Annotated in this window: 425 protein-coding genes, 1 tRNA gene and 1 pseudogene (1 of these 427 cut by a window edge); 284 read left to right on the top strand and 143 right to left on the bottom strand. The window is 67.7% G+C overall.

Annotation, left to right across the window (positions count from 1 at the left end):
- From folP to lysS, 9 genes are all read left to right on the top strand, one after another.
- Window positions 1-172 carry the 3' end of a dihydropteroate synthase gene (gene folP, locus ASD65_RS11435; RefSeq protein ID WP_056222636.1) on the top strand. Its footprint begins 671 nt before the window's first position, so only the last 172 of its 843 coding nucleotides appear in the window; its start codon lies off the left edge, out of view; it ends in the stop codon at window positions 170-172.
- Window positions 145-519 carry a dihydroneopterin aldolase gene (gene folB / locus ASD65_RS19225; protein WP_056222634.1) on the top strand — a complete coding sequence of 125 codons (375 nt, stop codon included), beginning with the start codon at window positions 145-147 and terminating at the stop codon, window positions 517-519. The genes folP and folB overlap by 28 nt, the downstream gene beginning before the upstream one ends.
- On the top strand, window positions 516-1,049 hold the full coding sequence (gene folK / locus ASD65_RS19220; protein ID WP_056222632.1) for a 2-amino-4-hydroxy-6-hydroxymethyldihydropteridine diphosphokinase: 534 nt from the start codon (window positions 516-518) through the stop codon (window positions 1,047-1,049). Before folB ends, folK begins: the two co-directional genes overlap by 4 nt.
- Entirely contained in the window at window positions 1,046-1,516 is a 471-nt protein-coding gene (locus tag ASD65_RS11420; RefSeq protein ID WP_056222630.1) for a DUF3180 domain-containing protein, read from the top strand. Before folK ends, ASD65_RS11420 begins: the two co-directional genes overlap by 4 nt.
- A gap of 211 nt (window positions 1,517-1,727) precedes the next feature.
- Entirely contained in the window at window positions 1,728-2,252 is a 525-nt protein-coding gene (locus ASD65_RS11415) for a PH domain-containing protein (RefSeq protein ID WP_056224773.1), read from the top strand.
- A 29-nt stretch (window positions 2,253-2,281) separates the two neighbouring features.
- Window positions 2,282-3,922, top strand: coding sequence for a PH domain-containing protein (locus tag ASD65_RS11410; protein WP_235566673.1), 1,641 nt, complete (start codon window positions 2,282-2,284; stop codon window positions 3,920-3,922).
- Window positions 3,919-4,632, top strand: coding sequence for a DUF2520 domain-containing protein (locus tag ASD65_RS11405; protein WP_056224768.1), 714 nt, complete (start codon window positions 3,919-3,921; stop codon window positions 4,630-4,632). The genes ASD65_RS11410 and ASD65_RS11405 overlap by 4 nt, the downstream gene beginning before the upstream one ends.
- Complete coding sequence (gene panC, locus ASD65_RS11400; RefSeq protein WP_056222627.1) at window positions 4,629-5,477, top strand: pantoate--beta-alanine ligase; 849 nt, start codon at window positions 4,629-4,631, stop codon at window positions 5,475-5,477. The genes ASD65_RS11405 and panC overlap by 4 nt, the downstream gene beginning before the upstream one ends.
- A gap of 73 nt (window positions 5,478-5,550) precedes the next feature.
- A complete protein-coding gene (gene lysS, locus ASD65_RS11395) occupies window positions 5,551-7,080 on the top strand; it encodes a lysine--tRNA ligase (protein ID WP_056222624.1) in 1,530 nt (509 codons plus the stop codon).
- A 5-nt stretch (window positions 7,081-7,085) separates the two neighbouring features.
- On the opposite strand, the gene ASD65_RS11390 is transcribed toward lysS, so the two are convergent.
- Window positions 7,086-8,339: a DUF4192 family protein gene (locus tag ASD65_RS11390; protein WP_056222622.1), complete on the bottom strand. Its 1,254-nt coding sequence runs from the start codon at window positions 8,337-8,339 to the stop codon at window positions 7,086-7,088.
- A 112-nt stretch (window positions 8,340-8,451) separates the two neighbouring features.
- On the opposite strand from ASD65_RS11390, the gene ASD65_RS11385 reads away from it, so the two are divergent.
- The 3 genes from ASD65_RS11385 (at window position 8,452) to ASD65_RS11375 (ending at window position 10,966) form a co-directional block, all read left to right on the top strand.
- Window positions 8,452-8,646, top strand: coding sequence for a hypothetical protein (locus tag ASD65_RS11385; protein ID WP_056222619.1), 195 nt, complete (start codon window positions 8,452-8,454; stop codon window positions 8,644-8,646).
- 48 nt (window positions 8,647-8,694) lie between these two features.
- Entirely contained in the window at window positions 8,695-10,158 is a 1,464-nt protein-coding gene (cls, locus tag ASD65_RS11380; RefSeq protein WP_056222616.1) for a cardiolipin synthase, read from the top strand.
- Window positions 10,159-10,237: 79 nt separating this feature from the next.
- Window positions 10,238-10,966 carry a hypothetical protein gene (locus tag ASD65_RS11375; protein ID WP_156378852.1) on the top strand — a complete coding sequence of 243 codons (729 nt, stop codon included), beginning with the start codon at window positions 10,238-10,240 and terminating at the stop codon, window positions 10,964-10,966.
- A 75-nt stretch (window positions 10,967-11,041) separates the two neighbouring features.
- Here the strand turns inward: ASD65_RS11375 and ASD65_RS11370 are convergent, their stop codons facing one another.
- Both ASD65_RS11370 and ASD65_RS11365 read right to left on the bottom strand, forming a co-directional pair.
- A complete protein-coding gene (locus ASD65_RS11370; RefSeq protein WP_056222613.1) occupies window positions 11,042-11,272 on the bottom strand; it encodes a helix-turn-helix domain-containing protein in 231 nt (76 codons plus the stop codon).
- A complete protein-coding gene (locus tag ASD65_RS11365; RefSeq protein WP_056222610.1) occupies window positions 11,269-11,892 on the bottom strand; it encodes a hypothetical protein in 624 nt (207 codons plus the stop codon). The genes ASD65_RS11370 and ASD65_RS11365 overlap by 4 nt, the downstream gene beginning before the upstream one ends.
- Window positions 11,893-12,087: 195 nt before the next feature.
- Here ASD65_RS11365 and ASD65_RS11360 point away from each other — a divergent pair, with 195 nt between their 5' ends.
- On the top strand, window positions 12,088-14,616 hold the full coding sequence (locus ASD65_RS11360) for an ATP-dependent Clp protease ATP-binding subunit (protein ID WP_056224763.1): 2,529 nt from the start codon (window positions 12,088-12,090) through the stop codon (window positions 14,614-14,616).
- A gap of 59 nt (window positions 14,617-14,675) precedes the next feature.
- Here ASD65_RS11360 and ASD65_RS11355 read toward each other — a convergent pair whose 3' ends face one another.
- On the bottom strand, window positions 14,676-16,028 hold the full coding sequence (locus ASD65_RS11355) for an FAD-binding oxidoreductase (protein ID WP_056222606.1): 1,353 nt from the start codon (window positions 16,026-16,028) through the stop codon (window positions 14,676-14,678).
- An 86-nt stretch (window positions 16,029-16,114) separates the two neighbouring features.
- Between ASD65_RS11355 and ASD65_RS11350 the strand changes: the two genes are divergently transcribed.
- Window positions 16,115-16,627, top strand: coding sequence for an amino-acid N-acetyltransferase (locus ASD65_RS11350; RefSeq protein ID WP_056222603.1), 513 nt, complete (start codon window positions 16,115-16,117; stop codon window positions 16,625-16,627).
- A gap of 60 nt (window positions 16,628-16,687) precedes the next feature.
- Window positions 16,688-17,386: a hypothetical protein gene (locus ASD65_RS11345; protein WP_200948661.1), complete on the top strand. Its 699-nt coding sequence runs from the start codon at window positions 16,688-16,690 to the stop codon at window positions 17,384-17,386.
- A 293-nt stretch (window positions 17,387-17,679) separates the two neighbouring features.
- Here the strand turns inward: ASD65_RS11345 and ASD65_RS11340 are convergent, their stop codons facing one another.
- Entirely contained in the window at window positions 17,680-19,227 is a 1,548-nt protein-coding gene (locus ASD65_RS11340) for an amino acid permease (RefSeq protein ID WP_056222598.1), read from the bottom strand.
- Between the two features lie 165 nt (window positions 19,228-19,392).
- Between ASD65_RS11340 and ASD65_RS11335 the strand changes: the two genes are divergently transcribed.
- The 6 genes from ASD65_RS11335 to ASD65_RS11310 all read left to right on the top strand — a co-directional run bounded on the left by ASD65_RS11335 (window position 19,393) and on the right by ASD65_RS11310 (window position 24,994).
- Complete coding sequence (locus tag ASD65_RS11335) at window positions 19,393-20,748, top strand: glutamine synthetase family protein (protein ID WP_056222595.1); 1,356 nt, start codon at window positions 19,393-19,395, stop codon at window positions 20,746-20,748.
- Complete coding sequence (locus ASD65_RS11330; RefSeq protein WP_056222592.1) at window positions 20,729-21,499, top strand: gamma-glutamyl-gamma-aminobutyrate hydrolase family protein; 771 nt, start codon at window positions 20,729-20,731, stop codon at window positions 21,497-21,499. Before ASD65_RS11335 ends, ASD65_RS11330 begins: the two co-directional genes overlap by 20 nt.
- Window positions 21,496-22,866: an aldehyde dehydrogenase family protein gene (locus tag ASD65_RS11325; protein WP_056222589.1), complete on the top strand. Its 1,371-nt coding sequence runs from the start codon at window positions 21,496-21,498 to the stop codon at window positions 22,864-22,866. The genes ASD65_RS11330 and ASD65_RS11325 overlap by 4 nt, the downstream gene beginning before the upstream one ends.
- 46 nt (window positions 22,867-22,912) lie before the next feature.
- Window positions 22,913-23,692, top strand: a complete 780-nt coding sequence (locus tag ASD65_RS11320) for a 3-oxoacyl-ACP reductase (protein ID WP_056222586.1) — start codon at window positions 22,913-22,915, stop codon at window positions 23,690-23,692.
- 118 nt (window positions 23,693-23,810) lie between these two features.
- Entirely contained in the window at window positions 23,811-24,527 is a 717-nt protein-coding gene (locus ASD65_RS11315; RefSeq protein WP_056222583.1) for a FadR/GntR family transcriptional regulator, read from the top strand.
- Window positions 24,528-24,571: 44 nt separating this feature from the next.
- Entirely contained in the window at window positions 24,572-24,994 is a 423-nt protein-coding gene (locus tag ASD65_RS11310) for a hypothetical protein (protein ID WP_056222581.1), read from the top strand.
- Window positions 24,995-25,004: 10 nt separating this feature from the next.
- Here ASD65_RS11310 and radA read toward each other — a convergent pair whose 3' ends face one another.
- Complete coding sequence (radA, locus tag ASD65_RS11305; RefSeq protein ID WP_056222577.1) at window positions 25,005-26,372, bottom strand: DNA repair protein RadA; 1,368 nt, start codon at window positions 26,370-26,372, stop codon at window positions 25,005-25,007.
- A gap of 84 nt (window positions 26,373-26,456) precedes the next feature.
- Between radA and ASD65_RS11300 the strand changes: the two genes are divergently transcribed.
- A complete protein-coding gene (locus ASD65_RS11300; RefSeq protein ID WP_056222576.1) occupies window positions 26,457-26,912 on the top strand; it encodes an SRPBCC family protein in 456 nt (151 codons plus the stop codon).
- Window positions 26,913-26,914: 2 nt separating this feature from the next.
- Here ASD65_RS11300 and ASD65_RS11295 read toward each other — a convergent pair whose 3' ends face one another.
- The 4 genes from ASD65_RS11295 to ASD65_RS11280 all read right to left on the bottom strand — a co-directional run bounded on the left by ASD65_RS11295 (window position 26,915) and on the right by ASD65_RS11280 (window position 30,454).
- Window positions 26,915-27,100, bottom strand: coding sequence for a hypothetical protein (locus ASD65_RS11295; RefSeq protein WP_056222573.1), 186 nt, complete (start codon window positions 27,098-27,100; stop codon window positions 26,915-26,917).
- A gap of 57 nt (window positions 27,101-27,157) precedes the next feature.
- Window positions 27,158-27,925: a hypothetical protein gene (locus ASD65_RS11290; RefSeq protein WP_056222570.1), complete on the bottom strand. Its 768-nt coding sequence runs from the start codon at window positions 27,923-27,925 to the stop codon at window positions 27,158-27,160.
- A 130-nt stretch (window positions 27,926-28,055) separates the two neighbouring features.
- A complete protein-coding gene (locus ASD65_RS11285) occupies window positions 28,056-29,006 on the bottom strand; it encodes an L-lactate dehydrogenase (RefSeq protein WP_056222569.1) in 951 nt (316 codons plus the stop codon).
- 50 nt (window positions 29,007-29,056) lie between these two features.
- A complete protein-coding gene (locus ASD65_RS11280) occupies window positions 29,057-30,454 on the bottom strand; it encodes an MFS transporter (RefSeq protein WP_056222566.1) in 1,398 nt (465 codons plus the stop codon).
- Window positions 30,455-30,679: 225 nt separating this feature from the next.
- Here ASD65_RS11280 and ASD65_RS11275 point away from each other — a divergent pair, with 225 nt between their 5' ends.
- On the top strand, window positions 30,680-31,735 hold the full coding sequence (locus ASD65_RS11275; RefSeq protein WP_056222563.1) for a hypothetical protein: 1,056 nt from the start codon (window positions 30,680-30,682) through the stop codon (window positions 31,733-31,735).
- Window positions 31,736-31,801: 66 nt separating this feature from the next.
- Here the strand turns inward: ASD65_RS11275 and ASD65_RS11270 are convergent, their stop codons facing one another.
- Both ASD65_RS11270 and ASD65_RS11265 read right to left on the bottom strand, forming a co-directional pair.
- A complete protein-coding gene (locus tag ASD65_RS11270) occupies window positions 31,802-32,599 on the bottom strand; it encodes an SDR family oxidoreductase (protein ID WP_056222561.1) in 798 nt (265 codons plus the stop codon).
- A 14-nt stretch (window positions 32,600-32,613) separates the two neighbouring features.
- A complete protein-coding gene (locus ASD65_RS11265; protein WP_056222558.1) occupies window positions 32,614-33,147 on the bottom strand; it encodes a MarR family winged helix-turn-helix transcriptional regulator in 534 nt (177 codons plus the stop codon).
- 204 nt (window positions 33,148-33,351) lie between these two features.
- On the opposite strand from ASD65_RS11265, the gene ASD65_RS11260 reads away from it, so the two are divergent.
- Entirely contained in the window at window positions 33,352-34,209 is an 858-nt protein-coding gene (locus tag ASD65_RS11260) for an LLM class F420-dependent oxidoreductase (RefSeq protein WP_056222556.1), read from the top strand.
- 69 nt (window positions 34,210-34,278) lie between these two features.
- A tRNA-Ser gene (locus ASD65_RS11255) sits at window positions 34,279-34,369 on the top strand.
- Between the two features lie 355 nt (window positions 34,370-34,724).
- Here ASD65_RS11255 and ASD65_RS11250 read toward each other — a convergent pair.
- Complete coding sequence (locus ASD65_RS11250; RefSeq protein WP_327042227.1) at window positions 34,725-35,864, bottom strand: N-acetylglucosamine-6-phosphate deacetylase; 1,140 nt, start codon at window positions 35,862-35,864, stop codon at window positions 34,725-34,727.
- A gap of 110 nt (window positions 35,865-35,974) precedes the next feature.
- Here ASD65_RS11250 and ASD65_RS11245 point away from each other — a divergent pair, with 110 nt between their 5' ends.
- The 4 genes from ASD65_RS11245 to ASD65_RS11230 are packed head-to-tail and all read left to right on the top strand — an operon-like array spanning window position 35,975 to window position 39,685.
- On the top strand, window positions 35,975-36,856 hold the full coding sequence (locus ASD65_RS11245) for an SIS domain-containing protein (protein ID WP_056222550.1): 882 nt from the start codon (window positions 35,975-35,977) through the stop codon (window positions 36,854-36,856).
- A gap of 35 nt (window positions 36,857-36,891) precedes the next feature.
- The gene (locus ASD65_RS11240) at window positions 36,892-37,863 is read left to right on the top strand and encodes an ROK family protein (RefSeq protein ID WP_056222548.1); all 972 of its coding nucleotides are present in this window, start codon (window positions 36,892-36,894) and stop codon (window positions 37,861-37,863) included.
- Between the two features lie 5 nt (window positions 37,864-37,868).
- A complete protein-coding gene (locus ASD65_RS11235) occupies window positions 37,869-38,798 on the top strand; it encodes a 1-phosphofructokinase family hexose kinase (RefSeq protein ID WP_056222545.1) in 930 nt (309 codons plus the stop codon).
- Complete coding sequence (locus ASD65_RS11230) at window positions 38,795-39,685, top strand: class II fructose-bisphosphate aldolase (protein ID WP_056222543.1); 891 nt, start codon at window positions 38,795-38,797, stop codon at window positions 39,683-39,685. The genes ASD65_RS11235 and ASD65_RS11230 overlap by 4 nt, the downstream gene beginning before the upstream one ends.
- On the opposite strand, the gene ASD65_RS11225 is transcribed toward ASD65_RS11230, so the two are convergent.
- Entirely contained in the window at window positions 39,657-40,451 is a 795-nt protein-coding gene (locus ASD65_RS11225; RefSeq protein WP_056222540.1) for a DeoR/GlpR family DNA-binding transcription regulator, read from the bottom strand. The two genes, ASD65_RS11230 and ASD65_RS11225, sit on opposite strands and share 29 nt — an antisense overlap.
- 153 nt (window positions 40,452-40,604) lie before the next feature.
- On the opposite strand from ASD65_RS11225, the gene ASD65_RS11220 reads away from it, so the two are divergent.
- The 8 genes from ASD65_RS11220 to ASD65_RS11185 are packed head-to-tail and all read left to right on the top strand — an operon-like array spanning window position 40,605 to window position 49,561.
- The gene (locus ASD65_RS11220) at window positions 40,605-41,867 is read left to right on the top strand and encodes an ABC transporter substrate-binding protein (RefSeq protein ID WP_156378851.1); all 1,263 of its coding nucleotides are present in this window, start codon (window positions 40,605-40,607) and stop codon (window positions 41,865-41,867) included.
- Window positions 41,868-41,870: 3 nt separating this feature from the next.
- Window positions 41,871-42,839, top strand: a complete 969-nt coding sequence (locus ASD65_RS11215; RefSeq protein ID WP_082561714.1) for a carbohydrate ABC transporter permease — start codon at window positions 41,871-41,873, stop codon at window positions 42,837-42,839.
- Entirely contained in the window at window positions 42,832-43,680 is an 849-nt protein-coding gene (locus ASD65_RS11210; protein ID WP_082561713.1) for a carbohydrate ABC transporter permease, read from the top strand. Before ASD65_RS11215 ends, ASD65_RS11210 begins: the two co-directional genes overlap by 8 nt.
- Before the next feature lie 2 nt (window positions 43,681-43,682).
- Entirely contained in the window at window positions 43,683-46,454 is a 2,772-nt protein-coding gene (locus ASD65_RS11205) for a hypothetical protein (RefSeq protein WP_056222536.1), read from the top strand.
- On the top strand, window positions 46,451-47,350 hold the full coding sequence (locus ASD65_RS11200; RefSeq protein ID WP_082561712.1) for a nucleoside hydrolase: 900 nt from the start codon (window positions 46,451-46,453) through the stop codon (window positions 47,348-47,350). The genes ASD65_RS11205 and ASD65_RS11200 overlap by 4 nt, the downstream gene beginning before the upstream one ends.
- Entirely contained in the window at window positions 47,347-48,504 is a 1,158-nt protein-coding gene (locus ASD65_RS11195; RefSeq protein WP_235566671.1) for a Gfo/Idh/MocA family protein, read from the top strand. Before ASD65_RS11200 ends, ASD65_RS11195 begins: the two co-directional genes overlap by 4 nt.
- The gene (locus ASD65_RS11190; protein ID WP_056222529.1) at window positions 48,501-49,364 is read left to right on the top strand and encodes a ribokinase; all 864 of its coding nucleotides are present in this window, start codon (window positions 48,501-48,503) and stop codon (window positions 49,362-49,364) included. The genes ASD65_RS11195 and ASD65_RS11190 overlap by 4 nt, the downstream gene beginning before the upstream one ends.
- On the top strand, window positions 49,361-49,561 hold the full coding sequence (locus tag ASD65_RS11185) for a hypothetical protein (RefSeq protein ID WP_235566669.1): 201 nt from the start codon (window positions 49,361-49,363) through the stop codon (window positions 49,559-49,561). Before ASD65_RS11190 ends, ASD65_RS11185 begins: the two co-directional genes overlap by 4 nt.
- A gap of 642 nt (window positions 49,562-50,203) precedes the next feature.
- Here ASD65_RS11185 and ASD65_RS11180 read toward each other — a convergent pair.
- The 8 genes from ASD65_RS11180 to ASD65_RS11145 form a co-directional block, all read right to left on the bottom strand.
- Window positions 50,204-51,856, bottom strand: coding sequence for an amidohydrolase (locus ASD65_RS11180; protein ID WP_056224754.1), 1,653 nt, complete (start codon window positions 51,854-51,856; stop codon window positions 50,204-50,206).
- A 47-nt stretch (window positions 51,857-51,903) separates the two neighbouring features.
- On the bottom strand, window positions 51,904-52,383 hold the full coding sequence (locus tag ASD65_RS11175; protein ID WP_056222525.1) for a DUF3237 domain-containing protein: 480 nt from the start codon (window positions 52,381-52,383) through the stop codon (window positions 51,904-51,906).
- Between the two features lie 15 nt (window positions 52,384-52,398).
- Window positions 52,399-54,075, bottom strand: a complete 1,677-nt coding sequence (locus ASD65_RS11170; protein ID WP_056222523.1) for an ABC transporter ATP-binding protein — start codon at window positions 54,073-54,075, stop codon at window positions 52,399-52,401.
- Window positions 54,072-54,935: an ABC transporter permease gene (locus ASD65_RS11165; protein ID WP_056222520.1), complete on the bottom strand. Its 864-nt coding sequence runs from the start codon at window positions 54,933-54,935 to the stop codon at window positions 54,072-54,074. Before ASD65_RS11165 ends, ASD65_RS11170 begins: the two co-directional genes overlap by 4 nt.
- Window positions 54,932-55,885 (bottom strand): ABC transporter permease, encoded by a 954-nt coding sequence (locus ASD65_RS11160; RefSeq protein ID WP_056222517.1) that lies wholly within the window; start codon window positions 55,883-55,885, stop codon window positions 54,932-54,934. The genes ASD65_RS11165 and ASD65_RS11160 overlap by 4 nt, the downstream gene beginning before the upstream one ends.
- Before the next feature lie 130 nt (window positions 55,886-56,015).
- The gene (locus ASD65_RS11155; RefSeq protein WP_235566667.1) at window positions 56,016-57,647 is read right to left on the bottom strand and encodes an ABC transporter substrate-binding protein; all 1,632 of its coding nucleotides are present in this window, start codon (window positions 57,645-57,647) and stop codon (window positions 56,016-56,018) included.
- A gap of 86 nt (window positions 57,648-57,733) precedes the next feature.
- Entirely contained in the window at window positions 57,734-58,192 is a 459-nt protein-coding gene (locus ASD65_RS11150) for a DUF3237 domain-containing protein (protein ID WP_056222510.1), read from the bottom strand.
- Window positions 58,192-59,859 carry a CocE/NonD family hydrolase gene (locus ASD65_RS11145; protein WP_056222508.1) on the bottom strand — a complete coding sequence of 556 codons (1,668 nt, stop codon included), beginning with the start codon at window positions 59,857-59,859 and terminating at the stop codon, window positions 58,192-58,194. The genes ASD65_RS11150 and ASD65_RS11145 overlap by 1 nt, the downstream gene beginning before the upstream one ends.
- A gap of 167 nt (window positions 59,860-60,026) precedes the next feature.
- Between ASD65_RS11145 and ASD65_RS11140 the strand changes: the two genes are divergently transcribed.
- Entirely contained in the window at window positions 60,027-60,599 is a 573-nt protein-coding gene (locus ASD65_RS11140) for a TetR/AcrR family transcriptional regulator (protein ID WP_056222505.1), read from the top strand.
- Window positions 60,600-60,854: 255 nt separating this feature from the next.
- Here the strand turns inward: ASD65_RS11140 and ASD65_RS11135 are convergent, their stop codons facing one another.
- Window positions 60,855-61,475 (bottom strand): TetR/AcrR family transcriptional regulator, encoded by a 621-nt coding sequence (locus ASD65_RS11135; protein WP_162248497.1) that lies wholly within the window; start codon window positions 61,473-61,475, stop codon window positions 60,855-60,857.
- Window positions 61,476-61,615: 140 nt separating this feature from the next.
- Between ASD65_RS11135 and ASD65_RS11130 the strand changes: the two genes are divergently transcribed.
- The 19 genes from ASD65_RS11130 (at window position 61,616) to ASD65_RS11040 (ending at window position 78,644) form a co-directional block, all read left to right on the top strand.
- On the top strand, window positions 61,616-62,542 hold the full coding sequence (locus ASD65_RS11130; RefSeq protein WP_056222500.1) for a sugar phosphate isomerase/epimerase family protein: 927 nt from the start codon (window positions 61,616-61,618) through the stop codon (window positions 62,540-62,542).
- Window positions 62,539-63,957: a GMC oxidoreductase gene (locus ASD65_RS11125; protein WP_082561711.1), complete on the top strand. Its 1,419-nt coding sequence runs from the start codon at window positions 62,539-62,541 to the stop codon at window positions 63,955-63,957. Before ASD65_RS11130 ends, ASD65_RS11125 begins: the two co-directional genes overlap by 4 nt.
- Window positions 63,954-65,141 carry a Gfo/Idh/MocA family protein gene (locus ASD65_RS11120; RefSeq protein ID WP_200948660.1) on the top strand — a complete coding sequence of 396 codons (1,188 nt, stop codon included), beginning with the start codon at window positions 63,954-63,956 and terminating at the stop codon, window positions 65,139-65,141. The genes ASD65_RS11125 and ASD65_RS11120 overlap by 4 nt, the downstream gene beginning before the upstream one ends.
- Before the next feature lie 84 nt (window positions 65,142-65,225).
- Window positions 65,226-66,653, top strand: coding sequence for an MFS transporter (locus ASD65_RS11115; RefSeq protein WP_082561710.1), 1,428 nt, complete (start codon window positions 65,226-65,228; stop codon window positions 66,651-66,653).
- A gap of 169 nt (window positions 66,654-66,822) precedes the next feature.
- Window positions 66,823-67,626, top strand: coding sequence for an IclR family transcriptional regulator (locus tag ASD65_RS18800; protein WP_082561709.1), 804 nt, complete (start codon window positions 66,823-66,825; stop codon window positions 67,624-67,626).
- 68 nt (window positions 67,627-67,694) lie between these two features.
- On the top strand, window positions 67,695-68,147 hold the full coding sequence (locus ASD65_RS11105) for a MarR family winged helix-turn-helix transcriptional regulator (RefSeq protein ID WP_200948659.1): 453 nt from the start codon (window positions 67,695-67,697) through the stop codon (window positions 68,145-68,147).
- Between the two features lie 367 nt (window positions 68,148-68,514).
- The gene (locus ASD65_RS11100; RefSeq protein WP_156378850.1) at window positions 68,515-69,261 is read left to right on the top strand and encodes a hypothetical protein; all 747 of its coding nucleotides are present in this window, start codon (window positions 68,515-68,517) and stop codon (window positions 69,259-69,261) included.
- Complete coding sequence (locus ASD65_RS11095) at window positions 69,261-69,803, top strand: cupin domain-containing protein (protein ID WP_056222478.1); 543 nt, start codon at window positions 69,261-69,263, stop codon at window positions 69,801-69,803. The genes ASD65_RS11100 and ASD65_RS11095 overlap by 1 nt, the downstream gene beginning before the upstream one ends.
- A 71-nt stretch (window positions 69,804-69,874) precedes the next feature.
- Complete coding sequence (locus tag ASD65_RS11090; protein ID WP_056222474.1) at window positions 69,875-70,141, top strand: nickel-binding protein; 267 nt, start codon at window positions 69,875-69,877, stop codon at window positions 70,139-70,141.
- Window positions 70,138-71,151, top strand: coding sequence for a TAXI family TRAP transporter solute-binding subunit (locus ASD65_RS11085; RefSeq protein ID WP_056222472.1), 1,014 nt, complete (start codon window positions 70,138-70,140; stop codon window positions 71,149-71,151). The genes ASD65_RS11090 and ASD65_RS11085 overlap by 4 nt, the downstream gene beginning before the upstream one ends.
- 3 nt (window positions 71,152-71,154) lie before the next feature.
- On the top strand, window positions 71,155-72,156 hold the full coding sequence (locus ASD65_RS11080) for an NAD(P)/FAD-dependent oxidoreductase (RefSeq protein ID WP_056222469.1): 1,002 nt from the start codon (window positions 71,155-71,157) through the stop codon (window positions 72,154-72,156).
- 1 nt (window position 72,157) lies between these two features.
- Entirely contained in the window at window positions 72,158-72,490 is a 333-nt protein-coding gene (locus tag ASD65_RS11075) for an indolepyruvate ferredoxin oxidoreductase subunit alpha (protein WP_056222466.1), read from the top strand.
- On the top strand, window positions 72,487-73,197 hold the full coding sequence (locus ASD65_RS11070) for a class II aldolase/adducin family protein (protein WP_056222463.1): 711 nt from the start codon (window positions 72,487-72,489) through the stop codon (window positions 73,195-73,197). Before ASD65_RS11075 ends, ASD65_RS11070 begins: the two co-directional genes overlap by 4 nt.
- Window positions 73,198-73,232: 35 nt before the next feature.
- Window positions 73,233-73,889, top strand: a complete 657-nt coding sequence (locus ASD65_RS11065) for a hypothetical protein (protein ID WP_156378849.1) — start codon at window positions 73,233-73,235, stop codon at window positions 73,887-73,889.
- A 31-nt stretch (window positions 73,890-73,920) separates the two neighbouring features.
- The gene (locus ASD65_RS11060) at window positions 73,921-74,556 is read left to right on the top strand and encodes an MBL fold metallo-hydrolase (protein ID WP_056222457.1); all 636 of its coding nucleotides are present in this window, start codon (window positions 73,921-73,923) and stop codon (window positions 74,554-74,556) included.
- A gap of 71 nt (window positions 74,557-74,627) precedes the next feature.
- Complete coding sequence (locus tag ASD65_RS11055) at window positions 74,628-75,083, top strand: DUF1772 domain-containing protein (RefSeq protein ID WP_156378848.1); 456 nt, start codon at window positions 74,628-74,630, stop codon at window positions 75,081-75,083.
- 94 nt (window positions 75,084-75,177) lie between these two features.
- A complete protein-coding gene (gene mhpA, locus ASD65_RS11050; protein WP_056222451.1) occupies window positions 75,178-76,770 on the top strand; it encodes a bifunctional 3-(3-hydroxy-phenyl)propionate/3-hydroxycinnamic acid hydroxylase MhpA in 1,593 nt (530 codons plus the stop codon).
- Window positions 76,771-76,921: 151 nt separating this feature from the next.
- Entirely contained in the window at window positions 76,922-77,716 is a 795-nt protein-coding gene (locus tag ASD65_RS11045; RefSeq protein ID WP_235566665.1) for a fumarylacetoacetate hydrolase family protein, read from the top strand.
- Between the two features lie 46 nt (window positions 77,717-77,762).
- Window positions 77,763-78,644: a VOC family protein gene (locus ASD65_RS11040; RefSeq protein ID WP_056222446.1), complete on the top strand. Its 882-nt coding sequence runs from the start codon at window positions 77,763-77,765 to the stop codon at window positions 78,642-78,644.
- 591 nt (window positions 78,645-79,235) lie between these two features.
- On the opposite strand, the gene ASD65_RS11035 is transcribed toward ASD65_RS11040, so the two are convergent.
- The 4 genes from ASD65_RS11035 to ASD65_RS11020 are packed head-to-tail and all read right to left on the bottom strand — an operon-like array spanning window position 79,236 to window position 83,279.
- Window positions 79,236-80,312, bottom strand: a complete 1,077-nt coding sequence (locus ASD65_RS11035; protein ID WP_235566663.1) for a glycerate kinase — start codon at window positions 80,310-80,312, stop codon at window positions 79,236-79,238.
- Window positions 80,297-81,076 (bottom strand): glucosamine-6-phosphate deaminase, encoded by a 780-nt coding sequence (locus ASD65_RS11030; protein ID WP_056222441.1) that lies wholly within the window; start codon window positions 81,074-81,076, stop codon window positions 80,297-80,299. The genes ASD65_RS11035 and ASD65_RS11030 overlap by 16 nt, the downstream gene beginning before the upstream one ends.
- Window positions 81,077-81,095: 19 nt before the next feature.
- A complete protein-coding gene (locus ASD65_RS11025) occupies window positions 81,096-82,124 on the bottom strand; it encodes a Gfo/Idh/MocA family protein (protein WP_056222439.1) in 1,029 nt (342 codons plus the stop codon).
- A gap of 27 nt (window positions 82,125-82,151) precedes the next feature.
- Window positions 82,152-83,279: a Gfo/Idh/MocA family protein gene (locus ASD65_RS11020; RefSeq protein ID WP_056222436.1), complete on the bottom strand. Its 1,128-nt coding sequence runs from the start codon at window positions 83,277-83,279 to the stop codon at window positions 82,152-82,154.
- A gap of 249 nt (window positions 83,280-83,528) precedes the next feature.
- Between ASD65_RS11020 and ASD65_RS11015 the strand changes: the two genes are divergently transcribed.
- From ASD65_RS11015 to ASD65_RS11000, 4 genes are all read left to right on the top strand, one after another.
- Window positions 83,529-84,821 (top strand): extracellular solute-binding protein, encoded by a 1,293-nt coding sequence (locus ASD65_RS11015; RefSeq protein ID WP_056222433.1) that lies wholly within the window; start codon window positions 83,529-83,531, stop codon window positions 84,819-84,821.
- A 182-nt stretch (window positions 84,822-85,003) separates the two neighbouring features.
- Complete coding sequence (locus ASD65_RS11010; protein WP_200948658.1) at window positions 85,004-85,858, top strand: carbohydrate ABC transporter permease; 855 nt, start codon at window positions 85,004-85,006, stop codon at window positions 85,856-85,858.
- Window positions 85,855-86,697, top strand: coding sequence for a carbohydrate ABC transporter permease (locus tag ASD65_RS11005; protein ID WP_200948657.1), 843 nt, complete (start codon window positions 85,855-85,857; stop codon window positions 86,695-86,697). The genes ASD65_RS11010 and ASD65_RS11005 overlap by 4 nt, the downstream gene beginning before the upstream one ends.
- A 102-nt stretch (window positions 86,698-86,799) precedes the next feature.
- The gene (locus tag ASD65_RS11000) at window positions 86,800-87,990 is read left to right on the top strand and encodes an ROK family transcriptional regulator (protein WP_056222429.1); all 1,191 of its coding nucleotides are present in this window, start codon (window positions 86,800-86,802) and stop codon (window positions 87,988-87,990) included.
- An 8-nt stretch (window positions 87,991-87,998) separates the two neighbouring features.
- Here ASD65_RS11000 and nagA read toward each other — a convergent pair whose 3' ends face one another.
- On the bottom strand, window positions 87,999-89,162 hold the full coding sequence (gene nagA, locus ASD65_RS10995) for an N-acetylglucosamine-6-phosphate deacetylase (RefSeq protein ID WP_056222426.1): 1,164 nt from the start codon (window positions 89,160-89,162) through the stop codon (window positions 87,999-88,001).
- On the bottom strand, window positions 89,152-90,378 hold the full coding sequence (locus tag ASD65_RS10990) for an ROK family transcriptional regulator (protein WP_082561707.1): 1,227 nt from the start codon (window positions 90,376-90,378) through the stop codon (window positions 89,152-89,154). Before ASD65_RS10990 ends, nagA begins: the two co-directional genes overlap by 11 nt.
- Before the next feature lie 65 nt (window positions 90,379-90,443).
- On the opposite strand from ASD65_RS10990, the gene ASD65_RS10985 reads away from it, so the two are divergent.
- Window positions 90,444-92,282: a hypothetical protein gene (locus ASD65_RS10985; protein ID WP_056222421.1), complete on the top strand. Its 1,839-nt coding sequence runs from the start codon at window positions 90,444-90,446 to the stop codon at window positions 92,280-92,282.
- Between the two features lie 533 nt (window positions 92,283-92,815).
- Here ASD65_RS10985 and ASD65_RS10980 read toward each other — a convergent pair.
- From ASD65_RS10980 to ASD65_RS10970, 3 genes are all read right to left on the bottom strand, one after another.
- A complete protein-coding gene (locus ASD65_RS10980) occupies window positions 92,816-93,085 on the bottom strand; it encodes a hypothetical protein (protein ID WP_056222419.1) in 270 nt (89 codons plus the stop codon).
- A 17-nt stretch (window positions 93,086-93,102) separates the two neighbouring features.
- Window positions 93,103-93,297, bottom strand: coding sequence for a hypothetical protein (locus tag ASD65_RS10975; RefSeq protein WP_056222416.1), 195 nt, complete (start codon window positions 93,295-93,297; stop codon window positions 93,103-93,105).
- A gap of 418 nt (window positions 93,298-93,715) precedes the next feature.
- Entirely contained in the window at window positions 93,716-94,045 is a 330-nt protein-coding gene (locus ASD65_RS10970; protein WP_056222414.1) for a DUF7882 family protein, read from the bottom strand.
- 501 nt (window positions 94,046-94,546) lie between these two features.
- Between ASD65_RS10970 and ASD65_RS10965 the strand changes: the two genes are divergently transcribed.
- Window positions 94,547-95,215, top strand: a complete 669-nt coding sequence (locus ASD65_RS10965) for a response regulator transcription factor (protein ID WP_056222412.1) — start codon at window positions 94,547-94,549, stop codon at window positions 95,213-95,215.
- 253 nt (window positions 95,216-95,468) lie between these two features.
- On the opposite strand, the gene ASD65_RS19035 is transcribed toward ASD65_RS10965, so the two are convergent.
- A complete protein-coding gene (locus ASD65_RS19035) occupies window positions 95,469-96,416 on the bottom strand; it encodes a LysR family transcriptional regulator (protein ID WP_162248496.1) in 948 nt (315 codons plus the stop codon).
- 142 nt (window positions 96,417-96,558) lie between these two features.
- Between ASD65_RS19035 and ASD65_RS10955 the strand changes: the two genes are divergently transcribed.
- From ASD65_RS10955 to ASD65_RS10945, 3 genes are read left to right on the top strand one after another with little or no spacing between them, the layout of a single operon-like run.
- Window positions 96,559-97,788 carry an MFS transporter gene (locus ASD65_RS10955; protein WP_056222405.1) on the top strand — a complete coding sequence of 410 codons (1,230 nt, stop codon included), beginning with the start codon at window positions 96,559-96,561 and terminating at the stop codon, window positions 97,786-97,788.
- 2 nt (window positions 97,789-97,790) lie between these two features.
- Entirely contained in the window at window positions 97,791-98,687 is an 897-nt protein-coding gene (locus tag ASD65_RS10950; protein ID WP_056222404.1) for an MBL fold metallo-hydrolase, read from the top strand.
- 60 nt (window positions 98,688-98,747) lie between these two features.
- A complete protein-coding gene (locus ASD65_RS10945; RefSeq protein WP_056222403.1) occupies window positions 98,748-99,755 on the top strand; it encodes a fumarylacetoacetate hydrolase family protein in 1,008 nt (335 codons plus the stop codon).
- Between the two features lie 92 nt (window positions 99,756-99,847).
- Here ASD65_RS10945 and ASD65_RS10940 read toward each other — a convergent pair whose 3' ends face one another.
- The gene (locus ASD65_RS10940; protein WP_056222400.1) at window positions 99,848-100,795 is read right to left on the bottom strand and encodes an alpha/beta hydrolase family protein; all 948 of its coding nucleotides are present in this window, start codon (window positions 100,793-100,795) and stop codon (window positions 99,848-99,850) included.
- Between the two features lie 930 nt (window positions 100,796-101,725).
- Between ASD65_RS10940 and ASD65_RS10935 the strand changes: the two genes are divergently transcribed.
- From ASD65_RS10935 to araA, 9 genes are all read left to right on the top strand, one after another.
- Window positions 101,726-104,746, top strand: a complete 3,021-nt coding sequence (locus tag ASD65_RS10935) for a family 43 glycosylhydrolase (RefSeq protein ID WP_056222397.1) — start codon at window positions 101,726-101,728, stop codon at window positions 104,744-104,746.
- Between the two features lie 255 nt (window positions 104,747-105,001).
- Window positions 105,002-106,021 carry a LacI family DNA-binding transcriptional regulator gene (locus tag ASD65_RS10930; RefSeq protein WP_056222394.1) on the top strand — a complete coding sequence of 340 codons (1,020 nt, stop codon included), beginning with the start codon at window positions 105,002-105,004 and terminating at the stop codon, window positions 106,019-106,021.
- 203 nt (window positions 106,022-106,224) lie between these two features.
- Window positions 106,225-107,238 carry a substrate-binding domain-containing protein gene (locus ASD65_RS10925; protein WP_056222392.1) on the top strand — a complete coding sequence of 338 codons (1,014 nt, stop codon included), beginning with the start codon at window positions 106,225-106,227 and terminating at the stop codon, window positions 107,236-107,238.
- A gap of 119 nt (window positions 107,239-107,357) precedes the next feature.
- Window positions 107,358-108,929, top strand: coding sequence for a sugar ABC transporter ATP-binding protein (locus ASD65_RS10920; protein WP_056222389.1), 1,572 nt, complete (start codon window positions 107,358-107,360; stop codon window positions 108,927-108,929).
- On the top strand, window positions 108,926-109,966 hold the full coding sequence (locus ASD65_RS10915) for an ABC transporter permease (protein ID WP_056222387.1): 1,041 nt from the start codon (window positions 108,926-108,928) through the stop codon (window positions 109,964-109,966). Before ASD65_RS10920 ends, ASD65_RS10915 begins: the two co-directional genes overlap by 4 nt.
- Window positions 109,963-111,009: an ABC transporter permease gene (locus ASD65_RS10910; protein ID WP_056222384.1), complete on the top strand. Its 1,047-nt coding sequence runs from the start codon at window positions 109,963-109,965 to the stop codon at window positions 111,007-111,009. Before ASD65_RS10915 ends, ASD65_RS10910 begins: the two co-directional genes overlap by 4 nt.
- A 38-nt stretch (window positions 111,010-111,047) precedes the next feature.
- Window positions 111,048-111,782, top strand: coding sequence for an L-ribulose-5-phosphate 4-epimerase (locus ASD65_RS10905; protein WP_056222380.1), 735 nt, complete (start codon window positions 111,048-111,050; stop codon window positions 111,780-111,782).
- Window positions 111,782-113,380, top strand: a complete 1,599-nt coding sequence (locus tag ASD65_RS10900; RefSeq protein ID WP_056222378.1) for a xylulokinase — start codon at window positions 111,782-111,784, stop codon at window positions 113,378-113,380. Before ASD65_RS10905 ends, ASD65_RS10900 begins: the two co-directional genes overlap by 1 nt.
- Window positions 113,381-113,413: 33 nt before the next feature.
- Window positions 113,414-114,925, top strand: a complete 1,512-nt coding sequence (gene araA, locus ASD65_RS10895; protein ID WP_056222375.1) for an L-arabinose isomerase — start codon at window positions 113,414-113,416, stop codon at window positions 114,923-114,925.
- Window positions 114,926-114,990: 65 nt separating this feature from the next.
- On the opposite strand, the gene ASD65_RS19030 is transcribed toward araA, so the two are convergent.
- On the bottom strand, window positions 114,991-115,137 hold the full coding sequence (locus tag ASD65_RS19030; protein WP_156378845.1) for a hypothetical protein: 147 nt from the start codon (window positions 115,135-115,137) through the stop codon (window positions 114,991-114,993).
- A gap of 120 nt (window positions 115,138-115,257) precedes the next feature.
- Window positions 115,258-116,337, bottom strand: a complete 1,080-nt coding sequence (locus ASD65_RS10890) for a linear amide C-N hydrolase (protein WP_056222373.1) — start codon at window positions 116,335-116,337, stop codon at window positions 115,258-115,260.
- A 585-nt stretch (window positions 116,338-116,922) separates the two neighbouring features.
- Here ASD65_RS10890 and ASD65_RS10885 point away from each other — a divergent pair.
- The 6 genes from ASD65_RS10885 (at window position 116,923) to ASD65_RS10860 (ending at window position 124,544) form a co-directional block, all read left to right on the top strand.
- Window positions 116,923-118,470: an ABC transporter substrate-binding protein gene (locus tag ASD65_RS10885; protein ID WP_156378844.1), complete on the top strand. Its 1,548-nt coding sequence runs from the start codon at window positions 116,923-116,925 to the stop codon at window positions 118,468-118,470.
- Between the two features lie 92 nt (window positions 118,471-118,562).
- Window positions 118,563-119,507 (top strand): ABC transporter permease, encoded by a 945-nt coding sequence (locus ASD65_RS10880; protein WP_235566660.1) that lies wholly within the window; start codon window positions 118,563-118,565, stop codon window positions 119,505-119,507.
- A gap of 98 nt (window positions 119,508-119,605) precedes the next feature.
- Window positions 119,606-120,394, top strand: coding sequence for an ABC transporter permease (locus ASD65_RS10875; RefSeq protein ID WP_235566658.1), 789 nt, complete (start codon window positions 119,606-119,608; stop codon window positions 120,392-120,394).
- A complete protein-coding gene (locus tag ASD65_RS10870; RefSeq protein ID WP_056222366.1) occupies window positions 120,391-121,959 on the top strand; it encodes an ATP-binding cassette domain-containing protein in 1,569 nt (522 codons plus the stop codon). Before ASD65_RS10875 ends, ASD65_RS10870 begins: the two co-directional genes overlap by 4 nt.
- Before the next feature lie 273 nt (window positions 121,960-122,232).
- On the top strand, window positions 122,233-123,780 hold the full coding sequence (locus ASD65_RS10865; protein ID WP_056222364.1) for a helix-turn-helix transcriptional regulator: 1,548 nt from the start codon (window positions 122,233-122,235) through the stop codon (window positions 123,778-123,780).
- A gap of 203 nt (window positions 123,781-123,983) precedes the next feature.
- A complete protein-coding gene (locus ASD65_RS10860; protein ID WP_056222362.1) occupies window positions 123,984-124,544 on the top strand; it encodes an HdeD family acid-resistance protein in 561 nt (186 codons plus the stop codon).
- Between the two features lie 115 nt (window positions 124,545-124,659).
- Here the strand turns inward: ASD65_RS10860 and ASD65_RS10855 are convergent, their stop codons facing one another.
- The 5 genes from ASD65_RS10855 to ASD65_RS10835 all read right to left on the bottom strand — a co-directional run bounded on the left by ASD65_RS10855 (window position 124,660) and on the right by ASD65_RS10835 (window position 130,084).
- A complete protein-coding gene (locus ASD65_RS10855) occupies window positions 124,660-125,736 on the bottom strand; it encodes an AI-2E family transporter (RefSeq protein WP_056222359.1) in 1,077 nt (358 codons plus the stop codon).
- Window positions 125,733-127,088, bottom strand: a complete 1,356-nt coding sequence (locus ASD65_RS10850; RefSeq protein WP_056222356.1) for a threonine/serine ThrE exporter family protein — start codon at window positions 127,086-127,088, stop codon at window positions 125,733-125,735. Before ASD65_RS10850 ends, ASD65_RS10855 begins: the two co-directional genes overlap by 4 nt.
- A 9-nt stretch (window positions 127,089-127,097) precedes the next feature.
- On the bottom strand, window positions 127,098-128,642 hold the full coding sequence (locus ASD65_RS10845; protein WP_162248495.1) for a response regulator transcription factor: 1,545 nt from the start codon (window positions 128,640-128,642) through the stop codon (window positions 127,098-127,100).
- A 47-nt stretch (window positions 128,643-128,689) separates the two neighbouring features.
- Complete coding sequence (locus tag ASD65_RS10840) at window positions 128,690-129,736, bottom strand: linear amide C-N hydrolase (protein ID WP_056222350.1); 1,047 nt, start codon at window positions 129,734-129,736, stop codon at window positions 128,690-128,692.
- Between the two features lie 96 nt (window positions 129,737-129,832).
- Window positions 129,833-130,084, bottom strand: a complete 252-nt coding sequence (locus ASD65_RS10835) for a LapA family protein (RefSeq protein WP_056222347.1) — start codon at window positions 130,082-130,084, stop codon at window positions 129,833-129,835.
- A 269-nt stretch (window positions 130,085-130,353) separates the two neighbouring features.
- Between ASD65_RS10835 and ASD65_RS10830 the strand changes: the two genes are divergently transcribed.
- The 12 genes from ASD65_RS10830 (at window position 130,354) to ASD65_RS10775 (ending at window position 145,616) form a co-directional block, all read left to right on the top strand.
- The gene (locus tag ASD65_RS10830; RefSeq protein ID WP_200948656.1) at window positions 130,354-131,586 is read left to right on the top strand and encodes a metal-dependent hydrolase family protein; all 1,233 of its coding nucleotides are present in this window, start codon (window positions 130,354-130,356) and stop codon (window positions 131,584-131,586) included.
- 56 nt (window positions 131,587-131,642) lie between these two features.
- Entirely contained in the window at window positions 131,643-132,380 is a 738-nt protein-coding gene (locus tag ASD65_RS10825; protein ID WP_056224745.1) for an ATP-binding cassette domain-containing protein, read from the top strand.
- On the top strand, window positions 132,377-134,332 hold the full coding sequence (locus ASD65_RS10820) for a YhgE/Pip domain-containing protein (RefSeq protein ID WP_056222341.1): 1,956 nt from the start codon (window positions 132,377-132,379) through the stop codon (window positions 134,330-134,332). Before ASD65_RS10825 ends, ASD65_RS10820 begins: the two co-directional genes overlap by 4 nt.
- Before the next feature lie 121 nt (window positions 134,333-134,453).
- Window positions 134,454-135,815, top strand: a complete 1,362-nt coding sequence (locus tag ASD65_RS10815; protein WP_056224743.1) for a glutamate decarboxylase — start codon at window positions 134,454-134,456, stop codon at window positions 135,813-135,815.
- Between the two features lie 86 nt (window positions 135,816-135,901).
- A complete protein-coding gene (locus tag ASD65_RS10810) occupies window positions 135,902-136,615 on the top strand; it encodes a hypothetical protein (protein ID WP_056222337.1) in 714 nt (237 codons plus the stop codon).
- A gap of 53 nt (window positions 136,616-136,668) precedes the next feature.
- Window positions 136,669-137,724: a hypothetical protein gene (locus tag ASD65_RS10805; RefSeq protein ID WP_156378842.1), complete on the top strand. Its 1,056-nt coding sequence runs from the start codon at window positions 136,669-136,671 to the stop codon at window positions 137,722-137,724.
- 4 nt (window positions 137,725-137,728) lie between these two features.
- Window positions 137,729-139,078, top strand: a complete 1,350-nt coding sequence (locus ASD65_RS10800) for a hypothetical protein (protein WP_056222330.1) — start codon at window positions 137,729-137,731, stop codon at window positions 139,076-139,078.
- The gene (locus ASD65_RS10795) at window positions 139,078-139,749 is read left to right on the top strand and encodes a GAP family protein (RefSeq protein WP_056222327.1); all 672 of its coding nucleotides are present in this window, start codon (window positions 139,078-139,080) and stop codon (window positions 139,747-139,749) included. The genes ASD65_RS10800 and ASD65_RS10795 overlap by 1 nt, the downstream gene beginning before the upstream one ends.
- Window position 139,750: 1 nt before the next feature.
- Window positions 139,751-140,953 (top strand): cation:proton antiporter, encoded by a 1,203-nt coding sequence (locus ASD65_RS10790; RefSeq protein WP_056222324.1) that lies wholly within the window; start codon window positions 139,751-139,753, stop codon window positions 140,951-140,953.
- Window positions 140,954-140,986: 33 nt separating this feature from the next.
- The gene (locus tag ASD65_RS10785; protein WP_056222321.1) at window positions 140,987-142,717 is read left to right on the top strand and encodes a cation:proton antiporter; all 1,731 of its coding nucleotides are present in this window, start codon (window positions 140,987-140,989) and stop codon (window positions 142,715-142,717) included.
- Window positions 142,718-142,719: 2 nt separating this feature from the next.
- Window positions 142,720-143,619 (top strand): multidrug DMT transporter permease, encoded by a 900-nt coding sequence (locus ASD65_RS10780; protein ID WP_156378841.1) that lies wholly within the window; start codon window positions 142,720-142,722, stop codon window positions 143,617-143,619.
- A complete protein-coding gene (locus ASD65_RS10775) occupies window positions 143,616-145,616 on the top strand; it encodes an FUSC family protein (RefSeq protein WP_056222314.1) in 2,001 nt (666 codons plus the stop codon). Before ASD65_RS10780 ends, ASD65_RS10775 begins: the two co-directional genes overlap by 4 nt.
- Before the next feature lie 50 nt (window positions 145,617-145,666).
- Here the strand turns inward: ASD65_RS10775 and ASD65_RS10770 are convergent, their stop codons facing one another.
- On the bottom strand, window positions 145,667-146,470 hold the full coding sequence (locus ASD65_RS10770; RefSeq protein WP_056222312.1) for a tyrosine-protein phosphatase: 804 nt from the start codon (window positions 146,468-146,470) through the stop codon (window positions 145,667-145,669).
- A gap of 314 nt (window positions 146,471-146,784) precedes the next feature.
- Between ASD65_RS10770 and ASD65_RS10765 the strand changes: the two genes are divergently transcribed.
- From ASD65_RS10765 to ASD65_RS19215, 11 genes are all read left to right on the top strand, one after another.
- Window positions 146,785-148,863: an ABC1 kinase family protein gene (locus ASD65_RS10765; RefSeq protein WP_056222309.1), complete on the top strand. Its 2,079-nt coding sequence runs from the start codon at window positions 146,785-146,787 to the stop codon at window positions 148,861-148,863.
- Window positions 148,864-149,358: 495 nt separating this feature from the next.
- Entirely contained in the window at window positions 149,359-150,885 is a 1,527-nt protein-coding gene (locus ASD65_RS10760; protein ID WP_162248494.1) for an ABC transporter substrate-binding protein, read from the top strand.
- Window positions 150,886-150,890: 5 nt separating this feature from the next.
- Window positions 150,891-151,844 (top strand): ABC transporter permease, encoded by a 954-nt coding sequence (locus tag ASD65_RS10755; RefSeq protein ID WP_056222303.1) that lies wholly within the window; start codon window positions 150,891-150,893, stop codon window positions 151,842-151,844.
- Entirely contained in the window at window positions 151,841-152,725 is an 885-nt protein-coding gene (locus tag ASD65_RS10750; RefSeq protein WP_056222301.1) for an ABC transporter permease, read from the top strand. Before ASD65_RS10755 ends, ASD65_RS10750 begins: the two co-directional genes overlap by 4 nt.
- A complete protein-coding gene (locus tag ASD65_RS10745) occupies window positions 152,722-154,407 on the top strand; it encodes a dipeptide ABC transporter ATP-binding protein (RefSeq protein WP_156378840.1) in 1,686 nt (561 codons plus the stop codon). The genes ASD65_RS10750 and ASD65_RS10745 overlap by 4 nt, the downstream gene beginning before the upstream one ends.
- Window positions 154,404-155,420 carry a hypothetical protein gene (locus tag ASD65_RS10740; protein ID WP_056222298.1) on the top strand — a complete coding sequence of 339 codons (1,017 nt, stop codon included), beginning with the start codon at window positions 154,404-154,406 and terminating at the stop codon, window positions 155,418-155,420. The genes ASD65_RS10745 and ASD65_RS10740 overlap by 4 nt, the downstream gene beginning before the upstream one ends.
- On the top strand, window positions 155,417-156,322 hold the full coding sequence (locus tag ASD65_RS10735) for a MurR/RpiR family transcriptional regulator (RefSeq protein ID WP_056222295.1): 906 nt from the start codon (window positions 155,417-155,419) through the stop codon (window positions 156,320-156,322). The genes ASD65_RS10740 and ASD65_RS10735 overlap by 4 nt, the downstream gene beginning before the upstream one ends.
- Window positions 156,319-158,199 carry an N-acetylmuramic acid 6-phosphate etherase gene (murQ, locus tag ASD65_RS18790; protein ID WP_082561701.1) on the top strand — a complete coding sequence of 627 codons (1,881 nt, stop codon included), beginning with the start codon at window positions 156,319-156,321 and terminating at the stop codon, window positions 158,197-158,199. The genes ASD65_RS10735 and murQ overlap by 4 nt, the downstream gene beginning before the upstream one ends.
- 1 nt (window position 158,200) lies before the next feature.
- A complete protein-coding gene (locus ASD65_RS10725; protein ID WP_162248493.1) occupies window positions 158,201-161,173 on the top strand; it encodes a discoidin domain-containing protein in 2,973 nt (990 codons plus the stop codon).
- A 236-nt stretch (window positions 161,174-161,409) separates the two neighbouring features.
- Window positions 161,410-161,934, top strand: coding sequence for a hypothetical protein (locus ASD65_RS10720; RefSeq protein WP_156378838.1), 525 nt, complete (start codon window positions 161,410-161,412; stop codon window positions 161,932-161,934).
- 292 nt (window positions 161,935-162,226) lie between these two features.
- Window positions 162,227-162,385 carry a hypothetical protein gene (locus ASD65_RS19215; protein WP_200948655.1) on the top strand — a complete coding sequence of 53 codons (159 nt, stop codon included), beginning with the start codon at window positions 162,227-162,229 and terminating at the stop codon, window positions 162,383-162,385.
- A 60-nt stretch (window positions 162,386-162,445) separates the two neighbouring features.
- On the opposite strand, the gene ASD65_RS10715 is transcribed toward ASD65_RS19215, so the two are convergent.
- Both ASD65_RS10715 and ASD65_RS10710 read right to left on the bottom strand, forming a co-directional pair.
- Complete coding sequence (locus ASD65_RS10715) at window positions 162,446-163,612, bottom strand: SGNH/GDSL hydrolase family protein (RefSeq protein ID WP_156378945.1); 1,167 nt, start codon at window positions 163,610-163,612, stop codon at window positions 162,446-162,448.
- Entirely contained in the window at window positions 163,612-164,220 is a 609-nt protein-coding gene (locus ASD65_RS10710) for a TetR/AcrR family transcriptional regulator (protein ID WP_056222285.1), read from the bottom strand. The genes ASD65_RS10715 and ASD65_RS10710 overlap by 1 nt, the downstream gene beginning before the upstream one ends.
- 260 nt (window positions 164,221-164,480) lie before the next feature.
- On the opposite strand from ASD65_RS10710, the gene ASD65_RS10705 reads away from it, so the two are divergent.
- Together ASD65_RS10705 and ASD65_RS10700 are read left to right on the top strand one after the other, a co-directional pair.
- Window positions 164,481-165,092, top strand: a complete 612-nt coding sequence (locus tag ASD65_RS10705) for a GNAT family N-acetyltransferase (protein ID WP_056222282.1) — start codon at window positions 164,481-164,483, stop codon at window positions 165,090-165,092.
- Window positions 165,089-165,952: a PaaX family transcriptional regulator C-terminal domain-containing protein gene (locus ASD65_RS10700; protein WP_056222280.1), complete on the top strand. Its 864-nt coding sequence runs from the start codon at window positions 165,089-165,091 to the stop codon at window positions 165,950-165,952. Before ASD65_RS10705 ends, ASD65_RS10700 begins: the two co-directional genes overlap by 4 nt.
- Here the strand turns inward: ASD65_RS10700 and ASD65_RS10695 are convergent.
- Genes ASD65_RS10695 through ASD65_RS10685 form a run of 3 tightly spaced genes read right to left on the bottom strand, consistent with a single transcriptional unit; the run spans window position 165,949 to window position 167,679 of the window.
- On the bottom strand, window positions 165,949-166,512 hold the full coding sequence (locus ASD65_RS10695) for a GNAT family N-acetyltransferase (protein ID WP_056222277.1): 564 nt from the start codon (window positions 166,510-166,512) through the stop codon (window positions 165,949-165,951). The genes ASD65_RS10700 and ASD65_RS10695 overlap by 4 nt on opposite strands.
- Window positions 166,509-166,958, bottom strand: a complete 450-nt coding sequence (locus tag ASD65_RS10690) for a carboxymuconolactone decarboxylase family protein (protein WP_056222274.1) — start codon at window positions 166,956-166,958, stop codon at window positions 166,509-166,511. Before ASD65_RS10690 ends, ASD65_RS10695 begins: the two co-directional genes overlap by 4 nt.
- A gap of 37 nt (window positions 166,959-166,995) precedes the next feature.
- A complete protein-coding gene (locus ASD65_RS10685) occupies window positions 166,996-167,679 on the bottom strand; it encodes a TetR/AcrR family transcriptional regulator (protein WP_056222271.1) in 684 nt (227 codons plus the stop codon).
- An 86-nt stretch (window positions 167,680-167,765) separates the two neighbouring features.
- On the opposite strand from ASD65_RS10685, the gene ASD65_RS10680 reads away from it, so the two are divergent.
- The 5 genes from ASD65_RS10680 (at window position 167,766) to ASD65_RS18785 (ending at window position 173,003) form a co-directional block, all read left to right on the top strand.
- Entirely contained in the window at window positions 167,766-168,527 is a 762-nt protein-coding gene (locus tag ASD65_RS10680) for a GNAT family N-acetyltransferase (protein ID WP_056222269.1), read from the top strand.
- Between the two features lie 588 nt (window positions 168,528-169,115).
- Entirely contained in the window at window positions 169,116-169,775 is a 660-nt protein-coding gene (locus ASD65_RS10675; RefSeq protein WP_056222266.1) for a flavin reductase family protein, read from the top strand.
- A gap of 190 nt (window positions 169,776-169,965) precedes the next feature.
- Entirely contained in the window at window positions 169,966-171,153 is a 1,188-nt protein-coding gene (locus ASD65_RS10670; RefSeq protein ID WP_156378836.1) for a hypothetical protein, read from the top strand.
- A 96-nt stretch (window positions 171,154-171,249) separates the two neighbouring features.
- Entirely contained in the window at window positions 171,250-172,872 is a 1,623-nt protein-coding gene (locus ASD65_RS10665; RefSeq protein ID WP_056222260.1) for a sodium-dependent transporter, read from the top strand.
- A complete protein-coding gene (locus ASD65_RS18785; RefSeq protein WP_082561698.1) occupies window positions 172,869-173,003 on the top strand; it encodes a methionine/alanine import family NSS transporter small subunit in 135 nt (44 codons plus the stop codon). The genes ASD65_RS10665 and ASD65_RS18785 overlap by 4 nt, the downstream gene beginning before the upstream one ends.
- Before the next feature lie 103 nt (window positions 173,004-173,106).
- Here ASD65_RS18785 and ASD65_RS10660 read toward each other — a convergent pair whose 3' ends face one another.
- A complete protein-coding gene (locus tag ASD65_RS10660) occupies window positions 173,107-173,880 on the bottom strand; it encodes an SDR family oxidoreductase (protein WP_056222256.1) in 774 nt (257 codons plus the stop codon).
- Between the two features lie 160 nt (window positions 173,881-174,040).
- Here ASD65_RS10660 and ASD65_RS10655 point away from each other — a divergent pair, with 160 nt between their 5' ends.
- Complete coding sequence (locus tag ASD65_RS10655) at window positions 174,041-174,901, top strand: alpha/beta hydrolase (protein WP_056224740.1); 861 nt, start codon at window positions 174,041-174,043, stop codon at window positions 174,899-174,901.
- An 8-nt stretch (window positions 174,902-174,909) separates the two neighbouring features.
- On the opposite strand, the gene ASD65_RS10650 is transcribed toward ASD65_RS10655, so the two are convergent.
- Window positions 174,910-177,621, bottom strand: coding sequence for an AAA family ATPase (locus ASD65_RS10650; protein WP_056222253.1), 2,712 nt, complete (start codon window positions 177,619-177,621; stop codon window positions 174,910-174,912).
- Window positions 177,622-177,782: 161 nt separating this feature from the next.
- Here ASD65_RS10650 and ASD65_RS10645 point away from each other — a divergent pair, with 161 nt between their 5' ends.
- The 21 genes from ASD65_RS10645 to ASD65_RS10550 all read left to right on the top strand — a co-directional run bounded on the left by ASD65_RS10645 (window position 177,783) and on the right by ASD65_RS10550 (window position 196,173).
- Window positions 177,783-178,241 (top strand): DUF6325 family protein, encoded by a 459-nt coding sequence (locus tag ASD65_RS10645; protein WP_056222250.1) that lies wholly within the window; start codon window positions 177,783-177,785, stop codon window positions 178,239-178,241.
- Between the two features lies 1 nt (window position 178,242).
- Window positions 178,243-178,446, top strand: a complete 204-nt coding sequence (locus tag ASD65_RS10640; protein ID WP_056222247.1) for a hypothetical protein — start codon at window positions 178,243-178,245, stop codon at window positions 178,444-178,446.
- A gap of 135 nt (window positions 178,447-178,581) precedes the next feature.
- Window positions 178,582-179,724: a peptidoglycan-binding domain-containing protein gene (locus ASD65_RS10635; RefSeq protein WP_200948653.1), complete on the top strand. Its 1,143-nt coding sequence runs from the start codon at window positions 178,582-178,584 to the stop codon at window positions 179,722-179,724.
- Window positions 179,725-179,768: 44 nt separating this feature from the next.
- Window positions 179,769-180,287 carry a DUF1269 domain-containing protein gene (locus tag ASD65_RS10630; protein ID WP_056222241.1) on the top strand — a complete coding sequence of 173 codons (519 nt, stop codon included), beginning with the start codon at window positions 179,769-179,771 and terminating at the stop codon, window positions 180,285-180,287.
- Between the two features lie 246 nt (window positions 180,288-180,533).
- On the top strand, window positions 180,534-180,719 hold the full coding sequence (locus tag ASD65_RS19450; protein WP_442922453.1) for an asparaginase domain-containing protein: 186 nt from the start codon (window positions 180,534-180,536) through the stop codon (window positions 180,717-180,719).
- Window positions 180,716-181,171 (top strand): hypothetical protein, encoded by a 456-nt coding sequence (locus tag ASD65_RS19205; RefSeq protein ID WP_056222238.1) that lies wholly within the window; start codon window positions 180,716-180,718, stop codon window positions 181,169-181,171. Before ASD65_RS19450 ends, ASD65_RS19205 begins: the two co-directional genes overlap by 4 nt.
- A 224-nt stretch (window positions 181,172-181,395) precedes the next feature.
- Window positions 181,396-182,994 (top strand): ABC transporter substrate-binding protein, encoded by a 1,599-nt coding sequence (locus tag ASD65_RS10620; RefSeq protein WP_056222235.1) that lies wholly within the window; start codon window positions 181,396-181,398, stop codon window positions 182,992-182,994.
- Window positions 182,995-183,045: 51 nt separating this feature from the next.
- The gene (locus ASD65_RS10615; RefSeq protein ID WP_056222232.1) at window positions 183,046-183,993 is read left to right on the top strand and encodes an ABC transporter permease; all 948 of its coding nucleotides are present in this window, start codon (window positions 183,046-183,048) and stop codon (window positions 183,991-183,993) included.
- Window positions 183,994-184,000: 7 nt separating this feature from the next.
- Window positions 184,001-184,816, top strand: a complete 816-nt coding sequence (locus ASD65_RS10610) for an ABC transporter permease (protein ID WP_056222229.1) — start codon at window positions 184,001-184,003, stop codon at window positions 184,814-184,816.
- A gap of 19 nt (window positions 184,817-184,835) precedes the next feature.
- Window positions 184,836-185,804 carry an ABC transporter ATP-binding protein gene (locus ASD65_RS10605; protein WP_056222226.1) on the top strand — a complete coding sequence of 323 codons (969 nt, stop codon included), beginning with the start codon at window positions 184,836-184,838 and terminating at the stop codon, window positions 185,802-185,804.
- A 13-nt stretch (window positions 185,805-185,817) separates the two neighbouring features.
- Window positions 185,818-186,693 carry an ABC transporter ATP-binding protein gene (locus tag ASD65_RS10600; RefSeq protein WP_162248492.1) on the top strand — a complete coding sequence of 292 codons (876 nt, stop codon included), beginning with the start codon at window positions 185,818-185,820 and terminating at the stop codon, window positions 186,691-186,693.
- Entirely contained in the window at window positions 186,686-187,711 is a 1,026-nt protein-coding gene (locus ASD65_RS10595) for a Gfo/Idh/MocA family protein (RefSeq protein WP_082561693.1), read from the top strand. The genes ASD65_RS10600 and ASD65_RS10595 overlap by 8 nt, the downstream gene beginning before the upstream one ends.
- Window positions 187,708-188,553 carry a hypothetical protein gene (locus ASD65_RS10590; RefSeq protein ID WP_056222221.1) on the top strand — a complete coding sequence of 282 codons (846 nt, stop codon included), beginning with the start codon at window positions 187,708-187,710 and terminating at the stop codon, window positions 188,551-188,553. The genes ASD65_RS10595 and ASD65_RS10590 overlap by 4 nt, the downstream gene beginning before the upstream one ends.
- Entirely contained in the window at window positions 188,540-189,688 is a 1,149-nt protein-coding gene (locus tag ASD65_RS10585; protein ID WP_056222218.1) for an amidohydrolase family protein, read from the top strand. Before ASD65_RS10590 ends, ASD65_RS10585 begins: the two co-directional genes overlap by 14 nt.
- Complete coding sequence (locus ASD65_RS10580) at window positions 189,685-190,587, top strand: 3-hydroxyacyl-CoA dehydrogenase family protein (protein WP_056222215.1); 903 nt, start codon at window positions 189,685-189,687, stop codon at window positions 190,585-190,587. The genes ASD65_RS10585 and ASD65_RS10580 overlap by 4 nt, the downstream gene beginning before the upstream one ends.
- 106 nt (window positions 190,588-190,693) lie before the next feature.
- The gene (locus tag ASD65_RS10575) at window positions 190,694-191,794 is read left to right on the top strand and encodes a zinc-dependent alcohol dehydrogenase (protein ID WP_056222212.1); all 1,101 of its coding nucleotides are present in this window, start codon (window positions 190,694-190,696) and stop codon (window positions 191,792-191,794) included.
- Window positions 191,791-193,011: a hypothetical protein gene (locus ASD65_RS10570; RefSeq protein ID WP_156378835.1), complete on the top strand. Its 1,221-nt coding sequence runs from the start codon at window positions 191,791-191,793 to the stop codon at window positions 193,009-193,011. The genes ASD65_RS10575 and ASD65_RS10570 overlap by 4 nt, the downstream gene beginning before the upstream one ends.
- Window positions 193,008-193,865, top strand: a complete 858-nt coding sequence (locus ASD65_RS10565) for a fumarylacetoacetate hydrolase family protein (protein ID WP_056222208.1) — start codon at window positions 193,008-193,010, stop codon at window positions 193,863-193,865. The genes ASD65_RS10570 and ASD65_RS10565 overlap by 4 nt, the downstream gene beginning before the upstream one ends.
- 10 nt (window positions 193,866-193,875) lie before the next feature.
- Entirely contained in the window at window positions 193,876-194,256 is a 381-nt protein-coding gene (locus tag ASD65_RS10560; protein ID WP_056222205.1) for a RidA family protein, read from the top strand.
- A 114-nt stretch (window positions 194,257-194,370) separates the two neighbouring features.
- Window positions 194,371-195,165, top strand: coding sequence for an IclR family transcriptional regulator (locus tag ASD65_RS10555; RefSeq protein WP_056222202.1), 795 nt, complete (start codon window positions 194,371-194,373; stop codon window positions 195,163-195,165).
- An 81-nt stretch (window positions 195,166-195,246) separates the two neighbouring features.
- A complete protein-coding gene (locus tag ASD65_RS10550) occupies window positions 195,247-196,173 on the top strand; it encodes a phosphotriesterase family protein (protein WP_056222198.1) in 927 nt (308 codons plus the stop codon).
- On the opposite strand, the gene ASD65_RS10545 is transcribed toward ASD65_RS10550, so the two are convergent.
- Complete coding sequence (locus ASD65_RS10545; protein WP_056222196.1) at window positions 196,142-197,869, bottom strand: threonine/serine ThrE exporter family protein; 1,728 nt, start codon at window positions 197,867-197,869, stop codon at window positions 196,142-196,144. The two genes, ASD65_RS10550 and ASD65_RS10545, sit on opposite strands and share 32 nt — an antisense overlap.
- 308 nt (window positions 197,870-198,177) lie before the next feature.
- Between ASD65_RS10545 and ASD65_RS10540 the strand changes: the two genes are divergently transcribed.
- Window positions 198,178-199,005, top strand: coding sequence for an alpha/beta fold hydrolase (locus ASD65_RS10540; protein WP_162248491.1), 828 nt, complete (start codon window positions 198,178-198,180; stop codon window positions 199,003-199,005).
- A complete protein-coding gene (locus tag ASD65_RS10535) occupies window positions 199,002-200,984 on the top strand; it encodes a flavin-containing monooxygenase (RefSeq protein ID WP_200948651.1) in 1,983 nt (660 codons plus the stop codon). The genes ASD65_RS10540 and ASD65_RS10535 overlap by 4 nt, the downstream gene beginning before the upstream one ends.
- A gap of 1 nt (window position 200,985) precedes the next feature.
- On the opposite strand, the gene ASD65_RS10530 is transcribed toward ASD65_RS10535, so the two are convergent.
- Entirely contained in the window at window positions 200,986-201,816 is an 831-nt protein-coding gene (locus ASD65_RS10530) for an IclR family transcriptional regulator (protein ID WP_056222190.1), read from the bottom strand.
- 120 nt (window positions 201,817-201,936) lie between these two features.
- On the opposite strand from ASD65_RS10530, the gene ASD65_RS10525 reads away from it, so the two are divergent.
- From ASD65_RS10525 to ASD65_RS10515, 3 genes are read left to right on the top strand one after another with little or no spacing between them, the layout of a single operon-like run.
- Window positions 201,937-203,280 carry an MFS transporter gene (locus ASD65_RS10525; RefSeq protein ID WP_056224736.1) on the top strand — a complete coding sequence of 448 codons (1,344 nt, stop codon included), beginning with the start codon at window positions 201,937-201,939 and terminating at the stop codon, window positions 203,278-203,280.
- Window positions 203,277-204,017 carry an SDR family NAD(P)-dependent oxidoreductase gene (locus tag ASD65_RS10520; RefSeq protein WP_056222188.1) on the top strand — a complete coding sequence of 247 codons (741 nt, stop codon included), beginning with the start codon at window positions 203,277-203,279 and terminating at the stop codon, window positions 204,015-204,017. Before ASD65_RS10525 ends, ASD65_RS10520 begins: the two co-directional genes overlap by 4 nt.
- A 4-nt stretch (window positions 204,018-204,021) precedes the next feature.
- The gene (locus ASD65_RS10515; RefSeq protein WP_056222185.1) at window positions 204,022-204,828 is read left to right on the top strand and encodes an SDR family NAD(P)-dependent oxidoreductase; all 807 of its coding nucleotides are present in this window, start codon (window positions 204,022-204,024) and stop codon (window positions 204,826-204,828) included.
- Window positions 204,829-204,858: 30 nt separating this feature from the next.
- On the opposite strand, the gene ASD65_RS10510 is transcribed toward ASD65_RS10515, so the two are convergent.
- The 17 genes and pseudogenes from ASD65_RS10510 to ASD65_RS10435 all read right to left on the bottom strand — a co-directional run bounded on the left by ASD65_RS10510 (window position 204,859) and on the right by ASD65_RS10435 (window position 220,587).
- A complete protein-coding gene (locus tag ASD65_RS10510) occupies window positions 204,859-205,818 on the bottom strand; it encodes an NAD(P)/FAD-dependent oxidoreductase (protein WP_056222182.1) in 960 nt (319 codons plus the stop codon).
- Window positions 205,811-205,941: pseudogene (locus ASD65_RS18775) on the bottom strand (ferredoxin); the annotation flags it as partial. The pseudogene ASD65_RS18775 and the gene ASD65_RS10510, both read right to left, overlap by 8 nt.
- Window positions 205,942-205,984: 43 nt before the next feature.
- Entirely contained in the window at window positions 205,985-206,311 is a 327-nt protein-coding gene (gene fdxA, locus ASD65_RS10505) for a ferredoxin (protein WP_056222179.1), read from the bottom strand.
- Window positions 206,308-207,753 carry an FAD-dependent oxidoreductase gene (locus tag ASD65_RS10500; protein ID WP_056224733.1) on the bottom strand — a complete coding sequence of 482 codons (1,446 nt, stop codon included), beginning with the start codon at window positions 207,751-207,753 and terminating at the stop codon, window positions 206,308-206,310. Before ASD65_RS10500 ends, fdxA begins: the two co-directional genes overlap by 4 nt.
- 98 nt (window positions 207,754-207,851) lie before the next feature.
- Window positions 207,852-208,652, bottom strand: coding sequence for a uroporphyrinogen-III C-methyltransferase (gene cobA, locus ASD65_RS10495; RefSeq protein ID WP_056222175.1), 801 nt, complete (start codon window positions 208,650-208,652; stop codon window positions 207,852-207,854).
- Window positions 208,649-209,563, bottom strand: a complete 915-nt coding sequence (locus ASD65_RS10490) for an ABC transporter permease (protein WP_056222172.1) — start codon at window positions 209,561-209,563, stop codon at window positions 208,649-208,651. The genes cobA and ASD65_RS10490 overlap by 4 nt, the downstream gene beginning before the upstream one ends.
- Window positions 209,553-210,269 (bottom strand): ABC transporter ATP-binding protein, encoded by a 717-nt coding sequence (locus tag ASD65_RS10485; protein ID WP_442922452.1) that lies wholly within the window; start codon window positions 210,267-210,269, stop codon window positions 209,553-209,555. Before ASD65_RS10485 ends, ASD65_RS10490 begins: the two co-directional genes overlap by 11 nt.
- Before the next feature lie 139 nt (window positions 210,270-210,408).
- On the bottom strand, window positions 210,409-211,485 hold the full coding sequence (locus tag ASD65_RS10480) for an ABC transporter substrate-binding protein (RefSeq protein WP_056222170.1): 1,077 nt from the start codon (window positions 211,483-211,485) through the stop codon (window positions 210,409-210,411).
- A gap of 60 nt (window positions 211,486-211,545) precedes the next feature.
- The gene (locus ASD65_RS10475) at window positions 211,546-212,895 is read right to left on the bottom strand and encodes a sulfate adenylyltransferase subunit 1 (protein ID WP_056222166.1); all 1,350 of its coding nucleotides are present in this window, start codon (window positions 212,893-212,895) and stop codon (window positions 211,546-211,548) included.
- A complete protein-coding gene (cysD, locus tag ASD65_RS10470; protein ID WP_056222163.1) occupies window positions 212,895-213,824 on the bottom strand; it encodes a sulfate adenylyltransferase subunit CysD in 930 nt (309 codons plus the stop codon). The genes ASD65_RS10475 and cysD overlap by 1 nt, the downstream gene beginning before the upstream one ends.
- On the bottom strand, window positions 213,821-214,564 hold the full coding sequence (locus ASD65_RS10465) for a phosphoadenylyl-sulfate reductase (RefSeq protein WP_056222160.1): 744 nt from the start codon (window positions 214,562-214,564) through the stop codon (window positions 213,821-213,823). Before ASD65_RS10465 ends, cysD begins: the two co-directional genes overlap by 4 nt.
- Window positions 214,561-216,288, bottom strand: coding sequence for a nitrite/sulfite reductase (locus ASD65_RS10460; RefSeq protein WP_056222157.1), 1,728 nt, complete (start codon window positions 216,286-216,288; stop codon window positions 214,561-214,563). The genes ASD65_RS10465 and ASD65_RS10460 overlap by 4 nt, the downstream gene beginning before the upstream one ends.
- Window positions 216,289-216,484: 196 nt before the next feature.
- Window positions 216,485-217,165 (bottom strand): sirohydrochlorin chelatase, encoded by a 681-nt coding sequence (locus ASD65_RS10455; protein ID WP_056222154.1) that lies wholly within the window; start codon window positions 217,163-217,165, stop codon window positions 216,485-216,487.
- Between the two features lie 283 nt (window positions 217,166-217,448).
- The gene (locus tag ASD65_RS10450) at window positions 217,449-218,675 is read right to left on the bottom strand and encodes a Dyp-type peroxidase (RefSeq protein WP_056222152.1); all 1,227 of its coding nucleotides are present in this window, start codon (window positions 218,673-218,675) and stop codon (window positions 217,449-217,451) included.
- Window positions 218,675-219,214, bottom strand: coding sequence for a copper chaperone PCu(A)C (locus ASD65_RS10445; protein ID WP_056222149.1), 540 nt, complete (start codon window positions 219,212-219,214; stop codon window positions 218,675-218,677). The genes ASD65_RS10450 and ASD65_RS10445 overlap by 1 nt, the downstream gene beginning before the upstream one ends.
- A gap of 34 nt (window positions 219,215-219,248) precedes the next feature.
- On the bottom strand, window positions 219,249-219,836 hold the full coding sequence (locus tag ASD65_RS10440) for a copper resistance CopC family protein (RefSeq protein WP_235566655.1): 588 nt from the start codon (window positions 219,834-219,836) through the stop codon (window positions 219,249-219,251).
- Between the two features lie 124 nt (window positions 219,837-219,960).
- On the bottom strand, window positions 219,961-220,587 hold the full coding sequence (locus ASD65_RS10435; RefSeq protein ID WP_056222146.1) for a hypothetical protein: 627 nt from the start codon (window positions 220,585-220,587) through the stop codon (window positions 219,961-219,963).
- Window positions 220,588-220,795: 208 nt separating this feature from the next.
- On the opposite strand from ASD65_RS10435, the gene ASD65_RS10430 reads away from it, so the two are divergent.
- Genes ASD65_RS10430 through ASD65_RS10420 form a run of 3 tightly spaced genes read left to right on the top strand, consistent with a single transcriptional unit; the run spans window position 220,796 to window position 223,783 of the window.
- The gene (locus ASD65_RS10430) at window positions 220,796-221,755 is read left to right on the top strand and encodes a 3-hydroxyacyl-CoA dehydrogenase family protein (protein ID WP_082561690.1); all 960 of its coding nucleotides are present in this window, start codon (window positions 220,796-220,798) and stop codon (window positions 221,753-221,755) included.
- Window positions 221,752-222,762, top strand: a complete 1,011-nt coding sequence (locus ASD65_RS10425; protein WP_056222140.1) for a Gfo/Idh/MocA family protein — start codon at window positions 221,752-221,754, stop codon at window positions 222,760-222,762. Before ASD65_RS10430 ends, ASD65_RS10425 begins: the two co-directional genes overlap by 4 nt.
- Window positions 222,755-223,783, top strand: a complete 1,029-nt coding sequence (locus ASD65_RS10420; RefSeq protein WP_056222138.1) for a Gfo/Idh/MocA family protein — start codon at window positions 222,755-222,757, stop codon at window positions 223,781-223,783. Before ASD65_RS10425 ends, ASD65_RS10420 begins: the two co-directional genes overlap by 8 nt.
- A 20-nt stretch (window positions 223,784-223,803) precedes the next feature.
- On the opposite strand, the gene ASD65_RS10415 is transcribed toward ASD65_RS10420, so the two are convergent.
- Genes ASD65_RS10415 through ASD65_RS10400 form a run of 4 tightly spaced genes read right to left on the bottom strand, consistent with a single transcriptional unit; the run spans window position 223,804 to window position 227,575 of the window.
- Window positions 223,804-224,541: an SDR family NAD(P)-dependent oxidoreductase gene (locus ASD65_RS10415; protein WP_162248490.1), complete on the bottom strand. Its 738-nt coding sequence runs from the start codon at window positions 224,539-224,541 to the stop codon at window positions 223,804-223,806.
- 34 nt (window positions 224,542-224,575) lie between these two features.
- The gene (locus tag ASD65_RS10410; RefSeq protein ID WP_056222133.1) at window positions 224,576-225,790 is read right to left on the bottom strand and encodes a threonine synthase; all 1,215 of its coding nucleotides are present in this window, start codon (window positions 225,788-225,790) and stop codon (window positions 224,576-224,578) included.
- Between the two features lie 13 nt (window positions 225,791-225,803).
- Window positions 225,804-226,592, bottom strand: a complete 789-nt coding sequence (locus ASD65_RS10405) for an SDR family NAD(P)-dependent oxidoreductase (RefSeq protein WP_056222130.1) — start codon at window positions 226,590-226,592, stop codon at window positions 225,804-225,806.
- Window positions 226,589-227,575, bottom strand: coding sequence for a dihydrodipicolinate synthase family protein (locus tag ASD65_RS10400; RefSeq protein ID WP_082561687.1), 987 nt, complete (start codon window positions 227,573-227,575; stop codon window positions 226,589-226,591). The genes ASD65_RS10405 and ASD65_RS10400 overlap by 4 nt, the downstream gene beginning before the upstream one ends.
- A gap of 260 nt (window positions 227,576-227,835) precedes the next feature.
- On the opposite strand from ASD65_RS10400, the gene ASD65_RS10395 reads away from it, so the two are divergent.
- From ASD65_RS10395 to ASD65_RS10360, 8 genes are all read left to right on the top strand, one after another.
- Complete coding sequence (locus ASD65_RS10395; RefSeq protein ID WP_056222124.1) at window positions 227,836-229,428, top strand: ABC transporter substrate-binding protein; 1,593 nt, start codon at window positions 227,836-227,838, stop codon at window positions 229,426-229,428.
- Window positions 229,429-229,525: 97 nt separating this feature from the next.
- Window positions 229,526-230,488: an ABC transporter permease gene (locus ASD65_RS10390; RefSeq protein ID WP_056222121.1), complete on the top strand. Its 963-nt coding sequence runs from the start codon at window positions 229,526-229,528 to the stop codon at window positions 230,486-230,488.
- 1 nt (window position 230,489) lies between these two features.
- Window positions 230,490-231,371: an ABC transporter permease gene (locus ASD65_RS10385; RefSeq protein ID WP_056222119.1), complete on the top strand. Its 882-nt coding sequence runs from the start codon at window positions 230,490-230,492 to the stop codon at window positions 231,369-231,371.
- Complete coding sequence (locus ASD65_RS19320) at window positions 231,368-232,222, top strand: ATP-binding cassette domain-containing protein (protein WP_056222117.1); 855 nt, start codon at window positions 231,368-231,370, stop codon at window positions 232,220-232,222. The genes ASD65_RS10385 and ASD65_RS19320 overlap by 4 nt, the downstream gene beginning before the upstream one ends.
- Window positions 232,219-233,103: an ABC transporter ATP-binding protein gene (locus ASD65_RS19315; protein ID WP_056222114.1), complete on the top strand. Its 885-nt coding sequence runs from the start codon at window positions 232,219-232,221 to the stop codon at window positions 233,101-233,103. Before ASD65_RS19320 ends, ASD65_RS19315 begins: the two co-directional genes overlap by 4 nt.
- Window positions 233,100-234,023, top strand: a complete 924-nt coding sequence (locus tag ASD65_RS10370; RefSeq protein WP_056222111.1) for a succinylglutamate desuccinylase/aspartoacylase family protein — start codon at window positions 233,100-233,102, stop codon at window positions 234,021-234,023. The genes ASD65_RS19315 and ASD65_RS10370 overlap by 4 nt, the downstream gene beginning before the upstream one ends.
- 50 nt (window positions 234,024-234,073) lie before the next feature.
- Window positions 234,074-234,463, top strand: coding sequence for a RidA family protein (locus ASD65_RS10365; RefSeq protein ID WP_200948649.1), 390 nt, complete (start codon window positions 234,074-234,076; stop codon window positions 234,461-234,463).
- Window positions 234,460-235,596: a serine hydrolase domain-containing protein gene (locus ASD65_RS10360; RefSeq protein WP_056222109.1), complete on the top strand. Its 1,137-nt coding sequence runs from the start codon at window positions 234,460-234,462 to the stop codon at window positions 235,594-235,596. The genes ASD65_RS10365 and ASD65_RS10360 overlap by 4 nt, the downstream gene beginning before the upstream one ends.
- A 15-nt stretch (window positions 235,597-235,611) precedes the next feature.
- Here ASD65_RS10360 and ASD65_RS10355 read toward each other — a convergent pair whose 3' ends face one another.
- From ASD65_RS10355 to ASD65_RS10340, 4 genes are read right to left on the bottom strand one after another with little or no spacing between them, the layout of a single operon-like run.
- Window positions 235,612-236,544, bottom strand: a complete 933-nt coding sequence (locus tag ASD65_RS10355) for a Gfo/Idh/MocA family protein (RefSeq protein WP_056222107.1) — start codon at window positions 236,542-236,544, stop codon at window positions 235,612-235,614.
- A complete protein-coding gene (locus ASD65_RS10350) occupies window positions 236,541-237,329 on the bottom strand; it encodes an MBL fold metallo-hydrolase (protein ID WP_056222103.1) in 789 nt (262 codons plus the stop codon). The genes ASD65_RS10355 and ASD65_RS10350 overlap by 4 nt, the downstream gene beginning before the upstream one ends.
- Window position 237,330: 1 nt before the next feature.
- Window positions 237,331-239,898, bottom strand: a complete 2,568-nt coding sequence (locus tag ASD65_RS10345) for a M81 family metallopeptidase (protein ID WP_056222100.1) — start codon at window positions 239,896-239,898, stop codon at window positions 237,331-237,333.
- Window positions 239,895-241,208, bottom strand: a complete 1,314-nt coding sequence (locus tag ASD65_RS10340) for an aspartate aminotransferase family protein (protein ID WP_056222097.1) — start codon at window positions 241,206-241,208, stop codon at window positions 239,895-239,897. Before ASD65_RS10340 ends, ASD65_RS10345 begins: the two co-directional genes overlap by 4 nt.
- Window positions 241,209-241,437: 229 nt before the next feature.
- Here ASD65_RS10340 and ASD65_RS10335 point away from each other — a divergent pair, with 229 nt between their 5' ends.
- The gene (locus tag ASD65_RS10335; protein ID WP_056222095.1) at window positions 241,438-242,187 is read left to right on the top strand and encodes an IclR family transcriptional regulator; all 750 of its coding nucleotides are present in this window, start codon (window positions 241,438-241,440) and stop codon (window positions 242,185-242,187) included.
- A gap of 115 nt (window positions 242,188-242,302) precedes the next feature.
- On the top strand, window positions 242,303-243,163 hold the full coding sequence (locus ASD65_RS10330; RefSeq protein WP_056222092.1) for a fumarylacetoacetate hydrolase family protein: 861 nt from the start codon (window positions 242,303-242,305) through the stop codon (window positions 243,161-243,163).
- Window positions 243,164-243,289: 126 nt separating this feature from the next.
- Here the strand turns inward: ASD65_RS10330 and ASD65_RS10325 are convergent, their stop codons facing one another.
- A complete protein-coding gene (locus ASD65_RS10325) occupies window positions 243,290-244,657 on the bottom strand; it encodes an MFS transporter (protein ID WP_162248489.1) in 1,368 nt (455 codons plus the stop codon).
- Window positions 244,658-244,746: 89 nt separating this feature from the next.
- Here ASD65_RS10325 and ASD65_RS10320 point away from each other — a divergent pair, with 89 nt between their 5' ends.
- Complete coding sequence (locus tag ASD65_RS10320; protein ID WP_056222083.1) at window positions 244,747-245,592, top strand: LysR substrate-binding domain-containing protein; 846 nt, start codon at window positions 244,747-244,749, stop codon at window positions 245,590-245,592.
- A 58-nt stretch (window positions 245,593-245,650) separates the two neighbouring features.
- Here ASD65_RS10320 and ASD65_RS10315 read toward each other — a convergent pair whose 3' ends face one another.
- Complete coding sequence (locus ASD65_RS10315) at window positions 245,651-246,334, bottom strand: aquaporin (RefSeq protein ID WP_056222079.1); 684 nt, start codon at window positions 246,332-246,334, stop codon at window positions 245,651-245,653.
- The gene (locus tag ASD65_RS10310) at window positions 246,331-246,681 is read right to left on the bottom strand and encodes an ArsR/SmtB family transcription factor (RefSeq protein ID WP_056222074.1); all 351 of its coding nucleotides are present in this window, start codon (window positions 246,679-246,681) and stop codon (window positions 246,331-246,333) included. The genes ASD65_RS10315 and ASD65_RS10310 overlap by 4 nt, the downstream gene beginning before the upstream one ends.
- An 87-nt stretch (window positions 246,682-246,768) precedes the next feature.
- On the opposite strand from ASD65_RS10310, the gene ASD65_RS10305 reads away from it, so the two are divergent.
- The 5 genes from ASD65_RS10305 (at window position 246,769) to ASD65_RS10285 (ending at window position 250,272) form a co-directional block, all read left to right on the top strand.
- The gene (locus tag ASD65_RS10305; RefSeq protein ID WP_056222071.1) at window positions 246,769-248,088 is read left to right on the top strand and encodes an NAD(P)-binding domain-containing protein; all 1,320 of its coding nucleotides are present in this window, start codon (window positions 246,769-246,771) and stop codon (window positions 248,086-248,088) included.
- Complete coding sequence (locus ASD65_RS10300; protein ID WP_056222068.1) at window positions 248,076-248,597, top strand: GNAT family N-acetyltransferase; 522 nt, start codon at window positions 248,076-248,078, stop codon at window positions 248,595-248,597. The genes ASD65_RS10305 and ASD65_RS10300 overlap by 13 nt, the downstream gene beginning before the upstream one ends.
- Before the next feature lie 4 nt (window positions 248,598-248,601).
- Window positions 248,602-248,904, top strand: a complete 303-nt coding sequence (locus ASD65_RS10295) for a hypothetical protein (protein ID WP_056222065.1) — start codon at window positions 248,602-248,604, stop codon at window positions 248,902-248,904.
- Window positions 248,905-248,914: 10 nt separating this feature from the next.
- The gene (locus ASD65_RS10290) at window positions 248,915-249,799 is read left to right on the top strand and encodes a metalloregulator ArsR/SmtB family transcription factor (protein ID WP_082561683.1); all 885 of its coding nucleotides are present in this window, start codon (window positions 248,915-248,917) and stop codon (window positions 249,797-249,799) included.
- Between the two features lie 68 nt (window positions 249,800-249,867).
- Window positions 249,868-250,272: an arsenate reductase ArsC gene (locus ASD65_RS10285; protein ID WP_056222063.1), complete on the top strand. Its 405-nt coding sequence runs from the start codon at window positions 249,868-249,870 to the stop codon at window positions 250,270-250,272.
- A 27-nt stretch (window positions 250,273-250,299) separates the two neighbouring features.
- Here ASD65_RS10285 and ASD65_RS10280 read toward each other — a convergent pair whose 3' ends face one another.
- Window positions 250,300-251,673: an NAD(P)-binding protein gene (locus ASD65_RS10280; RefSeq protein ID WP_056222060.1), complete on the bottom strand. Its 1,374-nt coding sequence runs from the start codon at window positions 251,671-251,673 to the stop codon at window positions 250,300-250,302.
- Between the two features lie 193 nt (window positions 251,674-251,866).
- Between ASD65_RS10280 and ASD65_RS10275 the strand changes: the two genes are divergently transcribed.
- Window positions 251,867-252,514: an isocitrate lyase/PEP mutase family protein gene (locus ASD65_RS10275; RefSeq protein ID WP_056222050.1), complete on the top strand. Its 648-nt coding sequence runs from the start codon at window positions 251,867-251,869 to the stop codon at window positions 252,512-252,514.
- 78 nt (window positions 252,515-252,592) lie between these two features.
- On the top strand, window positions 252,593-252,829 hold the full coding sequence (locus ASD65_RS19025) for a hypothetical protein (RefSeq protein WP_156378833.1): 237 nt from the start codon (window positions 252,593-252,595) through the stop codon (window positions 252,827-252,829).
- Between the two features lie 6 nt (window positions 252,830-252,835).
- On the opposite strand, the gene ASD65_RS10270 is transcribed toward ASD65_RS19025, so the two are convergent.
- Both ASD65_RS10270 and ASD65_RS10265 read right to left on the bottom strand, forming a co-directional pair.
- Window positions 252,836-254,803 carry an ABC1 kinase family protein gene (locus ASD65_RS10270; protein ID WP_056222049.1) on the bottom strand — a complete coding sequence of 656 codons (1,968 nt, stop codon included), beginning with the start codon at window positions 254,801-254,803 and terminating at the stop codon, window positions 252,836-252,838.
- Between the two features lie 89 nt (window positions 254,804-254,892).
- The gene (locus ASD65_RS10265) at window positions 254,893-255,384 is read right to left on the bottom strand and encodes a GbsR/MarR family transcriptional regulator (protein ID WP_056222046.1); all 492 of its coding nucleotides are present in this window, start codon (window positions 255,382-255,384) and stop codon (window positions 254,893-254,895) included.
- Window positions 255,385-255,494: 110 nt separating this feature from the next.
- On the opposite strand from ASD65_RS10265, the gene ASD65_RS10260 reads away from it, so the two are divergent.
- Genes ASD65_RS10260 through ASD65_RS10245 form a run of 4 tightly spaced genes read left to right on the top strand, consistent with a single transcriptional unit; the run spans window position 255,495 to window position 260,844 of the window.
- Window positions 255,495-257,057 (top strand): GMC family oxidoreductase, encoded by a 1,563-nt coding sequence (locus tag ASD65_RS10260; RefSeq protein ID WP_056222043.1) that lies wholly within the window; start codon window positions 255,495-255,497, stop codon window positions 257,055-257,057.
- Window positions 257,054-258,499, top strand: coding sequence for an aldehyde dehydrogenase family protein (locus ASD65_RS10255; RefSeq protein ID WP_056222040.1), 1,446 nt, complete (start codon window positions 257,054-257,056; stop codon window positions 258,497-258,499). The genes ASD65_RS10260 and ASD65_RS10255 overlap by 4 nt, the downstream gene beginning before the upstream one ends.
- 39 nt (window positions 258,500-258,538) lie before the next feature.
- Window positions 258,539-259,906: a serine hydrolase domain-containing protein gene (locus ASD65_RS10250; protein ID WP_056222037.1), complete on the top strand. Its 1,368-nt coding sequence runs from the start codon at window positions 258,539-258,541 to the stop codon at window positions 259,904-259,906.
- Window positions 259,907-259,932: 26 nt separating this feature from the next.
- Window positions 259,933-260,844: a serine hydrolase gene (locus ASD65_RS10245; protein ID WP_200948648.1), complete on the top strand. Its 912-nt coding sequence runs from the start codon at window positions 259,933-259,935 to the stop codon at window positions 260,842-260,844.
- Window positions 260,845-260,847: 3 nt separating this feature from the next.
- Here ASD65_RS10245 and ASD65_RS10240 read toward each other — a convergent pair whose 3' ends face one another.
- Window positions 260,848-261,720: a helix-turn-helix transcriptional regulator gene (locus tag ASD65_RS10240; RefSeq protein ID WP_056222034.1), complete on the bottom strand. Its 873-nt coding sequence runs from the start codon at window positions 261,718-261,720 to the stop codon at window positions 260,848-260,850.
- 101 nt (window positions 261,721-261,821) lie between these two features.
- Here ASD65_RS10240 and ASD65_RS10235 point away from each other — a divergent pair, with 101 nt between their 5' ends.
- Together ASD65_RS10235 and ASD65_RS10230 are read left to right on the top strand one after the other, a co-directional pair.
- Complete coding sequence (locus ASD65_RS10235; RefSeq protein WP_056222031.1) at window positions 261,822-263,087, top strand: multidrug effflux MFS transporter; 1,266 nt, start codon at window positions 261,822-261,824, stop codon at window positions 263,085-263,087.
- 34 nt (window positions 263,088-263,121) lie between these two features.
- Window positions 263,122-264,135, top strand: a complete 1,014-nt coding sequence (locus tag ASD65_RS10230; RefSeq protein WP_056222028.1) for a zinc-dependent alcohol dehydrogenase family protein — start codon at window positions 263,122-263,124, stop codon at window positions 264,133-264,135.
- A 52-nt stretch (window positions 264,136-264,187) separates the two neighbouring features.
- On the opposite strand, the gene ASD65_RS19150 is transcribed toward ASD65_RS10230, so the two are convergent.
- The gene (locus ASD65_RS19150; protein WP_056222025.1) at window positions 264,188-264,880 is read right to left on the bottom strand and encodes a VOC family protein; all 693 of its coding nucleotides are present in this window, start codon (window positions 264,878-264,880) and stop codon (window positions 264,188-264,190) included.
- Window positions 264,881-265,022: 142 nt separating this feature from the next.
- Between ASD65_RS19150 and ASD65_RS19145 the strand changes: the two genes are divergently transcribed.
- From ASD65_RS19145 to ASD65_RS10205, 4 genes are read left to right on the top strand one after another with little or no spacing between them, the layout of a single operon-like run.
- The gene (locus tag ASD65_RS19145) at window positions 265,023-265,202 is read left to right on the top strand and encodes a hypothetical protein (protein ID WP_056222022.1); all 180 of its coding nucleotides are present in this window, start codon (window positions 265,023-265,025) and stop codon (window positions 265,200-265,202) included.
- A 56-nt stretch (window positions 265,203-265,258) separates the two neighbouring features.
- The gene (locus tag ASD65_RS10215; RefSeq protein ID WP_056222018.1) at window positions 265,259-265,774 is read left to right on the top strand and encodes an RNA polymerase sigma factor; all 516 of its coding nucleotides are present in this window, start codon (window positions 265,259-265,261) and stop codon (window positions 265,772-265,774) included.
- Window positions 265,761-266,753 carry a hypothetical protein gene (locus tag ASD65_RS10210; RefSeq protein ID WP_056222015.1) on the top strand — a complete coding sequence of 331 codons (993 nt, stop codon included), beginning with the start codon at window positions 265,761-265,763 and terminating at the stop codon, window positions 266,751-266,753. The genes ASD65_RS10215 and ASD65_RS10210 overlap by 14 nt, the downstream gene beginning before the upstream one ends.
- A gap of 4 nt (window positions 266,754-266,757) precedes the next feature.
- Window positions 266,758-267,201: a hypothetical protein gene (locus ASD65_RS10205; RefSeq protein ID WP_056222011.1), complete on the top strand. Its 444-nt coding sequence runs from the start codon at window positions 266,758-266,760 to the stop codon at window positions 267,199-267,201.
- 4 nt (window positions 267,202-267,205) lie between these two features.
- On the opposite strand, the gene ASD65_RS10200 is transcribed toward ASD65_RS10205, so the two are convergent.
- Window positions 267,206-268,216 carry a LacI family DNA-binding transcriptional regulator gene (locus ASD65_RS10200; protein ID WP_056222009.1) on the bottom strand — a complete coding sequence of 337 codons (1,011 nt, stop codon included), beginning with the start codon at window positions 268,214-268,216 and terminating at the stop codon, window positions 267,206-267,208.
- A gap of 173 nt (window positions 268,217-268,389) precedes the next feature.
- Between ASD65_RS10200 and ASD65_RS10195 the strand changes: the two genes are divergently transcribed.
- The 6 genes from ASD65_RS10195 to ASD65_RS10170 are packed head-to-tail and all read left to right on the top strand — an operon-like array spanning window position 268,390 to window position 277,660.
- A complete protein-coding gene (locus ASD65_RS10195) occupies window positions 268,390-269,940 on the top strand; it encodes an ABC transporter substrate-binding protein (protein ID WP_056222006.1) in 1,551 nt (516 codons plus the stop codon).
- Between the two features lie 31 nt (window positions 269,941-269,971).
- Window positions 269,972-270,913, top strand: a complete 942-nt coding sequence (locus ASD65_RS10190; protein ID WP_156378831.1) for an ABC transporter permease — start codon at window positions 269,972-269,974, stop codon at window positions 270,911-270,913.
- Complete coding sequence (locus ASD65_RS10185; RefSeq protein ID WP_056222003.1) at window positions 270,910-272,655, top strand: dipeptide/oligopeptide/nickel ABC transporter permease/ATP-binding protein; 1,746 nt, start codon at window positions 270,910-270,912, stop codon at window positions 272,653-272,655. Before ASD65_RS10190 ends, ASD65_RS10185 begins: the two co-directional genes overlap by 4 nt.
- 11 nt (window positions 272,656-272,666) lie before the next feature.
- Window positions 272,667-273,503 carry an ATP-binding cassette domain-containing protein gene (locus tag ASD65_RS10180; RefSeq protein ID WP_056222000.1) on the top strand — a complete coding sequence of 279 codons (837 nt, stop codon included), beginning with the start codon at window positions 272,667-272,669 and terminating at the stop codon, window positions 273,501-273,503.
- Window positions 273,490-275,958 (top strand): alpha-L-rhamnosidase-related protein, encoded by a 2,469-nt coding sequence (locus ASD65_RS10175; RefSeq protein WP_056221997.1) that lies wholly within the window; start codon window positions 273,490-273,492, stop codon window positions 275,956-275,958. Before ASD65_RS10180 ends, ASD65_RS10175 begins: the two co-directional genes overlap by 14 nt.
- A 16-nt stretch (window positions 275,959-275,974) precedes the next feature.
- Window positions 275,975-277,660 (top strand): sulfatase family protein, encoded by a 1,686-nt coding sequence (locus ASD65_RS10170; RefSeq protein ID WP_082561681.1) that lies wholly within the window; start codon window positions 275,975-275,977, stop codon window positions 277,658-277,660.
- 22 nt (window positions 277,661-277,682) lie between these two features.
- Here the strand turns inward: ASD65_RS10170 and ASD65_RS10165 are convergent, their stop codons facing one another.
- Both ASD65_RS10165 and ASD65_RS10160 read right to left on the bottom strand, forming a co-directional pair.
- Window positions 277,683-279,182 (bottom strand): carboxylesterase/lipase family protein, encoded by a 1,500-nt coding sequence (locus ASD65_RS10165; RefSeq protein WP_056221991.1) that lies wholly within the window; start codon window positions 279,180-279,182, stop codon window positions 277,683-277,685.
- 35 nt (window positions 279,183-279,217) lie between these two features.
- Complete coding sequence (locus ASD65_RS10160; protein ID WP_162248488.1) at window positions 279,218-280,504, bottom strand: MFS transporter; 1,287 nt, start codon at window positions 280,502-280,504, stop codon at window positions 279,218-279,220.
- Between the two features lie 107 nt (window positions 280,505-280,611).
- Here ASD65_RS10160 and ASD65_RS10155 point away from each other — a divergent pair, with 107 nt between their 5' ends.
- The gene (locus ASD65_RS10155) at window positions 280,612-281,772 is read left to right on the top strand and encodes an ROK family protein (protein WP_056221984.1); all 1,161 of its coding nucleotides are present in this window, start codon (window positions 280,612-280,614) and stop codon (window positions 281,770-281,772) included.
- 58 nt (window positions 281,773-281,830) lie between these two features.
- Here the strand turns inward: ASD65_RS10155 and ASD65_RS10150 are convergent, their stop codons facing one another.
- Window positions 281,831-282,469 (bottom strand): LysE family translocator, encoded by a 639-nt coding sequence (locus ASD65_RS10150; RefSeq protein ID WP_056221983.1) that lies wholly within the window; start codon window positions 282,467-282,469, stop codon window positions 281,831-281,833.
- Window positions 282,470-282,722: 253 nt separating this feature from the next.
- On the opposite strand from ASD65_RS10150, the gene rlmN reads away from it, so the two are divergent.
- From rlmN to ASD65_RS10135, 3 genes are all read left to right on the top strand, one after another.
- The gene (gene rlmN / locus ASD65_RS10145) at window positions 282,723-283,985 is read left to right on the top strand and encodes a 23S rRNA (adenine(2503)-C(2))-methyltransferase RlmN (protein WP_056221980.1); all 1,263 of its coding nucleotides are present in this window, start codon (window positions 282,723-282,725) and stop codon (window positions 283,983-283,985) included.
- A gap of 75 nt (window positions 283,986-284,060) precedes the next feature.
- Complete coding sequence (locus ASD65_RS10140; protein ID WP_056221978.1) at window positions 284,061-285,569, top strand: DUF4407 domain-containing protein; 1,509 nt, start codon at window positions 284,061-284,063, stop codon at window positions 285,567-285,569.
- Between the two features lie 88 nt (window positions 285,570-285,657).
- Window positions 285,658-286,671, top strand: coding sequence for an aldo/keto reductase family protein (locus ASD65_RS10135; RefSeq protein ID WP_056221974.1), 1,014 nt, complete (start codon window positions 285,658-285,660; stop codon window positions 286,669-286,671).
- Here the strand turns inward: ASD65_RS10135 and ASD65_RS10130 are convergent.
- Window positions 286,648-287,883, bottom strand: a complete 1,236-nt coding sequence (locus tag ASD65_RS10130) for an ion channel protein (RefSeq protein WP_056221972.1) — start codon at window positions 287,881-287,883, stop codon at window positions 286,648-286,650. The two genes, ASD65_RS10135 and ASD65_RS10130, sit on opposite strands and share 24 nt — an antisense overlap.
- Window positions 287,884-288,025: 142 nt before the next feature.
- Here ASD65_RS10130 and ASD65_RS10125 point away from each other — a divergent pair, with 142 nt between their 5' ends.
- Window positions 288,026-288,493: an NUDIX domain-containing protein gene (locus tag ASD65_RS10125; RefSeq protein ID WP_056224720.1), complete on the top strand. Its 468-nt coding sequence runs from the start codon at window positions 288,026-288,028 to the stop codon at window positions 288,491-288,493.
- Here ASD65_RS10125 and ASD65_RS10120 read toward each other — a convergent pair.
- From ASD65_RS10120 to ASD65_RS10110, 3 genes are read right to left on the bottom strand one after another with little or no spacing between them, the layout of a single operon-like run.
- Entirely contained in the window at window positions 288,482-288,946 is a 465-nt protein-coding gene (locus ASD65_RS10120; RefSeq protein ID WP_056221970.1) for a GbsR/MarR family transcriptional regulator, read from the bottom strand. The two genes, ASD65_RS10125 and ASD65_RS10120, sit on opposite strands and share 12 nt — an antisense overlap.
- 18 nt (window positions 288,947-288,964) lie before the next feature.
- Window positions 288,965-290,575 carry an ABC transporter permease gene (locus ASD65_RS10115; protein WP_082561900.1) on the bottom strand — a complete coding sequence of 537 codons (1,611 nt, stop codon included), beginning with the start codon at window positions 290,573-290,575 and terminating at the stop codon, window positions 288,965-288,967.
- A complete protein-coding gene (locus ASD65_RS10110; protein ID WP_056221964.1) occupies window positions 290,575-291,510 on the bottom strand; it encodes an ABC transporter ATP-binding protein in 936 nt (311 codons plus the stop codon). Before ASD65_RS10110 ends, ASD65_RS10115 begins: the two co-directional genes overlap by 1 nt.
- A gap of 191 nt (window positions 291,511-291,701) precedes the next feature.
- Between ASD65_RS10110 and ASD65_RS10105 the strand changes: the two genes are divergently transcribed.
- The 5 genes from ASD65_RS10105 to ASD65_RS10085 all read left to right on the top strand — a co-directional run bounded on the left by ASD65_RS10105 (window position 291,702) and on the right by ASD65_RS10085 (window position 297,781).
- A complete protein-coding gene (locus tag ASD65_RS10105) occupies window positions 291,702-292,352 on the top strand; it encodes a GntR family transcriptional regulator (protein WP_056221961.1) in 651 nt (216 codons plus the stop codon).
- A gap of 8 nt (window positions 292,353-292,360) precedes the next feature.
- Complete coding sequence (locus tag ASD65_RS10100) at window positions 292,361-293,887, top strand: MmgE/PrpD family protein (protein WP_056221958.1); 1,527 nt, start codon at window positions 292,361-292,363, stop codon at window positions 293,885-293,887.
- Window positions 293,887-294,786: a methylisocitrate lyase gene (prpB, locus tag ASD65_RS10095; RefSeq protein ID WP_056221955.1), complete on the top strand. Its 900-nt coding sequence runs from the start codon at window positions 293,887-293,889 to the stop codon at window positions 294,784-294,786. The genes ASD65_RS10100 and prpB overlap by 1 nt, the downstream gene beginning before the upstream one ends.
- 35 nt (window positions 294,787-294,821) lie before the next feature.
- Window positions 294,822-295,991: a bifunctional 2-methylcitrate synthase/citrate synthase gene (locus tag ASD65_RS10090; RefSeq protein WP_056221952.1), complete on the top strand. Its 1,170-nt coding sequence runs from the start codon at window positions 294,822-294,824 to the stop codon at window positions 295,989-295,991.
- Between the two features lie 221 nt (window positions 295,992-296,212).
- Window positions 296,213-297,781, top strand: a complete 1,569-nt coding sequence (locus ASD65_RS10085; RefSeq protein WP_056221949.1) for an ABC transporter substrate-binding protein — start codon at window positions 296,213-296,215, stop codon at window positions 297,779-297,781.
- Between the two features lie 69 nt (window positions 297,782-297,850).
- On the opposite strand, the gene ASD65_RS10080 is transcribed toward ASD65_RS10085, so the two are convergent.
- Window positions 297,851-298,975 carry an oxidoreductase gene (locus tag ASD65_RS10080; RefSeq protein ID WP_056221946.1) on the bottom strand — a complete coding sequence of 375 codons (1,125 nt, stop codon included), beginning with the start codon at window positions 298,973-298,975 and terminating at the stop codon, window positions 297,851-297,853.
- 115 nt (window positions 298,976-299,090) lie between these two features.
- Here ASD65_RS10080 and ASD65_RS10075 point away from each other — a divergent pair, with 115 nt between their 5' ends.
- On the top strand, window positions 299,091-299,846 hold the full coding sequence (locus tag ASD65_RS10075) for an enoyl-CoA hydratase/isomerase family protein (protein ID WP_056221941.1): 756 nt from the start codon (window positions 299,091-299,093) through the stop codon (window positions 299,844-299,846).
- An 18-nt stretch (window positions 299,847-299,864) separates the two neighbouring features.
- On the opposite strand, the gene ASD65_RS10070 is transcribed toward ASD65_RS10075, so the two are convergent.
- Window positions 299,865-300,164: a hypothetical protein gene (locus ASD65_RS10070; RefSeq protein ID WP_056221938.1), complete on the bottom strand. Its 300-nt coding sequence runs from the start codon at window positions 300,162-300,164 to the stop codon at window positions 299,865-299,867.
- 98 nt (window positions 300,165-300,262) lie between these two features.
- Here ASD65_RS10070 and ASD65_RS10065 point away from each other — a divergent pair, with 98 nt between their 5' ends.
- The 16 genes from ASD65_RS10065 (at window position 300,263) to ASD65_RS09990 (ending at window position 316,922) form a co-directional block, all read left to right on the top strand.
- Window positions 300,263-301,342 carry a flavin reductase gene (locus tag ASD65_RS10065; protein WP_162248486.1) on the top strand — a complete coding sequence of 360 codons (1,080 nt, stop codon included), beginning with the start codon at window positions 300,263-300,265 and terminating at the stop codon, window positions 301,340-301,342.
- A gap of 75 nt (window positions 301,343-301,417) precedes the next feature.
- Window positions 301,418-302,074, top strand: coding sequence for a GntR family transcriptional regulator (locus ASD65_RS10060; RefSeq protein WP_056221933.1), 657 nt, complete (start codon window positions 301,418-301,420; stop codon window positions 302,072-302,074).
- Between the two features lie 235 nt (window positions 302,075-302,309).
- Complete coding sequence (locus ASD65_RS10055) at window positions 302,310-303,098, top strand: enoyl-CoA hydratase/isomerase family protein (RefSeq protein ID WP_162248485.1); 789 nt, start codon at window positions 302,310-302,312, stop codon at window positions 303,096-303,098.
- 26 nt (window positions 303,099-303,124) lie between these two features.
- Window positions 303,125-304,048: an amidohydrolase family protein gene (locus ASD65_RS10050; protein WP_056221927.1), complete on the top strand. Its 924-nt coding sequence runs from the start codon at window positions 303,125-303,127 to the stop codon at window positions 304,046-304,048.
- Window positions 304,045-304,974: a cyclase family protein gene (locus ASD65_RS10045; RefSeq protein ID WP_056221924.1), complete on the top strand. Its 930-nt coding sequence runs from the start codon at window positions 304,045-304,047 to the stop codon at window positions 304,972-304,974. Before ASD65_RS10050 ends, ASD65_RS10045 begins: the two co-directional genes overlap by 4 nt.
- Window positions 304,975-304,987: 13 nt before the next feature.
- Entirely contained in the window at window positions 304,988-306,142 is a 1,155-nt protein-coding gene (locus ASD65_RS10040; protein ID WP_056221923.1) for an acyl-CoA dehydrogenase family protein, read from the top strand.
- 37 nt (window positions 306,143-306,179) lie between these two features.
- The gene (locus ASD65_RS10035) at window positions 306,180-307,289 is read left to right on the top strand and encodes an LLM class flavin-dependent oxidoreductase (RefSeq protein ID WP_056221920.1); all 1,110 of its coding nucleotides are present in this window, start codon (window positions 306,180-306,182) and stop codon (window positions 307,287-307,289) included.
- A complete protein-coding gene (locus tag ASD65_RS19015) occupies window positions 307,289-308,107 on the top strand; it encodes an acetoacetate decarboxylase family protein (protein ID WP_056221918.1) in 819 nt (272 codons plus the stop codon). The genes ASD65_RS10035 and ASD65_RS19015 overlap by 1 nt, the downstream gene beginning before the upstream one ends.
- A gap of 2 nt (window positions 308,108-308,109) precedes the next feature.
- A complete protein-coding gene (locus ASD65_RS10025; protein WP_056221915.1) occupies window positions 308,110-308,982 on the top strand; it encodes an enoyl-CoA hydratase/isomerase family protein in 873 nt (290 codons plus the stop codon).
- A 1-nt stretch (window position 308,983) separates the two neighbouring features.
- Complete coding sequence (locus tag ASD65_RS10020) at window positions 308,984-311,035, top strand: acetate--CoA ligase family protein (protein ID WP_162248484.1); 2,052 nt, start codon at window positions 308,984-308,986, stop codon at window positions 311,033-311,035.
- On the top strand, window positions 311,032-312,066 hold the full coding sequence (locus tag ASD65_RS10015) for an MBL fold metallo-hydrolase (RefSeq protein ID WP_056221909.1): 1,035 nt from the start codon (window positions 311,032-311,034) through the stop codon (window positions 312,064-312,066). Before ASD65_RS10020 ends, ASD65_RS10015 begins: the two co-directional genes overlap by 4 nt.
- A 125-nt stretch (window positions 312,067-312,191) precedes the next feature.
- Window positions 312,192-313,235, top strand: a complete 1,044-nt coding sequence (locus ASD65_RS10010; protein ID WP_162248483.1) for an ABC transporter permease — start codon at window positions 312,192-312,194, stop codon at window positions 313,233-313,235.
- Window positions 313,228-314,118 (top strand): ABC transporter permease, encoded by an 891-nt coding sequence (locus ASD65_RS10005; protein ID WP_056221904.1) that lies wholly within the window; start codon window positions 313,228-313,230, stop codon window positions 314,116-314,118. The genes ASD65_RS10010 and ASD65_RS10005 overlap by 8 nt, the downstream gene beginning before the upstream one ends.
- Window positions 314,115-315,266, top strand: coding sequence for an ABC transporter ATP-binding protein (locus ASD65_RS10000; RefSeq protein ID WP_200948647.1), 1,152 nt, complete (start codon window positions 314,115-314,117; stop codon window positions 315,264-315,266). The genes ASD65_RS10005 and ASD65_RS10000 overlap by 4 nt, the downstream gene beginning before the upstream one ends.
- A complete protein-coding gene (locus ASD65_RS09995) occupies window positions 315,263-316,270 on the top strand; it encodes an ABC transporter ATP-binding protein (protein ID WP_235566653.1) in 1,008 nt (335 codons plus the stop codon). Before ASD65_RS10000 ends, ASD65_RS09995 begins: the two co-directional genes overlap by 4 nt.
- Window positions 316,263-316,922, top strand: coding sequence for a PaaI family thioesterase (locus tag ASD65_RS09990; RefSeq protein ID WP_056221899.1), 660 nt, complete (start codon window positions 316,263-316,265; stop codon window positions 316,920-316,922). Before ASD65_RS09995 ends, ASD65_RS09990 begins: the two co-directional genes overlap by 8 nt.
- A gap of 96 nt (window positions 316,923-317,018) precedes the next feature.
- Here the strand turns inward: ASD65_RS09990 and ASD65_RS09985 are convergent, their stop codons facing one another.
- Together ASD65_RS09985 and ASD65_RS09980 are read right to left on the bottom strand one after the other, a co-directional pair.
- A complete protein-coding gene (locus tag ASD65_RS09985; RefSeq protein WP_056221896.1) occupies window positions 317,019-318,155 on the bottom strand; it encodes an acyl-CoA dehydrogenase family protein in 1,137 nt (378 codons plus the stop codon).
- Between the two features lies 1 nt (window position 318,156).
- Window positions 318,157-319,188 (bottom strand): acyl-CoA dehydrogenase family protein, encoded by a 1,032-nt coding sequence (locus ASD65_RS09980; RefSeq protein WP_056221893.1) that lies wholly within the window; start codon window positions 319,186-319,188, stop codon window positions 318,157-318,159.
- A gap of 289 nt (window positions 319,189-319,477) precedes the next feature.
- Between ASD65_RS09980 and ASD65_RS09975 the strand changes: the two genes are divergently transcribed.
- The 25 genes from ASD65_RS09975 to ASD65_RS09855 all read left to right on the top strand — a co-directional run bounded on the left by ASD65_RS09975 (window position 319,478) and on the right by ASD65_RS09855 (window position 345,280).
- Window positions 319,478-320,242 (top strand): SDR family NAD(P)-dependent oxidoreductase, encoded by a 765-nt coding sequence (locus ASD65_RS09975; protein WP_056221889.1) that lies wholly within the window; start codon window positions 319,478-319,480, stop codon window positions 320,240-320,242.
- Window positions 320,239-322,335, top strand: a complete 2,097-nt coding sequence (locus ASD65_RS09970; protein WP_056221884.1) for an acetate--CoA ligase family protein — start codon at window positions 320,239-320,241, stop codon at window positions 322,333-322,335. Before ASD65_RS09975 ends, ASD65_RS09970 begins: the two co-directional genes overlap by 4 nt.
- Window positions 322,332-322,796, top strand: coding sequence for an FAS1-like dehydratase domain-containing protein (locus ASD65_RS09965; protein ID WP_056221882.1), 465 nt, complete (start codon window positions 322,332-322,334; stop codon window positions 322,794-322,796). Before ASD65_RS09970 ends, ASD65_RS09965 begins: the two co-directional genes overlap by 4 nt.
- Complete coding sequence (locus ASD65_RS09960) at window positions 322,793-323,185, top strand: MaoC/PaaZ C-terminal domain-containing protein (protein WP_056221880.1); 393 nt, start codon at window positions 322,793-322,795, stop codon at window positions 323,183-323,185. The genes ASD65_RS09965 and ASD65_RS09960 overlap by 4 nt, the downstream gene beginning before the upstream one ends.
- Entirely contained in the window at window positions 323,182-323,574 is a 393-nt protein-coding gene (locus ASD65_RS09955) for a Zn-ribbon domain-containing OB-fold protein (protein WP_056221878.1), read from the top strand. The genes ASD65_RS09960 and ASD65_RS09955 overlap by 4 nt, the downstream gene beginning before the upstream one ends.
- A complete protein-coding gene (locus tag ASD65_RS09950; RefSeq protein WP_056221874.1) occupies window positions 323,574-324,731 on the top strand; it encodes an acetyl-CoA acetyltransferase in 1,158 nt (385 codons plus the stop codon). Before ASD65_RS09955 ends, ASD65_RS09950 begins: the two co-directional genes overlap by 1 nt.
- Window positions 324,728-325,513 carry an enoyl-CoA hydratase/isomerase family protein gene (locus ASD65_RS09945; protein WP_056221871.1) on the top strand — a complete coding sequence of 262 codons (786 nt, stop codon included), beginning with the start codon at window positions 324,728-324,730 and terminating at the stop codon, window positions 325,511-325,513. Before ASD65_RS09950 ends, ASD65_RS09945 begins: the two co-directional genes overlap by 4 nt.
- On the top strand, window positions 325,510-326,310 hold the full coding sequence (locus tag ASD65_RS09940) for an enoyl-CoA hydratase/isomerase family protein (protein WP_056221868.1): 801 nt from the start codon (window positions 325,510-325,512) through the stop codon (window positions 326,308-326,310). Before ASD65_RS09945 ends, ASD65_RS09940 begins: the two co-directional genes overlap by 4 nt.
- A 156-nt stretch (window positions 326,311-326,466) precedes the next feature.
- Entirely contained in the window at window positions 326,467-328,023 is a 1,557-nt protein-coding gene (locus ASD65_RS09935) for an ABC transporter substrate-binding protein (RefSeq protein ID WP_056221866.1), read from the top strand.
- Window positions 328,024-328,143: 120 nt separating this feature from the next.
- Window positions 328,144-329,331, top strand: coding sequence for an acyl-CoA dehydrogenase family protein (locus ASD65_RS09930; protein ID WP_056221863.1), 1,188 nt, complete (start codon window positions 328,144-328,146; stop codon window positions 329,329-329,331).
- 6 nt (window positions 329,332-329,337) lie between these two features.
- Window positions 329,338-330,432 (top strand): acyl-CoA dehydrogenase family protein, encoded by a 1,095-nt coding sequence (locus tag ASD65_RS09925; protein WP_056221860.1) that lies wholly within the window; start codon window positions 329,338-329,340, stop codon window positions 330,430-330,432.
- On the top strand, window positions 330,414-331,184 hold the full coding sequence (locus tag ASD65_RS09920) for an SDR family NAD(P)-dependent oxidoreductase (RefSeq protein ID WP_162248482.1): 771 nt from the start codon (window positions 330,414-330,416) through the stop codon (window positions 331,182-331,184). The genes ASD65_RS09925 and ASD65_RS09920 overlap by 19 nt, the downstream gene beginning before the upstream one ends.
- 30 nt (window positions 331,185-331,214) lie before the next feature.
- On the top strand, window positions 331,215-332,444 hold the full coding sequence (locus ASD65_RS09915) for a cytochrome P450 (RefSeq protein ID WP_056221855.1): 1,230 nt from the start codon (window positions 331,215-331,217) through the stop codon (window positions 332,442-332,444).
- Window positions 332,445-332,489: 45 nt separating this feature from the next.
- Window positions 332,490-332,714 carry a ferredoxin gene (locus tag ASD65_RS09910; RefSeq protein ID WP_156378829.1) on the top strand — a complete coding sequence of 75 codons (225 nt, stop codon included), beginning with the start codon at window positions 332,490-332,492 and terminating at the stop codon, window positions 332,712-332,714.
- Between the two features lie 6 nt (window positions 332,715-332,720).
- Entirely contained in the window at window positions 332,721-333,941 is a 1,221-nt protein-coding gene (locus ASD65_RS09905) for an NAD(P)/FAD-dependent oxidoreductase (protein WP_056221849.1), read from the top strand.
- A gap of 16 nt (window positions 333,942-333,957) precedes the next feature.
- Window positions 333,958-334,767 carry an enoyl-CoA hydratase/isomerase family protein gene (locus tag ASD65_RS09900; protein ID WP_056221847.1) on the top strand — a complete coding sequence of 270 codons (810 nt, stop codon included), beginning with the start codon at window positions 333,958-333,960 and terminating at the stop codon, window positions 334,765-334,767.
- Between the two features lie 76 nt (window positions 334,768-334,843).
- Window positions 334,844-336,070: a cytochrome P450 gene (locus ASD65_RS09895; RefSeq protein ID WP_162248481.1), complete on the top strand. Its 1,227-nt coding sequence runs from the start codon at window positions 334,844-334,846 to the stop codon at window positions 336,068-336,070.
- A gap of 66 nt (window positions 336,071-336,136) precedes the next feature.
- Entirely contained in the window at window positions 336,137-336,772 is a 636-nt protein-coding gene (locus ASD65_RS09890; protein ID WP_056221841.1) for a nitroreductase family protein, read from the top strand.
- A gap of 120 nt (window positions 336,773-336,892) precedes the next feature.
- Window positions 336,893-337,741: a pyruvate, water dikinase regulatory protein gene (locus ASD65_RS09885; protein ID WP_056221838.1), complete on the top strand. Its 849-nt coding sequence runs from the start codon at window positions 336,893-336,895 to the stop codon at window positions 337,739-337,741.
- Window positions 337,742-337,766: 25 nt separating this feature from the next.
- The gene (gene ppsA, locus ASD65_RS09880; protein WP_056221835.1) at window positions 337,767-340,154 is read left to right on the top strand and encodes a phosphoenolpyruvate synthase; all 2,388 of its coding nucleotides are present in this window, start codon (window positions 337,767-337,769) and stop codon (window positions 340,152-340,154) included.
- A 183-nt stretch (window positions 340,155-340,337) separates the two neighbouring features.
- The gene (locus ASD65_RS09875; RefSeq protein WP_056221831.1) at window positions 340,338-341,885 is read left to right on the top strand and encodes a Re/Si-specific NAD(P)(+) transhydrogenase subunit alpha; all 1,548 of its coding nucleotides are present in this window, start codon (window positions 340,338-340,340) and stop codon (window positions 341,883-341,885) included.
- A 22-nt stretch (window positions 341,886-341,907) separates the two neighbouring features.
- Complete coding sequence (gene pntB, locus ASD65_RS09870; RefSeq protein ID WP_235566651.1) at window positions 341,908-343,311, top strand: Re/Si-specific NAD(P)(+) transhydrogenase subunit beta; 1,404 nt, start codon at window positions 341,908-341,910, stop codon at window positions 343,309-343,311.
- 89 nt (window positions 343,312-343,400) lie between these two features.
- Window positions 343,401-343,733 carry a YciI family protein gene (locus ASD65_RS09865; RefSeq protein WP_056221825.1) on the top strand — a complete coding sequence of 111 codons (333 nt, stop codon included), beginning with the start codon at window positions 343,401-343,403 and terminating at the stop codon, window positions 343,731-343,733.
- A gap of 22 nt (window positions 343,734-343,755) precedes the next feature.
- Window positions 343,756-344,646, top strand: coding sequence for a hypothetical protein (locus tag ASD65_RS09860; RefSeq protein WP_056221821.1), 891 nt, complete (start codon window positions 343,756-343,758; stop codon window positions 344,644-344,646).
- A 142-nt stretch (window positions 344,647-344,788) separates the two neighbouring features.
- Window positions 344,789-345,280, top strand: a complete 492-nt coding sequence (locus ASD65_RS09855; RefSeq protein ID WP_056221820.1) for an HtaA domain-containing protein — start codon at window positions 344,789-344,791, stop codon at window positions 345,278-345,280.
- 15 nt (window positions 345,281-345,295) lie between these two features.
- Here ASD65_RS09855 and ASD65_RS09850 read toward each other — a convergent pair whose 3' ends face one another.
- Complete coding sequence (locus ASD65_RS09850) at window positions 345,296-346,465, bottom strand: acetyl-CoA C-acetyltransferase (RefSeq protein ID WP_056221818.1); 1,170 nt, start codon at window positions 346,463-346,465, stop codon at window positions 345,296-345,298.
- Window positions 346,466-346,627: 162 nt separating this feature from the next.
- On the opposite strand from ASD65_RS09850, the gene ASD65_RS09845 reads away from it, so the two are divergent.
- From ASD65_RS09845 to mmsB, 3 genes are read left to right on the top strand one after another with little or no spacing between them, the layout of a single operon-like run.
- On the top strand, window positions 346,628-348,127 hold the full coding sequence (locus ASD65_RS09845; RefSeq protein ID WP_056221816.1) for a CoA-acylating methylmalonate-semialdehyde dehydrogenase: 1,500 nt from the start codon (window positions 346,628-346,630) through the stop codon (window positions 348,125-348,127).
- A gap of 3 nt (window positions 348,128-348,130) precedes the next feature.
- A complete protein-coding gene (locus ASD65_RS09840) occupies window positions 348,131-349,285 on the top strand; it encodes an acyl-CoA dehydrogenase family protein (protein WP_056221814.1) in 1,155 nt (384 codons plus the stop codon).
- Between the two features lie 49 nt (window positions 349,286-349,334).
- Complete coding sequence (gene mmsB, locus ASD65_RS09835; RefSeq protein WP_056221809.1) at window positions 349,335-350,228, top strand: 3-hydroxyisobutyrate dehydrogenase; 894 nt, start codon at window positions 349,335-349,337, stop codon at window positions 350,226-350,228.
- 15 nt (window positions 350,229-350,243) lie between these two features.
- Here the strand turns inward: mmsB and ASD65_RS09830 are convergent, their stop codons facing one another.
- The 3 genes from ASD65_RS09830 to ASD65_RS09820 all read right to left on the bottom strand — a co-directional run bounded on the left by ASD65_RS09830 (window position 350,244) and on the right by ASD65_RS09820 (window position 353,341).
- Window positions 350,244-350,777 carry a MarR family winged helix-turn-helix transcriptional regulator gene (locus ASD65_RS09830; RefSeq protein ID WP_056221807.1) on the bottom strand — a complete coding sequence of 178 codons (534 nt, stop codon included), beginning with the start codon at window positions 350,775-350,777 and terminating at the stop codon, window positions 350,244-350,246.
- A 117-nt stretch (window positions 350,778-350,894) separates the two neighbouring features.
- Window positions 350,895-351,695: an SDR family NAD(P)-dependent oxidoreductase gene (locus ASD65_RS09825; protein ID WP_056221806.1), complete on the bottom strand. Its 801-nt coding sequence runs from the start codon at window positions 351,693-351,695 to the stop codon at window positions 350,895-350,897.
- Entirely contained in the window at window positions 351,692-353,341 is a 1,650-nt protein-coding gene (locus ASD65_RS09820; protein WP_056221798.1) for a class I adenylate-forming enzyme family protein, read from the bottom strand. The genes ASD65_RS09825 and ASD65_RS09820 overlap by 4 nt, the downstream gene beginning before the upstream one ends.
- 126 nt (window positions 353,342-353,467) lie before the next feature.
- On the opposite strand from ASD65_RS09820, the gene ASD65_RS09815 reads away from it, so the two are divergent.
- Genes ASD65_RS09815 through ASD65_RS09800 form a run of 4 tightly spaced genes read left to right on the top strand, consistent with a single transcriptional unit; the run spans window position 353,468 to window position 358,137 of the window.
- Complete coding sequence (locus ASD65_RS09815; RefSeq protein ID WP_056221795.1) at window positions 353,468-354,346, top strand: branched-chain amino acid ABC transporter permease; 879 nt, start codon at window positions 353,468-353,470, stop codon at window positions 354,344-354,346.
- 1 nt (window position 354,347) lies between these two features.
- On the top strand, window positions 354,348-356,192 hold the full coding sequence (locus ASD65_RS09810) for a branched-chain amino acid ABC transporter ATP-binding protein/permease (RefSeq protein ID WP_056221793.1): 1,845 nt from the start codon (window positions 354,348-354,350) through the stop codon (window positions 356,190-356,192).
- Entirely contained in the window at window positions 356,192-356,884 is a 693-nt protein-coding gene (locus ASD65_RS09805) for an ABC transporter ATP-binding protein (protein ID WP_056221789.1), read from the top strand. Before ASD65_RS09810 ends, ASD65_RS09805 begins: the two co-directional genes overlap by 1 nt.
- A 26-nt stretch (window positions 356,885-356,910) precedes the next feature.
- On the top strand, window positions 356,911-358,137 hold the full coding sequence (locus tag ASD65_RS09800) for an ABC transporter substrate-binding protein (RefSeq protein WP_056221786.1): 1,227 nt from the start codon (window positions 356,911-356,913) through the stop codon (window positions 358,135-358,137).
- A gap of 78 nt (window positions 358,138-358,215) precedes the next feature.
- Here ASD65_RS09800 and ASD65_RS09795 read toward each other — a convergent pair whose 3' ends face one another.
- The 3 genes from ASD65_RS09795 to ASD65_RS09785 are packed head-to-tail and all read right to left on the bottom strand — an operon-like array spanning window position 358,216 to window position 360,789.
- Window positions 358,216-358,983, bottom strand: coding sequence for an SDR family NAD(P)-dependent oxidoreductase (locus ASD65_RS09795; RefSeq protein ID WP_162248480.1), 768 nt, complete (start codon window positions 358,981-358,983; stop codon window positions 358,216-358,218).
- A complete protein-coding gene (locus ASD65_RS09790) occupies window positions 358,983-359,786 on the bottom strand; it encodes an enoyl-CoA hydratase/isomerase family protein (RefSeq protein WP_056221780.1) in 804 nt (267 codons plus the stop codon). Before ASD65_RS09790 ends, ASD65_RS09795 begins: the two co-directional genes overlap by 1 nt.
- A 16-nt stretch (window positions 359,787-359,802) precedes the next feature.
- The gene (locus ASD65_RS09785) at window positions 359,803-360,789 is read right to left on the bottom strand and encodes an NAD(P)H-dependent flavin oxidoreductase (protein ID WP_056221778.1); all 987 of its coding nucleotides are present in this window, start codon (window positions 360,787-360,789) and stop codon (window positions 359,803-359,805) included.
- Between the two features lie 59 nt (window positions 360,790-360,848).
- Here ASD65_RS09785 and ASD65_RS09780 point away from each other — a divergent pair, with 59 nt between their 5' ends.
- Entirely contained in the window at window positions 360,849-361,583 is a 735-nt protein-coding gene (locus tag ASD65_RS09780) for an enoyl-CoA hydratase-related protein (protein WP_056221775.1), read from the top strand.
- Here the strand turns inward: ASD65_RS09780 and ASD65_RS09775 are convergent.
- From ASD65_RS09775 to ASD65_RS09765, 3 genes are read right to left on the bottom strand one after another with little or no spacing between them, the layout of a single operon-like run.
- Window positions 361,580-362,401, bottom strand: a complete 822-nt coding sequence (locus ASD65_RS09775) for an SDR family NAD(P)-dependent oxidoreductase (RefSeq protein WP_056221771.1) — start codon at window positions 362,399-362,401, stop codon at window positions 361,580-361,582. The genes ASD65_RS09780 and ASD65_RS09775 overlap by 4 nt on opposite strands.
- Before the next feature lie 3 nt (window positions 362,402-362,404).
- Window positions 362,405-363,505 carry an acyl-CoA dehydrogenase family protein gene (locus ASD65_RS09770; protein ID WP_056221768.1) on the bottom strand — a complete coding sequence of 367 codons (1,101 nt, stop codon included), beginning with the start codon at window positions 363,503-363,505 and terminating at the stop codon, window positions 362,405-362,407.
- Window positions 363,498-364,544, bottom strand: coding sequence for an acyl-CoA dehydrogenase family protein (locus tag ASD65_RS09765; RefSeq protein ID WP_156378828.1), 1,047 nt, complete (start codon window positions 364,542-364,544; stop codon window positions 363,498-363,500). The genes ASD65_RS09770 and ASD65_RS09765 overlap by 8 nt, the downstream gene beginning before the upstream one ends.
- Window positions 364,545-364,683: 139 nt before the next feature.
- Here ASD65_RS09765 and ASD65_RS09760 point away from each other — a divergent pair, with 139 nt between their 5' ends.
- Genes ASD65_RS09760 through ASD65_RS09750 form a run of 3 tightly spaced genes read left to right on the top strand, consistent with a single transcriptional unit; the run spans window position 364,684 to window position 367,664 of the window.
- Window positions 364,684-365,835, top strand: coding sequence for an acyl-CoA dehydrogenase family protein (locus ASD65_RS09760; RefSeq protein ID WP_056221763.1), 1,152 nt, complete (start codon window positions 364,684-364,686; stop codon window positions 365,833-365,835).
- Window positions 365,832-366,800, top strand: coding sequence for an acyl-CoA dehydrogenase family protein (locus ASD65_RS09755; RefSeq protein ID WP_056221761.1), 969 nt, complete (start codon window positions 365,832-365,834; stop codon window positions 366,798-366,800). The genes ASD65_RS09760 and ASD65_RS09755 overlap by 4 nt, the downstream gene beginning before the upstream one ends.
- A 54-nt stretch (window positions 366,801-366,854) precedes the next feature.
- Window positions 366,855-367,664 (top strand): FadR/GntR family transcriptional regulator, encoded by an 810-nt coding sequence (locus tag ASD65_RS09750; RefSeq protein WP_156378827.1) that lies wholly within the window; start codon window positions 366,855-366,857, stop codon window positions 367,662-367,664.
- A gap of 10 nt (window positions 367,665-367,674) precedes the next feature.
- On the opposite strand, the gene ASD65_RS09745 is transcribed toward ASD65_RS09750, so the two are convergent.
- Entirely contained in the window at window positions 367,675-368,808 is a 1,134-nt protein-coding gene (locus ASD65_RS09745) for an acyl-CoA dehydrogenase family protein (RefSeq protein WP_056221758.1), read from the bottom strand.
- 62 nt (window positions 368,809-368,870) lie between these two features.
- On the opposite strand from ASD65_RS09745, the gene ASD65_RS09740 reads away from it, so the two are divergent.
- The 10 genes from ASD65_RS09740 (at window position 368,871) to ASD65_RS09695 (ending at window position 378,226) form a co-directional block, all read left to right on the top strand.
- On the top strand, window positions 368,871-369,497 hold the full coding sequence (locus ASD65_RS09740) for a TetR/AcrR family transcriptional regulator (RefSeq protein WP_056221755.1): 627 nt from the start codon (window positions 368,871-368,873) through the stop codon (window positions 369,495-369,497).
- The gene (locus ASD65_RS19010) at window positions 369,494-370,303 is read left to right on the top strand and encodes an enoyl-CoA hydratase/isomerase family protein (RefSeq protein WP_056221752.1); all 810 of its coding nucleotides are present in this window, start codon (window positions 369,494-369,496) and stop codon (window positions 370,301-370,303) included. Before ASD65_RS09740 ends, ASD65_RS19010 begins: the two co-directional genes overlap by 4 nt.
- Window positions 370,300-371,169, top strand: coding sequence for an SDR family oxidoreductase (locus tag ASD65_RS19005; protein ID WP_268778130.1), 870 nt, complete (start codon window positions 370,300-370,302; stop codon window positions 371,167-371,169). Before ASD65_RS19010 ends, ASD65_RS19005 begins: the two co-directional genes overlap by 4 nt.
- Window positions 371,166-372,359 carry a thiolase family protein gene (locus tag ASD65_RS09725; RefSeq protein WP_056221749.1) on the top strand — a complete coding sequence of 398 codons (1,194 nt, stop codon included), beginning with the start codon at window positions 371,166-371,168 and terminating at the stop codon, window positions 372,357-372,359. The genes ASD65_RS19005 and ASD65_RS09725 overlap by 4 nt, the downstream gene beginning before the upstream one ends.
- Before the next feature lie 22 nt (window positions 372,360-372,381).
- The gene (locus ASD65_RS09720; RefSeq protein WP_056221746.1) at window positions 372,382-373,143 is read left to right on the top strand and encodes an SDR family NAD(P)-dependent oxidoreductase; all 762 of its coding nucleotides are present in this window, start codon (window positions 372,382-372,384) and stop codon (window positions 373,141-373,143) included.
- Between the two features lie 12 nt (window positions 373,144-373,155).
- Window positions 373,156-373,932 (top strand): enoyl-CoA hydratase, encoded by a 777-nt coding sequence (locus tag ASD65_RS09715; protein WP_056221744.1) that lies wholly within the window; start codon window positions 373,156-373,158, stop codon window positions 373,930-373,932.
- Between the two features lie 156 nt (window positions 373,933-374,088).
- Entirely contained in the window at window positions 374,089-374,865 is a 777-nt protein-coding gene (locus tag ASD65_RS09710) for an electron transfer flavoprotein subunit beta/FixA family protein (RefSeq protein WP_056221741.1), read from the top strand.
- Between the two features lie 11 nt (window positions 374,866-374,876).
- Window positions 374,877-375,863, top strand: a complete 987-nt coding sequence (locus ASD65_RS09705; RefSeq protein WP_056221740.1) for an electron transfer flavoprotein subunit alpha/FixB family protein — start codon at window positions 374,877-374,879, stop codon at window positions 375,861-375,863.
- 6 nt (window positions 375,864-375,869) lie between these two features.
- Window positions 375,870-377,546, top strand: coding sequence for a cytochrome b/b6 domain-containing protein (locus ASD65_RS09700; protein ID WP_056221737.1), 1,677 nt, complete (start codon window positions 375,870-375,872; stop codon window positions 377,544-377,546).
- Between the two features lie 101 nt (window positions 377,547-377,647).
- The gene (locus tag ASD65_RS09695; RefSeq protein WP_056221734.1) at window positions 377,648-378,226 is read left to right on the top strand and encodes an OsmC family protein; all 579 of its coding nucleotides are present in this window, start codon (window positions 377,648-377,650) and stop codon (window positions 378,224-378,226) included.
- Between the two features lie 11 nt (window positions 378,227-378,237).
- Here the strand turns inward: ASD65_RS09695 and ASD65_RS09690 are convergent, their stop codons facing one another.
- Entirely contained in the window at window positions 378,238-379,017 is a 780-nt protein-coding gene (locus ASD65_RS09690; protein WP_056221732.1) for a coenzyme F420-0:L-glutamate ligase, read from the bottom strand.
- Window positions 379,018-379,019: 2 nt separating this feature from the next.
- A complete protein-coding gene (locus ASD65_RS09685) occupies window positions 379,020-379,526 on the bottom strand; it encodes a GNAT family N-acetyltransferase (RefSeq protein WP_056221729.1) in 507 nt (168 codons plus the stop codon).
- Between the two features lie 221 nt (window positions 379,527-379,747).
- Here ASD65_RS09685 and ASD65_RS09680 point away from each other — a divergent pair, with 221 nt between their 5' ends.
- Window positions 379,748-380,308: an acyl-CoA thioesterase gene (locus ASD65_RS09680; protein WP_056221726.1), complete on the top strand. Its 561-nt coding sequence runs from the start codon at window positions 379,748-379,750 to the stop codon at window positions 380,306-380,308.
- Window positions 380,309-380,344: 36 nt separating this feature from the next.
- Complete coding sequence (locus ASD65_RS09675; RefSeq protein ID WP_056221723.1) at window positions 380,345-381,700, top strand: hypothetical protein; 1,356 nt, start codon at window positions 380,345-380,347, stop codon at window positions 381,698-381,700.
- Here the strand turns inward: ASD65_RS09675 and ASD65_RS09670 are convergent.
- From ASD65_RS09670 to ASD65_RS09660, 3 genes are read right to left on the bottom strand one after another with little or no spacing between them, the layout of a single operon-like run.
- A complete protein-coding gene (locus ASD65_RS09670) occupies window positions 381,604-382,125 on the bottom strand; it encodes a hypothetical protein (RefSeq protein ID WP_056221721.1) in 522 nt (173 codons plus the stop codon). The two genes, ASD65_RS09675 and ASD65_RS09670, sit on opposite strands and share 97 nt — an antisense overlap.
- A complete protein-coding gene (locus ASD65_RS09665) occupies window positions 382,122-382,667 on the bottom strand; it encodes a hypothetical protein (protein WP_056221718.1) in 546 nt (181 codons plus the stop codon). The genes ASD65_RS09670 and ASD65_RS09665 overlap by 4 nt, the downstream gene beginning before the upstream one ends.
- Window positions 382,664-383,224: a hypothetical protein gene (locus tag ASD65_RS09660; protein WP_235566650.1), complete on the bottom strand. Its 561-nt coding sequence runs from the start codon at window positions 383,222-383,224 to the stop codon at window positions 382,664-382,666. Before ASD65_RS09660 ends, ASD65_RS09665 begins: the two co-directional genes overlap by 4 nt.
- A gap of 154 nt (window positions 383,225-383,378) precedes the next feature.
- On the opposite strand from ASD65_RS09660, the gene ASD65_RS09655 reads away from it, so the two are divergent.
- A complete protein-coding gene (locus tag ASD65_RS09655; RefSeq protein WP_056221714.1) occupies window positions 383,379-387,122 on the top strand; it encodes a bifunctional proline dehydrogenase/L-glutamate gamma-semialdehyde dehydrogenase in 3,744 nt (1,247 codons plus the stop codon).
- 23 nt (window positions 387,123-387,145) lie between these two features.
- On the opposite strand, the gene ASD65_RS09650 is transcribed toward ASD65_RS09655, so the two are convergent.
- Both ASD65_RS09650 and ASD65_RS09645 read right to left on the bottom strand, forming a co-directional pair.
- On the bottom strand, window positions 387,146-387,991 hold the full coding sequence (locus ASD65_RS09650) for a PIG-L deacetylase family protein (RefSeq protein WP_056221712.1): 846 nt from the start codon (window positions 387,989-387,991) through the stop codon (window positions 387,146-387,148).
- 91 nt (window positions 387,992-388,082) lie between these two features.
- Window positions 388,083-390,083: an MDR family MFS transporter gene (locus ASD65_RS09645; protein ID WP_056221709.1), complete on the bottom strand. Its 2,001-nt coding sequence runs from the start codon at window positions 390,081-390,083 to the stop codon at window positions 388,083-388,085.
- A gap of 277 nt (window positions 390,084-390,360) precedes the next feature.
- Between ASD65_RS09645 and ASD65_RS09640 the strand changes: the two genes are divergently transcribed.
- The 5 genes from ASD65_RS09640 to rocD all read left to right on the top strand — a co-directional run bounded on the left by ASD65_RS09640 (window position 390,361) and on the right by rocD (window position 394,378).
- Window positions 390,361-390,795, top strand: coding sequence for a hypothetical protein (locus ASD65_RS09640; RefSeq protein ID WP_056221706.1), 435 nt, complete (start codon window positions 390,361-390,363; stop codon window positions 390,793-390,795).
- The gene (locus ASD65_RS09635; protein WP_056221702.1) at window positions 390,795-391,010 is read left to right on the top strand and encodes a helix-turn-helix transcriptional regulator; all 216 of its coding nucleotides are present in this window, start codon (window positions 390,795-390,797) and stop codon (window positions 391,008-391,010) included. Before ASD65_RS09640 ends, ASD65_RS09635 begins: the two co-directional genes overlap by 1 nt.
- Before the next feature lies 1 nt (window position 391,011).
- Complete coding sequence (locus tag ASD65_RS09630; RefSeq protein ID WP_056221699.1) at window positions 391,012-392,031, top strand: NAD(P)-dependent alcohol dehydrogenase; 1,020 nt, start codon at window positions 391,012-391,014, stop codon at window positions 392,029-392,031.
- Between the two features lie 230 nt (window positions 392,032-392,261).
- Window positions 392,262-393,155 (top strand): dimethylargininase, encoded by an 894-nt coding sequence (gene ddaH, locus ASD65_RS09625; RefSeq protein WP_056221696.1) that lies wholly within the window; start codon window positions 392,262-392,264, stop codon window positions 393,153-393,155.
- Entirely contained in the window at window positions 393,152-394,378 is a 1,227-nt protein-coding gene (gene rocD, locus ASD65_RS09620) for an ornithine--oxo-acid transaminase (protein ID WP_056221693.1), read from the top strand. Before ddaH ends, rocD begins: the two co-directional genes overlap by 4 nt.
- Window positions 394,379-394,386: 8 nt before the next feature.
- On the opposite strand, the gene ASD65_RS09615 is transcribed toward rocD, so the two are convergent.
- Together ASD65_RS09615 and ASD65_RS09610 are read right to left on the bottom strand one after the other, a co-directional pair.
- Entirely contained in the window at window positions 394,387-394,650 is a 264-nt protein-coding gene (locus ASD65_RS09615; protein WP_056221690.1) for a hypothetical protein, read from the bottom strand.
- A gap of 4 nt (window positions 394,651-394,654) precedes the next feature.
- Window positions 394,655-395,731, bottom strand: coding sequence for a C2 family cysteine protease (locus ASD65_RS09610; RefSeq protein WP_056221687.1), 1,077 nt, complete (start codon window positions 395,729-395,731; stop codon window positions 394,655-394,657).
- A gap of 122 nt (window positions 395,732-395,853) precedes the next feature.
- Here ASD65_RS09610 and ASD65_RS19000 point away from each other — a divergent pair, with 122 nt between their 5' ends.
- A complete protein-coding gene (locus ASD65_RS19000) occupies window positions 395,854-396,327 on the top strand; it encodes a hypothetical protein (RefSeq protein ID WP_056221685.1) in 474 nt (157 codons plus the stop codon).
- Between the two features lie 57 nt (window positions 396,328-396,384).
- Window positions 396,385-397,182, top strand: a complete 798-nt coding sequence (locus ASD65_RS09600; RefSeq protein WP_056221682.1) for an IclR family transcriptional regulator — start codon at window positions 396,385-396,387, stop codon at window positions 397,180-397,182.
- A 23-nt stretch (window positions 397,183-397,205) separates the two neighbouring features.
- Here ASD65_RS09600 and ASD65_RS09595 read toward each other — a convergent pair whose 3' ends face one another.
- From ASD65_RS09595 to ASD65_RS09570, 6 genes are read right to left on the bottom strand one after another with little or no spacing between them, the layout of a single operon-like run.
- Complete coding sequence (locus tag ASD65_RS09595) at window positions 397,206-398,381, bottom strand: acyl-CoA dehydrogenase family protein (RefSeq protein ID WP_056221681.1); 1,176 nt, start codon at window positions 398,379-398,381, stop codon at window positions 397,206-397,208.
- Window positions 398,378-399,262, bottom strand: a complete 885-nt coding sequence (locus tag ASD65_RS09590; protein ID WP_056221678.1) for an amidohydrolase family protein — start codon at window positions 399,260-399,262, stop codon at window positions 398,378-398,380. The genes ASD65_RS09595 and ASD65_RS09590 overlap by 4 nt, the downstream gene beginning before the upstream one ends.
- A complete protein-coding gene (locus ASD65_RS09585; RefSeq protein WP_056221675.1) occupies window positions 399,259-400,866 on the bottom strand; it encodes an AMP-binding protein in 1,608 nt (535 codons plus the stop codon). Before ASD65_RS09585 ends, ASD65_RS09590 begins: the two co-directional genes overlap by 4 nt.
- Window positions 400,863-401,780 carry an SDR family NAD(P)-dependent oxidoreductase gene (locus ASD65_RS09580; protein ID WP_056221673.1) on the bottom strand — a complete coding sequence of 306 codons (918 nt, stop codon included), beginning with the start codon at window positions 401,778-401,780 and terminating at the stop codon, window positions 400,863-400,865. Before ASD65_RS09580 ends, ASD65_RS09585 begins: the two co-directional genes overlap by 4 nt.
- On the bottom strand, window positions 401,777-402,241 hold the full coding sequence (locus ASD65_RS09575) for a MaoC family dehydratase (protein WP_056221670.1): 465 nt from the start codon (window positions 402,239-402,241) through the stop codon (window positions 401,777-401,779). The genes ASD65_RS09580 and ASD65_RS09575 overlap by 4 nt, the downstream gene beginning before the upstream one ends.
- Window positions 402,238-403,374 carry a zinc-binding dehydrogenase gene (locus ASD65_RS09570; protein ID WP_235566649.1) on the bottom strand — a complete coding sequence of 379 codons (1,137 nt, stop codon included), beginning with the start codon at window positions 403,372-403,374 and terminating at the stop codon, window positions 402,238-402,240. Before ASD65_RS09570 ends, ASD65_RS09575 begins: the two co-directional genes overlap by 4 nt.
- A gap of 165 nt (window positions 403,375-403,539) precedes the next feature.
- On the opposite strand from ASD65_RS09570, the gene ASD65_RS09565 reads away from it, so the two are divergent.
- The 9 genes from ASD65_RS09565 to ASD65_RS09525 all read left to right on the top strand — a co-directional run bounded on the left by ASD65_RS09565 (window position 403,540) and on the right by ASD65_RS09525 (window position 411,002).
- Window positions 403,540-404,079: a UGSC family (seleno)protein gene (locus tag ASD65_RS09565; protein ID WP_056221666.1), complete on the top strand. Its 540-nt coding sequence runs from the start codon at window positions 403,540-403,542 to the stop codon at window positions 404,077-404,079.
- Window positions 404,080-404,081: 2 nt separating this feature from the next.
- Window positions 404,082-405,200 (top strand): hypothetical protein, encoded by a 1,119-nt coding sequence (locus ASD65_RS09560; protein ID WP_156378825.1) that lies wholly within the window; start codon window positions 404,082-404,084, stop codon window positions 405,198-405,200.
- On the top strand, window positions 405,197-405,451 hold the full coding sequence (locus ASD65_RS09555) for a hypothetical protein (RefSeq protein WP_056221660.1): 255 nt from the start codon (window positions 405,197-405,199) through the stop codon (window positions 405,449-405,451). Before ASD65_RS09560 ends, ASD65_RS09555 begins: the two co-directional genes overlap by 4 nt.
- 48 nt (window positions 405,452-405,499) lie before the next feature.
- Window positions 405,500-406,783: an aconitase X gene (locus ASD65_RS09550; RefSeq protein WP_056221657.1), complete on the top strand. Its 1,284-nt coding sequence runs from the start codon at window positions 405,500-405,502 to the stop codon at window positions 406,781-406,783.
- Window positions 406,780-407,247, top strand: a complete 468-nt coding sequence (locus ASD65_RS09545) for an aconitase X swivel domain-containing protein (protein ID WP_056221655.1) — start codon at window positions 406,780-406,782, stop codon at window positions 407,245-407,247. Before ASD65_RS09550 ends, ASD65_RS09545 begins: the two co-directional genes overlap by 4 nt.
- Before the next feature lie 88 nt (window positions 407,248-407,335).
- On the top strand, window positions 407,336-408,415 hold the full coding sequence (locus ASD65_RS09540; RefSeq protein ID WP_056221652.1) for an ABC transporter substrate-binding protein: 1,080 nt from the start codon (window positions 407,336-407,338) through the stop codon (window positions 408,413-408,415).
- Between the two features lie 96 nt (window positions 408,416-408,511).
- Entirely contained in the window at window positions 408,512-409,324 is an 813-nt protein-coding gene (locus ASD65_RS09535) for an ABC transporter ATP-binding protein (RefSeq protein WP_082561894.1), read from the top strand.
- 1 nt (window position 409,325) lies between these two features.
- Entirely contained in the window at window positions 409,326-410,120 is a 795-nt protein-coding gene (locus ASD65_RS09530; protein ID WP_056221647.1) for an ABC transporter permease, read from the top strand.
- 36 nt (window positions 410,121-410,156) lie between these two features.
- Window positions 410,157-411,002: an IclR family transcriptional regulator domain-containing protein gene (locus tag ASD65_RS09525; RefSeq protein ID WP_056221644.1), complete on the top strand. Its 846-nt coding sequence runs from the start codon at window positions 410,157-410,159 to the stop codon at window positions 411,000-411,002.
- 42 nt (window positions 411,003-411,044) lie between these two features.
- Here the strand turns inward: ASD65_RS09525 and ASD65_RS09520 are convergent, their stop codons facing one another.
- The 3 genes from ASD65_RS09520 to ASD65_RS09510 all read right to left on the bottom strand — a co-directional run bounded on the left by ASD65_RS09520 (window position 411,045) and on the right by ASD65_RS09510 (window position 415,897).
- The gene (locus ASD65_RS09520; RefSeq protein WP_056221641.1) at window positions 411,045-412,403 is read right to left on the bottom strand and encodes an FAD-dependent oxidoreductase; all 1,359 of its coding nucleotides are present in this window, start codon (window positions 412,401-412,403) and stop codon (window positions 411,045-411,047) included.
- A complete protein-coding gene (locus ASD65_RS09515) occupies window positions 412,400-414,163 on the bottom strand; it encodes a dihydroxy-acid dehydratase domain-containing protein (RefSeq protein ID WP_082561893.1) in 1,764 nt (587 codons plus the stop codon). The genes ASD65_RS09520 and ASD65_RS09515 overlap by 4 nt, the downstream gene beginning before the upstream one ends.
- Window positions 414,164-414,301: 138 nt before the next feature.
- Window positions 414,302-415,897, bottom strand: coding sequence for a molybdopterin-dependent oxidoreductase (locus tag ASD65_RS09510; RefSeq protein WP_056224714.1), 1,596 nt, complete (start codon window positions 415,895-415,897; stop codon window positions 414,302-414,304).
- 168 nt (window positions 415,898-416,065) lie between these two features.
- Here ASD65_RS09510 and ASD65_RS09505 point away from each other — a divergent pair, with 168 nt between their 5' ends.
- The 4 genes from ASD65_RS09505 to ASD65_RS09490 are packed head-to-tail and all read left to right on the top strand — an operon-like array spanning window position 416,066 to window position 420,859.
- Window positions 416,066-417,841: a circularly permuted type 2 ATP-grasp protein gene (locus ASD65_RS09505; RefSeq protein WP_235566648.1), complete on the top strand. Its 1,776-nt coding sequence runs from the start codon at window positions 416,066-416,068 to the stop codon at window positions 417,839-417,841.
- Entirely contained in the window at window positions 417,835-418,767 is a 933-nt protein-coding gene (locus ASD65_RS09500; protein WP_056221636.1) for an alpha-E domain-containing protein, read from the top strand. The genes ASD65_RS09505 and ASD65_RS09500 overlap by 7 nt, the downstream gene beginning before the upstream one ends.
- Complete coding sequence (locus ASD65_RS09495; protein ID WP_056221634.1) at window positions 418,764-419,609, top strand: transglutaminase family protein; 846 nt, start codon at window positions 418,764-418,766, stop codon at window positions 419,607-419,609. The genes ASD65_RS09500 and ASD65_RS09495 overlap by 4 nt, the downstream gene beginning before the upstream one ends.
- 8 nt (window positions 419,610-419,617) lie before the next feature.
- Window positions 419,618-420,859, top strand: coding sequence for a D-arabinono-1,4-lactone oxidase (locus ASD65_RS09490; protein WP_056221632.1), 1,242 nt, complete (start codon window positions 419,618-419,620; stop codon window positions 420,857-420,859).
- Window positions 420,860-420,871: 12 nt separating this feature from the next.
- On the opposite strand, the gene ASD65_RS09485 is transcribed toward ASD65_RS09490, so the two are convergent.
- From ASD65_RS09485 to ASD65_RS09470, 4 genes are all read right to left on the bottom strand, one after another.
- On the bottom strand, window positions 420,872-422,296 hold the full coding sequence (locus ASD65_RS09485; RefSeq protein WP_056221629.1) for a rhamnulokinase: 1,425 nt from the start codon (window positions 422,294-422,296) through the stop codon (window positions 420,872-420,874).
- Window positions 422,293-424,329 carry a bifunctional rhamnulose-1-phosphate aldolase/short-chain dehydrogenase gene (locus ASD65_RS09480; protein ID WP_056221627.1) on the bottom strand — a complete coding sequence of 679 codons (2,037 nt, stop codon included), beginning with the start codon at window positions 424,327-424,329 and terminating at the stop codon, window positions 422,293-422,295. The genes ASD65_RS09485 and ASD65_RS09480 overlap by 4 nt, the downstream gene beginning before the upstream one ends.
- A 165-nt stretch (window positions 424,330-424,494) precedes the next feature.
- Window positions 424,495-425,661 (bottom strand): L-rhamnose isomerase, encoded by a 1,167-nt coding sequence (gene rhaI / locus ASD65_RS09475; protein ID WP_056221624.1) that lies wholly within the window; start codon window positions 425,659-425,661, stop codon window positions 424,495-424,497.
- Window positions 425,658-426,035 (bottom strand): L-rhamnose mutarotase, encoded by a 378-nt coding sequence (locus ASD65_RS09470; RefSeq protein WP_056221623.1) that lies wholly within the window; start codon window positions 426,033-426,035, stop codon window positions 425,658-425,660. The genes rhaI and ASD65_RS09470 overlap by 4 nt, the downstream gene beginning before the upstream one ends.
- 106 nt (window positions 426,036-426,141) lie before the next feature.
- Here ASD65_RS09470 and ASD65_RS09465 point away from each other — a divergent pair, with 106 nt between their 5' ends.
- On the top strand, window positions 426,142-427,146 hold the full coding sequence (locus ASD65_RS09465) for a LacI family DNA-binding transcriptional regulator (protein WP_056221620.1): 1,005 nt from the start codon (window positions 426,142-426,144) through the stop codon (window positions 427,144-427,146).
- Window positions 427,147-427,161: 15 nt separating this feature from the next.
- Here the strand turns inward: ASD65_RS09465 and ASD65_RS09460 are convergent, their stop codons facing one another.
- Entirely contained in the window at window positions 427,162-428,169 is a 1,008-nt protein-coding gene (locus tag ASD65_RS09460; RefSeq protein ID WP_056221617.1) for a LacI family DNA-binding transcriptional regulator, read from the bottom strand.
- Window positions 428,170-428,303: 134 nt separating this feature from the next.
- Between ASD65_RS09460 and ASD65_RS09455 the strand changes: the two genes are divergently transcribed.
- The 4 genes from ASD65_RS09455 (at window position 428,304) to rhaS (ending at window position 432,995) form a co-directional block, all read left to right on the top strand.
- On the top strand, window positions 428,304-429,818 hold the full coding sequence (locus ASD65_RS09455; protein WP_056221614.1) for a sugar ABC transporter ATP-binding protein: 1,515 nt from the start codon (window positions 428,304-428,306) through the stop codon (window positions 429,816-429,818).
- On the top strand, window positions 429,815-430,846 hold the full coding sequence (locus ASD65_RS09450) for an ABC transporter permease (RefSeq protein WP_082561666.1): 1,032 nt from the start codon (window positions 429,815-429,817) through the stop codon (window positions 430,844-430,846). The genes ASD65_RS09455 and ASD65_RS09450 overlap by 4 nt, the downstream gene beginning before the upstream one ends.
- The gene (locus ASD65_RS09445; protein WP_056221612.1) at window positions 430,843-431,892 is read left to right on the top strand and encodes an ABC transporter permease; all 1,050 of its coding nucleotides are present in this window, start codon (window positions 430,843-430,845) and stop codon (window positions 431,890-431,892) included. Before ASD65_RS09450 ends, ASD65_RS09445 begins: the two co-directional genes overlap by 4 nt.
- 62 nt (window positions 431,893-431,954) lie before the next feature.
- Complete coding sequence (gene rhaS, locus ASD65_RS09440) at window positions 431,955-432,995, top strand: rhamnose ABC transporter substrate-binding protein (RefSeq protein ID WP_056221608.1); 1,041 nt, start codon at window positions 431,955-431,957, stop codon at window positions 432,993-432,995.
- A gap of 79 nt (window positions 432,996-433,074) precedes the next feature.
- Here the strand turns inward: rhaS and ASD65_RS09435 are convergent, their stop codons facing one another.
- From ASD65_RS09435 to ASD65_RS09395, 9 genes are all read right to left on the bottom strand, one after another.
- Entirely contained in the window at window positions 433,075-433,512 is a 438-nt protein-coding gene (locus ASD65_RS09435; protein WP_056221605.1) for a hypothetical protein, read from the bottom strand.
- A 243-nt stretch (window positions 433,513-433,755) separates the two neighbouring features.
- Window positions 433,756-434,484, bottom strand: a complete 729-nt coding sequence (locus tag ASD65_RS09430) for a creatininase family protein (protein ID WP_056221602.1) — start codon at window positions 434,482-434,484, stop codon at window positions 433,756-433,758.
- Entirely contained in the window at window positions 434,481-435,461 is a 981-nt protein-coding gene (locus tag ASD65_RS09425) for an aldo/keto reductase (RefSeq protein WP_056221599.1), read from the bottom strand. Before ASD65_RS09425 ends, ASD65_RS09430 begins: the two co-directional genes overlap by 4 nt.
- A gap of 141 nt (window positions 435,462-435,602) precedes the next feature.
- Entirely contained in the window at window positions 435,603-436,475 is an 873-nt protein-coding gene (locus ASD65_RS09420; protein ID WP_056221598.1) for a helix-turn-helix transcriptional regulator, read from the bottom strand.
- A gap of 86 nt (window positions 436,476-436,561) precedes the next feature.
- Complete coding sequence (locus tag ASD65_RS09415; protein WP_056221595.1) at window positions 436,562-437,815, bottom strand: cytochrome P450; 1,254 nt, start codon at window positions 437,813-437,815, stop codon at window positions 436,562-436,564.
- A 26-nt stretch (window positions 437,816-437,841) separates the two neighbouring features.
- Window positions 437,842-439,008, bottom strand: coding sequence for an NAD(P)/FAD-dependent oxidoreductase (locus tag ASD65_RS09410; protein ID WP_056221592.1), 1,167 nt, complete (start codon window positions 439,006-439,008; stop codon window positions 437,842-437,844).
- Window positions 439,005-439,199: a ferredoxin gene (locus ASD65_RS09405; protein WP_056221589.1), complete on the bottom strand. Its 195-nt coding sequence runs from the start codon at window positions 439,197-439,199 to the stop codon at window positions 439,005-439,007. The genes ASD65_RS09410 and ASD65_RS09405 overlap by 4 nt, the downstream gene beginning before the upstream one ends.
- 235 nt (window positions 439,200-439,434) lie before the next feature.
- Window positions 439,435-440,802 (bottom strand): MFS transporter, encoded by a 1,368-nt coding sequence (locus tag ASD65_RS09400; RefSeq protein ID WP_200948709.1) that lies wholly within the window; start codon window positions 440,800-440,802, stop codon window positions 439,435-439,437.
- Between the two features lie 5 nt (window positions 440,803-440,807).
- A complete protein-coding gene (locus ASD65_RS09395) occupies window positions 440,808-441,266 on the bottom strand; it encodes a MarR family winged helix-turn-helix transcriptional regulator (protein ID WP_056221583.1) in 459 nt (152 codons plus the stop codon).
- 103 nt (window positions 441,267-441,369) lie between these two features.
- Here ASD65_RS09395 and ASD65_RS09390 point away from each other — a divergent pair, with 103 nt between their 5' ends.
- The 4 genes from ASD65_RS09390 to ASD65_RS09375 are packed head-to-tail and all read left to right on the top strand — an operon-like array spanning window position 441,370 to window position 445,305.
- Entirely contained in the window at window positions 441,370-442,218 is an 849-nt protein-coding gene (locus ASD65_RS09390) for an alpha/beta fold hydrolase (RefSeq protein WP_056221580.1), read from the top strand.
- 30 nt (window positions 442,219-442,248) lie between these two features.
- Complete coding sequence (locus ASD65_RS09385; RefSeq protein WP_056221578.1) at window positions 442,249-443,298, top strand: lipoate--protein ligase family protein; 1,050 nt, start codon at window positions 442,249-442,251, stop codon at window positions 443,296-443,298.
- A gap of 13 nt (window positions 443,299-443,311) precedes the next feature.
- Complete coding sequence (locus tag ASD65_RS09380) at window positions 443,312-444,277, top strand: site-specific DNA-methyltransferase (protein ID WP_082561664.1); 966 nt, start codon at window positions 443,312-443,314, stop codon at window positions 444,275-444,277.
- A gap of 41 nt (window positions 444,278-444,318) precedes the next feature.
- The gene (locus ASD65_RS09375; protein ID WP_056221575.1) at window positions 444,319-445,305 is read left to right on the top strand and encodes an LLM class F420-dependent oxidoreductase; all 987 of its coding nucleotides are present in this window, start codon (window positions 444,319-444,321) and stop codon (window positions 445,303-445,305) included.
- A gap of 110 nt (window positions 445,306-445,415) precedes the next feature.
- Here the strand turns inward: ASD65_RS09375 and ASD65_RS09370 are convergent, their stop codons facing one another.
- Window positions 445,416-446,924 carry a carboxylesterase/lipase family protein gene (locus tag ASD65_RS09370; RefSeq protein ID WP_082561663.1) on the bottom strand — a complete coding sequence of 503 codons (1,509 nt, stop codon included), beginning with the start codon at window positions 446,922-446,924 and terminating at the stop codon, window positions 445,416-445,418.
- Window positions 446,921-447,523 (bottom strand): TetR/AcrR family transcriptional regulator, encoded by a 603-nt coding sequence (locus tag ASD65_RS09365; RefSeq protein ID WP_056221573.1) that lies wholly within the window; start codon window positions 447,521-447,523, stop codon window positions 446,921-446,923. The genes ASD65_RS09370 and ASD65_RS09365 overlap by 4 nt, the downstream gene beginning before the upstream one ends.
- A gap of 101 nt (window positions 447,524-447,624) precedes the next feature.
- Between ASD65_RS09365 and ASD65_RS09360 the strand changes: the two genes are divergently transcribed.
- The 4 genes from ASD65_RS09360 (at window position 447,625) to ASD65_RS18760 (ending at window position 454,506) form a co-directional block, all read left to right on the top strand.
- A complete protein-coding gene (locus ASD65_RS09360) occupies window positions 447,625-448,923 on the top strand; it encodes an MFS transporter (RefSeq protein ID WP_056221569.1) in 1,299 nt (432 codons plus the stop codon).
- A complete protein-coding gene (locus ASD65_RS09355; protein ID WP_056221566.1) occupies window positions 448,923-449,690 on the top strand; it encodes a phosphatase PAP2 family protein in 768 nt (255 codons plus the stop codon). The genes ASD65_RS09360 and ASD65_RS09355 overlap by 1 nt, the downstream gene beginning before the upstream one ends.
- A 28-nt stretch (window positions 449,691-449,718) precedes the next feature.
- On the top strand, window positions 449,719-452,001 hold the full coding sequence (locus ASD65_RS09350) for a glycoside hydrolase family 3 C-terminal domain-containing protein (protein WP_056221563.1): 2,283 nt from the start codon (window positions 449,719-449,721) through the stop codon (window positions 451,999-452,001).
- A 213-nt stretch (window positions 452,002-452,214) separates the two neighbouring features.
- Window positions 452,215-454,506: a lamin tail domain-containing protein gene (locus ASD65_RS18760; protein WP_162248479.1), complete on the top strand. Its 2,292-nt coding sequence runs from the start codon at window positions 452,215-452,217 to the stop codon at window positions 454,504-454,506.
- A 72-nt stretch (window positions 454,507-454,578) separates the two neighbouring features.
- On the opposite strand, the gene ASD65_RS09340 is transcribed toward ASD65_RS18760, so the two are convergent.
- Window positions 454,579-455,415 carry an alpha/beta fold hydrolase gene (locus ASD65_RS09340; protein ID WP_056221561.1) on the bottom strand — a complete coding sequence of 279 codons (837 nt, stop codon included), beginning with the start codon at window positions 455,413-455,415 and terminating at the stop codon, window positions 454,579-454,581.
- Between the two features lie 185 nt (window positions 455,416-455,600).
- Window positions 455,601-456,077 (bottom strand): MarR family winged helix-turn-helix transcriptional regulator, encoded by a 477-nt coding sequence (locus ASD65_RS09335; RefSeq protein WP_056221558.1) that lies wholly within the window; start codon window positions 456,075-456,077, stop codon window positions 455,601-455,603.
- Window positions 456,078-456,085: the final 8 nt, after the last annotated feature.

Here is a 456,085-nt window from a genome sequence, read left to right as displayed (position 1 = left end):
GGATGTCGAGACACGCCGTGACCTCGCGACCGCGGTGACGAGCGTGCTGGCCGCACAGGCGGGCGTGTGGGCCGTCCGCGTGCACGATGTCACGGCCACGCGCGACGCACTGCGCATCGCGGCCAAATGGGAGGACGAGGAGCGATGGACTTCGCCGACGAGATCACACTGACCGGACTGCGCACCTTCGGGCACCACGGGGTGTTCGAGCACGAGCGCCACGACGGACAGTTCTTCGTGGTCGACCTCACGCTGGCCGTGAACACCCGCCGGGCCGCCGAGACAGACGAGGTCACCGACACCGTGCACTACGGCGAGGTGGCCGAGGCCGTCGCCGCGATCGTCTCGGGGGAGCCGGTGAACCTGCTCGAGACCCTCGCCGCGCGCATCGCGGACCGCGTCCTCGACTTCGACGGCGTCAGCCTCGTGCGGGTCACGGTGCACAAGCCGTCCGCCCCGATCACGGTGTCGTTCACCGATGTCGCCGTCACCATCACACGTGGCCGGGCCTTCCAGTGAACCGTCGACTCGCGCAGGGCTTCAGCGGGGATGTCTCGGCCCATCCCGCGGCGTCGGTCACCGCCGTCGTCGCGCTCGGCGCCAACCTCGGCGACCGCGCGGAGGCGATGCGCGCCGCGATCGACGAACTGGGGAGGCTCCCGCTCGTCGATGACGTCCGCTCCTCGGAGGCGGTCGAGTCGGTGGCGGTGAAACTGGATGGCCCGGATGCCTCGGCCCCGACCTACCTGAACGCTGTCGCCCTGGTCACCACGCGTCTGGCCCCGACGGTGCTGCTCGACTACCTGCACGCGATCGAGGCCCGCCACGGGCGCGAACGGCGTGAGCGCTGGGGCGACCGCACCCTCGACCTCGACCTGATCGCGTACGGCGACGTGCGCAGCGATGACCCCGCACTGCTGCTGCCACACCCGCGGGCGGCCGAGCGCGACTTCGTGCTCGCGCCCTGGCTGAGCATCGATCCCGACGCGGTGCTGCCCGGAGCGGGTCGTGTCGACGCGCTGCTGGCGCGGCTGCGGAGCGGACGATGAAACGCACCGGTGCCGGCATCCTGCTCATTGCCGCGCTGATCGGCGGCGGCGCCGGATTCCTGCTGGACTTGGCGCTCACCGCGGGCGGACGCGCGACGTTCACTCCCGCCGTCACCCTCCCGATCCTGTTGGCGCTGCTCGCACTGCTGGTGATCGCGCTCGCGATCCCGATCCGCCGGGCCACGCGCGGTCGCAGCCCGCAACCACCTGTCAACCCGTTCCGTGCGCTCCGGGTCGCGATGCTCGCCAAGGCGTCCAGCATCGTCGGAGCCGTCGTCGGCGGGTTCGCCGTGGGGCTGGCACTCTATCTGCTGACCAGGCCCGTCAGCCCCTCGGTAGGCTCGTTGAGCGCCATCATCGCCACCGCGGTGTGCGGCGCGATCCTCGTGGCGGCCGGTCTGGTCGCCGAGCATCTGTGCACGATTCGGAAGGATGACGATGACGAACAGCCCGGAGGCCACGCCTGATGGGGTTCCACCCCGCACCCCCGGTTCGCTGACGCACGCCACCCCGGACTCGGCGCCCACGGACACTGGTCTGTCGCCGGTGAACGCGCCCGCGGAGGCCCCGGCGGCGTCATCCGTGCCCGCTCCCGCTGCTGTGCCCGCTCCCGCTGCTGCGCCTGAGGCTCCCGAGGCTGCCGCGCCCGTCGCCCCGTCTGCGGGTCGCGACCCGGTCCTGGATGCCGGCACCTACGACCGCATCCGGGAGCCCCGCTCCGGCGCGCGTCTCCCGCTCGGCGACGGGACATGGCATCAGCTGGCCCGGGCGTACGTGTGGGTCCAGTTGATCTCGACCGGGGCGATCCTGCTGATCGTGATCGCCGTGGTGCTCGTGCTGACGCTCGTCCTGCACCAGATGTGGGCGTTGATCCCGGGCGGGATCTTCGCGGTGATCCTCCTGTGGACGCTCATCATCACGCCGCGCCAGGCCCGGTCCATCGGCTATCAGCTGCGCCGGGACGACCTCGTCTTCCGTCGCGGCATCCTGTGGCAGCGCATGGTGGCCGTGCCGTACGGGCGCATGCAGCTCGTCGACATCACGCACGGCCCCCTGGACCGCGGCTTCGGGATCGCCCAGCTCAAGCTCGTCACGGCCGCCGCCTCGACCGGCGTCGTGATCCCAGGGCTGACGCAGGCCGCGGCCGAACAGCTGCGCGACACTCTGATCGAGGTCGCTGAGACCCGCCGGACCGGACTGTGAGCAGCATCCCCCCTCCGAACGGTCCGTCGGTGCCCCTGCCGCCGCCCCCGGGTGCCGCCGTGCCGCTGCCGCCGCCGACCGGTGCAGCCGTGCCGGGTGTGCCCGCACCGGCCGCTCCCGACTCCGGGGCGCCCGATCCCGGGGCCGTCGGATCGCCGCTGAGCGACGGGGAGTGGCACCGGCTGCATCCGCTGACGCCGCTGTTCCGCGGCGGGCTGTTCCTCGTCGTGATCATCGGCATCGTGGTCGCGAACCTGCGCGACCGCCTGATCGACACGTTCCTGCCGTGGATGATGCCGAATGTGCCGGACGGCGAGCTGCCGCCCGACCCGGTCGACTACGTCTTCGAGCACAACCTCGTGCTCGTGGTGCTGCTGACGGTGCTCGGCGTCGCACTCGCCCTGGTCGCGATCTTCTACCTCTCGTGGCGCTTCCACTCCTTCCGCATCACCGGCGACGACGTCGAGGTGCGCAGCGGGGTGCTGTTCCGCACGCACCGGCGCGCGCCCCTCGACCGGGTGCAGGGCGTCAACCTCACGCGGCCGATGCTCGCGCGACTGTGCGGCATGGCGAAGCTCGAAGTGGTCGGCGCGGGCCTGGACGCGAACGTCAAGCTCGAGTACCTCTCGACCACGAATGCCGAAGAGGTGCGCGCCGACATCCTGCAGCTCGCGTCGGGCCGTCGCCTGGCCGCCGCCGGTGCCCGCGGTGCCGCGCCGGGACTCCGGGCTGCGGCCACCTCCGCGGTCAGCTCCGGCATCACCGGCCTCATCGCCGGTGCCGAGGCGCCCGTCGGCGAGCCCGAGTCGGTCGTGCACATCCCGCCGGGGCGTCTCATCGCCTCGCACCTGCTGAGCGGATCGACGATCGCCCTGATCGCGCTGATCATCGGGATCATCGTCGGTTCGATCGTCGGCACGCCGTGGGTGCTGTTCGGCATGATCCCCGCGCTGATCGGTTTCGGTGCGTACTGGATCCGCGGAATCACCCGCTCGCTGCGCTACTCGATCGCGCCGACGCCGAGCGGCGTGCGGATCACCTTCGGCCTTCTCACGACCGTGACCGAGATCCTCCCGCCCGGACGCCTGCACGCGATCGAGGTGACGCAGTCGATCCTGTGGCGGCCCGCCGGCTGGTGGTCGATCACCGTCAACCGTCTGTCCGGCCGTGGCGCCGCCGACGGTACTCAGGATCAGTTCACGACCGTGCTGCCGGTCGGCACGCGCGCCGACGTCGAGCGCGTCCTGCGCCTGCTGATGCCCGACTTCCCCGAGGCGGAGTGGCCGCTGGTGTTCGAGCACGGCATCCTGGGCCCGCGTCCGGAGGACCCGTACACGAACACCCCGCGCCGAGCACGACTCCTGCGTCCCCTCTCCTGGCGGCGCAACGGGTTCCGTCTCGTCCCGAACGCGCTGTTCTTCCGCCGTGGTGCGATCTGGCGCAAGCTCGCCGTATTCCCCCTCGCCCGGATGCAGAGCTTCAGCCTCGAGCAGGGCCCGCTGGCCCGCGCACTCGACGTGGCGTCGCTGCACGTGCATACGGTCCCCGGTCGCGTGCACACGGGTCTGGGTGCCATCGACAGGAATGCCGCGCTGCGGCTGTTCGCGGATGCCGAGGCGGAGGCCGTTGCCTCCGCCGCAAGCGACCGCAGCCACCGGTGGGCCGGATGAACCGCGACGGCCGGCTCGGTGTCGGGATCGTCGGCGCCGGCAAGGTCGGTCCCGTGATCGGCGCGGCGCTCGCCGGTGCCGGACATGCGCTGGTCGCGATCACGCACGGCTCGGACGACGAGCGCACCGAGGCCATGCTGCCGGGCGTGCCGGTGCTCGACGCCCTCGAGGTGGTGCGTCGCAGCGAGCTCGTCGTCATCGCGGTGCCGCACGACCAGCTCCCCGGACTCGTGGCCGGCCTCGCCGAGATCGGCGCGTGGCAGCCGGGACAGCTCGTCCTGCACACCGACCCGGCCTACGGCGTGGACGTGCTGGCCCCCGCCGTCGGACGCGGCGCCATCCCGCTCGCAGTGCACCCCGCCATCACGTTCAGCGGCACCTCCATGGACCTGCGGCAACTCGCCAGCGCCTATGCGGCCGTGACCGCTCCGGGAGCGGTGCTGCCGATCGCGCAGGCGCTCGCGGTCGAGCTCGGGTGCGAGCCCGTGGTCGTCGCCGAGGAGGACCGGGCGGCATACGCGGAGGCGATCGCGACCGCGACCGAGTTCTCCCGGTCGATCGTGCGGCAGTCCTCGGCCATCCTCGGTGCGGTCGGTGTCGAGAACCCCGGCGCGTACCTGTCGGTGCTCATGCATTCCGCGATCGATCTCGCCCTGGCGGACGGGTCCCGCGGCTCCGACGACGTCGACGCCACTACGCTCGACGAATGATCCGCACCATCGACGGGCTGCGCGCCCGACTGGCCCAGGCCCGCAGCGCAGCACCCCGGTCGCCGCGGATCGCGCTGATCTCCACGATCGGCGCGCTGCACGACGGCCACATCGAATTGGTCCAGCGGGCCAAGGAGATCGCGGATGTCGTGGTGGTGTCGATCTTCGTGAACCCGCTCCGTTTCACGGAACAGGCCGAGCTCGATGCCTACCCGCGCACCCCGGCGGCCGACGAGCTGCTGCTCGCCTCGCTCGGCGTCGACATCGTGTTCATGCCCGAGGCATCCGAACTCCTCCCCGACGGCGTGCACACGACCAAGGTGCCGGCGGGAGACCTCGGACTGCGGTACGAAGGCCGCACGCGTCCCTCCTACTTCGACGGGCTGCTCACCGTCGAGGCGAAGCTCTTCGAGCTCGTCGAGCCGGACGTCGCGCTCTACGGACTGCGAGACCGGCAGCGGATCTTCCTCGTGCGGCGCATGATCGGCGACCTGGGCCTCGACATCGACGTGGCCGTCGTCGAGACCGTGCGCAGCGACGACAACCTGCCCGTCTCCACGCGCATCGGCATGCTCGAGTCGCGCGACCGCGATGCCGCGACGAAACTGCCCGCCGCGCTGGACGCGGCCGCCGCCAACGCCGACCGCGGGGTGGACGCCTGCATCGCCGCCGCGCAGTCGTCGCTGATGGGTGAGCCGCGCATCCGCCTGGAGTATCTGAGCGTCGTGGATCCGGCCAGCTTCCTCCCCGTGGACGAGGACCACCGCGGTCCCGCACTCGCGCTGATCGCGGCCAGCGTCGCCGGCCACCGCTTCATCGACAACACCGAGATCTACATCGGCTGACCGCGCGTCGACGCACAGAGGGCCCACGGTCGCCCTCGGTAGACTGGGGGCCGACTTTCAAGGAGCCCCACCGATGACCGACACGCCCGTGACCGCGCCCGCCGACGCCGCAGAGCCCTCCGAAGAGGACATCTTCGAGCAGAAGGCCGTGCGCCTGGCCAAGCGTGAGCGTCTCATGGCGGAACGGAAGGATGCCGCGGGCGGCGCCTACCCCGTCTCGCTCCCGATCACCGACACGATCCCCGCGCTGCGCGCGACATACGCCGACCTCGAGGCCGGTGCCGAGACCGGCGTGACCGCCGCGGTCGCCGGCCGGGTGGTGTTCAGCCGCAACACGGGCAAGCTCTGCTTCGCGACGCTGCAGGCCGGCGACGGCAGCCGCATCCAGGGCATGGTCTCGCTCGCGGCCGTCGGAGAGGAATCGCTGCAGGCGTGGAAGGAGCTCGTCGACCTCGGCGACCACGTCTTCATCAAGGGCGAAGTGATCTCCAGTCGCCGCGGCGAGCTGTCGATCATGGTGTCGGAGTGGGCGATCGCGGCCAAGGCGGTCATGCCGCTGCCGAACATGTACACCGAACTCTCCGAGGAGAGCCGCGTGCGCAGCCGCTACCTCGATCTGATCGTGCGCGAGCGTGCGCGCGACACCGTGCGGGCGCGGGCCAAGGTGAATGCGAGCCTCCGGGCGACCTTCACCGCCCACGACTTCATCGAGGTCGAGACGCCGATGCTGCAGGTGCAGCACGGCGGGGCATCCGCTCGTCCGTTCGTGACGCACTCCAATGCGTTCGATACCGACCTGTTCCTGCGCATCGCGCCGGAGCTCTTCCTCAAGCGCGCCGTCGTGGGCGGCCTCGACCGCGTCTTCGAGATCAACCGCAACTTCCGTAACGAGGGCGCCGACTCGACGCACAGCCCCGAGTTCGCGATGCTCGAGGCCTACCAGGCCTACAGCGACTACAACGGCATCGCCGACCTGACCCAGGAGCTGATCCAGAACGCCGCGATCGCGGTCGCCGGATCGACGACGGTGCTCTGGGCCGACGGCACCGAGTACGACCTCGGTGGGCAATGGGACCGCATCTCGATGTACGACTCGTTGTCGGAGGCGGCCGGAGTGCAGGTCACGCCGGAGACCTCGCTCGCGGACCTCCTCGCGCTCGCCGCCCAGGCCGGGGTCGAGACTCCGCCGCACGCGACCCACGGCAAGCTCGTCGAAGAGCTCTGGGAGCATTACATCAAGGGCGGGCTGACCCGCCCCACGTTCGTCATGGACTTCCCGCTGGACACCAGCCCGCTCGTGCGGGAGCACCGCTCGATTCCCGGCGTCGTGGAGAAGTGGGACCTGTACATCCGCGGATTCGAACTCGCGACCGGCTACTCGGAGCTCGTGGACCCCGTCATCCAGCGGGAGCGGTTCACCGAGCAGGCCAAGCTCGCCGCACGCGGCGACGTCGAGGCGATGAACATCGATGAGGAGTTCCTGCGGGCCCTCGAGCACGGCATGCCGCCGTCGGGCGGAATGGGCATGGGCATCGACCGTCTGCTCATGGCGATCACCGGGCTCGGCATCCGCGAGACGATCCTCTTCCCGCTCGTGAAGTAGCGCCCTCACAGGATCCGGTGGCTCTCGGGTCGCCGGACCGTGGAACGTCGGTGGAACGCCCAGTCGGGCAGATGCCCCGCGCCGATGAACGAGAGCACGATCTCGGCCAGGCCGTGCTCGGGTTCGATCCCGCACGCCTGCTGCGCGTAGCGCTCGGCGTGGGTGGAGCGCCCCAGCGCCCAGGACAGCCACGCGCACGTCGCGAGGGCGCCGGCTCGGGCGCGTTCGGGAGCGAGGGAGGCCGCGGCGCGGGCGAGGTCGAGCGCGGCGTCGAGCCGCGCGGGCTCGGGCTGTTCCCCCTCGCCCCACATGTGCATGGCGAGGTGCGCCGGGTACTCCTCGCCCGCCTCCCACCGCAGTTGCGCCGTGAGCGCCTCATCCCCGCCGTCGATGTCGCTGCACCACTGGACGAGCGCGATGTCCCGCAGCGATGGTCGCGCCAGGCACCAGATCAGCGCCGCCGCGTCGTACGGAGCCAGGGCTGCGGCATCCCATTCCAGGGCATCCTCGAACAGCGTCGGCAGATCGTCGAGCGCGCAGACGGCCACGAGGGCGGCGGGGTCGATGCGTCGACTGTCCGGGTCGGTGGACGCCGCGAGCGGAGGCTCCGTCTCGGCGGTCCCGTCCAGCGCCGCGGCTCGCTCGGTCGCGCCGCGTCGTGACGCACCCGGCGTGGTCGCGGCATCCGCCCCGCAGAGCAGCTCCACCGCGTCCCCGAGACTGCGCAGCGCCTCGGCCACCCGCTCCGCCGCGGCCGCGTCGGCGACCGGCAGGTCCGCGCCCGAGGTCTGGTCGCCCGTGGGCAGCGGCGGCAGTGTGCCGCCTGTTCCCGCCGGCACGGTCTCCAGCTCGGCGAGAGGTCGTCCGCGGGCGGGACACTCCGTGTCGAGATACGACCCCCAAGCGCATACGCCGACGAACAGGGCGTCGGTCACGCGGAGGCCGCAGTCGTCCGCACGCGCGAGCAGCGCATCGGCAAGCGCACGGCGAGGTATCGCCGCGGCCTCCCACGCCTCGTCGCCGTAGATGACGATGGCGAGCGCGTCCGCGTGCGGCACACGGCACACGATCCCGAGGTGGGTGGCGGCGAGGCGCGCGGGATCCTCCTGCATCGGCGGCAGGTCGAAGCGCATCGCGCCGAGGCTGCGGGCACCGTCGAACGGGACGAGCACGACGCTGCGCTGCGGAAGGAACCCCAGCATGCGCGGCACGACGGACAGGAACTGCGCCGCATTCGCGGCCTTGACGATCATGGTCATGCCCCGACGATGCGCGTCGTCGAGCGGCCGCGGGAGCCGTCGGAACCGGCCGTGGAAGCCCTCACCGCAGGAGCGGGGTGGGGAGGAGAGGATGCCGCGTATCCTGGAGGGTATGGATAGCTACTGGGTCGCCGTGTTCTGGTCGCTCATCCCGACTGTGGTCGTGAGCGTCCTGTTCTTCTTCGTGCTGCGCAGCATCATCCGGATGGACCGCACCGAGCGTCGCGTGTACGCCCGAATCGAGTCGGAGGAGCGCGCAAAGCGCGGACTCCCGCCGGTGGGGACCTCTTCGCCTTCCGGCCAATGACCCCGGGGGCTACTACGCTGAGGTGACCATCAGCGAGGAGCACCCACAGTGACATTCACCTTCGATCCGTCGTGGTGGCTGTGGCTGGTGTTCCTCTTCGATATCACCGTGCGCATCGCCGCCGTGATCATCGTGCCGCGCAACCGTCGCCCCACCGCGGCGATGGCGTGGCTGCTGGCGATCTACTTCATCCCGCTCGTCGGCGTCTTCCTGTTCCTGCTGATCGGGAACCCGCGCCTGCCGCGCAAGCGCCGGCGCATGCAACGCCGCATCAACGACTACATCCGTGAGACGAGCGCGCACCTCGACTTCGGCACGCTGCGTCCGCACGCTCCCGAATGGTTCACCTCGCTGGTGACGATGAACCGCCGTCTGGGCGCGATGCCGCTCGCCGGCGACAACACCGCGCACCTGATCCCGGGGTACCAGGACAGCCTCGACGAGATGGCCGCCGCGATCCGCGAGGCCAAGGAGTATGTGCACGTCGAGTTCTACATCCTGCAGACCGATGCCGCGACCGACAACTTCTTCCGCGCCATGGAGGAGGTCGCCGCTCGCGGGGTGAGCGTGCGCGTCCTGCTGGACCACTGGGCCAACCGCGGCAAGCCGTATTACAAGAAGACGCTCAAACGCCTGACCGATATGGGCGCGCAATGGCACCTGATGCTGCCGGTGCAGCCGCTGAAGGGCAAGTACCAGCGCCCCGACCTGCGCAACCACCGCAAGCTGCTCGTGGTGGACGGCTCGGTCGCCTTCATGGGCTCGCAGAACGTCACCGATTCGACGTACAACTTGAAGAAGAACATCAAGCGCGGCCTGCATTGGGTCGACCTGATGACGCGACTGGATGGCCCGGTCGTGGCATCCGTCAACGCGGTGTTCCTGTCCGACTGGTACAGCGAGACCGACGAGATCCTCACCGACGAGATCGACCTGTTCGAGGTCAAGGCGGGGCCGGGCGAGCTGGACTGCCAGGTGGTCCCGTCCGGACCCGGGTTCGAGGTCGAGAACAACCTGCGACTCTTCGCCGGCCTGCTGTACTCGGCGCAGCGGCGCATCTCCATCGTCAGCCCGTACTTCATCCCCGATGAGGCGCTGCTGCTGGCGATCACGACGGCCTGCCACCGCGGCCTCGAGGTCGAGCTCTTCGTCTCCGAAGAGGGCGACCAGGCGATGGTCTACCACGCGCAGCGCAGCTACTACGAGATGCTCCTGCGTGCCGGCGTGAAGATCTGGATGTACAAGCGGCCGTACATCCTGCACACCAAGTGCTTCACGATCGACGACGAGGTCGCGGTGATCGGCTCGAGCAACATGGACATGCGCTCGTTCGGTCTGAACATGGAGATCTCGCTGCTCGTGCGCGGCGAGGAGTTCGTCACCGAGATGCGCGAGGTCGAGGACATCTACCGCAGCCTCAGCCGGGAACTGACCCTCGAGGAGTGGCTGAAGCAGCCCCTGCGCTCGACCGTGCTGGACAACCTGGCGCGGCTGACCTCTGCCCTGCAGTAGAGGCGCGGACGCGCCCGTCGTTACGCCGCCGTGACCGGTTTCCCTGGCATCGCTCAGCGCCTTCGGCCAGGATCGAGATATGACCACGATCTCCCGCCGTCTTCTGGCCGTCTCCGCTGCCATCGGCCTGGCTGCGTTCGCGCTCGCCGGGTGCGCCACCCCCGCCGGCGCGCCGAACTCGTCCGGAGCGCCCAGCGCGCCCGTCGTCGGCGACACCGAACTGGATGCCGCGTGGCTCGATGACGGCCGTGCGGTCGGCATCGTGACCCAGGGCAGCTCCACCTGCGTGCCGACGGCCGGTGAGCCGACCTACGACGCGGCGACCGCGACCCTCACCGTCGAGCTGACCGACCCCGAGGGTGCCGCGTGCACCCGCGACCTGGTGCCCCGCGCCTCGCTCGTGTCGTTGCCGGCGGGCGTGGACCCGACCAAGGACCTCGAGATCGTCGTCACCGGAACCTACGCGGGCGACACCGACCTCGACGGCGACCCGGGCCTGACCGGTAAAGCCGGCGACATGACCGAGTACCTCCCGAGCGCGGGCTGGTTCGACGACGGCGGATTCCTCATCCTGTCGTGGGGCAGCTCGTCCTGTGTGCCGGTGCTCGAGGATGTCGTGGCCACCACGCCGCTCGAGGTCACGGCGACCTTCCAGACCCCGGCCGCCGACCAGGTCTGCACGGCCGACATGGCGCCCCGCGTCACCGTCGCCGGAGTGACCGGTGTCGACGACGACTTCGACGTCCAGCTGATCCTCACGGGCGGCGAGTTCGACAACATCAAGGTGCGCATCGCCGGCGAGAGCTGACCCGCACGGTTGTGACGAAGGAGAGCGGATGCTGTGGGATCACGGCATCCGCTCTCCTTCGTGTGACGGCCGCGCTCAGTCGGCGCGGACCAGCAGCTCCCCGATCTCGCAGTCGAGGGCGCGGCAGATCGCGGAGAGCGTCGAATAGCGGATGGCGCGAGCCCGGTCGTTCTTCAGGATGGACAGGTTCACCACGCTCACGCCGACGAGCTCGCTGAGGCGCGTCAGCGTCATCCCGCGCGCCTCGAGCAGCTCGTCGAGGCGGCAGTGGACTCCACTGGGTCCGTCGTCCTCGGCGGGGGTCATACGAGGAGGTCCGTGTCGCGCTGCAGGCGTTCCATCCGGCGGAACAGGTACGCGAGCCCGATGACACCGAGCCCGATGATCGGGATCGTCATTCCCCAGGACGTGATGCCGAAGCCGGGCATCAGGATGCCGCCGACGGCATCGTTCAACTCGAAGGCCGCCTGCATGGAGCCGAACCCGGTGAGTGCCGTTGCGGTGAGCGGGCCGACGACCAGGGCGAACCCGGCGATGAGGCTGAATCGGTAGAGGGCCGGACGGAAGGGGCGCCCGCCCGATGCCGCCACCAGCAGCCATGCCAGGGCGAACCCCACGATCAGGGCTGTCACAGCCAGGAGCACCGCTCCGCCGGCGAAGACGGCCCGAGCGCCGCCGCTGAGTGCATCGGCGGTGACGGTGACCGTCTCGATGCCGGCCGCGACGAGGCCACGGTCGGGTTCGACCGCCAGCGCCTCATCGGCCAGCAGCGAGAGCGTCACCGAGTCGGCCCAGACGAAGGTCGCGGCCGCGGTGATCTGACCGGCAGCGAGTGCGACCGCCATGATCGCCGTGAGCGCGGCGATCACGCGCATGGCGATCCGATCTGCGCGATCCGGAATGGTGTCAAGTGCCTGGTCGGTCATCGTGTCTCCACTGGTACATATCGATAGTCGTTGTTATCGATGAACGTTATGCCAAGCGCCTTCGGCATGTCAAGACCGGGTCGCGAGCCTCTCCGCCCCTGGCGAACATTCGCGTGGGGCATCCGCCCGCTGGTTACCCTCGATGTAAGGCGCCAGGACCTGCGCCCGTTGGCCCCCGTGCCGGAGGAATTGATGATGTTCGAGAGATTCACGGACCGCGCTCGTCGAGTGGTGGTGCTCGCCCAAGAAGAGGCGAAGATGCTCAACCACAACTACATCGGGACGGAGCACATCCTGCTCGGCCTGATCCATGAGGGTGAGGGTGTCGCCGCGAAGGCGCTCGAGTCGCTCGGCATCTCGCTGGACGCCGTGCGCGAGCAGGTGCAGGACATCATCGGTCAGGGCCAGCAGCAGCCCACCGGTCACATCCCCTTCACGCCGCGCGCGAAGAAGGTGCTGGAGCTGTCTCTGCGCGAAGCGCTGCAGCTCGGCCACAACTACATCGGCACCGAGCACATCCTGCTCGGGCTCATCCGCGAGGGTGAAGGTGTCGCCGCACAGGTGCTCGTCAAGCTCGGCGCCGACCTGAACAAGGTCCGCCAGCAGGTCATCCAGCTCCTCAGCGGCTACCAGGGCAAGGAGCCGGCCGCCGTCAGCGGCGCCGCGCACGACAGCACGGCCAACGCGCAGGGCGGCTCCGCCGTCCTCGACCAGTTCGGCCGTAACCTGACGCAGGCCGCGCGCGACAACAAGCTCGACCCCGTGATCGGGCGCGAGAAGGAGATCGAGCGGGTCATGCAGATCCTCTCGCGTCGCTCCAAGAACAACCCCGTGCTGATCGGTGAGCCCGGCGTCGGCAAGACCGCCGTCGTCGAAGGCCTCGCGCAGGCGATCGTGAAGAACGAGGTCCCCGAGACCCTGAAGGACAAGCAGGTCTACTCGCTCGACCTCGGCTCGCTCATCGCCGGTTCCCGCTACCGCGGTGACTTCGAGGAGCGCCTGAAGAAGGTCACCAAGGAGATCCGCACGCGTGGCGACATCATCGTCTTCATCGACGAGATCCACACCCTCGTGGGTGCCGGTGCCGCCGAGGGCGCGATCGACGCCGCGTCGATCCTCAAGCCCCTCCTGGCCCGTGGTGAGCTCCAGACGATCGGCGCCACCACGCTGGACGAGTACCGCAAGCACTTCGAGAAGGATGCCGCGCTCGAGCGTCGCTTCCAGCCGATCCAGGTCGCCGAGCCGAGCCTGCCCCACGCGATCAACATCCTGAAGGGGCTGCGCGACCGCTACGAGGCGCACCACAAGGTGCAGATCACCGACGGCGCGATCGTGGCCGCGGCGAACCTCGCCGACCGGTACATCAGCGACCGCTTCCTGCCCGACAAGGCGATCGACCTGATCGACGAGGCCGGCGCCCGCCTGCGCCTGTCGATCCTGTCCTCCCCGCCGGAGCTGCGCGAGTTCGACGAGAAGATCGCCGACGTCCGCACCCAGAAGGAGCAGGCGTCCGAGGACCAGGACTTCGAGAAGGCCGCCTCCCTGCGCGACGAGGAGAAGTCCCTCCTCGCCGAGCGCCTGCGCCTCGAGAAGCAGTGGCGCTCCGGCGACGTCGCGACCCACGCGGTCGTGGACGAGGGACTGATCGCCGAGGTGCTCGCACAGGCCACCGGCATCCCGGTCTTCAAGCTCACCGAAGAGGAGTCCTCGCGACTGGTCTTCATGGAGAAGGCGCTGCACCAGCGCGTCATCGGCCAGGAGGAGGCGATCTCGGCCCTCGCGAAGACGATCCGTCGTCAGCGCGCCGGCCTGAAGGACCCGAAGCGTCCGAACGGCTCGTTCATCTTCGCCGGCCCCACCGGTGTCGGAAAGACCGAGCTGGCCAAGGCGCTCGCCGAGTTCCTCTTCGACGACGAGACCGCGCTGATCTCGCTCGACATGTCGGAGTTCGGTGAGAAGCACACCGTCTCGCGTCTGTTCGGTGCCCCTCCCGGATTCGTCGGCTTCGAAGAGGGCGGGCAGCTCACCGAGAAGGTGCGCCGCAAGCCGTTCTCCGTCGTGCTCTTCGACGAGATCGAGAAGGCTCACCCCGACATCTTCAACTCGCTCCTGCAGATCCTCGAAGAGGGACGTCTCACCGACGGTCAGGGCCGAGTGGTCGACTTCAAGAACACGGTCATCATCATGACCACCAACCTGGGCGCGCGCGACATCGCGGGCGGCCCGGTCGGGTTCCAGGTCGAGGGTGACACCGCGACGTCCTACGACCGGATGAAGGGCAAGGTGCAGGAAGAGCTCAAGAAGCACTTCAAGCCCGAGTTCCTCAACCGCGTCGATGACATCATCGTCTTCCCGCAGCTGTCCAAGCCCGAGCTCATCCAGATCGTCGACCTGTTCACCAAGCGTCTCTCCGAGCGCCTGCTGGACCGCGACATGACGATCGAGCTGACGCAGGCCGCGAAGGAGAAGCTCATCGAGATCGGCTTCGACCCGGCCCTCGGCGCCCGCCCGCTGCGTCGCGCGATGCAGCACGAGGTCGAGGACCGCCTCTCCGAGCGCATCCTGCACGGCGAGCTGAACAGCGGCGACCACGTCAAGGTGGATGCCCAGAACGGCGAGTTCGTGTTCGAGAACGGCCCGCGCGGCGAGAAGGTCGCGGTCGGCATCGTCAACGGCGGCGAGATCACCGCCACGCCCGACCTGGCGGTCGCCAGCGGCGAGTAGTCGTCAGACAGATCGACAGAGGGGCGGATGCTGCGGCATCCGCCCCTCTGTCGTTTCGGTCAATCCGCGATAGGCGTGATCTCGTGGTTGGCCTGGAAGAGCCGATTCGGGTCGTAGGTCTGCTTGATCCGGCCCAGGCGGTCGATGCTCGCGCCGAACAGCTCGCCGTCCGTCATCTTGCGCTCGGAGAAGCTGAGGAACGTCGTGGGTGCGGTCACGTGCGCGACCGAGCCCAGGACCGCATCGATGGCGGCATCGACGCCGACGATCGCGTCGGGAGTGGGGCCGATGCCGACCGCGAAGAGCAGGAAGTCGGCGTCGAATCCGGAGACGGCACCGCCGGTCATCGCGCCGGGCGCGAGGGCGCCCTGCAGATGGCGGATCTCCACCGACAGCAGGTGCGCACCGGGGCCGGCGAGCACGTCGGCGAGGCCGGTGAGGGTGGCATCGTCGAGGCTGCTCAACAGCCGCCCATGACCGACGCCGGGGACGGGCTCGGTGGGATCCATGTGCAGGCCCGCGAGAGTCGTCACCGGAATCGTGTCGAACGTGTCGATCTCGGGGGAGAGGGCGCGCAGCGGCGCGAGCAGCTCGGCTCCGGCGCGCGCGTCGAGCCGCATGGATGCCTCGACCAGGACGAATCCGCGCCCGCGCAGGTGCTCGGGAACGTCGGGGAACGGCGGGAAGCGCAGCACGCGCCCGATCGAGGTCACCGCGTCGGGCACGGTGGTGGTCCATTCCCGCCACGCCCGCAGCACCCGCTCGGCCTCCTGCTCGGGCCAGAACAGCGCGCCGGCGAACACCTCGGTGATGGGGAACAGGCGGAACTCGAGCGAGACGACGATGCCGAGGCTGCCGCCGCCCCCGCGGATGCCCCAGAACAGGTCGGGGTCGTGCGCGGCGTCGATGGTGCGCAGCACGCCGTCCGCGGTCACGATCTGGGCGCTCAGCACGCTGTTCGCGGCCAGCCCGAGGGAGCGCGCGTGCCAGGAGACGCCGCCGCCGAGCGTGTAGCCGATGATGCCGATGTCGGGGGCCGATCCCGCGAGGGCCGCGAGGCCGTGCTCGGCCGCGAGCGGCACGATGTCCTGCCACTGCACGCCGGCCTGCACGCGTGCGGTGCGCGCCTCGGCGTCGATCACGATGCCCGTCAGGCGATCGGTGCGCAGCAGGATACTGCCGCTCAGGTCACCGACCGGAGCGGCGTTGTGACCGGTGCGCTGCGGGGCGACCCGGTACCCGTTGGCGCGTGCGAAGTCGACGACGGCGACGACATCGTCGACCGACTCGGCGTGCACGACGGCGGCGGGCGTCTGATCGACGGAGAGGGTGAACGAGCTGCGGGCGGCGTCCCAGCCGGCATCGCCGGGCAGGGTCGTGCTCCGGACGAGCGACGAAAGCTCAATAATCACTGCTGTATGAATATTCATAATGACTTGAGAATAGACGGTCACTGTCGAAGAGTCGATGGCCGGTGCCCGGGCAATAGGCTTGCCGCGTGAGCCAGTTCATCACCCGACCGGCGCGGACCTCCGACGTGCACGCGATCCAGGAACTGCTGGAGCCGTACGTCCAGCGACGGATCCTGCTCGGCAAGGATCTCGTGCTGCTGTTCGAGTCGGTGCAGGAGTTCGTGGTCGCCGAGACGGCGGACGGGCGGATCGTAGGATGCGGTGCCCTTCACGTCATCTGGGAGGACCTGGGCGAGATCCGCACCTTGATCGTCGCCGACGGCTGGCTGCACCACGGCATCGGGCGTGCGCTGGTCGAGACGCTCGAGGAGCGCGCGCGTCGACTGGGGCTCACCCGCCTGTTCTGCCTGACCTTCGAGGTCGACTTCTTCACCCGCCGCGGGTTCGCGCCGATCGGCGAACAGGTCGTCGACGCCGACGTGTACTCGCAGCTCGTGCGCAGCCCCGATGAGGGTGTCGCGGAGTTCCTGGACCTCGCGCACGTCAAGCCGAACACGCTGGGCAACACGCGCATGCTCAAGGTGCTCGAACCCGCCTGAGGCCGGTGCTCCTGGGCGCGCCGATCCTGCGCGTCGCCGCGCTCGGCTTAGCCTGGGCGTATGGCGACCGATGAACAGCCCCGCCGCAGACGCCACTCGCCCGCCGTGTACCGGCGCAGGCGACTGGTGCTGCTGATCGGTGTGCTGGCGGTGGCGGCCCTCGTGGCCTGGCTGCTGATCGCCCAACCGTGGCGCGGCGCGGCGGCCGAGGCATCCGGTCCCTCGCCGAAACCCTCGAGTACGTCCGACGGGACGGCCACCGAACTGCCCGTCCCGACGGCGGAGACGTCGGCCGCGACGACTCCGCCCGCCGATCCGGCCACCCCCGACCCGAGCATGACACCGACCGCGAAGGCCTGCGTGTCCAGCGATGTGCTGGTGGAGGGGGTCACGGACCAGGAGTCCTACGCCCAAGGGCAGAACCCCCAGTTCTCGATCCGCCTGACCAACAACGGGGCGACCGACTGCACGCTGAACGTCGGCACGAGCACGCAGTCCTTCACCGTCATGAGCGGCGAAGACACCTGGTGGCGATCGACCGACTGCCAGACCGAACCCAGCGACATGGTGGTGCTGCTCGCCGCCGGACAGAGCGTCACCAGCGCGGCACCGCTGACATGGGATCGCACTCGCTCTTCGGTCGATTCGTGCGCTTCGACCAGCCGCCCCGTCGCGGGTGGCGGGGGTGCGTCTTACCACCTATCGGTGTCGATCGGCGGGGTCGATTCGATGCAGTCGACGCAGTTCTTCCTGTCCTGAATCCCGTCGATTGACGAGTGTCCCCCGAAGGGGGGACATACGCAGTGCTGTGGACGACGTATCCTTAAGTCAGCTCCCGTGCATACGGTTCGGCGCCTCCCCCAGTGGCGTCATGCCGATTTTTCCCCCAAGAGAATCGGATCGAATCGTTCGGTGAGCCTTGGGCCCTCTCGAGTCGGCCGCCGCGCAGCGGGTGTCTCGAGAGGGCCCTGTGCGCGTACCGGGGGGCACGCGCGCGAAACGGGGCCGAAGCGAACCCCCCGGTACGCTTCGGCCCCGTCTTCCCCCCGGGCTCAGGGTTTGTCCCCGAACACCTCCTTCTCCATGGCGTCGTAGCCCTCGGACTGCGGATCGCCGTGCGAGCCGTCTGAGAGGGCGTACTCCTCCTCCGGAGAGAGCACCAGGCGGTGGCGGAAGAACACCGCGAAGCCGATCAGGATGATGACGTACACGATGCCGATCGCGATGATCGCCGGCCCGAACGTCGGGTTCAGCAGGAAGCCGACGAAGATCAGCGCGGCGATCGCGGCGGCGATGACCGCGCCGGGGATGCCCCACGGGCTGACGTACGGGCGTGCGGCGTTCGGCATCTTCTTGCGCAGGATGATGAACGAGATCATCTGCAGCAGGTAGGCCAGCACGGCGCCCCACACCGCGATGTTCAGGACGATGGCGCCGGCGACGGCACCCGCACCCTTCTCGTCGACGGCGGCGAGGACATCGAGCACGACGAGGGCGACGAAGCCGATCACCGCACCGACGACCAGCGCGACCCACGGGGTCTGGCGCTTGCCGGTCAGGGAGAGGAACTGCGGGTAGTACCCGGCCCGGGACAGCGAGTACATGTTGCGCCCGTAGGCGAACATGATCCCCTGCAGCGAAGCGAGCAGGCCGACGAGGGCGAAGAGGGCGAGCACCGCGGCGAGCTCGTCGCCGACGATCGCCCGGAAGCCGTCCAGCAGCGGCTCGCCGGCCACGCCGGTCGCCTCCGCTCCGATGACGCCGGTGTTCAGGAACAGCACCAGCAGGCCGGTGACGATCAGTGTGCCGCGTGCCCAGAATCCGGCGCGGGGGATGTCGCGCACCGGATTGTGCGACTCCTCTGCGGCGAGGGGCAGCTCCTCGATGCCGAGGAAGAACCACATCGCGAACGGCAGGGCGAACAGGATCGGCAGTACGCCGTGCGGCAGGAACGCGGTCTGGCCCGGATCCGGGACGATGTCCCACAGCGCGGCCCAGGAGAACGCCCCGGAGAAGATCGCCATCAGGGAGAACACCAGGATGATGCCGATCGAGATGATCGAGACGACGATCGCGAACGTGAACGAGATCGCGGCACCGGCGGAGTTCAGTGCGATGAACACGACGTAGAGGATGATCCACCACACCCACGCGGGCATGGTGATGCCGAGCAGGTCGCTCGTGATCGCATCGGCATACGACGCGGAGAAGTAGACGATGACGGCCGTGGTGGCGACGTACTCGATGGTCTCGGCGGCGCCGGTGATCAGACCGCCCCACGGCCCCATGGCCGAGCGGGCGAAGGAGTATGCGCCGCCGGTGTGCGGCATCGCGGCCGCCATCTCGCCGATGGAGAAGATCATGCCGTAGTACATGGCGACGAGGATGACGAAGGCGATCAGCATCCCGCCGAAGCCGGCGAAGTCGATGCCGAAGTTCCAGCCGGAGAAGTCGCCCGAGATCACCGCCGCGACGGCGAGACCCCACAGGCCCCACACTCCCGCCGAGCGTTTCAGGGTGCGTTTCTCGAAATAGCCCTGACCTGCCGGTGTATAGGTCGCGCCCGCGACCTTCCGGGCATCGCTCCTGGATTGAGACATCCGTCCTCCGTAGGGGGTCGCGGGGGCGCACGCTCCGGCGCCTTGCGCATGATTGTGTTCCCTATTGGTAGGGCCTGTCTACCTTTGGATGTAAGTTTCTCGTTACAGTCGACAGAGGTGGTCGCGGATCAGTGGCACACCGACGTGCGCAGGGAGGGATGACGGATGCCGGGAAATCTGAGTGTCGCCGAGCTCGAGGAAGAGATCGCCGCGGGCGCGATCGACACGGTGATCGTCGCGTTCGCCGATGCGCAGGGACGGCTGGTCGGCAAGCGCGTCTCGGCCCGGTTCTTCCGCGAAGAGGTGCTCGGCCACGGTGCCGAGGCCTGCAATTACCTGCTCTCGGTCGACGTCGACATGAACACCGTCGACGGCTACCCGATGTCGAGCTGGGAGACCGGCTACGGCGACATGATGCTGCTGCCCGACACGGACACCCTGCGCCGCATCCCGTGGCAGCCGGGCACGGCGCTGGTGATGGCCGACCTCGGCTGGACCGACGGGGCCCGAGTCACGCAGTCGCCCCGTGACATCCTGAAGCGCCAGCGGGAGCGCCTCGCCGACCGCGGACTGGTCGCGTTCTCCGGCACGGAGCTCGAGTTCATCGTCTTCGACGACTCGTTCCGCGAGGCCTGGGCGAAGGGGTATCGCGACCTGACGCCGGCGACGGACTACAACGTCGACTACAACCTGCTCGCCTCCACGCGCATGGAACCACTGCTGCGCGACATCCGCGTGGGCATGGACGGCGCCGGAATGTACTGCGAAGGCGTGAAGGGGGAGTGCAACCTCGGTCAGCAGGAGATCGCGTTCCGCTACGCCGAGGTGCTCGAGACGGCCGATCAGCACTCCATCTACAAGAACGGCGCGAAGGAGATCGCGGATCGGCACGGCAAATCCCTGAGCTTCATGGCGAAGTTCAACGAGCGCGAGGGCAACAGCTGCCACATCCACCTGTCGGTGCGGGATGACGACGGCGGGCCCGTGATGGCCGGCGACGGCGCGCACGGGTTCAGCCCGCTGATGGGGCATTGGATCGCGGGCATCCTCGCCACGCTGCGCGAGTTCACGCTGCTGTATGCCCCGAACATCAACTCGTACAAGCGCTTCGTGAAGGGCAGCTTCGCCCCCACCGGCGTCGCGTGGGGCATCGACAACCGCACGTGTGCGCTGCGCATCGTCGGGCACGGGCAGTCGCTGCGCGTCGAGAACCGCGTGCCGGGCGGCGACGTCAACCCGTACCTGGCGATCTCGGCGATCATCGCGGGCGGGCTGTACGGCGTCGAGAACGAGCTGGCGCTGCCTGAGCCGCTGACCGGCAACGCCTACTCCGCCGGCATCGATCATCTGCCCACCACGCTGCGCGAGGCGGCACGGCTGTTCGAGGAGTCCTCGATCGCCCGCGCGGCCTTCGGCGACGACGTCGTGGAGCACTACCTCAACCAGGCGCGCATCGAGGTCGAGGCCTACGATGCGGCCGTGACCGACTGGGAGCGGGTTCGTGGTTTCGAACGACTCTGACGACACTCGGACGCACCCCGTCATCGGTCTGTCGACGTACCTCGAACAGGCGAAGCAGGGGGTGTGGGACGTCCGCGCCTCCTTCCTCCCCGAGCAGTACTTCGACGCGGTGACGGCATCCGGCGGGGCAGCGGTGCTGCTTCCGCCTCAGCCGGCTCCGGATGCCGCGGCCGCCGCCGTGCTGGACGGCATGGACGGCCTCATCCTCACCGGGGGACTCGATGTGCAACCCGAGCTCTACGGTGCACGCCGGCATCCGCTCACCGACCCGGCGCGCGCCGACCGCGATGCGTGGGAGCTGGCCCTCTACCGCGGAGCACGGACGCGCGGGATGCCGGTGTTCGCGATCTGTCGGGGCCTGCAGCTGGTCAACGTCGCGCACGGCGGCACACTGCACCAGCACCTGCCCGAGGCTCTCGGCACCGAGCGGTTCCGTGTCGGCGGCGGAGTGTTCGCGATCAACTTCGTTTCGGTCTCGCCGGGGTCGACGCTCGCGCAGTTGGTCGGCGAAGGGCTCGACGTGCACAGCTACCACCATCAGGGCATCGACCGCCTCGGCACCGGTCTGGTCGCGACCGCCCAGACCGACGGTCTCGTGCAGGCGTTCGAGGCGACCGATGGCGGGTACCTCGTCGCGGTGCAATGGCACCCCGAGGAGAACCGCGAGGATCGCCGGCTCTTCGCCGGGCTGGTGGATGCGGCATCCGCCTACCGGTCCTCGAAACGCACCGACCTAGGAGTAACCGCATGACCGGAACGTTCACGCTGATCAACCCGGCGACGGCGGAGCCGATCCGCGAGGTCTCGCGGGCGAGCATCGCCGAGATCGACGAGGCGATCGCTCGGGCCGTGTCGGCGCAGCGGGGCTGGGCCGCGCAGGCGCCGGGAGCCCGCGCCGACGCCCTTCGTGCGTTCGCGCGCGCGGTCGAAACCCATGTCGAGGAGCTCGCGCAGCTCGAGGTGCTGAACTCGGGGCATCCGATCTCGTCCGCACGCTGGGAGGCGTCGCACGTCGCCCAGGTGCTGAACTTCTACGCCGGCTCGCCCGAGCGGCTGTCGGGGCAGCAGATCCCCGTCGCCGGCGGGATGGATGTGACTTTCCACGAGCCGTACGGAGTGGTCGGGATCATCGTGCCGTGGAACTTCCCTATGACGATCGCGTCGTGGGGGTTCGCTCCGGCCCTCGCCGCAGGCAACGCCGTCGTGCTCAAGCCCGCCGAGCTCACCTCGCTCACGGCGGTGCGCCTCGGCGCGCTGGCACGCGAGGCGGGCCTGCCCGACGGGCTGTTCCAGGTCGTCACGGGCTCGGGGTCGGTGGTCGGCGAGCGGTTCGTCTCGCACCCCGACGTGCGGAAGGTCGTCTTCACCGGGTCCACCGAGGTCGGCGTCTCCGTCGCGGCCGGCTGCGCGCAGGCGCTCAAACCGGTGACGCTTGAGCTCGGCGGCAAGAGCGCCAACATCGTCTTCGCCGACGGCGACCTCGAGAAGGCTGCGGCCAGCGCACCCGGCGCGGTGTTCGACAACGCCGGACAGGACTGCTGCGCGCGCAGCCGCATCCTGGTGCAGCGCTCGGTGTTCGACCGGTTCCTCGAACTGTTCGAGCCGGCCGTGCAGGCGTGGCGCGTCGGCGATCCGCGGCTCGAGCTGACGGAGATGGGACCGCTCATCTCCGCCGCCCATCGCGACAGCGTGTCGTCGTTCCTCGACGGGGCCGCGCGCGTCGCCTTCCGCGGCGGGGCGCCGGACGGCCCTGGGTTCTGGTTCCCGCCGACCGTCGTGCTGCCCGACTCGCCGCGCGACCGCATCGCCCAGGACGAGGTGTTCGGCCCGGTCGTGGCGGTGCTGCCGTTCGACGATGAGGCCGACGCCATCCGTCTCGCCAACGACACCATCTACGGCCTCGCCGGATCCCTGTGGACCGAGAACCTCGGCCGCGCCGTGCGCGTGGCGCGTGGCGTGAAGAGCGGCGTGCTGTCGGTCAACTCGCACTCCTCGGTGCGGTACTGGACCCCGTTCGGTGGCATGAAGGCCTCGGGCCTCGGCCGCGAACTCGGCCCCGATGCCGCCGAGCACTTCACCGAGACCAAGAACGTCTTCTTCGCGACGGATGCCTCGTGACCGGCGCCGCAGATCCCTCGAACACGCAACAGCTAGGAGCACCACAATGACGATCGACCTCACCCAGCGCCTGAAGGATCGGGTTGCGATCATCACCGGCGGAGCCTCCGGCATCGGCCTGGCGACCGCACGCCGGTTCGCGGCGGAGGGGGCCTTCGTCGTGATCGCCGACATGGATCCCACGACGGGGGAGGCCGCGGCATCCGAGGTCGGGGGAGTGTTCCGCGGGGTGGATGTCGCCGACGAGGCGAAGGTCGACGCGCTCTTCGACGGGGTGTTCGCCGAGTTCGGGCGCCTCGACATCGCGTTCAACAACGCCGGCATCTCGCCCGCCGACGACGACTCGATCGAGACCACCGAGCTGCCCGCGTGGGACCGTGTGCAGGACGTCAACCTGAAGAGCGTGTACCTCTGCTCGCGCGCGGCGCTGCGTCACATGGTGCCCCAGGGGCGCGGATCGATCATCAACACCGCATCGTTCGTCGCGCTGCTCGGGTCGGCGACGTCGCAGATCAGCTACACCGCGTCCAAGGGTGGCGTGCTCGCGATGACCCGTGAGCTCGGCGTGCAGTTCGCCCGGCAGGGGATCCGGGTCAACGCCCTCTGCCCGGGGCCGGTGAACACCCCGCTGCTGCAGGAGCTGTTCGCGAAGGACCCGGAGCGTGCGCAGCGTCGGCTCGTGCACGTGCCGATGGGACGCTTCGCCGAGCCGGAGGAGCTTGCCGCGGCCGTCGCCTTCCTCGCGTCGGACGATGCCTCCTTCATCACCGCGAACGCGTTCGTCGTGGACGGCGGCATCACCAACGCCTATGTCACCCCGCTGTGAAATGAAACTGTGAGGATGGGTACGTGCCGAACTCCGCAGATTCGTCGTCGCCACGCCGGCTCGGGCTTCTCCGAGCCCGCGTCGCGACCGGCCCTGCGGAGTACGGCACGGGTGCGCGATGACTGACACCCCGCTGACCGAGGTGCACCGGGCCGTCTACCGCCCGGTGCGCGAGGGGAACGCGCTCGAGGACACCGTCGCACGGCTGGTGCAGACCATCCGCCTCGGCGTCGTCGCCCCGGGGGAGTCGCTGCCACCGGAGCGCGAGCTGGCCGGGCGGTATGCCGTCAGCCGTGACACCGTGCGCGAGGCGATCCGGGAGCTGGCCGATACCGGCTTCCTGATCCGCCGACGCGGACGGTACGGCGGCACGTTCGTCGCAGATCCTCTTCCCCGTCCGGCCGACCCGGGCTTCGTCTCCGAGGCCGAACTCGACGATGTCCTGGGGCTGCGGCGCGTGCTCGAAGCCGGAGCCGCACGGGCCGCCGCAGGGCGCTCGTTCTCGGCCGAGGAGCGCGAGGCGCTGTGGACCCGGTACGAAGACGCCCGCGCCGCGAAGGAACCCGAGTACCGACGGCTCGACACCCTCCTGCATCTCGCGATCGCGGAGGCCGCGGGCATCCCGTCGCTCGTGGCGCTCGCCGCCGACAACCGGGCCCGCGTCAACTCCTGGCTCGACACCTTCCCACTGCTGCCGCGCAACATCGAGCACTCCAACGCGCAGCACGAGCAGATCATCACCGCGATCCTCACCGGGCGCGCGGATGCCGCGGAGTCCGCGTTGCTGGCGCATCTGGCCGGGTCCGAGGCACTGCTGCGCGGATTCCTCGCGTAGACCGTCGAATCGGGATGCGGCGGCTCACTGGCTACCCTGGAGTCATGGCATCCGGGAAGAAGCGCGGCAAGGGCAAGGGCAAGGGCAAGCAGCCCCTCGAGTTCCGCAACACCGCGCTGAGCGACGCACTGCAGACGCAGGACATGGCGGCGGTCGCGTTCGCCCTCCGGCACGGCCCGACCGTCGTTCCGCTGATGCGTCCCGCGAACCGCGACAGCCCGCTCGACACCGGCGAGGTCTGGACCTACCGCGACCCGGAGAACGGACAGATCGCGCTGCTGCTGTTCAGCGACGCCACGCACAAGCCGGCCACTCTGCCGCCCGCGGTCGGGCTGCAGCCGCCGTCGTGGCTGCGCGCCTTCCTCAGCGCGCACGAGGCCGAGATCACCACGGTCTTCTTCGACATCGCCGGCCCGCATCCGATGCAGGCCACCCCGGCCGACGTCATCGCCGCGCTCGACGCGTGAGCGCCGGCGGCTAGAACTCCGGGACGTCCTCGCCCGGTCGTCCCTTCGCCCGCACGCGCACATCGTCGATGGCGCCGCGCAGGCTCTTGGACCGGTCGTCGATGAGGTCGGTGTAGCCCAGTCGTGCGGCTTCGCTGCGTCGCTGGGCGCTCTGCGTGACCGGCCGGATCTCGCCGGCGAGGCTCAGCTCGCCGATCGCGGCCAGGCCCTTGGGCACTGACCAGTTGCGCACCGATCCCGCCACCGCGATGGCGATCGCGAGGTCGGCGGCCGGTTCGGTGAAGCGCACGCCGCCGACGGTGGACACGTACACGTCGTGGTCGGACGTGACGATCTTCGCCCGCTTCTCCAGCACGGCCAGCACCATCGCGACCCGGGCCGAATCGACGCCGTTCACGATGCGTCGGGGGTTCGGCGCCTTGGTCGCGATGGTCAGCGCCTGCACCTCCACCGGCATGGCGCGCCGCCCCTCGAGGGCGATCGCGACGCAGGTGCCGGGCTCGGGCTGACCGTGACCCAGGAACAGCTGGCTCGGGTCGGGCACCTCGGCGATGCCGGCGCCGGTCATGTCGAAGCATCCGACTTCGTCAGTCGGTCCGAAGCGGTTCTTGAGTGCGCGCACGAAGCGCAGCGACGTCTGCCGGTCACCCTCGAACTGGCACACGACATCGACGAGGTGCTCGAGGATGCGGGGCCCGGCGATGGAGCCGTCTTTGGTGACGTGGCCGACGATGATGACAGGCAGGCTGCGATCTTTCGCGACCCGGATGAGGGTGGATGCCACTTCGCGCACCTGGCTGGGGTGCCCGGCCATGCCCTCGGACAGCGAAGACGAGACGGTCTGCACCGAGTCGACGATCAGCAGCTCGGGCTGCACCTCGTCGATGTGGCCGAGGATGGTCGCGAGGTCGGTTTCGGCGGCGAGGTACAGCTCGTCGTGCAGGGCGCCGGTGCGCTCGGCGCGCAGTCGCACCTGAGCCGTGGACTCTTCGGCGCTGGCGTACAGCACCCGCTTGCCCGCACGGGCGCTGGCGGCGGCGACCTCGAGCAGGAGCGTCGACTTGCCGACGCCCGGCTCGCCCGACAACAGGATCGCGGCACCGGGCACGATACCCCCGCCGAGGACGCGGTCGAACTCGCCGACGCCCGTGGTGCGGCGGGGCGCGTCACGCGTATCGATCGAGGTGATGGGTCGCGCGGCACGCGCTGCACCGGGCGAGACGGCGGTGACGGAGCGCACCAGTCCGGTCTGCTCGGCCCCCTCGATCACCGTGCCCCACTGCTGGCATTCGCCGCAGCGGCCGACCCACTTGAGCGTCGTCCACCCGCACTCGGTGCACCGGTACGGCGCTGCAGTGCTCGCGCGTCGGGTGGCCATGGATTCAGGGTAGCCGCGACGCACGACATCGCCGGGACCGGCCGCACCCGTGACGCGCCGGGCACCGCGGAGTACCGTGGTCGCATGCGAGCCGATGTCGCCTCCCGCGTGATCGCCGCGCCGCCGGACAGGGTCTTCCGCGCGTTCACCGATCCGGTGGTGCTGACGTCCTGGCTGCCCCCGGAGGGGATGACCGGGCAGCTCGAGCGGTTCGACGCGTCACCGGGCGGCGGATTCCGGATGCGGCTGATCTACGACAAGGCGCCCGAGGGTGGGGGCAAGTCCGGCGAGGACTCCGACCTGACCGAGGTCGCGTTCGTGGAGATCGATCCGCCGCATCGGCTCGTGCAGCAGGCCGAGTTCGTCTCCGACGACCCGCGCATGGCCGGGACGATGACGATGACGTGGAGGTTCGAGCCCCGCGGCGGCGGCACGCAGGTCATGGTGCGCGCCACGGGCGTGCCGGAGGGCATCTCCGCGGAAGACCACGTGATGGGCATGGCGTCCTCGCTCGCGAACCTCGCCCGCGCGCTGGAGTAGCCTCAGCTCTCGATGCGCCAGTTCCCGACCTTGGCGTAGGTCGAGTCGTACAGGTCCTGCGTCGCTCCCGGCGCGAGCTCCAGCTGCTTCAGGCTGCCGCCCCAGTACCGGAGGATGCGCCCGAGCTCCTCTGCGGGAGCCGCCGCGATCGACTCTGCATCCATGTCCACTTCGAGTACGAACTTCATGGGTGCCAGGTTAGGGCGGGTGCGACCTCGTGTCACCGGAGGCGAGGGGCTCCGGACTCAGGCCGGGCCTTCGATGATCGTGCCGAGGGACTCCATCGCCTTCCGGCGCTCCTCGATGCGGCGGTGCAGTTCGTGCTGCGCGGCGTGGATGACCTTCGGATCCACCGGGGCGCAGTCGATGTCGGTGTGCCCGTGGTGCTGCGCGATATAGGCGTCGAGTTCCGGGCCCGACTCCCATGAGGTGATGAGGCTGTAGCGCGGCGCCGGGCCGCGGTGCCACACGGCGTGCCAGAAGCGCTCCGTGTCGACGATGACCTGGCTGCCGGCGGCGAGGGGGATGCGCATCTCGGTGGTCGCGTCGAAGCGGTCGTCACGCAGGATCAGCACCGAATCGGCGTCCTCGGTGAGGTTGAAGAAGCCGCGCACGACCCAGCCGGTGCCCTCGTGGTTGAGTCGGTTGTTGTCGTCGTGATGCAGGTTGTAGACCGCGTCGGCGTACTCGTTGGGCTGCAGCTCGATCACCCGGCAGCGGCCGACGTTCGCGCCCGGCTCCTGCGCGCGACGCGTGAGGTGCGGCGCCTTCTCGACCTGCGAGGGGATCCACACGCCGTCCTTGTCGGTGCGCGGCGGCGTGTGGTTCCAGAATCCGTTGCACTCGACCTCCCCGGCGAAGCTCGCGAGCGGCGCGAAGCGCGTCACGCCGGAGGATCGCCACGCTGTGTACTCGAGCTCCAGCCACTCGGCCGGATCGGCGGGCTGATCGTACGGGTCGAGGACGACGAAGCCCCGCTCCTGCAGAGCGTGAGACGTGATGTAGCCGCCCATGCGCGCACCTCCGAATCGCCGACCGCACACGCGGGGTCGACTCCGTCCACGGTAGCCCCGCGACGGCACCGGGATCGACGCCGTCGCCGTGAATAATCGCCGACGCGCCCGGCGCCGGCGCGTCCGCCGTTCAGCGCAGCGAGTCGGCGACCGTCCGCAGGGCGTCGGCGGACCTCCGCAGCAGCCCCAGCTCGTTCGGCGAGTACGGCGTGTTGCGGATCGGCACCGCGCCCGAAGCGCTGACCACCGACGGCACCGACAGTGCGACCCCGTCGAGGCCGTGATAGTCGTGCAGCACCGTGCTCACCGGCATCACCGCGTGCTCGTCGCCGAGGATGGCCTCGACGATGCGCGCGCTGGAGAGCCCGATGGCGTAGTTGGTCGCACCCTTGCCCTGGATCACCTTGTACGCGGCATCCCGCACGTCCACCGCGATGGTGTCCAGCTCGTCCGCGGTCATGCGGGGGTGTCCCTCGGTCTCCCACTCGAGGATCGGGACCGTGCCGATGGTCGCCTTGGACCACAGCGGGAACTCGGTGTCGCCGTGCTCGCCGACGATGTAGGCGTGCACGCTCGAGGTCGACACTCCTGCGCGCTGGGCGAGCTTCCATCGCAGCCGCGACGTGTCCAGCACGGTGCCGGAGGCGAAGATCCGCTCCGGGGGCAGGCCCGTCGACTCCTGAGCGAGCACCGTCAGTACATCGCAGGGGTTCGTGACGATGACGTAGATGGCGTCGGGGGCGGCCTCCAGCAGCTGCGGCATCATCTTCTTCATGATCCCGGCGTTCACGCCGGCCAGCTCGATGCGCGTCTGACCGGGGTTCTGCTTGGCGCCTGCCGTGATCACCACGACGTGCGAGCCCTCGACCACTGACAGGTCGCTGCCGCCGATGATGTCACTCGTGCCGGTGAACTGCGTGCCGTGTGAGAGGTCGAGCACCTCCGCCTCGACCTTCGCCGTCGCGATGTCGTACAACGCGACGTGCCGGGCCGAGCCGCGGATCAGCGCGGCGTATGCGGTGCTGGCCCCCACGCTTCCGGCGCCGACGACAGTGAGTTTCGAGTTCTCGATCACGCTCATGCGCCCAGTCTGACAGGGGCGGGATGCCCCGACCAGCCGTGGCGGAAAGCTCAGGCCGGACGCTGCTCCACGGAGGGCTCGGGGTCGGGCTGCGGCATCCCGTTCCTGATTCCGAGGTACGAGACCAGGCCGCCGATCGCCATCATCCCGGCGGTGACGATCGCGGCCCGGTGGAAGCCGGCGAGGTCGAGCGCGCCGCCGACGATCGCCGCGAGCATGGCGATCACCAGAAGTCCGGCGACGCGCGAGACGGCGTTGTTGACCGCGGACGCGATGCCCGAGCGGCTGGTGTCGACGGCGCCGAGGATGCCGGCGGTGAGCGGCGACACCGTGGTGGCGAGCCCGAAACCGAAGACGAACATGCTGGGAAGCACCTGCCACCAATAGTTGAAGTCCTCCCCGACGCTGAGCAGCAGCAGCGCGCCGACCGCCATGATCAGCGGTCCGACCGTCATGAACAGCCGCGGCCCCCACTTGCCGGCGAGGGCGCCCATGCGCGAGCTGAGCAGGATCATCAGGATCGTCACCGGCAGGCTGGCCAGCCCCGCGAGGGTCGCGGGCAGTCCGGCGCCCTGCTGCAGGTACACGGCCACGACGAAGCCGTTCAAGGCGAGCGCGCCGTAGATGAAGAAGGTCGCGACGTTGCCGGTCCAGAAGTTGCGGATCTTGAACAGTCCCAGCGGCAGGATCGGCGACGGCGTGTGCTGCTGGCGCCAGAGGAAGCCTCCGAACAGCAGGATGCCGACCACCAGCGGGATCCAGATCTCCGGGGCCGTCCAGCCGAGCTTCGGCTGCTCGATGAGTGCGTAGACCATTGCTCCGAGGCCGAACGTGCACATCACGCCGCCCAGCCAGTCGATGCGGGTGCCCGGGCGGCGCACGTCACGGGCCTCGAGCCGCGTGAGCAGCCACAGCGTGATGCCGATCGGCACGACGTTGATGAGGAACACGTAGCGCCACGAAAGGAAGTCGACGAACAGACCGCCGATGAGGGGACCCGCGACCATGGCGCTGGTGGTCAGTGCCGTCCATGCCCCGATCGCCTTGCCCTGCAGTGGCCCGCGGATCGTCGAGGTGATCAGCGCGAGCGAGCTCGGCACGAGGAATGCGCCGGCCGCGCCCTGCACCGCCCGCGCGATGATGAGGAACAGCGGCGACGGAGCCGCGGCGATCGCGATCGAGGCGATGCCGAAGCCGATCAGGCCGATGCGCATGACAAGGATGCGCCCGTACGCGTCGCTCACGGACCCGGCCAGCAGGATGAGCGCGCCGAGGGTGATCAGGTATGCGTCGACGACCCACTGCTGGGTGACGAGGCCGCCGCCGAGTTCGCGACTGATCGCCGGAAGGGCGACGTTGACGACCGTTCCGTCGAGGAACGCGACGAACGAGGCGAGTGCCGCGATCGCGACGACGAGTCGCTGCTGCCCGGTGAAGATGAGGCTCACCCCGCCAACCTAGTCCCGCCCGGTGACGTCGGGGCCGAGGGGCGACTGTTACAGCCGGTGTCCCGTGGGTTGTCGCCGCTGTCGGTGCGGTGGGATCATGGATACATCGCAGGCTGACGCGAAGCCTCGCGCCCGACTCGCCTTTCTCGGCGTCGGGCACGGACTGCGACTTCCTGATGATGTGGGGAAGTCGAGGCTTCCTCCCTGACGCGAAAGCGACACGACATGACTCAGCCCCAGGGCGCACTTCTCGTCGGCAGTGTGAACTACGACGACGCCGAGACCACGTTCCGCACCGCCGCCGACCTGCTCGGCGGGCACCTCAAGCGCATCCCCGACGGTGAGGTCGGCGACCGCTTCCACTGGCTCATCTTCCAGGCCGACATCCTCGGTCAGGCCGACGGGCTGGAGCGCGTCGGCGACGAGCCCGTCTACATCCGTCACCTCGACGCCCGCGGATCGCGCATCGCGGATGGTGTGGACGCCGCATCCATCGTCCTCCCCCCGCTCGGCTACGCCGCTGCGGCCAAGGAGTCGTACGCGCTGTTCACGCGCCTGCGCGCGGAGGGCGCCATTCCGGCCGGTGTGCGCTTCCAGGTGTCGCTGCCGACCCCGGTCGCGGTCGTGTCGGTGTTCTTCCAGGGCGATGACCGCGCCGCGATCGAGCCGGTCTACCGTGCCGCACTGTACGCCGAGCTCGCCGAGATCCTCGACGCGATCCCGCACGAGGACCTCGCGATCCAGTGGGACGTCGCGGTCGAGTTCGGCATCATCGAGGCCGCCGCCTACGAGTCCGAGTTCGGCTCGCAGTTCGGCGCGTGGTGGGAAGACGTCTGGGCCGGGATCATCGAGCGTGCGCTCGACCAGGCCGCCCAGGTTCCCGCCGACGTCGAGGTCGGATTCCACCTCTGCTACGGCGACGCCAACGAGCAGCACTTCATCGAGCCGACCGACACCGCCAACCTGGTCCGGTTCGCGAACGCGCTGTTCGCGGCGGCTCCGCGCCCCATCACGTGGCTGCACCTCCCCGTGCCGATCGAGCGCGACGACGAGGCGTACTACGCACCGCTCGCCGAACTCGCCCTGCCGGAGAAGACCGAGCTGTACCTCGGACTCGTGCACCGCGAAGACGGAGCCGAGGGCGCCGCACGCCGGTCCGCCTCGGCGTCGAAGTTCGTCCCCGCGTTCGGCGTGGGCACCGAGTGCGGTATCGGCCGCGCGCCTGAGGGCACGACCGAAGGCATCCTGCGCACCCACGCCGAGGCCGCCCGCGCCTGGTGACATGACAAGAAGAGCGGATGCCGCGGCCCTGAGCCGCGGCATCCGCTCTTCTCTTCTGTCACGAGGTCAGCGGGCGTCCGCCCACGACCAGATGTCGTCGCCGCGCAGCGTCGCGTCCGCGCCGCCGTCGTCGTAGATGACCTGACCGGCGAGGTGGGTGTTCTCCTCGCTGGTCAGCCAGATCAGCACGTGCGCGATCGACTCCGGCGGCTGGTGGTAGTTCAGGGGCATCGGAACATTGGCGTCGACCATGGCCGCGCCCTCCGCAGTGCCCAGCAGGCCGGCGGTCATCGGCGTGAGCACGGTGCCAGGGGCGACGGCGTTCAGTGGGATACCGGCACCTGCCCATGTGGGCGTGATCGACTCGCGCCGCACCCAGCGTGCCAGCGCGCGCTTGGACGACGGGTAGACCAGGTAGCCGGATGCCGGGCCTTCGGCCGCGAGGTCGGCCGCGATGGCGAGAGCCTTCGGTTCGTCTCCGGCGAGGGCCGCCTCGACCATCTCGGCCGAGTTGGGTTGCAAGGACGCCATCGAGGAGACCACCGCGACGCGTGGCGCGTCGGATCCGGCCAGAGCCGGAAGCAGGGCGGTCAGCAACTCGGTCACACCGAAGTAGTTGACCGAGATGGTCTTGGGGATCGGGGCGGAGATGCCGGCGCATGCGATCACTGCGTCGATTGTTCCGGCGAGCTCGATCGTGCGGGAAGCCGCGTCGGCACGCCCTTCCGGGGTCGACAGGTCGGCCTCGATGTCGGCATTGTTCAGGTCGATGCCGATCACGCGCTCGCCGCGTTTGCGGAGAATCGCTGCGGTGGTGGCGCCGATGCCGGATGCGGATCCGGTGACGACATAAGTACGAGCCATGGCTCTTCCTCCATTCATGGACGATCCCGGGTCTCGGGAATGTCGGGGTTGCTGCCGACGGGGTCGCCGTCGGACGTGGGGTTCTCGGCGTCCTGCGTGACGACGGTGCTCGCGGTCGCGACGAACCGATGCACCAGTCCGGCCAGCTGATGCCGCTCCTCAGGCTTCCAGTCCGCCATCACGCGGTCGACCATCTCGAGGCCGCGGGCCACGAGTGCGTCGAAGGCCCGGGTACCGGAGGCGGAGAGGGCGACGATGGTGGCGCGGCCATCGTGCGGGTCGGCGGACCGCGTGATCAGTCCCGCGGCGGCCAATCGCGTGAGCTGCTTGCTCATCGTGGGCCGACTCACGTGGAGATCGGATGCGAGGTCGCCGGCACGCATGCGGCCCCCGAGTCCGAGTGCGTAGAGCGGCCGCACATCGACGGGATCGATCGCGACGCCGACGTCGTGGACATATCGCGCCTGGAGTGCGAGCGAGGACCACTGCGCCATCAAGCGGGTCAGTCCAGACAGGACGATGGCCTCATCGGTCTCTCGCGTCGTCATGACATCCAGCGTAGGCGGATTAATTGCCTGAGGCAATCAAATACGGCAAGCGCTCAGCAACCGGCGGCCTTGCCAGTGAGCATCGACAGGAGGCTGTGGCGCTGGAGGATGTGTCGCGGTCGCCCCGGCGGGGCCGGGAGGACATAGCCTGAAAAGTGCGGCCGGGTGCGGCATCCGGTGCGGCCACAGAGACGAAGGTGTCGTATGGAATACGGATTGCACATCGCGGACTTCACGTGGAAGACCGGCCCCCACCAGCTCGGCCCCGCCCTCGCCCGGCACGTCCGCAATGCAGAGGCCGCCGGCATCCAGCGGATGACGGTGATGGACCACTTCTGGCAGCTGCCCGGCATCGGACCCGAGGACGAGCCGATGCTCGAGGCCTACTCGACGCTCGGGTTCATCGTCGCGAACACCGAGACCGCCCTGCTGCACACGCTGGTGACCGGGGTGATCTACCGGCACCCGGCGTTGCTGGCCAAGCAGGTGACGACGTTGGACGTGCTCTCCGGCGGACGGTTCGGCCTCGGCATCGGCGCCGCCTGGAACGACCAGGAGACGACCGGGCTCGGCTTCGAGTTCCCTCCCGTCGCAGAGCGGTTCCGGCAGCTCGAGGAGACGATCCAGATCTGCCTGCAGATGTGGTCGGACTCGGAAGAGCCCTACGAAGGCGCGATCTGGCAGCTCGAACGGACCCTGAACTCCCCGCAGAGCATCACGCGGCCGCATCCGTACCTGATGATCGGTGGAGGCGGTGAGAAGAAGACGCTGCGGCTAGTGGCGCAGTACGCGGATGCCTGCAACCTCGGTATCCGCGACGGGATCCCCGCGCACAAGCTCGACGTGCTGCGTGGCCACTGCGACGCCGTCGGCCGCGACTACGCCGACATCGAGAAGACCGCGATGATCAAGGTGACGCCCGAATCGACGCCTTCCTCCGTTGCTTCGACTGTGCGTGAACTCGCCGCCGCGGGGTTCACCGCGACGTACGTGTACTCCGTCGGCATCGACGAACCAGAGCGCGTCGTCGACCTCGTTTCGGGGGCCATGACGCTCGAGTGACGGATGCCGCGACCGCCCCTCGAGATTCTCGATTCGCGGCGGGCCCCGCTGTGACGTAAACTCGTCGGCGGTGACGTGTCCGAGCGGCCGAAGGTGCGACTCTCGAAAAGTCGTGTAGGGTAACCCCCTACCGTGGGTTCAAATCCCACCGTCACCGCCAGAAAAACCCCTGTTGATCAGGGGTTTTTTCTTGCCCAAACGTGCTCGTGGGAAAGAAATGAGAAAGATCGTTTCCCGCGAGACGTGCAGTTGGCGGATTTCGGACACCGTTCGGCGCCGAAGCCTGGCAATGCAGCGGGGAGGAAACCGCGGAATTGCGCGGTTTGTGGTCGGCTGGCGAGGTGTTTGTTGTCGAGGTTCGCAAATACTTACGGTGAGTATGCGCCCCGCTGTAGTTGACTCTCCGGAGAGTCCGATGGACGAATTGGACTCGCCGTAGCTCGTGGAAATCGGCCCTCTACGCGGGGTGGGGTGGCGAGACCCACCCGTGACGCGTCGACTGCGGACTCCGAGTCTCACTTGGCGTCGCCGACTCCCATCTCGGGGAGCATCCGCACTCTCTCGCCATTTGCCCATACCGCCGAGACAATGAGGTCGCGCGTCAATAGCACGGCATCCGCCAGATGGCCGGGAGAGAGTCGGCCTAGATCCTGCCGATCGATCGCGCGAGCGGGAATCGAGGTCATCGACGCGATTGCTGCGGGCAGCGGCACGCCACAGAGATGGACCGTATGCCGCAAGGCAGCGTCCATCGTCAGCGTTGACCCTGCGATCGAACCGCCCGTGGCAAGTCGTGCGATGCCGTCCCGGACTTCGACCAGCAGTGCTCCCAGCTCATACGTGCCATCGCCCGCTCCGGCCGCGGCCATGGCGTCCGTGATGATCGCCACCCGCCCTGGTGCGCTACGAAAAAGGAAGGACACCATCTCGGCATGGACATGGACGCCGTCGCTGATGACCTCGATGACGCAGGTGGGGGAGCCGATGGCCGCGAGGAGGGGGCCGGGGTCCCGGTGGTGCATCACCGGCATGCCGTTGAAAGCGTGGGTCAGTATCGACGCGCCAGCCTCGAACGCCTGCTGCGCCTCGTTGAAGTTCGACGCGGTGTGCCCGACGGCGACCGTGACGCCCGCTGCGCGCATCGCATCCAACGCTGCGCGCGCCCCGGGCCGTTCTGGCGCGAGTGTCACCTGGAGCAGCGTGCCCGCCGCTGCTTCCAGAAGTGCGAGCACATCGCGGTCGGTCGCATCTACGAGGGCAGACGGGTCGTGCGCCCCGCAATAGCCGTTCGCGAGGAATGGCCCTTCGAGATGCGAGCCCAGAACACGCGGATCCGATGCCGCACGCCGGGCGATCGCGGCCAGTTGATCGCACAGCACGGGGATGGGGGCCGACACGAGGGAAGCGATCAAGCGGGTCGTCCCGTGGCGGCTGTGCGTCTCGATGACGGTATCGAGGTCGCCTGTCACGGATGAACCCCCTCCGCCGTGGCAGTGGAGGTCGATGAATCCGGCCGTCAGGTAAGCGCCGCAGGCGTCGACCACGTCAGCCGGGGACGAGACGTGCGCGCGCCACGACGGGCCTGTACCCCGCGCGCGAATCCGGTTCCCGGCCATCACGATCCACGAATCAGGGACGACGCCCTCGGGGTCCACGATGGTGGCGGAATGGATGACGGTAGTGGTGATGACATGTCCTTGTTGATTGAAAGTGATTGGAATGCTTAGATTAGATCACTTCCAATCGATGCAAAGGCAGGGCTGTAGTGACCGTACACCGATTCGTCCAGGCTGAAATCGACTCGCAACCCGAGACGTGGACTCGGGTTTCCGAGAGCGCCCCGTCTTTCAATCCGCTGCTCCCGTCGCGCGGGCAGAAGGTCGCGGTCGTCGGATGTGGGACGAGCTGGTTCATCGGACAGTCCTACGCCGTGCTCCGAGAAGGCGTCGGCCACGGAGTGACCGACGCCTTTGCCGCGTCCGAGTTCCCCGCGGGACGGGACTACGACGTCATCGTCGCGATCACCCGGTCGGGGACCACGAGCGAAGTCATCGAACTGCTCTCGGCCGCTGGCGACGTACCCACTGTTGTGATCACCGGCGACGCCGCATCTCCCGCAGCGCGCATCGCGACATCCGTCATCGAACTCGACTTCGCCGACGAGAAGTCGGTCGTCCAAACACGCTTCGCCACGTCCGCTCTCATCGCCCTGCGGTGCTCGCTCGGTGAAGAGGTCGACCTCGTGATCGAGGACGCCGCCCGCGCCCTTCAGATCCCGATCGACGACCTCCTCGGTGCCGAACAGGTCACATTCCTCGGAACGGGCTGGTCTGTGGGGATCGCCTCGGAAGCCGCGCTCAAGGCCAGAGAAGCAGCGCAGCTATGGACCGAGGCGTATCCCGCGATGGACTACCGCCATGGTCCGATCTCTATTGCACAGTCCGGTCGGCTCGTGTGGGCATTCGGCGCGCTCCCCGTCGGGCTCGAGGCGGACGTGTCGACGACGGGTGCGCGGTTGGTGCGTCACGACCTGGATCCCCTCGCTGGGCTGATCGTCGCGCAGCGGTTCGCCGTCGCCGAGGCGGAGGCGCGTGGGCTGAACCCCGACGAGCCGCGGTCGCTGACCCGATCAGTCATCCTGGCGTGACGAGCTTTCACGACGGAGGGGTCGAGGAGAGGACTGTGGACGAGTTCATTGCGCACGTCGGTCCGGGGCCTGCCGCGCTTGCTGTGGACGTCGGCGGCACCACGATCAAATACTCACTCGTCGCGGCGGATGGTTCAGTCGGGGCGGCAACGCGCGTGCCCACACCCCGTGGCGCGAATCCAGCGGCTCTCGTCGTGGACGCAGTGGCGTTGCTCTTCGACCAGACTCGTCGCGATCATCCTCATCTCGAGGTGTCCGCCCTCGGAGCGGCGGTTCCGGGACTGGTGGACGAGGATGCCGGGATCGGTCTCCACTCCGAGAACCTCGGGTGGCGCGATGCCCCGCTCCGCCGCCTGCTCGAGGATCGCATCGACGCGCGGGTGTCGCTCGTCCACGATGTGCGGGCCGCCGGCGCTGCCGAAGCGCGAATCGGTGCAGGGGCGGGCTTCGCGAACGTCATCACCGTCGTTATCGGCACGGGCGTTTCCGCGGCGATCTGGTCGGACGGCCGTCCCCTGCGGGGTCGCGGCTACGCCGGCGAGATCGGGCACATGCGCGTGTCCACTGAAGACGTCCCGTGTTCGTGCGGCGGCGTCGGGTGTCTCGAAGCGATCGCGTCTGCGGCGGCGATCGAGAGCCGGTACGCGCGCCTGGGCGGGGCGGAACCGATCGCGGGCGCTCGGGACGTCATCCGGCTGGCGCTTCAGGGCGACCCGGTCGCGAACGGGGTGTGGAGTGAGGCTCTGGATGCCCTCGCCTCCGGGCTCGCCGCGGTGACGGCCGTCGCCGCGCCCGAAGTGATCGTGATCGGCGGTGGGCTCTCGCAGGCGGGGGACCGCCTTCTCGAACCACTCACGGCTCGGCTCGCGGAGAGGGTGGGTATCGTGCCCGTTCCGCGTCTCGTGCGGGCCCGCTTTGGGGCGGATGCCGGCGCCGTCGGTGCCGCGCTCAGCACCAGGGACGCCATCGCTCCGGGTTCGCGCGACCTCGTGACGGCCGCGGGCTGAGCGGCATGATCCTCACGGTCACCCCGAACGCCGCCGTCGACGTGACGATCCGCGTGGAGGACGCGGCGTGGGGAGAGTCCAACCGCGTCAGGCCATCGACGCGCCGCGCTGGTGGCAAGGGCCTGAACGTCTCCCGCGTGCTTTCGCAGATGCACGAGGACACCCGCGCGATCACCGCGGTCGGGCAGGACGATCTCGCCTTCTTCTCGCGCGACCTGGTGGGCGTCCCGCACGCGCTGGTGCCGGCTCCCGGAGTTCGTACGCGCCGGAGTCTCGCCATCGTGGAAGACCCCGGTGCGCGTCGGGTCACCTTGTTCAACGAGGTCGGACAAGCCATGTCGGATGCTGTCTGGGAGGGTGTGCTCGCCGAAGCCGATGCATCGATCGGCGCGGCTCGGTGTCTCGTGGTCGCAGGGAGCACACCGCCGGAATTCGTGCCCGACCGTCTGCGAACGCTCTTCCGGCTTGCCGTCGGAGCCGGGGTGCCGGCGATCGCGGACCTGTCCGGTCCGGATCTGCTGGTCGCCGCCGACTGCCGTGCCACCCTGCTCAAGCCGAACAGGCGTGAACTCCAGGAAGCCACGGGTCAAAACGACCCCGTGACCGCCGCGAAGACCTTGATCGATCGCGGTGCGCGGGCCGTCCTGGTCTCACTGGGGGAGGAGGGCATGCTCTTCGTCGGATCTGAGCGCGACTCCGTGGTGCGCGGTCGCGGGCCCCTTGTCAGGGGCAACCCGACAGGTGCCGGAGATGCCGCCGTTGCGTCGCTCGCCGGACACCTGGCCCAGGGGATCACGGATCCGGAGACGCTCGTGGTCCGCGCCATCGCCTGGTCGACATCATCCGTCTCTGCACCCGAGGCGGGTTCGCTGAGTGGCGACCTCGCCCCGATCCTCGCTGATATCACCCTTCACCACGTCCGGAGCATCGCATGACCTTGGTCGCCACCCGCACACTCATCGACGAAGCCGTGCGCAGCCGCAGCGCGGTCGGGGCTTTCAACGTGATCCAGCTCGAGACGGCGGAAGCCCTCGTCCAGGCTGCGGTCGATTCGGGGTTGCCGATGATCCTCCAGATATCGGAGAACTGCGTGCGGTTCCACGGCGGGCTCGACCCGCTCGCGCGTGCGGTGATCGATCTCGCGCAGGGTGCGACCGCCGAACTCGCAGTGCACCTGGATCACGCAGAAGACGAGCGCCTCGCGTCCCGCGCGATCGATCTGGGATTCTCGTCCGTGATGTACGACGGATCGCTGTTGGGCTTCGCCGAGAATATGGCCGCGACCAGACGGATCGTCGCCCATGCCCACGCAGCGGGGGCATCGGTGGAGGCCGAGCTGGGGGAGATCGGCGGCAAGGACGGCGCGCATGCGCCCGGAGTGCGCACCGATCCCGACGAGGCGACGCTGTTCGTCGGTGAGACGGGCGTGGACTTCCTCGCGGTCGCCGTGGGTTCGAGTCACGCGATGACGAGCCGGGATGCGCGTCTGGACATCGACCTGATCGCGCGTCTGGCAGAGGCTGCTCCGATCCCGCTCGTGCTGCACGGCTCTTCGGGGGTCGCCGACGATGAGATCGTCCGAGCGATCCACGCAGGGATCCGAAAGGTCAACGTCTCGACCCACCTCAACGGCATCTACACCGATGCCATCAGGCAGTGGCTCGACGCGCACGAGTCGGATGTCGATCCGCGTCGGTACGTCCGGCCGGCCCGCGACGCTGTGGCGGTGGAGGCGGCACGACTGCAACGGATATTCGCGGCAGACCTCGTCGAGGCGATTCCCGCCGGCGGAGTCACGCCGCTTCTGCCACCAGCACCGTGAGGCCTGCCGCCTCGAGTTCCTCGCGCTGTGCGGAGGTGATGGCGGCGTCCGTGATGAGACCGTCGAACGCGGAGAGCTCGCCGATGCGGACGAATGCCCGCCGCCCGATCTTGCTCGAATCGGCCACGATGAACGATCGCTTCGAACGCTCGACCATCAGCCGGTTCACGCGCGCCTCCTCGTCGTCGTGGACCATGGCCCCGAGCTGATGGTGGACGGCGTTCACCCCGACGAAGGCGACGTCCAGAGACATCAGCGCGAGCGTGTGCTCTGCGAACGGTCCGGTGAGCTCGAACGAGCGCGAGTGGACCACGCCTCCGGGGACGACGACCTTGATGCGTGGTCGCAGAACAAGGAGCGACGCAATGTTGATCGCGTTCGTCACCACGGTGAGCGTGGAGCCATCGGCGGCTCCGTCGAACTCGCCCCGCGACGCGAGTTCCTCGGCCAGCGATGTGAGTGTGGTTCCGCCCGTCAGCCCGATGATCGAGTCCTCCGAGACGAGGGTGCTCGCGAGGGACGCGATCCGACGTTTGGCGTCGGAGTGCTGTCCGTATTTGTAGCGCAGGGGGAGATCGAACGACTCCGAATGGCTGCGTGCGCCACCGTGGGTGCGCTTGATCAGGCGCTGCTCGGCCAGGGTGTCCAGGTCTCGGCGCGCGGTGGCAGGGGAGACGGACAGTTCGTCGACCAGTTCGTCGACGCTCACACTTCCTCGTTCGCTGAGCAGCTCGAGAATCAAACTCAGCCGGTCCGTGCGTGTCACGTTGCCACCTCTTACCGTGCGAGCACTCACAGCGCCGTCCTGGCGTTCACCTCGCAACAGACTTAATCATAAGGAATGATCGAGAATGATTGATATATCTCCTATCAATCAGTTATCGTCAATGTGTTCCCTTCCGAACCCGAGGAGTACACAGTGCTAAACAACCACAGGTGGATGCCGATCGGCGCACTCGCCGCAGCCTCCCTCATCGTTCTGGCGGGCTGCAGCAGCGACAGCCCGGCGGCCGACAGCGATGTCACCCTGGAATACATGATCTGGGATGCGAACGCGGTAAAGCTCCACGAGGAGCTCGCCGCGAAGTTCACCGAACAGAATCCGAACGTCACGGTCGAAGTCACCGCGGTGCCGTGGGACCAGTACTGGACCAAGTTGCAGACGCAGGCTTCCAGCGACACGCTTCCCGACCTGTTCTGGCTCAACGAGCCGAATTTCGCGCAGTACGCGACCAACGGCGTTCTCGCCGAGGTGTCGTCGGACTATGATCCCGCGGAGTTCCCCGAGGCCCTCGTCAACAGCTACACGCTGGAAGAGAAGATCCTCGCCACACCGATGAGCTACAACACCATGGCGGTCTGGTACAACACGGCCATCTTCGACGCGGCGGGTGTGGCCTACCCCGAAGCATCGTGGACGCTGGAGGACTTCGAGGCCACGGCGAACGCCATCACCGCGGCGCTCGGCAGCGACGGAGTGTTCGGTGCCGCCTCCGGCCCGGCGCTGGGTCAGGAGACGTACTACAACACGATCTTCGCGACCGGGGGATACGTGATCTCGGAGGACGGTGAGACTTCCGGCTACGCCGACCCCGCGACCATCGAGGGTCTGCAGCTGTGGGTGGATCTCATCCAGTCGGGAGCCGCTCCCAGCGTCGAGCAGGTCAACGACAATCCGATCGCGCAGTACTTCACGTCGGGCAAGCTCGGCATGATGTGGTCGGGCGGCTGGAACGCCACCACGCTGAGTGAGTCCGAGATCGCGGACACGATCGAGGTCGCGCCCCTCCCACACGGCTCCTCCGACCTCGTCACGACGATCCAGGGCGGTGCGTACGCGGTTTCGGCCGGATCGGATCACCTCGCCGAGGCACAGGCCTTCCAGTCGTTCCTGACATCGCAGGAGGCGTCCGAAGCATTCGGCAAGGCCGGCCTGGGCATCCCGGCCCGGCTGTCCGCAGCGTCGACCTTCACCGAATCGTTCCCGGAGTGGGACCTGCAGATCTTCATCGATCAGTCGGCCGAGGCGGCTCCGTACCCGGTGTCGCTGAACACCGCAGCGTGGAACCAGCTCGAGGTCGAGTACCTGACCCCGGCCTGGACAGGTCAGAAGCCGGTCGCGGATGCCGCGCGCGAACTCGCCAAGGCCATGGATGCGGTCCTTGCCGAGGAGAACCGCTGACGCATGTCGATCCAGACTGCAACCCCCGGTGCGACCGCTCTTGCGGTCGCGCCGGGGGCGCCGCGTCCAGGCCGTCAGCGCCCGCGCCGCAAGCGCAAGGGCGTACGCAACGACGGTATCTGGCCATGGCTGTTCCTCCTCCCGCTGCTGGTGCCGCTGTGCATCTTCTACCTCTGGCCGCTCGCGCGCACCGTCTACTACAGCTTCACCACCTGGGGATTCCTGGGCGACGCGGAGTGGACCGGCCTGGACAACTACGTCCGTCTCTTCACGCGCCCTGACCTGCTCGATGCGCTCGGCAACACGGCGCTCTACACGCTCATCGTGTTCCTCAACGTTCCGATCGCCATCGCGCTCGCGACGCTCATCAACACCCCGGGCCTTGCCTTCCGCCGTCTCTACCAGGCACTGTTCTTCCTCCCCGTGATCACGATGCCCGTCGCCGTGGCCATCGTGTGGAGGATGCTGTACAGCGGCGATTTCGGGCTCATCAACCAAGCGCTCGCGGTGGTCGGCATCGACGGACCGTACTGGCTTTCCACTCCGGGCGTCTCGATCGTCGCCATCGGCATCGTCGGCATCTGGCTCGCGCTCGGGCTCAACCTCATCATCTTCGGCGCGGCCCTCAATGGGATCCCTCGCGACCTGTACGAAGCGGCACAGATCGACGGTGCGGGGCCGATCCGTCAGTTCTTCTCCATCACTCTCCCGCTGCTCACCCCCACCACGTTCTTCATCTCGGTGCTCACGCTCATCGGCGGCATCCAGGTCTTCGATCTGATCTTCGTGATGCTGGGAACCGGGCCGAACGCCATGCAGGCCAAGACGCTCGTGTACTTCTTCTACTCGGAGGGCTTCATCCGCAACGAGAAGGGTTACGCCGCCGCGATCGGGGTCGTCATCATCCTGTTGATCGCGCTGCTGACCGCCGTGCAATTCCGACTGCAGCGGAAGTGGGTGCACTATGCCTGAGCAGTCGAAAGTCGGGCGCCCGGCATTTGCGTGGCGCAGGCCGCTCGTCCACCTCATCCTCGCCGTCGGCGGGCTGGTGATGGTCTTTCCGTTCGTCTACCAGCTGCTCGCCACGTTCATGACGAACACTCAGATCACGTCGGTGCCGCCGACGCTCTGGCCGACATCGTGGTCGTTCGACAACTACCTCGGCGTCTTCGATCGGATACCGTTCGGGCGTCAGCTGCTCAACAGCGTCATCATCACAGTGGCCAACACGATCGCGACCGTGCTGCTCTCGGCGCTCGGGGGCTACGCGTTCGCGCGAATGCGGTTCCGGGGTCGCGGGTTCCTCTTCGGACTGGTTCTGTCGATGCTGATGGTGCCGGGGACCCTTCTGCTCATCCCGCAGTATCAGACCGTCCAGGCCTTCGGCTGGGTCGACACTCTCACCGGTGTCGTGGTGCCGGGCATCGTGAACGCGTTCGGCATCTTCTTGATGCGGCAGGTCTTTCTGGGCCTCCCCGATGAGCTCGAGGAGGCGGCCCGCCTGGACGGCGCCAACCCGTTCCAGATCTTCTGGCGGATTATGCTCCCTCTGGCCAAGCCAGGACTCAGTGCGCTGGCCATCCTCACGGTGATCGCGACGTGGTCCGCCCTGTTGTGGCCGCTCGTCGTGATCAACTCGCAGGGCCAGATGCCCTTGTCAGTGGGCCTTGCATCGTTCACGGGCGAGCACGGGTCCGAATATCCCTCTATGCTCGCGGCCTCGCTCATGGCGATGCTCCCGATCTTCGTGTTCTTCATCCTCATGCAGCGTCGCGTCATCGAAGGCGTCGCATTCTCCGGTCTGAAGGGTTAGAGATGTCCGCTCGACCAGCATCCCTCGTTCGCCGTGCCACGGGTGTGGCCGTGGTCGCGGTCCTCACCGTCGGCCTCGCCGCCTGCGTACCCGAGTTCCCGACCGGGTCGCCGTCCGGTACACCTTCGCAGAGCCCATCCGGAACGCCGACGACCTCGCCGTCGCCTGCGCCGTCGTCGAGCGCGCGTCCCGTCTTCGACATCGCCGAGCACCAGTGCGCCCAGACGATCACGGTCGACGGGGAGCCGGAGTTTCCGATGTTCCTTTTCCAGGAGGAGATCACCGCGGCCGACGGGGCGGCGATGGAAGCCGCGGGAGTGAAGTTCTACTCTTTCATCGACAAGGGAGTCTTCCTCGATCTGGGATGGACCGGGCCGCAGCAGCAGGACTTCAGCGACCTCGATCGCGTCATGGCGACCTTCACATCTCGCGTCGACGAGGGGTATGCGCTGCCGCGGCTGCACCTGTGGGCGCCGGATTGGTGGCTCGATGCGCATCCGGCCGAGGCGACGGGCTACCTCCGCACGCCGCCCCCGGTGTCGTTCGACTTCCGCGAGGACGCGTCCTTCGCCTCCGAGCTGTGGCTCGCGGATGCCGGCGATCGGCTGCGTGCCGCGGTGCGACACCTTCTCGACGGCCCCGACGGGGACAGCTTGATGGGATTCACGCTGGCCGCAGGCATGTACGGCGAGTGGCACACATGGGGTGCGAACGCCATCCCCGACACGAGCGAGCCGATGCGCGCGTACTTCGAGGAGTATGCGCGCGAGAAATACCCGACCGAGACGGCACTGCGCGCCGCCTGGGGAGACTCCGCAGCCACGTTCGCGGGCATCGTCGTTCCCGACGAGGCCGATCGACTGGCCACGGCAGACGGGTACTTCCTCGATCCGACCGCCGGTCAGATGGTCGTGGACTACTACGAGGCTTATCACCAGTCCGTGGTCGAGGCGATCTCCTGGTTCACGTCGATCGTCAAGGACGAATCCGATGACGCCCTGCTTACGAGCGTGTTGTACGGATACCACCCCGATCTCGGCTGGGAGAATCAGGTCGTGCATCACCGAGCGGCATCCCAGATGCACCGGCTCGAGACCGTCGACATGGTCACCTCGCCGCACAGCTACGTGCGCCGTGACCTCGGACAGCACGCCTCGCTGCGCAACTTCCCCGAGGCCGTCGGTGCGCACGGGAAGCTGTTCGTGAGTGAGGCGGACGAGCGCACTCATCTCGCGAACCCCTCCCTGTTCACACTCGCCTCCACGATGGAGGAGTCGACTTCGGTGATGCGTCGCGCGTTCGGGCAGGCTGTGACGCACGGGACGGGCCTCTGGTACATGGACCATTCGTCCGGTCAGTGGTACGACGACCCGGCGTTCGCAGGGGTCTGGTCAGAGCTCAAGCAATGGGGCGACTACTCGATGACGATCCCACGTTGCCGCAACTCCGAGATCGCAGTCATCTCGGATCTCGACGGCGAGTTCCGGCTCGGCACCGAGACCGACACGACCGCCAAGTTCTACGAGGGGCGCATCGAGAACTCATCGCAGGGGATGGCGGAGTTGGCTTCTCTGGGCACCGCTTTCGACCGCTATCTCATCGAGGACCTCGTCGACGGCAAGGTCCCCGACGACTACCGGGTGTACATCTTCCCTGACGCGATCGACCTCGATGCCGACGAGCGGGCTGCGGTTGAGGCCTTGAAGCGCGACGGGAACACACTCGTCTGGAACTGGGCCCCCGGTTATGTGGACGATCAAGAACTGTCACTGTCGTCGATGGAATCGTTGACGGGCTTCGACATCGAGAAGTGGAGTCCGTCTGCGACCCTTCCGGTGAGCACCGATTTCGAGTCTGGTGCGTATGCGGGGTCGGGGTTCGATGCGGGGGCGTTCGGGTTCGGGGCGTTGACCTCTGACCCGGCGCTGGTGGTCGATGGCACGTGGTCGGCGTTGGGGGCTGCTCCCGTCGGSGAGGAGTGGTTCGAGTTCTTGGGCACGAACCCTTCGGAGACCGTGCTGGAGGGCGGTGCACGGTATCGCGTCGAGTTCGATGCGCAGACCAACGCCGACCCTGGAAACTACTTCTACTTCTACGCGCAGTCGCCGAGCAACGGCCATGCCAAGGACGTCGGGAACTTCGAGTGGTCCGGCGGTGACGACGGGCGCAAGAGCGTCGAGTTCACTTTGGCYTGGGAGGACGACTACCGGGTGAACTGGGGGGTCCGGGGCGGTGGTTCGGTCTCCATTGACGGCATCACGATCACGAAGATCAATGACGCGGGGATGGCGCCGGTGAGCTACACGTTGAGCCCGGCGACCTTCCCCGCATCGCCCGAGGAGTATGGCGGGGAGATCAGTCTCGATCCGGTGTTCGTGCCCATGGACTCGGATCACGTCCTCGCCACGGGCACCATCGGCGGCAACGGTCCCAGCCTGACGGTGGCCGGGGCGAAAGATCACGGCACGTGGACCTCGGTCTTCCTTGCGGCGCCGCCCGCGCCCGCGAAGCTCTTGCGCTGGATCGCACAGAACGCCGGAGTCCACCTCTACACGTCCGGGGGCGATCCGTTCGAGGTGAGCGAGAAGTGGATCAGCATCCATGCGGCGACTTCGGGTCTCAAGACGATCACACTGCCGGCAGCGTCCCCGGTCTACGACATTTTCGAGGATGCCTTGGTGAGCACGTCGACGACGAGCTTCTCGGTGCAGATGGACGCGGGCGAGACCCGCATCTTCGTCCTCGAGGACGCGAGTGCGGGGGCTCACGAATGACAGTGCTCATCGTCGATACCGATATCCAGGACGACGTCGATGATGTCGGCGCCTTGGCCGTCGCCTGCGCGTTGGAGAAAGAAGGAGTCACCCTTGTTGGGGTCGCCGTCTCCACGCCTAGCGTGTGGGGCGCGCGCGCTGCGACCGCGGTGCTGCGCCACTACGCGAACTTGGCGCCAGTGGCCCTCGAGCGCGGACCCGACGTGTTCGGACCGGAGGAGTTCGCCCGGGGCATCTCGCGGACGTTCGGCACCGACCGTGTCGATGACTTCGCGCCACCCGTCCCCTTGCTCCGCCGGGTGATCGCCGAGTCTTCAGAACCCGTGACGATCGCTGCGATCGGGTTCCACCCGAACCTCGTCGCGCTGATGGATTCGCGGCCCGACGAGCACAGCTCGCTGGCAGGGATCGATCTGATCCGTGAACGCGATGTCCGGCTCGTCGTCATGGGCGGGTGCTTCGATGAGCGTGGGCCACGAGCGGAGTACAACTTCGCACGCTCCCCAGAACTCACCGCACGACTCTTCACTTCGTGGCCCGGCCGCATCGACGTGGTTCCGTGGGAAGTCGGCGATGGCGTGATCACCGGTGAAAACCTCATCGACCATCACGGCTACGCCAGCCCGGTGACCATCGCCTACCTGCTCCACTCGGGTCACCGCAGCGGCCGGCCCAGCTGGGACCCGATCACGATCCTCGTCGCTTCGGAGCGATCGGCACCGGGCCTCAGCTGGTCGGAGCGAGGCACAGTGAGTATCGGTGCGCTCGGCGAATCCCACTTCGCCCCGGTCGCCTCCGGAACACACAGGGTCGCTTCGCTCGATGATGACGGCGCTGCACTGGCGCGAGAACTCAACCGGTTGCTCTACGCATCCGCAACGGGGGGTCCGCAGTGAGGGTCGCCGTCATCGGAGCGGGTGCGCGGTTCGGGCTGGCCTCGTACATCCGGGACGGCGGCGCCGAGGTTGTCGTTGTCGCGGACACCGACGCGGCTGCCGAGGGGCGTGCGCGATCGATTCTGCCGCACGATTTCCGATTCGTCGGATCCCATCACAGCATCGGCGAGGTGGACGCGGCATTTGTGCTTACACCGGACGGAACGCACGCGGAGATCGCCTCCGATCTTCTCGGACGCGGGATCCCGGTGTATCTGGAGAAGCCGATGGCCATCAGCATCGAGGACTGTGACCGGATCCTGGATGCCGCCATGCGGTCGCGCACGAAGCTGTACATCGGACACAACATGCGTCATATGCCGTTCGTGCAGTTGATGTCGCGCCTGGTCGGCGACGGTGCCATCGGGCAGGTGGCGGCCATCTGGTGCCGGCACTTCGTCGGCAACGGCGGCGACTTCTACTTCAAGGACTGGCACGCGGAACGCTCTCGCGGCGTCGGTCTCCTGCTGCAGAAGGCGTCGCACGACCTCGATGTCATTCAGATGCTCGCCGGGGCGCCCGCCGACCTCGTGAGCGGGATGGGCGCACTCGCGGTCTATGACCGCGTCACCGATCGCAGGGACAACAGCGACCGTCTCATGGGCACGCTCGCCTCCTACGACAACTGGCCCCCATTGAGCCAGACGGAGCTCAATCCGATCATCGACGTCGAGGATCTCTCGCACGTTCAGATGCGGATGGCCAACGGCGTGCTGGCCACGTACAACCAATGCCACTTCACGCCCGACTACTGGCGCAACTATGTGGTGATCGGAACAGAGGGCCGTATCGAGAATTTCGGCGACACCGACGGCGGAGTCGTCCGCCTGTGGAACCGGCGTGGGGAATATCGACCCGAAGGGGACATCGACTACGACATCCCCGTCGGCGATGGCACGCACGGTGGCGCTGACCGCTCAATTGTCGCGGAGTTCCTGCGTTTCGTCAGCGATGGCGGACCCATTGCGGTTTCACCCTCCGCCGCTCGCGATGCTGTCGCCGCCGGCATTCGCGCGACGGAGTCGATCCGCTCTGGGTCTACTCCTCTCGACGTGCCCGCCCTGGATGCTGAGACGCGGACTTACTTCGAATCAGGACAGGTGGGTGCTCGATGAGCGTGATCGTTGTCGGAGGAGCCAACCGCGACCTCTCGATACGCGTGGACCGACGCCCCGGTCCGGGTGAAACGGTTCTGGCCACCGCGTCACAGGAGTCGAACGGCGGAAAGGGTGCGAATCAGGCATGGGCCGCCGCTCGTGCCGGAGCCGCTGTGGAGTTCATCGGCGCCGTCGGCTCAGATGCCGCCGGAACCGATCAGCTCGACGAGCTCGCTCGGGCGGGCGTTGTGTCGCGCATGCGGATCGTCGACGATCTGCCGACGGGAATGGCCGTCATCACCGTGACACCGGACGGGGAGAACTGCATCACGGTGATTCCCGGCGCCAACGACCGGGTGGCCGACCTCGTACCGACGAGTTTTCCCAGCGACGCGATCGTGCTGGTGCAGACGGAGATCGGGCGGCGGGCAAGTGAGCTCGCCATGGCAAGCGCCCGCCGATCCGGCGCGCGACTCGTCGTGAATGCCGCGCCTGTGCTCGACATCGAACCCCGGGCGTGGGAGTGCGACCTGCTCGTGGTCAACGAGCACGAGGCCGCAGACATCCTCGCTCGGATCGGCGCGGACGATATCACCGGTGAGCGTGTCGCGCGCGAGATCCTCGTGCATACCGGCGCCACAGCGGTCTGCGTAACGCTCGGGTCCCGGGGAGCCCTCCTCTGCTCGGGGGTCGGACAGGAGACGGTGCACATTCCCACACGCCGAGCGGATCCGGTGGACACCACCGGATCCGGCGACACGTTCGTCGGCTACCTCGTGGCCCGCGCGTCATTCGGCCACACATGGCCGGATGCAGTCCATGCGGGCTTAGCCGCCGCGACCGACTCGGTCGAGCGGGCGGGGGCGCGAGTATGGTGAGTCGCACGCCGACCATCCTCGTCACCGACCTGTATCACTCGTCGCAGGTTGTCGGCGACAACGTCGAAATCCTGATGCCCATGTCGCTCGAGATCGACCTGCGCGCCGTCATCCTCCCCACTGCAACTCAGCGACCTGTACGGGCGGACGATCCCGCACGCGACCGGCCCGTGGTCGCAGATTCGCGACGAGGATAACCCGATGTAGTGCCTGCGATGGCCCCCGGGGGAGCTGAGGTGTGAAATCACGTGAGAAAAACCGAGACGAATCCCATCCCATCGGGCACATCGGCGAAACTTCGAATCCCGCGGAAAACCAACGCAAACCCGCCCCGGCACATCGACGAAATACCACCGGATATGGGTTCAAATCCCACCGTCACCGCCAGAAGAACCCCTGTTCATCTGGGATTTGTTCTTGCCCGAACGTACTCGTGGGAAAGGATTGGGAAAGATCGTTTCCCGCGAGACGCGCTGTTGGCGGATTTCGGACACCGTTGCGCCGCGGAAGACTCGAAATGGAGTTGGGCGAGATCCGTGGAATTGCGCGGTTCGACACCGGCGGGCGAGGCGTTTGTTGAAGTGCGCACATACCTACCGTGGGTAACTGGCCCACGGTAGGTCAGGCCGTTGATTTCGGCGGTCCTCCCGCCACGAATCGATGTGTCCCCTAGGGCACGAACGAGCCCGCTGACTATGCGGGGGACCGCACCTCGCGATGCGAGGGAAGCAAGAGAGTTCAGAACCGTCAGGGACGTCGGCCAACCACGAGACGTGGACGAACCCCGCCGCGAGGGCGATTGGTTCCCCATCCGCGCGCAGTAGCTGTCAGTGTGTCGCTCATCTCTCGAAGACGACTTCCCCGCCGACGATCGTCACGGCCGTCTGCAGCGACGCGATGGCCTCCCCGGGCATCTCGAAGGGGTCACCTGTGGCGATCGCGATATCGGCACGTTCCCCGAGGCGCACGCGTCCCGGTCGGCCGAGCACCAGCTCGGTCGATCCGTTCGTGTAGGCGGTCAGCGCCTGCACAAGCGTGAGGGCCTGGTGCTCTGCGTCGAGGGTCGGCGGTTGTGCACCGGCGGACAGAGACGGGACCTTGGCACCCGGAGGTGGCGGTGCCCAGCGGTTCACGGTCACGTGGATCGCGAGCCACGGGTCGGCCGGCGACACCGGCCAGTCCGATCCCATGGCCAGGTCGGCGCCCCCGTCGACCATCGTGCGGAAGGGGTATCCCTGCTGCATCCGTTCTTCGCCGATGAGGCTGACGACGAACGGGTCCGGGGCGGCCCACAAGCCTTGGATGTTCGCGGTAATGCCGAGAGGACCGAATCGCTGTGCATCCTCGGTCTGCACCATGGAGAGGTGTGCGATGTGGTGCCGCGGTCCCGCTCCGTTGGCCGCGCGGGCCGCCTCGATCGCATCGAGTGCGACGCGGATGCCGCGATCGCCCATGATGTGCAGATGCAGGGCGAAGCCCGCGGCATCGAGTTGTGCGACGAAGTCGCGGATCGTCTCCTCGTCGAAGTGCATCTCGCCGGAGAAGCCGTCGCCGCTGTGATTGCAATACGGCTCGAGCAGTGCAGCGGTCTCGCCGTGCGGGACTCCGTCGATCATGGCCTTAGCGGTGGAGGTTGAGAACCCAGCTACCGCGTTGCGCTCGCGCAGTTCGACGAAGCGAGCGACGAGTGCGGGCACCTCTTCCCGCTGTAGACCCGGTGCGATCCAGAGCGCGCCGGAGGTGTCGCTCTTCAGCGTCCCCTCGGCGATCGCGCGCAGGTAGCCGGCGGTGCAATCGGCCTTGCCGTTGTACTCGCCGAGGATCGCCTCGTGCCAGCCGGTGACGCCGAGTGACCACAGATACTCCTGCGCGTTGAGCAATCCGGCGTAGATCTCGTCGTCGGTGCTGCGGGGGATCATGCGTCCGACCAGCTCAGCGGCGGTCTCATTCAGATAGCCGATCGGGTCGCCCTGCTCGTCCAGATGTATGTGGCCGTTGTGAGGCTGCGGGGTGGTGCGGTCGACACCGGCGAGTTCGAGTGCTTTGGAGTTCACCCACAGGGTGTGGTGCCCGGCGTCGCTGAGGGCAACGGGTCGATCCGGAACGATCGCGTCGAGGTCGTGCCGAGTGGGCATCGGGAAGAGCTCGTGGCTCCAGCCGCCGCCCGTCACCCACCCGGTTTCGCTGGCTTCGGCTCCGACGCGGACCAGCTCGAGCGTCTCCGAGACGCTGAGCGCCTGCGTGAGGTCGATGCTCAGTCGTTCGACGCCGGCGAAGGCGGCGTGGACGTGCGCGTCGACGAAGCCGGGATGGATGAGACCACCATCGGCATCGATGATGCGAGTCTCCAAACCGGCGAGCTCTTGCACGCGGGCGTCGGTGCCGACTCGGACGATGCGACCGTCGGCGGTGGCGACGGCGGTGCTCTCAGTGCGGATCGTGCCGTCGAAAACGCGGCCGTTCACGATCACGAGGTCTGCGGATTCCATCATGTGGAGGTCACTCTCTGTCTGGAGGGGGATCAGGCCGGTGGGTGCGATCATGTCAGGCGGAACACGCGGATGATCACGAAGCCGGGCTCGGCACGGGCGTAGCCGACGAACTGTGACGCGGTGAGCCAGTGCAGTTCGGGATGCTCGGTGCGGAAGACGAAGGCGGTGCGGTAGTAGAGGTCTTGCTCGGAGACGGACGCGCCCGCCAGCATCCGTTCGAACGTCTTCTCGTCGGTGCGCCAGATACCTCGATTGACCACCTCGACGCCGGCCGTTCCATCGGACACTGCGGCCTCGATGACGTACCGGGCGTCGAGGGTGACGGTCAGGCCGCGGGCGGTCCACCAGTCGCCGCCGCTGTCGAGCACGGTGCCTGTGAGTTTCGGCCCGTCGAAGGTGCCACCCGATACCCGAGCGAAATGTAGGCCTTCGCTTGGCGCGCGCCCGCCCAAGGGGACCGCCTCCTCGACCTGGCAGTGCAGTTCGAAGCAGTACTCGAAGCCGGGTTCCATCAGAGGTGTAGACATCAGGGGGTTCTCGATTCACTCGGGGATCATCGTGCTGCGGGTGACGGTCGGCAGGGATCGGGTGCGGCCCAGCCGGCGCCGTTGGGGCGTCCAGCCCTCGCGCGGGATCGAGTCGAGCAGGAGGCGGGTGTATTCCGCCTTCGGCTCGTCCAGAATCTCCGCAGCGGTGCCACGCTCTTCGATCTGCCCATGCCGCATCACCACGACGTGGTCGCACAGGCGCCGAATGACGGTGAGGTCGTGCGTGATCATCAGCAGGGCGACGCCAGTCTCGCGCCGAATCGTGTCGAGCAGAGTCAGAATCTCCACTCGTGTCGTGACATCGAGCGCGGAGACGGCCTCGTCCAGCACCAACAGCACTGGATCGGCGGCCAGTGCGCGCGCGATGGCGACACGCTGCCGCTGGCCGCCTGACAGCGCGCGCGGACGCGAATCGAGAAAGACCGGTTCGAGGCGCACCTGGGACATCAGCTCGGCGACGCGGGTGCTGATCGCTTCTGCTGAGTCCTTCGGCCGGTGTACGCGGATCGCTTCGATGAGACATTGCCGCACTGTCTGTCGCCGGTCGAGGGACTGATAGGGATCCTGGAAGACCATCTGGACGATCTTGGCTCGTTGGCGTCGCTCCTGTCCGCCGCGAGCCGGGAGGCTCCAATCCTGTGTGCCGACGGTGACCTTTCCGTGGTCGGCCGTTTCGAGCCCGAGCAGCAGTCGCGCGGTGGTCGACTTGCCGGAGCCTGACTCGCCCACGATTCCGAGGGAGCCGCCGCCGGCAAGCTCCATCGATACTCCGTCGACGGCGACCAGGACCTCTTTTCCGCCGTCCGCACTGCGCACTCGGTAGCTCTTGCGCAGGTCTTCGATCTTCAAGATCGTTTCGGCGGCACTCTCCGGCTGGACAGGCGGAGTTTCATCGAGCGCCGCCGACATGAGGATCCTGGTGTACTGCTCCTGCGCATCTTGCCGCATAGTGGCGGCGTTCAGGGTCTCGACGATGCGACCGTGCTGCATCACGTTCACCCGGTCGCAAACGGCGCCTGCCAGTGCCAGGTCGTGCGTGATGAACAGCAGGGAGAGCTCGCGGTGCATACGCAGGTCCGCGATGACGGCCATCACCTCCTCCTGCGTGGTGACGTCCAGTGCCGTTGTGATCTCGTCGGCGAGCAAGAGCTTCGGATCCATCGCCAGTGTTGCGGCGATCATCACCCGCTGCAGCAGGCCGCCGGAGAGTTCGGCCGGGTACTGCCGCATGCGACGCCCGGGATCGGTGATTCCGACTTCGTCGAGCAGTGCGCGTGCACGCCTGTCGGCGGTGTCACGGCTGACTCCCGCGACGTGGACGAGGGCTTCCGTCATGAAATCGCCGATCGTGCGCAGCGGATTCAGGTGCGCTCGGGGGGATTGGAAGACCATGCCGAGACGGCGCGCGCGCAGGTCACGCAACGCCCGTCCGGTCATCTCGCCGAGATCCTGGCCTTCGATCCGAATGGTGCCGACGGTGGTGAATTCGTCGGGCAGTAGCCCAGCGACGGCGCGCACGGTCAGCGTCTTACCGGAGCCGGACTCGCCGACCAGGCCGACCGCTTCTCCTCTGCCGACAGACAGCGTGCTGTCGAACACGAGTTGACGAGGACCATCCGGTCCGGGTGCGAAGATGTCGAGCCCGGTGATCTCGAGGACGGAATCGTTCATCGTTCCTTCTCCTCTGCCCAGATGGTGACCCTGGTACCGATGATGCCGACGGTGAGGACGGTGATCACGACCAGAATCGCTGGGAAGACGGACTGTTCGGGGGCGCCCGCGAGGATGCCGGATTGGCCGCTGGAGATCATCGAGCCCCAGTCGGGCGCGGGAGGTTGCTGCCCGAGTCCCAGGAACGATATCGCAGCGAGGTCGAGCATCGCGTAGCCGAAGCCGATGGCCATCTGCGCGGCCACCAGTGGCGTCAGCGCCGGCACGAGGTGGCGGAAGCAGATGGCGAGGCTCGCCACACCCTGCACACGTAGGGCGGCGATGTACGGCTTGCCGAGTTCGCGGGAGGCGGCGGTCTGTGTGAGCCTCGCGACGACCGGGATGTACGCGATCGACAGAGCGACGATGGGAGCGATCAGTCCTTTGCCGAACATCGCCACCGCGAGGACGGCGATCACGAGCCCGGGGATGGCGAAGATCACGTCGATGAGGCGTGCGATGCCACCCCTCACCCAGCCGCCGAACCAGGCGGCGAGCAGCGCGAGCGTGATGCCCATCAGTGTGGAAAGGACCACGACGACGATCGGTGCGAAGACGCTGGCCTGGGCTCCGACGAGGACCCGCGAGAGGATGTCGCGTCCCAAGTCGTCGGTGCCGAAAGGGTGCGCAAGACTCGATGCGCCGTTCACAGGTCCGACGTACAACTCGTTCGGGTCGTAGGGCGCCAGCCACGGCCCGAGGATCGTCGCCACCACGATGATCCCGAACACGATCAGTGCGACCAGGAACATCCAGTCCTTCTTCGCGGCCCGTCGGGCGACGCCGGGCACTGCGCCCTGTGCGATCTGTGCGACGCTCATGCGCTGGTCCCTCCGGCGACGCTGGACGGGTCGATCAGAGCGCTGACCAGGTCGGCGACGGCGTTCAAAACCACGAAGATCGTCACCAGCAGCAGTGAGACGATCTGCACCACGGGTAGATCCGCTCGGGCCGCAGCCTGGACCAGCAGGGAACCGATCCCGCCCAGCCCGAACGCCACTTCGGCGATGGCCGATGCGGCGAACAGCCCGGCGATCGTCGTGCCGGCGATCGCAAGGATCTGCGGTGAGGCGTTGCGGAACACGTGCGCGCCGAAGATGCGCTGTCGCGGAATGCCGCGCACCCGTGCGGTGTCGACGTGCTCGGAGTGCACCTGCGCGACCAGAGCGCCGCGCGTCACGCGACTGATGTAGGCGATGAACAGGACAGCGAGCGACGCCGCCGGAAGCGTGAGATGCCAGAGCCGGTCCCAGAACCCGGTGCCTTCGCCGTATACCGGGAACCAGCCGAGGGATTTGGCGAAGATCCAGATCAGCAGGATGGCGACGACGAAGGTGGGCAGCGCCATGCCGAGCGAGGTGAGGACTGCGACTGTGCGATCGACGGCCCGACCGCGCGTGGCGGCGAGGATGCCGGAGCCGACGCCGAAGATGAGGATGAACAACACCGTCAACAGCACCAGCTGCACGGTGATGCCGAAGCGGGGGGCGACCAACGTCAACACATCGGTCTTGTAGACGAACGACCTGCCGAAGTCGCCCTGGAACACTCCGGTAAGCCACATCCAATAGCGCGACCATACCGGCTCGTCGAGATGGTAGTCGGCGCGGATCTGGGCGATCAGCTCGGGCGTCGGTTTCGCACCGCCCGCGAGCGCCGCGATCGGATCGCCGGTCAGGAGCACTGCCGAAAAGATGACGATGCTCGCCAGGAAGAGGGTCAGCATCAAGCCGCCCAGCCTTCCCGCCAGCGTTCTGGTCAGTGCGTTCACAGTGGCGAATCCTCGCTCCGGGTCAGGGGATCAGGTGCAGGTCTCTGCGAGTGTCGACGGGGTCGCAGAACGCGGATTCTGCGACCCCGTCTCGACATGCGCTCGGCAGTGGACGATGCGGGTCAGACGACTACTTGCCGCCGAGGTGAAGTGCCCAAGGACTGCTGTACGCGGCGACCGAGGTGGTCACCCCTGTCAGATCCTTGTTCACATAGGTGAGCTGGTAGGTGCCCGCGAGGGTGACCTGGAGCAGATCCGGAGCGAAGATCTCCTGCGCCGCGACGAACTCCTGCGCCGCGGTCGCGGGATCGATCGCGTTGCGGGCTGCCGCCATGTGGGCGGTCACCTCGGGATTGTCGTACTGGCTCCAGTTGAAGACGCCTCCCATTTCTGCGGGCAGCAGGAAGAGGGAGGGATAACCGAGGACCCCCGGGACTTCCAGATAGCCCTGCGTTGCTACGAAGTCGATGCCGGCGCGTTTCGACGGATCATAGAATATTGCGCCGAAATCAGACGCCTGCATGGCGTTGATCTCGATGTTCAAGCCGATCGCCTTGCCGGCGCTCTGCATGATCGTCGCCGTCTGCTGGAACTCTTTCGCGCCTGCGGGGACGGCGACGACGAGCGGCTTGCTCAGGTCCTCGCCGCTCTCCTCCACGAGCTTCTTGGCGGCTTCGATGTCGACCTTCGGCGTCGCGAGCGCGTCGTAGCCGGCCTGGTAGATATCGGCATTCTCCTTCTTCTGGAAAGAGAACTCGGGAACGATGGTCTTCTGCACGTAGCCGAGACCATTGACCACGGTCTCAAGGAACTGCTCGCGGTCGATCGCGAGGCTCAGCGCCTGACGGATCTTCGGGTTGGCCGCGGGGCTGGTAGATGATGCCGGGCCGAAGCTGTAGGAGGCGGTCGAGTGGCCGACGGTCAGCGTACCGGCGCCGTCGCCCTGGAACGCCGCTCGCGACGCCGGCGGCACGTTTATGGCACCGTCGATCTCCCCTTGCGTGAGCGCGGTCGCGAGCGTCGACCCATCAGACACGAAGGTGTACGTGAGGGTCTTCACCAGCGGCGCCCCGCCCCAGTAGTCGTCATTGGCGGTGGTGACGATCTGGCTGCCGGGCGTCCAGCCGCCCGGGTTCAGCTTGTATGGACCCGTGCACATCAGCCCGACGGCGGGCGTGCCGACCGCTGCGCCGGCCGCCTCGCTGAAGGCCTTCTGCATGACGGCCGACCCTTGACCGGCGAGCGCATCGCGGAAGGTCGAGTCGGGGGCGACGAAATGAACAGTGACCTCGTGCGAGCCAGTGGCGACAATACCTGCCGTTGCGTCGGGCACGACCAGTGCGAAAGCGCCGAACCATTGCGATGCGGGGTTCATGTTCTGCTGCAGGCTGTAGACCACGTCGTCCGCCGTCACCGGGGTGCCGTCCCAGAACCTCACATCATCGCGCAGGGTGATGACGAAGGTCACCGGGTCGACGAACTCGGCGCTCTCGGCGATCCCGGGCTCGATCGAGAAGTCGGGCTGCAGTGAAAGCAGGTTGTCGCACAGATTGGGGATGATCAGGTTTGCGGACGCGCCCGGGTTGAGGGTGGCCGGCTCGCCCTCGACGATCGCCCACGTCACCTCGTCCACGGGCGTCGTTGCGGCGGGCTGCGAGTCGACGATCGAGAAGTCCTTTCCGTCGGCCCCGTCACCGCCGTCTCGGGGCGTACACGCGGTGAGCGCGAGCATGGCCACGCAGGCGACGGCGCCTACAGTCATTCCTGTTCTTTTCATGGTGTTTCCCTTTCGGATGATCGGATCGTTGCGTATCGAGTGAGGGGAGGATCTCGCGCGGACGTTCTTGGTCAGGTGAGCAGATACACCCGGATGCAGACGTGTCCGTCTTCGTCGCGTGCGAGGCCGATGAACTGGTTCTCCGCCAGCCAACGGTGCTGCGGGGCATCGGTCTGGAACACGGGGGCGGTGCGGAAGTAGAGACCGGGCTCATCCTCGGGAAGGTCCTCCCCGCGCTCCATGCGCTCGATCAGTTCCGGCGTCGCGCGGAAGTAGCCACGATTGATGATGTCGATCACCGCGCCATCCTCGGTGCGGATCATGTACCGAGCCTCAAGTTGGGCGGTCCCGAAGCGCTCGACCGCCCAGTCTCCACCTCCAGCCAGGACCACGCCGCTCAGGCGGGGGCCGGAGACTGTGCCCCCAGATACGGGCGTGAACGAGAGCTTCTCGTCGGGCCCGCGCCCGATATGCACGTCGGGATCGATACGGGCGCGAATCTCGAAGACGTAGTCCAGCACGGGTTCCATCAGGGCAGGTCTCCTTCGAGGATTGTCAGGGTCAGTGCGAACGCGTCGGATCCGCCGACGATGAGGGATTGGATGTTCGGGCGGGTTGCTCCCCACGTCCAAGGGTCGGCGCCGGTGCCGGTCTGCGGCAGGAACTCGGGGTAGTCGCTGCTGGACACATGCACACGGAGGCGATGCCCTGCCTGCAGCCGGTACCCGATCTGCCCGAGGTCGAGGTCGACCGTCGATGTCTCGGTCGCGTCGGTGACCTGCTGCTGGCCACGCGCGATGCGCAGCGCGGTGCCATCGGGAGCGACGTCGAGCAGACGCACGAAGAAATCCATGATCGGACCGTCGGATCCGATGCGCGCCCGCGCGGTGGCGGGACCGGCAAGATCGACATCGGCCGCCAGTGGCGCGGAGTCGAATCGCAACACGTCTCCTCGTTCGCCGATAGGCGCCTCATCCGGCAAATGAAGGAGGTAGGAGAAGGCATCCGGCACGCTGGACGGAACCAGGTCAGCAGGGTCGTGAGTCCAGTCGAGTGTCGAATCGCTCCGAGGACGCTCAGCTACCAGCGCGCCGTCGGCGGTCGCGTAGCGGGTGATGCTGCGCACGCCGGCGGGCGGCCAGGTCGCGCTTTCGCGCATCCCGGTCGTTCCGGCAAGATTCCAGGAAACCCGGGGCACATCCGCCGCGGACCCGTTGCCGCGCACGAACACGTCGAAGAAGGCGAGCGCCGGATCGAGCGTGCGGGGGAGCAGGTCCTGGATCTGCTGCTCGCTGCGCTCCATCACCCGTGCCCCTTCAGCCTCGAGCAGCTGATAGCTCTCATGGTCGATCGGTTCGATACGCAGATAGTGGTGCACATCCCAGTTCGGATGACGCTTGATCTGCTCGACGTCGGCCCAGGACAGTGGGGCGCAGTTGTCCCACCAGCCGATCGTGTGGAGCGCGGGCACCGAGCGCCCGGCGAACGGGTCGCCGTTCGGGAATCGCGGCAGCAGTACCGGATTCGGGTACCACTGGTCGTACGACAGCCCCCGTTGACCGACTTGTGCCATGAAGTCCTCGGCTTGTTCGGCGAAATCGCGGCGAGTCCAATCAGGCTCCCAAGCGACCATGTCGTTGTCGAAGAACTGCGTCAGGGGGTACATGTACGTGACCCCCCACTCGACACGCCGCGTGCGCTGTGAGTCGTCGCGGCGCACCGGCTCGCCCAGTGCGGTTCCCGTCACCCGGGGCGCGATGGCCTTCAGCGCCGGGTGGCCGCTCGCGGCGGCGGCCCACTGCGTGTAGCCGTAGTAACTGTCGCCCCACATTGCCACGCGGCCGTTGGACCACGGCTGCCGCGTGATCCACTCGATCGTGTCGTAGCCGTCGTTCACCTCGTTCACGAAGAGGAGAGCATCGCCTTCAGAGCGGAACTTGCCTCGTACGTCTTGCGCCACGACGCGGTAGCCGTGCCGGGTGAAGTACTCGGCGATCAGGGGAATGAAGCAGTACACGCCTGATTTGTCGTAGGGAAGGCGGATGAGGATGGTGTCGCCTGGCGAGGTGTCGGCGTCTGCAGGAGCGCCGGGCAGGTAGACGTCGGCGGCGAGGAGCACGCCGTCGCGTGTGCGGACCCGTACCGGGAACGAGAGGGGGCTCTCGGGCGCCGGCGGTATGCGCAGAACGTGGTGCATGTCACTCCTTCGAGACGGTCACGGCACCAGTCGGCGTCGCGGTGTCGGTCACGCTACGTCAGCCGATCGTAAGTAGTCAAGTCTGACTAGACTAAAATTTACCTGCCCGTTACACTCGGCTCAGTGGCCCGTAGCGCACCCGAGCATTTCCGATGAAAGGAGAGCGGATGGCACGTCCCTCCGTCGCCGTGGAGCGCCGGGAGCAGATCATCGATGCGACGATGACGACGATCGCCGAGCACGGCATCAGCGGCACCTCGTTGGATCGGATCGCCGACGCCGTCGGAATGTCGCGCGGGCACGTGCGGCACTTCGTGGGCAACCGTGATCGGTTACTGCTCGACACGGCGATCGCCCTCTTCGCGGACCACACCGGCAAGGTCGGCTCGATCCTTCCGTCCGACGTCGCCGATGTCGAGGGCGCGCTCGACTATCTGTTCGGTCCGGAATTCAACTCTCCCGATCGGGAGAATGCCGTCGTGCTGGGGTTCGTCGAACTCTCGCGCACGACCCCGGAGATCGCAGAAGTACTCACTACGGCGTACACGGCGACCCGCCTCCAACTTGCCGACCTCGTCGCCGCAGACCATACCGATGCTTCGCCGGACACCTGCGTGACGGTTGCGTACGGGATCCTCACCTGCGCCCTCGGCTCCGTCTTCCTCGGTGACTTCGACGCCGATCCGACACGGATGCACCGCTCCCGCGCTGCCGCAGAAGCGCTTCTCGCGGCGCTCTGAGCTCACGCCCCCGGCTTTGCGTGGAGGCGCCTACGAGTTGAACGATTCCTGCGAGATGCCGCGTCAGTGCCGGCACTGTCATCGAACCCCGTTGATAGCGAGCGATTCCCAAGAAGTTGATCCGTTCTTCGTGCGGGCGATCTTGGGCGCTCGTCCCGCTATGGACGCTCGTGCGTGTGGCGCTTCGTCGGCCGATTCGATCGCATGGCTCGCACCAATTGTCCGAGGGTTGGCTCGATGCGGAGGGGCGACCCCTTACGCCATTTGTGGCATGTCCGGCATGTCCACGAGTGCGAGGAAATGGCCGGCGAGCGTCTCTCTGATGTTCACGGCATCGGGGTGCAGCAGCCACTGGAGCTGAAGGCCGTCCATGAGTGCGAGGGTCGCGGCAGCAGCGAGTTCCGGAGCAACGCCCGCTTTCAGGTGTCCCTCGCCAGCTGCTTGGTGAAACGCGTGGAGAAGCTCCCCTCGAGTGCGGTCATAGCGTTCGACGAAGAAATCGTGCGCAGGGTGGCTCGGATCGGTCGACTCGGCGAGAAGCGTGCAATGAAGTCGGGCAATCCCAGGCTCGGTCGGTATGTACTCGGCGACGCGGAGGAGCCCCGCAAACGTTGCAATCCCGCTGTCGCCAGGCTCGGGAAGAAGAGGTGAGATGCGCTCATCGCGCCACTCGAGCACGGCGGCGAGGAGCGCGCTCTTGTTGCCGAAATGGTGCAGAACGCCGGCGTCCGTGATCCCGACACGCTCGGCGATGGTCTTGATGGAACCCGCACGGTAGCCGGACTCGGCGAACACATCGGTCGCGGCAACCAGGATCGCGCGCCGCATGGCGTCGGCCGCCGCATAGGGGCCCCGCGGCTTCTTGGCGGTGGTCATCGCACTCATTCTTCCCCATCTCTGTGCGGTGAAACCGCTTGACTCAAAGCTTAGCGTCCACTAAGTATTGATGCTACCGTCACAGAAACCTAGCGAGTGCTAAGTCTCGCTAGGGCACGGCGAAACGAAGGAGTACGAGGATGAACAACGATCTGCGCATCTCGGCTTGGGGTATTCGACATGCCCTCGGCCCGATATCGCTGCCGGTTCGCAATGACGGTGGTGAGATCGAGTGGATACAGGTGACCGAGGGAAAGCCCGATGTCGCAATCGAGGAAATCCCCCAGCACATCGCCGACGTCTTCCGCGTAAATGAGTGGGAGGTTCCCGACTGGTATCTCAACAACGCGGATGCTGACAGCCTCGGTGAGTTGCGAAGGAATCTTGACGCGATCGGCTCTCGCATCACCACCGTGACGATCGACGGACCCTATGCCGGAGCAGGCGATCCAGTCCACCGCGAAGAAGACCTCCGTGAGATCGAGCGGGAGCTCGAGATGATGTCCGCGCTCGGCGTCGTTTCGGCGCGCGTCAATCTCGCACCGCCGCCGATCGTTCAGGCCGGATCAATTGCCGGATTCGACGTTGTCGTCGCCTCGGTCCGCCGCCTATCGGCTTTCGCCCAGTCGCACGGAATCCGACTCCTGATCGAAAACCACTGCGAGCTGACCTCGACGCCGGAGGATGTGATGCACTTCCTCGATGCCGTCGGGCCGGAGGTGGGATTCATCCTCGACACAGGCAATATAGAGCCGCTCCAGACAGCGGTATTGGCCACATTCGAGGGTGCGCCGTTCGGCTTCGTCGAAGACATCACGCCCGTCCTCTCGTTCATCACTGCGCTAGCCGAGCGGGCCTCGATCGTCCACGTCAAGACATACGGGTTCCAGGAAGACGGCACGCCAGTCTTGTACGACATTCGGACCGTCCTGCAGTCGATAGCCGACGCCGGATACGGCGGGCCGATCACTATCGAGTGTGCCCAGTTCGACGTGCCCGAGCAGTCCTATGCAACCATCCAGCGCACCCACGAGCTCATCAACGCGACTCACCCGATGTCTCGATGAGCGCCATACACCTCATCGAGAGCCCCGAAGAGCTCCGCTATACCGCCGACGTCGTCATCGTCGGGAGTGGCGCGGGTAGCGCCGCCGCGGCGGGTGCCGCACGTCGGCGAGGACTATCGGTCCTGATGATTGAGGCGGGCTCTGCACAGTCCGCCCAGCCCGGCGTGCATTTGCGGAATGTCATGCCTGACCCTGACTTCAACCGGGCGGCAATGACGTTGCTCGTCCCGCACGCGGGTGGGGAGGTTCCGATTCCCGGACTCTCAGGCACGCGAGGCATCCACGCCCTCGGCGGCATGATGATCGCGTGGTCGCACGCGGTTCCACGTCCGCATCTCACGGAGGAGTGGAACGGAACGCTTTCGGGGGACACGCTCTCGAAGTATCTCGACGAGGCAGAGACCCTCCTCTGGTCGACCGATTCGCTATTCGACGATGTGGGCCCACGGCAACAGTGGGTTCGAGATCGAATCGCGGCGAAGATCGGTACCTCACCGCGACGTGTGCCCTTGGCCGCCCGCCGAACCGGAGCCGGCGCTGTCGAGTACGCCGGGGCGGCAGCACTCTTTGACCCCGAGGGTGCTGTCGGCGATCTGACCATCCTGACCGGCGCGATCGTCCGGCGAGTGGTTCAAAGGGCCGGCGTGGCAAGCTCCGTAGTCGCGGTGCACGCCGGCGCTGGCGAGTTCACCGCGAGCGGTGCCATCGTGGTCATCGGTGCGGGCGCCATCGGCACACCCCAGCTTCTCGTCGCCTCCGGTCTGAGGCATCCTGCGCTCGGTCGCTTCGTCACCGACCACCTGAACATCGTGTCGATGGTTCCGCTCAGCGGTGAAGCTCCAATCGCGAATGAGAGCGAGCCTGCTCTGGCCCTCTACTTGCCAGTCGCTGATGACAGACCCTTTCACACTGCGGTGATCGATCTACCGAGCGTCGCCCACACGGGCGTATCGATGGGTGATGACGCTCTCAGCACCACCAACATCGGGACTTTCATCGGAACGGAGCCGGTGTACGAAAACACTGTCGAGTTCGACGAAGTCAACGTGGACGCATTCGGATTGCCTCGACCGCGTGCCCACATCGAGCTCACGAACGACGATCACGCTCGCGTGTCACAGGCCCTCGTGGATCAGTACCAAATCGCACGGGCGATCGGGGACACGAAGGACGGCTCGACGTCTTTCCTGCGTCCCTACGGATCCGCGCTCCATCTCATGGGTACGCATCGCATGGGATCCGACGAACGGACGTCAGTGCTCGACGAGGGCGGCAAAGTTCGCGGAACCGCAAATATCTGGGCTGTCGGAAACGGTGTGATTCCCACCAGGAATTCTGTGAACCCGACGCTCACGAGCATCGCTCTTGCCCTTCACACCGCGGATCGAATGATCGACGACGGGACACTTCGATGACACGAACGCTGCGGGTTGCCATGATCGGCCATGGCTTCATGGGGGCCGCCCACTCCGTGGGCTGGCGGCAGGCGCCGCGCGTGTTCGACCTGCCGGGTGAGCCTGAGATGGCGGTCATCGTTGGACGCAATGCGAGTTCTGTGCGTGAGGCCGCCCACAAGTGGGGATGGGCCGAGGCCGCGACGGACTGGCGCGCAGTAGTCGCGCGGGATGACATCGACATCGTCGACATCGTCACCCCTGGCGACTCACACGCCGCGATCGCTATCGCCGCGCTCGACGCTGGCAAGCACGTTTTGTGCGAAAAGCCACTCGCGAACACGGTTGACGAGGCCGAAGCGATGGCCGACGCCGCCGTCCGTGCCGCAAAGCGCGGAGTGCGCTCGATGGTGGGGTTCACCTATCGACGGGTCCCCGCCGTGATGTTCCTGCGGGAGCTGATCGCCGAAGGCGTTGTCGGAGACGTTCAGCAGGTGCGCGCCGCGTATCGGCAGGACTGGCTCGTGGATCGCTCGGTGCCTCTCGCCTGGCGTCTGCAGAAGGAGCACGCCGGGTCGGGGGCGCTTGGCGACATCGGCGCACACATTGTCGACATGACTCAGTTCGTCACGGGGTCTCGAGTGGAATCTGTCTCGGGCGCGCTCGACACGATCGTGAGGGAGCGGCCACTGAACGTATCGGGCTCCGAGCCCACGGGTACAGCGGGCTCGAATTTCGGCGCAGTGACTGTGGACGACATTGCGATCTTCACCGGTCGCCTGTCGAACAGAGCACTGGTGTCGTTCGAGGCGAGCCGCTTTGCGACGGGCCGAAAGAACGCTCTCACCATCGAGGTCTCGGGCGACAAGGGTGCGCTGGCCTTCGATATGGAGGACCTGAACAGTCTCAACTTCTACGATCGCGCAGCCCCGGAGGATCGTCGAGGCTTCACCAAGATCCTTGTCACCGATGGCACCCACCCGTACATCAAGGCTTGGTGGCCGGCCGGGCATCTGCTCGGGTACGAGCACGGGTTCAGCCACCAGGTCGTCGACTTGGTCACCGCCATCGTCAAAGGTGCCGATCCTCAGCCTTCTTTCGCCGAGGGCCTGTCGGTGCAGCGCGTACTCGCGGCCGTCGAGCGTTCGAACCAGAACGAATCCGCCTGGGTCCATGTAGCCGCGGCCGTCGAGACATCCGCCTGAAGTCGCCGTTCGAAAGTCGATCGCAAACACTCACCGAAATCGAAACGAAGTCGTTTCACGTCTACCGCAAAGGAGCAGTAAACAATGTCATCATCCGCAGAAATAGGGATTGCCGACCAGGACAAGGTCACGATGGGAAGCAAGCCGCGACTTCCGTTGTCTTCTCGCGTCGGCTACGGCTTGGGAGATCTAGCCTGCGTCCTTGTCTTCACGGGCATGTCGAGCTATCTGGCGCTGTTCTACACGGACGCGGTCGGCATTTCGGCAAGCGTCGCGGGTTTGATCATCCTCGGCGCGCGTTTGCTCGACGGCATCTTCGACGCAGCTGTCGGCGCGGTCTCCGAACGAACCCGTAGCCGGTGGGGCCGATTCCGGCCATGGATCATGTTCGGAGCGCTGCCGCTCGGGGTCTTCGCGGCCCTCACTTTCACCGCACCCTTCCCGGGAGACACGGCTGCTGCGGTCATCTGGGCGGTCGTCACCTACGGCGTGTGTGGGCTGGTCTACTCGATTGTCAATGTTCCCTACGCGGCACTTTCGGGGGTCATGGCAGAAACGCCGGCCGACCGTGTATCGATGAACTCGATGCGCTTCGCGCTCGGTTCGATCGGCCTTGTGGCGACCAGTGTGGTCACGCTTCCGCTTGTGGGTGCATTCGGCGGATCATCGGGGACGCCGATCTCCATTCAGGGCTTCACCTTCACCGCGGCGATGTTCGCTGTAATCGCCGTGATCCTGTTCTTCGTCACGTACCGCACTTCGCGCGAAACGGTGAAGCCGGTGCGGACGGACCGAGTGCCGTTCAAGGAGACCTTGAGTGCGATCTTCACCAACGGTCCACTTTTCCTCGTCGCCGTTCTTACGATCCTTGGCGGTGTCGCGTTCTACAGCCGCCTCGGGGTGATCGTCTACTACTACATCTACAGCGCGAACGCCGCTCCACTGGTCCCCCTGCTGATCCCCTTGAGCCCCGTCGCTGCGCTGGTCGGCTCACTTGTGTTCTCGCGATTCGCTCGCCGAATCGGCAAGCGCAACCTCTTCATCATCGGCATGGCTGTGCAAGTGGTCGCGCTGACCGCGTTGTTCTTCGTGGATCCGGCGAACCTCGGAGTGGTCATCGTGCTGACGGTCGTCCACGGTTTGTCCGGCTTCACGATCCCGCTCACCTACTCGATGGTCGCGGACGCCGCCGACTACGGCGAGTACAAGAGCGGAGTGAGGGCTGATGGCATCTCCTTTGCGTTGGTTTCGATTGCTCAGAAGCTCGCGTTCGCCGTCGGAGGTGCGTCGGTCCTCCTGATCGGCATCTTCGGCTATCAGCCCAACGTCCAGCAGACGTCCGAGGCGCTGCAAGGAATCAACTTCGTCGTGAACCTCTTCCCAGCGATCATCGGATTGATCGCCATCCTGACCGCGCTCGCGTACCGCATCACCGACGCCCAGGCCGCGCAGATTCGCACGGACCTGAACACAGGCACGATTGCAGTGGCCAAAGCGACCCGCCGCGGCTAGCAAGATCGATCGGGGCGCGCCGCAAAGTTTGTGCGGTGGCGCCGGCCGCGCCCCGGTCCATCGCGCCAGCCACCGCGCCGCGGAACCCCAAACCCCGCGTCGGGATGGATTGAGTCGTGGTCTGCTTTGAGACCGACGTGCAGAGCGGCCGCACCGCCGCGATGGAGACGTGGAATACTTCATCGCTGTGGGTAGCTCAGATCTTGATTCGCGCGGCGGTCGGCCAGCAGGGGTGATCGGATCTGTGGCGAACGCTCTCGAACTGCTTCAGCTGTTTGCCGGCGGTCAAACCATTCAGGTCAATCGCGCAAGTCGGGAACTCGGGCTATCGCGCTCCACGGTTCACCGGCTCCTGTCGACGCTGGCAATCTATGGGTACGTCGAACAGGAACCCGTGACGCGCTCGTATCGTCCGGGACCGGCACTGACAGGGATCGGCCTTGCGGCTGTCCAGGACAGCGACCTTCGCACAATGGCGCGCGGCGTACTGTCCAAGCTTGCGCGGACGACGAATGAAACTGCCCACCTGATGGTCCTGCGAGGCGACCACGTGTTGTGCCTGGACAGCATCGAGAGCGGTCAGCCGGTGCGCACTGCAAGCCGGATCGGATGGAACCTGCCGGCGCACTCGACCGCGGGCGGCAAGGTGTTGCTCGCTGAACTCAGTGACGCTGAGGTGGAGGCCATCTTCCCCCACGAGGTCATACTCGGCGAGAGCCGCGTCACGGCGAAGCGACGTGTCGATCTCCTCGCAGACCTGGAGCTCGTGCGAGCTCGCGGCTATGCAACCAACTTCGGTGAGACTGAACCGGACGTGAGCGCGGTGGCTGTCGTTCTTCGGGATCGAGAAGGACGTGCCCGCGCCGCGCTTTCGGTCACAGCCCCGCGCTCGAGGAGCGACGAAGCATGGATACGTGCAACGCGCACACAGGCACTGGCGATCGCCGACGAGTTTCGCGGGATCATCGCGTAGACGCAGCATGAGGGGTGCCGCTCGGGGGTGAGGCAGAAGAGCGGCGCTCGGCGTGCCACGATTGGGTGGTGTTCCGCAGAGAGACTCGCCCTATCGATGAGCTCATTTTCGAGATCTTCCGGGTGAATGACCGACTCATCGTCGTCGGCGATGCCACGGTGAAGGACTTTGGGCTTACGAGCGCCCGATGGCTGGTCCTGGGCGCCGTCGCTTTGTCCGAGTCGCCTTTGCCGGTATCGCAGATCGCTCGCAACATGGGCCTGTCGCGTCAGGCCGTGCAACGCCTCGCAAACGAGATGTCCGCTGCCGGGCTCGTCGAACTCCGAGAGAACCCGAAGCATCGCAGAGCCCGTTTGGTCGTCCTGACGGATGCTGGTCGGGTCTCGTATGAGACCGCGCTAGAGCGCTGGCGTGCGGAATGGACTGGCCCGATGGAGGAGATTCTGTCGGATACGGACATCGCTGAAGTCATGCGTCTGTTGCGGCGCCTCCGCGGGCTGTTGCAGTCTCGATCACGCTGAGGACGGGTCGGGCCATGCGAGGCATCCTGACTGCATTCCTCTCCTGACGCCGCCCCCTCGTTGGGAGCACCGACGGCCCCACGCGTGTAGCAACACGCATGCCACCCAACGGTCGAATCATTCGTCAAGTTGACAATGCGTTGTCATGCTTCGTTCTCCTCAAGGTCGGCTGGACGCCGGGTCCGATCTTCGCCGATCGGAGCTTCCGCACGTGCCGACTCTACGATCGAGGGCGCTTTCGGCCCGAGGATCCTGCGGAAAGGGGCTTGCTACGCGGGACCGCCATGGCTATGGTTGCAACATCTGGTCAAAAAGTGTTCCGTATGGTGACACATGCTGACCTACTTGTGAATCGAGGGAGATTCGTATGTCGATCGTTGAGGACGGCGCGGCAGTTGCCGTATTGCCGGACATTGCCAGGACGCGGCACGTCCCCGCGCCGCGTGGGCCGCGGGAACCGTTGAAGGTGAGCGTGTATGAGCGGATGTCGAAGTCGAACGCTCAGCTGATGCCGATCTTCCCGTACGACGGTGCCGGGGTGATGGTTCCCTGCGGCGCCATGCTCTACGGCGGCGAGGACCGATTCCACGGTCACTTCTTCCACTGGAACACTGTGTCCGAACTGCTCGTCGCGTGGGGCTCGAACGAAGCCATGATCCCCACCGGTTCGCTCATGGCCACCCAGCCGTTCCACGGGGTGAACTCCTTCCTTCGCGATGAGAAGAAGGACGGCGCGTTCGCGCTCGTCACCATCACTCAGCGCCAGTCGGCGGAGGCAGGCCAGCGCGAGGCGCTGACGGCCAAGTGCGAGAAATGTCGGCAGGATCTCGTCAAGTTCGAGTACGCGTCCGCGCCCGAAGGCACCCCCGACTACGACCCGAACGCCTTCGGCGATGAAACCGACGTCTTCCCTCAATTCTCGACGCAGTGGGGTAGCCAAGAGTTCGTAAAGGCGCGGAACTCAGATGAGGTGCGCACTTGCAAGAACTGCGGTCACGAGAACTACTGGTTCGACCAGAACGTGTGGGGCTGGGACCGGCTCTACAACCAGACCAAGGTGTCGAACGCGGCTTACCACGCGCTCGCTACCAGCGCCAAGGAGGTGCTCGGCTGATGGCCCGTCGACGGATGCTGCAGACCTTCGAGGCGGCAAAGGAGGTGGGCAACTATGCCGACGTTCCCGTGATGCCTGCCGATGTTGATCCGCAGATCACGATTTCTCGCAACTGGGTGACGCAGCCCTTCTACATCGCGTTCGAAGAGGACACTGTCCTCGCGCTGATGTCGGGAAGCGCCAACGTGCGGCTCCGCGATACCAACGTGAAGTACTGGCCTGTGATCCCCGGGGACCACGTCTACGTGCCTGCGGGTACCCCGCACCGGCTCGAGCCCGACGGTGAGAGTGTGCTCATCCGGTTCATCGGCAATGACCCCGCGTACCGCGCCGCCATCTTCGCCTGCGAACGCTGCGACGCAGAGCTGGACCGGCTCGAGTGGGAGCAGGATCTCGATGTCGAGGCCGTCGCCATCTATGCCGAGATCGTCCGCCGCTTCAACGAAGACCTTCCGAAGAGGACGTGCCCGACCTGCGGGACCGTCGCAGACGAGATCTCGCTCGAGCAGCTCGGGTGGACCGCAGAGCCCTCCGCGATCTGAAGACCTCACCTCCGCTAGTCGCGGTGGGCGACGTTGCCCACCGTTAAAAACCACGAAACAAGGAGAAAGTCATGACACTCTTCATCAGCGTTCACCAGGCTCCCGCACTCGACCCGGCAGAGGTCGCCGCGTACGTGCCGGAAATCAAGCTCAACACCTACGCCGAGTTCCAGCAGGTGTGGATCAACTTGGAAAAGGGTTCCATCGTGACCCTGTACGAAGCCGCCGACGAAGCCGCAGTGCGCAAGGAATTCGATCGCATCGGCTGGCCCGTCGATGTCGTCAACGAGGTTCACTACACCGTTGACAAGGCCGGCCTCGACGCCATTCCGGCATGACGTTGACTGCGGCAGCTACGACGGAGCCGAGGCTCTCGAAACCCGTCCGCCTTCGGTTCAAGGCTGATTGGGGGCAGGCCAACCTGACACGCATCTCCGGGTGGCTGTCGCAGGAGATCGGCGACCGGTCCCCTGCGGGGTCGGAGTTCTCGATTCACGCGGGCAGGGGTGGCGCCGACGCTGTCGACGCGTTGGAGGCCGGCCTGGTCGACATCGCGCTCGCCACGCCGGCCGCCGCCGCACGCCTGCTGCACGACGGCTCGGGACCCGCGGGGAGGCCGGCCGCGCCATGGCTGCGCGCACTCGGCAAGATCGCCCATCGGGACCGTCTCGTCGTCGCCGTCGATGCGGACCTCCCGGTGACGAGTGTCGCCGACTTCACGCACGTGGCCTCGGACCTGATCATCGGGACATCCCAGGATGACGGGGTCAATGCCATCGGTCTCGCCGCCCATTTGGGGTTGACGCTGGCAGGAGCGGACCCGCACGAGCTTCGTCGACGTGGAACAAAGTTCCTTTACGACGAGCGGCCATTCCCTCTGGTGCATGCCTTCGCCACCGGTGCGGTGAACGTCCTGATTCAGGAAGCAATCATGATGCCTGCCTGGCAACGCATCGCGGACCGCCGACCGATCCGGTACCTCGAGTGGGGTGACACGGTGCTGAACGGCTTCGCTGCGCTCGGCTGGCCCAGCGCTGTCGTGGAGAAGGGGTACCTCCCCTCCCTCGACCGCGATCTGCTCACCCTGGACTTCGCCGACTTCGTCCTGCTCTGCCGAGAGGACCTCGACCCCGAAGTCGCGTATCTCGCCACCTGGTGCATGGTCAAAACGCGCAGGGCGATCGAAGGGCAATACGCGCACATGCCGCAGGATCGCACGCCGCTTGGCTACCCGCTCGACCCCGCCGAGATGCGCAACACACCCGTGCCCTTGCACGACAGTGCTCGGCAGGCGTACGACGACCTCGTCGGTGAGGAGCCCCTCACCGACGGACTCCTGTGGACGTGACCCATGCCGACTGCTGACCTCCTCATCATCGGTGCCGGCCCCGCCGGTCTCTTCGCCACGTATTACGCCGGAATGCGTGGACTGAGCGTCGTGCTCGTCGACAGCCTCACCCATCTCGGCGGTCAGGTGTCCGCCCTGTACCCCGAGAAGTTCGTTTACGACGTCGCCGGGTTCCCCGCCGTTCACGGGCGCGATCTCATCGCCGGGTTGGTCGAGCAGGCGTCCAGCGCCGACCCTCACATCATCCTCGGTGAGGAGTGCTCCACCGTCGAAGACCAGGTGGACGGCTCCATCCGCGTGACGACGACCGCGGGAACGCAGATCGAGTGCGGTGCGGTCCTCATCACGGGAGGAATAGGTCGGTTCACACCCCGACCGCTGCCAGCCGTCGACGTCTACCGAGGTGCTGGCATCCATCGGCTCGTCGGTCCGGCCGTGGAATACACGGAACATGACGTCGTCATCGTGGGCGGGGGCGACAGCGCAGTCGACTGGGCGAACATGCTCGCCGAAACGGCACGTTCCGTCACCCTCATCCATCGTCGTGCCGGCTTCACGGCGCACGAGAGCTCTGTCGCGCGGCTTCGCGAGTCCGCCGCGCGCGTCGTTCTGGAGTCCGAGATCTCGGAAGTCCTGGGTGACGAGACCGTTCGCCACATCGTCATCCGGAACGCGAAGACCGGTGATGTGGAGACCGTCCCGGCATCCGTCGTCATTCCCGCCCTCGGACACATCGCCTCACTCGGTCCGCTGTCCGGATGGGGCCTGTCTATCAGAGGCCGTCAGATCGACGTCGCAACGAACATGTCCACCGGTCGTTCCAAGGTGTTCGCCGCGGGAGACATCACCGACTACCCGGGCAAGGTTCGACTCATGGCCGTCGGATTCGGAGAAGCAGCCACGGCCGTCAACAACATCGCCGTCATCCTCCGTCCGGGTGAAGAGGTCTTCCCCGGACACTCCTCCGAACTCAGCCGTCCTGAACCTGCCCGGATAGGAGCCTGAAATGGCCTACGTCATCGACGACGCATGCATCGGTGAGCTCGACGGCTCGTGTGTCGATGTGTGTCCGGTGGACTGCATCTACGAGGGTCTCGAGAAGCGCTACATCAACCCGAACGAATGCATCGACTGCGGAGCATGCGTCACCGCGTGCCCTGTCGCCGCGATCAAGTCCCCGAGTGACGGGCCGGACCCTGTATGGATGGCGGATAACCGCGCGTTCTTCGAATTGCCATTGCCGACGAGGTCTGAGCCGATTGGCGACCCGGGCGGTGCGTCGAGCTTCGGCCCGTTAGGCGTAGACACACAACTAGTTACGGAACGAGGCGGCAAATGAGCGACGCAACGCATATCGACGATGTGATCGCGGGGTGCGCAGCCCTGGCGGCGGCCGGCCTCAGCGACATGGTGTGGGGCCACCCATCCGTTCGCGACAACGCGGGTCGCGGCGTCTGGATGAAAGCGGCGGGGTACGGGTTCGAGGAGATCGACGCCAACCACGTCGTGCTCGTCTCTTGGGGAGGCGAGGTCCTGGTCGGCACCGGGCGCCGCCACATCGAGTACCCGATACACGCACAGCCCTACCTCGCCCGGCCCGATGTGCACGCGGTCGTGCACACTCATGCCCCCGCGCTCGCCGCCTTCGCATCCCTCGATGTCCCCCTCCAACCGCTCTCACACGACGGCGTTCCCTTCACCCACCCTCAGCTGCCGAGGCTGACATCGGTGACCGGGTCGCTGATCGCAACGGCGGAGCTGGGCGAGGATGTCGCCACGGCGCTCGGATCCGCCAACGCGATCCTCCTGCCCAGCCACGGAGCTGTGACCGTCGGGCCCGACATCGCCACAGCGGTGATGTACTCGGTGCTGCTGGAACGGGCGTGTCGAACCCAACTCGACGCACTCGCGGCCGGCGGCGCGAAGATCTGGACCGACGCCGCGGAGACCGCGTTCAAACGCGACCAGGTGTGGAATCCGACGCAGCTCCATGCCGGGTTCGACTATCTGGTGCGCTCGGCCGGCAGGACGAGGGCATTCGCGTGAGTGGGGGAGTCATGACAACCGTTGAGCTGCAGTCCGTGGTGCAGTCGCTGCAACGGGAGAGCGATCGGCTCATGGATCGAGCCTTCACCGTCTTTCTGGAGTACGACTTCCTGGACTATTCAATTCTCAACGGGACGCTGACGGGCGGGCACATCATCACCTACTTGGCCCGCGAGGCCGACCGGATGGCTGACAGCCTGCTGGCAGCGACCGGACGCGTCGTTCCGCCATCTGACCCGGGACGCCAGTGGGAGAACGACGAGGGCGGCAACCTCCGGCCCGGCGCCGTAATCCTCGATGACCTGCACGTGTCGACGGAACGCCTGAATGCAGCCATCTCGGGCGTGGGCGACTGGAACGCACTGTCCGATGAAATGGCGGGGATTCCCGGGCGCCGGCTGCTGCAAGTCGTCGTCCACCACGCGGACCTCGGTCGCTCGCTGGCGGACCTCCCGGACGACGATGCCGAGATCGCGGTGGCCCTGCTCCCCGATGTGCTCGGATCGGAGCTCGAGGAGATTCGGCTGGTGATCGATCCCACGCGTGCCCACGTGCGCGCGGCTGGCGACCACGGTCTCACCGTCGTCACGGGGCCGGCCCAAGAACTACTCGCATGGGCCACCGGTCGTGTGGCCGGTGTCGAAGGCATTCCGCCTGATCTGGCGCGACCACCGCTTCGCGAGTGGATCTGATTCCTGTGCAGAGCAATTTGGGGAGATCGATATGAGACTCACACACTTCGGCCACGCCGCCGTCCTCGTCGAGACCGACGGGGGGAGGGCGCTCTTTGACCCGGGCACATACTCGAGTGGATTCGAATCGATGACAGAGCTGGACGTGATTCTCGTCACCCATGCGCACGCGGATCACCTCGATGCCGCGCGCCTCGTCGCCCTGCGGGAGGCGAACCCAGGCGCAATCCTGGTAGCCAATGCCGAAGCAACGGCCGCGGCGGGCGCGGGTCGACCAGGGGACAGGCAGGTCGCCGACGAGATGCCGTTCGAAGCGGCGGGCATTCGGGTGCAGCCCACGGGTGCCCTCCATGCACCGATCTACCCGACACTGCCGGCCGTGGCCAACAGCGGATTCATCTTGGACGACGCGGTGTGGCACCCCGGCGACGCCTTCGACGCAGTGCCACGCCACGTGGATGTGCTGCTCCTTCCGGTCGGCGGACCGTGGATGAAGGTCGCCGATGCGATCGATTTCGCGAAGGCGGTCGCCCCACGCGTCATCGTGCCCATTCATCAAGCTGGGCTCGCCGACGTGCACCGCCAGCTGCACTACGGACTCCTGAAGAATCTCGTGCCGTCCTCTGAGCTCCTCGTGCTCGATGAAGGCGTCGCTCAGGATGTGTGAACTCCGGGTCGGCTAGGACCTCGTGACATCTGGCCAGCTTCGGCCAACGGCTCTATGAAAGGCAGTCAACGGTGACCCTTGCAACACAAATCAGCGCGGTGGTGATGCTCGTCGCTGGCGGGCTCTGGGCCGGCGTGATCTTCACGTATGCCGTCGAGCGCGTGAACCTGTGGGGACGGATGCCGATCGACCAGTACGTGGTCGACTTCCGCCGCTCGGTATATCGGGCCGACCCCTTGCAGCCGATTCTCGGCATCGTCGCGACCGTCGCCGCCGTGGTCTTCGCGCTCTCATCGGTGGGCCTCGCGTCGACGTTCGCTTGGATCGGCATCGGGCTGGTCCTCCTTGTGATCGTCCTGTCGATCGCCTTTCCGGAACGTATCAACTCGCAGTTCCGTCGCCGCAAGGAGGGGGAGGCGCCACCGAACGTCGAGGATCTCCGTGTTCGATGGCGTCGGCTACACCTGATCCGCACGGTACCAGCGGTCGCGTCGCTCGTGGCGCTTGCCATCTCGGTCGTGCTCTGACGCCGAGGTTGCGTCAACCCACGAACGTGTCCAGATCGTCGCGCTCCACCAGAGAGCCAAAGACCGCGAAGACCACGAACAGAGAAGATTTGCAATGACGCAAGATGCACCCCGACCCACGTCGTTCGCTAGTGAATTCGACGTAGTCGTCATCGGCATGGGCCCGGTCGGCAAAATGATCGGCCTCATGCTCGCGCGTGCCGGCCACTCCGTGCTGCTGACCGAACGGAAGCTTGAGACCTACGGGCTGCCCCGTGCTGTCGCTCATGACGCTGAAATCGCGCGTCTGCTGCAAACGGCGGGAATGAACCCGGACTCCATGCCCGACGCTGTAGAGCCGTACGACGATCTGTATGTCTGGGTCAACGGCGACGACGAAGTTCTCCACGAGGTCGACTGGCGGGGCGTCGATCCGTCCGGGTGGAACAACACCTACTTCTACAACCAGCCATCTCTCGAGGCCCATCTCGAGCAGCGGCTCGCCTCCTTCGAGAACGTGGACCGTCGGCGTGGTGTGTCGGCCAAAGTGGTGGACCAAGATCAAGACGGCGTCACGGTCTCGATCGACGGCGACAACGACCAGGCTCTCGTCCGTGCCAAGTATGTGATCGGCGCAGATGGCGCGAACAGCGCAACGCGCAAACAGCTCGGTATCGAGTGGAACGACTTGGGTTACTTCTACGACTGGCTCGTGGTGGATATTCGACCGCGGGAGGGACTCAAAGTAACGCACCTCGCCAAGCAGGTATGCGATCCGCGTCGCCCGACGACAGTCGTACCCGGTGGCCCCGGCCGCCGCCGGTGGGAATTCATGCGCCTCGAGGGCGAGACTGTTGAGGAGCTCACCAAGCCGGAGCGGATCTGGGAGCTGCTGGGGCCGTTCGGAGTCACCGCAGACAATGCCATCCTCGATCGGGGCGTGGTCTACACCTTCAACTCGGGTTGGTCGAAGGAGTGGAAGCAGGGACGAGTGTTCGTGGTCGGCGACGCGGCGCACCTCATGCCCCCGTTCGCTGGTCAAGGTCTGGCCGCAGGCTTTCGCGACTGCATCAACCTGGCGTGGAAACTCGACCTCGTGCTCCGCGGTATCGCCGACGATGCCTTGCTCGACACCGTCGAGAGTGAGCGTCAGCCCCATCTGGCAGAGTTCATCCAGTTCTCGATGTCGCTGGGGCAGATCATCTGCATCACCGATCCCGAGGCTGCGCGACAGCGCGACGAGAGCATGAAAGCGGTTCGCGCCAGCGGCGTCACCGCCGAGCCGCCGCCGGCTCCGCGGCTCGGTGATGGGGTGCACCGCGGTGAGCACGGTGGCACCTTGTCCTGGCAGGGGCGAATCTCGACCGAGCGCAGTGTCGAAGACGAGCGTTTCGATGATGTCTTCGGCGCCGGTGCATTGATTGTGCGCGGCGAACTCGCCGCGGGCATCGCCGATACAGATATCGCGGCCTTGCGAGAACTCGGTATCGCTGTGGTGGCGTTCGGAGCGGATGCCGCAACCACGGGAGTCGAGTCGTTCTTCGACGTCTACGGCACCTATGCGGAGTGGTTTGACGGGCTCGGCACGCGGGCCGTTCTGGTGCGTCCCGACTTCTACGTCTTCGGCACGGCCGACTCGCCCGCCGAATTGCACGAGGTGGTCGTCGACTTCGTCGCCCGCGTTCGCGCGACGACGGGTGTGCGATAGCGCGCGATACGCCTGAGAAGGTCCCGCCACTGTGCGGAGCCGGTGCGGCTAGTGCGCCGGAATCAATCTGTTCACGACTGAAAGGAAACAAAACGTGAAGCTTGCAAATGTGGGCGGACGTGCCGTCTTGGTCACGGGTGATGGTGAGGGAGTGGATGTCGCAGAGGCGAGCGATCTTGCGTTCGGACCCGATACTCACACGGTGTACGCGGAATGGGATGGCTTTCGTGCGTGGGCAGACAGCGCGGACCTCAGCGAAACGGCGCGGATGACCTTTGCCGCCACGGAGTTGGGGTCGCCGTCGCCAGCACCTCGACAGGTGTTCGCGATCGGCTTGAATTATGGGGCTCATGCGGCGGAGTCGGGCTTTGCGGAGCCGGTGGATCTGCCGCCGACGTTTACGAAGTTCGCGTCGTCGTTGTCGGGTCCGGACACGGTGGTGACGTTGCCGGCGGGCGGCAACACGGATTGGGAGGTCGAGTTGGTCGTCGTGATCGGTCGGACCGCTCACCAGGTCGGTCGCGACGAGGCGTGGGACTACGTGGCCGGGGTCACGGTCGGTCAGGACCTGTCGGAGCGGATTGTGCAGTTGCGGGGGCCGGCGCCGCAGTTCGGGCTCGGAAAGTCTTTCCCCGGGTTCGCGCCCGTGGGTCCGTGGCTGGTCACCCCTGACGAGCTTGCCGATCGGGATGATCTGGCTCTGGGGTGCGCGATCAATGGTGAGACGGTGCAGGACGGGCGCACACGGGATCTGATCTTCCCTGTCGCGAGGTTGGTGAGTGAGCTGACCCAGGTCGTGGAGCTCTATCCGGGCGACCTGATCTTCACCGGCACGCCTGCGGGAGTCGGGATCGGTCGTGACCCGCAACGGTTCTTGCAGCCCGGCGACGAGCTGGTCTCGTGGATCGAGGGCGTGGGCGAGTTGCGTCAGAAGTTCGTCGAGTAGTCGTTTCGTTCCCACCACTTTCATCCCGAACATTTCAGGAGTGTCAATGTCGTCTTCCCCTGTCATCAGTGCCTTGGGCTACGTGTCCTTGCAGACCACCGACCTTGGAGCTTCGGTCGCGAACGCGACCGAAGCTCTCGGGTTGCGCGAGGTCGCCAACCGCGGCACGACCTCGCATTTGGCCGCCCAAGACGTGGCGCGCGAGATCGTTTACACGCAGAGTGAGCGCGACGCGCTCGATCACGTCGGCCTGATCGCGGCCGACGCCGACGCCGTCATGCAGATCCGTGAACGTGTGGACCGGGCCGGATATCGGATCGTGAGTGAGAGCCCGCTGGAGGAGACCGTTGAATCCGGGTTCGCGTTCGTCGGCCCGGAGGGCTTCACCTGGCAGATCTTCGCCGAGCCGGCGCAGTACAGCATCAAGAAGACCGGTGGGTTCGGACCGGACCGGTTCGGGCATGTCAACGTGCAGGTGACCGATCCGCTCGCGCAGCGCGACTTTCTCGTCGACGTGCTGGATTTCCGGGTGTCGGACCAGATCGGAACGGATGCTGCGTTCTTCCTGCGGTGCAACAACGACCACCACGGCATCGCCGTGTTCAAGAGCGAACGCACCGGGCTGCACCACCACGCCTGGCAGACCCAGAACATCACCGATCTGGGACGTCTCGGCGATCGCCTCGCTCGTCGCGGGGCGCGCCTGGCGTGGGGACCGGTCCGGCACGGTGCCGGTGACAATATCGCGGTCTACTACATCGAACCCACTGGTGCCGTCATCGAGCTCTACACCGACATGGAACTGATCCAAGACCCCGCCCGGCCGGCACGCCTCTGGGACGAAGACGACCTCTATTGGATCAACCAATGGGACGGACAAGTTCCTTCCGGCATCCTCGACCACGGCATCCCGCCCATCGAACGGTGACGCCCGGCAGCATCGAGGCCCTGATAGCTCACGACGGCGTGCACGAGAAGGTGTTGGCGTGAGAACGCTGCGAGAAGAACCGAGACTGTTCCTCTCGCAGCGGGCACATCCACGTAATCTCAAAGCCCGCGGAGAACCAACCCAAACAAGGTCGCTCACACCGACGAAATGTCGCCTTGTAGGGTTCAAATTCCACCGTCACACCCAGAAAAACCCTTTTCATCTGGGATTTGTTCTTGCCCGAACGTGCTCGTGGGAAGGGATTGGGAAAAATCGTTTCCCGCGAGACGTGCCGTTGGCGGATTTCGGACTTCGTTTCGGCGCCGAACCCGGCCGCACAGCTCGGCGAGATCCGCGGAATTGCGCGGTACGACGCCGGCGGGCGAGGTGTTTGTTGTCAAGGTCGCAAATGCCTACCGTGGGCAAATGACCCACGGTAGGTCGGATGGGGATCTATCTCGGTGAGCCAACCCGAACGGCGGCCCTCACGCTGATGAAAGCCACGGGGGCTTGGGTCAGACCCGACCGCCGCCGCCAGCTTGAAGCCGGGCAACCCTGTAAGAACGGAAACCCCGGCATCGCGGTGCAATGTCAGGCCAGCGATCGCTGGCGCGCGATCTGTTGAGCTGCCTCAAATGCGTACGGCAGCGGATCCTCGATGGCCCGGCTCGCAGAGCCCGCGAGGTCTGTCAAGGAGGCGACCCAAGTTGCGACCGAGATGGGCAGACCGGGTTCGAAAGCGCCGGCGATGATCCCGACCGTGGCCCCGGCTCGATGGGCGGCCTCCACGGTTCGTCCTGCGGCCTTGCCGTCGGCGGACTGGCGGTCGAATCGCCCCTCACCTGTCACCACGATGTCGGCCCGCTGCAGGAGTTCATCGAGCCCTGTGAGGCGTGAGATGTACGCCGAGCCGGGGGTGATGGTCGCGCCCCAGGCCGCCAGGCCGAACCCGACGCCCCCCGCTGCACCGGCCCCGGGTGCATCGGGATCTCCCTGAAGATCCAGCGCGGCCTGCTCGAGACGCTTCTCGAGCACTGCGATGTCGTGCAGGGACGCCCCCTTCTGCGGACCGAACACCGCTGCGGCGCCACGCGGTCCAAGGAGCGGGTTCGTCACGTCGGTCAGGACAAGCACCCCGTCTTGAGGCGGTCGCCGGTCGCCCAGTGACTCCAGCGCCGGAAGACCGGCATCGGTCGATGCCGACCCGCCCAGCCCGACGACGAGGCGAGAATGGCCCGCATCGATCGCGGCAGCCATCACCTGCCCGAGTCCGCGCGAGGTCGCGTGGAGGGGGTCCAGCTTCGACATGAGCGGTAAGCCCGACATCTGAGCGATCTCGATCACGGCGGTGCCGTCGCTCAGCTCCAGCCACGTGCCTTCGACTTGGCGACCATCGGGGCCGGTGACGAGCCCCGCGGAACGGAGGCGTGCATCGGGCGCGGCTGCTCTGACGGCATCCATCGTTCCTTCGCCGCCGTCCGCCTGAGGGCACTCGATCACGTCGTCTTCAGGGCGGACCGATCGCCAACCGCGCGCGATGGCTGCCCCGATGTCGTGTGCACTGGCGGAGCCCTTGAACGAGTCCGGCGCGACCACCACCGTCATCCCCACTGTCTGTGCGGTGACCCGTGCGGAGTAGGACGAGTCGCCGGCTAGCGGGTCTGCCATGCGGAGCTGTCTGCGAAAGCGTCGCGATAGTAGTCCGCGTTCGCGAGCAGCCGCGATGCTGCTTCGTCGATGACGACGGTCGCTCGCGGATGCAGCTGAATGGCCGATGCAGGAACCGATGAGGTCAGCGGCCCTTCGATGGCGGACGCCACCGCTTGTGCCTTGCTCTCGCCGAAGGCCAGCAGCACGAGATGTCGCGCTCGCAGGATGGTCCCGATGCCTTGCGTGATGCTCCTGCGCGGAACCTCGTCGGCGTGGCCGAAGAACCGCGAGTTGTCGCGCCTGGTCTGCCTGGTCAGCGTCTTCACTCGTGTCGGCGATGCGAAGGATGATCCGGGTTCATTGAAGCCGATGTGGCCATCGGTCCCGATGCCGAGCAGTTGCAGATCGATGCCGCCGGCCGCGGCGATCGCAGTGTCATATTCTTCGCCGGCCGTCCGGATTCCTTCGACCCGACCGCACGGAACGTGCACGTTGGCCGGTGTGAGGCCGAGCGGCACAACGACTTCGCGGGTGATCGTGGCCCGGTAGCTCTGCTCGTGTCCCTCAGGCAGACCGACGTACTCGTCCAGCGCGAAGCCGTGCACCCGCGAAAGATCCACCTCGCCCGCCCGCCGCCCGATGGCGTCGTACACGGGCAGGGGCGAGGACCCGGTTGCCAGGCCCAGTACCGCGCCCGGGCGGGCGCGTACCAGGTCGATGACGGCATCCGCGACGAATTCGCCGCCCTCCCGCGCGTCCCGGACGATGATGACCTCAGCCATGTGAACCGGTCCTGACTTGTTAGGTGCGCCGTGCGGGTACGACGACGGAGCCCGAACGCGCCGCCTCGTAGAACGCGATGCACACCGCGAGATTGTCGAAGGCATCGTCGACGGTGGCGATGGCCGCCTGCGGATCGGAGATCGCGGCGTGCATGGCCTCGACGCCCTCGGAGTAGTCGGAAGGCGAGGCGAACTGGATCCACCCCGGGTCGCGGCCGGCCGGGTCGAAGATCGTGAATCGGCCCGTCGACGTGTCCACGTGCAGGATGCCTTCGGTTCCCGCGATGGTCGTGGAGATACGCCACCCGCCGTCGGGGGCCGACCAGGTGTCCTCGATGGAGAAGACCCCACCGCCGGACATCTCCACGATCGCATGGCCGTAGTCCTCGACGGGCAGGTCGCGATGCATGAGGTTCGCGGTGCGTCCGCTGATCGACACCACGTCCTCATCCAGTAGCCAACGGAGTCGATCGATCTGGTAGATCGCGTGGTCCACCCAACCACCGCCGAGGGTCCGCTGCGGATCCCCCCACCACCCGGGCCCGTCATGATCCGGCCAGTGGCTCGGGAGGATGCCGCTCAGCGTGAAGCTTCCCGATCGGATGTCTCCCAGCCGTCCGGACCGCACGATCTGCGCGATGAGCTGGTTCTGATCAGAGGTGCGCGACCGGGACTCGCCAGGCAGGAAGATGACACCAGCGTCGCGCACGGCTGTGCGGACGGCGTCCGCCTCTTCGAGCGTCAGTGCCAGCGGCTTGATCGAGATGATGTGCTTGCCTGCCCGGGCGGCCTCGATGCAGATGCCGGGGTTCTCATCGACGCTGACGAAGCTTGCGATCACGTCCACGTCGGGGGAGGCGATGAGGGAGGACAGATCGGTGGTGCCGTCTACCCCGAACCGCTCGGTGAGTTCGGCTACACGATCCGCGCTGCGATCGGCGATGCCCACGAGTACCGAGTTCGAGTCGGCAAGGATCGCCTCAGCCAGGGGGATCGCGGAGTACCAGTGATCGAATCCGACGATCGCGAAACGGACGGGGGTGGTCATGCGGGCTCCAATTGTGGGCGTTGACGTCTAGAAGGTGGTGGTGAGCTCGACGACGCGACCCTCGCGGGCGGAGTCGCCGACGGCGATCATGATCTCGAGGGCGTGACGGGCATGCTCGCCGGAAAGGACCGGCTTCTCTCCGGTCCGGACGCAGCGCGCGAGGTGTTCGACGAGCACCGCCCGACCGAGGCGGTCGCGATGCTCTGGATCGGTCACGCGCCAGTCAGTGGGAGTGATCCAGCCATCCAGACCCGGCGCGATGTCCGTGCGGAAGACCTCGACCGTCGGGCCATCCGGGGTGTAGATGTTCAGCACGCCCTTGCGGCCGAAGACTTCGAGCTTCGGGCTACGGGAGGCATGGACATTGAATGTGGCATCCACAACGGCGAAGCAGGAGTTTCCGAAGTCGAGCATGAACAGGTAGTTGTCGGGGGTTTCGACGGGCATGTCCGTGCCCGCGAATGGTCCGAAGCGCACCGTGCGCACCTCATCGGTGACGCCTGCGAACGCCGTGACCCTCTTGGCGGGACCGAGGAGCCCGGTGATCTCGTGGATGCCGTAAACGCCCATGTCGAAGAGCGGTCCGGATCCGTCGCGATAGAACCACGACGGATCGAGGGGCCAGGGTTCGGTGCCGCCGCCGGGGCCGGCGTGCGAGCTTCGGACGCGGGCGAAGGCGACGTCCCCGACCGTTCCGCTCTGGATGAGCCGGCGGGCTTCGGTGTACGGGCCGAAGAGCATGTCGGGCGGCGCGACGGCCAGGACGAGGCCTCGCGCTGCGGCGAGTTCGATGATCTCGTCCGCCTCGGCCATCGTCGTGGCAAGGGGCTTCTCCACCACCAGGTGCTTGCCGGCACGGAGGATCGCCAGCGAGGTGGTTGCGTGCGCGGGAATGGGGGTGAGGTTGGCCACGGCCTCGATGTCGGCGGTGGCGAGCATCGCCGCCAACGAGTCGTAGACCTCCGGGATTCCGTAAAGGTCCGCCGCGCTCTGCGCCCGTTCTCTCTCGACGTCGGCGATGGCGACGATCTCGACGTCCTCGTCGATGTTCTTCATGTTCGCAAGCACGCCGTCGGGAATCGTGGCGATGCCGCCCGCGCCCAGGATTCCGAGCTTCAGGGGGCCGCGGGTCGACGGCTTCGTGGGTGGGTTCATGGATGCTTCTCCGGAAAGTCGGTGGTGGGCGAGGCGCCCAAGAGCGAGTTTCAACCAACGTGCAAAAAAAAGCAAGCGAACATCTTGCATTTTTGGTCAGCGTGAGTGAAACTCACTTCACGCCGTCGCGGATGACGCTTCTGCGGCCGGCACCGATCCACTTGCCGGGCATCAACCGATCCCACCCCCGGACGTGGATCGTCACCGCGAGCGCATGTCGCGCTCATTAGCCATGGAGGCATCACAGCAATGAAGAAGAGAATCATCGCCGTTCCTCTGGTCGTCGCAGCCCTTGCGTTGACCTCTTGCGCACAGCAGCCGGGAGGAAGCGCCAGTGAGGCGTCGACCGATGAGACGCTGACGGTCTGGTACATGCAGGACTCGTTCACCGACGAGAGCATCGACGCCCTCAACAAGCAGTTCGAGGAGGAGACCGGCGCGAAGGTGAAGGTCGAGATTCAGCAGTGGGACGGCATCACGACGAAGCTCGTCACGGCGCTGTCGAGCGACAGCGGACCCGATGTCTTCGAGATGGGCAACACGCAGGTTCCCCTCTACGCGGAGGGCGGCGCGCTCTACGACCTGACATCTCACCGCGATGACTTCGAGAACTCCGATGCCTGGCTCGACGGCCTCGAAGGGCCGGCGACCGTGGACGACAAGCTGTTCGCGCTGCCGCTCTACTCGGGCGCTCGCGCCATCGTCTACAACAAGAAGATCTGGGCAGACGCCGGTATCACCACCGAGCCGACCACGTGGGACGAGCTGACCACCGCGCTGGACGCGATCAAGGCGGCGAACACCGCTCCGGAGTTCTCGGCGTTCTACCTCGCCGGAAGCAACTGGTTCGGCGGTCTGCCGTTCCTCTACGACGCCGATGGCGCGATCGCCGCTCAGGACGACGGCGAGTGGGCTGGTCAGCTGTCGACGCCGGAGTCGCAGAAGGGACTGGAGCAGTTCAAGGAGTTCCAGAACACCTACTCGATCGAAGCATCGCGCGCGGCGGCGATGGGCACGCCCGACCCGAACGTCGTGTTCTCCTCGGGCCAGGCTGCCGCGATGGTCGGCGATGGCAACACAGTCAAGCGGGTTCAGGAGGCGAACCCCGACCTGGTCGGCCAGGTCGGCAGCTTCACGTGGCCGACGCAGAACAAGGCCGACGGCATCAAGCCGTCGTTCCTCGGCGGCTCGACCATGGGCATCGGAGCCAAGAGCAAGAAGCAGGAACTGGGTGTCAAGTACCTGGAGCTGTTGGCGAGCACGGAGGTCCAGTTGGGCTTCGTGTTCGAGGAGAACGCGCACGCGCCGAACTCGAGCGTGCTCGTCGAGCAGGTCTCCAAGACGCTTCCCGAGGAGATGCAGGCCTTCTACGAGGCGTCGCAGGTGACGGTGTCCACCCCACCCACGGCTGGTTGGGTCGCCATCGAAGCGGATGGTTCGCTGACCGACTTCTTCACGCAGGTCGCCACGGGGTCCAAGTCGGTCGAAGAGGCTGCACGAGACTTCGATGATCACCTCAACAAGACGCTCAACACCAAGTAGTCCGATCCCCTCTTGAGAAAGGTCGTCCGCAGATGACGCGTCTAGCCGTAGGTGAGCCCGAGAGCTCACTGTCGCGTCGGTCCGCGGATGCCCCGACGCCGACCTCTTCCTCGACGCCCCCCGGATCGGGGAAGAGGCCGGCGTTCTCATCTCGTCAGTGGCGCCCGGCTTTCCTTCTTCTGTTGCCCGCGGCGATCGCGCTCGGGGTGACGCTCTTCTTCCCGCTCGCGAAGATGGTCGTCAACTCGTTCCAAGACTTCGGCATCAGCTCGCTGTTCTCGGGCGAGACCGTGTGGGTGGGCTTCGACAACTATGTCGCGATGCTCACGGACCCCGACTTCATTCCGGTTCTTCTGCGGACACTCGGCTTCACCGTCTCGCTCGTAGTGGCCATCATGGGCATCGGGCTCGCATTGTCCGAGCTCATGACCCGGATCTCTCCGAAGGTCCGGCTGATCCTCAACATCGTCCTGATCACCACGTGGGCGATTCCGGTGGTCACCTCCGTGCTGGTGTGGCAGTGGCTCTTCCAGCCGCTCTACGGAGTGGTCAACTGGATGATCACACAGCTCGGGGTATTCGGAGACTTCACCTCGCACAACTGGACGGGCACACCGTTCGAGGCGTTCGCGATCGTCTGGCTGCTCATCGTCTGGCAGTCCGTTCCTTTCGCCGCTTTGACCCTCTACGCCGGTCAATCCCAGATTCCCGCCGAGTTCTCCGAAGCCGCTCGACTCGATGGGGCGGGCGGTATCCAGCTATACCGCTACGTCACCTTGCCGTTCCTGCTCCCTCAGCTGTACCTCGTGATGATCCTCGAACTCATCTGGCAGTTCAACGCCTTCACTCAGCTGTGGGTCCTCACACGAGGCGGTCCCGATGGGGGAACCACGACTCTCAGTATCTGGTCGTTCAAGACGGCCTTCGCCTCCAACGATTTCGGGCAGGGGTCGGCCATCGCCGTAGTGACCGCGGTGATGCTGCTGGTCCTGACCGCCTTCTACACCCGCCGCCTCGTCAAGCAGGGAGAACTGTGAGCACTGTCGTGCGCCGGCCGAAGCCTCGCCATACCGTCGCGAACGTCGTCGTCATCGTGTTCTGCGTGATCTGGGCGTTCCCCATCTACTGGATGCTCAGCACCTCGTTCAAGACTTCGGGCAACATCGTCTCGACCACACCGCAGTTCATCCCGCAGCCCTTCACACTGGACAACTACATCGGCGCGATCCAGAAACCTGGCTTCCTGACATCGCTCGGCAACAGCGTGCTCGTCACGATCGTCGTCACGATCGTGACTGTTCTACTCGGCTTCTTCGCCGCCGCAGCACTCACCAGGCTTCGATTCCCGGGACGCAAGGCCATCGTCGTTGTTCTGCTGGCGGTGCAGATGATCCCCGGCGCAGCGATCCTCATTCCGTTGTTCCTGACATTCCGCGACCTCGGGCTCCTCAACAGCTTCCTGGGTCTGTGCCTGGCGTACACCGCCACCGTCCTCCCCTTCGGCATCGTCGTCCTCCGCGGGTTCTTCCAAGCGATCCCCGCAGAGCTCGAAGAGGCCGCCCGCCTTGACGGCGCCGGGGAGACGCGACTCCTGCGTAGCATCTACTTCCCGCTCGTGCTTCCCGGTGTCATCTCCTGCAGCGTGTTCGCGTTCATCGCCGCGTGGAACGACTACATCGTGGCGTACGTCATGTTGCAGGAGCAGGAGAAGTACACGCTGCCCGTCTGGCTCGTCTCCTTCAGCACCAACGTTGGAACCGACTACGGCGGCATCGTCGCGGGCTCCGTTCTCTTCGCGATCCCGGTTGTCGTCTTCTTCATGATCGTCCAGCGCAAGCTCGTCAGCGGCATGTCGGCGGGCAGCGTGAAGGGGTGACCGCCCGCCGGATGGCCGGACCGCACACCATCAACCGATCCGCTCCGGTGCGCTGCGCGCGTCCGGCTGATCTCCGTACTCATTTCCTCCGAGAGTGACCCCATGAAACCGCTTGCGGGATTCGAACCCAACCGCACTGATGTGCTCGCACGACTGCTCGCCGGCGACGAAGTGGATATCCAGCGCCTTGTCTCCGACACGGGTCTCAGCACCTCGACCGTGCTGCGTTCCGTGGATGACCTGATGAACGCCCACGGTCTGATCGAGAGCCGCCCTTCGGCGCAGAGCGGGCCCGGCCGACCGGGCCGTCGCGTGGCGGTCAACCGTCGGTTCTCGCTCGTGGCGGGCGTGGATCTGGGCGGCACGAACTGTCGGATCGTTCTGGCGGACGCTTTGGGCAAGCCTCTGGCGAAGGTCCGTCTCGCCACGCCGCGCGATCGCACAGCCGAGGAGCTCGGGGACTGGCTCGCTGCTCACGTCAGTGCCCTGGTCGGGGAATTCGGCGACGGCGCTCACCTCGGCGCGGTCGGGGTCGGAGTTCCTGGCGCGGTCTCGTCCGAGCGCGACCGCGTCGTCGGCTCCCTGAACCTGCCGGCGATCGTCGGCACCGCCTTCATGGAACGTGTCTCCACCACGCTCGAGGTGCCTGTCAGGTTCGACAACGACTCAAGTCTGGCGCTCCTGGGAGAGCTTTCCTACGGAAGCACACCCCCCTCCGAGACGACCGTGCTGCTCATCCTGGGCACTGGTATCAGCGCGGCGGCAGCGGTGCGCGGCGAGATACTCTCCGGCGCGGAGGGATCGCTCGGCGAGTTCGGCAGGTTGCCGTTGCCGGGCACTGACGCACGGGTCCGAGACCTCTTGAGCGGGGCGGCATTGCCCGAGTACGCGACCAGAAGCGGGCATCCGATGGCCTCGTCACGAGAGCTCCTCTCCGACCCCGACGCGTTCCGCGATCTCTTGAGCGACATCCACGGCGCCTTGCAGCACGTTCTGGGAATCATCGCGCTGGCCTACGAACCCGCCACGATCCTTCTGTCGGGTGGGTTCTCCGACGTGTTCCCGCCGGAGACCCTGACCGCCATTGCCGAGCGCATGCGAGCGGGCACGGAGGTCGATTGTGAGGTCCGTCCGTCGTCGCTTCGGGATGACTCCGGTCTGCTCGGTGCGATGGCGCTCGGACTGCTCGCGCTGTATCGCGACCACGGCGTCGCAGCGGAGCAGCTCGCCGGCCTCCCGGAGGCGACTTCTATCGCCGCAGCGCTCAAGACCGCTCCCGTCCCCGCGACCTGATCACCTGCTCAGATCGGTTCGCCGGCGAGGAAGACCGACCGAACCTTGCCGACGGCGTCCGTGACCACGAAGTCCGCCCGCGCGCCGATCCGGAGGGAGCCACGGTCAGTCCACCCCATCAACTCGGCCGCATTGCCGGACGCCATCTCGCTCACCTCGTGCGGCGTCGAGCCGAGCTCGATCAGTCGCTGCACGGCCCGATCCATCGTGAGCGTGGATCCGGCCAGGGTCGACGTGCCCGAGACGTATGCGGCCCCGTCTTCCACCGTTGCGCGCAGACCCGGCAGTGAATAATCGCCGTCGGTCATGCCTGCCGCGGCCATCGCGTCGGTCACCAGCATGAGCCGCCGCGGCCCGGCGACGGCCAAGGCGACGCGAACGGCGTCGTCGTCCATGTGATGTCCGTCGAGGATGATCTCGCTGCGCACCCGTGGATCCAGCAACGCCCGCGCCACGGGGCCCGGTTCGCGATGATGAAACGGCGGCATCGCATTGAAGAGGTGGGTGACGCCGTGCGCCCCGGCATCGACTGCGACGTCGAACTCGGCCGCAGTGGCGTCGGTGTGCCCGATGAAGAACCGCACGCGATGCGCGAAGCGACGGATGGCCGCGATCGCGCCCGGCAGCTCCGGGGCGATCGTCATGGAGACCGGCAGGCCTGCGCACGCGGCGATCAGCTCCTCGAGCTCCCCTTCCTCTACGTCGCGGAGTCCATCCGGGGGTTGCGCACCGGGTCGCTTGCGCGAGAGGTAGGGCCCTTCGAAGTGAACGCCGACGATGTTCGGTGCACGTCGGGACGCGACCGATCGCGCCACCGCTTCGGCTGCCGCCCGCAGAGCGGACGTGGGCGCCGCTGTGAGAGAGGCCAGCATGCTGGTGGTACCGCGGCGGAGGTGCGTCTCGGCAGTCGTGGCGACGTCATCCTCGTCGCCCGAGTACACGCCCGCACCGCCGCCCCCGTGGCAGTGCAGATCGATATACCCTGCCCGGACGACCCCGCCGCGGAGGTCGAGCATCGGCCCGTCGTGATCCTTCGCCGTGGCCCCGTAGCCGTCGATGGCTCCATTCCTGACGGTGACCGAATGCTCCAGGGCCCGGTCCGGAGCGATGATCGTGCCGTTGAAGAGGAGCAGCTGAGCCGACCTCGCCTCGCGAACCGCCTTAGGGCGCATCGACAGGCATCGGCGGGCGGGCACTCGTCGCCGTGACAGGGGCGCCGGACGGTGCAACCGGGGCCAGCGTCGCGGGCGGGAGCGCCGCCAACTGCTGATCCGTCAGTCCGAACTCCGCGAACCGAGCAGCCGATGCGAGTGAGATCGCGCCGAGAAGAGCTGAGTCGTCGCCCAGATCCGCGCGACGAATGTCTGTGCGGACAAGGACCTGGTCCTCGACCCTGCGCGCGACCGAAGCGAGGCGGTTCTCCGGGAACAGCGCGGAGAATCCACCCGTGACCAGAATGGTGTGGGGCTCGTAGGCGAGGGCGATGATCGCGATCAGGTGGTCGAACGCGTCATCCATCTGCCGTCGGATGCGTGGATCCTCCTCGACAGCTGCAGCCAGACCAACCGAATCGTCGATCGGATGCCCGCGCGCTCGGAGATGCTTGTTGAGCCCCGCTTCGCTCAACAGGTCTTCGACGCGAAGCCCGTCCGCCGTGAGCGTCAGCCGGCCGAACTCTCCCAGCGATCCGGTGCTCCCTACGAGAATCTCGCCTTCGACCGCGATGGCAGCGCTCACGCCGGTGCTCATGGTGACGAGCACCACCACGCCGGAGGCGCTCACTGCCCCGAAGCTGAGTTCGCCGAGGAGTGCTGCGTGCGAGTCGTTCTCGAATCTCACGGGAACGTGCATCGTGCGACGAATCCGATCGATGAAGTCGGGGCCCCCGATGATCGGAAGGTTGTGCGATCCGACAACCTGCTCCTGATCCGGGGTGAGTGCCCCGGGCACTCCGACGGCGAGGGCTCCGAGAGGGGACCCTTCACCCAGTTCTGCGACGAGGTCGCGGGTCTCAGTGACCACCCAGTCCGCGAGTTCAGCAGCCGTGAGTGCGGGTGGCGTCGTCAGCTTCCGCTCGCCCCACGCCCGCCCGAGCACGTCGGTGAGGATGAAGCGGCTGACGGCGCTGTCCAACACGACGCCCACCAGGACCGAGTAGCGCCGGTTCAGCATCACCTTGGTCGTGGGTCGTCCTCGACCGCCCTCGCGAGCGACGCGGCGGTGCAGCAGATTGGGCACTTGGAGGAGCTGATCGACCGAACGGAAGACCGTCGATTGGCTCAGACCGGTCTTCGCGGCGAGCTCGTGCACATCTGTTTCTTCGCCGGAGAGAAGGCACGCGAGCACCTCGCTCCTCGTGGGCTCGAAACTTTGCGCTACAGCTGACATTTTTTTCTCATCATGAAATCAAACGGTGAAGTGGTGCTATCTTAGCGTCCAACCCAGGCTCGACGATGTACTTCGAATCGAAAGAGGTCGCGATGAACAAGGTCCGCGCAATACTCGTCCCGGGGAGTGTGGCCCTCTCGGTCGCGCTCATCATCGCCGGCGTCACACCGGCCTATGCGCTGAGTCCGGAAGATCTCACAGTGACCGATCATGCGCACGTCACAGCGGCAAACGCCTGGCTCGACTCGCAGATGGACACCAGCACGGAGGTCGTGACCGCGAGCACCATCGCACCGAGCACGAGCTACGCCTCGAACCACCTCGCCGCGGTCGATGGAACATTCGCGCTCACCGGCCGCAGCTACGGGACCGAGAACAAGGCGGTCATCGCCGTATCCAGCCCCGCGACGGTCGCCGACAGCTACCGCGGAGTCATCGCCGGCACAGTGACGCTGACACCGACGCCGTGGCGATGGATCATCCAGGCGTACAAGAGGACGGCAACCGCCACCGTCCAGATTCCCGTCCAGGCATTGGCGGATCCGGTGACCGGCGCGTTCTCGATCGACCTGTCGTCAGTGTCCACCAGCATCCCGGGGGAGTGGGAGCTGGGCGTGCTGGATGCCACGGCCTCCTACGCTCCCCATGGTCCCCACTGGCCCACGCCGAACACCTATGCGGGCCTTGAGGTTCAGCAGCTTCTCGTGACCGACGCCATCTACTACTGGGCCTCGACACCGGCTCGAACGGACGGAACGTTCCGCTTCACGAACTCGAACACCGGATCCAAGCTCTTCCGCCTCGTCGAGACCGCCACCGGTGATGTGCTGGCGGAGAGCGACCTGCGCAACGGTCTCATTCGCTCCTACGAGTACACGCCCTCCGATCCTGAATGGGGTACGGGTCTGCAGGACCGCACCGTCGTGTACGACCAGGCTCTTGCGTTGATGGCAGCCGTCTCGAGCGGTCGACCCGCTCAGGCGAAGGAACTCGTCGATGGACTCCTGCTCATGCAGACCACCACGGGCACCCGCGCTGGAGGCTTCGTGTTCGCCGCACCTCAACTCAGCCCGGCGTTCGCCGACCCGTTCTATCGCACCGGCGCGCACGCCATCGCCGTCGATGCTCTTCTCAGCTATATCGACGCGTATCCGACGGACCCGTCGATCGCGACGTACAGGACCGCCGCAGTCGATGGCCTCGACTTCCTTCTGGGCACTCAGTCCGCCTCGGGCGCGACCGCCGGCCTGTTCCTCGGCGGCTACGGCGGCGAGGTCGGGACGCCCCCGGTGTTCGATCCGAGCTTCACCATCCCGTGGGCGTCCACCGAGCACAACATCGACGCGTGGCAGGCGCTGACTCACGCCGCGGCGGTACTCGGGACCAGCCCCATCGACTACGCCGTCATTGCGGATGACCTCGACACGGCGATCCAGTCGAAGCTGTGGAACAGCACCCTTGCCCGCTTCAACCAGGGAGTGAACGGCGGAGTGCCCGACACGGCCGATCCGCTCGACGTGAACAGCTGGGGAGCGATACAGCTCCTCGGCGCCGGACACACCGCGAAGGTCGCATCGGCGATGGCGGCGCTGGCGCCGTTCGAGATCGTCGACGGCGGGATCGCCGGCTACATGCCGTTCTACGACAGCCCCGGATACCCCGGAGCCACCCCCACCCTCTGGTATGAAGGATCCTTCGGGGTTCTCCTCGCCCTCTACCGAACAGGCGACATGGCCGGATATCGCGACCTTCTGGACGGTTTGACTGCCGGACAGGAAGCGGACGGCTCCTTCGTGTACGCCACGCAAGCCGATGCGCTGTACGGCATCAGCACGGCCAAGTCCGTCGCAAGCACGGCATGGCTGGTCCTTGCCACCGTTGGGCGGGACGACATCTGGAACTAGGGGAAGAGCCGTATCGGGAGAGGTCCCGGGGCCACAACGGCCTCGGGACCGGGTAAGGCAGGTCGTCGACGCGATGAAAGCGTGCCGCTGCGTGCCGGCGTCCGATTCGACTTCCACCCACCCGACATCGATCGCGCGAGTACCCAACGGAACGATCGCCATTTCGGCGGCGACTGATCCGTCCGCCAGATACTCGGCGACCGCCCGCACGGTTCCGTCGCCGCGGCCACGATGAGCAGGTTCGCTCCCGCGGCGATCGCCTTCCCTGCGGCCCCCTGGCCGGGGTCGTCTTCGCTGGTGTTCCACCACCGCACACTGGGTGCAGGGCTTTCGCTTACCGCGGAGGCGAGCCCAGATTCCAGCGCATGCTTATCGGTTTTGAGGGATTCCAGATGATGGCGATCTGAGTTGACATGTTGCTTCACCTAACGAGGTGCCGTTCAGACAGCCCCGCGTGTTGTGGAGGGAAGGAACGGGATACCACCGCCGACCCTCCCAGCCGCGGCCTCGACTTCAAGCGGGCAGGATGGCGGTCAGTTGCGGCGGGCGATGGCCATAACGATGCCGATCAGGCTGATGGTGCAGGCGGCAGTGATCGATATTGTGCGGACCGGGTTCTTTGTGTACGCAGCCCGGACGCGGGCGATCGTGTCGGTGGTGAAGTTGCCGGTCTTCTCGGCCACGTCGGTGAACGTGTCGCCGACCTGCGCGGCCACCTTCCTGGTCGACGCGGTGAGATTCTCCGCGGTGGCGTGGGCGGTGTCTGCCGCCTGGGCGATCGTCTTGTCGGTGGGGGTGGTCATGAGCTTCTCCTGTGGGTCTAGATGTTCAGCGCTCGGGTGAGCTTGCGGCGTCCGTGTTTCGCGGTCTTGCGTGCCCAGCGAGTGGACGGTGCGTTCCAGCCCTTCTTGGCGTTCCTCTTGATAGAGCGGTAGCGGCCGCGTCCGGCATGTGCACCGAGGATGTATGCGCCGAAGGCGATTGCCGCGATCAGCAGGATGCGGAGGTAGGGCATGGGGTCTCCTTCTGGGGGGGGCGAGGTGTTCTGCCGCGGGGTGACGCTGCCTTGTAGTACGTGTTGTCTGCGGATGTCGTTGGCCGTGACGGTGGAGAACAAGATCCGATCGCGCTGTCTCAGCGAATGAGTGAGGGTGTCGGAGACGAACGCTTCGTGGAGGGTGACCCGGGATCAGCCGGAGCGTGCACGTCGTGGTAGTGCTCTTCAGGGGTTAGGGGTCGGGTAGTGAGGATGCTCCGCAGTGGGCCTAGCCGATGTTCGACCCAGTCCCCCCGGATCAGCAGACGGGTGACGGCGTCGCGGATCCCGGGGTCGGTGACGCAGGGAACACCGGGGGCGTTGTCGGTGAGTTGAGAGCGTGTGAACCGGTCCGCGTCGGTGATGAACTCGATACTGACCAGGACCCCCCGCCTGCTCACGCCGCGACCAAGCTGTCGTCGGGAACCGCGTCCGCTTCGGCAATCAGACGTAGCCCGGTAGGGGTTCCTGCGGTGGCGATGATGGACCGCAGCCACGGCTCGTTGATTCGGGGCACCCTGCTTCCATTGAACCGGAAACGGATGTCGGTCGACGGGCTGATCCACAGCGTCTCCCGCCCGCTGCCGGCAGCGGCAGAGCGGTCGAAGGTGAAGGCGACGCTTTTACCGGCGCGCAGCAGGCTGAGGATGGCGATCTTCAGGTGAGCGAGGGGACGATCATCGATCTCGACCGCATAGCTGTCGTTGCCGTAATAGAGATAACCCATGGGAACGCGCCTTACAGTGTGGAGTGACCGGGGCGGAGATCCGTCCGGGTGAACGGGTGAACGCCCCGAGACAAGCGAGGGCGGGGGCGGTCCATCATGTTGGGCGTTGCGCGGTTGCCGGTTTCGACGGCCCCGCCGGTGACACCCGACGGGCGAAGTCTCGCGACGTCGCCATCGCCGCGTGTGCGGAGCTCAGCGATGATCGCTCGCTCGCGCTGTGTGGCGCGATGGGTTGCGAGTGCGTCGTGGTGTTGCCGGGCGGCCGAAGGGTGTTCAAGTTTGCTCAGTTCGATCACGAGCTCGCGGATGGTCAGCTGATTCAGCGCTTTTCGTGTCCAGTTGCGACTCGGAACTTCGCTCGCGGGTGCGCCCGACGGCAACAGCCCGTCGCCGGCGGCCGGCGACGGGAATGGAAACAATGTCATACCGACTACCGTATGAGTCGAGGGGCGGGAAATCTTCACCCCAAAGGGTGAAGGTTTAGAACCTATAGTGGGAGTCATGCCACTGCTCAGGATCGCCCTCGTCAACGACTACGAAGTCGTCGTCCGCGGCGTGGCCGCGATGTTGCGGGGCTACCAGAGCGTGATCGAAGTCGTCGAGCTGGATCTGAACCATAGCGTCGGCGAATCGGTGGATATCGCGTTGTATGACACGTTCGCCGCGACACAGGCTGATCGGCAAGAGGTGCGGATACTGGCTTCCAACCCGCTGGTAGGGAAAGTCGCTGTCTACTCGTGGGTTCTGGACCCTGCGCTGATCCAGGCGGCGTTGGCGAACGGGGCAGGGGCGTACATTTCGAAAGGGATCCCGGCCCAGCAGCTGGTGACAGCCCTCACCCAGATCCACCAAGGCGGGCAACTCGTCTACACCGGAGACGACACCACCGCCTCCATCGCCATCGGCGACTGGCCCGGTCGAGAAGAAGGCCTCACCCAGCGCGAAGCCGAAGTTCTGGCGCTGATCACACAGGGGCTATCAAACAACGAGATCGCCGACCGTGCCCACCTCTCGGTCAACTCGATCAAAACCTACATCCGCACCTGTTACCGCCGGATCAACGTGACCAGCCGCACCAACGCCGTGCTGTGGGGCATCGAACACGGATTTCGCCCCGATCGCACCAGGGTCAGCCACCCCGAACTCGAACCAGCCGCCAGCAGCCACTGACCCGAACACGCGGCGACCGACTGGCCGAAAGCAGGCGTGACTCGGTTCGAGATCGGCCACGATCCACCGTGGATAGTTGGCCCACTCAACGAGCCGCGCGCGGCTGCCTTGCTGCATCGGTAGGGCCGTCTCGGCCTCGCGCATCGGTGACATTCAGCCGTTCGGTCCGGTGTTCATCGTGATGGCCAAATCTGGATTGCCATCCGAGTTCACGCCGCTACGTGTCCCGTTCGCCAGGGTGCGATGAGTCACCTTACCGAGCATGGGAGAGGGTTCGCGGCGACGGTCCACTCGGCTCTCGTGAGAGCGAACCGACGGTTCGGGTGAGAGCGTCCCGGAGCCACGCGATCGCAGGATCGTCCTCGTCGCGCGGATGCCAGTACACACATTCGGTCATCGGCAGCTTCATGTCCTCGGGTAGCTCGAACACTGAGAGGTGAAGAGTGCGAGATGCCTTGGCCGCCAGCATCCGCGGAACCATCGCGACCATGTCCGTACCCGAAACGAGCAGCGGTAGCGCGGCAAGGCCGAACAGCCGGGCGCCGATGATGTAGTCGACTCCGGCTCGGCGCAGCACGTCCTGCACGCTGTCGTGGTCGGGGTCGTTGAGGTACGCGAGGGCGTGTGGCACGGAGGAGAGGTCTGAAACGGTCGGATCGGACTGGGACAGTACGGCGTTGTCCGGATCGGCGATGAGTACGAAGTCGTCGGTGAAGAGCTCTCTGCTGCGGCCGGGGAGGTTGAACCCGACCGGCCCGACGATGAGGTCGAGATGGCTGTACGGGGCGAGTGTCCCGTCCCGCACAGGCTGGGGCGCGAAGTCGACCGATGCCCGGGGCGCGTCCTGGGAGAGCGTTCGCAACAGCGGACCCGCGAGGATCGCCGTCATGTAGTCGGTCGCCCCGATGACGAATCGGCGCTCTGTGTGAGCCGGATCGAAGCTCAGTTTGCGGTCTATGACCGGCGTCAGCTCTGCGACCGCGTGGGTCACCGCTGGCAGCAGGTCCCGGGCGAATGGGGTGAGCTGCATGATCCGGCCGGTGCGTACCAGGAGGTCATCGTCGTAGTGGCGACGCAGCCGGGCGAGCGCCGCCGAGGTCGCGGGCTGGCTCAGATGCAGGCGCGCCGCTGCCCGCGTGACGTTGCGCTCCTCCAACAGCACCAACAGCGGTCTCAAGAGATTCAAGTCGAAAGCTGCCACGGGTCTCCTCCGTAGTATCCACGAGATGGATACAAACCATGAAAAGGACGGGATTGCATGAATAGTACCCGGCTGTGACGATGGATCTTCGCGCGACCCGAGCGTCGGAGCGCGACCCTTCAACGTCGAAAGAGGAACGCACATGACGCAGTCACAGACCCTGGAAGAGAAGGTCGTGGTCTCGCCGCAGGGCGAGTTCCGACGCGGATGGCCGACCCTCGTTTTCAGCACGATCGGCGCCGGCGTCGGTCTGAGCGCGCTGGGGTACATTCTCGGCACCCTTGTCGTCCCGCTTCAGGAGGAGTTCGGATGGGGACGTGGCGAGATCAACCTCGCTTCCCTCGTCAGTTCGCTCGGTCTCGCAGCTGCTCTTCCGTTCGTGGGCAAGCTCCTTGACCGCTATGGGGTAAAGCGGGTCGCTCTGATCTCGATACCGCTCTTCGTCGTCGTACTGACCCTGCTGAGCGTTCTGACCTCGAGCCTGATGACGTTCCTGGCGTTCTATGCCATGGCGGGATTTCTGGGCGCCGGCACGTCGGCCGTAACGTACTCGAAGGCGGTCGTCGAGAAGTTCAACAAGAACCGCGGCATCGCGCTGGGAATCGTCGCGGGCGGGCTCGGGACAGCAGGGCTGATCCTGCCGCCGCTCATGGGTATCGTGATCGCCAATGGCGGCTGGCGTGCCGCATACCTGACGATGGCGGTGCTGGCTGCATTGCCATTCGTGCTCGTGTTCTTCGCCCGGCTGAGCTCGCCATCCGCCGTCGTCGCGATCGACCGCACAACTCTTCCCGGACTGACGTTGCGCACCGCGGTTCGCCGGCGCGAATTCTGGAGCCTGTGCGTCGTCTTCTTCCTGCTGGGCTGGGCGCTCCTGACGATGATTCCGCACTTCGTGCCCCTTCTCATCGACTCCGGCGTCGACCCTGTCCGGGCGGCATTCCTGTCATCGCTCGTCGGTGTCGGCACCGTGATCGCTCGCCCGGTGATCGGCTGGCTCTTCGATCGCTTCAACGCGATTCACGTTGCTGTTCCGCTGTTCGCCGCTGCCGCGCTGGGATGCCTGCTGCTCCTGTGGGCCGGCCCCGGTGCAGCGCCGTTGACCGCCCTGCTCATCGGCATCGGGTTCGGCGCTGAGATCGACCTGATGTCCTACCTCAGCTCGCGATACTTCGGCCCGCGCGCATTCGGTGCGCTGTACAGCATCGTCTACAGCGTCTTCATGATCGGCAGCGCTTTCGGGCCCGTGATGGCAGGCTTCGCGTTCGACGCCACCGGCAGCTACAGCATCCCACTCATCGTCGCCGCGTCGATGATGGCGGTCGCCGCAGTCGTGCTCTTGACCCTGCCTCGCTTCAGCAAGGACTCCTGATCGTGACCGCGACCCCGAGCATGCAGGAACTCGCTCCGGGAGTGTGGGCGTACGTCCAGCCCGACGGCGGCTGGATGATCAACAACATGGGGTTGATCGTCGGGCCGAGTGGCGCGACGAGCGTCGATGTGACATCGACGGAACGGCGCACGCGCGACTATCTGCGCGCCGTCGAACGGGTGTCCGAGGTGCCGGTGAAGCGGGTGGTGCTCACCCACTCGCACCCGGATCACTGCAACGGCATCTCCTTGATGCCCGATGCCGAGATCATCGCCCACAGAACTGTCGCCGACGACCTGCAGCGACCGCATACACTTGCCCCGCATATCTTCCAGACCTTCGAGCAGGGGGCGATCGAACCGCGCATCCCGACCGTCGTCTTCGACGACGCTGTGACCATCGACCCGAGCGGGCGCCGTATCGAGGTGCGCCACCCGGGATGGCCCGCACACACTCCCGGTGACGCGTACGTATGGCTCCCCGACGAGCGTGTGCTCTTCGCGGGGGACCTGGTCTTTCACGGAGGAACGCCGTTCGCGCTGTCCGGCTCGCCCGCGGGATGGCTGCGCGCGCTGGAGCAGATGGCGGACCTCGAACCCGAGATCGTCGTTCCCGGGCATGGGTCGGTGGGCGGTCCGGAACTCTTCGGGCCGGTCGCCGACTACCTGCACTTCCTCATCGACGCGGCGACGGAAGCCCGCGACCGTGGTCTGACGCCCTTGGAGGCAGCTCGCGCCCTCGACCTTGCCCGGTTCGGTGATCTCCTGGAACAGGAGCGCATCGTCGGAAACCTGCATCGCGCTCTCGCAGAGCTCGACGGCGTCGAACCGGACTTCGCGAGAGCCTGGCAGGACATGTACGAGTACAACGGAATGCGGCCCCTTGACTGCCATGCCTGAACATTTCGCCGCGGCTCGCGCGGCACAGCACCCATCCACGGACCGAATGGAGACGCCGGCATGAGAATCGCGCGCTGGATGCACGATGGACACGTCGGTGAGGGATTCGTCATCGACGACCGCGTGATCGCATTCGATGACGGGACCTCTGTCACGGAGATTCTCGCGCGTGGCCTCGAAGGAGCGCGAGACGCTCACGAGCTTGTCCTTCACCAGCTGCGAGAATCGGATGCCGCGGCCTTGCCGCTCGCGGACGTCGCGCTTCTCGCCCCGCTCGTGCCCGCCTCCATCCGGGACTTCGTCACGTTCGAGGAGCACGTCGAGGGAGTCTCCGCCGGCGTGGAGGGCAAAAGTCACGTCGCCCCGGAGTGGTACGAGGCTCCGACGTTCTACTTCACCAACCCGCACACAGTCCACGCACCGGGTCAAGAGCTGCGACCACCCGTCACCGAGCGGCTGGATTTCGAACTCGAACTGGCGGCGATCATTGGTGCAGCACCCGCAGTGGGCGAGTCGAACCTCACCGTCGCGGATGCCGCATCCGTCATCTTCGGGTACACGATCATGAACGACTGGTCGGCCCGCGATCTTCAAGCCCGCGAGATGCAGGTCAGGCTCGGCCCGGCCAAGGGCAAAGACTTCGGCACCGTGCTGGGGCCATGGATCGTGACCGCCGACGAATTCGAGCAGTACCTCGACGACGAAGGATTCCTTCAGCTCCGTGCCGAAGTCCGGGTCAACGGCGTGCTGCTCGGCGAGGACCTCATCGCGAACATGGGATGGCCGTTTCCTGAGCTCGTCGCCTACGCGTCGAGAAACTCGCGAGTGGTCCCCGGCGATGTTCTGGGATCGGGAACTGTGGGCAACGGCGGATGCCTCGGTGAACTGTGGGGGCGCAACCAGGGCCTCACCCCGCCTCCGCTGAAGGAGGGTGACGTTGTCGCCATGTCGATCGAAGGCATCGGCGACCTCGTCAATCGCGTCGGCGCGACACAGGCTGCACCTGAGCTCCCGCCGGCGCGAATCCGAACGCGCCAGCGCCACCGCACACACCGTGGGACAGTCTGAGTGCCAGCACCGATTCGGGGGTCGGCGACTCGCCATTGCACCGCGTCATGCACGACGTGAGCCAGGATGCGCATGTGAGGAACGAAGGGCCGTCAGTGCGCGTCTGAGGTGTGTCGGATGACGAAGTCGCGTACCAACTCGACCAACCGGGTGTGAAACGCCGTCGGGTCGATCGATCCGAGGAACTCGTCGCCGGCTTCGCCGAGTTGAGAGTGCAGCCAGAGCAGATCGGTGAACGACAAGTGGCGCGCTCCGTCGATGCGCTCCAGCTCGGCACTGGGGGATGCCGCGAGAAACGCTTCGAGCTGCGGATCATTTGCCGGTTCGGTGTCATCGCTCAGCACGATGAGAGCGGGCTTGGTCACTCCTGCCTCGACGACTGGGCCCCACGGAGTGCCGTCGAGGTCGATGACCCCGGCGATGCGGGGGTCGGATGCGGCAGCCAGCGCCGTTGCACCGCCGAGGGAGTGCCCCATGACGACGACATGCTCCGTGTCGATCCGGCCGGCCAGCCCCGGGGGAAGAGCAGAAGCGCTCACGTCGGGCTCGGTGCTCAACGCGGTCAGTTCGTCGAGCGCCGCAAAGACGTCGTCCGTGCGCGCGACGACGGCGTCCTCCGACAGCAGCGCGGCACGCTGCTGGTCGCCAGCGCCGGCTGCGGCGTCGATCAGAGCGGGAAGATCGCCGTGCACGACCTCACCATCGGGAAATAGGATGGCCGCGGCATCCGCGGGATGGTCCACAGCGAGCACGGCCACTCCGTCCGACGCAAGGCTCTCCGCGAGCCCCGTCACCATGCTGCGCGAGGCGCCCAGGGCCGGCGAGAACACAACGAGCGGGATATCGCTGATCGACGCCGCTGCAGCGCTCCCGTGCGCATGCGCCCGGACCTTCTTCAGATCCGGTGCTGAGGCCTCTGGCGCTCCGAGTGCCGTCACCAGCTGCACTTCGAGCGCGTCAGCGGTCTCCGAGTCAGCCCACGGCTCGCCGGGCGAGGCGGTCCCATCCTCGTCCGCGGCGGGGTACCAGAGCGCTGCCATGGTGCGGTCGTGGCCGCCGCCCGCCCGGCCGGGGACCTCGAGAGTGACGACTCCGACCGACGACGACCCGTTCGGTATGGGCAGCGCGAACGGGACGAGGTCCGGGGTCGATGCCCCACATCCTGAGAGAGCCAAAGCCGCAGCGATAGCAGCCGACACGGCCGCGAGACCGCGCGCGGAAGAGGAGCTACATGTGGAAGAGGACCGATGTGTCGAGGGCATGGCGCCAGCTTCGCGCACAGAGGCGACAGGCGGCATCCTCCTACGGTCCCATTCGCATCGTACTGTCGTACCGTTTGTCCGCATTCGGCCCTTTCCGAGTGACTGTTGGCCCGCAATCGGTGGGATCCCGGATCGGGTCATCGACAGCCGCAGGCCTGACGATCCCCGCGACACAGGTCGCCTGTGAGCTGGAGAGTCGAGAGCTTGCGGTCATGGAAAGTTACCGGTAACATCCAGGAACTGGCGATCATCAGGGGCAGCGATTCCCGGGTCGCCGGCCTCCGTGGTCTGCGGCATCTCAAAGAGGAGAGTGAATGGATCGTTTGGTTACTGCGGGCAGGTCGATGCGGTCGTCGCGACCACCGTCGAGGACTCCGCAACGCCACCCACCTCGACGTGCCGGACGCGGGGATGACAGCGCACACCTGACGTGCGGTGTGCTGCCCCGGCGCATTTACCGCTCCGCCGCTTGACCCCCCAAGACGACCGGATGCTCGCGCCGCGGTAATCCACCGCGTCCGGCACATCCGGTCGTATGTCCACACACTCGCCCGAGGTCGAGGACTCCGCGGCATCCCCCTGCTGGCAAGGATGCCGCTGTCTCCGCGCGCCCTCGTGTGAGTTGAATCAGCAAGGAGAAATGAAGTGAAACCCCACAACAGACGCGCTGCCGCGTTACTAGGCACCGTCGCACTCGTCGCCTCAACGATGACTGCGATCGGTGCGGCGGGGGCGGCCTATGCCGCCCCCGTGAGCATCATCACGAACACAACGTTCGAGACGGGCATCGCCGGATGGACCGCCCCGTTGGGCGGGACATTGTCGGAGAGCGCAGATGCCAAGTCGGGTCAGCAGGCTCTCGCCATCAGCGGCCGCACGACCTTCCAGTCCGGTCCGACCGCAACCGTCACCGGCCTGCTGAACACCGATCAGTCCTACGACCTCAGCCTCTCCCTCAAATTCGATACCGGCCGTGCGTCTCAGCTCTTCAACGTCGTGCTCTGCACATCGACGCGCAGCCAATGTGATGTTGTAGCCTCCACAACGGCCACCGCAGGGCAGTGGTCCACCATCCAGAAGTCATTCACACCGCTCGCCGCGAACTACGACATGATGTTCGTCGAGACTCCGTGGAACACCGACGTGCAGACGTTCGTCATCGACGACGTCTCCCTCACCACGGATGATGGCGCGCCCGCCGTAGTCGAGCCGCCGGCCGTTCCGGGAAACCTGTTCCCCGACGGCCGATTCGTTTCGGGCTTCTCTGGGTGGACCAACACCCGTGGCGGCGACCTTGCTCTCTCCGACGATGCCGCGAGCGGAGCGCACTCCCTGCAAGTCACCGGACGCGAGAACACCCAGTCGGGCCCGTTCGCCAACGTCGCAGACAAGATGGAGCTCGGCGCGTCCTACCGTATGACGGGCAAGCTCAAGTACGACGAGGGCAACAGCACCCAACAGTTCAACTTCACGTTCTGCCCGTCGAACTTCAATGGTTGCATCGACTCCGGTCACACTTTCACCCGCGGTGAGTGGGGGACGTTCTCGCAGGAGTTCACCGCTGAGGCGCGCCACGTCGGAGCGTCCTGGTTCTTTGTGGAAACGCCTTGGGGTGCCAATGCGCTGCAGGACTTCCGTGTCGACGACCTCTCTCTCGTGAAGATCGCGGATGCCCCGGCCGGACCGGAGTTCACGAGCCTCGAAAAGGTGCAGACCAAGCCGGTCGGCGACCACAACCCTCTGGTCGGGCACAAATTCGGCGCTGATCCGCACCACCTCGTCTACAACGGTCGTCTCTACATCTATTCGACGGACGACACGCAGCAGTACGAGCTGAACAGCAAGGATGCGAACGGTCTTCCCACGCAGTCGAACGGCTACGGGGGGATCACACGACTCAACGTGATGTCGACGAGTGACATGGTCAACTGGGTCGATCATGGAACCGTGCCGGTCGCCCGAGAGGGCGGCGCCGCCCCGTGGGCGCGGAACTCCTGGGCGCCGGCGGCAATCGAGAAGGACGGCAAGGTCTACCTGTACTTCTGCGACAGCGGGACCGGAACCGCCGTTGTCGTGGGCGGCTCGCCGCTCGGGCCGTGGAACGATCCGCTGGGCAAGAAGATCATTCCCGACACGGTGTCGCGCGACTACATCGCCGCTGGCGGGTTCCCCGCAGGGATGTGGCTGTTCGACCCGGAGGTGTTCATCGACGACGACGGGCAGGGCTACCTGTACTTCGGCGGCAACTCGGTGATCGGCACCGGTGCGAACCAGCAGGGCCCGCAGAATCCCAAGTCGACGCGCGTAGCCAAGTTGAAGGACGACATGGTGACGCTCGACGGAGACCCCGTCGAGATCGACGCCCCCGGAATGTTCGAGGCTTCGAGCATGTTCAAGCGAGGCGACAAGTACTACTACTCGTACTCGTCGAACTTCCAGGTGAACGAGGTCCCGGGCCAGCATCCGTCACGCGGCGCCATCGCCTACATGATGACCGAGGACCCGATGGACCTGTCTGCTTCGGAGTACGCGGGAGTCGCGTTCCAGAACCAGGGGACGTTCTTCGGCGCCGGCAACGGCGGCAACAACCATTCGGACATGTTCAACTACAAGGGCGGAACCTACTTCACCTATCACGCGCAGACGCGCGGGGCGGCGTGGGCTGCGGCACTCGGCACGCCCGGCGCCACGCAGGGCTACCGTTCGGTGCACATCGACAAGCTCGACTTCAATGCCGACGGCACCATCAAGCCGGTCACGGGAACACGCGCGGGTGTCGAGCAGGTCGAGAGCTTCGATCCGTACCGCGCCTTCGAGGCCGAGACCCTCGCCTGGCAGCTGGGAGTCAGCACCGCGAAGACGGATATCGCGTCAGCGGAGTTCCCGGAACACAACGGCGGCGGCAACATGGTGTTGTCGGGCATCGACGACGGCGACTTCTCCGGGATCGCCGGCGTCGACTTCGGCTCCGGCGCAAAGGCGGTCTCGGCCACGGTCAAGCCGTTGGTCGCCGGCAGCAGCATCCAGGTCCGACTGGACAACGTGGACGGCCAGGTTGTCGCGGAGATCCCCGTCGACGGCACCATCGGCGAATGGACGACCGTTGAAGCGGACGTGACCGGTGCGACCGGTGAGCACGATGTGTTCTTCGTGTTCGCCGGTCCCGAAGGGGCGGACGCGGAGGCAGATCTCGTCGATGTCGACAACTGGGCGTTCACCGCAGTCGACGGCGGCGAAGGTGCGGAGTTCTCCGTGCAGCTGTCGCGTACCGACGTGGTCGCCGGGGGGTCGGTCACGGTCACTGCGACCGGCGTCACGTCGGCTGAGGTCGAGATCGGCATCGCCAGCGAGTACCGTGCTCTCGCCACGGCGACCGTCGCGGGTGGCCGCATCGACAAGACCGTGGCGATCCCGGCGGACATCGAGCCGGGAGCGCATCATATCGTGCTGCGCGACGGCGACACAGAGCTGGCAAGGCTGCCGATCGTGGTCGCTGCGGCACCCGTCGACGGCGGCTCAGGTGGCTCCACAGGCGGTGGATCCGGAAGCGCCCCAGGTTCAGGCTCAGGCGACGCGAACGGAGACGGATCGCTTGCGAGCACTGGTGGCAATGGGGCGTCGAGCCTCAACGCCGTATGGCTGGGGGCGCTGCTGCTCGCGCTAGGTTCCGGCTTCTGGGTACTGCGCAGGAAGCGACGCGCGCTCTCTCAGGAGGTGGAGATCGACTGAGCGTGAGGAAGCGGCCTTCGGGCAGCGACTGAGCGTGGGCCGGCCCGTTCAGCCTCTTGCCGCGGCAAGACGGGTGGACGGGCCGAGCCGCGTGTGGTGGTGCAGGTTTCGCGCCGTCGTGGTGCATGCCGACTCGGCCGCGCCCCTTACTATGTGGTCAGCGGTCCTCGCACGGGTGACGGATTCTTCGTCCTCGAAGAGCTCCCTCACGGAGCGGGTGTCGGTGGCCGCGGCAAACTGACGAGGTGATCGGCAATGTCTGAACAGGCGACGCGCGGCTGGCAGCGGCCGAGCATCTACGACGTGGCGAAACAGGCGGGCGTTTCGCACATGACGGTGTCGCGTGTACTCAACGGCCACCCCAACATCCGCGAGTCGACTCGGGCGCGCGTGCTCCAGGTGATCGACGAGATGAACTACACGCGCAGCTCGATCGCCCGGGCCCTTGCCACGCGTCGTGCGATGCGTATCGGAGTGCTCGTCGACAGCCCCGTGCAATGGGGGCCGAACAGCACTCTTCGGGCCATCGAGGAGGCGGCCCGAGGGGCCGGGTACGCGATCAGCGCATTCTCGATCTCTGACGATAAGGAGTCGCAGATCGATGTGGGGGTGGTGGAGCTGGTCACACAGGGCGTCGATGCACTGTGCGTCATCGCGCCGCGTGCCTCGTCGCTGGACCTGTTGCGCCGGCAAAGCACGGGCCTTCCGATTCTGGTCATCAAGGCTGAGTCGGATGCCGAGATGCACACCGCGGCGGTCGATCAACGCGCCGGCGCGATGGCGGCGGTCATGCACCTGATCGAACTGGGGCACCGCTCGATCGCGCACCTGTCCGGGCCGCTCGACTGGTTCGACGCGCGTGCCCGCGAACAGGGCTGGCGGGATGCCCTCATCGACGCGGGGCTTCCGATCGGTACGCCCGTAGTCGGCGACTGGACCTCGGACTGCGGGTACGCCTTCGGGGCGGCGTACGACTTCGACACGGTCACGGCGGTGTTCGCCGCCAACGACCAGATGGCGCTAGGGCTCGTCCACGGGTTGTCGGAGCGCGGCCTCAGCGTGCCTGATGACATCAGCGTGGTCGGCTTTGACGACCTCCCCGATGCGCGGCACTTCCTGCCCCCGTTGACGACCGTGAGACAGGACTTCTCGGCGCTCGGCGCCCTCGCGCTGGAGATCATCATCGCCGCAATCGAGGGTGATGAGGCCGCCGAGCACGACATCATCGAACCGCGCCTCGTAGTGCGCGGATCGACCGCGCGGCCGCGATCCTGACGGATCTCGACACGGGAATCCGGGAGTCTTCATTCCCAGTGATGTTCGCGGTAACGAGGGCGTAACGAATATGCGACATGAGCTTGCGTTCGTGAATGTTAGCGCGCACAATTGGTCCGCACGCACACTTAAGTGTCCCACTCGGTGACACACGCACTCCACCCCGGACCGTAGAAACCGGGGTGTCTCAAGGAGGAGAAGAGATGGCAAACAAGAAGCGAATGCTGGGCCTGATCGGCTTCGTCGGCGCCGGGGTTCTGGCGCTGGGTCTCACCGGCTGCGCCGGCGGCGGCGATGACACAGGCTCGGACGGCGGCGCGGGCACCGATGGTGACCTCACCACGGTCGGCTTCGTGGCGGTCGGCCCCGAGGGCGGCTGGCGCAATGCCAACGAGCAGGCCATCAAGGACGCATTCACGGAAGAGGCGGGTTTCGAGCTCAAGTACGCTCCGGCCGCCAGCCCGAGCGATCAGAAGTCGCAGCTAGACGCGTTCGCGACCTTCGTCAACGACGAGGTCGATGTGATCCTGCTGACCGCGACCGAGGCGTCGGGTTGGGAGGACTCGCTGAAGCTTGCGCAGGAGGCTGAGATCCCGGTCATCCTTCTGGACCGCGGCGTCGACGCGAGTGAAGACCTCTACGTGACCCGCATCGCGCCCGACAACTTCCAGGTCGCCGCGTCGGTGGGAGCCTGGACCGTCGAGACCTTCCCCGAGGGCGCGAACTACTTCGTGCTCGAGGGCGTTCCCGGGCTCTCGGTGGTGAACGAGCGCAACGAGGGCTTCGATTCCGAGGTCGGCAGCGTTGCCAGCCTGAACAAGGTCGGCGCACAGACGGCCAATTGGAAGACGGACGAGGGCAAGTCCGTCATCGAGACGGTCCTCAAGGCCAACAACAACGACATCCAGTTCATCTTCGCCCAGAACGATGAGATGGGTATCGGCGCGGCCCAGGCCGTCACCGCGGCAGGTCTGGTACCCGGCACCGACGTCAAGATCGCCACCATCGACGGCACCACGGGTGCGCTCGAAGCACTGGCCGCGGGGCAGCTGAGCTTCGTCGCCCAGTACAACCCCTTCTTCGGCGACATCGCCGTCGACGCGGTCAACAAGACGCTCGCGGGCGAGAAGGTCGAGTCCGTGATCATCGTGGACAGCGCCACGTTCGATTCCGCCGAGGCCGGCGAGAAGGCACTCGCCGACGGCCAGGGATTCTGAGCCACCGAGGCTGAGCAAACTCACCCTCTGACAGGAACGGGGATCGCCGAGATCGGCGGTCCCCGTTCCTTCCCCGACCACCCACCGCTATCCGCCCCATTCGAGGAAGTTCGTCAGCGATGACCGAATCCCCCCCGATCGTCGAGGTTCTCGGCGTATCGATCACATTCCCCGGTGTCAAAGCACTCGATGAAGTCGACTTCCGACTCCTGCCCGGCGAAGTCCACACCCTCATGGGTGAGAACGGCGCAGGCAAGTCGACGCTCATCAAGGCCCTGACCGGGGTCTACCAGATCGACTCCGGGTCGATCCTGGTCTTCGGCGAGAAGCGTCGCCTGACGGGCACGGCATCCGCGCAGGCCGCCGGCATCTCGACTGTGTACCAGGAGGTCAATCTCTGCGCGAACCTCACGATCGGCGAGAACGTGATGCTCGGTCACGAGGTGCGCGGAGCGCTCGGCATCAACTGGCGCAAGACCCATGCCCGGGCCAAGGACGCCCTCGCGGGCATGGGCCTGGGTCACCTCGACACCCGTGCCCCACTGTCTTCGATCTCACTTGCGCTGCAGCAGCTCGTGGCGATCAGCCGCGCGATGGTCACGGACTCCAAAGTGCTCATCCTCGATGAGCCGACCTCGAGCCTGGACGCCGCAGAGGTCGAGGTGCTGTTCACCGTCATCCGGCGCCTGCGCGATCAGGGTGTCGCGATCCTCTTCGTCTCGCACTTCCTTGACCAGGTCTACGCGATCAGCGACCGCATCACGGTGTTGCGCAACGGCCGCTTCGTCGGCGAGTACCTCAAGCGCGAGCTCGATCGCACCCAGCTCATCTCGAAGATGATCGGCAAGGACCTGGATGCGCTGCGCGCGCTCGGCTCCAACCGTCAGGTCGATGTGCGCGATCGCACCGCGACCCCCGTCTACGCAGCCGAGGGCATCGGCCGCAAGGGCGCATTGGCACCCACGGACATCGAGATCCACAAGGGCGAGGTCGTCGGATTCGCCGGACTGCTCGGCGCGGGCCGCACCGAACTCGCTCGCCTCATCTTCGGCGCGGACCGCGCCGACTCCGGCACCGTCCGCATCCAGGGCAAGAAGGTGAACATCACCACGCCCGTCGCCGGCCTCGGAAAGCACGTCGCCTACTCGACCGAGAACCGCCGAGAGGACGGCATCATCGGCGACCTGAGCGTACGCGAGAACATCATGCTGGCAGTGCAGGCCAAACGCGGATGGCTACGGCGGGTGCCGGCGCGTGAGGTCGACCAGCTCGTGAAGACCTACATGGAGCGCTTCAGCGTGCGCCCCAACGACCCTGACCGCCCGATCCGCCTGCTCTCCGGAGGCAACCAGCAGAAGGTTCTGCTGGGCCGCTGGCTCGCGACCGAGCCCGACCTGCTGCTGCTCGACGAACCCACCCGCGGCATCGATGTGGGGGCCAAAGCAGACATTCAGGAGGCCGTCGCCGAACTCGCCGAAGCGGGCATGAGCGTCGTGTTCATCTCGTCAGAGCTCGAGGAGGTCGTGCGGCTCTCCGAGCGGATCGTGATCCTCAAGGATCACGAGAAGGTCGGCGAGATCGTGAACGGACCTGACGTGACAGCTGAGCGGATTGTGTCGATCATCGCCGCCGAGTCGGAGGAGCAGGCAGTGATTCAGGCCGAGGCGCTCGCCGGAGGAGAAAACTCATGACGTCCTTCCTGAAAACGCTCGTCCGCACCTCGTGGTTCTGGGGCCTGGTGGGCATCGCACTCTTGCTCACCCTGAACGTGATGAAGGACTCGAGCTACCTGGCGATCGGCGTCAACCCGACCACGGGTCTGCTCTCCGGCAACGTGCTCGACATCCTGCGGGTGTCGGCGCCGATCATCATGATCGCGCTCGGCATGACATTCGTGATCGCCACGAAAGGAATCGATCTCTCCGTCGGCTCGGTCATGGCGGTGGGCGGCGCGGCGGCGATGGAGACGCTGCGTGCGATCAATGACCCGAACTCGGTCGGCGCGATGTTCACCGCGATCGGGATCGCTCTGCTCCTCGGAGCGCTGCTCGGTCTGGTCAACGGTCTGCTCGTCGCCGTCGTGGGACTCCAGCCGTTCATCAGCACGCTCGTGATGATGCTCGCCGCCCGCGGTATCGCCCGCGTCATCACCGGCGGTCAGAACACCAATGCGTCCAATCAGCCGTTCCAGCAGATCTCCAACGGGCAGGTGTTCGGCCTGCCGATCAGCTTCGTCGCGGCGATCGCCATCGTCGTCGTCGTCTCCCTGATCATGCGGCGGACGGCGCTGGGACTGATGATCGAGTCGATCGGCATCAATCCAGCGGCAAGCCGACTCGCCGGCATCCGTCCTCGCCCGATCCTGATCACCGTCTACGTGCTGTCCGCCGTTCTGGCCGCGGTGGGCGGTCTGTTCACAGTGTCGGAGGTGATGACCGTCGATGTGTCCGGTACCGGCTACCAGATGGAGCTCGACGCGATCCTCGCGGTCGTCATCGGCGGGACCTCCCTCGCCGGAGGAAAGTTCTCGATCCTCGGTTCCACTATCGGAGCGCTGCTGATCGCAACGCTCAACAAGACGGTGCTCTTCCTCGGTGTGTCGGCCGCCGCCACGCCCGCCTTCAAAGCGGTCGTCATCATCGTGCTGTGCCTGCTGCAGTCCGAGCGGGTGAGGAACTACATCCTCGGCCTCGGACGTGAACGTTCCCGAAAGGAGGCCGTCGCGTGAGCGCGCCAGTCTCAGCCCCGCTCCTCGGAGTCGAGCGTCCCGACCGGGTCGGGCTCTTCCACCGTCTGTGGGAGCGCAATCAGTCGATGATCCCGACACTGGCCGCCGTCGTGCTGCTGATCGTCATGCTCGTATACGCGGAGATCGCCTACGGCCGGGTCTTCCACGCCGGGACGATGTCGAGCCTGCTCGTCAGCTTCGCGCCGACGATCATCCTCGCCGTCGGCATGACAGTGGTCATCCTCTCCGGCGGAATCGACCTATCAGTCGGGGCCGTCGTGGCCTTCACCTCTGTGGCCGGCGTCATGTTGATGAACATCGGCGTCAACGGGTGGCTGGCGATCCTCCTGATGATCGTCTTCGGTGCGCTGTTCGGACTCGTGTCGGGTGTGATGATCCAGTACTTCAACGTGCAGCCGTTCATTGCGACGCTCGCGATGATGTTCCTTGCGCGAGGTCTGGCATCGATCCTCTCGACGGTTCCCGTCCAAGCCCCGAAGGATGCGCCCATCCTCCTGATCGCAACGGACCTCAAACTCATCGATGGTCCGAAGGTCAACGACCTCGTGCTCACGCCCGGCTTCTTCATCGCGGTCATCGTGGTGATCGCCGCGTTCATGTTCCTGCACCGAACTCGGATGGGCCGCACCGTGTACGGCATCGGCGGCGCCGAGTCCTCGGCGCAGCTGATGGGTCTTCCCGTCGCTCGCACCCGGGTGTGGATCTACGTGATCAGCGGTGCACTCGCCGGCCTCGCGGCCGTGGTCTACACCGCGGAGGTCGGAGGGAAGGCGCAGAACGTCACGGGCATCGGATGGGAACTCGACGCGATCGCCGCCGTCGTCATCGGCGGCACGCTCCTCACCGGCGGAGCGGGCTATGTGCTCGGATCCGTGGTCGGATCGCTCGTGCTCGCGTCGCTGTGGATGATCATCACGAAAGACGGCACCATCCGGCCGGAGTACCTCACGATCATCACGGGCGGCATCCTGCTCGTCTTCGTCCTGCTGCAGCGCGTGCTCACTGCCAGGCGACCCAAATGACCGCAATCCCCGACCAGACCGAACCGAAAGACAGGACGATGGCTGCGGACGCCACTCACTTCACCCCGGAGATCCAGGCAGCGATCGACGCGGTCCGCGTAGATGTCGCGGCCCTGCACAGCGAACTGGTGCGGTACGAGCTCGTCGTCTGGACCGGGGGCAACATCTCGGGTCGGGTACCGGGCGCGGACCTCTTCGTGATCAAGCCGTCGGGAGTGTCGTACGAGGATCTCGCACCGGCGAACATGATCCTCTGCGATCTGGACGGTGACGTCGTGCCCGGCTCACCCGGCAGCGACCGCAGCCCGTCAAGTGACACCGCGGCTCACGCATACGTGTATCGGAATATGCCCGAGGTGGGGGGAGTGGTGCACACGCACTCCACCTTCGCGGTGGCATGGGCGGCGCGCGGCGAAGAGATCCCGTGCGTGCTCACGGCGATGGCCGACGAGTTCGGCGGCCCGGTCCCGATCGGTCCGTTCGCGATCATCGGCGACGATTCGATCGGCCGGGGCATCGTCGAGACGCTCAGCGGTCACCGTTCGCGTGCGGTGCTGATGCAGAACCACGGACCGTTCACGATCGGCGTCTCGGCGAAGGATGCGGTCAAGGCCGCCGTCATGGTCGAGGACGTCGCCCGCACGGTGCACTACGCCCGGGAGGCGGGTCCACTCATCCCTATCCCGCAGGACGCGATCGACAGCCTCTTCATTCGCTACCAGAACGTCTACGGGCAGTCCTCAGACGAGCGCCGGGACGCCGGGGAGAAGTGATGGATCACGATGCCGCGGTCCAGGCGATCGTCGACGGCCGTACCGCGCTGGGGATCGAGCTGGGCTCCACGCGCATCAAGGCGTGCCTGGTCTCGGCCGACGACCCGTCCCGAGTGCTCGGCGTCGGAAGCCACGAGTGGGAGAACCGGTTCGAGGATGGCACCTGGACCTACTCGCTCGAGGCCGTCTGGTCTGGTGTGCAGTCCGCCTACGCCGACCTCGTCGCGCACGTCGTCGAACACTACGATGTAGCCCCGTCGACGTTCGGCGCGATCGGCGTGTCGGCGATGATGCACGGCTACCTCGCCTTCGACGCCGCCGACGAACTCCAGGTGCCGTTCCGCACGTGGCGCAACACCACGACGGGACAAGCCTCCGAGGTCCTGTCCGAACTGTTCGCGGTCAACATCCCGTTGCGCTGGTCTGTCGCGCACCTGTACCAAGCCGTGCTCGACGAGGAACCGCACATCACCGATGTGCACTTCTTGACGACGCTCGCTGGATACGTGCACTGGCGTCTGACGGGGCGAAAGGTGCTGGGTATCGGGGATGCCTCGGGAATGTTCCCCATCGACGCCGGCACCCACGACTTCGACGGACCTCTTCTCGACAAGTTCGACCGGCTCGTCGCCGAGCGCGCACCCGGTCTGTGGATATCGGAGCTGCTGCCCGAAGTCCTCGTCGCCGGTCAGGCGGCTGGAGAGCTCACCGCCGAAGGCGCGGCGCTGCTCGACCCGTCGGGCGCGCTGACGGCAGGCATCCCGTTCTGTCCGCCAGAGGGCGACGCCGGCACCGGCATGGTCGCCACCTGCTCGGTCGCACCGCGCACCGGCAACATCAGCGCAGGCACGAGCATCTTCGCGATGGTCGTGCTCGAGCGGCCGCTGGCACACACCCATCACGAACTCGACCTCGTGACGACGCCCGCGGGGGATCCGGTTGCGATGGTGCACTGCAACAACGGCGCGAGCGAGCTCGCCGCGTGGGTCGGCCTGTTTGCGCGATTCGCGACGGTGTCCGGCAGAGACCTGGGCAACGACGACGTGTTCGAGGTGCTCTTTCGCGAGGCGCTCGATGGGGAACCGGATGCCGGGGGTCTGCTGGCATACAACCACCTCGCGGGCGAGCCGATCGTGGGACTCGACGAAGGTCGTCCGCTCTTCGTTCGCGCACCCGACAGTCGCTTCACCCTCGCGAATGTGATGCGCGCCCAGCTGTACGGCGTCTTCGGCACCTTGGCGCTCGGCATGCGGGTGCTCGACGGCGAAGACGTGACGCTGGAGACCATGTTCGCCCACGGTGGCATGTTCCGCACCGTAGGTGTCGCGCAGCGGTTCCTCGCGGGCGCCCTCGACGTGCCCGTCGCCGTTGCCGAGACGGCATCCGAGGGCGGCGCGTGGGGGATCGCCGTCTTGGCCGCGTACCTGTTCGAGGCGGGCCACATCGATCTGGACGGCTACTTGCGCGAGCGTGCGTTCCAGGACGCGGACGTCGTCGTCGTCGAGCCCGATGCCGAGGATGTCCGCGGCTTCGCCGCCTATCTCACCCGCTACCAGTCCGGCCTCGCGGTCGAGAGAACTGCCATTCAGGCTCTCTGAATACGAACATCGAAATCCCAGAAGGAACTCTCTATGACCCGTCAGTCACTGTCCACCTCGCTCGATCAGTATGAGGTGTGGTTCGTCACCGGCAGTCAGAGTCTCTATGGCGACGAGACGCTGCGGCAGGTCGCGCAGCAGTCGCAGGCGGTCGTCGAGGGGCTGTCAGGACTGCCCGTCGGGGTGGTGTGGAAGCCGGTGCTGAAGGACTCCGACTCGATCCGCCGTCTCGCACTCGAGGCGAACTCACGCGACGACGTGATCGGCATCATCGCGTGGATGCATACATTCAGTCCGGCGAAGATGTGGATCGCGGGACTGGACGCGCTGCAGAAGCCCCTGCTGCATCTCCACACGCAGGCCAACGTGGAGCTGCCGTGGGCCGACATCGATTTCGACTTCATGAATCTGAATCAGGCCGCACACGGCGACCGTGAGTTCGGATACATCCAGACTCGTCTCGGCGTCGCCCGCAAGACAGTGGTCGGACACGCATCGAACCCGGTTGTCGTGCAACAGATCGAGGATTGGCAGCGCGCTGCTGCGGGCTGGGCCGCATCGCGCAGCCTGAAGCTCGCGCGCTTCGGCGACAATATGCGGTTCGTCGCGGTCACTGAAGGTGACAAGACCGAGGCCGAGATCCGCTTCGGCGCGCAGGTCAACACGTGGGGTGTCAACGAGCTCGTGACCGCGGTCGACGCGCAGTCTGAAGCGGATATCGACGCCCTCGTTGCGGAGTACCTGCAGACCTACGACGTGGCCGACGAGCTGCTCCCCGGTGCGGAGCGGCACCAGTCGCTGCGCGACGGTGCGGCCATCGAGCTCGGCCTGCGGTCATTCCTCGAGGAGGGCGGTTTCGGAGCGTTCACCACATCATTCGAAGACCTGGGCGCCCTCAAGCAACTGCCCGGCCTCGCTGTGCAACGACTGATGGCCGAGGGCTACGGCTTCGGCGCCGAGGGCGACTGGAAGTCCGCGATCCTGGTCCGCGTCGCGAACGTGATGGGCGCGGGCCTTCCAGGCGGCGCGAGCCTCATGGAGGACTACACCTACGACCTCGTTCCCGGCTCCGAGCGCATCCTGGGGGCGCACATGCTCGAGGTGTCGCCGTCGCTCACCACGACGAGGCCTCGCCTGGAGGTGCACGCGCTCGGCATCGGCGGGAAGGACGACCCTGTACGTCTCGTCTTCACTGCCGATCCCGGTCCAGCCGTGGTCGTTGCGATGAGCGACATGCGCGACCGGTTCCGATTGGTTGCGAACGTCGTGACCAACGTCGACGCGCCCGATCTGCCCAAGCTTCCCATCGGACGCGCCGTCTGGAAGCCCGCCCCCGACTTCGCTACCTCGACCGCCTGCTGGCTTGCGGCCGGCGCTGCGCACCACACCGTCATGACCACCGCGGTCGGCCTCGATGTGTTCCGCGATTTCGCTGAGATCTCGAAGACCGAGCTCGTCGTCATCGACGAAGAGACCACGGTGCGGGGGTTCCAGCGCGAGTTGCGGTGGAACCAGGCCTACTACCGCCTCGCTCAGGGCATCTAGCGGAAACCGGGAGCGAGGAGCGACGCGGCGACCATGCAACTCCGTGGAGACTGCGTCCGGGGATTTCAGCCGTGAAGCTCGCGCACGAACTCCGCGAGCACGTGTGCGCGACGGGGGAGGAGTATTCCTCGTGCGAAGGCGAGGACGACTCTCACCGGCGTGATGTCTTCGCGCGCCTGCAGCGCCTGCACCTCGCGTCCTTCCACGGTCACGGATGACTGGAGCGGTCATCTTGGTGTGCCCTACGCCGCCGAGCGCGTTCGCGCGGTGCGGACACCGGGGCTGGGAGCGAGAGCGGGCGCTCAAGGCCGGCAGCCCGCTCTCGCATTCCTCTACTTCTTGCTGCCAACCAAGGACTGAACCGCCTTCTTGATCTCTTCGAACTCGTCCTGCTTGTTGGCTACGAACTCGAGTGCCTTCACTCCCGTAGCCAGTGCGTCGCTCGCGAGCTCGCCGACGTCGGTGAACTTGTGGCTCACGTCGCCTGCCAGGCCGCCTTCGAGCGCAAGCCGGCTGACGAGGTCGAGCCTCAGACTCTTGGTCCCCTCGGTGAAGCTGACTTCGTCGAAATCAACCCAGACCATCCCGGGGCGTGTCGTCGATTCGAAAACGTAACGCTTGTTCGTGAGGTCGAGCACCACCTGCCAGATCGTTTGCGACGCATCTGGCTTGCCCGGCTCCGGCGTGCGGAACGGCTGCGCCGCGTTGCGAATGATGCTGAACATGGCCGCGATCGCATCGACCTGTGTCTGGGGCTGGACCTGGTGCTCGACATAAAAGAGCGCGCGGGCAAAACGATCGCTGGCCAGAGTTGAACCCGGCAATGGCTGGTCGCCACCGAGACCCTGGTAGACCTTGACGAGGTCAAGCTGCTTGTCGTAGGTCGGCGAATTGGTCATGACCTTGTAGTCACGGCTGTGGTAGACCTTGGGCTTGCCGTCGGTGTATTCGATGATCGCAGAGTCGCCCGTCGGATCGTTGATCGCCAGATGCAAGGTCGGCACCAGGTGACCGGTCGGGTCGAACAGCTGCGCGATCTCGACCTGCGACTGGTTGGTCCACTCGACCGCTTCCGCAACCGTGGCGAAGTTGTCCAGGTAGTACTGCAGCCACACGGCTTGGCTCAGCTGGGTTGCCGAGGCTTCAGGCTTGCCGTAGTTGGACTCGGCGAGCCACAGGATGTGCCCGGCGAAGCCCTCCTCGTTCATTCCGTCCGTGGCGATGAGGTCGAACGCGGTGGCCACGATGCTTCCGTACTTCGAACGCCACTGGAGGTTTCCGTGCACTCCGTCGGTGCGCTCGATACCGCGCGGGTACTTCCAGAGGTTGGAGAGGAGATCCATGTGGAAATCCATGTTCCTGCCAACGATGACTGATCCGTTGGCGTCCGCCCATACAACTCGTGTGCACATGGCTATTGCACATCCCTTCTTAGCTGGTGTTCTTCGGCGCCGGCGCGATGCCGAACATGGTGGGTCTAGGGGGTGAGGCCATCCGCTGCGTGGCGATTCCTGTGGCCTGGGGACAGTGCGACGGGTGCACGGAAGCTCGACGCCGCGGCGACGACACGATCGAACCCGATCCGGCCAAAACCTCCGATCAAACGTCGCGAGGTTTCCGCGGCGCAAGATCTCCATAGCTGCGACTGCTGTCGTTCATCGTCCTTCCATCCCCGTCGGACTCGAACCGCACCGGACATGGCACCGACGCGTGTGCTTCGACGTGCGCCCCAGAGTACGGAGACGCAGGTCGGCGTTGAATGCCGGACGGCTGATTTCATCAACGGCATCACCCGGACCATCACCCGTCGAGTTCGCGGCCGAGGGCCGGGTCCATTGGTACAAACGGCGAGGTGCGGCTCAGGCAATGTGGCGCGGACGTGGCTCTGAGCGGTGTGGTCGGAGGCGCGGGCTGAACGGATGCCTCGAACGGGCCGTACTTGTCGTACGCCAGAATGGCCTCATCCGTTGCGCTTGGGGACTGATCGAGAGGAAGCTATGTCCAGCCTTCACCACCACAGTGCGATGCGCGCGACTCTGGCGGCACTCGCCGTCGGCGTGCTTGCGGTCGGTCTCGCAGCGTGCGCAGGAGGCGAGCAAGGAGACACCGCGACAGCTCAACCTCGAGCGGCCGTCTACCGCCTCCCCATCACCGACCCGGGGAGCGAGATCGACCCGCTGACGGAGGCCGATCAGAACGCGCTCGCCATCACAGGTCTCGTGACGGAACCGCTCGTGAGCCTCGACGCGAGGGGCGAATTGAACCCTCGACTCGCTACGGACTGGTCCGCTTCGGACGATGGGCTCGTATGGACCGTCGAGCTTCGTCCGGGAGTGCGTTTCAACGACGGCTCACCGCTGACCTCTGCCGACGTCGTCGCCACATTCGAAGCGATCACCGCCGAGGACAGCCTCTCTCCGGGTCGAAGCGCATTCTTCGGCATCCTCGATTCCGTTGTTGCCGATGGGGACGACACGGTCGAGTTCGCCCTGATTCGACCGTTCTCGGACTTCCCGATGATGCTCACCGGCACCAACACCGGAATTCTCCCCGCGGACTATGAGCCGGGAACATGGCTGGAGAACCCGGTCGGGGCAGGTCAGTTTCTCCTCGAGGACTACACCATTGGCGTGGGTGCGACCTACCTGAAGAATCCGGACTACTGGAATGCCGACCGAATCAATATCGATGGGGTCGAGCTGAAGATCTACGGTGACATGCAGGCTCAGGTCCTGGCATTTCAAGCAGGTGAGATCGACCGTGTGGGGCTGACTGTGGAGGCCGCATCCGCCGTCGATGTGGCGAAGTACGACTCGATCTCCTCCGGATACAACAGATTCGATGGGATCGTCCTGGATGTGACGGCGGCGCCATTCGACGACCTCGCGGCACGCGAGGCACTCGCGTGGGCGATCGACCGCCAGAGCTTGATCGAGGCCGTGTATGAGGGCAATGCCGACCTGGGCAACGACACGACGTTCTTCCCCGACTACAGTCCTCAACCGACGGGCCTCGCTCAACGTGATCAGGATCTCGCCAAGGTCTCGAGCCTGCTCGCGGGCCGGACACTGACGTTCACCATCACCACCGCCTATCCACTGTTCGGCGAGGTGCTCCAGCAGCAGCTCAACGCAGTGCCGGGGTTCGAGGTCGAGCTCGAGGTGATGAGTACGGAGCAGTACTATGCCGGCGGCGACAGCTCGCCCTGGCTGAATGCACCCGTCACAGCGACAAGTTGGGCGAAGCGGGCGCCATCCCAGTACGTCTCCCTGATCTACGCGACGGGAGCGACCTGGAATGCCTCGCACTACGCGAACGATGCGATCGAGGAGCTGACAAGACACTTCGACGCGACGACGGACCCTGAGGAGCGTCAAGACCTCGCCAGCCAGATCGCGGAGATCCAGTGGACGGATGTCCCCATCATCGTTCCCGCATATTCGAAGTCGCGCGCGCTCCAGAACAAGCGCGTCGTCGGCGAGTTCGTCGGGGCGCTCGACTTCTACACCGGATACAACTTCGCGGGAATCTCGATCGCGAAGTGACGCCCACGTCCGGACGGCCGAATATCGCTGACGGCGTCGTCCCGGCGCCGCGACCCACGAGACTGCCGGCGCGACACCGCCGATCCATGAGGATGATCGTGCAGAGGGCCGTGCAGATCCCGTTGGTCATGCTGGTCGTCTCGGTCCTCGTCTTCGTGCTGATCCAGGTCGTTCCGGGGGACCCGGGTCGCAATGCGCTCGGGCCCTATGCCACCGCCGATCAGGTCCTCGCGTGGAACGCTGCCCATGGGCTTGATGGCGCCCCCATCGATCGATACGCCTCGTGGTTCTTCGGACTGCTTGCCGGGCAGTGGGGGGCGAGTGTCGTCTACGGGGTCCCGGTCTTCGACCTCGTACTCGGCCGGCTCGCGAACTCAGTCATGCTGGGGTTGTTCGCGTTCGCAATCCTCGTGCCGCTGGCGATAGGGGTCGGCGTGCTCCAAGCACGCAAGGAAGGTTCACGTGGAGATCGGAGCTTCACCGTCGCGCTGATGGCGCTGGCCGCCGTGCCGGAGTTCGTCGTGGGAGTGATACTGCTCCTCACCTTCGCCGTCGTGTTCCCCGTTCTGCCGGTTCAATCGAGCGACGGGGTCGGGGCGGGATTCCTGCCGCAGCTGCGGGCGATGACGCTGCCGGCGATCACCCTGGCTCTGGGATCGCTTTCCGTTCTCGCGCGCACGACCCGCGCGGGTGTCATCGAGGCGACACGATCGCAGTTCTACCGGACCGCCGTGATCAAGGGCGTCCACGGTGGAATGCTCTTCCGTCGTCACGTTGCACGCAATGCCCTCGTGCCGACAGTTGCGCTCCTGGGTATCTACCTCGGAGCGTTCCTCGGCGGAAGCGCGGTCGTGGAAACCCTGTTCGGCTATCCCGGTCTGGGAGAGCTGCTGGTCACTGCCACGCAGAGGAAGGACACCTTCGTCCTAGCCGCCGGGGTGATGATCACCGGACTCATCTCGTTGCTCGCATTGCTGATGGCCGACGTGGCCTTCACCCTCATCGATCCCCGCGTGCGCTTCACGGGGCAGCGCTGATGTCCTTCGACTCCTCGCCGGCTGAGAGTGGGGGCGCCAGCCAGGGCGGCGAGGAGGATTTCGCACACCCTCGCCTGCGGGGGGCGTGGCCGGCACTGTTGACGCGACCCACTTTCACCCTCAGCGCGATCATCGTCGTATGGTGGATGGCCGTCGCGATCGGCTGGCGCTGGCTCGACATCGATCCGTTCATCAATACCGGAGCGCGGCTTGCTCCGCCGAGCGCCGAGCACTGGTTCGGTACCGATCGCATCGGTCGGGATGTCTTCGCTCGCGTGCTTGCCGGCGCCGAATCCGCACTCCTGATCGGTCCGTTGGGAACGGCACTGGCGACGGTACTCGGAACCTCCCTCGGCCTCGTTGCGGGCTTTCATCGCGGCTGGGTCGATCAGCTCCTCATGCGGGTGTTCGATGTGTTCGTCGCGTTGCCCGCCGTCCTCTTCCTGCTCATCATCGTCGGCGCATTCGGCAGCAGCCCCGCCGTGCTCGCTTTCGCGATCGGGGTGCTCTTCGCGCCGGGAATCGCCAGGGTGGTGCGTGCCGCAGTCCTCGTGGACATGGGGAAGGACTACGTGCCCGCCGCCAGGTCGCAGGGCGAAGGCAGCGGCCGGATCCTCCTGACAGAACTTCTCCCCAATGTCTGGCCGCAAGCGCTCGTGCAGGCGACTGTCACCGTCGCCGCCGCGGTGTTCGTCGCCGCGTCCCTGTCCTTCCTCGGGCTCGCCGCAGCACCGCCATCGCCCGATTGGGGACTGGCGGTCAATGAGAATCGGGCCTACTTGCAGGGCGCATGGTGGACGCTCGCCTTCCCCGCTCTCGCCATCGCGTCATTGGTCGTTTCGATTACTCTGATCGGCGACAACCTCAAAGAGGTTCTTCGCCGATGAGTGCCGTCGTCAAGGTTCGAGGTCTGTGCATCGACCATCTGGTCCACGGGCAGCTTCACCGAGCCGTCCATGACCTCGACTTCGAGATCGAAGAGGGCGAGGCATTCGGGCTCGTCGGCGCATCCGGTTCAGGCAAGAGCAGCATCGCGCTCGCGTTGACGCGCTATCTCCCACGAGGCGCGGAGATGCACGCTCGACGTCTCGAGGTTGCGGGACACGACCTCGTCGCCCTCGACCGCGATGCGCTGCGCCGGTACCGCCGCCACGACATCGGAGTCGTCTATCAGGAACCGGCCGGTGCGCTCAACCCGACGTCCACGATCGGAGCGCAAGTCTCCGAATCGCACCGCCTGCGCGGCGAGGGTCGCAGGCGGTCCCACCTGTCTGCGGTGGGATCACTCGCCGAAGTCGGCCTGGACGACCCCGAGGAACTGGCGCGCCGGTACCCGCACGAGCTCTCCGGCGGGCAGCAGCAACGCGTCGTGATCGCGATGGCGCTCGCCGCGAAGCCCCGCCTGCTCATTCTCGACGAACCCACAACGGGGTTGGACAGCATCGTGCAGGCCGACGTCCTGGCGTTGATCGGTCGGCTTCAGGCTGAACTCGGTTTCGCTAGCCTGATCATCAGCCATGACCTTCCGATCGTCGCTTCGCACTGCGATCGCGTGGGTGTGCTTGAGAACGGTCACCTGCTGGAGACCACGGCGTCCGCTCGGTTCATCCGCGAACCCTCACATGCCCGCACGCGGACGCTCGTTGCCGACATCCCGACGATGGACGGGGTCATGGGCTCGTGGAGGCATCCGGGTTCGCCGCCCATTCTGGTCGCCTCCGGCCTCAACAAGCGCTACGGATCGCACACCGCACTTGACGACATCCATCTGCGGCTCGGACGGGGCGAAACGCTGGGCATCATCGGAGAGACGGGAAGCGGTAAGACGACGCTCGGGCGAGTGGTCGCCGGCCTGACGTCGTACGAGGGGGCGATTGCGATAGATGCACCGCCATCGCCGCGGCCGGTCCAGGTCGTCTTCCAGAACCCCGAGGGCTCCCTCAACCCCCGGCGGACGGTGCGCAGGACGTTGCACCGTGCCATCCAGCTGCTGCAGGGCGACACAACTCCGGAGCAACTCGTCGATCGCACCGGGCTGCCCTTCGACGTCCTCGACCGGGTGCCGTTCGAGCTGTCGGGCGGCCAACGCCAGCGGGTCGCGATCGCGCGCGCTTTCGCCGGCTTCTCGCCGATCGTCGTCTGTGACGAGCCCACCTCGGGGTTGGACCCCAGTGCGCAATCGAGCATCCTCGACCTGCTCATCGAGTTGCAGGAACGTACGGGGGTGTCCTACCTCTTCATTTCGCACGATCTCTCCGTGGTGCGGCAACTGGCTCATCGCGTCGCTGTGATGCAGCGTGGTCGCATCCTGGAGACCGTGTCGACCGAGGCGCTCTTCACCGATGCCACGCACGCCTACACGCGTGAACTCATCGCGGCATTCCAGCGGCGGAGTCCGCGTGCAGAGCCGGATCGGCACACCCGACCCACGCCGTTTCGCTTCGAAGGGTGATGGAAGGACTACACGGAGGGTGATGTCGAATCACAGTTTTTCGATTTAGTGACGAACTGCACTAAACAGGAGGTGTAGCGAGGGGTGAAGACCTCGACGCTGCAAGACGCGGTTCGAGTCGCGAACCGCGCCGGGGGGAACCGGAAACAGAATCATGAATCGCTACACGTTTCGAACCACGACACACCGTACGCACCGTGACGGCGCCACGCACGCCGTCGAACAGCTCGGGCGGCGACTCACGTCTCGAGGTGATGTTCGGAGGCGACGAGCGTGAATCTCAACGATCCGGACAAGGCGAAGGACGACCTCAGGCGCGCCGTGGAGTCGGGAGACTCGGACACGATCGCTCGCGTCGCCATGTTCAACATCTGGCCGCTTCTGATGTCGCACACCGAGCAGGTCATCTCGGCGATCGCACTCCTTCCGTCCTCTGTCCTCGAGCACTACCCGGTGCTGCGGCTCATGCATCCGATGACAGCAGTGCTGGCGCGCACAACGCGTTCCTTCAAGCCGGCGATGTACACGGAGCACGCGCGCTCGATGCGACCAGAAGAGGTCGACTTCGTCATCCTCACGCAGATGATCGCCTTCCGCACCAGCGGAGACATCGAGGCCGCGTTGCTCTACGCGAAGCGACTCGAAGACCGCATACGCAACGTTCGCATCGAGTCGCGCGACCGGCTCGATGGCCCGCTGTGGTACTTCCACCACCAGATCGGAGCGACATTCCTCGCTGCGGGCGACTCGCGCCGCGCGCTCCTCGAGCTTGCCACAGCACGTCAACTCGGCAAGTTGTCGGCCCAGGCCGACGCGGAGCGCGTCGTCTTGGGCCGTGTTGCCCTTGCGCATGCCTTGCGCGGCGCGATGGGCGACGCCGAGCGGACATTGGCCGAGGCTCGCGCCCTTCCTCCTCCGACGCCGGCGCACGTGTCCGCGAGCATCAGCACGGAACACACTGCAGCAGCCTTCATCGCAGTCGATCGGATGGCCGAGAACCTCGATGAGGCGCTGGGGGAGCTGGCGCCGTATGACTCCCTCGATCTGACGTGGCCGTTCGTGCTGCTGGTTCGCACACGTGCCCTCCTCTCCCGCCAGCAGCCCGAGGACGCACTCGAGACGATTCGGCTGGCACGCGACTCGCATCCGGTTCACGAGGGATCCTTCGCGTTCGACGTCGTCGGAGCCTCCTCGATCACGGCGATGGTGGAGACGGGCGATCTTGCTTCCGCGCGACGCGTTGCCGAGGAATTCTCCGATGCCGGCGTGCTGACCAGGCTCGCCACGGTCCGGTTGTCGCTCCGTGACGGCAAGTTGGACAACGCAGCAAGCCACCTCGGGCTGCTCGCCCGTGATCAGGCACTGGGGCCGGCCCAGCGCGCCGAGTGCGTACTCCTGTCCGGTTGGCTCGAACTGGCCCGCATTGACGATCTCGACCGTGAGACGGCTGTTCAGATCCACCGTGTCGTCCGGAGGCCGGAGATCCGAAGGCTGGTCACGATCATGCCGCGACAGCTTGTCGATCGCGTCCGGGATCGTCTCTCCGCGGAGGCCGTTGCGGAGTTCGATGTCGCTGTGGGTGGACTTGCCCACTTCGAGATGGATGAGCGGCCCGTCCTGACCGCCGGCGAGCTTCGTGTGCTGAACGCTCTCCTCGATCACCATTCGACCGCTGCCATGGCGTCGACATTTCACGTGTCGCCGAACACGATCAAATCGCAATTGCGTTCGCTCTACCGCAAGCTCGATTGCTCCACGCGTGGGGACGCGCTGAGAATTGCCACCCGGATGAACCTGCTGGTGTCGGAGGTGAGCGCGTGAGCCCGACCGGCTGACGCTCCGCCGACGCACCTGATCGCTCGCGAGGAGGGATCGAGGTTGACGTCGCGGGTGATGGCTCGGGTGAACTTCGTCCGTGAGTCAGGTATGGAGCGTGCGTGAACCGTCATCCTGATCCCAGCCGCCCATCCGACACGCGGCTGGTCAAGCTGCGTGCGTGCCGGTTTGAGAGAGGACATCCCCGAATGACAACGACATCAGCAACCCAGACACCGGTCGCCAACGGAATCCGCGTAGCCCTAGGAATCGGCGGCGTGCTCGCGCTCATCGTCGGCGTTCTGATTCTCGCGTGGCCGAACAAGACAGCGATCGTGGTCACGGCGATCATCGCGATCTACGCGATCATCGCCGGACTCGTCTATGCAGGACTCGGCATCTTTTCGCAGCACAAGGGTGGATGGGCCCGCGTCGGCCATATCGTGCTCGGTGTCGTGTACATCATCGCGGGGATCGTCGCATTCATGAACCTCGCTCAGACGACCATGTGGCTCGCCGTGTTCCTCGGCATTCTCGTCGGCATCGTGTGGATCGTCGAAGGTGTCGTCGCCATGACGGCGCTGGGGGATGCCTCCTCCAAGGCATGGACGATCTTCTTCGCCATCGTCAGCGTCATCGCCGGTATCGCGATCCTCTTCTCGCCGTTCTGGGGTGCGCAGATCTTGTGGTGGCTGCTGGGAATCGCGCTCATCGTGCTCGGCGTCATGAACATCGCGCGGGCCTTCACCTTCGGCAGGCGTCGCCCATAGGCGAATTCGTCGGAGTTTCGACGTTCGACTTCGGACGGTCACGGTCCAGCTCGCGGTCCTATGGCCGCAAGCTGGACCGTTCGCCCGCGATGGTGGACGGCGTTGATCGCGAGACTCAGACCTTGGCGTCCTGTTGGGGAATGAACACCTGTTTGGCGATGAGAAGAAGCGACGCGGTCACAGGGATGGCGATGAGTGCTCCCAAGAGCCCGAGAAGCGTCCCGCCGACGATCGCCCCGATCACGACGAGCGCCCCGGGCACCGAGATGACCCGACTCATCACGCGCGGCGTGAGTACGTAGGCTTCGATCTGCATGTACACGAGGTACACGATTGCGAAGACGAGCGCTGCGACCGGGCCTGTGAACAGTGCGATCACGGTGGCGAGCCCCCAATAGAGCACCGACCCGACGAGGGGGATCAGCGTGATGCAGAACGCGACGACCGCCATCAACATCGGGAAAGGCAGTCTCAGCGAAACATGCAGGACGAATGCCACGATCGAGTTGCAGAACGCGAGCACGACCATCCCCCCGAGATAGCCGCCCACGGAACCCGTGATCTGCTCCGTGAGAGCTGCCGCTCCCGCTCGCGAGCGCGCGGGAAGAAGCCGAATGAACCCGGTCTTGATCGCCGAGAGCGACGCCAGGAAGTAGAGACTCAGCACGAGCACGATGACCAGTCCCGATGCGGTCGCGAAGACGGTATTGCCCGCGTGCAGCACGCCGCGACCGATCGTAGCCACCCGATGCGGATGGATGAGGTAGGCCTCGATCTCCGAGATGAGGCTGCCCACATCTGCTCCGAAGGTCCTCTCCATCCACGCATAGGTGCTCGAGTGCAGAAATCCGGTGATCAGCCTCGGGATGTCGGTCACGAAGTGCGTGATCTGACCGATCAGGGTGGGGAGCACGAGTAACAGCACGCCGATCAGCACGACCAAGAGCCCGGTGAAGATCGTCGTGATCGCCCACCCTCGCGTGATGCCGCGCCTCTCCAGGTTCCGCACGACCGGATCGAGGCCCAACGCCGCGAAGAGGGCGAAGGTGATCGAGATGAGCACCGTCGAGAGGTTCGAGAAGGCGATTCCGAGGCCGATCGCGGCCAGCCCGCCCAACGTGACAGTCACACCTGTGGCGAAAGGTCGGGCTAGCCCCGCCCAGACGGTCCGCTGACCGTGATCGACCGTCATCCGTCGCTCCGTTCGCTGTGTTCTGCTCGTCGCCAACCGCGGCTGACGGCCATGACATCGCGGCTCATACCAGCCCCGAGTACCATTCCGATGGCGATCGCCGTGAGCGAGCCGAAAGTCCGAAGGATCGTGCTCGTGGCTCCGGCGGTACCTGCCGCCGCTTCGCTCAACCCGATGAATCCCATGGCACCCGGAACAAGGAGCCAATACGCGCACGTGAGCATGATCGCCGTCGACGGGGCGGCCCTGAGGCGCCCGGCGAGGGTGACGGCGGGGATCACGATGAGCGCCCCGATGAGGCCGGACAGCTCCGCTCCCACGAGCAGATTGCCCAGCAGTTGTGCCGAATACGCGACGACGAGCGCGTAGAGGATCCAGATGAGCGAGCGCCGAGGCGCCGCCGAGTACAGGTAGTAACCGAAGCTCACGAGGACGATGCCGATCCACGGTGCCCACGCGCCGAGCTGCGTGGGCGCGGTGGCAGGGGCGGGCGGAGCGCCGGCGACCGTGATGCCGGCGAATACCCCGAAGGTGAGCAGGCCGAGCCTCGCGATCCCGTACACGAGACGGCTCGCCCCGGCCATGACCTGGCCAGAGGTCAGTTCGACGGCCGCGATGGTCAAGGTGAGACCGGGCAAGAACGACACAAGAGACGGGGCGACGAGACGCAGGACGTCGTCGTGCACGAGCGGGCGAACGAGAACCGAGATGAGAAGAGTCACGGTGAAGGCCGTCACGACGGGGAGGATCAGCGAGAGAGTGGCGATTCGGTTGCCGACGAGCACGATGGTGCCCACGATTGCCCCCAGCACGAGGTACACGGGGAGTGCCGTGACCGTGGGGTTCAGCACCATCCCGAACCCGAGGGTCAGCAACGTGTATCCGACAACGGTGAGCACGGGGCCGAACCGAGCAGGCTGCGACCGAATCCTGCCGAGCCCGGCAACGACGACGTCCGGCGGAGTGGTCTGTGTGAACGCCCGTCGAACGAGTCGCTCAACCGCTCCCGCTTGGTCGAGGCGGAGGGCATTCTGGTCCGCTGGGAAGATGACGGTCTGCGCCGGCGCCGAATGCGGATCCTCTATCAGGATGAGGGTCGGCAGGACGAATATGCGCAGGTCGGGTCGTTCGTAGCGGGCGGCGAGATGATTGAGTGTTGCTTCCACGTCGCTCGTCGCCTGCGACGAAGCGAGTAGGGAGCCACCCAACTCACCGAGCATCGCAGGGATGTCGTTCCCGTCGTCCGCAATCGTGTCCGACTTCGTCTCAGGTCGCAGCGCCTGGAACGCGCCGAGCGCACGGGCCACGAATCCCGGTACCTGTCGCTCCCCCTCTTCATCACTCGTGGACACCCGGGCCGCCTACTCCATCTCAAACACGAAGAGGTGCAGGCGGGAGGCGATCTTGATGGCGTCCTCCCGCGTTGTGCACCCGAGCTTGCGGTAGAGCGACTTCAACTGCGACTTCACCGTGTTCGGCGAGACATGGAACTGGGACGCGATCTCCGCCGTGGTGACATGCAGAGGGAGAGCGTTGAGCACCCGCAGTTCACTCGATGTGAGCACGGGACGACGGGGCGCGTCGACGTGCGCCAGTCCCGAAATGGCCGTCTCGAACATGGCCGTTTCGGCGGCGGGTAGATGCTCACGAACCTGTTCGATCAGCCTGAGCGGCATGGTCGAGAGGAGACGACGGACGCCTCCCTTCGACGCGAGCCGAGCCACCTGCCGCGCTGTCCTGAGCTCCACGGCATCGAGGCGTGCGGACTCCAACCATGCCGACAGCAGGATCAGCTCAGCGCGATGACCAGGCCCCATCGTGTGCTCGGCCGAGAGGCGTCGGATACCTTGCTCCGCAAAGTCGAGACGCGACTCGAGCAGGGAATGCCGGACGATTGAGAACCTCGTGAGGAGCCCGCTTCCGGCCGTTGACTCGGCGATGCGGCGCGCAGCGCCCGTGGCGCCCGTGGCCCAGAGCGCATCGATGGACGCCGAATTGATGACATCTGACGCAAATGAGCCGTGCTGATCGGGATGCGCGTCATTCGCGAGACGTATGGCTTCGACCGCCTCGTCGGGCCGGTGCTGAGCGTGCAGGGCGCGAGTGCGCGCGAGCAGCGCAAAGGGCCACGTCAGCTCGATGCTGTCGTAGGGTTCGAGTTCATTCAGGAGAGCATCGATATCCGGCGTCATCCGTTCGACCGCGATCAGCGCGATGGCGGTGCGCTCGGTCATGGTCGTCGAGTTCACATGAGCCCCCGTCGAAGCCGGCTGCAGTGCGAGCTCGGCGAGGGCCGCTTCGGCCTCCTCGAGGGATCCACGGAGTGCGTGGGCGAGTGCCGTGCGCCCGAGGGCCATCCGTTCGGCGTCGGGCTGCGGTGAGAGTCGTCCGAGTTGGCGAGAGGTGGCGAACTCGACCAGCGCGTTCGACGAATCGCCTGCAGCGAGAAGAGTCGATCCGATCTGCTGGTGGTAGAACCACAGCGGCCCGTCCGCGCGTTCTCGCGACTCCACGCGAATCTGGAGGATCCGGTCCTCCAGACGACGCGCGTAGATCAGCGCCGCAGCGACATCCCCACTGAATCGGAACGCGACCATCTGCACCAGGGTCAGGATGTCGAGCTCGTCGGGGCTCATCGTTCGCGCGTCATCCGGGGTAAGGAGCGGTTTGAAGGGGCGGGACGTCCTCGCCAGCACGGGTGTCATGCGGTGCACGATCCGCAGGACCGGATAACGCTCCAGCACGGGGCTGGGGAGGCCCTCGATCGCGGCGGTGAGCTCGTCGAAGTGCGTGCTGTACAGCGGCCAGATATTCGCCATTGCGACGGACGCGATCGACTTCGAATGCCCTGTCGCGACGGCATGCCGCAACTCCCGAATAGCCAGGGCGTGATCGGTCAGGTTCACGGCGTCACCCCGAGCGGAGACGATGTGCGCGTCTCGTCATACTCAGCTCACTTCGCCTCTGTCGGTCCGTCGGTGGGGGCGGCGCGGTTTGCGGCAAGCTGGCGGAGGTCGCTCAGTGAGAGGAAGTGGAGGGCGCCGCGCTCCTCGAACCTCGCGGACACATTCCCTGCCAGACCGCCCTCGACGGCGAGTCTGCTGCCGAGGTCCAGGACGAGCTGCGGCGACCCTTCGGTGAAGTCGACGTCCGCCAGATCCACCCACACGATGTTGGGACGCGTCGTCGATTCGAACACGTATCGACGACGCGTGAGGTCGGCGACGACCTGCCAGATGGTCTGGGACGCATCGGGCTTGCCCGGATCGGGGAGGCGAAACGGCTGGGCGGCGTTGCGGATGACGCTGAACATGGACGCGATGGCCTCGAGCTGAGTCGCCGGCTGCGGCAAGCGCTGCACGTAGTGGGCTGCACGAGCGAAACGGTCGGTGGCGAGCGTGGTGCCGGGGAGCGGCTTGTCGCCGCCGAATCCCTCGTGCTGCGCGAGCAGGGCGAGTTGCTCGTCATATTTCGGCGAATTGGTCATGACTCGGTAGTCGCGACTGTGGTGCACATCGACCGCGCCATCTATGTACTCGATAATCGCCGAATCGCCCGACGCGTCGTTCAGAGCGAGGTGGATCGCGGGCACTTCGCCGGTGGCAGGGTCGGTCAGCTGGACCACCTGAACGCGGTTCGACTCGATCCACTCGACAGCTTCGGCCACGGTGGCGAAGTTGTCGAGGAAGTACTGCATCCACACCGCCTGGCTGAGCGCGGGGCGGGTCGGATCGAGCTCTCCGTATGCTGATTCGGCGAGCCACAGCACGTGCCCTGCGAGCCCGACTTCGTTCAGCCCGTCGACGGATATCAGATCGAAGGCCGTGGCGACGATACTGCCGAACTTCGAGACCCATGTCAGGTCGCCGTTCACTCCGTCGTCGCGTTGGACCCCGCGGGGGAGCTTCCACAGGTTGGTGCCCAGGTCACGGTGGTAGTCCATGTTCCTGCCGACGATCACCGATCCGTTGGCGTCCGGCCAGACAACTCTTGTGCACATGGCTGCGTATTCTTTCGTTCGTGTCGAGTCCGCGACGTCCCTGCGGGACATCGTCGCGGGCGGCTCCGGGTCTATGCCGATCGGCGCATGAATGGCCTACTTCTTGCGGGGGCGGAACCAGGGGAAGAGCGATCCGATCACGACGCCGGCGATCAGGACGGCGAGAAACCAGCCCCACGCCGGCATCGTGAATTGGAGGAAGAGGAATCGCAGCGTTGCCGGCGCGACGTTCGAGAAGACGAAGGAGAGCGCCACGATCGCCACGATGATCGCGATGATCACCTTGGTGTTGCTCTTGGCCGAGCTCGCGTCGCTGCCATCTTTCGCACTGGTTTCCGTGCCGGACATATGTCTGCTCCTCACTCCCGCGACGCTCGGTCGCGTGCCTCGGACTCGCTCATTGGTCCGCTCAGGAAGGGACACTACTCACATTTCGCGCGTCGTCACGAGAGGGTGAAAGCCAGGTGATCAGAGGATGAGCTGCCAGGTCACCTGTGAATGACGACCCGGGCGAAATCCTCTGCTGCACCGCCTGCCGGTTTCCCCAGCGGCATAGTCTCGCCGCCATGACCCCAGGGACACATGCACCTCAGAGAATCATCATTCGCAACGTCCGAGTGTTTGACGGCGTCAGCGATCAGACGAAGGACAACGTCGATGTCCTGATCGAGGGGCCCCACATCGTGGCGGTCTCGTCCTCCCCCGTCGCAGGCGACGCCTCGGACGGTGTCCTGGAGATCGACGGCAAGGGACGTTTCCTGATGCCCGGCTTGAGCGACGCTCATGTGCACCTCATGGGCAACGCCAACAACATGATGGATTTCCTGCAGGGACCCACGGGTGCGCTCTATGGCAACACCATCGCCGAGGCCAAGCGCATGCTGCTGCGTGGCTTCACGACTGTTCGCGACATGGGCGGTGACACCGCGCCGGTGAAGTCCCTCATCGACCGCGGCGTCTTCGAGGGGCCGCGAATCTTCCCGAGCCAGGCCATGATCTCCCAGACGTCGGGCCACGCGGACTTCTCGTTCGTGTACGACGTTCCGGAGGAGTTCGGTGGCAAGGCCAGCCGCACCGAGGACATCCACTTCACGCGCATCGCCGACGGCGTACCGCGAGTGCTCGCGGCGGTGCGGGAACAGCTCAAGCACGGCGCGACCCAGATCAAGCTCACCCTCGGCGGGGGAGCGGCGTCGATGTACGACCCGCTCAACACGCTGCAGTACACACCCGACGAGATCAAGGCCGCTGTGCAGGCGGCATCCGACTACGGGACGTACGTCGCAACCCACGTCTACACGCCTGCGGGCATCGCGCGCGCCATCGACGCCGGTGTGAAGTCGATCGAACACGGCCACCTGGCCGACGAGGCGACGATCCGCCACATCGGCGAGACCGAGACGTGGCTGTCGATGCAGCCCTTCGCCGAGGACGACCACCACTACCCCGATCCTGCGCGCGCGGACAAGAACACGGAAATCTGCCACGGCACCGAACAGGTGTACGAGTGGGCGAAGAAGTACGGCGTCAAGACCGCATGGGGTACCGACCTCCTTCTCGAGCCGCAGTCGGCTCCCCGTCAGAGTGACATGGCGGCGCGGCTCGGCGAGTTCTACAGCAACGTCGAAGCGCTGAAGATGCTGACTTCGGGTAACGCAGCGCTCTTCGAGCTGGCGGGGGACCGCAATAGCTACCGCGGCGGCAAGCTCGGCGTCCTCGCCGAAGGCGGATGGGCGGACATGATCCTGATCGACGGCGATCCCATCGCCGATCTCTCGGTGATCGCCCAGCCCGACGCGAATTTCAAGCTGATCGTCAAGGGCGGTCAGATCGTGAAGAACACGCTCTGAGTCGTCGGCCGGCCGCTATGGCCGGCGTCGGGACCGGGGAGAGAAAGGGAGCAGTCTTGCGAGCATCCACGAACACCGAGTCGAATGTCGCAGTCGGTGACATCCTGCTGGAGGCGAAAGGGCTCAGCGTCGACGCCTCCTGGGGACACATCTTCGGTCCTGTCGATGTGACCGTGCGCCGTGGCGGGGTGACAGTCCTCGTCGGTCAGGGTGGGCGCGGGCGCACCGCGCTCCTGCTCACCCTTGCCGGTCGGATGAAACCGACGGACGGTTCGCTGTTCGCATTCGGCGAGCGGCGCGGTGCCCAGCATCTGTTCGAGAACGCCACAGTCGCATTCATCAATGAGGTGGACGGCATCCAGCAGACGATCAGAGTGAGCGACATCGTGACGGAGCAGATCCGCTGGTCGGCCCCCTGGTACAGCTGGGTGACTCCCGCGACAGACGAGGATCTTGAGCGCATCTGCCGCCCCGTCTTCGGTGACCTCACGTTGCCGAGGATGGACGCGATGGTGGAGGAGCTCCCCGAACTGACCGCCGCGCTGTTCCGCATCGCTGTGGCCAATGTCCGCAAGCCCGCCCTGCTGGTCGTCGGCGGTGTCGACAACCTGAACAGCATCGCCGCCTCGCGCCATTTCCTCGATCGGCTGATCGTGCTCGGCAGAGAGCAGACCGTGATCACCGCAGACGTCAACGGTGTGGAGTTGCGGGACGGCATCCGCGAGGCGATCGAGGTCCCGAATCTCACGGACCGCGAATTCGCCGTGCTCGAACGAGAGGCCATGTCCGCATGATCGCCGCATTCACTCCCGGCAGCGACTTCAAACGCTACTACCGCGGGCGGATGCCCCGGCTCGCTCTCGTCGTCATCCTGGTCATGCCGTTGCTGTACGGCGCGCTGTACCTGTGGGCGTTCTGGAACCCGTTCGGCAACGTCGACAAGCTTCCGGTCGCCATCGTCAACCTCGACGAGGGCTACAAGATGGAGGGCCAGCAACTCGACGCCGGCACGGATGTCGTGTCGGGGATCATCGCCTCCAAGCAGCTCGACATCATCGAGGTCGGTGAGGACGAAGCTGTCTCGGGGCTGGAGCACGGCCACTACTCCTTCACCGTCACGATTCCTGCGGACTTCAGCGAGTCGATCGCTTCCGCGGCGTCGGGCAACCCCCGCCAGGCGCAGCTGATCTTCACCTATAACGACGCGAACAACTATCTGTCGTCTGTCATCGGTCAGGATGCCGCCGCCGAAGTGATCAACCAGGTGACCGCTCAGGTGAGCGAGCAAGTGTTCACCGCGGCGATCACGGGGATCAAGGGCGAGTTGCCCACGATCCGCCAGGCCGCGGCCGGCGTCGAAACGCTCAATGCCGGCATGGGTGAGCTGGATGCCGGCGCGCAGCAATTGGCTGCGGGCCTCGTGACGGCGCAGGAGGGTTCGGCGACACTCGACGGTGCTGTCGACCAGCTGGTCGGCGGCGTCGACCGGGCGATCGCCGAGGCTGAGGCGGCGCTCGCGAGGGATGGCCTCACCAGCGACGACATCCGGTGGATCATCCAGTCCATCGAGAACAGCACGGATGCTCTGGCCGATGCCCTGAACGGCATCGCCGCGGCGAACGACCGTGCTCACGCGCAACTGCAGGGCATCATCGATGCGCTCAACGCGAGCGGCGATCCGGTCCAACAGGACATCGCTGCCCAGCTCGAGGACGTGCAGCGCCAGATCGAGCAGAGCGCGGTCGGCGGCGACGTCATCGCGGTGTTCGACAGGCTTCGGGGCGACGTCAACACCCTGGCTGAGGAGTTCGGCAACCCGACCAGTCGCGTGAACGTCATCCTTCGTTCCATCGAGAGTGGCGGTGTCCAGTCGGCGCTGAACACGGTGAAATACGATGCCGATCAGCTCGGCAGCGGCATGGACACGCTCGCCAGTGGTCTGGTGCAGCTCAGTGACGGCGCCGGCAAGCTCGCAGCGAACACCCCGTTGCTGCTCGCCGGGACGACGGAACTGGCAGACGGTGTCGAGTCCGCTATGTCGCTCATCCCGAACTTCAGCAGCACCGAACAGGGCAACTTCATCAAGACCCTCGCCGACCCCGTCGTGATGAAGGAGGTCACCCACAACGAGGCGAAGACGTTCGCTTACGGATTCGCACCGTTCTTCTTCGGCCTGGCGCTGTTCGTCGGCGGAATCATCGCGTGGATGCTCTTCACTCCGTTGCTGGCGCGTCCGCTGGCTCAGGGCCTCGGTTCGTTCCGCGTCGTCCTGGCGTCGTACGCACCCACGCTGTTCATCGGGTTCATCCAGGCCACGATCCTCTACCTCGTGGTGGGGCTCGCGCTCGGTATGGAGTACGCGAACCCGGCGGGAACGTTCCTGTTCATGCTGCTCATGGTCGCGATGTTCCTGGCCATGATCCAGATGTTCAATGCGCTCCTCGGCCCGGCGGTCGGGCGTGTCCTCACCCTGGCGTTCCTCATGGTGCAGCTGACGTCCGCGGGCGGCATCTATCCGGTGGCGGTGACGTCGGTGCCGTTCCAGTACATCCATTGGATCGACCCGATGACCGCGACCGTGACGGGGCTCCGCTTCATGATCCTGGGCGGTGCGGACTACCGGTTCTGGGTCGCGACCGCCACGATCGCGGGGCTCACGATCCTGTTCCTCGCCGTCTCAACGTGGGCCGCGCGCCGGAACCGGCAGTACAACATGGACCGCCTCTATCCCCCCGTCGAGGTCTAGAAGGGGGCATCCGCAAGACAAGTCTCGACATCCCACCTACTCCGCCTATCCGCGCCAACACATAGGAGCGAAAGTGACCATCAACACCAGCAAGGCTCGTCAGAGCACCAACATCGACCCCATGCTCAGCGTCAACCCGGTCTTCGTCCGCCCGGGCGAGGCGACCGAGTTCGACAAGTTCAAGCTGCCCGCGGGGCCGAGCCTGCCCTCGACCGCCTACCAGATCGTTCACGACGAGGCGATCCTGGACGGCAACTCGCGCCTGAACCTGGCGACGTTCGTCGGCACCTGGATGGACGACGAAGCCCAGAAGCTGTACCTCGAAGCCGCCGACAAGAACATGATCGACAAGGACGAGTACCCCGCGACGGCGGCGATCGAAGACCGCTGCTGGCGCATGCTCGCCGACCTGTGGCACGTTCCCGACACGAACGACACGATCGGTACCTCGACGATCGGTTCCTCCGAGGCATGCATGCTCGGGGGGCTTGCTCTCAAGCGGCTGTGGCAGGAGAAGCGCAGGGCGGAGGGCAAGTCGACGGAGAAGCCGAACCTCATCATGTCCGCGGCCGTGCAGGTCGTCTGGGAGAAGTTCTGCAACTACTGGGACGTCGAGGCTCGCTACGTGCCGGTCAACCCTGACCACATCATCCTCGACGGCTACAACCTCGAGGACTATGTCGACGAGAACACGATTGGTGTCGTCTCGATCCTGGGCCAGACCTTCACGGGACTGTACGACGACACCGTCGCGATCTCGAAGAAGCTCGACGAGATCCAGGCCAAGACGGGTCTCGATGTCAAGATCCACATCGACGGCGCATCGGGCGCGATGGTCGCTCCGTTCTGCCAGCCCGACCTGGTGTGGGACTTCCAGCTCGACCGCGTCAACTCGATCTCGACGTCGGGGCACAAGTACGGCCTCGTCTACCCGGGTGTCGGCTGGGTCGTGTGGCGCAACACCGCAGTCCTGCCGGAGAGCATGATCTTCCACGTCAGCTACCTCGGCGGTGACATGCCCACGCTCGCCCTCAACTTCTCCCGGCCCGGTGCGCAGGTTCTGTTGCAGTACTACCAGTTCCTCCGCCTCGGCTTCGAGGGGTACCGAGAGGTGCAGCAGAACTCGATCGATGTCGCCACCTACCTCTCCAGCGAGATCGCGAAGATCGGTCCGTTCGAGCTGATCAGCAAGGGCGACACGATCCCCGTGTTCGCGTGGGTTCTCAAGGACGGCTATACCGACAAGTGGAGCCTGTACGACCTCGCCGATCGGCTGCGGATGAAGGGCTGGCTCGTGCCGGCCTACCCGATGGCCGACGACATGGCGGATGTCGTGCTCCAACGCATCGTCGTCAAGGTCGGGCTCAGCCGCGACCTCGCGTCGGCGCTGCTGTCGGACATCAAGGGAGAAGTGGCGTTCCTCGACTCGCTGCAGACTCCCCTGCCGGACACCGCGAGCAGCGGCTCGCACTTCCACCACTGATCGAACCCGTTGAGGGAGGGCGCCGCGCGCGGCGCCCTCCCCGCACCCCAGACGGCGGTGCCTCGCACAGACTCGGAGCGCATGAAATGACCGCCGAAGCAACCACCATCGACCCGCCACGGAGACTCTTCGTGCCGACCCTGACGAAGCAATGCTGGGGCTTCATGATCGGGTCCGCATTCTTCGCCGTCGGCTCAGCGCCCGGATTGAGCACCGCTCTCGGGTCGAGCGTCTCCAACATCCTCTTCTTCATCGGTGCGCTGTTCTTCACCACCGCCGGGCTCATTCAGCTCTTCTTCAGCGGAGCCATCGCGGTCAAGGTGTCATACCCTCCCGGTCGCATGGTGCGCGCCGAATGGCTCACCGCAGCGACGCAGACATTCGGGACGCTGATGTTCAACGTGAGCACGACGGCCGCGCTGCGTGCCAAGACGATCACCGCGGAAGAGCAGTTCGTCTGGAATCCGGATGCCGGAGGCTCCGTCGCCTTCCTGGTGAGCGGCTGCCTGGCCTTCATCGCCTATGCACACGTCGCGAACGTGTGGGATCTGCGGCCCCGCGCGTGGTGGTCGGTGTTCATCAACTTCGTCGGATGCGTCGCCTTCGGCATCTCGGCAGTCGGTTCCTACATCCTTCCCAGCGGCAGTTCCTACAACGATTCTCTGGCCAACAACGGCACATTCATCGGAGCGATCTGCTTCCTGCTGGCCTCACTCATCGTGCTTCCGTTCTGGGATCGCAAATCGCACCGGACGTCGGCATCGGCGGTTTTGGGTGACGACGAAGTCGTCGTCAAGTGATGTCGGCTCTGTCTGGGCGCTCGACGGAGAGCGAGCCTGTACTGGCACTCACTGTGGCTGCCCGTGAAACCGCTGGTCGTCGTTCGCTTGATGACGAGTCGTTCGCGCTCACGCTGGGGGCCTTCGCCTTCGCGATCTCCGCAGCAGTCGCGGCGTTCGTCTTCTGGGGGCGCGAGCTCCCCATCGATGGTCGGCACTCGCTCGGCGACTTCACGGCGATGGCCGGCGCCGTCGCGGCGGCCGTCGGGTTCGCGATCTCGCGGCTTCTTCCGCGCCGTGCCGCGGCGGCTGACCCCCAGGATGCCGAGGGCGCGAAGTACCGCTGGTTCGACCTGATCGCGCTGTCGGCGGCCCACGGCGCGATTGCGCTGCTCGGGTGGATCGGCGTGGCGACGATTCTGGAACACAGTTTCGTCGGCGCGACGGTGTACGCCTCGCCGGCCGTCGCTCTGGCAGCGACCGCGACCGCGCTCAGCGCCTACCTCTCCTTCTTGAGCGGGGCGGCATTGTCTCCCCGCCACCTGTCCCTTGTGCTGGCGGTGTTCCTCGTCGTGGGAATGGTGACGGCAATGCTGAGCTCGACCGATCCGCTGTGGTGGCAGATGAACCTGTCCGCCCTCGGCATCACGCATGACATCTCGTCGCTGACCTTCAATGTGACCCTCATCGTGTCGGGTGTCCTGGTCACGACGATCGCGCGATTCGGGACGGCATCGCTGCCCTCCGCGACCGTGCTGGATCGGCGCCGCCGCGGAGTCATGCGCGTGCTCTTCGTGCTCCTCGGCGCTCTTCTCGCCTGTGTCGGGATCTTCCCCGTCGATCGGTTCTTCCTCATCCACAACACCGTCGCCACGGGGATGACGGTCGCCTTTGCGGCGCTCGTCATCGGTCTGCCTTGGCTCGTCCCCTCCATGCCCAAGGTCTTCGTTGCGCTCGGCTTCGTGTATGTCGGGGTGATCGTCGTCCTCGCCGTGCTCTTCGCCGTGGGCGTCTACAACCTGACCGCCGTCGAGCTGGTGTCGGCGCTCCTGATCTTCAGTTGGATCATCCTGTTCCTGCGCAACGTGCATCCGGGTGGACGATCTCTCCGAGAGGGCGCTGATGGTTGACGCGATGGATGCTGAGGTTCTCACCGCCCGGCTACGCACGCTCGAAGCACAGAACGCGGCCCTCGTCCGCGAGGTCGAGCGTGACCAACCGCACGGGGGCTGGTGGCGATCGGTCGCCTCGGCGCTGGTGATCACGATCGCTGCGATTCTCGTACCGGTGTCGATCGCCGGTGCGTGGGCACGCGTGCAGCTCGTGGAAGAGGAGGCCTTCGTCTCGACGCTCTCACCGGTTGTGGACGACCCCGCCGTGCAAGCGCTCATCATCGATGAGACGATGTCGGCGGTTCGCGCGCAGGTCGACTTCGCAGCGGTCACGGATGCCCTCTTCGACGGAATCGCCGAGCTCGGTGTGGGAGCACGCGCGAACGACGCGCTCGACCTTCTCCGCCAGCCCGCTGCCGGCGGCCTCGAGAACCTCGTGGCTACGGGCGTGACGACCGTGGTCGAATCGGATGCGTTCTCCGAGGTCTGGACGATGGTCTTGCGCGGCGCGCACCGCGCCTTGACCCTGGCCTCGACCTCGGACGGTGGCGGGATCGTGGTGCTCTCCTCCGAGGGACTCGGCATTGCGCTGGGGCCCCTCGTCGAGAACATCAAGGACAGCCTCTCCGAACGGGGAGTGGGGGTGGCTTTCCTCATTCCCACTGTGGACAACGTCATCATCATCGGCAGCGGTGAGAGCCTCATCGCGATCCGCACCGGCTACGCGATCGCGGATGCGATCGGCTGGTGGCTCCCGGTGATCGCCCTCGCGCTGTTCGCCCTCGGCATCGCGTTGGCACGTCGTCGCAGCGCGGCGGTGCTCGGTGCCGGTCTCGGCGTCACCCTCGGTGCTGCATCGCTGGGCGCGCTGCTGTCGCTGGGCTCCTTCGCCGTCGCGATGGTGGCCGCCGAGCTCGCGCTCTCGCCGAGCGCGCTCGCCGTCATCTATGCGCAGCTGGTCGAGGACATGCAGCAGACCGCGTGGATCTTCGCCCTCCTCGGCCTCGCGGTCGCCGCCATCGGCTGGTTCATGGGCCGTTCGCGCGCGGCGCGTCGTACGCGGATGACGCTCGACTCCCTCAACGCATCCGCTCGACGATCGCTTGTCGAGCGGGGCCTGCAGACCGGCGGGTTTGGTGAGTGGCTCGGTCGTCATCGGGTCGCGGTGCGTGTCATCGTCGCGATGCTGGGCGTGACGTGGTTGTTCGCGCTGCGGCCCCTCAGCGGTGGCGACATCGTGCTCGTCATCGTCGTCGCGCTGATGGTGGGGTGGATGCTCGAGCTCCTCCAGCGTCGGCCAGACGAGATCGAGGTCTTCGATGATCTGTCAGGCGAGACGGCTGACGCACAAGCGATCGCGAAGGTGAGCTGATGCTCGCCGTTCTCGCCGACCTCCTCACGCTCGGGATCGCCATCGCCATCAGCCCGCTCGCGATCGTCGCCGTCATCCTCATGGCGACGGCCGGTAAGGGGCGGACCAACGGCACCGCCTTCATCCTCGGGTGCTACACGTTCGCGATCGTGTTCGTCGGCGTCTTGGTGCTCTTCGGCCGCTCAGCGGGAGCGGAGGACCCCGATTCGGGTCCGCACATCACTATCGACATCATCGAGATCGTCCTCGGCGCAGGATTGCTCTTCCTCGCCGTCCTGCAATGGCGCGGCCGATCCTCGCACGAGACTCCGAAGTGGATGGCGAGCCTGGACGGACTGACCGTCTGGAAGGCGTTCCTGGTCGGCATCGTGATCTCGGGGCCGGCCTCGCCCAAGGATCTTCCTCTGCTCATCGCAGCCGGGGGCCGCATCTCGCAGGCGCCGCTGCCGGTGGAAGAGATCGTCGCCGTCATCCTGATCTTCGGGGCCATGGGAATCCTGGCAGCCGCGATCCCGTGGGTCATCAGCATCGTCTCGCCGAGCAAGGTCGAAGTAAGGCTCTCGGGCATGCGCACGTGGCTCGTGTCGAATCACGCCGTGATCATGACTGTGCTGTTCGTCGTTCTCGGTTTCAAGCTGATCGGATCAGGGATCGCCGACCTGGCGGGGTGACATGGAGTCGGCACTCTTCGTGATCCCCGCGTTGGCGGTACTCGCCCCGCTGCTCGCGCGCGGGCTCTCGCCGTGGCTGCGTGTGCCTGTCGTCGTCTTCGAATTGGTGCTCGGCATCGTCGCGGGGCCGAGCGTCCTGGGCTGGGCGGAGCCCTCCGTCTTCATCGACACCCTCGCGGCGCTCGGACTCGCGATGCTGTTCTTCGTCGCCGGCAGCGAGATCGAATTCGGATCCTTTCGGGGACGCACCGGCCGCAATGCCGTCCTCGGGTGGCTCATCAGCATCGCGGCGGGCCTCGCGATCGGATTCGTGCTCGCCCCCGGTGACGCCGCGGTCATCATCGGCGTCGCGCTGTGCTCGACGGCTCTGGGCACGCTTCTCCCGATTCTCCGAGATTCGGGAGACCTGCACACACCGTTCGGACGGACGGCCGGCGCCGTCGGCGCGGTGGGCGAGTTCGGACCCCTCATCGCGATCTCCGTGTTCCTCGGCGCGCGCGACCCCGGCCCCGCGACGTTGGTGCTCGTCGCATTCGGCGTGATCGCGGCGATGGCGATCTGGCTGTCGATCACCCTGCCCCGCGGAGCGATGCACCGCTTCGTCAACTCCACCCTGCACACGTCGGGGCAGTTCGCGATTCGGGTCGTGTTCTTCGTGCTCACCGCACTGCTCGCACTGAGCATCGCGCTGGACCTGGACATGCTGCTCGGCGCGTTCGCGGCCGGTGTCGTCTGGCGTCTACTCATGCGGGATGCCGAGCAGGCGGACCGTGCCGCCGTTGACAGCAAGGTGGAGGCTGTTGCATTCGGCTTCCTCATTCCCGTCTTCTTCGTCTACACCGGCGTGACATTCGATCTCGCCGCGTTGCTCGCCGACCCCGTGCTGTTCGTCTTCGTCCCGTTGACCGTGGTCGTGCTGCTGGTGGTTCGCGGCATCCCATCGATGCTCGCTGCGCCCCCGGATGCCACGTGGCGAGAACGAATCGCACTGGGACTCCTCGGGGCGACCGGGCTGCCCATCATCGTCGCGGCGACGGCGATCGGAGTCGCGAGTGGTGTCCTTCCTTCTGCGGTGGCATCGGTGCTCGTGGCAGCGGGAATGCTCTCGGTGCTCTTGCTTCCGCTGATCGCCATGGGTCTGAAGGGTGCGCCGCGGGTGTCCGTCGCAACCCATGAAGGCTCGACGCAAGGACAACGCGCGTGAGCTGTCGTCCTGCCCGCGACAAGAGGCGTCGGAATGTCGGCTGAACTGATCCTGATTGTGGTCGTCGCAGTCCTCGTGATCGTGTTCGCCAACTCTCTCTCGAGTCGAACCGGCGTTGCCGGCCCGCTGATCCTTGTCGCCATCGGGGTGGGCGTGAGCCTCATTCCGTCAGTATCGGCCGTGTCGGTGCCGCCCGAGCTGATCCTCATGGGAGTGCTGCCGCCACTCCTCTTCTCCTCTGCGGTCTCGGCGCCGGCCATCGAATTTCGTCGCGATTTCGTCGCGATCGGCGGGTTGTCGGTCCTGCTGGTCATCATCAGCTCTCTCGTGCTCGGGCTCGTCTTCTTCTGGGCGATCCCCGACCTCGGCTTTCCGCTCGCGGTCGCCCTCGGCGCGATCCTGAGCCCGACGGATGCCGTCGCGACATCCATCGTGCGAAAGCTCGGGGTTCCTCGACGCGTCGTCACCGTCCTCGAGGGAGAAGCGCTGCTCAACGACGCCACCGCGCTCGTGCTCCTCCGTACGGCGATCGTCGCCGCGGCATCCGGGTTCTCGTTCCTGGCGACACTCGGCGACTTCGCGTGGGCTGTCGTCTCGGCGATCGTGGTCGGCGCCGTCGCGGGTGTGATCGCGCTGCGGCTGCGGGCCTGGACAACCAGTGCGACCGCCAACACGGCACTGGGCCTGACGATCCCTTACATCGCCTATGTGCCCACCGAAGCTCTCGGCGGCTCCGGGCTGGTCGCGGCCGTCGTGGCCGGCGTGGTGTGCGGCCAGGGTTCGGTCCGCTGGCTCACTCCCGAGCAGCGCATCTCGGACAAGCTCAACTGGCGCACGATCGAGTTCCTTCTCGAGGGAGCCGTCTTCCTCGTCATGGGGCTCGAGTTGTGGGGCATCGTCGAGAGCAACCTGGCCGCCGACGAAGGGCTGCTCAAGGGCATCGCGATCGCGACGGTCGCATTCGTCGTGCTCGTCGTCGTGCGTGCCGCCTATGTCTTTCCGATGCTCCGTGTTCACGCCATCCGCGTGCAGCGCTCGGTGCGCAAGCGCCTGGTTGCCAGCGGCGTTGCCTCGCAGCATCCCGATCCCGATACCGCCGGCCATCCCCGGCGCGCGGCACGACCTTCCACATCTTCGGCCGCACGCCGGAGGAAGAGCAGAACGCGCATCGGACGGATGAACGCCGATATCGACTACTTCGACGCGTCGCCCCTCACCTGGAAGCACAACACGATCATCGTGTGGGCGGGCATGCGCGGGGCCGTCACCCTCGCGGCCGCCCAGACCTTGCCGCGCGACACCCCCGACCGCGACCTCCTCGTGTTCATCGCGTTCCTCGTGGCTGCGGGGAGTCTTCTCCTGCAGGGGCTGACGCTTCCGGTTCTCGCTCGTCTTCTCGGTTTGCGCAAGACCGGTGCCAGCGGTCCACCGCGCGAGGAGATCCGCGCGATCGACGGGCAACTGCGCGACGCCGCCCAGGCCGCGATCGACGGTGGAGCGTTGGTGCGCGCGGACCGCCAGCCGTTCTCGGAGGGGCTCTACGCGCTCCCGGGGTCGCGGTTCGTCGCCCCGCTCGCCCCCACCGATGGCTCGGACGCGCCAGAAGCTCTCGAATTCGAGCTCGCACTTGTCGCGGTGATGCGAAGTCGGCTGCACGAGCTCGGCCGGTCGGGACGCCACAGCACCAGCGCTCTTCGGTACGTCCTCGACGAGCTCGACGCCTACGAGATCAGCGTGAAGCTTCACCTGGAAAGCGAGAAGTGACCGTGGAACTGAGTTCAGCGCCCCTCGTGGGAATCGCGTTGGCGATCGGGTCCGCGGCCGCTCTTGCCGTCGGCAATCTGTTGCAGGCGCGCGGGGTCCGGGCGATGGAGGCGGGAGCGGCACGCGGAGTCGACGGCTCCAAGGCGATGAACCTCGTGCGCAATCACATCTGGCTCCTCGGCGCGGTCCTCCTCGGCGCTGCCGTGCTGCTCCAGATGGGGAGCCTCGCGTTCGCGCCGCTGATGGTCGTCCAGCCGATCGGGGTGGCGGCCCTGGTGTTCACCGCACTCTTGACGGCGATCTTCGCGAAGCGACTGCCGTCTCGCGCGGTGGTGTGGGCGATCGCGGTGTGTGTCATCGGCGTCGCCGGATTCGTCACGGTCGCCGCTCTCGTGAGTACGCAGCAGGCCATCACCGCCGGTCAACTCATCGATGTGCTCATCGTCCTGGCCGTTGTGTTGCTCACGACAGCGATCGTCTGGATATTCGGACGTCATCGTCGCACGCCGCCGGTGACGTGGGTGCTTCTCGGCGGCATCTACTCGGCGTTCGTTGCGACGCTCGGCAAGACCGTCATCCTGCGGGTGCAGTCGGCACTGCAGGGCGGCGGTCTGAAGTGGGATGTCGAGAACCTGCTGACCATCGGGTGCATCATCGGCATCGGCATCGCGGGCTTCCTCTCGATCTACTTCGTGCAACGTGCGCACGCTGCGAACCGCCCCGAGGTCGTCATCGCCGGCCTCACCGTGGTCGACCCCGCCATCGCGGTGGTGCTCGGTATCGGGATCCTCGGCGAAGCGAGCAGTGCCCCGCTCTGGGCATTCTTCGCGTTTGCGGCAGCAGGGGCGGTTGCGATCGGGGGAGTGTTCGCGCTGTCGAGTGCGGAGAGCCGCAAGGAATGACTCCCCTGCGCCGGGCGGTCGACGACAGCGAAGCGTGGGCGCGAGCACTCGTACGCACGACTCCATCACGGGTGCAGTGGGACCGTGTCGCGCTTGCGGCTGTGGGGATCACCGCACCGGTCGGGGTCAGCCTTCTTCTCGCACCGCACAACGATGCTGCCATCGGCGCCGGGGCACTGGCATCGATGGGTGCGCTCGTGGCCACAGCGATGGATGTCGGCGCCGCCGGTATCGAGCGCGTCCACCGAATGGTCTTTGCATCATTCATGGCCGGGTTCGGCTTCGCTCTCGGCACGGCGGTCCATGGGCATGCAGCGCTGACGGTTGTCGCTGTGATCGCCGCGACGCTCCTCTCCGGCGTGTCCGGCGCGATCAGCGCGACGGTATCCAAGTCCGCCGTCTACTTCTTGATGTTCGCCGTGACCGCGGCCAACGCCGACTTCGGACTCGCCTCGCCGTGGATGGCGCCCCTCATCTTCTTCGTCGGCGCAATGTGGCGCGTATTGCTGACGGCGGTGGCGGCCGCGTATGCGGGGCGCGCGTTCGCACCCGAACGGCAGGCAGTCGCCCTCGTCTACTCCGCACTTTCCGACCAGCTCGTGGCCGAGGACGCGGCGAGCCGTGGCGCGGCGGGTACGGCATTGACGAAGGCACTCAACGACGCGTACGACGTGCTGGTCGCCTCGCGCACCGACATCGCTGCGCATGATCTGCGATGGCAGAGGCTGGTGGCTGTGCTCAACGCCTCTGCCCCTGTGGTGGATGCCGTGATCGCGATGGCTGAGGAGGGTCGTACAGCGGAGAACGAGATCGTCCTCTACCTGCGCGGCGTTGCGGGCTGGGTCACGGATCCCGCGCGGACGCGTCCTCGCCTTCCTCCCCTCGCCCACGGACCTGAGGGGGAGGCGGCGCTCGGCGCATCGCTGCGTCACCTGGCCCGCGTCATCGGCAGGGTGGCCTCGGAGGGCGGCCGGGCCGTCGACGACGTGGAACTGTCGCTCCCGTCCACACCGTCCGCTCTCTCGCGGTTGCGTGCGGCGGGGCGTGCACTCACCACGGGCACCGAGCTGTGGAACTCGATTCTGCGGCTGGTCCTCTGCATGACCGTCGCGCAGGCGCTCTGCCTCGCCTGGCAGATCGAGCGCCCGTACCTGGTGATGCTGACCGTCGCGCAGGTCATGAAACCGGACTTCGGATCGGTGTTCGGCCGGGCCGTGCAACGCGGGGTGGGCACGCTGATCGGTGTGGCCATCGGCTCGCTCGCCGTGGCGCTCATACCGCGAGACGGCTGGCAGGTCCTCATCATCCTGCTTCTCGCGGCCAGCATCCCGATCGTCATGCCGCGCAACTACGGCCTGTACTCGATCGTCACCACACCGCTCGCGGTGCTCCTCGTGGAACTCCACGTGAGCAGCAGTTCCGGACTGGTCGAAATCCGTCTGCTCGACACGCTCCTCGGATGCGCGATCGTCCTCCTCCTCGGGTACCTGCCGTGGCCCCAGACATGGCATGCCCCTCGGCACTTCGCTGCACAAGTGGGTGAACTCGCTCGATCGCTGAGCTCCTACGCCGACGTCGCGATGCGCCACCCTGATGGCGCGGATCGCGCGACGGCGCGCCGAGTGGTCTATCGCCGCATCTCGGACGCTCGCACCGCGATCGCCAAGTCGCTCGCGGAACCCCCCGCGATCAGTGCGGCGACGGCATCCTGGCTGCCCGAGATCACTGCGTTGGAGCGGGTCACGGATGCCGTCACCGCCGTCGCGACCGAGACCGCGGCATCGGGGGTGTCACTGGATGCGCACGCCGTCGACGCCGTGTGCGCGGCACTGGACGATCTCGCGGATGCCGTCACCACAGGAAGGGCGCCGGCCGAATTGATCGTGCCGCCGGGCGCGCTGGACGAAGTCGTGGGCGAGTTCGTGACGGCACGGACGACTCTCATCGAGCGCAGGAAGGGTGCCACGATGCATCGATCCAGGAGTGATCGCGCCTGAGCCTCACTCGCGCTGTCTCCGCTGGACGGGATCGAGGCTGCGGCGCGGTGTCAGCCGGCGAGGCGTGCGCGGAGCGCGGCGAGCTCGGTGTCGGTGAGCCCACCGGAGCGCAGGTAGCCGGCGGTGCCGTCGAATCCCGCGTCGACCCACGCCAGCGCCTGCTCGATCGCCTCGGGCGGTGTGCCGGTGGCGAGCGTGCGCAGGGCGGGCGTGACCGGCAGACCGAAGGAGGCGACCATGTGGAGGATCCCGTCCGCCCACGGGCCGGCGAGATTATCCTGCGATGCCGCGTAGTCGGCCACGATCGCCGCGCGCTCGACTCCTGCGACATCGAGCATCAACGCCGTCGCGACTCCTGTGCGGTCCTTCCCCGCGGTGCAATGCACCAGCACGGCGGTCGGGGCGTCATCGGTGGAACTGCCCACGAGGCGGGCGACCTCTGCGAACGCGGGGGCGCCGTGCTCCAGCATCCCGACGTACATGTCGCCCAGTGAAGGGATCGACGCCAACGCCTGGGCGACAGCGTCGGGGGACGGAGTTGTGCCCCCACCGATCAGCTGCTTCATGGTGTCCGCCATCGCACCCTCCAGGATCGAGAGGTCGACCGTGCGGAATGGCCGGGACGTGGGAAGCCGATCCGGCGCCGACCGCCGCTCCTCGGCCGTGCGAAAGTCGACGATCACTCCCAGGGGAGTGGCGGCGAGCGCATCGAGTCCGGCCGGCGTGAGGCCGCCGAGTGCGTCGGAGCGGAAGAGCACTCCCGCGTTCGACTCCCCGCCGGTGACGAGCGGCATCCCGCCGGTGTCCCGGAAGTTGTACAGGCCCTCGACGGTGGTGGTCGAAGTGTGGGACATGATTCCTCCGGAGCGCTCGGTGAGTCGACGTCGAGCCGGTCCGGACTTCGCGACTTCGCGACTTCGGCGAACGGCTCACCACAGTGTGCCAAGCGGGTGCCTTCTGCGCCGGGCGCCCAGCCAAAGATCACCCGGGCCGTCACCTGGGGCTCATGCCGCCGTCGAGGAGTGTGCGATTTGGTGCTCACGAACACGGGTGACACGAGGGTGACCGCGAAGGTGGGCAGGGAAGTGCGGCCCGGGTGAAACCCTGTGCCCTGCGCCCCTCGGCGCGGTGGCGCCGCGTTAGGGTCGGGGCTTCACCGGGAGGTTCCATGTTCGAGGCCATTGGCACTGTACTGCTCGGCGCGATCTTCGCCCTCTGCGCGACCTGGGTTGCGCAGCACGTGCTCGGCACGGCCATCGGCTGGGCCCGTGCACTCCTCTTCGTCGCCGTCGTGTACGCGCTCACCGTCCCGCTCGTGCGCACGGCGCTCGCCGCGGGCGACGTGATGGTCGACGGGCAGTTCGCGGTATCCAGCCCGATGGGCGTCGTGTTCGTCGCTGTCGCCCTCGGCTGGCAGTTCGCCATCGCCGTGACGGTCATCATGATCTCGGAGTTGTTCTGGCCGTCGGGCCGCGGCTGGCACCCGATACGCGCAGTGAAGGGGATGCTGCGCCGTCGCAAGCGGATGCGCCGCTACCTGCAGACGCTGAGAATCGCCTCCAAGCACGGTCTCAGCCTGTACAGCGACCATCGGCGCGGGGAGGACCAGGATGTCCCCGCTGCCGTGGTGGCGGCAATGAACGAGGCCGGACCGACGTTTGTGAAGGTCGGTCAAGTGCTCTCCACGCGCGACGACATCCTTCCGACCGAGTTCACCGACGCTTTTGCCACTCTGCAGATGCAGACCACTCCGCTGCCCTGGGACGACGTCCGCGCCGCGATCGAGACCGAGCTCGGCGGACCCCTCGCGGAAGCCTTTGAATGGGTCGACGAGACGCCGTTGGCCGCGGCGTCCCTCGCCCAGGTGCACGTGGCACGGCTGCGCGCTCCGGCCGGTGCGGCGGAGGGGCCGCGCGTGGTCATCAAGGTCCAGCGACCGGATGCGCGCACTTCGGTGCTCATCGACTCCGACATCATCGTGCGCCTCGCCGCCCAGGCGGAACGTCGGGCGTCCTGGGCTCGTGCCTACGGGCTCAGCGCACTCGCTGGGGAGTTCGTGCAATCGCTCAAGGAGGAGCTGGACTACCGCATCGAGCTGGCGAACACCCAGCTGCTTCGCGACACTCTGGCGCGGTCGAGTGTGAAGTCCATCCATGTGCCGGACGTGTATCCGGAGCTGTGCACCGAGCGCATGATGGTGCAGGAGCTGGTCGAGGGCGTCCCGTTCTCCAAGCTCGACGGCTCGCTGCCTGCGGCGATGACGGATGCCGCACCCGAGCAGCGCACTGACGAGACAGACTTCGCCGTGCGCGACGTGACCGGGGTGGTCTCGCTCACACGGCCGCAGCCGCTGCCGACGGCGCGCGAGATCGCCGACACGCTGGTCGACACCGTCTTCGAGCAGGTGACCGTGCGTGGAGTGTTCCACGCCGACCTGCACCCGGGCAACATCATCCTCCGGGCCGATGGCGGGATCACTCTCATCGACTTCGGATCGGTCGGCGTCGTGGAGCGGAGCCTGCGTCGGGTGCTGATCGCGATGATGTCGGCGATGGGGGCAGAAGACGACATCGCGCTGACGGATCTCCTGCTGATGATCGCCGGTCAGCCCACGGACGGCCCGGACATCGATCGGCCGGCGCTGCAGCACGAGATCGGCGTCGTCCTCACGCGCGTGCACAACGGACGCACCGATGCCGGGATCTTCCGCGAGGTCATCGACGTGCTGCGACGACACGAGTTGTCGCTTCCTCCGGCCCTCGTCCTGGTGTTCCGCACCATCGCGTCGCTCGAGGGAACGCTGCGGCAGCTCGTTCCCGACTACGACATGGTCGACCAAGCCCTTGCACGCACACCCCATTTCCTGCGTCTGACGATCAACTCGCAGGAGATGTTCGCCGACGGCCGCGTCCAGCTCCAGGTCATCGGTGAACAGCTGAGGCGTCTCCCACGCCGCATCGAGGTGATCGGCTCTCAGCTCGAGAACGGCACCTTCGGACTGAACCTGCGCATGTTCCGCGACATCCAGGAACGCGGGTGGATCGGGTCGCTCGTCGGGCAGCTGACGACGGCTCTGGTGGGCGTGTCGCTGGTCGTCACCGCGGTGCTGCTCATGGTCTCCGGCGGCGGCCCTCAGCTCACTGAGGACGTGTCGCTCCTTCCGTTCCTGGGGACGGTGGTCGGCCTCGCCGGCATGCTCCTCGTGCTGAGGTCGCTCCGCACCTCGCTGATGCGCACGCCACACTGAGTGCCGGGAGCGCCAGCGCACGGGTGGCGAGACGAGTTCGTGATGTCGAAAGAGCGGGCGACACCAGCATTCGCTCTCCGGGTATGCCGCGGTGCGTCGACAGACGAACCTGCGCTGCATCTGTCAGCTGTCTACAAGCGTCAACGACCCAAGGTTGAGTCGTTGCCACTCCGGCTTGTTCGCCACGCGAACTGGTAGTACTCGCGGTGGCCGAGATCGCTGGCGGCTGCGACGTCCGCTAAGACGATCGCTTTGCTTGTGAAGCCGCAAAGCGGACCCTGGGTCCGCGACGCTGACGGGGCCCTCGAACGCTCAGTGAATAGCTCCGCGTTGACGTCGCTCAGAGCCTCGTTCCAACTACTTGTGTGAAAATTTCACACAAGTAGTTGACGGGCGGTAGATAATTTCACTATGGTTTCGTCATCCCGACCTTCCCGAAGGAGCCTGAGTGTCATGACCGTCCCAATGCCCACATCGCGGCGGTTTGCCGCCCGCATGGCTCGAGCGACAGCCGTCGTCGCCGCGACCGCGCTCGTGCTGACCGGCTGCGCCGTCGCGCAAGGAACTCCCGGTGATAGCCCGGCCGCCTCGAGCACGCCCGTCCCGGGCGGCGTGCTCACCATCGCCGCCGCTGCCGACGCACAGCCCCAGTTCGCCATGGCCAATCGCGCCGGCAACTGGTCCTGGCGGCGCCTCGTCTTCGACTCGCTGATCCAGCTCAACGAGAACTCTGAGCCGCAGCCGTTGCTCGCCACGGACTGGTCCTACAATGACGACCGGACAGAGTTGACCCTGACTCTTCGGGATGACGTCGTGTACCACTCGGGCCGCGCCTTCACAGCAGACGACGTCGTCTTCTCGCTCCAGCAGGTGCAATTGCCGGCGAACGCTTCGCAGCTCGCGGCCGTGGCCAAGAACATCGCATCCGTCGCGGCGACCAGCGACACAGAAGTGGTCATCACGCTTTCGGCCGCCAGCGACAGCATGTTCGATCTCCTCGACCTCACCCCGATCGTCGACAGCGAGACCTGGGCGCAGGCTGCGGACGGCAAGAACATCGTGGGTACCGGTCCCTTCACGTGGGAGGAGTGGGTGCCCGGTGCATCCCTCACGCTCGAGGCGAACGACGACTACTGGGGCGAGGACGGCCCCTACCTCGACGAGGTCGACATCTCGATCATCCCCGACAGCACAGCCCTTCAGTCCGCGCTGAAGGGCGGGGCGGCGGACCTCGTCATCGGGATGGCCCAGAGCGATGTGATCCGCCTCGCTGACGACACGGAATACGTTCTCCAGAACGCCGGTGGCGTGTTCTATCCCTTCGGCATCGACGTGGAGCGCGCACCGTTCAACACCCCCGAGGCCCGTCAAGCCCTCGCATACGCCATTGATCGTGAACGAATCAGCGACCAGGTCTTCGGCGGCGACGCGATCATGACCGACCTGTGGTGGACCCCGGGGAGCCCTGGCTACCCGACGGATCTCGCGGAGCACTACTCCTACGATCCCGAAAAGGCGAAAGAACTGCTCCAGGCTTCGGGAACCGCCGGTGCCGACCTCACGATCACCTATGCCAACCTTCCGGTAATGAAGAGCCTCTTCGAGATCGTCCAGAACAACCTCACCGAGGTGGGCCTCAACGTCACCGCAGAGGCGCTCGATGTTCCCGACTACGACAAGCGCCAGGTCGAGGGCAACATCGGGCAGTCGTTCCTTCTCCTGCACGGCATGGTCGGGTTCTCGGCAGCGACCCTCATCGATGCCATGCCGTCGATCCGGACGGGAAACCCCTCGCATTTCACCACTCCCGAGTACGACAAGCTGAAGGCGGGTGTCCGTGCCGCAGACGACAAGACGCGAGAGAAGGCGCTGACCGACCTGAGCAAGTACATGCTCGACCAGGCGTTCAGCAACATCATCGCCGTCGCACCGCAGTACCACGTCAACAGCGCCCGGCTTCAGGGCATCGATGTGGTGTCGCTGGGCAGCGTCGTCGCGACTGACGCCTACCTCTCGGAGTAGACATCGTGGTGACGTATCTGGTCCGGCGGCTCCCGTCGATCGCCTTCCTGCTTGTCGCGGCGTCCATTGTGGCGTTTGCCTTGCCGCGGATGGCTCCCGGCGACCCGGCCGTCGCGATCGCCGGACCGGATGCGTCACCCGAAACGCTCGATCTCATCCGCACCGAGATGGGACTCGATCGGCCGTTCATCGCTCAGTACTTCGCTTGGATCGGCGGAGTGCTGGTCGGCAACCTCGGCATGTCGTTCACGACTGGAAGGCCCGTCGCGGAACTGATCGGCGTGCGTCTGTCGAGCACCTTGGAATTGGCGATCGTCGCCGGAATCCTGATGGTGGTCATCGGTATCGCGTTGGGCGTTGCGACGGCGACGGCCCGCCGACCCTTCGTCCGCGGAATGCTCGACGCGGCGAATTCGGCTCTGTTGGCGGCACCCCCGTTCTTGACAGGTCTGTTCCTCATCCTGTTGCTCGGGATCGCGGTGCCGGTCCTGCCCGTCTCGGGGGAGGTGAGCCTGCTGGAGGACCCGGTCATCGGGATCCAGTACCTGATTCTCCCCGCGCTCGCGCTCGCTCTTCCCCAGGCAGCGACGGTCGGCAGACTGGTCGCCACGTCGATGCGCACGACCTCCAGCGAAGACTTCGTGGACCTCGCGATCGCCAAGGGAGTCCCGCGGCGGCGGGTGGTGCAACGACACATCCTGCGCAACAGCATGGGACCGGCGCTGGTCACCATCGGTCTCCGCTTCGGCGAACTCTTGGCCGGCGCGATCGTGGTCGAGGCGATCTTCGCTCGACATGGCCTCGGATCGCTCGCCGTGTCGAGCGTCCAGACTCGCGACTACCTGGTCGTTCAGGTCCTGATCCTCGGCGCCGTCGTGATCGCTGTGCTCATGCAACTGCTGACCGACGTGGGCGTCGCCACCCTGGATCCTCGCATCCGACTGGGAGAATCCGCATGACCGTCACAGATCGCATCGCCCTCGCCGGGCAGACTCCCGCCGTTGAGGCGATGCGTGCGCGTCTGCTCATTGCGCGCTACACCCGTGCGCTGCGGACCCCGCGCGGTCTCGCGGGATCGATCATCCTCGGCATCCTGATCATCACGGCAGTTGCAGCGCCCCTCCTCTTCCCCGGCGGCTACGACGTGCAGAGCCGTGATGCCCTTGCGCTGCCGACGCTCGCGGCACCATTCGGAACCGACGAGGTCGGCCGCAACATCTTCGTCCGCGCAGTCTTCGGCACGCGCACGGATCTGTCCCTCGTCGGCGTCGCGATTCCGATTGCAGCGGTCCTGGGGACCCTGTTGGGGCTCATCGGCATCATCAATCGGACCGCCGGCAACCTCGCGCAGAGGCTATTCGACCTGATCATGGGCTTTCCGTCCCTGATCCTCGGAATCTGCGTCACCCTCGTGATCGGTCCGGGATGGCTCGCGCTCGTCTTGGCGATGACGATCTACGCGCTGCCCGCGTTCGGTCGACTCTCGCGCGCGACTCTTCTCTCACAAGAGCACCGCGACTATGTGTCCGCCGCACGCATGCTCGGTGTCACCAAGAGCAGGATCATGGCGCGCCACATCCTGCCGCATACGCTCGACACGATGATTGCGCAGATGGTTGTCGCCGCCGTCGCCGCGATCTTCCTCGAATCCTCGCTCAGCATCGTCGGACTCGGCGTTCAGCCGCCCGAGCCGTCACTCGGCGTGCTGCTCAACAGCGGTGCGAGGTACATGGAGGATCAGCCCTTCTACGTGCTCGGGCCCGCTGCCGTGCTCTTCCTCCTCGTCCTGGGCTTCAGCCTTCTTGCCGATGCCGTGACCAGCAAGGACCTCCCCGCATGACTGCCGTCGACACCCGCCACGATCTCCTGAGCGATCCCGCGGAGTCTTCCATCGATAGCCCCCTGCTCTCGATCCGCGACCTGCGGGTGGCATTCGGAGCGACGGAGGTCGTCCACGGCGTCGACATCGACGTCCGCCGACGACAGGTGATGGGACTCGTGGGCGAGTCGGGCTCTGGGAAGACGGTGACAAGCCGAGCGATCATCAATCTGCTCCGCCCGCCTGGACGAGTCACCCGAGGCAGTATCCGATTCGCGGGCAAGGAGCTGGTCGGGCTGCCCGACAAGGATTGGGAGAGTATCCGTGGTAACCGCATTGCGATGATCTTCCAGGACCCGCTTTCAGCGTTGAATCCCGCCATGCGAATCGGTGCGCAGGTGGCCGAGACGCTCGAAGCACATGGGGTGGCTGGTGCGGCGGCGCGTGCGCGTGCCATTGAACTCCTCGACCGTGTCGGCATCCCCAACGCGAAGGACCGATACCGGGCCTATCCGCACGAGTTCTCCGGCGGGCAGCGTCAGCGTGTTGTCATCGCCGCCGCGCTCGCGAACAACCCGGAATTGATCATCGCCGACGAGCCGACGACGGCACTGGACGTCACTGTCCAAGCCCAGATCTTGGCGCTGCTCAATGACCTGCGACGCGACTACGAGCTCGCCACGCTCTTCATCACGCACGACCTCGGAGTCGTCGCCGAGCTCTGTGACGATGTCACGGTGATGCGTCGTGGGCATGTCGTCGAACAGGCGCCCGCCGCCCAGCTCTTCACGACGCCAGGACACGAGTACACGAAGCTTCTGCTCTCGGCAGTTCCACGGATCGACGCACCGGCGGCCGCCTCTCGCGATCCGCAGCACACGGTGCCGGCCCTCGTCGTGAGCGACTTGCGGGTGGACGTCACACCCGGCCGGGGTCTGTTCCGACGCAACCAGCCCACCTTCGCCGTAGACGGCGTCTCTCTCGAGGTCTTCCCCGGGGAAACCCTCGGCCTCGTCGGGGAGTCCGGCTGCGGCAAGTCGACGCTCTCGCGCGCCATCGCCGGACTGCTGCCGTCGTGTGAGGGCACGATCACGGTAGACGGTGTAGACGTCACCGCCCGTCGCATCGGGGATACCTCGAGGCGCCAGCTCCAGTATGTGTTTCAGGACGCGGCGGCCGCCTTGAACCCGCTGAGGTCCCTTCGCCAGTCGCTCGAGGAAGCACGGGCGGCCGCACCTAGCGACGCCAGCGCCCCGACGGCCGCGGAATTGATGGACCTTGTCGGGCTGGATCCTGCGTGGCTGGATCGCCGGCCCGGCACGCTCTCGGGTGGTCAGCGCCAGCGCGTCGGAATCGCCCGTGCTCTTGCAGCCGGCCCTCGTGTTCTGTTGTGCGACGAACCGGTCTCCGCCCTCGACGTATCCATCCAGGCGCAGATCATCGCGCTGCTGAGCAGACTCCGCGACGAACTCGGTGTCGGCATCCTCTTCATAGCGCACGATCTCGCCGTCGTGAAGCAGTTGAGCGATCGCGTGGCGGTGATGCAGAAGGGCAGGATCGTCGAGACCGGGCCGGTGGCCGACGTCTACCTCCGACCCCAGCACACGTACACCCGGCAGCTTCTCTCGGCCTCGCCGATCCCCGAGGTCGGTGCCGCACGAGAGGCGGCCCTTCAGGCTCGCGCCGGCTGGGGGAACGGATGACCGCTCCGCTGCCCGCCCGCCTCGCGTATCTGCGTCCATCCACGCTCGCGGGCTGGAGTGGTGCGATGAAGGACGGGTGGTCAGCGGCCGCAGCTGAACGTGGGATCAGCGGCGTGATCACCAAGCTCGACATCATCGACGATGACCTCAAGGCGGCCACCGCGCGTCATGGTCTCCACGTGGTCGGATCGTTCGCGGCCTACTCCGACCATGCCGGCAGCGCGATGGCCGTTCCCGTGCGTCCGACCGGACGGGACGGGGGCGAGCTGACACCCCTCGAGTGGTACCGCGGTATCGTGCCCGGAGACCCGACCTTCGATACCGCGCTTGCGGCGAAACTCGCCCGAGATCTCGATTCGTCGGGGGTAGAGACAGTGTTCCTCGACTTTCTCCGGTGGCCGGGACATTGGGAGACCGAGTCTCGCAACGGAGGTTCGCCACGCCCTGCGTCTTTCGACGACGGCACTCTCGCGCGGTTCGCCAGTTGGCTGGGAGTCGATCGAATCGACCGTGTCCAGGTGTCAGAGCACGCGGCGGCGTGGGATGAGTTTCGTGTCCACGCCGTCAACGAGACGGCACGCCGCCTTGCGGAAGTCGGTCATCGCAGGGGAGTCCGAGTGGGCGCATTCCTGGTTCCTTTGCCTCATCGCGAGCGTCGCGCACAGTATGGACAGGACCTGAGCGATCTCGCCACTCACCTCGATCTCTTCGCGGTGATGTCCTATCAGCAGATTGCAGGGCTCGACATCGGACGCACGCTCGATCTCACCGACGAGGTGAAGACGAAGACCGGGAGGCAAGCCGTCGCGATGCTGCAGACCTCCACCGACCCGGCTCTCTCAGGGGGGTGGGACTGGGGCCCTTCCCTAGCCCCCGACACCGTGGTCGCCCGGGCGACGCTCCTGGAACAGGCTCGGCGCGAAGGCCGGGTCGACGCGATCTGCTGCTTCCCAGGGGAAGCACCCATCCCTGATTTCCTGCATGCTCCACCCTTGGAAGGAATCGTCCAATGACGACAGACACAGCAACCACTCCCGATCTGGTCGAGCTGATCGCCATGCGTTTGGACTCGCTATCGACGGCAGAGCGCGCAATCGCCGAGACGATCCTCGAAGACCCCGCCGCAGCTTCGGAGAAATCGATCGGCCAGCTCGCGATCGCCTCCGGAAGCTCCGAGGCGACAGTCACCCGGTTCTGCCGCACCATGGGGCTGCGAGGCTACTCGCACCTGCGACTGCGCCTGGCCGTCTCCGCAGAACGTCGCCGCGGAGACGAGGAAGCCGAGGGCGGGATGGCGATGCTCGGCGACATCGATCCTGGAGACCCCATCTCCGAGATCCTGCGCAAGGTGTCGTACGCCGACACTCGTGCCGTAGAGCTCACCCTCGCTCAGCTGGACACCGATGTACTGTCCGCGGCAGTGGAGCGGATCGCGTCGGCACGGCGCATCCTGACCTTCGGCGTGGCTTCGTCTGCAACTGCCGCGATCGACGCGGCGACCAAGCTGACCCTGTCGGACTGCGGCGCTACGGTCGTCCATGACGTGCACGGTGCACTGATGGCATCGACGCTGCTGGGGGAGCAGGATGTCGTCCTGGCCTTCAGCCATTCCGGTCGCGCGAAGGAGGTCTTCGACGTCCTCAACGCTGCGCGACTCCAGGGCGCGACGACGATCGCCGTCACTTCAGACCCCGCCTCACCGGTTGCCCGAGCTGCAAGTCACGTCCTCCTCACCGCCGCGCGGGAACTTCGCTTCCGAAGCGGTGGGGTGGCCTCACGGATGGCGCAGCTTGCGGTGGTCGACGCCATCTTCGTGCTGCTCGCCCACCGTCGCTTCGACGCTTCAGTGAATGCCGCCGACAAGATGCACGACGCGGTCTCGCACCACGTCATCGGTTCGGAACGGAGCAAGTGACGGTGGATCAGCTCATCTCGCCCGCACCGGCGCCGCCACCCACGGAGCGGCGGTCGCTACGTTCGACAGAGATCGACCGGATGACGAGCCAAGACCTTCTCGCTCTGATCAACGACGAGGACGCGACGGTTCCTGCGGCGGTGCGCGCGCTGCTTCCGGCGCTTGCCGGTGTGGTCGACCACGCCGTTCGAGCAATCGAAGCGCGGGGTCGCATCCACTACTTCGGTGCCGGGACGTCCGGTCGCTTCGGCGTTCTCGATGCTGCCGAGGTACCCCCCACCTACGGCATCTCGCGCGACCTCGTCGTCGCGCATATGGCCGGCGGCGACAGGGCGATGAGCGAGGCCGTCGAGGATGCCGAAGACAGCGAAGAGGCCGGCGCCCAGGAAGCCCGCGACAGCGTGGGGCCGATGGATGTCGTCTTCGGTCTCGCGGCCTCGGGCCGGACGCCCTACGTCTCGGCGGCGTTGCGCGAGGCGCGGTCTCTCGGCGCTCGCACGGTCGCCATCACTTGTAACCCGGATGCGTCGATCGCGGAACACGCAGACGTGCACTTGTGCGTCGAGACCGGACCCGAGGTCGTGACCGGGTCGACACGGATGAAAGCTGGAACAGCCCAGAAGCTCGTTCTTCATTCATTCTCGACCGCGCTGATGGTCAGACTGGGACGAACGTACTCCAACCTGATGATCGATGTCGTGCCCACCAACAAGAAGCTGCGACGGCGAGTCATCCGGCTGCTTCGCGAGGCATCGGGCGCGTCCGATGCTGCGGCGACAGAAGCGCTCCACGAGGCCGCCGGCGATACCAAGGCGGCGCTGGTCATGCTGCTGACCGGATCAGATGCGGTAACGGCGCGCGCCCACCTCCTCGAGGAGCATGGGGACGTTCGCGCCGCGGTCCAGAGCGGGCGGGTCAAGGAACGTCCTCGCACCCCCGGGTCGAGCTGGGTCGGCGTGGACATCGGCGCAAGCGGGTTCCGCCTGGCCGTCCTCCAGGGTCAGGACGCCGCCGAGGATGACGGCGGCCGCTCGCGGCCCAGCATCAGCGGGGCCGCTGTGGAGGTCGACTCCGTACTCGACGACCTTCGACAGAGAATGGGCGTGTTGCGCCAAGACGGTCTCGGCGTCGACGTCGACGCCGTCGTGGTCGGACTCGCGGGAGCCACCTACTTCCGCGGAGGCGCGTCGGAAGTGGCCGAGCTCGTGCGTGCCGTGACGGGCGCGCGGTCGGTGTCGATCGCGTCGGACATCGTCCCGGCATTCGTCGGTGCGGTCGGACTCAGGTCGGGTGCCGTCCTCGCCGCCGGCACCGGCGCGATCGCCTTGGGGACCGACCTCGACACCGTCTTGCGACGCGTTGACGGACTCGGTCATCTTCTCGGGGACCATGGCTCCGGTGCATGGATCGGCCGCCGCGCCCTCGAGGCCGCGACCGCGGATCGAGCCGGCCGCGAGCTCGATTCGCCGTTGCTCGCCGAAGCGCTGCGCTCCCGCTTCGGGGACGTAGAACAGCTCATCGCACGGCTCTACGGCGGCCAGGACCGTTCGGCCGTCCTCGCATCCTTCGTGCCCGATGTCGTGGCAGCGGCCGAGGAGGGCGACACGGTCGCCTCGGCGATCCTGGATGCGGCGGCCGAAGCGCTCGCCGGGACTCTCTCCGCCGCAATTGCGGACATCGATGGACCCACAGCCGCAGTCGGGGGTCTTATGCGACCGGGATCTCCGCTCCGTGTCCGGCTCGAAGACCGCATCGATCTCGAACCTACTTTGGCGAGTCCGGCGTTCGGTGCGGCCATGCTCGCACGAGCCTTGCGCGCCGGGCAACTCTCACCGATTCTCTGGACCCAACTCGATACCTTTGCCGAAGGAATGTGACATGCGCCGATACCGCCGCCGTTTCGCTCTCATTGCATCGATGGCCGCCGGAGCGACGGCTGTCGCCCTGTTCGGCGCGGTTCCTGCCGCAGTCGCCGCAAATACCTCTCCGCTGACGGTTCCACGCATCCAGGAATGGACCGGCGGGACAGGGGCGGTAAGTCTCTCTTCGTCCTCCCGGATCGTGGTCGACCCCGCGACAGCCGATGATGCAGCGGCCGGAACTCCGGCACTGCTCGGTTCTCTGCGCACCCTCCGTGAGACTGCCCAGCGCATCAGGGACGATCTCGAGCTGGTCACCTCCCTCGACCTCCCCGTCGTCGAGAGCGCTACAAGCACTGCGGGCGACATCACGCTCGCCCTGGCCGCGGACGCAACACTCGGCGATGAGGGGTATGAGCTGAGCGCGACCGACCGAATCGCCATCTCCGCTCCCGCCACCGACGGCATCTTCTACGGAGCCCAATCACTGCTCCAGGTGCTCCGGCAGGCGGCGCCATCCACGGTATTCCCACAGGGCGAGATCCGCGACTGGCCAGACTTGACGTATCGCGCCGAGCACTTCGACGTGTCGCGTCGCTACATGAGTGTCGAAGACATCCAGGACGAGATCCGTCGCGCTGCGTGGAGCAAGCTCAATGTCATCCAGCTGATGTTCAATCAGGCCAATGCGTTCCGGCTCTACTCACCTGACTACGCAGCCGCGGCGCCCACGGACCCCGGCCAGCGGTACACGCAGGCCGACATCGCCGCGATCGAGGAGGTCGCAGCCGACTACCACGTCACGATCGTCCCCGAAGTGCAGAACCCGACGAAGATGCAGCCGATCGCCGGGCTCGGGGGCATCGACCGGTCGCTCGCCAGCCAGTGCGGCGACCCGTCCACGATCGATTTCACCGATCCCGCCGTCGTGACTTGGTTCCAGGATCTGCTGGACGAGTTCATCCCGTGGTTCAGCGGGCCGTACATCCATCTCGGCAACGATGAAGTTCCGACGAGTCTCGCCAGCTGTTCCTACCTCACTTCCCAACTGGGAGCCGGGGAGACGATCGACGACCTTCAGGAGGAGTACATCGCCTCCCTGAAAGCGACCGTCGAAGCGCGGGACAAGACGGCGATGATCTGGGTCAACAACACGAGAATTCGCCCCGGCACCGACGTGCTGATCATGAACTTCGGCGCGGAATCCGTTGCAGCGTCCATGCGTTCACTCGGCTACCAGGTCGTCGACAGCGCGTACAAGTCGGGACCGTACGATCGCTTCTACATCTCGCCCAGCGACTTTGAAGGCAAAGTCGTGCCGCGCGGCGACATCTACGCGTGGACGCCACCGGCACACGCGAACAACTTCGGGCAAGTTCTGGCCATGTGGGGAGACGACCTCTTCTTCAGCGAGACCGACTACTTCATCGACATGTTCGACGGACGCCGGGAAGAACTCGCCGAACGAACCTGGAACACGGCTGCTGCCGGGGCAACCTTCGCGACCTTCTCCAGCCTCATAGGCGCGATCGGGCGCGCCCCCGGCGTTGCCGCGCTCCCGTCCGTGCCCGAGACGACGGACGGACAGCCCATCCATGCCTACGACTTCAATTCGACGTACACGCCGACGGCGGCCACACACTACCCGGGTTACTGGAAACTGAGCCTGGCCGATTCCGTCGGGACTCTCCACGGCAACGGGTGGATCTTCACGCCCAACTACCCCGTTGCGGGTCGTGATGGGAACGGACTCGGGTTCGGTGCGGCAGCATCGCAATCACTGAATCTCGGCGGGTACCGGATCGCGGGCGCTTGGAGCACGGCCTTCTGGATCAAGCGCACAGCGAATTCGACGAACACGGTCCTGCTGCGCGACATGGACCACGCCATCAAGGTCGAACAGTCCGGTACCGCCAATCGTTTCGGAATCAGCACCTATGGTGGGGCGAACTACACGCTGGCCTACACGGCACCACTCAACACGTGGGCGCACGTGACCATCACCTCAGACTCTGGGGGCACGTCTTTGTACGCCGACGGCGTGCTGGTCGACAGTATCGCTCAGCAGATCCCATTGCCGCTCGGCGGAATCGGCGGACGGCGGTCTTTCGGTGGAGTGCTCGATGACCTTCTCATCTACGCCGAGAAGCTCACGGCTCTTGAGGTCGCCGCCCTTTATGGCACGTATGCGGTTGGAACCCCCGTCGATCTTGCGGCCGGAAAGACAGCCACGGCGTCGTCCGTGAAGAACGCGAACCCCGACCGAGTCGCATCCAAAGCCTTCGACGGAGACAGCGCGACCCGGTGGGGGAGCGAATACGCAGACCCGACCTGGGTTCAAGTCGATCTGGGACAGTCGGTGGCGATCAGCGGGGTTCGGCTGAACTGGGAGTCCGCGTACGGCAAGTCCTACAAGATACAGGTGTCATCCGATGGCACCACCTGGACCGACGTCTACTCGACCACGACCGGCGACGGTGGAGTCGACGAGATCGCCGGACTCTCTGCGACCGGCCGGTACGTGCGCATGTATGGCACCGAGCGCGGGACGACCTTCGGGTACTCCCTGTTCGACTTCAACGTATATGGCAGCCCGGCGGATCTCGCAGTGGGAAAGATGGCTACGGCATCGTCGGTGAAGAGTTCCAACCCGGACCGCGCCGCCTCGAAGGCGTTCGATGGCGATCCGGCGACGCGTTGGGGCAGCGAGTACGTGGACCCGACATGGATTCAGGTCGACCTCGGTACATCGATGTCGATCAACGGTGTCCGCCTCAACTGGGAGTCGGCGTTCAGTAAGTCCTACCAAGTGCAGGTGTCCTCCGACGGTACGACATGGACCGATGTCTACTCAACGACGACCGGAGACGGTGGAGTCGACCAGATCACAGGACTGAGCGCGACAGGTCGATACGTCCGGATGTACGGCACCGAGCGAGGCACGGGCTACGGGTACTCGCTGTGGGACTTCAACGTCTACGGCGGCCCCTGAATTGGTGGTTCACTTCGGCCGTGGGGCGATCACACAATCGCGGCTGTAGTCGGAAGATGCGTCTCTAGGTTTCGGCGCGGAAGACCATGCTCTGACCCATCGACGCGACGATGGTCCGACTCGCAACGGCTGTGGGTGCATTCCGCGATCGATGATGTCGCGGTCGATGTCAGCGAGGCCCTCAAGTACCGGGATACCTGCACCGATCAAATGGGCTTCGCATTCATGCTGCCAACATGGAGGGCATGACTGTGGTGTTCGACGGGATGGTGTGGAGTTCCTATGCGCAAATGCAGCTCACCACCGGTGAAACATCGGTGTCGGATCCGCGCGAAGCATTCGTCGGCCAAACGAACGGATTGTGCGGTGCGGCTCGGGATGGCGCCCTGTTCCTGATTACTGGACTTCACACCGGGCAGGTGCGCGTGCAGGTGGTGCTTGCCGATGTCGCGCCGGAGCTGGGGGATTGGGAAGAAGTCGTGGAGGTTGACTTCTATCCGAACGGCCTCTTTGCGTCTCTGTCTGGATGGGCATCAGATCCTTCCATCACATTTCCGCTTGCCTCGGTCAACTACCGTGCACGATGGTGCGCCACGGCCATGGATGCCGGCAGAGCGCAGGACACCGCCGACGAGACGAACCCGGCACCGGATCGCTACGCGCTGTATCTTTGGCCGGCACAGCCGACACACGACACGATCTTGCGGCGGACGTCCGAGATCGCCACGTATTGGCACGATGACGGCTTCTCCCGCGTGTAATCAGGGCACAGAAGCGTGGGCGGACCTGTCCGTCACCGTGATGCTATGAATCGCACAAACGGATCCGTCAAACGGGCGATTCACTGTGGGGAGGGCCAGTCTTGCTGGTCTGTGCATATCGCTCGGCGAGAGTGGCGAACGCGGATGTGAGCTCGGGAGGACCGACGATCTCCATCGGCACTTCGAACCTCCCGAACGATGCCGCGAGTGTCGCGGCCCGTGCGAGCTCCGTATCGTGCGGGTCGATGTCAACCCCCTCGACTTTTGCCTTGCCTGGTAGCAGTCTCGGGTTATGACCGCGCTCGCCCTCATCCTGCTCGTTGTCGGACTCGTGCTCCTGCTTCTCGGGGTCTTCGTCGAAGCGGCGAAGTTCCTGTTGTGGATCGGCATCGTCATCGTGGTACTAGCGATCATCGCGTTCCTGTTCCGCTACATTCGTCGGGGCGCCTGACTCTCCGACCTGGCCTCGCGGCCCGGCTGGGAGTGGCGCTACCCGAGACCGGCCGGCGAGTCAGTCGGCGAGGATTCCGCAATCAGTCATCCACGCGGCGAACCGACTGCCGATGAACTGATGTGTCTGTGCATCAGGGTGTAGCTCGTCCGGCAGCGGATAGTCGGCGGCATCCGTCTCCGCGTAGAGCACCCGCCCGTCGAGATAGTGCAGGTTCGTGTCAGTCTCGCGCCGATCCTTCACAATGCGTTCCAGCGCTTCTCTGATCACGGTGAGTGTGAGCTTGCCGGCGCTCGCCTCGGCGGGGTCGCCCGTCGCGTGGAAGCGGAGCTGACCGACAGCCAGCGCCCCGACGTCGAACGCTCCCGGTCCGGGCGTGTTCTCATGGATGCCGCAGAAGATCGGCGAGATCACCACGAGCGGCGTCGTCGGATGCCCTTCGCGGATCGTGTCGAGGAAACCGTGTACCGCCGGGCCGAATGCACGGAGGCGCATCAGGTCGAGATTCACGAGGTTGATGCCGAGCTTGAGGCTGATCACGTCGGCGTCGGCGTCGCGGATCACGCGCGCGACGAACGGGTCGAGGAGGGCGGAACCGCCGAACCCGAGATTGACCAGCTCAACGCCGGTGCTGCGCGCCGCGACGGCCGGCCAGGTTCCGGTCGGGTGCGTGGCGTTGGAGCCGTGGCTGATCGAGCTGCCGTGATGCACCCAGACCGGTCGACCGTCAGTGGGAAGGGGAGCGGCGTCCGCGTTCGCGCGCAGAGAGACGAGTTCGAGGTTTTCGTTGTGGGGCAGCCAGATCTCGACATCCTTCGCGTGCGCGGCGAGCCCATCGAAACGGGTTGTATGCGATGCGCTTATGGCGGTGTTCGCCGAGCCGGTGGCCATATCGATCGCGATTGTCGTGCCGCCGGAGGTAGCGTCGTCGGCGACATGCCGGCCGTCGACGATGAGTTCGATCACGCCATCCGGACGCGGCGGAAGTCCGAGGTACGTGCGGACGGTGCGATGGGTGACCAGCTCGATGGTCGTCGCTGCCGTAGTGAAAGCGAGGCGCACTCCGGAGGGCTGCGCCTCCACCATCGCGAGCTGCGGATCCGTGTTCTGCGCGCGTGCCCAGGCCGGGAGTCGATGCGGAAGCAGACCGAGTGGCGTGGCCTCGAGTTCGGCGACGCCGTGCACGAACGCAGGGGCGAGGTCAATGTCGATCAGGTCGTCGGACATCATTCATGGCCATTCTTCGTTGAGGATGCAGGAGTGCTCGGGCCCACCGGCCAATTGCGCATCAGCGTGTCCAGGGCGTCGATCGCCACGAGCCAGCTGCTGTCTGGGTCGGGACTGCTGTGGTCGAAGCTCCCGCTCATTTCGAGCGTGATGAATCCGCGCACGGTGCTGCCGAGCATGCGGATGGCGTGCACATGTGCGGCCTCAGGCAGGTTGTACCCCCGCAGCACGGCCGCTGTGAGTTGTGCGTGCCGCGGGCCGGCGCTGGCGGCCGCCGTCTCCGTGTCGACCACGGCGAGGGTGGCGGCGAATCGGCCCGGGTGCTCGTGGGCATAGTCCCGATACGCGTTCGCCAGCCCGGCGAGGGCCTCTTTGCCCGATCGGCCCACGATCCGTTCTGACACCCTGTCGGCGAGTTCCTCGAGCGCGAGGAGCGTGACGCGGGTACGCAGATCTGCGCTGCCGGCCACGTGCGAGTAGAGGCTCGGCGTCTTCACTCCGAAGCGACGCGCGACCTCAGCGACGGTCACCGCGTCGAATCCGAGCTCATCCGCGAGAGCCGCGCCGACCTCTGCCGCTCGCTCGGGTGTGATTCCTGCCCGCGCCATCCGCGATTCCCTTCTCGCGATGCAAACCTAATGTGATAAGAGTCTAACCTAATGTTGTTAGGTACAGTTTCCCCGAACGTCTGGGTTTGAACAGTCCGCCATCACCAAGCCACAGGTGAGAGGGTGGGTAGTCCCGTGAGAAGGAGCGAGACGTATCTGGTCCCGTCTGGCACATCTACGAAATCTCCTGCGTATCCTCGAGAACTATCAATCTGAGAACGATCGGATTCATATCGAGAGATAACTTGTACGGTTGTCGCATGAGCGAAGCGGATTCAGTCGATGTTGTGCGGGGCATTCCGGACGGCTCCCGCGCCGAGGTTGCCCGGCTCTACTGGGAGGCGTTCGGGCGCAAGCTGTCGCCGAGCCTGGGCGATCGTGAGCACGGAGAGAGTTACATCGAGTCTCAGCTGAATGCCGACGGCTTCTTCTGCGCCACGATATCGGGACGCGTCATCGGGGTGCTCGGGTTCCACGATTCGAGCCGTGCTGCAGTGGGGTTCTCGTATCGACGACTAGTCCAGGAGTACTCGATGGTGAGCGCGCCGTGGCGGACCGCACTTCTGATGATCCTCGGCCGCCGTCCCCGCGCAGGGGAGCTGCTTCTCGACGGGCTCTCCGTCGCCTCGCAGTCGCGGGGGCTGGGGGTCGGTTCCCGTCTACTCGGGGAGGCCATCATCATGGCTGAGAGCCAGGGGATGAAGCAGGTGAGGCTCAGCGTCGTGGACTCGAATCCCCGCGCGAGGGCGCTGTACGAGCGCCTGGGGTTCCGCGCCGTGAAGACCGAGTCGATCGGCCTTCCCCAGAACGTGTTCGGATTCCAGCGGGCGACGGAGATGGTGTTCCGAATCTCGGAGAGGGCTCAAGGATGAGCGAGGTCGTCATCGCGCCGAAGACGGTGGTCGCAGCGTGCTTCAGCGCGGAGGGGGTCGCCGAGCTGGAGATGGTCTACGGCGTGGCTGCCGCCGTCGGGCTGGCCGATCAGCCCGTTCGCCTCGCGATCCGCCGGATGGAGGCCCACGGGGTACTCGATCAAGTCGGGCGGGGACGCAAGGGGCGACTCGTGCTGACCGAGAGCGGCAAGACGAGAGAGCGATTGGATGGCGGCCATCTCGCGTTCGTCTCCTCGCAGGATGCCGGAATGCCGACGTGGCAGGGGGTCTGGTGTCTTTACGCCTTCTCGGTTCCCGAGAGACTCCGTGCCGAGCGGGACTCGTTGCGGACGGCACTCGTTCGGCTGGGGGCGGCGTCGCTGGCCAACGGGGTGTACGTGAGTCCCTTCGATCTGCGCGACGACCTGGCCGCCGAGGTCGCGCCGGCCACCATCGGGCGGTACCTGATCACCGCCGAGGCGGCGCGGCTGGACGGGCCGGGGCTGGGGGACCCGAAGCAGGTGGTCGAGACGCTATGGCCGGCGGCGGACATCGAGGCCGCCTATGAAGGACTGGAGCGGGCGCTCTCGGACGCGGACGGCCTGTCCGAAGAGGCCAGCGTCCCGACACGCCTCGCCTGCGCGTTGAGGCTGGCCGCGGCCTTCACCTTCGCGCTCGAGCATGACCCGCTGATCCCGTTCGAACTGCGCGACCCGGACTGGTCGCCGCCGATCATTCGTCACCGGTTCCGCGAGATGTGGGAGCGGCTTCGGCACGACCTTCCCGAAGTCAGGCTGTTTCGCGCCCACGATCCTTCGGCTACGTACCCGACACTCCCCGCCGATGGGACGCGTTCCTAACGGGAGCGCGAAGTCCGGCTCATCGAGTAGACGACGGGGCCGTCCGGTATCGCGGTCGTGGCGACCGTCGTGAACCCGAGACGCTGGTAGAGGGCCACGTTTCGTTCCAGCGATGTCTCCAGCGCAATCGTGTCGGCGCGGTCGTCGATGATCGCGAGGCCGGCCGCTGTCACCGCTGTGCCCAGCCCGCTTCCTTGACGGGCGGGATCGACTCCGACGGTCTCGAGGGTCCATGCACCGGCGGGTGGACTCGGCAACGACAGCTCCGAGGTCACCGCCAGCCGGGCTCCGTGCAGCTCGGCGACCTGCTGCTGCAATCGGTGGCTCGGGGCCGGGGCATCCGGTGGCAGGAAGGCCGCGACCGCGCGCAGCCGGGTGTCCACGACCACGAGGCCGTGCTCCAGCGCGTGGGACAGATAGAGGCGCTGGATCTGCTCGAGGCGAGCCGCGTATCCGTCATCGGGTATCGACCATCGCGTCCACGGGTACTCCTCGAAGGCTTCGGCCAGGACACGGGCCGCGACGTCGAGGTCGCCCGATTCAGCCAGGCGCACCGTCATGGTGTGACCGAGTAGCGGCTCGAGATCGCCACGCGATTCCACGCGTTGATCACGATGACGAGCCAGGAGATCGCTGCGATTTCTGTTGCCGTGAGGACGACATCGACATCAACCGTGTCGTGACCGCCGGTCGGGGTGTGCGAGATGTTCGTCAGCCGTTCGGCGAGGATGAGTGCGGCTTGCTCCTTGTCGCTGAAGTACTGCGTCTCCCACCAGGCCGCGACTATCGCGAGCCGGTCGGCGGACTCGCCCTTGGCGATCGCATCGCGCGAGTGCAGGCGCAGGCAGTATGCGCAGCCATTGATCTGCGAGGCCCGGATTCTCACCAGCTCGATGAGCAGCGGATCGAGTCCGGCGTCGACCGCCGCCTGCTGAGCCGTCGCATCGAATGCGGCGAGACTCTTGTAGGTGGCCGGATTGAGCTTGCCGAGGTTGACAGTTTCCACGCGTGACAACTCACCTTCTTCTCTGGCGTGCGTGTGCTCAGTGAGCATCACGATCGCCGATTGTCCCCGCGCGCGTGCCCGCGTGCGAGGGGCGCATGGCCGTCAGCGTGGCGTGTATCAGCCGTTGCTGTTCGGCGGCCGTGCGGTCGGAGGAAAGAGAAGTGACTTCGCTGATGGCGGCGAAGACCGAACTGACAACGGCGTACAGGACTATCCGCTCGTCAGATCCTCCCGGCCGGCCCTCCGTGATCCGGTCGCTCGCTTCGCTGCCGAGGTTGGACCGACTGCGGAGCCAGAGTGCTTCCGCGATGCGACGCTGAAACGCTTGGAGATGAGTGAGGTAGGCCGCGGAGACATGGGGGGACTCGGCGGCGATCCTCTGAAACAGCGCCGCCCTCCGCTGTGCTTCTTCGTTGAGCCGGCCAAGGGCTGCCTGCACGACGGCGTGCAGAGTGTCCCAGGTATCGTCACTCACCGGATGGGCATCGATCGTGTCGATCACCCACTGCGTATCGGCGGCGAAGCTCCAGAAGAGGAGGTCGTCTTTCGTCGCGAAGTAGCGGAAGAAGGTGCGCTCCGAGATCCCGACGCCTGTGGCGATGGCGCCAACGGTCGTGTCGCGGTACCCGTGCTCGGCGAAGAGCATCTCCGCGACCTGCTGGATTCTGTCGCGAATCGCCTGACGGGCGATCTCGCGCGATGAGAGCTTCAGCGCGACCACAGGCATCGATCCTCAAAGTGTCATAGGCTGTCAAATCTGGCAGACATGTCAGATTCATCCGACTCTACCCCGACGGAGGCACGCTCGTGACCCGCTTCTCCCACGCCGTCACCGAATTCTGGAAGCAGCCGTTCGCCGGTCGGCTCACCTACTCCGACCAACGTCTGAGCTTGATCGTGAACCCGACGCTCGACGAGGGAGAACGTGTCACCGTTCTCCGCACTGCGTCGGACTCCCATACTGCGATCGCGCTGAGCGCGGAGGTCGCCGACGCTCTGGAATGCGACGGTACGCGCACGGATTCATCCCCGCTCGACGAAGCCCGCGTGCGGAGTGCCCTCGCCGAAGCCGGAGTGCAGCTCCACGGCGCGGACAACCTCTACTACTTCCCCGAGGGCTACGAGGCCGAGGCGGAGACCGCGTCGGCGCCCGGGATCGTTCGCCAGCTGACCGCCGGCGATCGTGAGCTGTTCGAGGCATTCGAGGCGCGAGCGTCCGAGCAGGACCGTGACGACGCCCAGGTCGATCTCGAAGATTGGGCGGCGTTCGGCGTCATCGTCGAAGACCGGCTCGTGAGTGCCGCCAGCACCTACCCGTGGCGGGGCTCGACCCTCGCCGACTTCGGCGTACTCACGCTCACGGATGAGCGCGGCCACGGGTACGGGCGTCGTCTCGTTCGTGCCATGGCGGGCCACGCGAGCGATCTCGGGCTCGAGCTGCAGTACCGCTGCCAGGTCGACAACGCGGCGTCGAATGCGCTCGCCGCGGCTGCAGGGCTGCGGCTCTTCGGCCAGTGGGAAGTGCCGACGCCGCCACGCGACGACGACGCAGATTCATCCGCCGACTGAGCTTCGATCGGCGGCAGGTGTGGGGCGGCCCCGATGGCGGAGGCGTCGACCGCGTACTTTGCGCATATTCCACCGCTCCGCCACCGCACGTTCGCACCGGTCGTCGTCGGCGGGACAACGAATTGGGATTCACCTCCCGCCCGAGGGGCGACCCGGCCGCCGCCCTGCGGGAAGCGAATCCAGGCGCAATCCTCGCAGCCAATGCCGAATCTCGTGCCGTCCGCGGAGCTCCGCGTGCTCGATGAAGGCGTCGCTCAGGACGTGTGAACCCAACGGCAGCTAGGGCTTCGTGGTGACCTGGGTGATAGTGCAATCTTTGTCGAGCGCCAAGCTCCAACGATCAGGCGTAAAAAATCCGCTATTCGCACCCCTTTCGGGCATCCACCGAGGTCGTTTGTGGCGTAGGCAAACTCGCCTGTGCTACAACTAACGGAGTGACTCCACGAAGGCGTGCAGAAACCTCGACGCTCATGGGAGTTCTACGCATTCCGCGCACCCGACGTTGCTTTGGGTGGTGGGCTGGCTGCGCGCAAATCCGTACCAACTCGGAATTGGGCCGGAACGAAACCTCAGCAGAAGGAAGTTTGAATGTTCTACGAAACTGACACGGAAACAAGCGGGCTGCCGTACAACCCGTTCAAGGCGAGCTGCGTGCCACGCCCGATCGGCTGGATATCGACAGTCGACACCGACGGAGTGCCGAATCTTGCCCCGTACAGCCAGTTTCAGAACGTCACGTGGGACCCGCCGACCATCTCCGTGGCGGTGAACTGTCAGCCGGACGGCCGCCCGAAAGACACGGCGGCGAACGCGATGGCTACCGGCCAATTGGGCTGGAGCATGGCGACCGAGCGCCATTTCGATGAGATGGTCATGACGAATCATGATCTCCCTCCAGCCGTGGACGAGTTCGAGTACGCGAACCTGGAGTCCACTCCGTCGAGGCTTATCGCGCCCCCTCTTGTCGCAGGTGCCCCGGTCAAATTCGAATGCGAACTTCAGCAGTCGATCTATCTTCCGGGACGGACTCCAGAGTCATCCACCCACTTGCTGATTGCCCGTGTGATCGGTATCCATATCGACGAGGACTTTCTCACTGACGGGATGCTGGACATCGCGAAAATGCGCCCCCTCGCACGCCTTGGCTATCTCGACTTCACGGTCGTGGAGAAGACCGTACAGCCACCAACCGCCAGCCTGCGGTCACCTGACTCCATTGCCTTCATGGCCGAGCAGAAAGCCGGTTGAGTAGGGGAAGCCACCGGGGATTGCGACATCGATGTCGCAATCCCTAGGCTCCCGTTTCATCTGAATAGGAACAGCTTCCGAGACCGGGTTCCTTGTGAGCCCGGTCTCGGCGATCGCCGAAGACCCGCTTGCGGACGCACCCTTCAACGGGCCTATCCCGAATCGGCCGCGATGGGTGGACAATCAGGCCATGACACGCGGTGCGTGGACGCAGGGAGCCCGCCTCGAGGCTGCCGCGATGCGGGTCGAGACACGGCTGCACCGTAAGGGGGTGCTCGAGACGCGGCGCTTCGCTGCGCGCACGGAGGCGCGCGCGATCGTGGTGGCGACACTCGCGTTCGGCGTCGGGCTTGCCGGCGGAGCGGTGGGGTACTGGGGTCGCGCGGTACCTGTGTGGGAGGGCGCGTCGGTCGCAGCCGGAGGAATCGCGGTCGCGGCATCCATCACCCTCGCCGCTGCATCGGTGAGCTATCGACTCGCGGCCCGCGATCCGAGGCAGGCGTGGCTGATGGGCGGCACGCGCGCGCGGCGGGCGTGGATGACCTCCGCGGTGGCGATCTCACTGGCCGCAGTGTTCGGAATGCTGCAATGGATGCTGTTCGACATGGCGTCGCTGATCTGGCCCGGCGCTGCCGTCGACACCCTGACGGCGACCATGATCGTCGCCCTCGTGGCCGGCGCTTCGGGCTACACCGCGTTCGCGGTCGCCGCCCATGTCACCGCGACGCGGCTCGTGGTGTTGTTGTTCGCGGTCGTGGCTACCGGGTTCGCGGTGAGCGCTGCGACGACCCGCGACGACGACTGGTACCGCCTCAACTTCAGCGAGCTCGGCGGTCAAGGTGGTGTCACGGCGGCCGTCTTCAACGCCACGCTGCTCATCGCGGGTGGGGTGACAGCGCTGCTCGCGCTGTACCTGCTCACGAGCCTGGCGCGGTGGGCGCGCACCGAGCCCCGAGTGACTCGCGCACGGGAGCTCATCGTGTACGTGGTGTTCCTCATGCTCGCGGGGTGTTTCATCGGTGCGGCCGTGGTGCCGGTCACCACCAGCCAGGTGGGTCACAACGTCTTCGCCATCGGGATGGCAGTGGTGTTCGGAGCTCTCCTGCTCGGTCTGCGGTGGGTGCTGCCGTGCCTTCCGTGGGCGATGATCGCGCTCGGCGTCGCGGTTGCGATCGGCATCGTCTTCTCCGCCATCTTGTTCTGGCTCAGTTACTACACTCTGGCCACGCACGAGATGGTCTGCGCCGGCCTCGTGGTGGGGTGGCTGCTGCTGTTCACGCGCACCCTCGCGGCGACCGAGCGAGCGGACGCGGCAGCGGCCGACGTCGATGCCGGCTCCTGCGTTCTCGAGACGGACAGCTCCGAACCGCTCGTCTGACCTGCCGTCGGGGAGCGTTCGTCGGCTGCGCGGCGGTTCCTCCGGCGAAGGGCTCGCCGCCCTGACATTTCCGTCGCGCCCGGGTAGGGTCGCGGCATGGCGACCGCAACGATGCAGACCCACAAACGCGAGGCATTCGGCTCGCGGAACGTGTTCATCCTTTCGGCGATCGGTTCCGCCGTGGGCCTCGGGAACATTTGGCGGTTCCCCTACGTCGCGTACGAGGGTGGGGGCGGCGCCTTCCTCATCCCCTACCTGTGCGCGCTGCTGACGGCAGGCATCCCGTTGCTGTTCCTGGACTACGCGATCGGTCACCGCTTCCGGGGATCCGCGCCCCTCGCGTTCCGTCGCATGCATCCGGCAGCCGAGGCGCTCGGATGGTGGCAGGTACTGATTTGCGTCGTGATCGCGGTGTACTACGCGGTCATCATCGCGTGGGCCGGCATGTACACCTGGTTCTCGGCGCAGCTCGCCTGGGGGCCGGGCAAAGAGCAGGAGTTCTTCCTCGGCGATTTCCTTCAGACGGCGGATGTCGCCGAAGGCGGCCTTTCGACGACGTTCCTGCCTCAGGTCGGCCTTCCTCTGGTCGCGGTCTGGGTCGTCGTGATCGGGATCATGGCGCTGGGGGTCAAACGGGGCATCGGCCGCGCGAATCTGGTGCTCATGCCGCTTCTGACCGTCATGTTCGCGATCCTCGTGGTGCAGGCTCTGTTCCTTCCCGGCGCGATGGACGGGCTCAACGCGTTCTTCACGCCGAACTGGGAGGCGCTCGCCGACCCCGCCGTGTGGGCGTCGGCATATGGGCACATCTTCTTCTCGCTGTCCGTCGCGTTCGGCATCATGGTGACCTACGCGTCGTACCTCAAGCGCAAGACCGACCTCACCGGTTCGGGCCTGGTCGTAGCCTTCGCCAACTCGGGTTTCGAGATCCTGGCGGGCATCGGTGTCTTCGCCGCGCTCGGCTTCATGGCCCACGCGCAGGGCACCGAGGTGTCAGGGGTGGCGACATCCGGCATCGGCCTCGCGTTCATCGCGTTCCCCACGATCGTCTCCCAGGCCACAGGCGGATCGATCATCGGCGTGCTGTTCTTCGGGGCGCTGGTCTTCGCCGGCATCACCTCGCTCATCTCCATTCTCGAAGTGATCGTGGCGGCTTTGCAGGACAAGCTCGGGTGGGCGCGTATCCGCACGACGCTCACAGTGTCGATTCCGCTCGCGATCGTCTCGATCGCCCTGTTCTCGACGACCACCGCCCTGACCGTGCTCGATACGGCGGATGCCTTCGTCAACGCGTTCGGCATCATGGCGGTCGCGCTCGTGGCCATCGTCGTCGTCGCCTGGATCCTGCACAAGCTGCCCGCGCTGCAGATCCACCTCAACACTCGATCGAGTTTCCGCGTCGGCATCCTGTGGAGACTGCTGCTCGCGGTGCTCGCCCCGATCGTGCTCGGCTATCTGTTCATCAGCGAGCTCGTATCGAAGATCTCTGAGCCGTACAGCGGCTACCCGGTCTGGTTCGTCGCAATCTTCGGCTGGGGGATGGTGGTCGCCCTCGTGGTGCTCGCGATCCTGCTGTCCCTGCTGCCGTGGAGTGCCCGGTCGCATGCGAAGGACGACCCCGAGTACGACGAGTTCCTTCTCGATGAGCAATACGATCCCGACCCCGAGACCGGCGCAGTCCACCTGCCCGCGGCGACGGAGAGCGGAGCACGTTCATGACCACGACAGCAATCGTCATGATGATCATCGCCATGGTCACCGTGTGGGGTGGACTGGTGGCCGCGATCATCAACCTCGCCCGTCACCCCGAGGTCGCCGAGACGGAGCCGGCGCCTCCGGTCGAGCTGTGATCCGGTAGGCAGCGTGCGGGTCGATGCCCGACCCTCAGCTACGACACTCTGGCCACGACCGAGATGGTGTGCGCCGGCCTCCCTCGGCACTGATCCGGCGGACTCAGATCGTGGGGCGCATCCCGCCGTCGATGACGAAGTCGGACCCTGTCACGTTCCCGAATCGCGGACTGGCCAGGACGGCGATGAGGTCAGCGACTTCTTCGGGGCGGGTGAAGCGGCCTGTCGGCATCGCGCTCTCGGCTCCGGCGCGCACCTGCTCCGCGCGCCCGCCGGTCGCGGCCGCGACCTGCTCGGCGACGCCCCCGGCGCCGAGCCACAGATCCGTCGCCACCGGACCCGGACTGATGGAGTTCACTCGCACGCCCTTCGGTCCGAGCTCCTTCGACAGGGACTTCGTGAAGCTCAGCAGGCCGGCCTTGGCCGCGCTGTAGTCCATCACCAGAGGGTCCGCGAGCTTCGAGTTCTCCGAAGCGACATTCACGACGGCACCTCCGGGAGGAATACGCGGCAGGACGGTGCGGGTCATTCGAACCGCCGCGAGCAGATTCAGTGTGAGCGTGCTGAGCCAATCCCGATCCGCGATGCTGCCGAATCCGCCCGGACGCGGCGGTGCAGATCCGACATTGTTCACGAGCACGTCGATGCGGCCCGGGAGTACCGCAGCAAGAGCCTCGATCGCGTCCAGGTCCGAGAGATCCGCGCGCAGGTAGGAGAAGCCGGCGTGATTCCGAAGATCCTCATCCTCTGGCATCGACCCGCGCGCGATCCCGATCACCTTGCACCCTTCGCGCAACAGTGAACGGGTCACCGCCACGCCGATGCCTCGACTCGCGCCGGTCACTACCGCGACGCTTCCACTCAGTGTCAGATCCATGCCACGACCGTACGCTCGCGCCGGTCTCCGCGCCTCGGCATCCGCCCGATATGGACGGAGTTAGCGCGCACCGCACGCCAATCTAGGTACGGGCGACGGATGTCGCGGCTTCGCGTGCGGAGGACGCTGGGTCGTGTTCATCCAGGATGAGGAGACCCCCATGTCGCTTACCGCTCACGAACTCGCCGAAGTCGAACGAGCCAACCAATCGGGACTGCGCCCCGTCGTCTTCGTCCACGGGCTCTGGCTGCTCTCCAGCAGCTGGGACCGCTGGCGCGCCCGCTTCGAGGAAGCCGGATTCACGACGATCGCGCCGGGATGGCCCGATGATCCCGAGTCGATCGAGGACGCGCGGGCGAATCCTGACGCGTTCGCCGAGAAGATGGTTCAGGAAGTGACCGATCACTATCTCGACGCGATCGCGGCGCTCACCACCAAGCCTGCCGTCGTCGGCCACTCGTTCGGCGGACTGATCGCTCAGAAGATCGCCGGAGTCGGAGCATCTGTCGCGACCGTCGCGGTCGATCCGGCGCCCTTCCAGGGCGTGCTGGCGGTGCCCGTCTCGTCCCTCAAGTCGTCCGCGCCCATCGTCTCGCACCCCGGCACCAGCCTGAAGCACGGTGTGACGCTGTCGTTCGAGGAGTTCTCGTATGGCTGGGCGAATGCTCTGGACGAGGACGAAGCGCGGGCGCTGTATGAGGAGTTCCACGTCGCGGCGGCGGGGAACCCGATCTTCCAGGTCGTGACCGCCAACCTCAATCCCTTCAGCGAGACGAAGGTCGATTCGAAGAACCCGGATCGAGGACCGCTCCTGATCATCGGTGGCGAGGTCGACCACACGGTGCCGCTCAAGCCCACCGAGCAGGCGTTCAAGATCCAGTCGAAGAACCCCGGTCTCACCGAGCTGGTGGTCATGCCGAATCGCGGCCACTCCCTCACGATCGATCACGGCTGGGCCGAAGTCGCCCAGACCGCGCTCGAGTTCCTCGACCGCGTCGACGCGCAGGCGGTCCCGGCCTGACGGCGACGTCAGTCGGACTCGAGCGCTCGGCCGAGCTGCTCCCGCGCAGTGATGCCGAGCTTGCGGAACGCCGTGTAGAGATGGGCCCCGATCGTGCGCGGCGACAGGAATAGCCGCTCTGCGATCTCACGGTTGCTGAGTCCGTCGGCTGCGAGCTCGGCCACGCGGAGCTCCTGCGGAGTGAGCACGTGGCTCCCGGACGGTGCGGCATCCGTCAGACGCTCGCCGGAAGCGCGAAGCTCCTCCCTTGCTCGCTCGGCCCACTTGACGGCGGGGAACTCTTCGAAGAGCGTGAGCGCGGTGTGCAGGTGGATCCGGCTGTCCGCCGTTCGCCGCATCCGCCGTAGACGCGTACCGAGGTGCAGATGTGCCCGGGCGTGAAGGAACGGCACGGCGATCGGGCGGCGGTCGATCGCCGCGGATGCCTCGTCGAGGCGGGCATCGTCGCACAGCACGATGCGGGAGTACTCGAGCGCGGCCGTGAGCACCGGCGCATGCCAGCCCTCGTGGAGCTCGGCCAGCGCCGCGACCTGCTCTTCCGCCAGCGGTCGGTCCTCCAGCAGTATCGCCGACTCGACCAGGTCGGGCAGCGAGACGATCCGGAACATCAGGTTGTAGACGCGGTCAGCCGGATCCGCCAGACGCTGCAGCACGCGTTCGGCCTCGCGCGGACGCCCGGTGACGAGCGCGGCGCACCCTTCGGCGAAGACGAGTGTCGCGCGCGGCGACTGGGCGTCGAGCACCAGCGCCGCGAGGGGGGACGAGCCCGCGATGGAGCCGCGGTCGGGTGCGGCGCCGTCCAACGCGTCGTACCAGGCGAGGGCCGTGCGCGCCGCTGCCGCGAGCCCCGGATCCTCTGCGTCGATGGCGATGGTGATGCACTCGTCTATGCAGGCACGCCCTCGTTCGAACCGTCCCTGCAGGAAACAGATCCAAGACAGACCCATCAGTGCGTGGGGCAGGAGCGCCCGGTCGCCGTGCGTTCGGAAGCCGTCGACCGCGCGTTGCAGATAGTCGGCTGATGGGCCGATTTCTCCACACAGGTTGAGGGCGTAGCCGAGATACCAGGCACCCTGCGTGTCAGCAGGGTCGATGACGACCCGATCGCGGATGCGCGCGATCACCTCGTCGCCTCGCCCCGCCGGGTCCGTGACCGCCGCCAGGAGGAGCGCCCGCGGTTCGTCGGGGTCGAGGTCGAAGGCGAGCGCCGCCTGGGAGATGACAAGTCCGGGATCGCTGTGGGTGGAGTGGTCCCAGGCGATCGAGGCGAGGTGAAGGAGGGCATTGAGTGCGGCATCCGCGTCCCCCGCGTGACGCATGCTCTCGATGGCCGCGGTGGCCGGTCTGAGATCGCCGCGCGCGAGCGCCGATTCCTCGACCGGGAGCAGTTCGCGCATCCAGGCCGCGCGAGCGCGAACGCGGGAATCCTCGGTCTCGGCATCCGCCTCCCTGAGGAGTCCGAACGCGGTGCGGTGGGCGCCTGCGCGTGCAGCGGCATCGGCCGCGAGCAGGAGCCGCTCCGGGCGCATCGGGGACGGCGGGGTCAGGTCGGCCGCGCGACGGAGGGCGCGCAGCGCCAACGCGGCGTCGCCCGCGGCGAGGGCGACCTCGCCGATGCGCCCCAGTTCTGCAGCGAGGTCGGGGGCCGTACCGGTCTGCAGATCGGCACGCCACCACACGGTGCGTACGGGGTCGGCGATCGTGTCGATGAGCGACCCCAGGATGCGCGATCGTTCCTGCGGATCCGCCGCGCTGACCACTGCCGATCGCACGAGCGGATGGCGGAAGCCGATGCGTCCCTGTGCCGGTTCGATCAGCCCTGCCGCGGCGGCGGTCCCGACCCACTCCCGCGTGGGTGGGTCGTCGATCACCCGAATGATCGCCGTCGTCGTGTCATCGATCGAGTCGCACCCCAGCGCCGCAGCCAGCACCCCGAGGCGCGCCGCGAACGGAAGCTCCGCGTATCGTCCGGCGAATGCGAGCTCGAGCCGGTGCGTCAGAGGAACGACATCGAGATCGGCCACGCCGAGGTCGGCGATGGGCAGCTCCACCAGGGCGAGAGGATTGCCGTCGGACAGTTCGAGCAGCATGCGCCGCTCCGTGCCGCTCGGCTTGTCGGGCCTGGAATCCAGCAGCGCGTTGGCGTCGATGAAGCTGAGAGGTTCGAGGCGGAGGCGTTCGATCGGCTCCCCTTCGATCGTGTCATGACTGCCGCGGGCCGTCATCACCACGACCAGAGGGTCCGATGAGACCCGCCGTGCCACCATCAGCAGCGTCTGTCGCGAGGCGGGGTCCAGCCAATGCAGATCCTCCCCGATCACGAGCAGGGGGTGCGCGCGAGAGGCGTCGGAGAGGAGTGTCAGCGTCGCGACGCCGGCGAGGAAGGTGGTCGGCGGTTCGCCCGATCGCACCCCGAACGCGATCTCGAGGGCATCTCGCTGCGGCTCCGGCAGCTCGGAGATCCGCGCGCGGAGCGGATGAAGCAGAAGGTGCAGCCCGGAGAACGGGGCCGCAGACTCGTCGGAGGTGCCGGAGGTGCGGAGCACTCTCATGCCCGACTCCTGTGCGCGGTGTTCGTACTCGTCGACCAGTGCCGTCTTGCCGACACCGGGATCGCCTTCGATCAGCAGCGCCGACCCGCCCGCGCTCGATCGCGCGCACATCTCATCGAACCGCTGAAGCTCGGGGTGGCGGCCGATGACGGCACGAACGGTGGACACGTGAGCAGTTTGGCGCATCTGGACCGGCGCTGGGCCGATCGCTGTCACTGTGGCGCGCGGATGGGGTGCCGGAAGCGGCCGGCGCCGAAGATCATCCGCGGTGGGTGAGTCACCCGAACCGCAGGGCTCATAGCGTGAGCGTTCCAGAGAAGGGGAGTCCCATGACCGATCCCGCGTTCGAAGAACTCGGACCCGTCGACTACGTCGTCGTCGAATTTCCACCAGAGCAGGCCAACTTCACGGGTGAGATGGCGGCCGAGCTGCTCAAGCTCGTCGACGCAGGCATCATCCGCGTGATCGACATCCTCGTGGTCACCAAGGACGCGGATGGCTCGATCGAGGCGCTGGAGCTCACCGACCTCGACGACCTCGGGCCACTGGCCCGACTCGAGGCGGAACTCGCAGAACTCCTCGCGGCCGACGACGTCGCGCATCTGGCCGCGGCGATGGATCCCGGTACGGTGGCCGGTGTCGTCGTCTACGAGAACCTGTGGAGCGGACCGTTCGCGGCCGCGGCACGCCGCGCGGGCGGACGGGCCATCGCCAACGGCCGCATCTCGGCCGAAGCCATCATCGCCTCGATCGAGGCCGATGTCGACGCTGTGCAGATCGGAGCCTGACATGCTCGGAAGACGAGTCGGACGCGTAGGAGTCATCGGGGCACCGGTTGCGAAGGCGGCCGTCGTCGGCGCAGCCATCACGCCGGGACCGGCCCCGATCGCGAAGGCCGCCGTGGTCGGTGCGGCGGTCACGCCCGGCCGTTCGCCCGTTGCGAAGGCGGCCGTGGTCGGAGCCGTAGCGACGCCACGGTTCCGGCGAATCTAAGGCGCTCGAGGACCCGCTGCACGCGTTCACGCGGGTGATGGACCGGGCGGCCGCCGCGCGCAACGGGGGATCTGGCGTCGTGCGCATCGCGGGGCCATGATGGGCGCACGACCGAGCGGGGCATCGGAGGCATGCATGAGGATCGACGCAGTCAGGATGCGGCGCCGTCGTGCCCTGGGCATGATGTGCGCAGCCCTCGTGGCGATCGGCCTCGCCGGGTGCTCGGGCGAGGTCAGCACCGTCGACCGCGCGGAGGCGAGGGTCGCTGCCAAGGAGAAGGCCCTCACCGAGGCCCAGGCGCAGCTGACCGCAGCATCCGACACATTCTGCGGGGCGAGCAAGACCTACGTCCTGGCACTCGATCGGTACGGGGACGTGCTGCACGACACCGCGCCCACCGTCGGAGATGTCAGGGAAGCCGGCGCCGATCTCACGCAGCCGCGCGACGATGCCTTCGACGGTGCGGAGGCCGCCGTCGACGCACAGCAGCAGGTCGTGACAGCCCAACAGGAGCTGACCGACGCGCAGGCGGCACTGGAGCGGGCGAAGGCCGGCACCTCGGCACCGCCCACTGACGCAGGCAGCCCGCCGCCGACCACACCTCCTCTGGCGCCGGCGGCCACCGTCGATCGGGTCAGCCAGGCCGAGTCGGAGTTCGCAGCGGCGCAGGGAGCCATCACCGATGACACCCCCTTGGCCGACGCATCCGAGCAGTTCAACAGCGCCGTGGTGGCTCTCGAGTTCGCCTGGCTGCGGCTGTTCGTCGACGCCGGGTGCGTCTCCGATGAGCAGACGGTGCAGGCGCAGGAGGCCGTAAGCGCGTACACGACCGCGCTGCAGCAGGACCTCGCCACCGCGGGGTATTACGCCGGCGCGGTCGACGGTGTGTACGGGCCCGAGACGGTCGCGGCGGTCGAGGCGTTGCAGGAGGCGAACGGCTTACCCGTCACCGGCACGGTCGACAACGCGACCGCCTCCGCCCTCCAGACCGAGCTCCTCGCCCTCGGAGGAGCCGCCGCGCAGGAATCGATCGCCACCACGGCCGCCGTGCAGCAGACACTGAAGCTGCTCGGATTCTGGGACGGACCGGTGGACGGCGTATGGACGACGGCCCTGACCGAAGCGGTGAAGGCGTTCCAGATCGAGCTTGGCGTCGAGCCGACAGGTGCCGTGGACGCGGCTACCGTCAGCGCTTTCCGCCAGGCGATCGAGTCGCTCTCGCCACCCGAATCGAACATGAGTCCCTCGCCGGTTCCCTCGGAATCCGGCGCGCCGTAAGCCGAAACCGCAATGCACACCAGATTGAGACGGAAGGGATCGACATGACTGATCGCAACTACACCCTGGTCATCGCCGCGTACGACGATGAGGCTGCCGCGAAGACCGACTTCGCCGCGATGAAGGAGCTGGATGACCTGTCGGTCGTCGCGGCGGTCGTCATGGCGCGGGATGCCGATGGAAAGGTCGCGGTCACAGAACACGGTGGCAAGCTCATCGCTCGCGGGACGAGTTTCGGCGCCGTCGGCGGCCTCGTGATCGGGCTGTTCGCTCCTCCCTTGCTGCTGTCCGGCGTCGTCGGAGCGGGGATCGGCGCGGGGGTCGGGGCGATCATGAAGCACAACGAAGAGAAGAAGATCGGCGTCGACGTGGAGGAGTGGCTGCCGCCCGGATCCTCGGCCATCGTCGCGGTCGTCGACGACCTCTACCTCGACCGGGTCGACACCGCGATCGCTCAGGCGACCAAGAAGGTCGACAAGGCCATCGACAAGGGCGACTATGACGCCATCGTCAAGGCCGTGAACGAGGGCGACGAGAAGATCATCGACGCGATCGAGTCCTGACAGGCACTCAGCGACGGTTCCGCACGTAACGTCAGGACCATGCCGAGCGCCGGCATTCGGTGTTGTGAGGGGTCTAGATACCAGGGTCCACATTCTCGCGACGGGTGGAACCATCGCGGGCTGGCTCCATCGCGCGTCGATGTCGGCTATCGCGCGGGCGAATTGGGTGTCAGCGCCCTGATGGACGGCGTGCCGGGCGTCCGCGATGTGGCCACTCTGACCGCCGAGCAGTTCTCTTAGTACTTCCTGTATCTCGTCGTCAAGTCCGACCGGCCGGTCGTGCTCACCGGTTCGATGCGTCCGGCCACAGCGCTCAGCGCCGACGGTCCGCTCAACCTGTTCAACGCGGTGAGCGTGGCTGCGGATCCGGACGCTCGCCGGCGGGGTGTCATCGTCGCCGTCACGACGATCTCCATAGCGCGCGGGACGTGACGAAATCCAGCACCACCGATGTGCAGACGTTCGTTTCACCCGGCCCCGGGCTCCTGGGCACGGCGAGCTACGGCCGCATCCGGTATTTCCGTCGCCCCACACACCTGCACACGCACGCCACGGAGTTCTCCGTCAAGGACAGGAACGTCCTGCCCCGCGTCGACGTCCTGTACGCGCACGAGGGGATGGTCATCGCCGGCATGGGAAGCGGCAGCGTTCCCGCCGCAGTGGCGCGAACGCTGGCCGACGTGGTCGCGTCCGGCGTCATCGTCGTGCGCAGCTCGCGGGTGGGCAGTGGTGACGTCGGACGCAATATCGAGTTGGACGATGACGGCCTGGGGTTGGTCGCATCGGGCCAGCTCAATCCGCAGAAGAGCCGAGTCCTTCTGCAGCTGTGCCTGGCACATGGGCTGCGCGGCGACGCCGTGCAGGACGCGTTCTACCGGTACTAGGCGCGGCCGGCCCGGCACAGGCGGCTGTGGGCCCGTCATGCCTGTCGCGGCTCGACCCTGATGTGCGGGGCCTCCTCCTAGGACGGCTGGTGTCGTCACGGTGCCCGTCGACTTCGAGGCCGAGCCTTGCGGTGATTCCTGCCCGACTGCTAGCCTGCCGATACATGTGAACTACGGTTCATATGTATGAATTGCCGCAACCCACCAGCGCACCAGGAGGCACCGTGAAATTCCGTTCATCAATCGCGATCGCGGCGACTGCCGCACTAGCCGTCGGGCTCGTCGGCTGCACCGCAGCGGGCGGGGGAGGAACCGCAAAGCCCAGCAGTGGCGTCGATCAGTGCACTGACGCACCGACGGCCGGTGGCCACCTCACCGTTGCCAAGCAGAACGAGACCCTGTCTCTGAGCCCCTATGCAACGCCGGGCGGATTCGGCGACACCGAAGCACTCAACCTGGTCTTCGAGACGCTGGTCCGCATGGATCCGACGGGTGCGACCCAGGACATCGTCGACGGCGTCGCCGACGATTGGTCTGTCGCCGAGGACGGCATGTCCTACACGTTCCACATCCGCGACGGAGCCACGTTCTCGAACGGCCGCGCCATCACGGCGGAGGACGTCCAGTACACACTCGACAACTGGTCCGACCCGGAGACCAGTCAGTGGGCATCTTTCGCACGCGGCTACGGATCGACCACGATCGTCGACGAGTCCACCGTGAAGATCGAGATGACCGAGCCGATCGGCGGGTTCCTGTATTCGTTGGCGATGGTCACGGCAGGAGTCATCCCCAAGGCTGAGGCCGAGGCTGCCGGGGATGCGTTCTTCGACGCCCCCATCGGGAGCGGACCGTTCGTCGTGGACGAGTGGGTCAAGGGCTCGTCCATCAGTTTCGTCAAGAACGACAAGTACTGGGATCCCGCCGGCCCGCTGCTGGACAGCGTCGAGTTCCGGTTCATCACCGACGACAACAACCGCACGCTCGCCCTCCGCTCGGGTGACGTGCAGATGGTCGACATCGTTCCGTGGTCGCAGGTGGAATCGCTCCAGTCCGAGGCGGCGGTGACGATCGAGCAGTTCGAGATCCCCTCGTGGATCCTGCTGTCGATGAACAATCAGCAGGGCCCCTTCTCCGACCAGAAGGTGCGCCAGGCGCTCTCGCTCGCGATCGATCGGGAAGGTGTCAACGAGAAGGTCTACTTCGGCCTCGGTGAGCTGCCCAACAGCATCCTTCCGCGGCTGCGCTTCGATGCAGGGTCGGATGAGATCGCGCCCACGTCGTTCGACGTCGACCAGGCGAAGACGCTGATCGCGGAATCGGGCTACCCGGACGGATTCGAGGCCACGCTCGAGTACCCGAGTGGGAATGCAGCGTTCGACAGCCTCGCCGTCGTGCTTCAAGCGGCATGGGCCGACCTCGGCGTCACGATCGAGTTGCTCCCGGAGGACCAGGCGACGCTCAGCAAGAACTTCACGGGAGGGACTTACGATCTGATGCTGCCGTACTCGTTCGCGGCGAGCGACGTCCCGATCCCCGACGAGTTCGCGGAGTTCTATGGCGTGGCCGGCGGGACGAACGGGTTCTTCACATGGTGGAACGATCCTGAGATCGAGGACATGATCCTGGAGTTCACCGGCACCATCGACGAAGACGAGCGCGCGGCTCTGTGGCCGCCGATCCAGGAAGCGATGCTGGACGCGCAGCCTGCGATCAACGTCCTGAACCTGCCCCTGGTCGCCGGACGATCCGGTGACGTGTGCGGTTTCACGACCAACCCGATCGGGCAGAGCACGTTCACGTCGACCTGGATCTCCGGTTAGGTCCGTATCGCATCGTGCTAGTCGTTTTCACGCTCCGGGGGAGGTAAAGGCATGTTCCTCTACTTCCTCCGGAGGCTCGTACTGAGCCTCGGCCAGCTTCTCGCGCTCGCCATCATCGTCTTCCTCATCCTTCAGGCTGTTCCCGGTGACCCGGTCAGGATCATGCTCGGCGAGCGGGCGTCGCCCGAGTACGTCGAGGTCGTCCGGGAACAGATGGGACTGAATGAGCCCGTCCTGACCCAGCTCTGGATGTACCTGTCGAGGCTCGTCACGGGCAATCTCGGCGACTCGGTCATCTTCGGCCAGTCGATCAGCTCCCTGATCGCATCGCGGATCGAGCCGAGCGCGTTCCTGATCACCTACGGCCTGCTTCTGGCGATTGTGGTCGGATCGGTGCTCGGCATCATCGCGGCGATCCGATCCGGCTCCGTCGCCGACTTCTCCATCCGCATCCTCGCAACGGCGATCTTCGCGATGCCGGCGTTCTGGGTAGGTCTCGTCCTCGCGCTCGTGTTCGGTATCCAGCTCGGGATGTTCCCGGTCTCGGGATACGAGTCCGGTATCGCCGGCGCCTTCCGTACGCTCACGCTTCCCGCGGTCGCCCTGGCACTCTCGCTCATCGCAGTCGTACTGAGAACGCTGCGAGCGAGCATGAAGCGAGTCCTCGGCACCGAGTACGTCGAGGCCGCCCGCGCTCGTGGTTACTCGGAGAATCGGATCATTCGGCGTCACGCGCTGCGAAACGCGGTCACTCCGACGATCTCGGTCATTGCGGTCGTGCTCGGCTTCCTCATCGGCGGCACCGCAGTGCTCGAGCAGGTCTTCAGCATCCCCGGGCTCGGTTCGCTGCTGGTGCAGGCGGTCGAGCGTCGGGACTATCCCGTCGTCCAAGTGCTTGCTCTGCTGGCAGGAAGCGTCGTCATCATCGCGGGCCTCGTCGCAGACCTGCTGCAAGCCGCGTTGGATCCGCGGGTCAGGAGTGCGATCCAGAATGGTTGACCTCACAATGCGCACACGCAAGCGCACCTGGACCATCGAGACGACGATCGGCGCAGCGATCGTCGGGACCGTCGTCGTCGCGGCCATCGTGGGCCCGGTCGTCTCCCCCTGGGATCCGAATACTCCCGATGTGCTCGCCGCACTCGAACCGCCCTCCTTGGAACACTGGATGGGCACGGACTCCGCGGGTCGTGACGTCTTGACACGTTCGCTCGTGGGTACTCAGATCTCGCTGTTCGCGGGAGTGGCCGTCACGCTCGCCGCCCTCGCCCTCGGTACGGTCATCGGCGCCCTCGTCGCGTACGCCGGAGGGTGGCTGGACGCCCTCGTCTCGCGGGTGATCGATACCGCGATCGCCATTCCATTCCTGGTCGTCGTCTTGGCCACGGTGGCGATCCTCGGTGTTGGCACGCTCAGCGTGGGCCTTGGCATGGTCGTGGTCGGCTGGGCCGTCTACGCCCGCATCTCGCGGGCCGAGGTGCTGTCGCTGCGCGAGCACGAGTTCATCATGGCAACCCGTTCCCTCGGGTACACGTCATCCCGCATCCTGATGCGTCACGTGGTCCCGAACGTGGTCCGACCGGGGCTGACCTTCGCCACGATGGACGTCGTCGCCGCGATGGTCGTCTTCGCCGCGATGTCGTACCTCGGTTTCGGTGCGCAGCCGCCGACCGCCGACCTCGGTTCGATCATCGCCGGGGGACAGCCCTTCCTCCTGACCGCGTGGTGGATCTCCACGCTGCCCGCCGTCATCCTGATCGCTCTCGGTGTCGGAGTCGGCATGATCGACGACGGCTTCTCGATCCGACGACAGGGGCGCTGAGCCGATGAGTGGTGTGAACATGACCGATCCCCTGCTGGAGATCGAAGACCTGCGGATCGGATTCGCCGCGAAGGCAGCCGATGCCGAAGCGACTGTTAGGGGAGTGAGCCTGCGGATCGATCCCGGCCGCATCGTGGGACTCGTGGGAGAGTCCGGCTCAGGCAAGAGCCTCACCTGCCGAGCGATCATGCGCCTGTTGCCGGACCGGGGTCACGTGCTCTCGGGGTCGGTCTCGTTCGGCGGGCAGGACGTGCTCGGGTTCACCCGGGACGAACTGCTGGAGTTCCGCTCGACCCAGGTCGGCATGATCTTCCAGGACCCGTTCTCGTCCCTCAACCCGACCTTGCGCATCGGGGCGCAGATGACCGAGGCGCTGCGCTCCTCGCTTGGTGTGTCGGAGCAGGAAGCCATCGCGCGAGCGACGTCCTTGCTCGATCAGGTCGACATCCCCGATCCGGCGAAGAAGCTGGGGATGTACCCCCACGAGCTGAGTGGTGGCATGCGCCAGCGAGTCATGCTGGCGATCGCGATGGGCGCGGGTCCTCGTCTGCTGATTGCCGACGAACCCACTACCGCGCTCGACACGACCACCCAGGCACAGATCCTGCGTCTCCTGCGCAGCGTGCGCGAGGAGAGCGGAACCTCGATCCTGCTCGTGTCGCACGACTTCGGCGTGATCGCGGAGATGTGCGATGAGGTCGTCGTCATGTACGGGGGATTCGTCGTGGAGTCCGGCCCCGTCGAGGAGGTGTATCTGCGTCCTCAGCACCCTTACACGCGAGCTCTGATCGCCGCGGTGCCGACCCTGACGGTGCCGGAGCGCGGCTATCGCCGACCGACGATCCCGGGCCCTCCGCTCGGCACGACCCCCTATCAAGGCGGATGTCCCTTCGCCCCGCGCTGTGTTCAGGCGAGAAGCGAGTGCCACGAAGTTCCTATGACGCTCCTCGGCGTCGACGACCGTCACGTGACGGCGTGCCCGTTCTGAGATGGATGAATCCATGCTGATCAACGAACCCATCCTCTCGGTGAGAGGCCTCACGAAGGTGTACCGCCCGCGGGGCGGCGCACTGCGGATGCCGGGCCAGGCGAAACCTGCCGGACTCGCGGCCGTCGACGACGTCTCGTTCGACCTCGGTCAGGGCGAGATCGTGGGGATTGCGGGCGAGTCCGGCAGCGGCAAGTCGACCACGGTGAAGTGCGTCGCCCGACTCGTCGATGCCGACGCGGGCGAGGTCTGGCTGGACGGTGTGAACCTCATGACGCTCGAGCGTGCTCGTCTGCGCGCGGCGCGGAGCATGCTGCAAGTGGTGTTCCAGGACCCGTACTCGTCCCTCAATCCTCAGATGCAGGTGGGCGCGGCGATCCGCGAAGCGGGAGTCGCGCATCGGATCGCGGGCGCGAAGGAGCCCCGATTCGTCACGGACCTGTTGGACAAGGTCCGTCTTCCGGCCTCGTATGCCCAGCGCCTTCCACGAGACCTCAGTGGCGGGCAGCGTCAGCGCGTCGCGATCGCCCGCGCGCTCGCACCTCGGCCGAAGGTGGTCATCGCCGACGAGGCGGTGAGCGCGTTGGACGTCTCCGTTCAGACCGAGATCGTGAATCTCTTCCTCGACCTGCGGGATCAGACGGGCATCTCGGTGATCTTCGTGTCCCACCAGCTGCCGGTGCTCTCGGCTCTGGCCGATCGACTGATCGTGATGAAGAGCGGCCGGATGGTGGAGATCGGCGATACGCGCGAGGTGCTGGCGAACCCTCGGGATGCCTATACCCGCGCACTGCTGGACGCTTATCCCGACCCGGTAGCGGCGTTGCGCAGAAGAGGGTTCGAAGCCAGGGACGACGACCGTTCTCGACAGGGGGAGTTCAATGTCTGAGCCGTACCGCGAAATCCGCCTCGGGGTGTGGGGTGCAGGATCCATGGGGGCACGCGTCGCCCGATCGGCGGCGACGCTTCCCGGCGTCGTTGTTGGAGCGATCATCGACGTCGACGAGGCTCGAGCCCGCGACGTCGCCGCGAGTGTCGGAGCAGTCGCCGCTGGCTCCCTGGAAGAGGCGTGCGCCGTCGCCGACATCGATGCCGTCTACATCGGGCTGCCCAATGCCGTCCATCGAGATGCGGGCATCGAGGCCGCTCGCCGCAACCTGCATGTCCTGATCGACAAGCCGCTCACGACGGACCTCGCGGACGCCGACGCCGTACTGAGTGCCGCAGCGTCCTCGTCCGGGTTCTGGATGATGGGATTCAGCTACCGTTTCCGCGAGGAGTGGAGACGTGCGCGGGAGATCATCCGCAGCGGCGGGATCGGCGAGCCGTATTTCGTCTCCGACAACGTGATCGAGGCGTATCGCGTCACACCCGCTTGGTACTGGAGTGCGGAGGCCGGGGGAGGGACACTCCATCTGCAGAGCCACCATGTCTTCGACCGATGGGAGTGGCTGCTGGGCGCCGATGTGACGGCGGTCTCGGCCCAGACCCCGACCACTGAGCGGGCCGATGCGGAGCTCGCGGTAGTCGTGGCGGCTCGCATGGGTCCGTCGATCGTGGGCTCGTCCGCGATGTCATTCGGGGTCGGATACGACGCACCGCCGCGGATCTCATTCACGGTCCAGGGGACGCGCGGAATGCTCGAGCTGGATGAGACGCGGCGGCTCACTGTCGCCACCGCGGAAGGGCTCGTCGAAGAACTGCATAGCGACGACGATTGGCTCGTCACCCAGCTCTCCGCCTTCATCGCCGGGGCCCGAGGAGTGCTCGCCGATCAGCCCACCCTCGCGGCGGGACGCCGGGCAGTCCAGCTCGCCGAAGCCGCCGCGCTCTCGACATCGGATGGTGCCTGGATCAGCACGCCGCGTTCCTTGCCGCGCATCGCGAGCACCGGGGCAACCCCGTGACCGGGTTCGAGCAGGCGATGACACGTTCGGGTGAGAGTGCCGGACACTCCGGCGTCGCCGCCCATCACTCGATCCACGCCGAGCTCGCGGCGATCCTTCCGGCCCCCGGTTGGGCCATCGTGTTCGGCGACAACGACACCGGCCTGCACGATCTCCACTTCTACGTGTGGATCATCCGCTGCGGCTCGACGGTCGGTCTCATCGATGCCGGGCTCCCGCTCGATGCGGTCGAGGCGGATGCGCTCGGCGCGACCAACCAGGCGTTCGGCGACCCGGTCGGCTTTCGGCAGGTCCGCACCCTGCCGGAGATCCTGGCGGACGCGGGCGTGGACCCCGCGGAGGTCGCCTTCGTCGCCATCACGCAGACCGTCACCTACCATTCCGGCGGCATCGACGCGGCACTTCTGCCGAACGCGACGTTCTACCTTGCTCGCGACGGTGTACGGGAGTTCCTCGAGGATCCGCCGGGACACCCCGCACCCGAGTTCTACTTCTCGGCGTCATCGTGGGACAGCCTGCGCACGCTCGCGATCGAGGGCCGGCTGCGATTGGTCGCCGAGCGGGAGCAGGTTCGCCCGGGCGTCCTGTTCGAGGTGACCGGAGGACATCACCCTGGCTCTGCGGCAGTACTCATCGACACTTCCGAGGGTGTTGTGGGGATCATCGAGACCGCTTTCGTGAAGCGGAACATCGAATCGGGTACGCCGATCGGGATCGCCGAGGACATCGCCGCCGCGCGCCGTGCGACGACGTCGCTCGGATCGCGGTGCGATCGCCTCGTCGCCATTCACGATCCCGCCAACGGCACGGACTTCGCGGAGGTGGCGGATGAGCGGCGATAGCGGACGGGCCACCATCCGGGCGACGGTGTTGCGCGGCGGTGTCGTCCACGATCCGGAGACCGGTGTGGCGACCGGAGGTGATGTACGGCTCGCGGACGGCATCATCTCGAACCTGCCCGCTGCGCCGTCGGACGACGTGATCGATGTCACCGGGTTCGTCGTCGCTCCGGGGCTCGTCGATCTTCACACGCACGTGTTCTCCGGCCAGGACCTGGGGGTTCCCGCGGATGACATCGCGTTCCCATCGGGGACGACGACGATCGTCGACGCCGGCAGCGCCGGAGCGCACCTCATCGGAGCGTTTCGTGCCACGGCGGTCGAACGGTCTTCCGTCCGGATCCGCGCCCTCCTCAACATCTCGTCCATCGGAACGACCAGCATCCGCCTCGGTGGCGAGCTGGCCTCGCCCTGGTACGTGTCGGAGGATGCCGCGGTCGAAGCGATCGAGGCGAACAGGGACTTCGTCTTCGGGGTCAAGGTCCGCGCATCGGCCGACGTGGGTGGTGCGCACACGCGAGCTGCGCTCGCGGCAGCCAGGCGCGTCGCCGATCACGTCGATCTTCCTCTCATGGTGCATCTGGGGCCGGCGCCCGCGGGGGTCGACGAGATCGTCGACACGCTCCGTGCGGGAGACATCCTCACGCACGCCTTCACCGGCTGGGAGGGCAATACGGTCCTCGGTGAGGACGGCAGAGTCCGCCGCTCCGTACGTGCCGCGCGAGAACGCGGCGTGCTGCTGGATGTGGGCCACGGAATGTCGGGCTTCAGCTTCGAGGTGGCGCGCCGGATGATCGCGGAGGGTCAGCAGCCAGACACGGTCAGCACCGACATCCACACCTACTCGCGTGACATCGTCGTGGATCTCCCGACCGTCATGTCCAAGTTCCTCGCCCTCGGCATGCCCTTCGCCGATGTGCTGCGCAGCGCGACGGTCACGGCGGCCGCGGCCGCTCGGTCGGATGCCGGAACGCTGCGCCCTGGCCGCCCCGCGGACGTCGTCGTGCTGGAGCGAGTGCCTGGGCGAGTCGAGTACGACGATGCGTTCGGTGGAAGCGCCGTTGGTGGCGAACGCCTGCGCGTCGTGATGACGTACGCCGGGGGGCGACTCGAATACGACGGAAGGAGGCTGTCATGACGCGAATACGCACCGCCGTCGTCGGAGGCGGAATCATGGGCGGAGGGATTGCGATCGCACTCGCCCGTGCCGGGCATGAGGTGACGGTCATCGAGCCGGACGAGGGGGCTGCGGCCTCGCTGAAGGATCGCCTGCGCGCCGATGGGCCGCCGACCGCTGGGGAGACTCCCACGATCACGCCGGATCTCGAGGCCGTCTCATCCGCCCGGCTCGTGATCGAGGCGGCTCCGGAGGATCTCGCGCTGAAGCAACGACTGTGGACGCGCCTCGGTTCCCTTGCTCTGGTCGATGCGATTCTCGCGTCGAACACCTCCTCGCTCGACATCGATCGACTGGCCGAGTGCGTCCCACAGCCGTCGCGCGTCCTGGCCACGCACTGGTTCAACCCTGCCTACGAAGTGGAGTGTGTGGAGGTGGCGCCGGGCACGGCCACCAGCAACGATGTGTTGGAGAACGTCATCGACGTCCTGCGGCAAGCCGGCAAACGGCCGGTCATCGTCCGCAACGGTGCGGGATTCGTGGCGAACCGCATCCAGTTCGCCGCCATCCGGGAGGCACTGTTGTGCATCGAGGAGGGCATATCGGCCGAGAGCGTCGATGAGATCGTGAGCTCGTCCTTTGCGCCGCGGTTGGCCGCGTTGGGGCCACTTGCCAATGCCGATCTCGGCGGGCTCGACACGTATCTGGCCATCTTCGAGGTGCTCCGCGCTGCCCATGGAGAGAGGTTCTCCCCTCCCAGCATCCTGAGCGCTCTCGTGGCGGAGGGGCGCCTGGGCGTCAAGTCCCTCGCCGGCGTCTTCGATTACACGCCTGCGAGCGCCCGCGAAGTCGCCACTCGCCGGGATGACCGCCTGTCGCGCATCATCGCGTCCGCTCACGAACCGGCGGTGGACTCGTGACCGGGTGCGCGCGGGGCGGCAGGAGCTTGCCCCGCCGATCGAAGACCTGTCATGCTGTTCGTATGCATGAAGTTAGTTTCAGAGGGATGAACCAAGGGATGGCTCCATGCGCGCTGTAAGACTGGAAGAGATCGGCAGAGTAGGCCTGGTCGAGGTGGATGACGCCCTACCGGGACCGGGAGAGATCGTCGTCGCGACGATCGCCACGGGCATCTGCGGTTCGGACATCCACGGGTACACGGGCGAGAACGGACGACGCTTCCCCGGCCAGGTGATGGGCCACGAGACCGTCGGCCGCATCGCCGCAGTCGGCGCCGAGGTCGATCCCGCGCTATACCCGCTGGGAGCGCTCGTGACCGTGAATCCCGTGATCGTGCCGTCCGAGGAGATCAAGCAATACGCGGGGCGCGAGCAGCACGACCCGCGTCGCCGGATCATCGGGGTCGACCCCACGATCGTCTCCGCTTTCGCCGAGCAGTACGCGGTGCCGGTGGCGAACGTCGTCGTGCTCCCGGAGATGGAGAACCCTCTTCTCGCGGCCCTCATCGAGCCGCTGGCCGTCGCCCTGCATGCGGTGCATCGGGTCGGTGTGCAATCCGGTCACGTCGTCCTGGTCGTGGGAGGAGGCCCTATCGGCCAATCGTGTGTGCTGGCCGCGCAACGTGCGGGGGCCTCTCTCGTCATCGTCTCCGAGCCCAACGAGGGGCGGCGCGAGGTATGCGCGGCCCTGGGTGCCGAGGTGCTCGATCCGACTCGCGCCGGCGTGCCCGATGCCGTCCGCGCACGAACCGACGGGCGTGGTGCGGACATCGCGATAGACGCCGTGGGAAGCTCTGCGACGATCGGCGATGCGTTGCGATCGACGATGCTCGGTGGCGGCGTCTGCCTGGTAGGAATGGCCACGCCGAACGTGTCCTTGGATGCCTACCGCATCAGCACTGACGAGCGCGTGCTCGTGGGCAGCTTCACCTACCCGGCGAAGACCTTCCAAGAGGCAGCGGAGTGGGTCGCGGAGGGCGCACCGGTGCTGAGCACCCTCATCAGCGAGGTGGTCGCACCGGGCGATGCGGATGCGGTGTTCCAGCGGCTGGGGCGAACGTTGGATGTGCCGGGAAAGGTCCTGATCCGATTCGCGGCCGACAGCGCCCCGGTGTTCGCGAGCGCTGCCATCGATGCCGAGACGATGACCGTGGAGGGGGCGTCATGATGGCCGACGCCGGGGCGCAGGGCGCCGATGGGCAGGACACCCTTTTCGACCGGCTCGGTGTTCGCCGGGTCATCAACGGCGTCGGACCGGCCACCCGTCTCGGCGGTCTGACGCTTCACCCCGTCGTCGTCGAGGCGATGCGCGAGGCTACGATCAATCCCGTCCGTATGGACGACCTGGAACGATGCGCAGGACGCGAGCTGGCACGGCTGCTGGATGCCGATGCGGCCTACGTGACGTCCGGCGCGGCGGCCGCACTCACCCTGGCGACGGCGGCCATCATCGCCGGCGCGGATTCCGCACGCATGGATCAGCTCCCGCGGATCGCCGACGCGCCGCATCGCGTGATCGTGCTCGCCGCCCACCGTGACCCGTACGACCGTGCCCTCGAGGCCGCCGGAGCGGAGCTCGTCGTTGTCGGATACCCGCACTCGACCCACATCGGCGAGATCGAACGGGCGCTCGACGGGGATGTGGCGGCCGTGCTGTACCGTCCCGGCCGGCCGGGGAACCACCCCACGCTCGCCGCGATCGCCCGACTGGCCGGTTCGCGAGGCGTGTCCGTTCTGGTCGATGGGGCACTCTACGCCCCGCCGCTGGAGAACCTTCGACGCTGGCTCGACGACGGTGCCGCGCTCGTCGCCCTGAGCGGCGGCAAGCACTTCCGGGGTCCCCAGGCGAGTGGGATTCTTTGTGGACGCGCGGACCTCGTCGAACTCGTTGCTCTGCTCCATCAGGACATGGACGAGCGCGAGCAGACGTGGGGCCGTGATCAGAGCATCGACACTCCGCCCCGTCACGGTATCGGCCGGGCGATGAAGGTCGGACGCGAGCAGATCGCCGGTCTTGTCGCCGCTGTCGAGCGCTATGTCGCGGCGCCGGGAGCGGACGACGCGGCAGGGATCCGTGAGCTGGTGCGCCTCCGAGAACTGCTGACGGAGGAGGGGACGCCGGTGATCTGGAGCGAGACGTCTCCCTTGGGCGTACCCGTCCTGGAGCTCGATCTCGTTGGCGCCGGTGTGGATGCCGACGCTTTCGCGAACGGTCTCGCGATGCTCGAGACGCCTGTTTACCTGGAGGAGTCGGAAGTGTGGCGTGGTGCGCTGCTCGTGCATCCGATGGCACTCGCAGAAGGGGATGCGGAGAAGATCGCGACATCCGTGGCCCGAGTGATCGCGGATCTCGCTTCGTCGACTGACGTGGAGGACGACGCATGAGACTCATGAGGGTTGGCCCGGCAGGTCGCGAACGCCCCGTCGTCTCACGCGCCGGGGGCACGTGGTTCGATGCGACGCCGATCGCGGCCGACTATGACCCGGAGTTCTTCTCGGGCGACGGCATCGCGCGCCTGCGCGCGGCGCTGGAGGGCGGCGCGCTCGTCGAGGCTTCGATCGAGTCGGATCGCATCGGGCCTCCGCTCGTGCGAACGCCGTCGATCGTGTGCATCGGGATGAACTATGCGGCACACGCGGCGGAATCGGGCGCGTTGCCTCCCGAAGACGTCGTCGTCTTCTTCAAGAAGTCCAACACGCTCGTCGGACCGAACGACCCGATCACGCGACCCGATCCGCGTTCGACGTTGGACTGGGAGGTCGAGCTCGGCATCGTGATCGGCGCTCGCCTGCACGGGGAGGTCACCGATGACGAGGCGCTGAGCGCGATCGCGGGATACGTCCTGGCCAACGATCTCAGCGACAGGTGGTCGCAAATCGAGTGGTCTGGCGGTCAGTGGTCGAAGGGGAAGAGCTTCCCCGGCGCGTGCCCTCTGGGCCCGTGGATCGCCACGACCGACGAGGTTCCCGATCCGCAGGATCTGGCACTGCGGTCGTGGGTGAACGGTGAGCCGCGTCAGTCGTCGTCCACCGCCGACATGGTCTTCTCGGTCGCCGCCATCCTCGTGGAGCTCGCGCGTGTCATGGAACTCGAGCCCGGCGACATCGTGCTGACGGGGACGCCGCAGGGCGTCGCGTTGTCCGGGCGATTCCCCTATCTCGCCGAGGGTGACACCGTGCGTTTGACCATCGATGGGCTGGGCGAGATCGCACAGACCGTCTTTCCTGTGAGCGACTGAGGAGGTCGATATGTTCATGGATATCGTCGGATACACCGAACAGGCTCCGCCGCCTGCCGGGCCGTATTCGCAGAGCCGTCGGCGGGGTCAGATCGTCGCCTGCGCAGGCCAAGCAGGCATCCGAGAGGACGGCTCCGTCGAGGATGGCTTCGAACCGCAACTGCGAAGAACATTCGCCAACCTCGGTGCCACGCTCGCGGCGGCCGGAGCCGACTTCACGGACGTGATCCAGGTGCGGGTCTTCCTCACGGATCCTGCGCAATTCGCCGAGACGAACGCGATCTACGCCGAGTTCTTCTCGGCTCCGTATCCCGTTCGGACGACGGTGACGGTCACGCTCCCGACCCCGCTTCTCGTCGAGGTGGATCTGCTCGCGGTGGTCGACGGGTGAGCGGGGCGATGCGGGCTGCTGCCGTGTCGGAGGTCTCGCGCTCGGCATCGTGCTCCGCGAGCGATGGCACAATGACGATCACCCCTTGGACCGACCTCGTGAGAGTGACATGTCATGACTGAGCAGGCACAGAGCGTCAAATCCGCCCAGCGCACCCTGGAGCTGCTGGAGGTCGTCGCGCGATATTCAGACGGCGTCACTTTCGTGGAGCTGGCCGAGCAGCTGCCCTATCCGAAGAGCAGTCTCCATGGACTGCTTCACACGATCGTCGCGATGAAGTGGCTCACGCTGGACCCTGACGATCGACGGTACTCGATCGGCGTGCGCCCCTGGGAGGTCGGGCAGGCATTCCGTCGCAGCCGCGATCTCGTGATCCGCGCACGCCGGTATCTCCGAGAGGCGAACGAAGCGCTCGACGAGACCGTGCAATTGGGCATCCTCGATGACCTCGACGTCGTCTATCTCGACAAGGTCGAGGGCACGCAACCGCTGCGACTGGTGTCCAGCGTGGGCAGCCGCCTCCCCGCGTATGTGACCGGGATCGGCAAGGCCCTCCTGAGCGGTGTCCCACTGAGCACGCTGCGTGAGCGGTTCGTCGGCCAGTCGCTGCCCGGGTACACGCCGCACACGATCACTTCGGGGGAAGAGCTCCTCGAGGTGATCGAGAAGGTGCGCAGTCAAGGCTTCGCGACGGATGACGGGGAGTACTCACACGGTGTGTTCTGCGTCGCCGTACCCATCACCGGCCGAGGCGGACGTGTTGTTGCAGCGCTGAGCTTCTCCGTCCCGAAGGCGCGATTGGACAGCGGTGACGTGACCGTCGAGCGGATGATCGAGGTGCTCACGTCGTCGGCGACGTCGATCTCGGCGGCGCTGGAGACCCCGGCGCCAGCAGTCTCCGCCGGCTAGGTCGGGTCCGGAGTCGAGGCTGTCAGCGGGACCCCTGCTGACGCGATTTGTTGTTGATCGAAGGACAAGGACAGGGAGTCCATGGTGCAAGGACGTGTCATGACGGTGCTCGGCGAAGTCGAGCCCCAACAGCTCGGAGTCACACTCACCCACGACCACATCCTGGTCGACGGGTGGGGTCTCCGGCAGCTGTATGAAGCGATTCTCGATGACGAGGAGATCGCGCTGGCGGAGCTGATCCGATTCCGCGAGGCGGGAGGCGGCACGATCTGCGACCCGACCAACAACGGACTCGGGCGAGACCCGGAGGCGCTCGCCCGTCTCAGCAGAGCATCCGGAGTGCAGATCGTGATGGGCGCCGGGTGGTACCGCGAAGTCGTCTATCCGCCCTTGGTCGCCACCACCTCAACAGCAGCGCTCGCCGCGATGCTCGTTCGCGAGATCACGGATGGAGTCGGCGACTCAGGAGTACGCCCCGGATTCATCGGCGAGATCGGCACGGAGCGCGGGCACATCACGCCGGCCGTCGAACGCGTCTTCCGAGCCGCCGGTCGTGCCCACGCGGAGACAGGTGTGCCGATCCTCACACACACGACGCATTGGGGCGAGCTGGCGCTCGATCAGCTCGATCTCCTCGCGGAGGAGGGCGTCGAACCGGGAGCGGTGATCGTCTCCCATCTGGGCGACCGCAAGGGCGTCGAGCATATGCTCCCGATCGTCGACCGCGGCGCGTGGGTGAACATCGACAACCTCGCGTTCGTTCAGGGCTACGCGCCGCTGGAATTCCGCATCGACAACATCACGGAGATGTGCCGACGCGGTCTCGCAGACCGCGTCATGCTGTCGAACGACATCTGCGAGCTCGGCCAGCTGGCCGCCTACGGTGGCGTCGGATACGACAACGTGATCACCAACGTCCTTCCCCTGCTTCGTGAGCGCGGTGTATCCGAACCCGACATCCACCAGATGACGGTGCTCAACCCCGCGCGGGCGTTCGCGTTCCGCTGACGTCCAGTTCGTCGAAGCCCTCGAGCACATCTGGCCCGGACTTCGCGAATCCTCGGAGCGACCCGCTCAGCGCGAGCCCGAGCAACACTCCCAGGGCGATGGCCATCATCGTGGCGACGGTGGTGATGATCGTGCTGGCACCGCCCATGTTGCCCTCGAGGACGCTGGCGACACCGGCGAGGCCGAGCGCTCCGGGCACCAGGAGCCAGAAGGCGGGCAGGAAGCTGACGAGCGCCGGTGGGCCGTTACGCTGCCGGGCGATGACGACAGCGACAGGCGTCATGACCGCGGCCCCGACGAGTGCCGACAGCACCCCGTCGAAGAAGACGTCTCCGAGCACCTGGGCGCCGTACGCGACATAGAGTACGACCAGGACCCAGCCGATCGACTTCGGCGGGGCGCACTGGTAGACGGTGATGCCGACTCCGAACACCGCCACAGCGATCCATGGTGCGACCGCGCCGAGCGGATTGGCCGCGCTGGGGGTGTACGCCGGAATGCCGACGAGTGCGGATGCCGCGACGATGCCGGTCGCCAGCAGAAGCAGGCGCATGGCACCCGCGGCTGCGCGAGCAGCTCCCGACATGATCTGCCCCGTCGCGAGCTCGATGACGGCGATGGTCAGCAGGCCACCGGGCAGGAGGATGACCAGCGGTGCGACAAGGGCGGGCAGGACACCCGGGTCGAGCACGCGTGCAACGACGAGCACGATCAGGGAGACGCTCAGCGAGATGGCGACCACGATGAGCGCCTGGTAGCTCGAAGCGAGGTGCTCGGTGAGGAGCAGCGCGGTGCCGACGGCGAGTCCCAGAAGTCCGGCGAGCAGAACGCCCAGCCAGGACGACCCGATCAGCACGCTGAGTGCCGCAGAGAGGAGACCGTAGGCGCCGATCCGCTGCATCCGGGAGAACGGTGCCGGAAGGGCGGCCAGGCGGCCGACCTGTCTCCGGACCCATTCCGCCGCGCCCGGCCGGGATCGGGCGACGCCGACGATCCGGTCGACCATGTCGACTTGGTACAGCAGATAGGGAGCGTCTCCGGCCACGACGGCCCGCGTCTGCGCCATGGAGCTGTCGGCGGAGGAGACGAGGATCGACGTGGGAAAGATGATCGCCTGAACCGTCGGCCGGCCGCTCGCGGCCGCCAGGTCCTCGAGGGCGTCGCGGACGAGACCGACCGGATACCCGCTGTCGATCATTGCTGTCCCGAGCGCGGCCATCGATTCCAGGACCACGGGGGTCGGGACCGGCTGTGCGGGAGCCACAACGGCGTGCGCCGGGGCGCGGGGGCGCCGGCGCAGCAGCACCCAGACCAGCAGGCCGCCGGCGAGGAGTACGCCGATGGCGATGGCCAGCGTGGGGAGCTCGATCGTGGTGTCGGCGATGGCGGGAGGCACAGCCGGCAACGGGGTTGGTGTGGAGGTCGACGTCGGAGAAGGCGTGGACGAAGGAGTCGGAGTCGCCGAGGGGGTCGGACTCGCGGAGTCATCAGGAGTGGGCTCGACGGTTGCCGACTCGGTCGGGTCCGGTACGACGGCGCCGGTTTCGGTCGGCGTGGGAGTCGGCGTCGCCGACTCAGTCGGTGCCCCCAGGGCGATCGTCGCCGCCGATCCATTCGCTCCCGGGCCGGTGCCCGAGGCCGAGCCGGCCGCCGATGTGGAGGCGGACAGGACCAGGATGAGGGCGGCTACGGCCATGCCGACGAGCCCCGCGGAGGGGGACCTCCGGGCCTTGATCCCTCGCATCGGTGTCGCCTCTCGTCGCCTTCGTGTGCGGCGCATCGGGGGTGGCAGATATCGTACGCGCGGTCGCAGAACACGACCAGGGCCTTCTGACGGTGTTCAGCCCCGCCGGCCGGACGGCGCTGGACAGCTCCGTCGGGCGACGGTGGCGGCGATCACGCCGCGGTCACATTATCGAAATGTGAGAACCGCCCTGGGGGGATCGGCCAGCGTCCCGAACGATGGTGAGCGATCGCACATCGACGACACGCAAGGGAGCGCTCATGGTCACCTACAAGACGGTACGGGCCGGAGGATTCGAGACCCGTTATCTCGAGGCGGGTGACCCGTCCGCACAGACGGTCCTCCTCATCCACGACGGTGCCTACGGCACCACGGCCGACCTCTGCTGGGGAGATGTCGCCGAGCGGCTCGCCCCGCAGTTCCATGTCCTCGCCCCCGAGATGCTCGGCTGGGGCGGAACAGACAAGGTCATCTACCTCGACCGTGCCCCGTACCCGTGGCGCATCGACCACATCGCGGCCTTCCTCGAGACCGTCGGCGCATCCGACGTGTTCGCCGCCGGAGCCTCGTTCGGCGGCTCCCTCGTGCTGCGTGCATCGATCGACCCGAGCAACCCGTGGTCGATCCGTCGCGCGGTGTCGATCGGCGGCGCGGGAGGCCTGTACCGGGATCCCGAGGGCGTCCGCGCCGGCGCGGAGTACACGCCGAGCATCGAGGAGGCGCGGCGACTGACTGGCCTGATCGTCACCGACCCCGACAGCCTTGGTGACCACGTCCGCCGTCGCTACGAGGCCAGCCTCGCGCCCGGGCACTGGGAGGTCATGAACGCCCCCCGGCTGAAGAACCCCGCCACGGAGCGGCCCGGATTCGTCGACCCGTTCCCGGCTGCACTCGCCGACCTCGATATCCCGCTGCTCTTCATCGAGGGAAGCAGGGACCCGCTGCTCGACTCAGGATGGGCCGAGAAGCTCGCCGCGCAGTCGGCCCGCGGGACGGCCGTCGTCGTCGACGCCAGTCACGAGCCCAACATCGACGAGCCGGGCCTGTGTGCCGAACTGCTCATCGACTTCTTCCGGAGCGACGCGTGACCTCACTCGCATCGTCGAGCACGACCGGGTTCGGTCCGGTGGCGACGGGAATCGATCCGGCGACGTGGGCGGTCAGTGACGCCGACCTGCGCCGCATCGTCGACAGCGCGGACGTCCCCTCGCTGCTGGCCGCGCTCGCGCAGCTCACCGGCGACCGGGACATCCTCGACGACCGGTGCCGCCCGCCCGAGGTGACGATGAGCGCCACCATTCCGCCGCAGGGCGGGCTCACCGCCGAGCAGGTCGCGCTCGCGCGCGCGTCGGCGACGTCGGTGCTGATCGACATCCGCGACGGGCGTCGTCCCATCGATCCGGCGGCCACCGGCATCCTCGACGACATCGTCGAATACCTGACCGGCCGCTCCGACCACCGCTACCGCGACCTCCTGCACCACGAGATCGCGCTGACCGGCGACGCAGGCGCGCCCGGATGGCACGTGGACGACCCGGGTCGTCGTGCGGTCTCGGCCGTCGTCATCGGCGCGGGTCTGTCCGGCATCATCGCCGGGCACCGCCTGCGGCAAGCCGGCGTCGACTTCACCATCCTCGAGAAGAACAACGAAGTGGGCGGCACGTGGTGGGAGAACACGTATCCCGGATGCCGGTTGGACACCGCCAACTATGCGTACAGCTTCTCGTTCGCGCAGAAGCCGGACTGGCCGTCGCACTTCTCCGAGCAGCCCCACATCCGCGACTACCTGATCGACGTGTCGCGCGACGTGCGGATCCGCGACCGCATCCGGTTCGACACCGAGGTCGTCGACGCGCGCTGGGACGAGAGGGCGTGCCGGTGGACGGTCACGCTCATCGGCTCCGACGGCACCCGCGAGCAGATCGTCGCCGACGCGGTGATCTCCTGCGTGGGGCAGCTCAACCAGCCGCGGATCCCTGAGATCCCGGGCATGGGCGACTTCGCGGGGGACCGGTTCCACTCCGCGCAGTGGCCCGCCGACTTCGACCCCGCCGGCAAGCGCATCGCCGTCGTGGGCACGGGGGCGAGCGCCTTCCAGATCGCCCCCGCCGTTGCCGAGGGCGCCGCCCACCTCACGGTCTTCCAGCGCAGCGCGCCGTGGATGCTGCCCACCCCGCACTATCACGCGCCGATTTCCGACGACCTGCAGTGGCTGTTCAGCCACCTTCCCAACTACGCGCGCTGGTATCGGTTCTGGCAATTCTGGGTGTCGGTCGAGGCACGCCTGCCGCTGGTGGTGGTGGACCCGACGTGGGACGAGCCCGGCTCGGTGTCGGCGGCCAACAAGCGCCTCCGGGAGGAGCTGGAGTCCTTCCAGGTCGAGCAGTATCGGGACCGCCCGGACCTGCTGCCGCACGCCATCCCGGACTATCCGGCGGGAGTCAAGCGGATGCTGCGGGACAACGGCGATTGGGCGCGAATGCTCCAGCGTCCCGACGTGCACCTGGAGACCAGCGGGATCGCCGCCGCCGATGAGGCCGGTCTCGTCACGGCCGATGGCGAGCACCACGACGTCGACGCCGTCGTGTTCGCGACCGGGTTCCGGGCCGACGAGTTCCTGCATCCGATCTCCGTCCACGGACGCGGCGGTGAGACGCTCGAGGACTATTGGGGTGGCGACGCGCGTGCGTACGCGACCGTGACCGTGCCGCAGTTCCCGAACCTCTTCGTGATCCTCGGCCCCAACTCGGGGCTGGCCGCGAACGGCAGCATCATCTTCATGACCGAGTCGGCCGTCGAGTACACGCTGGCCTGCCTCGAGGTGATCTCCGGGGGTCAGGCGGACGCACTCGAACCCACCGCGGAGGCACTGGACGCCTTCTGCGCACGCGTCGATGAGGCGAACCGTCTGCGTGCGTGGGGTATCCCGGGCGAGCGCACCTGGTACAAGAACGCGTTCGACCGCGTGTCTCAGAATTGGCCGTTCGACCTCGTCGACTACTGGGATCTGACCCGTGCGCCGATGCTCGAGGACTACCGGCTGCTGCACCGCTCCGAGACGAGCTGAGTCACCCCCGGGCGGGCGGATCCCAGCCGAGGAAGCGCGAGATGCTCGCTCCCGTCGCTCGCAGCGCCGGGAGGCAGGAGTCGATCAGTGCGGGGTCGTTGTCGAGGATGAGTGACAGAGCGGCGACGACCTCGCCCGTGCGATCGCGCACCGGCACCGAGATGCCGGCGGTGTCGGGCGTGATCCATCCCGGCAGCGACGCGAAGTTGTCGCGTCGGAACCGCGCGGTCAGCCGCCGCAGCTCCTCGATCGTGGCTTCGTGGACGCGCGCGCCCGGCGGCGGTTCGGCGACGAGCCAATGCTCGCCCACGTCGGCGCCGAGGATCTCGGTCTGCCGGTACGGCGGAAGGTAGGCGGCGAGGAGGAGGCCGGACGAGGTCACCCGTGCCGGCACGCGCTGCGCGGGGCTCATGATGTTGCGCACGCCGGATGACGCCTGCAACCGCTCCAAGTACACGGTGTCGGTTCCGTCGAGCACGGACAGCTGTGTGTGCTGCTGGACGATACGCCGCAGATCCTCCATGAACGGCAGGGCGATCGAGCGCAGCCGGAGGCGCGGGGCGCTGCGGGTGCCGAGCTCCCACAGTCGCAGCGTGGTGCGCAGCATCCCGTCGCCGGCGCGTTCGAGGAGGCCGTAGGCGATGAGCTCCCGGACGATCCGATACACCGACGACGAGGGCAGACCGGTGCGTGCCGCGAGCTCCGGGACGGTCAACGCCGGGTGGGTCTGATCGAAGCTCTCCAAGATCCGCAGCACGCGACCCAGCGGTGCATCGGGTCGACCGTGTTCGTCCCCCGAGGAGGGGGCGGCGTCGGCGTCGGGGCGGGACATAGCGCCATATTATCGATATCTGAGAACGCTCCTTACCGAGCCGTGGACGCCTGGCCGACACTGGTCGACGCGGCGCGATTCCTCACGCCGGATACCCCAACCGACGACGATTGGACCGCCATGACAGTGACCGCAGAGTCACGGGCCGCAACCGACCCGCACGTGCGCCGCGAACAGCGACGCGTGCTGGCCGGAACCATGATCGGCACCACCATCGAGTGGTACGACTTCTTCATCTACGCGAACGCCGCAGCGCTGGTGTTCGCTCCGCTGTTCTTCGCGCCGGCCGGCAGCGAAGGCCCGGTCCCGCAGATCGTGGCATTCATGTCCATCGGTGTCTCGTTCCTGTTCCGCCCGCTGGGCGCGATCATCGCGGGCCACATGGGGGACCGCATCGGGCGCAAGGCGATGCTGGTGCTCACACTGCTGGTCATGGGGCTGTCGACCACGTTGATCGGTGTGCTCCCGACGTACGCGGCCATCGGCATCGCCGCGCCGCTGATGCTCGTGCTGCTGCGGATCCTGCAGGGACTCTCTACCGGTGGCGAGTGGGGCGGCGCCGCGCTCATGGCCGTCGAGCACGCTCCGGCGAAGCGGCGGGGGTTCTTCGGCGCGTTCCCGCAGCTCGGCGCGGCGGCCGGTCTGCTGCTGGCGACGGGCGTCACCGCGACCGTCACGGCCATCACCGGCCCCGAGGCGTTCCTCGCCTGGGGCTGGCGTCTGCCATTCCTGTTCAGCGCCGTGCTCATCGTCGTCGGCATCATCATCCGCAAGACCATCTCCGAGTCGCCGGCGTTCGCCGACATCGAGGCGAGCCGCGCCAAGAGCCGCATGCCGATGGTCGAGGTGTTCCGCTCCAACTGGCGGCAGGTCCTGCAGGCCACGTGGGCCTACGCGGGCATCAACGCCGCGGCCTACATGGTCATGGGCGGGTACTTCCTCAACTACGGAACGACCCAGCTCGGTATGAACGCGACCCAGATCCTCGTGGTCATCTCGGTGGTCAACATCGCATGGATGGCGTTCATCCTCTGGTCCGGCACACTGTCGGACCGCTTCGGCCGGGTGCGCGTCTTCCAGGTCGGCATGATCGCGCTGATCGTGTGGCTGATCCCGCTGTTCCTGCTGGTGGACACCGGCAACATCTGGATGTTCGCCCTCGGTCTGCTCGGACTCGCGGTCGGCCTCGGCATCCCGTACGGTCTGCAGTCGGCGATGTTCGTGGAGATGTTCCCGGCCAACGTCCGCTACTCCGGCGCCTCGCTGGGCTACGCGATCGGCTCGATCATCGGCGGTGGGTTCGCGCCGACGATCGCCGTGTGGCTGCAGACCTCGACCGGTTCGACCATCCCGATCGCGGTGTACCTGATCATCTGGGCGGTCATCTCCCTGCTCGTCGTGTCGACGGTCAAGGACCGCACCGGGAAGCCGCTGCTCACGTCGAACAGCACCTTCGACCGATGAGCACGACCCGTCGCGTGATCGTCACGGGTGGCGCCGCCGGCATCGGCGCGGCGGTCGTTGCTCGTCTGCTGGACGCCGGAACCCGGGTCGCGGTCTTCGACCGTGACCCGGGCGAGGCGCACGTCGACGCCCGCACCTATGCCGTCGACATCCGTGACTCCGCCGCCGTGGAGGCGGCCGTCTCCGCCGTAGCCTCCGAGTGGGGCGGCATCGACGGACTCGTCAACAACGCGGGCGTCGGCACACGCGGTTCGGTGATGGACGCGACGGATGACGACTGGCTGACGGTGCTCGACACCAACGTCATCGGCACCGCCCGCATGTCCCGCGCGGTGATCCCGCACATGGCATCCTCCGTGGCACCGCGGATCGTCAACATGTCCTCCGTGTCGGCGGTCACCGGCGTCCAGGGCCGCGCCGTGTACAGCGCCTCCAAGGGCGCGATCCAGGCGCTCACCCGCGCGATGGCCGCCGACCACGTCGCCGCCGGCATCCTCGTCAACTGCGTCCTGCCCGGCACGACCGAGACCAGCTGGGTCCGCCGGCTGATCGACGCCGAACCCGATCCGGTCGCGGCGCACGAGGCCTTCGCGAGTCGTCAGCCGACCGGTCGCCTGGTCACACCGGAGGATGTCGCAGCCACTGTCGCCCTGCTCCTGGACCCCGCGTTCACGTCGGTCACCGGCGAGAGCTTCGTCGTCGATGGCGGCATGAGCGCTCTGCGTCTCGGAGTCTGAACGGATGACCGCCTCAGATCGCAACACCCCTCCGCTCGCCGTCGTCACCGGCGCGGCATCCGGAATCGGCGCGGCGCTGGTCGTCGACCTTCTCAGTCGCGGCTACCGCTGCGTGGCCGTGGACCTGGACGACCACGGGCTCGCCGAACTGGCCTCACGCCTCGACCGGGACGCCAGCGAGCGTCTGGTCGTCGAACGAGCCGACGTATCGGCTCCCGACGACCTGCTCGGCGTGGCGGCGCGAATCGCGGCCTCCCCGGTCGACCTCCTCTTCAACAACGCCGGCGTCGTCTTCAACTCCGTGCCGCTGTGGGAGACGCCCCCTGCCGCATCGGACTGGGTGTTCGACGTCAACGTGCACGGGGTGCTGAACGGCATCCGCGCGTTCGTGCCGGCCATGATCGCCGCCGGGCGGGGGACGGTCGTGAACGTGGCCAGCCTCGGCGGGTTCCATGTGCGATCCGTGCCCGGCTGGCGCCAGGGACTGTACTCCGCGTCGAAGGCGGCCGTGTTCGCGCTCTCGGAGGCGCTGGAGCAGGAGGTCGAGGGCACCGGCGTTCGTGTGTCCGTCGTCGCGCCCGGCGCGGTGCGGACGCGGATCGCAGATCCGGGGTCGCCCCTGCGTTTCGGCGTCGATGCCACGACCGAGTTCGCCCGCACCCGCATTCAGTCCGGTGGCGACGCCGGAGAACTGGCCGCGGAGATCGTCGATCGGGTGCTGGCCGGAGAGTTCCTGGTGTTCGTCGGGTCGGAGGATCGCGCGATGATCCGCGAACGGCACCACCGCATCGAGCAGGCCGCCCTCCGCTGACAGCCTCCCCGACGCACCGCGACCGAACCGTCAGTGCGCCGTGGTGACGCCGATGAGGTCGTGGATGAGAACGGCGGCGGCCCTTGCACCCTGACCCGCGGCGACGATGAGCTGCTGCGGACCGGGGGCCGCTGCATCCCCCGCCCCATACAGCCCGGGCACGTTCGTACGGCCCGAGCGGTCGATGACGAGATGCCCGTCGTCGTCGCGGTCGACCGGGACGCCGGCGAGGAACTCGAGCGCCGGGTCCCACGCCGGGCGCACGAAACCGCCCTCGACGGGCACCCGTGTTCCGCCCTCGAGGCGTACGGCGGTGATCAACCCGCGGTCGCCTTCGAGCTCCGCGATGCGGCGGCGCTCGACGCGGATTCCGGATGCCGCGAGCTCCGCCTCCTCGATCGTGTCGATGGCGTCCGACCCATGGGTGAAGACGGTCAGCGCGTCCGTCCAGCGCGCGATCAGCCGGGCGCGATCCGCGAGATCGGATGCCTCGCCGATGAGCGCGAGCGGACGATCCTGCAGCTCCCAGGCGTCGCAAGCCGCACAGCTGAACAGTGACATCCCGTAGAAGCCGCGCAGCCCGGGCACGTCGGGGAGCGTCTCACGCAGCCCCGTCGCCACCAGCACGGACCGGGCGAGGACCGACCTCGGCGCCTTCCGCCCTTCGACGGTAGCGGCGAAACGCGCACCCTGGCCGTGCAGCATCGAGGAGCGGATGCCGGTCACGCGGCACCGCGTCAGCACCTGCACGTCGGGGTACGCCTCGAGCTCGGCACGCGCCAGACGGCGCAGTTCGTGCGGCGGAATCCCGTCGCGGGTGAGGAACCCGTGCGAGTTGACGGTCGCCGCGTTGCGCGGTCTATCGGCGTCGACCACGAGCACGCGGGCACGCGCCCGGCCGAGATTGAGCGCGGCCGACAGCCCTGCGGGGCCGCCTCCGACGATGAGGACATCGACGACGACCTCATCCGGAACCGGCGTGTCAGTCATGGTCGGCCTGCGGAGGCAGTTCAGCGATGATCGGGTGGTCCTTGTGGATCACGCCGACCTTGGCGGCTCCGCCCGGGGATCCCACGTCGTCGAAGAACTCGACGTTGGCCTTGTAGTAGTCCGNACGATGAGGACATCGACGACGACCTCATCCGGAACCGGCGTGTCAGTCATGGTCGTCCTGCGGAGGCAGTTCAGCGATGATCGGGTGGTCCTTGTGGATCACGCCGACCTTGGCGGCTCCGCCCGGGGATCCCACGTCGTCGAAGAACTCGACGTTGGCCTTGTAGTAGTCCGACCACTCTTCAGGCAGGTCGTCCTCGTAGTAGATCGCCTCGACCGGGCAGACCGGCTCACACGCACCGCAATCGACGCATTCGTCCGGGTGGATGTAGAGCGACCGGTCGCCTTCATAGATGCAGTCAACCGGACACTCGTCGATGCAGGCACGGTCTTTCACATCCACGCACGGAAGCGCGATCACATACGTCATGAGAGGGTCAGGGCTCCCGATCGCGAGACGTCGACCTGCTCCTCGCGGGGCACGACCTTGACCCGCTCGCGCGTGTGCACGTGCCCGGCCCCGAGCGCGCGCTCGTGTGCGTCGAGGGCGCGCCAGCCGTCCCACGTCGTGTACGCGACGTCCCGCGCATCGAGCGTCTCGAGGACGTCGCCGTCCACTGTGCGCGCCTGCAGGGCACCGGCGGTGGCATCGGCCACCAGATGGGCGATGGTCTCCATCGCGTCCGACTTGGTGTGACCGATGAGGCCCACGGGTCCGCGCTTGATCCAGCCGGTCGCGTACAGGCTCGCGATCGGGGTGCCTGCGGCCGGGCCCACGCGGCCAGAAGCTCCGTCCGTCGCGTCGGCGGCGGATGGAGTGGCCGTGGAAACCGTCACCCGTCCCTCGGCGTTCGGGATCACACCGCGCCGCTCGTCGAAGGGGGCGCCCACGACAGGGGTGCCGTGGTACCCGACGGCGCGGTAGACGGCCTGGACGGGGAAGTCGCGCACCTCGCCGGTACCGACGACGCCGCCCTCGGGCGCCGGGGCGGTGCGCTCGAAGCGCAGCGCCTCAACGCGGTCCTCGCCCAGGACGGCGACCGGCGAGTGGAAGAAGTGCAGGTGCAGGCGCCGGCTCGCACCGGTCGTCCCGCGCGTGCGCCACGCCTCGAACGTGCGCAGGATGACCTTGAGCTGGTTGCTCGATCCGGCGGCGAGCTCGAGGTCGGCGAAGTCCTCGTCGGTCAGCACGATGTCGACATCCGGCACCTCGCCCAGTTCGCGCAGCTCGATGGGGGTGAACTTCACATCGAGCGGTCCCCGGCGTCCGAAGACGTGGACGTCGGTGACAGCGGAGGCCTCCAGCCCGGCGAGCACGTTGTCGGGCACCTCCGTCGAGCGCAGATCCACGGCGTGCTTCGCGAGGATGCGGGCGACATCGAGGGCGACGTTGCCGTTGCCGATGACCGCCACCTCCGCGGCGTCGAGGGGCCACTCGCGCGGAACGTCAGGGTGCCCGTCGAACCAGGAGACGAAGTCGGCGGCGCCGTACGAACCGGGCAGGTCGATGCCCGGGATCTCGAGGGCGGCATCGCGGATCGCGCCCGTCGAGAGGATCACGGCGTCGTAGCGCTCCTGCAGCTCGTCGAGCGAGATGTCGCGACCGACCTCGACGTTGCCGATGAAGCGGATGGTGCCGGCATCCAGCATCTCGTGCAGCGAGGTCACGATGCCCTTGATGCGCGGGTGGTCGGGTGCGACGCCGTAACGGATGAGCCCGTACGGCGCCGGGAGCGACTCGAACAGGTCGATCGCGACGGTCGCCGCACGGCCCGAGCCGTCGTCGAGATCGCGGATCGAGTTCGCCAGGATATTGCCGGCATAGATCCCGGCGGGGCCTGCACCGACGATGGCGACGCGCAGCTCGAGCAGCGGCGCGGTGATATCCGACGGAGTGTCATTCTCAGCGGTGGGCACGGTGAGGGGGCCTTTCGGGTGTTCGCCGGAGCGAGAAGTCGAGGGGGAGAAGGTCAGAGCGTGAGGTGCGGAGCGATCCCGGCACGCAGTTCGGCGGATGCCGCGAGCTCGGCCGGTGCGTACGGGCTGAGGCGCACGACGTCGCCGACGACGATCACGGCCGGCGAGCGCACACCCCGCTGGGCGGCCTGGCCGGCGATCGTCTGCAGTGTGCCGACGGTGACTCGCTGGCCGGGGCCGAAGCCGTCCTCGACGATCGCGACCGGGCAGTCCGCCCCGCGGTCCCCGCGTGCGAGGGTGAGCGCGGCGTGCGCCAGCGTCCCGACTCCCATGAGCAGGACGACCGTGTGGTCCCGACCGCCGCCGAGCTCGCGGATCTGGTCGTGCCCGGTGACGACGGTGAACGCGGTGGCCACACCCCGGTGCGTGAGGGGGATGCCGGCGACCGCGGGCACCGAGATGGCGCTGGTGACGCCCGACACCACCTCGACGTCGACTCCGGCGGCGCGGCAGAACTCCAGCTCCTCGCCGCCGCGGCCGAAGATGAACGGGTCGCCGCCCTTGAGGCGCACGACGCGCTTGCCCGCCTGGGCGAGCTGCACGAGCAGGGCGTTGATCGCATCCTGCGGCACCGCGTGGTGGCCCGGGAGCTTGCCGACGTCGACGATCTCGGCGCGCAGGACGACACCCTCCGCGGCCAGTCCGTCGAGCACGCCGCGTGCCCCGAGCCGGTCCGCGACGATGACGTCGGCGGCCTCGAGAGCCCGCAGTCCGCGCAGGGTGAGGAGCGTGTGGTCACCGGGACCGGCGCCGACGAGCGCCACGTGTCCGGTGCCTGAATGTGCGTGAGTCATTTGACGCCCCCCTGCAGCAGACCTCGGCGGCGCAGCATCCGTCGCTCGAGGGGTCCGAAGAAGACCAATTCGATGAGGATGCCGACGAACAGGATCACGATGATCGTGGCGAGCACGCCCGACAGATCGGCGAGGTCGCGGCTCTGCTGCAGCATCGAGCCGAGGCCGAAGCCGATCGTGCCGCCCACGGCGATGATCTCGGCGGCCATGAGCGAGCGCCACGAGAACGCCCAGCCCTGCTTGAGTCCGGCGAAGTAGCCGGGGAACGCGGCCGGCAGCACGATGAGGGTCGCCTGGCGCCAGCCGCGAGCGCCGAGCACCGAGCCCACGCGGCGCAGCTGCGGCGGCACCTGGTCGACGCCGGAGATGAGGCCGTTGACGATCGACGGGGTCGCGCCCATCAGCACGACGAAGTAGACGGTGGCATCGGTCAGACCGAACCACAGGATCGCGGCCGGCACCCAGGCCACCGAGGGCAGCACCTGCAGGCCCGAAATCAGCGGGCCCACGGCCCGGCGCAGCCACGGCACCTCCGCCAGCAGCAGGCCGAGCGGTGTGCCGACGGCGATGGCGATGAGGAAGCCGACCACGCCCCGCTCGAGACTCGTGAGCACGGCCGTCTGCAGCCGCCCGGACTCCCACGCCGTGCCCAGCGCGTTCAGCACGTCGAGCGGGCCGGGCGCCAGATCGGGACGCGGCTGCGCGATGACGACGTACAGCTGCCACGCCGCAATCAGGAGGACGAGGAAGACGATCGGCGGCACGACGCTCGTGCGGAATGTGCGCCAGGCGCTGCGCGGCTGCTCGGTCGAGGACTGCAAGCGGTCCAGGCCCGATTCGAGGCTGTGGAGCTCCTCCGACGAGACGGATGCGGCATCCGTACCGTCGAGGAGCGCGGTCTCACGCGGCATTTCGACGGAGCTCCCTGCGTAGCCGGTCGGTGATCTCGGCCGCCAGCACTGTCGCCTCGGTCGAGTCGCTGCGGCGGGCGGCGGCGGAGACCTGCCATTGCCCCGCGACCCGTCCGGGGCGGCTGGACAGCAGCACGATGCGCTGCCCGAGCCGCACCGCCTCGCGCACATTGTGCGTGACGAACACGATCGTCCGTCCGGTGGCCCGCCACACGCGCTCGAGCTCCTCGTGCAGCAGGTCGCGGGTGATGGCGTCGAGGGCCGCGAACGGCTCGTCCATCAGAAGCACCGGCTTGTCCTGGGCGAGGGCACGCGCGAGCGCGACGCGCTGGCGCATACCGCCGGAGAGCTCGTGCGGACGTTTGTCGCCGGCATCCGCCAGATTGACGACGCGGAGCAGTTCGAGCGCGCGGGCACGACGCTCGCTCCGCGGAACGCCGCGCAGGCGCAGCGCCAGTTCCACGTTGCGGGATGCCGTCAGCCAGGGCAGCAGCGCGGACTCCTGGAACATCACGGCCGAGCCCTCGGCGGGGGTCTCGACGGCGCCGGACGTCGGGCGATCGAGCCCGGCGATGAGGTTGAGCAGCGTCGACTTGCCGCATCCGGACGCGCCGAGCAGGCAGACGAACTCGCCTGCGGCGATGTCCAGGGTCACCTCATCGAGCACCACCGGGCCGGTGCCGAAGCGCTTGCTCACCCGTTCCACCCGGATCGACGGGGGCGCAGCGACGGGCGCCGCCGCGAAGGGAGCAGACAGGTCGAAGCTCGGGGTGAGCGGCGCACTCCGCACCGCGGCGGGCGCGTCGCCGCCGGTGCGCGCGGTCGGGGCGGAGTGCGTCGCCACGTCAGTCCTCCCCGAGTCCGCCTGCGGAGACCGGGTCGGCTCCCGAGGCGGCCAGCACACTGTTCAGCAGACGCAGATCGAACAGACCCTCGATCGATCCGTCCTTCTGCGTGCCGGCCTCCAGACCGTGGTCGACGAGCGTCTGGAAGGTCTCTGCGTGCGGGTCGACCGAGAACGCGACGTGCTCGAGCGCGCGGGCGAGCACGGCGTCGGACAGTCCCTTGCCGGCATCCACCGTCAGCTGGGCGTTGATCGCGGCGGCCGCGTCGTCCGGGTTGTCGGCGAGCCACTTGATCGCGTCGAGGTTGCCCTGCACGAGCGCCTTGACCGTCTCGGGGTGCTCCGCGAGGAAGTCTGCGTTCACCAGGAGCACCGTGGTGGGAAAGGCGCCGTCGTCCCACAGGTCGGCTTCGTCGACGAGCACGTGCGCGCCTTCGTCGAGCACGAGGCGCGACACCCAGGGCTCGGGGAGCCAGGCCCCGGCGAGCTGGCCCTGCTGGAAAAGTGTCAGGGTCTGCGCGTTCTCGGTCGGGGTGACGAACACATCCCCGCCGCCGGAGACGTCGGTCGTGTACCCCTCGTCCTTCAGCCAGCTGCGCAGCGCGACGTCCTGGGTGTTGCCCAGCTGCGGCGTCGCCAGCGTCGTGCCGGCGAGGTCGGCGGGGGAGTCGATGCCGTCCCGCACGACCAGCGCCGCACCGCCTGTGGCGGCGCCGGCGACGATGCGCACCGACCGCCCGGCGGACTGGATGTACGAGTTGATCGACGGATTGGGCCCGATGAAGGTCGCGTCGATGGCCCCGGCCGACAGCGCCTCGATCGCCGCGGGGCCGGCGTTGAAGACCTGGGTGCTCAGCTTCGTGTCGCCGAGCTCGTCCTGGATCAGCCCCTCCTGCACGCCGATCAGCGCCGGAGCATGGGTGACGTTGGCGAAGTAGCCCAATCGCAGCTCGGCCGCCGGCGTGCCGCCCGTGACCGCGGCGGGCTCGGCCGGAGCGGCCCCGGCGGAGGCGGCGCATCCGCCCAGCATCATGGCCGCCACGGCCAGGGTTGTGATCTTCAAGATGCGGGTGTTCATCGAGTCGCCTCCTTCTCGGGTGATGCGGGGATGGATGCCGGAGCCTGCGTCGAGCGCGGGTCAGTCCCGGACGATGCCGGCGGCGAGAGTCGCGCCGTCGGACGGATGGATGACGAGGAACGAGCCGCCGGCACGATTGCGCTCGTACGCCTCGAGGGGCAGATCGGCGGCGAGACGCAGGCGCGCGCGGCCGATGTCGTTCGTGGCGAGGCGGGAGGCCGGCTCGTGCGTGAGGGTGTCGAGGTCGTAGCGGCTGGTGAGCTCGCTCACGATCGCCTGCACGGTCGAGGTGCCGTGCTTGACCAGCACGCGGGCACCCGTCGCGAGCGGTCGGGCGTCGAGCTGGAACAGCTCTGCCTCCACGTCGCGCCGCGCCGCGGGCAGGGTGCCGATCGCCGCAAGGAGGGTGCCGCGCGCGGCATCCACATCGTCCGCGAGCTGCAGCGCGACGGATTGTGGAGCGGATGCCGTCTCGACCGCCGCGCCGGCGACCTCGATGCCGATGACCGTGGTCTCGATGCCGGACGGGAACACCGCGACGCGCTCGCCGACGTGGATCGCACCCGACGACACCCGGCCGGCGACGGCGCGGTAGTCGCGGTAGCGCTCGGCCGCTGCCGGATCCGCCGCGACTTCGGCGGCGAGACCGCCCTGCGGACGCAGCACGAGCTGCACCGGCAGCCGGAAGTCGTCGAAGATGCTCTCGAGCTCGTCCTGCGCGGGGAGGGACTCGAGCAGCTCGAGGAGCGCGGGTCCGTCGTACCAGGGAGTGCGCGCGGACCGGTCGACGATGTTGTCGCCCTCGAGCGCCGAGACCGGCAGGACGTGGACGTCCGGGATGCCGAGCTCGGCCGTCACCGCGCGCACCTGCGCGTCGACCGGGGCGAACGCCGACTCGGCGTAGTCGAGCAGATCGATCTTGTTGACCGCGACGATGACGTGCGGCACGCGCAGCAGCGCGATCACCGCGAGGTGACGGCGGGTCTGCTCGAGCACCCCCTTACGCCCGTCGATCAGCACCACGACGGCATCTGCCGTGGTGGCACCGGTGACCATGTTGCGCGTGTACTGCACGTGTCCGGGGCAGTCGGCGAGGATGAAGCTGCGCGACCCCGTGGCGAAGTAGCGGTAGGCGACGTCGATCGTGATGCCCTGCTCGCGCTCGGCGCGCAGGCCGTCGGTGAGCAGTGCGAAGTCGATGCCGCCGCCGTGCGCGAACCCGCGGTCGGCCGAGGTGCGCGTGACCTGCTCGAGCTGGTCGGCGAGGATCGCCTTCGAGTCGTGCAGCAGGCGCCCGACGAGCGTGGACTTGCCGTCGTCGACGGAGCCCGCCGTCGCGAACCGGAACAGCGTCGGTGCGATCGCGGTCGTCGAGCCCGACGAGACGTGTGCGGTGCCGAGATCAGTCATCAGAAGTACCCGTCCTTCTTGCGGTCCTCCATCGCGGCCTCCGACAGACGGTCGTCGGCACGGGTCGCGCCGCGCTCGGTGATGGTGGACAGGGCGACCTCCGCGACGATGGATGCCACATCCGCGGCCTCCGATTCGACGGCGCCGGTGCAGCTCATGTCGCCCACCGTGCGGTAGCGGACCGTGCGGCGCTCGAGTGTCTCGCCGGGTCGGATCGGCGAGGACTCGCCGATGGCGCGCCACATGCCGTCACGGGAATACACCTCGCGCTCGTGAGCGAAGTACAGCGGGGGCAGGGCGATCCGCTCCCGGTCGATGTACCGCCAGATGTCGAGCTCGGTCCAGTTGGAGATGGGGAAGGCGCGCACATGCTGGCCGGGGGTGTGCCGGCCGTTGTACAGGCTCCACAGCTCCGGCCGCTGGTTGCGCGGGTCCCACTGACCGAACTCGTCGCGCAGCGAGATGATGCGCTCCTTGGCGCGTGCCTTGTCCTCGTCGCGGCGCGCTCCGCCGAAGACGGCGTCGTGGCGGCCGGTGGTGATGGCGTCCAGCAGCGGCTGGGTCTGCAACGGGTTGCGGGTGCCGTCGGCGCGTTCCGCGAGCCGGCCGTCGTCGATGTAGTCCTGCACGCGAGCGACCTCGAGCCGGATGCCCAGGCGGGCGACCGTCTCATCGCGGAACGCGAGCACCTCGGGGAAGTTGTGCCCGGTGTCCACGTGCAGCACCGGGAACGGCACGCGGCCGGGGAAGAACGCCTTCGCGGCGAGGTGCAGCACGACCACCGAGTCTTTGCCGCCGGAGAAAAGCAGCACGGGGCGCTCGAACTCTGCGACGACCTCGCGGATGATGTGGATGGCCTCGGCCTCGAGCAGATCGAGGGTGGAATGGCGCGGGCCGGCGATCGTCGTGGTCGTCTCGGAGAGGGTCATAGGTGCAGCCCGCATTCCGTCTTGGAGAGACCCGCCCAGCGACCGGACCGCGGGTCCTCTCCGGGAGCCACCGCCTTGGTGCACGGCTCGCAGCCGATCGACGGGAAGCCGTTCGAGACCAGGAGGTTCACCGGCACCTGGTGGGTGCCGGCATAGTCGAGGAGATCGTCGAAGGTCCAGGCGGCGACGGGGTTGACCTTGACCAGGCCGTTGCGCTCGTCCCACTGCACCAGCGGAGTGTTCGCGCGGGTCGGAGCCTCGTCGCGACGCACACCGGTGAACCACACCTCGTAGCCGCCGAGCGCGTTCTGCAGCGGCTCGACCTTGCGTCGTGCGCAGCACAGTCCCGCATCGCGGGAGAACAGCGCGACGCCGAACTCGGCGTCCTGCTCGGCGACAGTCTGCTCGGGGAGGACGTCGACGATGCGCACGTCGAGCACGCGCTGCACCTCGTCGCGGGTGAAGCGCGTCTCAGCGAAGTGGTAGCCGGTGTCGAGGAACAGCACGTCGACGCCGGGCAGCTGCTCGGCCACGAGGTGGGGCAGCGCGGCATCGGCCATCGAGCAGGCGACGGCTGCGGCATCCGCTCCGAAGTTGGCCGCGACCCACGCGACGACCTCTGCCGGAGTTGCTTCGCGGTCGGTGAAGCTGCCGAGTTCGAGGTCGCCCGCTTCGGCGAGGGCCCGCAGGTCCTCGCGGGAGCGGCGGACGGCGGCGCGGGGGGCGAGGGACACCGTCACTGGAGTGCCTCCTCGTCGGCGCGATGGGCCCATTGGGCGAAGGTCTCGTCGGTGGCGACATCCCGCTCCGCGAGGAACCGCCGGACGACCCGGTCGGTGTAGTCGGCGATGCCGTCGGCGGCGACCTTGAGCCCGCGCACGGTGCGACCGAGACCGGGCTCCTCGCGATCGACGCCCGCGAGCCCGCCGCCGAGGTGCACCTGATACCCGGGAACCTGCTCGCCGTCGATCGTGACGAGTTGCCCCTTGAGTCCGATGTCGGCGGTCTGGATGCGCGCGCACGAGTTCGGGCAGCCGTTCACGTGCAGGGAGATCGGATGCGGCAGATCGAAGTCCTTGAGACGCTCCTCGAGATCGTGCACGGCCGCGGTCGCGTTGACCTTGGTCTCGACGATCGCGAGCTTGCAGAACTCGATGCCGGTGCACGCGATCGTGCCGCGGCGCAGGAGGCTCGGCCGCGCCTGCAGTCCGAGGCCATCGAGCGCGGTGATCAGCGGCTCCACGCTCGCTTCGGGCACATCCAGGACCACGAGCTTCTGGTGCGGCGTCGTGCGCAGCCGCAGCGAGCCGTGCTGCTCGATGAGGTCGGCGAGCATCGTGAGGGTCGGCCCGGAGACGCGCCCCACGATCGGGGAGACGCCGATGTAGAACCGGCCGTCCTTCTGCCGGTGCACGCCGACGTGATCGCCCTGCGACTTCGGCTTCGGCGCGGCGGGACCGTCGGGCAGCGCGTAGCCGAGGTACTCGTCCTGCAGCACCTGGCGGAACTTCTCCACTCCCCACTCAGCGAGCAGGAACTTCAGGCGTGCCTTGTTGCGCAGGCGCCGGTACCCGTAGTCGCGGAAGATCTGGGCGACGCCGTGCCACGCGTCGGCGACCCGCTCCGGGGAGACGAAGACGCCGAGACGCTCACCCAGCCGGGGGGCGGTGGACAGGCCGCCGCCGACCCACAGGTCGTAGCCGATGCCGAGCTCGGGGTGATCGACCGCGACGAAGGCGACGTCGTTGATCTCGTGCACGACGTCCTGGCTGGGGTGGCCCGTGATGGCGGACTTGAACTTGCGTGGCAGGTTCGCCAGCGTCGGGTCGCCTAGGAAGCGTCGGGTGATCTCGTCGATCTGCGGCGTCGGGTCGATCAGTTCGTCGGCGGCGACGCCGGCCACGGGGGAGCCCAGGATGACGCGCGGCACGTCGCCGCACGCCTCGGTGGTGCCCAGACCCACGGCTTCGAGTCGGCGCCAGATCTCGGGCACGTCCTCGACGCGGATCCAGTGCAGCTGGATGTTCTGTCGGTCGGTGAGGTCGGCGGTGTCGCGGCCGAACTCGGTCGAGATCTCTCCGATGACCCGCAGCTGTTCGGTGCTGAGCTGCCCGCCGTCGATGCGGACCCGCAGCATGAAGTACTCGTCTTCGAGCTCATGCGGCTCGAGGGTGGCCGTCCGGCCTCCGTCGATGCCGGGCTTGCGCTGGGTATAGAGGCCCCACACGCGGAAGCGGCCGTGCAGGTCGGTCGGGTCGATCGAGGCGAACCCGCCCTGCGCGTAGATGTTCTCGATGCGGCCGCGCACGCTCAGGCCGTCGTCGACCTGCTTCCACTCCTCGTTGCCGTTCAACGGCGCAAGGCCGTCGATCTTCCACTGACCGTGGGGCTTGGACGACGGGCGCGAGGGCCGCAGGCGAACTCCTCCGGCAGGAGCATCCGTCTTCGAGTCGCTGATCGTCATGGGTTCCTCCACCGTCTCGGGATCTGCCCGAGGAGGACTGCGTCGAGCCCACCTGGTGAGAGTAGAAGGGTGCGGTACACGCGACCCGCGCTGATGTCACGCGCCGGAACCGTGCGTCATGCAGAGGCATCGGGCGTCACGGGGCGTCATAAACGCGGATGCCGCGGCGCGAGCGTCATACGGGTCGCGCGAGGGATCAGCGCCGGTGGGCGGCCGCTCGGTAGCGGTCGATGACGATGTCGACGAGCAGCGCGGCGGGCTCGTCGTCGTCCAGCAGCGGTCTCGACACGCGGACACCCGCGCTGAGCCGGACGGCGAGGTCGTGGAAGAAGCCCGGTGCGAGGAGGTAGCCGGCGACGACCACGCCGGCGCTGTCTGCGCGCGCGGTCGCGACGGCGACATCGAGACGCGGGTCCGCGGCGGCCAGGAACCCGATGTCCACTCGGCGGCCGAGAAGAGTCGCGAGCGTCGCGGCCATGGTGCGGCAATCCTCGTTCGCCCGTTCGTCGCTGGATCCGGCCACGGCCAGGACGACGCGGTCGTCGTCGGCGAGCGGACCCAGCCGAGCGGCGAGCACCTCGGCGAGCCGGGGGTCGGGGCCCAGCGCATCGGCGATGCGGACGCCGGGATGGTGCGCACTCTGCTGCCGGAGGTCGGTGCGCACGTGATAGCCGGCTGACAGCAGCAGGGGCACGATCACGACCGGCTCGTCGTCCGGAACGGCGGCGAGGGATGCCGCGACATCGGGCTGCTGCACATCGACGTGTCCGAGCCGGACGGAAACGTCGGGGAGACGGTCGGCCACGGCGGCCACCAATCGGGCGACGGCGGACTGGCCGTCGGGCGACGATGTGCCGTGGGAGATGGCGAGGAGCACCGGGTTCTCCTTCTCTCGTTGTCAGGACCCGACGGGGCAGCGGGAACACGCTCGCGTCAGCGTAGCCGCCGACGCGAGGGCCAGCGTCCTGCCGAGCGGAAGCGCCGCGTCGTGGACCGGCCTCACACGTTCCCACTGAGCGGGAAGCCCGCTTCCACAGGTCTCCGGCATCCCCATAGTTTCGCTGAGACGTCGCTCCCGCCCCCTCCAGCGACGGGACCGTGCGCTCCTAAGATCGCGGCGAGCCTGGCGGCCGTGCGCTGACGGTCATGCTCAGACCCTCTCAGCTCAGGAGCCCCTCCCCGATGTAGCCGTTCTCATCGCACCCGGGAGGAATGGCGAACACGGCCGAGCCGATCGGAACAGTCCACTCGTTCAGCAGATCGAGCTCGTCCAGGCGCTGCTGGATGGGCGTGAACTGCCGTTCGACGTCAGCCTGGAACGACACGAACACCAACCCGGAGTCGGAGACCTGATCCCCGGTAGGCGCAGTGTCGTAGTTGTAGGCGCGACGGAAGATCCGCTGGGCGGTGTCCTCCGGGCGTGAGCGGCGCAGGTGGGAGAACTCTGGGATGACGGGGAATCCGATGGCAGTGGTCGCTTCGAAGTCCGGCTCATCGTGTTCCGCAGTGCCGGTCAGGGGTGCACCGTTGCCGAGGGTGCGGCCCACCGATTGCTCCCGCCCGGAGCGGTCCAAGCGGTCCCATTTGTCCAGATCCATGTGGATGCGGCGCACCACCATGCTCGTGCCACCGGCGAGCCAGCCGGTGCTTGCCCACACGACGCGGTCGAAGTCCGAGGTTCCGGGTCTCGGGTTCGAGGTTCCATCGACCTGACCGAACAGGTTCCGCATGGTCGTGCCGGGTGCCACCGAACCGTACGCGCGACGGAACCCGTGCTGCGTCCACCGCACGGTCGCGAAGCTGCGGGTGTCCTTCAGTAGCATCCGGGTTGCGTGCGCGACCGTCAGCGGGTCATCGGCGGCGACCTGGATCAGGAGGTCGCCGTCGCAGAACTCGGGTCTCAACCGGTCGACCCCGAATGCGGGGAGCGGTGCCAGCCAGGACGGACGGGTCCCGCCTGCCCGGGCGACGAGCCCGGGGCCGAACCCGAAGGTCACGGTCAGTCGCGCGGGCGAGACCGCAAGCTCCGGTTCCGAGTCGGCGAGCGCCGGCACGCCCTGTGTCAGCCGGGCGGCATCGTCGGTGAGGATGCCCATCATGCGACGCAGCGCGTCCTTGTCGGTCTGCGGGTGAAGATCCAGCCCGATGAAGGTGGCATGCGCCTGCGCGTCGGTATCGATCCCGGCCTGATGGGCGCCGTGGAACGGCACGACGCTCTCGCCGTTCAGCGGGGTGGATGCGGGAGTGGTGGTCTGCGTCTGCGTCTGCGTGAGCGCGGTGTCGATGCCGATCGCGGCGGCGGCGCCGACGCCGGCGACAGCGCCTCCGAGGAGGAACTGTCGCCGGGTCGAGCCTGGTCGACGTGCGCCCTTGTCGGGCGCGCGCATCAGTGGCCGGAGTCCATCTCGGTCTCGGACTCGCCGCCTACGTAGTTCTCGTTCGCTCCGGAGTAGTCCTTCACCGGGGCCGTGAACTCGTAGGTCGAGCCATCGGAGAAGGTCAGCGTGAAAGTGACATCGTGACCAGCCTGCAGCGGCGCGGTCAGCCCCATGAGCATGATGTGGTTGCCGCCCGGCCCGAGGGAGAGACTGCCGTCGGCGGGGATGACGAAGCCGCCGTCGATCTGTCGCATGACGAGTTCTCCCGCGTCGTTCTCCACGGTCTCGTGCAGTTCGACCATGGTGGAGGACTCCGTGGTCGCCGAGACGACGGTGACGTCGTGGTCGGAATCGTTGCTCAGTTCGCCGAATGCGGCGGACATGCCCGACTCGGCGGACTTCACCCATCCGTCGGTGATCGTGACCGACGTTCCGGCCGGCGCGGTCTCCTCTGCTTCCGGCGTTGTGGTGCCGGCGCAGCCGGACAGTGCGACAGCGGCGGCGAGGAGGATGCCCAGCCGGGCGATGTTGGTAGTGCGAGTGGTCATAGGAATACCTTTCAGAGGTCTTCCGGCGCCCCGATCATTCGTCGGATGCGCCGGTACCGCCGCGGTTCGCGCGGCGGCGGAGGAAATGGATGAGGGCGAACACGGCGATCGCGATGACCGCCCCGCCCGCGCCGATCAGGACGACCCGGAGGGCGCCCTCGTTCTCCTGTGTGCTCTGACTTTCCGTGCCTGTTCCGGCGTCCACGGGGGACGTGGACGCGTCCGGTGTGGCTGTTCGTGCGAGCGGTGCGGCGTCGCCGACGGTGAACGGGATGATGCCGCTGATCGGGTGTCCGTCCGAAGACACCACCCGCCACCGGATCTCGTAGCCCGCGACCGGCATCCCCGGATCCAGCATCGCCGTCACCGTCGCCTGATCCACGAGAGGTTCGCCGGACACCCAGTCACGACCGGAATCGTCGACGACGATCACTGCGGCGCCCACGGCGAGAACGTCCGCCGAGAACGTCAGCGTCACCGTTTCGGGGGCTAGCGCAAGCCGTTCCTCGGATGACGGAGAACTGCCCTGCAGCTCGTCATGGGCGGCCGCCGGGGCAGCTGCCCCGAACGCTGCCGCTCCCGCGACCAGCATTGCGATCACTGTCATCTGGATGCGACGCATCAGACACCCAATCCTCTCTGGTACCCCACCGGGCGCCAGCTCACGAAACCACCTGAGTCGACACTCCGCTCAGGTGCACACAACCGTCGACGGCCCGCAGAGCGGCCGGTCGACACGGATAGTTTCAGAGCACGCGCAAGAGCGGCGGGCCGCGGCGATGCAGAGCCGAGCGCCGAGGCGCCGAGGGGACATGGGCTGCTGCCGCCGTCGCCACAAGACTCTTGTGGGCGACGGGCAGGGGCAGAAGGGCCGTGGTCGCGATGTGCAGCGTGCGCTTCACCCAGGCGCGCAGCTCGCCGGCCAGCGAAATGAGTCGCGCGAGCGCACGCTCGCCGCGGAAGAGGGCGATGACGGTGATGATCGCGGCGACGCCGTGACCTGCCCACATGACCGAGTCGGGGTACATCGCGGTTACGGTCTCGACCGGACCGGGCAGCGCGGCCATAGGCACGAACCCGTGCACGTGGCCCTCACCCGCAGGACCTGCTGATACGGAACCGCCTGTGCCCAGAACGAACAGCGTGTGGAACAACAACTGGCTGGCTGCCACGCTGACCGACAGTCGAGGCAGCGACAGTCGTCGTCCGGCCAGGAGCGTGCAGACCATGGCCGACAGCATCCACGGCACGCCCACTCCGAGCCAGCCGGGCATGGCGCCGCCGGAAGCCACGTGCGACAGGAGGGCGATGAACGTTGCGACCGAAGCCGCCACGAGACCGCGTGCGACGCGCGGGGCCCTCGACTGACGCATGTCCCCATACTCTCAGGGATCCGCGGATTCCGGGGACAGAGCGCGATGGCGGCGCTGACGTCTGCGTGCGACATCCATGATGTTCCTCGCGGAGATCGTCGTCTCATTCAATGAATCGAGTATTCCCATCTAGTGGAACGACTGCTAGCGTGAGAATAATGCTCTTGCTGCTGTGAGCAGCACACACCGATACGGGATCGGAGACAGGATGTCGGGCTCCACGCCATCCGTTGCCGTGGTGGGCGGCGGGTTGATGGGCCGAGGCATCTCGGCCGCCCTCGCACGTGCTGGCCTCGACGTCATGATCGTCGAGCCCGACGAGGCGACCGCGGATCTGATCCGCGCTGAGGCGGTCCCGGGCAGACATCTCGTCACGTTGGAGGACGGCCTGCGAGGCGCGGATATCGTGATCGAAGCGATCACGGAGCATCCCGAGGCCAAGCGCGAATTGTGGCGGCGAATGGGCGGACTCGCCGGTCCGGATACCGTGCTCGCCAGCAACACCTCCTCGCTCAGCATCGATGACCTCGCCGCTCAGGTGGAGCACCCTGAGCGCGTAGCGGGCATGCACTGGTTCACGCCGGCGGAACTCATCCGTTGCGTCGAGGTTGTGCGCGGCGCATCCACTTCGGACGACACTGTCGCTGCGGTATTCGCACTTGCACGACGTGCGGGAAAGGGCCCGGTGACTGTGGCGGATTCGCCGGGGTTCATCGCGAACCGCCTGCAGTTCGCCCTGCTCGCCGAGGCACTGAGGTGCGTCGAGGAAGGTGTGGCGACACCGGCGCAGGTCGACGAGATCGTGCGCACGTCGTTCGGCCCGCGACTCGCGGTGCTCGGGCCCTTCGCCAACGCCGACCTCGGGGGGCTCGATGTCTATGCATCGATCCTGCGCCAGCTTCACGACGGGGTGGGTGCGCACTACCCGGCTTCCGGGATGCTGCAGGAGCACGTCGAGCACGGCCGTCTCGGCGTGAAGGCCGGCGCCGGCTTCGCCGACTACACACCCGACTCCGCGGCCGCTCTGCGCGCGCATCGGGACGGCACCCTTCGCGCGGTGATCGCCCTGGTCTCGGCTCAGGCGAAGACCGGACTCGACGACGGGCCATGGGCTTCCGGAGCATCCGACACAGCCACTTCAAGACAACCGAGAGAGAGCGCGCCATGACCAGCGAGCCATCCGCGGGAGTAGCCGTGCTCGGCACCGGCGACATCGCGCGCGAACACGTCCGCGCCTTCCGGCGGGCGGGGGCAGCACTCACCTGGGTGTTCGGCACGGATGCCGGGCGAGCGGCTGATCTCGCGGCCGGAAGTGCGGGCATGCGGCCCTCGACGTCGCTGCAGGACCCGCTGATGGATGAGGCGACCGTCGGTGTCGTGGTGTGCGGGCGTTCGGCGACCCATCGCGATCGTACGATCGCCGCGCTCGAGGCGGGCAAGCACGTGCTCGTCGAGAAGCCGCCGGCCGGCTCGCTGGCGGACTTCGATCGGATGGTCGCCGCCGCCCATACTGCGCAGCGGAGTCTGTTCGTCGGGCAGACCGTGCGATTCCAGCCTGCAGTTGCGGCGATGGCCGCACGAGTCGAGGCAGGTGCGATCGGCATCCCTCGTGTGCTGCACATGTCGTGGTACATCGGCCATGTCTGGCCGGGCGCGTGGCGCAGCTGGCAGCTCGACCCGGAGACCTCGGGCGGACACATCGCGCACAACGGCATGCATCCACTCGACCTGGCCATCTGGTTGCTGCGCGGCACGCCGGTCCGGGTGTTCGCACGCGGCTGGTGCACGCACGCGGCGCAGATGCCGACCCCCGACAGCTTCCACCTCACCGTCGAGTTCGACAACGGCGCGCTCGCCCTCATCGAGGTCTCGTACGCCCTCGCCCGCCGCGGCGACGTGCTGCGACGCACCGTGCTGATCGGTACCGACGGGTCGTTGCGGCATCACACCGACGACGACGACATCCCGAGCGGGACGGAGCCCGCAGACCGCGCTTCCGTCGCGGACGCGCTCGTCCACGAGGCCCGGCACGCGATGGATGTGTTCGCCGGCCGCACCGAGCCGATCATCACGCTCGCGCAATCGCGCGCAGCATTGGCCGCAGCCCTCGCCGGTCAGCGCTCCCTGGATCTGGGGCGACCCATCGAGATCGCAGAGGTGGAGAAGGATGTCTGAGCTCATCGATGTCGTCATCGTCGGAGCGATCCGGCACGCGCGCACCTACGCGGAGACGATCGCCGCACGATCCGACCTGCGGATCGCGGCGGTCGCGGAGGATTCGGGCGCGTCCCCGCGTGCACGGACGGCGGCGGAGCAGCTGGCCGGGGAGCTGGGCGTGCCGCTGCTGGACGCTGCATCGCTGCGTGGCGAGGGCCGCCTCGCGCTCATCTGCTCAGAGCCGACGAGGCATGCCCGCCTGGCGGCGACCGCACTCAGACAGGGAATCGATGTGCTGTGCGACAAACCGCTGGCCACGACGAGCGCCGATGCGACCGACGTCGTGGAAGCCGCTCGAGCCGGCGGCGCCGTCTGCGCCGTGGTGACGCGCGCGCTGGCCCCCGCGGTCCAGACCGCGGCGCGCATCGTCGCATCGGGGCGCCTCGGCCTTCCCCGGAGCGTCGATGTGGAGTTCCTCTCCGACGGCAGCTACCTCACCGAGCATCCCGACGAACTCGACCTGGTGATCGACACCGCGCTCTCCGGGGGCGGCGAGTTGATGAACTTCCTCGGCTACCCGATCGACGTGGTGCGCGCTGTGACGGGGTGCGAGCCGGTCGATGTCTATGCGCGCGCCGGCGCCCTGACCTTCCCCTCGCACGTCGAGGCGGGTGTGGAGGACATCGGTACCGCATCGCTCAGCTTCACGAACGGTCTCGTCGTCTCGGTGCTCGCCGGCCGGGTGCCGGTCGTGCCGGGCCCGGGCAGGGGCGTTTTCACGGTGCGTGTGATCGGTTCCCACGGTCACCTCGAGTTCGACGCGGACGGACCGTTCGTGCGCGAGTACGGGCCGGAGGGAGAGAAGCTCATCCGCCTGGACCCGTCGCCCGTGGACGCAGTGTTCGATGACCTCGTCCAGGTGCTGCGAGACGGCGGCGGCCTTCGCTACGACGTCGAGGATGCCGCTGTCGCAGTACGCACGATCGAGGCCGCGTATCGGTCGGCGCAGTCGGGCCGGGTGGAGCTCGTCACCGGTTGATCGCCCGCCCGACGCCGGTCTCAGAGCGTGCGACCGCCGTCGACGGGGAGATTGATCCCGGTGACGTACCCGGAGGCATCCGAGGCGAGGAACAGCAGCGGGCCCTTGATGTCGTCGGGGCCCGCGGGACGGCGGAGCGCGGTTCTGCGGGAGTAGCCGGCGATGAACGCCGGATCCATCGCGTCGGAGAGAAGGCCCCCGGCGCTGATCGCGTTCACGCGAACGCCGGATGGCCCATAGTACGCCGCGAAGTAACGGGTGAGGCCGAGCATGCCCGCCTTGTCGAACGCATAGAACGGCGGTGTCGGCGCGATCGCCGTCTCTTCGAACAGCGAGAAGTCCGGCGCGATCATCGCGTAGATCGAGGCGATGTTGATGATCGAGCCTCGCCCGGCAGCGGCCATCCGCTCCGCGACCTGGGTCGTGAGCCAGAATAGGCCCGTCGAGTTCACCGTGCTCGTCGCCGCCCAATCGGCGTAGGTGGTTTCGGCGGGAACGCCGCCGCGGCGGAGCACGGCGTTGTTCACGAGGACGTCGATTCGCCCGAGGCGGTCGATCACCTCGCCGACGAACGTCGTGATCGACGACTCGTCGGCCTGGTCCAGGGCGATGGCGACGGCGGATGCCCCTTCGTCGCGCAGCTCGGCGGCGAACTCCTCGCACGCGTCCAGTTGTCGTGAGGCGATCACGACGGTCGCTCCGGCACCGGCCAGGGCGCGGGAGATGTGGCGCCCGTACTGCCCGGCTGCCCCGGTCACGATCGCGACTCTCCCGCTCAGTTCCGCAGACATCTCAGCTCCGATCTCGATGGGCCGACAGCACGTCGTCGAGGTCGTCGATCGTGATTCGCGCCGGCTGTGGCGCCTGTGTCGCGAGGCGCTGCAATGCCTCGGAATCCTTGTACCCGGCGCCGGTCGCCACGACGATGATGCGGGCATCCGCATCGTGCGCGCCGGCAGCGATGTCGGCGAGTGCGCCGGCATACGCGGTCGCACCCGCAGGTTCCACGAGCATTCCCGCATCCGCCAGGTGGCGCTGGGCGTCCCGCACCGCGTCATCGGTCACCTCGACCAGGTGACCGCCGGAGGAGCGGATCGCCTGCCACGCGCCGGGACCGTCGAACAGGACAGCGACCTGAAGACCGGAGATCGCGGTGGAGGTCTCCCCGGTGATGCCCGAGTAGTCTCCGTCAACGGCGGCCCGCAGCGTCGCGCATCCGGACGGCTGTACAGCGACCACTCGGGGCACCCGGTGACCGGCCGCCGCCAGTCGTTCGAAGCCCCGCCCGACCGCCGAGAGCAGGCCGCCGCCGCCGACCGGCACATAGACGTGCGTCGCGTGCGGATCCTGCTCCCAGAGCTCGTAAGCGATCGTTGTTGCACCGTCCATCGCCTCGGGCGCGTAGCGCCCTCCGGTGAGCACCGGTGCGAAACCCTGTTCTGCCGCGACCTCGGCGATGCGCTCGGCCGCGGCCCGCGTCGTCGCCGCATCGTGGCCGATGCCCTGCAGCATGAAGGCGTGCCCGCCGAGCGCGCGGATCTGCAGCAGCTTCTGCTCCACGACATCCGAGAGCGTGAACAGGAGGGTGGAGAATCGCCCGCGGCGCGCGTACGCGGCGGCGCTCGCGCCGCCGTTGCCCGAGGAGGTTCCCACGAACCCGCGCAGGCCACGCTGCACGACCAGCGTGGCCGCCACAGCGAGCACCCTGTCCTTGAACGATCCGGTCGGATTGAGGTGCTCGCACTTGACCGAAATGGAGGGGAAGCCGGCGGCGGCGTCAAGCGGGACGAGTGGTGTGTCGCCTTCGCCGAGGCTGATGAGCGCGCCCGCAGGATCCACCGGAAGCACCGAGCGCCAGCGCCACATGCCGTGCTCGCCCGTGGCCGTCACCGGAGCGTTCGCGTACCCGGTGGTGAATTCGCCGCCGCAGCGCGGGCAGCGGAAGGCCGCAAGAACAGCGCGCGGCGTCTCGCAGTCGCGACAGATCACGTCGTGCGCGTCGACCATGCGCGTATCTCCTTCAGTACGAGAGCCAGCCGCCATCGACGCCCACCACCGTGCCGGTGATGAACGCCGCTTCGGCGGATGCGAGGAAGACGACCGTCTCCGCGACGTCGGAGGGAGCCCCGCGGCGCCCGAGGGGGGTCGTGCGTGCCCAGTAGGGGGCATCCGGCGCCACCGTGCCGTCGTCAGCCGGCTGACCGTCACCACTCAGCCGTGTCGCGATGTCGCCCGGCGCCACCGTCACCGCACGGATGCCGTGCGGTGAGAGTTCGAGGGCGATCGAACGGGTGAGGGCGTGTACCCCGGCTTTCGTCGCGCTGTACACACTCGCGTTCATCTGGGCGGCGTCCGCGGCCACCGAGCCGATATTGACGATCACACCGCTGTGGCCGCTGCCGGCCATGACGCGGCCGGTTTCGCGGATCAGACGGATGACGCTCGCGAGGTTCACCGCGATCGTCTCGTCGATGCCGTCATCGGTGAGCTCGAGCAGGCCTCTTCCTGACGCCGGCCCGGTGACGGCGGCATTGTTGACGAGCACGTCGACGGTACCGAACGACTCGACAGCGTCGGCGACCAGTGCCTGTGCAGCCCCTCGCGTCGTGAGGTCGTGCGCGACCACGCGGATGCGTCCCGGTCCCGCCTCGGAGAGCGCCGCGCGGGCGGCCGCGGCATCCGCCTCATCCCTCTGACATACCAGGATGTCATCCCCACGTGCGGCGAAGGCCCGCGTGATGGCCGCACCGATGCCGGTTCCGCCACCGGTCACGATGACGACGCGGACCGTCGACGCACTCGGCGTCATACCGGGGCGCCCACGAGGTCGTCGAGGTCGGCCCGGAGTTCCTGGCCGACGGTCAGGAACCGCGCGACATGGTCTCGGACCTGATCCGCGCACGGGGTGAACGGCGCGCTCACCACGGCATGCTCGATGATGCCGCGCTGCACGAGCGCCTCCTTCACGATAGCGAAGAATGCGGCAGAGAAAGATGCGTCCGCAACCTCGGCGAAATAGATGCCGATCAGTGTGTTGATGCGCTCCTGCACCGCGCGGGCCGCGTCCCACCGTCCCTCGCGGGCGAGGCGCACCAAGGCGAGGTGGAACTCGGGGAAGAGGTTGGCGAGCCCGGGGATCGCACCATCGCCGCCGGCGAGCAGGACGGCATCGATCGCATCCTCCATGCCGGTGTAGAGCACGAGGTCGGGGCGCGACTTCGTGAGCGCGGTGTACTGCTGGGTGAGGCCGATCTGGCCGGACGAGTCCTTGATGCCCGCGATGCGGCCCTCATCGGCGAGGCGCCCGAGCAGCGCCGAACCGAGTGTCGTGTGCGTGCGTGCGGGTACTTCGTACGCGAAGACCGGAATGTCGGTCGCATCGCAGACCCGTGCGAAGTAGTCGTGAAGCTCGGAGGGAGAGAACGGGAAGCCCATGGGTGCCGGCACCAGGATCGAGTCGGGCTGCAGTTCGGCGAGCGCCCGCGCCTGCACCACAGCGTCCGCGGGTCCCATCGCGGTGATCCCGGCCATGATGTGGAAGCCGCCCGCGTCGGCACGCACGCGGATACCCTCCTCGACCACCTTCAGCTTCTGATCGAGCGGCAGGAGGGCGTTCTCACCCGACGACCCGAGCAGCAGGACGCCATCGACGCCGGCGTCGCGGAAATGGCGAAGGAGCGAGGCCGCAGAGGCGGTGTCCACGTCGCCACCCGGCTGGAGGGGCGTCACCATCGGGGGCATCACCACGTGCTGGGGCATGCCGGGAAGGGTTGCGGGTGCTGCTGCGGTCATCGTGATTCTGCTCCGTCTCGAACGGGAGGGATATTCCACCTACAGAAACTCAGCATTGCATTTGGTGGGACAGCTGTCAAAGAGTTATTGGCGACGAACACTTGCGCGCAACGGGTTCGTTCCCTAGATTCGTGCTAATCAGAACGGTTCATTTCATTAGACGAAACGGGACCCTGACGGCCACACACTGTCCAGCAGCAGCACTCGCACCTGAGGAGAAGTCCGTGCCATACCTGAGAAGAGCCGCGATCTTTGCATCCGTGGCAGCCATCGCAACCCTCACGCTCGCGGCCTGCGGCCCGACGACGTCGACACCCCCGCCCGCGGAAGAGACTGCCTCCGGGGGAGACGCCCACGTCGCGCTCTACCAGCAGCCGGCCGGCTTCAACACCCTCAAGCCGGGCATCGGCGGCGACGAACTCATCGAGTCGCTGCATTTCGACACGCTCATCGGCTGGAATCTCGAGACAAGCGACTATGAGAGCCGCCTCGCGGAGTCGTGGGAAGTGTCGGAGGATGGAACCAAGGTCACCTTCGACCTCATTCCGGATCTGAAGTGGAGCGACGGCGAGCCGTTCACCGCCGAGGACGTCGTCTTCACGTACAACCTGCACGCGAACCCGGCGGCGACATCGTCCACGGCCGGCTTCCTGACGAACGTCGTCGGCAACGCCGAGGTCAAGGCAGGCACCGCCGACACCCTGTCCGGCCTTGTCGCGGAGGATGCCGATACGGTGTCGTTCAGCCTGGTGACTCCGGACGCGACGTTCCTCGGCAACTTCCTTCCGGGTGCATTCAACTTCGGCTGGATCCTCCCCAAGCACGCCCTCGAGGACATGGATCCGGCCGGAATGCTGGAGAACGAGTGGTTCCGTGAGCCGACGGCCGGCATGGGGCCATACGTCTTCTCCAAGTGGGTCTCGGACTCGCAGCTCGAGTTCGTTGCCAACCCCGAGTTCCGCAGTGAACTGAAGCTCGACCGGGTCTTCGCCTCCACGCTTACGAGCGATGCCGCCCAGGCCCAGCTGCAGACCGGTGAACTGCACCTCAGCAGCGTCCCGGCAGTGGATGTGGAAACGGTGCGCAGCATCGCGGGCATCACCGTCGAGAGCGCACCGGGCGCCGGAGTGCTCGCCCTGCACACCGCAATGGACACCCACCCCGAACTCGCCGACCCGCTCGTGCGCCAGGCGATGCTGTACGCGATCGACCGGCAGGGGATCATCGACGAGGTGTTCCACGGCGAGGGTACGGTCGTCAACGTGCTCGCTCACGGACCCGAGTGGGCCGTGCCGAGCGGTCTCGAAGAGTACGCCTACGACCCGGAGAAGGCGAAGGAACTGCTCGCCGAGGCGAACTGGGATGCGAGCCGCGAGGTCACCCTCGAGATCGTTCCCGGCCAGAAGGATCGCGACCTCACCCTCGACATCGTCGCGGCGCAGCTGAAGGCGGTCGGCATGAACGCCGTCGTCCGCCAGCTCGATGCGGCCAGCCAGACCGCTGCCATCGGAGCACGCGACTTCCAGCTGCTGATCTCCGGATACGGCAACTTCGTCGTGGACCCGTCCTCGATGAACATCCGCCTGATGTGCGGCGTTGCCACCAACATCCAGGCATACTGCAATCCGGAGCTTGATGCACTGTTGACGAAGGGCCTCAGTGAGCCCGACCAGGCAGAGCGCGAGAAGATCTATGCGGAAGCGCAGCAGATCGTCAACGAAGAAGTACCGATGATCCTGCTGTCCTCGCCGACTGTCATCTTCGGCGTCAGCGACAAGCTGCAAGGATTCGAACCGCGACGACTGCTGACGGACGCCTTCTACAGCGCGCCGAACTGGTCGATCACCGGCTGAAACCTGGCGCCCGGGGGGCTGCGGAGTCACACAGCTCCGCAGCCCTCCGACGCCGTTCCAGACCACCGCACCGCCGTAGAGGGGAACACCGCACGACGTGCTTCGCTATATCGCAACCCGCGTCCTCATCGCGATCGTCGTCCTGTTGGGGATCAGCATGCTGCTGTTCACCCTGCTCAGGATGATGCCCGGCGACCCGATCGAGGTGATGGTCGACCCGGTCAACTTCGTCGGCGATCGGGAGGCCGCACTCGCGGCCATCCGGGAACGCCTCGGGTACGATCAGCCGCTCGTCGTCCAGTACTTCGCGTGGCTCCGCGAGCTTCTCAGCGGCAACCTCGGCTTCTCCCTCTCCAGCGGACGCCCGGTCAACACCCTGATGATGGAACGCCTCGGCGCCACGGCACGCCTCGTCGGCGCCGCCCTCGTGGTCGCGGTGATCGTCGGCATCGTGATGGGCATGCTCGCCGCCATCCGCAAGAACTCCTGGGTCGACTACACGATCACCGGGTTCAGCCTGTTCGCCATCTCGGTGCCGCCGTTCTTCCTCGCCCTTCTCGGCATCTTCATCTTCGGTCTCACCTTGAGATGGCTGCCCACCTCCGGCATGGAATCACTCGGATCCGACGGCAACATCGGCGATCAGCTGATGCACCTGATCCTCCCCGGCGGGATCCTCGCCCTCGTGATGCTCGGCCCCTACGTCCGATACGCGCGGGCGAGCATGCTCGACGCCCTGAACTCCGAGTACATCGTCACCGCACGGGCGAAGGGGATCGGCGGCACCAAGGTGCTGTTCGGCCACGCGTTGAAGAACGCCTCCATCCCGCTCATCACCGTGATCGCGCTCCAGATCCCGGTGCTGCTGGCCGGGACGGTCGTCATCGAGACGATGTTCGCGTGGCCCGGCATGGGCAAGCTCGCGATCGACTCGATCATGGCCCGCGACTACCCCGTGATCCTCGCCTTCGTGCTGTTCGTGGCGGTCCTCGTTCTGCTGTGCAACCTCATCGCGGACATTCTTTACGCGACCATCGACCCACGGATCCGGGTGAAGTGACATGACCGAGACCGCCACCGTGGCCACCGTCGCCCCGCTCTCGCCGAGGCGCCTCGCCGTCCTCCGCTTCACCAAGCACCGTCTCGCGGTCGCCGGGGCGATCGTGCTGGTGCTGCTCATCGTCATCGCCGTCTTCGGGCCGATGTTGTACCCCGTCGACCCGAATGCGGTCGATGTCTTCGCCTCCCGGAAACCTCCGACTCCCGAGCATCCGCTCGGCACCGACTCCGCCGGACGCGACGTGCTCGCACGCCTTCTCGCCGGCGGACGCGTCTCCCTCACCGTGGCGCTGGCGGCGACGATCGGCGCGGCCGCCATCGGTGCGCTCCTCGGGGCGATCGCCGGATACCTGCGTGGACCGGTCGACGCGGTCCTCTCGCGGATGGCCGACGTGGTGCTGTCGTTCCCGACGCTGATCATCCTCACCGCCGTCGTGGCCTTCATCGGCCCGAGCCTGCAGACACTGGTCATCGCCCTCGCCCTGTTCGAGTGGCCGCAGGCCTACCGCATCGTCCGCGGAGCGACACTGTCGCTGCGCGAGCAGGAGTTCGTGGTGGCGGCGAAGGGACTCGGGGGATCGAGCTTCTGGGTGCTCGGCCGCCACATCCTCCCCGCGGTGGTCGCGCCGCTCACCGTGGTCGCGACCCTCCTCATCGCCCAGGCGATCCTGCTCGAGGCCACGCTCTCGTTCCTCGGCCTCGGTGTGCAGCCGCCCACCGCGAGCTGGGGCAACATGCTCAACGAAGCGCAGTCCCTCACGATCCTGCAATCGATGCCCTGGCTCTGGCTGCCCCCGGGCATCCTCATCGCCGTCGCGGTGCTGGCCGTCAACTTCCTCGGTGACGGACTACGCGACGCTGCCGACCCGAGGAGGATGAAGTGAGCGCACCACTGCTCCAGGTCACGGACCTGTCCATCGATTTCCGCACCGAGACGGGCACCGTCACCGCCGTCGACGGCGTCTCGTTCGAGGTCGGACGGGGCGAATGCCTGGGCATCGTCGGAGAATCGGGCTCCGGCAAGAGCGTGTCCGTGTCGAGCCTGCTGGGACTGCTGCCGCGCGAGACCGCGGTACGGCGCGGCGGAACGGCGATGTTCGACGGCGTGGATCTGTACACGCTGAGCCCGCGCGAACTCGACCGCGTGCGGGGTGGGCGGATCGGCATGATCTTCCAGGACCCGATGAGCTCCTTCAACCCCGTGACGCGCATCGGGTCGCAGGTCGCCGAGGTGATCCGCACCCACAACCGGCACGTGTCCAAGCGCGCCGCTCTCGCCCGCGTCGTGGAACTCTTCGAACGGGTCGGGATCCCCGACCCGACGATGCGGGTGCGCCAGTACCCGCATGAGTTGTCCGGCGGCATGCGGCAGCGCGCGATGATCGCGATGGCCATCGCGAACGACCCGCCGCTGATCATCGCGGACGAGCCGACGACCGCCCTCGACGTCACGGTGCAGGCCCAGGTGCTGGATCTGCTGCGGGACCTGCAGCGAGATCTCGGCATCGGGCTGATCCTGATTACCCACGACCTCGGTGTCGTCGCCGAGATGGCCGATCGGGTCGTCGTGATGCGACGCGGTCGCGTGCTGGAGACCTCCGAGGTGTTCGATCTCTTCGCGAACCCGACCAGCGACTACACCCGCGAGCTGCTGGATTGCCGCCCACGAATGGATGCCTCGGAGCGACGACTGCGCCGGGTCGGGGTACCGGCATCCGCGGAGGAGGACCGATGACCGACACCACTGTGGATGCCACGCCCCTCCTGAGGGTGACGTCGCTGTCCAAGCGGTTCACCGTCCGCGACGCGGCCGGTCGGAAGGGCACGATCCGAGCCGTCGAGGATGTCTCGTTCACGGTCGAACGCGGACGCACCGTCGCGGTGGTGGGGGAATCCGGATCGGGGAAATCGACGCTCGCGCGCACGGTGAACCGGTTCTACCGGCCGACGTCCGGGCGGATCGAGTTCCGTGGCCAGGACATCACCGACCTCTCCGACCGCCGGCTCGCGGGCGGGTTGCGGCAGCGGATGCAGTTCGTCTTCCAGGACCCGTATGCCGCCATCAACCCCCGGATGACGGCCGGTGAGATCATCGGCGAAGGCTTGCGCATCCACCGCCTCGGCAACGCCGCCGCGCAGCGCGCCCGGGTGACGGAGCTGCTGGATATCGTCGGCCTCACCCCGGCCCAGGGCACGCGCTATCCGCACGAGTTCTCCGGAGGTCAGCGGCAGCGCATCGGCATCGCGCGGGCACTCGCGCTCAAGCCCGAGCTGCTCGTGCTCGATGAGCCCGTGTCAGCGTTGGACATGTCCATCCAGGCGCAGATCGTGAACCTCCTGCAGGACATCCAGGCCGAGTCCGGTGTCGCGTACATCTTCATCTCGCACGACCTGTCGGTGGTGCGGCATATCGCCGACGAGGTGCTCGTGATGCACTTGGGTGAAGTCGTGGAAAGCGGACCGGTGGAGCAGGTGTTCGACCATCCCCAGCACGCGTACACGCAAGCGCTGCTGTCGGCCGTGCCGATCAACGACCCGAGCGAGCGCGGGACGCGTGACCGCGCGGTCTACTACGCCGGGCGTACAGCCTTCCAAGTAGAGGAGGTCGCCTCGTGATCGCCGCGAGCAGCGAGCAGCTTCGCACCGCGGACGGCGTCGTCCTGGAGGTGTTCCACCTCGACAGCGGGGTGCCGGGTCCGACCGTCACCTTGCTCGCCGGCATCCATGGCAACGAGGTGGCGGGCATCGTCGCGCTCGCGCAGTTCGCACGTGAGGGTCTGCCGCTCATCGCGGGCCGCGTGCGACTGCTGCCGGTCGCGCATCCGGCCGCGCACGCGGCGAATCTTCGCGTCAGCCCGGTCGACGGACTGAATCTCGCCCGGGTGTTCCCCGGTGCCGCCGACGGTCAGCCGACCGAGCAGCTCGCCGCTGCAATCGCCGATCGCCTGATCACCGGAGCGGACGTGCTCATCGACCTGCACACGTCGTCGCCCGACACCGACATGCCGTTCTTCGCGGGATGCCTCGACGACGGCTCGCCCGGCTGCGACCTCGCCGTCGCGCTGTGCGAGGCATTCGGTGCGGGCACGGTGTGGACGCACCCCGCGAACGGGATCGGCCGTACCGTGAGCACGGCACAGGAACTCGGCATCCCGGCGCTCTACGTCGAGTCGCCCCGCGGCGGCGTGCTCACCGCGGAGACCCTCGGCGACTACCGCGATGGCGTGCTGCGGATCCTCGCGCACCTCGACATGGTCGACGACGCGCCGGAGGGCCGCGCCACCACGCTGCGGCTGCACGGGAACGGCGACGTCGACCGCGCCGCGTCGACGCCGCGGGCGGGGTTCTTCGTCACTCAGCGCACTCTGCTGGACGATGTCGCCGCGGGCGAGGTGATCGGCCGCGTGATCGACAGCGACGGATCCGATGCGTTCGTCTGCACGGCACCGGCCGGCGGTGTGATCACCGTGCTGCGCACTCAGGCGATCGTGTCACCGGGTGACGTGCTGTTCGAGCTCGGCACTCGGCGCGCATGAGCGCGACCGCCGCACACCCAAAACGACCAGAACGACACACAAGGAGCACCGTGGAACTGAGCACCGTGGGAGACATCACCTACCTGGGCGCGCGAGAGGATCGGAACTTCACCCCCGCGGTGATCGCCGGCGGGCTCGTCCACGTGTCGGGTCAGGCATCGGTCGACCTGGAGACCGGAGCCATCATCTCCGGAACCTTCGAGGAGGAGATGCGTCGCTGCGTGGCCAACCTCGAGACGCTCCTCGTCGCGGCAGGATCGTCGTTGCGCCACGTCGTCCGCATCGGCGCCTTCGTGACGGCGGAAGACCAGATCCCCGAGTACAACCGGATCTATCGCGAGCTTTTCGCACACCCTCGGCCGGCGCGGACGACCTGGGTGTCCCCGCTGGAGTCGGTCAAGGTCGAGCTGGACGCGGTCGCCGTCCTCGCGCGCCCATGATCGAAGGAATCCGCGGCCACTGGGATTCCGGCTTCGACAACGTCGTCCACGCCTTTGCCGCCACAGTGAAGGACGAACGGGCGGGCGCCGCCCTCTCGGTCCACCTCGGAGGTCGGGCCGTGGTCAGTGTGCAGAGCGGCGCCGCAGACCTCGATCGGCCGTGGGAGGCGAACACCCCGGCCGTGATCTTCTCCTGTACGAAAGGCGTCGCCGCCGTGGCGATCGCGATGCTCCTCGATCGTGGGCTCCTCGGCTCGCTGGATGAGCCCCTGGCGCGTTACTGGCCCGAGTTCGGTGTCGCCGGCAAGTCGGATGTGTCCGTCGGCGACGCACTGGCGCACCGGGCGGGCGTACCGGGTCCGGACCGTGACCTCACCCTCTCCGAGGCCATCGATGGGCATACGCTCGCGGAGAACATCGCGGGCCGCGTTCCGCTCTGGCGTCCGGGCACCGGATACAGCTACCACACGCTCTCGCACGGTGTCATCACGGAGCAGCTCATGCTGCGCATCGACGGTCGGACACTGGGCCGTTTCATCGCGGAGGAGATCTCCGGTCCGCTCGGCATCGACCTGTGGCTCGGTGCGGATGCCGAGACCGCCGCGCGGCGGGCGCGCCCCGTGTTGGGCGACCTTTCCGCACCGGCCATGGCGATCGCCCCGGACATCGCCGAAGCCGTCGTGCACTTCGCCACGTTCGGTGGCGCTTTCCCTGCGCGGCTCACCGATCGCGACGTGGGCTTCGACGACCCGGCGGTGATCGCCTCCGGACTCGCGGGAGCCGCAGGCCTCGCCACGGCGGATGCTGTGGCCCGGTTCTGGGGTGCCGTGGTCGATCCCCGCGAGCCCTTGCTCTCGTCGTCCGCGCGAGCGGCGCTCACGGCGCTACGTGGTGAAGGCGCGCCGGAGTACCCGACGGCCCCGCCGCCGTACCACCGCTGGGGCGCGGGCGTCGCCCTGGCCTCCGATCTTCGCCCGATGACCTCGCTCGCCGCGTTCGGTCATGACGGAGCCGGCGGGCAGGTGGCATTCGCCGATCCGGGCCTCGGGCTCGGGTTCGCGTATCTCACGAACCTCATGATCGACACGGCGCGCGGCGACGCCGTCGTGCGGGAACTGCGCAGCGCATTGTGACCGGTTGGCGCGCCGTCAGCGGTGCGCCAACCGGGTCAGTGCGTCCGCGGTGCGCAGTGCCGCCAACCCGTCGGCCGCCGTCACCGCCGGTTCCTCCTCGCCACGGATGACCGCGAGGAAGTGCATCGCCTGGCGCGCGAACATGGCATCGCGAGGCTCGGCGTATGACTGTGTGCTGACTTCGCCCGTCTCTTCGTACCGGATCGTCAGATCGCCGCCGGCATCCACGGTGAGACTCGCCTCGGAACCGATCACCGTGCACACCCGCCGACCAGGGCGACGCACGTAGTCCAGATGGGCGGTGACGCCCACGTCACCTGCACGCAGTAGTGCGTCCACGCTGTTCGGGTGCTCCGTGTGCTCTCGGATGCCCTCGAAGTCGCGCGCGTGCGCGGCGAGCGGGGTGAGCGGCCCGAGGAACCAGCGCAGGTAGTCCCACTCGTGGCTGTAGTCGACGAAGATCCGGTCGTGCCGAGGCTCCGCGAACCGATTGCGGGCCACCACGAGCGTCTCGTAGGCGCCGAGATCGGCGTGCGCGGAGATCGGGATGCCGATGCCGCCGTTGGCGATGCAGGCTGCCGCGGCCTGAAACACGGGGGAATGGTGCAGCACGTACCCGACGAGCACGGCGCACCGCTCGGCGGTGGCCGTGACGAGGCTCTCGGCCGCCGCGATCGTGTCGGCGACGGGCTTCTCCAGCAGCACGGGAAGCCAGCGTTCCGCCGCCCAGGTCGCGCCGCTCAAGTGGTATTCGTCAGGACTGGCGATCACGATGCCATCCGGACGGTGCGCATCCAGGTCGTCGAGGTTCGCGACGACCGGGAAACCGACATCCTCGCCGAGCGCGACCGGGTCGTGCACGACGACCTCCACGCCCTCCATGGCGCTGAGCACGCGGGCGTGCCGACGGCCGATGGATCCGAAGCCGCTGACGGCGATGACGGTCATGAGTGGTCCCTTCGCGGGCGGGCATCGGTGTCGATCAAGCGCGGCGGCTCCAGGCCCCGGGAGAGGGGGTCCAGCGCGAGGGCAAGGTGCGCGCCGGCGCGGCGGAGCACGGGCGTACCGTGACCGGGGAGGAGGCGAGTGGGCTCGGTATCCGCAACACGGCGGACCGAGGCCTCCCAACGGGTGAGGTCGGTCTCCGGCGAGTCATCCAGAAGCGCTGCGCGGCCGCGCGCGAAGACGAGGTCTCCGGTGCAGACCGACACGATCCGGTCCGGCTCCCGGATGACGGCTGTGAGGTGGCCGTCGGCGTGCCCCTCGGTCAGCAGCAGGGTGATCGCGATCCGTCCCAGCCGCAGCTCGTGGCCGTCCGCAACGGTGATCGACGGGACCGCGGTGAACGCGACCTCGGCCGGGTACATCCCCTTCGCCTTCGCCCCCTCCAGGCCCGAGGCGGCGGGGTTCGTGCCGTTCAGTACGGCGCCGACATGCGCCGTGGCGAGCACATCGGCCGCGGTCGCGGCAGCGAGCGAGGCCGCACCGGCCGCGTGGTCGGCGTGCGCATGGGTCACGAGGATGCTCGAAATCCGGACGGATGGCGCCACGGCCTGGACGTTGGCGATCACATCGGGGGTGCCGAGGCCGCATCCGGCGTCGATGAGGACGCCGTCCTCATCGTCGTGCACGAGATAGATGTTCGCATCGCACGCGTGGCTGAGCTCCGCTCCCAAGCTGCCGCCCCCGACAAGAGCGATCGAGGGAGTCAGGACGAGACCCGCCGGTGTCATGTCAGCCGAGCTCCGGGACACGGATGCGAGCCAGCCGTAGAAGCCTGCCCTCGCCATCGCGGTAGCTGTAGTGAAGTACGAGGTGTTCCCCACTGGTGACCGAGGTGACGATGCTCGGGTACCCCACCTGGTACTCGTAGGGCAGCGGCTCGTCCGAGCCGGTGGGCAGCGGCAGCGGCAGCGACCAGCGCGCGGCATCCGGACTGCCGATCCGCACCTCGACCGCAGCGGTGTCGGCCACGGTGGGCACGGTACGGCGGTAGGCCAGCAGTAGTCGCCCATCCGGAAGAACCCTCAGGCACGGGGACATGCCAGTGAATCCGAGTTCCGTCGGGGCGGACCAGGTTCTTCCGTCGTCACCGGATGCCGTGGTGAAGAGCATGAGCGGGTCGCTCGCACCCGCGACGCCCTGCTGGCGCACGATCGCGCGCAGTGCGCCGTCGCTCACCCGCTGGATCGAGGTCTCGTTGAACCCGCCCGTCGCATCGTGCGGTCGGAACCTGGGCTGCGAGATCTGCTCGGCGATGTCGTCATCGACATTCTGGCTGCCGTCGTCCACGTAGTGCTCGTCGAGCGCGGCCACCGGCGCCCAGCCGACGTTCCCGTGCTCCTGCCAGGTCGTTCCGTCCTCGGCGAACCAGACTCCGGCGCGCCAGTGCTCATCGCTCGAGCGACGGCCCCAGATCGGCATGATCTCGCCACCGGGGACCGGAACGATCTCCCCGTAGACCGCGGGGAACGCGTACGGCGACTGCAGGGTGATCGGGTCGCTCCACCGTTCGCCGTCGGTGGAGTCCGTGAACGACACCGTGGCGATCCGATCGGCCGCGTTCGGCGTGGGCCACGTGACGCCGTTGTAGGCGAAGCGAACGGTTCCGTCCGCTCGCGGGGTCAGTGACAGCGCACTCACCACCGAGGCCTCGCCGGGGGCGGGGGTCGCCACGACCACCGGGGCGGACCAGGTACGTCCGTCATCGTCGGACCATGAGCCGAGCGCGCGGCCGCCGGGCCAGCCGTCGGGAGTGTCCGACCACACCACGATGATGCGCTCGCCGATCCGAGCCGCCGACGGGAACATCGCGGGGGCGCCGGCCACGTCCTGATGCTCGACGAGCACGGCCGGCGCAGGAAGCAGTGCCGCGCGACGGTAGTCCAGTCGGGAGAGCACCTGGTCGGTCTCGCCGAGGGTGCCTGCGTCGATGATGCGTGACACGCGGGGGGACCAATCGGCACGGATCGCGGCGGCGCCCTTGAGTAGGACGACGTCGACGTCGTTCAGGTCGATGCCGGCGGAGCGGAACATGGCGCTGTCGTTCGGCTGTGTCGCGCTGCCTTGGATCAGCACCGTGAGATTCGCGATGCGCACGACGGCCGCGCCGTGCATGTCGATGCGGTTGCCCGTCGCCATCGGCCCTTCATTGCGGAAGACGCCATCGGTGATCGCGAGCACCTCCGCCTCGCCCGTGATCGGTTCGCCGCTCGTCGTCGAGGCGTGTCCGCCGAGAGAGAGCGACACGCGTGCGCCGACGCCGGCGGTGCGAGCGATCTGAACGGCGGCCGGATCGGCGATGGTCGTCAGGAATCGACGCTCGGGATGCCGGATGGCCAGGTGGGACAGCCAGGTCGTGTCACCGGGCGAGCCGCCGTTGATGTTGTCACCCGTATCGGCGATCGCGACCAGTCCCGGCGCCGTGACGGCCTCAAGGATCGCGTCGGCAGCGCTGGGGAACGACGTGCGGAACACGGAGGCGGTGCGTGCGGCGAGGGCCTTCAGCCGATCGACAGCGTCGCGGGCGGCAGCGCGATGGGCGGCATCCGCTGTCGCAGAGAAGCCCATACCCGTCGAGGCGGAGTCGCCGTAGGCGTAGCCGGCGTGGACCGTCACGTCGACCAGACGCGGGTCGGCCTCCAGCTCGTCGGCGAGTGCGATCAAGCTGCGTAATGGTTCATCGGCGGTCTGCTGGACGGACGGGGCTGCGACGATGGGCAGCCCGGCATGCTCGCGCACCGGCGCCAGGCGGCCGGCGATGACGTCGGCGAGGAGCAGCGCGGCTCGGCGACCGGTCGCCCAGGTGTCGACGTGCGGATTCGTGCGGTACCCGACGAGGATCGCGAGTTCGGTGAGCCTAGGAACAGAGACGTTGGCGTGCAGATCCGTCACGGCGGCGATCGGCCGCCCGGGCTGCAGCCGACTCACCAGCGAAACGATCTCCGCTTCGGCATCCTCCGACCCGGACACGAACAGGTCGCCGTGCAGCTCCAGCAGGATGCCGTCGACCTCGAGATCCGTCAGCCCCTGCTCGATCTCCGCGAGGATGTCGTCGAACGCCGGGCGGGTCACGGGTCCGGAGGGTGTCGCGAATGCCCCGAAGACGGGCACCACGGTCATGCCAGCCTCGGCGGCGCCGTCGAGGAAGCCGCCGCCGACCGTTTTCGTGCTGGCGAACGCGTCGTGCAATTGCCCACCTCGGTACCAGCGCGCGGCGAAACCGTCGCGGCCGGTCTCGCCGGAGGAGAAGGTGTTCGTCTCGTGGAAGACCGCCACGAACGCGACGCGCGGCGTCGTCATGATGCGACCGCGTCGGCCGCTGCGAGCGTTCCCGCGGCTTCCGCGGCGAGGACCTCGGTGAAGATCGTGATGGTCGCCTCGATCTGCACGTCGGTGTGCGCGGTGGACAGGTAAAGGCGGCCGCCGGGCATGACGAAGATGCCGCGGGTGAGGAGGGCGACCGCGACACGGTCGTAGCGTGCGGAGTCCACGGCGAAGAAGTCCGCGGTGGTCTCGATCCGCTCGACTCCGATGCCGATCTGGACGACCGGGCCGATCTGGTTGACGGCACCGACGAGGCCGGCAGCGCTGAGCGCCGCGCGGAGTCCGTCGGCGAGCCGGGCGCCTCGACGCTCGAAGTCTTCGTAGACGCCCGGGGCGCTGAGCTCCTGCATGGTGGCGACAGCTGCAGCGAGAACGAGGGGGTTGCCGTTGTAGGTGCCTGCGTGGGTCACGCCCTGCATGGTGAGATCCAACAGGTCGGCACGGCCGACGATCGCCGCGAGGGTGAGTCCGCCGGCGACGGCCTTCGCCAGCACCACCATGTCGGGTACTACCCCGAAGCGCTCGACGGCGCCGCCGGGGGAGATGCGCAGCCCAGTGATGACCTCATCGAAGATGAGCACCACTCCGTGCTCCGTGCACACATCCCGCACCTCCTGCAGGAACTGCGGCGGCGGGACGATGACACCGGAGTTGCACAGTACCGGCTCGAGGAGCACCGCTGCGATGTCGTGATCCTTCTCCAGGAGGGCACGCAGAGCCGCGGCGTCGCCCCAGGGCACGAGCTCGACCTGAGTCAACGCATCGGCCGACTGTCCCCGGGTCTCCGGGACGAGGCCGCCCGCGCCGTCGAACGAGCGGTATCCCAGCAGCATGGTGTCCGACCAGCCGTGGTAGTGACCGGTGAACTTCACGAAGCGCTGGCGGCCCGTCGCTGCACGCGCGATGCGAAGCGCCGCGAGGTCGGCTTCCGTCCCGGTGTTCGACCAGAGCACACGCTCGAAATCCGGGTAGATGGCCAAGAGTGCCTCGGCGGCCTCGAACTCGTAGCGATGCCCCGACCCGTAAGTGGCGCCGCGGGAGATCTGCTCGGTCACAGCCCGCACAAGACGCGCGTTGCCGTGTCCGAGGATGTTCGGCCCCCAGCCCATCACATAGTCGATGTAGACGTTTCCGTCGACATCCGTCATCGTGGCGCCCTCGCCGCCCGTGAAGAAGATCGGGTGAGGCTTCGCCGCCGCCCGGAGCCCTGTGGAGACGCCGCCGCTCAGCGAGCGTTTCGCACGCTCCCACATGCGCTTCGACTCGGGCCACTCTGTCTTCGACATTCGTCCGCGTCCTATCCGTGGTCGGTTGCGCGTTTCAGTGAGTGTAACGCTGCGTTTCACAATCTAGGAGTTCGATCGCGTACGCGTCAATGCGTGGGCCATGTCGAGTTTTGATGAGTGAAACAAAGTTGTCCGTTTTATGAGACCCCAGGAGTAGACTCACTCGGGTCGACGGCCCCGCAATCGTGGTGTGGACCCGGCAGGGACAGCAGATGAAGGAGAGCACGTCATGAGCGAGGCGAACTACTCGATCAGGTCGGTGCAGCGCGTCTGCGACATCCTCGATCTCGTTCAAGCGAATCCCGACGGACTGAGCCTGATGGACTTCGCACAGGCCACGGAGCTGCCCAAGAGTTCGGTGTTCCGGTACCTGGCGACCCTGGAAGGTCGCGGATACGTGGAACGCAACGGAGACGGCGACTACCGGATGGGCCTCGCGCTGAGCGGGGATCGCATCGACACCGTCGCCCGACGCCTGCTCCCCCAACTGGAATACCTGCGCGACACCCTTGGCGAGACGGTCAACCTCGGCCTCCTCGACGGCACCCGCGTCGCCTACCTGGAGATCGTCGAGAGCAAGGCCTCGATACGCAATGCGCCACGTGCCGGCGATCGCGAGGTCATCCATGCGACTGCGCTCGGCAAGGTGCTGGCCGCGAAGCTGCCATCCAGCATGGTGGAGTCGATACTCGCGCAGGAGGGGATGGCGCGCTCTACCGAGCACACCATCACGACCGTGCCCGCGTTCATGGCCGAACTCGAGAAAGTGCGCGAGCAGGGCTACGCCGTGGACGACGAGGAGAACGAGATCGGCGGCCGATGCGTCGCGGTCGCCGTGCCGAGCATGACCCTTCCGGTGGCGGTGAGCCTGTCCGCCCCGACCAGCAGGCTCTCCCGCGAGGATGTCGCGCGCGTGGCGGAAACCATGAAGGCCGTCGTCGCCCGCGCCGCCGCGTTCGCGGAGACAGACCAGTCTTGACGGACGACAACGCCACGACCGGATGACTCCAGCCGGGCCCTCGGGCCACGGTGCTGGATGCTCGTCCGTGTTCGGCGGACGCAACTCGACGTAAGAAAGAAGAGGGATCACCACGATGAGGATCATGCGGATCGGGGCGTTCGGTGCCGAGCGTGCGGCGGTCGCCGTAGGGGATGACGCATTCGTCGACGTATCGGATGTCGTCGCCGAGGTGGACGGCGTCTGGCTCGCCGCCGGGGGGATCGCGGCGCTGGAACCCATCGTCGCCGACCGGGTCGCGGCCGGGTCGATCCGACCGTTGGGTGACGCGCGCATCGGTGCGCCGTTCGCACGGCCGCAGCAGATCCTGTGCATCGGCCTGAACTACCGTAAGCACGCGATCGAGACGGGCGCCGCGATCCCCGAGGAGCCGATCCTCTTCACGAAGGCGCCCAACACCCTTGTCGGACCGAACGACGACGTGCAGATCCCGCGGGGGGCATCGAAGACAGACTGGGAGGTAGAGCTCGGCATTGTGATCGGCTCGCGATCCAGCTACCTGGATACCGACGAGGAGGCTCGAGCGGCGATCGCCGGCTACGTCGTGTGCAACGACGTGAGCGAACGGGCGTTCCAGCTCGAGCGCGGCGGGCAGTGGACGAAGGGCAAGTCGGCCGAGACGTTCAACCCGGCCGGACCGTGGCTGGTCACCCCGGACGAAGTGGGTGACGTGAACGATCTTGAGCTCTGGCTGAACGTGAACGGCGAGCGGAAGCAGACCGGCTCGACCACGGACCTCATCTTCGATCCGTTCTTCATCGTGCGGTACCTCAGTCAGTTCATGGTCCTGGAGCCGGGCGACCTCATCAACACGGGCACCCCGCACGGCGTCGGGATGGGGATGACCCCACAGCAATGGCTAAAGCCGGGCGACATCATCGAGCTCGGGATCACCAGCCTCGGCCAGCAACGCCAGAGGGTGCTCCCACCTCGCTGACGACCCCTGGGCGCGCGTGGTGGTGTGCCATCTTCGCTGTCGAGTGTCCCTGAGCGCCACAGGCGCGGACGCCGTGCGCGCGGCGATCGGGACAGGGTCGACCGCCGGCGCACCGCAACCCGCGAGTCAGGAAAGGCCGGGACGGGATCCGACGAGGTCGGCGACCGGCCCGACGGGCGTGCGGGGAACGATCCGGATCAGCCGGCGCGGCCGGCGGAGGTCGATGCGTAGCCGGAGTTCGCGTGAGCGCATGACCACAATGCCCAGCACGCACGCGGCCACGAGCGGTATGCCGCCGGCAAGCGCAAACGCTGTGTGCAGCCCGACGCTCTCGGCGACCCAGCCGATCAGGAGTGGGCCGACGCACTGACCAGCGGCAACGATCGCGAAGTACAGCGCAGCGACCCGGCCGCGCATCGACGGGTTCGCCGAGAGTTGGAAGAGCGCCTCGATCCCCGTCACGCAGAGGATGCGTGTGGCTGAGAGGCATACGATCGCAACGAGGAACAAGGGTTCGGTGAACGCTGCAGCGGTCGCGAGCATGGTCGCTCCGAAGACGATCGCGCAGGTTAGCACCGACCGCATCCCGATGGAGCGGCGGCCCATCGAGACGACGGCGCCGAGGATGGCTCCGGCGGAGCTCACGGCGAAGTACAGTCCGTATCCGGCCGCGCCGCTGTCGAAGCCGACGTCGCGCGCCGCCGCTGCGTACAGCACAGTGTGCGTCATGCCGAAGGTCGCGATGAACGCGATGAGGATCAGCGACCATCGGATCGTCGGCTTGCGATACGCGTAGTGAATCCCTGCACGCATTCCGGACCGGCCGCCCGCCCGAGCCACAGGCTGGAGCTCGGATGTGCGGACGCACGCGAGCATGCCCCACGCGATCACCGCGAGCAGGAGCGCGAATGCCACCGCCCATCGTGCCCCGAAGACGGCGATGAGTATGCCGCTGCCCGCCGCGCCGATGAGCGACGCCACGTGCAGGGCCGTGGCGTTCAATCCAATGGCCGCCTGCAGCCGATTCGGCGGGACGATCTGCGTGACCAGCGCACTACGCGCCGGAGATTCGGCGACCGCGGCCAACCCCGACACCGCCGCCAACGCGTAGATGTGCCAGACCTGCAAGGCGTTCAGCATGAGCAGCAACATGAGCACGAGCAGTCCGGCGACGGTCATTGTCTGCGCGATGCGGGCGATGCGCAGCCGGGGAAATCTGTCGGTGAGGACCCCGCCCCACAGACCGAGAAGTAGTATCGGCGCGAACTGGAAGGTCACCGCCAACCCCACGGCTGCGACGCTCTGGGTCATCTCCAGCAGGATCCAGTCCTGGGTGATGCGCGAGATCCAGGCCGCCATGAACCCCGTGAACATCGATGCGAGGAGGAAGCGGTAGTTGCGGATCGCCAATGTGTGGCGCGCTCCGCGCCATCCGGGAGAACCCGCGACGGGGATCGGCTCCGTTGCCGGGCTGGGTTCCTGCATCATCGCCATGGTCATTTCAGGCTAGGGTCGCCGGATGCTCGTCATTCGCTCGTGGCATGATTGGCAAACCACTTATTCGATTGTCGAATGGAGTCGAGATGTTCGACCCCGTGCTGCTGCGCACATTCGTGGCATTGGCCGAGACGCGGAGCTTCACACGGGCGGCAGCGCAGCTGCAGATCAGCCAGCCGACGGTCAGCCAGCAGATCAGGCGCCTCGAGGCCGCGGCCCGACGGGCTCTCGTCGCGAGGGACTCGCGGACGGTGGAACTGACCGACAACGGAGAGGCCATGCTCGGGTTTGCGCGCGAGATCCTCGCGGCGCATGACGCGGCGGCCGCCTACTTCGACACCTCGGCGATGCGGGGCCGAGTGCGATTCGGCTCGGCCGATGACCTCGCGCTCACGGAGCTGCCGCAGATCCTTCGGGAGTTCCGGCGCGTCCACCCTCAGATCGATCTCTCGCTCACCGTCGGGCAGAGCGCCGCGCTGGTGAAGCGGCTCCAGGCCGGGCAGTTCGACCTCGTTTACGTCAAGCAGGAGCCGGGGCTGCCCACGGGTCATCTCGTGCGACGCGATCGGCACATCTGGGTGTCGCACGAAGACACCCGCGTCGATCTCGACGCGCCTGTGCCGCTGATCGCGTATCCTGCGCCGAGCCACTCCCGCGCGGCTGCCATCCAGACGCTCGAGTCGGTCGGGCGCAATTGGCGCATCACCTGCAATGTCCGCGATGTCAACGGTGCGCTCGCCGCGGTCCGCGCCGGGATCGGCATCGCCGTGCTGCCGCAGGCGATGGTGCCCGCCGATCTGGTGCCGGCCAGTCCTACTCTCGGGCTGCCGCAGCTCGGCGAGATCGACTTCACGCTGCTGACGAACCCGCGATCGGCAGGCGGGCCGGTCGAAGCCCTCGTCGCGGCGATCATCCGTCGGGCGGCGAAGTGAGAGCCTGAGACGACCGGGCCGCCTCTGCGCGATCGCCCCGGGGATGGCGGCGGCCGTGTCAGGCGGCGGCAGGATCCTGTGCGACGGGAAACAAGGATCGGACCAGCATCCATCCGATCACGCCGCCCACCAGTTGCGCGCCGATGAAGGGCAGGACGGATGCCGGAGCGATGCCGGCGAAGGTGTCGCTGAACGCTCGGCCGATGGTGATCGCCGGGTTGGCGAAGCTGGTCGATGAGGTGAAGAAGTACGCGGCACCGATGTAGGCGCCGACGGCGGGTGCGGCGAGATGGGCGCGACCGGTCCGAACGAGGGCGAAGATCACCAGCACCAGCCCGGCGGTGGCGACGACCTCTGCCAGCAGGTGAGGCCAGTCGGCCCGTTCCGTGGTGCTCCAGGCGATCGCCGGTTCGGCGAACATGAGGTTCGCGAGGACGGCGCCCCCGATGCATCCGAGGATCTGAGTCGGAACGTACGCCGCTGTGATGCCCGCGCTCTTGCGGTGAAGCAGCGCATCGACGAGGGAGACCACTGGATTGAAGTGCGCGCCGGACACGGTCTGGAAGACCAGGATCAGCACGGCGAGGCCGAGCGCGGTGGCGAAGGCGTTCTCGAAGAGCTGCAGTCCGACATCGCCGGGCGAAAGCCGCTGTGCGGCGATTCCGGAGCCGACCACGACCGCGGCCAGCAGCGCGCTGCCGAGGAATTCGCCGGCGAGGGCGCGGGCGTTCGCCGGGCTCACGAGGCGACGAGGAGCTGCGAGATTCGGTCGAGCGCGCCGGGGACGAGCTTGTAGTACGCCCACGTGCCGCGCTTGCTGCGCTCGAGGAATCCTGCCGTGGTGAGCACCTTCAGGTGGTGCGAGACCGTCGGCTGACTGAGTCCGACCGGTTCGATCAGATCGCAGACACACGCTTCTGCACCCTCCGAGGCCGCCACGATCGACAGCAGGCGCAGGCGTGCCGGGTCGGCGAGGGCCTTCAGGGTCGTCGCGAGTTGGTCGGCTTCGGCCGCGGTGAGCGGCTCGCGCACGAGCGACGCGCAGCAGGAACCGGCAGTGACGTCGGTCACCTCGAGCATCGTGGTCATGCATCGATCATAGTCGATATTGACAGGTATCAATAGATGGCTGCACAATTGAGCATCGATGTTCATCGATATCCATTGGAGGCTGTTGTGACCCTGCTAGATCTGACTCCCCACGTTGCGACGAACGATCGTTCGACGAAACTGCCGGTCGCGATCATCGGTGCCGGTCCGGTCGGCCTGGCCGCCGCTGCTCATCTGGTCGAACGCGGCATCGACTTCGTCATTTTCGAAGTGGGCGACTCCGCGGCGGCCAGCGTCCGCCAGTGGGGCCACACGCGCCTCTTCTCGCCGTGGAAGCACCTCGTGGATCCCGCGGCGAGCCGGCTCCTGGAGCAGCATGGGTGGCAGCTGCCGGATCCGGAGCGCGCACCGACGGGCACGGAGCTGGTGGAGAAGTACGTCGCGCCACTCGCCGACCTCGAGCCGATCTCAACCCGGTTGCGCACCGGCGTCGAGGTCCTCGGCGTGACCCGCGAAGGCATGGACCGCACCCGCACCCGGGCCAGGTTCGCGGCCGCGTTCGCTGTGCGCATCCGCACCACCGACGGGGACGTCGAAGAGGTGGCGGCCCGTGCGGTGATCGACGCCTCCGGCACCTACCGATCGCCGAACTCGCTCGCCTCGGGCGGACTGGAGCTGCTCGGCATGACCGACATCGCCGACCGGGTCGCTCCTGCGCTCCCGGACGTACGGGGGAGGGATCGCGCGCTGTTCGCGGGGCGCCACACGACCGTGGTCGGGGCGGGACACTCGGCCGCGAACACCCTGCTCGGTCTCGTGGAGCTCGCACGTCAGGAGCCGGGCACGACGGTGACCTGGCTCATCCGCAACGCGCAGGCGGTACGGGTGTCCTCCTCCGCCGACGACGAGCTCGCCGATCGCGCCCGCCTCGGCAGCCGAGTCGATCAGGCCGTCGCTGCCGGGCTCATCACCGTCGTGGACGGGTTCGAGATCATCCGCGGCCGCCGCGCCGACGATGCCGTAGAGCTGGTCGGTCATCGTCGTGGCGAGGTGGTCGTCCATGCCACGGACGTGGTCGTGAACGCGACCGGCTTCCGCCCCGATCTGGACATGCTGCGTGAGATCCGCCTCGAACTCGACGACATCGTCGAGGCCCCCAAGCGACTCGCGCCGCTCATCGATCCGAACGTGCACTCCTGCGGAACGGTCGAGCCGCACGGGTTCCGCGAGCTCACCCACCCGGAGAAGGACTTCTTCATCGTCGGGATGAAGTCGTACGGTCGCGCCCCGACGTTCCTTCTCGCAACCGGTTACGAACAGGTGCGCTCGGTGGCGGCATGGCTGGCCGGTGATGTGGCGTCGGCATCGCACGTCGAGCTCGTCCTGCCCGCGACCGGAGTGTGCTCGACCGACCTCGGAACCGGTGGAGGAGGATGCTGCTCGTGACAGAGATCCGCAGCATGACGGCTTCCGATTGGGCAGGTGTCGAGGAGATCTACCGGCACGGCATCGAAGACGGCGAGGCGACGTTCGAGACCGAGGCACCGAGCTGGGAGGTGTTCGACGCGAGCAAGCTCGCATCACCGCGCCTGGTCGCGGTCGGTGACGATGGGCAGCTGTGGGGATGGGCGGCCGCGTCGCCGGTGTCCGCCCGAGCGGCCTACCGCGGCGTGATCGAACACTCCGTCTACGTGCACCGCGATGCCCGGGGTCGGGGAATCGGACGCCTGCTGCTGAACGCCTTCGTCACCGCCGCGGACGAGTCCGGGTACTGGACCATCCAGTCGAGCATCTTTCCGGAGAACACCCCCAGCCTCCGCGTGCACACCTCCGCCGGCTTCCGGATCATCGGGACACGGGAACGGATCGCCCGCTCGGCTCTCGGCGCGCACGCCGGTTCGTGGCGGGACACCGTCCTGATCGAGCGCCGCAGCACGGTGAACGGCCGCGACTAGAGCAATGGACGACGTGCAGCTCCGGAGGCACAGCACCGCCCCTCGCGTGATGATCCTCGACATCCTCGGCGCCGAGGGCGACCTCGACGACGATCAGATCCTCGCCGCGTGGACCGCTCGTCGGCCCGGGCTGGCCGCTGCGCACGTCCGGCGACTACCGCGCATGCTGGGCGAGATCCTCTGGCGGCTCCTGAACCTCGAGTGGGTCACTCAGATCGACGGACGCTACCGCCTCACCGCACTCGGGCGTCGGGCGTGGGTGCAGGCGCGCGGCGACACCGGCCAGGAGCATCCGTCCGGCGCATAGACTGCGGTCTATGCGTGCCAGTGACAGTCGCCGTGAGCTCACGGTTCTCGGAGATCCGACGCGCGCCCGCATCGTGCAGCTGATCCGTGACTCCGAAGACGGCCGCGCGCTCGTCGGACGGCTCGCCGAGTCACTGAACCTCCGCCAGCCCACGATCAGCCACCACATGAAGGCCCTCGCCGACGAGGGGATCGTCATCCGCCATCCCGAAGGTCGGCGGGTCTGGTACTCCCTGGATCCTCGGCAGATCGAGCGTGTCGACGCCCTGCTCGGCGAGGCGACAGTGCCGGATGCCGAGCCGGACCTGCCGCGCATCGTCGATGATCTCGCCGAGCGCTACCGTGGCTCGTTCAGCCGTGAAACCGTCGAGCGGTACGTCGCCGAGAGCCGCGGGATGCTGCACCCGATGTCGGGTGCGCCGCATCTCGGGTCGCGAGTGGCCGCCTTCGCGACCGTTCGGCTGGACGCCATGGCGAGGGCGCAATCGGCGCACCGGGCGACCCCGGAGGTCCTCTTCGTCTGCGTGCAGAACGCCGGGCGGTCGCAGCTGGCCGCTGGCATCATGCGCCAGCTCGCCGGTGACCGGGTGCTCGTGCACACCGCCGGCTCCGCGCCCGCCGATGCTGTGCGCGCCACGATCGTCACTGCCCTCGATGAGATCGGCGTCCCGCTCGGCGGGGAGTTCCCCAAGCTGCTCACCGATGAGGCCGTGCGTGCCGCGGACGTGGTGGTCACGATGGGATGCGGTGACGTGTGCCCGGTGTTCCCGGGGCGGCGGTATCTCGACTGGGATATCGAGGATCCCGTCGGCAAGCCGCTCGCCGAGGTGCGGGACATCCGCGATGGCATCGAGTCGCGGGTGCGGGCTCTTCTCGCGGAGTTGACCGCCGTCTGATCGTTCACCCTCCGGCCACCAAATAAATAGATCATGATCTATGCTTTCAGCAACGAAAGCGAGCTTCCATGACTGACAAGCCCACCGTCCTGTTCGTGTGCGTCCACAACGCAGGGCGCTCCCAGATGGCCGCCGGCTACCTCCGCGAACTCGGCGGCGGGCAGATCGAGGTCCTCTCCGCAGGCTCGGAGCCGAAGAACCAGATCAACCCGGTGGCAGTCGCCGCGATGGCGGAGGAAGGCCTCGACATCGCCTCGTACACGCCCCAGATCCTCACCGTCGACGCTGTCCGCGAATCGGATGTCGTGATCACGATGGGCTGCGGCGACGCGTGCCCGATCTTCCCCGGGAAGCGCTACGAGGACTGGGAGCTGGATGACCCGGCCGGCCAGGGCATCGAGGCCGTCCGTCCCATCCGCGATGAGATCCGTCGCCGCGTCGGGGTGCTCGTCGGCGAGCTCCTTCCGCGCTGACGCGCACGGGACCGCGCGGTGCGCTGTTCACGCCTGGCGGGCGAATTCCGCGAGCCGGGCGCGCCCCGCACCGATGTGCTCCTTCAGGCGCGTGATCGCCGCAACGACTGCCGGATCGTCGGCGCGGTCGGGCGGAATCCGCGCCGGATTTAGTGCCGTCGCGTTCGACCAGTTACGGAGGTCGGCTTCTGCGGACATCGCCAGTGACGCGTCACCGCCGACCGTCTGCATGGCCGCCCAGTCCGCCGGCGTGTTCGCGTACGGCGACGGCCGGCACACGCGGTTCTTCTCGGCGTCGTCATCGCGAGTGGCTTCGACATAGCCTGCGAGCGCGGCGCCGAAGCAGGGAAAGCCCACCCGCACGGGCTGCGGAGTGATGGCCTCCGGAGCCCAGATCGGACGCAGGCCCGGATACTTCAGGCCCTCGGCCGCGCAGTGCACCACGAGAGTGTCGGAGGAGACGCGCACGTCGCCATCGTCGAAGGTCAGTCGCCCCGGAGCGACCGCGCGCAGGTGACCTCGACGGATGACGTCGTCGACCGTGCGGGCGAGATCCAGCTCCCACGTCGCGAGGGTGGGCGTCTTGGCCATCGTCGGGGTGACGTCGCGATCGATCCGCAGCATGATGCCGGCATCCTCCATCCGAAGGAAGGCGTCTTCGGCGCTGCTCGCCTCCGCGGCCGCGGCCATGGTGTCCGCGGCCATGCCGAGGAAGACGGCCGGATCGGGCTGCACGACCGCGCGGTTGAGCAGCCAGGGGTCGCGTGGGCGCACCCAGGTGATCGCGTTCGGCGGCACGCCGTTCTGCAGCAGCCACACGCAGGTATCGGTAGCCGTCTTGCCGGCCCCGACGATCACGAACCGGTCGGGCGCGTGTGTGATGCGGACGAGGTCGTTGACCGGGATGACGCGCGCGCCGTCGTCGACGGCGAACGGCGGGGGAGTGAGTGCGGGGATGTCGGGTGACAGGTATCGCGAGTCCACCACTCGGGCGCGCGATGCGTGGACGCGGATGCCGCTCAGCGCCGACACGAAGCGGCGATCCCCGAGATACTCGGTGCGACCATGGAAGGTCACGCGACCGGTCGAGCTCAGCCGGGCGAGCACTCGGGCGTAGTACTCGCACACCTCGGCCGCGCTCGCCCGTTCGTGCAGTCCGCGCTCGGGTCCTTCGGCCTGCACCCGGCCGCCACCGAGCAGCGTGGAAGCGACCCCGTAGAACGCGGATGCCTGGTGCAGGCGCACGAACCCGTACGCATCGAGCCAATGTCCGCCCGCTCCGTGGCGCCGGTCGACGATCGCGACCGACACATCGGCCGCCGCGGTGAGCGCGTCGACGAACGCCATGCCCATCGCACCCGCTCCGACGACCAGGTAGTCGACGTCGACGATCGCCTCCATGCGCTCATCAGAGCAGGAGCGGTCGGGGGCGTCAATGGGGGCGGCGGCCGGTGGGCGACTCGTGGACGGACGATGGAGGCAGGAGAGCCGTTTTGCGGATGCCGGCTTCGCAGCGGTCGTGCACCGTCGGGCCCTCTTGACGTGCGCTGCACATCGGGCTCTTAATACTCGGGGACTGTCGATGGGAGATCTGATGGGACTCGAGCGCGAACGCGACGACGCGGTGCCCGACGATCGGGCGGCCGTGCTGCTGGCCCTGCACCATGGCCCCGGGTTCGTCATTCCGAACGCGTGGGACGCCGGATCCGCCCGGATCCTCGCGCAAGTAGGGTTCCCGGCCATCGCCACCACCAGCGCGGGCATCGCCTGGTCGTGCGGGGTTCCGGACGGGGGCGCGCTGGATCTCGACACGATGCTGGAGCACATCGCCCGCATCGTCGCCGCGGTGGACGTACCGGTGAGTGCAGATCTCGAGGCCGGGTACGGCGACACCCCCGACGAGGTCGGTCGGACGGTCGCGCGCGCGGTGGCGCTCGGCGTCGCCGGGGGCAACATCGAGGACACGTTCGGCGGGCGCCTGTTCGACATAGACGAGGCCGCGGATCGGATCGCCGCAGCGCGGGCCGCAGCATCCGCCGGCACGTTCGTCCTGAACGCCCGCACCGACGCGCCGACGCTCTTCTCGCTCGGCGTCGCGCGGGTGAGCCTGGGCGGCAGCCTGGCCCGCACGGCCCTCAGCGGCCTGGAGCGTGCCGGCCGCGAGCTGCTCGAGACCGGCACGCTCGGGTTCCTCGACGGGGCGATCACGTACGCCGATCTGCAGCGCCGATTCGGCGCGTGACCCCCCCCGGGTGTGCCTGGGGGTCGTCGCGAGGCGGCAGCACAGGCCGTGCGCAGGGTCGCCGCCTACCGTAGAGGGATGCGGACCCCGAACCGTCGACGACGTCGCCTGATCGCCCTCGCGGTCGGTCTAGGTACTCCGCTGGTCGCCGCCGTGGGTGTGCGCCTCGCGCTGGACTGGTCGGATTCAATGCCCTACGAGGGCGCCGTCACCGAGCAGCGGTACATCGTCATCGCCTGTCTTGCCGTGGCCTGCGTAGCGGCCTCGACGGTCGCCGCGGTCATCTTGTGGAAGCGAGCCGGCCGAAGCGGGTAGTAGATCTCAGTGCCGCTGCCGGATGCGGAACACGTCGAAGAGCACTCGGAGGGTGAGCAGCCCGGAGAGTACGGCGACGAGGTAGCCGAAGATCTGGAACAGGCTCAACTCGGGGGTGATCTGCGGTCCGCCGTCGCTGATCAACAGCATGGCCGCGATGATGCCGAAGGCGGCGGCCAGTACGGTCGCGGCGATCAGGTTCACCAGACCGTTGATGAGCTCGCGGTCGCGGCGGTCGGCGAAGAGTCGCACGTTGACGCTGAGGCGTCCGTCGGCGAGGGCGCCGGTGAGGCGATCGATCTGCCGCGGGATGCGGCGCACGATCGGGAGCAGTGCCGTCACCTCGTCGCTGAGCGTCGTGAACATCGCCGTCGGGTTGAAGCCCTGCGTGACCCGTTCCGACGCGTACGCGCTCGCCTCGCTGAGGATGTCGAACGTCGGGCTGAGGCGACGCAGTGTTCCTTCGAGGGTGGCGACGGCACGGAAGGCCAAGGCGAGCTCCGAGGGCACGGCGATCCGGTTGGCGGTCAGCATCCGCATCATCTCGGTGAAGACGGTGACATCGATGGATGCGCCGGGCCCGAGTTTGGCCGCGACGAACACGCCGATCTGCCTCCGCAGGGCGGTTTCGTCGATCTCATCCGGCAGCTCGACGAAGCCCAGGAGAGCGTCGGCGAAGGCGCCGGCGTCGCCGCGGTAGAAGGCCAGGAGCACGCCGCCGATCTGGGCGCGCAGCTCGGAGTCGAGACGGCCGACCGAGCCGAAGTCGAGGAGGACGAGCTCGCCGTCGGAGCGCAGGATGATGTTGCCGGGGTGGAGATCGGCGTGGAAGACGCCGTCATCGAGGATCTGTGTGAGCGTCGAGCGCAGCAGCCGCGTGGCCAGCGCGGCGCGTTCGGCGTCGGAGTGTGCATCGAGCGCACGAGAGTCGCTGAGCGTGTCGCCCTCCACGAGCTCGAGCACCAGGACTTTGGAGGTGCAGAGCTCGGGGAAGTGGGCCGGGATGCCGACCCGCTCGGAGGCGGGATGCCGCGCCTGCGTCTCGGCCATGGCGGTCATGTTCCCCGCCTCGATGCGGTAGTCGAGCTCGTCGTGCAGGCTCTCGGCGAAGCTCTCCGCGAGGTCGCGGGCGCCGAGATCCTGTCCCCACGTCGTGGTCTGCTCGAACCGGGTCGCCAGGCGGCGCACGATGTCGAGGTCGCGCTCGACCAGCGGGACGATTCCGGGTCGCTGCACCTTGACGGCCACCGATTGCCCTGCGATAAGCGTGGCCCGGTGCACCTGGCCGATGGATGCCGCAGCGAGCGGCGTCTGGTCGAACGAGGAGAAGAACTGCTCCAGCGGGCCGCCGAGCTCGGTTTCGAGCAGGGTTCGGACATCGGGCCAGGGCGCCGGTGCGACGCGCTGCTGCAGCCGCGCGAGCTCGTCGAGGTACTCCTGCGGGAGCAGGTCGTTGCGGGTCGAGAGCAACTGGCCGAGCTTCACGAATGCCCCACCGGCCTCTTCGAGGGCGCCGCGCAGGGCGCGCGCCTGCTGCGCCCGCTCGGTGCGGCCTGCAGTCGATCGATCGGCGGTGGGACGGACCGCGACGAGGCCGTTGCGGACGGCGATCCGCGACACCTCGGCGTACCTGCGCGTGCGGGAGGCCTGCGCCTTGAGGGACGGGATCCACCTGTCGGGGCGGGGGAGCGAGCCGGACGGCACGAGCAGTTCGGCGATCACGAGGAAGGCGATGGCGACGAGGAAGACGATCCCGATCTGCAGCGGGAGGAGGGCGAGGCTGTAGTCCTGCTTCCCCCACACGAACGCCGATTCGAACCCGAGCTCGGCGGCGAGACCGATGAGTCCCGCCAGCACGAGACGCACGAAGCCGATGTGCACTCCGAGGAAGCGGTTCCCCACCCGGGACAGCACGATCATGAACGCGATCGTGAGAACGAGCATGAGCAGGATATTCAGGAGCACATCGCCCATCGCCACGCCCTTCGTCTGCGCCGCGAGGCGCTCCGGTCACCCTACGCCAGCCCTGTGCGCCGAGGGATCCGTGCGGTCCGACCGGGACGTCAGTCCGCGGCTGGGGCTTCGGTCGACTCGGTGCTGGCGAGCAGGGCGTGCAGGCGGGGCATCGCCGCATCGAGGGTGTCCACGAGCAGTCCGTAGTACCTCGACATGTCGACCATCCGCTCGCGGGCGAAGTCGGGGAGCGACTCTTCATCCTTGACCGTGGCGTCGGCCAGCTCGAGGAGCGAGCGGTCGACGCTGACCTCGTGCTGGAGGCATCCGATCCATGCGTCCTGGCGGTACTCGTACCCGACCTGACGGCCGCCGGGCATCTTGACCCGTCGGATGACGCCGCTGAAACTGAGCAGTCGCGTCACCTGTGAGATGCTCCCCGCGCTGGCGCCGAGTCGTGCGCCGAGCTCCTGCAAGGAGAGGGCACCGTCTGTCAGCATGAGGGTGGCCAGCACCTGCCCCGCGACGGGCGGCCAGCCCATGGCCTGGCCGATTTCGCGACCGAACGCGGCGACCGTCTTGGGCAGCTCGGGTGACGTCATGTCGGTTCCTCGGACTCTTGACAGCATTCAAAACTATGTGAAGACTCAGTCTCACCTGAAGACTGATCCCAGTTTACAGGACGCCGTAGCGACGTCGTCGGAGGAATCACGTGACCAACACTGACATCGTCGTCGTCGGAGCCGGGTCCGCCGGCGCCGCCATCGCCTCCCGCTGCGCGCAGGCTGGGATGAGCGTGCTGCTGATCGAGGCCGGTCGCGACGAGCGATCCGCCGATCTGCCCGCCGAATGGCGTTCCCCGAATCCGGTGCACGGCCTGCTCAGCGAGAGCCGACACGATTATCTCTGGAACGACCTCGTCGCGAGCCGCACCGAGGCGCAGGAGTCCTTCCTCTACTGGCGCGGCCGAGGGCTCGGCGGCAGCTCCGTGGTGAACGGGCAGATCGCGATCCGCCCCTCCGAGCGGGACTTCGAGGAGTGGGCGGCCCTCGGATGCGATGGCTGGAGCTGGCCGGATGTGCTCCCCTACTTCCGTCGCCTCGAAGACGACCTCGAATACGGGTCGGACGTCGCCCACGGCAGCGGCGGGCCGATCCCGATCTACCGCGCACCGCTGTCGGAGTGGGGCGCCGTCGACACGGCACTGCGACTGGCCGCGCTGCAGGCCGGATTCCCGTGGGCGCCCGATGTCAACGCCCCGGGTGCGACCGGGGTGTCGCCCTACCCCATCAACTCGCGCGACCTCCTGCGGGTCACCGCGAACGACGGCTACCTCGAACCGGTGCGCGCGCTGCCGAACCTCCGGATCATCGCCGACAGCATCGTGGACCGCGTCGTGTTCGACGGCGACCGGGCGACCGGCGTCGTGCTCGCCAACGGCGACCGCCACAGCGCAGACCAGGTCGTGCTCGCCGGGGGAGTGATCGGCTCGCCGTCGATCCTGATGCGCTCCGGAATCGGACCCGAGGCGGTGCTGCGCCGCGCCGGTGTGGCCCAGCGCAGCGAGCTGCCGGTCGGACAGGGGATGCAGGACCACCCGCTGATCCTCATCCATGTGCCGCTGCGCGACGGCTTGAAGGCCGGGCCGGAGGACCGCCACACGAACTGCTGCGTGCGGTACTCCAGCGGCGATCCGGGGCTGGAGAACGACATGATGCTCGTCAGCCTGAACCAGAACATGCTGGGCATGAGCGCTGCGGACGCGGGTGCCGGAGCGGGCGCTATCGGGGTCTGGGTCAACCGCGTGTTCTCCCGGGGATCTGTCGAGATCGTCTCGGCGGACCCGACCGTCGACCCGACAGTCCGGGAGAACATGCTCTCCGACGAAGCGGGGTCGGACCTGGCGCGATTGCGCGATGGTGTTCGCCTGTTGCGCGATCTCGCCGACCACCCCTCGTTCGCGGAGATCGTCGACGGCGACCTGTGGGCGGCCAACACCGAGCTCCGCGAGGCCCTGGCGGGCGGCGACCGGCAGCTGGACGCGCACCTGCGCGAGACCGCCGGCGACACCCAGCACGGCACGAGCACGTGCCGGATGGGCGCGGAGGGCGACCCGGACGCGGTCGTGGACCCCCGCGGCGCCGTGTACGGAACGACCGGTCTGATGGTGGCGGATGCCTCGGTGTTCCCCTTCGTCTCCACCTCCAACACCCATCTCGTCTCGGTCATGACCGGCGAGCGCGCTGCTGCGCAGATCCTCGAGGGAGTGCGATGAACGTCGCTGCCGGAACCACCCTGTCGTTCCGCAACTTCATCGGGGGTGCGTGGGGCGACGTCGCGGGCACCGAGCGACGCCCCCTCGTGAGTCCCTTCGACGGGAGCCCGGTCGGTGACCTGCCGATCTCCTCTGCGGAGGACGTCGACGCCGCGGTGCGCGCTGCCGAAGCGGCTCTGCCTGTCTGGTCGGCGCTCCCGATCGCCGACCGCGCCGCCGCACTCCGCGGATTCGCGGCGCGGCTGGGGGAGCACAGCGAGGAGCTGGCCCAGCTGGAGCGCGTCGAGATGGGCAAGCCCGCGGCGATCGGTCAGATGTTCATCGAGGGTGCGATCGGCGGCTTCGAGCGGGGGATCGCCGAGGCCGAGTCCTACGCCTTCGAGACGGTGAACATCCAGCCGGACGGCACTCGCACGACCATCCGGCGCACACCCGTGGGCGTGACCGCGCTGATCGTGCCGTGGAACTTCACGGTTCCGGCGGTTCTCGGCGCCCTCGCTCCGCTGCTGATGTCGGGCAATCCCGTCATCCTCAAGCCGTCTGAGAAGGCGTCGCTGTCGGCCTTGCGGCTGATGGAGCTCGCCGACCTCCCCGCCGGCGTCCTGAGCCTGCTGCTGGGCGACGGCCGCACCGGTGCGATGCTGAACAGTCATCCGGGCATCGCATTGACGCACTTCACCGGCTCGGTGGCCTCGGGTCGCGCGGTCGCCGCGGCCAGCGGGCAGGCGCTGCACCGCTGCATCCTGGAACTGGGTGGGAAGGATGCCGCCGTCATCGACGAAGACGTCGACATCGAGGCGGTCGCCGAAGCCGTCGCCGAGGCGGGATTCGTCAACACCGGCCAGATCTGCACCTCGATCGAGCGCGTGTACGTGCACGAAGCGGTCGCGGAGAGGTTCACGACGGCGCTGGTGCAGCACGCGCAGCGCTTCACCGCCGGCGACCCCGACACCGACTACCCCTCGATGGGGCCGATGGTCGACACCGGGCAGCGCGAGATCGTCCATGCGCACGTGCAGGATGCCGTGGCCCAGGGTGCGCGTGTCGTGGTGGGCGGTGCAGTCCCCGACCGCCTCGGCGCGTTCTACCCGGCGACGGTGCTGACCGGCCTGACCGACGGCATGCGCATCATGAACGAGGAGACCTTCGGTCCCGTCATCCCGGTCGTCACCGTCGCGAGCTTCGACGAGGGCATCCGGCGGGCGCAGCACACCGACTTCGGCCTCGCCGCCACGGTGTACACCGACAACCCGCACCATCAGGCGCTCGCCGCCGACCTCCCGGTCGGGATCGTGTGGATCAACCAGTGGCAGGGCGGCAACGGGCACATCTACGAGCCCGCACGCAACAGCGGCATGGGCGCCACCGGGGGCCACGACGCGTTCGACGCGGCCACCCGCGCGGTCACCGTTGCGGTGGCCCACCCGCCCCGCTCGGCGTGACGGACCGCGTCCGTGCGACGCCGGAAGGAGGAGGCTCTGATGACCCAGACCCAGTTGTCCACAGGAGCCCGGATCGATCTCGCTCGGGTTCAGGCCTATCTCGATGACGCCGCCGCGCGGTTCGGCGTGCCCGGCGCCGCGATGGCCGTCTCGATCGGCGACGAGCAGGTGATCGCGGTCACAGGCATCACGAGCACCCGCGACCCACTGCCGATCCAGCCCGACACCACCTTCATGATCGCGTCGGTCTCCAAGACCTTCACGGCGACGGTGGCGGCGATTCTGGCCGAGCGCGGCATCCTGGACTTCGACCGCCCCGTCGCGGACTACCTGCCGTCAGTGCTCGAGGTCCCCGAGCACCTCCGCGAACAGCGGGCGAAGGTGCGGGTGCGCGACCTGTTCACCCACACCGCGGGGTGGCTCGGCGACGTGGAGGTCCTCACGGGCGAAGGCGACGACGCCCTCGCGCGGGCCGTCGACGAGGTGCTGCCGACTGTGCCGCAGCACCTCGAGCCGGGCACGCAGACGTCTTACAACAACATGGCCCTGATCGTCGCGGGCCGGGTCATCGAGGTCGTCACCGGCGACTCGTTCGAGAACGTTCTCCGTGACCTCGTGCTCGAACCCCTCGGCCTCGACCACACGTTCCTGTCGCCGGGCGAAGTGGCCAACCGGCGCCACGGGGTCGGCCACTACGAGGTGGACGGCCGGCTGCAGCCCGAGGAGGAGTGGTCGATGCCGCGCGGCCATCTGCCGGCGGGTGGGATCAGCAGCTCCATCGCCGATCAGCTGGCCTACGCCCGCGCGCACCTGCGGTTCCTGCGCGAGGGCGGTCAGCTCAGCTCCGCCGCCGCCCAGGAGATGATGACGCCGCAGGCGCGACTGGGGCCGGACCAGTCGGTGGGCACGAGCTGGATGCTGACGCAGCGACCCGGCGGTCCGCTCATCGTCGGGCACGGCGGCAACGCCAACCTCGGCACCATGACCGAGCTGTACATCGTGCCCGAGCTCGATCTGGCCGTCGTCGTGGTGGCCACCAGCTGGGGCGGGTTCGCGCTGGTCAACGAAGCATGCGACTGGGTCCTCGACGAGCTCGTCGGAGCGCCGCTCAGCGTTCCCGCGGTCGACCCGGCATCGGATCGATGGGACGACTACGTCGGCACGTACGTCTGCGGTGGCTGGACCTTCCGGGTGCGCCGCGCCGAGGACGTGCTGATCATCGGGATCGAGATGGAGGGTGCCACCGACCTCCCCGATCTGGATGCGACCGTCGTCCTGCGCGGCGATGGCATCGTCTCGGCCTCCCGTCCGCGCGGGGCCGTCGGGGAGTTCGTCCGCGACGGCGACGGCCGGGTCGTCGGGCTCCGGAGCTCGCATCGGTACGCGCACCGGACGGCGGCACAGTGATGGATCGAATCGAGAAGGAGAATGCGATGATCGTGGATCAGGATGCTGCGACGATGACGGCCGCTCTGGAGCGCGTGCGGCAGCTCAGCGCGCAGACCGGAATCGGGGTGTTCGCGCACGCGATCGACATCGACAGCGGGCGCGGGCTGGGCGTTCAGTCCGACTCCGCCGTGGTGACAGCATCCGTGTTCAAGGTTCCGATCCTGCTCGAGTACGCGCGGCAGAGCGACGCGGGAGAGCTCGACGCCGCGCGGTCCCTCATCGTGGACCCCGCGACCGTCACCCTCGGCCCTACGGGACTCTCCGTGTTCAGCGATCCCACGACGTGGTCGATCCGCGACATCGCGACGTCGATGATCACCGTCAGCGACAACGCCGCGACCGATATCCTGCTGGAACTCGTCGGTCGCGACCGCGTGAACGAGACGATGAGCGCCTTCGGCCTGCCCGGCACGTTCCTCGAGGGCGATTGCCAGGCGTTGTTCGAGTCGATGGGCGAGGACTTGGGGGTCGATCTCGAGGGCATCACGGCCGCGATGGACGCGCAGCCGGAGCTCGTTCCCACCCTCAGGGCGAACACTCCCGAGGTCACCAACCGGACCACGCCGCGCGAGTCCACGCGCCTTCTCCAGCTCCTCTGGACGGATGCCGCGGGCACGCCCGCCGCGTGCGCCGAAGCGCGCCGCATCCTGGGTCTTCAGGTGTGGCCGCACCGGCTCACGTCCGGATTCCCGGGCGAGGTCGCCCTGAGCGGCAAGACCGGCACCATCGGCGTCGTCCGCAACGAGATCGGCGTCGTCGAGTACCCGGACGGGGCGCGCTACGCCGTAGCGGTGTTCCTGCGGATCCCGCGGTACCGCAGCCGTGCGCCCGAGGCCGACGCGCTGATCGGCGCCGTCGGCCGCACACTCGTGGACGCGCTGCGCTCCGACGGGTAGTCGCTACAGGGAAACACCGGCGGGCTGCTCCGCGCCCCACGATGCCAAGAGTCGCAGCCGCTCCGCCGACGGTGAACCCGGCTCGGCGGTGTAGATCATCAGCACCTGGCCGGGTTCGGCGGTGATGGCGAGCTCTTCGTAGGCGAGGGTCACTTCGCCGACGACCGGATGCTGGAAGCGTTTCGTGCCCGCACCGTGGGTCCGAACGTCGTGCGCGCCCCATAGCTGACGGAATGTGTCGCTGCGTGTGGAGAGCTCGCCGACCAGGTCTTGCAGGCCCTTGTCGTGGGGGTCGCGACCGGCCTCGGCGCGCATGATCGCTACACACATCTCGGCGAAGAGATCCCAGTCGGGATAGAAGTCGCGGGATGCCGGATCGAGGAACTGGAAACGGGCGAGGTTCGGCGTGCGGCCGCCGTCGCCGATCAGGGGGGAGTAGAAGGCGCGCCCGAGCGCGTTGACGGCCAAGACGTCCTGATGCTGGTCGCGCACGAACGCGACGCCGTCCGTGACCGCCGCCAGCGCCCACTGCAGGCTCGGGCGCGGCGCAGCCGACTTCGTCGTGCGGCGCCTCGCGCGGCCGGAGGAGGGGATGCCGTCAGCGGCGCGGGCGAGGTCGAACAGGTGTGCGCGCTCCGTATCGTCGAGCTGCAGCGCCTGGGCGATCGCTTCGAGCACGGAGGCGGAGGCGCCGGAGATCGCGCCGCGCTCGAGCTTCGCATAGTACTCGACGCTGACACCCGCCAACATGGCTACTTCGGTGCGGCGGAGGCCCGCCACCCGCCGATTCGGGCCGGCCGAGATTCCTGCCGCATCCGGCGTCAGCTTCGCCCGTCGCGTCATGAGGAACTCGCGTACCTCGGCTCGGTTGTCCATGCCGCCATCGTAGGTCGCGGCATCCGCGGGTGGGGTGCCCTGTCAGTACACCCCTTGGCAGGAACTCCCTCGATTCCGCGGAACCGAGTTGGCTGTGAATCATGCCCGCCACCCCAGTCGCCTCCGGTCCGTCCGCAGTCGGGAGATTCGTCCCGTCGCTGCTCCTCCTGCTCACCGTATTCGGACCGATCTCGATGGACCTGTACCTGCCCGTCCTCCCGGCATTGACTCTTGAATTGGATGCCGCGACCTCGGTCGCGCAGTTGACCATCACCGCCTGCCTGATCGGACTCGCGCTGGGGCAGCTCGTCGCCGGACCGTTCTCCGATCGCTACGGTCGCCGCATCCCGCTCCTGATCGGACTGGTCGCCTACGTGGTGACGTCCCTCCTGTGCGCCCTGAGCCCGACCATCGAGATGCTCATCGTCGCTCGCGTCGTGCAGGGGCTGGCCGGAGGGGTCGGGATCGTCATCGCCCAGGCGGCCGGACGTGACCTCTACTCGGGCAGTGCGCTGATCCGCTTCTACGGGCGGCTCACGGTCCTGGCCGGCCTCGCCGCGATCGTCGGGCCGCTTGTGGGTGGGATGCTGGCGACCGTCACCGACTGGCGTGGACTGTTCCTCTTCCTCGCCGTCATCGGCGCCGGGATCCTGTTTGCGACACTGCTCGGATTCCGCGAAACCCTTCCCGACGGGCGTCGCACTGCGGGCGGGTTCCGTCAGGCCGGCCGCGACTTCCGACAGCTTCTGCACGACCGGGTGTTCGTCGGCGCGGTGCTGGTCACCGGACTCGCCAATGCCGCCGTCTTCGCCTATCTCGCCGGCGCGACCTACGTGCTGCAAGGCATCTACGGGCTCTCTCCGCAGGAGTACGCGCTGGCCTTCGGGCTCACCTCGGCCGGTTTCATGGTGTTCGGATTCCTGGCCGCGCGGACGGCCGAGCGTTGGAGCGTGACGGGCACCCTCGCGGTCGGCCTCGCGATGTGCGCCGCCGGAGCGGGCGGACTCCTCGTCGCGGGGTTGACCGCGGTGCCGCTCGTCGTGGTGATCCTGTCGCTGTTCCTGATGGTCAGCGGCGTCGCGGTCACCACCCCGCCGACCACGACTCTCGCGCTCGCCGAGTATCCGCAGATGGCCGGGACCGCGTCATCCCTCCTCGGCACCTCGCGCTTCGCCTTCGGGGCCGTCGCGGCTCCCCTCGTCGGGATCGCGGGAGCCGCGGCGATCCTGCCGCTCGGAATCGTCACAGTGACCTCGATCGTCCTGGCGGGGCTCGCCTACGTGGTGCTGATCGCGCGCACAGCGCGACGCGCACCCGAACCGGCCGAGTCGCCGACCGAGACCCTGGCGCTCGCCGCTCAGCTCTGAAACCTGACACCACCCACCCCGAAGGAGAACCTCCATGCGCGGAGTCATCATGCACGGCCCCGGAGACGTTCGCGTCGAAGAGCGACCGAACCCCACCATCATCGAAACCACCGACGCGATCATCCGCGTGTCCGCAACATGCATCTGCGGCTCGGATCTCTGGCCGTATCGCGGCGCGGATCATACGGATCGCACCCCGATGGGTCACGAGTACGTCGGCGTCGTCACGGAGATCGGCGCCGACGTCCATACGGTGAACGTCGGCGACTTCGTCGTCGGGTCGTTCTTCGCCTCCGACAACGAATGCGAGATCTGCCGTGCCGGCTACCAATCCCGCTGCGTGCACGCGACGGGTCTGGACGGCACCCAGGCCGAGTACGCCCGCATCCCCCTCGCCGACGGAACCCTCGTCGCCACTCCGGGCCTGCCCGACCCCGAGCTGATCCCGGCGCTGCTCGCGGCATCCGACGTGCTCGGCACCGGCTGGTTCGCCGCGGTTGCGGCAGAAGCCGGCCCCGGCAAGACCGTCGCGGTCGTGGGAGACGGCGCTGTGGGACTGCTCGCCATCCTCGCCGCGAAGCAGTTGGGCGCCGAGCGGATCATCGCGATGAGCCGTCACGCCGACCGGCAGACCCTCGCCCGCGAGTTCGGCGCGACCGACATCGTCGAGGAACGCGGCGACGCCGGGGTGGCTCGCATCAAGGCACTCACGGGTGGGCTCGGTGCCCACAGCGTGATCGAGGCCGTCGGCACTCAGGAGTCGATGATGCAGGCCATCCGCGCGACCCGCCCGGGCGGTCACGTCGGCTACGTCGGCGTCTCGCACGACGTCGCACTCCCCGGTCTCGAGCTGTTCTTCTCCGGCGTCCACCTCCACGGCGGGCCAGCGCCCGTACGCCGGTTCCTCCCCGAACTCATCCAGCTGATCTGGGACCGCAAGATCGATCCGGGCAAGGTCTTCGACCTCACCCTTCCGCTGGACCGCGCCGCGGACGGCTACCGGGCGATGGACGAGCGCCGCGCCACCAAGGTGCTGCTGACGCTCTGATCCGACGTCGGACGGGCGGGCTCCGTGAGATGCCCGTCCGGCGGACGCCCCCTCACGCCTCGACGTCGGCCCAGCCGGCGATATCGACGCCATGGTTGTCGGGCGAGGCGATGGTCCACCAGCTCGGCGCCTGACTGTCGTCGACGATCCGCCCACCGGCGGCGATCGCGGCCCGCACGCGCTTCTCCGCTTCTTCTGCGGGCACCGACACGTCGATGTGCGTCCGGCCGCGCCCGGGGCGCGCGGGCGAGAGTTCGTGGAACCACAGGTGCGGCCCGCGCCGGAGCGGGTCGGTGAGATCCTCGTCGCCCACGCGCCGGTAGCCGAACGCGGCCTCCCAGAACGGACGGGTGTCGGTCGCGGCATCCTGCGCCACCGCGATGCCCACGACGGCGAGCAGCGACGGATCGGATTGCAGGCCCAGTCGGTGGGCGTGCGCGCTGACGGCCGCGGCGAGTTCGGCGTCCTTGCGGCTCAATGCGCCGTCCGGTCGGGTGAATGACCGGACGGTCACGCCCTCGGGTCGTACATCGACGTCGGGGTCATGGCCGACCGCTGAGGCCGCCTCGGCGATGGCGGCCACGAACCCCGCAGCCTGCGCGAAGGAGGCCGTGCGGTAGAAGACGTGCGCTCCCCAGAAGAGCACGTGCCAGTCTTCGACGCCGGGGGTCGCGTGGAACTCGAGCGGCAGGAGCTGCACGAACCCGTCTGTCGGCGGTGCACCTTCGTTCGCGGTGTCGTCCATCGTCGACCTCCTCTGCGCTGCGGTGGTGCGTGTCGGCGACAGGCTAGTCCCCGCATCCGACGCCGCACAGAATCTTTTCGAGATGCGTGTAAGGTTCCCGCCGCTGTGGCCACTTAGAGGTAAAGCACCCTGAGGAGGCGTCGTGAATGAAGAGCGGAAGATCCTCCCGTGGACGATCGCGGGGATCGTGGCAATCCTGATCGGTCTCGGCGCCGGGGTGTTCGCGGCGTCGATGGGTCCGGGGAGTGCGCGCAGCCCGGATTCGACGGTGGGGACACTCGCCGTCGGAGAGGCCAGTGGGTCGCTGTTCGACGATCTGTAGGGTTCGGCGTGACCGTCCACATACGCTGGGGGGCGGTGTGGCAATAGGGAGAAACCGTGACTCGAGCAGCGTTCGACGCGCTGTTCGACGAGCATTTCATCACGGTGGTGCGCTACATCGAACGGCGGGTGTGGGACCCGTCGGTCGCTGAAGATCTCGCGGCCGATGCCTTCCGGACCGGCTGGGAGAAGCTTCAGCACGGCGCATCCGTGGACCTGCCCTGGCTGTTGGTGACCGCAGGAAACAAGGTCCGCGACTTCAACAAGCGGCTCGGGCGCCGGCGTCGCGCGGAGATCGCGCTGCGACGGTTGGACGAGGAGCCCGTTGCGGAGATCAGCGGTCTTGACCGCCTCGCCGTCCGGGAGGCCGTCTCGAAGCTCTCCACGCGAGAGCGAGAGGTGGTGCTCCTCACCTACTGGGAAGGATTGAGCGCAGACGAGATCTCGGCGGTCGTCGGAATCTCGTCCGGGGCAGTGTGGACGAGCCTCAGCCGTTCCCGAGCCAAGCTGCGCAGCATCCTGGGCGACCAGGTCATGGAGGAACGGGGTGATTCAGAACATGTCGCTGACTGATGACGAACTCGCCGCCTTGATCCGACGCGCCGACCCGGCGCGTACCCCCGCCAACGCTCCCCTCACCCCTGCGATGGTCGCACTGCGCGGGCGCATCACGGCCGATGCCGCTTCACCTCTGAAGGTCCGCCGCCGCCTGCGCTGGCCGACGCTCGTCGTGCCGGTCGCCGCCGCGGTCGTCATCGCGCTGGCCATCGTCGTCGCCTTCCCCTTCGGACCGCAGACCGCATCGGCCATCACCCCACCGGCGCTGGTCTTCACCCCCGAGAACGCGTCGGCCTCGGCACAGCTGGCGGCATCTCGTGAACTGCTGCGTTCCGCGCCAGGGCCGGCCGCCCCCGCACGGGAGTCACGATCGGTGGGCTGGTACCTGCAGATCGATCACCCGCCCGAAGGAGGACGATCGGTCGCGATCAGCCCGCAGATCATCGAGACGTCGTGGCAGGCCGATTTGTCTGGCCGCACGACGATCGTCGCGGGCGAACCGTATTGGGCGGACGGCGCAGATACCGCGGTGACGGCCACGGATGCCCCGGCTCCCGGCACGATCGTGATGGAGAAGGACTTCGCACCGGGGCAGTTCTACAGCCCGGTCGTCGAGGCTCCGGGACCGACCCAAGCCGACATGCGCCTCGCGTTGGAGGCATTCGGGATGCCGGTTGATGGCGACGCCGGCGACGTGGTGATCGCGATCGAGAGCATGTTCAGTCGTTGGACGCTCACCAACGAGCAGCACGCGCAACTGCTGACCCTCCTGAGCGACACCGGTGGACTGACGATGCTGGGAACCACCCGCGATCGCGCCGATCGGGATGTGCTCGGTTTCGGTGCGAAGGCTGCCCGGTTGCCCGGTCAGGAGATCATTCTGCTGATCTCGGCGGACACCGGCCGCATCGTCGGAACAGAGATGGTTCGGACCACACCCGACGGCAGTCTCCCCGTCGGAGCGGTGACCGCGTACACGCTTTGGGATACTTGACCGCATGAAGTCAGTCCTTGTCGCCCTCGCCGTCGTCGCCGGATTGGTGGGGGCGCCGAGCGCTGCCCATGCCACGGAGCCGATCGATCCGGTGATCGCCCAAGCTCTCGCCGAGACGCCGGGCGGCGTCGTTGAGGATGCCCGGAACGCGTACTGGCCGGCCTTGGACATGCGCCTGACCGTGCCCGATCCGCATGCTCGCTCGGTCTTGATGTGCCCGACCAGCCGGGTGTGCGCCTTCTCGGGCTACGACACGGCCGGCAGCATGCTCAGCTGGGGCACGTGCGGCGTCTTCTCGACGACCAGCATCGTCACCCGCTCGATCGCCGACGCCCGCGCGACCGGCTATCTGCAGGCACGCAACGGCACGACGGTGCTGGCCACGGCATCCGCGGACGGCTATGCGAATGTGAGCGGAACCGTGACCAACGTCCGCTGCGTGCCCTGAGGCGTCAAGCGCTTCCGCGCCGGACGATTGTGGCGATGGCGTGGGAAACGGACTCCGCGCCGGCGCCGTTGTCGCCTGCGAGGAAGCGATCCGCGAGGGCGAGGCCGGTCTGGCGCCCGTCGATTGTGATGGTGGTCAGCGGCGGGGTGAGGAACGGAGCAAAGGGCGTGTTGTCCACGCCGATCACGAGGACATCGCCCGGCACACCCTTGCCCAGGCGATGCATTGCCGCTAGCACGACGCTCGCCACCTCGTCGTCGAACGCACAGATCCCGATGACCGCATCCGAGGCGACGACCGCGCCGAGGGCTTCGAGGGAGCTCTCGGCATCCATATGCACCTCCACCGGTATGGGGGCCGGTATCCCACGCGCTGCGCAGACGGCGGCGACGCCGATCGCTCGCGAGCGCGCCATCGGCGTGCGCGGATTCTCGTCGTTGGGCATCGCGTACACGAGGCGCTCGGCTCCGCGGTCGATGAGGTAGTGCGCCTGCAGCTCGCCGATCTCTTCCTCCCACGGCCGGGGGTAGCTCGTGTCGCCGTGCCCTGAGGAGTAGACGCGCGGAACTCCGGCATCGTGGATCTCCGTCTTGAACTCCGGATCCAACGCGATCAGCGCGAGCACTCCGTACGGGCGGATCTCAGCAACCAGCGCCTGCAAGGCCTCGGTTGTGCTGTATTGGTGTGTGACGGGAACGAATCCGGCATCCGTCAATCGAGATGAGATCGCAGACAGGAACGGATCCGTGATGAACCCGAACAGTGCCGGTTCGGTGACGATCAGGATGATGCGGGAATGGCCGCGGCGGAGGGATGCCGCGGCGGCGCTGGGAACGTATCCCAGTTCTGCTGCGGCCGCCCGCACCCGCTCCTGAGTGGTGAGGGGGATTGTCTGCCCGGGGGCGTTGTTCAACACGTAGCTGACGGTCGCGCGGGAGACCCCGCTCAGTCGCGCGACATCGGCCGCCGTGGCGCGGCGTCCCCGTCCTGCGACAGCTACCTCGCTGCTCGTCATCTCTTCAGTGTGGCCGAACGATCACACGATCGCATCATTGAACTTTCACGATTCAGTAACATCCATTGATTCTAACTTGCACGATTAAGTACCGCCGACTACTTTGAGTCTGCACGACACCCGCGTCATCGATAGGTGGCTGTTGTGCCGGTTCGACTACAAGGGAGTATTTGATGAGGGCACTGACATCGCGGCGCGCGCGCCGCATCTCGATCGCGGCCGCCACGGCCACTATCGCCATCGCGTTGACCGCGTGTTCCGGTGGGGGCGCGCCCACCGAGAATCCGACGGAAGCCAAGGACTACTCTCAGCTGCGGCTGGCGAGTTCGACGGCGCAGGCATCCTGGGACCCGGCGCTCCAGACAAGTGCGTTCGACGGTGTCTGGCAGTGGACCGCCGTCTACGACACGCTGCTCACCTGCAATGAGGATGGCTCCGTCGGCCCCGGCGCAGCCGAGGACTTCGCCTTCACCGACGACAACACCAGCCTCACGATGACGCTGCGCGACGGCATGACCTTCGAAGACGGCACGCCCGTGGACTCGACGGCCGTCAAGGCGTCCATCGAACACATGCAGACCGGCGGCGGGTCCGGCGCGGTACGCGTCGCAGGGCTCACGGTAGACGCGCCCGATGAGCAGACGGTCGTCGTGACGGCCCCGGCACCCCGCGGCCTGCTGGCGACCTACATGTGCCTCAGCCCGGGCATCGTGGCCTCCCCAGCCGCCATCGCCTCGGCGGACGTCGACGCGGTTCCGCTCAGCTCCGGTCCGTACACCTTCGATGCGGCCAAGTCGACGAGCGGCTCCGTGCTCACCTTCGCCAAGCGCGACGACTACTGGAACGCTGATGCATACCCCTACGAAGAAATCGTCGTGACGATCATGACCGACGTCACCGCGCGCCTGAACGCGCTCAAGACCGGCCAGGTGGACGGTGCCGCCCTGTCGGCGCAGACCTTCGCCGAAGCAGAGGCCTCCGATCTGTCCGTGCTCAGCTGGGTCGACGCCACCAACGGCATCATCATCTTCGATCGCGACGGCACCATGGTGCCCGCTCTCGCGGAGCCCAAGGTGCGCCAGGCGCTGAACTTGGTGTTCGACCGTGAAGGCATTGCGAAGGGACTGTTCCAGGGTCTGGCAGATCCGACCACGCAGATGTTCGGACCCGAGACCGAGGGCTTCATCGCAGATCTCGACGAGGACTACGCCTACGACGTCGCGGCGGCGAAGAAGCTCATGACGGAAGCCGGCTACCCGGACGGTTTCACAATCGAGATCCCGTCGCGCACGCCGCAGACGGATCAGGCCAACCCCCTCATCGTGCAGCAGTTCGCGGAGCTGGGGATCACCGTCACCGAGACGCCGATCGCCGGCGCCACGGCAGTCCCCGAGCTGCTGAGCGGACGATTCCCGATGACGTACATCAGCATGCCGCTCTCGTCCGGCCTCTGGGGCGTGGGGCAATCGATCAGCGCTGACGCGACCTGGAACGTGAAGGACAACACCACACCGGAACTCGCCGCTCTCACCGACGCCGCACAGAGCGCCGCCGGCGAGGAGCTGACGACCACACTGCAGGAAATCAACCGGTACGTCGTCGAGAACGCCTGGTTCATCCCGTGGAACAACCGCACCGCGTACTTCGGCACGGCAGGGGATGTGACGGTCAGCGGCACGCCTGATCCTTACTTCCAGACTCCCCAGCTCAAGTCTTTCCAGTAGTCACCGACGCATTCACAGAGGAGGTTCGCCGATGGTCGGTTTCGTCGCCAGACGTGTGGGGTTCAGCGTGCTGCTCGCGCTGGGAGTGTCGTTCGCGACGTTCGCGCTCGTCTTCAGCAACGGAGCCGCCATCGCGCGCACCATCCTCGGAGTGGATGCGACCGACGCCCAGGTCGCGGCCAAGGCCGCCGAGCTCGGGCTCGACCGCCCGGTGGTCCTCCAGTACGCCGAATGGGTGCTCGCGGCACTCCGTGGCGACCTGGGCACCAGCTACTACACGGGCGAGGCAGTGACGACGATCATGGCGAGCCGTATCCCGGTGACGCTCGCGCTCGTCGGCATCGCGATGCTACTGACAGCGGTGCTCAGCGCCCTGCTCGGCATCGCGAGCGCGGTCGCCGGGGGGTGGGTCGACCGGGTGCTGCAGTTCGTCGCGCTCATCGGAACCGCCATCCCGAACTTCATCGTCGCCATCGTGCTCGTCATGACCCTGGCCGTCAGCGCGAGACTCTTCCCTGCCACCGGTTACGTGCCGTTCACGGAGAGTCCCGCGCAGTGGGCACTCAGTCTGTTCCTGCCAGTCACCGCTGTCGTCATCGCCTCTGTCGGGCCGGCTTCGCAGCAGTTCCGCGGTGCAGTTAAGGATGTGCTGGAGAAGGACTTCGTCCGCACGCTGCGTGCTCGCGGGATGCGATCGGGGCCCGTGATCTTCGGGCATGTGTTCCGCAACGCAGCAGGGCCGGGCATTATCATCCTCGGCCTGCAGATCATCGTCCTGCTGGGCGGAGTCGTCGTCATCGAGCGGGTCTTCTCGCTGCCCGGCGTCGGTGAGCTCACAGTGACGAACTCACTCCTGGGAGACATCCCGATCATCATGGGCTGCGTCATCTTCATCGTCATCGTCGTCATCATCGTCAACCTCGCCGCGGACCTGGTCAACGCCGCCCTCAACCCGAAGGTGAGGCAGCGATGAGCGAAGCCGCAGCCGTACCCGTACCGGTCGATGCCACCGCGCCGGGCGCGCAACACCCCTTCCGGAGGCTGCTTCGCAACCCGCTCGGCCTGATCTCCCTGGTGCTGCTCACGGTGATCGTGCTTGCCGCGGTGTTCGCTCCCTGGATCGCGCCGTTCGATCCGAACGCCACCAAAGTCGAGCTCACCAACGCGCCGCCCTTCACCGGCGACTACATCCTGGGCGGAGACTCGGCTGGGCGCGACGTGCTGTCTCGTCTGCTGTGGGCTGCGCGCGGAACCCTGCTCGCGAGCACCGTCGTACTCCTCGTCTCCGTCTGCATCGGCGCGGTCGCCGGCTTGCTAGCCGGCTACTACGCCGGTGCGATCCAGGGCGTGGCGAACTGGGTTTCTGACGTGCTGCTCGCCCTGCCTGGCGTCGTCCTGCTGATCGCGCTCTATGCGGTCATCGGCCCGAACATCCTGCTCGCAATGGCGATCTACGGCGTCATGGTCGCCCCGATCTTCTACCGCCTCACGCGCAGTGTCGTCGCTTCGGTCCGCGGGGAGCTGTACGTCGATGCTGCGAAGGTCTCCGGCTTGACCGACACGCGGATCCTGTTCCGGCATGTTGTGCGCGCCGTGCGCTCGCCGATCATCATTCAGAGTTCGTTCATTCTCGGTGCGGCCGTCGGTATCCAGGCAGCCCTGGAGTTTCTCGGCCTCGGGAGTCCACAGGAGCCTTCGTGGGGCGGCATGCTCGACTTCGCCTTCCGCAACATCTACGTCGCCCCGACCGGGGTGTTGTGGCCGGCGCTCGCGGTCACCGTGACCGTGCTCGCCTTCGTGCTGCTCGGCAACGCGTTGCGCGATGCGCTCGACCCATCGTCCAAGCGCGTTATCCTCTCCACTCGTGCGGCCCGTGCCCTGGTGGCCGCGGCCTCGCCGGTTGAGGGTGTTCGACGCATGCCGTCGACAGATGCGATTCTGAGCATTCGCGGTCTGCGGGTGGCATATCCGACGAATGGTTCGGGCCTCCGCGAAGTGGTGCACGGTGTGGATCTGGAGGTGCGTCGCGGCGAGATCGTCGGACTTGTCGGAGAGTCCGGCTCCGGGAAGTCGCAAACGGCGTTCAGCGTCCTCGGCGTCCTTCCCAAGAACGCCGTTATCGTCGGCGGCTCGGTCCGCTTCGACGGCGAGGAGATCCTGGGCCGAGAGGCGGCGCTCCGCGCCGTTCGCGGAACCAAGATCGCCTACATCCCGCAGGAGCCGATGACCAACCTGGATCCCACGATGACCATTGGAACGCAGATGCGGCGTTGGCTACGCGCTATCCGCAAGATCTCGCGGTCGGCGGCGGATGCGCGCATCGCCGACCTCCTGCAGCGGGTGGGAATCTCGGACGCGGCGGAGGTCATGCGAAAGTACCCGCACGAGATCTCCGGTGGAATGGCGCAGCGAGTGCTCATCGCCGGAGCAGTCGCCGGCGATCCGGAGCTGATCATCGCCGATGAGCCGACCACCGCACTGGATGTGACCGTGCAGGCGGGTGTGCTCGACCTGATCAGAGGCCTGCGTGACGAGAGCGACCTCGCGGTCGTGCTCGTCACCCACAACCTCGGTGTCGTCTCCGACCTCTGCGATCGCGTCGCCGTCATGAAGAACGGCCGGATCGTCGAGGACTCGCCGACGGCGGCGTTCTTCGCGGGTCCTGAGGCCGACTACTCCCGTGAGCTGCTGCGCGCGGCATCCGAATTGCATTGAGAGACCCGCAGATGTCAGACCCAGTACTCGAGGTCAAGGACCTCCACGTCAAGTTCGGCCGACGCAGTCGGACCACGCAGGTCATCCGCGGCGTCGACCTGACGATCGCGCAAGGGGAGACCCTGAGCCTTGTCGGCGAGTCCGGTTCCGGAAAGAGCACCATCGGCCGCGCGATCCTCGGGCTTGCACCGATCTCCGCTGGGTCAGTTCGCTTCGCCGGGACCGACATCACGCATCTGACACGTCGGCGGCGGCGCGTCAGCGTTGTGGGACTTCAGGCGATCTTCCAAGACCCGTACTCGTCGCTGAACCCCGCGATGACGGTGGAGGACATCCTGATCGAGCCCCTGGTGGTGCGCGGCATAAAGAACGCGCGATCGCAGGTGAAGGAACTCCTGGACGGCGTGCATCTGCCCGCTGACTCCGGCCGGCGCCTGGCCAGCGAGTTCTCCGGAGGCCAACGGCAGCGCATCGCGATCGCGCGCGCCCTCGCGCTGAGCCCTCGGCTGATCGTCTGCGACGAACCGACTAGCGCGCTGGACGTCTCCACCCAGGCGCGGATCCTCACCCTTCTGCGTGAGCTGCAGGATCGCACGGGTGTCGCGTACCTCTTCATCAGCCATGACCTCGGGGTGGTGCGTAGCATCAGCGATCGGATTGCGGTGCTGCGGCACGGCCGCATCGTTGAAACCGGACCAACCCGACAAGTGACCGAGGCTCCGCAGCACCCGTACACACGTGCCCTGTTGCTCGCGACACCGGTCACCGACCCCGCCGAGCAGGCCCGGCGCCGCGCGGCGCGACATGCCAGCGGTCTTGTGGAGGCGGAGCAGGATGACGCAGCCTGAGTCCCCGTTCGGACCCTGGACCGGTGAATGGATCAGTGCCGCTCAGGCTGTCGCCGACGGTCTGCATCGAATCGGATTCCGCCGTGACTTCACACTCGCTGACCCGCCGGGGGCCGTCCCGCTTCGCATCAGCGCCGACTCGCGGTACGTGCTGTGGGTCAACGGGCAGGAGATCGGGCGCGGTCCCGTGCGGGGGCAGCCTTACCGTTGGACCTACGACGACTACGACATCGGCGCAGCTCTCGTCGAAGGGCTCAACACGATCGCCGTCCTCGTCACGTTCTACGGTCACGACAACGCGATCTGGCAACGGGCGCGCGTGAGCTCCGGCCTCGGCTCCTCGGCGTGCCTGATCGTCGACCTGCCCTACGCCTGGGCTGCGCTCGCCAGCGGCCCCGCGTGGACCGCGCGGCCGATGACGGCATGGTCGACGCTGCCAGGGGCAGGGATGCTGGCTTCGCTCCCGGTGGAGATCGTCGACCAACGCGAGCTCGACGTCGATTGGCTCCTGCCGGCCGGTGACACGACCGAGTTCCTGAGCGCTGTCCCCGCGCAGGCGCTTCACCCGGGTGGGTCGCGTCGTTCTCGCCCGCCCGCCTACCCTTACGGCGCACTGCGACCCCGAGGCATCGCACGACTGGACGGTGATCTGGTGTCGCCCGCGTCTGCGACCCTGGTGCGTCCCGGCGAGCAACCGTCAAGGCCCCCCATCGACTCCGTGCAGGCGGCTTTGTCCGGTGTCGCGGCGCTGGCAGAGCGCTCGACCACGGAATCCGCGCACCGTTCATCGCCGGATGACCCACTCCTCTGGCAGTTCGATTTTGGTCGAGTGCTGTCGGGATTCGTCGAGTTCGCGTTCGACGCCCCAGCAGGCACCGTGTTCGATCTTGCATACCTGGAGCGTCCCCACGATCCGGCACAGGATGCCCGGTACGTGCCGCGTGCCGGGGCCAGGATCATCGCGCGCGGGGGGCCGGGGCGATTCCATGCCCTCGAGACGAACGGGGTACGCGTGGCGGCCGTGCTGATCACGCCGCCAATGTCGGCTGACGTACGGATCGAGGAGTTGCGGGTACGCGAACACGTGTACCCCTTCGCCCCGGGGGCATCCTTCGCCTCCAGCGATTCCGAGCTCGAGCGGCTGTGGCACGCGGGCGTGCGCACGGTGCAGGTGAACTCTTCCGATGCCTTTACGGACTGTCCTACTCGCGAGCAGCGCGCCTGGGTCGGTGACGGGGTCGTGCACCTCGGCGTGCATCTCGTCGCTAATCGGGACTGGCGCCTGGTCGAGCGATACCTCGATATGTGCGACTCTCCTCGCGCCGACGGGATGCTGCCGATGTCGGTCGCGGGCGACATCGAATCCGACTCGCGGTACACGATCCCGGACTGGTCGCTGCACTGGCTGCATGGCCTGTGGACCTACGCCCGGGCGAGTCACAAGCTCGATGTGGTGCGCACGCACCTACCCACCGCGGAACGGATGCTGACCTGGTTCGAACAGTACGCCGATGTGGACGGCGTGCTCGCGGATGTCCCCGAGTGGGGGCTGGTCGACTGGGCCAGCGTCTTCACCTCTGGGCGCAGTGCGATCCTCACAGCTCTCTGGGTGCGAGGCCTGCGCGAGTTCGCCGAGCTCTGTGACGCGGTCGGCAACATGGGCAGCGCGCGGTGGGCACGCGATCTGGTCGCCAGAACCGAGATCGGGTTCGAGTGCTTCTGGGATCCCAACCGCGCCGTGTACGTCGACCACATCGTCGATGGGATCCAGATGCCGGCGGTCTCGCAAGCGGCCAATGCTGCGGCGATTGTCGCCGACCTGGTGTCCGCTGAACGTCGGACGGCGCTGGCCCGCCGCATCACAGACGAATCCCACCTCGTCTCGCGCGGGTGGAACGCGGCATCTCCTGACCGGACGCTCGCAGAGAAGGTGCAGGACCGCGCCGCCGGCGTGCAGCGGATCGACTGGGATGTGCGGCGCTGGATCGTCCGTGCGGAACCCTTCTTCTCGTCCGTGGTGCATGATGCGGTGGCGCATGCCGGTTGTGCCGACTTGCTTCCGCGCCTCCTGCGCAGGTGGCTGCGTTTCCTCGTCGACGGCTACGACACCTTCGGCGAATGTTGGGACTGGGGAACGCCAGCGCACGGGTGGAGCAGCACTCCCACGAGCGATCTCGTCACTCATGTGCTGGGAGTCTCCCCGGTAGGCCTGGAAACCGACGTATACCGGATCGCTCCGGCAGCGGCCGGGATTGAATGGATGAGGGCGACCGTTCCGACGCGCGCGGGACTCCTGAGTATCGAACTCGTCGGCGGCCAGCTCACCGTGGACAGCCCACTGCCCGTGCGCATCCAGACGTGGAGGGGTGAGGTCTTGGCACTTCCCGCGGGCGGGCATCGGATCGACCTGGCCGTGGAATCCAACTCAGGCGAGCCCGTACACGAGCGGGCATAGGAAGGACGACTCAGCGATGACCACAACAAAACCGACGACGTCGCGACCGAACGTAGTGGTCGTCTTCGGCGACGAGTGGCGGGCGCACAACGTGGGCTACGCCGGCGACGAGGTCGCTAGAACACCGCGGATCGACCGGCTCGCCGAAGAGTCGATCGACTATACGCAGGCGATCGCCGGCCAGCCCATTTGCTGCCCGTCGCGAGCCAGCTTCCTCACCGGCCAGTTCCCACTGCAGCACGGGCTGTACCTCAATGACGTCGAGCTCACCCCGACCGGGCCCACGCTGGCGGAGGTGTTCCAGGAGAACGGCTACCGCACCGGATACATCGGCAAGTGGCACCTCCATGGCAGCCCCGAAGGCCACTACGAACGTCGGGCGGCGTTCATCCCGCCCCAATCACGACACGGATTCGAGTATTTCAAGGCGCTCGAATGCACGCACGATTACAACCAGTCTGCGTACTACGCGAACGACGACCCGACGCCGCGATACTGGGATGGCTACGACGCGGTCGCGCAGACCGACGACGCGCTCGGATTCATCGGGGAGGGCGCTGCACAGCAGCCCTTCTTTCTGATGCTGTCATACGGTCCGCCGCATTTCCCACTGCAGACCGCGCCCGATCGCTTCCGCACGCTCTACGAGGACGTTGAGATCCCGTTGCGCCCGAATGTCCCCGACTGGGCCGTCCAACAGGCGGTGCGTGATCTGCGCGGGTACTACGCCCATATCGCCGCTCTGGACGAATGCATCGGCCGCCTGCTCGACGGCTTGGATTCAGACAACACGATCATCGTGTTCACCTCCGATCACGGGGACATGCTTTGGTCGCAGGGGCTCGAGCACAAACTCAATCCGTGGGAGGAGTCCGTGCGCGTGCCGTTGCTCGTCCGCGCACCCGGGCGCGAGCCGTCCGTCTCCACGCAGCTGTTCAACAGCGCCGACCTGATGCCGACAGTGCTTGGGTTCGCCGGACTCGACATCCCGACGACCGTGACGGGGAGCGACCTTTCTGTTTCGGATGCCGGTCCCGCCACGGCCTTCCTCTGCGCGCCAGCCGTCTACACGAGTCTGCGGCGGAGCGGTCTCGAGGAGTACCGCGGCGTGCGGGACGCGCGCTACACCTACGTGCGCACGCTCACCGGCCCATGGTTGCTGTACGACAACGTCGACGATCCGTTCCAACAACACAACCGTTGCGGAGATCCTGCCCTGGCCCACGAGCAGCAGCGGCTCGAAAAGGAGCTGCAGTGGTGGCTTGGCCGGCTCGGTGATGAGTTCCTTCCCGGGGACCACTACCTCCGGCGCGATGGGCTGGAGCACTTCTTCGAGGTCAACGAACCTTTGGGGTTCAGCGGTACGGATCAGTGGACTTCGCCGAACGTCCGTGGTCGGCACTTCTCGATCGACACGGCGCTAAGCGCGATCCAGGCCCACGAAGACGCACGTCTCATCGTGGATGACCTTGCACCGCGCGCGCTCGCATCGGAGACGCCCATGCACGGGCGTCGCTCGATCCGTCTCCTGGCCATGGCTGAGCCGCACCGCTTCCCCCGCGCGGCGTTGGAGGAGCTTGACGAGCGACTTCTCGCTCTCGGCGAGCGTTCCATCGACTACTCAACGTCTGTGGCGCTGCCTGCCTGGCCCCCGAGCGTACGACTCACCCCGCTCGGGGACCATCACAGCACGGGAGGGTGAGCCCGGGAAACGCCCTGATCCGTCAGGCGGCAAAGCCGCCGAACACGTGGATCGGGGAAGCGGTCGCCGCATCCCACGCGTCCCACATGCCGTCGCCGGCGTCGGGGCGTCCGTCGCGGGCGAAGCCCGACCACGCGCGCATCATCGCCGCTGAGACGGTCGCACGGGTGTCGGAGTGCCCGGTCAGCGGAACGCGGTCGACCGTGCCGAAGACGTAGGCCAGGTCCAGGCTGTGGCAGGCGCCGAGCAGCCCGTCGAGCACCTCGGTCTCCTGGTCGAAGCGGTACACGTACGCGCTCCCACCGCCGGCGGCGATCCCGGTGGCGACGCCGCGGGAGGATGCCGCGAAGAAGCCCTCGCTGACGACTCCGGCCAGCAGCAGGTGCGGGGGATCGGACGGCCGGGCCGCCTGCGCCTGCGCGTACAACTCCTCGGCGTGGCCGGGGGACTGGCGCTCCAGTAGTGCGACGACCGCCTCGCGGCTCAGCGCCGGGGTGAACCAGTCCTCCTCCGCGAGGAGGAACGACGCGTCGTGAGCGGTCCAGCCGATCATCAGTGGGACGACGGATGCCGTGAACGGCGCGCCCGGCAGATCGATGTCGTCCTGGGCCGGTCCTGGGCCACCGAAGCCATCGGTCGGCAGCGGATCGGCGAAGCTGAACGATGCCTGCGCCAGCAGTTCGGCCTGCGCCTCGAGCAAGACTTCCAGGGGGAGCGCGCGCAGTTCGGCCAGCGTGCGAACCCCGGCCTTCGAGAGGAACGCGTCGCGCACCCGGGCCGACTGCTCGCGGGTCGCGGCCGGCATCGCCGGACCGCTCTGGATGATCGCGCCGGTGAAGAGTCCGGCCGCAGCGGGCATCGCCGTGAGCGTCGCCACCTTCATGCCTCCGCCGGACTGACCGCAGATGGTGACCCGGCTCGGGTCGCCGCCGACCTGCGCGATGTTGTCGCGCACCCAGCGGAGCGCCTCGACGATGTCCAGCATCCCGGCGTTCGCGGAGCCGGCCACGCCGCCGACCTCCTCGTCCCGCAGGTCGAGGAACCCGGCGACGCCGAGGCGATGCGTGACGGTGACCACCACGATGTCGCCCTGGGCGGCGAGGATGTCGCCGTTGAACGCCATCTCGTTGCCGCTGCCGTGCGTGAACCCGCCGCCGTGCAGCCACACCAGCACGGGCAGCGGCTCGGCGTGGTCGCCGGCCGGCGACCATACGTTCAGGCGCAGGCAGTCCTCCCCCATCGGCCCGCCCTCGAGCGGCGACCCGGTGCGGGGGTAGAGGAGTGCGAGCACCTCGGACATCACGCCGTCGGATCCGAGCCGGGTGTCGACCTGCGGAGCCGACGGCCCGAACTCGAGCGCCGAGCGCACGCCGTCCCACGGCTGCACCGCGGTCGGGGGAGCGAAGCGGCCCTCGCCCGCAGTGGACTCGCCGTAGCGGACTCCCAGCAGGCTGGTCACCCCGGCATTCGTGATCCCGCGCAGGGTTCCGGCGGTGGTGTGGATGTCGACGTACGCACTCATGATTCTCTGGTTCTGTTCTCGTGGGGGCAGGCGGACTAGCGGACGCGCCGGATCGGCAGGATCAGGAACGCTCCGGCGACCGCGAAGATCGCGCAGAAGATGAACAGCGGCGCGTAGCCGCCGGTCACCGTGATGATGAGCGCGGCGATGAACGGGCCGGAGATCTGGGGGCCGGTCGTCGCGACGTTGAGCAGGCCGAGGTCACGGGCGTTGTTCTCGGAGTGCGGGAGGACGAGGGTCATGATGGCCTGGTCGACGGCGGTGTAGATGCCGAAGAAGAAGCCGACCACCAGCGAGTAGGCGACCATGCCGCCCCAGGTGGGCCAGATGGCGGGGATCAGCGCGCCGGCGCCGATGCCGAGCGACGCGACCACGACGAAGATCTTGCGGCGCCCCAGCTTGTCGGACAGCGGCCCGGAGATGACGGTCGTGATGACCGAGCCGCCGAGGTTCAGGATGCCGAGCAGTGCCACGCCGCCGGCAACGCTGCCGCCGGGGATGTTCTCGACGCCGATGTAGTCGGACAGTGCGTACAGCTGGTACGTCGAGACGGTCCAGAAGCCCACCATGATGACGAACCGAGCCCAGAACGCCCACGCGAAGTCGTGGTCGGCGAGTCCGGAGAAGAAGCCCTTGAACGACTGCAGGAGGCTGCCGGTGCGACGCGGGGGCACCGAGGTGTCAGCGGCGGTCGGGTCGGGCGAGAGCGTCACGATGAGCACGGCGGCCACGACGAGCACGAGTCCGAGGATGAGGTACCCGAGGAACGGCTTCTCGGCGAACGCCGGGGTGACGGTGATGCCGTAGATCACGCCGAGTGCGGTGGCCAGACCCGCGATGGAGGAGACGAGTCCTCGGCGCGACTCGGGCACGCGGTCGGGCATGACGGCGCTGATGACGGCCTGGTAGGCGCTCATCGTCATCATGACCAGGAGGTAGGCGGCGCCGAGCCAGAAGAGCTCGTTCATGCCGGCCATCGCGACCATGCCGAGCGCGGCGACGATAGCGCTGATCAGCAGCCACGGGCTGCGTCGCCCGAATCGGCTGCGCGTGCGGTCGGACAGCGATCCGAACAGCGGGTTGCCCACGGCGGCCACGAGCGCGCCGATCGAGGCGAGGATGCCGTAGCTGACGACCTTGCCGACGGGGTCGATGGCGGCGATCTGGCTGGGCAGCAGGATCTGCTGCATGCCCTGGAACACGCCGTACATGGCGGCGTTGGCCAGGAAGAAGGTGGAGAGGAACCGGGCGCCGCCGATGATCTTGTCTTTGCCGGGGGCGCGTTCGGGCGTGGCCGTCTGGGGGCTGGTGATGTCGGACATCATGACTTCCTTGTCGGGTGGCAGGGGCTGAGAAGTATTATCTTCAGAGTCTGAAACTAATGTCAAGCATCGACTTCGCCACCTCTCGCGGTGCCTAGGATGGCAGGATGAGCGATCCGCGACCCGCAGCCCTGACGGTGTCGGATGTGCGGCGCGCCAACGTCAGCCGGGTGCTGCGCGCCATCCAGGCGGATCCCGGGCTCACGCAGTCCGAACTGGCCGGTGCGACAGGGCTCGCGGCCGGTGCGATCAGCGAGATCATCGCCGAACTCGCGGGCGCGGGACTCATCTCCGTCGCCAATGACCCGTCGTCGACCGGTCGTGGTCGGCCGCGTCGCATTCTGCATCTGGCCGATGAACAGATCGACGCCATCGGGATCACCATCACCCGCACGGCCATCGAAGTGCGCGGCGTCTCGCTGGCCGGGCGGGTGATCTCGGCGGAACGCCTGCCGCTGATCGGCCCGCCGCCGTTGGACCGGGCATCGGACCTGCTCGCCGAACTCGTGGCCGGCCTGCTCGGCGATCGGGCGGCATCCATCCCCGTGGTCATCTCGGTCCCGGGCGCGCGGGTCGGTGTGCGCGTCGGATCGACCGAGCTGGAGTGGGACGGCGCCGTCGACGAGCTGCTGACCGGGATCCGCGCCCTGGGCGTCACCCGGATCCGCGTCGGCAACGACGGGAGCTACGCCACGCTCGCGGAGCACCGGCTCGGAGCCGGCCGCGGGTACGACGATGCGATCCTCCTCCTGGTCGGCCGCGGATTCGGCGGGAGCGCCGTCGTCGCCGGGGAGATCCTGCGCAGCCACCACGCGCCGCCCGGATTCGGCCACGTCCCGGTGGTCACCGACGGGCGTGCCTGCCCGTGCGGACTGCGCGGATGCGCGGAGATGTACGCGTCCGTCACGGCGATCGCCGCTGCACTGGGGGAGGCCGAGGCCTATGCCGGTGTGCCGACCCAGGTCTACGTGGCAGAGCTGGAGCGCCGCGCCCGGGCCGGGGATGCAGCCGTGCTGGCCGTGCTCGCGGAGGCGCGGCACCGGATCGGCGAGCTGGCGCAGATCCTGATCGCGGTGCTCGATGCCGAGGTGCTCGTGGTCGGCGGGCACGGCGGCCCGCTCGCACCGTGGCTCCTCCCCGAGATCGGCGGTCTCTCCGTGGTCACGGTGACGCAGGGCGATCTGGGCGGCGAGGCGGTGATCCTCGGCGCGACGATCGCGGCGGTCGACGAACTGATCGCCGATCCGTACGGCAACCGCGAGGAGTAGCGGCGGATTCTGCCACGCGACAGACGGGAGAGCGGATGCTGCGCTCCGCCGCCGCGGCTCAGTGCTTGTTGCCGGTGAACAGCAGGATGCCGCCGAGACCGATCATGAGGCCGCCGCCGGTCGCGGTGAGGTTCTGGATGCGGTTCGGCGACCTGCCGAACCAGGAACGGGCGCCCGCGGCGACGAGGGCCCACGCACCGTCGGACAGGAGTGCGAGTACGAAGAAGATGAGGCCGAGCTGCATCATCTGCATCGGCACCGCCCCGGCGCGCAGGTCGACGAACTGCGGCAGCACCGCGACGAAGAACGCGATCGTCTTGGGGTTGGTCACCCCGACGATGAATCCCTCGCCGAGCTGACGCCACACCGACCGTGCGGGAGCCCCGTCTGCGGCGGTGGTCGCGGCATCCCTCCGATGACGGATGGCCTGGATGCCGAGGTACATCAGGTACAGGGCGCCCACGACCTTGACGATGGTGAACAGCACGACGGACTCGGCCACGATGCCGCCGATGCCGAACGCGACCGCGGCGATGATCGGCAGCAGTCCGAGCGCATTGCCGAGCACGCTGAGCAGCCCGCCGATGCGTCCCAGAGCGAGCGCGCGACCGATCGTGAAGAGCACGCTGGGGCCGGGGATGACGATCAGGACCAGCGCGGCGAGGGTGAACGCGAACGCGTTCTCGAGTGGCACCACACGTGAACGATAGTGGCTGCCTCCGGCCCTCGATCGCGCGGCTTCACGAATGTCGGCGTCGTGCGGCGTTGGCCGGAGAATCGTGCGGTGACGCGGCGAGAATCGCGGGACAGCGCACCCCGAACGTCACGATGAACGACGTGCCGTCCGACAGCAGCTCCCGGTATGTGCACTGCGTGTCACCGCAGGTGTGCGCGGGATCCGCCCCTACGATGACCAGGCTTCGCGCAGGCGCGTCCCGTACCCTGAATACATGGCTTCCGCACCCGATTCACCGCCTGCACCGACCGAGCGCCTCGGCGCCGTTCGTCAGGTACGCCCTGCCACCGAAGGCTGGAAGCAGAAGAAGGATGCCGAGGGGCGGCCGCTGCTGCAGTTCGCCAGCCCGAAGCGCGGCAAACCGCCGGTGCATCTCGCCGACCTCACGCCCGAGGAGCGCATCGCGAAGATCAAGGAGCTGGGTATGCCCGGCTTCCGTGCGAAGCAGCTCGAGACGCACTACTTCACGCACTACACGAGCGATCCCGCGCACATGACGGACCTGCCGGCCGACCGCCGCGAGGAGCTTGTCGCGGGCATGCTCCCGCCGCTGCTGACCGAGGTGCGTCGGTTCCAGACCGACCGCGGCGACACGATCAAATTCCTCTGGAAGCTCCACGACGGAGCCCTCGTCGAGTCGGTCCTGATGCGGTACCCCGGCCGGATCACGCTGTGCGTCTCGTCACAGGCGGGATGCGGCATGAACTGCCCGTTCTGCGCCACCGGCCAGGCCGGTCTCACGCGCAACATGTCGGCGGCCGAGATCGTCGAGCAGATCGTGCGGGCCAACCGCGTCATCGCCGATGGCGAGCTGGGCGGCAAGAAGCACGATGATCACTCCGCCGAACGCGTGAGCAACATCGTGTTCATGGGTATGGGTGAACCGTTGGCAAACTACGCGCGCGTGATGCAGGCCGTCCGTGTCATGACCGCCGCGCAGCCGCACGGCCTGGGCATGAGCGCCCGTGGCATCACCGTGTCCACGGTCGGACTCGTGCCGGCGATCAAGAAGCTCGCCACCGAGGACGTCCCCGTGACCTTCGCGCTGTCGCTGCACGCCCCCGATGATCTGTTGCGCGATGAGCTGATCCCGGTGAACTCGCGTTGGAAGGTCGATGAGGCACTGGATGCCGCGCGCGCCTACTTCGACGCCACCGGACGTCGCGTCTCGATCGAGTACGCACTGATCAAGGACATGAACGACCACGCCTGGCGCGCCGATCTGCTCGCCGAGAAGCTGAACTCCCGCGGGCGCGGCTGGGTGCACGTCAACCCGATTCCGCTCAACCCCACACCGGGGTCGATCTGGACGGCATCCGAAGTGCCCGTGCAGAACGAGTTCGTGCGCCGCCTCAACGAAGCCGGCATTCCGACGACCCTCCGCGACACCCGCGGCAAGGAGATCGACGGCGCCTGCGGCCAGCTGGTCGCCACGGCCGAGGACGAAGCGGCCGCCGCGGTCACGCCCGTCGGCTGACGCGGGCGGCGCCACCCAGCCCGCGCATGGGTATCGTCCACCTGCCGCACAGGTCGCCTTGCCTAGGGTGGGCGGATGTCTTTCTCCGAACACCGCCCCGGTCGATTCGGCTCTGACGGTCGCATCGAACTCGACGACTCCGCCGACACGCTCGACGATCTCTTCGTCGACGATGTACGTGCCGCGCAGCAGAACCAGGCGGGTCCCACTGCGGATGGGCCCGCCGATCCCTTCCTCGACGACGCGGAGGATTCCCACGATCCCGCCGCCGACGCGGTGGCCGACATCGCGCCGACAGCCGACGTCGAGCCGGAGCAGCAGCCCGTCGCCGTCCCACCCGTCGCGGAGGATGCACCCCGTACCGCGCGCAGCGCACGCCGTCCCCGCGTATCGGGGTGGCGCCGCGTCGCCGTGCTCGGCGGTGCCGACCCCGATGTGCTGGGCCAGGTGCCCACCGAGACGCCGCGCTTCGTGCAGATGTTCTTCGTGCTGGCCGGCACCGCGCTCGTGTCGGCGATCTCGATGTACTTCGCGCTCATGACGGGGGTACGGGTCGCGGTGTGGGTGGCCGTGCCGCTTGCCCTGGTGTGGGCTCTCATCATCTTCAACCTCGACCGCTTCCTCACCTCGACGATGCGGTCCACGCACAGCGTCGGCAAGTTGATCGGTCTGGCGATTCCCCGAGTGATCATGGCGGCCATCATCGGCATCGTGGTGGCCGAGCCCCTCGTCCTGCAGATCTTCCACAACGACATCGCACGTGAGGTGAACACCACCAACATCACCCAGGCCCAGACCGACCAGGACGCTGTCACCGCGGGACCGGAGAAGTTGGCGCTGGATGCCGCGAGCGAACGTGTCACGGCGCTCGAGGAGCAGGCGGCCACCGGCATCGTGGCGGGAACGTCCGCGACGTCCGCGACGACGGCAGCGGCGCAGGCGAGCGTGGATGACCTCACCGCCAAGCTCGCCGCGCAGCAGGAGGTCATCGACCAGGCGCGGGCGCTCTACCAGTGCGAGCTCACCGGCGGCGGCGACGCCGCCGGTTGCACGGGTGTCGCCGGAGAGGGCGCCAGCTCGACTGCCGCACACGACCAGCTCACGCAGGCCCAGGCGTCCTACGACGACCTGGCAGCGAAGCTGCGCACCGCCGAGGCCGACCTCGCCGATGCGCAGGCCGCGGGCACCGCAGCGGTCGGTGCGTCGGAAGCGCAGAACAAGCAGCAGGCGAAGGACGAGCTGGTCGCCGCGCGCGGACAGTACGACTCCGCGCTCGCGGCCTACAACGCGCAGGCCGAGGCGGTCGCGAGCGGCAACGCCGGGGCGGTGGGCCTGCTCAGCCAGATCACCGCACTCGAGAGCCTGTCGGAGCGCGAGCCGACACTGAAATGGGCGCATTGGCTGATCGCGGGACTGTTCTTCATGATCGAACTGCTCCCGGTCCTCGTGAAGGTGCTCACCAGCTACGGCGACCCCTCGCTGTACGAGAAGGCCGACGACCTGCGCCGCCAGGTCGCACTCGACCGCGTCACTGCCCGCAGCTGGCGCGAAAGGGCCGATATCGTCCAGGATGCTCGAGCCTGAGACGCCGCCGCGACACCGGATCCCGTGTGCCGGGACGTTCCCCGACACATCGGAGCCCGGTGCCTCGGCGCGCCACTAGCGTGGAGGAATGGTCAATTATCGCTACCTCGGCAACAGCGGGTTCAAGGTCTCTGAGATCACCTACGGCAACTGGATCACCCATGCCTCGCAGGTGGAGAACGACGCCGCGATCGCGACCGTCCGCAAGGCCCTGGATCTCGGCATCACGTCCTTCGACACCGCCGACGTGTACGCAAACACCGCCGCCGAGAGCGTCCTGGCCGAGGCGCTGAAGGGCCAGCGCCGCGAGTCGCTGGAGATCTTTACGAAGGTCTACTTCCCGACCGGCCCCAAGGGCGCGAACGACACCGGCCTCAGCCGCAAGCACATCATGGACTCCATCAACGGGTCGTTGCGGCGCCTCGACACCGACTACGTCGACCTGTACCAGGCACACCGCTTCGACTACGAGACGCCGCTGGAAGAGACCTTCCAGGCGTTCGCCGACATCGTCCGGCAGGGCAAGGCGCTGTACATCGGCGTCTCGGAGTGGACCGCCGAGCAGCTGCGCGAAGGCCACGCGCTCGCCAAGGAGCTGCGCATTCAGCTGGTCTCCAACCAGCCGCAGTACTCGGCGCTGTGGCGCGTCATCGAGGGCAAGGTCGTCCCGACCTCCGAAGAACTCGGCATTTCGCAGATCGTGTGGTCGCCGATGGCGCAGGGCGTGCTCAGCGGCAAGTACCTGCCCGGTCAGCCGGTTCCGGCGGGGTCGCGCGCCACCGACGAGAAGAGCGGCGCGGACTTCATCGCGAAGTTCCTCGACGACGATGTCCTGACCGCCGTGCAGAAGCTCGTGCCGATCGCGCAGGAGGCGGGCCTGACCATGCCGCAGCTCGCGATCGCGTGGGTGCTGCAGAACAAGAACGTCGCCGCCGCACTGGTCGGGGCATCCCGCCCGCAGCAGCTCGAAGACACCGTCAAGGCGTCGGGGATCACGCTGGACGCCGACACGCTTGCCGCGATCGACGCCGCGCTCAGCCCGGTCGCCGTGACCGACCCCGAGGAGACCTACCGGATGTCACCCCCGAGTCGGATCCAGTAGCCCCGGCTCGGGCTTGATCACCATCTCCGGTGCGGTGCGAACGATGAGCCACGCCGGCAGGATGATCAGGCACAGCGGCCCCAGCACCGTGATGTCGCCGACGATCGCGACGGCGATGAAGAGGGCGATCCACCCGTCGCGCGCGACGGTGAGGGTGATGCCCAGCACGCCGCACGCGATGGCCAGGCTGAGCGGGATCGCGGGGATGAGCGCGTGCCCCAGCATCCCGAACGCGACGCCGATGAAGACGGCGGGGAAGACGCGGCCGCCGCGGAAGCCGGCGGCCGCGGCGATCACCAGCGCCGTGATCTTCACCAGCACGATGATCGCGAGCTGACCCGCGGAGTAGTCGTCGGCGTTGGTGATCAGCTCGGCGCTCTGATCGAGCCCCTTGAACAGGGTGATCGGGCCGCCGATGAACCCCAGCAGACCCAGGATGAGGCCGCCGATTCCGGCGTAGAGCAGGGGGTTGCGCAGCAGCCGGAAGCCGCGGTGCACCACGGGGAACACCCACACGGCGAGCAGGGCGAACGCCGCGGCCGCGCAGGCGATGACCGCGCCGAGCGCGATGTCGAGGGGCTGGGCTTCGCTGGCGTAGGGCGCCAGCCCGCTGACGACGTTGAACCCGCCGCCGAGGAATCCGATCATGACCGACCCTGCCGCCGCCGACACGAGCGGAAGGAAGAGCTTGTCCCACAGCGACTCGTTGGTCCGCACGGCGGCCACCACACCGGTGAACACCAGGGCGGCGGCGACCGGGGTGCCGAAGAGCGCGCCGATCGTGCCGGACGCGGCCAGCAGCAGCACGCTCTGCGTCGGGACGCCGCGCCACAACCTGGCCACGAGCGCGACCGACAGTGCCGTGTTGATGGCGATGATGGGGTTCTCCGGGCCGAGGCTCACACCGCCGGCGAGCGAGAGGACCACCACGAGCGCCAGACTCGGCAGCGCCGAGAGCGCCTGTGGGGGAGCGATCAGTTCGGTGGTCGCGGAGTCCGCGCCGCCGTGACCGGGCATCAGCCACAGCACGAGTCCGACGGCGACACCGGTGGCGGTGAGGATCACGATGATCCACCAGCGTGCCTCGGGGTCGACGCCGAGCGTGGTGGGCAGCCACTGCCACAGCACGCCCTCCAGGAGACCCGCGATCTCATCCAGCCCCCACAGCATGACGGCGGAGAGCACGCCGATGAGGAGTGCGGGGATCGTCATCTGAAGCAGGCGAGACGTGTTCAGTGGGGGCGGTGCGGTACTCACCCCTTCATCATGTCGGCCCGCGACCACCACCGGAACGGGCGGACGTGAGAAGCGCCGAGGATAATGAGCGGATGCCTCGTCTGCGAGTGTGGTCCTGATGCCCCGCTGGAGCGCCGGCATCCTGCTGTATTCCCGCCGCCCCGAGCCTCAGGTGCTCATCGCGCACATGGGCGGGCCGTACTGGGCGGGCAAGGACCTCGGTGCCTGGTCGATCCCCAAGGGCGAGTTCGACCCGGCGGAGGAGACGGCGTGGGATGCCGCGCGCCGGGAGTTCGTCGAGGAGCTGGGCGTGCCGGCTCCGGACGCGGCGGAGGAGCTCGGCACCTTCGCCTACGCGTCGGGCAAGAAGGTGATCGTCTTCGTCGCCGACGGCGCCGGATTCGAGGCATCCGGATTCACGTTCGGCGAGTTCGAGCTCGAATGGCCGCCGCGATCGGGGCGGATGCAGTCGTTCCCCGAGGTGGATCGCGCCGAATGGGTATCGCTGCCGGAGGCGCGGGAGCGACTCGTGAAGGGGCAGCGCCCGGCTCTCGAGGCGCTGATCGAGCGTCTGTCACCCGCCTGAGCGCCGCGACTGCTCCCACTCTTCGACGAGGCGCGGCATGCGCTCGGCCATGAACCGGAAGAACGCGGCCATGTCCGCCGCGCGGGCTGCGGCATCCGGGTCATCCGTCTGCTCATCCTGGATGCGGTCGATGTAGTCGGCCATGCGGTCGTAGACCGGGGCATTGCTCGCGACCGAGCCGTAGAACGTGTCGTGGACGAGCTCGTACCGGTCGCGTCGGTGGCCGTGCTGCGATCGACGCTGGATGAAGTGCAGCGTCTGGAGGTAGCGGACCGCACCCGACACGGCGGCCGCGCTCACCCCCAGCCGGTCGGCGAGCTCGCTCGCGGTGTACCCGCCCGCCGGGGCGGCGATCAGCGCCATGAGCACGCGCGCCGGCATCCGCGGCATCCCCGCTGCCGTCATCATCGCCGCCGCCTGCTCGGCCGGCTCCACGCCTCGGTGCTGTGTCATCTCTCCCCCCGATCCACGCTAGCCGTCGGTGGCCAGCTCGCGCCGGCGCATCAGCAGGAGCGCGGCGGCCGCTCCGATGACGCTCGCCATGATCAGCCACCACAGCCCCTTGAGGTCGACGCCGTCCTGCACCACGAGCGGCGCCTGCGTCAGCGGTGACAGGTTCACGATCCACTCCGGGAATCCGAACAGCGATCCGAACAGGCCGAGCAGCACACCCAGCATGACCAGCGTCCAGCCGACCGGGATGGTCCAGCGCGGTGCGATCACGAAGACGAGGGCGGTGAGCGCCAGGAACACGGATGCCGCGGCCACCTGCCCCGCGCCGCTGACCAGCGCGTCCTGCGCGAGCGACCACTCGCCGCCGCTCGTGGCCACGCCAAGCACGGCACCGAGCACGCCGCTTGCAGCCACGAGCAGGATGGCGGCGAAGGCGACCACGATGTAGTCGGCCAGCCAGCGCACGCGGTCGACCGGCGCGGAGAGCACCAGCTCGGCGGTGCCGTGCGCCTCTTCCTGTCGTGCTCGGCAGAGGGTCTGGACGGCGGCGCTCGCGGCCAGCAGTCCCACTATCAGGAAGAAGATGACGACCATGCCCTGCTGCAGGCTGCCGCCTCGGGACAGGGCCTCGAAGATCGTCTGCACCGCGGGGATCTCGGTGCCGATCGAGTCGATCACCGCCGCCAGGCTCGTCGCCAGCAGCCCGGTGAGGAGCCCGCCGACGCTCCATCCGAGGACCGAGCCCCATGTCAGCCGCCACACCAGACCCATGGGGCTGGACAGCAGCGGACCGGCGTCGCGTCGGCCGAGGCGCTCGGCGATGAGGCTCTCGCCGAGGTCGCGCGATGCGTGCAGCGAGACGGCGATGGCGGTCAGCACGAGCGCGATGCCGACGGCGAGGGCCGCCGGCCACAGGTTGTCGGCGGCGAACGGACGGGTGTTTTCGCCCCACCCGAACGGCGACAGCCACGTCAGCCACGAGCTCTGGATGCTCTGCAGGTCCGCGCTCGGTGTGCCGGCGGCGTTGCCGATGCCGCTCAGAAGGAAGGCGATCAGCAGCACCCACACCGCCACCGAGTTCGCGCCGCGCGAGGTGCGCATGAGCTGCCCGGCGACCAACCCGACACCGAGGAAGCACAGTCCGACGGCTCCGGCGGCGAGCCCCGCGACGAGGCTGCCGTAGCCGGGGAACCCGCCCGAGAGGAAGCCGACCGTGACCAGCAGTGCCAGGACGACGTTCGCCAGCGTGCCGTGGATGATCGTGGCCCACAGCGGGGTGAAGCGTCCGGCGGGGGTCGCGCCGACCAGTTCTGCGCGGCCCAGCTCCTCGTCCGCACGGGTGTGCCGCACGGCGAGGAACGTGCTCATGAACGCCGCCATCATCGCCAGGAACGGGAAGATCAGGAACAGGGTGAAGGCCGCCGGCCCCGCGCCCGACGGCAGTCCGCGAAACAGCATGATCACCGGGTTGGCCATCACCGCGGCCAGGACGTTGACCCGGTCCGGCTCGGTGCCGTATGCCTGGGCGACACCGCCGACGGCGGCCGCGGCCAGCGCGTATGTGCCGAGCAGCCACAGCAGCAGCTGCAGCCAGTCCCGCCGCAGCCGCTGGCGCAGCAGCGCGCTCATCATCGGTGTGCCTCGGTGGCGGCGACGTCCGCGGCCACGAGGTCATCGCCGTAGTGCCGCAGGAACAGCTCTTCGAGCGAGGGTGGTGCGATGCGCAGGCCGGTCACCTGGCGGGCGGCCAGGGCCGGGAGAGCGGATGCCACGGCATCGCTGTCCACCGTGAATCGGGCCCGTCCGTCCTCGACGGCGCCGTCATGGGCGCCCGGGATGCCCGTGAGAGCCGAGGCATCCGTCGCCTCGAACGACACCTCCGTGCGGGTGAGATGGCGCAGCTCGGCCAAGGTGCCGGACTCGACGATCCGACCGGCACGGATGATCGAGACCCGATCGCACAGCAGCTCCACCTCCGAGAGGATGTGGCTGGAGAGCAGCACCGTCGCCCCGCGAACTCGGACACGCTGGATCTCGTCGCGGAAGACCACCTCCATGAGGGGGTCCAGTCCGCTGGTCGGTTCGTCGAGGATGTAGAGATCGGCCGGCACCGCGAACGCGGCGATGAGAGCGACCTTCTGCCGATTCCCCTTCGAGTACGCGCGGCCCTTCTGGCGCGGGTCGAATTGGAACGTGGCCATCAGGCGCTGCTTCTCGGCGCGGTACGCGGCATCCTTCGTGTGTGCGCCGCGGAGGCGGGCGAGGAAGTCGATCGCCTCCCCACCGGAGAGGTTGGGCCAGAGGTTCACATCGCCCGGCACCGAGGCGATGCGGCGGTGCAGCGGCACCGCCTCGCGCCAGGGATCGGCGTCCCAGATGGTCGCGGCGCCTCCCGTGGCGCGGGCGAGCCCGAGCAGGATGCGGATGGTGGTGGACTTTCCGGCCCCGTTCGGGCCGAGGAAGCCGTGCACCTCGCCGGCGGTGACCGAGAGGTCCAACCCGTCCAGAGCGTGGGTGCGCCCGTAGTGCTTGGTGAGTCCGGTGGTGTGGATGACGGTGGTCATGGCGCAGACGCTACGCCCGTTACACAAGTTTGTGAATACTCTGAAACGAAATCCTAACGGGCACTTCTCGACCGTCCGGCAGCAGCGTGCCGATGTCGTTATGTATACGTTCGCCCGCCGGGAAGGCCGCATCGAGGCGCGCAAGGCCGTTTATGGATACACTAGGACGACCAAAAGCGAGGAGGTGCGGGATGCGGGCAAGTGATCGTGCGTACGCCACGCTCCTCGACGAGATCCAGCGCGGCACCCTCGGCCCCGGCACCGTGCTCGGTGAGGTGGAGCAGGCCGCACGCCTCGGTGTCAGCCGCACGCCGCTGCGCGAGGCGCTCGCACGCCTGGTCGCCGATGGTCTGGTGACGCAGCAGTCGCCGCGGGTGCTGGCCGTGACCGATGTGGAACCGGACGATATCCGCGCCCTGTTCGAAGTGCGTCGGGCGCTCGAGGAGACCGCCGCGCGGATCGCCGCCGTCCGTGGCGACCGCCGCCTGTTCATCGACCTGGCCGCCGAGTTCGACGCCGCAGGTCGCGACCTCGAGTCCGCCCCCGGTGCGCTGGACGCCTACTACGAGCTGATCGCACGCTTCGACGGCGTCCTGGACGCCGCCGTCGACAACGACTACCTGGGTTCCGCCCTCCGCACGATCCGCACGCACCTCGTCCGGGTGCGGCGGCTCTCTCGCGACAATCCCGACCGGCTCGCGACATCCGTCGCCGAGCACCGGCTCATCGCCACCGCCATCGGTGCCGGTGATGCCGACCTGGCCGCCCATGCGACGCACGTGCACTTGCACAACGCGCTCGCCAGCATCCTCGCGTCCGTGGAGGACGCGCGCATTCACTAGGAGCAGCAATGACCGTCAGCCACCATGTCCGCGTCTACAAGAGTGACGAGCCGCTTGCCCGCGAGGACCAGCTCGCGTGGAAGATCGCCGAGGTCGCCGCCGATTCCGTCGAGGTCGAGCAGGACGTCGTCGACATGATCATCAACCGCATCATCGACAACGCGTCGGTGGCCGCGGCATCCCTCACCCGTGCACCCGTCAGCGCGGCACGCCAGCAGGCACTCGACCACGCCGTCTCGGTCAGCGGAAAGGGCGCCACGATCTTCGGCTGCGCGATCGAGCGCCGCACCAGCCCCGAGTGGGCCGCCTGGGCCAACGGCGTCGCCGTCCGCGAGCTGGACTACCACGACACGTTCCTGGCCGCGGAGTACTCGCACCCGGGCGACAACATCCCGCCGATCCTCGCCGTCGCCCAGCACGTCGGCAGCGACGGCCAGGCGCTCGTGCGCGGTCTCGCGACCGGCTACGAGATCCAGGTCGACCTGGTCAAGGCGATCAGCCTGCACAAGCACAAGATCGACCACGTCGCCCACCTCGGCCCCTCGGCCGCGGCCGGCATCGGCACCCTCCTCGGCCTCCCCGTCGAGACGATCTACCAGGCCGTCGGCCAGGCGCTGCACACCACGACCGCCACGCGCCAGTCGCGCAAGGGCGAGATCTCCACGTGGAAGGCGCACGCCCCGGCCTTCGCCGGCAAAATGGCCGTCGAAGCAGTCGACCGCGCCATGCGCGGCGAGACCAGCCCGTCCCCGATCTACGAAGGCGAAGACGGCGTCATCGCCTGGATGCTGGACGGCCCGCACGCCTCCTACGACGTTCCGCTGCCGGCCGCCGGCGAGGCCAAGCGCGCCATCCTGGACTCGTACACGAAGGAGCACTCGGCCGAGTACCAGGCGCAGGCCTGGATCGACCTGGCCCGCAAGCTCCACGGCGAGCGTCCCGACGCGGCTGACCCCGCCAACATCGAGTCGATCGTGCTGCACACCTCGCACCACACCCACTACGTGATCGGCTCCGGTGCGGGCGACCCGCAGAAGTACGACCCCACGGCATCCCGCGAGACGCTCGACCACTCGATCCCGTACATCTTCACCGTCGCGCTGCAGGATGGCGCATGGCACCACGTCGACTCGTACGCTCCCGAGCGTGCCGGCCGCGCCGACACGGTCGAGCTGTGGCAGAAGGTCACCACCGCCGAGGACGCCGAGTGGACGCGCCGCTACCACTCGGAGGACCCGAACGAGAAGGCCTTCGGTGGTCGAGTGGTCATCCGCTTCACCGACGGCACCGAGCTCGTCGACGAGATCGCCGTCGCCGACGCGCACCCGCTCGGCGCCCGGCCGTTCGCCCGCGAGGACTACATCCGCAAGTTCCGCCTGCTGGCCGAGCCCGTGCTCGAGCAGGACGAGATCGAGCGCTTCCTCGAGCTGGTCCAGCGCCTCCCCGAGCTGACCGCCGACGAGGTGTCGCAGCTCACGATCGTCGCCAAGCACGGCGTCCTGGCCCTGGCGCCCGCCCCCAAGGGTCTGTTCTGATGCTGTACTCGCTGACGACGGCCGAGGAGAAGCGGCGGATCCTGCGGGAGCGCCTCGCCACCGGCGAGCTGCTGCGCTTCCCCGGCGCGTTCAACCCGCTGAGCGCGCGGCTGATCGAGCAGAAGCAGTTCGACGGCGTCTACATCTCGGGAGCGGTACTCAGCGCCGATCTCGGTCTGCCCGACATCGGCCTCACCACCCTCACCGAAGTGGCGGGCCGCGGTCAGCAGATCGCCCGGATGACCGAGCTGCCGGCGATCATCGACGCCGATACCGGTTTCGGCGAGCCGATGAACGTGGCTCGCACGATCCAGACGCTCGAGGATGCGGGCCTGGCCGGCATGCACATCGAGGACCAGATCAACCCGAAGCGGTGCGGCCACCTCGACGGCAAGGCCGTCGTCGACGAGGGCACAGCGCTCAAGCGCATCCGTGCCGCCGTCGACGCGCGCCGCGACCCGAACTTCCTCATCATGGCGCGCACCGACATCGCCGCCGTCGAGGGGCTCGACGCGGCGATCGACCGGGCCAAGGCGCTGGTTGATGCCGGTGCCGACGCGATCTTCCCCGAGGCGATGCGCTCGCTCGAGGAGTTCGCGGCCGTCCGCGCCGCCGTGGACGTGCCGATCCTGGCCAACATGACCGAGTTCGGCAAGAGCGAGCTGTTCTCCAGCGCGCAGCTGGCCGACGTCGGCGTGAACATCGTCATCTGGCCCGTCTCGCTGTTGCGCATCGCGATGGGCGCCGCCGGGCGCGCGCTGGACACGCTCAACGACGAGGGGCACCTGACCTCGAAGCTGGGCGAGATGCAGCACCGCGCCGACCTCTACGAGCTCATCGATTACGAGGGTTACAACCACTTCGACACCAGCGTCTTCAACTTCGAGATCGCGCGCTGACGCGCGGCATCCGGAACCTTACGAGGGAGCACATCATGACCGACACCATCGAGATCAAGAAGGGCCTTGCGGGAGTCGTCGTGGACTACACGGCGGTCAGCAAGGTCAACCCCGACACCAACAGCCTGCTGTACCGCGGGTACCCGGTGCAGGAGCTGGCGGCGACGCAGTCCTTCGAGGCCGTCGCCTACCTGCTGTGGCACGGCGAGCTTCCGGATGCCGCGCAGCTGGCCGAGTTCACAGCCTACGAGCGCGCGCATCGTGCTCTGGACGAGAACATCAAGCAGACGATCGACCTGATCCCGCTGGACGCGCACCCGATGGACGTCGTGCGCACCGCGGTGTCGGTGCTCGGCGCCTCCGACCCCTCGGCGTTCCACAACGACCGTGAGTCCGACCTCGGCAAGTCATACCTGCTCTTCGCCAAGCTCCCCGCGATCGTCGCGTACGACCAGCGTCGTCGTCGCGGTCAGGAGCTCATCGAGGCGCGGGACGACCTGGACTACTCGCAGAACTTCCTCTGGATGACGTTCGGCGAGCTGCCCGAGAAGGTCGTCGCCGACGCGTTCAACGTGTCGATGATCCTGTACGCGGAGCACTCCTTCAACGCGTCGACGTTCACTGCGCGCGTCGTGACGAGCACGACCTCCGACTTGTACTCGGCCGTCACCGCCGCGATCGGCGCGCTCAAGGGCGCGCTGCACGGTGGAGCGAACGAGGCCGTCATGCACATCTTCGACGAGATCGGCAAAGCCTCGAACGTCGTGCCGTGGCTGGATGACGCGCTCGCCCAGAAGAAGAAGATCATGGGCTTCGGGCACCGCGTCTACAAGAAGGGCGACTCGCGCGTCCCGACGATGAAGGCCGCGCTCGACACGCTCGTCGAGCACTACGACGCCAAGGATCTCGCCGCGCTGTACGACGCGCTCGAGTCCGAGTTCGTCGCCCGCAAGGGGATCTACCCGAACCTCGACTATCCCTCGGGCCCGGCGTACCACCTGATCGGGTTCGACACGCTCACCTTCACGCCGCTGTTCGTGGCCGCGCGGGTCACCGGCTGGACTGCGCACATCATGGAGCAGGCGGCATCCAACGCCCTCATCCGTCCGCTGTCGGCCTACAACGGGCCCGACGAGCGACACATCGACGGATATGTGGCTCGAGTCGAAGAGACCGCCGACCGTGCGGAGGAAGCCGCCGGCTGAGTTCCGGCACGACGACGCGAGCAGCGGGGATCCGTCACCGCTGCTCGCTCCGTCGTTCGCGGATGCGGTGGCGCCGTGCCCGCAAGAATCGCGGAAGTTATCGCAGACCCTGTTGACTTAACTGATCAAATATCTACTATCCTCGGCACCGAACCTCCTCCATGGAGGCTGACATGAGGCGCGCAGTGTTGCGTTCGCCGAAAGGAGCAGTTGTGTTTCGAATGGTCAGAAGAAGAGTCGGAACGATCGTCGCGGTCAGCGCGATCGCGCTGGTGCTCGCCGCGTGTGCCGGTGGCGGAGGGGGCACGGCGCCGTCCGCAGGGAGCGGCGGCGACGGCACGCCACAGGCGGGTGGCACCGCGATCGTCGGTTCACTGACGGAGATGCCCGGGTTCGACCCTGTACGCCTCGTCGCAGCGGGCACCGGCATCGAGCGGGCGGCCCAGGTGATGGACACGCTGATGTACCGTGACGACGTCACCGACGAGGTGACGCCGAAGCTTGCGAAGTCGCTGGAGTCCGATGACGGACGAGTCTGGGTGCTGACCCTGCGCGACGGGGTCGACTTCACGGATGGAACGCCTTTGGACGCCGCCGCCGTGGTGTTCAACCTCGAGCGGCACATCGCCCCGGACTCCACCAGCCCCGCCAAGTCGGTGCTGTCCGGAATCGAGAAGCTGGAGGCGACCGGTGAGCTGGAGGTCACCATCACCCTCCGCGAGCCGAGCGGGTCTTTCCCGCTGGCGCTCACCGGCTCCTCCTCTGCGAGCCTGATCGGGTCGCCCAAAGCGCTCGCCGACCCCGACGCGTTCAACTCCTCGCCGGTCGGCGCCGGCCCCTTCGTCTTCAAGTCGTGGGTACGCGACAGTGAGCTCAAGCTGGTCCGCAACGACGACTACTGGGACAAGGGCAAGCCGTACCTCGACGCGCTCACCTTCCGCGTGCTCGTCGACTCGCAGTCCCGTGCCGATGCGGTCATAGCCGGGGGAGTGACGCTGGCGCAGGTCACGGGCACGAGTTGGGCGGCGGTCGAGGCGAATCCCTCGCTCGTGACCGTTCGATCCAGCACGGGTGGGCAGGCGCTGGTGCCCAACGCCTCCAGGGCACCGGCAGACGATGAACGGGTCCGTCAGGCGATCGGGCTGGCGACCGATCCCAAGGTGGCCAACACGATCATCTTCCCCGGCAGCGATCTCTGGGACGAGAATCGCGATTGCATCCCGTTCCCGGAAGGGGCTGCAGCGTGCCTGGAGGGCGCCTCTCCCACGCCGGACATGGATGAAGCGAAGAAGCTCATCGCTGACTATGTCGCCGACGGCGGCGACCCGACGATCGACTTCATGGTCCTGGCATCCACGGACGAGTATGCGTACTACCAGCGTCAGATGACCGAGACCGGTCTCGACGTGAAGCTGCGTGTCGTCGACTACGCGGGCTTCCTCGAGGAATCGGCGGCAGGCAACTACGGCGTGCTGGGCGGGGTCAATGCCTCGGCGGGGTACCCGACCCATTGGCGCTACCTGTACTCGGGCGGCCGCAACTGGGGCGGGGTCGTGAACGAGGACCTCGATGAGGCGCTGATTCGCGCGCGCGACGAACTCCAACTCGACGATCGCAACGCCGCGTGGCGCGACGTCGCCGAGATCACCAAACGCGACTCGGTCCTGTTCTGGACGGCGCCGTACAGCAACGCGACGTCCTACTCGAAGAAGCTGCACCTCGGCACCGAGGACTTCCCGTTCCAAGGCGGTCTCATGGTGTATTTCGGGGACGCCTGGATGGAGCAGTAGGTAGTCCGAGATCAACGATGCCCGGGGCGGAACAGCCCCGGGCATCGCGCGTTTCGGAACTGTCCGCCCCTACCGGAACGCGAGCTCGTGGGCCTCGCGGTCGAACTCCGGCAACGATGCGCCATCCCGAAGGATCCGGGCGAGATTCGGGTCTGCGAGATGGAGGCGGCCGATGGCGATGAGATCGAATTCCTCCTTGCCGAGCCGCCGCTCCAGTTCGAGTCGATGGTCCGTGGTCGACCTGGTCGCGCCTGCGTGCGCCTCGCGGAGCGAGGCCCCCAGACCGAAGCTCCCGACGGCCATCGTGTGCGCGCCGGTGAGCGTCTTCGCCCATCCGGCCAGCGACCGGTCGCTGTGTTCGAACGCGGGCTGGTGGAAGCGCCGGCTGCTGGCGTCGAGGACGTCGACGCCGGCGTCGACCAGCGGCACGAGCAGCTCGGCCAGTTCATCGGGTGTCCGGGCGAGGGCGGCCTTGTAGTCCTGCTGCTTGTGCTGAGAGAACCGGAAGATGATCGGGAGCTCGTCGCCGATCTCCGCTCGGATCGCCCGGACCACGGCCGCGGGGAACGCGGCGCGACGCGCGGCGTCACCACCCCATCGGTCGTCGCGCCGGTTGGTATCGGCCCACAGGAAGGCGTCGAGCAGGTACCCATGCGCCCCGTGGATCGCGATGCCGTCGAAGCCTGCCGCGACGGCGCCGCGAGCTGCTGCTCGATACGCCTCGATGACGGCATGGATATCGTCATCCGTCATCGTGCGTGTGGGCCGGATCAGCTCTTCGACGATGCCGGGAGGGTAGGCGGTGACTCCGGGTGTGCCCCACAGACCGGACGGACGCATGGGCGTGGAGCCTCCGCCCTGCATGACCCCCCACAGTGGTCCGACGTGCCACAGCTGCGGGATGATCCTGCCACCCGCGGCGTGGACGCCGTCGACGACTTCACGCCAGCCGTCCAGCGCGGCCGGGCCGTGCATCCGAGGAACATCGGTGTGGTCGACGGACGACGGATGATCGATTGCGACGCCTTCGGTGATGATCAGTCCCGTGCCGCCTTCGGCTCGGCGGCGATAGTACTCAGCCACTCGCGGACCCGGCACCCCGCCGGGGGAGGCAGCACGTGTCATCGGCGACATCACCACGCGGTTCCGCAGCGTCAGCGACCGGATGGTCAGTTCGTCGAAGAGCAGGGCCATGGGCATCTCCTACACGCTTGGTATCGCGAGCACGTGCTCGTCAGAAACATATCAGGTATCAAAAATGCGGATCCGCGCTATGCTCCTCTCGCACGGTGCCAGAAGGAGATCCATCATGAAGAACACCGATCGCATCCGCGTCGAGCGGGCGTCCGAACAGGGCGTCGCGACCATCACGATGCTCGGCGGCGCGGAGAACTACCTCACGGTGTTCCTGCTGCGCGAGCTCGTGGCGGCGCTGAACGACGTCAGCGACGATGAGGACTGCGGCGCGATCGTCGTCCGCTCCGAGGGCAAGCACTTCTGCGCCGGCCGCGATTGGCAGACCGCGCGCGATCCGGAGGACACCGCCGAGGCGATCTACGCGTGCGCGCCGGAGCTGTTGGCGGTGCGCAAGCCGTGGGTCGCGGAGCTCACCGGAGGCAGCATCGGTGTCGGCATGGGGCTGGCGATGTGCGCGGACTACCGCGTTGCCGCCGAGTCCGCCTACGTCTGGCCGAAGTTCGTCGGGATCGGCATCCATCACGGGTTCGGGCTCACCGCGACCCTCACCTCCGCGGTCGGGCGTCAGCACGCGACGCGACTGCTGTCGATGGGGCGGAGGGTGTCCATGCCCGAGGCGTTGCGGATCGGCCTCGTCGATGAGGCCGCGCCCCTGGAAGGGATCGATGCCGCTGCGACGGGGTTCGCGGCCGTGCTCGCGGCACAGTCCCGTACGGCGCTCGCGTCGATCCGCGACACCATGCGCGCGCCGCTGCGCGCGGCGTTCGCCGAGGCGATCGTCCAGGAACGGGCCGCCCAGACCAAGCTGTACGAGAGCGCGGACTTCCAGGCGGCCACGGCCGGCGGGTACCGCTACGAGCAGTCCTGATGCCGGGCCCGTTGTGCGTCAGGCTGTCGTGAGATGAGCGCGGATCGCCTGGCTGCTCTCGTCCCACCAGCCTTTGCTCCGCGCGTAGGCGACCATCGCATCGAATCCCTCGCGCCACGACGGGTCCGCACTCAGCGCGCCGCCCATGTCTGCGAGGATCGCCGCCGTGATCCACGCGTGCTCCCCATCGACGTAGCCGAGACCGGACTCCCGCAGCTTCGCATCGACCGCCGCGGGCGGCAGAGCCGTCTCGACCTCGAAAGCGCGGAGGTTGTCGACGTCTTCGATCGAGACCTCGTCGTGAACTGCGATCTTCATGGTTCTCCTCCGGTGCGCTCAGGCGCTGAAACAGTTATATTTGATCTAATATCTATCATCTCGGCGTCTGCGAGGAGCACACAATGGTTGGAACGGCCGTGACAGAGATCGCTTTCGACAAGTTCCGCCAGGTTCTCGGTCAGTACCCCACCGGCGTGTGCGTCATCTCCGCCTCCGACGGCGAGACCCCGGTCGGCATGACGGTCGGCACGTTCACCTCGGTCTCGATGGACCCTCCGCTGGTGGCCTTCCTTCCGCAGAAGACCTCCACGACGTGGCCGATCGTCGAGCGCATCGGTCGCTTCTGCGTCAACGTGCTGTCGTGGGAGCAGGAGCACCTGTGCCGCCAGATGGCCCGCCCGTCCGACCAGAAGTTCGTGGGAGTGCCGTGGCGTGAAAGCGGACTGGGCTCGCCGATCATCGACGGAGTCGTCGCGTGGATCGACTGCGAGATCATCTCCGTCGTGGATGCCGGCGACCACTGGATCGTGCTCGGCGCGGTCCGCGACCTCGACATCGCGGGCGACTCCCTCCCCCTCGTCTTCTTCCGCGGCGGCTACGGACGCTTCACTCCCGGACCGCTGTTCGCGCAGCAGTTCGACGATCCGACACGTGCCCGCCTCCTGGACACCGCCCGCATCGAGATGCTGGAGCTGGAACGCGAACTCGGCGTCGATGTCGCGATCACCGGGCGCGACGAGGGCGAGATGATCCTGATGGCGAGCACGTGGACGCCGCTGAGCTCGCGGGTGCGGCAGCGCATCGGCGACGTGCAGCCGGCCGGACCGCCCTACGCGATCGCGTTCGCGGCGGAAGGCACGTCGCAGGAGCGCGAGGCATGGGTCGCCGCGGGCATCCGGCTCAGCGGCGGCGGCGACCGCGAGGCGATGCTGGCCACGCTCGACCTGATCGCCGAGCGCGGCTGGTCGGCCGCTGTGCCGCGCAAGCCCGTCGACACCTGGACGTCGCGATTCGTCAGCGTGAATCAGAAGCTCGGCACGGAGGCATCCGTCGACGAGGCGATCAGCCTCACGGTGCCGCTGCATGACGCCGACGGTACGGTGTCCCTGACGCTCACGGTGTACGGCATGCCGGCTGGGCTGTCCGGTTCGGCCCTCGCCGCTATCATCAAACGACTGGAGGATGCTGCGACGCGCATCGAGCGGGTAGCGCAGTGACCGTCATGGCACAAGATCGATCTGATAGCGTTTTTCGCTTGACGGGGTTGCTCGTCTGGGTGGGGTGAGGTTGACATGATCCGAGTACGACAGAAGCTGGGCGACGAGATCGCCGAGAGCCTGAGGCAGGACATCCTCGCCGGCCGCTACGAGATGGGCGAGCGGATCCCCCTCGACGCCGTCGCGCAGGAACTCGGCGTGAGCAGCATGCCGGTGCGCGAGGCGCTCATCACCCTGTCCAACGAAGGACTGGTCGATGTCGAGCCGCGTCGCGGTTTCCGTGCGCGACCGCTGACGCAGACGGATCTGGACGACATGTTCGACGTGCTGGCGGCGTTGACCGGTGTCCTGGTCGCTCGCGCCGCCGTCGTCGCCACCGATGAGGACATCGCGCATCTGCGGGCGATCCACGAGAAGCTCGTCGCGCTCGACGGCCGGACCCTGAACAAGGCGACGATGCGCCAGGCGTCCAAGCTCAACGATGAGTTCCACCGCTACATCGCCAAGATCCCCGAGGGCGACAAGGTCCGCTGGTTCCTGCGGATGACGCACCGCTTCGTGCGTGCGGACCTGTATGAGGTCGTGCCCGGCATCCTCGATGCCTCGATGCACGACCATGTGCAGATCATCGAGGCGCTCGAGCGCCACGATCCGGTGGAGGCGCGTCGCCTCGCCGAGGCGCACTTCGCCCAGGGCTCTCAGCTCATCGGGTGCCTTCCCGCTCCGGTCTGAGTCGACCGAGTTTGTCCGGCAGCGCGCGCGTGCACGCTGCCGCGTGGCTGCAGCATCCGCGTCGCGGTTCGTCCCGATCGGGGCTCGCCGACGCATGGACGGCGCACCGTCGTGCGCTGCAGATGACCGCCCCTCTGTGCGCTTCGTCGCGCTCGTTTCCGCCGCATCACGGCACTCGATCCCGAGGTCGCCGATTCGTTGACTAAGTGATCTTTGATCAGATATAGTTTTTCTTGTGAAGCCCAACGTTGTGTGCTCCGAGGTAGGTAGCGTCGCCTACCTGACCCTGACGGGTCCGCGCAAGAATGCCCTTGCACGTGAGATGCATCACGCCCTCGCCGCGCAGCTGGATCGGTTGAAGGATCGTGCGGACATCGAGTTCATCGTCCTCCGCGGAGCCGGCGGTGTGTTCTCCAGTGGAGGAGACGTGACGCAGCTCGCCGACGGCCTTCCCGAAAGCTACGTCGATGACTACATGCGTCGCATGGAAGGCACGATCGGCGCGATGCGCCAGATGGACCAGATCGTGATCGCCGCCATCGAAGGCGCGGCGATCGGCGCCGCCGCGGCATTGGCGCTCAGCGCGGACATCGTGATCGCCGAAGAAGACGCCAAGATCCGGCTGAGCTTCGTGCGCCTCGGCTTCGTTCCGGATGCCGGGGCCACCTATCTTCTTCCCCGCGCGGTCGGCGGTGCCCGCGCCAGCGACCTGCTGATGACGGGGCGATGGATCTCCGTCGCCGAAGCCTGCTCCGCCGGACTCGTCTCGCGCTCCTGCGAGCATGGGTCGATCTCGGAGGCCGTCGAAGGCGTACTGGACGAGCTTCGCCAGTCGCCGCCGCACGCACTCGCCATGACGAAGCACCTGATCAACCGGCGCGACCAGACGGAGTTCATGGCCGCTGTCCGCGAAGAGGGCGAAAGCCAGCCGGTGGCCGCGGCGCTGACATCCTCGGATGTCGCCGATGCCGTGCTGAACGGTGTGACCCGCGATCCGCAGCCGACCGGCTTCGTCGCAACCTGAAGTTCAACCCATCCCAAAGGAGAGATATGTACGACGGACCTGTGATTGACGCGTTCTACCACCCCGGGTGGGCTGCCACGACTGCTGACACCTTCGGCGACCAGGAGTCCTGGCGTCAGGACCCGCAGCGCGCCCGCGCGATGCGGTTCTTCGACCAGAAGGACAGCAAGCACGCCACCAAGCCGGCAACGGCCGAAGAGAGCACTCAGGAGCTGATCGACAACAACGTCGAGCTCGCGATCTTCCAGGCGTCGCTGTACTACCAGGCAGAGCGTCCGGAGCTCGACAGCCGCATCCAAGAGCATGTCGACATCATGAAGAAGTTCCCCGGCCAGTACGAGCACGCCGGCACGATCCTTCCTCCGCGTCAGGGACCGGCCTCGTTCTGGGATCTCATGGAGAACCCGCGCATCCTCGAGGAGCACAAGGAGCAGTACGGCATCCGTGGCGTGCACATCCTCCCCGCTCCGTACGGGACGCCGGCCAACGACAAGTGGTTCTACCCGCTGTACGCCAAGTGCGTCGAGCTCGACCTCTTCGTCTTCACCTACATCGGGATGCCCGGTCCGCTGTGGCCGACGTACCCGAACTACCCGCTCCACCTCGATGACGTGGCGCTGGCGTTCCCCGATCTCACGATCGTCGGACACCACATCGGCGACCCGTGGGTGAGCATGATGACCCACCTCGCCGCCAAGCACCAGAACCTCTACATCTGCACGTCGGCGTGGTCGCCGAAGCGCTACCCGAAGGAGCTCCTGGAGTTCATGGGTGGGCGCTGGCACGCCCAGGCCGGTGCTGACAAGGTCATCTTCGGCACGGACTACCCGCTGATCAACCTCACCAAGGCCGTCACCGACGCGCGCAGCCTCGAGCTGCCCGACGATGTCATCGAGAAGTTCATGTACTCCAACATGCGCGGCATTCTCGACCGCCAGGACAACCGGTGAGCAAGGGGTGGGCGCCGCGCGCCGCAACAGAGGGCGAGACCCCGGCGCGCCCGGAGTTCTCCAACTGGAAGCGCTGGGGTGAAGACGACGAAGCGGGTGCGGGCAATCACCTCACCCCGGCGTCGATCCTCGCTGCGCTGCGCCTGCCCCGAACCGGCGAGGTCGTTCAGCTCTCGCAGGTCATCGGTGACCGGAAGTCACCGCGAAACGGGGCTCCGCCCCAGCACTTCATGATCCACGACGCAGGCGACTACCTCGCCGGCTCACCCGCCCCGGGCGGGTTCCAGACTGCCGCCGACCATATGTCGTGGGCGACCCACGGCTCGGTGACCCACCTCGATTCGCTGGGGCATGTCTGGTACGACGACACCCTCTACAACGGGTACAGCCAGACCGGCGTGCGCAGCAACGGCCTGCGCAAGCTCGGCATCGACAAGGCTCCGAGCTTCCTGACGCGCGGCGTGCTGGTCGACGTCGCGCGCAGCCACGGCGTGGAGTACCTCCCGGCGGGGTACGAGATCACGGCCGCCGACATCGAGGCGACGCTCGCCGAGTCCGGCACGACGCTGCAGCCCGGCGACGCCGTGCTGCTGCGCACGGGATGGATCAACACGTGGGAATCGGATGACGTGGCGTACCACGGCGACCGCCCGGGCATCGGCCTGGACGCCTCCGAGTTCCTCGCGAAGGCGGACGTCGCACTGGTAGGCGCCGACAACTCGGGAGTCGAAGTGCTTCCCTGGGCCGCCGGTACCGTATGCCCCGTCCATCAGTTCCTGATCAGGGACTGCGGAATCTACCTCCTCGAGTTCCTCGATCTCGAGGAACTCTCCTCGAAGGGTGTGGTGGAATTCCTTTTCATCGCCAGCCCGTTGCGCATCCGTGGAGCAACCGGCAGCCCGATCGCCCCCGTGGCCGTTCTCTAACCAGGAGCCGTAAGTGAGCACTGTCTCCACCCACCTCGATCCCGAGGTCCTCGACGCCCTGCGTGTCTCAGGCCGGGCCCGCATCCGCGATCTCGCGGCGCAGGTCGACCGGTCGCAGGAATTCTCCCGTGAGCTCTGGGACCTGCTGTGCGAGCTCGGTCTCCCGACGATGCCGTTCGCCGACCCCGAGGCGGGCCACGAAGGCTCGTTCCTCGCATATGTGGAGGCGATCGAAGAGGTCGCGAGCCACGGCGCGGTCGCGGCCCTGTACTCGGGCCCCACCGTCCAGGTCGCCAGCGCGATCCGCAACTTCGGCTCTCCCGAGCAGCAGGAGCGGTGGGGCGAGGGCCTCATCAGCGGCGGACTGCTCGGTGCCTGGTCTTTCACGGAACCCCAGACAGGCTCCGACCCGCAGCAGATCCTGACCCGCGCGGTACGCGAGGGGACGGGATGGCGCATCACGGGGTCGAAGATGTTCACCTCGTTCGCCCCCCACGCCGATGTCGCACTCGTCTACGCGAAGACGACGGACCGCCGGCTCGGCGCCTTCCTCGTGGACACCACCGATCCGGGCTGGCAGCCCGGTCCGCCGATCAAGATGCTCTCGTTCGGCGGTCAGGGCACGGCCCCGGTCAGCATCGACGTGCACGTCGAGGACAGTGCGCTGCTGGGCGGACCCGAGTCCGGCTTCGACATCATGATCTCCACCGAGGCGGAGGCCAAGATCCGCGCCAGCTCGATCTGCATCGGCATCGGCCGTCGCGCGGTCGAGGAGGCGGTGGCATACGCCTCCGGCCGGGAGCACCGTGGCGAGCCCATCGGCGACAAGTTCCCCACGATCCAGGCGACGCTCGGCGAGATGGCGGCGCAGGTGGCCGGGGCTCGGACGATGGTTCAGTGGGCCGCGCGGGCCGTCGACGCACGCGACCCGGACCTGAAGATGATCGCGGCCTCGACCCGCATCGTCTGCGCGCGGATGGCGCGTGAGGTGTCCAGCCTCGCCATGCAGGTGTGCGGAGCGTACGGCTTCACGCACGAGATGGTGCTGGAACGGCTCTATCGCGAGGGCAAATTCTACGAGGTGGGCCAAGGCGTGATCGAGCTTCAGAAGCTCATCGTCGGCAAGCACCTCCTGCGCGAGCACGCCGGCGCGCAACCGAAGAACTGACTGTGACTGTGGAGAACCAAAGGAAAGGTGACACCCCGTGAAATTCGGATTGCTGTACGAAATCGGCTCGTTCGACACGAGTCGCGAGGGAATCCTCAAGGCCTACGAGAACACGATCGAACAGGTCAAGCTCGCTGACGAGCTCGGATTCGATTACGTGTGGCTGGTGGAGCATCACTTCACCTCGCCGTTCTCGTTCTCGATCGCCCCCGAGGTGTTCTTCGGTGCGCTCGCTCGCGAGACCAAGAACATCCGCTTGGGTTTCGGCATCTCGGTGCTCGTGCCGGGGATGAACCACCCCATCAAGATCGCCGAGCGCACCGCCGTGCTCGACTACCTCTCCGGAGGTCGCGTCGATCTCGGCACCGGACGTTCCGGTGGCTGGAGCGAGCTGGGCGGGTTCGGAGCGGACCCGCACACGACGAAGGAATCGTGGGACGAGTTCGTCCGCGCCATCCCGAAGATGTGGACCCAGAAGACCTTCTCGCACGAGGGTCGCTTCTTCAGCATGCCCGAGCGCGAGGTCGTCCCCAAGCCCTATCAGGACCCGCACCCGCCGATGTGGGTCGCGGTGACGAGCGAGGGCACCGAGGTCGACGCCGCTGAGCGTGGGCTCGGGTCGTTCGGTCTCAGCATGGGCGGCTACGAGGCCCAGGAAGCGAAGATCAAGAACTACCGGCGCATCATCAAGGACTGCGAGCCCGTCGGCGCCTTCGTCAACGAGCAGGTCCAGACGGTCAACTTCATGTTCTGCGACGAAGACCCGCAGCGTGCCGCCACGATCGGTCGCTCGCTGCTCGACGGCTTCAACTACGGCACGTCGCACGGCGTCCCCGTGAAAGAGGTCTACTCGTCGCCGACCTACCAGATCGGCGGATTCCTGCCGACTCTGCGTCAGGAAGCACTGGGCGCGACCGACGACACCGGCATCCCGCCGGGACTCGCCATCGGTGACCCCGAGCGCATCATCGGCGTGGTCAAGAAGTGGGAGTCGATCGGTGTCGACGGCATCAACTTCGTCGTCCAGGCGACCGAGACGCTCGAGCAGGAAGACATCCTGAACAGCATGCGCGTGTTCGCACGCGAGGTCATGCCGAAGTTCAAGTCCGCAGACGAAGAAGAAGTCCAGAAGGCTGAGGTTGCCTGATGTCCACCCCACAGACCGAGAAGAAGATCACCGGTTCGAAGCAGACACTGCAGTTCATTCCGGACTGGGCCGAGTTCGGCGAGGCATCGCTGGATGAGCTGCTGGTCGGGGCGCCCCGCATCGAGGAGTTCCCGACCGAGGGGATCACGTTCCCCAACGCCCGGTTCCTCCAGGTGATCTACGAGATCGACATGTTCTCCAGCGCGGGCTTCCTGCCGCCGTCGCTGGCGCCCGTGCGCGGATCGCACTTCGTCATGTTCCGCGCGCACCACCTGCCGGAGACGCCGTGGGGTCCCACCACGATCACCGAGGTCGGCACCCTGTGCCGCTTCGGCTACCGTCCCCGCGTCTTCCAGCTCGCGGCCAAGGTCGACAACCCTGCCGCCGTGGAACCGCTGCGCAGCGGATGGGGTTACCCGGTCTCACTCGCCGATCGCGTGAACCTCCGTCGATACCACGACGGGTCCCACCTGACGGTGACCCAGGACGGCGTGGACATCCTGAAGATCCAGACGACGAGGCCCATTCTGACGGCCGGCGGGTCGCTCGGCATCAACTCGAGCGTCCACCTCGCCGACACCGTCCAGGGGCCGCGCATCGTCCAGGTTGCCGAGGACTTCACGTTCAAGGCATCCGAGGTCTCGACGCCGCAGGTCAAGGTGTTCGACTCCGCTGCGTGGGGTCTGTCCGGACTGAACGCGAACTATCCGGTCTCGGCCGTGAGCGCCGTCGCGGACATCACGCTGCGCCCGATCCAGTTCGTCTCGGACGCGGACAAGCCCGCGCTCCTGAACATCCGCCCCGTCTCGGAGCTCTAGGGATGTCCACGAACTCCATCATCGGCGAGGACGGGCACCGCAAGGCCCCGACCGAGCCCCCCGAGTACCCCGAGTTCCGGGCGATCGAGGTGGCGTTCGAAGGCCGGATCTGCACCGTCACTCTCGGTGCAGATCCTGGCCGGGCGAACCCGAGCGACAAGATGACGCCGGAGCTGACGCAGTTCTTCAAAACGGTCCGCTACGACCCGCGCGTGCGCGCCATCGTCATCCAGGGGCGGGGCAACAAGTTCTCCTCCGGCGGCGATGTCAGCGGCATGCGCGAGCAGGCCACGCGGATGGGCAACATCCGCGAGAACCCGGACTGGGTGGCGCGGATCCCCGTGGACCGCTCGGACGAGCTGCCCATGGCGATCTTCAGCGTCGACGTGCCGATCGTCGCGGCCGTCACCGGTCACGCGATCGGCGCGGGACTCGGCCTTGCGCTCTACTCGGACATCACAGTGATGGATGAGACGGCCAAGATCGGCGATCCCCACGTGCGTCGCGGTCTCATGTCGCCGGGCGCGTACATGTTCCCCGCGCTGGTCGGACTGCCGCGAGCCAAGGAGCTCATCCTGACCGGGCGACTCATCAAGGGCGTCGAGGCGGAGCGGATCGGTCTGGTCAACTACGCACTGCCGCTGGAAGAAGTCATCCCCAAGGCTCGCGAGATCGCCGAAGACCTCGCGACCCTGCCGCCCCTGGCCCTGCGTTGGACGAAGCGCGTCTTCAACAACATGGCCAAGGAGGCGAACGCCCGTGGATCCCTCACGGGAGCGGCGCTGGAGGCACTCACCATGATCTCCACCGATCACGCCGATTCGGTCATCGCCTGGCTCGACAAGGAGCCGGACCCTGAATATGGAGGACGCTGAATTGAGCACCGACACGCTCGCCGGCACTGCCGTGGACTGGCGCGAAGCGCTCGCCCACATGTGGGAGACCCCTGCGGTCACCCTCGTGGGCGCGAACGAGACAGGCGGCACGACCGGCTGGATCATGCGCTCCCTGCGCGACAGCACCATCCCCTTCCCGGGCACGATCAACATCGTCAGCCGGCGCGGGGGAACGGTCTACGGCATCGAGGCTGCGACCTCGCTCGCCGAGGTTCCGGGTGAGCTGGGGATCGTGTGGCTTCTGGTGGGTGCCGAGGCATCCCTGGGACTGCTCGACGAACTCGCCGAGCGGCGTCCACACGCGGTCATCGTGTTCAGTGGCGGCTTCGCCGAGGCCGGCAACCACGACGGGCAGCGCGAGCTGCGCGAGTGGTCGCTGCGCACCGGCATCCCGCTCTTCGGACCGCAGTCGCTGGGCTTCATCTCGCCGCACCACGGCGTGAACGTCCTGGACGGCAACGTCCGCGGCGTCCCCCGTCCGGGCGGCGTGGCATTGCTGGCCCAGAGCGGATCCATCGCGATGGCGGCGGCCAGCGCGGCCAGCGAGGCCGGGATCGGGCTGCACTCGGTCTTCGCGCTCGGCGGGTCCGCCGTGATGGACTACCACACCCTCGGGCGTGCCCTTCTGGATGATGGCGTCGGGGCGATCGGTCTCTACGTCGAGGACATCGGCGAGCTGGGCGACTTCGCCCGCTTCGCGCAGGATGCCACGCGTGCGGGTGTGCCGCTGGTCATGCTCCTCGCGGGGCTCTCGGAGCGCGGCAAGGCCATCGCGGCCTCCCACACCGGAGCCATCGGTTCGGACCATCGCCTGATCCTCGGCATCGCCGAGCAGTTCGGCGTCGTGACGGTGTCGAACGTCGATGACCTCATCTCCTCGCTGCAGGCGCTGGAGTCCGCGGGGTACCGCACCTTCGGCTCCGGGCGTGTAGGTGTGTTCGCCGGCAGTGGCGGTGCGCTCATCTCGTTGAGCGATCAGCTCGCCGCGACCAACATCGAGCTGCCTCCGTTCGAGCGGGAGACCGCGGTCACCCTCCTCGGCGAAGACAGTGCGCATCTGGTCTACAACCCGTTCGACATGGGTGCGGGCCTGCTGGGCAAGCCCGACGAGTTCGAGCGACGTGTCGCCGCGATCGTCAAGGACCCGAACGTCGACATCGTCGTGCACCTCTTCGACATCCCCGACCCCACCATCGCCGCGCACGTGCGCTGGGCGCAGGCGGCGATCGACCTCACGGTCGAGCAGGGCAAGCAGCCGATGCTCGCGACGGGTGCCGACCGCCGGGAGTTCCGGGTGCCGGACCTGTACGGCCCGGACGTGACGATCGCCTTCGGAAGCGCGCAGACGATCGCGAAGATCCGTGCGCTCTCGACGTGGTCACGCGGAGACGCGGGCGACGCGGACGTCGGCGGATTCCCACGGCCGACGTCGTCGACGACCCGGGTGGTCGTGGACGAGGACGTGCGCGAGATCCTGGCCGGTCTGCCGCTGCGCTGGCCGCAGGAGTGGCGCGTCGCGCGGGGCGACAACGCAGCCGAGGTGCTCGCCACCGCGAACTTCCCGCTCGTGGCCAAGGCCGCCGCCGGCCTCGCCCACCGTGCGAACGCCGGTGGCGTGCTCACGCAGATCCCGAATCTGGATGCGGCGGTCGCGGCCGTCGACTACCTGCGTGCGCTGTTCGACAGCGACATCGTGTTCTCCGAGCGCGTGGCATTCGAGGAGGAGCTGTTCGTCGGGCTCTCGCGCTCGGCCGACGGGACGCCGTTCATCGCGGTCGGTCCGGGTGGATCGGGTGTCGAGGACAAACGGATCGGCGTGCGGCTGCTGCCGCTGTCCGATCGCCAGCGCGACATGCTCCTGCGGGACTACGTCCCGTCGGTCGCGGATCACGCGGGCTTCCGCACGATCGTCACGGCACTCGAGGCGCTGATGCAGGACCCCGCGATCGAATCGATCGACCTCAATCCGCTGGTGATCGACCGGCAGGGCGATGTCGCAGCGCTCGATGCGAAGGTGCACCTGTTCACATGACGGATACGCGGTCGAGCTCAGCGGTCGTCGAGGAAGTGCTGCCCGGCGTCTGGCGCACGGAGTGCGAGATGTACAGCACGCCGTACCTCATCACGACGAATGCCTACGTCGTGATCGACGGTGCCGATGCGGTCATGATCGACACCGCCTGGTGGTGGGAGCAGGGGCGGGAGCATCTCGATGCGCTCGAAGAGGTCGCCATCGGCGACCGGACCCTGCGCTCGGTCGTTCTCACGCACGCGCACCGGGACCACTCGGGCAACGCCGAGTCGGTGGTGGGGGAGCTCGACTCCGAGATCCTGCTGCTCTCGGCCGAGCAGCCCACCGTCAGCGCGATGTCCGACTTCCAGGGCCTGCCGGATGCGGCGGCCGGAGTCGAGTGGTATCGGCGGCTGGGCTTCCCGAGCGACGTCGCCCACACGGTGGTCGACAGCAAGCTCGCCGATCATCCGCTCGGCACGGATCGCGTGCGCTGGATCGAGCCCGGGCACGTCGTGGCCGTCGGCGACCGGCGCCTGCGCGTGATCGCGTCGCCGGGCCACACGCCCGGTCACGCGTGCGTGTGGGACGAGGAGAACAGGATCCTGTTCTCGGGCGACGCGCTGCTGCCGCGGGGGAACGGCAACCCCCACGTGACGGTTCGTCCGTTCACGAGTGCGGATCCGCTGAGCGACTACGTCCACGGGCTGGAGGAGATCCGGCTGCTCGGCGCGGAGGTCTGCCTGCCCGGGCACGGCAGACCGGTGACCGACGTCGACGGGCTCATCCAACAGCACCTCGACTACGTCCAGGTCAAGACGGACGCGGTGCGCACGCTGCTGACAGACCGTCCGATGACCGTGTTCGAGGTCGCCCAGGGAATCGGCTGGAGGGGCGGACGGAAGCGTTTCACGGACCTCGTGAACGACGAGCTCTTCCTGGCAGCCGGTGACACCCTCGCCCGCGTGCGACGCCTGGCCGCCGTCGGCGACGCGATTCGCGAGGTCGGCAGCGACGGCGTCGAGACGTATCGGAGCGCGCGTTCGTCCTGAGCGAGTAGATCCCGTCCGACATAGGGGCCGACAAGCCTTGTGGACCCACCCATATCTGTGATCAAATATCGTAACTTGATCCGGCGCCCACTGCACAGAGAGGTGTGAAGGCGATGAGCAGTCATGTGACCGCACCCCCCGAACGCGGCCCCTCCGGGCCACCGCCCACGGCGACGCTGTCGCTGCGAACCACGCGCCGGAAGTGGGTGCCGCCGCGGTGGCTCTCCTTCGTCACGCGCAAGGGCGCGCACCTGATCGTCGTGCTGCTCGCGGTGACCTTCCTGGTCTCCATGATGCTGGAACTCCTTCCGGGAGATCCGGCACGCGTCATCCTCGGTCCCGAGGCCACGGACGCGCAGGTTGAGCTCGTCCGCCAGGAGCTGCATCTCGATCAGCCGGCCATCGTCCGGTACTGGTACTGGCTGACGGCGGCCCTCCAGGGCGACCTCGGCGTCTCGTTCCGGACGGGACAGCCCGTCGCCGAGGCGATCATGCAGCGCATCCCGGTCTCGGTACAGCTCATGGTCATGGTGCAGGTCTTCGCCCTCGTCGTGGCGATCGCCGGTGCGATGTACGCCACCTACCGCCCGAACGGCTGGGTCAACCGGATGGGCAGTGTCCTGTCTCTGGCCGCGATCTCCATCCCCGGTTTCGTGCTCGGCCTCTTCCTCGTCTACATCTTCGCCGTGACGCTGGGGGTGCTCCCGGCATCGGGGTACGTCCCTCCCAGTGACGGATTATGGCTCAACTTCACGACCATGCTCTTACCCGCGATCGCGCTCGCTCTGGAACCCATGGGGGTGTACTTCCGAGTCTTGCGCGGCGACATGCAGGCCACCATGAAGGAGGACTTCGTCCTCGCCGCGCAGGCCAAGGGCATGTCGGCCTCGAACGTCCTGATGCGTCAGGTGTTCCGCCCGTCGTCGTTCTCGCTCGTCACTCTCGCCGGCATCAACACCGCTCGCCTGATCGGCAGCGCGGTGGTCATCGAGACCCTGTTCGCACTGCCCGGCCTCGGCCGGATGCTCGTGGACTCGGTCTATGCGCGGGACTACGTGACGCTGCAGGGTGTGGTGGCCGTCATCGCCGTGTTCTACGTGGTCACGAACATCGTGATCGATCTGCTCTATCTGGCACTCGACCCGAGAGTGAGGTCCGGTCGTGGTTGACCTCAAGGACCCCGTCGCACCGCCGCTCCCCGCGGCCGTGAAGCCCGCCGCCAAACGGCGGCGGATGCCCAAGCTCCCCGTGCTGGTGGTGATCGCGATCGCCTGGGCGCTCCTGATCATCCTCGGAGCCATCCTGGCCCCGATCCTTCCGCTGCCCGACCCGAACGTGCCGGACTACGAGAACATCGCCGCCGGCCCCATGCCGGGGCATCCGCTCGGCACCGACCAGCTGGGTCGGGACATGCTCTCGCGCATCGTCTGGGGAGCGCAGGCCTCGCTGCAGGTCGGCTTCGTCGCGGTGGCTCTCGGCATGACCATCGGTATGGCGCTCGGACTGCTGTCCGGCTACTACCGCGGCTGGATCGACTCGTTCATCAGCGTCGTCGTCGACGTCGTCCTGTCGTTCCCGGCCCTGATCTTCATCATCGTGCTGGTCGCGATCTACGGGGCAGGTGCTCCGATCCTGATCATCGGGCTCGGTGCGATCATGTTCCCGACCTTCACCCGACTCGCCCGTGCGAACACCCTGGTGTGGACGCAGCGCGAGTTCGTGATGGCGGCGACGGTCCTGGGCTCGCGGAAGGCTCGCACCCTGGTCAAGGAAGTCCTGCCGAACGTGCTGCCCAGCGTGCTGTCGTACGCGTTCCTGGTCGTCGCGGTCGTGATCGTCGCCGAGGGGTCGCTGAGCTTCCTCGGGTTCGGCATCCAGCCGCCCACGCCCAGCTGGGGCGGCATGATCGCCGGCGGACGGCAGTCGCTGTACACGGCACCGCACATCGTCGCGTATCCCTCGATCGTGCTGCTGTTCACGGTCATGTCGTTCAACTTCATCGGTGACTATCTGCGTTCGCGGACGCACGGGCGAACGGAGGTGACGCTGTGAGCACGGTGGATGAGGCGACACAGGGTCTCGCAGTCGGAACGACCGTCGACCCGGGCCGGCGGCCCCTGCTGGTCGTCGAGGATCTGACGACGACCTTCATCGGCGGACCGGTCGAGGTCACCCCGGTGGACAGCGTCTCGCTGACGCTCGACCGAGGCGAATCCCTCGGGATCGTCGGCGAGTCCGGCTCGGGCAAGTCCGTGCTCTCCCGCACCATCATGGGGCTGATCGCTCCCGGCGAGCGGGTCAGACGCAGCGGCCGAGTCGAGTTCGACGGCGTCGAGATCACCGCCCTCCCGCGCAAGGACGTGCGGCGACTGTGGGGCAAGAAGATCGCGATGGTCCTCCAGGACCCGCTCACCTCGCTGAACCCGGTGAAGAAGATCGGCGCCCAGCTGTCCGAGACCGTCCGGCGTCACTCGCCGAAGCTGTCCCGGGCTCAGGTCAACGAACGCTCGATCGAGCTGCTGCGCAGCGTGGGGATTCCGGAGCCCGCCGGTCGGATGGGCAACTACCCGCACCAGATGTCGGGAGGCATGCGCCAGCGCGTCGGCATCGCGATCGCGCTCGCCGGGGATCCGCGACTGCTGATCGCCGACGAGCCGACCACGGCCCTCGATGTCACGGTGCAGCTGCAGATCCTGGAGCTGCTCAGCCGACAGCAGAGCGACCGCGAGATGGCGATGATCCTGGTCACCCATGACCTCGGCGTCGTCGCCACGCGCACCGACCGCATCATCGTGATGTACGCGGGACGCGTGGTGGAGAGCGCACCGACCCAGGAGCTGTTCCGCAACGTCAAGATGCCGTACACGCGCGCACTCCTGGACGCCCTTCCGCGCCGCGACCAGCCGAGCCATTCCCGGCTGCGGGCGATCGGCGGCAATCCGCCGAACCTGGCTGCTCCGCAGCCCGGCTGCCGATTCGCCTCCCGGTGTCCGGCCGCGCAAGCCCGCTGCCGCACGGAGGAGCCGCCGCTGCAGGTCGCCGAGAACACCGAGGATCACCTCTATCGGTGCTGGTATCCCGTCGGCACGCCGGAGTTCGACAAGGCCTACGCCGATCGCGATCTGGTCGTGCCGGATGAGGAACCGGATGCCGCAGAGAACGACGCTGAGGAACTGCTGACGAAAGAGGGCGCATCGTGACTACTCCTGACGCGGTGGCAGAGCACACACGACTGGTCGTGGAGGACATGGTCGTCGAGTATCCGACGACCGCGGGCACCGTCCAGGCGGTGTCCGGCGTCTCCTTCGAGCTCGCCGCCGGCGAGACCGTCGGAGTGGTGGGCGAGTCCGGATGCGGGAAGTCCACGATGGCGCGGGCCATCCTGCAGCTGCCCGCACCCAAGTCCGGTTCGGTGCGCTTCGACGGCACCGAACTGGCGAGCCTGACGGCCGACCAGCTGCGCCGGCTGCGACCCGAACTCCAGATGGTTTTCCAAGACCCCGTGTCCTCGCTGAACCCGCGACGCTCGGTGCGTCAGATCGTCGCCGAGCCGCTCACGATCTGGGGCCGTGGGTCCCGCAAGGAGCGCAACGAGAAGGCGGATGACATGCTGCGCGCCGTCGGGCTCGAGCCGAGCGAGTTCGGGGACCGCAAGCCCTCGCAGCTGTCGGGCGGGCAGTGCCAGCGGGTCGCGATCGCGCGGGCCCTGCTGGCCGGTGCCAAGCTGCTCGTGTGCGACGAGCCGGTCTCGTCGCTGGACGTGTCGCTGCGGGCTACCGTGCTCAACCTGCTCGAGGACCTGCAGGAGGAGTTCGATCTCTCCATCCTCTTCATCGCGCATGACCTCTCGGTCGTCAAGAACATCTCCGATCGCGTCATGGTGATGTACCTGGGCAAGATCGTCGAGGTCGGCGATTCCGATTCGCTGTACGCGCACCCCGCGCACCCGTACACGGTCGCTCTGCTCAACTCGATCCCCGAACCGGATCCGGAGACGCCCAAGCTCGCGGCGACCCTCGTCGGAGATCCGCCCTCGCCGCTCGACCCGCCGAGCGGGTGCCGCTTCCGCACACGCTGCCCGATGGCGCAGGACATCTGCGCCGAGGTCGAGCCGCTGTTGCAGGCCGTGTCGCCGACGCACCAGGTCGCGTGCCACTTCCCGCTCGTCGCCCCGCTGGCCGCGGCCGAAGAGGCGTATGTCTGAGGTCGTGGACGTGCGGGCGGGGGAGGAGCGGCCCGCGTCGTCGCCGGAGGCGCACGCCGAGCAGCTCCGGGGCGCGCAGGCGCTCGCACGCGCGGTGCGCGTGCTGTCCGACGACGTGATCCGGATGCCGGCAGGCACCTACTCCGAAGAGTTCGCGCGGCGCGTGCAGGAGATCTCCCTGGAGATGCAGGAGCACCTCCGCCCGAGCATCATCCCCTGGTTCTACGACGACCCGCGCACGGCGCGTGGCCGGGGCGAGTCACTGCGGAACAAGGACGAGCTGAGCGACTTCAACCCGGTCGTGCCCCCGATCCGCCTCACACTCGAGGACGGAGAGGCTCACGGCACCGTGGTGGTCGGTCCCGCGTTCACCGGCCCTCCGGGGCGCGTGCACGGCGGCACGGTCGCCACGATCCTCGATCACGCGATGGGGCTCCTCGTCTCGGCGACCGCGCGTCCGTCCGTGACGGCACGCCTCGAGATCGACTATCGCGGCGGCGCTCCCATCGGGCAGGAGCTGCAGATCAGCGCCCGCATCAAGAGCGCGGACGGGCGCAAGACGTGGGTCGAAGCCGAGATCCGTGTGGGCGACATACTGTGCAGCCGCGGACTGGGCCTGTTCATCGTGCCCGCGGTCGCCCCGGCATCCTGAGGTCTTCCGCTCCTTCTCCACCGCCATACACACACGTGCCGTGGGTGTCGCTGCAGTCGCAGCCGAACACCCACGGCACGTTTCGCGTGCGAGGGTCTACTCCCGCGGCATCCCGAGCAGGCGCGACGCGATGATGTTGCGCTGGATCTGCGAGGACCCTCCGTACACGCTGATCGGGCGCGTCTGGAAGTAGTCGCTGACGATCTCCGGTGCGGCGCCGGTGATCGCGTCGGCGCCGTAAAGGTCCAGCGCCACGTGCGCGAGATCCTGCGATGCCGCGGTCTGCAGCAGCTTGCCGATCGAGCCCTCTTCGCCGACGGGCTTGCCCGTGGCGCGGGAGCTGAGCTGCTCGAGCGCGACCAGGCGCACCAGCTCGCCCTGCACGTAGCTGCGCGCGAGTCGACGCCGCACGGCCGGATCCGCGGCGCGTCCGGACTGCACCGCGTACTCCTCGAGGTGCGACAGCTGCTTGCGCAGAGTGGAGATCGCACCGATGTCGGACGGGCCGCGCTCGTAGGCGACGGTGGTCATCGCGATCTTCCAGCCGTCGCCGACGGAGCTGATGAGGTTGGCCGCAGGGACGCGCACCTCGTCGAAGAAGACCTCGCTGGTCTCGGGATCGCCGTTGGCGACGTAGATGGGCTTCAGCACGATGCCGGGGGTCTTCATGTCGACCAGGAACGCGGAGATGCCCTTGTGCGGGGCGACGGTCGCGTCGGTGCGAGCCAGCACCATGCACCAGTCCGCGTACTGCCCGAACGAGGTCCACATCTTGTGTCCGTTGATGACCCACTCGTCGCCGTCGAGCGTCGCCTTCGTGGTCAGGGCCGCGAGGTCGGAGCCGGCGCCGGGCTCGCTGAAGCCCTGGCACCACTGGATCTCGCCGCTGAGCGAGCGCCGGATGAACTGCTCGCGCTGCTCGTCGTTGCCGAACATCATCAAGGTGCGCACGATGTAGCCCACCATCGCGGGCAGGCCCGGTGCCTCGGCGGTGCCGTTCTCATCGTTCAGGATGGCGTCCATCAGGGGCCCGAGCCCCTTGCCGCCCCATTCGACCGGCCAGGACTGGCCGATGTAGCCGGCCTCGTAGAGCTTGCGGTGCCAGGCGATCCGCTCCTGGGCGGCTTCTTCATCGCTCAGCGGCGTGTCCGCGCGCGGCGGTACGTTCTCGCTCAGCCATGCCCGCAGTGCGGCGCGGTACTCGGCCTCTTCGACGGTGTCGAGGTAGTCCATGTCACTTCCCTTCCAGACGTACATCTGCGATGGCATCGAGCTGGTGGTTCTCGTCGCCGAGCACTGCGGTGTCGAACTGCGCGCGGCGGTTGTAGAAGTGCGCGATGTGCTCCCAGGTCTGGCCGATGCCTCCGTAGACCTGCATGACAGCCTCGGCGGTGGTGCGCCCGATGTGCGCGCATGCCGCCTTCGCGGTGCGCGCCGCGAGGAGGGCCTCGCCGGCATCCAGTGCGTCCACCGCCCAGGCGGCGTAGAGCGCCGCGGAGCGCGCCCCGGCGACGGCCACGTAGGCGTCGGCGGAGATGTGCTGGATGGCCTGGAACGACCCGATGTGCACGCCGTACGCGCGACGCTGCTTGGAGTACTCCACGACACCACGGAGTGCGGCACCCAGGGCTCCGACCGTATCGGCGCTCAGCCCGGTCAGGGCGAGCGCCGTGACGCGCTGCAGGTCTTCGGCCGACAGAGCGCCGCCGTCCTCCCACGCGATGTCGGCTGCGCGCCAGAGGGCGTTCGTGAGGGACAAGGAATCCAGCGGCGTCGATCCGGTCGGGCGTCCGCGGACGAGACGCACGGAATCGCCGTCGCGCTTCAATGCGAGCACGAAGCCGTCATCGCCGGCCCCGCCCCACACGATGTCATCGTCGCCGCCGGCATCGCCGAAGTCGGTCAGATCGGCCCGCAGAAGGATGCCGTAGCGGTCATCGCCGCTGCCGAGACCGGCCATCCACCCGTGGACGTCGCCGGAGCGGGCGATCAGGTCACCGGCCACGACCGCCGACGGAAGGTAGGGGTCGGGCGTGAGCGTGCCGCCGAGCTCCTCGCAGAGCAGCGCGATCTCGACTCCGCTCGCGGTGGGGTCGCCGGACGACCGCTCGCGCAGATCCAGCAGCCCCGAAGAGGCCAGCGTCTGCCACCCCGAGAAGGTGTCTCGGCCGACCACGTCGGCGGGGTTCTCGATGCCCACGGAGCGCGCGATCTCTCGCGCCACCTCCTGGAACTCCTTCTGGGTCTCATCTATCAGCGCGCGCATGGAACTCCTTTGTCTATCGCGACGGCCACGCAGTGCGTCATTGCGACCGCGGGAGTGGCATGATTCAGGTTCACCACTCCGCGACATGCTCACTGCACCCAGGGAGCGTGGACCGGCTCTTGGCCCCGATTGAACCTGAACAAAGGTCGGATCGCAAGGGGAGATTTTTGATCAGTATATCAACTGATATTTTTGATCAAAAGACTTGACAGCGCGTCTTCGGGTTGGATTGACTACGTGAGCGCAGGCTCGGGGCCTATGCCCACATCCCGCACCGAAGGAGTTGCAGATGAGTCAATCAGCGACCAGTGATTTCACTGGCGACGTCGTAGCGGTCACCGGTGCCGCCCAAGGAATCGGGCGATCCGTCGCCGAGGCCTTCGGGGCACAGGGTGCGCGAGTGGCGGTGATCGACCTGCAGCTCGACGCAGCACAGGTGGTCGCCGACGCCATCACGGCCGCCGGAGGTCACGCGATCGCCGTCGCCTGCGACGTGGGCGATCATGCCGCCGTGGACGCGGCCGCCGCGGAGATCGCGGACCGGCTCGGACCCATCAGCGTGCTCGTCAGCAACGCGGGCATCACCCGCCCGGCGATGATCCGGAAGATGACGGATGACGAGTGGCACCAGGTCGTCAACGTGCACCTGAACGCATCGTTCTACTGGCTCAAGGCGGTCGTCGAGGGCATGATCGCGCGCGGCGGCGGACGGATGATCTTCACCACCAGCTCGACCGCTCAGAACGGCTCGATCGGCCAGGTGAACTACGCCGCGGCCAAGTCGGGCGTCGTCGGACTGGTCCGCACCGCGGCCCGCGAGCTCGGTCGCTACAACATCCTGGTCAACGCCGTGGCTCCGGCCGCGGTGACCGACATGACCCGCAAGGTCATGACCGACCCGAAGTTCGGGGCGGACCCGTCCAAGACGATCCTCGGACGCTTCGCCGAGCCGGACGAGCTCGCACCCACCTACCTGTACCTGGCCAGCCCGGCATCGAGCCTGGTCACCGGCCAGATCGTCTCGATCGACGGCGGAGGGATGTTCGTCCGATGAGCACTCACATCAGCCCCGAGTCCGACCTCACCCGGTTGCTCTCCCCGAAGTCCATCGCCGTCATCGGCGCCTCGGACAAGCCGGGCCGCATCGGCACCCAGATCCTCAACAACGTCGCCGGGCTGTTCGCCGGTGACGTCTATCCCGTGAACCCGCGGGCCGACGTCCTGCACGGGCTCGACGTCGTGCCCGACGTCTCCGCGCTGCCCGACGGCGTCGACATGGCCGTCGTCGTCCTCCCCGCAGAACTCGCCGTTCCCGCCATCGAGGAGCTCGCGGCCAAGGGCGTCGGCGGCGTCACGCTGCTCACCTCCGGCTTCGCGGAAGCGGGCGAAGAGGGCATCGCGCGGCAGGAGGAGCTGAAGCGCATCATCGCGCGCACCGGCATCAAGCTGCTCGGCCCCAACTGCATCGGCTTCATGAACCTGCACGCGGGCGTCAACGCGAACTTCGCGATCCCGCCGGGTGTGGAACTGCCCACCCCGGGGCCGGTGGCGCTGGTCTCGCAGAGCGGCGGATTCTCGTCGTTCATCACCGCCGCCACCACGCGCGCCGGGATCGACCTCGGCTACTTCGTGACGACCGGCAACGAGGCCGGTGTGGACCTGGGGCAGGTCGTGGAGCACCTCATCGAGCGCGACGAGGTCAACACCGTCCTGATGTTCAGCGAGTCGTTGAAGAACCCCGAGGCGCTGATCCGTGCCGCACGGCGTGCCGATGTGCTGGACAAGCCGATCGTGCTGTTGAAGGCCGGCCGGACCGAGGAAGCGGCCCGTGCGGCGATGAGCCACACGGCGTCGGTGACCGGGTCGACGGCGGTGCTGGATGCGGTGTGCGCGCAGTACGGCATCCAGATCGTGCACTCGATGGAGGAAATGGTCGACCGCGGGCTGATCTTCCAGGATGGACGGCGGATGCCTCGGGGGGATGTGGGGATCATGACCGCGTCCGGGGGTGCCGGTGTGCTGCTGACCGACGGTGCGGCGCTGGAGGGATTGAGTGTCTCGCAGCCCCCGGGAGACGTGGTCGAGGACATCCTCGCGGTCATGCCGCAGCCGTTCTACGGGAGCATCGAGAACCCGTTCGACATCACGGCATCCATCGTGGGCAGCCCGGATGCGTTCGGGCATGTGTTGAACGCGGTACGGGCTATCGAAGCCTATGACGCGACCGCCGTGGTGACGTGGCAGGGCGACTACCCGACGAACGACCGCATCATCGAGGCGTACCAGGCGACCGAGAAGCCGCTGGCGGTGCTGACCACCGGGTACATGGAGAAGTTCCGTCGGGCCGGCGTGCCGATGTATCTGGACCCGAACCGGTTGATGTCGTCATTGGCCGCGGTCGCGGACTTCACGCAGCGGCATCCGCTGGACCCGCCCCGCACGGTGGGGGAGACCAAGCTCGGCGGCGGGCGTGACTGGTCGCACAACCAGGGTTCGCTCCTGGAGCACGACGGCAAGGCGCTGCTGGCTGAGTACGGGGTTACTCCCACCCGGGAGCGCATGGTGTCGACCCCGGCGGAGGCGAAGGCGTTCGCGGAGGAGTTGGGCGGGCCTGTCGCGATCAAGGCGATGAGCTACCAGATCCTGCACAAGACCGAATATGGCGCGGTGCGGCTGGGGATCACGGCGGAGCGGATCGAGCAGGCCATCGCCGACATGCTCGCCGACGTGCAGGCCAAGGCCCCGCACGCGACGATCGAGGGCATCCTGGTACAGGAGATGGTCCCGGCCCGGATCGAGATGACCGTCGGGTTGCAACGCGACCCGGTGTTCGGACCGATCGTCGCGGTCGGGCTCGGTGGTGTCGCGGTGGAGATCATGGCCGCCGCCGTCCTGCTGCGTGCCCCGTTCTCCGCCGAGACCGCGGTCCGCACCATCCGGGGACTGCTCGACGGGCGCATCCACTCGGCCGCCCGCGGACTGGACGACGCGGAGATCGCGGAACTCGCCCGCATCGCGGTCGCGGTCGGTGACCTCGCCCTCGACGAACCTGCCATCACCGAGATCGATGTGAACCCGGTCCGCGTCCACGACGGCCGCGCCGTCGCCGCGGACGCCCTCCTCATCTTCGAGGACAGCGCCGTATGACCGCGCTCACCGAACTCGTCGGACGCACGGGCACGCCCTACCGGTTCGTCGTCGAGGAGGGCAAGGTCGCCGAGTTCGCGCGTGCGGTGCAGGCGACCGACCCGCTCTTCCGCGACGTGGCCGCCGCGAAGGAGCAGGGGCTCGGCGGCATCCTCACCACACCGACGTTCGGCGTCGCGAGCGCGCACTGGTCGGTGCCGGGCGCGATGCCCGACCTGCAACTCGACCTGCGGCGGGTCCTCGCCGGAGGCGGCGAGTGGGAGTACTTCGCTCCGATCGTCGCGGGCGATGAGCTCGTCGCGACCACGAAGGTCGCGGCGGTCAGCTCGAAGGTCAGCGGCCGGGGCCCGATGACGGTCATCGAACTGATGACCGAGTTCACCCGCGACGGCGCCGTGGTGCAGACCTACACGACGACGATCCTCCAGTTCGACGCGCCGAAGCAGGAGGACGCAGGATGACGAAGGACGACGTGCTCTTCTCCCAGACCTTCGGTCCGCTGACCCGCACGGACCTCGTCCGCTACGCGGGCGCCGGCGGCGACTTCAACCCGATTCATCACGACGAGATCTTTGCGCGATCCGCGGGGTACCCGTCCGTGATCGCCCATGGCCTCCTCACCGCCGGGATCGCCGGCGGCGCCCTCGCGGAGGCCGTCGGCCCGCTGAGACTGCGCCGGTTCGCGGTGCGCTACAGCGGACAGGTGTTCCCGGGTGACACGCTCACCGTCACGGCCACCGAGTCCGGTGCCCACGACGCGCGCGTGCACTACTCGATCGAGGTGCTCGCCAGCGGCGAGGCAGGCAGCGACCGCAAGGTGCTCAGCGCCGAGGCCGAGGTGGATGCATGAGTGCCGCAGACTTCGCCGTGCACGAGCCGGCACCGTGGGCGACCTATCGACGGATGCTGGCCGACGGTCGATTCCCCTACCAGCGCTGCGCGGCGTGCGCGCAGGCCGTGTTCTATCCCCGCGTGCTGTGCCCGCACTGCGGCTCCGTCGCGTTGGAGTGGAGCACCTCCGCGGGGGAAGGCACGGTCTATTCGCAGACGTTCATGGCCGAGCGCGACGGCGACGGTCGTCAGGTCCTCCTCGTCGACATGGCCGAGGGGTATCGCATCATGGGCTCCGCATCCGGCCGTGAGCTCGCGATCGGCGATTCCGTGACCTTGCGGCTGGTGTCGCACCCAGACCGTCCTGAAGAGGAACCGCAGTACGTGTTCGACCGGAAGGCAGTCTGATGGCGCATCCACTGCGTGGCGCGACGGTCATCCGCGGTGTCGCGGAATCAGAACTGGGTCAGGTCGGCGAAGACCGCTTCGCGCTCGACCTGTTGGGCGAAGCCGTGGCCGGCGCGCTCGACGACGCCGGTATCGCCAAGTCGGAGGTCGACGGTCTGTTCACGGCGGTGACTGGGCGCATGATGGCGAACCTCGATGTCGGTGAATATCTCGGCATCAACCCCAGCTACACCGACGGCACGATGATCGGCGGCAGCTCGTTCGTCAGTCACCTCCACCATGCCGCGATCGCCCTCCAGGCGGGCGCGTGCAACGTCGCGGTGATCGCCTATGGAAGCACCCAGCGCACCGATATGCGGCGACCGAATCGGATGCCGTATCCGCCCGAGCTGCCCAGCTACGAGGCGCAGGCCAGGCCGCAGCATCCGGTCACCGGCTATGCGCTGGCCGCGACGCGGCACATGCACGAGTACGGCACCACCCGGGAGCAGCTGGCCAGTGTGGCGGTCGCGGCGCGGGAGTGGGCGGCCCTGAACCCGAAGGCGTTCAAGCGAGACCCCCTCACGATCGAGGAAGTGTTGTCCGCCCGCGAGGTCTCGACGCCGTTCACCACGCTGGACTGCTGCCTGATCACCGACGGCGGCGGCGCCGTGGTGATGACCCGGGCGTCCGACTACCGCGATGCGCCGAAGGCGCCCGCGTTCGTCCTCGGCGCGGGGGAGGCGCACTCGCATCGCGCGATCTCGCAGATGCCGGATCTGACCGTGACGGCGGCTCGGGAGTCGGGTCGACGGGCGTTCGAGATGGCCGGCCTCACGCCGAGTGACATCGACGTTCTCCAGCTCTACGACGCCTTCACCATCAACCCCATCCTCTTCCTGGAGGACCTCGGGTTCTGCGAGAAGGGCGAGGGTGGCGCCTTCGTCGCCGACGGTCGCATCGCCCCCGGCGGCGCGCTGCCGGTCAATACGAACGGCGGCGGTCTCTCGTTCTGCCACCCCGGCATGTACGGGATCTTCACCATCATCGAAGCGGTCCGCCAACTCCGCGGCGAGGCCGGCGCACGCCAGGTCGCCGGGGTGCGCACCGCGCTCGCGCACGGCAATGGCGGCCAGCTCTCCAGCCAGGCCACGGCCATTCTGGGGGTCGAGGCATGAGCGCCGAACAGCCCGTTCTGACCGAACTCATCGATGGCGTGCTGCTGGTCACGCTCGACCGCCCCGAGGCCATGAACGCGCTGTCGATCGCGATGGCGCAGGAGCTGACCCGCACGTGGCATCGGGCGGCGCAGGACGACGAAGTCACCGCGGTCGTCGTCACCGGGGCGGGGCGGGGATTCTGCGCCGGCGCCGATCTGCGCGAGAAGCGCACCGGCGATGTCGCCCGCGAAGCCCTGGGGGTGACCTACCACCCGCACGTGAGGGCGCTCGTGGCGTTGGAGAAGCCGGTGGTCGCGGCGATCAACGGCGCGGTCGCCGGTGCCGGTCTGTCGATCGCTCTGGGCGCCGACGTGCGGATCGCCGGGGAGAACGCCAAGTTCGTGCCGGCGTTCGGCACGATCGGCCTCATCCCCGACAGCGGAGTCGGTTACCTGGCCGCCCGGATCCTCGGAGATGCCGCCGCCCTCCAGTGGCTGGTATCCGGTCGACGTCTGTCAGCCGCGCAGGCGTTGGAGAGTCGCCTGGTCGAATTCGTCGTTGCCGATCCGGTGGCGGAGGCATTGAGTACTGCGCGCGCCCTCGGCGAGATCCCCGGCCGGGCGTACGGCCTCACCAAACGGATCATGTGGATGGAGGGCCGCCGTCGACTCGCCGAGTATCTCGACGCCGAGGTCGACATCCAGCAGCTCGCCCTCGAAGACCCCGCTCGCCAGCGCGCGCGGGACAGCGTCGCGTCCGGAATGGGCGCATCCGATCACAAGCAAGGAGCCGCCGAATGAGCGAGCAGGAAGAGAGCCCCGTCCTCACGTCCGTCCAGGACGGCGTTCTGACGATCACCTTCAACCGCCCGACCCGCCACAACGCGGTGACCGGGCGCATGCATCGCGAATTCACCGATGCGCTGGCCTCCGCGAAGGACAACGACGACGTGCGCGTCATCCTGCTGCAGGGTGCCGGGCCGTCCTTCTGCTCCGGAGCCGACGTGCGCGACTTCATTCCCGTGACGCCACCGCCGTCGCCCGCACAGCGAGCGATCGGCGTGATGGGCGGACGCGACCTGGTCGACGCGATGCTCGCGGTCGAGCAGCCGATCGTCGCTGCCGTGCGCGGCTACGCGATGGGCCTCGGCTCCACGATCGCACTGTTCTCGGATATCGTCATCGCCGCGGAGGACGCGGTGCTCGCCGACACGCACGTGAACATCGGCGTGGTCGCCGGTGACGGCGGCGCCGTGATGTGGCCGCTGCTCGCCGGACTCGGCCGGGCGCGGTACCACCTGCTCACGGGCGACCGTGTCACCGGGGCGCTCGCCGCCGAGTGGGGCCTGGTCTATCGGGCGACCACGAGCGAGGAGCTCGATGCCGAGGCGGCGAAGGTCGTCGCGAAGCTCGCCGGCACCGCACCCCTGGCGCTGCGCGGGACGAAGGCGACCCTGAATCGCCTCGTCCGACAGTCGGTGGAGAACGTGCTCGACTACGGACTGTGGGCCGAGGCTGTCACGTTCCTCTCCGAGGACCACGTCGAGGCCACTGCGGCGTTCACCGAGAAGCGCGCACCGGTCTTCACCGGCCGCTGAGCGGGGTCGCGAACAGGGGGTCGGAACCGTGACTGCCCTCTAGTAACTGATCAAATATCGGGTATAGTGGATACCAACTCCCCCCCGGGGGGCTGACAGCAAGGCCACGCGAAGACGCGTGCTTGAGAGGAGACAATGGTGTTTCGAAAAGTCAGGATGAGTGCGGGAGCGATAGCCCTCGTCGGCGTCTTCGCGTTGACGCTGACAGCGTGCTCGGGTGCGGGTGGTGGAACAGCCTCACCGAGTACCAGCGCTGATGCCGAACCGCAGGCCGGCGGCACGGCGGTCGTCGGCGCTCTCTCGGAGATGCCCGGATTCGACCCGGTCCGCCTGGTCGCATTGGGGACGGGCATCGAGCGTGCCGCGCAGGTGATGGACACGCTGATGTATCGGAACGACATCACCGGCGAGGTCACCCCGAAGCTCGCGAAGTCGCTGGAGTCCGACGACGGCAAGGTCTGGGTGCTGACGCTCCGCGACGGCGTCGACTTCACCGACGGCACGCCTTTGGATGCCGCGGCCGTCATATTCAACCTCAACCGGCATATTGCGCCGGACTCGAAGAGCTCCGCGAAGTCGATGCTCTCGGGCATCCAGACGATGGAGGCGACCGGCGACCTCGAAGTCACCATCACGCTGGCCGAACCGAGCGGATCCTTCCCGCTCGCCCTGACCGGCTCCTCGCCGGCGGGTCTGATCGGTTCGCCCGCCGCGCTGGCGAACCCCGATGAGTTCAACGAGAACCCCGTGGGTGCAGGTCCCTTCAAGTTCAAGTCCTGGATGCGCGACAGCGAGCTCGACCTCGTCCGCAACGATGACTACTTCGTCAAGGGTCAGCCGTACCTGGACGGCGTCACATACCAAGTCCTTCCCGACCCGCAGGGCCGCATCGACGCGGTCATGTCCGGCGGCGTCATGCTGGCCCAGGTCAGCGGCAGCGGTTGGGCATCGGTGGAGGCGAACAAGTCGCTGATCACGGTCGCTTCGCCGGCCGGTGGACAGGCGCTGGTCCCGAACTCCTCGAAGGGTCCGGGCAGTGACGTCCGTATCCGTGAGGCGATCGGGCTGGCGACCGACCCGAAGGTTGCGAACTCGGTGATCTTCCCGGGCAGCACCCTGTGGAACCTGGACCGGGACTGCATCCCGTTCCCGGAGAGCTCGCCGGCGTGCCTGAAGGGCAGCTCGCCCACCCCTGACATCGAGAAGGCGAAGGAGCTCGTCGCCGAGTACGTGGCCGAGGGCAACAGCAACGTCATCGACTTCTCAGCGCCGGCGGCATCCGATGAGGTGTCGTACTACGCCAGTGCCATGTCGGAGATCGGGCTGGATGTCAAGATCCGTATCGCCGACGCGGCTGCGTGGCTGCAGGACACGGCGACCGGCAACTACGACGTGATCTACGGCGTCAACGGCTCGTCCGGCTACCCCACGCAGTGGCGCTACATGTACTCCGGTGGATTCAACTGGGGTCGTGTCGTGAACCCGGACCTGGACGAGGCGCTGCTTCGTGCGCGCGACGAGCTCAAGCTCGAGGACCGAAACAAGGCATGGCAGGACGTCTCAGAGGTCGTCAAGCGCGACTCGATCCTGTTCTGGCAGACACCGTTCGCCAGTGCCACTTCTTACTCCACGAAGCTGCACCTCGGATCCGACGAGTTCCCCTACGAGGGAACCCTGATGATCTACCTGGGCGACGCCTGGCTCGACCAGTAGAACGCACGACACCTGGCGCCTGAACAGGTGGTGGGCATCCCGGGGACGAATCCAGTTCGTCCCCGGGGTGTGCCTGCCGACAGGCAAGATGACGACAGTGAATTTGCGAAGAGGAGAAGCATGGATTTCGCGCTGAGACAAGAAGACAGGAACCTGCTCGACGAGTTCCGGGCATACCTGGACGGGCTCGTGGAAGAGGGTTTCTACGCGAATCCTGGTCTCGTCGGACCCGACCACGCGATGGGCGCGGCGGAGAACGAGGAACGCAAGGCATTCCTCGCCCGACTCGGAGCCGACGGGTGGCTCGGCATCTCCTGGCCGGTCGAATACGGCGGCCGGGCTGCCACCGGTATTCAGCAGTGGCTCCTTCTCGATGAACTCAACCGTCGTCAATTCCCCAGCATGATGCTCGGGGTGCTGATGATCGGCCCCACGATCCTTCGCATCGGATCGGACGCGCAGAAGCGCGACTACCTGCCGGGACTGCTCTCCGGCGAGCACGAGTTCTGCCTCGGATACACCGAGCCGGGAGCCGGTACGGATCTGGCGAACCTGCAGACCCGCGCTGTGCGCGATGGCGACGACTACGTCATCAACGGGCAGAAGATCTACACGACGGCGGCGCAGTACGCGACCCACGTGTGGCTGTGCGTGCGGACGGGTGCGCCCGATTCCCGCCATGCCGGCATCTCGGTCATCATCGTCCCCCTCGACACCCCCGGAATCACGGTCCGCCCGCTGATCACCGGCGCGGACTACCGCGTGAACGAGGTCTTCTACGACAACGTCCGCGTCCCGGCGACGAACCGGGTCGGCGAAGAGAACGAGGGCTGGAAGGTCGTCGCGATGGCGCTCGACTTCGAGCGCACCCCGACGGCGAACCGCCTCGTCCGCGAATTCGGCGAGCTCCTGCACTGGGCGACCGCGGTGAATGCCGACGGCGTGCGTCCCGCGGATGACCCGCTGGTGCGGGCCAACATCGGCAAGCTCTCGGCCCGCATGGAAGTCATGCGCATGTTCTCCCTGCGCATCGCCGGCATGGTGGCCAACGGGCAGGTCCCGAACGTCGAGGGGTCGATGGCGAAGATCTGGAGTTCCGACTTCGGTCAGCAGCTCACGGATGCCGCGATCTCGATGATGGGCCGCGAGGGCGTCATCGGGCTTGGAGAACCGGATGCCCCGTTGGACGGCGTCATGGAACTCACCTATCGCGAGTCCACCGTGTTCCGCTTCGCCGCCGGCACCAACGAAGTGCAACGGGACATCATCGCTCAGCGCGGGCTCGGCCTGCCGAAGAACCGGAGATAAGAACGCATGGATCTCTCACTGTCAGAGGAACAGGTCGCGTTGCGCGACATGGTCGGCTCGATCCTGGCCACCCACGCCGCCCCGGAGAACCTCAATGAGGTCCTCGGCACCGACGAACGGTATTCCGTCAGCGCCGAGCAGGCACTGCGCGAGGCCGGTCTGATCGAGCTGGGCGCCGGCGAAGATTCCGACACCAACCTCGTCGAGCTCGGCATCCTGCTCTCCGAACTGGGCTACGTCGCCTACACCGGTCCGTTCCACGCGTCGGTCACGGCGGGGCTCACGGCGCAGCGTCTTCTCGGTGATGCCGGTGCGGCCGTGGTCAGCCGCGTCGAAGGCGGCGGCATCGCGGCGGTCTGCGAGTTCACCGCGCTGTCGTTCGACGGCAGCGCAGCCAGCGGAAACGCGAGCGGGATCGAGTGGGCCGACGGAGCAGACCTGCTGGTCGTCTCCGCGCCGGTCGCCGACGGCATCGGGCTGTGGGTCGTCGCCCCCGACGCGGAGGGCGTGCAGATCGTCCCCCAGCGCGGTATGGACGGTTCGCGCAGCGGAAGCGTCACCCTCAGCGGAGCGCCCATCGGCGCTCCGGCCGCGGTCATCACAGCAAAGCAGTGGCGTGCACACAGCCACCTCCTGCGTGTCCTGCGTGCCGCCGATCTGGTCGGGGTCATGCGCCGGGTGCTCGAGATGACCGTCACGCACGTCAAGCAGCGCGAGCAGTTCGGCAAGTTCATCGGGCAGTTCCAGGCCGTCCAGCATCACCTGGCCAACCTGTCGTTGGACCTGGAGGCCTCCACGAACATGGTCAACCACGCGCTCTGGCGCGAGAGCGCCGGGTTCGAGTCGGAGCGGGCCGCCGCCGAGTCCGCCTGGTTCGTGAGCGATGCCGCGGTGCGCGCCACCCAGGTCGGCAACCAGCTGCACGGCGGCATCGGGTTCATGAAGGAATATCACCTCCATCACTTCCACAACAGGTCCGCCGTTCAGCGTGGCCGGATGGGGTCGGAGCAGGTCAGGCTGGCCGAGCTCGGCGACGTCGTGATCGAGGCGGCAGAGTTGGACTTCACAGAAGAATTCATGGATTGGCCGGTGCAGAAGTGACGCAGAACGGAAACGGACGCGTGCAGGGCAAGCGCGTCCTGGTAGTCGGCGGAGCCGGCTCGATCGGGGCCGCCATCGTGGAGCGGATGCTGCAGGAAGGCGCCCGGGTAGTCGCGGCCGACCGCAACCCCGCTTCACTGGCGGCGTTCGAGGCATCCGCGGGTCATCCATCCCTGTCGTCGGCCATCATCGACATCTCCGACCCGGCGAGTGTGAAGTCAGGTGTCGCGAAGACGCTGGCTGACCTCGGAGGGCTGGATGTCGTCGTGAACGCGACAGGCATCAGCCACCAGGGCACGACGCTCGAGGAGGAGACCGTCGAGGGATGGAACCAGGTGCTGGCCGTCAACCTCACAGGCTCGTTCGTCCTCGCCAAGGAGACACTGGATCACCTGAGTGAGGGCGCGTCCTACGTGTTCATCTCGTCGGGCGGCGCGGAGCACGGCTTGCCGCTGAACCTCGCCTACGGTGCATCCAAGGCCGGATTGGCGAACTTCACCAAGGGATTGTCGCTGGCCGTGGCAGATCGCGGCGTCCGAGTGAATACGGTGGGTCCAGGCCTGATGGCCTACCCCGTGCGCAACGATGCCGATCAGAAGGAGCGCCGCGAAGGCCGCACCGATGTCGTCCCGCTGGGGCGCCTCGGCGAAGGGGCCGATATTGCGGGAATGGTGGCCTTCCTCGCCAGCGACGAAGCGTCGTGGGTCACCGGACAGAACATCTACGTGGATGGCGGGTCGATGGCGCGTTGAGCGCCCCGACCCAGTGACAGGAGGATTGCAATGGAGCAGACAACGGTTTCACCCGAAGGCAAGGCTGTCGAATGGACGACCGAGCGAGCGCCGGGTGACCGCCTCGCGCCACCGCCGCAGTTCGCGGAGATCCAGCGCAGCGGTGCCCCGATGGGCCGCGTCCGGATCTGGGACGACAGCGAGCCGTGGCTGGTCACGACCTACGACGAGTACCGTCAGGTCACGTCCGACCAGCGCTTCAGCGCCGACAAGTCGCGGCCGGGCTTCCCGCTGAAGAACGCCGGTTACGTGTCGAAGGCGCGTTCCTTCCTGCAGATGGATGACCCGGAGCACCTGCCCTACCGTCGACTCTGGGCGCGTCACCTGTCGGCGGCGCGCATGGAAGCGCTGCGTCCTGAGATGCAGCAGATCGTCGACGACCTCATCGACGAGATGATCAAGAAGCCGCAGCCCGTGGATCTGGTGGCGGACTTCGCACTGCCCGTCCCGGCCCTGATCCTGGGCGCCGTCTTCGGCGTCCCGGCTGAGGACCGCGAAGGGTTCCTCGATCTCGCTTCGACGATGTCGTCGGCGCACTCCACGCCCGAGGAGACGGCGAAGGCTTTCGCCGAACTCCACGCCTACGGTGAGACTCTCATCGCCGCGCGAGAGGCGGCGCCGCACGACGACTTGCTCGCACGATTCCTCGAAGAGGGCGTCGGCGGCGGCGTCATGACGCGTGACGAGCTCGTCAGCAGCGTCGTGGGCCTGGTCTCCGCCGCACACGACACCTCGACGTCGCTCATCGCGCTGGGCACGCTGGCGCTGTTGAACAACCCGGACCAGCTCGCACTGCTGCGGGAGAACAGCGGCGACCCGAAGTTCGTCGCCAATGCCACCGAGGAGCTGCTGCGCTACATCTCGCCCGCGCAGACGGGTCGACGTCGCATCGCCACTGAGGATCTCGAGCTCAACGGTCAGATCATCCGCGCCGGCGAAGGCGTCATCGCGCTGGACAACCAGTCCTCGCGCGACCCGAAGGTGTTCCCCGACCCGGACAAGCTCGACCTGCAGCGTCCCGAGGCTCGACGTCACAACGCGCTCGGCTTCGGCACTCACCAGTGCGCCGGACAGTCGTTGGCACGAGTGGAGCTGCAGGTGGCATTCTCGACGCTGTACCGCCGTCTGCCGAACCTGGCGCTGGCCGTGCCCGAGGCGGAGCTCCCGTTCCGCGAGGACACGATCATCTACATCGTCGACGAGATGCCGATCACCTTTTAGCGAGTCACCCAGGTGGTCGAACACCTGCCAGAGAAAGATATGAAGATGGAAGAGACCGAGCCGCAGTACACCGTTGTGGTCAACCAGGACATCTGCGTGGGTGGGGGTCAGTGCGTGTTCGTCGCGCCCGAGATCTTCACCCAGCGGGATGAGGACGGCGTCGTCGAGGTGCTCAACGTGCATCCGTCCGAAGATCAGATCGCGGATGTGCGAGAAGCGATCGAGGTGTGCCCGGCTCGGGTCATCTCGCTGGTCACGCGCGAGGGCTGACGCCGCATGGCCGAGGAAACGATCACGATCGCGGATGCTCGTGACCTGGGCAAGGTCGTCATCGTCGGCGCCGGCGCCGCGGGAACACGATTCGCACAGGCGCTGCGCAGAGGTGGGTACGACGGCGAGGTGGTCCTCGTCGGAGACGAGCGGGGCCTGCCCTACCACCGTCCGCTGCTGTCGAAGGAGGTGCTCAGCTCGGCCAAGGAGATGGACGACATCCGCCTGTGCTCGGCAGAGGATCTGGCCGAGCAGCAGATCGAGTTCGTGCGCGGGACCCACGCGGTGGGCCTGGACCTCGCCGGCAAGCAGGTGCTCATCGAAGAGGGCGAGTCGATCTCGTACGACACCCTCATCATCGCCACCGGAGTGCGCCCGCGTCTCGTCGGCACGGCGATCACCGGCGGCAGGACGCACACTCTGCACACCGCGCTGGAGTGCTACGGACTCCGTGCCGCCCTCGTCGGAGCCCAGCGCGTCGCGGTGATCGGCGGCGGGTTCATCGGCAGCGAGATCGCCGCAACGGTGCGCGAGCTCGGCCGTGACGTCGAGCTCATCTCATCGACGCGGCATCCGCTGGAGCGCGTCATGGGCACGTGGGCCGGGCAGCACGTCGCTCGCGTGCACGAGGCGAACGGTGTGCAGCTGCGGATGTCGACCCGGGTGACCGATGTGTCGGCGACCAGTGACGGCGTACGCGTCAACCTCGCCGACGGCGGCACGGTCGAAGCCGACATCGCCATCATCGGCATCGGCTCCAGCCCGGCCACGCAGTGGCTGGAGAACTCGGGACTCGACATCCATGACGGCGTCGTCGTCGACTCGGACGGCCGCACGCAGGACGAGAGCATCTGGGCGATCGGCGACATCGCACGCCGCCGAGCCGAGGACGGCTCCACGCTGCGGGTCGAGCATTGGACGAGTGCGACGGAGCAGGCGGACGCTCTCGCGCGGCTGCTGCTCGGCAAGCCGCCCGTGACGATCCCCAAGTTGGACTACCTCTGGACCGACATGTACGGCTTCAAGATCCAGATGTTCGGGCACATCCCGGCGGGCGCGCAGGAGCACGTGCTCCTCGAGGAGGAGGGCAAGTTCATCGTCGCGTACACGGTTGACGGGCGTCTCTGCGCCGTCGTCGGGCGTGGCGTGGCCGGTCGATTCATGCGGTTCCGCACGGCTGTCGCGGCGGGGCATCCCGTCGACGAACTGATTCCGGTTGCGGCCTGATCATGAACGGACTCTGATGTCGGAACTGCAGATCGACAAGGATGGCGCGACCACCGTCTTCACCATCAACCGCCCCGAACGGATGAACGCGCTCGGGCGCGACATGATGGCCGAGCTGACGGCCGGTGTGCAGGAGTTCAACCGCGATCCGCAGCAGCGGGTCGCGGTGATCACCGCGACAGGCGACCGAGCGTTCAGCACGGGATTCGACTTGAAGGAGATGGCGGCGGGCAGCGGGGGTGCGCCGACGCTGCCGATCTCGCCGGGGCCCGATATCGCCGGGCTCGCCGCGACGGAGAAGCCCGTGATCGCCGCGGTGAACGGTGCTGCAGTGTCAGGTGGACTGGAACTGGCACTGTCGTGCGACATCCGGATCTGCACGCCCGACGCGTGGTTCGGCGTATTCGAGGTGAAGCGCGGGTTCCTCGCCGGCGTCGCCGTGAACGTGCTGCCTCGCCTGCTGCCCTACGGCGTCGCCGCCGACATGCTGCTGGCCGGCGAGCGACTCACCGCGGATCGCGCCTACCAACTCGGACTCGTGCAGGCCGTGGTCGAGCCCGAAGCGCTCCTCGATGCCGCGCTGGAGCGTGCCGCGACGATCGCGACCCATTCGCCCACTGCGGTGTGGGGCTCGAAGCAGATCCTGCAGTACTGGCGCAACCTCCAGATCGCCGAGCAGCAGCGCTACTACGAGTCGGTGATCCACCGCGTGATCCTGTCTGGCGACATGCTCGAGGGCCCGCGGGCGTTCGCCGAGAAGCGTGAACCGCAGTTCTCCGATGGATGGCCGACCCTGCCGCAGGCGGGGTCGGGATCGGGTCGGTGAACTCGCAGGAGTTGGATGGATAGAGCCGCCATCGCGTCTTAGCGCGTCGGGCGTGCCGGAGACGAAGGAGTCAACGATGGAAGACGACGTGCTCGTGCCCGACGCAACGATCGCATGGACGACCCGGCGTGCCCCCGGCGATCGATTGGCGCCACCACCCGAGTTCGCCGAGATCCAGCGGAGCGGCGCCCCGATGGGCCGCGTGCGGATCTGGGACGACAGTGAGCCGTGGCTGGTGACCACCTACGACGAGTATCGTCAGGTCACCTCAGACCAGCGGTTCAGCGCCGACAAGTCCCGCCCCGGCTTCCCGCTGAAGAACGCGGGGTATCAGTCGAAGGCGCGCACGTTCCTGCAGATGGACGATCCGGAACATCTGCCCTACCGTCGCTTGTTCGCGCGTCACCTGTCGGCGGCGCGCATGGAGGCTCTGCGTCCGCAGATGCAGCAGATCGTCGACGACCTGATCGACGCGATGCTCGCGAAGCCGCAGCCGGCGGATCTCGTGGCGGACTTCGCCCTGCCCGTACCCGCCCTGATCCTCGGTGCCGTGTTCGGGGTGCCGGCGGAGGACCGGGAAGGGTTCCTCGATCTCGCCTCGACGATGTCGTCCGCGCACTCCACGCCGGAGCAGACCGCGCAGGCGATGACCGAGCTGCGCGCGTACTCGGAGAAGCTGGTCGCCGCGCGTGAGATCGAACCGCAGGACGACCTCATCTCACGATTCCTGGAGGACGGCGTCCGCGGTGGCGTGATGACCCGATCGGAGCTGATCAGCGAGGTGACGCTCCTGGTCTCGGCCGCCCACGACACATCGACCTCCCTGATCGCTCTCGGCACCCTCGCGCTGCTGAACAACCCCGAGCAACTGGCGCTCCTGCAGGAGAACAGCGGCGACGCGAAGTTCGTCTCCAACGCGACCGAGGAGCTGTTGCGGTTCGTCTCGCCGGCCCAGACGGGGCGACGGCGCATCGCGACCGAGGACCTCGAGTTGAACGGTCAGATCATCCGCAAGGGGGAGGGCGTGATCGCGCTGGATCACCAGTCCTCGCGCGACCCGAAGGTGTTCCTGGACCCGGACCGGCTCGACCTGCAGCGTCCCGAGGCGCGGCGCCACAACGCCCTCGGCTTCGGCACCCACCAGTGCGCCGGGCAGTCGTTGGCCCGTGTCGAGCTGCAGGTGGTGTTCTCCACGCTCTACCGTCGGCTGCCGAACCTCGCGCTGGCCGTGCCTGAGGCGGAGCTGCCGTTCCGCGAGGACACGATCATCTACAACCTGGACGCGATGCCGATCTCCTGGTGAGCCCGTTCCCGGGCCGCCGACAGCACGATGAAGCGCAGTTCGCATGCGCACTCGAGGAGACCATCGATGGATGCCCGTACCGCCCTGACGACGACACGCGCCGTGCGACGACGCCTCGATGCGGGTCGGCCAGTGCCGAGGGCCGTCGTCGAGCAATGCATCGAGATCGCTGCACAGGCCCCCTCCGGAGGCAACCGCCAGCGACTGCGGTGGGTGATCCTCGAGGACCCGGATGTGCGACGTGACGTGGTGGAGGCATTCCGTGAGCCGGCGATCGCGCGGTTCCGGGAGGTTCTCGCCGGCGCGACGGATCCCGGAGCCCGCCGCGCTTACCAGGGCGGCATCGAGCTGCTGGAGCGCATGGAGACCATTCCCGTGCTTGCCCTCCCGTGCATGACGGGAGGGCGTGCAGAGCCGCTGTCCTACCCCGCGGCCGCCGGATTCTACGGTTCGGCGATTCCCGCGGTCTGGAGTTTTCAGCTGGCGCTGCGGACGTTCGGCCTGGGCTCCACGTACACGACGGTGCATCTCGGTCACGAGCGGGAGGTCGCCGAGATCCTGGGCATTCCCGAGAACGTCCGTCAGATCGCCCTCCTCCCGGTCGCGTACACGCTCGGCGAGGACTTCCGTCCGGCCCGGCGTCTCCCCGTCGCGCAGACCATGAGCTACGACAGCTGGGGGACCGCGTTCGCTGACGCCTGACGCCGGAGTACACGTGCCGATCGCCGCGCGACGGCTCGAAAGTTTTCCGCTGTAAAGAACTGCACTTCCTTCGTCGCAGATCGAACGTATTCCGGGGCAATCCTTCCGTAACGTCGAAGCATGAGTTCCCTCGATGTCGCCGGGACCCGGGCCGGCGTGCCCGCCGTGCGTGCTGCGTACTTCGTGTCCGACAGCACAGGCGTGACGGCCGAGACACTGGGGAACGCACTGCTGGCGAACTTCCCCGGCATCTCCTTCGTCCGGCACACGATCCCGTTCGTCGACACCACGGCCGGTGCGCTCGCCGTCGTCCAGGACATCGATCGCGCCGCTGATGCGGGCCGCGCCCCGCTGGTCTTCACCACGGTCAAGCAGGCGGCGATCCGCAGCGCCCTCGCCAGCGCGAGGGCCGACACGATCGACCTCCTGGCGGGGCACCTCACCGAGCTCGAGACCGCCCTGGGCACCACGGCATCCGAGCAACTGGGGCAGTACCACGGCGTGGGCGACATGGAGCGCTACTTCGAGCGCATGCGCGCGGTCGAGTATGCGATCGAGCACGACGACGGGCAGAGCTCGCGCGCCCTCGATCAGGCCGACGTCGTGATCATCGCGCCGTCGCGGTGCGGCAAGACCCCGACGACGATGTACCTCGCGCTGCAGTACGGACTCCGGGTCGCGAACTATCCGCTGACCGACGACGACTTCCCCGCGGAGGGGCTGCCGCGGCCGATCGCCAAGTACGCCGGGCGCTGCTTCGGGCTGACGACCACACCGCTGCGGCTCAGCCAGGTGCGGCACGAGCGTCGCCCGAGTTCGCGGTACTCGAGCCTCGAGCAGTGCACGATCGAGCTCCGCCGCGCCGAAGACCTGTACCGACGCAACCGCGTCCCCTTCCTGAACTCCTCGACGAAGAGCGTCGAGGAGATGTCCGCGGTCATCATGCAGACCATGAAGCTGCGTGCGTGACCCGCAACATGAAAGAGGCACCGCAATGAGCAACATCCTCTGGTTCGACGAAGTCGGCATGCACGACCTGCCGCAGGTCGGCGGCAAGAACGCGTCCCTCGGCGAGATGGTCTCGAACCTCTCCGGTGCGGGCGTGCGCGTACCCGGAGGGTTCGCCACGACGGCGGACGCCTATCGCGCGTTCCTGGCGGAGGGGGGTCTCGACCAGCGCATCCGCGCCGCGGTCGAGGCGATCGACATCGACGATGTCGCCGCGCTCTCCCAGGTCGGCGCATCCGTCCGCGCCTGGATCGAGCAGCAGCCGCTTCCGGCAGACCTCGATCGCGACATCCGCTCCGCCTACGCGCGCCTCGTCGAGAACGACCCGGAGCCCGACTCCGTGTCGTGGGCCGTGCGGTCTTCGGCGACCGCCGAGGACCTTCCGGATGCCTCGTTCGCCGGACAGCAGGAGACGTTCCTGAACATCGACGGCATCGAGAACATCCTGCAGGCCGTCCGCCACGTGTTCTCCTCGCTCTACAACGACCGCGCGATCTCCTACCGCGTGCACAACGGATTCGATCACCACGATGTGGCGCTGTCGGTCGGCGTCCAGCGCATGGTGCGCTCGGACATCGGCGCCTCGGGCGTCATGTTCACCGTCGACACCGAGTCCGGGTTCGAGGACGCCGTGTTCATCACCAGCTCGTACGGACTCGGCGAGGCCGTCGTCCAGGGCGCCGTGAACCCCGACGAGTTCTACGTCTACAAGCCGGCGCTCGCCGCCGGTCGGCCCGCGATACTGAAGCGCGCGGTCGGTGAGAAGGCGATCGCGATGCGGTACGCGGCCGGCGTGCACCTCGGCGGCAGCACCGTGTTCGCCGACGTCGACGCCGCCGAGCGCGGCCGCCTCAGCATCACCGATGCCGAGGTCGAGGAGCTCGCCCGGCACGCCGTGACGATCGAGCAGCACTACGGGCGCGCGATGGACATCGAGTGGGCCCGCGACGGCATCGACGGCAAGCTGTACATCCTGCAGGCCCGACCCGAGACGGTGGTTTCGCGCGCCGACGGCAACGTCATGCGCCGCTTCGTGCTGCGGGAGCGCAGCGACGTGCTCTCGGTCGGTCGCGCGATCGGCCAGCGGATCGGCTCCGGCGCCGTGCGCGTACTCCGCAGCATCGACGACATGGCCACCTTCCGCGCCGGCGACGTGCTCGTGGCCGACATGACCGATCCCGACTGGGAGCCGATCATGAAGAAGGCGTCCGCGATCGTCACCGACCGCGGCGGGCGCACGTGCCACGCCGCGATCATCGCGCGGGAGCTCGGCATCCCCGCCGTCGTCGGCACCGGGGATGCGACCCGCGTGCTCCCGGACGGTCTCGACGTCACGGTGTCCTGCGCCGAGGGCAACGACGGATTCGTCTACCAGGGGCTTCTCGAATTCGCCGAGGAGGAGACGCGGCTGGATCGGATGCCGGAGATTCCGGTCAAGATCATGATGAACGTCGGCACCCCCGATCAGGCCTTCTCCTTCTCGCGGATGCCGAACCGCGGGGTCGGGCTGGCGCGGCTGGAGTTCGTGATCAATCGGCAGATCGGCATCCACCCGCGGGCGCTGCTCGAGTACGACACCCTGCCGGCGCCGCTGCAGGCCGAGATCGCCGAGCGCATCGCGGCCTACCCGTCGCCGCGGGAGTTCTTCGTGCAACGCGTGGCCGAGGGCGTCTCGATGCTCGCGGCGGCGTTCGCGCCGGAGCCCGTCATCGTGCGGATGAGCGACTTCAAGTCCAACGAGTACGCGAACCTGCTCGGCGGCGACCGGTACGAGCCGCACGAGGAGAACCCGATGATCGGGTACCGCGGGGCCTCCCGCTACATCTCCCCGGACTTCCGCGCGTGCTTCGACATGGAGTGCGAGGCGATCCGCCACGTCCGCGACGTGATGGGTCTCACCAACGTCAAGATCATGATCCCGTTCGTGCGGACGGTCGCCGAGGGCGCTGCCGTCGTCGAGCTGCTCGCCGAGAACGGCCTGCGCCGCGGCGAGAACGGGCTGGAGGTCGTGATGATGTGCGAGGTGCCCTCCAACGCGCTCCTGGCCGATGAGTTCCTCGACCACTTCGACGGGTTCTCGATCGGGTCCAACGACATGACCCAGCTCACCCTCGGGCTCGATCGCGACTCGGCGCTGGTCGCCCAGACCTTCGACGAGCGCGACCCGGCCGTGCTGAAGATGCTCGCCATGGCGATCGAGGCGTGCCTGCGTCGCGGCAAGTACATCGGCATCTGCGGACAGGGGCCTTCGGATCACCCCGACCTCGCGGAGTGGCTGCTGGACCAGGGCATCGAGTCGATGTCGCTGAACCCCGACACGGTCGTGGAGACCTGGATGGCGCTCTCGCGACGGGCGACGCCCGCCCTGACCTGACGGCGGCGGTGGGGCGCGGCATCCGTTCTCGTTCTTGCGGGAAGTGAAATGTTGCCCGATCTTTCGCGCAGATCGGATCGAACACGGGGCTGAGGCGCCCGCGCGCCCCTATGTTGAGAGGTTGTTGGAGGAGTCCGTCGAGCCTGCCTGTCGGGCGCGACGCTCAGTGCAAGGGAGCAGTGCATGACAATGATCGGCATCGTGGCCGAACAGGACCACGAGACACGCGTCGCCGCGACGCCGACGACGGTGGGCAAGCTCATCGGTCTCGGATACGAGGTCTCGGTCGAATCCGGGGCGGGGGCGAAGTCATCCTTCTCGGATGCCGCATTCGCCGCGGCCGGCGCGACCATCGTCGACCGTGCACAGGCGTGGGCTTCGGACATCGTGCTGAAGGTCAACCCGCCGGTGCCCGAGGAGATCGCGGCGCTGCGGGACGGCGCCACCCTCGTCAGCATGCTCAGCCCCAACCTGCGCCCCGATCTGGTCGAGGCGCTGTCGCAGCGCGGCATCACTGCCCTCGCCCTGGACGCGGTGCCCCGCATCTCGCGGGCGCAGTCGATGGATGTGCTCTCGTCGATGTCGAACATCTCCGGCTACCGGGCGGTGATCGAGGCCGCGCATGAATTCGGCCGCTTCTTCACCGGCCAGGTCACCGCCGCCGGAAAGGTGCCGCCCGCCAAGGTGCTGGTCGCCGGCGCCGGAGTCGCCGGCCTCGCGGCGGTCGGTGCGGCATCCAGCCTCGGCGCCATCGTCCGTGCGACCGACCCCCGTCCCGAGGTCGCCGACCAGGTCAAGTCCATCGGCGGCGAGTACCTCGCGGTCGACGTCGCCGTCGACAAGTCCACCGACGGCTACGCCAAGGCGACGAGCGAGGCCTACGACCGCCGTGCCGCCGAGATCTACTCCGAGCAGGCGCGCGACGTCGACATCATCATCACGACGGCGCTGATCCCGGGGCGCGCAGCACCTGTGCTGATCACCGCGGCCGATGTGGCCAGCATGAAGTCGGGCAGCGTCATCGTCGACATGGCAGCGGCCCAGGGCGGCAACGTCGAGGGCTCGGTCTCGGGCGAGAAGGTCGTCACTCCGAACGGAGTGACGATCCTCGGCTACAGCGATCTTGCGTCGCGGCTGCCGGCGCAGGCCTCGCAGCTGTACGGCACGAACCTCGTCAACCTGATGGCGCTGCTGACCCCCGGCAAAGACGGCGAGTTCACGCTCGACTTCGACGACGTCGTTCAGCGCACGGTCACGGTCGTGCGCGATGGCGCCTCCACCTGGCCGCCGCCCCCGGTCACCGTTTCGGCCGCCCCGCCGGCTGCCGCGGTGGCAGCCCCTGTCGCCGCACCCGTGAAGAAGGGCATCAGTCGCGGAGCGAAGGCCGTGTGGCTGTTCGTCGGCGTGGTCGCCCTGTTCCTGGTGAACCTGTTCGCGCCGGCGCCGCTGCCGCAGCACTTCACGGTGCTCATGCTCTCGGTCGTGATCGGGTTCTACGTCATCGGCAAGGTCGCGCACGCGCTGCACACGCCCCTGATGAGCGTCACCAACGCGATCAGCGGCATCATCGTCGTCGGCGCCATCCTGCAGATCACCCAGCCGAACCTCATCGTGCAGATCCTCGCGGCGGTGGCCGTCCTGGTGGCGAGCATCAACATCTTCGGCGGGTTCGCGGTGACCAAACGCATGCTGGCCATGTTCTCCAAGGGCTCCAGCCCCGCTGGCAAGTAAGCAAGGACCCTAGGAAATGAACTTGTTCTCTGCAGAATCCCTCGTCGGCGCGGCCTATATCGTCGCCGCCCTGCTGTTCATCCTCAGCCTCGCGGGGCTGAGCAAGCACGAAACGTCCCGCTCCGGCGTGACCTACGGCATCGTCGGCATGACGATCGCCCTCGTGGTCACCGTCTGGGTCTCGGTCACCGGCGCCTGGGGCGACCCGCAAGCGCAGATCGGGATCGTCCTGCTGTTCGTCGCCGTGATCATCGGTGCCGCCATCGGGCTGTGGCGCGCGCGTGTCGTCGAGATGACCGGCATGCCCGAGCTCATCGCCCTGCTGCACAGCTTCGTCGGTCTCGCCGCCGTCATCGTCGGCTGGAACGGCGCCCTGGCGCCGCCGCACCTGGTCGGTCCGTTGCGCGACATCCACCACGCCGAGGTCTTCATTGGCGTCTTCATCGGCGCGGTCACCTTCACCGGCTCGATCGTCGCGTACCTCAAGCTCTCCGGGAAGATCTCCTCCCGGCCGCTGATGCTGCCGGGCAAGAACATCCTCAACGCGACGGCGCTCGTCCTGTTCGTCGTCCTCACGACCTGGTACGTCATCACACCCGAGCTCTGGCTGCTCGTAGCCGTCACGGTGCTGGCGCTCGCGCTCGGCTGGCACCTGGTCGCCTCGATCGGCGGCGGCGACATGCCCGTGGTCGTCTCGATGCTCAACAGCTACTCGGGCTGGGCGGCCGCCGCGGCGGGCTTCCTGCTCAACAACGACCTGCTGATCGTGACGGGTGCCCTGGTCGGCTCCTCCGGTGCGTACCTCTCCTACATCATGTGCAAGGCGATGAACCGGTCCTTCTTCTCCGTGATCCTCGGCGGATTCGGGGTCGTCGCCGCGGCGAAGGGCGATGAAGAGGAGGGCGAGTACCGCGAGACCAACGCGGCGGATGTCGCCGAGCTGCTCGTGAACGCGAAGAGCGTCGTGATCACCCCGGGCTACGGCATGGCCGTCGCCCAGGCGCAGTACCCCGTCGCCGAACTCACCACCCGCCTGCGCGAGCGCGGCGTGGACGTGCGCTTCGGCATCCATCCCGTCGCGGGGCGCCTCCCGGGGCACATGAACGTGCTGCTGGCCGAGGCGAAGGTGCCCTACGACATCGTCCTGGAGATGGACGAGGTCAACGACGATCTGGCCGACACGACGGTGGTGCTCGTCATCGGCGCGAACGACACCGTCAACCCCGCCGCGGCGGAAGACCCGAGCAGCCCGATCGCCGGGATGCCTGTGCTGCGGGTGTGGGAGGCCGAGAACGTCGTCGTGTTCAAACGATCGATGGCGTCCGGCTATGCCGGCGTGCAGAACCCGCTGTTCTACCGCGACAACGCGCAGATGCTGTTCGGTGACGCGAAGGATCGCGTCGAGGACATCCTCCGCGCGCTGTAGCTCGAAAAGAATGTGGACGGGATCGTCGATCCCGTCCACATTCGTTCGACGCCCTGGATGAAACCCGTTCCGAACGGAAGGATCAGTCCATGAAGTACATGATGTTCGTCGTCAGCGACAGCCAGCCGGATGAGCCGAAGGATGACTCCGACATCGACCTCTGGGTCGACCCGCTCGATGCATCCGGCAAGCGCATCATCGGCGAGGTGCTCGAACCGCCCGCCTCGTCCACCGTCGTGCGCGTGCGCGGCGGCAAGGTGCTCACCACCCGTGGCCCGTTCGCGGAGACCACTGAAGTGATCTTCGGCTTCGACATCCTCGAGGTCGACAGCCTCGAGGAGGCGATCGAGATCGCGTCGCGGCATCCGATGGCCCGCAACGGCCAGATCGAGCTGCGCGCGTTCGCCGTGTGGGACGACTGAGCGCGAGCCCTAGACTCAGCGCATGGTCGACGGAGGCACCCCGCGAGGGATCGCAGCGCGTCTGCGAGGGTTCGCGGGGCGCTTCCGCGCGTCCGCGGCGCGCACCGGTGCGCTGCTGCGCGAGCAGGGCCGCCTCTCCGGCACCGTGGCCGGCGGCATCCGTCCCGCGCGGATCTTCATGGTGCTGTACGGGATGCTGGTGGCCGTCGCCGTCGTCCTCACGTCGGGCGTCGTGCCGCTGCTGGTGCAGCGCGCCCTGGCGCACATCGACGACGACTTCGCCGCCCTCTTCTTCGCCGCATGGATGCTGGCGCTGCTCGCGCAGGCCGCGCTCGTCTACGTCATCGCGGCCCTGCTGGCCTATGCCACGGCCGAGCTGTTCACCCCCCGCGACGGTTTCCGCCTCGCAGGGCCGCGACGGGCGATCTGGGACTCGCTGCACAGGCTCGGCAACACGACGAGCATCACGCTCGTCCTGGCGGTAGCGGGTACGGCCGTCGGGATCGCGGTGTTCGGGCCGCTGCTGATGGAGGAGGGCTTCGCCGATGATCCCGGCGAACTCGCCGGCATCCAGCTCGGTACCCTGCTGTTCGTCCTCACGATCGCGCTCCTCTATGAGAGCGTGCATCTCGTCGTGGACCTGCTGCGCGCACTCCCCGGGCTGTGGCGGTGGATCTCGGCGTTCGTCTACCCCTGGATCGCGGCCGTGATCGTCTGGTTCATCCTGCCGACCTTCCCCACCCTGATGCGGATCTTCCAGCAATGGCTCCCCCCAGACGCGGACGTCGAGGTCGAACTCACCGGTGACATGTGGGATCCGGCGATCGCACTGCTGCTGGTCGCGGTGCTGTGGGCGGCGCATTTCGTCTCCTCCGGCCAAGCCGGACGGCTGCGAGCCGCGCTGCGCGAGTGAACCGACGCGCGGGCGTCGGGCCGATCACTCGTCGATTTCGTGATAAATGATCAGAAGTTGATAGGTTGGGCGCGCGGGGGGAGCGCCCCCACATCGTCGTCCTCGGGAGAGCGCACGACGACCAGCGCGAGAGGTGAGATCAGTGGAGATCGTCGACGAGAAGTCCGAGCCGGTGCAGTCGGTGCAGACGACGGGCCTCGCCTGGGGGGTACGGGAGAGCTTCCGCAGCTACGTGCTGCGCGGCGCGATGGGGTCTGAAACCCTTGATGGCAGCGCAGGGTCCTTGCCCGACGGACGCTTCTACTTCCCGTTGGCCGAGGCGACCGGATTCGACCTCGATGCGCTCGACGGCACGCTCTCGTTCGCCGGAGGAGTGCGCTTCCTCGGCCACGGCGGCATGATCGACCTGCGGCTCGGCGAGCTGGAGCTCGTGCTCACCGACAGCCGGGGCGTCGTCCGCACCGGCGCCCGCGACTTGGTCGAGGTCTCGGTCCTGCAGGTCGCGGTGGGGGAGAACTCCGCCGCGCTCTACCTGGAGAGCAGGCTCGCGCCCGGTGCGGAAGGCCTGTTCAACGACGTCTATGCTGCCGGCACACTGTTCGACGACCTCGAGGTCAGGATCTCCACACCCTGACCTCGAGTCGGAACGCTACGCGCGGATGATGAGGGCGTCGCCCTGGCCGCCGCCGCCGCAGAGGGCCACGGCGCCGACGCCGCCGCCCCGGCGACGCAGCTCCAGCGCCAGCGAGAGCACGAGCCGGGCGCCGGACATGCCTACGGGGTGGCCGATCGCGATCGCCCCGCCGTTCACGTTGACGATGCCCGGGTCGACGCCCAGGGCGCGCGTGGAGGCCAGTGCGACGCTGGCGAATGCCTCGTTGATCTCGACCAGGTCGAGGTCCGCCACCGTGAGGTCCGCCTGGGCGAGCGCCTTCGTGATCGCGTTCGCCGGCTGGTGCAGCAGCGACGGGTCCGGGCCGGCGACCGTCGCGTAGGTCACGATCTCGGCGATCCATGTGAGGCCGCGGCGTTCGGCCTCTGCTTTGTCCATCACGACGACGGCGGCGGCACCGTCGGAGAGCTGAGAGGCCGACCCGGCCGTGATCGTGCCGTCGGGCGCGAAGGCCGGGCGCAGTCCGCCCAGCGACTCGGCGGTGGTGCCGGGACGGATGCCCTCGTCCCGGTCGACGACCCGGTCGCCGCGACGTGAGCGGATCGTGACGGGCGTGATCTCCTCGGCGAAGCTGCCGTTGTCCGCGGCGATCGCGGCGAGCTCGTGCGAGCGGGCCGCGAACTCATCCTGCTCGGCGCGGGTGAGGCCGAGCGGCGCCTGGTGCCGTTCGGTGCCGGCGCCCATGACCTCGTTCTCGATCCCGCAGATCAGACCATCGCGGTCCAGTGCGTCGGCGAGTTCACCGGCACCGTATTTCACGCCCTTGCGCACGTGGGTCAGGTGCGGCGCGTTCGTCATCGACTCGGTGCCGCCGGCGACCATGACCCTGCCGAGCCCGCCCGAGATCGCCAAGGCCGCGTGGCCGATCGAGGTGAGTCCCGAGAGGCACAGTTTGTTGATGGTCGTCGCCGGAACGTGCAGCGGGATGCCGGCCGCGACGGCCGACAGCCGGGCGGTGTTGGGGCCGACTCCGGCCTGGATGACGTTGCCGAAGTAGACGCCGTCGAGCTCTGCGCCTTCGACACCGGCGCGCGAGAGTGCCGCACCGATCGCGATCCCGCCCAGCTCGGGCGCGGTGACATCCGCGAGCGACCCGAGCAGTTTCCCGACGGGGGTCCGGGCTCCGGCAACGATGACAGCGGACATGACGATCTCCTCTTCGAGCGGACGACCCGCCTATGCGCGGCAGGTCCCGAAACAGTGTGACTTCATCGTATCCGCGGAGAAAGTACTTGTAGGCCCAAATAAATAGTTTGATGTCGTACTATTGTCCCATGTCGGCGCGGATGCGCCTGGGAAGGAACCGCAATGACGCGCGAACTCACACACTTCATCAACGGCGAGCACGTGGCCGGAACCTCGGGACGCTTCTCGGATGTGTTCGATCCGAGCACCGGAATGGTGCAGGCCCGAGTGCCGCTGGCCAGCACAGACGAGGTCTCCGCCGCCATCGCTGCGGCCGAGGTCGCACAGGTGTCCTGGGGCGAAACGAACCCGCAGAAACGCGCCCGCGTGCTGCAGAAGTTCATCGAACTCGTCGCCCGCGACAACGAAGAGCTCGCGCGACTGCTCTCCAGCGAGCACGGCAAGACCGTGGATGACGCCAAAGGCGACATCCAGCGGGGCATCGAGGTCATCGAGTTCTCGCTCGGAGCCCCGCACCTGCTGAAGGGCGAGTACTCGTGGAACGCCGGTGGGGGCATCGACGTCTACAGCATGCGTCAGCCACTCGGCGTCGTCACCGGCATCACCCCGTTCAACTTCCCCGCGATGATCCCGCTCTGGAAGGCCGGCCCGGCGCTCGCCGCGGGCAACGCATTCATCCTCAAGCCCAGCGAACGGGACCCTTCCGTACCGCTGCGCTTGGCCGAGCTGTTCCTGGAGGCGGGGCTGCCGGCCGGCGTCTTCTCCGTCGTCAACGGCGACAAGCAGGCCGTCGATGCGCTGCTGACGGACGACCGCATCAAGGCCGTCGGCTTCGTCGGCTCGACGCCCATCGCCCAGTACATCTACGAGACCGCCGCGATCCACGGCAAGCGCGCCCAGTGCTTCGGCGGCGCCAAGAACCACATGATCGTGATGCCGGACGCCGACCTCGATCAGGTCGCCGACGCCCTGATCGGCGCCGGTTACGGCTCGGCCGGCGAACGCTGCATGGCGATCTCCGTCGCCGTCCCGGTGGGTGCCGAGACCGCGGACGCACTTTCGGCCAAGCTCGCCGAGCGGGTCGCCGAGCTGCGCGTCGGTCCGGCACTGGCCGACGACGTCGACTACGGGCCGCTCGTGAGCGCCGAGGCCGTCGCCCGCGTGAACGGCTACATCCAGCAGGCCGTCGATGAGGGTGCGACCCTCCTCGCGGACGGTCGCGGCATCGTGGTTCCCGGGTTCGAGAACGGCTTCTACCTCGGCCCCACCCTGTTCGACAACGTCACGACCGACATGACCATCTACAAGGAAGAGGTCTTCGGTCCGGTGCTGATCATCGCGCGCGCCGATGACTACGAGCAGGCGCTCGCCATGGCCAGCGACCACGAGTTCGGCAACGGCGTGGCGATCTTCACGCGCGATGGCGACGCCGCGCGCGACTTCAGCGCCCGCGTCAACGTCGGCATGGTCGGCGTCAACGTGCCGATCCCGGTGCCGATCGCGTACCACACGTTCGGCGGCTGGAAGAAGTCCGGCTTCGGCGACCTCAACCAGCACGGCCCCGACGCCTTCCGCTTCTACACGAAGACCAAGACGGTTACGAGCCGCTGGCCCTCGGGTATCAAGGAGGGAGCGAGCTTCGTCATCCCGACGATGCACTGAGCCATGAGCGTCCAGAAGAACGAAGAGCGCGCGGCCCTGGTCGAGGCGGTGCGGGAGTTCGCCGACGCACAGCTCGCCCCGTTCGCCGGCGAGCGCGATGAGCACAAGATCTTCCCGGTCGAGACCCTCGCCGCAGCGGGGGAGATGGGACTCGGAGGGATCTACGTCCGCGAGAGTTCCGGCGGATCGGGGCTCTCCCGCCTCGACGCGGTGGCGATCTTCGAGGAGCTCGCGAAGGGCGACACCGCCGTCGCGGCGTACATCTCGATCCACAACATGGTCGCGTGGATGATCGACGAGTTCGGTGACGACGCGCAGCGCGCGCAGTGGCTGCCGGGCCTGGTCGGGATGACCCAGCTCGGTAGCTACTGCCTCACGGAGCCGGGCGCGGGTTCGGATGCCGCGGCCATCACCACCTCCGCGCGGCGGGACGGCGAGGACTACGTCCTGAACGGGACCAAGCAGTTCATCTCCGGGGCGGGTTCGTCTGCCGTGTACATCGTCATGGCGCGCACCGGGCAGCCCGGCCCGAAGGGGATCAGCGCGATCCTGGTGCCGCACGACGCTGCCGGGCTGAGCTTCGGCGCGAATGAGAAGAAGATGGGCTGGAACGCCCAGCCCACGCGCCAGGTCATCTTCGACGAGGTGCGGGTGCCGGCATCCCATCTCCTCGGCGACGAGGGCCAGGGATTCTCGATCGCGATGAAGGGTCTCAACGGCGGCCGGGTCAACATGGGTGCGTGCTCGCTCGGCGGCGCCCAGTGGGCGCTCGATCGTGCGGTGCGCTACGTGCAGGAGCGCGAGGCCTTCGGCGCCCCGCTCGTGGCCAACCAGTCGGTGCTGTTCACGCTCGCCGACATGGAGACCGATCTGCAGGCCGCGCGCGCCCTGCTGCAGCGCGCCGCCGAGAAGATGGACGACGGCGCCGACGACACGGCGGCCGCGTGCGCTCTCGCCAAGAGATTCGCGACGGATGCCGCATTCACGGCGGCCAATGCCGCACTGCAGCTGCACGGCGGCTACGGCTACCTGCACGAATACGGGCTGGAGCGGGTCGTTCGCGACCTGCGGGTGCACCAGATCCTCGAGGGGTCCAACGAGATCATGCGAGTCGTCGTCGGACGCGACCTCCTGGCGCGCAGCGGAGCGGCGCGGTGAACGGGCCGGCACGGTTTTCCACAGTCGTAGATGCAAAGGAGCACGACTCATGACAACGATCGCCTTCCTCGGGCTGGGCCACATGGGCGGTCCGATGGCCCGCAACCTCGTCGCCGCCGGATACGACGTGCACGGCTTCGACTTCGTCCCGGCGGCACTGGACGTGGCACGCGCCGGCGGAGTCCGCATCGCGGACACCGCGGAACTCGCCGCCGCCGGGGCCGACGTGGTCATCACCATGCTCCCCGGCGGCCGCCACGTCATCGACGCCTACAGCGGCGGGCTCCTGGCGGCCGCACGACCCGGCACCCTCTTCATCGATTCGTCGACGATCGCCGTCGACGAGGCCCGCGAAGCGCACCGCCTCGCGGAGGAGGCCGGGCACCGCAGCATCGACGCACCCGTGTCCGGCGGCGTGGTCGGCGCCGAGAACGCAACGCTCGCGTTCATGGTCGGCGGCAGCGACGCGGACTTCCAGGAGGCCCTGCCGCTACTGGAGCGCATGGGGCGTCGCATCGTGCACTGCGGCGGTGCCGGGCTCGGCCAGGCAGCCAAGATCTGCAACAACATGATCCTCGGGATCTCGCAGATCGCCGTCGCCGAGGCGTTCGTCCTGGGCGAGCGGCTCGGGCTCACGCATCAGGCCCTGTTCGACGTCGCCTCCAACGCGTCCGGCCAGTGCTGGGCGCTCACCACGAACTGCCCGGTACCCGGTCCCGTGCCCACGAGCCCGGCGAACCGCGACTACGAACCGGGCTTCGCCGGGGCGCTCATGTCGAAGGACCTCGGGCTGGCCGAGCAGGCGATCGACCTGACCGGTGTGGATGCCAAACTGGGACGTCTCGCCCGTGAGATCTACCGCGAGTACGCCGACGGTGCGGGCGCGGGCAAGGACTTCTCGGGCATCATCAATACGATCCGCACCGACAGCGCGACGCTCTGACGCCGTCGGGCGAGGTCACCAGAACGGGTCCTCATCGGCCGGTCCGAAGTCGCCCGCGTTGTGGCGGAACCGTCCGATGACGCCAACGAGGGTGGCCACGTCGTCCGGCGACGCCTCCAGCGCGCTGAACACGTCAGCGTTCAACGCCGCGGTCGCGTTCTCGGCCAGAGCGCGGCCACTCGGCGTCAGCACGAGCATGATCGAGCGCCCATCGACGGGGTGCGGCTCGCGCAGCACGAGCGCGTCGCGCTCGAGTCGGTCGACGGTGTTGGTCACACTGGCCGGATGCACCTGCAGCCGCGCCGTCGCGCTGCGCATCGGCATCCGCCCCTCGCGGGTGAAGCTGAGAAGTCGCAGCATCTCGAAGCGGGCGAAAGACAGATCGAAGGGGCGCAGAGCGGCGTTGACGCGGTTGAGCATGAGCTGCTGAGCGCGCATGACGGAGGTCACTGCTGCCATGCCCGGCGCGGAATCAGTCCACCCCCGAGATTCCCACTGTCGCTGCGCCTCGGCGATGGGGTCGATGGGGAGCCGGCCGCGCTTTGTCATGATCGTCCTCCCATAGGCCCCAGGTTATCGAGCTTTCCGTGAACCTCCGGGTCCAGGGCGGGTCGAGTTCGGCCGGTGCGGCGCCCTTGTCGACGTCGAGCGGACGATCATCGCGCTTCAGCGCCAGCGGCGCACCGAGGCGGCGAGTTCCGCTACCGTCCAGGACGCCCGCTCCTCGCCGTCCTCGAGCGCGGCATCGGCGTACTGTGACAGCGTCGTGCCGTCGAAGCGAATGATGCGGCCCGTCGTGCCGACCGTGTCATCGGACAGCAGCGCGGTCACGAGTGGTGCCACTGCCGCGGGATCGGGGAATTGAGGGGCATCGTCCCGCGCGTCGACCGACGACATCCGTGTGCGGCCGAGCGGCGAGATCGCGTTCACTCGCACGTGATGCGGCATCCCCTCGATCGCCCAGTTCAGTGTCATGCCCGCGACGGCTCCCTTCGTCGCGCCATAGGCGCTCATACCGGGGATGCCGAACCGTGCGCCCGATACGACGGTCACGACGGATCCGCCGCGCCCCGAGTCCACCATGGCGCGCATGGCATGAGTGCCGCCGAACATGACGCCCAGCACGTTGACGTCGACGATGCGTCGGAGCCCCGCCTCGGTCTCGTCCCACGGCAGCCCCTCGTGCTTGATGGCGGCATTCGCCACGAAGCCGTCGATCGCACCGAATCGGGTGACGCAGGTATCGACGAGATGGCGTGCCCCGTCCCAGTCGGCTGCGGAGCCGACCGCGGCGATTGCCGAGCCACCGTTGTCGAGAATCTCCGCGACGACGGACTGCGTTGCAGTGGCGTCGACGTCGTTGACGACGACGGATGCGCCCGCGCGGGCGGCATCCAGAGCGTACGCGCGACCGAGCCCCTGCCCGGAGCCGGTCACGACGATCGACTTGCCCGCGAGCGTGCTCATTCTGGTTCCGTTCCGAACATCTCGATGAGCCGGTTCTTGTCGGTCTTGCCGGTGGGGTTGGTGGGGAGAGAATCCACGACGAGCAGCCGCTCGGGCTGCTTGTACTTCGAGAGTCCCGAGCCCGTCACCGTGCGACCGATCTCCTCGAGGGTGAGATCCGGTCGGGAGGTGACCACGGCGACGGCGATCTGTTCGCCGAGCCGGCCCCCCGGTACGGCGACCACGGCGGTCGCGGTGATGTCGGGATGCTGGGCGACGGCGTCCTCGATCTCCCGGGCACTGAACTTCTCGCCGCCACGGTTGATGATCTCTTTCAGGCGTCCTGTGATGCGGACGTAGCCGTCTTCGCCGAGGCTGCCCAGGTCGCCCGTGCGCATCCAGCCGTCTTCGGTGAAGGCCTTGTCGTTGTGCTCAGCGCGGACGTAACCCAGCATCATCTCGGGTCCACGCAGCTGAAGCTCGCCGGTCGCGCCGGCCGGCACTTCCGACCCGTCGTCTGCGAGAACTCGAAGCTCGACCCCGGGTGCGAGGCGGCCGTCGGTCGTGGAACGGTGCTCGAGCGAATCCAGTTCGTTCGCGAGCGTCGCGGTCGGCAGTTCGGTCATGCCCCACGCCCGGTAGGCAGCGACCCCGAAGTCCGCGATCCCGTCGATGAGGTCGGGGGAGACCGCTGCTCCGCCGCTGCAGTACTGGCGCAGGGTGGATCGCTCGAGACCGCTCGCTCGATACGCCGCGAGCACCTCGCGCAAGAAGGGCGCGGCCCCGGCCATATAGGTGGCGCCCGTCGCTTCGATCAGCCGCATACCCTCCTCGCCGTTCCACCGATCCATGAGCACGGCGCTGGCGCCGACGCGGGCCGGGATGAGGAAACCCTGGAGCAGCCCGGTGATGTGAGTGAGGGGGGATGCCATGAACATGCGGTCGCGGAAAGTGATGCCCCAGTCGGCGATCGTCGTGCGCAACTCGTGGTGGATGCCCGTCGCGCTGTGCAGCACTGCCTTAGCCGCCGATTCTGTGCCCGACGTGAAGAGGATGAGGCATGGCTCAGCGGGATCGGCCGCGTGTACGGAACGGGAAATCGCACCAGGGCCCTCCGCGGTCGCATCCCGCCATCCCCGTGAGGGGGTGCCGATGACGAGTCGGGCGACAGGATCCAGCCCATTCGCCCGAATCGCCTCGTCGAACTCCGCGGGCAGCTCGCGTCCGCGATGCTCCGCAACGGTGACGATGGCGCGCGGCCGCACCTGTTCGATGATGTTGATCATTTCGCGCACGCCGGAGAGAGGAACGACGGGACTGCTGACGGCGCCGATGCGCCAGATCGCGGATGCCACGGAGATGGCATCCGGGCCGGTAGGAAGCATCCAGCACACGACATCACCCGGCCGGACCCCCGAGTGGAGCAGCGTTCGTGCGACAGCCGAGGCGCGGGCCTGCAGGTCTGCAAAGGTGCAGCTGCCCTCCGCTGTCTCAACGGCGATCCGATCTGGCCATGCCAGAGCGCTGCGTTCGAGCACGTCTCCGAGGCTCTCGTCGGTCCAGTATCCGGCGGTGCGCCAGTGATCGCGTTGGGCTGGATCGGTTCGCGGTGTGCCCAGGGACGGCCAGCGCGCGCTCAGGGTCTTCTCTCGGTGATCGGTCGCCATCGTCCGTCCTTGCAGTGTGATCGCTCTACGTGAGGAAGCGAGTTGACTATTGTCTATGTATTCTTTATATACTTTCAGAATACCCCGTACGGTCATCGTCGACTAGCGAACAGCGAGTTCCGCGTCATGCAGCAGTTCATTCAATCAATCCTCCTTCCGGGGCTCTCTCAGGGAGCCATCTACGGTCTGATCGCGGTTGCCTTCGCCGTGCTGCACAAGACCACAGGAGTGCTCAACTTCGCGCACGGACAGCTGGTCGTTCTCGCGCCCATCGTCATATTGATGGCGACGGGCGCCGGCGTTCCGGTGTTCCTTGCCTTTGTGATCGGCATCGTCGTGCTCGTTGCTGTCGCGCTGGTCACGGAGTACGTCGCGATCCGACCGTTCGTCCAGTCGGGCTCAGCGGTGTCGTGGATCCTCTCGACGTTCGGCGTCAGCGTCGTGCTCGCCGAGCTTCTCGCCATCCCCTCCGGCGGAGAAGCCACCTACTTCCCGTTCGGTATCCCCTCGACGCCCTTCGACCTGATGGGCTTCCGCGTCTCGTGGGCGGAGCTGCTGACCCTTCCCGTGCTGCTCGCCCTGGCGGCCGTGCTGATGATCTTCTACCGCCGGACCCGCGTCGGTCGCGAGCTTCGCGCGATCGGTGAGGATGTGCAGGGCGCCGAGGCTCTCGGTATCTCCCGAGCTCGCGCCTCGCAGATCACTGTGCTCATCTCCGTGCTCCTCGCCGCGGTCACCGGCTACATGGTGGCGTCCTCGCAGATCCTGATGCCGTCGCTCGGCATGTTCTACATGTTCTACGGCTTCGTCGCCGTGTCGATGGGCGGGATGAACAGCGTCGGCGGTGCGGTGATCGGCGGTCTCATCGTCGGACTCGTGAGCCAGGCCTCCACGGTGTACATCGGGCCGCTGTACGGCAACCTTGCCGTTTTCGCCCTGTTGATCCTCGTCTACGTATTCAAGCCGTACGGCATATTCGGCGCTCGAGCAGTAAGGGAGGTCTGAGATGACCAACGACATTTCGGGCCGCATGTACGCCCTTCAGGATCGCCTGCGCGATTCCACCACCCGGCTGACCGACAAGCTGCCCGCACCGCTTCGCGTCGCTGCTCGTCTTCCCTCCGTCCAGGGTCTGCTGCTGGCCCTCGTCGCCGTGGTCATCCTGCTCGTATCCGGCCCGATGTCCTACACGGCGTACGTGGTGCTCCTCATCCTCGTGTACCTGGTGGCGGTGTTCGGTCTGAACATCACCATCGGATTCTCCGGTGTGCTCTCACTCGGACAAGGAGCGTCGTTCGCGATCGGTGCATACATCACCGGCATCCTCGGCGGCTCCTACGGCTGGCCGATCTGGCTCACGCTCCCCCTCGCACTGGCGGGTGGTCTGCTGGTCGGTCTCCTGGTGGGGCTTCCGGCAGGGCGGCTCGCCGCGCTGGGGCTGGCCATGGTCTCCCTCGGCACGGTGCTCGTCATCGCCGATCTGCTCGTCGCTCAGGCCGACATCACCCAGGGCCACGCGGGAATCTCCGGAATCGCCCCGTTCCTCGGGTTCAACTTCGAGGGGTACATCGGGTGGGAGTGGTTCGTTCCGCTTCTCATCGTCGGGGCCGGATTCCTCGCCTACTGGTTCCACGCGCGATACCGCACCAGCTCCTTCGGGCGCGCGACGGCCGCGGTACGAGACGAGAGCATCGGTGCATCCGCGCTGGGCATCGGCGGGTATCTCACGAAGGTCGCCGCCTTCGCCGTCGGATCCGCGATGGGTGGGCTGGCCGGGGGGCTGTTCGCGTACCTCTCCGCCTACATCTCACCGGATGCCTTCTCCCCGGCGCTGTCGATCCTGTTCCTCGTGATGGTGGTGCTCGGCGGTCTCGGTTCACAGCTCGGACCCATCGTCGGAGTCACGATCCTGGTGATCGTTCCGCTCCTGCTCGCGCCGTACCCGCACGTGAACGTGATCGTCTACGGCGTGCTGCTCGTCGCGCTCATGCGACTGCGTCCCAAGGGCATCTTCAGTAGGACCGCTGCGTACGCCGACCCGTTGCTCAAGTCCCTGTCCCGAGTGCGTCGTGCCCCGCGTGTCCGTGTGACGGAGGTTGCCGACCGAGCGGACCAGCCGGTTCTGCAGGTGCAAGACGTCAAGAAGAGCTTCGGCGGTCTGAAGGCTCTCGACGGCGTCACGCTCGAGCTGGGGCGCGGCGAGATTCTCGGACTGATCGGGCCGAATGGGTCGGGCAAGACCACGATGCTGAACATCATCGGTGGGTTTTACCATCCCTCGGAGGGAACGATCCTCCTCGACGGTCGAGACGTGAGCAAGTCACGGCCTTCCGAGATCGCGCATCACGGCGTCGCACGCACCTTCCAAACCCCGAAGACGTTTGCGGGCATGAGCATCGATGAGCACATCGAACTCGCTCTCAAATCGCAGTTGGATGCCGACCCGGCGAGGATCGAGGCGTGCCGGGTGGCGGCCATCACCCTGCTGCGCAACGGTGGTCTGGACCCGGACGACCTGCGCATCGGGCGCCGCGAAAGCCGCTATCTCGCGCATGGGCAGCTCCGATTCCTCGAGGCTGCCATGGCAGTGGCGCGCTGCCCCAAGGTTCTCCTGCTGGACGAGCCGGCCGCCGGCCTGTCCGCCTCCGAGATCGACGGTCTGGAGAGCGTCGTCAAGGATCTTGCCGGGGCGGGCGTCTCGGTGATCATCGTCGAGCACCACCTCGAGATGGTGAGCCGCCTGGTGGATCGCATCCTGGTGTTCGATCTGGGAAGGATGCTCTGGCAGGGGGCACCGAAGGACCTGCACGATGTCGAAGCAGTTCGAGTGGCTTACATGGGAACGGTCTGATGGGCGCGCAGCTGGTAGTAGAAGGTCTCGGCGTGCGCTACGGCGCGGTCGTCGCGGCGGAATCCATTTCCTTCTCGGTGGCACCCGGGGAGTGCCTCGTGCTCCTGGGCGCGAACGGCGCAGGCAAGACCTCCACGCTCCACGGGATCGGCGGTCTCACCTCGTCGAGCGGGCGCGTGCGGCTCGGTGATCGGCAGCTGGAACGGCTGCCGGCCAGCAAGCGCGCGAGATACGGTCTCGGTCACGTGCTCGAGGGCCGCCATGTCTTCCCCAACCTCACGGTGAGCGAGAACCTCGACGTCGCGCGAAGCCGCTCTGGCGCGAAGCCGCCCGTGGATCCGCTCGAGCTCTTGCCAGAACTGGTCGAGCACCTCGGCCGAGCTGCGGGTCGGTTGAGCGGCGGGCAGCAGCAGATGTTGGCCATCGCGCGGGCGGTGGCGGGTGCGCCGCAGGCCATCATGCTCGACGAGCCGACGAACGGGCTGTCGCCCAAGCTCGTCGCCCGAACCACCGAGATCATCGCGCAGCTTCGTGATCTCGGCTACGCCGTCCTCGTCGTCGAGCAAAGACTCGAGGTGGCCCAGAATCTTGAGGCTGATGTGCTGGTCCTTCGGCACGGGCAGATCATCCACGAGGTCAAGGGAACGGATGCAGCGCTTCCGGACCTGTTGCACGCTGCTTACCTTTCGTAAGCGGTCTTTCAATTCGAAGGAGAATTATGTTCCGCAAGAGCAGAAGGGTGCTCGCGTTTGTCGCCGCGGGCGCACTCGCGATCACCCTCGCCGCCTGCAGCGCTTCGCCTGACTCGAGCACCGAGCCGGAAGCCGACTCGGTCGAGAAAGTCACCATCGGGTTCGTCGGCTCGCTGACCGGGCCGCTTGCGGCATCCGGTATCAACTCGCTCGCGGGGCTCAAGGCCGGCGCCGAGTACGCCGAGTCGCTGCACGAGGGCCTCACGGTCGAAATCGTCGAGCGCGACACCGCTGGCGAGACGACCGCTGCCGTGGCCCAGACCCGTGAGCTGGCCCAGCTCGGTGCCACCGCGATCTTCTTCACCACGGAGGCGTTCCCCGCCGTCCAGGGTGTACTCAACCAGGTGAAGATCCCGGGCTCGACCTCGGGTGGCATCGCCGCGGTTCTCGCCGACACCGGGGATAATCGCCTCTACAAGTACGCATTCTCCACGAGCGCCGGCAACGCAGGCCCGACCGCCGTGACACCGCTGATCGACCACGCGGCGGAATTCGGCGACAAGATCGGTGTGATCGATGACGCTTCGGCATTCGCGGTCGCTCAGGCCGACCTGACCGTCAAGCTCATCGCTGCCGACTACCCCGACCTCGAGGTCGTGCGCGCGAGCTTCCCGGCCACGTCAAGTGACGTCACCGCGCAGATCGGACAGCTGCGCGATGCCGGCGTCGACTCGGTCATCGCCTGGCCGTACGGCACCCCTGCCGTCACGCTCATGACGGCATTCGACAAGCTCGGCTGGTACCCGCCGATGTCTGGAACCCTCGGCCTGGGCACCCCGGCGATCGTGGAGGTCACACCGGCAGCCCTTGCCAAGACCCTCGCTGCGGGACCGATGGCCAAGACCTTCCTCAACCCGGCAAAGGAAGGCTCTCCTGAGGCGGACCTCCACGCGGCATTCGTCACCGGCTACCTGAAGGCTCTGGACAAGGACACCTTCGGGCCGCTCGACACCGTCGGAGCCAACTCCTTCGACTGGTCGGTGCTGATCGCTCAGGCCGTCACCGACAAGGGCACGACCGATGGCGACACGATCAAGTCGTACCTGACGTCGGGCCAGCCGTTCGTCGGCGTGAACGGCACCTACGTCTTCGGCCCGGACAAGCGCATCGGCATCGATGCTGACGGTCTGCAGATGTATTCGCCGACCGGTCCGTGCTCTATCGACGGCTTCTGCACCGTCGTGGGCGGATAGCGACCCCAACTCCGTCCGCCCCGCTGCAACGCGAGTTGCAGCGGGGCGGACCTGTATGCGGGGCGAGGCCGTGTGGTGTCAGGCGGAGTACGGCGGGCCGGCGAGGAGCCCGCCGTCCACCGGGAACGATCCGCCGGTGCAGAATCCCGCTTCATCGCTCGAGAGGAAGGCGACGACCGATGCCACCTCCGACGGATCGGCGACACGGTAGAGCTGGGGCAGTCCGGAACGCTCCGCGCCCGTCTCGATCCGCTTTGTTTCTTCGGCGGCCGACCATACCTGAGTATTCGTCGGTCCTGGATGGATCGTGTTGACACGAACCCCGAAGGGCCCGCCTTCGATCGCGGCGCTCTTCATGATCCCGACCACGGCGTGCTTGCTGGCGACGTAGGGGCCGAGGCCGCCGCTGCCCCGCAGCCCGCCGGTGGAGGACGTGATCGTGATCACGCCTGCGCCGCGCTCCCGCATCGCGCCGAGCGCACGACTGGTGCCCAGCCAGACGCCGCGCACATTGATCGCCATCACGCGATCGAACTCCTCGAGCGAATAGTCGTGGATGGGGCCGGTCGCCCCGAGTACGCCGGCGTTGAGGAAGGCGATGTCGAGACTGCCGTGCCTGGCGATGCAGTACGACACATAGTCGTGCTCCGGTGCCGCGTCCGCCACGTCGGCGGGGAACGGTTCGAATCGTTCCCCGAGGGCGTCGGCGGCGTCACCGAGCGCAGCCTCGTCGATGTCGACCCCGACGACCGTCGCGCCCTCGTCGATCAGTCGTGCGGCCGTGGCGCGCCCGATGCCGTTGCCGGCCCCGGTGATCACCGCGACCCGGCCCGTGAACCTGTCCACTACGAGCGGGGCGGAGCCCACTGGGGAGCTCGCTTCTCAGCGAAGGCCGTTGGGCCCTCGACGGCGTCCGGGTGGGTCCAATGGTCCTGCACGGCCTGCCAGCCACGATCGAGGTGTTCGCGCACCAGGTCCGCCTCGAAGTCGCGCAGGATCTGGCGTGTCACCCGCTGGGCCTCGGGGGAGCCCTGGGCGATCTGCGCGGCGAGGCTCATCGCCATCGGCAGCAGGTCGCCCGGGGCGACCACCTGGGAGACGAGTCCGGCGGCCTGCGCCGTGGTGGCATCCAGCACTTCCTTCGAGCCGAGGAGAGCCATTCGCGCGACGAGATCGCGTCTCATCCGCATCAGCAGCTCGATCGGTTCGAGGCCGCTCACCTGGCCCACACTGACGTGCGGGTCGATGAACCTGGCCACGTCGGCGGCGACGACGATGTCGGCGTCGGCGACGAAGTGCAGACCGCCGCCGGCGCAGACCCCGTTGACGGCGGCGATCACGGGAATGTTCAGGTGGGGTCCCGGTACGAAGCTCAGCTCGGCGGCGGCCGTGGCACCGATCTCGATCCGCGGGGCGGCCAGCATGGCGACGTCGGCGCCGGCGCAGAACGCATTGCCGGCGCCGGTCAGCACGACACACCGCAGTCGGGTGTCTGTGGCAACCTGCGGCCAGAGCTCTCGAAGCGCACGGATCAGTGTCGCATCGAGCGCGTTGGCGCGCGTCGGGCGGTTCAGGGTCACGACGAGGGTGGTTCCGACCACCTCCGTCAGCAGCTCGGGAGAGGTCGGGAAGCGCGTGTCGTTCGTCATTGTGTGTCCATCCTGGTCATGACCGTACGGCGAGGTGGCGACGAGCCTGTGGCGACCGGTCCGGCATCGCACACGCGGCGAGGTACTCCGCTGCCAGGCGATCGACGAGCTCGGCGACGCTGGGGATGTCGTCGATGAGTTCGATTCCCTGACCGGCCGACCAGAGGTCACGCCAGGGATGCACTCCCTCCGGCAGGTGGTCATGACCGCGCTGCACGGGCTCGGGCAGCGCGCCGAGGTCGATCCCGTGGGCGGCGAGAGATGCGAGCATCCAGTTCGCGGGCATGCCGTTGACCTTTGGGGTGAAGCTGAGGTCCTTCGACGCGCCGGCCACCATCCACTGCTTCTGCTGTGCGTGGGCGTGCGACTCGACCGTCGCGGCGAATCGACTGCCCATGAACGCCAGGTCTGCGCCGAGGATCTCGCCGGCGCGCACGACGGAACCGGTCGATACGGCTCCGGCGAGTGCGATGGTCCCGTCGTAGATCGATCGGATCTTCGGGATGAGGGCGAGGTGGCTGACAGTCCCCGAGTGTCCGCCACCGCCGGCGCCGATGCAATTGAGGCCGTCGACTCCTGCATCGATGGCCTTCTCGGCGAACGCGATCGTCGTGACGTCGTGGTAGACGAGCAGGCCCCTGTCGTGCGCCAGACGGGTGACCTCGTGCGGTTTGCCCACCGAGGTGATGATGATGTCAACGCCGTACCGCACGCAGACGTCGAGATCGGCGGCGATGTCGGCGGGATCCAGGGTGGTCGGAATGTTGACGGCGATCGGTCCGGGGACTCTCCCGGTCGCTTCCGTCCACGCGTCCAGCTCTTCGCGGATCTGGCGCAGCCATGCCTCGAAGTCCTCGCGGGTGCGGGTGTTCTGACGGGGGAAGGAGCCGAGCACTCCTGCCTTGCACGCTGCAACGACCAATTGGGGCTCCGAGATGAGGAACATCGGGGCGCAGATCACCGGGATGGCCAGTCGTGAAGCTATGCGGTCGGGCAGCGCCATCGTCGACGTCCTTTCGTTATCTTGTATATATTACAATGATAAGAGAGAAGGTATCGAAAATGACGACCGAGATCGACTACCGTCTCACGCGCGACGACGCCGTGCTCACGCTCACCTTGTCGGCACCGGCGACTCGGAACGCTCTCACGAAAGCCACACGGGTGGCGCTCGTCGATGATCTGCAGATCGCCGACGACGATCCCGGCATCCGAGTCGTGATCATCACGGGAGACGATCCCGCGTTCACCAGCGGTGTGAACGCGAAGGAGCTCCTCGGCGAGGCGAACTACGTCACGGCGCCGCTCGACCCCGCGACGCGACTTCGTGGCATGAGGACGCCGACGATCGCCGCCATCAACGGAAGCTGCATCTCCGGTGGCATCGAGATCATGATCGCGTGCTCGTTCGCGCTCGCGTCCGAGCGTGCGATGTTCGCCGACACGCACGCGAAGCTCGGCATATCGCCGGGGTGGGGGCTCAGCGCGGACCTTCCCGCCCTCGTCGGCGTCGGGCGCGCCCGCCAGCTGTCGCTCACCGGCCTTCCCATCGATGCAGCGACCGCGCTGTCGTGGGGGCTCGTGAATGAGGTGCTGCCTCATGAGCTGCTGCTGCCGCGGGCACGCGAACTGGCGGCCGCCATTGCGTCGATCTCACCTGCAGCGGCGGAGAACATGGTCATGCTGTACGCGAGTGGACAGCAATCCCAGCTCGGCGACGCACGGCGGCTCGAACGCGAGACCGCGGACAACTGGACGGTCGACCGCGGGGCATCGCCGATCACTTTCGGGGCCTAGAGCGTTTCGCCGCCGTCGACGTAGATGACCTGGCCGGTGATGAAGGATGCCAAATCGCCGGCCAGGAAGACGGCGAGCGCACCGAGTTCTCGGGTGTCTCCGGTGCGCTGCATGGGGATGCGCTCCTTCAACCAGGCCTGTCCCTCGGGGCTGTCGTGCAGCGCTTTGGTCATGTCGGTGCGGAAGTGGCCGGGCGCGATCGCGTTCACTGTCACGCCGTAGGCCGCCCATTCCTTTGCGAGGGATTGAGTCAAGTGGGTGATGGCACCCTTGGCCACCTTGTACGGCGTGGTCAGGTTGCTCGCCCGCATCACCGAGCTCGAGCCGATGTTGATGACTCGGCCACGACCGCGGTCGAACATGCCGGGCACCAGAAGGCGAATGAGCGCAATCGACCCGCGCACGTGGGTGTCGAGCACGGAGTCCCACTCCTCGTCGCTCAGGGCGAGATCGGACGGCCGTGATCCCGGCTGCCCGATCGCCGTGCCGGGGGCGACGGGAAGCGGAACGACGGGGGCCTTGACGTTGTTGCCCGCGTTGTTCACGAGGATGTCGACGCCGGGTACGACCTCGAGCGCAGCAGCGACAGCTCGGCCCACGTCGGCGGGATCGCGGATGTCGCAGGGGGCGGCGATCGCACGCCCACCCGCCGCCTCGATCTCGGCCACGGTGACGTCGAGCTGGTCGGCCGTGCGGGCCATGACGACCACGGTCGCGCCGGCCGCGGCCAGCGACACGGCGATCGAACGGCCGATCCCGCGTCCGGCTCCGGTGACAAGAGCGGTGCGGTCGGTGAGGGGGAGGAATGATTCCGACATCGGTCAGGAGCCTTTCGGGAGTCCGAGCACGCGCTCGGCGATGATGTTGCGCTGCACCTCTGAGGTGCCGCCGTAGATGGTCGCCGCGAGGGATTCCAGATAGTCGTCGAAGGCCGAAGCCCGAGCGGCGCCGTCGCTTCCGGCGGTTTCGAGCGCGAAAGAGGTCGCTCGCTGTACGGCCTCCGAGCCGAAGAGCTTGAGAAGGGTCCCGATCGGGGAATCGGTCCCTGCGGCGCGGTGGGCGACGGAGCGCAGGCCTGTGAGCCGCACACCCTCCATGTCACCGAGCAGTCGTCCCAGGCGATCGAGTTGGTGCGGTTCGACAGAGCGGGTCAGCACGGGATCGAGAGCGCGTTGCATCTCGAGCCAGTTGTTGATCCAGATCATGTCGCGCTCGTGTTCGAGGCTCGCCATCGCAATCCGCCAGCCGCCGTTGACCTCGCCGAGCACGTCACTCGCAGGAACCACGACGTTGTCGAGGAACACCTCGCAGAAGGCCTCGACAGACGGGCCCGCCGTCGGGATGGGGCGGACGGTGATGCCCGGAGTCTCCATGTCGAGCAGCAGGCATGTGATCCCCTTGTGCTTGGGGAGCGTGGCATCCGTGCGGACGTAGAGCGTGCACCAGCGGGATCCGTCGGCTTGCGTCGTCCAGATCTTCTGGCCGTTGACGACGAAGTTCTCTCCGGTGCGCACGGCGGTGGTGCGCAGGGACGCCAGGTCGGAGCCCGACTCCGGCTCGGACATTCCCAACGCCCACCACGCTTCACCGCGCAGCGTGGGGCGCAGGTAGCGGGCCTGCTGTTCGACCGTTCCGAACTGTCGGATGGCGGGGGCAACCACGCCGGTCGCCTGGATGTTCATCTGTCGGGGGATCTGGCGGCGCGCACCCTCGATGCGGATCGCGAGGGCGTGGGGCAGCGGCAGATCTCGACCGCCGAGATCGCGCGGCCACTCGGGCACGAGCCAGCCGTTGTCGAAGCTCGCCGCTTGGAAAGCGCGACGCAGTGGCTCGTCCTCGCGAAACTCCCGAGCGCTGCCGTCATAGCCGACGGGAAGGGCCTCATCGAGAAACGTGCGGTATTCGTCGAGGATCTCAGCCACGAGCGCTCCTATCGAGGATCAGTGCGGCGGTGCGCGCGTACAGGTCGGACGCCGTTCCGAGGTATCCGGCGGTCTGTTGCGCTCGCCGCACGGCCAGATGATTGTCCGACTCGTACGTGAGCCCCATCGCCCCGAGCAGCTGGGTGTGCAGGGCCACGGCTCCCGTGGCGGCATCGGATGCGGCGGCTTTCGCGAGGAGCGAGAGTTCGGTGCCTGTGGCGCTGAACGGGTGGGTGACGAGTTCTGCTGCAGCACCGAGGGTGAGGCTGCGAGCGCGCTCGATCGAGATGTACCCGTCGACGATCTGGTGCTTCACCGACTGGAACGAGCCGATGGGCCGTCCGAACTGCTCGCGCCGCTTCGCGTGCTCGGTGGCGCCCTCGAGCGCGAGGGTTGCTGTCCCGAGGAGGTCCGCTGCGACGCACACTCGAGCGGCCGCGAGCACGTCGTCCACGGTGACGTCGCTGAGGGCACGGCGATCGAGTACTGCACCCCGCTCGAGAGTGACGAGTGGGCGGGTCGGATCGATGGGATCGCGGGGTGCGGCGGGCTGCGCGGTGGCCGCGATGCGTTCGATCACGACGCCTCCGAGCGTTGCCGAGACAACGGTGACGGTGGCGGCGTGCGCCGCATCCAGGGCGATGAGCACGTCCGACGGATCCGTGGATACCGCCAGCGCCGAAGGGGCGTCATCGAGCGAATCGGCATCGAATCCGGCACGGAGGAGTGTGTGCGCTGAGGCAGCGCTCGCGAGCAGGGGGAGCGGCAGCAACGCGTGGCCGGCCTCCTCCAGCACTGTCACGAGATCGGCGAGCGTGCCGATTCCGCCGCTCTGTTCCGGCATCCCGACGGCGAGGTAGCCCTGGTCGACCAGATCAGTCCAGTGCTCCATCGGCGCGGGGCCGCCCTCCGCGATCGTGCGGATGACGCTTGTCGGAAACAGGCTGCTGAACTGTGCGCGCGCCGACCCCACGAACTCCAAGGTCTCTTCCGACGGTGCGAGGAGGGCCCATTCGGCGCTGGGGTCGGATTCCGTCATCGGCGATCCATCGACAATCTTGTCCACGTCTGCAACACTATCAATCCTTTAAAGGATTGACAACGCGGCTTGCAGGTGGCGGTAGTGGCAATTTTCCGTCTAATGTTTATATAGATAGCAAAGAAGAGATGGAGTAAGGGTGCTCGATTACGCCGAATCCGACGCGGTCACAGAGTTGCGTACGCAACTGCGCGGTCTCGTGAACGATCTCATTCCCGAGGGCTTTCTCGGCGCGTTCACGCACGACCCCGCCGATTTCGAACTGACCCAGGCCTTCGCGCACGAGCTCGGCAAGCGACACCTGCTCGTGATGGCCTGGCCGCGCGAGTATGGCGGTACCGGCGCAGACACCTTCGCGCAGACCGCTCTGCGGGAAGAGATGTGGGCGGCCCACGAGCCCCGCGGTGCGCAATATATGGGTCTCAACTGGGTGGGACCGGTGATCATGAAGCACGGCACACCGGAACAGAAGGATCGTCACCTCCCTCCCATCGCCGCCGGCGACGTCGTCTGGTGTCAGGGCTTCAGCGAGCCGGAGGCCGGATCAGACCTCCCCGGACTCAAGACGAAGGCGACAAAGGTCGACGGCGGATGGTCGATCTCAGGCCAAAAGGTCTGGACGTCTTACGCGGGAATGGCGCAGAGCTGCTTCCTCCTTGCTCGCACCGGATCTGCGGACAGCCGGAAGGACGGGATCTCGGTCTTCCTGCTCAACATGGACGCGCCGGGAATCGAAGTGCGACCGATCGCCGCGATGCTCGGACCGCACCATTTGAATGAGGTCTACCTCACCGACGTCTTCGTCCCCGACCACGAGGTGCTGGGCGAGATCGATCGCGGCTGGGACATCGTGACCGAGGTTCTCGCGTTCGAACGCATCGGGATCGCGCGCTACGCCCGCTGCGAGAAACTCCTGGCCGCGGCACCGCACGCGCTGGGAAGTGCGTGGGATGACCTGCCCGCCTCGCTCCACGAGCGGTGGGCACGTGCCCAGGTGCGCACACGCCAGGCGCGCCTCCTGGCGTATCGCCTGCTCGACCGGGCGCGCTCGTCGACGCCGGACCCGGGCGACGCGGCCCTCTACCGGATGGCCGTGACAACTCTCGACCAGGAGGTCGCCGATTTGCTGATGGATGTCGTCGGAAATGCGGGGCTCGGAACGTCCGATCCTCATGATGTGTACGCACGGGAGGTCGAGGATCATTGGCGGTACTCGCAGGCCTCGACCGTCGCGTCAGGCACTCTCGAGATGAACAAGCAGACGATCGCTCGCAGTCTGGTCGGCCGATGAACACGAATCTGTCGGCAGAAGCGGAAGAGCTCGGCGCGGTCGTATGCGAGCAACTCGAGTCCGTGGGGGGCGTAGACGTGTTGCGCCGGGGTGTTCAAGACCCGACGGCGCGCATCGGCATCGGTGACCTGCTCGATCCGATCGGCGTGTGGGATCTGTCGCCGGCCGGCGACCAAATCGAATTCGAAGCAGCGGCGTCGGTCTGTCGCGCGGCCGGGTCGTTCGCTGTGCCCTATCCCGTGGTCGAGCGCCTCGGGCGGATCGGCAGTGCGGAGGCCACGGTTCTGGTCGCCACCCGCGGCCATCGACTCGCCATGCATCTGGATGTGCCTCTGCGGTGGTCGGGGGTGGATGTGCTCGGTGCGACGTATCGGGTCTCGTCGTCTACGGCGCTGCTCGCCACGCCGCTGGCACCTTTCGGGGTGGAAGTCGATGCGGAGCCGGATGGCGCGACCCGCCCGCAGGAGGCCGCGGTCCTCGTGACCTTGCAGGCGTGGTGGCTTCTCGGGCTGCTCGAGCGCGCGCTCGCCGACACCGTTCGGTACGTCGGGGAACGGGAGCAGTTCGGCAAGAAGCTCGCGCGGTTCCAGGGTGTCGGATTCACTCTGGCTGAGATGGCTTTGGCCACCGCGGCCCTCGAAGAGCTCGGGAAATACACCCTGTGGTCTGTGGCTCGTGGCACCGAACCCGCCCTCGCGGATGCCCTCGGGCTGCTCGTCGCGGCCCAGACCGCCGCCGATGCGGTTCTGCGCGGTGCGCATCAGTTGCACGGGGCGATGGGCTTCACCGATGAGGTGGACCTGTCCTGGCTCTCGCGCGGAAGCCAGGGTGCCCGGCGACTGCCGGAGGGCGCGCATCGGATGGCTCGAATTCTTACGGAGACGATCGGGGTCGCGGGTCTCGAATCCTTCGGCGGCAGCGCCCCGCATCCGATGCGGCACGGTGATGTTATCCCCGATAGGTGAGGCAAAGTCATATAAGCTTTGCAAGCAATATGCGGAGCGAAAGATGGGTACTACGTGGATGAGGTCACTGCGCGGCGCGCGGCTCCTCGTATCGGCATGTCGCCGCGGATCGCCGAGTCTATAGCGGCGGATCTGCGTCAGCGAATTCTCCGGTCCGAGCACACCGACGTGCCGCTGCCGCGTCAGGACGACCTCATCGAGCAGTACGGCGTGAGTGGGCCTTCGCTGCGCGAGGCGCTGCGCATCCTCGAGGCCGAGGGGCTCATCACGGTGCGTCGCGGTAAGTTCGGCGGCGCCTACGTCCACAAGCCGAGCTGGTCTTCCGCCGCATACGCGCTCGCGCTCTCCATGCAAGGCCAGGGCGTACGCATCGCCGACCTCGCCGAGTCCCTGCTTCTGCTCGAGCCGAAGTGCGCCGCGCTGTGTGCCGAGCGCGTCGATCGCCACGAGGCGCTCGTTCCTGCGTTGCGCGCCAACCTCGCGGAGTCGGAAGAAGTGCTGGGGGTCGGGGGACTCTACTCGGCGTCCGCCCGTGGATTTCACGACATCATGGTCGCGTCCGTGGAGAACGTCTCGTTGCGCCTGCTGGTGCGTTCGATGGTCGCCATCTGGTCCATCCAGGAACAGACGTGGGCGGACACCGTCAACGCGACGGCGCAGTACCCGGATGAAGCGCACCAGCGCGAGTCCTGGCGCACCCACGCGGCGATTCTCAAATACATCGAGGACGGTGACGCCGAAGGGGTGACGAAGCTCTCCGCGTCGCACCTGCGGGCGACTCAGGCGATCGTTCTCGAACGCTTCGGCGGAGAGGTCGTCGACGCCTCGTCCCTCGCGGCGGTCCAGGCATTCAAGAGCCTGTGAGCAGGAACTCCTAGAGAAAGCGCGAGATCACCATCCGCTGGATCTGGTTCGTCCCCTCGAAGATCTGCATGACCTTCGCCTCTCGCATGAATCGCTCCGCCGGGAAGTCGCGGGTGTAGCCGGCGCCGCCGAGCACCTGCACGGCATCCGTCGTCACGCGCATCGCGTTGTCGGTCGCGACGAGCTTCGCGATCGAGGCATCTTTCGAGTACTCCATTCCCGCGTCCTTGCGCCGCGCCGCGGCGAGGTAGGTCGCGCGGGAGGCGCCGATGGCGGCTGCCATATCGGAGAGCAGGAAGCCAAGTCCTTGGTGCTCGATGATGTGCTTACCGAACGCCTCCCGTGTCTTGGCGTACCCGATGGCGAGGTCGAGCGCCGCCTGGGACAGCCCTGTGGCCACAGCCGAGATGCCGAGCCGGCCGGCGTCCAGCGCCGCCAAGGCGATGGTGAGTCCCTGGCCTGCCCGCCCGATCAGCTGGTCCGGTCCGACGCGGACGTGGTCGAAGCGGACGGTGCTCGTGCGGGAGCCCATCAGTCCCATCTTGTGCTCGGGCTCGTCTGCCTCGATGCCGGGCGAGTCGGCGGGCACGAAGAAGCAGCTGATCCCTCGTGAACCCGGCCCGGTGCGGGCCATCACCGTGTAGAAGTCGGCCACCCCGCCGTGCGTGGTCCATGCCTTCGCGCCCGTGATCAGGAAATCGTCACCGTCGCGGTCGGCCCGCGTCTGCATCGCGGCGGGGTTCGAGCCCGCGTGCGCCTCAGAGAGGCAGTACGCGCCGAGCAGTTCGCCGCTGAGCATGTCGGGCAGCCAGCGCGCCTTCTGCGCGTCCGACCCGTAGACCGCCAGCGGGAAGCAGGAAAGGACGTGGACGCTGACGCCGACCGCGACGCTCGCCCAGGCGGCCCCGATCTCCTCGAGTGCTTGCAGGTAGACCTCGTACGGCTGGTCGGAGCCTCCGTACTGCTCCGCGTACGGCAGGCTGAGCAGCCCGGCGCGCCCGAGAAGTCGGAACGTCTCGCGCGGGAATGTGCCGTTGGCCTCGTATTCTCCGACGCGGGGAAGCAGTTCCTTGGCGGCGATGTCGCGCACCAGATCGACGAGATCGTCGGCCTCGACTGAGGGCATGAGCCGCGATACCGGCATGGGATTCGCCTTTCCAGTACTGATGTCAGTACTGAGGTTGAGGTTCTGGTACTGTCCAGAGTATGGCACAGCCGACAACAAGGGTTCGACCCCGCGAAGCTCACGCAGCGGCGCGGCGGGACGAGCTCATCGATCTGCTCATCGAGCTCTTCCTCCGCGATGGCTTCGCCGAGCTCAGCCTCGATGAGATGGCACGGCACGCGAAGTGCTCGAAGACGACGCTCTATGCGGTGGGAGCGAGCAAAGAGCAGATCATCCTGGCGGTCATCCGCGCATTCTTCCGACGTGCGACGCATGGCATCGGCGCGGCGCTCGATCCCGAGGCGCCCGCGGCCGACCGGATCGTCCTCTACCTGACACTCATCTCGGAGGCGCTCGCCCCCGCATCCCCCTACTTCTTCGCCGACCTGGACGCCTATCCACCCGCACGCGAGATCTATCAGCACAACACCGGCGTCGCTGCCGCGTACGTTCAGCAGCTGGTCATCGAGGCCGCAGGCGCCCGCTCGCACGTCGACGCGGTCTTCGTCGGAGCCGTGGCCGGTCAAGTGATGAACGCCATCCATCGCGGCGAGATCCAGGACACTACCGGACTGGACGATTCGGCCGCCTACCGCGCGCTGGCGAGCCTGATCGCCGCCGGCGTCGGTGCACGGGATGGAGACGAGCCGGAGGACGCCTCGCGATGACGGGAACCGACGAGGAGACGCGTGCACTCGCTTCTCCGCTGGATGTGCGGCGCGAAGGCCGGATCGTCTGGCTCACGCTGAATCGACCGGAGTCCGGCAACGCCCTCGATCAGCCGATGGCCGAGGCGCTCGTCGATGCCGCGCGTGGCATCCGTGCGTCCGACGAGCCCTGCGTCGTCGTGATCCGCGCCACCGGCAGGCTCTTCTGCGCCGGCGGCGATGTCGCAGCGATCGCGGCGGCGCCCGATCAGGGGGCCTACATCTCGACCCTGGCCGCAACGGTGCACGATGCGCTGCTGGAGTTGCGGGCCGCCGATGCTGTCGTCGTCGCGGCCGTGCAGGGCGCTGCAGCGGGCGGTGGTCTGGGGGTCGTCCTGAATGCCGACCTGGTCGTCGCATCCTCGGGGGCGCGTTTTCTGAGCGCGTATGCCGCTGTCGGACTCAGCCCGGACTGCGGTGTCTCCTGGCTTCTCCCCGCGATCGTCGGTCCCCGCAGGGCGATGGAGCTGACCCTCACTGCCCGCGTGCTCGACGCATCCGAGGCGCAGGAGTGGGGGATCGTGACCGCCGTGACCGCCGAGGACGACCTGGACGAGCACGTCCAGGCGCTCGCCGAGTCGTTGGCCGCCGGATCGATCGCTGCGCGCACCGATACCCGCAACCTGATCAACCGTCCGCGTCAGGACTACCGAGAGCATCTGTCGGGGGAAGTCGACGGTCTCGCCCGTCGGATCCGCACCGACGAGACCCGACAGCGCATCGCCGCGTTCGCGGCACGCCAGAACGAGAAGGAGACCGCACGGTGACGACATCCGAGCCCCGTACGCTGCGAGGCGCCACCATCCTGATGTCCGGCGGAAGCAGGGGGATCGGCCTCGCCATCGCCCTGCGTGCGGCGCGTGACGGCGCGAACATCGCGCTCCTTGCGAAGACCGCTGAGCCGTCGGCCGCCCTTTCCGGAACGATTCACACCGCCGTCGAGGCGATCGAGCAGGCGGGCGGGCGAGGCCTCGCGATCGTCGGGGATGTGCGCTCCGACTCGTCGATCGACGAGGCCGTTGCGCGGACGGTGGAGCGGTTCGGCGGCATCGACATCGTGGTCAACAACGCCAGCGCGCTGGCGCCGTGGTCCACTGCCGATCTGCAGCCGAAACAGTACGACCTGATGCAGGACATCAACACGCGCGGCACCTTCATGCTGACGCGTGCCGCCCTGCCCCACCTCGAGCGCTCGTCGCGCGCGAGTGTCCTCACGCTGAGCCCGCCGCTGAATCTCGCATCGTCGTATTGGCTCTCGCGCTTCCCGGGCTATCTGATCTCCAAGTACGGCATGAGCCTGACCACCCTCGCCTTCGCGGCCGAGTTCGCCGACTTGGACATCCGGGTGAACTCGCTCTGGCCGCGCACCGTCATCGCGACGGACGCCGTCGGGAATCTGCTCGGTGGAGGCGAGACGCTGCAGAAGGCCCGCGTGCCGGGAATCATGGCGGACGCCGCCTACTGCGTGCTGACCTCTTCCGATCCGTCGTTGACGGGGCGGCTGCTCATCGATGATGACGTATTGACGGATGCCGGGGTCACTGACTTCGATCAGTACGCCGTTGCCGGGCCAGGGGCCGAGCTCGAGCCAGACTTCTTCCTGGAAGATCCGGCCGAGAGCGTGGCATCATGACCAGCGCCGTCATCGTCGATGCCGTTCGCACCGCGAGCGGTCGGGGCAAGCCGGGCGGCGCGCTGTCGGGTGTGCATCCGGTCGACCTGTCCGCTCACGTGCTGCGGTCCGTGCTCGAGCGCAACGGGCTGGAGTCGCGGCAGATCGACGACGTCTTGTGGGGCACGGTCAGCCAGGTCGGCGATCAGAGCACCAACATCGCGCGCGGCGCGGTGCTGACTGCCGGATTCGACGAGACGGTACCGGCCACGACGATCGACCGTCAATGCGGATCGAGCCAGCAGGCCGCGCACTTCGCCGCCCAGGGAGTGATCGCCGGCGCGTACGACATCGTCATCGCCGGCGGGGTGGAGTCCATGAGCAGGGTTCCGCTCGGGGCGGCCGCTGCCGGGGGCACGCCGCATTCGCCGGGTCTGCGCGCCCGCTACCCGGAGGGTCTCGTCGGACAGGGCATCTCGGCGGAGCTCATCGCCGCCAAATGGGGGTTCGACCGGGAACAGCTCGATACGTTCGCAGCCGAGTCGCATCGGCGCGCCGCGCAGGCGATGGATGACGCGCGGTTCGAATCGTCGCTCCTGCCGGTGACCGTGACGGATGCCGAGGGTGACGTCCACGCACACGTGCGCGACGAGACCGTGCGCGCATCGACGACCGTGGAAGGTCTCTCCGGCCTGCGTCCGTCGTTCTTCGACGAGGCGATGGCCGCGCGCTATCCACAGATCCCGTGGGCGATCACCCCGGGCAATTCGTCGCCGCTCACCGATGGTGCATCGGCCGTGCTCATCATGAGCGAAGAACGCGCGGCACAGCTCGGGCTCACGCCGCGTGCGCGGTTCCACAGTTTCGCCGTCGTCGGCGATGACCCGCTGTACATGCTGACCGGCCCGATCCCCGCAACGCACCGCATCCTGGAGCGCTCGGGGCTGTCGTTCGGAGATCTGGACGCCTACGAGGTGAACGAGGCGTTCGCGTCCGTCCCGCTCGCGTGGGCGGCAGAGTTCGACGCGGATCCCGAACGTCTCAACCCGTGGGGCGGCGCGATCGCGCTCGGGCATGCGCTCGGCTCCTCGGGCACGCGGCTCCTCGGCACAATGCTCACCTATCTCGAAGAGACCGGTGGCCGGTACGGGCTGCAGACCATGTGCGAAGGCGGCGGCATGGCCAACGCCACCATCATCGAGCGGCTCTGAGCCGCGGGACAGGAGATATCGCGTGAAGATCGACGGGGCAGCAGCCCTCATCACCGGAGGAGCCTCCGGGCTCGGCCTTGCCACCGCGAAGCGCCTCGCGCGACGCGGCGCCCGGGTCTACCTTCTGGACCTGCCGAGCTCTCGTGGCGCGGAGGCCGCAGTCGAGATCGGCGCGAACGCGGTGTTCGTGGCGGCGGACGTGACCGACGTCGGGCAGGTGCGTGCGGCGGTCGAGATCGCGGCCGCGGGGGCGCCGCTGCGCATCGTGGCGAATTGCGCCGGAGTCGCGACGCCGGGCAAGCTCCTCGGACGCGACGGCCCGCTGCCACTCGAGGCCTTCCTCCGGGTGCTGACGATCAATCTCGGCGGCACCGTCAACGTCGCGGCGCAGGCCGCCGAGGCGATGGCCGCAACCGAGCCCGTCGACGGTGAACGCGGTGTCATCATCAACACGGCCTCCGTCGCGGCGTACGAGGGTCAGATCGGGCAGATCGCCTACGCCGCATCGAAGGCCGGCGTGGTGGGGTTCACCCTCCCGGCAGCCCGCGAGCTGGCCCGCTCACTCATCAGGGTCGTCACCATCGCCCCGGGCCTCTTCCAGACCCCGATGATGGCCGGTCTGCCGCAGGAGGCTCAGGATTCCCTCGCGGAGAAGACGCCGCATCCGCATAGGCTTGGCCGGCCGGACGAGTATGCCGCACTCGCTGAGCACATCGTCGATAACCCCATGCTCAACGGTGAGACCATCCGTCTCGACGGCGCAGTCCGCCTTGAGCCCCGTTGAACAGGAGCAGTCATGACGGACTACGAAACGATCATCGTCGAGACCCGCGGCAAGGTGGGCTGGATCACCTTGAACCGTCCGGACGCCCTCAACGCCCTCAATTCGACCCTCATCCGTGAGATCGTCACGGCGGGCAAGGCGTTCGACGCCGATCAGAGCATCGGCGCCATCGTCCTGACCGGCTCCGCGAAGGCCTTCGCCGCCGGCGCCGACATCAAGGAGATGTCGGACATGGGCTACGTCGACATGTACTTGGACAGTCCGTTCGACGGGTGGGGTGATTTCGGGCGTCTGCGAACCCCCGTGATCGCGGCAGTGGCGGGCTTCGCGCTCGGCGGCGGCTGCGAGCTGGCGATGATGTGCGACATCATCCTTGCGGCGGACACGGCCAAGTTCGGGCAGCCCGAGATCAACCTAGGCGTCATTCCCGGGATCGGTGGTACGCAGCGTCTGCCCAGGGCCATCGGCAAGTACAAGGCCGCAGAACTGGTGTTGACCGGGCGGCTGATGGGCGCAGAAGAGGCCGAACGTGCGGGGCTCGTGTCCCGGATCGTTCCTGCCGCCGATCTCCTCGAAGAGGCGGGCAAGGTTGCCGAGACCATCGCTTCCAAGTCGCTGCCTGTGGTCTACGCCGCGAAGGACGCGCTGCAGGCGGCGCAGGAGACCTCGCTGGCCGAAGGGTTGCGATTCGAACGGCAGGCCTTCGCGGCAACCTTCGCCCTCGACGACCAGTCCGAGGGGATGGCGGCGTTCCGCGAGAAGCGCGCACCCGACTTCCGCAATCGCTGATGTCCGCGGGGCGCTCACGGCGGCGTCCGATCGACAGTTTTCGCTCTGTAATGTATACAAAAACCGCGCCTTGAGCCTCGATTGATCGCGCCAGTGGCGTGAATGGGTACAATCCGCGATTTGGGATAGGCTCGCTGAAGGCGTGAGGAGATATCGATGAAGATCATCGTGCTGGTCAAGGAGGTCCCCGACACTTATGGGGATCGCAAGCTGAGCCTGGAGACGGGACTGGCCGATCGGGCCGCGAGCGAAACGGTTCTCGATGAGATCGGGGAGCGCGCGCTCGAGGTGGCACTGTCGCATGCGGACAAGGATGCCGACACCGAGGTCATCGTGATGTCGATGGCTCCGGAGGGCGCTGCCGCGACCGTCCGCAAGGGTCTCGCGATGGGTGCGGCTCGCGCTGTGCACGTGGCCGATGAGCTCCTCGTCGGAGCCGATCTGGGACTCACCGCACAGGTGCTCGCCGCCGCGATCCAGCGCACCGGGTTCGACCTGGTGATCACCGGCAACCTCTCCACCGATGGTTCCGGCGGAGTCCTGCCCGCGATGATCGCCGAGCTGTTGGCCGCGCCGCACGCGAGCGCGCTGACCTCGGTGCAGATCACCGGTGACGGTGTGACCGGCGAACGGGCCACGGACGACGGCACCCAGCAGGTGCAGACGGCCCTGCCCGCCGTGATCTCCATCACCGAGCGGATGCCGGACGCCCGCTTCCCCAACTTCAAGGGCATCATGGCGGCCAAGAAGAAGCCGTTCGAGACCCTGACGCTCGCCGACCTCGCGATCGAGGCCGACGACCCCGCGTACTCCCGCTCGATCGTGATCTCGATCGCCGAGAAGCCCGCGCGTACCGCGGGCGTGAAAATCGTCGACGAGGGTGACGCGGGCGAGCAGCTCGCCGAGTTCCTCGCGCAGAACCGACTGGTGTGAGGGGAGAAGTCATGACCGACTTTGCAGACGATTCCATCCTGGTGCTGCTCGAGTCCGCCCCCGGTGGCGGCCTCGCCAAGAGCGCTGCCGCCCTCGTCGGGGCCGCGGCTGCCGTGGGCACGCCCGTCGCACTCGTGGTGACCGCTCCCGGTGACGGCGCTGCCGCCGCCGCGGCGGCCGGTGCCCTCGGCGCGTCGACCGTCCTCGTGGCGGAGGCGGCGGATGCCGCGACCGCGCTGGCCGTTCCCACGGTGGACGCGCTCGCCGCCGCCGCGGACCTCGTGCGCCCCGACGCCGTGCTGATCTCGAACTCGCTCGACGGTCGCGATGTCGCCGGCCGGTTCGCGGCGCGGACCCGTTCGGGCATCGCAGCCGACGCGGTCGCGATCTCCCGCGACGCCGAGGGCATCGTCGCGCACCACTCCGTCTACGGCGGCGCGTACAACGTCGATTCCGCCGTCACATGGGGCGCTCCGGTCATCACGGTGCGTCAGGGCGCGATCGACCTGCGCGCCGACGCGCAGACCCCCGTCGTGGAGACACTTGCGGTGACGCCCTCCGGCGCGGCCGCGGCATCCGTCGTCTCGTTCGCCGAGTCGACCGAGACCTCCAGCCGTCCGGAACTCCGCGGCGCCGCCAAGGTCGTCTCGGGCGGTCGCGGACTCGGTTCGCAGGAGCAGTTCGCGCTGGTCGAGCAGCTCGCCGACGCCCTCGGTGCGGCCATCGGCGCCTCGCGTGCCGCGGTGGACGCCGGGTACATCCCGCAGTCGCACCAGGTCGGTCAGACCGGTGTCTCGGTCTCGCCGCAGCTGTATGTCGCTCTGGGCATCTCCGGTGCCATCCAGCACCGTGCGGGCATGCAGACGGCCAAGACGATCGTCGCGATCAACAAGGATGCGGATGCCCCGATCTTCGACATCGCCGATTTCGGCGTGGTCGGCGACCTGTTCACCGTGGTGCCGCAGCTGATCACGGCACTGCAGGCACGGAAGGCGTAAGCAGGGATGGCGACATACGGGCGTACGGTGCGTCGCGGGCTGCCCCGCAGTCCTGGTGGGGAGTCCTGGCCCCCCGCCGACGCGACCGCACCCGTGGAATCGGTCGTCGCCGCGGTCGTTGTCGCTGAGGTAGTTCCCGCTGTCGCCGAGGCTCCGGTCATTGTCGAGGCCGTTGCTGTCGTCGAGGCTCCCGCCGCCGCTGTCGCTGCTCCTCCGCCTGCCGTCGGTCCTGCTGCCGGTGCGACGTTGCGTCGCGGCCTGCCGCGTGTCGCCGGGGGCGAGCCCTGGCCGCCCGCCGGTCAGGTTGCCGTGGCTGCTGCCGTCGCCGCGCCTGCCGCAGTCGTGACGGATGCCGCGGCCGCCGTCGCCTCCGATGCCGCCCCTGTCGCCGCCGCGCCGGCGTCGGCGCCCGCCGCCACTCCGGCCCGTGTGGTCGCTGCCGCGGGCACGGGTGCGGCTCTGCGTCGCGGTCTGCCGCGCGCGGCCGGGGGCGAGCCCTGGCCCGCGGCCGGCTTCGCGCCGGACCTCACCGTGGCCGCAGCGCCTGTGGTCGAGGTCGTTGCCGAGGCGGCACCGGCCGTCCGCGCGGGTCTGCCCCGCCCGGGTGCCGGCACAGCCCCCGCGGCCGCCGCATCCGCTCCGACAACGGCTGTGGCCGTCGCCGAACCGACCGGTCCGCTGGCCCCGCTGCCGTTCACCCGCACCGCATGGGCGGGCAAGGCAGCGCGCACGCGTCCCGCGCCCAAACCTGAGCCGAAACGCTACGGCCCGTTCACCCGCGGGCAGTGGGCCGGTGCCGCGATCGTCGCCGGGGGCGGACTGCTGTTCGCCGCGGCCATGGCCGTGCTCGCGGTGCGCTGGTTCCTCAGCCTGGAGTTCATGCAGGACTTCCTCACCACCTACCCCGGCGAGTACCACCTGCCCGAAGGCGCTCCGGTCGGGTTCCCGTCCTGGCTGGGTTGGCAGCACTTCTTCAACGTGTTCCTGATGGTGCTGATCATCCGCTCCGGCCTGCAGGTGCGGAACGAGAAGCGCCCTGCCGCGTTCTGGTCGCCGCGCGGCAACCCGAAGCGCAAGATCAGTCTCTCGCTGTGGTTCCACCAGTCGCTGGACATCCTGTGGCTGGTCAACGGCGTGATCTTCATCGTGCTGCTGTTCGTCAGCGGACAGTGGATGCGGGTCATCCCCACCAGCTGGGAAGTGATCCCGAACGCGATCTCCGCGGCCCTGCAGTACGTGTCGCTGGACTGGCCCACCGAGAACGGCTGGGTCAACTACAACAGCCTGCAGCAGATCGCCTACTTCGCGACGATCTTCATCGCCGCGCCGTTGGCCGCGATCACCGGTGTGCGGATGTCGGGCATCTGGCCCAAGAACATGAAGGCCCTGGACAAGGCGTACCCGGTGGAGTGGGCGCGTGCCGTGCACTTCCCGGTGATGCTGTACTTCGTGCTGTTCATCTTCGTGCACGTCATGCTCGTGCTCACCACCGGCGCGCTGCGCAACCTGAACCACATGTACGCGGCGCAGGGCTCAGTGGATCCGAACGCGTACGCCGACAACTGGCTCGGCTTCTGGATGTTCGCCGCCTCGCTCGTGGTCATCGCCGCCGCCTGGGTCGCCGCACGGCCACTCGTCCTGGCGCCGATCGCGAAGCTGTTCGGCAAGGTCAGCGCCCGCTAGAACGCGGCGTCGTCGCGATCTCGTGACGAACTGTGTACCTCGGTGTCGGCGTGTGTCGACGCCGAAGCGGCGGGCGAGCAGCCATCGCTAGCGTCGGCACCATGACCGACATCACCGCTGACACCGACCTCCTCCTCGACCCCGAACTCGACGCCGAACTCGACGTGGCCGCCGACCGCGCACAGCGCCTCGACGCCGCAGGAGCGGCCTGGAGCGAGCGACTCGAGGCCGACCGCTCGGCCGGTCACCTCACCTACCGCGTGCACGGCGTGGGCGAGGGTTCCGTCGCCACCCGCATCCGCGCCGGCAAGCACGAGTTCCTCGTCGACGAGCCGGCGGCATTGGCCGGCGACGACCTCGGCGCGAGCCCTGTGGAGTACGCCCTCGGAGCGCTCATCTCGTGCCAGGTCGTGGTCTTCCGCCTGTACTCCCGCGCCCTGGGGATCCCGTTCGACGACATCTCCATCACGGCCGAGGGCGACCTCGATGCCGCACGGCTGTTCGGCAAGGACGACACCGTCCGCGCGGGCTTCGGTGCCGTGCGCCTGGCGATCACCCTGACCGGCCCCGAGACGCAGGAGCGCTACGAGGAGCTGCTGGCGACGGTCGAACAGCACTGTCCCGTGCAGGATCTGTTCCAGAACCCGACGCCGCTGACCGCCAGCCTCACGAAGGCCTGACGACAGACAGGCTAAGCCGATGGGGTGGTGGGGGCCACGACGGATGCCGCGCCCGCGGCGAAACCGGCGGCCCACGCCTCGTCCGACCCGATGTGGAACATGTCGCGCTCGGCCGGCCGCACGATCGAGCGGGCGCCCGGAAGGTCCAGCGGCCCGACGAGGTCGGCCCGCCCACGGACGACGGCGACCGGGAGGCGGGCGGCCTTGCCCTTGACGAGGTCGCCGGCGGCGGCGATCTCGTCCGCGACGCACGGCATGGTGACGATGAGCGGGCGGCCCTCGGCATCCGTCTGACCGCGGAGGTCCTCGAACACGTGCACTCCGGCGGCGCCGATCGCCGAGTCGGTCTGCCCCTCGCGCCACGCGCGGCCGAGGGTGTCGGACACGATCACGCCGACAGAGACGCCGAGCCGCTCGCGCAGGCCCGCCGCGAGAGCGCGGGCCGAGGCATCCGGATCCTCCGGAAGCAACAGCACCGTCCCCTCGGGGGTGTTCGAGGCATCCACGCCTGCCGCGGCGGCGATCATGCCCAGCCGGTTCTCGACGATCCGCGTGGTGTGACCGGCCGGTGACGTGCGCGAGGCCACGACACGCACGGTCTCGGCGGTGATCGCGTCCTCGCGGTCGTCCGCCGCGATGATGCGACCTTCGGCCTTCGAGACGATCTTCGACGTGACGACGAGGATGTCGCCGTCGCGCAGCTCGTCGCGCGCGGCGGCGACGATCAGCGCGACCAGGTCAGCACCGGGCGCGATCTCCGGGATGCCGTCGAGCGCCCAGACCTGCAGCACCGTCAGCGGACGAACCGCACCTCGGTGAGCGTCTCACCCAGGAACGGCTCCGTGTGCGTTGCGCCGTCCAGCGCGAAGCCGTTGCGGACGTAGAAGCGGTGCGCGCGCGGGTTGTCATCGGCGACCCACAGGTACAGCTCTTCGTCCTTGTCGACGGCGGCGTCGAACAGGCGCTGTCCGATGCCGGTGCCGTGGTAGGCGTCCAGCAGGTAAATGAAGTAGAGCTCGCGGTTGCGCGGGGCGTCCTTATCGCGGGCCGGACCGGAGCCCACGAACCCGACGATCTCGCCGTCGACGAGCGCGGCGCTCATCCGGAACTCGGGGCCTTGTGCGGCCCAGTGGGTCCACAGCTCGGCGAGGCGTCGCGGAGACACCTTCTCGAGAGCGGCCTTGCTGATGAGGTGATCGTAGGTCTCGTGCCAGCACGTCGCGTGTACGCGACCGAGGGCTTCGGCATCCACGTCCCGCACCGGACGGACGACGATGTCGGTCTGCAGTTCGGCTTCCATGGCCGAGACTCTACGCGCGCCGCGGCGGGAGGAGAAATCGACGGGATGCGGCGCGACGCACTGGATCGGGATCCGGTGCCGTGAGACCGCGGATCGCGGATCATCGCGGAGGGGAACCGGACAGATCCGGTACCGGTCGTAGGGGGCGAAAAGAGCGCAGTCATGTCGGTGTTCCACAACCGAATCGCGCGAACGGGTGCGGCTGGCTACTATCGCTCCTCGTGAATGTGATGTGGCGGACGCTCCTGACGATCTGGCGCGCGAAGGTGCTGCTGCGCCGTCGTGGGCCCGTGAATCCCACGATCGTGGGCCGCGTGCGCCTGCGGACCATGCCTACCGACATCGACCTGCTCGGGCACATGAACAACGGGCGCTACGCCTCGCTGTTCGACCTGGGGCGCTTCGACCTGCTCATCCGCACCGGGGTGTGGGATGTCCTGGCCGAGCAGGGGTGGTACGCCGTCGTCGCCAGCGAGTCCGTCACGTTCCGCAAGTCGCTCGAGCTCTGGCAGCGCTTCACCGTCGAGTCGCGACTCCTCGGCCATGACGACAAGTCGGTCTACCTGATGCACCGCGCGGTCGTGAAGGGGGAGGTGTACGCCGAGATGATCGTGCGCGCCCGCTTCCTGCGCCGATCGGGCGGTCTCGTGCCGCACGAGGAGCTCTTCGCGGAGCTGCACCGGCCGGATGACCTGCCACCGCTGGCCCCGTGGATCCACGAGTGGGCCGCGGCATCCGCTCTTCCCTCCACGCGCGCGGAGGCACCGAGCCTCTGGGACTGAGCGGCTCGGGCTCGGCCGGCACGCTACCGTGAGCATGTGATCGCCCTTCTCGCCACGGCAGCGCGCCAGTTGCTCGCGCATTGGCCGGCGATCATGGCGTGGTTCCTCGCGGGCACGCTCGCCAACTACGGTGTGATCCAACTCGCCGGGTGGGTTGGCGCCTACTCGGCGATCGGCGGGGCGCTGCTGCTGCCCGTCGGCGTGCTCGCGCGACTGATCAGTTACGTCGCGATGTTCCTCGTCGTGCGGGACGGGATGCGGCAGCTCGATGCGATCGCGCCCCTTCCGGAGACCGGCGCTGCACGGCGCGAGACGTTCCTGAAGGCGCTGCTCGGCTCGATCCTGCCGTTCGTCGCGTTCTACGCCGCCTGGGGGCTCATGCGCGAAGACGTCGTCGCCTACTTCCAGCGCGTCCTCGCCGTGAACACCGACCTCATCTTCACCGACCAGCAGGTGGGCGACGGTGCCGTCGGCGAGCTCACGATCGGCGTGTGGACGATCGTCGTGATCGTCGTGGCTTTCGCGCTGCGCTGGCTGATCAAGCGGTACAACGGGCGGCTGCCGGCGGCATTCGCGTTCGTCGCGGTGTATCTCGAGGTGCTGTGGGTCTACCTCTCGCTGATGGTGATCAGCGATGCGGTCGGCGTCATAACGACGTGGGTGCAGACGCGACAGGCCATGGTCTGGCTCGCCGGTGTGCGCGAGTGGGTGTCGGCCCAGCTGGTGCCCGTCGCCTGGGTGTGGGATGCCGTCGAATGGGTGCTCGGAGAGGCGGGCGGCATCATCCTGCTCCCGCTGGCGTGGCTCACGATCGCCGGAGTCATCTACGGTCAGGCCGTCGCGCCGCAGCAGGTGAGTCTCCGCGGCGCCCTCGTGGACCAGGCGCGATCGCGATGGCTGCGCGCACCCGGGTGGATCCGGGCGCGGCTGGCCGACATCTGGTCGGAGATCGTGTCGCGCTTCCAGCCGATCGGGCGGGCCATCGTGCTGATGTGGCGGGCCGGCCCGGTGCTGATCGGCGGCTACGTGCTGCTGTACACGCTGCTGCTCGCGCTCGAGTCGCTCGTCGGCATCGGGCTGACGCGCGTCTTCGGGCCGAACGAGCTCGGGGCGTTCTGGATGGTGAACGACCAGATCATCCTGCTCGCCATCCCGCTCATCATCGAGCCGCTCCGGATCGCGCTGGTGTCGTCCTCGTATGACCAGGTCGTCGGCCGCCTCGTGCAACGGCGGACGGATGCCGCGGCGCCGGCCGCAACGTCGGTTCCTGCTTCTGAGCAGACGCCGGATCCGGCTCAGGGCTCGAGAAGAAGTCGCAGGTACTCCGGCAGTGCCTCCGCGGTGGAGAACTCCAACGCGAACGGGCCCGACGCGTCTTCGGGGACGAGATAGTCGAGCGAGAGCGTGTACGGCGCACGCAGATCCGGGTCGCAATAGGTCACGCGATCCTCGTCATAGGGTCGATCGAGTTCGAACGACGCTTCCTCCCACTGGCGCTGTGCGCCACTGACTTCGCGCAGGGTGGGGGAGGCGCAGTGGAACTCGCGATCCTGAGGATCGATCTCGATCGTGACGGAGACGACGCGTGCCCCGGCGGGCGTTCCGTCGACCTCGCCGTCGAAGCGTGCCTGCGCGTCCGCGATCTGCGATCCGGAGAAGACCACCGAGCTGCCGAGCGGTACGGTGATCGGCCGCGTCGGATGTCCCTCATCCCAGCTGTTCCAGGCCGTGAACGAGATCGCGGCCGCCGTCGCCGGGGCGAGCACCACGAGTACCCCCAGCGCCAGGGCGTTCCGTCGCCACCACCCCCGCGTCATCCGTCAGCCCAGTCCGTCGCGGCCAACGCGACCTCCTGCTGAACGGCCACGTCGGCCAGATCCACCGAGAGTTCGATCACCGAATCCAGTCGGGAATCGGTGAAGAGCCCGAAGGTGAGGACGCCGGCACCGGCGTCCAGATCGGCCGGCAATTCGAACGCGACGCTGCCTGTGCGGGCGATCCCGGCGTTGAGCGACTCCTTGAACAACGAGTCGGGCCGCTCGCTTGCGGAGAATGTGCGGCCATCGATCGCGAACTCGACCGTGCGCAGCGCAGCACCTTGGTCGGTGACGACAGCGGACGCGGAGAGATCGACGATGAGCCAGTTGCCGTCCGCACTCCAATCGGAGGTCGTCACGGTCGACGCGCGGCGGAGCTCGGTCACGGTGATCTCGATGTTGCGACCCGTTGCCGGGGCGCCCACCTCCGCGGCAACGGCGAACGGCGCCTCGCGTGCGTCCTCCGGGGGTGTGATTCCGGCGACCCCCCACGCGACGACGACAAGACCGGCGCCGATGAGCCACTGCTGCCAGCTCTTCACTCGCTCGTCCCGTCGCTATCGGCGCCGCTGCCGACATCGGTCAATGCCACGGTGAGCGTTGCCGCCGGGACGGGGTCGATCCACCAGGACCCGATCGTCACGAACGACCCGACGTGCAGCGAGAGATCGTTGAGTGTGACGTGCAGGGTGTCTCCGGCATGGAAATCATCTGCATCGATCGCCCACGTGTAGACGATCTCGGCCGGGACGCCGGGCTGGAGGACCGGGGACGTGGTCGCATCGTCCAACCGTGCGGCCGATCCGGCCGGTTCGCCGTCGAGTTCGGCGATCGAGAAGTTCTTCGCAACATCGGAACCGGGTGAGGCGGACTGCGGTTCGTTCCGCACATTCTCCAGTCGCACCTGCACCGCCAGGACGCGCTCGCCGTCCTCGACGTGGATGCCGGCTTCGGGGAACTCGTCCAGCAACACGGCGCGCTGCACGGTGATCGCGATCTGCTCGTTGCGGTGCTCGGTGTCGGTGTCGATCACGGCCGGTCCGTCGACGGCCGCGGTCGCGAGCCCGCCGAATGCGGCGGTGGCGGCCAGGAATGCCACGGTCCCGATCCCCGCGAACCACTTCGTCGGAACGCGGTCTGCAGCGACCCGGACCCAACCGAATCGACGACCGCTCGGGGCGGGGTCGCTCGGCGGATGGGTCGACACGAGGCCAAGCATATTGTGCGGGCCTCGCGGCCTTAGGCTGGATGCCATGGTGACCAACCCTTCCCCGGGGAACACCGACCTCACCGCCGAGGGCGACGATCTCGCCGCACGTGCGGTGGTGCTTGCGCAGAAGTGGACCACACAGAGCGCAGAGGTCGACGTGGACCCCGCAGCCGAGCGACTCGCCGGCGTGCTGAAAGACCCCAACGGACTGCCGTTCACGATCGGTTTCGTGGACGGCGTGATGCGCCCCGAGAGCCTCTCGGCCGCGGCATCCAATCTCCAACGGGTCGCCCCCCTCGTGCCCGGGTTCCTGCCCTGGTACCTCCGCGGTGCGGTGCAGATCGGCGGGATGATGGCGCCGGTGCTGCCGTCGCCGGTGGTGCCGATCGCGCGACGCGTGCTGCGCGAGATGGTCGGACACCTGGTCGTGGACGCCCGCCCCGACAAGCTCGGTCCGGCACTCGCGAAGATCCGCGAAGGCGGCGCACGGCTGAACCTCAACCTGCTCGGCGAAGCCGTGCTGGGCGAGACGGAGGCGCTGCGTCGGCTCGACGGCATCCACGAACTGATCCACCGCCCCGACGTCGACTACGTCTCGGTGAAGGTCTCGGCCATCGCCAGCCACATATCGATGTGGGCGTTCGACGAAGTCGTCGACAAGGTGGTCGAGCGCCTCCTGCCGCTGTACGTGACCGCCGCCGCGAACGGCACCTTCATCAATCTCGACATGGAGGAGTACCGCGACCTCGATCTGACGATCGCGGTGTTCACGCGCATCCTCGAAGACTCCCGGCTGCAGAACCTCGAGGCCGGCATCGTCCTGCAGGCCTATCTGCCGGACGCACTCCCGGCGCTGCGCGAACTCACCGCGTGGGCGCGCCAGCGCGTCGCCGGTGGCGGCGCCCGCATCAAGGTGCGCCTCGTGAAGGGCGCGAACCTCGCGATGGAGCGGGTGGATGCCGTCATGCACGGCTGGGAGCTCGCCACCTTCGACGCCAAGGTCGATTCCGACGCGAACTATCTCCGCTGCCTCGACTTCGCGCTGCAGCCGCAGAACTCCGCCGCGGTGCGGCTCGGCATCGCCGGCCACAACCTGTTCGACATCGCCTACGCCTGGCTGCTGGCGGGCGAGCGCGGCGTCCGCGCCGACATCGAGTTCGAGATGCTCCTGGGTATGGCGCAGGGGCAGGTCGACGCCGTCACTCGCGAGGTCGGTCATGTGCTGCTGTACGTGCCGGTCGTCCGTCCGGACGAGTTCGACGTCGCGATCAGCTACCTCGTGCGACGCCTCGAGGAGAATGCGTCCAGCGACAACTTCCTCTCCGCCGCCTTCGACATCGCCGAAGACCCGGCCATGTTCGATCGCGAGCGGGATCGCTTCCTCGCATCGATGAAGCGTGCCCAGGATGCCTCGTTGCCGAGCGGACCGCGCCGCGCGCAGGACCGGACCGGGACCGCCGACGGCGCGACCGCCGATCAGCGCCTGCGCCGTGCGGCCCCCGCCGAACCCGATGCGGGCCTCACCCAGGCCGTGATCGGCATCGCGCGCTCCGCCGCGGTCGAGGGCACCGACACCGCGGCTCTCGAGCCGGAGGTCGAGTCCTTGCTGTTCGGCGGAGAGGCGTTCGTCGAGACCGCCGTCTTCGCGCCCCGCGAATCCGCCTCCCGCGCGCTGGGTGCGCCGGGCTTCCGCAACGTCGCCGACTCCGACCCGTCGCTGCCGGCCAACCGAGACTGGGCGCGTGCGATCGTCTCGCGCATCGAGACCTCCACGGCGGGCGACGCCACGATCGCCGCGGCACGGGTGCAGGATGTCGCGACCCTGGAGCAGGTCCTCGCCCGCGTGACGGATGCCGCGGCCCGCTGGGGCGCCAAGCCCGCGGCCGATCGCGCACTCGTCTTGCAAGCCGCAGCGCGCGCCCTGGAAGCCCGCCGCGGCGAGCTCATCGAGGTGGCCGCCAGCGAGACCGGCAAGGTCTTCGCCGAGGCCGACGTCGAGGTCAGCGAGGCCATCGACTTCGCCAACTACTACGCCGCCACCGCGCGGGAGCTCGACCGTGTCAGCGGAGCGGTGTTCGTGCCGGCCCGTGTCACGGTCGTGACCCCGCCGTGGAACTTCCCGCTCGCCATCCCGGCGGGCGGGGTCCTGGCCGCGCTCGCCGCCGGGTCGGGCGTCGTGTTCAAGCCCGCACCGCAGGCGCGCCGGTGTGCCGCGGTCGTCGCCGAGGCGCTCTGGGACGCGGGTGTACCCCGCGACGTGCTCGCGCTCGTCGACATCGATGAAGGCGGACTCGGCAAGCACCTCATCTCGCATCCCGCCGTGGACCGGGTCATCCTCACCGGCGCCTGGGAGACCGCGGCGCTGTTCCGCTCGTGGCGCCCCGACCTGCCGCTCCTGGCCGAGACCAGCGGCAAGAACGCCATGATCGTAATGCCCTCGGCCGACCTCGACCTGGCGGCATCCGATCTCATCAAGAGTGCGTTCGGTCACGCCGGGCAGAAGTGCTCGGCGGCGTCGCTCGCGATCCTGGTCGGTCCGGTCGGGCGGTCCAAGCGTTTCGCCCGTCAGCTGGTGGATGCCGCGACCTCATTGCGAGTGGGGCCGCCGAGCGATCCGGTGGCCGAGGTCGGTCCTGTCATCGAGCCGCCGCACGGCAAGCTTCGGTGGGCGCTGACCACACTCGAGGACGACGAGCGCTGGCTCGTGGAGCCGCGACCGCTGGATATCTCGCCCGAGTTCGAGGGGCGCTTCTGGAGCCCCGGCATCCGCACCGGCGTGCTGCCCGGATCGCGCTTCCACCAGGAGGAGTTCTTCGGCCCCGTGCTCGGCGTGATGCATGCGACCTCGCTCAGCCACGCGATCGAGCTGCAGAACGCCGTCGCCTACGGACTCACGGCGGGGCTCTACACGCAGAACCCCGACGACCTCGCACACTGGCTCGACCGCGTGCAGGCCGGCAACCTCTACGTGAACCGCGGCATCACCGGCGCGATCGTGCAGCGGCAACCGTTCGGCGGCTGGAAGCGCTCATCCGTCGGGCCCGGTACCAAGGCCGGCGGCCCGAACTACCTCGTGGGCCTCGGCTCGTGGCGGGCGTCTGCGGGGGCCGCGGCATCCGCGACCCTGCATCTGCGCGGACTCGACTCGCGCATCACGTCCGTCATCGAGGCGGCCCAGCCGTCGCTGGACTACGACGCGTTCGAGTGGCTGCGCCGCGGCGCGCTCGCCGACGCGATCGTGTGGGACCGCGAGTTCGGTCAGGTGAAGGATGTCTCGCACCTCGAGGTCGAGCGCAACCTGTTCCGCTACCGCTCGGTGCCGGTGGCCATACGCGCGACCGGGGATGCCTCGTGGCAGTCCCTGCTGCGCGTCATCGTCGCCGGGATCCGCGCCGGGTCGGCGATCACGGTGAGCGCCCCCGTCGGTCTCCCGGCCGCCGTGCGCCGGACCCTCAGCGAGCAGGGCGTCGCTGTCTACGTCGAGAACGACGACCAGTGGCTGGAGCGCATCACCGATGCGGAGCCGGACATCATCGCCGCGGCGGCGGATGATCCCCCCGCGCCGCGGGTGCCGCGCGTGCGACTCGTCGGTCAGCCGGAGTCGGTGCAGGCGCTGCATGCCGCGCTCGCCGTCGCCGTCGGGGGCGACCCGGATCTCGCCGTCTACGCGAACGAGGTCACCACGGCGGGTCGGCTCGAGCTGCTGCCGTTCCTGCACGAGCAGTCGATCACGATCACCGCGCACCGCTTCGGCAACCCCGACAAGTGGTCGGAGACAGTGATCTAGCGAGGCGAAGGCCGCGGCATCCGTCAGCTGATCGGATCTTCGGCCAGATCGCGCACGTGATAGAACTCCTGGTCCCACAGGAGATAGACGAGCCAGGCGGGCAGGTAGTACGCGGACTGCAGGTAGTCGGCCTGTGAGGCGTGGATCGCCCAGCCCTCGTGCTTCTTGCCGGTCTCGGCCGACATGGCGTACTCGGGGTCGGGCTGGTTCTTGACGACGATCTGTCCCTGCTCGCCGCCGAACATGCCCAGCGCCGTGGTCGGGCTGATCGTGTAGACGAGGTGGTCGGGGCCGGCGTACGAGCCGCCCTCCTCCTGCAGCTGTGCGATGGCGAGCTCGGTGACGCGACCCATCTCCATGTGGTCCTTGTGGCCGGTGGCGCCGCTGGCCGGCCAGAACCCGACGACGACGTCGGGCTTGATCCGCTTCATCGATGCGACCAGGCGGTCCACGAGCTCCTGCTCGTCGACCTGAGGGACGCCGCCGTCCGGGTAGTCCCAGACCTCGTGCTCATCGACGCCCAGGTTGAAGCTGTTCTTCAGGGCTTCCGCCTTGCGGACCATGCCGAGGTCCTCTTGGCGGGCGACGACGGGCACCTGGTGTCCGGCCTCGCCCTGCGTTGCCGTGATCATCGCGGTGTAGGCGCCATCCCGGTCCTTCGCGCGCCAGAACAGTCCGTTGACGGTCTGCTCGTCATCCGGGTGGGCGAAGACGCCGAGCACCCGCTCGCCGCCGATCTCGCCCACGACGGAGTCGACGCCCCGTGCGGTGGGCATGTGGAAGAGGCTGCGTCCGGCCCAGTAGACGCCGACGAGGGCGACGATCAAGACGGACGCGACGACGATGAGCGCGATCCAGCGCTTGCGCATGAGAACTCCGGGGGTGCTGTGGGGCCGTCGGCATTGACGGTCGAAGCATCCTAAGCCGAATGGCGCCGGAGTGCCCGACGGAGGAGGCCTGCTATGGCGCCACGAAGGCGCCGGTGTCGTCGCTCGCTCGCCGGGCGCGCATCTCCTCCTCCTCGGCAGAGGCTTCATCCGCGGCCTCCTGAAGTGCCGACTTCGCACGCAGCGGCGGCGTCCTGAAGAACAGCGACAGGATGAACGCCACCAACAGCACCCACATGGCCACGCGATACACCTGCACCGATGAGGCGTTGAACGCGACCAGGAACGGCTTGCTCAATCGTGGATCCGCACCGGTCAGGAACGAGGTGTCGTTCAGTGCGTCTCCGTTCATCGTGGTGCCGCCGCCGGAGGCGAACTGGTCCTCCAGGACGGGGGCGATCGACGCCACGTAGGACTCGCGTGCGGCCGCATCCGAGAAGTCCAGCGTCACCGAGCCGTCGGCGTCGATCTGGGCGACCGGGATCTCCTTCTCGATCTGAGCGGATGCCGCGGCGCGGGCCTGCGCGACGGCCGCCGCCGTCGCCTCCGCCTGCGCACCGGCCGGGATCTCCCCGGCTGCGACCTTGTCCGCGACGGCCTTGGTCGCGGCGTCCGTCGCCTGGGTCAGGCCGTCCTCGATCTTCGTCGTCGTGGCGGAGGTCAGCTTCGCGACGATGGGCGCATAGATCTGCTGCATGATCGCCTCGTTCTGCGGTGCCGACGCCACCGCCGGATCCAGCGCCGCGTCCAGCGACTGCGTGAGCGTGCTCGTGTCGTCGAACGCGACCTGCACGTTCGCCGGCAGCACCGTGAACATCAACGAGAGCAGCACCGCCGTGCCGAGTGTCCCGCCGATCTGCCGGAAGAAGGTGGACGAGCTGGTCGCGACACCCATGTCGCGCAGCCCGACCGAGTTCTGGCTCGCGATGGTGAGCGTCTGCATGAGCTGACCGAGACCGAGCCCGATCAGCAGCATCGCCCCGGCGATGAACCAGTACGACCGGTCGTACTGCAGGAATGTCAGCCAGAAGAACCCGGCGGTCATGAGCAGGGTGCCCAGGATCGGGAACATCCGATACCGGCCGGTTCGCGCGATGAGCTGCCCGCTCGCGATGGAGGCGATCATCAGCCCGAGGATCATCGGCAGCAGCTGCAGGCCGCTCTGCGTCGGGGTGGAGCCGAGCACCAGCTGCAGGTAGAGGGGCAGCGTCAGCATCGCTCCGAACATGCCGAACCCGACGAGCACGCCGATGACCGTCGCCATCGAGAAGGTGGGGGAGCGGAAGAGCTTGAGCGGGATCAGCGCGTCGTCCTTCATCAGCATCTCGGAGACGATGAAGGCGATGATGCCGATGCCGCCGACGATGTAGCAGGCGATCGCGATCGGCGAATCCCAGCCCCATTCGCGTCCTTGCTCGGCGACCAGCAGGAGGGGCACCAGCGCCAGGATGACGGTGGCCGCACCCCACCAGTCGATGCGCACGGAGTGTCGCGGGTGTCGTGGAATGTGCAGGAAGCGCAGCACGATGGCCAGAGCGGCCAGGCCGATCGGCACGTTGATGAGGAAGACCCATCGCCAGCCGGCGATCCCGAGGATCTCGTCGGCGCCCGCGAACAGCCCGCCCACGAGCGGTCCGATGACGCTGGAGATGCCGAACACGGCCAGGAAGTACCCCTGGTATTTCGCCCGCTCGCGCGGCGCGAGGATGTCGCCCATGATCGCGAGCGGCATCGACATCAGGCCGCCCGCGCCCAGCCCCTGGATGGCGCGGAATGCGGCGAGTTGGATCATGGAGGTGGAGAAGCTCGCGAGGATCGACCCGATGATGAAGACGACGATCGCGAAGATGAACAGCGGCCGGCGGCCGTAGATGTCGGAGAGCTTCCCGTAGATGGGGGTCGAGATCGTCGAGACGATCAGGTAGGCCGTGGTGACCCACGCCTGCTGGCTGAGACCGTGCAGATCATCGCCGATGGTACGGATGGCGGTTCCCACGACCGTCTGGTCCAGGGCGGACAGGAACATCCCCGCCATCAGGCCGAAGATCACGAAGAGGATCATCCGGTGGGTCATCACCGGACTCGTGTCTGACCGCTGCGGACCAGTGGTTGTTGCGACGCTTGCCATCGGGGTCCTCGTTTCGAGAAGTCCACGCGTCGGCGGAGAGGATCCGTCCGGCTCGAACAATGCTAGAACCGTCTGCCTCCGGTCGGGGCCGTGAGCGCGCATCGCTCGTCGAGTGATTCTTCGCTCGACGATGGCGCCGATCCGCGATGTAAAGAATTCTTGACAGATCGTCAGTGGGGGTTCTACTCTCGGTGTAAGTAATTCTTTACATCAGGAGGGCGTCATGGTCTACGAGGAGCGCAACACCTGGGCGGGGCTCATCGTCACCGTCATCGCCATGACGGTCTACGTGATCATCGTCCTCCAGCAGGCGGGCGGCGGGCCGGTGACCGACGTCGAGTGGTGGCCCATCATGGCGTGGACGATCGGCGCGAGCATCGTGGCGAGCATCGTGCTCAGCATCCTGTGGGGAATGATCGCCGGGATGCGGGACCCCGACGGCGTCGGCAAGTCCGACATCCGCGACCGCGACATCGCCCACATGGGCGGCCGGGTCGGACAGGCCTTCATGGTCATCGCCGGCCTGGGCGTGATCGTGCTGTGCGCGTTCGAGGCCGACTGGTTCTGGATCGCCAACACCATGTTCTTCGGCTTCGCGCTGTCCGCCTTCATCGGCGGGGTCGCGCAGGTCATCGCCTACCGCCGAGGGATGGCCTGATGGTCAAGCCCACGAAGGTGACGAACTCCATCCGCGCCCTGCGCGAGACGGCGGGCCTGACCCAGGCCGACCTCGCGAGCCGGATCGGCGTCACTCGCCAGACCCTGATCGCGATCGAGCAGGGCAGATACTCCCCGACGCTCGAACTGGCCTTCCAGATCTCGCGCGTCTTCGCCGTCGGACTCGACGACCTCTTCCAGTACCCGGAGGAATGACATGGACAGCTCTTCTGCACGCCCGACCGCACTGCCGACCGACACGATGGCCGAGTGGCGGCAGACCGAGTACGGACACGCGGATGCCGTCACCCTGACGCGTGGCGAGGTGCCCTCGCCCGGTCGTGGTGAGGTGCTGGTGCGTGTGCGGGCCGTGTCGCTGAACTCCGGCGACGTGCGCGTCATGCGTGGTGAGCCGCTGCTGCTGCGCATGGCGTTCGGTCTGCGGCGTCCGAAGCAGGGCGTCCGGGGGATGGACGTCGCGGCGACCGTCGTGCGCATCGGCGCTGGGGTGACCGAGTTCGCGCCCGGCGACGAGGTCGTCGGTGAGCTCCCCGGCGGCGGACTTGCGGAGTACGCGCTGGCTCCGGTGGCCCGACTCGTGCACCGGCCCGCTGCGGTGGACCCCGCGACAGCCGCGGCGCTGCCGGTCGCCGGCGGCACGGCATGGCTGGCCCTGGAACGCGGGGGCGCGGCATCCGGTCAGCGCATCCTGGTCATCGGGGCATCGGGCGGCGTCGGAACTTTCGTGGTGCAGCTCGCCGTCGACCGCAGCGCGACCGTGTGGGCGTCGTGCGGAGAGCGCAACCGCGCGATGGTCGAGGGTCTGGGTGCGGAGCGCACGTTCGACTACCGCCGCGTCCAGCCCGGGTCGGCCGAGCTGCCGGCGGGCTCGTTCGACGTCGTCATCGACATCGCCGGCACGGCGCCGCTGCGCGTGCTGCAGCGGCTCGTGCGCGACGGGGGATCCGTCGTGCTCGTGGCGGGGGAGGGCGGCCGACTGCTCGGTCCGATCCCGCGGCTGATCGCGGCCATGCTGCGGTCGATCGGGTCGAAACGGCCGGTGCGCCCATTGGCGGCGACCTTCCGCCCCGACGTGCTTGCCGAGCTTCTCGTGCGGGCCGCCGAGCATCGGATCACCCCGGTCATCGAGCGAACGTATCCGTTCGCGGAGGCGGGCGCCGCGCTCGCGCACGTCGATGCCGGCCACGCCTCGGGCAAGGTTCTGGTCAGCGGGTAGACGGTGCGCTCGGCGTTTCGGCTCGCCGCGTTCGCTCGCGGATCGGGGCGACGAGACTCGACGCGGCATCCCGACCGTCGAAGAATTCCTCACCCGGTGTGGGGGCTCGTGAGATACTGAATGCGGCGTGCCCGTGTCGCCTCCCTTCAACGCTCCTCTGCGAGCGCGGTGAAGGGCCGGCGGGCCCCTAGGACAGCGTCCGCCGCCGCCTCTATCTCGAGGAGCATTCGATGACGACGCACAACACCGCCGAAGCCGTGTCCCCCGCCCAGGCGCCGGCCCGCACCGCCCAGCACCGGAAGTACCTGATGTGCCGACCGGAGCACTTCACGGTCAGCTACACGATCAACCCGTGGATGCAGCCCGCCAACCCGACCGACACCGCCGTGGCCGTCGCGCAGTGGCAGACGCTGTACGACATGTACCTGAAGCTCGGCCACGAGGTCGAGCTCATCGACCCGATCGCCGGCCTGCCCGACATGGTCTACACGGCCAACGGCGGGTTCCTCATCGACGGCATCGCGTACGGCGCGAAGTTCCGCTTCCGCGAGCGCGGCCCCGAAGGCCCGGCGTTCATGGACTGGTTCCGCGACCGCGGCTACGACGTGCGCGAGCCCGTCGAGGTCAACGAGGGCGAAGGCGACTTCCTCCTCGTCGGCGACGCGATCCTGGCCGGCACCGGCTTCCGCTCCACGGGCGACAGCCACCGCGAGATCGGCGAGGTGTTCGGTCGCGAGGTCGTCTCGCTGACCCTCGTGGACCCGCGCTTCTACCACCTCGACACCGCGATCGCGGTGCTCGACCCGGTGCAGGGCGTGGAGCACGGCGGCCCCGAGCACGCGAACATCGCCTACCTCCCGTCGGCGTTCGACGAGGCGAGCCAGGCGATCCTCGCCGAGCGCTACCCCGAGGCGATCCGCGTGTCGGATGAGGACGGGTCGGTGTTCGGGCTGAACTCCGCGAGCGACGGCTACAACGTCATCATCTCCCCGCGTGCCAAGGGCTTCGAGGTCCAGCTGCGCGAGCGCGGTTACAACCCGATCCTCATCGACCTGTCCGAGCTCCTGCTCGGCGGTGGCGGCATCAAGTGCTGCACGCTCGAACTGCGCGGGCCCGCCCGATGAGCGCCGCGACCCCCGCCGTCGACACCGGCACGATCCGCATCATCGGCGCCGAAGAGCAGCACGTCGCGCACAACTACCACCCGCTGCCCGTGGTCATCGCCTCCGGCGAGGGCGTCTGGGTGACGGACGTGGAGGGCAAGCGGTACCTCGATCTGCTGTCGGCGTACTCGGCGCTCAACTTCGGGCACGGGCATCCCGCGATCCTCGCCGTCGCGCGCGAGCAGCTGGACCGCCTCACCCTCACGAGCCGCGCGTACCACAACGACCAGCTCGGGCCCTTCGCCGCGGCGCTCGCCGAGCTCTGCGGCAAAGACCTCGTCCTCCCGATGAACACGGGGGCCGAGGCCGTCGAGACCGGCATCAAGGTCGCCCGCGCGTGGGGCTACCGCGTCAAGGGGATCCCGGCGGATGCCGCGACCGTCGTCGTGGCGCAGGGCAACTTCCACGGCCGCACCACGACCATCGTCGGCTTCAGCGACGACCCGCAGGCGCGTGACGACTTCGGGCCGTACGCCCCGGGCTTCACGCAGGTGCCGTTCGGAGATGCCGAGGCCATCGAAGCCGCGATCACCCCGCACACCGCGGCCGTGCTGATCGAGCCCATCCAGGGCGAGGCCGGCGTCATCATGCCGCCGGACGGCTACCTCCGCGCCGTGCGCGAGATCTGCACGCGCAACAACGTCCTGTTCATCGCGGACGAGATCCAGTCGGGCCTCGGCCGTGTCGGAGAGACGTTCGCGTGCGACCGCGAAGGCGTCGTGCCGGATGTGTACCTGCTCGGCAAGGCGTTGGGTGGCGGCATCCTTCCGCTGTCCGCCGTCGTGGCCGACGCGGAGATCCTCGGTGTGATCCGCCCCGGCGAGCACGGCTCGACGTTCGGCGGCAACCCTCTGGCCGCGGCGGTCGGGCTGCGCGTCGTCGAACTGCTGGCGACCGGCGACTTCCAGAAGCGCGCCCGCACCCTCGGCGCGCACCTCGAGACAAAGCTCACCGAGCTCGTCGGACACGGGGTCACCGGCATCCGCGTCGCAGGACTGTGGGCGGGCGTCGACATCGACCCGTCCGTCGGCACGGGCCGTCAGGTCGCCGAGCGGCTGCTCGGCCGAGGCGTTCTCGTCAAGGACACGCACGGTCAGACCATCCGCATCGCGCCGCCGCTGGTGGTGCGGGCGACCGAGTTGGACTGGGCCGTCGAGCAGCTGCGAGTGGTGCTCGCGGGCTGAGTCCCGGGCTAGTCGGACACCACGCGGAGCGTGACCTGCGGTCGCGCCTGCGGGTCGTCGGCCGCGACGCTCACGAGTGTCACCGAGCCGACCCCGGTGAGGTCGTGGGTTTCGCCGACGGCGAGCACGACCTGGATGTCCTGCCCTGGCGGGCGCAGCAGCAGGCGTGCCTTCGAGACGCCGTCGAAGGTGGCGGCATCCATGATCCCGATCCGCAGCCCGGCAACGGTCGGCTGGGAGCCCTGGATAGCCGTGATCGTCTCGTCCGCCATGACGTCAGTCTCCCATCGACCCGGTGTAGACCCGGTCGAAGTTGTCGAGGTACTCCTGCTCGGTGAAGATGTATGTTCCGTAGCGGTCGCCGCCGTTCGGCCCCCACGGGTTGGTCACCTCGATGTAACGCTGGCTGGACCCGTCCTCTTCGATCATGGTGAACACGTCGCGCACCATGTACGCGTGGTTCGGGACGATGCGATCCTGGTCGTCCACGACATCGCCGAAGAACCAGAGTCGCTTGTCCTTGTTCTCGGTGGTCACCACGACCGGGCCGTCATCCAACGCCTGCTCGATGTCGTCGAACGACGCCTCGCCGAGGTTCTGGGAAGGCTGGCCGGTGATCGCCTCGAGCGCGCGATCCGGCCAGTCCCCGTCGATGTCGGCATACGAGCCGCCGAAGTACTCCGCGGCGGCCTTCTCATAGATGGAAGCCCAGGAATCGCCGCCGTCCGAGTCCTTCACCCCGTTCTCCGGCACGGTCGGCTCCACCTGGATGTACACCGGCTCACCGTCGTTGTACATCTTGACGGTCCACGTGCCGTCCGGGTTCTGCCACATGTGGTCGCGGATGAAATCGGGGTCGAAGCCGGCGACGCTGCCCATCGATGCCAGCAGCCAGCAATCGCCCACGGCGCCCTGGTTGATCTGAGTCGGGTTGAGGGCGTCGTCCGAGAAGTCGATCGGCCCGTCGAGGTCTTCGTAGTCGCCGAGCCCGTCGCTCAGGTTCGGATTGTCCGGACGGTCGCTGACTCCGCCGCCGCCCCCGTCGAGTCCGAGCCCGGGGTTCGCCCCGCCCGGGAATGCACCCCCGGAGGCCGCGCTGGTCTGCTCCTGGTCGGCCGCGTTGCGCGCGATCGTCTGCGAGGCCGTGGACAGGTAGCCGCCGGCACGCACCAGAGTCGCGCGGTGCTGGTTGCTCCATTCGTGCGAGAACTTCTCCCCGTCAGGACCGGGCCAGCGCGTCGCGCCGATCGCCCCCGACAGCGTCGTGGCGATCTCCTGCAGCGACTGCGCGCTGCGCTCGAGAGACTCCGCGAGTCGATGAAGGTCGGTGACATCCGCTCCGTAGAAGCTCACGACGTCCTCTCCTCCACGCCGGCAGGTTTCGCGTGGTGACTCGAGCGTACCTGCGCGGCCCGCGCGCGCCCATGGGGAGGAATCCCCATCGGCGCGGTGGGCCTTCCCCGTACGCTGAAGGCATGACTTCGAAGCGATTCGTCGCGTTGGCAGGTGTGATCGCCCTTGCCGGGGTGCTGGTCGCGTGCGGCCCGACGCCCATGCCGTACGACGATGCGGCCGCTCACTACGATGCCGCGATGACCGATGTCGTGGGAGCCCTCGAGGCGGCGTATCCGGATGTCTCCTGGGCCACCGACGGTGCGACGCGGGCCTCGACATCGACCGGTGAGTGCCGACTCCACGTCGCCACCCAGGAGAGCGAGCCGTCCCTGCTCGGTGCCGCGGGGGGATGGGATGCCGTGTGGTCGACGGTCAATCCTGCGCTCCAGGAACACGGATTCGCCACCATCGACTCCGAGGACGACGTGCCGGGAGGGTGGACCGCATCCACCAGCCGGGACGACGGCGGTGCCGTGCTGCAGATTCTCGACAAGGGCCTGACGAAGATCACCCTGTCGGCGCCCCTCGCCCCCTCCGCCTGCAACTCCGGTTGATCTCTGCGATGTCGCCGGCCCGCCGCTGCGGTAGTGCGAACAGGCGATAATGGAAGCGTGGCGACGGAGCAGCGGGAAGACCTCGGAGACGAGGGACCGTCGCGCTCGGTGATCGAGCGTGCTCTGACCATCCTGGGCACTTTCCAGGGCGGCCGCATCCGTCAAACGCTGTCGGAGATCAGCCGGCGCACGGGTCTGCCGATAGCCACCTGCTACCGCATCGTCCAGCGCCTGACCGAGTGGGGCGCGCTCGAACGGGACGCCGAGAGCAGGTATCAGATCGGCCTGCGACTGTGGGAGGTCGCCTCCCTCGCGCCGCGCGCGGTCGGGCTTCAGCGACTGGCGAGGCCATACATCCAGGACCTCTACGAGACCACCGGCTACGCCTCGCATCTGGCGATCCGCGAGGGCCTCGAGCTGGTGTCGATCGAGCGCTTCCAGAGTCCCCGTCGCCCGACTCGCAGGCCGCTGGTCGGCGGTCGCTACCCGATGCACGCGACGGCGATCGGGCAGGTGTTGCTCGCGCACGCGCCCGAGGACATCCGCGATCAGGTGCTGGCCGGGCCCCTCGAGCCGTATACGCCCCGGACCTACACCGACCGCGCCGTGCTCGATCGGGTGCTCGAAGACATCGCGCGCAGTGGGTACGTCGTCAGTGACCGACAGGTCGACGACGTGCACATCGGGGTCGCCGCCCCGGTGCGCGGCGCTGACGGGGCGGTCATCGCGGCGGTGTCGCTCGCGGTCACCGAGAAGGACGTCGACGGCAAGAACATGATCCACCTCGTGCGCCTGACGGCGGCATCGATCTCGCGGGCGCTGGCCGCGGCCGGCTTCGCCGAGACGCCGAGCTGAGTCGGTCCGGCGTCTTCAGGTGGTCAGCGCGTGAAGGCGCTCAGCCCGGTGATCGCCCGCCCGACGATGAGCGAGTTCATCTCGTGCGTGCCCTCGAACGTGTAGAGCGCTTCGGTATCGGCGAAGAAGCGGGCCACGTCGTTGTCGACGCGGATGCCTTCGGCGCCGCAGATCTCGCGACCGAGCGCCACCGTCTCGCGGGCGCGATCTGCCGCCCACGTCTTCGCGAGCGCCGCATGCTCGTCCCGCATGGCGCCGCGTCGATGCAGCTCGGTCACCCGGACCGCCATGGCGAGCGTCGCCGTCGCATTGCCGAGCATGCGGGTGAGCTTCTCCTGGATGAGCTGGAATCCGGCGATCGGTCGTCCGAACTGCTCGCGTCCGAGTGCGTAGGCGAGGGCGGCCTCGTAGGCGCCGGCCTGCAGCCCGGCCGCATTCCAGCCCACCACGAAGCGCAGCTGGGCGAGGATGGCCGAGACATCCCGGAACGAGTCGATCCGCTGCAACCGCTGCGACTCGTCGACGCGCACGCCGTCGAGCACGATGTCCGCGTTGCGGACCATCCGCAGGCTGATCTTGCCGCCGATATCGGTCAGCGTCAGCCCCGGCGACTCGCGGGGGACCAGGAACGCCTTGGCGCGCCCGTCCGCCGTGTCCTGCGCCACGACGACGATCAGGTCCGAGAGCGCGGCGTTGCCGATCCAGCGTTTGTGCCCGGTGATGGTCCAGGTGTCGCCATCCCGAGTCGCCCTCGTCTCCATCCCGCCGGCGACATCGGACCCGTGCGCGGGCTCGGTCAGCGCGAAGCACCCGGTCGTCTCGAACGAAGCGATGTGCGGGTCGAGCTCTGCCACCTGTTCGGGTGAGCCGCCCTCGCGCACGACGGTCCGGAACATCCCGACCTGGCCCCCGTACAGGGTGCCGATCGACATGTCGAAGCGGGCGAACTCGAAGTGCTTGAACCCGACGTAGGAGACGCCGAGGCGGCCGTCCGCATCGAGCAGGTCCGGATCGTCCTCCAGCCGCAGGGCCGCGATCTCGCCGCGCAGATGCGCGGGCGATTCGGCCTGCTCCCACCACTGCGCAAGGTGGGGCCGCGCCCGTCGCTCGAGCAGGTCGCGCAGGGACTGCAGCTTGGTGCGCTCCAGTTCGGTGAGCGTTTCGGTGAACCCGAACAGATCGGTCGCGGAAGTGCTCATCGGTCCAGCTCCAGCAGGCGGACGGCGTTCTCCTTCAGGATCAGCTGCTGCACGTCGGGGTCCAGCCCGAGCCCCGCGAAGTCGCCGAGCCAGCGGTCGGGCGTGAGGGCGGGCATGTCCGTGCCGAACAGCACCTTGGTCTTCAGATAGGTGCGTGCGGCGCGCACCAGCGCGGGCGAGAAGTACTTCGGCGACCAGCCGGAGAGATCGATCCAGACGTTCGCCTTGTGGGTGGCGACGGAGAGCGCCTCGTCCTGCCAGGGGACGCTGGGGTGGGCCATCACGATCTCGAGATGGGGATGCCGCGCCGCGACGTCGTCCAACAGCATCGGATTGGACAGCGACAGTCGGAATCCCCAGCCACCCGGGATTCCGGCCCCGGCACCTGTCTGACCCGTGTGGACGATGATCGGCAGTCCGAGCTCCTCGATCGCGGCGAACAGCGGGATGTGCTCCGGAGCGGAAGGATCGAATGCCTGCACCGTGGGGTGGAACTTGAAGCCGCGCACACCGAGTGCGGCCTGACGTCGCGCCTCGTCGACCGCGGCGGCGCCCTGCAGCGGGTCGACGCTGCCGAAGGGGATCAGGACGTCGGCATTGCGCAGTGCCCCGGCGACCAGGTCGTCGATGCTGTTCGGTGCGTGACCGAGGTTCGTCGTGGCATCCAGCGTGAACACGACGGCGCCGATCCGGCGTTCGCGGTAGTACTCGGCTGTCTGGTCCACGGTGCGCGGAGGCTCGCTGCTCTTGAAATAGGCGGCCATCGCCTGGGTGAGCGCGGGAGGCGAGGCGGTGCGTCCGGCGCTGTCGATCTGCACGTGGACGTGCACATCGATGGCCGAGACGCCGGCGAGGTCGAACCTCGACTCCAGGCCGCTCATCGACCGGCCTCCGCGAGTTCGCGCGCGGCGTCTTCCTTGACGCGTGCGAGCTCGACCTTGCCTGTCGGGGTCCGATCGAGCGATTCGCGGACGAAGACGTGCCGAGGCTTCTTGTACCCCGCGAGGCGCTGATCCAGGTAGGCGAGCAGTTCGGCGACATCGATGCTCGACCCGGGCGGGGGTGCGACCATCGCGCTCACAACCTCGCCGAAGCGCTTGTCGGGCAGACCGAACACGATGACGTCGTCGACGGTGTCGTGTTCGAGCAGCGCCTCTTCGACCTCGGCCGGGAAGACCTTCTCGCCCCCGGTGTTGACGACGGCCGCGAGGCGCCCCAGCAGCTCGACGGAGCCATCGCCGCGGGCGCGTGCCCAATCGCCGGGCATGACGTAGCGGTGACCGCGGATCGTCGGGAACGTCTTCGCGGTCTTCTCCGGGTCCCGGTAGTACCCCGTCGGAAGGATGCCGCGGAAGGCGAGGATGCCGAGGGCTCCGGCATCCGCCTGGATCTCGTTCAGCTCTTCATCCAGCAGCACGGTCCCCGGCGTGAGGACCAGCTTGGCGGGGAGATCGTGCGCGCTCCGCGTGACGCCGAAGGCATACGGACCGCCCTCGCTCGACGCGAGCATGTCCACGATCGCGATGTCTCCGAGCGCGTGCAGGCGGCGCTTCACATCGTCGCTGAAGCGCATGCCGGAGCTCACGATCGAGTCGACGGAGGTCAGGCTCACCTCGAGCCGCTCGGCGGCCTCCACGAACGGGAGCGCCAGCGCGTCGCCGGCGACGATGAGTCGCGTCACCGCGTGGTAGATCGTCAGGCGCAGCGCTTCCTCGATGTCCATGCGCGGCGCGGCGTGCAGCACCACCGTGCCGCCGAGCGCGAGCGTGCCCATCGTGGTCGATTGCGCGGTGCCGTGCAGCAGCGGGGTGAGGGGGAGCGTGACGACGCGTGGCGTCGACGGATCGACGGCGATCCGGAGCGCCCCGGCGAGATCGGTCGGAGGCGTCACTCCGATGAGGCCCCACGTGGACTGCTGTCGTGCGACGAGCAGCGTGTCGAGATCCCACACCACTGCTTTCGGCATCCCCGTCGTTCCGCCGGTGTAGAGCCGCATCTCGGCGCCACGCGGCGCCGACGGGGGCATCGTGCCGCCCGCCGCGATGATGTCGGCATAGCGGGTGGCACCCGGTACCGGGGCGCCGCCGTCCTCGACGGTGATGATCTCCACCGCCTGCGCGAGGTCGGCGACCGCGTCCAGAGCGAGGCCACCGAGCGACGTGGACACGATCAGCGTCCGCAGATCCGAATCCACGATCAGGTCGCGCACCTCGCCGGAGCGGTAGCGGTAGTTGATCGCCACGGGGGAGATCCCGGTGGCCAGACAGGCCCACATGAACGCCAGGTACTCGGTGCGGTTGTAGAGGAGCATGCCGGCGGCATCCCCCGCCACGAAGCCGCGGTCCGTCAGATGCCGGGCGAGTGCGCCGGCCTCGGCGGCGAAACGACCGTACGTCATCGTCTCGTCACGGGTGATGACGGCCGCGCGATCGGGGTCCGCGCGGGCGATTCCCTGCCAGATGTCGCTGTAGTGGGGGGCGGTCACGCGGAGGCTCCTTCACGGCTGGGCGGTCCCGAACGGGGCGCGCTGGGGGCGAACTGCGATCGCCAGGCGGCGTCGATGCCGTCTGCGCTCCACCCGCCGTCCGCGTACTGCTCGTCGAGTATCGCGGGATGCGAGTAAAGGGTGAGGCGGTCGCCGCCGATGCCGATGGCCTGCCCGGTGACCTCGCCCGATTCGGCGGAGGCCAGCCAGACCACGAGAGGGGCGACGTCTTCAGGCGTCCCGAGAGCCTTGTCGTGCCGGAACTCGTGCGGGATCGGCACGCCGGCCAGGAACCGCTCGTACAGGTCGGCATAGGCCGGGATCGTTGCCGTCATGGGGGAGAGCGCGGTGGGGATCACGGCATTCGCGGTGATCCCGTCGCGGGCGAGTTCGAGCGACCAGGTACGGGCCATCGTCACGATCCCGGCTTTGACGGCGGAGTAGTTCGTCTGGCCGAAGCTGCCGAACTGTCCGGCCGGGGAGCCGATGAGGATGAGGCGTCCACCGTCCCCCTGCGCGCGCAATCGCGTGGCAACCGCACGGGCGGTCGTGAACGTGCCGCGCAGATGGCTGGAGACGACGTCGTCGAAGTCGGTGTCCGACATCTTCCAGAGCACGCGGTCGCGCAGCACGCCGGCGTTCGAGACCAGCACGTCGACGCGACCGAAGGCATCGACCGCATCGGCCACGAGCTGGTCGGCGGTCTCGGTCGGCCCCACGGCCCCGATCGAGGCGACGGCGTGGCCGCCCGCCGCAGTGATCTCGGCCACGACCGCGGCCGCGCTGGCCTCATCGACGTCGTTGACCACGATCCCGGCTCCCGCATCCGCGAGTGCCCGTGCGTACGCGCGTCCGAGGCTGCGGCCGGCGCCGGTCACGATCGCGACGCGACCGTCCAATCGGATGCCGCTCATCGGTAGTGCCTCAGAATCAACTCGGCGAAGACCGCGGGCTTCGTGGCGTGCTCGACCTCGAACGTGAGGGCGAGTTCGACCTGGACGCCGCCGTCGATCTCGATGACGTCCGCGATCTCGCCGCGGACGCGGATCCGTTCGCCGGACGGCACCGGGCTCGGGAACCGGATCTTGTTGAACCCGTACACGATCCCGGTCGTCGTGCCGGTCACTCGGTAGATCTCGCGCAGATGCGGCACCACCATGCTGAGGGTGAGCATGCCGTGCGCGATGCGCCCCCCGAACGGTGAGGCGGCCGCCGCAACGGCATCGACGTGGATCGGGTTGTCGTCGCCGGACAGCTGCGCGTAGAGGTCGATGTCCTCCTGCGGAATCGCCCGCCACGTCGACGGGCCGAATGTCGCGCCGATCAATCCGCCGACATCGTCGATCGTGGTCAGAACAGGGTGTGGCTCCGTCATCCGGACTCCTTCATGGTGATGATCGCCCGCCCGGTGATCTCTCCTCGGGCGAGTGCCTGGTAGGCGGCGTCGACGTCGTCGAGACCGTAGCGGCGCGTGACGAGCGACCCGACATCGAACCGACCGGATGCCGCGAGACGCGCGACTTCGGGAAGGTCGGTGCGCGTGCGCCCGCCGAACGAACCGACGATGTGATAGCCGCGACGAACCAGCGGCGTGATCTCCACCTCAGCGGTGGCGGCACCTGCGGCGATGCCGATGGCCACCATGCGGCCGCCGTCCTCGAGCATGCCGACCGCCTGGCGGAAGGTCGCGGGGCGCCCGAGCGCCTCGAACGCGACCTGCACGCCGCCGACCATGTCGCGGACGGCGGTGACCGGATCGGTCTCCGCGGCATTGACGACGTGTGTGGCGCCGAGCTCACGCGCTCGATCCAGCTTCGCCTCCGCGACATCGATCGCGACGATCGTGGTGGCGCCGGCGCTGAGCGCCATCGGGATGAGGCTCGACCCGATGCCGCCCACACCGACGATGGCGACCGAATCTCCGGGCGACACCTCCCCGGCACGGAACACGGCGCCGTAGGAGGTCAGCCCGGAGCACCCGAGGATGCACGCGGACAGCGGGTCCAAGTCATCATCGATGCGGGTGAGTGCGGACAGCGGCACGACGGCATACTCGGCGAGGCCGCCCATCGAGTACATCGCGAGGAACGAGCCGTCGGGCATCGCGAGACGGCTCTCTCCGTCGTAGAGCGTGCCGCGCAGGCGGTTCTGGGCGAAGAATTCGCTGCACAGGTCGTCGCGCCCGCGGCGGCACTCATCGCATTCCGTGCACGGCATGATGAATCCCGCGGCCACGACATCGCCGACGTCGAGGCCGTAGGCGTCGACGGTGTCCGTGCCGATCGCGACGATCCGACCGCTGACCTCATGCCCGAGCACGGCAGGCCGGGGGAACGCGACCTCCCCCTTGATCACGTGCAGATCGGTGTGGCAGACGCCGCATGCGATCACCTCGAGGAGGGCCTCACCACGTCGGGGGCTCGGCGTCGCGATCTCGCGGACCTCCAAACGAGGCGCATCGTCGACGAGGATCGCGGCCCGCATCGTCGCGGGAATGGCTGTGCGCACGTGCGGTTCTCGACTCTCTGCGGGGGACGACTGGATTCAGCTTGGCGGGCCGGCGCCCATCGAGCACGGGCCTTTTCGACTGGTGAAATTCGGGCTGGGGAGAGTGATTCGCGAAATGCCATATTGGGTCCGCACCCAGCACCGTGACATACGAGGAGCATCGAAATGGCAACCCAGGAGCTTCTGCTCGACCCGACAGGGATGGAGGACGGCGCGCTCGACAGCACGCTCTCCCCCCGGCCCGTGAGCCTGCGAGGACTGACCATCGGTCTTCTCGACAACACGAAGCCGAACGCGACCATGCTGCTCGACGAGATCGCGCGGGAACTGCAGACCCTCCATGGCGCCGGCGAGGCGAAGCTGTACACGAAGGACTACTTCGGCACGCCGCTCAGCCAGGCCCTCGTGGAGCAGATCGCCGAGGAATGCGATGTCGTGATCACGGCAGTGGGCGACTGCGGATCGTGCAGCGCAGCGACTGTGGCCGACGGCATCCTCCTCGAACGCGCCGGTGTACCGACCGTCAGCATCACCTCCGACTCGTTCTTGATGTCGGGGCGGGCGATGGCGCAGGTGCAGGGCTTTCCGGGCTTCGACTTCTATGCCGTCCAGCATCCGATGGCCAGCCTGACCGCCGAGCAGGTGCGCGAGCGCGCGCTGACCGCGATGCCCGAAGTACTGCGAATCCTGGGAGTGGAAGGCTGATGATGAGCACGACGACACTGAATGACACCTCTGTACCCGAAGTGGAAGTCGATCGACTTCGCGAGGTTCTGGAGTACTACTGGACGAAGGAGTGGACCGACGGGCTCCCGGTCGTCCCGGTCACGGAGTCCTATCTCGACCGATTCCTGGCGACCGTGCTGCGCGATCCCGAAGAGGTCCTCTTCACGATCACCCACCTGAATCGGCACCTCACGATCCGGCTGGCGGCGATCAACGCCGCCATGGCCGGCTGCCTTCCCGAGTACTTCCCGGTGGTCGTCGCCGCGTGGGAGGCGATCGCCCAGGAGCCCCACCCGGCCCGCGGCATCTGGCAGAGCACCACCGGCACGGCACCGTTCCTGGTCGTGAACGGCCCCATCCGTCACGAGATCGATCTGAACAGCCAGGGCAACATCTTCGGGTCCGGCTTCCGGGCGAATGCGACCATCGGTCGGGCCATCCGCCTCGGCTGCATCAATGTGTTCGGCCTGCACCCGCACAAGCTCGACCAGGCGACGCAGGGCACCCCGGCCAAGTACTCCTCGTGCATCGCCGAGAACGAGGAGCAGAGCCCCTGGCCGCCGCTGCACACCGAGTACGGCTTCGACGCCGCCGACAGCGTGGTCACCGCCTACGTGATCCGGTCGGTGATGCACATCGAGGCTCGGCACACGATGGAGCCCGAGCAGCTCGCGATGGATTTCGTCGACAGCATCCGGCGCACCGGTGCGCTCATCCACGAGTACACGAGCGCCCTGCTGGTGCTCGTTCCCGAGCATGCCGAGGTCTTCGCCTCGGCCGGGTGGAGCAAGGACGACCTGCGCGCGTTCGTGTTCGAGCACAGCGTGCGTGACCGCTCGGAGCTGGTCGAAGTGGGCAAGGACGCACTCTCGCACAAGACGCGGTGGCGCCTGTCGTCCGAGCACCCGGACTCGATGCCGGACACTGCCAGCGGATCGGATGAGCCGGACCTCGTCCGCGTCCTCAGCCACCCGAGCTCCATCCAGATCATGGTCGCCGGTGCGAACAACGCCGGTGTCTCCGCCGTCGTCGAGATCTTCACCCTGAACCCGCCGCGCGAGAACCCGTTCTCGTACAGCAAGGTCGGGGGCGCGGCATGAGCGAGCTCGTCGACTCCGCCACGGTGGACGCAGCGCTGCTGCAGTTCACCGAGATGATGGCCACGGACGGCTACGTGCTCAGCTGGTCGCTGTCCGGCGAGGCGGCGGTCGTCGTGCGCATCGATGCCACAGCCGATGCCTGCGCCGACTGCCTGGTGCCGAAACCGGTGATAGAGGCGATCATGGCCTCGGCTCTCGAGTCGACGCCGTACTCCCTCGACCATGTCGTGCTCCCTGCCGGTGGTCACTAGAAGCGGCGACAGTGGGCGGCGCTCCGGCGCCGCCCACGAGAGGAAAGCGTGAAGCTCACAGACGAGGAACGCTCGATGCGCGACGGCGACGAAGGCGACGCCGTCGCGGCGGCGATGGATCTGCTGATCCGGTACGGCGAGGCGCTCGGAGCCGAGCGACTCGTCGACACCCGTAACGTCGCAGGCACGATGACTCAGCCATCCCCGGCGAAGGCCAAGCTCGTGGAGGAGGGCGGCTGGGCGCGGGCGTACGCCGTGATCAACCTGGACTGCGATCGAGAGATCGAGATCCCGCGAATGAAGGTGCCGACGTGCCAGCTTCAGCACGGATTCGGAGAGGATGCGGCGGGCCTGTCCGCGTATCCCTCGGCGTCGATCGAGCTGCAGGGAAGTGCGGAGTCGTACTTCAGCGAGCGCGGAGTCAACATCCTCGCGACCTGCACGCCCTATCAGGTCGGCAACCTGCCGGTCAGGGGAGAGCACTGCGCGTGGATGGAGTCTTCGGCTGTCGTCTACGCCAACTCGGTGCTCGGCGCGCGCACCAACTGCGAAGGGTCGGCGTCGACCGGCGCGGCCGGATTGACCGGGAAGATCCCGTACTGGGGCAATCATCTGCCGGAGAACCGCTTCGCCACGCACCTGGTGCGCGCCGACGTCGACGTCGACAACTTCCAGGAGTGGGGGATGTTCGGGTACTTCGTGGGCGAGACGGTGGAGGAAGCCCGACCCGCCGTCGTCGGATCGCTGATGCAGCCCGATCTGGCCGATCTCAAGCACTTCGGCGCAGCGACGGCCACCTCGGGCGGCGTCGAGCTCTTCCACATCCCCGGGATCACCCCGGAGGCGCCGACCCTGGAGGCCGCCTTCGGCAGTTCGATCGTGCCCGAGCCGATCACCTACGGGGCGCGCGAACGTCGCTGGGTGTACGACACGCTCAACGGGCAGGGCACGAGTACCGAAGTCGACTTCGTCCTCCTCGGGTGCCCGCACGCCTCGCTCGATCAGGTCGCGCGCATCGCGCAGCTCCTGGAGGGTCGACGACTTCATGCCGACACCGAGCTGTGGGTAATGACTCCCCACGCGCTGCGCACCATGGCCGACCGCAACGGCTACACGCGGACCATCACGAGGGCCGGCGGGCACGTCCTCACCGACTCCTGCCCGGCCATGTCGAAGGCCGCCCCGCCCGGAACACGGGTGTTCGCGACGGACTCCGCCAAACAGGCGCACTATCTTCCGGCGATCCTGGGCATCGAGGCATGGTTCGGCACGCTCGACGAGTGCATCGATGCGGCCGTGACGGGTCGCTGGCGTGGCGGGTTGCGCGCATGATGGAGCTGCAGGGGCGCGGCATCGTCCCCGGCGTCGTGGAGGCGGAGGCTCTCGTGACCCGGGACGCGATCTCGGGCTTCGGCGGCATCGACGTCGCCACCGGCACGGTGATCGAGCCGCGACACGAGCTCTTCGGCATGTGCTTCACCGGGAAGGTGCTCGTATTCCCAGGCGCGAAGGGCTCATCGGGGTGGTCCGGATTCTTCCAGAGCACCCGGCTCATGGGCACCGCGCCGGCCGCGATGATCTTCCAGGTGGTGACGACGAAGGCGGTGCTGGGCGCGATCGTGACACGGGTTCCGACCGTGGTCGAGGTGGCTCCAGACCCGCTGAAGACGATTCGGACGGGTGATCTCGTCCGCGTTGATGGAGACTCAGGAGTCATCACCATCCTGAGCGCACGACCCGAGCGCAGTGGCATTTCATCCAATGAAAAGGTCCGTAGAGGCCGCACACCCGAGTAGGCAGACTCATTCTGCCGCCCGCGATGCAGCGGGCAGAATCGATCCGACACAGGAGTCAGGAATGATGAGAGCAGCCGTGACAGACCACATGACACGATCCCCGAAGCGGCGGTGGGCGCGAGTCGCCGCAGCCGCAGTCGCGGCCGGTGCGCTTGCCCTCTCGGCGTGCGCGAGCCCCAGCGCGACGCCGGGGAGCACGGACAGCGGAGCGCCCGAAGCAGACCTCACCAAGATGGTCGTCGTCACCTTCCTCCCGCTCGAGTCCTTCACCTTCACCCCGGAGATGTTCGCCTACGCAGGCGGCTACTTCGAGAAGCACGGCCTGGACGTGCAGCTGCAGCCGGTGCAGGGCACGGCCGCAGCCATTCAGACGCTCTTGGGCGGTGCGACCCCGATCACCCGCGCCAGCACCGTCGACGTCTTCCCCGCGATGGAGAAGGGGCAGCCGATCGTCGCCATCGGAACGATGGCGTACAAGTCGAACCTGCGCGTCGTCTCCGTCGACTCCAACCCCATCGAGTCCACAGAGGCCATGGAGGGCACGGTCATGGGGATGGGCTCGATCGGCGGGACGAGCGAGAAGATGCTCAACCTCGCCCTCGACACGGCCGATGTGCCCCGTGATTCGGTGACGCGCCAGGCGGTCCCGGTGACGGGAGCGACCTTCGAACTCGTCAAGCAGGGCCAGCTCGACGGCTACATCGTGAGTCTGGACACGTCGATCGCGATCGAGGGACAGAACGACGACGCGGTCATCGACGACGCCGGGCTCGGCGACGCACCCGACCTCCAGACGTGGATCACGACGCAGTCCAACCTGGAGAACCCGGAGCGGCTCGCGCAGATCGAGGCCTTCCTCGCCGCCATCAAGGAGGCGACGCAGTTCGTCATCGACGACGCCGCCAACGACTTCGAGAACGTGTTGAAGATCATGCGCGACAGCGGGGACTTCAAGTTCGCCGCGCTCGACGACGACAAGGTCGCCAAGGCCGCCCTGGAGGTCTACACGAGTCAGACGTGGATCGATCAGACGGGTGAACGCGAGCTCCTCGAGAACGACTTCGAAGGGTGGCAGTCCGCCTACGACCTGTACGCGAAGTCCGGGCTGGTCGAAGGCGGCCAGGACCCGATGAAGTGGATCACGGACGACTATCTCCCGACCGACTGATCGCACACACCCGCTCATGCCCGTTCGGCCGGCTCCCGGCCGAACGGGCACGGCCCCCATCACGAGAGGTATCGCCCGATGACGAACGAGACACTCATGCCCCCAGCGCCACGTGTCACGACCACAGAAAAGCCGCGGCTGCACATCCAGAACGTCGGTCGCGACTTCCACACCAAATCCGGTGTGACGCACGCGGTATCCGGGGTGGACCTGACCATCCGGCGCGGCGAGTTCGTCGCCGTGATCGGGCGATCCGGCTGCGGCAAGACCACGCTCCTGCGCATGATCGGCGGCCTGCTGGCGCCGAGCGCCGGCACGATCGAGGTCGACGGCAAGTCCCTGTGGCGCGGAAGCAACGTCGAGCCGTCCGCCGTGACGAAACTCGGATTCGTCTTCCAGGAGAGCAACCTCTTCCCCTGGTTCTCGGTGCTCGACAACATCGCGCTTCCGTTGAAGCTGCGCGGCGTCGCGAAGGACGAACGGCGTGCCCGCGCCGCGGAACTGGCCGCTCTCGTCGGACTGACCGGGTTCGAGCGGTCATACCCCCGGGAACTGTCCGGTGGCATGCGTCAGCGTGCCGCCATCGCTCGCGCCCTCAGCACCGAACCGGAGCTGCTGCTGATGGACGAGCCGTTCGGCGCGCTGGATGCACTCACCCGCGAGCGCATGAATCTCGAGCTCCAGCGCATCGTGCTCGAGACCAATTCCACCGTCGTCTTCGTGACGCACGACATCCCGGAGGCGGTGTTCCTCGCCGACCGCGTCGTGCACATGACGCCGCGCCCCGGGCGCATCCGTCAGATCCTTCCGGCGGACTTCCCCAAGCCACGAACCGTCGACGTGCAGACGACGCCGGAATTCAACGAGATCGTGCGGATGCTGCGCCACGACCTCGACGAGGAGGACTGAGATGACCCCGCGAACTCTGAAAATGCTCCCGTGGATCGTCACGCCGTCGCTGGTGATCCTGATCGTCTTCCTGTGGTGGGCGATCGTGACGTTCTTCAACGTGAACCCGTTCATCTTCCCGCCGCCGCAGGCCGTGGCCGAGTCGTTCGTGCAGCTGCTGTCCGAGCCGCAGACCTGGTCTGCCGTCGTGGTGACGGTCACCGAAGTGGTGATCGGCTTCGCGATCGCCGTGGTGCTGGGCGTCGTCGTCGGCGTGGTGCTCGGCAAGGTGCCGTGGCTGGAAGTCAGCCTCCGCCCGCTGATCGTCATCGCCCAGGTGGCCCCGAAGGTCGCCTTCGTCCCGCTGTTCGTGATCTGGTTCGGCTTCGGACTGACGTCCAAGATCGTGCTGGCGGCGCTCCTGGCGTTCTTCCCGATCATGCTGAACGTGCTGCTGGGTGTCCGCTCGATCGAGCAGGGGCACCGTGAGGTGATGCAGAGCCTCAACGCGACCAAGAAGCAGACCTTCCTGCAGCTGGACGTGCGAAGCCTCCAGCCCTACCTGTTCGCGGGCATGGAGGTGGGCATCGTGCTGGCGACCATCGGCGCGATCGTCGGTGAGTATCTCGGTGGCAACAACGGGCTGGGCAACATGGTCGTCTCGGCGATGAACTCCCTGGATGCCGCGAGAACGTTCGCGCTCATCCTGTTGCTGTCGCTGATCGGTCTCGTCCTGTACCTCATCGTGAACGAGGCCAAGCGGTTCGTGATCCCCTGGCACGAATCCGTGTACGGGCTGCGCAACGTCACCGCCTAGCGGGAATCTCGATCGCTTCGCGTTGCGATCCCTAGGATGGGATCGCAACGCGAAGCGCAGGTGTATCCGGACGGTGGCATGGCAATGGCGGATGACAGGTCACGCGATCGCATCCAGAGCATCGAGCGGGGGATCGAGGTCCTCCGCGCGTTCGGCGGGCACGACGCCGTCCTCAGCGCGAGCGAGATCGTCGCGAAGGTGGGACTGCCCCGGCCGGTGGTGCGGCGCATCCTGCTGACCTTCGAGCACCTCGGCTACGTCCGCTCGCAGCACGGGGTGTGGAGCCTGACTCCCCGCATCCTCGAGCTCGGTGCCGGGTACTTCGGTGCGGCTTCCCTCCCCGAGATCGCCCACCCGATCATGAGCGACCTCGTGGAGAGCACGGGGGAGACGTGCAGCGTCGGCGTGCTCGACGGCACGGACGTGATCCACGTGGCCCGTGTCGAGGACCGCCGCCCGCTGCCCGATGCGGTGCGGGTCGGGATGCGCCTGCCGGCGCACGCGACCGCCCTCGGGAAGGTGCTGCTGGCGAGCCTGCCGGAGGTGGCCCTCGACGACTACTTCGCGACGGCGCCGCTCGAACGGCACACGCCCCAGACCATCACGGATCCCGCCGTGCTGCAGGCGCGGTTGGCGGGCGTGCGCTCTCGCGGCTATGACGTCTCGGTCGAGGAGCTGCACCCCGGAATGGTGGCCGCCGCGGTCCCGATCCTCGTCGACGGTGAGCCCGTCGGCGGGCTCACCGTCTCCTCCACGACCGTGCGCGCGTCGGAGCAGTCGCTCATCGAGGACGTCGTGCCCGCCCTCCGCGATGCCGCCGCCCGCGTGGCCCGCGCGTATCGGAACGCGAACCCTCAGCTCTACCGCACGACCTCCCGCTGACCACGCGCCGGTTACCGGCGCGTGGTCGACGTGTGCGTCGGGTCAGACCCGAACGCGGGCGGGCAGGTCCGTGCCGAGATATGCGCCGGTCGCCGTGAGGCGGGACTGCAGCTCGCGGATGTCGATGTCGGCCGCGCTGGTGCCGCCGGATAGCGCCAGATCGGCGGCGATGCCGGCGGCCTGACCCATCACGAAGCACGGACCAGTGACGCGACCGGACGACTGACCGCCCTGCGTCATCGAGGCGCACCGTCCCGCGACGAGGAGGTTCTCCACGACCTGGGGCAGCAGCATCCGATACGGAAGCTGGTTGTAGCCGCGCGAGTCCTCCGGAGCGAAACGGAAGTCGACGTCGCCGGCGACGTGGGCTTCGACCGGCCAGCCGTTCACGCCGATCGTGTCGTCGAAGTCGGCGCAATCGAGCACGTCGTCTTCGGTGAGTTGGTATGGCCCGACGATGCGCCGGGTCTCGCGGATGCCGATCGAGGGGGCGATGTCGACGACGTAAGAGTCCTGGAAGCCCGGTGTCACCGCCTTGATGAACGCGAACGTGTCCTTCACCTGCTGGCGGCCCTGGATCTCCCCACGCGTCAGCTGGTGCACATCCGTGCCATCGACGGCCGAACCGTCGGCGTTCGAGAGCTGCGTGAGGTTCGAGCGCCACTCCAGCGGGTTGCGCTGTGGACGGACGATGGGCTTCTTGCGCGGGAAGCGGTGCGTGCCGGCCGCCTCGGCGTCCTCCATGATGCGGCGGATCGTCTTCCAGGCCTCACCGGCCTCGTCGGGGTGCACGCCGTTGATCCGGAACATGAGCGACGGGAACATCAGGTGCTCGGACCGCTCGTACGGCGCACCCGACCAGGCGGCGAGGTCGCCGTCGCCGGAGCCGTCGATGAAGAACCGTCCGCGCACGGCGCCGCGACCCGACTTCGACTCGACGATCACCGCGTCGATCGTCTCGGTGTCGGACATGACGACGTCGACGACGGACGCGTGGAACAGCAGCTCGGCCCCGCCCGCGAGGACGAGTTCGTCGGCGGCGATCTTCAGCACCGAGATGTCGTAGGCCAGGGCCTGGATGCGGTTGTCCACGGACAGGTGCGGCTCGTTGAGACCGTCCATGGCGGCCATCCGGTCGAGCAGTTCGTCCAAGTAGCCGCGTACGACGCGATGGTCCTCGCCGTACACGCGTGCGTGCAGACCGCAGAACGTGCTGAGCCCGCCCATCGTGCCGGCCCCGCCGAGGAACCCGTAGCGCTCGATCAGGAGCGTGGAGCGCCCGGCGCGTGACGCCGCGGTGGCCGCGAACAGACCGGCCGGGCCGCCTCCGACGACGACGACGTCGTACTCGCCGATGACCGGCACGTCCTTCGCGGGCAGGTGGATGGTGTCGTTGCTCATGCGTGCTCCGTGAGGGGGGTGAGGGATGCGGCGGCCGCGGCATCCGTGAGGCAAGGTCCGGCCGGCCGGGCGCAGAGCACTGCGCCGCAGCCCAGCGGCTGGACGAGTTGTTCGTACTGGTCGAGCATCCCGCCACCGCTGTCGCGGTCGGCCGGCGGTGCATACGACGGTCGGGCGGCGAGCACGGATGGGTCGACGAGAAGGTCGAGCCGGCCGGATGCGAGGTCGATGTCGATGATGTCGTCGTCCTGCACCCGCCCCAGCGGCCCGTCGGCGGCTGCCTCCGGCGACACCTCGCCCACCGTCATCCCCTGGTTGACCAGTCCGCTGAACTGGCCGTCCGTGACCAGGGCGACACTGTGGGCGAGGCCCTTGGCGTGCAGCGCGAAGATGAACGCACTCGTCAGCCCCATGCCGGGGGCCCCGGCGACACCGATGCCCCGGATCACCGCCACGTCACCGGCGCGGAGCCGGCCGTTCGAGATTCCCGCGATGGCTTCTTCCCGGTTGCCGAAGATGCGGGCGGGTCCGGTGAAGCGACGTGGTCCAGGATCCGGGACCGGGCGTTTGGCGACGGCACCGCCGGGTGCGAGGGTGCCTCGGAGCACCGCGATCGCGGGGTCGGTGCCGAACGGGTCGCCGATCGGGCGGATGATCTCCCCGTCGGCGGGCGCCGCAGCGGCTGCGTTCTCCGCAACGGTGCGGCCGGTGACGGTCAGCTGGTCGCCGTCGAGGAGGGGCAGCAGCTCCCGGAGGACGGTCGCGCCACCGCCGACGTCTTCGAACTGCTCCACGAGCCACGGGCCGTTGGGGCGGACGGACGCGAGCAGCGGAGTGTCGCGGCCCATTGTGCGGAACGCCTCCCACACGTCGGTGTCGAGTCCGGCCTCGACGGCGATGGCCTGCAGGTGCTTGATCGTGTTGATCGAGCCGCCGACGGCGAGCATCGTGCGGACCGCGTTGCGGATCGACCCGTCGGTGATGATCGAGCGCGGACGGATGTCGCGTTCGATGAGGTCCACGAGGGCGGCCGCCGAGCGGCGCATCGAATCCCACATCCGTTCGCTGTTCGCGCGCACCGGCGCTGCGCCGGGCACCGCCATGCCGAGGGCCTCGGCGACGATGTGCATCGAGTTGGCGGTGGCGAGTCCGGCGCATACCCCTGGGCCGAGGATCGCATCGTCGGCGAGCTCTTCGAGGTGATCGGTCGGTTCGCCGGTCACGGCCGCCTTCGCCGCGAGCAGGAACACCTCTTCGACATCGGCCTCGCGCCCTTCGGCCAGACCGGAGTGCTGGTAGCCGCACGGGATGATCACGGTCGGGATGTCGAGGCGGCCGGCCGCCATGAGGTGCGCGGGAGTGGTCTTGTCGCACGAGCTGAGGCAGATCATCGCGTCGAGCTTCGCGCCCTCCACGGCCGCCTCGATGTCGTTGACGATCAGATCGCGGCTCGGCAGGATGTAGCGGCCCGCGCGACCGGCACTCGTGACGAAGTCGCTGGGGGCGACGGTGCGGATCTCGAACGGGAGCACGCCGAGCGTGCGCAGTTCTGCCTTGAGCGCGACGGCGATCTCGTCGAGGTGGGCGAAGCATGCGGCCAGCTCGGACGATGTGTTGACGATCGCGACCTTGGGCTTGGTGAGGTCCTCGACCGGGATGCCGAGCGATCGCCACTGCGCTCGCCGGGCGATGCCCAGTGCTGAGGTGGGGGGCAGATTGCTGCGCAGCGCTCGGGGGGCATCGCTTGTCGTTTCGGGCATCATCGTCCTCGTTTCGTGCGGTGTCGGCGCTTCACGGAATGGGATGCGCGACATGGCAAGTGTACGCATTGCGATCATGCGGACGCAATGCGTACATTGAGCGAACGTGGCAGTGCGCCGGACTCCCGTCGACCGTTCCTACTCGAAGACGGTGATGAAGCGCTCGTGCCAGCCGGTCGCGCCGTCGGGCACGACGTCGGCGTGCGCCTCGGTCTGCAGCTCGCCCGCTTTGCTGGTCGCCCGGCAGCGCAACAGGTGGTCGCCGACGGTCGCCGTCCACGGCAGCATCCACTGCACCCAGGTGTCGTTCGAGATCGCGGTCGCGAGGGTCGCGCCCTTCCACGGGCCGTCGTCGATCTGCACCTCGACCCCCGCGATGCCGACGCCCTGCTGCCAGGCGACTCCCGCGATCACCGTGTCGCCGGCCTTCAGCCCCTGCGCCTTGCGGGGGACGTCGATGCGCGACTCGAGCTTGATCGGACCGCGCTCGGACCAGCCGCGGTCGGTCCAATAGGCCGTGGCATCCGCGAACCTCGTGACCTCGAGCTCGGTGACCCACTTCGTCGCGGAGACGTAGCCGTACAGGCCGGGGACGACCATCCGGACCGGGAAGCCGTGCTCGGGCGGGAGTGGCACGCCGTTCATCCCGACAGCAAGAATCGCCGCGCGTCCGTCGGTCAGCACCTCGAGCGGAGTGGACGCCGTGAACCCGTCGACCGAGCGGGAGAGCACCATGTCGGCGCTCGCCGTCGGTCGGGCGCGGGCGAGCAGCTCGCGGATCGGGTAGCCCAGCCACAGCGCGTTGCCGATCAGTTCGCCACCGACCTCGTTGGACACGCACGTCAGCGTCGTGACGCTCTCCTCGAGCGGCAGCGCGAGAAGCTCGGCCCAGGTGAGAGTGACCTCTTCCTCGACGAGCCCGTGGATGCGCAGGCTCCAGTCGGCCGGGTCGACCTGGGGCACGAGCAGGGCCGTGTCGATGCGGTAGAACGATCCGTTGGGCGTGATCACCCGCGCGAGGCCCGGGATGCTGAGCTCCGCGCCCGCCGGAATCGCCGGTGCCGTGGTGGCCGGGGACGGGAGCCGGATCGCCGTGCGGACGGCCTCGACGCTGCGCGCCCCCGCCCGCAGCGCGGCGCCGCCGATGGTCGCGAGCACCCCGACCGCGATCGCCCCGCCGCTCCACAGCAGGAACTTCCGCCGGTCCACTCCGGCTCCTTCGCCCGAAACGTGGCCAACGGTTGTACCCGGGTCGGTTTTGGTCGCGTTCGCCGCGTCTCGCGAGGCGCGAGCGCGGTCGCGGGAGCGGCGGAGGAGGAAGGACAGGGTCAGGGCCGCGGTGATGCCGGCGAGGGCCGAGGGGATCCACGACAGCAGCCCGGCGTCGGCGCGGGTCATCGCCGCAACGCCGCCGCCGGCCGCCACCACGACGACGAGCGTGATGCCCCACGGCGGAAACCGCTGCTCGAGCATCCCCGCCACGGCCGCCGCGAGCAGCAGCACGATCCCCATCCCGGTCAGCAGCGCGATCTTGTCGGCCGTGCCGAACAGAGCGATCGCCGATTCCTTGGCCCAGGCCGGGGCGAGGTCGATGAGCGCAGAGCCGATCGCGGCGAACGGGCTCGCGCCGGGGGACAGCATCGCGGCGGACAATTCGCCCACCCCCGCGCCCAGCACGACGGCCGCCACCCCGGCGAGAGCGCCGTCGAGGCGGCGCGCCTTCACTGCGGGCATCGCCACGCGTCGAGCCTACGCGCGCCGGGTCACACCCGTCCTGGAACGGCGAAAACGGATGCCGCGGCATCCGTCCGCCCTTCATCGATCGCGTCCATCCGGAGCCCGCCGCGCCCGGCGGACAGGGCCGAAACACTGACGCAACATGGCCCGGACTAGGCTCTCCCCATGGGTGATCTGTTCGATGGGTACGGCTCCACTTTGGCGCCCCGCAAGACCAGGTCGGGCATCCCCGCGTACGACGAGATGTTCGGCAATCCGGAGCACCCGGGCGCGGCCGCGGAGTCGCGCACGGCGTACCGCGAGCTGTACCAGACGCTGGCGCAGATGACCCAGGATGAGCTGCGCGGACGCACCGAGTCGCTCGCCAGTTCCTACCTCGCACAGGGGGTCACCTTCGACTTCGCGGGCGAGGAACGGCCGTTCCCGCTCGACGCCGTTCCGCGCATCATCACGTTCGAGGAGTGGTCGCGCATCGAGGCCGGCGTCAAGCAGCGCGTGCGCGCGCTCGAGGCCTTCCTCGACGACGCCTACAGCCACCAGCACTGCGTGCGCGACGGCGTGCTGCCCGCCGGACTGATCGCGTCATCCCAGTACTTCTACCGCCAAGCCGCCGGCATCCACAGCGCCAACGGCGTGCGCATCCAGGTGTCGGGCATCGACCTGATCCGCGATGAGCACGGCGAGATGCGCGTACTCGAAGACAACGTCCGCGTGCCGAGCGGCGTCAGCTACGTCATCTCCAACCGCCGGGTCATGGCACAGACCCTGCCCGAGCTGTTCGTCTCGATGCGCGTGCGTCCGGTCGGCGACTACCCGAACAAGCTCCTCGCCGCTCTGCGCGCCTCGGCCCCCGCCGGCATCGAGGAGCCCAACGTCGTGGTCCTCACGCCGGGTGTCTACAACTCCGCGTACTTCGAGCACACGCTGCTCGCGCGCCTGATGGGCGTCGAGCTCGTCGAGGGCCGCGACCTCCTCTGCGCGGGCGGCAAGGTCTTCATGCGCACCACGCGGGGTCCGCGCCGGGTCGATGTGATCTATCGCCGCGTCGACGACGAGTTCTTGGACCCGCTGCAGTTCCGTGCCGACTCGATGCTCGGGGCTCCGGGCCTCATGCTCGCCGCACGCCTGGGCAACGTCACGATCGCGAACGCGGTCGGCAACGGCGTCGCCGACGACAAGTTGCTCTATACCTACGTGCCCGACCTGATCCGCTACTACCTCGCGGAGGAGCCGATCCTCAAGAACGTCGACACCTGGCGGCTGGAAGACCCCGCCGCTCTCGAGGAGGTGCTGGACCGCCTGCCCGAACTCGTGGTCAAGCCTGTCGACGGCTCCGGCGGCAAGGGACTGGTCGTGGGTCCGGATGCCTCGCCCGCCGAGCTCGAGAAGCTCCGGCAGCAGTTGCTCGCCGACCCGCGCGGCTGGATCGCGCAGCCGGTGGTGATGCTCTCGACGATCCCGACCCTCGTGGAAGACGGGATGCGCCCGCGCCACGCCGACCTCCGCCCGTTCGCGGTCAACGACGGCGACGATGTCTGGGTGCTGCCCGGCGGGCTCACGCGTGTCGCGCTGCCCGAGGGGGAGCTCGTGGTCAACTCGAGCCAGGGCGGCGGGTCCAAGGACACGTGGGTCATCGGCGGCTCGGCCCCTTCGCACGTCGAGTACGGCCAGGGCAACGGTCTCGCCGGCCTCGTCGCCGACCAGGCGGCGACGGTCACCGAAGCCATCGCCATCGTCTACGACGGACAGCCCGAGGTCACCCACTCTCCGCAGGACCGCCCGCGCACGCGCGGCGAGCAGCAGGAACAGCAGCAGCAGGCCGCGCGCGACGAGACAGGCATTTCACCGAAACGGCAACCGAGGGTCGAGACAGTGGGTAAACCCCACAGTCTCGACGTCCCACTGCGGTCTCGCGGCATCGAAGGCGGTGCAGGATGCTGAGCCGCATCGCCGAGAGCCTGTTCTGGATCGGACGCTACATCGAGCGCAGCGACGGGACCGCCCGCATCCTCGACGTCCACCTGCAGCTGCTGCTCGAGGACCCGTGGATCGACGAGGACACCGCGTGCCGGTCGCTGCTCAGCGTCATGGGCAGCTCGCCGCCGGAGGGCGTCGAGTTCGTGCGCCGCGACGACGTGCTGCAGCGCCTCGCCGTGGACCGGATGAACCCCGCCGGCATCGCGTACTCGCTGACCGCCGCCCGGGAGAACGCCCGCCGGGCACGCGAGATCGTCTCGACCGAGCTGTGGGAAGTCCTCAACACGACCAACGCACGGATGCCGCGGCGACTGCAGAGCGAGAAGGTGCACGAGTTCTTCCAATGGGTGCGCGAGCGCGCCGCGCTGGCCGTCGGCATCGTCGACTCGTCCACGAGCCGTGATGAGGCCTGGCAGTTCTTCACCCTCGGTCGCAGCATCGAGCGCACCGACATGACCGCACGCCTGTTGGCGACGAGGTCGCTGACCGAGGCATCCGGACCGTCATGGACGACCATCCTGCGATCGTGCGGCGCCTACGAGGCGTACCTGCGCACCTACCGCGGCATGCCCAGCGCCCGCAACGCGGCCGAGTTCCTGCTGCTGGACCGCCTCTTCCCGCGGTCGATCATCTACTCGATCTCGCAGGCCGAGCAGTGCATGAGTGCCATCGACCCGCGCGCCGACCGCGTCGGCCACTCCAATACGGTGCTGCGCGCCCTCGGTCAGATCCGCAACGACCTCGAGTACCGTCCCGTCAACGAGATCCTGAACGAGCTGCCGGAGCACATGCAGCGGGTGCAGAACGTGACGCGCGAGGCATCCGAGGCCATCCGCTCGCGGTTCTTCCCGACGCAGGCCGAGCCGAGCTGGATCGGGGAGATCTCATGAAGCGCTTGCGTATCGAGCACCAGACCGGGTTCTCGTACCCGGGCGAGGTGACCGCGTCGTACAACGAGGCGCGGATGCTGCCGGGCTCGACCGACAGCCAGTTCGTGCTGAGCTCGTCGCTCGACATCGACCCGTCGACATCGGTGAACCAGTACGTCGACTACTTCGGCACCCGCGTCGCCGCATTCGACGTGCTCTCGCCGCACTCGTCGCTGCAGATCACGGCGCGCAGCCTCGTCGAGGTGCGCCCGCGTCCGCTGGAGCACGTCGACCTGACGTGGGAGGCGCTGGCCGCCGAGGCGTCCGGCGCCATCGGCACGGTCGAGCAGCTCACCCAGACGGGCCGCACCCGCCCGCACGCCGAAGTGGCCGAGATCGCCCGGACGATCGCGGGTCGGCACGACCACCCCGGCCGCGCCGCGTTCGAGATCGCCACGCGGATCGGCGATGAGGTCCAGTACATGACCGGCGTCACCGGTGTGCACTCCACTGCGAGCGAGGCGTGGGAGTCGCGCAAGGGCGTGTGTCAGGACATGGCGCACATCACGCTCGGGGCCCTCCGCGAGGTCGGCATCCCGGCGCGCTACGTGTCGGGCTATCTGCACCCGAAGCCGGACGCCGAGGTCGGGGAAGCCGTCACCGGCGAGTCCCACGCCTGGGTGGAGTGGTTCGCCGGCGAATGGCAGGGTTTCGACCCGACCAACAACATCGAGATCGGCGACCGCCATGTGCTCGTCGGCCGAGGCCGCGACTACGGCGACGTCCCGCCGCTGCGCGGTGTGTACGCCGGACCCTTCAAGTCGAACCTGCACGTCAAGGTCACGATCACCCGCGAGACGTAGGCCGGCGGATGGCGCGCAACTGGGCGGGCACGTACGAGTACACGGCTGCCCGCATCGTCGAGGCCACGACGGAGGAGGACGTCCGTCGTGCCGTGGCCGCAGGCGGTCGCGTGCACGCGCTCGGCACCGGGCACTCCTTCACCGACCTGCCCGACACGACGGGCACCCTCATCGGCGTTCGCGGGCTCGAGGGCGGCTTCGCGCTGGACGAAGACGCCCGCACGGTCACCGTCGCGAGCGGCACCCGCTACGGCACGCTGGCGATGTGGCTCGACGCGCGCGGCTGGGCGCTGCACAACATGGGCTCGCTGCCGCACATCTCGGTCGGCGGAGCCACGGCCACCAGCACCCACGGCTCGGGCGACGGCAACGGCGTGCTCTCCACCGCGGTCCGGAGCATCCGATACATCGGCGCTGACGGCGACGCGCACGAGGTGCGCCGCGGCGACGCCGACTTCGATGCGCTGGTGGTGGGAGTCGGGGCGTACGGGATCGTCGTGGCGCTCACGCTCGACGTGCGACCCAGCTTCCGGGTGCGGCAGGACATCTACACCGGGGTCAGCTGGGATGCGGCGCTCGCCGATCTCGCCGCGCTCACGAGTGCCGGCTACAGTGTGTCGATCTTCACGCGTTGGGAGTCGCACTCGGTCGATCTCGTGTGGGTCAAGTCGCTCATCGAGGCCGACACGGCTGTTGTCGCGGACGACCTGCTGGACGGTCGTCGCGATCCCGCGGTGCACTCGCCGCTCGGCGAGGAGTTCATCGTCACCGACCTCGGTACCCCGGGATCGTGGACGCAGCGGCTCCCGCACTTCCGGCTCGACAGCGAGCCGTCTTTCGGCGACGAGATCCAGAGCGAGTACTTCGTGCCCCGGGCGGATGCCCCGGCAGCGCTGAACGCGGTGCGGGCGTTGGCTGACCGCATCCGTCCGCTCCTCATCTGGAGCGAGCTGCGCACCGCGGCGGCCGACGACCTCTGGTTGAGCCCCGCGTACGAGCGTGATGTGCTGGCGATCCACTTCACCTGGCGCAACGCGCCAGACGCTGTGGCCGCCGTGATCCCGGCGATCGAGGATGCGCTGGCACCGTTCGCCGCCCGGCCGCACTGGGCCAAGTTCCACACGTTCGACGCGGCGGCTCTGAGGCGGGTGCATCCGCGCCTGGCCGATGCACGAGCGGTGTTCGAGCGACTCGACCCCGACGGGCGATTCACCAACGCACACCTCGAACGCGTCGGACTGCGGTCCTAGCCCGCCCTGGCGTCAGCCGGCGCGCGGTGCGTAGCGGAGGGGCGCGTGCGTGCGGGCGACCAGGTCGCGCAGAGCCTCGAGCGAGCCGTCGATGAACCCCAGCGCCCGTGCCTGAACGAGAACGTTGCCCAAGGCGGTCGCCTCGACCGGACCGGCCATGACCGGCATCCCGGCGCGGTCGGCGGTGCGCTGGCAGAGCAGCGCGTTCAAGGCGCCGCCGCCGACGATGTGGATCGTGCGCGCGTCGACACCGCCGAGTGCCGCGGCGCGGGCGGATGCCTCGGCGAACGCCTGCGCGAGGGACTCGATGATGCTGCGCACGTACTCGGTGCGGGTGCGCGGTGCGGCGAGGCCGTGCTCGGTGCACCAGGCGTCGATGCGCGCGGGCATGTCGCCGGGCGGCAGGAAGCGGGGGTCGTTGATGTCGAACACCGGCACATCGCGTTCGACCTCGGCCGCGGCATCCAGCAGCGTCGTGAGATCGGCGGGGTGCCCTTCGCGCTCCCAGCCGCGCAGCGTCTCGCTGAGTACCCACAGGCCCATGACGTTGTGCAGCAGGCGCACGCGCCCGTCGACACCGCCTTCGTTCGTGTAGTTGGCGGCGACCGCCTCGGCGGTGAGGACGGGCGTCTCGACCTCGACGCCGACGAGTCCCCAGGTTCCGCAGGAGATGTAGACCGCGGCATCCGCCTCCATCGGCACGGCGACGACCGCGGATGCGGTGTCGTGCGAACCGACGGCGGTGACAGACGTGGTGGTCGTCGCACCGATGGATGCGGCGACCGTGGGATCCAGCAGCCCGAGCCGCTCGCCCGCCGAGATGAGCGGGGGAAGGATCCCACGAGGGAAGCCGAGCGCGGCGACGAGCTCGGCGTCCCACTCGCTTTCCGTGACATGCAGCAGGCCGGTGGTGGAGGCGTTCGTGCGCTCCGCTCGAGCGATGCCGGTCAGCCAGTACGCGACGAGGTCGGGGATCAGGAGCGCGGTGTCGGCGAACGCGAGCTGATCGGTGGGCTCCGCGGCGAACTGATACACCGTGTTGAACGGCAGGAACTGCAGTCCGTTGCGGGCGAAGAGATCGGCGTGCGGCATCCGCTCGTGCACCGATTCGACGCCGCGCGCGGTGCGCTCGTCGCGGTAGTGGAAGGGGGCGCCGAGGAGACGTCCGTCGCGCAGGAGGCCGTAGTCGACGGCCCACGCGTCCACACCGATGCTCGCGATTCCGGGCTCCTCGCGGAACGCGGCGCGCAGACCTGCGGTGGCCGCACCGTACATTCCGAGCAGGTCCCAGTGCAGACCGTCCAGCGTCTGCACGGGGCTGTTCGCGAACCGCGCGATCTGCCGCGTCTCGAGAGCATCGGGACCGACTCGTCCGAGGATGACCCGGCCGCTGGTCGCGCCTAGGTCGATCGCCGCGACGTGGCCGGTGGCGCTCATCGCAGGAAGGCCGCGGCGACGCCGGAGTCGACCGGGATGTGCAGGCCGGTGGTGAGCTGCAGCTCGGGTCCGGTCAGGGCGATCACGGCGTTGGCGATGTTCTCGGGCAGCACCTCGCGCTTGAGGATGGTGCGGTTCGCGTAGAACTGGCCGAGGTCCTTCTCGTCCACCCCGTAGGTCGCGGCGCGGTTCGCGCCCCAGCCCGAGGCGAAGATACCCGAGCCGCGCACGACGCCGTCGGGGTTGATGCCGTTGACGCGCACGCCGTGCTCGCCGAGCTCGACCGCGAGCAGCCGCACCTGGTGCGCCTGATCGGCCTTGGTCGCGGAGTACGCGATGTTGTTCGGACCGGCGAAGACGGAGTTCTTCGACGAGATGTAGATGATGTCACCGCCGAGCTCCTGCTCGATGAGCACCTTCGCCGCGGCCTTCGAGACCAGGAACGAGCCCTTGGCCATGACGTCGTGCTGGAGGTCCCAGTCCGCTTCGGTGGTCTCCAGGAGAGGCTTGGACAGCGAGAGCCCGGCGTTGTTGACGACGAGGTCGAGCCCGCCGAAGGCGAGGACCGCGTCATCCACGGCCCGCTGAACGGCCGCGGCATCCGCCACGTTCGCCGCGACGCCGACCGCGACATCCGCTCCGCCGATCTCCGCCGCCGCAGCCTGCGCCTTGGCCAGGTCGAGGTCGGCGATGACGACGCAGGCGCCCTCGGCCGCCAGGCGGACAGCGATGGCCTTGCCGATGCCGGAGGCGGCACCGGTCACGAGCGCGATGCGGCCCGCGTGCGTCTTGGGCTTCGGCATCCGCTGCAGCTTCGCCTCTTCCAGCGCCCAGTACTCGATGCGGAACTTCTCGGCATCCGAGATCGGCGCGTAGGTCGACAGCGCCTCGGCGCCGCGCATGACGTTGATCGCGTTGAGGTAGAACTCGCCGGCGACGCGTGCGGTCTGCTTGTTCGCGCCGTAGCTGAACATGCCCACGCCGGGGACGAGCACGATCAGCGGGTCGGCCCCGCGCATCGCGGGCGACGCGGCATCGGCGTGCGACTCGTAGTAGGCGGTGTAATCGGCGCGGTAGGCCTCGTGCAGCTCCTTCAGGCGGGCGACGGATGCCTCCACCGAGGTGTCGGCCGAGACATCGAGCAGCATCGGCTTGACTTTGGTGCGAAGGAAGTGGTCGGGGCAGCTCGTGCCCAGCTCGGCGAGGCGCGGGGCGGCCTCGGAGGCGAGGAACTCGAGCACGCGCGCGTCGTCGGTGAAGTGGCCGACCATCGGCTTGTCGTGGCTCGCGATGCCCCGGATGGTCGCGGCCAGCGCGGATGCCTTCGCCCGGCGCTCGCCGGACTCCAGGGCGCCGAACCCGGCGCGGGCGGCGCCGAACGGGTCGGCCGCGCCGTGCGCGTCGATGTACGCCTGGGCGGTTTCGATGATCCAGAGCGAGTTGGCCTCGGCCGCATCGGAGGTGTCGCCCCACGCGGTGATGCCGTGCCCGCCGAGGATGCAGCCGATCGCGTCCGGGTTCGCGGTCTTGATCGCGGCGATGTCCAGCCCGAGCTGGAAGCCGGGGCGGCGCCACGGCACCCACGCGACCTTGTCGCCGAAGATCTTCGCGGTCAGTGCCTCGCCGTCGGCGGACGTCGCGATCGCGATGCCGGAGTCGGGATGCAGGTGGTCCACGTGTGCGGCATCCACCAGCCCGTGCATGGCGGTGTCGATCGACGGCGCCGCCCCGCCCTTGCCGTGCAGACAGTAGTCGAACGCGGCGACCATCTCGTCCTCGCGTTCCAGGCCCGGGTACACGTCGACGAGCGCCCGCATGCGGTCCAGCCGCAGAACCGCGAGTCCCTGCTCGGTGAGCGTGCCCAGGTCGCCGCCGGATCCCTTGACCCACAGCAGCTCGACGGGCTCGCCCGTGACCGGGTCGACCTCGGTGCCCTTCGCCGAGGTGTTGCCCCCGGCGTAGTTCGTGTTCTTCGGGTCGGCGCCCAAGCGGTTACTCCGCGCGATGAGCTCGGCGGCGGTCGGGTTCGTCATGAGATTCCTTCGATCTGGGGTTCGCCTGTCACATTCTGCGAGCTGCGGCGACAAGTTGCGACGGGGGAGCGGGATGCTGCGGGGTTCGCCTGTCGCGATCTGCCGGTCGAAGCGACCGATTGCGACAGGCGAGCTGGGTGGTGGGCGCCCGGTTCGACCGTGGGGCTAGGCGCCCCAGCCGGCCTGGACGCCGCCGACGCGCTCGGCTTCGATGCGCTCCTGGTAGCCGGACGCGGCGAAGGCTGCCATCGGGTCGGCGGGCAGGCCGCGCTCCTCGCGCCACGCCGCCAGGGCCGGGCGCACGTCGGTGTAGAACGCGTCCATCAGCACGGCGTTGGCCGCGAGCACGTCGCCGGAGCGCTGCGCCGCGATCAGCGCCTCGCCGTCGACGAGCAACGCGCGGGCGGTCATCTCCTGCACGTTGAGCACGGAGCGGATCTGGCCGGGGATCTTCTTCTCGACGTTGTGGCACTGGTCGAGCATGAAGGCCACGTCGGGGTTGTTCAGGCCGCCGCCGCGGATGACCTCGAACAGGATGCGGAACAGCTGGAACGGGTCGGCCGCGCCCACGATCAGGTCGTCGTCGGCGTAGAAGCGCGAGTTGAAGTCGAACGAGCCGAGCTTTCCGAGGCGCAGCAGCTGCATCACGATGAACTCGATGTTGGTGCCCGGCGCGTGGTGGCCGGTGTCGAGGCAGACCAGCGCACGCTCGCCGAGGGCGGCCACCTGCACGTAGGAGGTACCCCAGTCCGGAACATCGGTGTGGTAGAACGACGGCTCGAAGAACTTGTACTCCAGCACGAGGCGCTGGTCGCCGGTGAGGCGCGCGTAGATCTGCTGCAGCGACTCGTGTAGGCGGTCCTGGCGGCCGCGGAGGTCGGCCTGGCCCGGGTAGTTCGAGCCCTCGGCGAGCCAGATCTTCAGGTCGCGCGAGCCCGTGGCATCCATCACGTCGATGCACTCGAGGTGGTGGTCGATCGCCTTGCGGCGCACGGCGGCGTCTTCGTGGGTGAGGGCGCCGAACTTGTAGTCGTCGTCCTGGAACGTGTTCGAGTTGACCGTGCCGAGCTTCACTCCGAGGTCCTCGGCGTGACGACGCAGGACCGAGTAGTCCTCGACCTTGTCCCACGGGATGTGCAGCGCGACGGCCGGGGCCAGCGCCGTGACACGGTTGACCTCCGCGGCATCCGCGATCTTCTCGAAGGGGTCGCGGGGCGTGCCGGGCGTGGCGAACACCTTGAAGCGGGTGCCGGAGTTGCCGAACGCCCACGAGGGCAGCTCGATGGCCTGCGCACTCAGCTGGGACTGGATCTCGGGGGACAGCGTCGTCATGATGCGGAGCTTTCGTTCTGGGGGTGGTTCGGGACGTCAGCGGAGGCCGCCAACTGGTCGTGCAGGTTGAAGACCTCGGTGAGGGGTGTGGCGGCCTGGTCGGCGCGGCCGTCGAGGTCGACGAAGAACTCGGCCATCGAGGCCTCCCAGCGCGCGGCGACGGGGGAGGCGGCCAGGTAGGCGCGGGCGGCTTCGTCGTCTTCGGTCTCGTAGTAGCCGAACAGCCGGCCGCCTTCGCCGAGGAAGATCGAGTAGTTGCGTCGACCGGCGGCGTCGATCTCGGCCAGCATCTCCGGCCAGACCGGGGTATGGCGTCGGATGTACTCGTCGATCAGCTCTGGACGGATCAGCAGCTGAAACGCGACGCGGGTCATGGCACTCCTTCGTGAGGCTCGCAGGGATAACGTCAGTGAATCGATCCAGGGCATGAATCGTTTCAAACGATAATGTGAGCATCAGGATTCGTCAAGATGGGTCGAAATGTCAGTGAGTGTCAAAGACGTCGCCGCCGCGGCATCCGTTTCGGTCGGCACCGTCTCGAACGTGCTCAACCGTCCGGACAAGGTTGCGCCGGCCACGGTCGCGCGTGTGCACGCGGCCATCGAGAAGCTCGGCTTCGTGCGGAACGACGCCGCGCGGCAGCTGCGCGCCGGTCGCAGCCGCAGCATCGGCCTGATCGTGCTGGACAGCGCGAACCCGTTCTTCGCGGAGGTCGCGCGCGGTGCCGAGGAGCGTGCGGCGCTCGACGGCATCTCGATCCTGCTCGGCAACAGCGACCAGAACCCGGTCCGTGAGAGCGCGTACCTCGATCTGTTCCGCGAGCAGCGGGTGAACGGCGTGCTCCTGACCCCGCACGATCTCGACAACGCGGTGCTGCTGAATGCCGGCATCCCGCTGGTGCTTGTGGATGGCGAGCTCCCCGGCGGGCAGGTCCCCTCGGTCGCGGTGGACGACGTCGAAGGCGGGTACCTCGCGGTCGCGCACCTGCTCGAGCTCGGCCGTCGGCGCATCGCCTTCGTCGGTGGGCCGCTGTCGATCAGGCAGGTCGCCGATCGCCTCGCCGGTGCCCGCCGCGCGCTGGCCGAGGTGCCCGGTGCGAGCCTCGAGGTCATCGAGCTCGAGGCGCTGACCGTTCTGCGCGGGAGCGAGGCGGGCGAGCGGATCGCGCGCCTGCCCGCCGAGGAGCGACCGGACGCCGTGTTCGCGGCCAACGACCTGCTCGCGGTCGGTGTGCTGCAGGGCGCCGCGATCATCGGCGGCATCCGCGTGCCGGACGACCTCGCCATCATCGGCTACGACGACATCGACTTCGCGCAGTCCACGGTGGTTCCGCTGTCGTCGGTGCGTCAGCCGGCGAACGACATCGGCAGGACGGCGGTCGACCTGCTGTTCGCGGCGCTGGCCGATCCGGGCGCTGCGCCCCAGCACGTGCGCTTCCGTCCGGAGCTCGTGGTGCGTGCCTCCACGGCTGGCGCACCGGCCTGAGTGGCGCGCGCCGGCTCAGATCCGAGTCGAGCGGCGCACCACCAGCTCGGGTGGGAAGACGGTCTGGCGCGGGATGAGCTCCAAGTCGTCGCACTCCTCCAGCAGGATGCGCAGCGCTGTGCGGCCGATCATGCCGCTCGGCTGCCGGATGGAGGAGATCGGCACCGCCGCTGCGGCGGCGAACGAGATGTCGTCGAAGCCGATCAGGGCGATGTCGTCGGGCACCAGCATCCGTCCGTCCGAGACGAGGGACTGCAGCAGCCCCAGGGCGATCAGGTCGTTGGCGGCGAACAGGGCGTCGGGCCATTCTCGGCGCGGTCTGGCGAGCATGCGCGCGCCCACGGCGACGCCTTCTTCGACGGTCATCGCCGAGGTCGAGAGCACTTCGAGCTCAACCCCGGGGAAGGCGTTGTCGGCCGCGACGCGGGCGCCCGAGAGGCGGTCGGTGACCTGCCGCATGTCCATCGGACCGCCGACGAAGGCGATGCGTCGACGTCCGATATCGATCAGGTGCTGGACCGCCATCCGGCCGCCCTCGACCGAGTCGACCGAGACGGAGCTGAACCGGCTGGCGCCGCCGAAGCGGTCCACGAGCACGGCGCGGATGCCGCGGGCTCGCAGTCGCTCCAATCGCGGGAGGATGTCGCCGTAGGGCGAGATGAGGACACCGCGCACCTGCTGCTCCTCGAACAGGTCGAGGTACATCCGCTCGCGGCGGGAGTCCTGGTCGGTGTTGCCGTAGAGAACCGCGATGCCGTGTCGTGAGGCTTCGTCCTCGGCTCCGCGCACGACGTCGTTGAAGAAAGGGTTCTGGCCGTTGAGCACGACGAAGCCGACCGTCGTGCTCACCCCGGCCCGGAGCTTGCGCGCGGCGTCGTTGCGCACGTATCCGAGGTCCTCGATGACCTCCAGGACGCGCTGAGCGGAGACGGCGGACACGGTCTCGGGGCGGTTGAGAACGTTCGAGACGGTGCCGACGGAGACTCTCGCAGCTTCGGCGACGTCACGGATGCTCACCACCATGTGTGCTCCTTCGTCGCTCTCGTGTCGGCGCGCCGTGGGTCGTGACTTGACCGACGACGGCGCGATGCCTACAGTATCCATGAATCGCTTCTGAATCGATTCAGTCCCCATTCAACCTCAAGGAGGAGGAACCTGTGCCGACCAGCGACGCACCCGTAGTCCTCGAGCTGTCGAAGGTCGTCAAGTCGTTCGGTGCCGTGATCGCCCTCCGCTCGGGCAGCCTTCGGCTGCAGACCGGATCGATCCACGCGCTGATCGGCGAGAACGGTGCGGGCAAGTCGACTCTCGTCAAGATCGTCGCCGGTCTCTACCGGCGTGACGGCGGCGAGTTCCAGCTCGAAGGCGTAGACGTCGACTTCACCTCGACTGCCCAGTCCAAGGCGGCCGGCGTCGCAGTCATCTACCAGGAGCCGACGCTCTTCCCCGATCTTTCGGTGACCGAGAACATCTTCATGGGTCGCCAGATCGTGGGCCGGTTCGGCCGCATCGACCGCAAGGCGATGCGCCGTGAGGTCGAGCGGCTGTTCACTCGCCTCGGCGTCACGATCGACCCCGACCGCCCGGCCGAGGGCCTTTCCATCGCCGATCAGCAGGTCATCGAGATCGCGAAAGCCGTCTCGCTCGACGCGAAGGTGCTCGTCATGGACGAGCCGACCGCCGCCCTGTCGGGGATCGAAGTCGACCGGCTCTTCACCATCGCGCGGAGCCTGCGCGATGAGGGTCGCGGGCTGATCTTCATCTCGCACCGCTTCGACGAGGTGTTCGCCCTGTGCGACACCGTGACCGTCATGCGCGACGGCTCGTACATCAGCACGACTCCCATCGCCGAGACGACGCCCGCGGAACTCGTGCGGCAGATGGTCGGACGCGACGTCACCGATCTGTTCCCGAAGCAGGAAGCCGTCATCGGCGCGCCACTGCTCGAGGTCGACGGTCTCACGTCCCCCGGAGTGTTCCACGACATCACCTTCACCGTCCGATCCGGCGAGATCGTCGGACTGGCCGGGCTCGTCGGCGCGGGTCGCAGCGAAGTCGCACGCGCCGTGTTCGGCGTCGACGACTACCGCGAGGGCACCGTCACGATGAAGGGCGCGCGCATCCGTCGTGGCAATCCCACCGAGGCGATGCGCGCCGGCATCGCACTCGTGCCAGAGGACCGCCGCAAGCAGGGCCTCGTGCTCGAATCCGGGGTGGGGCGCAACATCACCATGGCTATCCGCCGGCAGCTCTCGCGCTTCGGACTCATCACCACCGGCATCGAGAACCGCGCCGCACGGGAGTGGGCCAGCCGGCTCGAGGTGAAGGCCCACGCGCTCGACACGGCCGCCTCGACTCTGTCCGGCGGCAACCAGCAGAAGGTCGTGCTGGCGAAGTGGCTCGCGACCCAGCCGGAGATCCTCATCATCGATGAGCCCACCCGTGGCATCGATGTCGGAACGAAATCCGAAGTCCACCGGCTGCTGTCCGACCTGGCCGGCCAGGGCATGGGCATCCTCATGATCTCCTCCGAACTTCCCGAAGTGCTCGGGATGGCCGATCGCGTGCTCGTCATGCGCGAGGGGCGCATCACCGCCGAGCTCGACCGTTCAGAGGCCACCAGCGAGAACGTCATGTTCGCCGCCACGCACGCATCGGAGCAGCAGTCGTGACCGTCACCTCCACCACCCGCATCCCGGTGTCCGGGATCACCAAGCACATCGGTGCGCTCGGGAAGGCCCGCGAGTTCGGCATCCTCATCGCCCTGGTGCTCGTGATCTTCGCCGCGACAGCGAAGAACCCGATGTTCCTGTTCAGCAGCGACGGCTGGCGCGACCTGCTGCTCACCCCCTCGATCCTCGCGCTCGTCGCGATCGGTCAGGCGATCGTCATGATCACGCGCAACGTCGACCTGTCGGTGGGCTCGGTGATGGGGCTCTCCGCCTACCTGACCGGACGCCTGTTCATCGACTTCCCCAGCCTGCCCATTCCGGTGGTCGTCGTACTCGCGGTCCTCTTCGGCGCTCTCCTCGGTCTCATCAACGGCGCCCTGGTCGCCTTCGCCCGCGTCCCGGCCATGGTCATCACGCTGGGTACGCTGTATGCCTATCGCGGCATCAACGTGATGTGGGCCGGCTCCACGCGAGTCAACGCGTCCGACATGCCGAAGGACTTCCTGGCGCTGGGCACCGGCCAGATCCTCACGATCCCGATCCTCACGATCGTCGCCCTCGTCGTGCTGGCCGCGGCCGCCTGGTACATGCGCAACACCCGCGGTGGGCGGGAGTACTACGCCATCGGCTCCGACCCTGCCGCCGCCGAGCTCTACGGCCTGAAGACCACCCGTCGCGTCCTGACCGCGTTCATCCTGTCGGGTGCGCTCGCGGGTCTGGCCGGTGTCTTCTACGCCGCACGGTACGGCTCGGTCAGCTCGCAGGCCGGAGCCGGATGGGAGCTGGATGCCGTGGGCGCCGCTGTCATCGGCGGCGTCGCGATCACCGGCGGTGTCGGCTCGGTCTGGGGAGCTGCGCTCGGCGCGATGCTCCTGATGACCATCAACCGTGCCCTTCCGATCCTCGGCATTCCGGACTTCTGGCAGCGCGCCGTCGTCGGCGTGCTCATCATCGGGGCCATCGTGCTGGACCGCTGGCTCGCAGTGCGACAAAGACGGCAGCTCATCGAAGCGAGGGACCAGTCATGACCACGGCCACCACCTCCACGAACCGTGTGGCGCGCGACTTCGAGAAGCCGCTGTGGCGTCGCGTGTTCCTCACGCGAGAGTTCGCGATCGTCGGACTGCTGATCTTCGTCGTCCTGATCTCGGCCGCCACCGTGCGCGGCTTCAGCCAGCCGATCACCCTCAACTACCTGCTCCTGGACATAGCGCCGATCCTGTTGATCGCACTCCCGATGACGCTCATCATGATCACCGGCGAGATCGACCTCTCCGTCGGCAGCATGGTGGGTCTCGCGAGCGTCGTGACCGGCGCCGGGGTCCACCTCGGTCTGCCGTTCGAGGTCGCCGCGCTGCTGGCGCTGCTCGTCGGAGTCATCGGCGGAGCGTTCAACGGCTTCCTGGTCACCGTTGTCGGCCTGCCGTCGCTCGCCGTCACGATCGGCACGCTCGCGTTGTTCCGCGGGCTCGCGGTCGGACTGCTCGGCACCACCGCAGTGACCTCGTTCCCCGAAGCATGGACGTCGCTGGCCAAGGCCAAGATCGCCGGCACGACGATCCCCTACATCGTGGTGCCGTTCCTGATCCTGCTGGCGATCTTCGTCATCGTCTTGCACTTCACCCCGTTCGGTCGCGGCATTTACGCCATCGGATTGTCGAAGGATGCCGCGCGCTTCTCGGGCGTGCGGGTCGAACGGACGAAGTTCATCCTCTTCGTCCTTGCCGGACTCGTGTCGGCATTCGCAGGCATCTACTACACGCTGCGATTCGGCAGCGCGCGAGGCGACAACGCCACGGGCCTGGAGCTGCAGGTCATCGCCGCCGTCGTCCTGGGCGGGGTATCCGTCTTCGGCGGACGCGGTCAGCTGTACGGCGTCGTCGCGGCGGCTCTGCTGATCGGCGTGCTCTCCAGCGCGCTGCGTCTCGCGAACGTCACCTCAGACGTCATCAACGTCATCACCGGAGTGCTGCTCGTGCTCTCGGTCGTGAGCGCCAGCGTCCTCGCCTGGTTCCAGAAAGCACGACGGCGACCCAGTCGCCCCCCACGCGTCGCAGCATCCACAGCTTCTTGACAAGGCTGCGTCTCCGGCCGACGGCATCCGTCGCGCGGCCACCGTATGAAAGGACCTGAACAATGAAGTTTGCACGCAAGCGTGTAGTCGCTGCGGCCGCCGTCGCGGTCGCCGCTGCACTCACCCTCTCCGGGTGCGCCGACACGGGCGCCTCCGACGGTGGCTCGACCGGTGACTCCGGCGACAGCTCGAACATGGCGATCACCTTCCTGCCCAAGAGCCTCGGCAACCCGTACTTCGACACCTCGAGCAAGGGCGGCAAGGCTGCTGTCGAGGAGCTCGGCGGCACGTTCTCCGAGGTCGGCCCGGCGGAGTCCGGCCCCGACGCCCAGGTGAGCTACATCAACACCGCCACCCAGCAGGGCGTGGGCGGTCTCGTCGTCTCGGCGAACGATCCGCAGGCGATCTGCGACGCACTCAACGAGGCTCGCGACGCGGGCATCAAAGTCGTGACCTTCGACTCGGACACCAACCCCGAGTGCCGCGACCTGTTCGTCAACCAGGCGACCGCCGACGGCATCGCCAAGGTGCAGGTCGACCTGATCGCCGAGCAGATAGGAGACGCCGGCGAGATCGCCATCGTCTCCTCGACGGCCAACGCGACGAACCAGAACGCGTGGATCGAGAAGATGAAGGAACTGCTGGCGGCAGATCACCCGAACATCAGCCTCGTCGAGGTCGTTTACGGCGACGACGACGAGCAGATCTCGTTCGACAAGACGGCGGCGCTGCTGCAGTCGCACCCGAACCTCAAGGGCATCGTCTCGCCCACCACGATCGGCATCTCGGCCGCCGCTCGTTACCTGTCCACCTCGGACTACAAGGGCAAGGTCGCGCTGACCGGACTCGGCACGCCGAACCAGATGCGCGAGTACGTCGAGGACGGCACCGTCACCGCGTTCGCACTGTGGAACCCGGAAGACCTTGGTTACCTCTCCGCATTCGCGACCGCAGCACTCATCAACGGTGAGATCACGGGCAAGGAAGGCGACACCTTCGAAGCCGGCAAGCTCGGTTCCTACACCGTCGGTGCGGACTCGACCGTTCTGCTGGGCGACCCGTACGTGTTCGACAAGGACAACATCGACGACTTCGACTTCTAAGTCGTCGCAGCTGTGACCTCGTGCCCGGTCGGCTTCATGCCGACCGGGCACGACGTGTTTCCGAACGGATGCCTCGGCATCAGGTGCGCTTGCGGCCGGCGATCTCGTCAGAGACCTGCTGTACCCGGGCGGGGTCCGCGTCCCGGGCGAGGGCGACGTAGTGGTCCATGACGGCCGGCCGGTAGCGCACGGGCAACGTCTGTCCTGGGGCGAGTCGAGTGAGCTCGGTGATCGTGAGGTCTTCGTCTGCGATACCACGGAACGAGAGGCCGTCGGCGGTCTCCACGTCGAGCATCAGGACCACGCGGGGATTGCTGTTGACCTCCCGCCAGTCGACGAGAACGCCGAGCGCTAGCGCGCCCGTGCGCAGCTCCGCATTGCGCTTCCGGGCATCACTGCTCAGGAGCGGGTTCGGGGCGACGCCAGGGAAGTCGGGCCCGACGCCGAGCGATTCCCCACTCAGGTCGGGCCTGAGCTGCGCCATCAGATCGTTGAGCCTCTTCTTCGAACCGAACATCCTGACCCCTCCGTCACGCCAGTGCCGGAATCTCGGCCCGGCGCTTCGCCCTCACCGCGAGTGTACGTCGCGGGCATACCTTGTCCGCCCGGGCGTCCCGTCGGTTTCGGGAGCATCCCCTCGATCAACGACCACTGGACATCCGAGAACAACCGAGGCCGCGAGACGGGACCAGAGTTCCAGCCAGAACGGCGGCCTGTGGTGGATCCGCGCGATGAACGCTCAACCTTTGTCAGACTCGCCCTAGGCGTCCGTTGCCAGCGCGGCGACCCACCCGGCCAAGTACGCGAGAAGCGGGGCCGCCAGGTCGAGGTCCAGCTGGCGCGGATCGGGCCCGAACACGCCGTGCAGAGGGTGGTCGGCCTGGTGGCGCTGCGGGCCGAACGGGTCCTCGTCCGCGGGCGCGGGGAAGGCTGCGGCATCCGGCAGCAGAGCGGGGTTGACCAGGTCGGCGTCGATGGCGTGGAGGAGGAGCGACTCGAACTGGCCGGCGTGGTCAGGGGCCACGGGCGGCTGCGGGGCCTGCCCGAGCGTCCGCGCCACGACCTGCATCCGGTGTGCGCCGTCGGCGGACCAGTGCTCGGCGACGGCCGTCACGAGACCCCGCTGCTCATCGGCGAAGTGCCCGCTCAGGATCACGGCGCGCTCGACGCCGAAGTCCTGGAGCCGTACCAGCGTCTCGGTCATGAGCGTGGCGATCGCCTCCGGCGTGCTGCTCATGATCGTCCAGGGGTACGCCGCGTGCTCGCCGCCGATCGCCTGGTAGAACGGCGGGAGCACCACGCCACCGGTGATCTCCGCGGCTGCGACGCAGACGCCGTGAGCCGTGAGCGCATCCAGGCCGATCGGCAGGTGCGGTCCGTGGAACTCGAGCGATCCGAGCGGAAGATACGCGATCGAGCCGATGCGAAGCCGCTCGGCGATCCCCTCCGGGCTGAGCCTTTCGACGAGGGCAGACGATGAGGCGTTCATACGTAGTAGTTCCGATCCCATTCGAATTGGCGCAGACACTCATGCAGTCCCGGCACGAGTCCGTGGCCGTCGGCGAACGACGCGTTGCGGGCGATCCGCTTCGAGGAGGTCATCCCGACGATCGCCGTCGAGACCTCCGGGCGGTCCAGCACGAAGCGCACGGCGGCCTCGTCGAGCCCGTCGTAGTGCTCCGCGGTGACCGCCTTGATCGCTTCGACGCGCTCCAACGTCTGGGTGAAGCGCTCGTCGCGGAACATCGTCTTGGCCTGCGATCCGTCGGCCCAGCCGTCGTAGGTCGAGGCGTTCCACGCACCGCTCAATGAGCCCGAGTCGAGCACGACGCGTGCGATGATCGCCGTCTGGGAGGCGGCGGCCGCCGCCAGGAGGGCGTCCTCGGGGCGCTGCTCGAAGATGTTGTAGATGACCTGGATCGAGTCCACGAGCCCGGCCGCGGCCAGCTCGACGCCGTCCAGCGCGCGGTAGTCGCGGATCGAGACGCCGATCCGATCGACCTTGCCCTCGGCCTGCAACTCGTGCAGGGTATCCAGCCAGCCGCGGTCGCTCATGCCGCTCGGCATCCAGCAGTGCAGCTGGAGGAGATCGAGCCGCTCGACGTCGAGCCGGCGCAGCGACTGCTCCACCTGATCCCGGAGATAGGCGGACGGGTACGCAGCGCGGATGTCCGGGTCGGTTTCGGACGGGTGCGGCCACGCCACGGGCTGCGTCTTGGTGGCGACGTAGATGCGATCGCCGGTCCACTCGCGCAGCGAGCGGCCGACGACCTGCTCGCTGTGGCCGGTGCCGTACATCTGGGCGGTGTCGACGAAGTTGATGCCGTGCTCGTAGGCCTTCAGCAGCGTGGCGATCGATTCGTCGTCATCGACGGGGCCCCACTGGCCGCCGAGCTGCCAGGCTCCGAACGACACTTCACTGATGTCCCAGCCGGTGCGGCCGAAGGGTCGAAGATTCACGGCCATGCAGATGTGCTCCCTCAGCGGGCGCACCCATGGCACCCTCATCTCGAATCTACGGATGCCGCGTCCCGGGTCGGCAGTACCTCAAGGTGCGAAACATGGACTGGACGGTCTCCAGCGGTGCGATCGAGGCCGTCTACCGGTTCACGGGCGCAACGTGCCCTGCGCGAAACGGCTCGGCGCGATCCCGTAGGCCCGGCGGAACGCGCGGGAGAAGTACAGCGGGTCGGGGTAGCCGACCAGGTGCGCGACCTCGCCCACCCGCAGGCCCGTGGTGCGCAGCAGCGTCCCGGCCTCCCGGAGCCGCACGTGGCGGATCCACTCCTGCATCGTCTCGCCGGTGTGCGCCCGGAAGAGCCGCTGGGCGGTCGTCTGGCTGCACCGCGCGGCCTCTGCGACGCGCGCCACGGTCAGTGGCTCGGCGATATGGTGCCGGATGAACGTCATCATCAGCTCCAGCGAGCCGGGCAGGGCGGCGGACTCGGCCGCCGACCGCGACCACGCGGCGTTCTCCAGGAGCACCAGGCGGCCGAGCGCACGGAAGTAGTCCTCGTCGAAGGCGGACTCGCCGAGGCGGTCGATCGCGAGCGTGCCGTACTCGGTGATGCGCCGGGCGGCGCCGGTGTGGATCGAGGACAGGCCGGGTCGGAACGCGCCGGGATCGCCCGTCCGCGCCGCGTCTTCCAGCAGCGGGTCGCCGGGCAGATGCGCGACACGGGGCACGACCGCCGCGGCGAAGGAGTGTTGCGGAACCACGTGCAGCGTGCCGATGTGGAATGGCCCTCGTCGGTGCGCGCGGTACTCGACGTGATGGTGCCAGGGCAGGCGGAGCACATGCTGCGCATCGACCTGGAACCGCTGATCGCCCACCTTGATCTCGCCGCCGCCGCTGACGATCCAGACGAACGAGACGCTCATCACGTGCGGGTTGACGATGCGCTCGCCGGACGCGAAGCGGTACCAGTTGGCGCCGACGACGACGGGACCGCCCGCTCCGTCATCCACGGTGTCGGTCATCCCCTGCCTTTCGATCGCTTCTCCGCGATCGTAGTTCGCATCGGTCGGGCGGGACGTGTGCGCCGCCCGACCGATGCGCCGGCCACTCAGGCGTGCGCCGGCTCGGCCTCTAGGCGGGCGATGACGGATCCCGCTTCGTACACGGCGACGGGGTGCGCGAACGGCATGGGCGCCAGCTGCTCGGCGGATACCAGGTCGAGCTCGGGGAAGGCGAGGATCAGGGCCGTGATCGCCTCGCGGATCTCGATGCGCGCCAGCTGCTGGCCGATGCATCCGTGGATCCCCTGTCCGAACCCGAGGTGACCGAACGCATCGCGTGACACGTCGAACTCCTCGGCGCGTTCTCCCCACTGCGCGGGGTCGCGGTTCGCCGCGACGGGCGAGACCGAGACCGACGTGCCCGCGGGGATCGTCGTGCCTTCGATGACGACATCCTCGAGGGCCGTGCGGGCGAAGAGCGTGACGAACATCGCGCCCGTGCGCATGAACTCCTCCACCGCTGCCTGGATCCGCTCGGGGTCGCCGCGCAGCAGTTCGAGCTGTTCCGGATGCGTCAACAGAGCGACGGACGCGGTGGCGATCAGGTAGGCGACGGAGTCCCGCCCTGCGCCCATCAGCAGGCGCAGCAGCGCCTCGACCTCGATGCGCGAGAGGTCCGGGTTGTTCAGCAGGTCGGTGATCACGTCTTCGCCGGGATCGTTCGCCCGCTCGGCGAGCAGCCGGCGGATGAAGTCGTACTTCTGCTGCGCGGTGGACTCCTCAACGAACAGCTCGACGAACCGGCCGTACTGCGCCTCCGGCACGCCGATGACGTGGCAGTGCGTGCGGGCGGCGATCGGCCGCGCGTAGTCGAGCCACAGGTCGACCACGGGACCGGACGCGCGCAGCGCTTCGATCTGCTCGGCGACCATGCCGTGGATCCAGTCCTGGCGGGTGCGCGCCTGACGCAGCGAGAACCGTGCGGTCACCACTCGGCGCAGTTTCGCGTGCTGCTCGCCGTCGAGGTTGAGGAGGTTCAGCTCCTCGGACTGCTGTCCCGCGTCGTCAAGCGCGCCCGGTGCCTCCAATGGCACTGCCGAGCTGTCGCCTGAGGCACTGCCGTGTCCGTCACCGGGGCCCATCGGCATCCGTCCGGGACGCATGCTGAAACGGGGGTCCTGCAGGACGCTGAGGACGGCTTCGTAGCGCGTCGCGACCAGGCCTTCGTGGCCGTCTTGGAAATCGAGCGGCACGAACGCGTCCGCCTCGCGCCACTGCGCGAGCTGCGGGGACGGTGTCAACGGGGTGCCGTCACCGGGGAGCGAGCGGGAAAGGTAGGGGCACTGCGCGGTCGTCGACATCGACGGGTCTCCTTCGGTCAGAGGGTTCAGGCGGCCAGCGACGGCGCGGGGGCGGGGATGAGTGCGCGTGCCTGGCGGAACGCGCGAGGGGAGGCATTCCAGCCGACGACGCCGCGGACGGCCCCGTCGCTGCTGCTGGTGTAGACGGAGCCATCGGCGGTCGCGTCGTCCGGCACGAGCGACCCGCGCGAATCGAACCACCCGTAGGCGTTGATGCGGGTCTTGTGGATCTCGGACCAGAAGAGAGGAGTCGGCTGCGGGAGCGACTCGCCGCCGACGATGCGACAGGCGACGGCGATCGCCTGCTCGATCGCGTTGCTCTGATGCTCGACGCGGATGCTGCGACGGGTGTGCGGGTCCTGCCAGGCGGCGACGTCACCGACGGCGGAGATTCCGGGTGCTGCCCGACCAACGGAATCGCACACGATGCCGTCCGCGATGGTCAGCGACGAACCGGCGAGCCATCGAGTGCGCGGAGCGCCGCCGATCATGGACACGACGAGATCGAACCGCCGGGAGGTCCCGTCGGTGAACGCGATCTCGGTGCCGTCCGGCAGTGCGACTGCCCGCTCGATGGCGGCGTTCAGCGCGAGCTCGACGTCGTGCTCGCGGTGGAGCTGCGCCAGCTGCTCGGACAGCAGCGTGCCGACGCCGCCGAAGCTGAGCGTGCCGCTTCGGCCCACCAGCAGCGTCTGCGCGCCGAAGTGGCGGGCGGCACTGGCGATCTCGGACCCGAGGATCCCCGAGCCGATGATGGCCACACGGTCCGCGTTTCGGAAGGCGTCGCGGAGGCGGAGCGCCTCATCGATCGTGCGCAGGCCGTGCGCGTCCGGCAGGTCGGGATGCCGGTGAGGCTCGGTGCCGGTCGCGATGATCAGCTCATCGAACGCGATCGGCCCGGAGGCCGTGTGAAGAACGCGGTCATCGACGTCCAGCCCGGTGGCGGGGCACGATGTGCGCACCTCGACGTCGAGGCTGCCGAGCTCCGCGGCCGTTCGGATGGCGGCGTCGTCCGACTCCCACTCGCCGAGCAGGACCTGCTTGGACAGCGGCGGTCGGTTGTAGGGGAGGTGTGGTTCATCGCCCAAGAGCATGATGTGCCCGTCGAAACCCTCCTCGCGGAGTGTCTCTGCCGCCGTCAGGCCGCCGATCGAGGCTCCGACGATGACGGCTCCGACCCGCGCGGTGGTCATTGCTCGCTGACGGTGATCGCGCGTGCCGGGCACAGTCGCGCCGCGCGGGTGGCTGCGGTGCGGTCGGCGCCTTGCGGGTCGGACTCCAGCAGGATGACGATGCCGTCGTCGTCCTGATCGAAGACATCCGGGGCGACGAGGGCGCACTGCCCCGCTCCGACGCAGGCATCAGCCTTGACCGTGACGCTCATCCGTGCTCCTCTGACTGTTCGACTCGTGGCGTACGGTCAATTCAAGTCGGGCGACAGCGGTCCGCATATGGTTGGTGCGCTCAGAACATGGACTGGACAACCACGCCAGGGTCGCGGGACGGTGCAATCGGTGCAGGGATGACTGCACGTCGAGCGCCCGGTCGGGGCAGCCGTGCAAGGGGTGAAGCCCCCGGCGCGACATCGGCGGCGCGCCGGGTGCGGCGGGGGACCGGGTTCAGCTCGTGCGGGGCACGGCCGGCGACAGGGGCTCGCGGTCGTCGAGCGAGAGCTCCCGCGGCAGGCGGATCGGGGTGGTCCCGGCGACCTCGTCGCTGAACTCCTCCGGTGCCGCGACGACCGTCAGCGGGCGGGTCTCATCGATCGTCAACCGGAAGCGCTTGGTCTCGTGGCGACGCAGACGGCCGGTCGCGAGCATCCAGATCCCGCCGATCGCGAACGCGGCGAACGCGGCCACGGCACCCGTGAGGATCGCCGCGCGCGGACCGAACTCCGCCGCGATCCAGCCGACGATCGGGGCGCCGACCGGGGTGCCGCCCATGAGGATCGCCATGTAGAGCGCCAGTACTCGGCCCCGCAGGGCCGGATCGGTGGTGGTCTGGACGTACCCGTTCGCGGTCGTCATGGTCGTCACGACTGCGAAGCCGGTGAACATGAGCGTGATGGCATATGTCCAATAGGACGGCATGAAGATCGACACGGTTGCCGCGATGCCGAACATCGCCATCCCCGCGACGACGACCCGGATGCGGGCGCGATCCCGGCTGGCGGCCATCAAGGCGCCGACGAGCGAGCCGATCGCGAGGATCGAGCTGAGCAGTCCGAAACCGTCGGCCTGCTGGCCGAACTCCAGTGCCATCGTCGACGCGATGATCGGGAAGTTCATGCCGAACGCGCCGAGGAGGAAGACCATGGCGAAGGTGACGATGAGGTCTGGTCGCCGCGCGACGTAGCGGAACCCATCGGCCATGCGCGCCGCACCGGAGCCCTTCGGGCGCGGGTTGAGCTCATTGGTGCGGATCACCATGAGGGCGACGATCATCGCGAGGAAGGTGATGGAGTTCGCCAGGAACACCCATCCGGTGCCGACGGCGACGATGACGATGCCGGCGACGGCCGGCCCGATCATGCGCGCGCCGTTGAAGGACGCGGCATTGAGGGCGACCGCGTTCGAGGCATTCTCGCGCGACACCAGGTCGGATACGAAGGCCTGGCGGGCCGGGTTGTCGAACGCCGTCACGACGCCGAGCGCGAGGGCGAAGCCGTACATGATCGGCAGTGTCATGTGGCCCGTGAGGATCATCAGGCCCAGCGCGATCGCGAGCAGCATCAGCACGGCCTGCGTCACCATCAGAAGCTTGCGCCGGTCGAACTTGTCGGCGACCCATCCCGTCACGCTGACCAGGAGCAGTGGGGGAGCGAACTGCAGCGCCATCGTGATTCCCATGGCAGCGGCGTCGTTGTCGGTGAGCTGGGTGAGGACGACCCAGTTCTGGGCGGTCGACTGCATCCAGGCGCCGATGTTCGAGACGATCGCGCCGATGAACCAGACGCGGTAGTTGAACATCGAGAACGAACGGAACATGGCGCTCATCGGTCGGCCACCTTCCGCATCACGCTGGCGGCATCGCTGAGGATGTCGCGCTCCTGCGGGGTGAGGTCGGCCAGTGCCGATTCGAGCCAGGCATCACGGCGACGGACCGTCTCCTCGACGACCGCGCGACCCGACTCGGTCAGGTCGATGTTCACCTTGCGGCGGTCGGACTCATCGGGGGTGCGGGTGAGGTAGCCCGACTCCTCGAGGCAGTTGACCGTGCGGTTCATCGACGGCGCGGTGACGCGCTCGCGCTCGGCGAGCTCGCCGAGCGTCAGGGGGCCTGTCATGTTCAGGTTCGCCAGCACGGCGAACTGACCGTCGCTCATCGAGTCGACCGCGCGCTGGGCACGCAGGCGTCGGGCCAATCGGAAGGTCGCCCAGCGCAGGTCGGAGGCGGCGGCACCGAGTTCGATGTCGGTGGTGGACTCTGCGGAAGCTGGGGAAGGACTCATTGATTAGTTAGCCTAGCTCATTAGCCTTGCTAAGTAAAATTGACCGGGGTGCTGTGGCGCGCTCCACTGTGTCGTCGGCCGCCACGCAGATAGGCTCCTGGCCATGCCCGAGTTCATCGATGCCGACGGCGTCGCGATCGTCTATGACGTCCATCCCGCCGCCACGACCCCGCGGGCCGTGGTGCAGCTGCTGCACGGCGTCGGAGAGCACGCCGGGCGCTACGGCGCCTTGATCGATGCGCTCACCGCGGACGGCTACACGGTCTACGCCGACGATCACCGCGGCCACGGTCGCACCGGGATGAAGCAGCACGGGGATGCCGCGAAGCTCGGCCATCTCGGCAAGGGCGGTCACCGGGCCGCCGTCGCCGCCGTGTGGCAGTTCACCCGCATCATCCGCGAGGAGAATCCCGCGCTTCCGCTCGTGCTGCTCGGGCACTCGTGGGGCTCGTTCCTGGCGCAGATCCTCGTGAACGACCACCCCGAGGCGTACGACGCGGTCGTGCTGAGCGGTTCCGCACAGCGGTGGCCGGGCGCGATGAACGCCGGTCCCCTGAATGCGCCGTGGAAGGGCCCGGACGCCACGGGCCTGGAATGGCTGTCGTCCGATCCGTCGGTCGGCGAGGACTTCGCGGCCGATCCGCTGACCACCGAGGAGCCGCTGCTCAAGCTGTTCGGCCCGATCGACGGGCTGCGACTGTTCGGTCGTCCGCGCAAGAACCTCGGCTACGACATCCCCGCCCTGCTGATGGTGGGCCGCGATGACACGGTCGGCGGTCCGCGCAGCGTGCACAAGCTCGCCGACGACTACCGCACGCGCTCGAGGTTCACCGATGTCACCACGCTCGTCTACCCCGGCGCGCGCCACGAGATCTTCAACGAGGTGAAGCAGAAGGACGTCCGCGACGACCTTCTCGCCTGGCTCGACGCCCGGTTCCCCGAGCGCGACTGACGCCGCGCCCCAGCCCGTACGCTTGACCCCATGCACGGCGAATTCAAGGTGCCCGGCGGCAAGCTCGTGGTGGTCGATCTCGACGTCCGCGACGGTCGCATCGTCGACTTCCACCTCGCGGGGGACTTCTTCCTCGAGCCCGACGATGCGTTGGCCGACATCGACGCTGCGGTGAACGGGTTGCCGGTCGAATCCGACGTCACCACGATCGCCGCCGCGGTGCGCGCGGCCCTCCCCGAGGGGGCCCAACTGCTGGGCTTCACTCCGGAGTCGGTCGGCACCGCCGTGCGCCGCGCGCTGGTGACCGCCCCCGGCTGGCGCGACTTCTCCTGGGAGATCGTGCACGAGTCGCCGGTCAGTCCTCGGATGAACCTGGCGCTGGACGAGGTGCTCACCGCCCGCGTCGGAGACGGCCGCCGCAACCCGACGCTGCGGCTGTGGGAGTGGAACGAATCCGCCGTCGTGATCGGCTCGTTTCAGTCGTACCGCAACGAGGTCGACCCCGAGGGCGCCGCGCGCCACGGCTACGACGTGGTGCGCCGCATCTCCGGCGGCGGCGCCATGATGATGGGCGCGAACTCGATCGTGACCTACTCGCTGTACGTCCCGGCATCCCTCGTCTCGGGCATGACGTTCGCGGATTCGTACGCCTTCCTGGACGACTGGGTGCTGCAGGCGCTGCGCTCGCTCGGCATCGACGCGGTCTACCAGCCGCTGAACGACATCGCCTCGCCGCAGGGCAAGATCGGCGGGGCCGCGCAGAAGCGCATGGCCAACGGGGGAGTGCTGCACCACGCGACCCTCAGCTACGACATGGACGGTCAGGTCATGACCGAGGTGCTGCGCATCGGTCGCGAGAAGCTCAGCGACAAGGGCACGGTCTCGGCTGCCAAGCGCGTCGATCCGCTGCGCCGCCAGACCGGGCTGCCGCGCGAGGCGATCATCGAGCGCTTCATCGACACGTTCGCGAACCTGTACGGCGCCGTGCCCGGCGAGATCACGGCCGACGAGTACGCCGAGGCCGAAGCCCTGGTCGAGTCGAAATTCGCCACCGACACCTGGCTGCACCGCGTCCCGTGACCGGGCGCGCAGCGTGACCGACGAGCAGGTGGCCGTGGCATCCGTCACGATCTATGAAGGCGACAATCTCGAGGTGATCCGCGGCTTCGCCGACGGCTCGTTCACCCTCATCTACCTGGATCCGCCGTTCAACACCGGTCGCGTGCAGACCAAGACCGTCGAGACCGCCCGTAGCTCGTCCACGATTCAGTCTCCGCGTGATGACGGGGCGCGGCCGGTCGCGGAAACCCGGGCCGATGGAGAGCTGCCGGCGTCGTCGGGACTGACTCACGAACCGCGTGCGGCCGACACCATCGTGCGGCGCGGGTTCCACGGGCGCGAGTACGAGCGACTGAGCGGCGATCTGCGCAGCTACGACGACCGCTTCGGCGACTATTGGGGCTTCCTCGAACCGCGGCTGCTGGAGGCCTGGCGCCTGCTCGCCGACGACGGCACGCTCTACGTGCACCTGGACTACCGCGAGGCGCACTATGCGAAAGTCCTGATGGACGCCCTGTTCGGTCGCGAGCGGTTCCTCAACGAACTGATCTGGGCCTACGACTACGGCGCGAAGACGCGCAAGCGCTGGCCGACCAAGCACGACACGATCCTGGTCTACGTCAAGGACCCGGCGCGGTACTGGTTCGACTCCGAGACCGTCGACCGTGAGCCGTACATGGCTCCCGGTCTCGTGACCCCGGAGAAGGCCGAGCGCGGCAAGCTCCCGACGGACGTCTGGTGGCACACGATCGTGCCCACGTCCGGGCGCGAGAAGACCGGGTACCCGACGCAGAAGCCCGAGGGCATCCTGCGGCGGATCATCCAGGCCTCGTCCCGCCCCGGCGACCGCGTGCTGGATTTCTTCGCCGGCAGCGGCACGACCGGCGCGGTGGCCGCAGCCCTCGGCAGAGAAGCGGTCCTCGTGGACCAGAACCCCGAGGCGATCGCCGTGATGACACAGCGGATGCCGGGGGCCACGGTCGTCGGTCGGTCCGTGTAGCTGCGGCCGGGCGTCGACCGGGTCGCCCCTAGGCTGTCGGAATGCGATTCGGAACCTTCATTCCCCAGGGCTGGCGTTACGACCTCGTCGGCATCGAACCGGCCGACCAGTGGCGCGTGATGCGCGAGCTCGCGCAGCGCGCGGACGAAGGTGCCTGGGAGTCGCTGTGGGTCTACGACCATTTCCACACCACGCCGGTCCCCAGTGACGAGGCGACGCACGAGGCGTGGACGCTGATGTCGGCCTTCGCGGCGGTCACGGACCGGATTCGCCTCGGCCAGATGTGCACCTGCATGGGCTACCGCAACCCCGCCTATCTCGCGAAGGTCGCCGCCACAGTCGACCTGATCTCCGGGGGCCGCGTCGAGATGGGCATCGGCGGCGGCTGGTACGAGCACGAGTGGAAGGCGTACGGGTACGGCTTCCCGCGCATCGGCGACCGCCTCGGTGCGTTGGCCGAAGGCGTCGAGATCATGCAGCAGGCCTGGACCACCGGCACGGCGACGCTCGACGGCGCGCACTTCCAGGTCGACGGTGCGATCGTCCGCCCGCTTCCGCTGCAGAAGCCGGGCATCCCCCTGTGGGTCGCCGGCGGCGGCGAGAAGGTCACGCTGCGGATCGCGGCGAAGTACGCGCAATACACGAACTTCGGCGGCACCCCGGAGGCGTTCGAGGCCAAGAGCGCGATCCTGCGCGGACACACGGATGCCATCGGCCGCGACTTCGCCGAGATCACCCGCTCCGCCAACTACAACACCGTCATCGCCTCCACCGAGGCTGAGGTCGCCGACCGCATCGACGCCATCGAGGCACGGGTCGCGCCCTACCTGGGCGACGCGACCGAAGGCTTCATGCGCGACTACCGCAGTGGGGCTGCGCTGGTGGGCACGCCGGAGCAGATCGTCGAACGGCTGACGGACATGCGCGATCGCGGACTGGCGTATGCGATCCACTACTTCCCGGAGCACGCGTACGACCGCTCCGGCATCGACCTGTTCGAGCATCAGGTCATCCCCGCGCTCAGCTGAGGCGGGCGCGGTTCGTCTCCTCGCCGCGCTCGTCGCTCAACCGCCGGACGCGCGGCTCGCTCAACGACCGGCGGAAACCGGTCGTTGGGCGAGCGAAGCGAGACGGAGCGTCAGACCAGCGGACGCACCGAGGCGTAGCCGTCGGGCAGCACCTCGGGGGTGGTGGGGTCGGCGTCGAACACGCGCGTCGCGCCGGGGTCGTTCGACCATGCGGGCCACCCTGGAGTGCCTTCGCGCACGAGCGAGACGGCGGCGCCGTGCACCTCGTCGGCCAGGGCCTGCGGCGGGTTGTCGCCCGCGATGTAGTCGATCTTCTCGGAGTCGAGGCAGTCGAACCAGAACGGCACATCGATGCAGTGCACGGCCCAGCCGAGCTTCGGCGACGCCCACGCGAATCGATACACCCAGGTCGGGTACGAGCCGCGAGCCTCGGCGATCCGGACGATGGGCGCCCGGAACATGCTGTCGGTCATGAAGCGGCCGAGCACGGCCGCGGTGCCCTTGCGGCGCTGTTCCTTGTTGGCGGCGAGGTAGCCCTTGCGCGTCGCCTTGTCGGTGACGAACTTGCCCAGGACGAGGGACGCCGGGACGAAGCGCAGCTTGTTCTTCGCGGCATCCGTGGCCATCGTGAACTCGTCATCGGTGGCGCCCAGCACGAGCGGCTTGTCGCCGCCCACGCCGCTGCGCAGCGAGTCGAAGGTCGGCTGAGTGATGAGGTCGCCGTCGATCATCGGACCCCACGGCAGACCGTCCTTCAGCATCGAGGCGATGCCGGCCATCGGGTCGAGGTTGTCGGGGTTGGACGCGGCATCCTGGAGCTCGAGGATGCGGGTCTCGGGCAATGAGGCGAAGCCCTCGCGGGTGGGCTCAACGCCGGCGAGCTTCGCGAGCGTCGCGGCGAAGGTCTTCGCCCGCGACTCGCGCACGTCGCCGACGGCACCGGATAGGCTCCACGCCGAGTGGAACAGGTGCTGTGCCGACGGCATGCCGAGCAGCGTCAGTACGGCGCCGCCGCCGGCAGACTGACCGGAGATCGTGACGCGCGACGGGTCGCCGCCGAACGCTGCGATGTTGCGCTGCACCCAGTCCAGGGCCAGCAGCCAGTCGCGTACGCCGCGATTGGAGGGGACGCCGTCGATGTAGCCGAAGCCGTCGAAGCCGAGGCGGTAGGAGATCGAGACCGTCACGACACCGTCGCGGTTGAACGAGCGGCCGTCGTACCACGGGCTCGCGGGCGAGCCGGCGGTGTAGCCGCCGCCGTGGATGTACACGAGCACCGGCAGCGCTGTCGTGGTCTCACCGGGGGTCGGCGTGTAGACGTTGACGTTCAGGGTCGAGTCACCGGGGATCGACGGCTCGGGGATCAGCGTGATCTCGGCGAGCTGCTTGCGCTGCGGCGTCGCGCACAGTTCAGTGGCATCGCGCACGCCGTCCCACGCGGCGACCGGAACGGGTGCTTCGAAGCGCAGCGGACCGACGGGCGCTTCGGCGAACGGGATGCCGAGGAAGGCGGCGGAGCCGTCTCGCCAGACACCGCGGACCCGACCTGCGTCGATGGCGACGATCGGGCCGTCGAGGGTGGGATCGATCGCCTCGGCGTCGGTGGCGGGGGTGCTCATGCGGTGGTGCTCCGTTCGGGGGAGAGTACGCCGAGAGATATGAGCAGTCGCTCGATCTCGGTCGCCATGTCAATGGTGGGATCCTGCAGCCAGAGGGTCTGGAGGCCGTCGGCGACAGCCGTGATGACCAGGCCGAAGGTGGCGGTGTCGACGTCGTCGGGATAGCGCCCGGAGCGCTTCCCCTCGTCGATGACGCCGTCGAACAGGGCATGCATCGCCGCGCGGCGTTCGGCGAAGAAGCGGTGTGCAGGATGGTCGTGGTTGCTGGCCTCCGCATTCAAGCGGGTGTACAACTCGACGAGGCCTGGAACCTCGGCGTTGTGCCGCATCACGCGCAGGAAGACCCGCAGCGGATCGACATCCGTCTCGGTGCGGTAGGTCTCGAGGTCGATCTCATCGCGCTTGCGCAGGATCTCGGTGAACAGCTCGTCCTTGCTGTCGAAGTAGTGCAGCAGCCCGGCCTGGCTCAGCCCGACGGCCTCGGCGAGCTCTTTCACAGAGGCGCCCCGATAGCCCTCGCGCGCAATCACCTCGAGCGCCGTCGAGAGAATCTCCTCACGCTTCGCGATGCCTTTCGCATATGAACCCCGCTGTGCCATGCGTCGACCCTAAACCGCCGACCCTTGCATTTCAATACCGAGTGGCATACAGTTTTCGCGAAGCTCGCTGTGGAGCCCCCTGCCCGAACGAAGGAATCCCAATGACAACGCCGTCAGACTCTGCTGCGCCCGAGGTCGATGCCGTCGACCTCGCCTTCATCGAAGAGGCGGCGGGCAACGACGATCCGCCCACTCCCATCAAGGGCGTCCGGCGCCTGCTGTGGTGGATCATCCCCGCAAACCTCGGCATCTTCCTGATCTGGGGTGCTGTCCCGGGCATCCTGCTCCCCGCGCAGGTCACCGAGTTCGACTCGGCAAACAAGATTCTGAACCTCCTGATCATCACCACGATCGGATCATTCGCTTCGATCCTCGCGCAGCCCATCGCGGGCGTGATCTCGGACCGCACCCGCTCGCGCTTCGGCCGTCGCGCTCCCTGGATCATCATCGGATCCCTGGCCGGCGGACTCGCGCTCGTCGGGCTCGCGTTCGCGAACTCGCTCGTCGGCTTCGTCATCGCGTGGACCCTCGTGCAGATCTGTTACAACTTCGCGCAGGGGCCGCTGAGTGCTGTCATGCCCGATCGCGTCCCGCTCGCTCGTCGCGGCACGTTCGCCGCGCTCTCCGGTATCGGCCTCATGGTCGGTGCGCTCGGCGGATCCATCGTCGGCTCGATGTTCCTGCACAGCATCGCCGCCGGCTACGTGATCTTCGCGATCATCTCGATCGTGGCGCTGTCGCTTTTCGTGATCTTCAACCCCGACTACTCCAGCAAGGACATCCAGCCGGAGCCCTTCAAGCTCGGCGACTTCCTTCGGACGTTCTGGGTAAACCCGGTCAAGCACCCCGACTTCTTCTGGGCGTTCACGGGCCGTCTGCTCCTCTACACGGGATACTTCTCCGTGATCGGGTACCAGTACCTCATCCTCACGGACTACCTCGGCATCGAGGATCCCGGCACCGTCATCCCGATTCTCGGCCTTCTGAGCCTCGCCGGCATCCTGATCTCGACGATCATCTCCGGACCCCTCTCCGACAAGGTCGGCCGCCGTAAGCCCTTCATCTTCGGCTCGTCAGTCGTCGTCGGTCTCGCGTTCCTGGTCCCGATGATCTCGCCGACCATCGAGGGCTGGATGCTCATGACCTTCATCTCCGGCCTCGGCTTCGGCATGTTCCAGGCCGTCGACACCGCGCTCATGAGTCAGGTCTTGCCCTCCGCAAAGTCGTTTGCGAAGGACCTCGGCGTCGTCAACATCGCCGCGACGCTGCCGCAGACGCTCGCACCCACCGTTGCCGGCACGATCGTCCTGACCGTCGGCTTCGCCGGTCTATTCCCGGTCGGCATCGTGCTCAGCATCCTCGGTGCCTTCGCGGTGTGGCCGATCAAGGCATCCCGTTGATGGCAGCCGACACCGCTCAGGCGCAGCAGGCGGATGCCGCGGCATCCGTCGTGCGCCGCCCCCAGGCGATGCTGTGGTGGTCGCTGGGGCTTCTCGCGGCATTCGCCCTCATGGGGCTGTTCGTCGGCCTGAACCCGTCGGCGCCGTTCACGCAGCCGCTGGATGACTGGTGGCGCGCGCTGGTGGGCGCGTCGACCGAAGGGTCGCTGCACACCACCGCCGTGCCGATGTTCTTCCAGTTCCTCGGCGAGGCGCCGGGTGCGCTCCTCACGGTCATCCTCATCCCTGTGGGGCTCGCGATCGTCGGACGCTGGCGCTCGGCGCTCTTCTTCCTCACGACCACCCTGGTCGGGCCGGGGCTGTTCTCCCAGGGGATGAAGAACCTCGTCGATCGCCCTCGTCCCGCGACGGACGAGGCGCTCGGACTGTTCGGGCCGCTCTTCCAGGTCGACCACGGCTCGTTCCCCTCGGGGCACGCGGTGAGCGCCGGCGCTCTCGTGATCGGCATCGCCGCGCTCATCCCCTCGGCCCGCCGCACGGCGCGCAAGGTGTGGTGGGTCATCGGCGCCCTCCTCATGCTGGGAATGCTGTGGCAGCGCACGCTCATCAACGCGCACTGGCTGTCCGACACGATCTTCGGACTCGTCGCGGGCGTCTCGGCGGCGCTGTTGATGTGGTGGGCATTCTGGCCGCTCCTCCAGCGCGACTACGGTCGTCCCGTATGGTTCATGCACCTCGGCAACCGCACCCAGACCTCCCCTGCCTGATCGACGATTGAAAAAGAAGGATGAATACATGACCGACACCACCATTCAGGATGCCGCTGCGGCAGCCGTCGCAGATCTGACCCTCGAGGAGAAGGCTTCGCTCACCAGCGGCGCCAGCTTCTGGTACACCAAGGGCGTCGAACGTGCCGGCATCCCGTCCGTCATGGTCACCGACGGTCCGCACGGCCTGCGCAAGCAGCGCGGCAGCGCCGACCACCTCGGTATCGGCGACAGCGTCCCGGCCACGTGCTTCCCGCCCGCAGTGGGCCTCGGTTCGTCGTGGGACACCGAGCTCGCGTACCGCGTCGGTGAGGCGCTGGGCGTGGAGTCCTCCATCGAGGACGTCGCGGTCATCCTCGGCCCGGGCGTGAACATCAAGCGCTCGCCGCTGTGCGGTCGCAACTTCGAGTACTTCTCGGAAGACCCGATCGCCTCGAGCGTCATGGCCACCGCCCTCGTGCAGGGCACGCAGTCGACCGGCGTCGGCACTTCTCTCAAGCACTTCGCGGCCAACAACCAGGAGCACGACCGCATGCGGTCCTCCAGCGACATCGACCCCCGTCCGCTGCGCGAGATCTACCTGCGCAGCTTCCAGCGTGTGGTCGAGGACGCTCAGCCGTACACGGTCATGTGCGCCTACAACCGGGTCAACGGCGTCTTCGCCTCCGAGGACCCGTTCCTGCTCACGCAGGTGCTGCGCAACGAGTGGGGCTTCGAAGGGCTCGTCGTCTCCGACTGGGGCGCCGTCAACGACCGGATCGCCTCGATCGCCGCGGGCATGGACCTGGAGATGCCGTCTTCGGGTGGCATCACCGACGCGCAGATCGTCGCGGCCGTGCAGGACGGCTCGCTCAATGAGAGCGTCGTGGATGTCTCGGCCACGCGTATCGCGAAGCTCGCGCTGCGCTGGAAGGAGACCCCGCGCGTCGCCGGTCCGCTCGATGTCGACGCACACCACGCGCTCGCGCGTGAGGTCGCCGGCCGCTCGATCGTGCTACTGAAGAACGACGGCGATCTGCTCCCGCTGCAGGGTCAGAAGTCGGTCGCGCTGATCGGTGCCTTCGTGGACCAGCCGCGCTACCAGGGTGCCGGCTCGTCGATGATCAACCCGACGCGCATCGACTCGGTCGCGCTCGAGATCGTGGCCAAGGCGGGCGAGGACTTCGTCTTCCAGGCGCCCGGCTTCACGCTCAACGGATCCGGCGATGCCGCGGCACTGCGTGCCGACGCCGTCGCGCTGGCGGCGAAGAACGATGTCGCCGTCGTCTTCCTCGGCCTCCCGGCCGCGGCGGAGTCCGAGGGCTACGACCGCGAGCACATCGACCTGCCGGCTGTGCAGCTCGAGCTGCTCGACGCCGTGCTCGAGGTCAACCCGAACACCGTCGTCGTGCTGTCGAACGGCAGCGTCGTCGCGCTTCCCTTCGCCGACCGCGTTCCCGCGATCCTCGAGGGCTGGCTGCTCGGCCAGGCGGGTGGCGGTGCCATCGCCGACGTGCTCTACGGCGACGTCAACCCGTCGGCCAAGCTCACCGAGACGATCCCGGTGCGCCTGGAGGACACCGCGGCATTCCTCAACTTCCCGGGCGAGGACGGTCACGTCCGCTACGGCGAGGGACTGTTCGTGGGCTACCGCTGGTACGACGCGCGCAAGATCGACGTGACCTTCCCGTTCGGGCATGGTCTCTCGTACACGACGTTCGGATACGGGGATGCCGCGGCATCCGTGAACGCGGACGGCGATGTCGAGGTGCGCGTCACGGTCACCAACACCGGAAAGCGGGCCGGCCGCGAGGTCGTGCAGGCGTACACCGGACTGGCCTCCGAGGCCGTGCAGCGCCCCGAGCGCGAGCTCAAGGCGTTCGCGCTGGTGTCGCTCGAGGCCGGCGAGAGCCGCGAGGTGCTCCTCACGGTCCGTCGTGCCGACCTGGCGTACTGGAACGTCCGCGCCGACCGGTGGGTCGTCGAGGGCGGCGCGTACACGGTGGATGTCGCCGCGTCGAGCCGCGACATCCGCTCGTCCACGACCGTCGAGGTCGCCGGCGACGCCGTCGTCATGCTGCTGAACCGCGAGTCGTCGCTCGCCGAGGTGTTCGCGCACCCGGTCGCCGGCCCGATCATGCAGCAGGCGATGGCGCAGATGGCCTCCGCCATGGAGGGCGCGTCGTCGATCATGCCCGAGGGTGTCGACATGCAGAAGATGATGGGGTCCTTCCCGATCGGACGCATCGGCATGCTCGCCGGCGATGACTTCCGTCCGGAGCAGGTCGACCAGCTCCTCGCGATGGCCAACGCGGCGACCGCCGGAGCCTGATCTCGCAGTAGAAACAAAGGGGATGCCCCGGTGCCGTACGGCACCGGGGCATTCCCATTTCGCGCTCCGGTCGGTGGCCGGTCATGCGCCGTTCACCTCCCGGTCGCGTGCGCCGGACAGTGTGGCGGACGGTCCTGTCCGCCCCGTCCGAAGGTGCCTCCCCGCATGCTCACCGATTCCCCTCCTCGCTTGCTGCCCCGGCGATTCGCCGCCGTGATTGCCGTCGCAGCGCTGCTCGTCGCACCCGCGCTGCTGGCCACTCCCGTGCAGGCCGCCGAGCCTGCGCCGCTCGTGATCAACGAAGTCGAGAGCAACGGCGACGACACCGACTGGGTCGAGGTGTTCAACACCGGCACGACGGCGCTGGACATCTCCGGCTACGGGTTCGTGGACGGCGACCCCAGCCATGAGTCCTACCTACTCCCGGCCGGATCGATCGTGCCCGCCGGCGGATTCTTCGTGATCGACCAGGCCACCTCGACCGCCGACGGCTTCGACTTCGGTCTCGGCGGCGCTGACTCGGTGAACCTCGTGGCCGCCGACGGCACCACTCCGGTCGCCTCGTACGCCTGGAGCGGGCACGCCATCGTGACCTACGGTCGCTGCCCCGACGGGACCGGTGCGTTCGCCGACACCACCGTCTCGACCAAGGGCGCCCCGAACGACTGCGCCATGCCGGTCAAGATCAACGAGGTCGAGAGCAACCCCGCGTCCGGTGAGAACGACTGGGTCGAGCTGATCAACACGAGCGCCGCGACCATCGACGTGAGCGGACTCGTGCTGCGCGACAACGACGACACCCACGCCTACGTCTTCCCCACCGGCTCCACCATCGCGGTCGGTGGATACCTCGCCGTGGAGAGTGCCCCGACCGGCTTCGACTTCGGGCTCGGCGGAGCGGACTCGGTTCGCCTGTACGCCGCCGACGGCATGACGCTGATCGACTCCTACGCCTGGACCGCGCACGCGACCACCACCTACGGTCGCTGCCCCGACGGCACCGGCGAGTTCACGACCACGTCGCACGCGACCAAGGGCGCGACCAACGTGTGCCCCGGCGTCGTCACCGTCGAAGCGTGGCTCGGCGGCTCGACCGTGACTCCGATCGATGACGAAGCCACGTTCGGCGGCGACCTCAGCGGCCTGGACTGGGAGCCCTCCGGCTCTTCAGTGCCCGGCACGCTGTGGGCGGTCCAGAACGGTGACGGCCTGCTGTACCGCATCGTCGCCGAGGGTGACAGCTGGGCTCCGGATGCCGCGAACGGCTGGGCCGACGGCAAGGTGCTGCACTACGCGGACGGCACCGGCACGGTGGATGCGGAGGGCGTTACAGTCGTCGGCGACGACTCGTCCGGCGGGATCTACGTCTCGAGCGAGCGCAACAACGACAACAGCAAGGTCAGCCGTCCCGCGGTGCTGCGCTACGACGTGAGCGGATCGGCCACGAGCCTGACTGCGACGCACGAGTGGAACTTCGCGGCCGACTTCCCCGGACTCGGGGCCAACGCCGGGCTCGAGGGCATCACCTGGGTCCCCGATGCGTTCCTGGTCGACGGCGGGTTCGTCGACGAGAAGACCGGTGTGGTCTACGACCCCGCCACCTACCCGGACCACGGCGACGGGCTGTTCTTCGTCGGCGTCGAGGGCACCGCCTCGGTCTACGCCTACGCGCTCAAGTCCGACGGCACGTTCCAGCGGATCGCGACGATCGCCACGCCGTTCGCGCTCGTCGCCGACGTGCAGTTCGACGCCGATCTGGCCGCGCTGTGGGTCGTGTGCGATGAGGCGTGCGAGGGGCGCACCGCGCTCTACGAGCTGACCGAGGGCGTGTTCACGCCGTCGCGACTGTTCGCCCGCCCGGCCGACATGGGCAACATCGCGAACGAGGGCTTCGCGGTCGCTGACGACGCGGTGTGCGCGGCCGACGGCACCAAGCCGACGTTCTACGCGGACGACGCCGACACCGACGGCTTCTCCCTGCGTCAGGGCACGTTCCCGTGCGAGGCGCCCGAAGTGCCGACCGAGCCGAGCCCGACGCCGACGGCCACGCCGAGCCCGACGCCGTCCGCGACGCTTCCGTCGACCGGTGGCACGGGGCCGGTCCCGCCCTCGGAGCTCACCGACGCCACCCGCGGACCCGTGTCGGGGCCGTCCTCGGCTACGGCGGGCTCGACTGTCACGATCGCGCTCGGCGCGCAGTACGCCGGGCAGACCGTCACGGCGTGGATCTACTCGACGCCGGTCTCACTCGGCACGCACGTCGTCAGTGCCGCGGGCTCCATCACCGTGACCGTCCCCGCGAGCCTGGCCGCCGGCGCGCACCGGATCGCGGTGCTCGACGCGCAGGGAGCGCTCATCGGCTGGACCGACATCACCGTCACCGCGGCGAAGGGTCTCGCCGTGACCGGCGCGGATTCGTCGAGTGCCCTCATCGCCGGCGGAGTGCTCCTGGCCGCGGGCGTCGGAGCGTTCCTGCTGCGTCGTCGCCGCGCAGCGAGCCTCTAGCGCGACGACGACGGATGCCTCGACCCCACGCGGGTCGAGGCATCCGTCGTACCGGCGCGAATTCGCGGAGAGCTACCCCCCGAGGAAGGAGAGCAGCGCCTCGTTCACCTCGTCGGCGTGGGTCCACAGCATCCCGTGCGGAGCGCCCTCGATCTCGACGTACGTCGCATCCGGCAGCAGTTCGCGGAACCGGCGCCCGGTCACATCGATGGGCAGGATGTTGTCGGCGGTGCCGTGCACGATGAGGGCCGGCACGTCGATCTTCGGGATGTCGGCGCGGAAGTCCGTCGGCCAGGTCAGCGGGGCCGCGGCGATGGCCGTGTTGCCGGCGTGATTGGCGACCTGCACGCTGGCGTCGAGCGCCTCCTGCGAGATGCGCGAACCGAGATTGTCGTCGAGGTTGTAGAAGTCGTGGAGGAAGCCGGTCAGGAACGCGTAGCGGTCGGCGCGCACGGCCGCCGCGATGCCGTCGAAGAATTCCTGCGGCCCCGCGCCGTCCGGGTTGTCGTCGGTCTTGAGCAGATACGGCTCGAGCGAGCCGAAGAACGCCGCCTTCGCGACGCGGCCGCTGCCGTAGGTGCCGAGGTAGCGGGCGATCTCGCCGGTGCCCATCGAGAACCCGACGAGTGCGGCATCCCGCAGATCGAGCTGCTGAATGAGCGCGTGCAGATCGGCCGCGAACGTGTCGTAGTCGTACCCCGAGCCCGGTTTGCTGGAGTCTCCGAAACCGCGGCGGTCGTACGCGATGACGCGGTACCCGGCCTCCAGCAGGGCGGCCTGCTGCTTGCCCCACGATTCGCCGTTGAGGGGGAACCCGTGGATGAGGACGACGGGGGACCCTGACCCCTGATCGGTGTAATACAGCGAGACGTCGGTCGAGTTGTCGGTGCCGACGGTGATGCGTGCCACGATCGCTCCTTCGTCGAGGGGATCGGATGCCTCGACACCTTCGACGCTACGACTCCCGGCGCATCGACGGAAGGGCGGGCGTCCTCGCCGAGTGCACGACTCGGCCGTGAGCGCACGGCTTGGTGGCCAGGTCGTGCGGCGGGCGCGAGGTCGTGCGCTCGGTGCGATTGCGGTGGCGGGCGGGCTCAGCCGACGGGATCGGTCGCGCGCGGCACGGCGCGCAGTGCACGATCGAGCGCACGCAGCGCCTCCGTCGAGCCCTCCAGGATGTCGCGGTGCTCGTCGCTCAGCTCGGCGAGGGCGGACTCCATGGGGCTCACCCAGGCATCGGCGATCGCCGCGTGCTCGGTCGCGCCGAGCGGGGTGGGCATGATCCGCACGACGCGGCGGTCGCTCGCGCTGGACTCTCGCACGATGAAGCCGCGGGTCGACAGCGTGCGCAGCGCTGCACTCGTGTTCGATTGGCGCAGGCCCAACGCTTGGGAGAGCTCGCCGACGGTCGCGCCCGGGGTGTCGAGGACCTGTTTGAGCAGTGCCAGTTCCGTCGTGGGGATCGGTCCGTATCCCGCGCGTTCGGGTGCTCTGCGGTGCACGGTCCAGGCGAGCTCCCGCAAAGTGACGGTGAGGTCGCGGCGAACGGCCGCCTTCGACTTACGCGCCATGGAATTCA

The sequence above is a fragment of the Microbacterium sp. Root61 genome (assembly GCF_001427525.1).
GTDB lineage: Bacteria > Actinomycetota > Actinomycetes > Actinomycetales > Microbacteriaceae > Microbacterium.
This window is presented reverse-complemented; position numbering and strand designations above follow the sequence as displayed.

Excerpts from the sequence above, each read along its gene's own strand:
- ASD65_RS11290 (WP_056222570.1), bottom strand. The coding sequence starts at position 27,925 with ATGGGCGGCTACATCACGTCTCACGCTCTGCAGGAGCGGGGCTTCGTC.
- ASD65_RS09775 (WP_056221771.1), bottom strand. The coding sequence starts at position 362,401 with ATGTCGGAATCATTCCTCCCCCTCACCGACCGCACCGCTCTTGTCACC.
- rhaS (WP_056221608.1), top strand. The coding sequence starts at position 431,955 with ATGAAGTTTGCACGCAAGCGTGTAGTCGCTGCGGCCGCCGTCGCGGTC.
- ASD65_RS10310 (WP_056222074.1), bottom strand. The coding sequence starts at position 246,681 with ATGACCACGATGCTCGAGGTGACCGACGTCACTGCCGGTTCCTGCTGC.
- ASD65_RS09700 (WP_056221737.1), top strand. The coding sequence starts at position 375,870 with ATGGCGACATACGGGCGTACGGTGCGTCGCGGGCTGCCCCGCAGTCCT.
- ASD65_RS10740 (WP_056222298.1), top strand. The coding sequence starts at position 154,404 with ATGACCGCTCCGCTGCCCGCCCGCCTCGCGTATCTGCGTCCATCCACG.
- cysD (WP_056222163.1), bottom strand. The coding sequence starts at position 213,824 with ATGACCCTCTCCGAGACGACCACGACGATCGCCGGCCCGCGCCATTCC.
- ASD65_RS10325 (WP_162248489.1), bottom strand. The coding sequence starts at position 244,657 with ATGGCGATGATGCAGGAACCCAGCCCGGCAACGGAGCCGATCCCCGTC.
- ASD65_RS10670 (WP_156378836.1), top strand. The coding sequence starts at position 169,966 with ATGACACGCGGTGCGTGGACGCAGGGAGCCCGCCTCGAGGCTGCCGCG.
- ASD65_RS10760 (WP_162248494.1), top strand. The coding sequence starts at position 149,359 with ATGGCTCGAGCGACAGCCGTCGTCGCCGCGACCGCGCTCGTGCTGACC.
- ASD65_RS10635 (WP_200948653.1), top strand. The coding sequence starts at position 178,582 with ATGAGGATCGACGCAGTCAGGATGCGGCGCCGTCGTGCCCTGGGCATG.
- ASD65_RS09615 (WP_056221690.1), bottom strand. The coding sequence starts at position 394,650 with ATGGCGGACGAGACGATCACGGCTATCCAGGGCTCCCAGCCGACCGTT.
- ASD65_RS09990 (WP_056221899.1), top strand. The coding sequence starts at position 316,263 with ATGTCTGAGGTCGTGGACGTGCGGGCGGGGGAGGAGCGGCCCGCGTCG.
- ASD65_RS10275 (WP_056222050.1), top strand. The coding sequence starts at position 251,867 with ATGGGACTCGAGCGCGAACGCGACGACGCGGTGCCCGACGATCGGGCG.
- ASD65_RS09465 (WP_056221620.1), top strand. The coding sequence starts at position 426,142 with ATGTCAGTGAGTGTCAAAGACGTCGCCGCCGCGGCATCCGTTTCGGTC.
- ASD65_RS11405 (WP_056224768.1), top strand. The coding sequence starts at position 3,919 with ATGAACCGCGACGGCCGGCTCGGTGTCGGGATCGTCGGCGCCGGCAAG.
- ASD65_RS11125 (WP_082561711.1), top strand. The coding sequence starts at position 62,539 with ATGAGCGCCATACACCTCATCGAGAGCCCCGAAGAGCTCCGCTATACC.
- ASD65_RS09755 (WP_056221761.1), top strand. The coding sequence starts at position 365,832 with ATGAACACGAATCTGTCGGCAGAAGCGGAAGAGCTCGGCGCGGTCGTA.
- ASD65_RS09500 (WP_056221636.1), top strand. The coding sequence starts at position 417,835 with ATGCTGAGCCGCATCGCCGAGAGCCTGTTCTGGATCGGACGCTACATC.
- ASD65_RS09780 (WP_056221775.1), top strand. The coding sequence starts at position 360,849 with ATGACGACCGAGATCGACTACCGTCTCACGCGCGACGACGCCGTGCTC.
- ASD65_RS11165 (WP_056222520.1), bottom strand. The coding sequence starts at position 54,935 with ATGAGCGTCGCACAGATCGCACAGGGCGCAGTGCCCGGCGTCGCCCGA.
- ASD65_RS11030 (WP_056222441.1), bottom strand. The coding sequence starts at position 81,076 with ATGGCTGAGGTCATCATCGTCCGGGACGCGCGGGAGGGCGGCGAATTC.
- ASD65_RS10190 (WP_156378831.1), top strand. The coding sequence starts at position 269,972 with ATGGTCGGTTTCGTCGCCAGACGTGTGGGGTTCAGCGTGCTGCTCGCG.
- ASD65_RS10540 (WP_162248491.1), top strand. The coding sequence starts at position 198,178 with ATGGTCACCTACAAGACGGTACGGGCCGGAGGATTCGAGACCCGTTAT.
- nagA (WP_056222426.1), bottom strand. The coding sequence starts at position 89,162 with ATGCGCCCTAAGGCGGTTCGCGAGGCGAGGTCGGCTCAGCTGCTCCTC.
- ASD65_RS09790 (WP_056221780.1), bottom strand. The coding sequence starts at position 359,786 with ATGACGAACGACACGCGCTTCCCGACCTCTCCCGAGCTGCTGACGGAG.
- ASD65_RS09400 (WP_200948709.1), bottom strand. The coding sequence starts at position 440,802 with ATGTTCCGTTCGTTCTCGATGTTCAACTACCGCGTCTGGTTCATCGGC.
- ASD65_RS10340 (WP_056222097.1), bottom strand. The coding sequence starts at position 241,208 with ATGTCGAAGACAGAGTGGCCCGAGTCGAAGCGCATGTGGGAGCGTGCG.
- mhpA (WP_056222451.1), top strand. The coding sequence starts at position 75,178 with ATGACGCAAGATGCACCCCGACCCACGTCGTTCGCTAGTGAATTCGAC.
- prpB (WP_056221955.1), top strand. The coding sequence starts at position 293,887 with ATGCTGTACTCGCTGACGACGGCCGAGGAGAAGCGGCGGATCCTGCGG.
- ASD65_RS10015 (WP_056221909.1), top strand. The coding sequence starts at position 311,032 with ATGACGGATACGCGGTCGAGCTCAGCGGTCGTCGAGGAAGTGCTGCCC.
- ASD65_RS09715 (WP_056221744.1), top strand. The coding sequence starts at position 373,156 with ATGACGGACTACGAAACGATCATCGTCGAGACCCGCGGCAAGGTGGGC.
- mmsB (WP_056221809.1), top strand. The coding sequence starts at position 349,335 with ATGACAACGATCGCCTTCCTCGGGCTGGGCCACATGGGCGGTCCGATG.
- ASD65_RS10720 (WP_156378838.1), top strand. The coding sequence starts at position 161,410 with ATGGAGGGCATGACTGTGGTGTTCGACGGGATGGTGTGGAGTTCCTAT.
- ASD65_RS11080 (WP_056222469.1), top strand. The coding sequence starts at position 71,155 with ATGCCGACTGCTGACCTCCTCATCATCGGTGCCGGCCCCGCCGGTCTC.
- ASD65_RS09655 (WP_056221714.1), top strand. The coding sequence starts at position 383,379 with ATGGTGACCAACCCTTCCCCGGGGAACACCGACCTCACCGCCGAGGGC.
- ASD65_RS09830 (WP_056221807.1), bottom strand. The coding sequence starts at position 350,777 with ATGACAAAGCGCGGCCGGCTCCCCATCGACCCCATCGCCGAGGCGCAG.
- ASD65_RS10655 (WP_056224740.1), top strand. The coding sequence starts at position 174,041 with ATGTCGCTTACCGCTCACGAACTCGCCGAAGTCGAACGAGCCAACCAA.
- ASD65_RS09865 (WP_056221825.1), top strand. The coding sequence starts at position 343,401 with ATGAAGTACATGATGTTCGTCGTCAGCGACAGCCAGCCGGATGAGCCG.
- ASD65_RS09645 (WP_056221709.1), bottom strand. The coding sequence starts at position 390,083 with ATGACCCACCGGATGATCCTCTTCGTGATCTTCGGCCTGATGGCGGGG.
- ASD65_RS19025 (WP_156378833.1), top strand. The coding sequence starts at position 252,593 with ATGCGGACCCCGAACCGTCGACGACGTCGCCTGATCGCCCTCGCGGTC.
- ASD65_RS11370 (WP_056222613.1), bottom strand. The coding sequence starts at position 11,272 with ATGACCCCCGCCGAGGACGACGGACCCAGTGGAGTCCACTGCCGCCTC.
- ASD65_RS10480 (WP_056222170.1), bottom strand. The coding sequence starts at position 211,485 with ATGAACACCCGCATCTTGAAGATCACAACCCTGGCCGTGGCGGCCATG.
- ASD65_RS10560 (WP_056222205.1), top strand. The coding sequence starts at position 193,876 with ATGTTCATGGATATCGTCGGATACACCGAACAGGCTCCGCCGCCTGCC.
- ASD65_RS09815 (WP_056221795.1), top strand. The coding sequence starts at position 353,468 with ATGCAGCAGTTCATTCAATCAATCCTCCTTCCGGGGCTCTCTCAGGGA.
- ASD65_RS11060 (WP_056222457.1), top strand. The coding sequence starts at position 73,921 with ATGAGACTCACACACTTCGGCCACGCCGCCGTCCTCGTCGAGACCGAC.
- ASD65_RS09840 (WP_056221814.1), top strand. The coding sequence starts at position 348,131 with ATGAGCGTCCAGAAGAACGAAGAGCGCGCGGCCCTGGTCGAGGCGGTG.
- ASD65_RS10240 (WP_056222034.1), bottom strand. The coding sequence starts at position 261,720 with ATGGACAACCGAGCCGAGGTACGCGAGTTCCTCATGACGCGACGGGCG.
- panC (WP_056222627.1), top strand. The coding sequence starts at position 4,629 with ATGATCCGCACCATCGACGGGCTGCGCGCCCGACTGGCCCAGGCCCGC.
- araA (WP_056222375.1), top strand. The coding sequence starts at position 113,414 with ATGACCCGTCAGTCACTGTCCACCTCGCTCGATCAGTATGAGGTGTGG.
- ASD65_RS10160 (WP_162248488.1), bottom strand. The coding sequence starts at position 280,504 with ATGTCCGACATCACCAGCCCCCAGACGGCCACGCCCGAACGCGCCCCC.
- ppsA (WP_056221835.1), top strand. The coding sequence starts at position 337,767 with ATGAGCAACATCCTCTGGTTCGACGAAGTCGGCATGCACGACCTGCCG.
- ASD65_RS09940 (WP_056221868.1), top strand. The coding sequence starts at position 325,510 with ATGAGCGAGCAGGAAGAGAGCCCCGTCCTCACGTCCGTCCAGGACGGC.
- ASD65_RS09470 (WP_056221623.1), bottom strand. The coding sequence starts at position 426,035 with ATGACCCGCGTCGCGTTTCAGCTGCTGATCCGTCCAGAGCTGATCGAC.
- ASD65_RS10860 (WP_056222362.1), top strand. The coding sequence starts at position 123,984 with ATGACAACGACATCAGCAACCCAGACACCGGTCGCCAACGGAATCCGC.
- ASD65_RS10745 (WP_156378840.1), top strand. The coding sequence starts at position 152,722 with ATGACTGCCGTCGACACCCGCCACGATCTCCTGAGCGATCCCGCGGAG.
- ASD65_RS10530 (WP_056222190.1), bottom strand. The coding sequence starts at position 201,816 with ATGTCCCGCCCCGACGCCGACGCCGCCCCCTCCTCGGGGGACGAACAC.
- ASD65_RS10975 (WP_056222416.1), bottom strand. The coding sequence starts at position 93,297 with ATGCCCTACCTCCGCATCCTGCTGATCGCGGCAATCGCCTTCGGCGCA.
- ASD65_RS10785 (WP_056222321.1), top strand. The coding sequence starts at position 140,987 with ATGTCGGCTGAACTGATCCTGATTGTGGTCGTCGCAGTCCTCGTGATC.
- ASD65_RS10550 (WP_056222198.1), top strand. The coding sequence starts at position 195,247 with ATGGTGCAAGGACGTGTCATGACGGTGCTCGGCGAAGTCGAGCCCCAA.
- ASD65_RS11360 (WP_056224763.1), top strand. The coding sequence starts at position 12,088 with ATGTTCGAGAGATTCACGGACCGCGCTCGTCGAGTGGTGGTGCTCGCC.
- ASD65_RS11135 (WP_162248497.1), bottom strand. The coding sequence starts at position 61,475 with ATGACCACCGCCAAGAAGCCGCGGGGCCCCTATGCGGCGGCCGACGCC.
- ASD65_RS10475 (WP_056222166.1), bottom strand. The coding sequence starts at position 212,895 with ATGACTGATCTCGGCACCGCACACGTCTCGTCGGGCTCGACGACCGCG.
- ASD65_RS10350 (WP_056222103.1), bottom strand. The coding sequence starts at position 237,329 with ATGACACCGGCGGGTCTCGTCCTGACTCCCTCGATCGCTCTTGTCGGG.
- ASD65_RS10085 (WP_056221949.1), top strand. The coding sequence starts at position 296,213 with ATGGTCAGAAGAAGAGTCGGAACGATCGTCGCGGTCAGCGCGATCGCG.
- ASD65_RS09820 (WP_056221798.1), bottom strand. The coding sequence starts at position 353,341 with ATGGCGACCGATCACCGAGAGAAGACCCTGAGCGCGCGCTGGCCGTCC.
- ASD65_RS11375 (WP_156378852.1), top strand. The coding sequence starts at position 10,238 with ATGACCACGATCTCCCGCCGTCTTCTGGCCGTCTCCGCTGCCATCGGC.
- ASD65_RS09825 (WP_056221806.1), bottom strand. The coding sequence starts at position 351,695 with ATGAGCACGCTCGCGGGCAAGTCGATCGTCGTGACCGGCTCCGGGCAG.
- ASD65_RS09575 (WP_056221670.1), bottom strand. The coding sequence starts at position 402,241 with ATGACGGAGCCACACCCTGTTCTGACCACGATCGACGATGTCGGCGGA.
- ASD65_RS10795 (WP_056222327.1), top strand. The coding sequence starts at position 139,078 with ATGCTCGCCGTTCTCGCCGACCTCCTCACGCTCGGGATCGCCATCGCC.
- ASD65_RS10660 (WP_056222256.1), bottom strand. The coding sequence starts at position 173,880 with ATGGATCTGACACTGAGTGGAAGCGTCGCGGTAGTGACCGGCGCGAGT.
- ASD65_RS11095 (WP_056222478.1), top strand. The coding sequence starts at position 69,261 with ATGGCCCGTCGACGGATGCTGCAGACCTTCGAGGCGGCAAAGGAGGTG.
- ASD65_RS10050 (WP_056221927.1), top strand. The coding sequence starts at position 303,125 with ATGTACGACGGACCTGTGATTGACGCGTTCTACCACCCCGGGTGGGCT.
- ASD65_RS10335 (WP_056222095.1), top strand. The coding sequence starts at position 241,438 with ATGAGCGAGGCGAACTACTCGATCAGGTCGGTGCAGCGCGTCTGCGAC.
- ASD65_RS11215 (WP_082561714.1), top strand. The coding sequence starts at position 41,871 with ATGTCGATCCAGACTGCAACCCCCGGTGCGACCGCTCTTGCGGTCGCG.
- ASD65_RS09525 (WP_056221644.1), top strand. The coding sequence starts at position 410,157 with ATGGGATCGCAACGCGAAGCGCAGGTGTATCCGGACGGTGGCATGGCA.
- ASD65_RS11150 (WP_056222510.1), bottom strand. The coding sequence starts at position 58,192 with ATGGAACCCGTGCTGGACTACGTCTTCGAGATTCGCGCCCGTATCGAT.
- ASD65_RS10130 (WP_056221972.1), bottom strand. The coding sequence starts at position 287,883 with ATGACGATCCCCGCACTCCTCATCGGCGTGCTCTCCGCCGTCATGCTG.
- ASD65_RS10185 (WP_056222003.1), top strand. The coding sequence starts at position 270,910 with ATGAGCGAAGCCGCAGCCGTACCCGTACCGGTCGATGCCACCGCGCCG.
- ASD65_RS10075 (WP_056221941.1), top strand. The coding sequence starts at position 299,091 with ATGAAGAACACCGATCGCATCCGCGTCGAGCGGGCGTCCGAACAGGGC.
- ASD65_RS10615 (WP_056222232.1), top strand. The coding sequence starts at position 183,046 with ATGTTCCTCTACTTCCTCCGGAGGCTCGTACTGAGCCTCGGCCAGCTT.
- rhaI (WP_056221624.1), bottom strand. The coding sequence starts at position 425,661 with ATGACGACGCTGTCCCCCGAGATCCAGTCCCAGCTGAGTGCGCAGGCC.
- ASD65_RS10885 (WP_156378844.1), top strand. The coding sequence starts at position 116,923 with ATGTCCAGCCTTCACCACCACAGTGCGATGCGCGCGACTCTGGCGGCA.
- ASD65_RS19000 (WP_056221685.1), top strand. The coding sequence starts at position 395,854 with ATGACTTCGAAGCGATTCGTCGCGTTGGCAGGTGTGATCGCCCTTGCC.
- ASD65_RS10510 (WP_056222182.1), bottom strand. The coding sequence starts at position 205,818 with ATGACTGACACGCCGGTTCCGGATGAGGTCGTCGTCGATGTCCTCATC.
- ASD65_RS11385 (WP_056222619.1), top strand. The coding sequence starts at position 8,452 with ATGGATAGCTACTGGGTCGCCGTGTTCTGGTCGCTCATCCCGACTGTG.
- ASD65_RS09395 (WP_056221583.1), bottom strand. The coding sequence starts at position 441,266 with ATGAGTCCTTCCCCAGCTTCCGCAGAGTCCACCACCGACATCGAACTC.
- ASD65_RS11300 (WP_056222576.1), top strand. The coding sequence starts at position 26,457 with ATGCGAGCCGATGTCGCCTCCCGCGTGATCGCCGCGCCGCCGGACAGG.
- ASD65_RS09580 (WP_056221673.1), bottom strand. The coding sequence starts at position 401,780 with ATGAGCGGCATCCGATTGGACGGTCGCGTCGCGATCGTGACCGGCGCC.
- ASD65_RS10420 (WP_056222138.1), top strand. The coding sequence starts at position 222,755 with ATGTCTGAGCTCATCGATGTCGTCATCGTCGGAGCGATCCGGCACGCG.
- ASD65_RS10855 (WP_056222359.1), bottom strand. The coding sequence starts at position 125,736 with ATGACGGTCGATCACGGTCAGCGGACCGTCTGGGCGGGGCTAGCCCGA.
- ASD65_RS11155 (WP_235566667.1), bottom strand. The coding sequence starts at position 57,647 with ATGACTGTAGGCGCCGTCGCCTGCGTGGCCATGCTCGCGCTCACCGCG.
- folB (WP_056222634.1), top strand. The coding sequence starts at position 145 with ATGGACTTCGCCGACGAGATCACACTGACCGGACTGCGCACCTTCGGG.
- ASD65_RS09670 (WP_056221721.1), bottom strand. The coding sequence starts at position 382,125 with ATGACGCGGGGGTGGTGGCGACGGAACGCCCTGGCGCTGGGGGTACTC.
- ASD65_RS10165 (WP_056221991.1), bottom strand. The coding sequence starts at position 279,182 with ATGAGTGCGTACGTCGACATCCACACCACCGCCGGAACCCTGCGCGGG.
- ASD65_RS10965 (WP_056222412.1), top strand. The coding sequence starts at position 94,547 with ATGCCACTGCTCAGGATCGCCCTCGTCAACGACTACGAAGTCGTCGTC.
- ASD65_RS09900 (WP_056221847.1), top strand. The coding sequence starts at position 333,958 with ATGTCGGAACTGCAGATCGACAAGGATGGCGCGACCACCGTCTTCACC.
- ASD65_RS10890 (WP_056222373.1), bottom strand. The coding sequence starts at position 116,337 with ATGTGCACACGAGTTGTATGGGCGGACGCCAACGGATCAGTCATCGTT.
- ASD65_RS09875 (WP_056221831.1), top strand. The coding sequence starts at position 340,338 with ATGACAATGATCGGCATCGTGGCCGAACAGGACCACGAGACACGCGTC.
- ASD65_RS10840 (WP_056222350.1), bottom strand. The coding sequence starts at position 129,736 with ATGTGCACAAGAGTTGTCTGGCCGGACGCCAACGGATCGGTGATCGTC.
- ASD65_RS19315 (WP_056222114.1), top strand. The coding sequence starts at position 232,219 with ATGACCGACACCACTGTGGATGCCACGCCCCTCCTGAGGGTGACGTCG.
- ASD65_RS10135 (WP_056221974.1), top strand. The coding sequence starts at position 285,658 with ATGGTCAATTATCGCTACCTCGGCAACAGCGGGTTCAAGGTCTCTGAG.
- ASD65_RS10700 (WP_056222280.1), top strand. The coding sequence starts at position 165,089 with ATGAGCGAGGTCGTCATCGCGCCGAAGACGGTGGTCGCAGCGTGCTTC.
- ASD65_RS09850 (WP_056221818.1), bottom strand. The coding sequence starts at position 346,465 with ATGTCCGCTGTCATCGTTGCCGGAGCCCGGACCCCCGTCGGGAAACTG.
- ASD65_RS11335 (WP_056222595.1), top strand. The coding sequence starts at position 19,393 with ATGCCGGGAAATCTGAGTGTCGCCGAGCTCGAGGAAGAGATCGCCGCG.
- ASD65_RS11315 (WP_056222583.1), top strand. The coding sequence starts at position 23,811 with ATGACTGACACCCCGCTGACCGAGGTGCACCGGGCCGTCTACCGCCCG.
- ASD65_RS10200 (WP_056222009.1), bottom strand. The coding sequence starts at position 268,216 with ATGACGAGCAGCGAGGTAGCTGTCGCAGGACGGGGACGCCGCGCCACG.
- ASD65_RS09890 (WP_056221841.1), top strand. The coding sequence starts at position 336,137 with ATGGATGCCCGTACCGCCCTGACGACGACACGCGCCGTGCGACGACGC.
- ASD65_RS11130 (WP_056222500.1), top strand. The coding sequence starts at position 61,616 with ATGAACAACGATCTGCGCATCTCGGCTTGGGGTATTCGACATGCCCTC.
- ASD65_RS10705 (WP_056222282.1), top strand. The coding sequence starts at position 164,481 with ATGAGCGAAGCGGATTCAGTCGATGTTGTGCGGGGCATTCCGGACGGC.
- ASD65_RS10115 (WP_082561900.1), bottom strand. The coding sequence starts at position 290,575 with ATGAGCGCGCTGCTGCGCCAGCGGCTGCGGCGGGACTGGCTGCAGCTG.
- ASD65_RS10355 (WP_056222107.1), bottom strand. The coding sequence starts at position 236,544 with ATGACCGTCATCGCCGTCAGCGGCTTCGGATCCATCGGCCGTCGGCAC.
- ASD65_RS11285 (WP_056222569.1), bottom strand. The coding sequence starts at position 29,006 with ATGAGCGTGATCGAGAACTCGAAACTCACTGTCGTCGGCGCCGGAAGC.
- ASD65_RS10815 (WP_056224743.1), top strand. The coding sequence starts at position 134,454 with ATGCTCAGCGTCAACCCGGTCTTCGTCCGCCCGGGCGAGGCGACCGAG.
- ASD65_RS09915 (WP_056221855.1), top strand. The coding sequence starts at position 331,215 with ATGGAGCAGACAACGGTTTCACCCGAAGGCAAGGCTGTCGAATGGACG.
- ASD65_RS09415 (WP_056221595.1), bottom strand. The coding sequence starts at position 437,815 with ATGTCGACGACCGCGCAGTGCCCCTACCTTTCCCGCTCGCTCCCCGGT.
- ASD65_RS10090 (WP_056221952.1), top strand. The coding sequence starts at position 294,822 with ATGACCGACACCATCGAGATCAAGAAGGGCCTTGCGGGAGTCGTCGTG.
- ASD65_RS09420 (WP_056221598.1), bottom strand. The coding sequence starts at position 436,475 with ATGACCGACACCGTGGATGACGGAGCGGGCGGTCCCGTCGTCGTCGGC.
- ASD65_RS10330 (WP_056222092.1), top strand. The coding sequence starts at position 242,303 with ATGAGGATCATGCGGATCGGGGCGTTCGGTGCCGAGCGTGCGGCGGTC.
- ASD65_RS11210 (WP_082561713.1), top strand. The coding sequence starts at position 42,832 with ATGCCTGAGCAGTCGAAAGTCGGGCGCCCGGCATTTGCGTGGCGCAGG.
- ASD65_RS10235 (WP_056222031.1), top strand. The coding sequence starts at position 261,822 with ATGCCCGCCACCCCAGTCGCCTCCGGTCCGTCCGCAGTCGGGAGATTC.
- ASD65_RS10385 (WP_056222119.1), top strand. The coding sequence starts at position 230,490 with ATGACCGAGACCGCCACCGTGGCCACCGTCGCCCCGCTCTCGCCGAGG.
- ASD65_RS09640 (WP_056221706.1), top strand. The coding sequence starts at position 390,361 with ATGGTCTACGAGGAGCGCAACACCTGGGCGGGGCTCATCGTCACCGTC.
- ASD65_RS10610 (WP_056222229.1), top strand. The coding sequence starts at position 184,001 with ATGCGCACACGCAAGCGCACCTGGACCATCGAGACGACGATCGGCGCA.
- ASD65_RS09910 (WP_156378829.1), top strand. The coding sequence starts at position 332,490 with ATGGAAGAGACCGAGCCGCAGTACACCGTTGTGGTCAACCAGGACATC.
- ASD65_RS11265 (WP_056222558.1), bottom strand. The coding sequence starts at position 33,147 with ATGACGACGCGAGAGACCGATGAGGCCATCGTCCTGTCTGGACTGACC.
- ASD65_RS11070 (WP_056222463.1), top strand. The coding sequence starts at position 72,487 with ATGAGCGACGCAACGCATATCGACGATGTGATCGCGGGGTGCGCAGCC.
- ASD65_RS09925 (WP_056221860.1), top strand. The coding sequence starts at position 329,338 with ATGGATCTCTCACTGTCAGAGGAACAGGTCGCGTTGCGCGACATGGTC.
- rlmN (WP_056221980.1), top strand. The coding sequence starts at position 282,723 with ATGGCTTCCGCACCCGATTCACCGCCTGCACCGACCGAGCGCCTCGGC.
- ASD65_RS09590 (WP_056221678.1), bottom strand. The coding sequence starts at position 399,262 with ATGAGCGGCCTGGAGTCGAGGTTCGACCTCGCCGGCGTCTCGGCCATC.
- ASD65_RS10245 (WP_200948648.1), top strand. The coding sequence starts at position 259,933 with ATGATCGTGGATCAGGATGCTGCGACGATGACGGCCGCTCTGGAGCGC.
- ASD65_RS11180 (WP_056224754.1), bottom strand. The coding sequence starts at position 51,856 with ATGATGGAATCCGCAGACCTCGTGATCGTGAACGGCCGCGTTTTCGAC.
- ASD65_RS10640 (WP_056222247.1), top strand. The coding sequence starts at position 178,243 with ATGCTCGGAAGACGAGTCGGACGCGTAGGAGTCATCGGGGCACCGGTT.
- ASD65_RS10570 (WP_156378835.1), top strand. The coding sequence starts at position 191,791 with ATGATGGCCGACGCCGGGGCGCAGGGCGCCGATGGGCAGGACACCCTT.
- ASD65_RS11235 (WP_056222545.1), top strand. The coding sequence starts at position 37,869 with ATGATCCTCACGGTCACCCCGAACGCCGCCGTCGACGTGACGATCCGC.
- ASD65_RS09485 (WP_056221629.1), bottom strand. The coding sequence starts at position 422,296 with ATGAGCGCCACCGGCCACGTCGCGGCGATCGACCTAGGCGCGACCAGC.
- ASD65_RS10110 (WP_056221964.1), bottom strand. The coding sequence starts at position 291,510 with ATGACCACCGTCATCCACACCACCGGACTCACCAAGCACTACGGGCGC.
- ASD65_RS11145 (WP_056222508.1), bottom strand. The coding sequence starts at position 59,859 with ATGCACCACGTTCTGCGCATACCGCCGGCGCCCGAGAGCCCCCTCTCG.
- ASD65_RS10520 (WP_056222188.1), top strand. The coding sequence starts at position 203,277 with ATGAGCACGACCCGTCGCGTGATCGTCACGGGTGGCGCCGCCGGCATC.
- ASD65_RS10280 (WP_056222060.1), bottom strand. The coding sequence starts at position 251,673 with ATGGAGGCGATCGTCGACGTCGACTACCTGGTCGTCGGAGCGGGTGCG.
- ASD65_RS09515 (WP_082561893.1), bottom strand. The coding sequence starts at position 414,163 with ATGCCCGAAACGACAAGCGATGCCCCCCGAGCGCTGCGCAGCAATCTG.
- ASD65_RS10100 (WP_056221958.1), top strand. The coding sequence starts at position 292,361 with ATGACCGTCAGCCACCATGTCCGCGTCTACAAGAGTGACGAGCCGCTT.
- ASD65_RS10230 (WP_056222028.1), top strand. The coding sequence starts at position 263,122 with ATGCGCGGAGTCATCATGCACGGCCCCGGAGACGTTCGCGTCGAAGAG.
- ASD65_RS10290 (WP_082561683.1), top strand. The coding sequence starts at position 248,915 with ATGCGTGCCAGTGACAGTCGCCGTGAGCTCACGGTTCTCGGAGATCCG.
- ASD65_RS09805 (WP_056221789.1), top strand. The coding sequence starts at position 356,192 with ATGGGCGCGCAGCTGGTAGTAGAAGGTCTCGGCGTGCGCTACGGCGCG.
- ASD65_RS09390 (WP_056221580.1), top strand. The coding sequence starts at position 441,370 with ATGCCCGAGTTCATCGATGCCGACGGCGTCGCGATCGTCTATGACGTC.
- ASD65_RS09510 (WP_056224714.1), bottom strand. The coding sequence starts at position 415,897 with ATGCCCGCAGTGAAGGCGCGCCGCCTCGACGGCGCTCTCGCCGGGGTG.
- ASD65_RS10320 (WP_056222083.1), top strand. The coding sequence starts at position 244,747 with ATGTTCGACCCCGTGCTGCTGCGCACATTCGTGGCATTGGCCGAGACG.
- ASD65_RS09535 (WP_082561894.1), top strand. The coding sequence starts at position 408,512 with ATGCCCCCAGCGCCACGTGTCACGACCACAGAAAAGCCGCGGCTGCAC.
- ASD65_RS10725 (WP_162248493.1), top strand. The coding sequence starts at position 158,201 with ATGCGCCGATACCGCCGCCGTTTCGCTCTCATTGCATCGATGGCCGCC.
- ASD65_RS09725 (WP_056221749.1), top strand. The coding sequence starts at position 371,166 with ATGACCAGCGCCGTCATCGTCGATGCCGTTCGCACCGCGAGCGGTCGG.
- ASD65_RS10820 (WP_056222341.1), top strand. The coding sequence starts at position 132,377 with ATGATCGCCGCATTCACTCCCGGCAGCGACTTCAAACGCTACTACCGC.
- ASD65_RS10835 (WP_056222347.1), bottom strand. The coding sequence starts at position 130,084 with ATGTCCGGCACGGAAACCAGTGCGAAAGATGGCAGCGACGCGAGCTCG.
- ASD65_RS10070 (WP_056221938.1), bottom strand. The coding sequence starts at position 300,164 with ATGAAGATCGCAGTTCACGACGAGGTCTCGATCGAAGACGTCGACAAC.
- rocD (WP_056221693.1), top strand. The coding sequence starts at position 393,152 with ATGAGCGCCGCGACCCCCGCCGTCGACACCGGCACGATCCGCATCATC.
- ASD65_RS09385 (WP_056221578.1), top strand. The coding sequence starts at position 442,249 with ATGCACGGCGAATTCAAGGTGCCCGGCGGCAAGCTCGTGGTGGTCGAT.
- ASD65_RS09930 (WP_056221863.1), top strand. The coding sequence starts at position 328,144 with ATGGATTTCGCGCTGAGACAAGAAGACAGGAACCTGCTCGACGAGTTC.
- ASD65_RS11020 (WP_056222436.1), bottom strand. The coding sequence starts at position 83,279 with ATGAACCCACCCACGAAGCCGTCGACCCGCGGCCCCCTGAAGCTCGGA.
- ASD65_RS09695 (WP_056221734.1), top strand. The coding sequence starts at position 377,648 with ATGACCGACATCACCGCTGACACCGACCTCCTCCTCGACCCCGAACTC.
- ASD65_RS10880 (WP_235566660.1), top strand. The coding sequence starts at position 118,563 with ATGATCGTGCAGAGGGCCGTGCAGATCCCGTTGGTCATGCTGGTCGTC.
- ASD65_RS10270 (WP_056222049.1), bottom strand. The coding sequence starts at position 254,803 with ATGGGCGATGTGCTCCTGAATATCCTGCTCATGCTCGTTCTCACGATC.
- ASD65_RS10945 (WP_056222403.1), top strand. The coding sequence starts at position 98,748 with ATGAGAATCGCGCGCTGGATGCACGATGGACACGTCGGTGAGGGATTC.
- ASD65_RS10400 (WP_082561687.1), bottom strand. The coding sequence starts at position 227,575 with ATGACCGCAGCAGCACCCGCAACCCTTCCCGGCATGCCCCAGCACGTG.
- ASD65_RS09705 (WP_056221740.1), top strand. The coding sequence starts at position 374,877 with ATGACCGACTTTGCAGACGATTCCATCCTGGTGCTGCTCGAGTCCGCC.
- ASD65_RS09965 (WP_056221882.1), top strand. The coding sequence starts at position 322,332 with ATGACCGCGCTCACCGAACTCGTCGGACGCACGGGCACGCCCTACCGG.
- ASD65_RS11075 (WP_056222466.1), top strand. The coding sequence starts at position 72,158 with ATGGCCTACGTCATCGACGACGCATGCATCGGTGAGCTCGACGGCTCG.
- ASD65_RS10750 (WP_056222301.1), top strand. The coding sequence starts at position 151,841 with ATGACCGTCACAGATCGCATCGCCCTCGCCGGGCAGACTCCCGCCGTT.
- ASD65_RS11120 (WP_200948660.1), top strand. The coding sequence starts at position 63,954 with ATGACACGAACGCTGCGGGTTGCCATGATCGGCCATGGCTTCATGGGG.
- ASD65_RS10575 (WP_056222212.1), top strand. The coding sequence starts at position 190,694 with ATGCGCGCTGTAAGACTGGAAGAGATCGGCAGAGTAGGCCTGGTCGAG.
- ASD65_RS09810 (WP_056221793.1), top strand. The coding sequence starts at position 354,348 with ATGACCAACGACATTTCGGGCCGCATGTACGCCCTTCAGGATCGCCTG.
- ASD65_RS10600 (WP_162248492.1), top strand. The coding sequence starts at position 185,818 with ATGCTGATCAACGAACCCATCCTCTCGGTGAGAGGCCTCACGAAGGTG.
- ASD65_RS09800 (WP_056221786.1), top strand. The coding sequence starts at position 356,911 with ATGTTCCGCAAGAGCAGAAGGGTGCTCGCGTTTGTCGCCGCGGGCGCA.
- ASD65_RS09955 (WP_056221878.1), top strand. The coding sequence starts at position 323,182 with ATGAGTGCCGCAGACTTCGCCGTGCACGAGCCGGCACCGTGGGCGACC.
- ASD65_RS10715 (WP_156378945.1), bottom strand. The coding sequence starts at position 163,612 with ATGTCCGACGACCTGATCGACATTGACCTCGCCCCTGCGTTCGTGCAC.
- ASD65_RS10930 (WP_056222394.1), top strand. The coding sequence starts at position 105,002 with ATGTCTGAACAGGCGACGCGCGGCTGGCAGCGGCCGAGCATCTACGAC.
- ASD65_RS09895 (WP_162248481.1), top strand. The coding sequence starts at position 334,844 with ATGGAAGACGACGTGCTCGTGCCCGACGCAACGATCGCATGGACGACC.
- ASD65_RS11140 (WP_056222505.1), top strand. The coding sequence starts at position 60,027 with ATGGCACGTCCCTCCGTCGCCGTGGAGCGCCGGGAGCAGATCATCGAT.
- ASD65_RS10665 (WP_056222260.1), top strand. The coding sequence starts at position 171,250 with ATGGCGACCGCAACGATGCAGACCCACAAACGCGAGGCATTCGGCTCG.
- ASD65_RS09975 (WP_056221889.1), top strand. The coding sequence starts at position 319,478 with ATGAGTCAATCAGCGACCAGTGATTTCACTGGCGACGTCGTAGCGGTC.
- ASD65_RS10775 (WP_056222314.1), top strand. The coding sequence starts at position 143,616 with ATGACTCCCCTGCGCCGGGCGGTCGACGACAGCGAAGCGTGGGCGCGA.
- ASD65_RS10515 (WP_056222185.1), top strand. The coding sequence starts at position 204,022 with ATGACCGCCTCAGATCGCAACACCCCTCCGCTCGCCGTCGTCACCGGC.
- ASD65_RS11365 (WP_056222610.1), bottom strand. The coding sequence starts at position 11,892 with ATGACCGACCAGGCACTTGACACCATTCCGGATCGCGCAGATCGGATC.
- ASD65_RS09885 (WP_056221838.1), top strand. The coding sequence starts at position 336,893 with ATGAGTTCCCTCGATGTCGCCGGGACCCGGGCCGGCGTGCCCGCCGTG.
- ASD65_RS10990 (WP_082561707.1), bottom strand. The coding sequence starts at position 90,378 with ATGTCAGCTGTAGCGCAAAGTTTCGAGCCCACGAGGAGCGAGGTGCTC.
- ASD65_RS10595 (WP_082561693.1), top strand. The coding sequence starts at position 186,686 with ATGTCTGAGCCGTACCGCGAAATCCGCCTCGGGGTGTGGGGTGCAGGA.
- ASD65_RS11085 (WP_056222472.1), top strand. The coding sequence starts at position 70,138 with ATGACGTTGACTGCGGCAGCTACGACGGAGCCGAGGCTCTCGAAACCC.
- ASD65_RS10525 (WP_056224736.1), top strand. The coding sequence starts at position 201,937 with ATGACAGTGACCGCAGAGTCACGGGCCGCAACCGACCCGCACGTGCGC.
- ASD65_RS10025 (WP_056221915.1), top strand. The coding sequence starts at position 308,110 with ATGTCCACGAACTCCATCATCGGCGAGGACGGGCACCGCAAGGCCCCG.
- ASD65_RS09335 (WP_056221558.1), bottom strand. The coding sequence starts at position 456,077 with ATGGCGCGTAAGTCGAAGGCGGCCGTTCGCCGCGACCTCACCGTCACT.
- ASD65_RS11200 (WP_082561712.1), top strand. The coding sequence starts at position 46,451 with ATGACAGTGCTCATCGTCGATACCGATATCCAGGACGACGTCGATGAT.
- ASD65_RS10900 (WP_056222378.1), top strand. The coding sequence starts at position 111,782 with ATGGATCACGATGCCGCGGTCCAGGCGATCGTCGACGGCCGTACCGCG.
- ASD65_RS09530 (WP_056221647.1), top strand. The coding sequence starts at position 409,326 with ATGACCCCGCGAACTCTGAAAATGCTCCCGTGGATCGTCACGCCGTCG.
- ASD65_RS09765 (WP_156378828.1), bottom strand. The coding sequence starts at position 364,544 with ATGACGGAATCCGACCCCAGCGCCGAATGGGCCCTCCTCGCACCGTCG.
- ASD65_RS10435 (WP_056222146.1), bottom strand. The coding sequence starts at position 220,587 with ATGCGTCAGTCGAGGGCCCCGCGCGTCGCACGCGGTCTCGTGGCGGCT.
- fdxA (WP_056222179.1), bottom strand. The coding sequence starts at position 206,311 with ATGACGTATGTGATCGCGCTTCCGTGCGTGGATGTGAAAGACCGTGCC.
- ASD65_RS09495 (WP_056221634.1), top strand. The coding sequence starts at position 418,764 with ATGAAGCGCTTGCGTATCGAGCACCAGACCGGGTTCTCGTACCCGGGC.
- ASD65_RS11090 (WP_056222474.1), top strand. The coding sequence starts at position 69,875 with ATGACACTCTTCATCAGCGTTCACCAGGCTCCCGCACTCGACCCGGCA.
- ASD65_RS18785 (WP_082561698.1), top strand. The coding sequence starts at position 172,869 with ATGACCACGACAGCAATCGTCATGATGATCATCGCCATGGTCACCGTG.
- ASD65_RS10460 (WP_056222157.1), bottom strand. The coding sequence starts at position 216,288 with ATGACGATCAGCGACTCGAAGACGGATGCTCCTGCCGGAGGAGTTCGC.
- lysS (WP_056222624.1), top strand. The coding sequence starts at position 5,551 with ATGACCGACACGCCCGTGACCGCGCCCGCCGACGCCGCAGAGCCCTCC.
- ASD65_RS10735 (WP_056222295.1), top strand. The coding sequence starts at position 155,417 with ATGACGACAGACACAGCAACCACTCCCGATCTGGTCGAGCTGATCGCC.
- ASD65_RS10985 (WP_056222421.1), top strand. The coding sequence starts at position 90,444 with ATGTACTTCGAATCGAAAGAGGTCGCGATGAACAAGGTCCGCGCAATA.
- ASD65_RS10300 (WP_056222068.1), top strand. The coding sequence starts at position 248,076 with ATGCTGCTCGTGACAGAGATCCGCAGCATGACGGCTTCCGATTGGGCA.
- ASD65_RS09430 (WP_056221602.1), bottom strand. The coding sequence starts at position 434,484 with ATGAACGCCTCATCGTCTGCCCTCGTCGAAAGGCTCAGCCCGGAGGGG.
- ASD65_RS11115 (WP_082561710.1), top strand. The coding sequence starts at position 65,226 with ATGTCATCATCCGCAGAAATAGGGATTGCCGACCAGGACAAGGTCACG.
- ASD65_RS09860 (WP_056221821.1), top strand. The coding sequence starts at position 343,756 with ATGGTCGACGGAGGCACCCCGCGAGGGATCGCAGCGCGTCTGCGAGGG.
- ASD65_RS10580 (WP_056222215.1), top strand. The coding sequence starts at position 189,685 with ATGACGCGAATACGCACCGCCGTCGTCGGAGGCGGAATCATGGGCGGA.
- ASD65_RS09980 (WP_056221893.1), bottom strand. The coding sequence starts at position 319,188 with ATGCGCGCGCTGATAGATGAGACCCAGAAGGAGTTCCAGGAGGTGGCG.
- ASD65_RS10175 (WP_056221997.1), top strand. The coding sequence starts at position 273,490 with ATGACGCAGCCTGAGTCCCCGTTCGGACCCTGGACCGGTGAATGGATC.
- ASD65_RS10695 (WP_056222277.1), bottom strand. The coding sequence starts at position 166,512 with ATGACGGTGCGCCTGGCTGAATCGGGCGACCTCGACGTCGCGGCCCGT.
- ASD65_RS09435 (WP_056221605.1), bottom strand. The coding sequence starts at position 433,512 with ATGTTCGGTTCGAAGAAGAGGCTCAACGATCTGATGGCGCAGCTCAGG.
- ASD65_RS10490 (WP_056222172.1), bottom strand. The coding sequence starts at position 209,563 with ATGCCGCGTGAGACCGCGCTCCTCGACGGTACGGATGCCGCATCCGTC.
- ASD65_RS09745 (WP_056221758.1), bottom strand. The coding sequence starts at position 368,808 with ATGCCGGTATCGCGGCTCATGCCCTCAGTCGAGGCCGACGATCTCGTC.
- ASD65_RS09505 (WP_235566648.1), top strand. The coding sequence starts at position 416,066 with ATGGGTGATCTGTTCGATGGGTACGGCTCCACTTTGGCGCCCCGCAAG.
- ASD65_RS09480 (WP_056221627.1), bottom strand. The coding sequence starts at position 424,329 with ATGACGAACCCGACCGCCGCCGAGCTCATCGCGCGGAGTAACCGCTTG.
- ASD65_RS19015 (WP_056221918.1), top strand. The coding sequence starts at position 307,289 with ATGTCCACCCCACAGACCGAGAAGAAGATCACCGGTTCGAAGCAGACA.
- ASD65_RS10545 (WP_056222196.1), bottom strand. The coding sequence starts at position 197,869 with ATGGCCGTAGCCGCCCTCATCCTGGTCCTGTCCGCCTCCACATCGGCG.
- ASD65_RS10080 (WP_056221946.1), bottom strand. The coding sequence starts at position 298,975 with ATGGCCCTGCTCTTCGACGAACTGACCATCCGGTCGCTGACGCTGCGG.
- ASD65_RS11320 (WP_056222586.1), top strand. The coding sequence starts at position 22,913 with ATGACGATCGACCTCACCCAGCGCCTGAAGGATCGGGTTGCGATCATC.
- ASD65_RS10765 (WP_056222309.1), top strand. The coding sequence starts at position 146,785 with ATGTTCGAGGCCATTGGCACTGTACTGCTCGGCGCGATCTTCGCCCTC.
- ASD65_RS11100 (WP_156378850.1), top strand. The coding sequence starts at position 68,515 with ATGTCGATCGTTGAGGACGGCGCGGCAGTTGCCGTATTGCCGGACATT.
- ASD65_RS10060 (WP_056221933.1), top strand. The coding sequence starts at position 301,418 with ATGATCCGAGTACGACAGAAGCTGGGCGACGAGATCGCCGAGAGCCTG.
- ASD65_RS10345 (WP_056222100.1), bottom strand. The coding sequence starts at position 239,898 with ATGACGACGCCGCGCGTCGCGTTCGTGGCGGTCTTCCACGAGACGAAC.
- ASD65_RS09410 (WP_056221592.1), bottom strand. The coding sequence starts at position 439,008 with ATGACCACCGCGCGGGTCGGAGCCGTCATCGTCGGAGCCTCGATCGGC.
- ASD65_RS09540 (WP_056221652.1), top strand. The coding sequence starts at position 407,336 with ATGACACGATCCCCGAAGCGGCGGTGGGCGCGAGTCGCCGCAGCCGCA.
- ASD65_RS10405 (WP_056222130.1), bottom strand. The coding sequence starts at position 226,592 with ATGACGCCGAGTGCGTCGACGGTCCGCGTCGTCATCGTGACCGGTGGC.
- ASD65_RS09350 (WP_056221563.1), top strand. The coding sequence starts at position 449,719 with ATGACCGACACCACCATTCAGGATGCCGCTGCGGCAGCCGTCGCAGAT.
- ASD65_RS09635 (WP_056221702.1), top strand. The coding sequence starts at position 390,795 with ATGGTCAAGCCCACGAAGGTGACGAACTCCATCCGCGCCCTGCGCGAG.
- ASD65_RS19150 (WP_056222025.1), bottom strand. The coding sequence starts at position 264,880 with ATGGACGACACCGCGAACGAAGGTGCACCGCCGACAGACGGGTTCGTG.
- ASD65_RS10180 (WP_056222000.1), top strand. The coding sequence starts at position 272,667 with ATGTCAGACCCAGTACTCGAGGTCAAGGACCTCCACGTCAAGTTCGGC.
- ASD65_RS11015 (WP_056222433.1), top strand. The coding sequence starts at position 83,529 with ATGAAGAAGAGAATCATCGCCGTTCCTCTGGTCGTCGCAGCCCTTGCG.
- ASD65_RS09545 (WP_056221655.1), top strand. The coding sequence starts at position 406,780 with ATGATGGAGCTGCAGGGGCGCGGCATCGTCCCCGGCGTCGTGGAGGCG.
- ASD65_RS10255 (WP_056222040.1), top strand. The coding sequence starts at position 257,054 with ATGAACGTCGCTGCCGGAACCACCCTGTCGTTCCGCAACTTCATCGGG.
- ASD65_RS09425 (WP_056221599.1), bottom strand. The coding sequence starts at position 435,461 with ATGGCCGTGAATCTTCGACCCTTCGGCCGCACCGGCTGGGACATCAGT.
- ASD65_RS10105 (WP_056221961.1), top strand. The coding sequence starts at position 291,702 with ATGCGGGCAAGTGATCGTGCGTACGCCACGCTCCTCGACGAGATCCAG.
- ASD65_RS09490 (WP_056221632.1), top strand. The coding sequence starts at position 419,618 with ATGGCGCGCAACTGGGCGGGCACGTACGAGTACACGGCTGCCCGCATC.
- ASD65_RS10870 (WP_056222366.1), top strand. The coding sequence starts at position 120,391 with ATGAGTGCCGTCGTCAAGGTTCGAGGTCTGTGCATCGACCATCTGGTC.
- ASD65_RS09565 (WP_056221666.1), top strand. The coding sequence starts at position 403,540 with ATGGCAACCCAGGAGCTTCTGCTCGACCCGACAGGGATGGAGGACGGC.
- ASD65_RS11310 (WP_056222581.1), top strand. The coding sequence starts at position 24,572 with ATGGCATCCGGGAAGAAGCGCGGCAAGGGCAAGGGCAAGGGCAAGCAG.
- ASD65_RS11000 (WP_056222429.1), top strand. The coding sequence starts at position 86,800 with ATGAAACCGCTTGCGGGATTCGAACCCAACCGCACTGATGTGCTCGCA.
- ASD65_RS10210 (WP_056222015.1), top strand. The coding sequence starts at position 265,761 with ATGTCGCTGACTGATGACGAACTCGCCGCCTTGATCCGACGCGCCGAC.
- ASD65_RS10170 (WP_082561681.1), top strand. The coding sequence starts at position 275,975 with ATGACCACAACAAAACCGACGACGTCGCGACCGAACGTAGTGGTCGTC.
- ASD65_RS10630 (WP_056222241.1), top strand. The coding sequence starts at position 179,769 with ATGACTGATCGCAACTACACCCTGGTCATCGCCGCGTACGACGATGAG.
- ASD65_RS11325 (WP_056222589.1), top strand. The coding sequence starts at position 21,496 with ATGACCGGAACGTTCACGCTGATCAACCCGGCGACGGCGGAGCCGATC.
- ASD65_RS09905 (WP_056221849.1), top strand. The coding sequence starts at position 332,721 with ATGGCCGAGGAAACGATCACGATCGCGGATGCTCGTGACCTGGGCAAG.
- ASD65_RS10450 (WP_056222152.1), bottom strand. The coding sequence starts at position 218,675 with ATGCGCGCGCCCGACAAGGGCGCACGTCGACCAGGCTCGACCCGGCGA.
- ASD65_RS10120 (WP_056221970.1), bottom strand. The coding sequence starts at position 288,946 with ATGACACAGCACCGAGGCGTGGAGCCGGCCGAGCAGGCGGCGGCGATG.
- ASD65_RS10585 (WP_056222218.1), top strand. The coding sequence starts at position 188,540 with ATGAGCGGCGATAGCGGACGGGCCACCATCCGGGCGACGGTGTTGCGC.
- ASD65_RS11295 (WP_056222573.1), bottom strand. The coding sequence starts at position 27,100 with ATGAAGTTCGTACTCGAAGTGGACATGGATGCAGAGTCGATCGCGGCG.
- ASD65_RS09740 (WP_056221755.1), top strand. The coding sequence starts at position 368,871 with ATGGCACAGCCGACAACAAGGGTTCGACCCCGCGAAGCTCACGCAGCG.
- ASD65_RS10360 (WP_056222109.1), top strand. The coding sequence starts at position 234,460 with ATGATCGAAGGAATCCGCGGCCACTGGGATTCCGGCTTCGACAACGTC.
- ASD65_RS09710 (WP_056221741.1), top strand. The coding sequence starts at position 374,089 with ATGAAGATCATCGTGCTGGTCAAGGAGGTCCCCGACACTTATGGGGAT.
- ASD65_RS10250 (WP_056222037.1), top strand. The coding sequence starts at position 258,539 with ATGACCCAGACCCAGTTGTCCACAGGAGCCCGGATCGATCTCGCTCGG.
- ASD65_RS10285 (WP_056222063.1), top strand. The coding sequence starts at position 249,868 with ATGACTGACAAGCCCACCGTCCTGTTCGTGTGCGTCCACAACGCAGGG.
- ASD65_RS10155 (WP_056221984.1), top strand. The coding sequence starts at position 280,612 with ATGAGCGATCCGCGACCCGCAGCCCTGACGGTGTCGGATGTGCGGCGC.
- ASD65_RS09970 (WP_056221884.1), top strand. The coding sequence starts at position 320,239 with ATGAGCACTCACATCAGCCCCGAGTCCGACCTCACCCGGTTGCTCTCC.
- ASD65_RS09960 (WP_056221880.1), top strand. The coding sequence starts at position 322,793 with ATGACGAAGGACGACGTGCTCTTCTCCCAGACCTTCGGTCCGCTGACC.
- ASD65_RS10800 (WP_056222330.1), top strand. The coding sequence starts at position 137,729 with ATGGATGCTGAGGTTCTCACCGCCCGGCTACGCACGCTCGAAGCACAG.
- ASD65_RS11175 (WP_056222525.1), bottom strand. The coding sequence starts at position 52,383 with ATGTCTACACCTCTGATGGAACCCGGCTTCGAGTACTGCTTCGAACTG.
- ASD65_RS09520 (WP_056221641.1), bottom strand. The coding sequence starts at position 412,403 with ATGAGCAACGACACCATCCACCTGCCCGCGAAGGACGTGCCGGTCATC.
- ASD65_RS11340 (WP_056222598.1), bottom strand. The coding sequence starts at position 19,227 with ATGTCTCAATCCAGGAGCGATGCCCGGAAGGTCGCGGGCGCGACCTAT.
- ASD65_RS09595 (WP_056221681.1), bottom strand. The coding sequence starts at position 398,381 with ATGAGCACTTCCGCGACCGATCTGTTCGGGTTCACCGAAACGCTCACC.
- ASD65_RS11025 (WP_056222439.1), bottom strand. The coding sequence starts at position 82,124 with ATGACCACCCCCGTCCGTTTCGCGATCGTCGGATTCGATCACTGGTAC.
- ASD65_RS10955 (WP_056222405.1), top strand. The coding sequence starts at position 96,559 with ATGACGCAGTCACAGACCCTGGAAGAGAAGGTCGTGGTCTCGCCGCAG.
- ASD65_RS09950 (WP_056221874.1), top strand. The coding sequence starts at position 323,574 with ATGGCGCATCCACTGCGTGGCGCGACGGTCATCCGCGGTGTCGCGGAA.
- ASD65_RS10555 (WP_056222202.1), top strand. The coding sequence starts at position 194,371 with ATGACTGAGCAGGCACAGAGCGTCAAATCCGCCCAGCGCACCCTGGAG.
- ASD65_RS09405 (WP_056221589.1), bottom strand. The coding sequence starts at position 439,199 with ATGAGCGTCACGGTCAAGGCTGATGCCTGCGTCGGAGCGGGGCAGTGC.
- ASD65_RS11390 (WP_056222622.1), bottom strand. The coding sequence starts at position 8,339 with ATGACCATGATCGTCAAGGCCGCGAATGCGGCGCAGTTCCTGTCCGTC.
- ASD65_RS10810 (WP_056222337.1), top strand. The coding sequence starts at position 135,902 with ATGACCGCCGAAGCAACCACCATCGACCCGCCACGGAGACTCTTCGTG.
- ASD65_RS10565 (WP_056222208.1), top strand. The coding sequence starts at position 193,008 with ATGAGACTCATGAGGGTTGGCCCGGCAGGTCGCGAACGCCCCGTCGTC.
- ASD65_RS10905 (WP_056222380.1), top strand. The coding sequence starts at position 111,048 with ATGGCTGCGGACGCCACTCACTTCACCCCGGAGATCCAGGCAGCGATC.
- radA (WP_056222577.1), bottom strand. The coding sequence starts at position 26,372 with ATGGCCACCCGACGCGCGAGCACTGCAGCGCCGTACCGGTGCACCGAG.
- ASD65_RS09365 (WP_056221573.1), bottom strand. The coding sequence starts at position 447,523 with ATGGCACAGCGGGGTTCATATGCGAAAGGCATCGCGAAGCGTGAGGAG.
- ASD65_RS10710 (WP_056222285.1), bottom strand. The coding sequence starts at position 164,220 with ATGGCGCGGGCAGGAATCACACCCGAGCGAGCGGCAGAGGTCGGCGCG.
- ASD65_RS10295 (WP_056222065.1), top strand. The coding sequence starts at position 248,602 with ATGGACGACGTGCAGCTCCGGAGGCACAGCACCGCCCCTCGCGTGATG.
- ASD65_RS09935 (WP_056221866.1), top strand. The coding sequence starts at position 326,467 with ATGAGTGCGGGAGCGATAGCCCTCGTCGGCGTCTTCGCGTTGACGCTG.
- ASD65_RS11230 (WP_056222543.1), top strand. The coding sequence starts at position 38,795 with ATGACCTTGGTCGCCACCCGCACACTCATCGACGAAGCCGTGCGCAGC.
- ASD65_RS09985 (WP_056221896.1), bottom strand. The coding sequence starts at position 318,155 with ATGGACTACCTCGACACCGTCGAAGAGGCCGAGTACCGCGCCGCACTG.
- ASD65_RS11260 (WP_056222556.1), top strand. The coding sequence starts at position 33,352 with ATGGAATACGGATTGCACATCGCGGACTTCACGTGGAAGACCGGCCCC.
- ASD65_RS10970 (WP_056222414.1), bottom strand. The coding sequence starts at position 94,045 with ATGGGTTATCTCTATTACGGCAACGACAGCTATGCGGTCGAGATCGAT.
- ASD65_RS09360 (WP_056221569.1), top strand. The coding sequence starts at position 447,625 with ATGACAACGCCGTCAGACTCTGCTGCGCCCGAGGTCGATGCCGTCGAC.
- ASD65_RS10265 (WP_056222046.1), bottom strand. The coding sequence starts at position 255,384 with ATGACGTCACCCGAGCTGCCCAAGACGGTCGCCGCGTTCGGTCGCGAA.
- ASD65_RS09355 (WP_056221566.1), top strand. The coding sequence starts at position 448,923 with ATGGCAGCCGACACCGCTCAGGCGCAGCAGGCGGATGCCGCGGCATCC.
- ASD65_RS10915 (WP_056222387.1), top strand. The coding sequence starts at position 108,926 with ATGACGTCCTTCCTGAAAACGCTCGTCCGCACCTCGTGGTTCTGGGGC.
- ASD65_RS10645 (WP_056222250.1), top strand. The coding sequence starts at position 177,783 with ATGACCGATCCCGCGTTCGAAGAACTCGGACCCGTCGACTACGTCGTC.
- ASD65_RS09650 (WP_056221712.1), bottom strand. The coding sequence starts at position 387,991 with ATGCGCAAGCGCTGGATCGCGCTCATCGTCGTCGCGTCCGTCTTGATC.
- ASD65_RS19010 (WP_056221752.1), top strand. The coding sequence starts at position 369,494 with ATGACGGGAACCGACGAGGAGACGCGTGCACTCGCTTCTCCGCTGGAT.
- ASD65_RS09460 (WP_056221617.1), bottom strand. The coding sequence starts at position 428,169 with ATGGTGGTGAGCATCCGTGACGTCGCCGAAGCTGCGAGAGTCTCCGTC.
- ASD65_RS19215 (WP_200948655.1), top strand. The coding sequence starts at position 162,227 with ATGACCGCGCTCGCCCTCATCCTGCTCGTTGTCGGACTCGTGCTCCTG.
- ASD65_RS11420 (WP_056222630.1), top strand. The coding sequence starts at position 1,046 with ATGAAACGCACCGGTGCCGGCATCCTGCTCATTGCCGCGCTGATCGGC.
- ASD65_RS10605 (WP_056222226.1), top strand. The coding sequence starts at position 184,836 with ATGACCGATCCCCTGCTGGAGATCGAAGACCTGCGGATCGGATTCGCC.
- ASD65_RS10935 (WP_056222397.1), top strand. The coding sequence starts at position 101,726 with ATGACTGCGATCGGTGCGGCGGGGGCGGCCTATGCCGCCCCCGTGAGC.
- ddaH (WP_056221696.1), top strand. The coding sequence starts at position 392,262 with ATGACGACGCACAACACCGCCGAAGCCGTGTCCCCCGCCCAGGCGCCG.
- ASD65_RS09445 (WP_056221612.1), top strand. The coding sequence starts at position 430,843 with ATGACCACGGCCACCACCTCCACGAACCGTGTGGCGCGCGACTTCGAG.
- ASD65_RS10675 (WP_056222266.1), top strand. The coding sequence starts at position 169,116 with ATGTTCTACGAAACTGACACGGAAACAAGCGGGCTGCCGTACAACCCG.
- ASD65_RS10440 (WP_235566655.1), bottom strand. The coding sequence starts at position 219,836 with ATGCGTCGCATCCAGATGACAGTGATCGCAATGCTGGTCGCGGGAGCG.
- ASD65_RS09630 (WP_056221699.1), top strand. The coding sequence starts at position 391,012 with ATGGACAGCTCTTCTGCACGCCCGACCGCACTGCCGACCGACACGATG.
- cobA (WP_056222175.1), bottom strand. The coding sequence starts at position 208,652 with ATGACTCACGCACATTCAGGCACCGGACACGTGGCGCTCGTCGGCGCC.
- ASD65_RS10125 (WP_056224720.1), top strand. The coding sequence starts at position 288,026 with ATGCCCCGCTGGAGCGCCGGCATCCTGCTGTATTCCCGCCGCCCCGAG.
- ASD65_RS09785 (WP_056221778.1), bottom strand. The coding sequence starts at position 360,789 with ATGGCGCTGCCCGACCGCATAGCTTCACGACTGGCCATCCCGGTGATC.
- ASD65_RS10430 (WP_082561690.1), top strand. The coding sequence starts at position 220,796 with ATGTCGGGCTCCACGCCATCCGTTGCCGTGGTGGGCGGCGGGTTGATG.
- ASD65_RS10195 (WP_056222006.1), top strand. The coding sequence starts at position 268,390 with ATGAGGGCACTGACATCGCGGCGCGCGCGCCGCATCTCGATCGCGGCC.
- ASD65_RS09845 (WP_056221816.1), top strand. The coding sequence starts at position 346,628 with ATGACGCGCGAACTCACACACTTCATCAACGGCGAGCACGTGGCCGGA.
- ASD65_RS10140 (WP_056221978.1), top strand. The coding sequence starts at position 284,061 with ATGTCTTTCTCCGAACACCGCCCCGGTCGATTCGGCTCTGACGGTCGC.
- ASD65_RS11275 (WP_056222563.1), top strand. The coding sequence starts at position 30,680 with ATGACTCAGCCCCAGGGCGCACTTCTCGTCGGCAGTGTGAACTACGAC.
- ASD65_RS10980 (WP_056222419.1), bottom strand. The coding sequence starts at position 93,085 with ATGACCACCCCCACCGACAAGACGATCGCCCAGGCGGCAGACACCGCC.
- ASD65_RS11190 (WP_056222529.1), top strand. The coding sequence starts at position 48,501 with ATGAGCGTGATCGTTGTCGGAGGAGCCAACCGCGACCTCTCGATACGC.
- ASD65_RS10790 (WP_056222324.1), top strand. The coding sequence starts at position 139,751 with ATGGAGTCGGCACTCTTCGTGATCCCCGCGTTGGCGGTACTCGCCCCG.
- ASD65_RS09375 (WP_056221575.1), top strand. The coding sequence starts at position 444,319 with ATGCGATTCGGAACCTTCATTCCCCAGGGCTGGCGTTACGACCTCGTC.
- ASD65_RS11170 (WP_056222523.1), bottom strand. The coding sequence starts at position 54,075 with ATGAACGATTCCGTCCTCGAGATCACCGGGCTCGACATCTTCGCACCC.
- ASD65_RS09945 (WP_056221871.1), top strand. The coding sequence starts at position 324,728 with ATGAGCGCCGAACAGCCCGTTCTGACCGAACTCATCGATGGCGTGCTG.
- ASD65_RS10920 (WP_056222389.1), top strand. The coding sequence starts at position 107,358 with ATGACCGAATCCCCCCCGATCGTCGAGGTTCTCGGCGTATCGATCACA.
- ASD65_RS11035 (WP_235566663.1), bottom strand. The coding sequence starts at position 80,312 with ATGGCAGACCCGCTAGCCGGCGACTCGTCCTACTCCGCACGGGTCACC.
- ASD65_RS10770 (WP_056222312.1), bottom strand. The coding sequence starts at position 146,470 with ATGTCCCACACTTCGACCACCACCGTCGAGGGCCTGTACAACTTCCGG.
- ASD65_RS09370 (WP_082561663.1), bottom strand. The coding sequence starts at position 446,924 with ATGAGCACCCCCGCCACCGACGCCGAGGCGATCGATCCCACCCTCGAC.
- ASD65_RS10925 (WP_056222392.1), top strand. The coding sequence starts at position 106,225 with ATGGCAAACAAGAAGCGAATGCTGGGCCTGATCGGCTTCGTCGGCGCC.
- ASD65_RS10940 (WP_056222400.1), bottom strand. The coding sequence starts at position 100,795 with ATGGCAGCGCTCTGGTACCCCGCCGCGGACGAGGATGGGACCGCCTCG.
- ASD65_RS10445 (WP_056222149.1), bottom strand. The coding sequence starts at position 219,214 with ATGACCACTCGCACTACCAACATCGCCCGGCTGGGCATCCTCCTCGCC.
- ASD65_RS09685 (WP_056221729.1), bottom strand. The coding sequence starts at position 379,526 with ATGGAAGCCGAACTGCAGACCGACATCGTCGTCCGTCCGGTGCGGGAC.
- ASD65_RS10410 (WP_056222133.1), bottom strand. The coding sequence starts at position 225,790 with ATGGTCGACGCGCACGACGTGATCTGTCGCGACTGCGAGACGCCGCGC.
- ASD65_RS11345 (WP_200948661.1), top strand. The coding sequence starts at position 16,688 with ATGGCGACCGATGAACAGCCCCGCCGCAGACGCCACTCGCCCGCCGTG.
- ASD65_RS10205 (WP_056222011.1), top strand. The coding sequence starts at position 266,758 with ATGAAGTCAGTCCTTGTCGCCCTCGCCGTCGTCGCCGGATTGGTGGGG.
- ASD65_RS10425 (WP_056222140.1), top strand. The coding sequence starts at position 221,752 with ATGACCAGCGAGCCATCCGCGGGAGTAGCCGTGCTCGGCACCGGCGAC.
- ASD65_RS09555 (WP_056221660.1), top strand. The coding sequence starts at position 405,197 with ATGAGCGAGCTCGTCGACTCCGCCACGGTGGACGCAGCGCTGCTGCAG.
- ASD65_RS09560 (WP_156378825.1), top strand. The coding sequence starts at position 404,082 with ATGAGCACGACGACACTGAATGACACCTCTGTACCCGAAGTGGAAGTC.
- ASD65_RS11040 (WP_056222446.1), top strand. The coding sequence starts at position 77,763 with ATGTCGTCTTCCCCTGTCATCAGTGCCTTGGGCTACGTGTCCTTGCAG.
- ASD65_RS11270 (WP_056222561.1), bottom strand. The coding sequence starts at position 32,599 with ATGGCTCGTACTTATGTCGTCACCGGATCCGCATCCGGCATCGGCGCC.